General features: G+C 41.8%; 429 protein-coding genes, 6 tRNA genes, 1 rRNA gene, 2 pseudogenes and 2 riboswitches (1 of these 440 running past the window's edge). Of the genes and pseudogenes, 329 read left to right on the top strand and 109 right to left on the bottom strand.

The window, feature by feature from the left end:
- Positions 1-97 precede the first annotated feature (97 nt).
- Together AC1ECB_RS23970 and gyrA are read right to left on the bottom strand one after the other, a co-directional pair.
- Positions 98-1,653, bottom strand: a 16S ribosomal RNA gene (locus AC1ECB_RS23970).
- Between the two features lie 437 nt (positions 1,654-2,090).
- The gene (gyrA, locus tag AC1ECB_RS23965) at positions 2,091-4,532 is read right to left on the bottom strand and encodes a DNA gyrase subunit A (RefSeq protein WP_485669397.1); all 2,442 of its coding nucleotides are present in this window, start codon (positions 4,530-4,532) and stop codon (positions 2,091-2,093) included.
- A 193-nt stretch (positions 4,533-4,725) separates the two neighbouring features.
- Here gyrA and AC1ECB_RS23960 point away from each other — a divergent pair, with 193 nt between their 5' ends.
- Both AC1ECB_RS23960 and AC1ECB_RS23955 read left to right on the top strand, forming a co-directional pair.
- Positions 4,726-5,364 (top strand): manganese efflux pump, encoded by a 639-nt coding sequence (locus AC1ECB_RS23960; RefSeq protein WP_485666145.1) that lies wholly within the window; start codon positions 4,726-4,728, stop codon positions 5,362-5,364.
- Positions 5,365-5,417: 53 nt separating this feature from the next.
- Positions 5,418-5,591 carry a hypothetical protein gene (locus AC1ECB_RS23955; protein ID WP_485666144.1) on the top strand — a complete coding sequence of 58 codons (174 nt, stop codon included), beginning with the start codon at positions 5,418-5,420 and terminating at the stop codon, positions 5,589-5,591.
- 50 nt (positions 5,592-5,641) lie between these two features.
- Here AC1ECB_RS23955 and AC1ECB_RS23950 read toward each other — a convergent pair whose 3' ends face one another.
- The 3 genes from AC1ECB_RS23950 to AC1ECB_RS23940 are packed head-to-tail and all read right to left on the bottom strand — an operon-like array spanning position 5,642 to position 10,106.
- Positions 5,642-6,943, bottom strand: coding sequence for a SpoVR family protein (locus AC1ECB_RS23950; RefSeq protein WP_485666143.1), 1,302 nt, complete (start codon positions 6,941-6,943; stop codon positions 5,642-5,644).
- On the bottom strand, positions 6,940-8,160 hold the full coding sequence (locus AC1ECB_RS23945; protein WP_485666142.1) for a YeaH/YhbH family protein: 1,221 nt from the start codon (positions 8,158-8,160) through the stop codon (positions 6,940-6,942). Before AC1ECB_RS23945 ends, AC1ECB_RS23950 begins: the two co-directional genes overlap by 4 nt.
- A 20-nt stretch (positions 8,161-8,180) precedes the next feature.
- Complete coding sequence (locus tag AC1ECB_RS23940) at positions 8,181-10,106, bottom strand: serine protein kinase (protein WP_485666141.1); 1,926 nt, start codon at positions 10,104-10,106, stop codon at positions 8,181-8,183.
- Between the two features lie 313 nt (positions 10,107-10,419).
- Between AC1ECB_RS23940 and AC1ECB_RS23935 the strand changes: the two genes are divergently transcribed.
- Positions 10,420-10,755, top strand: a complete 336-nt coding sequence (locus AC1ECB_RS23935; RefSeq protein ID WP_485666140.1) for a L,D-transpeptidase — start codon at positions 10,420-10,422, stop codon at positions 10,753-10,755.
- Here the strand turns inward: AC1ECB_RS23935 and AC1ECB_RS23930 are convergent.
- The 8 genes from AC1ECB_RS23930 to dnaA all read right to left on the bottom strand — a co-directional run bounded on the left by AC1ECB_RS23930 (position 10,752) and on the right by dnaA (position 18,981).
- A complete protein-coding gene (locus AC1ECB_RS23930) occupies positions 10,752-11,285 on the bottom strand; it encodes a hypothetical protein (protein ID WP_485666139.1) in 534 nt (177 codons plus the stop codon). The two genes, AC1ECB_RS23935 and AC1ECB_RS23930, sit on opposite strands and share 4 nt — an antisense overlap.
- 204 nt (positions 11,286-11,489) lie before the next feature.
- On the bottom strand, positions 11,490-13,424 hold the full coding sequence (gyrB, locus tag AC1ECB_RS23925) for a DNA topoisomerase (ATP-hydrolyzing) subunit B (RefSeq protein WP_485666138.1): 1,935 nt from the start codon (positions 13,422-13,424) through the stop codon (positions 11,490-11,492).
- A gap of 15 nt (positions 13,425-13,439) precedes the next feature.
- Complete coding sequence (remB, locus tag AC1ECB_RS23920) at positions 13,440-13,694, bottom strand: extracellular matrix regulator RemB (RefSeq protein ID WP_485666137.1); 255 nt, start codon at positions 13,692-13,694, stop codon at positions 13,440-13,442.
- Positions 13,672-14,538, bottom strand: coding sequence for a DciA family protein (locus AC1ECB_RS23915; protein ID WP_485666136.1), 867 nt, complete (start codon positions 14,536-14,538; stop codon positions 13,672-13,674). The genes remB and AC1ECB_RS23915 overlap by 23 nt, the downstream gene beginning before the upstream one ends.
- A 4-nt stretch (positions 14,539-14,542) precedes the next feature.
- Positions 14,543-15,640, bottom strand: a complete 1,098-nt coding sequence (recF, locus tag AC1ECB_RS23910; protein WP_485666135.1) for a DNA replication/repair protein RecF — start codon at positions 15,638-15,640, stop codon at positions 14,543-14,545.
- A complete protein-coding gene (locus tag AC1ECB_RS23905) occupies positions 15,637-15,858 on the bottom strand; it encodes an RNA-binding S4 domain-containing protein (RefSeq protein ID WP_485666134.1) in 222 nt (73 codons plus the stop codon). Before AC1ECB_RS23905 ends, recF begins: the two co-directional genes overlap by 4 nt.
- A gap of 111 nt (positions 15,859-15,969) precedes the next feature.
- On the bottom strand, positions 15,970-17,094 hold the full coding sequence (gene dnaN / locus AC1ECB_RS23900) for a DNA polymerase III subunit beta (protein ID WP_485666133.1): 1,125 nt from the start codon (positions 17,092-17,094) through the stop codon (positions 15,970-15,972).
- A 282-nt stretch (positions 17,095-17,376) separates the two neighbouring features.
- Positions 17,377-18,981 carry a chromosomal replication initiator protein DnaA gene (gene dnaA, locus AC1ECB_RS23895; protein ID WP_485669396.1) on the bottom strand — a complete coding sequence of 535 codons (1,605 nt, stop codon included), beginning with the start codon at positions 18,979-18,981 and terminating at the stop codon, positions 17,377-17,379.
- Positions 18,982-19,483: 502 nt separating this feature from the next.
- On the opposite strand from dnaA, the gene rpmH reads away from it, so the two are divergent.
- The 5 genes from rpmH to jag all read left to right on the top strand — a co-directional run bounded on the left by rpmH (position 19,484) and on the right by jag (position 21,610).
- Positions 19,484-19,618: a 50S ribosomal protein L34 gene (rpmH, locus tag AC1ECB_RS23890; RefSeq protein ID WP_021168312.1), complete on the top strand. Its 135-nt coding sequence runs from the start codon at positions 19,484-19,486 to the stop codon at positions 19,616-19,618.
- A 67-nt stretch (positions 19,619-19,685) separates the two neighbouring features.
- A complete protein-coding gene (gene rnpA, locus AC1ECB_RS23885) occupies positions 19,686-20,045 on the top strand; it encodes a ribonuclease P protein component (protein ID WP_485666132.1) in 360 nt (119 codons plus the stop codon).
- A complete protein-coding gene (yidD, locus tag AC1ECB_RS23880) occupies positions 20,045-20,263 on the top strand; it encodes a membrane protein insertion efficiency factor YidD (RefSeq protein WP_211289517.1) in 219 nt (72 codons plus the stop codon). Before rnpA ends, yidD begins: the two co-directional genes overlap by 1 nt.
- Before the next feature lie 43 nt (positions 20,264-20,306).
- Entirely contained in the window at positions 20,307-20,963 is a 657-nt protein-coding gene (locus AC1ECB_RS23875) for a YidC/Oxa1 family membrane protein insertase (protein WP_485669395.1), read from the top strand.
- A 2-nt stretch (positions 20,964-20,965) separates the two neighbouring features.
- The gene (jag, locus tag AC1ECB_RS23870) at positions 20,966-21,610 is read left to right on the top strand and encodes an RNA-binding cell elongation regulator Jag/EloR (RefSeq protein WP_485666131.1); all 645 of its coding nucleotides are present in this window, start codon (positions 20,966-20,968) and stop codon (positions 21,608-21,610) included.
- A gap of 58 nt (positions 21,611-21,668) precedes the next feature.
- On the opposite strand, the gene AC1ECB_RS23865 is transcribed toward jag, so the two are convergent.
- Both AC1ECB_RS23865 and AC1ECB_RS23860 read right to left on the bottom strand, forming a co-directional pair.
- Positions 21,669-22,421, bottom strand: coding sequence for a hypothetical protein (locus AC1ECB_RS23865; protein WP_485666130.1), 753 nt, complete (start codon positions 22,419-22,421; stop codon positions 21,669-21,671).
- A 192-nt stretch (positions 22,422-22,613) separates the two neighbouring features.
- The gene (locus tag AC1ECB_RS23860; protein ID WP_485666129.1) at positions 22,614-23,519 is read right to left on the bottom strand and encodes a chemotaxis protein; all 906 of its coding nucleotides are present in this window, start codon (positions 23,517-23,519) and stop codon (positions 22,614-22,616) included.
- Positions 23,520-23,861: 342 nt separating this feature from the next.
- On the opposite strand from AC1ECB_RS23860, the gene mnmE reads away from it, so the two are divergent.
- The 4 genes from mnmE to noc all read left to right on the top strand — a co-directional run bounded on the left by mnmE (position 23,862) and on the right by noc (position 28,908).
- The gene (mnmE, locus tag AC1ECB_RS23855; RefSeq protein WP_485669394.1) at positions 23,862-25,247 is read left to right on the top strand and encodes a tRNA uridine-5-carboxymethylaminomethyl(34) synthesis GTPase MnmE; all 1,386 of its coding nucleotides are present in this window, start codon (positions 23,862-23,864) and stop codon (positions 25,245-25,247) included.
- Positions 25,248-25,285: 38 nt separating this feature from the next.
- On the top strand, positions 25,286-27,157 hold the full coding sequence (gene mnmG, locus AC1ECB_RS23850; protein ID WP_485666128.1) for a tRNA uridine-5-carboxymethylaminomethyl(34) synthesis enzyme MnmG: 1,872 nt from the start codon (positions 25,286-25,288) through the stop codon (positions 27,155-27,157).
- A 15-nt stretch (positions 27,158-27,172) separates the two neighbouring features.
- Positions 27,173-27,892 (top strand): 16S rRNA (guanine(527)-N(7))-methyltransferase RsmG, encoded by a 720-nt coding sequence (gene rsmG, locus AC1ECB_RS23845; protein WP_485666127.1) that lies wholly within the window; start codon positions 27,173-27,175, stop codon positions 27,890-27,892.
- Between the two features lie 77 nt (positions 27,893-27,969).
- Positions 27,970-28,908 carry a nucleoid occlusion protein gene (gene noc, locus AC1ECB_RS23840; protein ID WP_485666126.1) on the top strand — a complete coding sequence of 313 codons (939 nt, stop codon included), beginning with the start codon at positions 27,970-27,972 and terminating at the stop codon, positions 28,906-28,908.
- Positions 28,909-29,113: 205 nt separating this feature from the next.
- On the opposite strand, the gene AC1ECB_RS23835 is transcribed toward noc, so the two are convergent.
- Together AC1ECB_RS23835 and AC1ECB_RS23830 are read right to left on the bottom strand one after the other, a co-directional pair.
- Complete coding sequence (locus AC1ECB_RS23835; RefSeq protein ID WP_485666125.1) at positions 29,114-31,486, bottom strand: homocysteine S-methyltransferase family protein; 2,373 nt, start codon at positions 31,484-31,486, stop codon at positions 29,114-29,116.
- A complete protein-coding gene (locus AC1ECB_RS23830) occupies positions 31,487-32,173 on the bottom strand; it encodes a methionine synthase (protein WP_485666124.1) in 687 nt (228 codons plus the stop codon). It lies immediately after the preceding gene.
- Between the two features lie 287 nt (positions 32,174-32,460).
- Here AC1ECB_RS23830 and AC1ECB_RS23825 point away from each other — a divergent pair, with 287 nt between their 5' ends.
- From AC1ECB_RS23825 to AC1ECB_RS23785, 9 genes are all read left to right on the top strand, one after another.
- Positions 32,461-33,222, top strand: a complete 762-nt coding sequence (locus tag AC1ECB_RS23825; protein WP_021168299.1) for a ParA family protein — start codon at positions 32,461-32,463, stop codon at positions 33,220-33,222.
- Positions 33,215-34,132 carry a ParB/RepB/Spo0J family partition protein gene (locus AC1ECB_RS23820; RefSeq protein ID WP_485666123.1) on the top strand — a complete coding sequence of 306 codons (918 nt, stop codon included), beginning with the start codon at positions 33,215-33,217 and terminating at the stop codon, positions 34,130-34,132. The genes AC1ECB_RS23825 and AC1ECB_RS23820 overlap by 8 nt, the downstream gene beginning before the upstream one ends.
- A gap of 63 nt (positions 34,133-34,195) precedes the next feature.
- Positions 34,196-35,593 (top strand): aspartate ammonia-lyase, encoded by a 1,398-nt coding sequence (locus tag AC1ECB_RS23815; RefSeq protein WP_485666122.1) that lies wholly within the window; start codon positions 34,196-34,198, stop codon positions 35,591-35,593.
- 14 nt (positions 35,594-35,607) lie between these two features.
- Positions 35,608-36,831 carry a [FeFe] hydrogenase H-cluster maturation GTPase HydF gene (hydF, locus tag AC1ECB_RS23810; RefSeq protein WP_485666121.1) on the top strand — a complete coding sequence of 408 codons (1,224 nt, stop codon included), beginning with the start codon at positions 35,608-35,610 and terminating at the stop codon, positions 36,829-36,831.
- A 14-nt stretch (positions 36,832-36,845) separates the two neighbouring features.
- Positions 36,846-37,991: an aminotransferase class V-fold PLP-dependent enzyme gene (locus AC1ECB_RS23805; protein WP_485666120.1), complete on the top strand. Its 1,146-nt coding sequence runs from the start codon at positions 36,846-36,848 to the stop codon at positions 37,989-37,991.
- Positions 37,992-37,994: 3 nt separating this feature from the next.
- Positions 37,995-38,687, top strand: coding sequence for a DUF554 domain-containing protein (locus tag AC1ECB_RS23800; protein ID WP_485666119.1), 693 nt, complete (start codon positions 37,995-37,997; stop codon positions 38,685-38,687).
- Between the two features lie 75 nt (positions 38,688-38,762).
- A complete protein-coding gene (locus AC1ECB_RS23795; protein ID WP_485666118.1) occupies positions 38,763-39,275 on the top strand; it encodes a DUF4446 family protein in 513 nt (170 codons plus the stop codon).
- Between the two features lie 81 nt (positions 39,276-39,356).
- Positions 39,357-40,280 (top strand): peptidoglycan DD-metalloendopeptidase family protein, encoded by a 924-nt coding sequence (locus tag AC1ECB_RS23790; RefSeq protein ID WP_485666117.1) that lies wholly within the window; start codon positions 39,357-39,359, stop codon positions 40,278-40,280.
- Positions 40,281-40,293: 13 nt separating this feature from the next.
- The gene (locus AC1ECB_RS23785; RefSeq protein ID WP_485666116.1) at positions 40,294-40,671 is read left to right on the top strand and encodes a bactofilin family protein; all 378 of its coding nucleotides are present in this window, start codon (positions 40,294-40,296) and stop codon (positions 40,669-40,671) included.
- 77 nt (positions 40,672-40,748) lie between these two features.
- On the opposite strand, the gene yyaC is transcribed toward AC1ECB_RS23785, so the two are convergent.
- Positions 40,749-41,375 (bottom strand): spore protease YyaC, encoded by a 627-nt coding sequence (gene yyaC, locus AC1ECB_RS23780; RefSeq protein WP_485666115.1) that lies wholly within the window; start codon positions 41,373-41,375, stop codon positions 40,749-40,751.
- 169 nt (positions 41,376-41,544) lie between these two features.
- On the opposite strand from yyaC, the gene selA reads away from it, so the two are divergent.
- The 36 genes from selA (at position 41,545) to AC1ECB_RS23600 (ending at position 77,267) form a co-directional block, all read left to right on the top strand.
- The gene (gene selA / locus AC1ECB_RS23775; protein ID WP_485666114.1) at positions 41,545-42,924 is read left to right on the top strand and encodes an L-seryl-tRNA(Sec) selenium transferase; all 1,380 of its coding nucleotides are present in this window, start codon (positions 41,545-41,547) and stop codon (positions 42,922-42,924) included.
- Between the two features lie 33 nt (positions 42,925-42,957).
- Entirely contained in the window at positions 42,958-44,838 is a 1,881-nt protein-coding gene (gene selB, locus AC1ECB_RS23770) for a selenocysteine-specific translation elongation factor (RefSeq protein WP_485666113.1), read from the top strand.
- Positions 44,839-45,323: 485 nt separating this feature from the next.
- The gene (locus tag AC1ECB_RS23765; protein WP_485666112.1) at positions 45,324-46,430 is read left to right on the top strand and encodes a class II glutamine amidotransferase domain-containing protein; all 1,107 of its coding nucleotides are present in this window, start codon (positions 45,324-45,326) and stop codon (positions 46,428-46,430) included.
- On the top strand, positions 46,418-48,055 hold the full coding sequence (locus AC1ECB_RS23760) for a glutamate synthase-related protein (protein WP_485666111.1): 1,638 nt from the start codon (positions 46,418-46,420) through the stop codon (positions 48,053-48,055). The genes AC1ECB_RS23765 and AC1ECB_RS23760 overlap by 13 nt, the downstream gene beginning before the upstream one ends.
- Before the next feature lie 12 nt (positions 48,056-48,067).
- A complete protein-coding gene (locus AC1ECB_RS23755) occupies positions 48,068-50,377 on the top strand; it encodes an FAD-dependent oxidoreductase (RefSeq protein ID WP_485666110.1) in 2,310 nt (769 codons plus the stop codon).
- 341 nt (positions 50,378-50,718) lie between these two features.
- A complete protein-coding gene (locus AC1ECB_RS23750; protein ID WP_485666109.1) occupies positions 50,719-51,897 on the top strand; it encodes an ABC transporter substrate-binding protein in 1,179 nt (392 codons plus the stop codon).
- 112 nt (positions 51,898-52,009) lie between these two features.
- On the top strand, positions 52,010-52,906 hold the full coding sequence (locus tag AC1ECB_RS23745) for a branched-chain amino acid ABC transporter permease (protein ID WP_094606634.1): 897 nt from the start codon (positions 52,010-52,012) through the stop codon (positions 52,904-52,906).
- Positions 52,907-52,916: 10 nt separating this feature from the next.
- Positions 52,917-53,885 (top strand): branched-chain amino acid ABC transporter permease, encoded by a 969-nt coding sequence (locus AC1ECB_RS23740; RefSeq protein WP_485666108.1) that lies wholly within the window; start codon positions 52,917-52,919, stop codon positions 53,883-53,885.
- On the top strand, positions 53,863-54,627 hold the full coding sequence (locus tag AC1ECB_RS23735; protein WP_485666107.1) for an ABC transporter ATP-binding protein: 765 nt from the start codon (positions 53,863-53,865) through the stop codon (positions 54,625-54,627). The genes AC1ECB_RS23740 and AC1ECB_RS23735 overlap by 23 nt, the downstream gene beginning before the upstream one ends.
- Positions 54,628-54,636: 9 nt before the next feature.
- Positions 54,637-55,341, top strand: coding sequence for an ABC transporter ATP-binding protein (locus AC1ECB_RS23730; RefSeq protein WP_485669393.1), 705 nt, complete (start codon positions 54,637-54,639; stop codon positions 55,339-55,341).
- 53 nt (positions 55,342-55,394) lie between these two features.
- A complete protein-coding gene (locus tag AC1ECB_RS23725) occupies positions 55,395-56,039 on the top strand; it encodes a CBS and ACT domain-containing protein (RefSeq protein ID WP_485666106.1) in 645 nt (214 codons plus the stop codon).
- Between the two features lie 51 nt (positions 56,040-56,090).
- Positions 56,091-56,171, top strand: a riboswitch (NiCo riboswitch).
- A gap of 46 nt (positions 56,172-56,217) precedes the next feature.
- Positions 56,218-57,144 (top strand): cation diffusion facilitator family transporter, encoded by a 927-nt coding sequence (locus AC1ECB_RS23720; RefSeq protein ID WP_485666105.1) that lies wholly within the window; start codon positions 56,218-56,220, stop codon positions 57,142-57,144.
- Positions 57,145-57,247: 103 nt separating this feature from the next.
- A complete protein-coding gene (selD, locus tag AC1ECB_RS23715; RefSeq protein WP_485666104.1) occupies positions 57,248-58,276 on the top strand; it encodes a selenide, water dikinase SelD in 1,029 nt (342 codons plus the stop codon).
- Positions 58,266-58,868 carry a sulfurtransferase-like selenium metabolism protein YedF gene (gene yedF, locus AC1ECB_RS23710; RefSeq protein ID WP_485666103.1) on the top strand — a complete coding sequence of 201 codons (603 nt, stop codon included), beginning with the start codon at positions 58,266-58,268 and terminating at the stop codon, positions 58,866-58,868. Before selD ends, yedF begins: the two co-directional genes overlap by 11 nt.
- A gap of 36 nt (positions 58,869-58,904) precedes the next feature.
- Positions 58,905-59,186: a putative Se/S carrier protein gene (locus tag AC1ECB_RS23705; protein ID WP_485666102.1), complete on the top strand. Its 282-nt coding sequence runs from the start codon at positions 58,905-58,907 to the stop codon at positions 59,184-59,186.
- Entirely contained in the window at positions 59,164-60,015 is an 852-nt protein-coding gene (locus AC1ECB_RS23700; protein WP_485666101.1) for a mechanosensitive ion channel family protein, read from the top strand. Before AC1ECB_RS23705 ends, AC1ECB_RS23700 begins: the two co-directional genes overlap by 23 nt.
- A gap of 1 nt (position 60,016) precedes the next feature.
- Positions 60,017-60,220 (top strand): DUF951 domain-containing protein, encoded by a 204-nt coding sequence (locus AC1ECB_RS23695; protein WP_021168273.1) that lies wholly within the window; start codon positions 60,017-60,019, stop codon positions 60,218-60,220.
- A gap of 92 nt (positions 60,221-60,312) precedes the next feature.
- Positions 60,313-61,419, top strand: coding sequence for a redox-regulated ATPase YchF (gene ychF / locus AC1ECB_RS23690; RefSeq protein WP_485666100.1), 1,107 nt, complete (start codon positions 60,313-60,315; stop codon positions 61,417-61,419).
- Positions 61,420-61,563: 144 nt separating this feature from the next.
- Positions 61,564-61,848, top strand: a complete 285-nt coding sequence (gene rpsF, locus AC1ECB_RS23685) for a 30S ribosomal protein S6 (RefSeq protein WP_021168270.1) — start codon at positions 61,564-61,566, stop codon at positions 61,846-61,848.
- Between the two features lie 27 nt (positions 61,849-61,875).
- Entirely contained in the window at positions 61,876-62,271 is a 396-nt protein-coding gene (locus AC1ECB_RS23680; protein WP_021168269.1) for a single-stranded DNA-binding protein, read from the top strand.
- Positions 62,272-62,291: 20 nt separating this feature from the next.
- Complete coding sequence (gene rpsR / locus AC1ECB_RS23675; RefSeq protein WP_145101928.1) at positions 62,292-62,522, top strand: 30S ribosomal protein S18; 231 nt, start codon at positions 62,292-62,294, stop codon at positions 62,520-62,522.
- Between the two features lie 452 nt (positions 62,523-62,974).
- On the top strand, positions 62,975-63,283 hold the full coding sequence (locus AC1ECB_RS23670; protein WP_485666099.1) for a MazG-like family protein: 309 nt from the start codon (positions 62,975-62,977) through the stop codon (positions 63,281-63,283).
- Between the two features lie 3 nt (positions 63,284-63,286).
- The gene (locus AC1ECB_RS23665) at positions 63,287-64,246 is read left to right on the top strand and encodes a YybS family protein (RefSeq protein ID WP_485666098.1); all 960 of its coding nucleotides are present in this window, start codon (positions 63,287-63,289) and stop codon (positions 64,244-64,246) included.
- Between the two features lie 15 nt (positions 64,247-64,261).
- Entirely contained in the window at positions 64,262-66,268 is a 2,007-nt protein-coding gene (locus tag AC1ECB_RS23660; RefSeq protein ID WP_485666097.1) for a DHH family phosphoesterase, read from the top strand.
- On the top strand, positions 66,228-66,674 hold the full coding sequence (rplI, locus tag AC1ECB_RS23655) for a 50S ribosomal protein L9 (protein ID WP_485666096.1): 447 nt from the start codon (positions 66,228-66,230) through the stop codon (positions 66,672-66,674). The genes AC1ECB_RS23660 and rplI overlap by 41 nt, the downstream gene beginning before the upstream one ends.
- 23 nt (positions 66,675-66,697) lie before the next feature.
- Positions 66,698-68,638: a Lon family ATP-dependent protease gene (gene lonC / locus AC1ECB_RS23650; protein WP_485666095.1), complete on the top strand. Its 1,941-nt coding sequence runs from the start codon at positions 66,698-66,700 to the stop codon at positions 68,636-68,638.
- Positions 68,639-68,736: 98 nt separating this feature from the next.
- Positions 68,737-70,071, top strand: a complete 1,335-nt coding sequence (gene dnaB, locus AC1ECB_RS23645; RefSeq protein ID WP_485666094.1) for a replicative DNA helicase — start codon at positions 68,737-68,739, stop codon at positions 70,069-70,071.
- Positions 70,072-70,267: 196 nt separating this feature from the next.
- Positions 70,268-70,353, top strand: a riboswitch (cyclic di-GMP riboswitch).
- Positions 70,354-70,478: 125 nt separating this feature from the next.
- Positions 70,479-71,105, top strand: coding sequence for a sigma-70 family RNA polymerase sigma factor (locus AC1ECB_RS23640; protein WP_485666093.1), 627 nt, complete (start codon positions 70,479-70,481; stop codon positions 71,103-71,105).
- A gap of 205 nt (positions 71,106-71,310) precedes the next feature.
- Positions 71,311-72,309, top strand: a complete 999-nt coding sequence (gene dhaK, locus AC1ECB_RS23635; protein ID WP_485666092.1) for a dihydroxyacetone kinase subunit DhaK — start codon at positions 71,311-71,313, stop codon at positions 72,307-72,309.
- A gap of 18 nt (positions 72,310-72,327) precedes the next feature.
- Positions 72,328-72,960 (top strand): dihydroxyacetone kinase subunit DhaL, encoded by a 633-nt coding sequence (dhaL, locus tag AC1ECB_RS23630; RefSeq protein WP_485666091.1) that lies wholly within the window; start codon positions 72,328-72,330, stop codon positions 72,958-72,960.
- 2 nt (positions 72,961-72,962) lie between these two features.
- Entirely contained in the window at positions 72,963-73,355 is a 393-nt protein-coding gene (dhaM, locus tag AC1ECB_RS23625; RefSeq protein ID WP_485666090.1) for a dihydroxyacetone kinase phosphoryl donor subunit DhaM, read from the top strand.
- Between the two features lie 516 nt (positions 73,356-73,871).
- Positions 73,872-75,155 carry an adenylosuccinate synthase gene (locus AC1ECB_RS23620; RefSeq protein WP_485666089.1) on the top strand — a complete coding sequence of 428 codons (1,284 nt, stop codon included), beginning with the start codon at positions 73,872-73,874 and terminating at the stop codon, positions 75,153-75,155.
- 154 nt (positions 75,156-75,309) lie between these two features.
- A tRNA-Lys gene (locus tag AC1ECB_RS23615) sits at positions 75,310-75,385 on the top strand.
- A gap of 75 nt (positions 75,386-75,460) precedes the next feature.
- Positions 75,461-75,535 (top strand) — tRNA-Glu (locus AC1ECB_RS23610).
- A gap of 84 nt (positions 75,536-75,619) precedes the next feature.
- Positions 75,620-75,695 (top strand) — tRNA-Val (locus AC1ECB_RS23605).
- 321 nt (positions 75,696-76,016) lie between these two features.
- A complete protein-coding gene (locus AC1ECB_RS23600) occupies positions 76,017-77,267 on the top strand; it encodes an L-lactate MFS transporter (RefSeq protein ID WP_485666088.1) in 1,251 nt (416 codons plus the stop codon).
- A 31-nt stretch (positions 77,268-77,298) separates the two neighbouring features.
- Here AC1ECB_RS23600 and AC1ECB_RS23595 read toward each other — a convergent pair whose 3' ends face one another.
- From AC1ECB_RS23595 to AC1ECB_RS23585, 3 genes are read right to left on the bottom strand one after another with little or no spacing between them, the layout of a single operon-like run.
- Positions 77,299-77,994 carry a cache domain-containing protein gene (locus AC1ECB_RS23595; protein ID WP_485666087.1) on the bottom strand — a complete coding sequence of 232 codons (696 nt, stop codon included), beginning with the start codon at positions 77,992-77,994 and terminating at the stop codon, positions 77,299-77,301.
- Positions 77,995-78,018: 24 nt separating this feature from the next.
- Complete coding sequence (locus AC1ECB_RS23590; RefSeq protein ID WP_485666086.1) at positions 78,019-78,747, bottom strand: LytR/AlgR family response regulator transcription factor; 729 nt, start codon at positions 78,745-78,747, stop codon at positions 78,019-78,021.
- A complete protein-coding gene (locus AC1ECB_RS23585) occupies positions 78,744-80,444 on the bottom strand; it encodes a histidine kinase (RefSeq protein WP_485666085.1) in 1,701 nt (566 codons plus the stop codon). Before AC1ECB_RS23585 ends, AC1ECB_RS23590 begins: the two co-directional genes overlap by 4 nt.
- Before the next feature lie 210 nt (positions 80,445-80,654).
- Here AC1ECB_RS23585 and AC1ECB_RS23580 point away from each other — a divergent pair, with 210 nt between their 5' ends.
- Complete coding sequence (locus AC1ECB_RS23580) at positions 80,655-81,305, top strand: phosphoribosyltransferase (RefSeq protein WP_485666084.1); 651 nt, start codon at positions 80,655-80,657, stop codon at positions 81,303-81,305.
- 276 nt (positions 81,306-81,581) lie between these two features.
- Positions 81,582-81,731, top strand: coding sequence for a hypothetical protein (locus tag AC1ECB_RS23575; protein WP_485666083.1), 150 nt, complete (start codon positions 81,582-81,584; stop codon positions 81,729-81,731).
- A gap of 528 nt (positions 81,732-82,259) precedes the next feature.
- On the opposite strand, the gene AC1ECB_RS23570 is transcribed toward AC1ECB_RS23575, so the two are convergent.
- Positions 82,260-83,249 carry a WYL domain-containing protein gene (locus tag AC1ECB_RS23570; protein ID WP_485666082.1) on the bottom strand — a complete coding sequence of 330 codons (990 nt, stop codon included), beginning with the start codon at positions 83,247-83,249 and terminating at the stop codon, positions 82,260-82,262.
- A 21-nt stretch (positions 83,250-83,270) separates the two neighbouring features.
- Entirely contained in the window at positions 83,271-84,521 is a 1,251-nt protein-coding gene (locus tag AC1ECB_RS23565; protein ID WP_485666081.1) for a WYL domain-containing protein, read from the bottom strand.
- Between the two features lie 135 nt (positions 84,522-84,656).
- Between AC1ECB_RS23565 and AC1ECB_RS23560 the strand changes: the two genes are divergently transcribed.
- The 3 genes from AC1ECB_RS23560 to AC1ECB_RS23550 all read left to right on the top strand — a co-directional run bounded on the left by AC1ECB_RS23560 (position 84,657) and on the right by AC1ECB_RS23550 (position 88,273).
- Positions 84,657-85,838 carry an RtcB family protein gene (locus AC1ECB_RS23560; protein ID WP_485666080.1) on the top strand — a complete coding sequence of 394 codons (1,182 nt, stop codon included), beginning with the start codon at positions 84,657-84,659 and terminating at the stop codon, positions 85,836-85,838.
- A gap of 531 nt (positions 85,839-86,369) precedes the next feature.
- A complete protein-coding gene (locus tag AC1ECB_RS23555) occupies positions 86,370-87,473 on the top strand; it encodes a slipin family protein (protein WP_485666079.1) in 1,104 nt (367 codons plus the stop codon).
- Positions 87,474-87,496: 23 nt separating this feature from the next.
- A complete protein-coding gene (locus AC1ECB_RS23550) occupies positions 87,497-88,273 on the top strand; it encodes a nucleotidyltransferase domain-containing protein (protein ID WP_485666078.1) in 777 nt (258 codons plus the stop codon).
- Here AC1ECB_RS23550 and AC1ECB_RS23545 read toward each other — a convergent pair.
- The gene (locus tag AC1ECB_RS23545; protein WP_485666077.1) at positions 88,172-88,720 is read right to left on the bottom strand and encodes a DUF4277 domain-containing protein; all 549 of its coding nucleotides are present in this window, start codon (positions 88,718-88,720) and stop codon (positions 88,172-88,174) included. The genes AC1ECB_RS23550 and AC1ECB_RS23545 overlap by 102 nt on opposite strands.
- A gap of 440 nt (positions 88,721-89,160) precedes the next feature.
- On the opposite strand from AC1ECB_RS23545, the gene AC1ECB_RS23540 reads away from it, so the two are divergent.
- The 14 genes from AC1ECB_RS23540 to AC1ECB_RS23475 all read left to right on the top strand — a co-directional run bounded on the left by AC1ECB_RS23540 (position 89,161) and on the right by AC1ECB_RS23475 (position 101,296).
- A complete protein-coding gene (locus tag AC1ECB_RS23540; protein ID WP_485666076.1) occupies positions 89,161-89,292 on the top strand; it encodes a hypothetical protein in 132 nt (43 codons plus the stop codon).
- Between the two features lie 349 nt (positions 89,293-89,641).
- A tRNA-Gly gene (locus AC1ECB_RS23535) sits at positions 89,642-89,716 on the top strand.
- Between the two features lie 179 nt (positions 89,717-89,895).
- Positions 89,896-90,462, top strand: coding sequence for a hypothetical protein (locus AC1ECB_RS23530; RefSeq protein ID WP_485666075.1), 567 nt, complete (start codon positions 89,896-89,898; stop codon positions 90,460-90,462).
- A 292-nt stretch (positions 90,463-90,754) separates the two neighbouring features.
- Positions 90,755-93,454, top strand: coding sequence for a phage NrS-1 polymerase family protein (locus tag AC1ECB_RS23525; protein ID WP_485666074.1), 2,700 nt, complete (start codon positions 90,755-90,757; stop codon positions 93,452-93,454).
- On the top strand, positions 93,455-93,937 hold the full coding sequence (locus AC1ECB_RS23520; protein WP_485666073.1) for a hypothetical protein: 483 nt from the start codon (positions 93,455-93,457) through the stop codon (positions 93,935-93,937).
- 12 nt (positions 93,938-93,949) lie between these two features.
- Complete coding sequence (locus tag AC1ECB_RS23515) at positions 93,950-94,492, top strand: ERCC4 domain-containing protein (protein WP_485666072.1); 543 nt, start codon at positions 93,950-93,952, stop codon at positions 94,490-94,492.
- Positions 94,489-94,665 (top strand): hypothetical protein, encoded by a 177-nt coding sequence (locus AC1ECB_RS23510; protein ID WP_485666071.1) that lies wholly within the window; start codon positions 94,489-94,491, stop codon positions 94,663-94,665. The genes AC1ECB_RS23515 and AC1ECB_RS23510 overlap by 4 nt, the downstream gene beginning before the upstream one ends.
- 636 nt (positions 94,666-95,301) lie before the next feature.
- Complete coding sequence (locus AC1ECB_RS23505; RefSeq protein ID WP_485666070.1) at positions 95,302-95,487, top strand: hypothetical protein; 186 nt, start codon at positions 95,302-95,304, stop codon at positions 95,485-95,487.
- Positions 95,488-95,496: 9 nt separating this feature from the next.
- The gene (locus tag AC1ECB_RS23500) at positions 95,497-95,742 is read left to right on the top strand and encodes a hypothetical protein (protein ID WP_485666069.1); all 246 of its coding nucleotides are present in this window, start codon (positions 95,497-95,499) and stop codon (positions 95,740-95,742) included.
- A gap of 215 nt (positions 95,743-95,957) precedes the next feature.
- A complete protein-coding gene (locus AC1ECB_RS23495; protein ID WP_485666068.1) occupies positions 95,958-96,125 on the top strand; it encodes a hypothetical protein in 168 nt (55 codons plus the stop codon).
- 469 nt (positions 96,126-96,594) lie between these two features.
- Positions 96,595-97,251, top strand: a complete 657-nt coding sequence (locus AC1ECB_RS23490; RefSeq protein WP_485666067.1) for a hypothetical protein — start codon at positions 96,595-96,597, stop codon at positions 97,249-97,251.
- The gene (locus tag AC1ECB_RS23485) at positions 97,232-98,224 is read left to right on the top strand and encodes a helix-turn-helix domain-containing protein (protein ID WP_485666066.1); all 993 of its coding nucleotides are present in this window, start codon (positions 97,232-97,234) and stop codon (positions 98,222-98,224) included. The genes AC1ECB_RS23490 and AC1ECB_RS23485 overlap by 20 nt, the downstream gene beginning before the upstream one ends.
- A 257-nt stretch (positions 98,225-98,481) precedes the next feature.
- On the top strand, positions 98,482-100,620 hold the full coding sequence (locus AC1ECB_RS23480; protein ID WP_485666065.1) for a DEAD/DEAH box helicase: 2,139 nt from the start codon (positions 98,482-98,484) through the stop codon (positions 100,618-100,620).
- Positions 100,621-100,666: 46 nt separating this feature from the next.
- The gene (locus AC1ECB_RS23475; protein WP_485666064.1) at positions 100,667-101,296 is read left to right on the top strand and encodes a DUF2290 domain-containing protein; all 630 of its coding nucleotides are present in this window, start codon (positions 100,667-100,669) and stop codon (positions 101,294-101,296) included.
- Positions 101,297-101,981: 685 nt separating this feature from the next.
- Here AC1ECB_RS23475 and istB read toward each other — a convergent pair.
- The 7 genes from istB to AC1ECB_RS23440 form a co-directional block, all read right to left on the bottom strand.
- Entirely contained in the window at positions 101,982-102,734 is a 753-nt protein-coding gene (istB, locus tag AC1ECB_RS23470; RefSeq protein WP_485666063.1) for an IS21-like element helper ATPase IstB, read from the bottom strand.
- Complete coding sequence (gene istA / locus AC1ECB_RS23465; RefSeq protein WP_485666062.1) at positions 102,731-104,209, bottom strand: IS21 family transposase; 1,479 nt, start codon at positions 104,207-104,209, stop codon at positions 102,731-102,733. The genes istB and istA overlap by 4 nt, the downstream gene beginning before the upstream one ends.
- Before the next feature lie 1,102 nt (positions 104,210-105,311).
- Positions 105,312-106,079 carry an AAC(3) family N-acetyltransferase gene (locus tag AC1ECB_RS23460; protein ID WP_485666061.1) on the bottom strand — a complete coding sequence of 256 codons (768 nt, stop codon included), beginning with the start codon at positions 106,077-106,079 and terminating at the stop codon, positions 105,312-105,314.
- Between the two features lie 134 nt (positions 106,080-106,213).
- Positions 106,214-106,831 (bottom strand): hypothetical protein, encoded by a 618-nt coding sequence (locus AC1ECB_RS23455; RefSeq protein WP_485666060.1) that lies wholly within the window; start codon positions 106,829-106,831, stop codon positions 106,214-106,216.
- A gap of 8 nt (positions 106,832-106,839) precedes the next feature.
- Positions 106,840-107,067, bottom strand: a complete 228-nt coding sequence (locus AC1ECB_RS23450; protein ID WP_485666059.1) for a hypothetical protein — start codon at positions 107,065-107,067, stop codon at positions 106,840-106,842.
- Positions 107,068-107,172: 105 nt separating this feature from the next.
- Positions 107,173-108,117 (bottom strand): DUF4238 domain-containing protein, encoded by a 945-nt coding sequence (locus tag AC1ECB_RS23445; protein WP_485666058.1) that lies wholly within the window; start codon positions 108,115-108,117, stop codon positions 107,173-107,175.
- Between the two features lie 79 nt (positions 108,118-108,196).
- Positions 108,197-108,415 (bottom strand): helix-turn-helix domain-containing protein, encoded by a 219-nt coding sequence (locus tag AC1ECB_RS23440; RefSeq protein WP_485666057.1) that lies wholly within the window; start codon positions 108,413-108,415, stop codon positions 108,197-108,199.
- Between the two features lie 174 nt (positions 108,416-108,589).
- Here AC1ECB_RS23440 and AC1ECB_RS23435 point away from each other — a divergent pair, with 174 nt between their 5' ends.
- The 26 genes from AC1ECB_RS23435 (at position 108,590) to AC1ECB_RS23310 (ending at position 127,713) form a co-directional block, all read left to right on the top strand.
- Entirely contained in the window at positions 108,590-109,417 is an 828-nt protein-coding gene (locus AC1ECB_RS23435; protein ID WP_485666056.1) for an ORF6N domain-containing protein, read from the top strand.
- A 132-nt stretch (positions 109,418-109,549) separates the two neighbouring features.
- Positions 109,550-109,858, top strand: a complete 309-nt coding sequence (locus AC1ECB_RS23430) for a hypothetical protein (RefSeq protein ID WP_485666055.1) — start codon at positions 109,550-109,552, stop codon at positions 109,856-109,858.
- 1 nt (position 109,859) lies between these two features.
- Positions 109,860-110,051: a hypothetical protein gene (locus tag AC1ECB_RS23425; protein ID WP_485666054.1), complete on the top strand. Its 192-nt coding sequence runs from the start codon at positions 109,860-109,862 to the stop codon at positions 110,049-110,051.
- Position 110,052: 1 nt separating this feature from the next.
- The gene (locus tag AC1ECB_RS23420) at positions 110,053-110,328 is read left to right on the top strand and encodes a hypothetical protein (protein ID WP_485666053.1); all 276 of its coding nucleotides are present in this window, start codon (positions 110,053-110,055) and stop codon (positions 110,326-110,328) included.
- 29 nt (positions 110,329-110,357) lie between these two features.
- Positions 110,358-110,690 carry a hypothetical protein gene (locus AC1ECB_RS23415; protein WP_485666052.1) on the top strand — a complete coding sequence of 111 codons (333 nt, stop codon included), beginning with the start codon at positions 110,358-110,360 and terminating at the stop codon, positions 110,688-110,690.
- The gene (locus tag AC1ECB_RS23410; protein ID WP_485666051.1) at positions 110,683-110,883 is read left to right on the top strand and encodes a hypothetical protein; all 201 of its coding nucleotides are present in this window, start codon (positions 110,683-110,685) and stop codon (positions 110,881-110,883) included. Before AC1ECB_RS23415 ends, AC1ECB_RS23410 begins: the two co-directional genes overlap by 8 nt.
- A gap of 21 nt (positions 110,884-110,904) precedes the next feature.
- Positions 110,905-111,093: a hypothetical protein gene (locus tag AC1ECB_RS23405; RefSeq protein ID WP_485666050.1), complete on the top strand. Its 189-nt coding sequence runs from the start codon at positions 110,905-110,907 to the stop codon at positions 111,091-111,093.
- A gap of 160 nt (positions 111,094-111,253) precedes the next feature.
- Positions 111,254-112,831, top strand: a complete 1,578-nt coding sequence (locus tag AC1ECB_RS23400; protein WP_485666049.1) for a hypothetical protein — start codon at positions 111,254-111,256, stop codon at positions 112,829-112,831.
- A 139-nt stretch (positions 112,832-112,970) separates the two neighbouring features.
- Entirely contained in the window at positions 112,971-113,777 is an 807-nt protein-coding gene (locus AC1ECB_RS23395) for a hypothetical protein (protein WP_485666048.1), read from the top strand.
- Positions 113,778-114,041: 264 nt separating this feature from the next.
- Positions 114,042-114,503, top strand: coding sequence for a hypothetical protein (locus AC1ECB_RS23390; RefSeq protein ID WP_485666047.1), 462 nt, complete (start codon positions 114,042-114,044; stop codon positions 114,501-114,503).
- Positions 114,500-114,967, top strand: coding sequence for a hypothetical protein (locus AC1ECB_RS23385; protein ID WP_485666046.1), 468 nt, complete (start codon positions 114,500-114,502; stop codon positions 114,965-114,967). The genes AC1ECB_RS23390 and AC1ECB_RS23385 overlap by 4 nt, the downstream gene beginning before the upstream one ends.
- A 53-nt stretch (positions 114,968-115,020) precedes the next feature.
- Positions 115,021-115,320: a hypothetical protein gene (locus tag AC1ECB_RS23380; protein ID WP_485666045.1), complete on the top strand. Its 300-nt coding sequence runs from the start codon at positions 115,021-115,023 to the stop codon at positions 115,318-115,320.
- A gap of 342 nt (positions 115,321-115,662) precedes the next feature.
- A complete protein-coding gene (locus tag AC1ECB_RS23375; protein ID WP_485666044.1) occupies positions 115,663-116,202 on the top strand; it encodes a hypothetical protein in 540 nt (179 codons plus the stop codon).
- Positions 116,203-116,325: 123 nt separating this feature from the next.
- A complete protein-coding gene (locus AC1ECB_RS23370; RefSeq protein WP_485666043.1) occupies positions 116,326-116,805 on the top strand; it encodes a hypothetical protein in 480 nt (159 codons plus the stop codon).
- A 21-nt stretch (positions 116,806-116,826) separates the two neighbouring features.
- On the top strand, positions 116,827-117,162 hold the full coding sequence (locus tag AC1ECB_RS23365) for a hypothetical protein (protein WP_485666042.1): 336 nt from the start codon (positions 116,827-116,829) through the stop codon (positions 117,160-117,162).
- Positions 117,163-117,200: 38 nt separating this feature from the next.
- Entirely contained in the window at positions 117,201-117,974 is a 774-nt protein-coding gene (locus AC1ECB_RS23360; protein WP_485666041.1) for a Zn-ribbon-containing protein, read from the top strand.
- A 56-nt stretch (positions 117,975-118,030) separates the two neighbouring features.
- Positions 118,031-118,588, top strand: a complete 558-nt coding sequence (locus AC1ECB_RS23355; RefSeq protein WP_485666040.1) for a hypothetical protein — start codon at positions 118,031-118,033, stop codon at positions 118,586-118,588.
- Between the two features lie 44 nt (positions 118,589-118,632).
- The gene (locus AC1ECB_RS23350) at positions 118,633-118,980 is read left to right on the top strand and encodes a DUF2019 domain-containing protein (RefSeq protein ID WP_485666039.1); all 348 of its coding nucleotides are present in this window, start codon (positions 118,633-118,635) and stop codon (positions 118,978-118,980) included.
- 31 nt (positions 118,981-119,011) lie between these two features.
- Positions 119,012-119,464: a hypothetical protein gene (locus AC1ECB_RS23345; protein WP_485666038.1), complete on the top strand. Its 453-nt coding sequence runs from the start codon at positions 119,012-119,014 to the stop codon at positions 119,462-119,464.
- 517 nt (positions 119,465-119,981) lie between these two features.
- Entirely contained in the window at positions 119,982-120,434 is a 453-nt protein-coding gene (locus tag AC1ECB_RS23340; RefSeq protein WP_485666037.1) for a hypothetical protein, read from the top strand.
- Between the two features lie 427 nt (positions 120,435-120,861).
- Complete coding sequence (locus tag AC1ECB_RS23335) at positions 120,862-121,275, top strand: CDI toxin immunity protein (protein WP_485666036.1); 414 nt, start codon at positions 120,862-120,864, stop codon at positions 121,273-121,275.
- A 74-nt stretch (positions 121,276-121,349) separates the two neighbouring features.
- Positions 121,350-121,868: a hypothetical protein gene (locus tag AC1ECB_RS23330; RefSeq protein ID WP_485666035.1), complete on the top strand. Its 519-nt coding sequence runs from the start codon at positions 121,350-121,352 to the stop codon at positions 121,866-121,868.
- A gap of 400 nt (positions 121,869-122,268) precedes the next feature.
- The gene (locus AC1ECB_RS23325) at positions 122,269-123,555 is read left to right on the top strand and encodes a tyrosine-type recombinase/integrase (RefSeq protein WP_485666034.1); all 1,287 of its coding nucleotides are present in this window, start codon (positions 122,269-122,271) and stop codon (positions 123,553-123,555) included.
- A 374-nt stretch (positions 123,556-123,929) separates the two neighbouring features.
- Positions 123,930-125,777, top strand: a complete 1,848-nt coding sequence (locus AC1ECB_RS23320; protein WP_485666033.1) for a DEAD/DEAH box helicase — start codon at positions 123,930-123,932, stop codon at positions 125,775-125,777.
- Positions 125,778-126,197 (top strand): hypothetical protein, encoded by a 420-nt coding sequence (locus AC1ECB_RS23315; RefSeq protein ID WP_485666032.1) that lies wholly within the window; start codon positions 125,778-125,780, stop codon positions 126,195-126,197.
- 355 nt (positions 126,198-126,552) lie between these two features.
- The gene (locus AC1ECB_RS23310; protein WP_485666031.1) at positions 126,553-127,713 is read left to right on the top strand and encodes a hypothetical protein; all 1,161 of its coding nucleotides are present in this window, start codon (positions 126,553-126,555) and stop codon (positions 127,711-127,713) included.
- 149 nt (positions 127,714-127,862) lie between these two features.
- Here the strand turns inward: AC1ECB_RS23310 and AC1ECB_RS23305 are convergent, their stop codons facing one another.
- The 4 genes from AC1ECB_RS23305 to AC1ECB_RS23290 all read right to left on the bottom strand — a co-directional run bounded on the left by AC1ECB_RS23305 (position 127,863) and on the right by AC1ECB_RS23290 (position 130,633).
- The gene (locus AC1ECB_RS23305) at positions 127,863-129,074 is read right to left on the bottom strand and encodes a tyrosine-type recombinase/integrase (RefSeq protein WP_485666030.1); all 1,212 of its coding nucleotides are present in this window, start codon (positions 129,072-129,074) and stop codon (positions 127,863-127,865) included.
- A complete protein-coding gene (locus tag AC1ECB_RS23300) occupies positions 129,064-129,270 on the bottom strand; it encodes a hypothetical protein (RefSeq protein WP_485666029.1) in 207 nt (68 codons plus the stop codon). The genes AC1ECB_RS23305 and AC1ECB_RS23300 overlap by 11 nt, the downstream gene beginning before the upstream one ends.
- A gap of 392 nt (positions 129,271-129,662) precedes the next feature.
- Positions 129,663-130,160 (bottom strand): ImmA/IrrE family metallo-endopeptidase, encoded by a 498-nt coding sequence (locus AC1ECB_RS23295; protein WP_485666028.1) that lies wholly within the window; start codon positions 130,158-130,160, stop codon positions 129,663-129,665.
- A gap of 77 nt (positions 130,161-130,237) precedes the next feature.
- The gene (locus AC1ECB_RS23290) at positions 130,238-130,633 is read right to left on the bottom strand and encodes a helix-turn-helix domain-containing protein (RefSeq protein WP_485666027.1); all 396 of its coding nucleotides are present in this window, start codon (positions 130,631-130,633) and stop codon (positions 130,238-130,240) included.
- A 157-nt stretch (positions 130,634-130,790) separates the two neighbouring features.
- Between AC1ECB_RS23290 and AC1ECB_RS23285 the strand changes: the two genes are divergently transcribed.
- The 20 genes from AC1ECB_RS23285 (at position 130,791) to AC1ECB_RS23190 (ending at position 144,842) form a co-directional block, all read left to right on the top strand.
- Positions 130,791-131,039: a helix-turn-helix transcriptional regulator gene (locus AC1ECB_RS23285; RefSeq protein ID WP_485666026.1), complete on the top strand. Its 249-nt coding sequence runs from the start codon at positions 130,791-130,793 to the stop codon at positions 131,037-131,039.
- A gap of 31 nt (positions 131,040-131,070) precedes the next feature.
- Positions 131,071-131,382: an excisionase family DNA-binding protein gene (locus tag AC1ECB_RS23280; RefSeq protein ID WP_485666025.1), complete on the top strand. Its 312-nt coding sequence runs from the start codon at positions 131,071-131,073 to the stop codon at positions 131,380-131,382.
- 73 nt (positions 131,383-131,455) lie between these two features.
- On the top strand, positions 131,456-131,593 hold the full coding sequence (locus AC1ECB_RS23275; protein WP_485666024.1) for a hypothetical protein: 138 nt from the start codon (positions 131,456-131,458) through the stop codon (positions 131,591-131,593).
- 106 nt (positions 131,594-131,699) lie between these two features.
- Positions 131,700-132,089: a helix-turn-helix domain-containing protein gene (locus tag AC1ECB_RS23270; RefSeq protein ID WP_485666023.1), complete on the top strand. Its 390-nt coding sequence runs from the start codon at positions 131,700-131,702 to the stop codon at positions 132,087-132,089.
- On the top strand, positions 132,089-132,448 hold the full coding sequence (locus AC1ECB_RS23265; protein ID WP_485666022.1) for a hypothetical protein: 360 nt from the start codon (positions 132,089-132,091) through the stop codon (positions 132,446-132,448). Before AC1ECB_RS23270 ends, AC1ECB_RS23265 begins: the two co-directional genes overlap by 1 nt.
- A gap of 145 nt (positions 132,449-132,593) precedes the next feature.
- Positions 132,594-132,812 (top strand): hypothetical protein, encoded by a 219-nt coding sequence (locus tag AC1ECB_RS23260; RefSeq protein ID WP_485666021.1) that lies wholly within the window; start codon positions 132,594-132,596, stop codon positions 132,810-132,812.
- Positions 132,787-133,758, top strand: coding sequence for a RecT family recombinase (locus AC1ECB_RS23255; RefSeq protein WP_485666020.1), 972 nt, complete (start codon positions 132,787-132,789; stop codon positions 133,756-133,758). The genes AC1ECB_RS23260 and AC1ECB_RS23255 overlap by 26 nt, the downstream gene beginning before the upstream one ends.
- Positions 133,758-135,920 carry an ATP-binding protein gene (locus AC1ECB_RS23250; RefSeq protein WP_485666019.1) on the top strand — a complete coding sequence of 721 codons (2,163 nt, stop codon included), beginning with the start codon at positions 133,758-133,760 and terminating at the stop codon, positions 135,918-135,920. The genes AC1ECB_RS23255 and AC1ECB_RS23250 overlap by 1 nt, the downstream gene beginning before the upstream one ends.
- The gene (locus AC1ECB_RS23245) at positions 135,913-136,104 is read left to right on the top strand and encodes a hypothetical protein (RefSeq protein ID WP_485666018.1); all 192 of its coding nucleotides are present in this window, start codon (positions 135,913-135,915) and stop codon (positions 136,102-136,104) included. Before AC1ECB_RS23250 ends, AC1ECB_RS23245 begins: the two co-directional genes overlap by 8 nt.
- The gene (locus AC1ECB_RS23240; RefSeq protein WP_485666017.1) at positions 136,097-137,938 is read left to right on the top strand and encodes an ATP-dependent helicase; all 1,842 of its coding nucleotides are present in this window, start codon (positions 136,097-136,099) and stop codon (positions 137,936-137,938) included. Before AC1ECB_RS23245 ends, AC1ECB_RS23240 begins: the two co-directional genes overlap by 8 nt.
- 326 nt (positions 137,939-138,264) lie before the next feature.
- Positions 138,265-138,507, top strand: a complete 243-nt coding sequence (locus AC1ECB_RS23235; protein ID WP_485666016.1) for a hypothetical protein — start codon at positions 138,265-138,267, stop codon at positions 138,505-138,507.
- A gap of 5 nt (positions 138,508-138,512) precedes the next feature.
- Entirely contained in the window at positions 138,513-139,046 is a 534-nt protein-coding gene (locus tag AC1ECB_RS23230; RefSeq protein ID WP_485666015.1) for a putative metallopeptidase, read from the top strand.
- Between the two features lie 2 nt (positions 139,047-139,048).
- Positions 139,049-140,059 (top strand): DUF5131 family protein, encoded by a 1,011-nt coding sequence (locus AC1ECB_RS23225; protein WP_485666014.1) that lies wholly within the window; start codon positions 139,049-139,051, stop codon positions 140,057-140,059.
- A 47-nt stretch (positions 140,060-140,106) separates the two neighbouring features.
- Positions 140,107-141,048 carry a Lin1244/Lin1753 domain-containing protein gene (locus AC1ECB_RS23220; RefSeq protein WP_485666013.1) on the top strand — a complete coding sequence of 314 codons (942 nt, stop codon included), beginning with the start codon at positions 140,107-140,109 and terminating at the stop codon, positions 141,046-141,048.
- Entirely contained in the window at positions 141,045-141,935 is an 891-nt protein-coding gene (locus tag AC1ECB_RS23215) for a DNA cytosine methyltransferase (protein WP_485666012.1), read from the top strand. Before AC1ECB_RS23220 ends, AC1ECB_RS23215 begins: the two co-directional genes overlap by 4 nt.
- A 15-nt stretch (positions 141,936-141,950) precedes the next feature.
- On the top strand, positions 141,951-142,265 hold the full coding sequence (locus AC1ECB_RS23210) for a PDDEXK family nuclease (RefSeq protein ID WP_485666011.1): 315 nt from the start codon (positions 141,951-141,953) through the stop codon (positions 142,263-142,265).
- 4 nt (positions 142,266-142,269) lie between these two features.
- The gene (locus AC1ECB_RS23205; RefSeq protein WP_485666010.1) at positions 142,270-142,662 is read left to right on the top strand and encodes a single-stranded DNA-binding protein; all 393 of its coding nucleotides are present in this window, start codon (positions 142,270-142,272) and stop codon (positions 142,660-142,662) included.
- 12 nt (positions 142,663-142,674) lie between these two features.
- The gene (locus tag AC1ECB_RS23200; RefSeq protein ID WP_485666009.1) at positions 142,675-143,583 is read left to right on the top strand and encodes a radical SAM protein; all 909 of its coding nucleotides are present in this window, start codon (positions 142,675-142,677) and stop codon (positions 143,581-143,583) included.
- A 197-nt stretch (positions 143,584-143,780) separates the two neighbouring features.
- Positions 143,781-144,098, top strand: a complete 318-nt coding sequence (locus tag AC1ECB_RS23195) for a hypothetical protein (protein WP_485666008.1) — start codon at positions 143,781-143,783, stop codon at positions 144,096-144,098.
- 105 nt (positions 144,099-144,203) lie between these two features.
- On the top strand, positions 144,204-144,842 hold the full coding sequence (locus AC1ECB_RS23190; RefSeq protein ID WP_485666007.1) for a hypothetical protein: 639 nt from the start codon (positions 144,204-144,206) through the stop codon (positions 144,840-144,842).
- A gap of 49 nt (positions 144,843-144,891) precedes the next feature.
- Here AC1ECB_RS23190 and AC1ECB_RS23185 read toward each other — a convergent pair whose 3' ends face one another.
- Positions 144,892-145,512 carry a hypothetical protein gene (locus AC1ECB_RS23185; protein ID WP_485666006.1) on the bottom strand — a complete coding sequence of 207 codons (621 nt, stop codon included), beginning with the start codon at positions 145,510-145,512 and terminating at the stop codon, positions 144,892-144,894.
- 292 nt (positions 145,513-145,804) lie between these two features.
- Between AC1ECB_RS23185 and AC1ECB_RS23180 the strand changes: the two genes are divergently transcribed.
- From AC1ECB_RS23180 to AC1ECB_RS23035, 30 genes are all read left to right on the top strand, one after another.
- The gene (locus AC1ECB_RS23180) at positions 145,805-146,104 is read left to right on the top strand and encodes a hypothetical protein (protein ID WP_485666005.1); all 300 of its coding nucleotides are present in this window, start codon (positions 145,805-145,807) and stop codon (positions 146,102-146,104) included.
- 670 nt (positions 146,105-146,774) lie between these two features.
- A complete protein-coding gene (locus tag AC1ECB_RS23175) occupies positions 146,775-147,620 on the top strand; it encodes a terminase small subunit (protein ID WP_485669392.1) in 846 nt (281 codons plus the stop codon).
- Positions 147,607-148,263, top strand: a complete 657-nt coding sequence (locus AC1ECB_RS23170; protein WP_485666004.1) for a hypothetical protein — start codon at positions 147,607-147,609, stop codon at positions 148,261-148,263. The genes AC1ECB_RS23175 and AC1ECB_RS23170 overlap by 14 nt, the downstream gene beginning before the upstream one ends.
- Positions 148,260-149,078 carry a hypothetical protein gene (locus AC1ECB_RS23165; RefSeq protein WP_485666003.1) on the top strand — a complete coding sequence of 273 codons (819 nt, stop codon included), beginning with the start codon at positions 148,260-148,262 and terminating at the stop codon, positions 149,076-149,078. Before AC1ECB_RS23170 ends, AC1ECB_RS23165 begins: the two co-directional genes overlap by 4 nt.
- A 16-nt stretch (positions 149,079-149,094) precedes the next feature.
- Positions 149,095-149,343 carry a hypothetical protein gene (locus AC1ECB_RS23160; protein ID WP_485666002.1) on the top strand — a complete coding sequence of 83 codons (249 nt, stop codon included), beginning with the start codon at positions 149,095-149,097 and terminating at the stop codon, positions 149,341-149,343.
- Positions 149,344-149,358: 15 nt separating this feature from the next.
- Positions 149,359-151,440, top strand: coding sequence for a portal protein (locus tag AC1ECB_RS23155; RefSeq protein ID WP_485666001.1), 2,082 nt, complete (start codon positions 149,359-149,361; stop codon positions 151,438-151,440).
- Positions 151,421-151,576, top strand: a complete 156-nt coding sequence (locus AC1ECB_RS23150; RefSeq protein WP_485666000.1) for a hypothetical protein — start codon at positions 151,421-151,423, stop codon at positions 151,574-151,576. Before AC1ECB_RS23155 ends, AC1ECB_RS23150 begins: the two co-directional genes overlap by 20 nt.
- 30 nt (positions 151,577-151,606) lie before the next feature.
- Complete coding sequence (locus AC1ECB_RS23145) at positions 151,607-152,092, top strand: DUF2829 domain-containing protein (protein WP_485665999.1); 486 nt, start codon at positions 151,607-151,609, stop codon at positions 152,090-152,092.
- Between the two features lie 16 nt (positions 152,093-152,108).
- Positions 152,109-153,221: a hypothetical protein gene (locus AC1ECB_RS23140; RefSeq protein WP_485665998.1), complete on the top strand. Its 1,113-nt coding sequence runs from the start codon at positions 152,109-152,111 to the stop codon at positions 153,219-153,221.
- A 44-nt stretch (positions 153,222-153,265) separates the two neighbouring features.
- A complete protein-coding gene (locus AC1ECB_RS23135) occupies positions 153,266-154,213 on the top strand; it encodes an SU10 major capsid protein (RefSeq protein WP_485665997.1) in 948 nt (315 codons plus the stop codon).
- 58 nt (positions 154,214-154,271) lie between these two features.
- The gene (locus AC1ECB_RS23130; RefSeq protein WP_485665996.1) at positions 154,272-154,571 is read left to right on the top strand and encodes a hypothetical protein; all 300 of its coding nucleotides are present in this window, start codon (positions 154,272-154,274) and stop codon (positions 154,569-154,571) included.
- Between the two features lies 1 nt (position 154,572).
- Entirely contained in the window at positions 154,573-155,118 is a 546-nt protein-coding gene (locus AC1ECB_RS23125) for a hypothetical protein (protein ID WP_485665995.1), read from the top strand.
- Positions 155,119-155,137: 19 nt separating this feature from the next.
- Positions 155,138-156,019: a hypothetical protein gene (locus tag AC1ECB_RS23120; RefSeq protein ID WP_485665994.1), complete on the top strand. Its 882-nt coding sequence runs from the start codon at positions 155,138-155,140 to the stop codon at positions 156,017-156,019.
- Positions 156,020-156,034: 15 nt separating this feature from the next.
- Positions 156,035-159,148: a hypothetical protein gene (locus AC1ECB_RS23115; RefSeq protein ID WP_485665993.1), complete on the top strand. Its 3,114-nt coding sequence runs from the start codon at positions 156,035-156,037 to the stop codon at positions 159,146-159,148.
- 15 nt (positions 159,149-159,163) lie between these two features.
- Positions 159,164-159,901: a hypothetical protein gene (locus tag AC1ECB_RS23110; RefSeq protein WP_485665992.1), complete on the top strand. Its 738-nt coding sequence runs from the start codon at positions 159,164-159,166 to the stop codon at positions 159,899-159,901.
- Positions 159,894-161,357 (top strand): hypothetical protein, encoded by a 1,464-nt coding sequence (locus tag AC1ECB_RS23105; RefSeq protein WP_485665991.1) that lies wholly within the window; start codon positions 159,894-159,896, stop codon positions 161,355-161,357. Before AC1ECB_RS23110 ends, AC1ECB_RS23105 begins: the two co-directional genes overlap by 8 nt.
- 3 nt (positions 161,358-161,360) lie before the next feature.
- Complete coding sequence (locus tag AC1ECB_RS23100; RefSeq protein WP_485665990.1) at positions 161,361-163,187, top strand: hypothetical protein; 1,827 nt, start codon at positions 161,361-161,363, stop codon at positions 163,185-163,187.
- A 13-nt stretch (positions 163,188-163,200) separates the two neighbouring features.
- Entirely contained in the window at positions 163,201-163,458 is a 258-nt protein-coding gene (locus AC1ECB_RS23095) for a hypothetical protein (protein WP_485665989.1), read from the top strand.
- Between the two features lie 52 nt (positions 163,459-163,510).
- The gene (locus AC1ECB_RS23090; protein WP_485665988.1) at positions 163,511-164,146 is read left to right on the top strand and encodes a gp53-like domain-containing protein; all 636 of its coding nucleotides are present in this window, start codon (positions 163,511-163,513) and stop codon (positions 164,144-164,146) included.
- On the top strand, positions 164,146-164,460 hold the full coding sequence (locus AC1ECB_RS23085; RefSeq protein WP_485665987.1) for a DNA-3-methyladenine glycosylase: 315 nt from the start codon (positions 164,146-164,148) through the stop codon (positions 164,458-164,460). Before AC1ECB_RS23090 ends, AC1ECB_RS23085 begins: the two co-directional genes overlap by 1 nt.
- Positions 164,460-165,029, top strand: coding sequence for a hypothetical protein (locus AC1ECB_RS23080; RefSeq protein ID WP_485665986.1), 570 nt, complete (start codon positions 164,460-164,462; stop codon positions 165,027-165,029). The genes AC1ECB_RS23085 and AC1ECB_RS23080 overlap by 1 nt, the downstream gene beginning before the upstream one ends.
- Before the next feature lie 12 nt (positions 165,030-165,041).
- Positions 165,042-166,538 carry a hypothetical protein gene (locus AC1ECB_RS23075; RefSeq protein WP_485665985.1) on the top strand — a complete coding sequence of 499 codons (1,497 nt, stop codon included), beginning with the start codon at positions 165,042-165,044 and terminating at the stop codon, positions 166,536-166,538.
- An 8-nt stretch (positions 166,539-166,546) separates the two neighbouring features.
- A complete protein-coding gene (locus AC1ECB_RS23070; RefSeq protein WP_485665984.1) occupies positions 166,547-178,042 on the top strand; it encodes a DEAD/DEAH box helicase family protein in 11,496 nt (3,831 codons plus the stop codon).
- A gap of 500 nt (positions 178,043-178,542) precedes the next feature.
- Positions 178,543-178,938, top strand: a complete 396-nt coding sequence (locus tag AC1ECB_RS23065) for a phage holin family protein (protein ID WP_485665983.1) — start codon at positions 178,543-178,545, stop codon at positions 178,936-178,938.
- A complete protein-coding gene (locus AC1ECB_RS23060) occupies positions 178,931-179,488 on the top strand; it encodes an N-acetylmuramoyl-L-alanine amidase family protein (RefSeq protein WP_485665982.1) in 558 nt (185 codons plus the stop codon). Before AC1ECB_RS23065 ends, AC1ECB_RS23060 begins: the two co-directional genes overlap by 8 nt.
- The gene (locus tag AC1ECB_RS23055) at positions 179,485-180,063 is read left to right on the top strand and encodes a hypothetical protein (protein WP_485665981.1); all 579 of its coding nucleotides are present in this window, start codon (positions 179,485-179,487) and stop codon (positions 180,061-180,063) included. The genes AC1ECB_RS23060 and AC1ECB_RS23055 overlap by 4 nt, the downstream gene beginning before the upstream one ends.
- Complete coding sequence (locus AC1ECB_RS23050; RefSeq protein ID WP_485665980.1) at positions 180,026-180,304, top strand: hypothetical protein; 279 nt, start codon at positions 180,026-180,028, stop codon at positions 180,302-180,304. The genes AC1ECB_RS23055 and AC1ECB_RS23050 overlap by 38 nt, the downstream gene beginning before the upstream one ends.
- A gap of 187 nt (positions 180,305-180,491) precedes the next feature.
- Positions 180,492-181,235, top strand: a complete 744-nt coding sequence (locus AC1ECB_RS23045; RefSeq protein ID WP_485665979.1) for a hypothetical protein — start codon at positions 180,492-180,494, stop codon at positions 181,233-181,235.
- An 80-nt stretch (positions 181,236-181,315) separates the two neighbouring features.
- Positions 181,316-182,278: a hypothetical protein gene (locus tag AC1ECB_RS23040; RefSeq protein ID WP_485665978.1), complete on the top strand. Its 963-nt coding sequence runs from the start codon at positions 181,316-181,318 to the stop codon at positions 182,276-182,278.
- Positions 182,279-184,084: 1,806 nt separating this feature from the next.
- Positions 184,085-185,014: an LptM family lipoprotein gene (locus AC1ECB_RS23035; protein WP_485665977.1), complete on the top strand. Its 930-nt coding sequence runs from the start codon at positions 184,085-184,087 to the stop codon at positions 185,012-185,014.
- Here the strand turns inward: AC1ECB_RS23035 and AC1ECB_RS23030 are convergent.
- The 3 genes from AC1ECB_RS23030 to AC1ECB_RS23020 all read right to left on the bottom strand — a co-directional run bounded on the left by AC1ECB_RS23030 (position 184,997) and on the right by AC1ECB_RS23020 (position 186,758).
- Positions 184,997-185,245: a VOC family protein gene (locus AC1ECB_RS23030; RefSeq protein ID WP_485665976.1), complete on the bottom strand. Its 249-nt coding sequence runs from the start codon at positions 185,243-185,245 to the stop codon at positions 184,997-184,999. The two genes, AC1ECB_RS23035 and AC1ECB_RS23030, sit on opposite strands and share 18 nt — an antisense overlap.
- A gap of 91 nt (positions 185,246-185,336) precedes the next feature.
- Positions 185,337-185,774 (bottom strand): VOC family protein, encoded by a 438-nt coding sequence (locus tag AC1ECB_RS23025; RefSeq protein ID WP_485665975.1) that lies wholly within the window; start codon positions 185,772-185,774, stop codon positions 185,337-185,339.
- A 108-nt stretch (positions 185,775-185,882) separates the two neighbouring features.
- Positions 185,883-186,758, bottom strand: coding sequence for an AraC family transcriptional regulator (locus AC1ECB_RS23020; RefSeq protein ID WP_485665974.1), 876 nt, complete (start codon positions 186,756-186,758; stop codon positions 185,883-185,885).
- A gap of 217 nt (positions 186,759-186,975) precedes the next feature.
- Between AC1ECB_RS23020 and AC1ECB_RS23015 the strand changes: the two genes are divergently transcribed.
- The 5 genes and pseudogenes from AC1ECB_RS23015 to AC1ECB_RS22995 form a co-directional block, all read left to right on the top strand.
- Positions 186,976-187,146 (top strand): hypothetical protein, encoded by a 171-nt coding sequence (locus AC1ECB_RS23015; protein ID WP_485665973.1) that lies wholly within the window; start codon positions 186,976-186,978, stop codon positions 187,144-187,146.
- Positions 187,147-187,276: 130 nt separating this feature from the next.
- A complete protein-coding gene (locus AC1ECB_RS23010; RefSeq protein ID WP_485665972.1) occupies positions 187,277-187,660 on the top strand; it encodes an iron chaperone in 384 nt (127 codons plus the stop codon).
- Between the two features lie 372 nt (positions 187,661-188,032).
- Positions 188,033-188,545, top strand: a pseudogene (locus AC1ECB_RS23005) (CatB-related O-acetyltransferase); the annotation flags it as partial.
- Positions 188,546-188,688: 143 nt separating this feature from the next.
- Entirely contained in the window at positions 188,689-188,898 is a 210-nt protein-coding gene (locus tag AC1ECB_RS23000) for a hypothetical protein (RefSeq protein WP_485665971.1), read from the top strand.
- 18 nt (positions 188,899-188,916) lie between these two features.
- Positions 188,917-189,330 (top strand): annotated as a pseudogene (locus AC1ECB_RS22995) (PEP/pyruvate-binding domain-containing protein); the annotation flags it as partial.
- Between the two features lie 1,170 nt (positions 189,331-190,500).
- On the opposite strand, the gene AC1ECB_RS22990 reads toward AC1ECB_RS22995, so the two are convergent.
- Positions 190,501-191,028: a hypothetical protein gene (locus tag AC1ECB_RS22990; protein WP_485665970.1), complete on the bottom strand. Its 528-nt coding sequence runs from the start codon at positions 191,026-191,028 to the stop codon at positions 190,501-190,503.
- A gap of 76 nt (positions 191,029-191,104) precedes the next feature.
- On the opposite strand from AC1ECB_RS22990, the gene AC1ECB_RS22985 reads away from it, so the two are divergent.
- From AC1ECB_RS22985 to AC1ECB_RS22935, 11 genes are all read left to right on the top strand, one after another.
- Positions 191,105-191,251, top strand: coding sequence for a hypothetical protein (locus AC1ECB_RS22985; protein WP_485665969.1), 147 nt, complete (start codon positions 191,105-191,107; stop codon positions 191,249-191,251).
- A gap of 159 nt (positions 191,252-191,410) precedes the next feature.
- Positions 191,411-191,623: a hypothetical protein gene (locus AC1ECB_RS22980; protein ID WP_485665968.1), complete on the top strand. Its 213-nt coding sequence runs from the start codon at positions 191,411-191,413 to the stop codon at positions 191,621-191,623.
- A 66-nt stretch (positions 191,624-191,689) separates the two neighbouring features.
- Positions 191,690-191,860, top strand: a complete 171-nt coding sequence (locus AC1ECB_RS22975) for a YgaP-like transmembrane domain (RefSeq protein WP_485665967.1) — start codon at positions 191,690-191,692, stop codon at positions 191,858-191,860.
- Positions 191,861-192,111: 251 nt separating this feature from the next.
- Positions 192,112-192,414, top strand: coding sequence for a hypothetical protein (locus AC1ECB_RS22970; protein ID WP_485665966.1), 303 nt, complete (start codon positions 192,112-192,114; stop codon positions 192,412-192,414).
- A gap of 203 nt (positions 192,415-192,617) precedes the next feature.
- Entirely contained in the window at positions 192,618-192,788 is a 171-nt protein-coding gene (locus tag AC1ECB_RS22965; RefSeq protein ID WP_485665965.1) for an aspartyl-phosphate phosphatase Spo0E family protein, read from the top strand.
- A gap of 32 nt (positions 192,789-192,820) precedes the next feature.
- Complete coding sequence (locus tag AC1ECB_RS22960) at positions 192,821-192,952, top strand: hypothetical protein (RefSeq protein ID WP_485665964.1); 132 nt, start codon at positions 192,821-192,823, stop codon at positions 192,950-192,952.
- A gap of 849 nt (positions 192,953-193,801) precedes the next feature.
- Positions 193,802-194,059: a hypothetical protein gene (locus AC1ECB_RS22955; RefSeq protein WP_485665963.1), complete on the top strand. Its 258-nt coding sequence runs from the start codon at positions 193,802-193,804 to the stop codon at positions 194,057-194,059.
- Positions 194,060-194,808: 749 nt separating this feature from the next.
- A complete protein-coding gene (locus AC1ECB_RS22950) occupies positions 194,809-195,855 on the top strand; it encodes an ABC transporter substrate-binding protein (RefSeq protein WP_485665962.1) in 1,047 nt (348 codons plus the stop codon).
- Positions 195,856-196,045: 190 nt separating this feature from the next.
- Entirely contained in the window at positions 196,046-196,732 is a 687-nt protein-coding gene (locus tag AC1ECB_RS22945; protein WP_485665961.1) for a GTP-binding protein, read from the top strand.
- Positions 196,733-196,736: 4 nt separating this feature from the next.
- Complete coding sequence (locus tag AC1ECB_RS22940; protein ID WP_485665960.1) at positions 196,737-197,762, top strand: ATP-binding cassette domain-containing protein; 1,026 nt, start codon at positions 196,737-196,739, stop codon at positions 197,760-197,762.
- Positions 197,763-197,827: 65 nt separating this feature from the next.
- Positions 197,828-198,580, top strand: coding sequence for a Rossmann-like domain-containing protein (locus AC1ECB_RS22935; protein WP_485665959.1), 753 nt, complete (start codon positions 197,828-197,830; stop codon positions 198,578-198,580).
- A 141-nt stretch (positions 198,581-198,721) separates the two neighbouring features.
- Here AC1ECB_RS22935 and gdhA read toward each other — a convergent pair whose 3' ends face one another.
- The gene (gene gdhA / locus AC1ECB_RS22930; RefSeq protein WP_485665958.1) at positions 198,722-200,077 is read right to left on the bottom strand and encodes an NADP-specific glutamate dehydrogenase; all 1,356 of its coding nucleotides are present in this window, start codon (positions 200,075-200,077) and stop codon (positions 198,722-198,724) included.
- Between the two features lie 496 nt (positions 200,078-200,573).
- Here gdhA and AC1ECB_RS22925 point away from each other — a divergent pair, with 496 nt between their 5' ends.
- Together AC1ECB_RS22925 and AC1ECB_RS22920 are read left to right on the top strand one after the other, a co-directional pair.
- Entirely contained in the window at positions 200,574-203,519 is a 2,946-nt protein-coding gene (locus AC1ECB_RS22925) for a PEP/pyruvate-binding domain-containing protein (protein ID WP_485665957.1), read from the top strand.
- Positions 203,520-203,858: 339 nt separating this feature from the next.
- Complete coding sequence (locus AC1ECB_RS22920) at positions 203,859-204,038, top strand: hypothetical protein (RefSeq protein ID WP_485665956.1); 180 nt, start codon at positions 203,859-203,861, stop codon at positions 204,036-204,038.
- A 594-nt stretch (positions 204,039-204,632) separates the two neighbouring features.
- On the opposite strand, the gene AC1ECB_RS22915 is transcribed toward AC1ECB_RS22920, so the two are convergent.
- The 6 genes from AC1ECB_RS22915 to AC1ECB_RS22890 all read right to left on the bottom strand — a co-directional run bounded on the left by AC1ECB_RS22915 (position 204,633) and on the right by AC1ECB_RS22890 (position 214,012).
- Positions 204,633-205,469 (bottom strand): TIGR04282 family arsenosugar biosynthesis glycosyltransferase, encoded by an 837-nt coding sequence (locus AC1ECB_RS22915; protein ID WP_485665955.1) that lies wholly within the window; start codon positions 205,467-205,469, stop codon positions 204,633-204,635.
- Positions 205,470-205,503: 34 nt separating this feature from the next.
- Positions 205,504-206,802: a trigger factor gene (gene tig, locus AC1ECB_RS22910; protein ID WP_485665954.1), complete on the bottom strand. Its 1,299-nt coding sequence runs from the start codon at positions 206,800-206,802 to the stop codon at positions 205,504-205,506.
- A gap of 219 nt (positions 206,803-207,021) precedes the next feature.
- Entirely contained in the window at positions 207,022-208,497 is a 1,476-nt protein-coding gene (locus AC1ECB_RS22905) for an S-layer homology domain-containing protein (RefSeq protein ID WP_485665953.1), read from the bottom strand.
- Between the two features lie 53 nt (positions 208,498-208,550).
- Positions 208,551-210,161 carry a class I adenylate-forming enzyme family protein gene (locus AC1ECB_RS22900; protein ID WP_485665952.1) on the bottom strand — a complete coding sequence of 537 codons (1,611 nt, stop codon included), beginning with the start codon at positions 210,159-210,161 and terminating at the stop codon, positions 208,551-208,553.
- A gap of 67 nt (positions 210,162-210,228) precedes the next feature.
- The gene (locus AC1ECB_RS22895; RefSeq protein ID WP_485665951.1) at positions 210,229-211,464 is read right to left on the bottom strand and encodes an L-lactate MFS transporter; all 1,236 of its coding nucleotides are present in this window, start codon (positions 211,462-211,464) and stop codon (positions 210,229-210,231) included.
- A 478-nt stretch (positions 211,465-211,942) separates the two neighbouring features.
- Positions 211,943-214,012, bottom strand: coding sequence for a sigma-54-dependent Fis family transcriptional regulator (locus tag AC1ECB_RS22890; protein ID WP_485665950.1), 2,070 nt, complete (start codon positions 214,010-214,012; stop codon positions 211,943-211,945).
- Positions 214,013-214,566: 554 nt separating this feature from the next.
- Here AC1ECB_RS22890 and AC1ECB_RS22885 point away from each other — a divergent pair.
- The 6 genes from AC1ECB_RS22885 (at position 214,567) to AC1ECB_RS22860 (ending at position 222,971) form a co-directional block, all read left to right on the top strand.
- Positions 214,567-215,853, top strand: coding sequence for a CoA transferase (locus AC1ECB_RS22885; protein ID WP_485665949.1), 1,287 nt, complete (start codon positions 214,567-214,569; stop codon positions 215,851-215,853).
- Between the two features lie 427 nt (positions 215,854-216,280).
- Complete coding sequence (locus tag AC1ECB_RS22880) at positions 216,281-218,656, top strand: molybdopterin-dependent oxidoreductase (protein ID WP_485665948.1); 2,376 nt, start codon at positions 216,281-216,283, stop codon at positions 218,654-218,656.
- Positions 218,631-219,065 (top strand): hypothetical protein, encoded by a 435-nt coding sequence (locus AC1ECB_RS22875; protein WP_485665947.1) that lies wholly within the window; start codon positions 218,631-218,633, stop codon positions 219,063-219,065. Before AC1ECB_RS22880 ends, AC1ECB_RS22875 begins: the two co-directional genes overlap by 26 nt.
- Positions 219,066-219,165: 100 nt before the next feature.
- Entirely contained in the window at positions 219,166-219,396 is a 231-nt protein-coding gene (locus tag AC1ECB_RS22870; RefSeq protein WP_485665946.1) for a hypothetical protein, read from the top strand.
- A gap of 91 nt (positions 219,397-219,487) precedes the next feature.
- Positions 219,488-220,348 (top strand): VOC family protein, encoded by an 861-nt coding sequence (locus AC1ECB_RS22865; RefSeq protein WP_485665945.1) that lies wholly within the window; start codon positions 219,488-219,490, stop codon positions 220,346-220,348.
- A 652-nt stretch (positions 220,349-221,000) separates the two neighbouring features.
- A complete protein-coding gene (locus tag AC1ECB_RS22860; RefSeq protein ID WP_485665944.1) occupies positions 221,001-222,971 on the top strand; it encodes a methyl-accepting chemotaxis protein in 1,971 nt (656 codons plus the stop codon).
- A 110-nt stretch (positions 222,972-223,081) separates the two neighbouring features.
- Here AC1ECB_RS22860 and AC1ECB_RS22855 read toward each other — a convergent pair whose 3' ends face one another.
- Positions 223,082-223,576 (bottom strand): hypothetical protein, encoded by a 495-nt coding sequence (locus tag AC1ECB_RS22855; protein ID WP_485665943.1) that lies wholly within the window; start codon positions 223,574-223,576, stop codon positions 223,082-223,084.
- Positions 223,577-224,269: 693 nt separating this feature from the next.
- Here AC1ECB_RS22855 and AC1ECB_RS22850 point away from each other — a divergent pair.
- From AC1ECB_RS22850 to AC1ECB_RS22825, 6 genes are all read left to right on the top strand, one after another.
- Positions 224,270-225,862, top strand: coding sequence for an HD domain-containing phosphohydrolase (locus AC1ECB_RS22850; RefSeq protein ID WP_485665942.1), 1,593 nt, complete (start codon positions 224,270-224,272; stop codon positions 225,860-225,862).
- 498 nt (positions 225,863-226,360) lie between these two features.
- Complete coding sequence (locus AC1ECB_RS22845) at positions 226,361-226,498, top strand: hypothetical protein (RefSeq protein WP_485665941.1); 138 nt, start codon at positions 226,361-226,363, stop codon at positions 226,496-226,498.
- Positions 226,492-227,529 (top strand): FecCD family ABC transporter permease, encoded by a 1,038-nt coding sequence (locus tag AC1ECB_RS22840; RefSeq protein ID WP_485665940.1) that lies wholly within the window; start codon positions 226,492-226,494, stop codon positions 227,527-227,529. The genes AC1ECB_RS22845 and AC1ECB_RS22840 overlap by 7 nt, the downstream gene beginning before the upstream one ends.
- A 42-nt stretch (positions 227,530-227,571) precedes the next feature.
- Complete coding sequence (locus AC1ECB_RS22835; protein ID WP_485665939.1) at positions 227,572-228,363, top strand: ABC transporter ATP-binding protein; 792 nt, start codon at positions 227,572-227,574, stop codon at positions 228,361-228,363.
- Positions 228,364-228,499: 136 nt separating this feature from the next.
- Complete coding sequence (locus tag AC1ECB_RS22830; protein WP_485665938.1) at positions 228,500-228,661, top strand: hypothetical protein; 162 nt, start codon at positions 228,500-228,502, stop codon at positions 228,659-228,661.
- A gap of 195 nt (positions 228,662-228,856) precedes the next feature.
- Positions 228,857-229,084 (top strand): hypothetical protein, encoded by a 228-nt coding sequence (locus tag AC1ECB_RS22825; RefSeq protein ID WP_485665937.1) that lies wholly within the window; start codon positions 228,857-228,859, stop codon positions 229,082-229,084.
- A 601-nt stretch (positions 229,085-229,685) separates the two neighbouring features.
- On the opposite strand, the gene glmS is transcribed toward AC1ECB_RS22825, so the two are convergent.
- The 6 genes from glmS to AC1ECB_RS22795 all read right to left on the bottom strand — a co-directional run bounded on the left by glmS (position 229,686) and on the right by AC1ECB_RS22795 (position 236,224).
- Positions 229,686-230,120 carry a methylaspartate mutase subunit S gene (gene glmS, locus AC1ECB_RS22820; protein ID WP_485665936.1) on the bottom strand — a complete coding sequence of 145 codons (435 nt, stop codon included), beginning with the start codon at positions 230,118-230,120 and terminating at the stop codon, positions 229,686-229,688.
- Between the two features lie 79 nt (positions 230,121-230,199).
- Positions 230,200-231,651: a hypothetical protein gene (locus AC1ECB_RS22815; RefSeq protein WP_485665935.1), complete on the bottom strand. Its 1,452-nt coding sequence runs from the start codon at positions 231,649-231,651 to the stop codon at positions 230,200-230,202.
- A gap of 56 nt (positions 231,652-231,707) precedes the next feature.
- Positions 231,708-233,123: a methylaspartate mutase accessory protein GlmL gene (gene glmL, locus AC1ECB_RS22810; RefSeq protein WP_485665934.1), complete on the bottom strand. Its 1,416-nt coding sequence runs from the start codon at positions 233,121-233,123 to the stop codon at positions 231,708-231,710.
- Positions 233,124-233,400: 277 nt separating this feature from the next.
- Positions 233,401-233,874: a chemotaxis protein CheW gene (locus AC1ECB_RS22805; protein ID WP_485665933.1), complete on the bottom strand. Its 474-nt coding sequence runs from the start codon at positions 233,872-233,874 to the stop codon at positions 233,401-233,403.
- 19 nt (positions 233,875-233,893) lie between these two features.
- Positions 233,894-235,060 (bottom strand): methyl-accepting chemotaxis protein, encoded by a 1,167-nt coding sequence (locus AC1ECB_RS22800; RefSeq protein WP_485665932.1) that lies wholly within the window; start codon positions 235,058-235,060, stop codon positions 233,894-233,896.
- A 492-nt stretch (positions 235,061-235,552) separates the two neighbouring features.
- A complete protein-coding gene (locus tag AC1ECB_RS22795; protein ID WP_485665931.1) occupies positions 235,553-236,224 on the bottom strand; it encodes a TMEM165/GDT1 family protein in 672 nt (223 codons plus the stop codon).
- Between the two features lie 979 nt (positions 236,225-237,203).
- On the opposite strand from AC1ECB_RS22795, the gene AC1ECB_RS22790 reads away from it, so the two are divergent.
- Positions 237,204-239,189, top strand: coding sequence for a methyl-accepting chemotaxis protein (locus tag AC1ECB_RS22790; protein WP_485665930.1), 1,986 nt, complete (start codon positions 237,204-237,206; stop codon positions 239,187-239,189).
- A 439-nt stretch (positions 239,190-239,628) separates the two neighbouring features.
- Here the strand turns inward: AC1ECB_RS22790 and AC1ECB_RS22785 are convergent, their stop codons facing one another.
- Positions 239,629-240,711: a purine-cytosine permease family protein gene (locus tag AC1ECB_RS22785; protein ID WP_485665929.1), complete on the bottom strand. Its 1,083-nt coding sequence runs from the start codon at positions 240,709-240,711 to the stop codon at positions 239,629-239,631.
- A 370-nt stretch (positions 240,712-241,081) separates the two neighbouring features.
- Between AC1ECB_RS22785 and AC1ECB_RS22780 the strand changes: the two genes are divergently transcribed.
- The 11 genes from AC1ECB_RS22780 (at position 241,082) to AC1ECB_RS22730 (ending at position 254,360) form a co-directional block, all read left to right on the top strand.
- Positions 241,082-244,165, top strand: coding sequence for an AAA family ATPase (locus AC1ECB_RS22780; protein ID WP_485665928.1), 3,084 nt, complete (start codon positions 241,082-241,084; stop codon positions 244,163-244,165).
- Between the two features lie 88 nt (positions 244,166-244,253).
- Positions 244,254-244,412 carry a hypothetical protein gene (locus AC1ECB_RS22775; RefSeq protein WP_485665927.1) on the top strand — a complete coding sequence of 53 codons (159 nt, stop codon included), beginning with the start codon at positions 244,254-244,256 and terminating at the stop codon, positions 244,410-244,412.
- A gap of 128 nt (positions 244,413-244,540) precedes the next feature.
- Positions 244,541-244,783, top strand: a complete 243-nt coding sequence (locus AC1ECB_RS22770) for a hypothetical protein (RefSeq protein WP_485665926.1) — start codon at positions 244,541-244,543, stop codon at positions 244,781-244,783.
- A 245-nt stretch (positions 244,784-245,028) separates the two neighbouring features.
- Positions 245,029-245,487: a DUF441 domain-containing protein gene (locus tag AC1ECB_RS22765; protein WP_485665925.1), complete on the top strand. Its 459-nt coding sequence runs from the start codon at positions 245,029-245,031 to the stop codon at positions 245,485-245,487.
- Positions 245,488-245,843: 356 nt separating this feature from the next.
- Positions 245,844-247,085 (top strand): serine/threonine transporter SstT, encoded by a 1,242-nt coding sequence (gene sstT / locus AC1ECB_RS22760; protein WP_485665924.1) that lies wholly within the window; start codon positions 245,844-245,846, stop codon positions 247,083-247,085.
- Positions 247,086-247,271: 186 nt separating this feature from the next.
- Entirely contained in the window at positions 247,272-247,889 is a 618-nt protein-coding gene (locus AC1ECB_RS22755) for a hypothetical protein (protein ID WP_485665923.1), read from the top strand.
- A 132-nt stretch (positions 247,890-248,021) separates the two neighbouring features.
- Positions 248,022-248,690, top strand: a complete 669-nt coding sequence (locus AC1ECB_RS22750) for a helix-turn-helix transcriptional regulator (RefSeq protein ID WP_485665922.1) — start codon at positions 248,022-248,024, stop codon at positions 248,688-248,690.
- Positions 248,691-248,964: 274 nt separating this feature from the next.
- A complete protein-coding gene (locus tag AC1ECB_RS22745) occupies positions 248,965-249,129 on the top strand; it encodes a Rid family hydrolase (protein ID WP_485665921.1) in 165 nt (54 codons plus the stop codon).
- Between the two features lie 11 nt (positions 249,130-249,140).
- The gene (gene ilvA, locus AC1ECB_RS22740; protein WP_485665920.1) at positions 249,141-250,349 is read left to right on the top strand and encodes a threonine ammonia-lyase; all 1,209 of its coding nucleotides are present in this window, start codon (positions 249,141-249,143) and stop codon (positions 250,347-250,349) included.
- A gap of 79 nt (positions 250,350-250,428) precedes the next feature.
- Positions 250,429-253,935, top strand: a complete 3,507-nt coding sequence (nifJ, locus tag AC1ECB_RS22735) for a pyruvate:ferredoxin (flavodoxin) oxidoreductase (RefSeq protein ID WP_485665919.1) — start codon at positions 250,429-250,431, stop codon at positions 253,933-253,935.
- 104 nt (positions 253,936-254,039) lie between these two features.
- Positions 254,040-254,360 (top strand): hypothetical protein, encoded by a 321-nt coding sequence (locus AC1ECB_RS22730; protein WP_485665918.1) that lies wholly within the window; start codon positions 254,040-254,042, stop codon positions 254,358-254,360.
- Positions 254,361-254,706: 346 nt separating this feature from the next.
- On the opposite strand, the gene AC1ECB_RS22725 is transcribed toward AC1ECB_RS22730, so the two are convergent.
- Together AC1ECB_RS22725 and AC1ECB_RS22720 are read right to left on the bottom strand one after the other, a co-directional pair.
- Entirely contained in the window at positions 254,707-257,439 is a 2,733-nt protein-coding gene (locus AC1ECB_RS22725; RefSeq protein ID WP_485665917.1) for a cation-translocating P-type ATPase, read from the bottom strand.
- A gap of 40 nt (positions 257,440-257,479) precedes the next feature.
- Positions 257,480-257,809: a hypothetical protein gene (locus tag AC1ECB_RS22720; protein ID WP_485665916.1), complete on the bottom strand. Its 330-nt coding sequence runs from the start codon at positions 257,807-257,809 to the stop codon at positions 257,480-257,482.
- A gap of 436 nt (positions 257,810-258,245) precedes the next feature.
- On the opposite strand from AC1ECB_RS22720, the gene AC1ECB_RS22715 reads away from it, so the two are divergent.
- The 8 genes from AC1ECB_RS22715 (at position 258,246) to AC1ECB_RS22680 (ending at position 264,294) form a co-directional block, all read left to right on the top strand.
- Positions 258,246-258,443, top strand: a complete 198-nt coding sequence (locus AC1ECB_RS22715; protein ID WP_485665915.1) for a hypothetical protein — start codon at positions 258,246-258,248, stop codon at positions 258,441-258,443.
- A 60-nt stretch (positions 258,444-258,503) separates the two neighbouring features.
- Positions 258,504-260,285 (top strand): indolepyruvate ferredoxin oxidoreductase subunit alpha, encoded by a 1,782-nt coding sequence (iorA, locus tag AC1ECB_RS22710; RefSeq protein ID WP_485665914.1) that lies wholly within the window; start codon positions 258,504-258,506, stop codon positions 260,283-260,285.
- A complete protein-coding gene (locus tag AC1ECB_RS22705) occupies positions 260,285-260,854 on the top strand; it encodes an indolepyruvate oxidoreductase subunit beta (protein WP_485665913.1) in 570 nt (189 codons plus the stop codon). Before iorA ends, AC1ECB_RS22705 begins: the two co-directional genes overlap by 1 nt.
- Positions 260,855-260,941: 87 nt before the next feature.
- Positions 260,942-261,214, top strand: a complete 273-nt coding sequence (gene nrdD / locus AC1ECB_RS22700) for an anaerobic ribonucleoside-triphosphate reductase (RefSeq protein WP_485665912.1) — start codon at positions 260,942-260,944, stop codon at positions 261,212-261,214.
- A 73-nt stretch (positions 261,215-261,287) separates the two neighbouring features.
- Positions 261,288-262,538, top strand: coding sequence for an HD-GYP domain-containing protein (locus AC1ECB_RS22695; protein WP_485665911.1), 1,251 nt, complete (start codon positions 261,288-261,290; stop codon positions 262,536-262,538).
- A 49-nt stretch (positions 262,539-262,587) separates the two neighbouring features.
- Positions 262,588-262,663: transfer RNA gene (locus AC1ECB_RS22690), tRNA-Thr, on the top strand.
- Positions 262,664-262,918: 255 nt separating this feature from the next.
- A complete protein-coding gene (locus AC1ECB_RS22685; RefSeq protein ID WP_485665910.1) occupies positions 262,919-263,536 on the top strand; it encodes a hypothetical protein in 618 nt (205 codons plus the stop codon).
- 263 nt (positions 263,537-263,799) lie between these two features.
- Entirely contained in the window at positions 263,800-264,294 is a 495-nt protein-coding gene (locus AC1ECB_RS22680) for a hypothetical protein (protein WP_485665909.1), read from the top strand.
- Between the two features lie 173 nt (positions 264,295-264,467).
- On the opposite strand, the gene AC1ECB_RS22675 is transcribed toward AC1ECB_RS22680, so the two are convergent.
- Positions 264,468-264,614: a hypothetical protein gene (locus AC1ECB_RS22675; RefSeq protein WP_485665908.1), complete on the bottom strand. Its 147-nt coding sequence runs from the start codon at positions 264,612-264,614 to the stop codon at positions 264,468-264,470.
- A 146-nt stretch (positions 264,615-264,760) separates the two neighbouring features.
- The gene (locus AC1ECB_RS22670) at positions 264,761-264,934 is read right to left on the bottom strand and encodes a hypothetical protein (RefSeq protein ID WP_485665907.1); all 174 of its coding nucleotides are present in this window, start codon (positions 264,932-264,934) and stop codon (positions 264,761-264,763) included.
- A gap of 100 nt (positions 264,935-265,034) precedes the next feature.
- On the opposite strand from AC1ECB_RS22670, the gene AC1ECB_RS22665 reads away from it, so the two are divergent.
- The gene (locus tag AC1ECB_RS22665) at positions 265,035-265,247 is read left to right on the top strand and encodes a hypothetical protein (RefSeq protein WP_485665906.1); all 213 of its coding nucleotides are present in this window, start codon (positions 265,035-265,037) and stop codon (positions 265,245-265,247) included.
- A gap of 44 nt (positions 265,248-265,291) precedes the next feature.
- Here AC1ECB_RS22665 and AC1ECB_RS22660 read toward each other — a convergent pair whose 3' ends face one another.
- Positions 265,292-266,062: a porin family protein gene (locus AC1ECB_RS22660; RefSeq protein WP_485665905.1), complete on the bottom strand. Its 771-nt coding sequence runs from the start codon at positions 266,060-266,062 to the stop codon at positions 265,292-265,294.
- Between the two features lie 577 nt (positions 266,063-266,639).
- On the opposite strand from AC1ECB_RS22660, the gene AC1ECB_RS22655 reads away from it, so the two are divergent.
- Positions 266,640-266,861, top strand: a complete 222-nt coding sequence (locus AC1ECB_RS22655) for a hypothetical protein (RefSeq protein ID WP_485665904.1) — start codon at positions 266,640-266,642, stop codon at positions 266,859-266,861.
- 56 nt (positions 266,862-266,917) lie between these two features.
- Here the strand turns inward: AC1ECB_RS22655 and AC1ECB_RS22650 are convergent, their stop codons facing one another.
- The 4 genes from AC1ECB_RS22650 to AC1ECB_RS22635 form a co-directional block, all read right to left on the bottom strand.
- Positions 266,918-267,154: a hypothetical protein gene (locus AC1ECB_RS22650; RefSeq protein ID WP_485665903.1), complete on the bottom strand. Its 237-nt coding sequence runs from the start codon at positions 267,152-267,154 to the stop codon at positions 266,918-266,920.
- A 125-nt stretch (positions 267,155-267,279) separates the two neighbouring features.
- A complete protein-coding gene (locus AC1ECB_RS22645) occupies positions 267,280-267,423 on the bottom strand; it encodes a hypothetical protein (RefSeq protein WP_021168154.1) in 144 nt (47 codons plus the stop codon).
- Positions 267,424-267,527: 104 nt separating this feature from the next.
- Positions 267,528-267,653, bottom strand: coding sequence for a hypothetical protein (locus AC1ECB_RS22640; protein WP_485665902.1), 126 nt, complete (start codon positions 267,651-267,653; stop codon positions 267,528-267,530).
- Positions 267,654-267,687: 34 nt separating this feature from the next.
- Complete coding sequence (locus AC1ECB_RS22635; RefSeq protein WP_169718051.1) at positions 267,688-267,828, bottom strand: hypothetical protein; 141 nt, start codon at positions 267,826-267,828, stop codon at positions 267,688-267,690.
- Positions 267,829-268,036: 208 nt separating this feature from the next.
- Here AC1ECB_RS22635 and AC1ECB_RS22630 point away from each other — a divergent pair, with 208 nt between their 5' ends.
- A complete protein-coding gene (locus AC1ECB_RS22630; protein ID WP_028972008.1) occupies positions 268,037-268,267 on the top strand; it encodes a hypothetical protein in 231 nt (76 codons plus the stop codon).
- A 110-nt stretch (positions 268,268-268,377) separates the two neighbouring features.
- On the opposite strand, the gene AC1ECB_RS22625 is transcribed toward AC1ECB_RS22630, so the two are convergent.
- Positions 268,378-269,004: a nitrite reductase gene (locus AC1ECB_RS22625; RefSeq protein ID WP_485665901.1), complete on the bottom strand. Its 627-nt coding sequence runs from the start codon at positions 269,002-269,004 to the stop codon at positions 268,378-268,380.
- A gap of 214 nt (positions 269,005-269,218) precedes the next feature.
- Here AC1ECB_RS22625 and AC1ECB_RS22620 point away from each other — a divergent pair, with 214 nt between their 5' ends.
- The 4 genes from AC1ECB_RS22620 to AC1ECB_RS22605 all read left to right on the top strand — a co-directional run bounded on the left by AC1ECB_RS22620 (position 269,219) and on the right by AC1ECB_RS22605 (position 275,053).
- The gene (locus tag AC1ECB_RS22620) at positions 269,219-271,015 is read left to right on the top strand and encodes a heme NO-binding domain-containing protein (protein ID WP_485665900.1); all 1,797 of its coding nucleotides are present in this window, start codon (positions 269,219-269,221) and stop codon (positions 271,013-271,015) included.
- Positions 271,016-271,140: 125 nt separating this feature from the next.
- Complete coding sequence (locus AC1ECB_RS22615; RefSeq protein WP_485665899.1) at positions 271,141-273,054, top strand: sigma-54-dependent Fis family transcriptional regulator; 1,914 nt, start codon at positions 271,141-271,143, stop codon at positions 273,052-273,054.
- Between the two features lie 13 nt (positions 273,055-273,067).
- Positions 273,068-273,709: a tRNA (guanosine(46)-N7)-methyltransferase TrmB gene (trmB, locus tag AC1ECB_RS22610; RefSeq protein ID WP_485665898.1), complete on the top strand. Its 642-nt coding sequence runs from the start codon at positions 273,068-273,070 to the stop codon at positions 273,707-273,709.
- A 66-nt stretch (positions 273,710-273,775) separates the two neighbouring features.
- Positions 273,776-275,053: a DUF2935 domain-containing protein gene (locus tag AC1ECB_RS22605; RefSeq protein WP_485665897.1), complete on the top strand. Its 1,278-nt coding sequence runs from the start codon at positions 273,776-273,778 to the stop codon at positions 275,051-275,053.
- A 63-nt stretch (positions 275,054-275,116) separates the two neighbouring features.
- On the opposite strand, the gene AC1ECB_RS22600 is transcribed toward AC1ECB_RS22605, so the two are convergent.
- Positions 275,117-275,860: a YncE family protein gene (locus AC1ECB_RS22600; RefSeq protein WP_485665896.1), complete on the bottom strand. Its 744-nt coding sequence runs from the start codon at positions 275,858-275,860 to the stop codon at positions 275,117-275,119.
- Between the two features lie 316 nt (positions 275,861-276,176).
- On the opposite strand from AC1ECB_RS22600, the gene AC1ECB_RS22595 reads away from it, so the two are divergent.
- The 7 genes from AC1ECB_RS22595 to AC1ECB_RS22565 all read left to right on the top strand — a co-directional run bounded on the left by AC1ECB_RS22595 (position 276,177) and on the right by AC1ECB_RS22565 (position 283,602).
- Positions 276,177-277,382: an FtsW/RodA/SpoVE family cell cycle protein gene (locus tag AC1ECB_RS22595; RefSeq protein ID WP_485665895.1), complete on the top strand. Its 1,206-nt coding sequence runs from the start codon at positions 276,177-276,179 to the stop codon at positions 277,380-277,382.
- 112 nt (positions 277,383-277,494) lie between these two features.
- On the top strand, positions 277,495-277,767 hold the full coding sequence (locus AC1ECB_RS22590; RefSeq protein WP_485665894.1) for a PspC domain-containing protein: 273 nt from the start codon (positions 277,495-277,497) through the stop codon (positions 277,765-277,767).
- 120 nt (positions 277,768-277,887) lie between these two features.
- Positions 277,888-278,214, top strand: coding sequence for a spore coat associated protein CotJA (locus tag AC1ECB_RS22585; RefSeq protein WP_485665893.1), 327 nt, complete (start codon positions 277,888-277,890; stop codon positions 278,212-278,214).
- A gap of 22 nt (positions 278,215-278,236) precedes the next feature.
- Entirely contained in the window at positions 278,237-278,494 is a 258-nt protein-coding gene (locus AC1ECB_RS22580) for a spore coat protein CotJB (RefSeq protein WP_485665892.1), read from the top strand.
- Between the two features lie 24 nt (positions 278,495-278,518).
- Positions 278,519-279,028, top strand: a complete 510-nt coding sequence (locus tag AC1ECB_RS22575; RefSeq protein WP_485665891.1) for a manganese catalase family protein — start codon at positions 278,519-278,521, stop codon at positions 279,026-279,028.
- A gap of 444 nt (positions 279,029-279,472) precedes the next feature.
- Positions 279,473-281,734: an ATP-dependent nuclease gene (locus AC1ECB_RS22570; RefSeq protein WP_485665890.1), complete on the top strand. Its 2,262-nt coding sequence runs from the start codon at positions 279,473-279,475 to the stop codon at positions 281,732-281,734.
- Positions 281,716-283,602: a UvrD-helicase domain-containing protein gene (locus AC1ECB_RS22565; RefSeq protein WP_485665889.1), complete on the top strand. Its 1,887-nt coding sequence runs from the start codon at positions 281,716-281,718 to the stop codon at positions 283,600-283,602. The genes AC1ECB_RS22570 and AC1ECB_RS22565 overlap by 19 nt, the downstream gene beginning before the upstream one ends.
- An 85-nt stretch (positions 283,603-283,687) precedes the next feature.
- Here AC1ECB_RS22565 and AC1ECB_RS22560 read toward each other — a convergent pair whose 3' ends face one another.
- From AC1ECB_RS22560 to AC1ECB_RS22545, 4 genes are all read right to left on the bottom strand, one after another.
- Positions 283,688-284,548 carry a hypothetical protein gene (locus tag AC1ECB_RS22560; protein WP_485665888.1) on the bottom strand — a complete coding sequence of 287 codons (861 nt, stop codon included), beginning with the start codon at positions 284,546-284,548 and terminating at the stop codon, positions 283,688-283,690.
- A gap of 188 nt (positions 284,549-284,736) precedes the next feature.
- Positions 284,737-285,681: a tyrosine-type recombinase/integrase gene (locus tag AC1ECB_RS22555; protein WP_485665887.1), complete on the bottom strand. Its 945-nt coding sequence runs from the start codon at positions 285,679-285,681 to the stop codon at positions 284,737-284,739.
- 469 nt (positions 285,682-286,150) lie between these two features.
- Entirely contained in the window at positions 286,151-286,321 is a 171-nt protein-coding gene (locus tag AC1ECB_RS22550; RefSeq protein ID WP_485665886.1) for a hypothetical protein, read from the bottom strand.
- A gap of 297 nt (positions 286,322-286,618) precedes the next feature.
- Positions 286,619-287,065 (bottom strand): JAB domain-containing protein, encoded by a 447-nt coding sequence (locus AC1ECB_RS22545; RefSeq protein WP_485665885.1) that lies wholly within the window; start codon positions 287,063-287,065, stop codon positions 286,619-286,621.
- 485 nt (positions 287,066-287,550) lie between these two features.
- On the opposite strand from AC1ECB_RS22545, the gene AC1ECB_RS22540 reads away from it, so the two are divergent.
- The 4 genes from AC1ECB_RS22540 (at position 287,551) to AC1ECB_RS22525 (ending at position 291,922) form a co-directional block, all read left to right on the top strand.
- On the top strand, positions 287,551-288,414 hold the full coding sequence (locus AC1ECB_RS22540) for a hypothetical protein (protein ID WP_485665884.1): 864 nt from the start codon (positions 287,551-287,553) through the stop codon (positions 288,412-288,414).
- A 107-nt stretch (positions 288,415-288,521) separates the two neighbouring features.
- On the top strand, positions 288,522-288,752 hold the full coding sequence (locus AC1ECB_RS22535) for a hypothetical protein (protein WP_485665883.1): 231 nt from the start codon (positions 288,522-288,524) through the stop codon (positions 288,750-288,752).
- 172 nt (positions 288,753-288,924) lie between these two features.
- Positions 288,925-291,084 (top strand): hypothetical protein, encoded by a 2,160-nt coding sequence (locus AC1ECB_RS22530; RefSeq protein WP_485665882.1) that lies wholly within the window; start codon positions 288,925-288,927, stop codon positions 291,082-291,084.
- The gene (locus tag AC1ECB_RS22525; protein ID WP_485665881.1) at positions 291,062-291,922 is read left to right on the top strand and encodes an inositol monophosphatase family protein; all 861 of its coding nucleotides are present in this window, start codon (positions 291,062-291,064) and stop codon (positions 291,920-291,922) included. Before AC1ECB_RS22530 ends, AC1ECB_RS22525 begins: the two co-directional genes overlap by 23 nt.
- A gap of 22 nt (positions 291,923-291,944) precedes the next feature.
- On the opposite strand, the gene AC1ECB_RS22520 is transcribed toward AC1ECB_RS22525, so the two are convergent.
- The 3 genes from AC1ECB_RS22520 to AC1ECB_RS22510 are packed head-to-tail and all read right to left on the bottom strand — an operon-like array spanning position 291,945 to position 294,893.
- Positions 291,945-292,823, bottom strand: a complete 879-nt coding sequence (locus tag AC1ECB_RS22520) for a zinc metalloprotease HtpX (RefSeq protein WP_485665880.1) — start codon at positions 292,821-292,823, stop codon at positions 291,945-291,947.
- Between the two features lie 46 nt (positions 292,824-292,869).
- Positions 292,870-294,144: a type IV secretory system conjugative DNA transfer family protein gene (locus tag AC1ECB_RS22515; RefSeq protein ID WP_485665879.1), complete on the bottom strand. Its 1,275-nt coding sequence runs from the start codon at positions 294,142-294,144 to the stop codon at positions 292,870-292,872.
- Between the two features lie 23 nt (positions 294,145-294,167).
- Positions 294,168-294,893: a hypothetical protein gene (locus tag AC1ECB_RS22510; RefSeq protein WP_485665878.1), complete on the bottom strand. Its 726-nt coding sequence runs from the start codon at positions 294,891-294,893 to the stop codon at positions 294,168-294,170.
- Between the two features lie 720 nt (positions 294,894-295,613).
- On the opposite strand from AC1ECB_RS22510, the gene AC1ECB_RS22505 reads away from it, so the two are divergent.
- On the top strand, positions 295,614-297,167 hold the full coding sequence (locus tag AC1ECB_RS22505) for a recombinase family protein (protein WP_485665877.1): 1,554 nt from the start codon (positions 295,614-295,616) through the stop codon (positions 297,165-297,167).
- A gap of 24 nt (positions 297,168-297,191) precedes the next feature.
- On the top strand, positions 297,192-297,395 hold the full coding sequence (locus AC1ECB_RS22500) for a manganese catalase family protein (RefSeq protein WP_485669391.1): 204 nt from the start codon (positions 297,192-297,194) through the stop codon (positions 297,393-297,395).
- Positions 297,396-297,467: 72 nt separating this feature from the next.
- Here the strand turns inward: AC1ECB_RS22500 and AC1ECB_RS22495 are convergent, their stop codons facing one another.
- From AC1ECB_RS22495 to AC1ECB_RS22480, 4 genes are all read right to left on the bottom strand, one after another.
- A complete protein-coding gene (locus AC1ECB_RS22495) occupies positions 297,468-297,596 on the bottom strand; it encodes a hypothetical protein (protein WP_485665876.1) in 129 nt (42 codons plus the stop codon).
- Between the two features lie 217 nt (positions 297,597-297,813).
- Positions 297,814-298,035 carry a hypothetical protein gene (locus tag AC1ECB_RS22490; RefSeq protein WP_485665875.1) on the bottom strand — a complete coding sequence of 74 codons (222 nt, stop codon included), beginning with the start codon at positions 298,033-298,035 and terminating at the stop codon, positions 297,814-297,816.
- A 48-nt stretch (positions 298,036-298,083) separates the two neighbouring features.
- Positions 298,084-298,350 (bottom strand): hypothetical protein, encoded by a 267-nt coding sequence (locus tag AC1ECB_RS22485; protein ID WP_485665874.1) that lies wholly within the window; start codon positions 298,348-298,350, stop codon positions 298,084-298,086.
- A gap of 481 nt (positions 298,351-298,831) precedes the next feature.
- Complete coding sequence (locus AC1ECB_RS22480; protein ID WP_485665873.1) at positions 298,832-299,146, bottom strand: helix-turn-helix domain-containing protein; 315 nt, start codon at positions 299,144-299,146, stop codon at positions 298,832-298,834.
- 41 nt (positions 299,147-299,187) lie between these two features.
- Here AC1ECB_RS22480 and AC1ECB_RS22475 point away from each other — a divergent pair, with 41 nt between their 5' ends.
- Genes AC1ECB_RS22475 through AC1ECB_RS22455 form a run of 5 tightly spaced genes read left to right on the top strand, consistent with a single transcriptional unit; the run spans position 299,188 to position 301,703 of the window.
- The gene (locus AC1ECB_RS22475; RefSeq protein WP_485669390.1) at positions 299,188-299,361 is read left to right on the top strand and encodes a helix-turn-helix domain-containing protein; all 174 of its coding nucleotides are present in this window, start codon (positions 299,188-299,190) and stop codon (positions 299,359-299,361) included.
- Complete coding sequence (locus AC1ECB_RS22470) at positions 299,354-299,509, top strand: hypothetical protein (protein ID WP_485665872.1); 156 nt, start codon at positions 299,354-299,356, stop codon at positions 299,507-299,509. The genes AC1ECB_RS22475 and AC1ECB_RS22470 overlap by 8 nt, the downstream gene beginning before the upstream one ends.
- Before the next feature lie 44 nt (positions 299,510-299,553).
- Positions 299,554-300,138, top strand: a complete 585-nt coding sequence (locus tag AC1ECB_RS22465; protein ID WP_485665871.1) for a DJ-1/PfpI family protein — start codon at positions 299,554-299,556, stop codon at positions 300,136-300,138.
- A 49-nt stretch (positions 300,139-300,187) separates the two neighbouring features.
- Entirely contained in the window at positions 300,188-300,670 is a 483-nt protein-coding gene (locus tag AC1ECB_RS22460; protein ID WP_485665870.1) for an HIT family protein, read from the top strand.
- Positions 300,671-300,701: 31 nt separating this feature from the next.
- The gene (locus AC1ECB_RS22455; protein WP_485665869.1) at positions 300,702-301,703 is read left to right on the top strand and encodes a DUF3089 domain-containing protein; all 1,002 of its coding nucleotides are present in this window, start codon (positions 300,702-300,704) and stop codon (positions 301,701-301,703) included.
- 97 nt (positions 301,704-301,800) lie between these two features.
- Here the strand turns inward: AC1ECB_RS22455 and AC1ECB_RS22450 are convergent, their stop codons facing one another.
- Positions 301,801-301,947: a hypothetical protein gene (locus AC1ECB_RS22450; protein WP_485665868.1), complete on the bottom strand. Its 147-nt coding sequence runs from the start codon at positions 301,945-301,947 to the stop codon at positions 301,801-301,803.
- Positions 301,948-302,432: 485 nt separating this feature from the next.
- Positions 302,433-303,314, bottom strand: a complete 882-nt coding sequence (locus AC1ECB_RS22445) for a hypothetical protein (RefSeq protein ID WP_485665867.1) — start codon at positions 303,312-303,314, stop codon at positions 302,433-302,435.
- 190 nt (positions 303,315-303,504) lie between these two features.
- On the opposite strand from AC1ECB_RS22445, the gene AC1ECB_RS22440 reads away from it, so the two are divergent.
- The 10 genes from AC1ECB_RS22440 (at position 303,505) to AC1ECB_RS22395 (ending at position 313,469) form a co-directional block, all read left to right on the top strand.
- Positions 303,505-303,861, top strand: coding sequence for a hypothetical protein (locus AC1ECB_RS22440; RefSeq protein ID WP_485665866.1), 357 nt, complete (start codon positions 303,505-303,507; stop codon positions 303,859-303,861).
- A gap of 369 nt (positions 303,862-304,230) precedes the next feature.
- A complete protein-coding gene (locus AC1ECB_RS22435) occupies positions 304,231-305,427 on the top strand; it encodes a PucR family transcriptional regulator (RefSeq protein ID WP_485665865.1) in 1,197 nt (398 codons plus the stop codon).
- Between the two features lie 338 nt (positions 305,428-305,765).
- A complete protein-coding gene (gabT, locus tag AC1ECB_RS22430) occupies positions 305,766-307,085 on the top strand; it encodes a 4-aminobutyrate--2-oxoglutarate transaminase (RefSeq protein ID WP_485665864.1) in 1,320 nt (439 codons plus the stop codon).
- Between the two features lie 106 nt (positions 307,086-307,191).
- A complete protein-coding gene (locus AC1ECB_RS22425) occupies positions 307,192-308,601 on the top strand; it encodes an amino acid permease (protein WP_485665863.1) in 1,410 nt (469 codons plus the stop codon).
- A 48-nt stretch (positions 308,602-308,649) separates the two neighbouring features.
- Entirely contained in the window at positions 308,650-309,015 is a 366-nt protein-coding gene (locus AC1ECB_RS22420) for an ASCH domain-containing protein (protein WP_485665862.1), read from the top strand.
- Between the two features lie 62 nt (positions 309,016-309,077).
- The gene (locus AC1ECB_RS22415; protein ID WP_485665861.1) at positions 309,078-310,196 is read left to right on the top strand and encodes a 4-hydroxybutyrate dehydrogenase; all 1,119 of its coding nucleotides are present in this window, start codon (positions 309,078-309,080) and stop codon (positions 310,194-310,196) included.
- A gap of 321 nt (positions 310,197-310,517) precedes the next feature.
- Positions 310,518-310,700 (top strand): hypothetical protein, encoded by a 183-nt coding sequence (locus AC1ECB_RS22410; RefSeq protein WP_485665860.1) that lies wholly within the window; start codon positions 310,518-310,520, stop codon positions 310,698-310,700.
- Positions 310,701-310,705: 5 nt separating this feature from the next.
- Positions 310,706-310,888, top strand: a complete 183-nt coding sequence (locus AC1ECB_RS22405; RefSeq protein WP_485665859.1) for a hypothetical protein — start codon at positions 310,706-310,708, stop codon at positions 310,886-310,888.
- Between the two features lie 13 nt (positions 310,889-310,901).
- Positions 310,902-311,552 carry a response regulator gene (locus tag AC1ECB_RS22400; protein ID WP_485665858.1) on the top strand — a complete coding sequence of 217 codons (651 nt, stop codon included), beginning with the start codon at positions 310,902-310,904 and terminating at the stop codon, positions 311,550-311,552.
- 198 nt (positions 311,553-311,750) lie between these two features.
- Complete coding sequence (locus tag AC1ECB_RS22395; protein WP_485665857.1) at positions 311,751-313,469, top strand: sensor histidine kinase; 1,719 nt, start codon at positions 311,751-311,753, stop codon at positions 313,467-313,469.
- Positions 313,470-313,552: 83 nt separating this feature from the next.
- Here AC1ECB_RS22395 and AC1ECB_RS22390 read toward each other — a convergent pair whose 3' ends face one another.
- Positions 313,553-313,828, bottom strand: coding sequence for a hypothetical protein (locus AC1ECB_RS22390; RefSeq protein WP_485665856.1), 276 nt, complete (start codon positions 313,826-313,828; stop codon positions 313,553-313,555).
- Positions 313,829-314,005: 177 nt separating this feature from the next.
- Here AC1ECB_RS22390 and AC1ECB_RS22385 point away from each other — a divergent pair, with 177 nt between their 5' ends.
- The 14 genes from AC1ECB_RS22385 to AC1ECB_RS22320 all read left to right on the top strand — a co-directional run bounded on the left by AC1ECB_RS22385 (position 314,006) and on the right by AC1ECB_RS22320 (position 345,077).
- Positions 314,006-316,009: a clostripain-related cysteine peptidase gene (locus AC1ECB_RS22385; RefSeq protein WP_485665855.1), complete on the top strand. Its 2,004-nt coding sequence runs from the start codon at positions 314,006-314,008 to the stop codon at positions 316,007-316,009.
- Between the two features lie 193 nt (positions 316,010-316,202).
- On the top strand, positions 316,203-316,445 hold the full coding sequence (locus AC1ECB_RS22380) for a phospho-N-acetylmuramoyl-pentapeptide-transferase (protein WP_485665854.1): 243 nt from the start codon (positions 316,203-316,205) through the stop codon (positions 316,443-316,445).
- Positions 316,446-316,481: 36 nt separating this feature from the next.
- Positions 316,482-316,817, top strand: a complete 336-nt coding sequence (locus AC1ECB_RS22375) for a magnetosome magnetite crystal formation protein family (protein ID WP_485665853.1) — start codon at positions 316,482-316,484, stop codon at positions 316,815-316,817.
- Positions 316,818-317,020: 203 nt separating this feature from the next.
- Complete coding sequence (locus AC1ECB_RS22370; RefSeq protein WP_485665852.1) at positions 317,021-329,392, top strand: YDG domain-containing protein; 12,372 nt, start codon at positions 317,021-317,023, stop codon at positions 329,390-329,392.
- 25 nt (positions 329,393-329,417) lie between these two features.
- Positions 329,418-329,684 (top strand): hypothetical protein, encoded by a 267-nt coding sequence (locus tag AC1ECB_RS22365; RefSeq protein WP_485665846.1) that lies wholly within the window; start codon positions 329,418-329,420, stop codon positions 329,682-329,684.
- 51 nt (positions 329,685-329,735) lie between these two features.
- Positions 329,736-331,424, top strand: a complete 1,689-nt coding sequence (locus tag AC1ECB_RS22360; RefSeq protein WP_485665851.1) for a ShlB/FhaC/HecB family hemolysin secretion/activation protein — start codon at positions 329,736-329,738, stop codon at positions 331,422-331,424.
- Positions 331,425-331,850: 426 nt separating this feature from the next.
- Positions 331,851-332,039, top strand: a complete 189-nt coding sequence (locus AC1ECB_RS22355) for a hypothetical protein (protein ID WP_485665850.1) — start codon at positions 331,851-331,853, stop codon at positions 332,037-332,039.
- Entirely contained in the window at positions 332,026-332,418 is a 393-nt protein-coding gene (locus AC1ECB_RS22350) for a type II toxin-antitoxin system RelE/ParE family toxin (protein ID WP_485665849.1), read from the top strand. Before AC1ECB_RS22355 ends, AC1ECB_RS22350 begins: the two co-directional genes overlap by 14 nt.
- A 322-nt stretch (positions 332,419-332,740) precedes the next feature.
- Positions 332,741-335,722 carry a two-partner secretion domain-containing protein gene (locus AC1ECB_RS22345; protein ID WP_485665848.1) on the top strand — a complete coding sequence of 994 codons (2,982 nt, stop codon included), beginning with the start codon at positions 332,741-332,743 and terminating at the stop codon, positions 335,720-335,722.
- Complete coding sequence (locus AC1ECB_RS22340) at positions 335,682-342,542, top strand: YDG domain-containing protein (RefSeq protein ID WP_485665847.1); 6,861 nt, start codon at positions 335,682-335,684, stop codon at positions 342,540-342,542. Before AC1ECB_RS22345 ends, AC1ECB_RS22340 begins: the two co-directional genes overlap by 41 nt.
- Positions 342,543-342,567: 25 nt before the next feature.
- A complete protein-coding gene (locus tag AC1ECB_RS22335; RefSeq protein WP_485665846.1) occupies positions 342,568-342,834 on the top strand; it encodes a hypothetical protein in 267 nt (88 codons plus the stop codon).
- Positions 342,835-342,949: 115 nt separating this feature from the next.
- Entirely contained in the window at positions 342,950-343,393 is a 444-nt protein-coding gene (locus AC1ECB_RS22330) for a POTRA domain-containing protein (RefSeq protein ID WP_485665845.1), read from the top strand.
- A gap of 34 nt (positions 343,394-343,427) precedes the next feature.
- Positions 343,428-344,084 carry a ShlB/FhaC/HecB family hemolysin secretion/activation protein gene (locus AC1ECB_RS22325; RefSeq protein WP_485665844.1) on the top strand — a complete coding sequence of 219 codons (657 nt, stop codon included), beginning with the start codon at positions 343,428-343,430 and terminating at the stop codon, positions 344,082-344,084.
- A 276-nt stretch (positions 344,085-344,360) separates the two neighbouring features.
- A complete protein-coding gene (locus AC1ECB_RS22320) occupies positions 344,361-345,077 on the top strand; it encodes a hypothetical protein (RefSeq protein WP_485665843.1) in 717 nt (238 codons plus the stop codon).
- 130 nt (positions 345,078-345,207) lie between these two features.
- Here AC1ECB_RS22320 and AC1ECB_RS22315 read toward each other — a convergent pair whose 3' ends face one another.
- The 7 genes from AC1ECB_RS22315 to AC1ECB_RS22285 all read right to left on the bottom strand — a co-directional run bounded on the left by AC1ECB_RS22315 (position 345,208) and on the right by AC1ECB_RS22285 (position 351,937).
- Positions 345,208-346,053: a metal ABC transporter permease gene (locus AC1ECB_RS22315; protein WP_485665842.1), complete on the bottom strand. Its 846-nt coding sequence runs from the start codon at positions 346,051-346,053 to the stop codon at positions 345,208-345,210.
- Positions 346,047-346,862 (bottom strand): metal ABC transporter ATP-binding protein, encoded by an 816-nt coding sequence (locus tag AC1ECB_RS22310; RefSeq protein ID WP_485665841.1) that lies wholly within the window; start codon positions 346,860-346,862, stop codon positions 346,047-346,049. The genes AC1ECB_RS22315 and AC1ECB_RS22310 overlap by 7 nt, the downstream gene beginning before the upstream one ends.
- A complete protein-coding gene (locus AC1ECB_RS22305; protein WP_485665840.1) occupies positions 346,859-347,782 on the bottom strand; it encodes a metal ABC transporter substrate-binding protein in 924 nt (307 codons plus the stop codon). Before AC1ECB_RS22305 ends, AC1ECB_RS22310 begins: the two co-directional genes overlap by 4 nt.
- Before the next feature lie 179 nt (positions 347,783-347,961).
- Positions 347,962-348,387 (bottom strand): Fur family transcriptional regulator, encoded by a 426-nt coding sequence (locus AC1ECB_RS22300; RefSeq protein WP_485665839.1) that lies wholly within the window; start codon positions 348,385-348,387, stop codon positions 347,962-347,964.
- A 173-nt stretch (positions 348,388-348,560) separates the two neighbouring features.
- Entirely contained in the window at positions 348,561-349,598 is a 1,038-nt protein-coding gene (locus tag AC1ECB_RS22295; protein WP_485665838.1) for a glycosyltransferase, read from the bottom strand.
- Positions 349,598-350,848, bottom strand: coding sequence for a glycosyltransferase family 4 protein (locus AC1ECB_RS22290; RefSeq protein ID WP_485665837.1), 1,251 nt, complete (start codon positions 350,846-350,848; stop codon positions 349,598-349,600). The genes AC1ECB_RS22295 and AC1ECB_RS22290 overlap by 1 nt, the downstream gene beginning before the upstream one ends.
- Positions 350,849-350,929: 81 nt before the next feature.
- Positions 350,930-351,937 carry a glycoside hydrolase family 130 protein gene (locus tag AC1ECB_RS22285; RefSeq protein WP_485665836.1) on the bottom strand — a complete coding sequence of 336 codons (1,008 nt, stop codon included), beginning with the start codon at positions 351,935-351,937 and terminating at the stop codon, positions 350,930-350,932.
- Positions 351,938-352,919: 982 nt separating this feature from the next.
- On the opposite strand from AC1ECB_RS22285, the gene AC1ECB_RS22280 reads away from it, so the two are divergent.
- From AC1ECB_RS22280 to AC1ECB_RS22225, 12 genes are all read left to right on the top strand, one after another.
- Complete coding sequence (locus AC1ECB_RS22280; protein WP_485665835.1) at positions 352,920-353,432, top strand: tetratricopeptide repeat protein; 513 nt, start codon at positions 352,920-352,922, stop codon at positions 353,430-353,432.
- A 71-nt stretch (positions 353,433-353,503) separates the two neighbouring features.
- Positions 353,504-354,610 carry an ABC transporter substrate-binding protein gene (locus AC1ECB_RS22275; protein WP_485665834.1) on the top strand — a complete coding sequence of 369 codons (1,107 nt, stop codon included), beginning with the start codon at positions 353,504-353,506 and terminating at the stop codon, positions 354,608-354,610.
- Between the two features lie 47 nt (positions 354,611-354,657).
- Positions 354,658-355,665: a radical SAM protein gene (locus AC1ECB_RS22270; protein ID WP_485665833.1), complete on the top strand. Its 1,008-nt coding sequence runs from the start codon at positions 354,658-354,660 to the stop codon at positions 355,663-355,665.
- Complete coding sequence (locus AC1ECB_RS22265) at positions 355,662-356,783, top strand: hypothetical protein (RefSeq protein WP_485665832.1); 1,122 nt, start codon at positions 355,662-355,664, stop codon at positions 356,781-356,783. Before AC1ECB_RS22270 ends, AC1ECB_RS22265 begins: the two co-directional genes overlap by 4 nt.
- 79 nt (positions 356,784-356,862) lie before the next feature.
- Positions 356,863-357,462 carry an FmdE family protein gene (locus AC1ECB_RS22260; protein ID WP_485665831.1) on the top strand — a complete coding sequence of 200 codons (600 nt, stop codon included), beginning with the start codon at positions 356,863-356,865 and terminating at the stop codon, positions 357,460-357,462.
- A 31-nt stretch (positions 357,463-357,493) separates the two neighbouring features.
- The gene (locus tag AC1ECB_RS22255; RefSeq protein ID WP_485665830.1) at positions 357,494-358,588 is read left to right on the top strand and encodes a FecCD family ABC transporter permease; all 1,095 of its coding nucleotides are present in this window, start codon (positions 357,494-357,496) and stop codon (positions 358,586-358,588) included.
- 54 nt (positions 358,589-358,642) lie between these two features.
- The gene (gene tsaA / locus AC1ECB_RS22250) at positions 358,643-359,449 is read left to right on the top strand and encodes a tRNA (N6-threonylcarbamoyladenosine(37)-N6)-methyltransferase TrmO (protein WP_485665829.1); all 807 of its coding nucleotides are present in this window, start codon (positions 358,643-358,645) and stop codon (positions 359,447-359,449) included.
- A gap of 33 nt (positions 359,450-359,482) precedes the next feature.
- Entirely contained in the window at positions 359,483-360,091 is a 609-nt protein-coding gene (locus AC1ECB_RS22245; RefSeq protein WP_485665828.1) for a MotA/TolQ/ExbB proton channel family protein, read from the top strand.
- Positions 360,081-360,476, top strand: coding sequence for an ExbD/TolR family protein (locus AC1ECB_RS22240; RefSeq protein ID WP_485665827.1), 396 nt, complete (start codon positions 360,081-360,083; stop codon positions 360,474-360,476). The genes AC1ECB_RS22245 and AC1ECB_RS22240 overlap by 11 nt, the downstream gene beginning before the upstream one ends.
- A gap of 5 nt (positions 360,477-360,481) precedes the next feature.
- Positions 360,482-361,210, top strand: coding sequence for an energy transducer TonB (locus AC1ECB_RS22235; RefSeq protein ID WP_485669389.1), 729 nt, complete (start codon positions 360,482-360,484; stop codon positions 361,208-361,210).
- Between the two features lie 59 nt (positions 361,211-361,269).
- The gene (locus AC1ECB_RS22230) at positions 361,270-362,052 is read left to right on the top strand and encodes an ABC transporter ATP-binding protein (RefSeq protein ID WP_485665826.1); all 783 of its coding nucleotides are present in this window, start codon (positions 361,270-361,272) and stop codon (positions 362,050-362,052) included.
- 88 nt (positions 362,053-362,140) lie between these two features.
- Positions 362,141-364,138 (top strand): TonB-dependent receptor, encoded by a 1,998-nt coding sequence (locus AC1ECB_RS22225; protein ID WP_485665825.1) that lies wholly within the window; start codon positions 362,141-362,143, stop codon positions 364,136-364,138.
- 53 nt (positions 364,139-364,191) lie between these two features.
- Here the strand turns inward: AC1ECB_RS22225 and AC1ECB_RS22220 are convergent, their stop codons facing one another.
- Entirely contained in the window at positions 364,192-364,536 is a 345-nt protein-coding gene (locus tag AC1ECB_RS22220) for a hypothetical protein (protein WP_485665824.1), read from the bottom strand.
- Between the two features lie 455 nt (positions 364,537-364,991).
- Here AC1ECB_RS22220 and AC1ECB_RS22215 point away from each other — a divergent pair, with 455 nt between their 5' ends.
- The 3 genes from AC1ECB_RS22215 to AC1ECB_RS22205 all read left to right on the top strand — a co-directional run bounded on the left by AC1ECB_RS22215 (position 364,992) and on the right by AC1ECB_RS22205 (position 367,518).
- Positions 364,992-366,482, top strand: a complete 1,491-nt coding sequence (locus AC1ECB_RS22215) for a sigma-54-dependent transcriptional regulator (RefSeq protein ID WP_485665823.1) — start codon at positions 364,992-364,994, stop codon at positions 366,480-366,482.
- 369 nt (positions 366,483-366,851) lie between these two features.
- Complete coding sequence (locus AC1ECB_RS22210) at positions 366,852-367,037, top strand: Spo0E family sporulation regulatory protein-aspartic acid phosphatase (RefSeq protein ID WP_485665822.1); 186 nt, start codon at positions 366,852-366,854, stop codon at positions 367,035-367,037.
- 274 nt (positions 367,038-367,311) lie between these two features.
- Complete coding sequence (locus AC1ECB_RS22205) at positions 367,312-367,518, top strand: Spo0E family sporulation regulatory protein-aspartic acid phosphatase (RefSeq protein WP_485665821.1); 207 nt, start codon at positions 367,312-367,314, stop codon at positions 367,516-367,518.
- A 322-nt stretch (positions 367,519-367,840) separates the two neighbouring features.
- On the opposite strand, the gene AC1ECB_RS22200 is transcribed toward AC1ECB_RS22205, so the two are convergent.
- Positions 367,841-368,008 (bottom strand): hypothetical protein, encoded by a 168-nt coding sequence (locus AC1ECB_RS22200; protein ID WP_485665820.1) that lies wholly within the window; start codon positions 368,006-368,008, stop codon positions 367,841-367,843.
- Positions 368,009-368,098: 90 nt separating this feature from the next.
- Entirely contained in the window at positions 368,099-368,308 is a 210-nt protein-coding gene (locus AC1ECB_RS22195; RefSeq protein WP_485665819.1) for a hypothetical protein, read from the bottom strand.
- Positions 368,309-368,515: 207 nt separating this feature from the next.
- Between AC1ECB_RS22195 and AC1ECB_RS22190 the strand changes: the two genes are divergently transcribed.
- Positions 368,516-369,475 (top strand): 3'-5' exoribonuclease YhaM family protein, encoded by a 960-nt coding sequence (locus AC1ECB_RS22190; protein ID WP_485665818.1) that lies wholly within the window; start codon positions 368,516-368,518, stop codon positions 369,473-369,475.
- Between the two features lie 59 nt (positions 369,476-369,534).
- On the top strand, positions 369,535-370,287 hold the full coding sequence (locus AC1ECB_RS22185) for a hypothetical protein (protein ID WP_485665817.1): 753 nt from the start codon (positions 369,535-369,537) through the stop codon (positions 370,285-370,287).
- Positions 370,288-370,339: 52 nt separating this feature from the next.
- Here AC1ECB_RS22185 and AC1ECB_RS22180 read toward each other — a convergent pair whose 3' ends face one another.
- A complete protein-coding gene (locus tag AC1ECB_RS22180) occupies positions 370,340-370,672 on the bottom strand; it encodes a hypothetical protein (protein ID WP_485665816.1) in 333 nt (110 codons plus the stop codon).
- Between the two features lie 147 nt (positions 370,673-370,819).
- On the opposite strand from AC1ECB_RS22180, the gene dinB reads away from it, so the two are divergent.
- Positions 370,820-371,983, top strand: coding sequence for a DNA polymerase IV (gene dinB / locus AC1ECB_RS22175; protein ID WP_485665815.1), 1,164 nt, complete (start codon positions 370,820-370,822; stop codon positions 371,981-371,983).
- A gap of 28 nt (positions 371,984-372,011) precedes the next feature.
- Here the strand turns inward: dinB and AC1ECB_RS22170 are convergent, their stop codons facing one another.
- Positions 372,012-372,329 (bottom strand): hypothetical protein, encoded by a 318-nt coding sequence (locus AC1ECB_RS22170; RefSeq protein ID WP_485665814.1) that lies wholly within the window; start codon positions 372,327-372,329, stop codon positions 372,012-372,014.
- An 85-nt stretch (positions 372,330-372,414) separates the two neighbouring features.
- Here AC1ECB_RS22170 and AC1ECB_RS22165 point away from each other — a divergent pair, with 85 nt between their 5' ends.
- Positions 372,415-373,542, top strand: coding sequence for a M20/M25/M40 family metallo-hydrolase (locus AC1ECB_RS22165; protein ID WP_485665813.1), 1,128 nt, complete (start codon positions 372,415-372,417; stop codon positions 373,540-373,542).
- 23 nt (positions 373,543-373,565) lie between these two features.
- On the opposite strand, the gene AC1ECB_RS22160 is transcribed toward AC1ECB_RS22165, so the two are convergent.
- Positions 373,566-374,636, bottom strand: a complete 1,071-nt coding sequence (locus tag AC1ECB_RS22160) for a tetraprenyl-beta-curcumene synthase family protein (RefSeq protein ID WP_485665812.1) — start codon at positions 374,634-374,636, stop codon at positions 373,566-373,568.
- Between the two features lie 19 nt (positions 374,637-374,655).
- Positions 374,656-376,170, bottom strand: coding sequence for an exopolyphosphatase (gene ppx, locus AC1ECB_RS22155; RefSeq protein WP_485665811.1), 1,515 nt, complete (start codon positions 376,168-376,170; stop codon positions 374,656-374,658).
- Positions 376,171-376,428: 258 nt separating this feature from the next.
- Here ppx and AC1ECB_RS22150 point away from each other — a divergent pair, with 258 nt between their 5' ends.
- The 3 genes from AC1ECB_RS22150 to AC1ECB_RS22140 all read left to right on the top strand — a co-directional run bounded on the left by AC1ECB_RS22150 (position 376,429) and on the right by AC1ECB_RS22140 (position 380,477).
- Entirely contained in the window at positions 376,429-377,976 is a 1,548-nt protein-coding gene (locus AC1ECB_RS22150; protein WP_485665810.1) for a Ppx/GppA phosphatase family protein, read from the top strand.
- A 5-nt stretch (positions 377,977-377,981) separates the two neighbouring features.
- Complete coding sequence (locus AC1ECB_RS22145) at positions 377,982-380,102, top strand: RNA degradosome polyphosphate kinase (protein ID WP_485665809.1); 2,121 nt, start codon at positions 377,982-377,984, stop codon at positions 380,100-380,102.
- Positions 380,103-380,186: 84 nt separating this feature from the next.
- Positions 380,187-380,477, top strand: coding sequence for a hypothetical protein (locus AC1ECB_RS22140; RefSeq protein WP_485665808.1), 291 nt, complete (start codon positions 380,187-380,189; stop codon positions 380,475-380,477).
- A 198-nt stretch (positions 380,478-380,675) separates the two neighbouring features.
- Here AC1ECB_RS22140 and AC1ECB_RS22135 read toward each other — a convergent pair whose 3' ends face one another.
- Positions 380,676-381,731 carry an ATP-binding protein gene (locus tag AC1ECB_RS22135; RefSeq protein WP_485665807.1) on the bottom strand — a complete coding sequence of 352 codons (1,056 nt, stop codon included), beginning with the start codon at positions 381,729-381,731 and terminating at the stop codon, positions 380,676-380,678.
- Between the two features lie 178 nt (positions 381,732-381,909).
- Between AC1ECB_RS22135 and AC1ECB_RS22130 the strand changes: the two genes are divergently transcribed.
- Positions 381,910-383,145: an ArsB/NhaD family transporter gene (locus AC1ECB_RS22130; protein WP_485665806.1), complete on the top strand. Its 1,236-nt coding sequence runs from the start codon at positions 381,910-381,912 to the stop codon at positions 383,143-383,145.
- Here AC1ECB_RS22130 and AC1ECB_RS22125 read toward each other — a convergent pair.
- Both AC1ECB_RS22125 and pdxR read right to left on the bottom strand, forming a co-directional pair.
- Positions 383,092-383,367: a DUF2164 domain-containing protein gene (locus AC1ECB_RS22125; RefSeq protein ID WP_485665805.1), complete on the bottom strand. Its 276-nt coding sequence runs from the start codon at positions 383,365-383,367 to the stop codon at positions 383,092-383,094. The two genes, AC1ECB_RS22130 and AC1ECB_RS22125, sit on opposite strands and share 54 nt — an antisense overlap.
- A 31-nt stretch (positions 383,368-383,398) precedes the next feature.
- The gene (pdxR, locus tag AC1ECB_RS22120) at positions 383,399-384,799 is read right to left on the bottom strand and encodes a MocR-like pyridoxine biosynthesis transcription factor PdxR (RefSeq protein WP_485665804.1); all 1,401 of its coding nucleotides are present in this window, start codon (positions 384,797-384,799) and stop codon (positions 383,399-383,401) included.
- 123 nt (positions 384,800-384,922) lie between these two features.
- On the opposite strand from pdxR, the gene AC1ECB_RS22115 reads away from it, so the two are divergent.
- Complete coding sequence (locus tag AC1ECB_RS22115) at positions 384,923-385,864, top strand: DMT family transporter (RefSeq protein WP_485665803.1); 942 nt, start codon at positions 384,923-384,925, stop codon at positions 385,862-385,864.
- 283 nt (positions 385,865-386,147) lie between these two features.
- Here AC1ECB_RS22115 and AC1ECB_RS22110 read toward each other — a convergent pair whose 3' ends face one another.
- On the bottom strand, positions 386,148-387,365 hold the full coding sequence (locus AC1ECB_RS22110; protein WP_485665802.1) for an EAL domain-containing protein: 1,218 nt from the start codon (positions 387,363-387,365) through the stop codon (positions 386,148-386,150).
- Between the two features lie 252 nt (positions 387,366-387,617).
- Here AC1ECB_RS22110 and AC1ECB_RS22105 point away from each other — a divergent pair, with 252 nt between their 5' ends.
- The 22 genes from AC1ECB_RS22105 (at position 387,618) to AC1ECB_RS22000 (ending at position 409,352) form a co-directional block, all read left to right on the top strand.
- Positions 387,618-388,058: a MarR family winged helix-turn-helix transcriptional regulator gene (locus tag AC1ECB_RS22105; RefSeq protein ID WP_485665801.1), complete on the top strand. Its 441-nt coding sequence runs from the start codon at positions 387,618-387,620 to the stop codon at positions 388,056-388,058.
- A gap of 55 nt (positions 388,059-388,113) precedes the next feature.
- Positions 388,114-388,638 (top strand): GNAT family N-acetyltransferase, encoded by a 525-nt coding sequence (locus AC1ECB_RS22100; protein ID WP_485665800.1) that lies wholly within the window; start codon positions 388,114-388,116, stop codon positions 388,636-388,638.
- 22 nt (positions 388,639-388,660) lie between these two features.
- Positions 388,661-389,785: a DUF362 domain-containing protein gene (locus tag AC1ECB_RS22095; RefSeq protein WP_485665799.1), complete on the top strand. Its 1,125-nt coding sequence runs from the start codon at positions 388,661-388,663 to the stop codon at positions 389,783-389,785.
- A gap of 137 nt (positions 389,786-389,922) precedes the next feature.
- Positions 389,923-392,301 (top strand): ATP-dependent DNA helicase, encoded by a 2,379-nt coding sequence (locus AC1ECB_RS22090; RefSeq protein WP_485665798.1) that lies wholly within the window; start codon positions 389,923-389,925, stop codon positions 392,299-392,301.
- A 174-nt stretch (positions 392,302-392,475) separates the two neighbouring features.
- Positions 392,476-394,590, top strand: coding sequence for a methyl-accepting chemotaxis protein (locus AC1ECB_RS22085; RefSeq protein ID WP_485665797.1), 2,115 nt, complete (start codon positions 392,476-392,478; stop codon positions 394,588-394,590).
- Positions 394,591-394,825: 235 nt separating this feature from the next.
- Complete coding sequence (locus AC1ECB_RS22080; protein ID WP_485665796.1) at positions 394,826-395,230, top strand: HsmA family protein; 405 nt, start codon at positions 394,826-394,828, stop codon at positions 395,228-395,230.
- A 190-nt stretch (positions 395,231-395,420) separates the two neighbouring features.
- Positions 395,421-396,477 (top strand): IS630 family transposase gene (locus AC1ECB_RS22075; RefSeq protein WP_485665795.1). Its coding sequence is split into 2 segments (ribosomal slippage): positions 395,421-395,929 and positions 395,928-396,477, totalling 1,059 coding nucleotides; the frame shifts between segments, so codons are not numbered across the junction.
- Positions 396,407-397,885, top strand: a complete 1,479-nt coding sequence (locus AC1ECB_RS22070) for a sigma-54 interaction domain-containing protein (protein ID WP_485665794.1) — start codon at positions 396,407-396,409, stop codon at positions 397,883-397,885. The genes AC1ECB_RS22075 and AC1ECB_RS22070 overlap by 71 nt, the downstream gene beginning before the upstream one ends.
- Before the next feature lie 260 nt (positions 397,886-398,145).
- Positions 398,146-400,092 (top strand): oxidoreductase, encoded by a 1,947-nt coding sequence (locus AC1ECB_RS22065; RefSeq protein ID WP_485665793.1) that lies wholly within the window; start codon positions 398,146-398,148, stop codon positions 400,090-400,092.
- A gap of 454 nt (positions 400,093-400,546) precedes the next feature.
- Complete coding sequence (locus AC1ECB_RS22060; RefSeq protein WP_485665792.1) at positions 400,547-400,993, top strand: C-GCAxxG-C-C family protein; 447 nt, start codon at positions 400,547-400,549, stop codon at positions 400,991-400,993.
- Between the two features lie 454 nt (positions 400,994-401,447).
- Entirely contained in the window at positions 401,448-401,681 is a 234-nt protein-coding gene (locus AC1ECB_RS22055; protein ID WP_485665791.1) for a hypothetical protein, read from the top strand.
- 118 nt (positions 401,682-401,799) lie between these two features.
- On the top strand, positions 401,800-401,988 hold the full coding sequence (locus AC1ECB_RS22050; RefSeq protein WP_485665790.1) for a helix-hairpin-helix domain-containing protein: 189 nt from the start codon (positions 401,800-401,802) through the stop codon (positions 401,986-401,988).
- Positions 401,989-402,276: 288 nt separating this feature from the next.
- A complete protein-coding gene (locus AC1ECB_RS22045) occupies positions 402,277-402,762 on the top strand; it encodes a GNAT family N-acetyltransferase (protein WP_485665789.1) in 486 nt (161 codons plus the stop codon).
- On the top strand, positions 402,759-402,935 hold the full coding sequence (locus AC1ECB_RS22040) for a hypothetical protein (protein ID WP_485665788.1): 177 nt from the start codon (positions 402,759-402,761) through the stop codon (positions 402,933-402,935). Before AC1ECB_RS22045 ends, AC1ECB_RS22040 begins: the two co-directional genes overlap by 4 nt.
- 44 nt (positions 402,936-402,979) lie before the next feature.
- Complete coding sequence (gene fabG / locus AC1ECB_RS22035; RefSeq protein ID WP_485665787.1) at positions 402,980-403,732, top strand: 3-oxoacyl-[acyl-carrier-protein] reductase; 753 nt, start codon at positions 402,980-402,982, stop codon at positions 403,730-403,732.
- 213 nt (positions 403,733-403,945) lie between these two features.
- Positions 403,946-405,073 (top strand): GGDEF domain-containing protein, encoded by a 1,128-nt coding sequence (locus AC1ECB_RS22030; protein WP_485665786.1) that lies wholly within the window; start codon positions 403,946-403,948, stop codon positions 405,071-405,073.
- Between the two features lie 297 nt (positions 405,074-405,370).
- On the top strand, positions 405,371-406,249 hold the full coding sequence (locus tag AC1ECB_RS22025; protein WP_485665785.1) for a CPBP family intramembrane glutamic endopeptidase: 879 nt from the start codon (positions 405,371-405,373) through the stop codon (positions 406,247-406,249).
- A 133-nt stretch (positions 406,250-406,382) separates the two neighbouring features.
- On the top strand, positions 406,383-406,493 hold the full coding sequence (locus AC1ECB_RS22020; RefSeq protein WP_485669388.1) for a GNAT family N-acetyltransferase: 111 nt from the start codon (positions 406,383-406,385) through the stop codon (positions 406,491-406,493).
- 445 nt (positions 406,494-406,938) lie between these two features.
- Positions 406,939-407,199 carry a hypothetical protein gene (locus AC1ECB_RS22015; protein WP_485665784.1) on the top strand — a complete coding sequence of 87 codons (261 nt, stop codon included), beginning with the start codon at positions 406,939-406,941 and terminating at the stop codon, positions 407,197-407,199.
- 143 nt (positions 407,200-407,342) lie between these two features.
- Positions 407,343-407,891, top strand: a complete 549-nt coding sequence (locus AC1ECB_RS22010; protein ID WP_485665783.1) for a hypothetical protein — start codon at positions 407,343-407,345, stop codon at positions 407,889-407,891.
- A gap of 85 nt (positions 407,892-407,976) precedes the next feature.
- On the top strand, positions 407,977-408,606 hold the full coding sequence (locus tag AC1ECB_RS22005) for a CatA-like O-acetyltransferase (protein WP_485665782.1): 630 nt from the start codon (positions 407,977-407,979) through the stop codon (positions 408,604-408,606).
- 71 nt (positions 408,607-408,677) lie between these two features.
- On the top strand, positions 408,678-409,352 hold the full coding sequence (locus AC1ECB_RS22000; protein ID WP_485665781.1) for a class I SAM-dependent methyltransferase: 675 nt from the start codon (positions 408,678-408,680) through the stop codon (positions 409,350-409,352).
- A 312-nt stretch (positions 409,353-409,664) separates the two neighbouring features.
- Here AC1ECB_RS22000 and AC1ECB_RS21995 read toward each other — a convergent pair whose 3' ends face one another.
- The gene (locus AC1ECB_RS21995) at positions 409,665-410,072 is read right to left on the bottom strand and encodes a YjdF family protein (RefSeq protein WP_485665780.1); all 408 of its coding nucleotides are present in this window, start codon (positions 410,070-410,072) and stop codon (positions 409,665-409,667) included.
- 253 nt (positions 410,073-410,325) lie between these two features.
- On the opposite strand from AC1ECB_RS21995, the gene AC1ECB_RS21990 reads away from it, so the two are divergent.
- The 6 genes from AC1ECB_RS21990 to AC1ECB_RS21965 all read left to right on the top strand — a co-directional run bounded on the left by AC1ECB_RS21990 (position 410,326) and on the right by AC1ECB_RS21965 (position 413,075).
- Positions 410,326-410,652 carry a carboxymuconolactone decarboxylase family protein gene (locus AC1ECB_RS21990; RefSeq protein WP_485665779.1) on the top strand — a complete coding sequence of 109 codons (327 nt, stop codon included), beginning with the start codon at positions 410,326-410,328 and terminating at the stop codon, positions 410,650-410,652.
- A 32-nt stretch (positions 410,653-410,684) separates the two neighbouring features.
- Entirely contained in the window at positions 410,685-410,936 is a 252-nt protein-coding gene (locus AC1ECB_RS21985; protein ID WP_485665778.1) for a helix-hairpin-helix domain-containing protein, read from the top strand.
- A gap of 7 nt (positions 410,937-410,943) precedes the next feature.
- Positions 410,944-411,417 carry an HXXEE domain-containing protein gene (locus AC1ECB_RS21980; RefSeq protein WP_485665777.1) on the top strand — a complete coding sequence of 158 codons (474 nt, stop codon included), beginning with the start codon at positions 410,944-410,946 and terminating at the stop codon, positions 411,415-411,417.
- Positions 411,418-411,458: 41 nt separating this feature from the next.
- The gene (locus AC1ECB_RS21975) at positions 411,459-411,947 is read left to right on the top strand and encodes a GNAT family N-acetyltransferase (RefSeq protein ID WP_485665776.1); all 489 of its coding nucleotides are present in this window, start codon (positions 411,459-411,461) and stop codon (positions 411,945-411,947) included.
- Between the two features lie 423 nt (positions 411,948-412,370).
- Complete coding sequence (locus tag AC1ECB_RS21970; RefSeq protein ID WP_485665775.1) at positions 412,371-412,535, top strand: hypothetical protein; 165 nt, start codon at positions 412,371-412,373, stop codon at positions 412,533-412,535.
- A 461-nt stretch (positions 412,536-412,996) separates the two neighbouring features.
- Positions 412,997-413,075: transfer RNA gene (locus tag AC1ECB_RS21965), tRNA-Arg, on the top strand.
- Positions 413,076-413,185: 110 nt separating this feature from the next.
- Here the strand turns inward: AC1ECB_RS21965 and AC1ECB_RS21960 are convergent.
- The 6 genes from AC1ECB_RS21960 to AC1ECB_RS21935 form a co-directional block, all read right to left on the bottom strand.
- On the bottom strand, positions 413,186-414,388 hold the full coding sequence (locus AC1ECB_RS21960; RefSeq protein ID WP_485665774.1) for a tyrosine-type recombinase/integrase: 1,203 nt from the start codon (positions 414,386-414,388) through the stop codon (positions 413,186-413,188).
- Between the two features lie 108 nt (positions 414,389-414,496).
- Positions 414,497-414,718, bottom strand: a complete 222-nt coding sequence (locus tag AC1ECB_RS21955; protein ID WP_485665773.1) for a helix-turn-helix domain-containing protein — start codon at positions 414,716-414,718, stop codon at positions 414,497-414,499.
- A 74-nt stretch (positions 414,719-414,792) separates the two neighbouring features.
- Positions 414,793-415,488 carry a hypothetical protein gene (locus AC1ECB_RS21950; RefSeq protein ID WP_485665772.1) on the bottom strand — a complete coding sequence of 232 codons (696 nt, stop codon included), beginning with the start codon at positions 415,486-415,488 and terminating at the stop codon, positions 414,793-414,795.
- Between the two features lie 16 nt (positions 415,489-415,504).
- Entirely contained in the window at positions 415,505-417,493 is a 1,989-nt protein-coding gene (locus AC1ECB_RS21945) for a hypothetical protein (RefSeq protein ID WP_485665771.1), read from the bottom strand.
- Between the two features lie 29 nt (positions 417,494-417,522).
- Complete coding sequence (locus AC1ECB_RS21940) at positions 417,523-417,912, bottom strand: relaxase/mobilization nuclease domain-containing protein (protein ID WP_485669387.1); 390 nt, start codon at positions 417,910-417,912, stop codon at positions 417,523-417,525.
- Between the two features lie 100 nt (positions 417,913-418,012).
- Complete coding sequence (locus tag AC1ECB_RS21935) at positions 418,013-418,327, bottom strand: plasmid mobilization protein (RefSeq protein ID WP_485665770.1); 315 nt, start codon at positions 418,325-418,327, stop codon at positions 418,013-418,015.
- Between the two features lie 412 nt (positions 418,328-418,739).
- Here AC1ECB_RS21935 and AC1ECB_RS21930 point away from each other — a divergent pair, with 412 nt between their 5' ends.
- From AC1ECB_RS21930 to AC1ECB_RS21920, 3 genes are all read left to right on the top strand, one after another.
- Positions 418,740-420,398, top strand: a complete 1,659-nt coding sequence (locus tag AC1ECB_RS21930; RefSeq protein ID WP_485665769.1) for a hypothetical protein — start codon at positions 418,740-418,742, stop codon at positions 420,396-420,398.
- A gap of 720 nt (positions 420,399-421,118) precedes the next feature.
- Entirely contained in the window at positions 421,119-423,182 is a 2,064-nt protein-coding gene (locus AC1ECB_RS21925) for an HsdM family class I SAM-dependent methyltransferase (protein WP_485665768.1), read from the top strand.
- A gap of 7 nt (positions 423,183-423,189) precedes the next feature.
- On the top strand, positions 423,190-424,185 hold the full coding sequence (locus tag AC1ECB_RS21920) for a hypothetical protein (RefSeq protein WP_485665767.1): 996 nt from the start codon (positions 423,190-423,192) through the stop codon (positions 424,183-424,185).
- 28 nt (positions 424,186-424,213) lie between these two features.
- Here the strand turns inward: AC1ECB_RS21920 and AC1ECB_RS21915 are convergent, their stop codons facing one another.
- Both AC1ECB_RS21915 and AC1ECB_RS21910 read right to left on the bottom strand, forming a co-directional pair.
- Entirely contained in the window at positions 424,214-424,414 is a 201-nt protein-coding gene (locus tag AC1ECB_RS21915; RefSeq protein WP_485665766.1) for a helix-turn-helix domain-containing protein, read from the bottom strand.
- 119 nt (positions 424,415-424,533) lie between these two features.
- Positions 424,534-424,716: a helix-turn-helix domain-containing protein gene (locus AC1ECB_RS21910; RefSeq protein WP_485665765.1), complete on the bottom strand. Its 183-nt coding sequence runs from the start codon at positions 424,714-424,716 to the stop codon at positions 424,534-424,536.
- 294 nt (positions 424,717-425,010) lie between these two features.
- On the opposite strand from AC1ECB_RS21910, the gene AC1ECB_RS21905 reads away from it, so the two are divergent.
- The 14 genes from AC1ECB_RS21905 (at position 425,011) to AC1ECB_RS21840 (ending at position 437,952) form a co-directional block, all read left to right on the top strand.
- Positions 425,011-426,123: a DUF932 domain-containing protein gene (locus tag AC1ECB_RS21905; protein ID WP_485665764.1), complete on the top strand. Its 1,113-nt coding sequence runs from the start codon at positions 425,011-425,013 to the stop codon at positions 426,121-426,123.
- Between the two features lie 19 nt (positions 426,124-426,142).
- Positions 426,143-426,490 (top strand): hypothetical protein, encoded by a 348-nt coding sequence (locus tag AC1ECB_RS21900; RefSeq protein WP_485665763.1) that lies wholly within the window; start codon positions 426,143-426,145, stop codon positions 426,488-426,490.
- Positions 426,430-427,332, top strand: coding sequence for a hypothetical protein (locus AC1ECB_RS21895; protein ID WP_485665762.1), 903 nt, complete (start codon positions 426,430-426,432; stop codon positions 427,330-427,332). The genes AC1ECB_RS21900 and AC1ECB_RS21895 overlap by 61 nt, the downstream gene beginning before the upstream one ends.
- 119 nt (positions 427,333-427,451) lie before the next feature.
- Complete coding sequence (locus tag AC1ECB_RS21890) at positions 427,452-428,036, top strand: ERF family protein (protein WP_485665761.1); 585 nt, start codon at positions 427,452-427,454, stop codon at positions 428,034-428,036.
- Between the two features lie 112 nt (positions 428,037-428,148).
- Positions 428,149-428,448, top strand: a complete 300-nt coding sequence (locus AC1ECB_RS21885) for a helix-turn-helix domain-containing protein (RefSeq protein WP_485665760.1) — start codon at positions 428,149-428,151, stop codon at positions 428,446-428,448.
- A 55-nt stretch (positions 428,449-428,503) separates the two neighbouring features.
- Positions 428,504-428,920: a hypothetical protein gene (locus AC1ECB_RS21880; RefSeq protein WP_485665759.1), complete on the top strand. Its 417-nt coding sequence runs from the start codon at positions 428,504-428,506 to the stop codon at positions 428,918-428,920.
- Between the two features lie 61 nt (positions 428,921-428,981).
- On the top strand, positions 428,982-429,416 hold the full coding sequence (locus AC1ECB_RS21875) for a hypothetical protein (RefSeq protein ID WP_485665758.1): 435 nt from the start codon (positions 428,982-428,984) through the stop codon (positions 429,414-429,416).
- Between the two features lie 55 nt (positions 429,417-429,471).
- The gene (locus AC1ECB_RS21870; protein ID WP_485665757.1) at positions 429,472-429,879 is read left to right on the top strand and encodes a hypothetical protein; all 408 of its coding nucleotides are present in this window, start codon (positions 429,472-429,474) and stop codon (positions 429,877-429,879) included.
- Between the two features lie 204 nt (positions 429,880-430,083).
- On the top strand, positions 430,084-431,145 hold the full coding sequence (locus AC1ECB_RS21865; RefSeq protein ID WP_485665756.1) for an ankyrin repeat domain-containing protein: 1,062 nt from the start codon (positions 430,084-430,086) through the stop codon (positions 431,143-431,145).
- Positions 431,146-431,219: 74 nt separating this feature from the next.
- Entirely contained in the window at positions 431,220-431,876 is a 657-nt protein-coding gene (radC, locus tag AC1ECB_RS21860) for a RadC family protein (protein WP_485665755.1), read from the top strand.
- A 736-nt stretch (positions 431,877-432,612) separates the two neighbouring features.
- The gene (locus tag AC1ECB_RS21855; RefSeq protein WP_485665754.1) at positions 432,613-433,674 is read left to right on the top strand and encodes a hypothetical protein; all 1,062 of its coding nucleotides are present in this window, start codon (positions 432,613-432,615) and stop codon (positions 433,672-433,674) included.
- Positions 433,667-434,965: a hypothetical protein gene (locus tag AC1ECB_RS21850; protein ID WP_485665753.1), complete on the top strand. Its 1,299-nt coding sequence runs from the start codon at positions 433,667-433,669 to the stop codon at positions 434,963-434,965. The genes AC1ECB_RS21855 and AC1ECB_RS21850 overlap by 8 nt, the downstream gene beginning before the upstream one ends.
- Positions 434,966-435,969: 1,004 nt before the next feature.
- Positions 435,970-436,749 (top strand): DUF5986 family protein, encoded by a 780-nt coding sequence (locus AC1ECB_RS21845; RefSeq protein WP_485665752.1) that lies wholly within the window; start codon positions 435,970-435,972, stop codon positions 436,747-436,749.
- 27 nt (positions 436,750-436,776) lie between these two features.
- A complete protein-coding gene (locus AC1ECB_RS21840) occupies positions 436,777-437,952 on the top strand; it encodes a helix-turn-helix domain-containing protein (protein WP_485665751.1) in 1,176 nt (391 codons plus the stop codon).
- A 72-nt stretch (positions 437,953-438,024) separates the two neighbouring features.
- Here AC1ECB_RS21840 and AC1ECB_RS21835 read toward each other — a convergent pair whose 3' ends face one another.
- Positions 438,025-438,255: an ATP-binding protein gene (locus AC1ECB_RS21835; protein WP_485669386.1), complete on the bottom strand. Its 231-nt coding sequence runs from the start codon at positions 438,253-438,255 to the stop codon at positions 438,025-438,027.
- A 904-nt stretch (positions 438,256-439,159) separates the two neighbouring features.
- Here AC1ECB_RS21835 and AC1ECB_RS21830 point away from each other — a divergent pair.
- The 6 genes from AC1ECB_RS21830 to AC1ECB_RS21805 all read left to right on the top strand — a co-directional run bounded on the left by AC1ECB_RS21830 (position 439,160) and on the right by AC1ECB_RS21805 (position 443,103).
- Positions 439,160-439,525: a glycosyltransferase family 2 protein gene (locus AC1ECB_RS21830; RefSeq protein WP_485665750.1), complete on the top strand. Its 366-nt coding sequence runs from the start codon at positions 439,160-439,162 to the stop codon at positions 439,523-439,525.
- Complete coding sequence (locus AC1ECB_RS21825; RefSeq protein WP_485665749.1) at positions 439,522-440,046, top strand: glycosyltransferase family 2 protein; 525 nt, start codon at positions 439,522-439,524, stop codon at positions 440,044-440,046. Before AC1ECB_RS21830 ends, AC1ECB_RS21825 begins: the two co-directional genes overlap by 4 nt.
- Before the next feature lie 46 nt (positions 440,047-440,092).
- Positions 440,093-440,467 carry a VOC family protein gene (locus AC1ECB_RS21820; protein ID WP_434132585.1) on the top strand — a complete coding sequence of 125 codons (375 nt, stop codon included), beginning with the start codon at positions 440,093-440,095 and terminating at the stop codon, positions 440,465-440,467.
- Between the two features lie 27 nt (positions 440,468-440,494).
- Positions 440,495-440,725, top strand: coding sequence for a hypothetical protein (locus AC1ECB_RS21815; RefSeq protein WP_485665748.1), 231 nt, complete (start codon positions 440,495-440,497; stop codon positions 440,723-440,725).
- 357 nt (positions 440,726-441,082) lie between these two features.
- Entirely contained in the window at positions 441,083-441,955 is an 873-nt protein-coding gene (locus tag AC1ECB_RS21810) for a tyrosine-type recombinase/integrase (protein ID WP_485665399.1), read from the top strand.
- Positions 441,952-443,103, top strand: coding sequence for an IS91 family transposase (locus tag AC1ECB_RS21805; RefSeq protein WP_485665747.1), 1,152 nt, complete (start codon positions 441,952-441,954; stop codon positions 443,101-443,103). The genes AC1ECB_RS21810 and AC1ECB_RS21805 overlap by 4 nt, the downstream gene beginning before the upstream one ends.
- 691 nt (positions 443,104-443,794) lie before the next feature.
- Here the strand turns inward: AC1ECB_RS21805 and AC1ECB_RS21800 are convergent.
- Complete coding sequence (locus AC1ECB_RS21800; protein WP_485665746.1) at positions 443,795-444,760, bottom strand: N-acetylmuramoyl-L-alanine amidase; 966 nt, start codon at positions 444,758-444,760, stop codon at positions 443,795-443,797.
- A gap of 357 nt (positions 444,761-445,117) precedes the next feature.
- Here AC1ECB_RS21800 and AC1ECB_RS21795 point away from each other — a divergent pair, with 357 nt between their 5' ends.
- The 3 genes from AC1ECB_RS21795 to AC1ECB_RS21785 all read left to right on the top strand — a co-directional run.
- Positions 445,118-445,405: a YciI family protein gene (locus tag AC1ECB_RS21795; protein WP_485665745.1), complete on the top strand. Its 288-nt coding sequence runs from the start codon at positions 445,118-445,120 to the stop codon at positions 445,403-445,405.
- 253 nt (positions 445,406-445,658) lie between these two features.
- A complete protein-coding gene (locus AC1ECB_RS21790; protein WP_485665744.1) occupies positions 445,659-446,531 on the top strand; it encodes a fumarylacetoacetate hydrolase family protein in 873 nt (290 codons plus the stop codon).
- A 34-nt stretch (positions 446,532-446,565) separates the two neighbouring features.
- On the top strand, positions 446,566-446,731 hold the beginning of the coding sequence (locus tag AC1ECB_RS21785) for a TrmB family transcriptional regulator (protein WP_485665743.1). The gene runs 635 nt beyond the window's last position; 166 of the gene's 801 nt are visible here — the first part of the coding sequence; its start codon is at positions 446,566-446,568; its stop codon lies off the right edge, out of view.

Raw genomic sequence — 446,731 nt, 5'->3', positions numbered from 1 at the left:
GCATTCCCTCAAAACTAAACAATGTAAGAGTGTTCATCTGCCAAGATGTACCGACCTAGAAGTTAGTTCAGTTGTTACGCTGAACGGTTCTCCCTAGAAAGGAGGTGATCCAGCCGCACCTTCCGATACGGCTACCTTGTTACGACTTCACCCCAATCATCGGCCCCACCTTAGACGGCTAGTTCCATTGCTGGTTACCCCACCGGCTTCGGGTGTTGTCAACTTTCGTGGTGTGACGGGCGGTGTGTACAAGGCCCGGGAACGTATTCACCGCAGTATGCTGACCTGCGATTACTAGCGATTCCGACTTCACGGAGGCGAGTTGCAGCCTCCGATCCGAACTGAGAGCTTGTTTATGCGTTTGGCTTACCCTCGCGGGCTTGCTTCGCTTTGTTTAAGCCCATTGTAGTACGTGTGTAGCCCAGGACATAAGGGGCATGATGACTTGACGTCATCCCCGCCTTCCTCCGCATTGTCTGCGGCAGTCTCCCTTGAGTTCCCGCCTTTACGCGCTGGCAACAAAGGATAAGGGTTGCGCTCGTTGCGGGACTTAACCCAACATCTCACGACACGAGCTGACGACAGCCATGCACCACCTGTTTTCGTGTATCCCGAAGGATAGGAACTAATCTCTTAGCTTTTCACTCAATGTCAAGTCCTGGTAAGGTTCTTCGCGTTGCGTCGAATTAAACCACATACTCCACCGCTTGTGCGGGCCCCCGTCAATTCCTTTGAGTTTCAACCTTGCGGTAGTACTCCCCAGGCGGGGTACTTATTGCGTTAGCTTGCGGCACAGAAGGGGTCGATACCCTCTACACCTAGTACCCATCGTTTACGGCCAGGACTACCGGGGTATCTAATCCCGTTCGCTCCCCTGGCTTTCGCGCCTCAGTGTCAGACACAGTCCAGAAAGTCGCCTTCGCCACTGGTGTTCCTCCCAATATCTACGCATTTCACCGCTACACTGGGAATTCCACTTTCCTCTCCTGCACTCAAGATTTCCAGTTTCCTGCGCCTATACGGGGTTGAGCCCCGCACTTAGACACACGACTTAAAAATCCACCTACACGCCCTTTACGCCCAATAATTCCGGACAACGCTTGCCACCTACGTATTACCGCGGCTGCTGGCACGTAGTTAGCCGTGGCTTCCTCCTTTGGTACCGTCATTGCTCTACATTATTCACATAGAACACGTTCGTCCCAAACGACAGAGCTTTACAATCCGAAGACCTTCTTCACTCACGCGGCGTTGCTCCGTCAGACTTTCGTCCATTGCGGAAGATTCCCCACTGCTGCCTCCCGTAGGAGTCTGGGCCGTGTCTCAGTCCCAGTGTGGCCGTTCATCCTCTCAGACCGGCTACTGATCGAAGCCTTGGTGAGCCGTTACCTCACCAACTAGCTAATCAGACGCAGACCCATCTCTAAGCGGTAGCATATTCAGAGGCCACCTTTCTTATCTTAGTCATGCGACTAAGATACCACATTCGGTATTAGCACCACTTTCGCGGTGTTGTCCCCAATTTAGAGGCAGGTTGTCTACGCGTTACTCACCCGTTCGCCACTAGGAGTTATTACTAACTCCCCGTTCGACTTGCATGTGTTAGGCACGCCGCCAGCGTTCGTCCTGAGCCAGGATCAAACTCTCCAATAAAATATTATTGAAGCCATTTGTTGGCTCTATAAATCAATTAAATAGAAATTGTTTTTGGTTTTATATGTCGCAAGCGACATACAACCGCACATCTGGCTTTTTGATGCATTTCTTACATTGTTCAGTTTTCAGGGAACGTTTTGCCGTTCGCATCCTTACCGAGCCGACATTTATATATGTTACCACGTTTATTTCACCGCGTCAACATTTTTATTTTTGGTATTTATTGCTGTCATTATTCATGCTTAGCTATACTGCCTCGCCTAAAACCGACTTGCCTATCTTATCATGCCTAGCTTATTTATGTCAATATCATTTTTGGTGACATAACTGTTTTTATTGAAAATTTCTTACTATAAAGTAAACATGGCTTACGCCGAGCCTGTGGCAATAGCGTAAGCCATGTCTATTTATTTTAGCTTTACTCTATTTGTCGTTTAATCATTATTCGCTTTATTTTCAACAACCGCCAAAGCAACAACTTGATCCTCCGCATCTGTACGCATAACTTTCACACCCTGCGTGCTACGGCTTGTCACTGATATGGTATCAATCTCCATCCGGATAACAATACCCTCACTAGTAATCAGCATAAGTTCTTGCCCTGGTTTAACAATTTTTATACCAACAACATACCCGATTTTTTCCGCTGAATTGGGTTTAATATTGATAACACCTTTGCCACCGCGTCCTGTTATCCGGTAATCGTTCGCGTTGGTCCGTTTGCCATAGCCTTCTGAGGTTATTGTCAGCACTTCGCCGTCTCTTTTAACGACATCCATACCTATTACCTGGTCGTCCTTATCTAGAGATATTCCTCTTACTCCATGTGCCGTCCTACCCATAATTCGTACATCAGCTTCATGGAAGACAATGGCCTTGCCATCCCGAGTACCCATGATGATATCACATTCACCATTTGTCAGCTTAACGCCAATCAAATCATCATCCTCATCCAAGGAGATAGCTATTAAACCGCCTTTTCGGGCAGTGTCAAATTCGAGCAACTCGGATTTCTTGACAGTACCTTTTTGCGTAGCCATAAACAAATAGCGTTTGGCGCTAAACTCTTTGATCGGAATAACTGCTGTGATTTTTTCATCTTTTTCCACTTGGAGCAGGTTGACGATAGCCGTGCCTTTGGCTGTACGCCCGGCCTCCGGCAGTTCATATCCTTTTAGTCGATACATCCGCCCCCTGCTGGTGAAGAACAATAGATTGTGGTGTGTTGTCGCCACAAATAAATGCTCGACAAAGTCTTCTTCTTTTGTTCCCATCCCATGTACACCTCTACCGCCCCGGCGCTGACTGCGATAGGTATCAACAGGCAAACGTTTGATATAGCCTTGGTGCGTCAAGGTAATTACAATGTCTTCTTCAGCAATAAGGTCTTCCATATTCATCTTAGACACATCGCTGGTAATAACAGTACGTCGTTCGTCAGCAAAACGTTTTTTTACATCCAAAAGTTCTTCTTTAATTATGTTCATTACTTTGCCTTCGTCTGACAGCACACCCTCCAACCATTCGATAGTCTCCAAGATGTCCTTGTATTCGTTTTCAATTTTGGCGCGTTCAAGTCCAGTCAAGCGCTGGAGACGCATATCCAAGATAGCCTGAGATTGTTTCTCACTTAGGCTAAACTTGTCCATTAATGCATTTTTGGCAATTTCCGGTGTTTGTGATTGTCTAATTGTACTAATAACAGCATCCAGGTGGTCAAGCGCAATTTTTAAACCTTCTAAAATGTGCGCTCTGGCCCGTGCTTTATCCAGTTCAAACTTAGTACGGCGGATAATTACTTCTTTTTGATGTTCCAGGTAATACTTCAAAACTTCCTGCAGGTTGAGTACTTTTGGATGCCCTTTTACCAAGGCCAGCATATTTACTCCAAAAGTATCCTGCATTTGTGTATGTTTATAAAGCTGATTTAAAACAACATCTGCATTAGCATCCCGTCTGAGTTCAATGACCACCCGCATACCTTTGCGATCACTTTCATCTCTAAGATCAGTAATACCATCAATCGTTTTATCCCTGACAAGTCCGGCTATATTTTCAATCATTCTGGCCTTATTTACCTGATAAGGCAATTCAGTAACTACTATTCGTTGCTTGCCACTAGACATATTCTCAATTCTAGCCTGCGCCCGCATTTTGACACTGCCCCGTCCAGTAGTATAAGCCTGCCAGATTCCTTCACGTCCAAGGATCAAAGCCCCTGTCGGGAAATCTGGGCCTTTAATAGCCAGCATTAATTCATTAATCGTCACATCCGGATTATCAATCATCATAATGAGGCCGTCAACTACTTCCCCCAGATTGTGCGGAGGAATATTAGTAGCCATACCAACAGCGATACCGGATGAACCATTGATTAATAAGTTAGGTACCTTAGATGGCAATACTGCCGGCTCTTTTAATGATTCGTCATAGTTAGGAACAAAATCAACCGTGTTTTTTTCAATATCAGCCAACATCTCTTCGGCAATTCGCGACATTCGCACTTCCGTGTAACGCATGGCTGCCGCCGAGTCACCATCCACTGAACCAAAGTTGCCGTGTCCGTCAACCTGCATGTAGCGGGTAGAAAAACTTTGCGCCATTCTAACAATGGCATCATATACCGAACTATCACCATGGGGATGATATTTACCCAAAACTTCACCGACAATACGCGCTGATTTTTTGTAAGGCTTATTAGCCGCCATCCCAGCCTCGTGCATAGCGTAAAGTATCCGGCGATGAACTGGTTTTAGACCATCGCGGACATCAGGTAATGCCCTCATAACAATTACGCTCATAGCATAGTCGATATATGAATTTTTCATTTCTTCCTCAATTTTGATTGGTAAAACCTTACCTAATCCAAAATCCAAACCATCTTGCACAAAACCACCTCAATAATTCGACATTCTACTATATTTTCCTCACATATGCAAAAAAATCCTGCAAATGTTAGACAAAAGCATAAAAGTATCTGAATACACTGCCTGTAACCCATTTTATTCTTTAACCATATACTAAACATGAAAAGAAAGTTTTATCATCATAACAGGAGGCGTACTATTCATGAGCATTTTTTATGTTTTACTACTCGGTTTAGCTGTAAGTATTGACGGTTTTGTAGCCGGCATCGCTTATGGCTTAAAAAATATCCGCATGCCCTTTACTTCTTTAAGTATTGTCGGGGTTGTAGCTGGTATTTGTACCGCTATAGCCATGGTTATGGCCTATCTTGTTGGCCAGTTCATCAATACAGACGTTGCTATTGCCATGGGAGCATTACTCCTGATTATGCTTGGTCTTTGGAGCCTCTTCCAACAATACATAACCAAAGATATTGCCTCCTATGAAATGGATGGCGAAGTTACTGCACGCAAACTAACTTTTTCAATAGGCCGCTTAGTTATCAGTATCATGGCAAAACCAGAAACCGCCGATGTCGATAAACTTGGTATTATAAGCTCACTGGAAGCTGTGTTTCTTGGATTTGCAGTTGGCGCCGATGCTATGGTTGGCACCTTTGCTGCCGCCCTCATGGGCCCGCTCCCCTTCTATACCCCTTTGGCCATTGGCATAATTCACATGCTTTGCATCGCCACTGGTTTTTATTCATCTCAGAAATTTATTTCCGAAAGAATGAAAAAACGGTTTCCCTATCTGCCGGGTGCACTCCTGATATTGCTTGGTATTCTCCGGCTTGGTTAGACTGGGGTATTGGTGCGACCGCCATACCGGTCTGCGGTAAAGTAGATTATATTATGCTCACTGGCGGTATGGCTTATTCAGAGCAGCTTACAGCCAAGCTCACAGAATACGTCAGTTTTATTGCCCCAGTTGTTATCCTGCCTGGAGAAAATGAACTACAAGCACTGGCCGAAGAAGTCTACCGCGTGCTTATTGGCGAAGAAACAGCAAAAGAGTATACCCCTTAATAGAAAAACTAGATTGAGACTAGAAGTCTCAATCTAGTTTTTTCTATTCACTATACATCCCACACAGCTACAAACTTGTCTTTGTTACAACGCACAATTTTATCTTTATTATTAAGCTTTGTCTTTATATCTACCCGGTCTCCCCATAACTCAGCGACATATTTAATCGTCTCTTTGGCATAATTGATTTCTAACTCCCGCCCATCATAGATATGTTCGAGTACTAATACCCCATTCTCCACATCCTGTGGGCGAATTTCCGGCACCATTCCTAAACCAACCATATTAGCTAATTCATCACGAATAATTTTCCAACCCTCTTCATCAGCTACCTCTGTCACCACAATATCTATTCCACGCATTTTATAGTTAAATAAATATAGTTCTTCACACAACTCTTGGTTCAAAAACCGCCGTAGAAACGATTGATCCCGTTCTTGCTGACGAATTTTAAATATTTCATCCCGCCCAAAATTTTTATCCAAATACTCAAACATTTTAAAACCGATAAAATAGGGATTAATTTGCCGCTCATATGGCCGGACAACAAGATTATGACGCTGCAGAAACTCAAAATACAAGCCTTGCGGCAGTGTAAGCTCTTGGAGCAGGCAATAATGCCAGTAACTGGCCCAGCCCTCGTTCATAATCTTGGTTTCAAGTTGGGGTAAAAAGTAAAAAGTTTCCTCTCTGACAATACTGATTAAATCCCGTTCCCAGTAAGACAACTTACCCCGCTCACTCAAAAATCCTAACAAATCCAACTTTAAGCGGTCTGGCACCTCATCTGGTACTTCTTTAGCCAATTCACTCTTAGTAAGAGGCTTACCTTCTCCCTGCCGTCTGACTTGAAATCGGAGTGCATGAGCAGCATCCAATATTCGCTCCACTTGTTTTGGTCCAATACTAGGATCAGCAATATATTCCCGCACCCGGCTGGCATGACTTTTAAACATTTCAACAGTCAATTCCGCCCGGGTGTTTTCTCTAAACAGCCGATTATTTTTAAAAAAATCATTATGCCCATACACATGAGCAATTGTCAATATCTGCAACAGCAAGGTATTATCCCGCATGAGATAGGCGATGCAAGGATCAGAGTTAATCACCATCTCATATGGCAAACCAGTTAAGTTATACGTGTAATAGGTTTTTTGCCGTTCATAAGCTTTACCGTAACTCCAGTGAGGGTAGTGAGATGGCATACCGACATACGATTCATAACATAACATATCTTCGTAGCTACAAATTTCGAACTGCTGTTCATAGCAATTTAGACCAGAACCGGCAATTAGTGCTTCAATTTTATCATTCCATTTTTCTAATTCATGCATGCCATAATCTGCCGTCATTGTCCATCACCTCCACCCTCTGTCTCAGCATGAATTACCGGTTCTGCTTCTTTTTCCAATATTCGCTTAAGGGCTGGCCAAACATCTTCTTTTCGCCCCATAGACGCAATAATGAAGTTTTCGGCCTTAATGTATTGCTCCAATTGACGGCGAATGGTCACACCATAACTATAATTAGACAGAATCTCGATATAGCCTACCAGGTTGCTGACACAAACCAACTCATTGGCCTTCTCAATGGTTCGTGCATTATCTTCTGTCCAGTTGTCGCCATCGGTACAATGAAAGGCATAAATATTCCATACATCAGGATTATAGCGTTGCTCAATGATCTCTAGGGCTTTAGCATAACCACTAGAAATCATTGTGCCACCAGACTCACCATGGTGGAAAAATTCCCGCTCATTTACCTCTTTTGCTTCGGTGGTATGCGCAATAAATACTACCTCTACCTGTTCATACTTCCAGCGTAAAAATTGATATAATAAAAAGTAGAAGGTACGTGCCAAATATTTTTTACTCTGATCCATTGAGCCTGACACGTCCATAATGCAAAAAACCACCGCATTAGAATGACGACGAATATCTTCTTTAACCCGAAAGTATCTCAAATCATCTTCACGAAACGGTATCCGCTCCCGTACCTGCTGGCCGTCTTTAAAATGAACTTGTTTACAAAGATTTTCTCTAATCATTCCTTGCTGGCGTTTGAACTTTTCCACTAATGTCCGTTTTTTAGCCAGCCGCGGAGGAATGCCTTTTCTCTGATATCCAGAGCGTTTGAATATATACTCAGTCTCTTGCACCGCAAATTTTTTACGCTCCAATTCAGGTAGCTTTGCCTCCTCAAACATATAATTGACGATTTCATCCATGGTAATTTCTGTTTCATAAATTTCTTCCCCTTGTTCACTACCGGCCTGCCCCATCCCTTGTTCCTGTTGACTGTTAGTTCGGCCGATAACCTGACCACGTGCTTCTTTGCCATTACCACTAGCTGTACCGCTGTTATTATTGCCATAAATAAACTGATACTCTTTGATACCGCGAATAGGTATCTTTATTTTTTTGTTCTTACTTTGGCCGATAATACTTTCGTCAGCAATAATATCACCCAAATTACGCTTGATGGCATCTTCAACCAGTTCACGGTGGCGCTTACGGTCATATTGCGAGCGATCAGACTCTCCTGTACGACCTTCTTTAAAAATTGCCATAGGTTACCTCCGCTATCACCTTAGTCTTTCCATAAATTATTGGCGGCATATTTTAGCACGACATTACAACAATGCTGGCAGTATCCATTATCCTTCATGGCTTCTACCATGGTGTTATACTTAGTATCCTGTTCTTTGTCGCGTACTCTTGCCTGGGTAATTATCCGCGAAAGCTCTTTAACCGAAGCAGTTAACTTCTTTTCAATGGCTTCCTTTAACGGTTCATAGCTCTTATATTCAATTTTTCCGCCACTACGCATAATTGAAAACATGTAGGAGGTAACATCTTGGCGGAATCCCTGGGCTGCTGTGCTGGTAATACCAATTTGTTCTTCAATAGACTGCATAAATTTGATGTCAGGTTCTAATTCTTCGCCTGTATTTACATCTTTTAGCTTAGTCTCATTGACATAGGCTTCGGCATGATCAAGATAATTGTTAAATAAACTTTCGGCCTGTTCCCGGTAGCCATGAATAAACGCTTTGGTTACTTCTTTTTCTAGAATTTTGTTATATTCTTTTTTAATTGTATCTTGCAAAAAGCCAAGATAGCGTTTCTTTTCATCATCGGCAATGGCTAGCTCCTTGGTTGCCTTAACCATAGTTTCAATAACAGCAATTGGGTTAATGCAATTAAATTCAGATTCAGACAGTGTATTATCAAGGACTTTCATAATAAAACGAGTAGATATACCGGTCATACCTTCACGAGGCGCTTCATCCCGCAGTTCAACAATATCCATTCGTTTTGTCGATCCTTTTTCCACGATTTCTTCGCCATTATATATCTTTAGTTTAGTCAACGGGTCAACCTTTGAGGAAGGTGTCAGGCGGGTTAAAATAGCAAACATAGAGGCGACTTCAATGGTATGGGGAGCAATATGCGCGTCAAAACTGCTATTTTTCAAGACTTTGCGGTATATCTTAACCTCTTCATCAAGTTCCAAACAATAAGGAACCTCTACTTTTACGATCCGGTCCAAAATAGCTTCATTGGTATGATCTGATTTAAACTTATTCCACTCGGCCTCATTAGAGTGAGCCAGAATAATGCCATCAAAATAAATCATAGCCCCTTTACCTGGTGAGGGAATTGATTTTTCCTGGGTAGCCGTAATCATTGTATGGAGATACTCTACATCATTTTTAAATACCTCAATAAATTCTACTACGCCGCGATTTCCAACGTTAAAAGCGCCATTTAAAGACAGCACCCGGGGGTCATCTTCCGGATAAAGATCTAATTTGGATATATCGACAGAACCTGATAATACAGAGGTATCTTGATTATTAGGGTCAACTGGCGGAACGACGCCAATACCTTTGCGTGAGCGGATGGAAAACTCTGATGTTGTAACCGGAAACCGTTCAAATTCACCATTAAAATCATGTTTTAGCCGGTAACGACATATCGGACATAAATCCCCTTCGATAGTTACTCCTAGTAATTCTTCAAACTGAGGACGAAGATGCTTGGGAATGAGATGCAATGGTTCTTCGCGCATCGGACAATCCTTCAACATATAAATTGGTGGGCTCATTTCTAGCGCCTGCTTTAACGCTTCCATGATAGAAGATTTACCAGCTCCTACTGGTCCAACCAGATAGAGTACCTGGCGGGATTCTTCCCCTTTCATTGCCGCTGAATGGAAATAGCGCATAATCTTCATAATGCTTTTATCAATACCAAAAAACTTATTGACAAAGAAGCTATAACGCTTAATGATATCGTTGCCATATATCCGTTTTAGGCGTGGATTTTCCTCTGTCTTAATAATTTCGATGCCAGACTTAATTAGTAGTTCCTGCATTCGTTGATGGGCTAATACCGCTATACCTGGGTTATCTTTTACGATTGCCAAATAGTTTAATAATGTACCATCAAACTTATATTGTTTATGCTCGTTGCGATCTTGCTTAATGAGCTTTTCAAAATCATAAGCCATATTACTAGCCTCCTTTAATTTTTTGGATTAACCTTAAACTATTTTAAATATTCATAAAATATACACAGCCTCACCAAAAGCAATTACACCTTTTTACTAATTTATTACGCCAATTGAATTTTTGGGCCTGTCTCAATTAAAAAAAAGCAATAGATGTTTTGGTAACACCTATTGCTTCTCTAATATTCACTGGACTTATTCGTTTTGAAATTATTGTATCTTCCAAAAAAGTAATGTCACTCATAATAACATTACCATCTCCAGCCTCACATTCATTGTTCCCTATCATAGTATGGTAACAGAGGTGATAATATTGGGCTATTCAATTAAAATTTTTTTATCCAAACGACGCTTACTTCTATTAAAAAACAATACAATAATTAGAACTTATGTTATCGGTGTTGGAAAAGCACATACTGCTACTCCGACCGGAAACTACCACATTGCCAGCAAAACCCCAAAGCCGGGCGGTCCGTTTGGCGTTATGTGGCTTGGGCTTAGCCAACCACATTATGGTATCCATGGCACTAATAATCCTGCCACTATTGGCGGTGCTGTTTCTAAAGGTTGTATCCGTATGTATAACCGGGATGTGCTTGAATTATCAGGAATGGTAGCTATTGGCACCCCGGTTTCCATTGAAGTTTAGTCTTCCGTAGTAGTAGTCACTACAGCAGCAACGCGGGAAAAACAAATTCCAGCTGTTAGCTGTTCAAAAAAATTTATATTAAAATCGCCAGGAATAATACCATTAGTAATACGATTACTATGATAACCAATTACTACGCCCTGAATTACCGCCTTTACCTTGCTTCCCGGCAAAGGTATTCCACGCAGAGGGTTAAAATCAAGTGGCGCAATATAATAGTTCAATACTCCGTCACTGTTTACCACTAACCGGTTAGGGTCAAGACCATCTGCTGTATATATAGCATCAGTAGGTGCAGCTGGTTTTAGACCCCTGTCAGTAAGAAACCAAGCAGTATATACACCTTGAGGGATCAACCCCTCGGCTGATAAAGAAATACTACCGGTACCATTATTATAGCCGCATACCTCGCCGCTCGCCGTCGCCTGTACCCAAAATCCAGCATCAATGACCGGCGGCCTATTTGTTGGCAGTATAGTAAATTCAAGCTGACAGCAGCCTTGGCAATTATCAATTTTTCTATCGTTCATGTACATCATCTCCTTTTTGCAAGGTTACACTTATTTTGTATAGTATATGTTCGATAAAATACATAAGTTACTTGCAAAAAAAGAGACTACTATAGTGAACTCGTTTCAGCATAGCTAAAATATTGGGGATTCAGGTGAAACGCTCCTTTCAAAAAAATGACTAACGGTAAAAACCGCCAGTCATTTTTAAAACAACATAATCGCTTATATATCCAAATTTCTAACTTTACTGGCATTCTCTTCAATAAATTTTCGCCGCGGTTCTACCTTGTCACCCATTAGTATTGAGAATATATCATCAGCTGCTATCGCATCCTTAAGATCAACCCTAAGAACAGTCCTGGTTTCAGGATTCATGGTTGTCTCCCATAGTTGTTCAGGATTCATTTCGCCTAGACCTTTGTAGCGCTGGACATTAATATTGTCACGCCCTATTTTATCAAGTAGGGTATCCATTTCGCCATCACTATAAAGATACCATTGTTCCTTACCTTTTTTAACAAGATACAGCGGTGGCTGAGCAATATAGACATGACCATTTTGAATTAATGGCTGCATATGGCGATAAAAAAAAGTTAGCAACAATGTTCTTATGTGTGAGCCATCAACATCGGCATCTGTCATAATAATAATTTTACCATAACGGCGTTTTTCTAAATCAAATTCTTCACCAATACCACTGCCGAATGCAGTAATCATAGCTCTAATTTCTTCATTATTGAGGATTTTATCCATACGGGCTTTTTCTACATTAAGAATTTTTCCTCTAAGCGGCAATATAGCTTGAAAGCGACGGTCGCGCCCCTGTTTCGCACTGCCACCGGCGCTGTCACCTTCCACCAGATATATTTCGGCCTGATCAGGGTCTTTAATTGAGCAGTCAGCCAATTTACCTGGTAGTGAGCTGGATTCCAAAGCGCTTTTACGCCTAGTTAATTCCCTGGCTTTGCGGGCGGCTTCCCGGGCACGGGAGGCCATAATAGATTTTTCGATAATTTTCTTGGTTACAGCTGGATTTTCTTCAAAAAATTCATTAAGACCCTCTGAAACAATATTATCAATTACGCCTCTAACTTCGCTATTACCAAGTTTTGTCTTGGTTTGTCCCTCAAACTGAGGTTCCTGAAGTTTGACGCTGATAACGGCTGTCAAACCTTCACGTGCATCTTCGCCACTTAAATTTTCATCGTTTTCTTTGATTATATTAAGTTTTCGGCCAAAATCATTAATGGCCCTGGTTAAGGCAATTTTAAAGCCGCTTAAATGAGTGCCGCCTTCCTGGGTATTGATGTTATTAACAAATGCATGTATATTTTCGGCATAACCATCATTGTATTGTAATGCGATTTCAGCAAGCGTAGTACCTTTAGCACCATTTAGATAGATAGGATTAGGATGAACAACATCTTTATTTTTATTTAAATATTCAACAAAGGATACAACGCCGCCTTCATAGTAAAACTCTTGTTTTTCTTCGGTACGCTCATCTTCCATAATGATAGTCAGGTTACGGTTAAGAAACGCTAATTCCCTTAGACGGCTTTTTAGGGTATCAAAACTATATTCTAATTCTTCAAATATCTCGGGATCAGGCTTAAATGAAACCTTTGTACCTGTTTCTTCAGTCTCACCAATAATCTTGAGGCTTTGTACAGTATTGCCGCGTTCAAAGCGAATAAAATGAATCTTGCCATTGCGTTTTACCTCTACTTCCATCCACACTGATAACGCATTGACTACTGAAACACCAACCCCATGGAGACCACCAGAAACTTTATATCCTTCACCACCAAATTTACCGCCAGCATGAAGGATGGTAAGCACAACTTCCACAGCCGGTTTTCCTGTTTCATGCATATCTACCGGAATACCACGACCATTATCAATAACGACAATACTATTATCATGAAGTATTTTTACATAAATTTTGTTGCAAAAACCAGCTAAGGCTTCATCAATACTATTATCAACTACCTCATAAACTAAGTGATGTAATCCTCTGGCTGAGGTGCTGCCTATATACATACCTGGGCGCTTACGAACAGCCTCTAACCCTTCGAGAACCTGAATTTGCTGCGCGCCATAGTCACCATTTACTGTTGTATCTTCCATATCATTTATGTTATTTATATCTTCCATTATGTGTAACCCCCGTTATTCCTCGTCTGCAACTGGTATATAACCAGCTCTTTTTTTTAATGTGTGCGATGATATTGCTGAAAAATAAATATTCTCGTTGGTGATAATAAAACTTTTAGCATTATTATCAGAAATATCAACGATCTTGTTATTTGCTTTTATTTTGTTTATGTACTGATTAGTAATCGCCGAGTTAATAATTTTTAAATCAAAAATAGCAATTACATTCCGCAAAGGAATAACAGTATCAGCGCCTAGATGCAGAAACATAGCTTTTCCTCCTGACTTTTTCCGCAAGTCGCCCCTTTATCTTGCTAATTACAGTATTAACCATTGTTTCGTTTATTCTATCCGGCTTAACGCCTGTCATTAACATAACTAAAGTAGCCTCATTAAGCTTGTCCCATCCAGGCTCAAACAAGGCATGAATTAGTTTATGAACTAATCGCTTTTTGCCTGTGTGGAATTCACGCGGGCTACACGGAACAAACTGACAAGATTCATGATAAGTAAGCCAGGGAGCCTCTGTTAGCAACTTAGTAATTGCATATTTTCTTTCTTGCTTATATGCAAGACTGCATACACTACAATAGCTTTGTCCTGGTGGCACTAATACACTGCAATGTTTGCAGGATTGCCAGCCTGCTTTTTTCTTGGTTATATTAATCCCAGTTTGCTTTATTAATACATAGTAACACTTTTTTCTTAAATCATTGTCTTGTATTGCTTCTGTCGCCTGCCACACAGAAGCTAATTCTTTTGAGTCCAATTTAGTAGGTTGTAATATGGGGGTATTTTCCCTATCTTCTTCACAATTCTGGTATTTTCGTAAATCTCCTGCTTGAAACCTTATATCTATTACCATTTTTTCATTGAGAAATGAATTGATTTTATTAATAATTCCAGACTTTAACATCATTAAGTGATGACTCCAGACCGAATTATTTACAGCTAACAGCAATATACCACGCTGAATCGATATGGGCCATGCATGACCTGCAATTTCCTCCCCAGCAATCTCCTGCCAATGAACAATAACCGACTGAGCATTATATTGCTTTGTGACACCCAGCGATTTTAGAGTGCTTGGCATTACATCCTTTATCCGAAACATACTATCACTCCGTTACCATACCATTTTGTATGTGGTAAAATTTACCAAATTTTATTTGGGAAAAATACTGTTCATCAGCAGCGGTGATAAAAGTCTGGATACGCTCTCTAATAAATAAGAGTAACTCAGAACGGCGGGCGGCGTCAAGTTCACTCATAACATCGTCAAGTAATAAAATAGGATATTCGCCTGTTTCTGATTTAATAAATTCTAATTCCGCCAGCTTCATAGCTAACACACCAGTCCGTTGTTGGCCTTGTGAGCCAAAATTACGCAAATTTTTACCATTAACTAAAATTATAAGATCATCCCTGTGAGGACCAATACCAGTACTACCATTTATGATATCTTGCTTACGTTGTTGATCAAACTGGCCATGATACCATCTATGTAGATTATCTATTTTATCTTTTTTAGCCCCGCTCAAATAATAATTTACCGTAAGATTTTCACTATTACTGGTAAGTTTACGATGATGAAGATTCGCTAGCATAGTGAGCTTTTTTACAGATTCCAGGCGCTTTTCAGTGATAGTAGCAGCAACCTTTGCTAATTGCTCATCCCAAGGGGAAAGCAAATCAGTACCAGCTCTGCCTTCTCTGATCTTTTTCAATAAGTTATTACGTTGTCCCAGTATCCGGTTATAGTTTAATAATTGCCGGTAATAGATAGGATTTGCCTGTGATATTTCATTATCCAAAAAGCGCCGACGTAAAACCGGCGCTCCTTTTATCAACATTAAATCTTCTGGTGAAAACAATATAGCATTAAGTGAGCCGATAATTTCCTTTACAGGTAAGGGGTGACTATTATATAGTATCTCCTTGTTTTGACTAGTTATAAATTTAAATTTTAACGAATTTTCGACGTCCTGACGAAAAAAAACAACCTCAATACTAGCTGCAGACTGATCCCAGCGTATTAATTCTTGGTCAGTATTAGTCCGGTGTGAACGCCCCATAGCAGCTAAATATAAAGCTTCAATAAGATTGGTTTTACCTTGGGCATTAGGACCAATAAAGACATTAATATTTGCTGTAAAATTTATATCTATATTTACATAATTACGAAAATTATGTAAAACAAGTTGATTTACTCTCATGCCTCACCTGTAATTATTCTCCAACAGCCAATTCCCTCAATAGCAATAACATCATTAATCCGTACTTTTTTCCGGCGCTCTGTGACTGTCGTACCATTTAGTTTTATTAGTTTATCTTCTAGCAATGGTTTAATTTGAGCTCCATTGTCAATGATACCTGCCCATTTTAGCAATTGGTCAATATTAATTTCTGAAGTATATATTTCGATTTCTTCCATGGTTTTTCCTCCATAGTAAAATTATACAAAAATTTTAACTTTTTGGTAGGGATATAACGACAGAGTACGATTGTCACGCTAGTATGTGAAACATGCCTGCTTTTCATACTGCTAACTGGTCCGAACCGGGGTTATGATATAGGTATAGGTTTCATCATTTTTAGGTTTAACCCTTGCTGGACTCAAAGGTGTATTTAACGAAAATTGAAGTTCAGTTGTACCAATATTTTTTAGTATATCAGTTACATACTTGGCATTAAAGGCAATAGCTATCTCGGTGCCTTCCGTATTTACGGGAATTGTTTCATAAGCTTTGCCGACATCAGGATTATTAGAGGTTATTATAACTTCATTGTCATTAAATTGGAATTTAATAACATTATATTCGCCATCTTTAGCCATAAGTGAGACACGCTCCACAGCATCCATAAATAACGCTGTATTAATAGTTGATACAGTTCCAAATTCTGGTGGTATAACCCGGTTATATTCAGGATATTGTCCTTCAATTAAGCGTGATTCGAGATAAACATCATCAAAACTAAAAGCGACTTTGCTTTTTTCCCAGCAGATAGAAACATCAACTGGAAGTTCTGATGTTAATAATTTGGCTAATTCGTTTAGAACTTTGGAAGGAATTACAATTTTTAGAGTACTATTCGTTGTATTTTCAATAGTGCTCTTTTTCAAGGCTAAACGATGAGTATTAGTTGCTACCATTCTGACATCATTGTTGGTTAATTCTAATAAGGCTCCTGTAAATATTGGCCGACTTTCTTCTGTAGCACAAGCAAAAGTCGTTCTTTTGATAATATCTCGTAAAACATTATCTTTGACAGTAAATGAATTTATACCATTTGCTTTTTGAAATAGTGATTGTAATACCGGAAATTCTTCAGCAGGCAGGCTTAATAAATTGAATTGAGATGAGCCTGCTGAAATTTTTATTGTATGGTCTTCATCGGAAGATGCAAGTTCTACTGTTTCGCCAGGGAGACGTTTTACTAATTCTTGAAAATAGCGACCAGACAGAACAATTTTTCCGGGAATATCTACCTGGGCATCAATAGTGCAACTGATACCAATTTCGTAGTCAGTTGCTTGTAGTTGTAATTTATTATTCTCAGCAAATAGATAAATACCTGATAATAGAAGAAATGTCGCTTTAGCAGAAACTGCTTTTTGAACGATTTGTACTGCATGGTGAAGTTTATCTTTGGAACAGGTAATTTTCATTGAAAGACCTCCTTGATATTATTAATTTAGGAAAATTTAAGAAAACAGACGGTTCTATTATTAATAATTAATGCATATAGTAATAAATAGCCGTAATAGTAGTAGGTGCTGTTGATATGTTGATAAATATGTCGAACGCTTGTTATTCATAGAAAAAGTATGTTGGTAAAATGTCGATAAGTAATATAGTAGTTATCAACATTTTACCACAAAAAGTGTAGATTAAAGTTATCAACATTTTGTGTACAACTTATATTGGTAGTTATAAACATAGTTATACACTTAGGACTCAATGCGTTTAATTAGGTCTTTTATTGTGTTATTTAGTTTTGCATCCGAATTTCGTTCTCTATGTATCTTGTCATGGGCGTGGATTACTGTAGTATGATCACGGCCACCAAAAATTTCGCCAATCTTTGGTAAAGATGTTTCGGTTAATTCACGGCATAAATACATAGCAATTTGTCTGGGAAATGCAACATTACGGGTTCGTTTTTTTGCAGAAAGGTCTTCTAATTTAAGTTTAAAATAGGCAGCAACAATATCTTTTATAAGATCGGTTGTTATTTGTTTTGGTCGTCCATCAGGGAAGATATCTTTAAGAGCTTCGGTAGCTAAATCAATATCAATTGGCTGATTGTTAAGAGAAGCATAGGCAATTACGCGAATGAGTGCGCCTTCCAGTTCGCGGATGTTGTTTTCAATCCGGCTGGCAATATAAACAATCACTTCGTTAGGAACATTAAGGCTTTCCATCATGGCTTTTTTTCGTAGAACAGCAATACGTGTTTCTAAATCAGGCGGTTGGATGTCAGTTATTAGACCCCATTCAAAGCGGGAACGCAATCTATCTTCTAATGTTTGGATTTCTCGCGGTGCTCTGTCACTGGAAATAATGATTTGTTTATTAGCATCATGCAATGTGTTAAAAGTATGAAAGAATTCTTCCTGGGTATGCTCTTTTTTAGAAAGAAATTGGATATCATCAACTAATAGAACGTCAATATTGCGATATCGTTGGCGGAAACTTTCCGGGTTGCCGCTAATAATAGAGTTAATAAGTTCGTTAGTAAATTTTTCGCTTGATATATAGACAACTTTACTATTAGGGTTATTTTCTTTAATACGGTGACCAATAGCATGCATAAGATGGGTTTTTCCCAGACCTACGCCGCCATAAATGAAAAAGGGATTATACACTTGGGCTGGGGCTTCAGAAACAGCTAATGAAGCTGCATGGGCTAACCGGTTAGAATTTCCAATTACAAAAGTTGAGAAAATATATTTGGGGTTTAAATTAAACTCTTCTGAAATTGGTGGAAGAGTTATGTTGGAACGATTAGGGTATCTTTCTTTTTTTATATTGCTTTTTGTGGTATCTGTAGTATCTGTTACTGCAGTATTTGGTGGAGAAATTTCGGTAGAGAGGGCTGCTGCAGCCTCTGGAATATCACCAATATCGTCAAGGTATTTTAAATAGTCAGTAGTAGTAAGAGCATCATTATCAGAAACTGGTTTTTCTGTAATTCCAGGAATAATTGGTTGGATCTCTGTTTTTTTAGGTAGTATATTAAGTTCTGGTGTAACTTCAATTGTCGGGTCCTCAATGGTAAGGAGTGCCGTTTCTTCTTCGACATTTTCGATATCCATATCCATATTAATAAAAATTACTTCAAAATCTTTATTGGCAGCTGCTTTTAAGGCAGCCTTAATAACAGGTACATAACGGCTTTCCAGCCATTCTTTCACGAATTGTTTTGGTGTGCCAATTTCAATGACATTATCATTTATTGATAGTGGCATTGTCGATTTGATCCATGTTTCAAAAAGAGGTTTGATGAATGCTTTTTTCATATGTATCAAAGCTGTTTGCCAAATACTTGCCATATAAGCGGTATCGACGCTCATGATAGTGTTCAGTCCTTCCTCGTACGATATTTTTCCACAAAATGTGAGGGTAATTAACATAAGTTATCCACAAAGTTATTAACAGATGTTGATAACTTTTATTCAGATAGTGTTTTAGGCGAAAAAAAAATACAACAATGGTTAAAATATTTCAGGAAATGTGTATTGGTAAGTTATCAACCATTGTGGATAAAGTTGTTAGTAAGTATAAAAAAATGGGGATAAGTATAAAATTAGAGATATTACGTAATGTTATCAAGAGGTCTGTTGATAACTAAGTATGTTTATATTAACAAATCACGTGACAGTTATCAACAAGATATTTTGCTTATACCCAAAAAGATATTAAATTATCCACATATAGAATTAGGTGTTATAGGCAGATATTCTTGACATTAGGCCTCGCGCTAGTCTATAATCTATACTAGTGAAATTTTGTAGATTTGAAAGTTTTTTCTCTTATATATAAGGAGGTGTAATAATGAAACGTACCTATCAACCAAATACATTGTGGAAAAAAAGAACTCATGGTTTCCGCGAGCGTATGTCATCAAATGGTGGTCGTCTTGTACTTAAGAGAAGACGCGCTAGAGGCAGAAAAAAATTATCAGCATAGTAGGCCGCTTTCGTGGCCTATTTTTTCCATTGATGAAAAAATTTATGAAACCGGATGATTAAAAATTATGGTCAAAAGGTTTATTTTACCCAAGATGGGTAGGCTTTGTCAAAATAGAAGTTTTCAGACTGTTTATCGATCAGGTAAGTCATATGCCAATAAATATTTGGTGCTATATGTCTTGCCTAATCGGTCTGTCAGCCGTCGGATTGGCTTTGCTGCAGGTAAACGACTGGGCCCGGCTGTCATGCGTAATCGTCTGAAACGTTTATTAAGGGAAGCCTATAGACATCATCAAGAGATGATTATAACTGGTGTTGATCTAGTGCTTGTTGCCCGCCAGCCACTGTTAAAGGCAGGCAAAGACCAAATTGTCAAAGCTTTTATTGAGCTTTGTGCAAAAGCAAAAATTTTGGTGGAAAAATAATGAAGCGAATAATTACTTTGCTTATTATCAGTAGTATTAAGTTTTATCGCCTGTTTATTTCCCCATTGAAGCCGCCTAGCTGCCGGTTTGTGCCTACTTGTTCTGAGTATGCGCTTATGGCTATTGAAAAGTATGGGGTATGTCGTGGCGTGGTAATGGCTGTTAAGCGTATTTTACGCTGTCATCCGTTCCATCCTGGTGGATATGATCCTGTTTAAATAAACATCCGACCATTTGCAGGAGGGAATTTTTTTGGATTTTATGAACTTTGGTTTTTTAAGCAATATAATGCAAACTGCATTGACTTTCTTCTATGATTTGACAGTGAATATGGGGGTTGCCAGTTATGGTATTGCCATAATTCTGCTCACCATCGCGATTAAGGCAGTGCTTTATCCATTAACTGTCAAGCAGGTAAAGTCAATGAAAGCCATGCAGGATATTCAGCCTAAGATGAAGCAATTGCAGGAAAAATATAAAGGTAACCCCGAAAAGCTTAATAAGGAATTGGCATCGCTATATAAAGAGGCAGGCGTTAATCCTTTGGCCGGTTGTTTGCCGTTAATTGTGCAAATGCCGTTTTTGATTGCTATTTTCTTTGCTATACGCGATTACCATTATATGCAACAACCACCAAGCTTTTTGTGGATGACAGATTTGGCGCAGCCTGATCCTACATATATATTGCCTGTATTATCTGCTTTGACCACATATATTCAGCAAAAGCAGACAACTGCCGAGATGACTCAGCAGACTAAGATGATGATGATATTTATGCCGTTGTTTATTGGATATATTAGCTTGTCATTTCCTGGTGGATTAGTGCTTTACTGGGTAGTAAGCAATTTATTTCAGATTTTTCAACAGTGGTTTATGTATCGAAATAAATCGTCAGTTGCTGGTGAGGAGGCACGCTAAGGATGAATGGTAAGCTTAATACTGTAGAAAAAACAGGAAAAACGATTGATGAAGCAATTGAACTGGCCCTTGCTGAACTTGAAGTAACCCGCGATCGAATTGATTATGAGGTATTGGAAGTTCCTAGTAAAGGATTGTTCGGGTTTATCGGTTCTAAGCTTGCCAGAGTACGCGTAACTGTTCGTGCTATCGATCCGGTAGAGGAAGCTAGACAGTTTTTAATAAAAGTATTTGAGGCTATGAATATCGCGGTTACCATGGAGAAGATAACACATGACGATCATGTGGTTATTAATCTTCATGGCGAAGATTTAGGTGTCCTTATTGGTAAACATGGTCAGACATTGGATGCGTTGCAATATCTGACCAATTTGGCAGCCAATCGCGAGGCGACTGAGCGTAGTCGGATTATTCTGGATGTGGAGGATTATCGTAAACGGCGGGCGGAAACATTATCTAGATTGGCGATGCGCTTGGCAGATAAGGTTAAACGGCGTGGTGAAAAGGTGGTACTCGAACCTATGAGTCCGCAGGAGCGTAAGATTATCCATATGGCATTGCAGAATGATTATCGAATTGTTACATATAGTGAAGGTGATGAGCCTTATCGCAAAGTAGTTATTGCTTTAAAAAATAGTAGCAAATAGTAAAGCCGGGGATATCCCCGGCTTTACTATTTCGTATCCAATAAAGATTTATTGTTGATTATACGGTTATAGTACGTTGATAAGGTTTGCCGCAATGCTGGCAATGTGGTTCAGTAGGTGCATGCGCAATTGTATTCTCTGATCTGTAGCCACAGGTTATGCAATGTGTTTTGATTTTAATTAAATACTTCTCGGCCAATTTTGCTTGTTCTATTGATGTTTTAGCAGAAGCTACAAATTCTCGCGGTATTGTAAAGACATCATTTTGCTGACCAGCAGCATCCTGATGATGTATGATTAACTGAGTTTCCTGTTTACCAAGATTAAGAGGGTCATTAAGTTGTTCATAAGGGATTATTAACCAACGGGACTTGGTATCGCCAGCAGGCTTATCAATGAAATAGATTGCATGGCTGGACACTACTAAGGCACCAGCTTCATCTAAAAAGCTTGCGGGAATAATACGGTGGATGGCCTCACCCAGCCAAAGGTTTTCAGGTATATCGACGAGTAGTGCCTGTAGATCGGGGTTTATATGCGAAAAATCCCTGTATTTTTTGGCGATAGGTAATGTAGGAGGAACACCATCTGCAAGAATGGTGATAACTGCATACTCTGTTATCAAAGCTTTAAAGATCGGAATAATAGTGTCTACATTACCTTTATAGATTATAACACAGGGCATAGTATCCAAAGCCATTTTTATAGCTAACCGTCCGCGCAGCAAAATTTTTTCCAGGCGACGTTCTAAGTTTTCACGATTATAGCATCCTTTTAAAATAATGCTATAATATTTATATTCACTGCTCATACAGACACCTCACTTTAATCAATATTGTACAATGCTTGGCGATTATTGACAATAATAAGAAAAACGAAAAATTGTCTGCGTAGTATTTCTTTGCAGGTATATATAACGCCAATTGGCATAAATAGTTATAAGAATTGATAAAGTGAAGTAGCAGGGAAAAAGAAATACTACCCGCGGCGGGTAGCATTTCTTTTAAAGAATGAATTTATCAATTAGATCAATTAACTCAGCAATCTCTGGTTTGGAAACTTGTCCATTAGCGCCAATAGACTGTCCTTTTAAACGCATTTCTTCATTGATTAGTGAGGAGAAGAGTATAACAGGCAAATGTTTAAGTTTTTCATTTTCCTTGATGCGTTTAGTGAGATGATGACCGTCCATTTGTGGCATTTCAATATCGGTGATTACCAGTTGCAGTTTATTTTCAATAGGTTCACCATTAGCAGCCAGTTTCTCGATTTTTTCCCAGGCATCTTGCCCATTTTCAGTTAAAATTATAGTGGCATAACCGGCATTGTGCAGTGTACCTAACAATAGATCTCGCAGTAGTTTGGAATCTTCTGCTATTAAGATGGTTTTATTTTTGCGAATATCCATAACATTAGGGGCTGCGGAAGTAATCTGATTAAATTTCTCGTTCATTTCCGGGTTAATGTCAGCTACTATTTTTTCAAAGTCTAATAAAATGACCATTTTTTCCGCCATTTTTATTATTCCGACAACCATTTCAGAGTTGGCAATATTGGGTGGTTGCTCCATGGCTGTCCAGGAGATACGGTGAATACGTGATACTTCGTCAACAAGAAAGGCAACAAAGTAGTTATTGAGCTCACTTACAATTACCTTGGGTGAAGTAGTGGATGACTCAGCACCCAGGCAGCGGGGCAGGTTGACTAAGGGCATAACCCGTCCGCGTAGAGTAAAAATACCATCAACCCATGGATGAACATTGGGCATTTTGGTGATTGTTAGGGGGTTAATAACTTCTCTTACTTTTGCTACATTAATGCCATAACTAACTGGACCAATAGAAAATTCAACGATTTCAAACTCGTTAGTTCCGGATTCCAGCAAAATCCCCTTCTCAGACATTGCCATCCCTTCTTTCTTTTTTAATAATATACTAGCAGGATACATCAATAATTATTATTTCTAGGCTATGGTTAGTTTACCTGCTAAAAGTTCATGTCTAATAATAAATTTCTGAGTATTTTTACTTAATTCAGCAAATAATAACTATTCTGCATTAAAATATAGGCAGGAGAGGCAGTTGTGAGTTGAAAAAGTGGTAGCGGTTGCTTATGAAGATAAGCAGGAACATGGAAGAGAGCAGGGAATATTTATATATTTACATAGTAATAAAAAATAGACTATGAGTTACAATTCTAAGTGTAGTTTATTTGAGTAAAACCTGTAAGGAGTGGAATAGTGTTGATTGGGTTGACTAGTGATGATACTATTAGCGCAATTGCTACCTCAATCGGTGAAGGCGGTATTGGTATTGTGAGGGTAAGTGGTAGTAAAGCGCTAGTTATTGCGGACAAGCTGTTTGTTAGCAAAGCAGGTAAACAGGTGGCTAACGTTCTGTCTCATAAAGTGTTGTATGGTGATATTATTGATCCGGATAGTGGTGAAAAGGTCGATGAAGTATTGCTACTTATCATGCGCGCTCCCCGCTCTTATACTTGTGAAGATATTGTAGAAGTTCATTGTCATGGTGGACCAGTACCATTACAACGAGTGTTGGCACTTACTATGAAAGCGGGAGCAAGGTTGGCTGAGCCAGGGGAATTTACCAAACGGGCTTTTTTGAATGGACGGTTGGATTTGGCACAGGCTGAGGCGGTAATTGATATTATTAGAGCTAAGACTGATACCTCACTCAAAGCGGCGATTGGCAATTTATCAGGTCAGTTATCTGAACAGGTGAAAGACTTGCGTCACACTATTTTGCGAATGATTGCTCAACTAGAGGCAGCAATTGATTTTCCAGAAGAGGATATTGAAGAGGCGGCGGCGAATGATGTCGCAAAATTAATACAAGAGGCTGATATACAACTTAGTGCTTTGTTGGCGACTGCGCAAACAGGCAGAATTTTACGCGAAGGATTGGCAACTGTAATAATTGGTAAACCTAATGTTGGTAAATCGAGTTTGCTTAACGCTTTACTCCGTGAAAAACGGGCCATTGTTACTGACATTCCTGGTACAACCAGAGATATTATTGAAGAATATGTTAATATTCGCGGTGTACCGCTTAAAATTATTGATACTGCAGGTATTCGCGAAACTGCCGATGTGGTGGAAAAAATGGGCGTGGAACGGGCGCGCGAGTTAGTAGGTCAGGCTGATCTTATATTGGTGTTACTAGATTCGTCTGCGCCATTATCTTCTGAAGATAAAGCGGTGTTGGCCTTGTTATCAGGTAAACAGGCCATTGTATTAATTAATAAGAGTGATCTACCTGCCCAGTTAGAGTTTGAGAAAGTAGAAAAATATACAGATGACCGGTTGGTATTACGGATTTCGGTTGAACAGGGTCAAGGTTTGGCTGAGCTAGAACAAGTGATTGTTGATATGGTGTATAGTGGTCAGGTTTGTCAGGGTGAAGCCGCATTTGTTAGCAATGTTCGCCAAGCTGATGCTCTGGAACAGGCCCGGGGGAGGCTGACTGAGGCTTTGGCAACGATTGAGGCTGGAATGCCAACAGATTGTATTGTTGTCGATCTCCGGGCTGCATGGGAAAAGCTTGGCGAAATAACAGGAGATACAGTAGGCGAGGATATTATCGATCAGATATTTACTCAATTTTGTATTGGTAAGTAGAAATTTGGCAAGAGTGGTAGTACAATGAGGTGAAAATTTTGTATCAAGCAGATAAGTATGATGTTGTGGTAATTGGTGCTGGGCATGCTGGCTGTGAAGCAGCGCTGGCTGCAGCACGACTGGGGTGTCGGACGTTAATTACTACTCTTAATATGGATAATATTGCAATGATGCCGTGTAATCCGGCAGTTGGCGGACCGGCCAAGGGCCATTTGGTGAGAGAGATTGATGCGCTTGGCGGTCAAATGGGTGTCAATACCGACAAGACATGTATTCAAATACGAATGCTTAATACTGGTAAAGGTCCGGCGGTGCATGCTCTCAGGGCTCAGGCTGATAAGCGCCTATATCAGTTGACCATGAAGCATACCATGGAGATTGAGCCTAATTTGGCTGTTAAACAGGCGTTAATTGATAATATCCTCGTGGAAAATGGGCGTGTTACCGGGGTAGTAACTGAATTAGGCGAGATATATAGTGCTAGTTGTGTTATTATTGCGACAGGTACATATTTGCGGGGTAAAATTATTCTGGGAGAAATTAATTACCCTGGCGGTCCGGCAGGGCAGCGGGCAGCGGAAAAGTTGTCGACAGCACTTAGGGAACTTGAAATTTCGCTGATGCGGTTTAAAACAGGCACGCCTGCTCGGGTGGATGCGCGGACTGTGGATACCAGTAAAATGAGTATTCAGCCTGGTGATGACTTGGCTCATAATTTTTCTTTTTTGAGTGATACCACTACTCGCGAACAAATTCCCTGTTGGTTGACCTATACTAATGAGCAGACCCATACCATTATTCGGGAGAATATGCACCGTGCACCTTTATACATGGGGATTATTGAAGGGACAGGACCGCGTTACTGTCCCTCAATTGAGGATAAGGTAGTACGCTTTGCTGATAAATTAGCACATCAGGTATTTGTGGAACCAGAAGGAATCAATACTACGGAAATGTATATTCAAGGGATGTCTACAAGTCTGCCGGTAGATGTCCAGTTAGCTTTTTTGCGAACCATTCCGGGTCTGGAAAAGGTTGAGATTATGCGTCCTGGTTATGCGATTGAATATGATTGTGTTGACCCTACTGAGTTGAAACCAACATTAGAAACAAAAAAGGTACATGGATTATTTTCTGCCGGTCAGTCTAATGGCACTTCCGGTTATGAAGAGGCGGCGGCACAGGGCTTAATAGCGGGGATTAATGCGGCGCTACAGGTACAAGCGCGACCACCCTTTATATTATCTCGTGCTGACGCTTATATTGGTGTATTGATTGATGATCTGGTGACTAAGGGAACCAATGAACCTTATCGTATTATGACTTCGAGAGCAGAATACCGTCTTATTTTGCGGCAAGATAATGCCGACCTGCGCCTGACCGAGAAAGGGCGGGATATAGGCCTTGTTACTGATGAGCGGTATAAGCGCTTTATTCGTAAGCGGGAAGCTACTGAGCAGACGTTAGAATTGTTGAAAAGCATACAAATTACTCCGTTGCCTGAAATACAGGAAAAAATGATGGCTCTTGGTACGGCTGAACTTCGGACAGGCATTACTTTATATGATTTACTTAAACGTACAGAGGTTGGCTATGAGGCGATGCGCCTGCAGTTTTCGCTGCCTGAGATACCAGCTGTGGTACGTGAACAAGTGGAAATATCTGTTAAATACGAAGGGTATATCCAAAAACAGATTGAGCAAGTAGAGCGTTCGGCTAAACTTGAGGCTAAACGTCTGCCTGAAGATATAGATTATAGCCAAATTAGCGGGCTATCACTGGAAGCTCGCCAGAAGTTAACTAAAATTCAGCCTCTGTCAGTAGGCCAAGCTGCTCGTATTTCCGGTGTTTCACCTGCAGATATTTCTATATTGATGGTTCATTTGGAGCAGCGGCGGGGTAGACAATAATATAGGGGGTTAGCTATGAATCATTTTCAGGATATTCTGGCTAAAGCAGCTGCTGAATATGGGCTGAATCTTGCGCCAGAGCAACTGGCCGCCATGGATAATTATTACCAACAGCTAGTAGTGTGGAATGAAAAGATCAATTTAACTGCGATTACAGAGCCGTATGAGGTGGCTGTTAAACATATGATTGATTCGCTATCTTGTTATCAGGAGGAGCTGTTTACTACTGGTGTGAGGATAATTGATGTTGGTACAGGCGCTGGATTTCCGGGTATTCCGCTTAAAATCTTTCAGCAGGATATTAAGTTGACATTAATGGATTCATTAAATAAGCGGTTAAATTTTTTACGGACGGTTATTGATGATTTATCCCTTGACGGGGTTTATACTGTTCATGCCCGGGCCGAAGAAGCAGGAAAAAACAAACAATATCGGGAGCAATATCAACTTGCGGTGTCGAGGGCTGTAGCTAGGCTTAATGTATTATGCGAACTTTGTCTGCCTTTTGTTAAAGTAGGTGGCTGGTTTATAGTTTTGAAGGGAGCTCAATACGAAGAAGAGGTACGGGAAGCCGCCAAAGCTGTTACTCTGCTTGGCGGGAAAATTGAAACTATCAAGCCAGTGAAATTGCCTGGTCTTATCGATAAACGGGCGGTAATTTATATCAAAAAAGTTGCGGTTACGCCGCAAACCTACCCGCGTAAAGCTGGCACTCCGGAAAAAAAGCCATTATGATTTAAAGGAAAATACCATTATCTGCAGAATATAAGAACTAGCATAGATAACCCAATTGTTTTGTAGGTGGTGGAATCATGAGAAATTTGGCTAAGCTGTTTGGAATTGGAGAAGCTTCGCCAACTATTCCCGCGGATATTACGGAGAGTAATTCTGTTGTTGCGAATGAACAAAATAATGAATCTAATACAGCTTCTAATACAACAGAAGCAGTCAATGTTGTTGATTTGCAATCAGTACATAGAGTTTCGCCTGAAATCATTATACCGAACCCGTTTCAGCCGCGTAAAACCTTTAATGATGATTCGTTACAAGAGTTGGCTGGGTCTATTCGTGAGTTTGGGGTAATTCAACCACTGCTAGTACGTCGGCAAGGTGAGGCTTATGAGTTAATTGCTGGTGAACGTCGCCTGAGGGCTTCTCGTTTAGCAGGTCTCACGGAAGTTCCTGTTATTGTGCGAGAGCTAGATGACAAAGAAATGGCTGAGTTGGCCATGATTGAGAATTTACAGCGGGAAGATCTGCACTTTTTAGAGGAGGCCGAAGGATATCAACACTTGCTTGCCAGCTTTAGCTTTACCCAGGAAGAGTTAGCACGACGGGTGGGGAAAAATCAATCGACCATTGCGAATAAATTGCGGCTGTTGAAGTTAGCACCGGAAGTACGCAAGGTTCTTGTTGGCCAGAGCTTGACAGAGCGTCATGCCCGTGCGCTTTTAAAAATAGATGATCCCCGAATTCAGATGGAAGTTCTTGCTGATGTGAAGGAAAAGGGTTTGAATGTCCGGGAAACAGAAGACTTGATTGAGAATTTCTCTAATAATATTTCCCAGGAAAAGCAGCCTGCTCGTAAACAGACAGTAGTTAAGATAATTAAAGATGTTCGGATTTTTATTAATACGATTAATAGCGTAATATCCCAAATGAAGAAAAGTGGTATGGATATTAAAGTAAAGCAGGAGATTGAGGGCGACTATGTCAATATCAGTATCCAGGTAAAGAATAGCCGCAAGTAATAGGTTACTATTGCGGTAAAAGGGCTGTGGGAAACTTATTGATAAGATTCCTACAGCCCTTTTTTGGTAGATATGTAGTTTGTTAGCTACGCTTTTTTTATCTTAGTACGCGAGTCAAGACTCCCGCCTTTACAGGCGGCGTTAATTTAGGTGGAGTAGATTCTCCAACCTGAATCCCCAATGTTTCAGCTATGCTGAAACGAGTTCACTTGTCGGTGGCAAGCAAGTGTTTGGCAATATTAACGGCAGTTATGCCATTGTCTGCGTAGGCGTCTGCGCCTGCCTGCCGGGAATAGCTATCAGTGAGTACAGCCCCGCCTACGATGATTTTACCAGTAAAACCATTTGCGTGGAGAGCGGCAATCGTATTATCAATTTGTGGCAGCGTGGTAGTCATTAGTGCACATAAGCCGATAAGCTGCGGTTGGTGTCTTTGGGCGGCTGCTACAATGGTTTCTGGGGCAACATCTTTACCCAGATCAATAACAGTCAAGCCATTGTTTTCCATCAGAGCTGCCACAATATTTTTCCCTAAATCATGAATATCCCCTTTTACAGTAGCGAGAAGTATTGTGCCGAGGCTTTGGGTTTGATGGGCGGGTAGTATTTCTTTAATTGTGTTAAAGGCCGTACGCATAGTTTCAGCAGATAGCAGCACCTGGGGCAGGAAACAACGTCCCTGACCAAAGGCTTGGCCCACTTCATTCATGGCAGTTGTTAATGCCTGGTCAGTAATAGCCAGTGGAGTGTGGTTTTCAGTTAGTGCCTGGCGTACTAGTGGTGCAACTCCGGTTGTTTCACCATTAATGACGCTCTGGCGAATTTGAGATAATATATCAGCAGCAGTAGCAATATTTGATGTCGTGGCCGGCATATCTACATATTTTTTGCTGTATTCAACAACGGCTTGTGGGTTTCGCCCACTTAATGCAACTGCGGCTGACCAAACATCCTGCATTAATAGATCAAATGGATTTAGGATTGGTGCGTCAAGGCCGGCATCCACTGCCATAGCGCAAAAGGCTGCATTCATTAAATCGCGTCGCGGCAGACCAAAAGAGACATTGCTAAGACCCATGACAGCAGGGCATCCGAGTTGTTCACGATATAATTTGAGGGTTAGCAGAGTTTCCGCAGCAGCCTTAGCGTCAGTTGCTACTGTCATAACCAGCGCATCCAGCAGTAGGTCATGACGGTTTAAACCATATTCCTTAGTAAGGGCTACCAATTTTTTGGCTACTGCAACCCGGTCTATTGCTGCTAGTGGTACCCCGCTGTCGGTTATCGGCAGACATAATACCGCGGCACCGTATTTTTTGGCAAGCGGGAGGAAGGATTCCAAACGGTCGGGTTCGGCAGTGACTGAGTTAATAAGTGCCCGACCGGGATAGGCTTTTAGACCAGCCTCAAGTGTTATTGGGTCGGTGGTATCAATGGCTAGCGGTACATCAACTAGAGTGGATAAGTCCTCAATAGCCTGTTTCATGGCAGTGGCCTGATCAATACCTGGTACTCCCATATTTACATCTAAAATACCGGCTCCGGCTTTTATCTGAGCTAAGGCTTCTTTTTTTACGGTAATAAAATTGCCGGCTTTTATCTCGGCTGCTAATGTTTTACGGCCGGTGGGATTGATGCGTTCACCAATAATGACTGGAGCAAATTGGGCGCCGATACTTATCGCCCGGGTGCGGCTCGTTAGAGCGGTAAAAGTTGAATTTCGTTGTATTTTTATCTGTGGTAGTGCATCAATTGCTTGGCGAATGGCTTTAATATGGTCTGGCGTAGTGCCGCAACAGCCACCAAAATAGGTAGCACCGGCAGCTGCTAGTTTTGGAATCCAGCCAGCCATTTCTGTTGCTGTCATGGGGAAAATGGTTTGCCCGTTGATCAATTGTGGCATTCCGGCATTTGGCTGCACGCTAAGGGGGCTGGAACAATTTTGCGCTAGTGTCTCAATTATTGGCAAGAGTTGTGCTGGCCCTAATGAGCAGTTGGCACCAATCACGTTGGCTCCCAAGGCTTCCAAGGTGATGGCTGCTGTGCGGGGATCAGTACCGGTGACAGTCCGGCCGTCAGCATCAAAGGATAGCTGGCAGATAACTGGTTTACATGTGGCCGCCTTGGCTGCAAGGAGGGCGGCCCGCATTTCTTGGATATCAATAATCGTTTCAATAATTATGTAGTCAATACCGGCTTGGTCAAGTGCTGAGATCTGTTCATAAAAAGCTTCATAAGCGGCATTAAAGGTAAGTTCCCCCAGCGGCGCAATAAATTTACCTGTTGGACCAACTGATCCGGCTACTTTCGTATGAGTACCGGCGGCTTCGCGGGCAGCGGTTACGGCTGCTATATTTATGGCAGCAACTTTGTCTTCTAAGCCATAATGGGATAGCTTTATACGGTTAGCGCCAAAAGTGTTTGTTTCAATGATATTGGCGCCTGCTGCCACATAAAGGCGGTGAATAGCTGTTATTTTGGCAGGTTCATCGATATTCCATAACTCAGGACATTGGCCTGGCTTCAGGCCGGCCTGGTGCAGCATTGTGCCCATAGCACCGTCAAATAGATAAATCATTTATTCATTTGTCTCCTTTCGTGCATGACAGCCAGTTTGATTACATTTGTCACAAGGCAGTTCTTGTTGATGAGATAGGTTCAATGTATGGTGGTAAGGGTATAAACCAACAATAGCGGTAACCGACTTGCGTGGCACGAGCATTTTGGTATCGGTGACACTAAGGCCGATAGTGGCTCCTGTTGCCAATTCCAATATCTCAGGCTGAAGCTCAATCGGCCAGTCACCATAGCCGGGGCTAAAACGTCTGCCGGCTGCTAAGCCGGCTTGGGCAGCTTGCTGCGCAATTACGTTACAGACTGCGGCGCAAGCCATTTCTACTGCTGTTGTTCCAGCGGCATCTAATAGCAGTCCTGATGTATATTGATTTTTCAAAAACAAAGTAGACACTTCTTCTTCCAATGGTAGACCAATAGTTACTGCCATTACGGCTACTTCGATCGCTCCGGTTAGATGCTTAATGATGCTGTTAGCGGTTAACACAACAGGTTCATTGGCTAGAATGGTATGTGCATCCTGGTCATAGGAGTATAGCTGCCAAACTCCTTTGGGGATAGATAGTAATTGAGCCTGTGCACATGATTCGCTAAGCAAAGTTGCTGAGAAGTCTACTTTACGGCCTAGACCAGCATAGCGTCTGGTTTCATCAAGGTCAACTATGGTTAGGCGGGGATAATAAAAAGGCATAATAGGAAACCTCCTTAATTAAGTGAGGTATTATTAGCATTATAGTATATTTTGCTAATTAGTTAAAGGATATATATTTTATATTTAATTAATCTTGTAGGCAGTTAGGTGGTGTATTAAAACCTTGCAACTAATATAAATGGTTGAATGCATGGTATATAGTTACGATATAGTAAATTGTTAATAGTTATGTTAACATAACTATTTTTCTGTACTTTTTGGCAGGAAATCACATAGATATGTGGAATGAAAAGATGGAAGTAAAATATTTTTGAGGTGAAAATAGTTTGGTTAAAGTGATTGCTATTGCCAATCAAAAGGGAGGAGTAGGGAAGACGACTACTGCAGTCAACCTTGCGGCTTGTTTGGCAGAGTTAGGAAAAAAGGTATTGCTGATTGATATTGATCCGCAGGGTAATTCGACTAGCGGCTTGGGCTGTAATAAAGGTACAATTAAACATTGTGTTTATGATGCGTTAATTAATGATGTTCCGGTGGAATCAATTGTTGTACAAACTGAAATTCAAAATCTTAAGCTTTTGCCAGCTACAATTCAATTAGCTGGGGCAGAAATTGAATTGGTATCGATGATGTCGCGTGAGGGCAAACTTAAGCGAGCATTGGATAAGGCTAAATTCAGTTATGAGTTTGTTCTTATTGATTGTCCGCCGTCATTAGGGTTACTTACTATCAATTCATTAACAGCCGCAAATTCAGTGCTTGTGCCTATTCAGTGCGAGTTTTATGCGTTGGAAGGTTTGACACAGTTGATGAGCACGATTAATTTGGTACAAAGAAATCTTAACCCGGTGCTTACTCTGGAAGGGGTAGTGCTAACCATGTTTGATGCTCGTACTAATTTGTCCATTCAGGTAGTGGATGAGGTGAAAAATCATTTTCGTCATAAAGTGTACCAAACTATTATTCCCAGAAATGTTAGGTTAAGTGAAGCACCTAGCCATGGGAAGCCTGTTATTAAATATGATCCTAAATCTAAGGGTACAGAAGTATATTTTGATTTAGCACGTGAGGTGATTGGTGATGAGTAAACGTGGCTTAGGACGAGGATTGGATGCTTTGTTTGGTGAGCCAAATGCGGGGCAAGCTATTGAGAGTAGTGAACCTATTAATGAAATTGCTATTCAGGAGATTATTCCTAACCCACATCAGCCGCGCCGTGATTTTGATGAAGAGGCACTAGCTGAGTTAGCTCAATCGATTAAACAGCATGGAATTATACAGCCGGTGGTTGTCCGAAAGACGCTTACTGGTTACGAATTAGTGGCTGGGGAACGGCGGTGGCGTGCATCTAAATTAGTGGGATTAAAGCAGATCCCGGCTGTGGTGCGTGAATATACTGACGCAGAAATGATGGAGATAGCGTTAGTTGAAAATTTGCAACGGCAAAACCTTAATATTATTGAAGAAGCTATAGCTTTTCGGCGGCTGATTGAGGAGTTTGGCTTAACCCAGGAGGAGGTTTCTCAAAAAATTGGTCGTAGTCGTTCCATGGTTGCCAATATTGTACGGTTGCTTAATCTTCAACCTGAAGTACAGGCTTTTGTTTCACGTGGAACATTGACGATGGGGCAGGTAAGACCATTGCTAGTTTTAGAATCTCCTGAAATGCAAATTAGTGCAGCTAATCAAATAATTGATGAAGACTTATCAGCTCGAGATGCGGAAGAATTGGTTCGGCGATTGTCATCAAAACGTCCAACCAAGCCGGTTGAGGCAAAACCTGAGATAATAGAGGAAGACAACCAATTTTTTATGAATGAATTTGAAGATAGACTAAAGCTAATATTAGGTACACAGGTTAGAATTAAACCTGGCAAATTAAAAAGTAAGATTGAAATAGAATACTATTCAAATGAAGATTTAGAACGGATTATGGAAATGTTGTCAAAGGAACAACAGAACGTTGCTTCTAAGTTTCAGGGACAACTGGTGGTCTAAATTTGCAAATGTTCCACGTGAAACATTTGACCAGGGATTCTTTGGTGACAGAGGTGAGGAAAGATGCGGATAGAAAAAGATTTGCTGGGTGAGCGAGAAGTACCGTTAGAAGTATACTATGGTATCCATACCTTACGGGCAGTGGAAAATTTTCCTCTCTCAGGCTATCGGGTGTCAGCTGTTCTTATTAAGGCAATTGCACTAATTAAAAAAGCTGCTGCTGAGGTCAATGCGGAATTAGGGTATTTGCCAAAAGAACTAGCCCAGGCCATAATGGTTGCTGCAGATGAGATAATGGACGGTAAATGGCGGAATCAGTTTGTTGTTGATGCATTGCAAGGAGGAGCAGGAACCTCTACTAATATGAATGTTAACGAGGTATTGGCAAATCGGGCGATTGAGTTGCTGTCAGGACAACGTGGTGAATATAGTCTGGTGCATCCGCTTAACCATGTGAATATGCACCAGTCTACTAATGATGTTTATCCGACAGCGCTGCGGATTGCCGCTATTTGGCTGCTCAAACCATTAAGTGATGGATGTGCAGTTTTACAAGAGTCTTTGCAAGAAAAGGAGGCCCAATTCGCTGGAATAATAAAAGTTGGACGGACAGAAATGCAGGACGCTGTGCCAATTATGCTTGGTCAGGAATTTAGTGCGTATGCAGGAGCTATAGCTCGTGACCGCTGGCGGTTGTATAAGGTTGAAGAACGCTTGCGGCAGGCTGCATTAGGGGGCACCGCAATTGGCACAGGTTTGAATGCTGACAAGAAATACATATTTATGGTTAATGACCGGGTACGACAATATGCCGGTATCGGCTTAGCCAGAGCGGAAAATATGATTGATGTCATTCAAAATGCTGATGTCTTTGTCGAAGTATCTGGGTTACTGAAGGCATTAGCCGTAAATTTGGGAAAAATGTCTCATGATTTACGGCTTATGTCGTCTGGCCCGCGGGCCGGTATCGGTGAGATACAACTGCCTGAGCGCCAGGCGGGGTCTTCAATTATGCCTGGTAAGGTTAATCCAATAATTCCAGAAGCCGTTAATCAAGTGGCCTTTCATGTTATGGCTTCCGATATGGCAATTGCTATGGCTGCACAATCAGGACAACTGGAATTGAATGCTTTTATGCCGCTAATTGCCCATCATTTATTGGAAAGTTTAGCTGTCTTAACAAATGCAGTCAAAATTCTAAATGATTTTTGTATTCAAGGGATAATGGCAGACAATGAGCGTTGTATAGCTTTATTAAATCATAGTCAAGTAAGTGTTACCGCTTTAGTGCCCCACATTGGTTATGATTTAGCGTCAAAGGTGGCGCGAAGTGCTATGGAGCAAAATATTACCGTACGGGAGGCGGCACTGCAACTGTCTGTTTTGCCGGAAGAGCAAATTGACGCTGCTTTGAATCCGCGGGCTATGACCCGACCGGGAATTGCCGGAATGCCTAAATAGGAGGAGGGAAAGGTATGGAAGAAACGCCAAAGGGATCACGGCTGCATATTGCTATTTTTGGGCGGCGAAATGCCGGCAAATCTAGTTTGATTAATGCGTTAACGAGTCAGGATATTGCATTGGTTTCTAATGTTCCTGGCACTACAACTGATCCGGTATATAAGGCTATGGAGATATTGCCGATAGGGCCTGTTATGATTATTGATACAGCAGGCATTGATGATGTCGGTGATTTGGGTGCATTGAGGGTCGAACGGACAATGCAGGTGCTAAATAAAACTGATTTAGCTGTAATTGTTATTGAACCAGAAGATGGTGTGACAAATTTTGAAGCAGAGCTCATTAAAGAAATAAGAAAGCGCAATGTGCCTATTGCCGGAGTAATCAATAAGAGTGATCTTATGACAGTAGCGTCTGATAAAGTTGCTGCCTGTAGTGATGCCTTGGATTTGCAACTGCTTACTATTAGTGCTAAAACAGGGCAAGGCATTGAAGAATTAAAACGCACAATGATTAAGTTGGCTCCGGATGATTGGGAAGGACCTCAGTTAATTGGTGATTTAGTATCACCAGGAGATACCGTTGTTTTAGTAGTGCCAATTGATTTAGCGGCACCTAAGGGCCGGCTAATTTTACCGCAGGTTCAAACTATTCGCGACCTATTGGATAATGATGTATGCGCAGTTGTTGTCAAGGAACGAGAGTTAAAAGAAGCCTTGGAAAATTTAAAAAATCCACCACGCTTAGTTGTTACCGACTCGCAGGAATTTATGAAAGTAGGAGCAGATACTCCGCCAGGGGTAATGTTAACATCATTTTCTATATTATTGGCACGTCATAAAGGGGATTTAGAAACTTTAGTAGCTGGTGCTAAAGCTATTGAAAGTCTGCAACCAGGTGATAAGGTGCTAATTTCAGAGGGATGCACACATCACCGTCAGGCTGATGATATTGGTAAAGTGAAGATTCCCCGCTGGCTAAGGCAGGCAGTAGGCGGCGAACTTGACTTCGAATGGGTATCAGGCGGTACTTTTCCGGTAGATTTGGCAAAATATAAATTGATTGTGCATTGTGGGGCCTGTATGCTTAACCGGCGGGAGATGTTATATCGGTTGGCTATGGCTAGAGAAGCGGGGATACCTATTGTCAATTATGGACTCTTGATTGCCCAAATTCACGGTATTTTGTACCGGGCCCTGGCACCTTTTCCTCTGGCACAGATGATTCTTGAAGAATAAGGAGCGAACTGATTGTGATATATCTTGATAATGCGGCTACGACTTGGCCCAAGCCAGAGTGCGTTTATCAGGCAGTTGATACCTGCTTGCGTACCATGGGAGCTAACCCGGGAAGGGGTGGCCATAGTATGGCGCGGACAGCTAGTATGCTGGTATATGAGACGCGCGAGGCATTAGCAGAGCTGTTTGGTATTGCCGATGCCAATCAATTGGTTTTTACTCATAATGCGACCGACGCCATCAGTATGGCCGTATTCGGAATAGTGCGTCCTGGAGATACCATTGTAACGACAGCGATGGAACATAATGCGGTAGCCAGGGCTGTGCGGGTTGCTCAGTCCCAAGGCGTAACTGTTAAAGTTATACCTTGTACCTCTACAGGTCAACTAGCGATGGAAGAGATGAATGCAGCCATTAGAGAGAAGCCCAAAGCCGTTATTATGACCCATGCTTCTAATGTAACAGGAACAATTATGCCGGTAGCAGAGGTTGGTAAACTAACAAAAAAACTAGGTGTAATCTTATTGGTTGACGCGGCTCAGACAGCAGGCGTAGAAGAAATTGATGTGGCGGCTATGGGTATCAATATCCTGGCCTTTAGCGGTCATAAAGGCCTCCTGGGACCACAAGGTACAGGCGGCCTTTATGTACAGGAGACAATTAGCATAAGGCCGCTACGGGTAGGCGGTACAGGTAGTATGTCTGAATCAGATATACAACCGGAATTTATGCCTGATAGATTGGAGAGTGGGACGCCTAATACTCCTGGTATCGCCGGTATTAAAGCCGGAGTTGATTTTATTTTGGCTACTGGGCGCAGTAAAATTCAAGCCAAAGAAATGAAATTAACAAACTTATTGTTGGAAGGGTTGAGACAGATTCCGGGGGCAACAGTATACGGGCTGCAGACTGCTCATGGTCGTACCTCTGTCGTGTCTTTTACCATAGCTGGAAGAGATAGTGGTCAGATTGCGCATCTTCTTGACAAGAACTATAATATTGCCTGTCGTTCAGGGCTGCATTGTGCTCCATGGGCTCATCAAACAATTGGAACAATAAAGACAGGGACGGTAAGGCTTAGTCCTGGTTATTTCAATACTGAAGAAGAAATTGGACAGACGCTTGTTGCTGTCAGGGAACTTGTTGCTCGGGGAGGATAAGAAATGAAGGGAACGCTAGTGAACGCAGCCGCAGTTATTATAGGGTCTGGAGTAGGTTTAGCCCTTAAACAGGGGATTCCTGAAAAATACCAAAATACGCTTATCCACGGCATGTCCTTGGCTGTAGGGGTTATTGGCTTGCAAATGGCATTAAAGACACAAAATGTGCTTATTGTTATTTTGGGAATAGCTGTCGGTGCCATTATTGGCGAAGCGCTCAATATTGACGGCGGACTAAACAAAATTGGTGAATGGCTGTCTGAGAAGCTAAGCGGCCCAGATGAGGCTGGGAAAAGTAATATAGGGCGTGGTTTTGTTACTGCTAGCCTAGTGTACTGCATTGGGGCTATGGCTGTTGTTGGCTCAATTCAAGACGGCTTGACAGGAGATACTAGTATCTTGTATGCTAAATCCTTGTTAGATGGCATTATTTCAGTAGTTTTTACTTCAAGCATGGGAATTGGAGTTGCTTTTTCCAGTGTAAGTGTATTGGTCTATCAAGGACTAATTACGCAGCTTGCTGGATTTTTTAGTGCTGTGTTGTCTGAGCAGGTAGTCACAGAGCTAACGGCAACTGGTGGGATTCTTATTGTCGGAGTGAGCATACTAATGCTGGAAATAAAGAATATTAAACTGGCAAATTTATTGCCAGCAATACCAGCAGCTGCTGTAATTGCGTATTATTGGCCAATATAGTCTAGGCATAAGAAAGTGACGGCATTATATTTAGATAGTAATAAGTGAAAAATGAAGGGTGGTATAAGGACAGACATGGACTTGTCACAGTATACATTATATATTACTGTTAATTTGCCATATATATTAGCGGTTTTGACAATACTGATTTTTTTAGCATTAATTATATTTATTAGTGTTAGTATTAAAATGAGCAGGCTTAATAAACGCTACCGTAAAATGATGTTAGGAATGGAAAACACAAATATCGAAAATCTGCTATTAGGACATATCGAAGAGGTTCGTCAAGCTGTAACTAAGGTTAAAAATTTGGACGAAAAATGTCGCCGACTGGATGTTGTTACCACAACGTCAATTCAAAACCTGGGAATAGTTCGATTTAACGCGTTTGAAGATACTGGTAGTGATCTTAGTTTTGCCTTGGCATTGCTTGACCAAAATAAGAATGGCGTTGTATTATCAAGCATTTATGGGCGGAACGAATCCAGGGTATATGCTAAGCCTATTCTGGATGGTCAGTCTACTTATCATCTTACAGCGGAAGAAAAAGCAGCATTAAATAAATCTTTGGAAAAAAATCATAAATAGGAAGGAATTTTGTAGGCTTTGGCGAATATATCCAAAGTTCGGCGTATATAAACGCGTAAGAAGATAAGAGAAGGTGGTCATTTGAAACAAAGCACGCCAAAGCCTGACAGACGCGAATATACTTTGATGATTGTGCCCCACCATGGCAAATCTGTATTCAGTATTCGCATACCGATGAAATTTGTCAAATATACAGCTGTGACACTGGGTATTTGTCTAACAATACTTTCCGGTACAATGCTAAATTATCGTTATCAAGCCAATATATCCGTCCAAGAAAAACAGGAGTTGAATCAACTGCGGGTAGTCAACAGCAAACAGCAGGTCGAGTTGCAAGAACTATCGAAAGCTACAGCAGATCTTCAGCAGGACATGAATCGTCTTAATCAACTGGATAACGACCTTCGTCGCATTGTGAGTAGTGAGGAGATTGTGGATACATCCCGTTCGGCTCCGCCTAGACTGACAAACTATAATGGCCAAGGTGGTCCTGGTATACAACCAAGTGCTGCTGACTTGAAGAATTTAGTCAAAGAGCTTCAAGCAGTGGCTAATGAACGAGAAAACAGTTTGATTAACCTGAAGGGTTCTTTAACCGAAAAAAAGGAACGTCTAGCCGCGACTCCTTCTATTTGGCCGACAAATGGTGAAGTGACCTCACGTTTTGGCTGGCGTAGCTCACCTTGGGGTTCAGGGAGCGGCGATTGGCACCCTGGAATTGATATTGCGAATGACATCGGTACACCGATTACCGCTGCCGCTGATGGAACAGTTGTAAACAGCAGCTGGTATGGAGGTTATGGCAATATGGTGGAAATCGATCATGGTAATGGCATTGTAACTATTTATGGTCATAATTCCCAAAATCTTGTTACTCCCGGGCAGCAGGTTAAAAAAGGACAATTAATTGCCCGTATGGGAAGTACTGGTTATAGTACCGGGCCACACTTGCATTATGAAATCCGTGTTAACGGTACGGCTGTTAATCCATCCAGTTTTTTGTAGGAGGTAAGTGCTAATGTTTTGCAGCAAGAAACAAGCCGCCCCCATTGGTGATCAAGTAGCCACTATTATTGGGAAGGAAACTTCTTTTAAAGGCAGTATTACGTCCCAGGGGACTATTCGGATTGATGGACAGCATGAAGGCGAACTTACAACTGACGCTGATCTTGTAGTTGGTGAAAGCGGGAAATTAACATCCCAGGTTAAGGTTCGTAGTGCGCTGATTGCCGGGATCGTTAAGGGCAATATTGAGGCTTCGGATAAATTAGAACTTTTATCTAGTGCTAAAGTGTATGGTGATATCAAGGTTGGCACACTAACCATTGGTGAAGGCGCAGTATTTCGTGGTGCCTGTCATATGAGCAGGGATACAATAGATGAGAGTAACAACTGAATTGGGTGAGTTAGTGTAAAAACCAGGATACTATGATTGGTATCCTGGTTTCTATTATATAAGAGCATGCAATTTTACTATTGTCGAGAATTGTGATTACGGCCTAAACCAAAGGAGATACTGTGCGCAATGGTGTCTGCCATTTTCATAACCAAGTTTAGACGTGTACTCTGCAATACCATATGTTCCATAAATCCGCCGACATTGACAATGCCAGTGATATAAGCATTACCAACAGCAGGTAGGTCCTTATTAACGGCTGCACCGGGTTTAACCGCCCCATGTCCCAAAGTGACGCAACCAACATTTTCTAATTTCCCAAGACAGGCATCAACGGCAATGACAAAGGGATGGGAAAATGACGTGTTAATTGAGGCTAGTCTGGTTTCAAGATTGGTGGCATGAACAGGTTCGTCAAGGGTACCATAAATATGAGGGAATAGGTTAAGCATTTTCAATTTAGTACCTGTTAGCGGTCCAAGGGCATCGCCGGTAGACCGGTCAGTGCCAATGCATAAGACAACAAGCTCATACCCATCGGTTGTCGCTGTTTGAACTATATTGCGGATAGAGACGGCTAAGTCATAAATGACATTGGGATGACTGACATTAAATTTCAGTTCTCGTGCCGGTTCAGGGAGAGGTTGATATTTTGGCGGCGATAGTTTATTAATTCCGGGAAAGTTAAAAATGTTATTTAACATAGTAGGTAAGCTCCTGTTACATAATTTGTGTTACCATTATGTGTAAAAATGGACCAGTCTATACATGACAGCAGGATTTTTTAGCAACTAACAGGAATAATAAAGTGAAATATTTAATTTACTTAATCGATAGTGTGTCAAATAAAAAGTAGGGAGGGTTGTTAGTAGTATGGGAATTAATGACAAACTAAGGTCACTGCCGGCCATAGACAGTCTTTTGTCTGCTGTCGCAACTGACCTAGAGATAAAGCAATATCCCCGTGAACTGGTAATCAATTGTCTGCGGCAGGCTGTTACTAGTGTACGGGATGCATTGCGAAAAGGGGATGATAGTGGTGCTAGCCAAGCAGCGCTCATAAGTCAGGCCAAAATTTTATTAAAAAAACATAATCAACCCAGTTTGCGGCGAGTAATTAACGCTACAGGCGTAGTGTTACATACAAATTTGGGACGGGCGCCATTAAGTCAGCGGGCCAGGAAATGTGTGACCGGAATTATGGAGGGGTACAGCACTCTCGAATATAATGTGGCATTAGGGGAGAGAGGAAGCAGGTATACCCATGTGGAGGAACAAATTTGCCGATTGACGGGGGCAGAAGAGGCGCTGGTAGTAAATAATAATGCCGCCGCTGTGCTATTAGTATTATCGGCTTTGGCTAACGGTCGGGAGGTTATTGTCAGTCGAGGGGAGCTTGTGGAAATTGGCGGCTCTTTCCGCATTCCTGATGTGCTTAGGCAAAGTGGTGCTACGCTAGTGGAGGTAGGTTCAACTAACAAAACACATCTATTTGATTATGAACAGGCAATTAGACCCAATACAGCAGCCATTTTAAAAGTGCATACCAGTAACTATTGCATTATAGGTTTTGCTTCACAGCCCAGCGGAGTGGAGTTGGCCGCATTGGCGCATAAAAATAGTTTGCCGGTAATTGAAGATCTGGGTAGTGGAACAATATTACCATTAACTGCAGGTGGACAAAGTGAACCGACTGCAGCACAGCGGTTGCAAATGGGGTTTGATATAGTTACCTTTAGTGGCGATAAGCTTTTAGGAGCCAGTCAGGCTGGCATAATCGCCGGGAAAAGAAAGTATATTGGCCCACTGAAAAAACATCCATTGCTGCGGGCTATTCGTATTGATAAACTGTCACTGGCTGCGTTGGAAGGAACCCTTATGGAATATATAGTGGGTAAGCCCACCCAGGATATACCGGTACTGGCCATGTTACATAGCGACAATTCCATACTAAAGGAACGCGCCAACTATCTTAAAGAACTAATACTGGAGCAAAATACAGGGGTTATAGCTGAGGTGATACCAATCAACTCGCCCGCAGGCGGCGGGGCACTGCCTGCTGCGGTATTGACTGGTTATGGAGTGAATGTCTATAGGCAAGATGTGAGTGCCACCCATTTGGAAAATTGTTTAAGGCAACAAGCGATACCCATCGTGGCCCGTATCCAGGAAGGCAAGGTGATCTTTGACGTACGTTGCTTGCTTGAACAAGATTTAGCGGACATTGCATCTGCGCTTAGTAGGATTTTCTAAATTAATGTATTGTACTATACGGAGGATATTCTAATGAAACATGTTATAATTGGTACAGCCGGGCATGTTGATCATGGCAAGTCAGCTATCATTAAAGCTTTGACTGGTATTGACACTGACCGTCTAAAAGAGGAAAAATTACGGGGAATATCCATTGATTTGGGGTTTGCCTCACTGCCTTTGGGAGATAAGATTATTGCCGGGGTTGTTGACGTACCTGGTCATGAACGATTTTTAAAAAACATGCTGGCCGGAACCGGCGGCATTGATTTGGCTATGCTGGTGGTTGCTGCTGATGAAGGAATTATGCCGCAGACCAAAGAGCATTTAGCTATGCTCCAGCTATATGGAATCAAGAATGGTTTGATCGTAATAAATAAAATTGACAAAGTAGATGAAGAATGGCTGGAACTAATAGAGAGTGAAATACGCGAATATGTAGACGATACCTTTTTAAATGATGCGCCTTGTTGTAAAGTATCAGCTGTGACAGGGGCAGGAATTGTTGAGCTAAAAACTACATTACTATCCCTGGCTGACAAGGTGCCAGTCCGGGATAGTAATGCGCCGTTTAGACTTTGGATTGACAGGGTATTTTCCATTAAAGGCTATGGGGTAGTCGTCACCGGTTCAGTACTAAGTGGTCGCGCCAAAGTTGGCGACAGTTTCCAGCTATATCCGTCAGATGCTATTGTCAGGGTGCGTGGCTTAGAGTGGCATGGTGAGAAAGTGGAAAAAATTTCAGCAGGACAGCGGGCCGCCATCAATTTAGCCGGGGTTGAGATTGAACAAGTAGTGCGTGGTATGGCGATTAGTTCAGTTGAACGGGGCGAAGTAAGTACGATATGGGACATCGTAGCTGAGTGGCAGCAACCAGTAGAGAGCGGCCTGCGTATTCGCCTGCATTTAGGAACTGGTGAATTTTTAGGTCGTATCTATTCATTTAAGGATATAGATTATCATTATATGCGGCTAATACTGGAACAGCCGCTGGCAGCTGGAGCCGGAGACCGGGGAATAATCAGACTGTACTCGCCGCAGCATTTACTTGGCGGCGTAACCTTGGTAGCTCCGGGGCGCAATAGCAGACGCTTGACTGCCGTGCGGGCGGCACTTGCCGAGGCTAAGGGCCAGGATGATGAGTTAAATGCACTATATTATCGTCTGGCGGAAAGCCGACAGGTACTAACTAGAGAAGATATTAGGCGGCAGAGTGGTTATTTGCCAGATAAAGCAGTAGATCAGGCTGTTGACAAATTGATAGTAGCTAAGCGAGTGTATTGTCTGGATAAAACCTATATTGCCGCTGAGATGCTTGATTGGCTGACTAATATGGTGACAACAATTATTGGCAGTTTTCATAAAGTACAACCTGACAGGAGCGGTTTGGCAAAAGACATCGTTCGACAAAAATTGGGTATCAATGAAAAAAGTTTTGAAATTTTTCTGGCGCAGTGGTTGGAAAAAGGGGTTCTTGTCAGTAATGACGGTGATCTTGCACTAAAAGTTCATGCAGCTCAGCATGGGGATTGGAGACAAGAACTATTGGCTAAAGCCGAGAGTGCTCTTAGTGATATTGGTTTAACAAGTATAAATATGGTGTTATTGGCGCAAAAAATGGCGTTGACACCTGAAAAGGCGAGGTCAACTCATGATTTACTAGTCCGGGCTGGTACGTTGATTAAGGTCGGTGATAATTTTGTATACAGCAAAACAATGCAATACATTGTTCAAGTTATTCATAAGCACTTCCAAGAAAAACAGACATTAACAGTGGCAGAGTTGCGAGATTTATTGAATACTTCACGCAAAATGGCCCTACCGATAATGGAATATATGGATATGCATAAATATACATATAGGGAAGGCGATTTGCGCCGCCCAAGCAGCAAAATACTGAATTTGTCAGAATAAACTTACTTTAATTATGCATATTGACAATGTGGTAATAAGTTTTTATAATTAGATTCAAAAGCAGCATGTGTACATTAGTGTGTTTTTATAAAGTATAAATGTTCTTTTGAGGGAGCGTGTCTAGGGTTCCGCGCAGCAATGCGGCTGGACCAAGCGACACAAGTGCAGCGTGGCACAGCACTACACCGTGGGTATAAAAGACCCGGCGGAAGGTCCCAATGATAGGGGTTCTTCGCCAGGTCTTTTTTTATCCGGATGGAAAGGTAACTTTCACTGGATAGAACGATTAAGGCTTCTGCCGGCGTCCTAAAGGAAGGACTTGGTACAAGCCAAGGCTTATCTTATCTCAACAAAAAGCGTAACTTTACTAAAAACAGGATAAGGGAAACAGCGGCTTGTGCATTCGCCTAAGGTTCGACGCAAGCCGTGTTTTCTTTACTTAGAAAGTAGTTCTGAGCAATTATTGGAGAGGATGGGAGAGTAGGATGTGTAGAATTGGAGCTATAAAGAGCAAAATAGCATTTCATCCGTCACTGGCGTTGCATTTAATGTTGCCCCAGCAAGAGGGACATGACAACTCAGGATTTGCCATGGTTATGCAAGATTTGGAGGGGGTTTTTTCCAATTGCAAGGATAAGCCGTTATTGTCATTAGCCTGTACACAAAAAGGTGCAACCATGGTAGAGCATTTCATGGAAACTAATAACTTTGTCCCTGTTCACGAGTGGATTCCACGGGGTGTTCGCCAACCAGGTCTTGATATTAAGGCCATGCCCTATTATATTTTCCGGGCCTACGATTATCCGGAGTATTATCGTACAGCTACGCAGGAGGCCAAAGAGGAACTATTATTAGATACCCGTTTAGCGCTCAGGACGCTATTAGAGGCCGAAGACCAAGGTTATGTATATTCATTTTGGCCGGATATATTAACCTTGAAAGAGATTGGCGATCCTCGCGATATTGCCGTCTATTTTAAGCTTTGGGATAATAATGGTGACTTGATGGCAAAAAACGTTGTTGTCCAGTGTCGGCAAAATACTAACTATGATATTGTACGCTATGCCGCCCATCCCTTCTTCTTGCAAGGCTATACGCTATGTGCTAATGGGGAAAACACTTTCTATACTAAAAACAAAGAATATCAAAAATCGCTGCATCGCGGTTATATTGGCTTTGAATCTGATTCCCAAAACTTTCTTTATACATTACACTATGTTCTTAATGTGCTCAAGTGGCCGATAAAATATTACAAGCATGTTATTACTCCATTGCCGTTTGACGAGATTGTTCAACGCGCCGACCAGCGCGAATTGATAGCTATTCGGCAATCAATGGGGCATTTAGAGATAAACGGGCCAAACACTATCATTGCAATGCTGCCAAATGGTCGCATGATGACTTGCTGTGATTCCAAAAAGTTGCGACCTGTCGTTGTAGGTGGAGATGGTACTACTATTGCCATCTCATCTGAGGTTTGCGGTCTTAATCAGATATTACCCAATCGCAATCAGGAGCTTGATATTTATCCAAACGAACGTGAAGTTGTGGTTATTACTCCAGAGTTGGAGGTAGAACGATGGAAGCAATAAACGTACAAGATGTTAGCGTTAATGATTTGCCGTGGAAAATACAATATACGCACGAACGCTGTACCATGTGTGGCAGTTGTGTGGCTGCTTGCAGCTTTAATGCTATTGAAGCTGCCATGGAGCGCCGGTCAGTTACCGTTTCCACAGGGCACCAGCCTGAACCCAGTCAACGTCATATGGCAGTGCCTGTTATTAGACAGAGAGCAGTAGTAGCTAACGCCTGTGTTGGCTGCGGTATGTGTGAGAAGGTCTGTCCCAATAATGCCATTAAGCCTGTGCGCAACCTTGACTCGCGGATTAATTATCTGAATCGCAGTGGTGGTGCACCAGTTAAGCGTGGTGGCCGTAATAATATCTTTGGTAGCGAGCGGACATTGGATAAAATTGTTGTTGGGCGCATTTCGCAGATGACTGACCCTGCATTAGATTCAGAACGGCATACCTTTGATATTTTAGCACCCTTTGGGCGGGTACTTTTGCCGAATGAGTTGCCGCTTACCTCTGATGGGCAGGAACTTAAGTTGTCAGGGAAAACACCGCCGGTAAACTGGATTTATCCGGTAATCTTTAGTGATATGTCCATCGGGGCGCTATCAACCAGAGCTTGGGAAGCGGTTGCTTTGGCGACAGCTTACCTGAATGAAAAACATAATATGCCTGTGAGAATGTGTTCTGGCGAAGGTGGTATGCCGATTAAGTTAATGCAGTCAGAACATCTAAAATATATGATTCTGCAGATTGCCTCAGGGCACTTTGGCTGGAACCGGATTATTCAGGCCATGCCTCACATGAAAGTAGACCCGGCCGGTATTCTGATTAAAATCGGGCAAGGAGCTAAGCCCGGCGATGGTGGTCTCCTGCCGGCGGCAAAAGTATCTAAACCTGTTCAGGCCATCCGGGGTGTACCTAAGGCCGACCTTTTATCACCGCCTAATCATCAGGGTTTGTACTCTATTGAAGAGTCGGTACAAAAGATGTTTATGTCAATGAACGCAGCTTTCAAATTCCGGGTGCCTGTTGCCATTAAATGTGCGGCTTCGGCAACTTCGGTTTCGGTATACAATAACCTTATACGTGATCCATACAAAATCTGTGGCGGATTTTTTATTGATGGTATTCAGGGCGGTACCGGCGCAGCCAATGAAGTTTCATTGGATCATACTGGTCACCCGATTGTAGCCAAAATTCGGGAGTGTTACCTGGCTGCTGTTAAACAGGGACGGCAGGGTCAGATACCTCTATGGGCCGGCGGTGGTGTTGGTTTAACCGGCAATGCAGCTGCCGATGCCTTCAAGCTCATTTGTTTAGGTGCTAACGGCGTATTTTTAGGTAAACTGCTAATTCAATTATGCGGCTGTGTCGGTAATGAACATGGACGTTGTAATGCTTGCAATACCGGCAACTGCCCGGCGGGGATCTGTACACAAAACCCGCGGCTGGTTAAGCGGCTTGATATTGATAAAGCGGCCCAGAATATTGTTGAATATATGTTAGCCTTGAATAGCGAACTCAAAAAAATGATGGCACCGGTTGGTAACAGCTCATTACCGGTTGGCCGTTCTGACGCGTTGGTAACTACGGATAGAGCCATTGCCGATAAATTAGGCATTCAATATGTATGCTAGGGGGAACTGCGCATGTTTAAAATAAATACTATCGACGGTAATAATCGGATGTCAACGCAGGACCTCTTAGAGCGTATCAATATGGCGTTGGCACAAGGAGAAACCGAGTTTCACATTGAAGCAGCAGGTCAACATGATATTGGTGGTCCGCTCTGGCATCCGGAAGGAAAGCCATTAAAATTTTATATAAAAAATGCCGGTCAACGTGTGGGTTCTATGTGCTTGCCCGGAACAGAAATTATTGTTGAAGGTTCGGTTTCCGCTGATGTTGGCTGGCTTAATGCTGGTGGCCGCATCGTAATAAAAGGCGATGGCGGTGATACAACAGCTCATTGTGCGGCTGCAGGCACGATCTATGTTGGTGGCCGGGCAGGAACCCGTTCCGGATCACTGATGAAACATGATCCATACTATGAAGCACCAGAATTCTGGGTACTAAAAAATGTCGGCAGTTTTGCCTTTGAATTTATGGGTGGCGGTACTGCAGTAGTATGTGGCTATGATAGTGAGCAATTTGAATCCGTATTAGGCGATCGCGCTTGTACCGGTATGGTTGGTGGCATTGTCTATTTTCGGGGTGCTGCCGGTGGTATATCGGCTAAGGATACCAAGATACTAACGCTGGATGCGGAGGATATTGCGTATCTTGATGGCAAAATGGATGACTTTCTGGGTGCTATTGATCGCTCAGAGCTACGGAATGAATTGACTGATTGGCGTCAGTGGCAGAAGGTAGTACCGCTTTCTTATGAAGAACGGCCCAAAAAAGCTAATACTAATATCCGTGACTTCCGTACGGATCAGTGGGTGCCTGGTAGTATTTTTGGTGATGTATGTGAGGATGATTTTGCAGTAATAGGTGCAATTACCACTGGCAAATACCGTCGGCGCGTACCTGTATGGGAAAACGGAAAATACAGTGCACCCTGCGAATTCAATTGTACTGCCTCTATCCCATCACAGCAGCGTTTTAACCTGCTGAGAGATGGGAAGATTGATGAAGCCTACAGGCTGGTGCTTGAATACACACCATTCCCGGGATCGGTGTGCGGCGCAGTTTGCCCCAACCTGTGTATGGATGATTGCACTCGTAAAACAGTGGATATTTCAGCTCAAATTGGTAAGTTGGGTCAATATTCCGGTCAAGCTGAGCTGCCTAAAGCCGAAGCCAAAACCGGCAAGCATGTGGCTATTATCGGCGGTGGTGCCGCCGGCTTAACCGCTGCGTGGCAGTTAGCTCGTCTGGGACATGAAGTAACCGTGTTTGAAGCTGATGAAAAAGTGGGCGGTAAAATGGAACAGGTTATCCCCCGTTCCCGTCTACCGCAACAAACGCTAAGCCGGGAAATTGCCCGGATCGCTGAGATGGGTGTTGCTTTCAAAACAGGAGTTAGCGTTGATAAAGCAAAATTTGCTACAATAAAAGACAGTCATGATGCAGTTGTAATTGCTACCGGCGCTCATGTTACCAAAGTCATCCCTTGGCCGGGGCATGAGCGAATGGTTAAAGGTCTTGATTTTCTCAAGGCTATCAATCAGGGCCAAAAGCCGGTAATCGGCAAACGAGTTATTGTTATCGGCTGCGGCAATTCAGGAATGGATGTAGCGGTAGGAGCTTATGGCCTTGGGGCAGAGCAGGTTACCTGCATTGATGTTCAGCGCCCGGCAGCTTTTGAACAAGAGATTGCTCATGTTAAGGCCTTGGGGGCCGAAATCCTTTGGCCGGTATTTACGAAAGAGATCACAGACCAGGGCATTATTACCCAAGAGGGGCAGCTGATTAAAGGCGACACGGTAATAATTGCCATTGGTGAAGCACCTGATCTTAGTTTTGTACCTGAAGAGATTGTGCTTGAACGTGGTTGCCTAAAACCAGACAGTGACAATAGTATTGCTACTGGTATCTTTACTGCTGGTGACACCGTCCGGCCAGGCAGGTTGGTTGATGCTATTGGTGCTGGACGTCAGGCCGCGCTGGCTGCTAACGCTTATTTGGACCAGAGCAGTTTTACTCCGGTAGAGAAAACGAAAATTCCGGCAAGCAGGATAAGCACAGCCTACTTTAAAAAATGCCATAGCTGTGATGTTCCGGAGGCAAATAGCGACTATAGTCGCTGTATCAGTTGTGGTACATGTCGTGATTGCCATATGTGTCTCAAATCCTGTCCGGAGAATGCTATTACTCGTACTTTGGGTGAGAATGGTGTCGAGTATACTTCAGATCCTGATAAATGTATCGGTTGTGGTATTTGTGCCGGTATCTGTCCGTGCGGTGTCTGGAACATGGAAACTAATGCCGAGCCTACCGTTTTTTACAGATAGCGAAACAATGAAATAGTAACTTCTGGGTACTGTAGACTACCTGGCAGGGGGTAAGGTTATAACCTTACCCCTTTTTCATATGGAATAACATAGTAAATGTCCGTTGGCGATAGACATTTAAAGTGATGTACTATGCTGAGAGTATTGACAGCAATGGACAAGCCCCCTATAATTACACTGTATGGCATACACCTATGTGTTGTTAGTGGACATGGAGTACTAACGGCGGGAGGATTGGCGGCGTACTGTCAGGCAAGTCCTCTACATTATGGGGGGCGATAATGTACATACTAAATCGGCGTTATATCATGTAGAGTTATGTATTTGGGAGGGGAACAACCATGCTAAAGACAAGATTCACCAAGCTAGTCAGTGTTGTGGTAAGTAGCCTTATGCTGGCAGGTTTAGTAGCAGGCTGCGGTGGCAGTGGTGGCCAACAGTCAGATGTAATTAAACTGGGAGCCAATTTAGAAATGACCGGTAATAATGCTACCTTTGGCCAATCAGCGACCAATGGTGCCAAACTGGCAATTAAACAAATTAATGCCAAAGGCGGTGTTCTTGGCAAACAACTTACCTTGGTTGTAGCTGATAATAAGAGCGAGGCCGCAGAAGCAGCTAATGCCATGCAAAAGCTTGTAACCCAGGATAAAGTAGTAGCCGTTATTGCACCAATTGCCTCCTCAAGTGTTATTGCAGCGGCTCAGGTGAATGCCGATAACAAAGTACTGGCCATTAGCCCGACAGCCTCTAACCCCAAAGTTACCGTCGATCCTAACACCGGTAAGGTTCGTGACTTTAATTTCCGGGCTGCCTTTATTGATCCATTCCAAGGCTCAGTAATGGCTACTTTCTCGCAAAAGTCACTTAAGGCTAAAACAGCCGCATTATATATTGATAACACCAGTGACTATGCTAAGGGCTTAGGCCAATTTTTTAAAGAAACCTTTGAAAAAAATGGTGGTATAATTGTAGCGAACGAAGCCTATTTGGCCAAAGATACCGATTTTAAAGCTACCTTGACTAAAATTAAGTCGCAAAATCCTGACGTGGTATTTGTACCTGGCTATTATCAGGAAGTGGGTATGATTATAAAACAAGCTCGCGAGCTTGGCCTAACTGTTCCGATTTTGGGTGGCGACGGCTGGGATTCGGCTAAATTACCCGAAATTGGCAGTCCGACAGCCTTAAACAATACGTTTTTCAGTAACCACTATTCCCCTGATGATAACAGTGCAGCAGTAAAGGACTTTGTTGAAGCCTATAAGCAAGAATACAATCAGACACCAGATGCCTTTGCGGCATTATCCTATGACGCAACTATGATGGTTATTGATGCCATGAAACGGGCGAACAGCGCTGACCCGGTTAAAATTAAAGACGAATTGGCTAAGACCAAAGAATATCAAGCCGTATCAGGTTTAATTAGTTTTAATGCTTCGCATGACCCGGTTAAGAGTGCTGTAATTATTGAAATGAAAGACGGCAAGCAAACCTTTAAGGAAAAGGTAAATCCCTAACTAAGGCTAAGGTGCGTCCTCTGTGGCCGGGGCAGTTTCTGCCCTGGCTATCCGGACCAACCGGCCCTTCAACATATAATACTATTTTTAGAAATGGAGAGTGGAGAGCGCAGTGGATTCCTCAAGTTTACTGATACAATTCGGTCAACAGTTAATTAACGGTATTTCTCTGGGCAGCATTTATGCGCTCATTGCGCTGGGTTATACGATGATTTACGGTATAATCAGGCTGATCAATTTTGCCCACGGTGATATCTACATGGTGGGTGCGTATGCAGGCTTCTTTGCCACTACAATGTTTAAGTTTTCTTTTATTCCCGCACTAATTTTTTCGATGGCTGCAGCCGGTGTTATTGGTATGGTCATTGAAAGAGTGGCTTATCGTCCACTACGAAATGCACCTAAAATTGCCATATTAATTACGGCAATTGGTGTATCACTCTTTTTAGAATACGGTGGAATGCTGCTGGTATCACCACAACCGCGTACCTTCCCCGTGCTTTTTGAGTCCGAGGTATATAATATTGCCGGTATGGTGATAAATAGTCAGCAAGTGGTTATTTTAGTGGTATCCCTGCTACTAATGGTCATTCTGACCTATGTCGTAAATAAGACCAAGATGGGCAAAGCCATGCGTGCGGTATCATTTGATACCGAAGCCGCTCAGCTTATGGGTATTGACGTGGATAAGGTAATTTCCTTTACTTTTGGTATTGGTTCAGCATTGGCTGCCGCAGCTGGTGTACTTGTAGGTATTTATTATAACTCGATTGACCCATTGATGGGCATTATGCCAGGTCTCAAGGCTTTTGTTGCCGCAGTACTTGGCGGTATTGGCAGTCTTCCGGGTGCCATGCTTGGTGGCACGATTTTGGGTATTATTGAAGCTTTAGTCAGTGGTTTCTGGTCTTCTACTTTCCGGGATGCGGCGGCTTTTGCCATTTTGATTATTATTTTATTGTGGAAACCGGCTGGCCTGTTAGGTAAAAATATCCGGGAGAAAGTGTAGGTGACAGGCCATGAAATTATTGCAAAAAACTAAATCAGATATAATGGCATTGGTGGCCTGTTTAGTAGTGTATGCCACTATTCAGGGTTTGATATTGACGGATGTCATTGGTCCTTTTTGGCAACTTAATATAGTATTAATTGGGATTAATATTATTCTAGTAGTAAGCTTGAACCTTATTAATGGTTTTACCGGCCAATTTTCTATTGGCCATGCTGGATTTATGGCAATAGGTGCCTATGTTAGCGCGGTGCTCACAGTTAAATTTCAATTGCCGTTTATAGTTGCTATTGCTGGTGGAGCACTTGGAGCCGGGGCTTTAGGCTTTGCGATTGGTCTGCCGACACTGCGGTTAAATGGTGATTACCTTGCTATAGCAACCTTGGGTCTTGGTGAGATTATTCGGATTACTATTCTCAACATTCAGTATGTTGGCGGTGCGTCAGGCTTTATGGGGATACCCCGCTATACTGACTTTACCTGGATGTTTGCCTTTACGGTGTTTACTGTGTTTGTTATTAAGAACTTCATTGACTCGACACATGGCCGGGCCTGCATCTCTGTCCGGGAAAACGAGATTGCCGCCGAAGCTATGGGTATTGATACGACAAAATATAAAGTATTAGCATTCACCATAGGGGCAGCTTTTGCCGGTGTAGCCGGTTCCCTATTTTCTCACTACTTTTATATCGCCCATCCTGCCTCCTTTACATTCATGAAGTCTTTTGATATTTTGACCATGGTGGTATTAGGGGGGCTTGGCAGCATAAGCGGGAGCATTACTGCCGCGGTTTTGCTGACCTTTGTTTCGGCAGCGCTGGCTAGCTACCCGGAGTGGCGGATGATTATCTATTCGTTGATGTTAATTATTTTAATGTTGTATCGGCCACAGGGCTTGTTTGGTAACAAAGAATTAAGCCTGAAGATGTTAAGCCGCTGGACAGGAGGTAAGAAACATGGCTCTACTCAAGACAACTAAGTTATCTATTGTCTTTGGCGGCCTGAGGGCAGTGTCTAATTTCGACGTTGAAATTGCACCTGGCGAGTTGGTTGGACTAATCGGCCCTAACGGTGCGGGTAAGACTACGGCTTTTAATCTGTTAACCGGCGTGTATGAACCAACAGAGGGGCAAATTGAGTTTGATGGCAAAAGTATTGTAGGTCTTAAACCTTATCAAATTACCCAAAAGGGCATAGCGCGTACATTTCAGAACATTCGTCTGTTTGCTGATCTGAGTGTGCTTGATAATGTTAAGATTGCCTATCACTTTCATGTCAAATATGGGCTGTTGGAATCAATGTTGCGCGTTGGCCGTTACCATAAAGAAGAAGCTGAAATAGAAGAAAAAGCCATTAAGTTTTTGGAAATTTTCCAACTGGCCGATAAAAAAAATGAAATTGCTAAAAATCTCCCCTATGGAGAGCAACGACGGTTAGAGATTGCCCGGGCTTTGGCGGCTCAACCCAAGTTGCTATTATTAGATGAGCCTGCTGCTGGGATGAATCCGCAGGAAACGCAGCAGCTAATGGAAATGATTCGCTGGATTAAGAATGAATTTAATCTAACCATTCTTTTAATTGAGCATGATATGAGTCTTGTTATGGGTGTATGTGAGCGGATTTATGTGCTTGACTATGGTAGCATAATTGCACAAGGTACGCCGATGGAAATTAAAAATAATCCGCGGGTTATCGAGGCCTACCTCGGGGAGGAGGTTTAGCTCATGGTAATGTTAAAAGTTGATGATATAAATGTATATTACGGTGCTATTCACGCCCTAAAAGGCATCAGTGTAGAGGTAAACCAGGGAGAGATTGTAACCTTGATTGGTGCCAATGGTGCAGGCAAAAGCACAACATTGCGTACTATCTCAGGGCTTTTGAAGCCCAAAACAGGGCAAATTATGTTTGAGGGTCAAAATATTGCCGGTATACCAGCTCAGAATATTGTTAAGCTGGGAATTTCCCAGGTTCCTGAAGGCCGACGAGTGTTTGCTCATATGTCGGTGCTGGAGAATTTGGATCTTGGTGCTTATCTACGATCTGATACTAAAGAAATCAAGGCTGATATGGATTTGGTGTTTGGGCGTTTTCCACGGTTGGCCGAACGGCGTAGTCAGCTTGCCGGTACGCTTTCCGGCGGTGAGCAGCAAATGCTGGCCATGGGGAGGGCGCTAATGAGCCGCCCACGCATCCTATTGTTAGATGAGCCGTCAATGGGCCTGGCACCGCTGTTAGTGAAAGAGATTTTTTCTATTGTTAAAGATATTAATTCGAACGGTACAACCATCCTTTTGGTTGAGCAAAACGCTCATATGGCGTTATCCATTGCCAATAAGGCTTATGTACTTGAGACCGGGCGGGTTATACTGTCCGGCGACGCCAAAGAGTTGGCCGCAAGTGAGGAAATTAGAAAAGCATATCTTGGCGGCTAATCTGCCGTGGAATATAAAATATCCCAAATTTCATAAGTAGGGAGTGTTATGCTATGATCGTATCAAAACGAATGACAGCTAATCCTACTACCATTACCTCAGCCATGACTGTTGTTGATGCTTTACAACTTATGCGCAACAACAAATTTCGTCGCTTGCCGGTGGTAGATAATGGCAAACTGGTTGGTATTGTTACCGACAGAGATCTGAGGGAAGTATCTGCATCGCCAGCAACTTCTCTGTCAGTATTTGAACTAAACTACCTTTTGTCAAAAATGCAAGTTAAAGATATTATGACAAAAAAGGTAATGACAATTTGTGTTGACGCCGCAGTGGAAGAAGCCGCGCTCGTAATGTATAACAATAAAATTGGCGGGCTAGTTGTTGTTGACGCCAATCAACAGGTTGTTGGTATTTTAACAGAAACTGATATATTTAAAGCTTTTGTTGACGCTATGGGGTTGCCTCAGGGAAAAACTCGCCTTACCATTCTTGTGCCTGACCGGCTAGGCGTTGTCAATGATATTTCCGGTGTGTTTAAAGAGCAGGGTATCAGTATGGGTAGCTTTGTTTGCTACCCGACAGAGGATGGACAGTATGAAGTAATTATCCGTGCCGACATAAATGATGTAAAAACACTTACCGACAAGCTGGCCGCACTGGGATATCCGGTGCATCACACTGCTCATATTGGCTAAGTAAATGGAAAAGCTGTGAAAATTTTACACATTTCTTTGGCTGTGCTAATATAATAAGTATAGGAACAGGCGGTCGGCTATTGCCGGCGTAGCCGGGCAAGTTAAGCAGCAGGTTAAGCCTGCGGGACCTATGCGGTTCCGCGGGTTTAACCTACTTTGTTTTAATGGAGGGAAGAGTTTGGAAGCGAAGAGCAATCAATTAAAGCAGCGTACGGCGCGGCTATCGATAGTATCTAACACGCTGCTTGTTGTACTCAAATTATTAGTCGGTGTATTTACTGGGGCTGTCAGCATTATTTCTGAGGCTGCTCATTCGGCAGTTGATTTGATTGCTGCCTTGGTAGCCTATGTTGCTGTAAAAAAATCCAGCCAGCCACCAGATAGTCAACATGCCTATGGCCATGGTAAAATTGAAAACCTGTCAGCCGCTTTTGAAGCTGTTCTCATTGTAATGGCTGCACTCTGGATTGTATATGAATCAGTACAAAAGATAAACTCGCCGCATATTCCGGAATATTTGGAGTACGGATTGCTGATAATGGCCATATCGATGATTGTTAACTATTGGGTATCCAGAAAACTTTATGATGTAGCTAAGAGTACCGGATCACATGCTCTAGAGGCCGACGCGTTACATTTGAGAGCCGATATCTGGACAAGTGCTGGCGTGTTTATCGGGCTTGGAATTATCAGAATGACTGGGCTATACTGGCTTGATCCGGTTATTGCTATTGTTGTAGCTTTAGTCGTATTTAAAGCCGGCTTCAGTATGACCATGAAAAGTGTTTATGAGTTGACTGATGTTAGTTTGCCAGAAGAAGAGGCAGCAGCAATCAGGGACATTATTAAGAGTCATCCGGCTGTCATAGCCTTTCACCAGTTGAGAACCAGGCGTTCCGGCAGCAATCGACAGATTGATATGCATCTGGTGCTGCAAAAAGATATGAATCTTGCCAAGGCACATACTGTATGTGATGAGATTGAGGCAAAGATAAAGAGCCAATTTTCCCCCTGTGATGTTGTTATCCATCTGGAACCATGTGATTATCTTGATGGTTTTAGCTCTTGTCCGTCAGAATGCAGTGAAAACTGCAAATTCGAGTGAATAGTCTCTATATGAAATCCAATAAAGTTTTTTTCTCAGCAGGGTATAAGCTATTCAGGGTATAATATATAACAAAGATAGTAGCAAAGGAGGTGCATTATTTGTGGTAAAACTTACAAAATATACCCAGCGTGGTGGCTGAGCGGCTAAGGTGGGGCCAGGGGACCTGGCCGGAGTATTGAGTAAGCTGCCAGTGATGCAGAATTCCAATGTGCTTGTGGGTATTACTACATCGGATGATGCCGGGGTATATAAACTGAACGCAACAACGGCTTTGGTACAGACGGTTGATTTTTTTACACCTATAGTCGACGATCCTTATCTGTTTGGACAAATAGCGGCCGCCAACAGCCTGAGTGATATTTATGCTATGGGGGCAACGCCGATGACGGCACTAAATCTAGTAGAATTTCCTAACTGTAAATTGCCAGGTGAAGTTTTATTAGCAATTTTGCAAGGGGGACAGGATAAAGTAGCTGAGGCCGGAGCTGTAATCATTGGTGGTCATACCATTGACGATAATGAGCCTAAATATGGACTGGCAGTTACCGGAATTGTACATCCGGATAAGGTCTGGACAAATGCGGGGGCTCAGCCTGGAGATTGCTTAATTCTTACGAAAGCGTTGGGAACTGGTATTTTAGCGTCGGCCGCGCGGGCTGATCTATTTCCTCACGGAGTAGCTGCAGCTACAACCAGCATGGCAACCCTCAATGCGATGGCTGCAAAGGTGGCAGAAGGTTTTAGTATTCATTCCTGTACAGATATTACAGGTTTTGGTCTTATTGGTCATGCGTATGAGATGGCGGCTGGAAGTAAGGTAATGATGGTTATTGACAGTGGGGCATTACCGCTGTTACCGGAGGCCGTTGAGGCTGCGGCCATGGGATTAGTGCCAGGCGGGGCATATGCTAACAGGAGTTATTTAACAACAGTCACTTTTGCAGAGAGTGTGCCGGAACCGGTTAGAGATATTTGCTGTGATCCGCAAACATCAGGTGGTTTATTGTTTGCAGTACCTGAGGCGGAGGCTGATCAACTGATGCTGGCACTACATTCGGCCGGAGTAGCACCAGCTAGTAGGATTGGATATGTAACTAGCAAGGGGAGTGGAGAAATTCATGTCAGATAGAATTGTTGATTGCCGGGGTATGGCTTGTCCTGGGCCGGTTATTACTACGAAAAAGGCGATTGAGGAGACTAGCTCCGGGCGGATTAGAGTTATTGTTGATAATGAGGTAGCCAAGAACAATGTTACCAAATTAGCTGCAGCCAATGGATTGGGGGCCGCCGTGGAAGTCAAGGACGGGCACTACTACATTAGTATTGTTAAGGGGACGGCAGGACAACAGGCAGAGGTTGACAAATGCTCAACTACTACTATTGAAGCTGGCAGTCAGGTTTACTTAATCACCCAGGATACCTTGGGACATGGTTCACCCGAACTAGGGGCTGTACTTATCAAGGCGTTTATGACAACTTTATTAGAGGTCAAGCCGCTGCCGGCGACAATCTTGCTACTTAATGCCGGGGTCAAGCTCGCAGTGCAGGGCTCATCTGTGCTGGATCAACTGACAACCCTTGCCAGTCGGGGAGTGACCATTCTGTCATGTGGCACCTGCCTTGATTATTACCAGCTTAAGACTAAACTGGCTGTTGGTGAGATAACCAACATGTACACTATTGTAGAGGCAATCACTCAGAACAAAACCGTGACCTTGTAAGCAGGTGATTTTATTATTTATCCGGAGTATGAGCGGTTGATTTCTTTTGATTCGGTGCATCAGTCCATAAAAGCCGAGAAGGTTTTAGGACAAAACGGCATGGATTTTTATGTTTTGCCGACACCACGGGAAATTGATATTAGCTGTGGGCAATGTTTACTATTTAGGGCATCTCAACAAGTAGCCATTATGCAGTTATTTGCGATAGATAAGGTGCGGTGGTCAAAACTATTCCGCCGGATAGCAGTAGGCCAGACGTATCTTTACGAAAAGATTGCTGAGTATGGAGGTTCACGTGGAACAACTGCTGACATCTGATTTTTGGCTGGGGATTGCTGTAAAAATTATTCGATTGGCGGTCATTGTGATTGGTGGCTCGCTGGTGCTGCGCTTTACAAATCTAATGATAGAGCAATTTTTCATTCTCAAGCCGGGAAGTAAAACAATTTACCTGGAGGAGCAACGTGCCAGAACTCTAAGCGGTCTTTTACACAGTGTTATTCGGTATACCATCTATTTTATTGTGATTGTGATGCTGTTGCAGGAATTCAAGATCGATACTACCTCCATTGTTGCCGGGGCTGGTATTATTGGTTTGGCACTGGGTGTTGGTGCTCAGAGTCTGATTAAGGATTTTGTCACTGGTTTTTTTATCATTTTAGAAGATCAGTATGGAGTCGGTGATTATATAGTCATTAGTGATATGGCTGGTACGGTGGAGGAAATTGGCTTTAGGGTTACCAGACTGAGGGATGGCAATGGTATTCTTCATATTGTTCCTAACGGCTCAATTACTAAGGTAAGTAATTATACCAGGGGGCATATGCAGGCTATTGTTAATGTGCCTGTTACTTATGAGGCTGACATAGAGCAAGTGTTTAGTCTTTTAAATGAGGTCTGTGATACTGTCGGACAAACTGTACCCGAGGTAATTGACGGTCCCAGTGTACTAGGTGTAGTTGATCTCAAGCCAGGCGAGATCATTATTCGTATAATTGCTAAAACTGTGCCGTTGCAACAGGTCAAGGTAGAAACCGCGTTGCGCCGTTTAATTAAAGAAAAGTTTACTGAAGCGAAGATTCCACCGCCGCAGTTGTTTAATCAGGCGGGTTTACCTGAAATAAGAGTATCTAAAGCAGGAGGTTAATATGAATCAACAAAAATACAACTATAAGGTTGGCGAGGTTGTAAGAATGAAAAAGCCACATCCTTGTGGCTGTGACCGCTGGGAGATAACTCGTACAGGTATCGATTTTGGGCTTAAATGTTTGCAATGTGGCCGGCAGGTTATGATTCCACGACCTAAGTTTGAAAAAGGGGTTAAGGCCGTTATTTCAGAGGGAAAAGGTTGAATTTTGGCCGGCATTATTTTAAAATAAATAAGTTAATATAGTAAACAATCGGGCTGTAGACAATAACAGTCTTAAAGGTGGAGTAATATTACATGAGTACTAATCTTGAAGTAGGTATCATCGGCCTGCCTAATGTCGGCAAAAGCACATTATTTAATGCTATTACCAAAGCGGGGGCCGAGGCGGCTAATTATCCGTTTTGTACCATCGAACCCAATGTTGGAGTTGTCGATGTTCCTGATGCGCGGTTGGAGAAATTGACCGAAATGTATAAACCTAAGCGGACTATGCCTGCGGCTATGCGGTTTGTTGACATTGCTGGTTTGGTGCAGGGTGCAGCTAAGGGCGAGGGTCTGGGCAATAAATTTTTAGCGCACATCAGGCAAGTGGATGCGGTAGCGCAGGTGGTACGCTGTTTTACCGATGATAATATTACCCATGTTGCCGGCAGCATTGATCCCATCAGAGATATCGAGATTATCAATACGGAGCTTTGCCTAGCTGATTTAGAAACAGTAGAAAAGCGCATTGACCGGGTGCAGAAAATGATAAAAGGCGGCGATAAAAAAGCGCTGACTGAATTAGAAATCTTAAAGCTGGTACAGCAGACTCTTAGTGATGCACAACCCGCTCGACGTGTTGTCAACGATGACGATACGGCCGAAGTGTTAAGAGAACTGTTTCTGCTGACATTAAAACCCACCTTATTTGTGGCTAATGTTAGTGAGCAGGAAGCCGCCGATGCGGGTAGCAACCCATATGTTGCTAAGGTGCGCGAGTATGCCGCCCGCGAGGGGGCTGAGGTCATTGTCGTATCTGCCAAGGTTGAGTCTGAGATTGCCGAGCTGCCTGATGATGAAGCCAGAGAGTTTTTAACTGACCTGGGGCTGGAGGAATCAGGGCTGGATAAACTTATTCGTGCTAGCTTCACACTTCTGGGACTGATGACTTTCTTTACCGCCGGCGAGCCTGAGGTACGAGCCTGGACGATTGTGCGTGGGACCAAAGCGCCGCAAGCAGCTGGCAAAATCCACAGTGATATCGAACGCGGCTTTATTCGGGCCGAGATTGTCTCCTATGATGACCTAATGACTAATGGAGCTTATGCTGCCGCTAAGGAAAAAGGCTTGGTGCGACTGGAAGGCAAAGAGTATATTATGCAGGATGGCGATGTTACCTATTTCAGATTTAATGTGTAATAGAGAGTGTTTTCGCTTGCATTTACCGGATAATTAATGATATAATAATTTAGTCGCATACATAATGTGATATTGGTTTTGTTATTCAAGACCTTCCCTGCTCTCACTGTCGGGGGCCAATAGTCCAGAGGAGGAGGTGATTTCGTGAGAAAATACGAAGTCGTGATTATTGTTAAGCCTGGTGAAGAAGAAGCAATTAATACTACTATCGCCAAGTTTGAAAACATTATTAAAAACACAGGCGGCAACGTGGAAAAAGTTGACCGTTGGGGTAAAAAACGTTTGGCCTATGAAGTAAAAGACTTCATGGACGGGTATTACACCCTAATTAACTTTACATCTGAGCCGGCAACTGTATTTGAACTTGAGCGTGTGCTTAAAATTACCGATGATGTTCTGAAACACATGGTTATTAAATTGGAAGACTAATTCTTGAGCCAGGAGGTGTGAGGATATATGAATAAAGTCATCCTTGTCGGCCGCTTGGCACAAGATCCTGAAGTAAGATATACTCAGAGTGGCAAAGCGGTAGCTTCGTTTAATCTGGCAGTTAACCGCTTCAGTAGCGGTCAGGGACAGAATAACGCAGACTTTATTCCGATTGTGGCCTGGGAAAAATTGGCCGAGACCTGTGGAAACAACTTGACAAAAGGCCAGAAGGTACTTGTCGATGGTCGGTTACAGATTCGTTCTTATGAAACTAATGATGGTCAGAAACGTCGCGTCGCCGAAGTCGTAGCGCAGTCCATCGAATTCCTGGAACGTAAACAGGCGCCCAGTGGGGATGCCGGGAATATAGATGTAAATTCATTTGGCAAAGATGTCTTCCCTGATGAGGAAATCCCATTTTAAAAGGGGGTAAAAAAATGGCTATGAAACGCGAAAGAGGCCGCAAACCGAAGAAAAAAGTTTGTAGTTTCTGTGTTGATAAAGCAACTGATATTGATTATAAAGAAGTTCCTAAATTGCGCCGGTATACCACCGAGCGGGGCAAAATTTTGCCGCGCCGCATTTCAGGCAACTGTGCTAAACATCAACGTCAATTGACACTGGCTGTAAAACGGGCGCGTAATATTGCTTTGCTGCCGTTTACTGCAGAATAACAAATCGAAAGGGCAAAATCCTATGAGGGTTTTGTCCTTTTTTTACAGTAGGGCAAAAAATGTGATTTTGATCTACTGTTTTTTGTAAAAAAAAAGATATTTTGATTTGTATGGAATATATTAGGGGAAAGAGGATTAAGAATTTATTGATAAAGATATCTCCGGTGAATAAACAGATACCAAGGATGGTACGTATAGATACCTGTCAGAATGGGAGGATAAATTTGTGCAATATGAGGATTCGGTTTAGTTAGGAAGTTAATGATAACACATTACTTTGGCCCCGGCTTTATAGCCGGGGCTTCCTACTATTTTCACCATGGTCAAAAGAGATTTAGCTTTAAATTGGTTAAAGTCCCACCTGAAACGCTTATCTTACTTTATCTAAAGTTAAAGCAGGAAATATGCAATTGCTTTTAGAATATAGTAGGATGGAATAAGGAGGCGGTCGCGTGTTCTCCCAGGAATCGGATATCTTGCACAAACTAAGGTTAATTGAGGGACTCAAAGCAGACCTGTTGACTGAAGTGGGAAAACTATATCAGGCTATGGCTCATAATAAGCGAGAGGCTATTGGGGACGCGCTGGCTCAACTAATAATTTCGGCCTTTGTTCTTGGGCGCCGTCTGGGGATTGAGTATCCCGAGATGGAGGAGATTGTAAATTCTCGGCTTGGACACAATATAAAACAGGAAACAGAAGCAGAACGTTGGTTTGGAGATATGAGCGAATATCGCCGCTATCTTCGCCAGAAGAGGTGAACTATGCAAAAAAGTCCGGTTAAACCAGTTGTTGAAGGTGGTGTACTTACTGCGATTGCCATAATTTTTGCGTTTATCAGCACTTATATGCCTGTGCTTGGTGACTTGGTTACATTAATTTGGCCTGTGCCGATTGTGTTGCTAGGTGTAAGGCATGGTTATAAATGGAGTATTATGGCTGTCATTGCATCAAGTCTTCTTATTGCCCTTTTCATGCCTCCAAATGTAATCATAAAGGTGGTCGTCGGATTTGGTTTAATCGGGATTGTACTTGGTTATGCGATGAGACAAAATTTCTCTCCCACAAAGACATTAATACTCGGATCTGTTACTTCAGTGATATCCATGGTGGCAGCGATTGTGCTCACTATCTCAGTATTGGGATTCAATCCACTTACCCTGCAGATAGCAGCAATGTCTACGGGGCTTGAACAGGGGCTTGAGTTTTATCGAAATATTGGGATGAAGCATGAAGATTTGGCTCAAATGGAAGTAATGATGAGGCTCATGATTGACGTAATGAAAATTGTTTTTCCTGCTAGTATCGCATTTGGGGCGATAGCTATTACTTTTATAAACTTTCAGATTGCTAAAGTTGTACTTAGAAGATTAGGGTATAAATTTGAGTCATTCCCACCGTTTCGCTACTGGACAATGCCACGTATCACAGTATATGCATTGGTAGTGTCTCTTGTAGCTATCTACTGGGGTAAATCCCGGGAGATTGAGATTTTGTACAACTCTGGCATGAACCTCCAAATGATTACTATCATGCTATTGTTTATTCAAGGGATGGCGCTGGTTTACTTTCTTACCGATAAATACAATTTGTCAAGAATTGTCCGCGGTATTATACTATTCTTGATACTGTCTAACCCTATATTCATGCAGGCGCTGATTATTGGTGGTGCCTTTGACCTTATTTTTGACTATCGTCAACTGCGTACTCCAAAAATGGAGTGACAGGAGGAAAAAACAATGCCGCAGGGACCCTCATTTTGGTTTGATACTCGTATCTACCTGGCCGTAACTACAGTCTTTGTGCTGATTATCAGCTATTATAATCCCTACGCGGCCGCACTGGGCGCGGTTCTATTATATATACTTTATCTATATGGACGGGAACGCTATTCGGCCAGGCAACGGGAAGTAAAGAATTACTTGGAAACTATGGGACGTTGTGTGGATACCGCCGCCGCCCAGGTTTTTAATAAGTTGCCGCTAGCCATTGTAATCATTGATGATCAGGGAAGTATTCACTGGCGTAATAAATTGCTGACAGAATGGGTGACAGAACCGGTGGAACTCGGTCAATCGTTACTAAAAATCTGGCCAACACTGCCGCTTGATAAAATTGCAGGTAAAGATGGACAGATTAAGTTTTCGGTAGGCACGTGTCATTATGAGATTATTTACCGCGTGGCTGAGCCAACAGCTCTTACGGTGCTCTATCTGTCAGATGTTACTGAATTTGAGGCTGACAGGGAAGCAGGTAACCGCATTCAGACAGTCTTAGCCTATATACAGATTGATAATTATAGTGATGCATTAACTGGGCTGACAGAAAGTCAGCGTACGGCTATCTTAGGCGAGGTTAACCGGATGCTGGCAGAGTGGATGACAGAGATGGATGGTCATCTGAAAAAGTATACCGAAGATACGTATATCGCTGTTGTAACCCGCTATGCACTTGATCGCCTAATGACTGGTGATAAGTTTGAGATTTTAGACAGAATTCGCGGCATACAGGCAGGCAACAAAATTCCTGTGACCTTAAGTATTGGCGCAGCAACTGGGGAAAACTCAATGGCAGAACTTGGCCAGCGGGCGCAGGCCGGGCTGGACTTGGCCTTAAGCCGCGGCGGGGACCAGGCAGCCGTCAATATTAGCGGGAAAGTCCAGTTCTTTGGGGGTAAAGCCAAGGCGGTTGAAAAAAATACTAGAGTTAAAGCCAGGATTGTAGCACAGGCCATTAGGGAACTTATTGACCAAGCTGATAGTATTGTGGTTATGGGCCATACGGGTGAGGACTTTGACAGCCTTGGGGCAGCCCTGGGTGTGGCCAAAATGGTTCGCCACATGGGTAAACAAGTGAAAATTGTTGTTAGTCAGCCAGGGATGGCTATTGATAAATTGTCGGAGTTACTGCTTGATTATGAGGAATATCGGGATCTATTCATATCGCCGATGCAGGCAGGGCTTTTAGTTAATCCTAGAGCACTGGTGTTTGTTGTTGATACCCATCGCCCTGAGCTGGCGGCAGCGCCGGATGTCCTAGCCAGAGCTGAACGAACGGTTATTATTGACCATCACCGTCGGGCTGAGACGATTATTGCCAATACCCTGCTGGTTTACCTGGAACCGTCGGCTTCTTCGACAAGTGAGTTGGTCACAGAGCTGTTAGGTTATTTTGATGACAAAATCGAATTAAACCGACTGGAGGCATCGGCGCTGTATGCCGGTCTGGTCGTAGACACCAAAAACTTTGCTGTTCAGACCGGAGTTCGAACTTTTGAAGCTGCTTCCTACCTGCGGCGATCCGGGGCTGACCCCACGCTGGTTCGGCATTTATTCCGAGTTGATTTTGAGACTATAAAGAGCCAGGCCACTATTATTGAAAATACCGAAATGCCACATGACGGGGTAGTGATTGCTGTCTGTCCGGTTGATATAAGAAATGCTCAGGTAACTGCCGCTCAGACAGCAGACATGCTGCTTAATATTGAGGGAGTACGTGTAAGCTTTGTTTTGTTTAACATCGAAGATGGCATTGGTATCAGTGCCAGGTCAGCCGGCGATCTAAATGTCCAAGTCATTATGGAACAGTTAGGTGGCGGTGGACATCAATCGGTAGCTGGTGCTAAAATAAAAAATATGGATGCTAAAACGGCAAAAGCCAAGCTTATAGAGATTGTTGATAGTTATATAAAGGAGAGTGCAACACATGAAAGTAATACTGCAGCAAGAAGTGAAAAAACTCGGTAAAAAAGGTGATATAATTGAAGTATCTGAGGGCTATGCCCGCAATTATCTTTTACCGCAAAAACTGGCCGTTATGGCTACTGCCAATAATGTGAATAATGCCAATTTGCAAAAGGTTGCTGAAGAGCGCAAAAAAGAGCGTGCTCTTGATGAGGCTAAGCTACTGGCAGCGCAGATGACTAAAATTACTGTCAGTATTCCTGTAAAGATGGGAGAAGGCGGTCGATTATTCGGCTCAGTTACGGCAAAGGATATTGCTGATGCTTTGGTTAAGGAGCATAAGCTTGAGCTTGACAAGCGCAAAATTGAGCTTAAAGATGCACTCAAGTCGTTGGGAACCTTTACTGTACCCATTAAACTGCATCCGGAAGTTAGTACTCAGATTCAAGTGACCCTTAAAGCAGAGTAAGTTACAATTAGAAAGGTACTACCATGAAAGATTTTTTTAACAAACTAGTACGCAGCGGTAAAGCTGACCGCGCTGCCAGTGGCAGCAATCAGGAAGATCAACTTAAACGCCAGGTAGCCGCACTGTACGGTTTGTATACCGGTGTTCTAGGTGCAGAAAAAGTCGTGCTTAAAGCCGGAAAGCTGGGAGCGTTGGACCTTATGCGTTCTGCCCGCCTTGACGAGCGGGTGTTGGCGCTACAAAAGCTGGTATTTGAGGATCCTACCCTTGACCAGCTGCCGGCCTTGCAGAATATTCCCGAAATATTAAGTGAAATTGAAGACGAGTTGGCAGACCTTTGCGCCCGTCGTACGGTCGAAGACCGTATTGAAAAGAAAATTGCAGAAAAAATGGAAGAACGCCATCAAGAATATGTACAGGAAATTCGCACCCAGGTCATTAAGGAAGAAAGTCCTGCAAATGTGGAAAATCCCCAGACACTCAAAAAATACGCGCAATTGGAAAAGCTTGAGACACGCAAATTAACCTGTTCGGCTATGGAGCTGTTGCGTCCGGCTACTTTTGATGAAATTATTGGTCAGGAGCGGGCGGTAGAGGCTCTAAGAGCCAAACTGGCCTCTCCCTATCCTCAACATCTTATCCTTTATGGGCCACCCGGAGTTGGTAAAACTACGGCGGCTCGACTGGTATTAGAAGAGGCCAAAAAGACAAAAGGTACACCTTTTGCCCAAGAGGCACCTTTCGTGGAGGTTGATGGCACGACCTTGCGTTGGGACCCCCGTGATGTTACGAATCCATTGTTAGGCTCAGTTCATGATCCTATTTACCAAGGGGCTCGTCGCGATTTGGCAGACAGCGGGGTGCCTGAACCGAAGCCGGGCCTGGTTACCGATGCCCATGGCGGCATTTTGTTTATTGATGAAATAGGTGAGATGGATCCTATGCTGCAGAACAAGCTGCTAAAAGTGCTTGAAGATAAACGGGTATTTTTTGATTCGGCTTACTATGATCCATCAGATAGCAGTATTCCTAAATATATTAAAAAGTTGTTTGAAGAAGGTGCGCCTGCAGACTTTATCCTTATCGGCGCTACCACCCGAGATGCCAGTGATATTACGCCAGCCGTGCGTTCACGTTGTGCCGAGATCTACTTTGAGCCCTTAACTCCCAAGCATATTCAGGAAATTGTGTACAACGCAGCAGTCAAGCTTGCTGTGGTTATTGAGCCGGAAGTGCCGCAACTTATCAGTGACTATACGATTGAGGGCCGGAAAGCTGTCAATATTCTATCTGATGCCTATAGTATGGCGTTGATGCGGGTAGGGCAAGACCAACAGCTTGTTAGTATTACCAAAGCAGATGTCTACCGGGTAGCACAGGTTAGCCGTCTGTCACCCTATGTAATCCGCAAGGCAGCAGCTACATTGGAAGTAGGTAAGGTATTTGGTCTTGGGGTCAGTGGTTATCTTGGTTCGGTGTTGGAAATTGAGGCTGTAGCATTTCCTGCAGAAAAAGGCAAAGGTAGTATCCGGTTTAACGATACGGCCGGTAGTATGGCCAAAGACTCGGTATTTAACGCAGCTGCGGTTGTTAGGAAACTTACTGGCCAGGACCTGGCTAGCTATGATTTGCATGTCAATATCATTGGCGGCGGTCGCATTGATGGTCCGTCCGCTGGTACAGCGATAGTTTCGGCCATTATTTCCGCCATTACTGGTAAACCTATTCGCCAGGACGTAGCCATTACGGGAGAAATCTCTATTCAAGGCCGGGTCAAGGCGGTTGGTGGTGTATTTGAAAAGGCCTATGGTGCCAAACAAGCCGGTATTGCGACGATGATTATTCCACAAGAAAACAAGGCAGATATTCCAGAAAATCATTTGGGGCTTGTTATTCGGCCTGTTGTCACAGTCGAAGAGGCCATGGCAATTTTGTTTGATGAAATTGAGGTTGCTAGCGCCTAGAACGTTATTATATCGGAAAAGTCGCGCTGAAACAGGTAAGCAATGTAGTACTATGCCTGGATAAGCGTGGTTTTTTTTATTAAGTGAGGAGAAATTACATGATTGACCGCGTTCCCCCCCAAAATGTTGAAGCTGAGCAGTCGGTACTGGGCGCTATGATGATTGAACGCGAAGCGATTTCGAAGGTATCCGAAATCATAAGACCAGAGGATTTTTACCGCGAGGCACATCGTCTGATTTATAATTCCATGATGGAGTTGTTTAATAAAAATGACGCTGTGGATTTGGTAACCGTTGTTGAGATATTGCGCCGGGATGAAAAGCTGGAGGCTGCCGGTGGCATTTCTTATGTATCCGCCCTGGCTAACAGTGTGCCGACCGCGGCAAATGTCATGTATCATGCCCGGATTGTCGAAGAAAAAGCACTGCTAAGGCAGCTTATTACTACTGCCACTTATGTAGCTGGTATGGGTTACGAAGCCAATGAAGAAGTGGCTGTCATCATGGATAAGGCGGAGAAGATGATTCTGGAAGTCTCCAAGCGCAAGGTTGGTCAGGAATTCGCGTCGATAAAAAATATTATATTTGATGTATTTGACAGGGTTTCTGAGCTGTATTCCTCTAAAGGTGGTATTACTGGTTTGGCAACAGGCTTTAAAGACCTGGACAAGCTGACATCAGGCTTGCAGCCTTCAGACCTTATCCTAATTGCTGCCCGTCCCAGTATGGGTAAAACGGCCTTTGTTCTTAATATTGCCCAGAACATTGCTATTAAGGAAAAACAAGCGGTAGCCTTTTTTAGTCTGGAAATGTCCAAAGAGCAGCTGGTACAGCGGATGCTCTGTTCGGAGGCTCCCATTGATGCCCAACGCCTCCGAATTGGAGAGCTTGAAAATAACGACTGGGATAAATTGGTGCGGGCTGCTGACCGTTTGGCGGCCGCCCCGATCTTTATTGATGATACTGCTGGCATTACCATTATGGAGATGCGCTCCAAAGCCCGCAGACTCAAAATTGAACATGATCTAAAGCTTATAATCATTGATTATCTCCAGCTTATGCAAGGTGGCACCGGCAGTTCACGCAGTGAAAACCGCCAACAGGAAATTTCTGAGATATCCCGATCGCTAAAGGCCTTAGCCCGAGAGCTCAAGGTGCCGGTTGTTGCCTTATCTCAGCTTAGCCGGGGCGTAGAATCCAGACAGGTAAAAAAACCAATGCTCAGTGATTTGCGCGAATCAGGTTCACTTGAGCAGGATGCTGACATTGTCGCCTTCCTTTATCGTGAAGATTACTATGAACCGGAAACGGAGAACAAGAACATTACCGATGTTATCATTGCCAAGCACCGGAATGGTCCTGTTGATAGTGTCCAGCTGTTTTTTCACAAGCAATTTACAAAATTTAGTGATTTCTCCAGATTGCCTGGTTAGTACATACCCTGTTATGTGGCTGTCTTAAATTGGAGAGTTATGGCTAAATATGTAGGATTCCGCGGTTTCAGAGCAGTAGTAAACTGATATGAGATAGTAGAATTTAGAGAATTAACAATAAAATAACAAAAAAATATATTTATGAACATAAATTCGACAGTAAATGATAAAGCGGCTGTTTTATAATGAAATAAAGATAAATATTTGGTAAATTTGTCGAAAGGCAAAGACACAAAGCTATGGGTCTAAGGACGAAGAGTCTATGATTGCCAAGCCGCCAACTAGCGTATGGTTGAATTAGAGACAGGCGTTAGTCTGTCTTCTTTGTTGCCCATTTTAAGCATAATTCAGACTGTATTACGAGCAGGTGTCTAATAAAATAAAAATGATAACAAGGAGTTGCTGGAGTGCTTGAGTCATGTTTTGATAGTGATGGCTGTGTTAACAATGAAGAGTTTGAAAAAATCGCAAGACAATATAATAAGGTGATCTTGCGATATCTCAAAACCTATTACTTGCCTGGTGGGGATTATCACGATCTGTATCAATGGGGCTTAATTGGCTTATATAAAGCTGTGCGCCATTTTGATGAGCAACGGGGAAAATCGTTTCGGATGATAGCAGAACTTACTATTAAAAATACAATCAAATCGGCTGTTACCATGTATAATCGCAAAAAGCATTGTTTTCTCAATGAAGCTGTATCGTTGCATGGGGTGCCAGAATCACCCGGTATAAGCCTGGAGGCGGTATTTATTGATACCAAGCAAACAGACCCAGCTGTTCTTATTATCGAAGAAGAAATGGTAGAACGAATTGAGGATGAGCTGGAACACAGTTTGTCCTGCATGGAAAAGCAGGTCATAGATCTATATATTGCAGGTTATAAGCAACGCGAAATCGCTAAAAAGCTGAATGTACAGGAAAAGGTTGTCGATAATGCGATCCAAAGAGTTCGCAGCAAAATGTCATTGAAGTTGAAGGACAGGGGTAACTATAGCAGGAAAACCGGGCAGCTTAGTAAGCTCGGGTAGCGATAAATCTTGTTTAGGTGGTAATGCTGTACCTGGAACAAAGTTTAAATTAGTAGCAAATAGGCAGGCACTTTTTCATCAAAAGTGTCTGCCTGTCTATCCGTAAGATATCTTTTATGGTTTGCTTTACAACGCCGCATTGCAGTACAATAATTTTAGTATACCGTACGCGGGATAGTAAAATTTGCGGGGAGGCTTTTGATTAATGAAAAAGGTTATTAACAATGCCGAGCAAGTAGTAGAGGAAATGTTGCAAGGGCTGGTTTTGGCTCATCCTCAGTATGTTAAACGGGTAGCAGGGTTTGATGTACTGGTGCGCACCAATTCACCAGTACAAGGTAAAGTGGGATTAGTTTCAGGCGGCGGCAGTGGACATGAGCCATCTCACGGCGGTTATGTAGGGCGCGGGATGTTGGATGGTGCGGTAGCTGGTGCTGTATTTACCTCGCCAACACCTGATCAAATATATGAGGCTGTTAAAGCCGTTGATGGCGGGAAAGGAGTATTGCTTGTCATCAAAAATTACACTGGTGACATTATGAATTTTGAAATGGCCGCCGAAATGGCAGCAGTAGATGGCGTCAAAGTGGCCAAAGTGGTTGTTAATGATGATGTGGCAGTAGAAAATAGTACTTGGACTACCGGACGGCGTGGCATTGCCGGTACTGTATTTGTACATAAAATTGCCGGTGCTAAAGCTGAGCAGGGCGCGAATTTAGCCGAGGTACAAAAAACAGCAGAAAAGGTTATTGCCAATGTGCGTTCCATGGGAATGGCGTTATCGCCATGTACGGTACCGGCGGCAGGCAAAACTAGTTTTACGCTGCCTGATAATGAAGTTGAAATCGGTATGGGTATTCATGGCGAACCCGGTACCCACCGGGAGTTCATCCGAACAGCTGATGAGACTGCCGAGCATTTACTTAATAAGATTTTGGGTGATAGTGAGCTAAATGCTGGCGATGAAGTGGCTGTAATGGTTAATGGCTTAGGCGGCACGCCACTCATGGAACTATATATAGTTAATCGCAAGGTAGCAGCCATGCTTGCTGAAAAAAACATCGTAATTGCTAAGACGTATGTTGGCAATTATATGACTTCGTTGGAAATGGCCGGTTTCTCCATTACTGTATTGAAACTTGACAGTGAGCTAAAAGCGCTGTTGCTTGCACCGGCAGACACCCCGGCATTCGTTCAATTCTAGAAGAGAGAAGGGATATAAGTGGCAAATGCTATTGCGGCAATAGAGGCCCTAACGGATGTAATAATAGCCAATAAGGAAAAGCTTACCGAGCTTGATGCTGCCATCGGTGATGCTGATCATGGGATTAACATGACACGTGGTTTTGAAGCCGTGCGCAGCAAGCTGGCTGCGGCTGAGCAGGTGGCGGATATTGGCAGTGTGCTCAGGCTGGTTGGTATGACGCTGATATCGACAGTGGGCGGTGCCTCCGGGCCGCTTTACGGTACCGCCTTTATAAGGGCCGCTGCGGTTGTGCAGGGGAAAACCATCCTAGACACTGACCTGGTCGCCCAGATGTTTAAGGCGGCTATTGGTGGGATTAAGGACCGGGGTAAAGCCGTTCGCGGTGAAAAGACCATGCTTGACGCGCTTGAGCCGGCGTATGAGGCTTTTATCCAAGCTATGGTCAGGGGGGAGTCGCTAACAGACTGTTTGACATTGGCGACTACAGCTGCCGCTAGTGGGGTTGAATACACTAAAACTATTATTGCGACAAAGGGGCGAGCCAGTTACCTGGGGGAACGCAGCATCGGTCATCAGGACCCAGGTGCGACATCCTCGTATCTCATGCTAGCAGCAATTACTGCGTTTGCTATAGAGCAGGAGGTGTAAGCATGGTAGGAATTGTTGTAGTTTCGCATAGTGCCAAGATCGCAGAAGGCATCTGCGAATTGGCCGCACAAATGGCGGCTCCAGGGCAAAAGCTTATTGCCGCTGGCGGCATGACTGATGGCGATACCGGCACAGATGCTTATAAAGTTCAGGCAGCTATTGAAGCGGCTAATACCGGTGATGGCGTTCTTGTTATGGTTGATCTGGGTAGTGCGGTTCTCAGTGCCGAACTGGCAGTAGATATGCTTGATGACGAGTTAAAAGGCCAGGTAGCTATCGCCGATGCCCCCATCCTGGAGGGAACTGTGGCTGCTGCGGTTGAGGCATCGATTGGTCAGTCTCTGATAAGTGTGGTAGCTACCGCGGAAGGGGCTCGTGAACTGCGAAAACGATAAAAACGTTAACCAGACTCAAGTGGAGGAATAGGGCGTGATGTTCGGCCAAATGATGAGGAGCAATTTGTAACATTAAAAGATACAAACGATATCCGGAGTTCGCTTATTGATTTTGTTCAACAAGCAGAGTAACAAGATTGACCTGCAGTCACTATCAGCAGGTCAATCTTGTTTTTCCGAACGATATCTATATTATTGATATAATCATTCGATTTTTATTGACAGCCATTATCTGCTAATGCTATGATAAACAAGGGAAAAAAGGGGAAAAACTAGATAGGAGTTATTTTCTACTATAGTATGCTCATTATCTTTGTATGTAGATGCCATTATGACTTGGTTCGGGGTTGTAATAATAGAATAAGCGAAAAAGCTGCAACTGGATAGAAATGGTTAGCTGCGAGGCGCACCGGAAGACACTACTGCGCCGCGTACTAATGTACGCAAGTAATGTGTTTGAGTGATAGCGCCGCAGATAGCCGTTTATATCCAGTTGCGTATGAAAGGATTGATGATATGTCTTCTGTAGTTGTCATTGGAACCCAGTGGGGTGACGAAGGAAAAGGCAAGATTGTTGATTACTTAGCTGAACAAGCCGACGTTGTGGTTCGGTATCAAGGTGGTAATAATGCCGGTCACACTGTAGTTGTTGACGGTACGGAGTTTAAACTGCATTTATTGCCGTCAGGCATATTATATTCAGGCAAGACTTGCGTAGTCGGCAACGGTGTCGTAATTGATCCACCTGTTATGCTTAAAGAACTGCAAGGCATGAAGGATAAAGGCATTGATACCTCAGGATTAAAAGTGTCTAATCGTGCTCATGTCATTATGCCGTATCACCGGCTGCTTGACGAAGTGGAAGAAGAGTCCCGTGGGGATCGTAAAATTGGCACAACCAAACGCGGCATTGGTCCGTGCTATATGGATAAAAATTCCCGTTCAGGCATCCGGATAGTTGATTTGATGGATGAAGAAGAATTCTGCTCTAAACTGGAGTTCAACCTGGAAGCCAAGAATCATCTTTTAAAAGCGGTATATGGTGTGGAAGGCTTTGACTTTGAACAAGTCAAACAGGAATACTTAGAGTATGCCCGTCAGCTCAAACCGTATGTGACCGATACGGCATCTGTGCTGCATACTGCCATTAAAAATGGTAAAAAGGTGTTATTTGAAGGGGCACAGGCTACCCAATTGGATCTCGATCATGGTACCTATCCTTATGTAACATCCTCTCACCCTATCGCTGGCGGTGCCTGCATTGGCGCTGGTGTAGGGCCAACGCAAATCAATAAAGTAATTGGCGTAGTTAAAGCCTATACCACACGGGTTGGTGAAGGTCCTTTCCCGACTGAGCTTACTGATGAAGTAGGCCAAACGATTAGAGAAATTGGTCACGAGTATGGTACAACAACCGGTCGTCCGCGTCGCTGTGGCTGGCTGGATGCTTGCGTAGTACGTTATGCCGGTTATCTCAGCGGCATTGAGTATATGGCAATCACTCGCCTGGATATCCTTGACAGCTTAAAGACCCTTAAGATTTGTACTGGCTACAAATATAAAGGTGAACTCTTAAATGAGTTTCCTGCCAGCCTCAAGGTCTTAGCGCAGGTTGAGCCGATCTATGAGGAACTACCAGGTTGGCAAGAGCCTACCTGCTCTGTGAGAAATTATGATGCGCTGCCGGCCAATGCACGGCGTTATATTGAACGACTGAGTGAAGTCAGTGGTATTAAGATTGGTATTGTTTCAGTTGGTCCTGGACGTGAGCAAACAATGATTCTCAATGATATGTTTTAATGGACACCACAAACACCCTGCCGCGGCGGGGTGTTTGTGGTGATTTTATTAGCAAGTGGTAGACTTCGCCTTAACGCTCTGCTCAAGTGGATATTTTAAAAAAACAGTATTGACAAGCCTATATCCATATTGTATAATCTAGTCTTGTGAAGATGATCCACTAGCTCAGTCGGTAGAGCACCTGACTTTTAATCAGGGTGTCCCGCGTTCGAGTCGCGGGTGGATCACCATTTTCGATATTCGACATGCGACATTCGATCATCCCTAGCGAAAATCGAAAGTCTAAAATCGAACATCGAGCACATGGCCCGTTGGTCAAGCGGTTAAGACACCGCCCTTTCACGGCGATAACGGGGGTTCGATTCCCCCACGGGTCACCATTCTCGACGTGCGATATTCGACATACGACATTCGAGAACGCTATTCGAAACTCGAAAGTCTAACATCGAAAATCGAATACGTACGGGCGATTAGCTCAGCTGGGAGAGCGCCTGCCTTACAAGCAGGATGTCGGCAGTTCGATCCTGTCATCGCCCACCAAAGAAAAGGAAGAGTCTTTGCATTTGATTTCAAAGACTTTTTCTTTTCTTTTTTTATTAGCAGAATATTAAGTAATATAATCCTCAGCCAGTACCCAAAAGCAACTCTTCAGCAGCGATATTATGCAGTTCAGTAATTATTTGTGGTAGGTGGGTGAAATTGCCATATATAATAGTAATAAGTTCATGTTGCGGGTAGGCGGAAATGTGCTCCTTTAGCACCAGGTAAATTTATCGACTAATTTATCTGAATAGTTAAACAAGTACATTTCTGCCTCTATGCCTTGATGCGTGATCTATATAATAAGGGAGGAGTGTTTTTATGAAGGGAACAAACTACCCTAACCGCTGGCTGATTGCCTTGGCGGGTATCGTTATGCAAATTTGCCTGGGGACGGTATACGGCTGGAGTGTGTTTACCAAGCCGTTAATGGCAGCGCATAACTGGAGCAATTCAGAGGTTACCTTGACTTTTACTATTGCGATTGGCTGTTTGGCCATATCTAGTGCTGCAGGCGGCTATATTTTGGATACTAAAGGGGCACGTATTGTGGCTACTATCGGGGGCATTCTTTTTGGTTTAGGCACTCTTATTACAGGTTATGGTGATCAAATTGGGTCGCTCACAGTAATATATATTGGTTATGGTCTGGTTTGTGGTCTCGGCCTCGGCTTTGGCTATATTACGCCCATTGCTACCCTGGTTAAATGGTTTCCGGATAAACGGGGTCTTATTACAGGGTTAGCTGTTATGGGTTTTGGACTGGGTTCGCTTATGCTTACTATGCTTTCACCCGGGATGATTGCCAGCATGGGTACTGCCATGACGTTTTACATTTTTGGCGGTATTTTCTTAATTGCTGTTACCGGAGCTGCTCAGCTAATGGTGGAACCACCAGTTGACTATGTACCGGCAGGTTGGATGTCGCCGATCGGCAAAAAATCATCTGACGGCATGACCTTAGGTCAGGCTGTCGGATCTAAGTATTTCTATCTTTTATGGGCCATGCTGTTCCTCAATATTACGGCTGGTATTGCACTTATTTCTCAGGCTTCGCCAATGGCGCAAGAACTTATGCCAAGCACCATGACCGTTGGAGAAAAGGCCATGCAGGCTGGTGTTATCCTGGGCTTATTTGCTATAGTTAATGGATTGGGTCGGTTGTTCTGGGCATCTGTTTCTGACAAGATTGGCCGTCGCACGGTATTTATCATTTTGTTTAGCACACAGGCCGTTGCCTTTTACTTCCTGGCCGGCACGAAGGATATGATGATGTTCACCATAATTTGTTCCTACATTTACGCCTGTTATGGCGGCGGCTTTTCTACCATGCCCGCCTATGCGGCTGACATCTTTGGCACAAAATATGTAGGCCGAATTTATGGATGGATGTTAACTGCCTGGGGAGCTGCCGGTATCATGGGACCTATGTTGTTTTCCCGTATCCGTCAGGCTTCCGGCAATTACAGTGAAGCGCTCATTATCACGGCAGTGGGTTTAGCGATTGCGCTAGTGCTGCCACTATTGGCTGTGCCGTCCAAAGCTAAAATTAAAGATGCTAAAGTGGCATAAGAAGACTTGTTGTTATGAAAAAGATACCACATTAACTGTGTGGTATCTTTTTATGTTGCGATGCCAGGGAATTTAGGGGCCAGGAACGGGAGGTTGGTACTGTTGCCCAGGTATCAATCGGAATAAAGCAGGTAGCAGCAAGTGCAAACAACAAAGCAATACGTGCTGACAATATGGCAACGGCGATAAAGCTTTGTTTAAGTTGATCGGCCAGTTTCTTGGAAACGCCGATATAAAACATTCCGATAATACGACCAGAATCGTCTTTTATTGGGGCATAACCAGTTTGGTATTTAACGCCGACAACCTCAGCTTCACCAATATATATTTTACCTCCAGTTAGCACGGTTTCGGTAACATAATCAGCCGCGAAAGTACCGGTTGCCCGGCTGCCATCGCGCATGATATTGGTAGCAACACGAGTATTATTTAAAAATATGGTTACTGTGTCATCTGTTAAGCGACTAATTCTGTCTACTAATTCAGTATTATCATTAATCAAAGAAGTTCCTTTATATAACTTACCGTTGACCACATGCCAGGGACCGGGGTGCATATAGTCGGCAATTTCCTGGGCAGTGGCCAAATCAGATTTGGCTTTTTCAGCGATAGCTACTTCAATTTGAGTATGCATGTCGCGGATAGTCATAATGCCAATAACCAGAGATAGCAGCATTGCCGGCCCAATGAAAAAGACAGTAAACTTGGTTTTGAGACTAAGCTGCATAACAAACCTCCTTACAGAAAAGTTCTACTTTAGACCAAGTATAATTTTAAGCTGCTTTACCCGGTTGCGGCTGACTGGAACTTCTTGTTTGTTAGCATCATTCATGCGCAGCAAATAGGAGCCGTGAAACCAGGGTATGATTTCGAGTATTTCATCTATGTTAATAATATATTGTCGATGGATACGCAGGAAATTGGCTTCTGTCAACAAATTATCAAATTCCTGTAAGGTAAGCATGGCCGAAAATTCTTTATCGCGGGTACGTATGTAAACATCTTTATCCTTGACATAAATAAAAACAATATCGGTTTTGTTCATGGGTAAAATTTTGCCGCCAGATAATACGCAGACTTTGGTAATTTGCGGCATTTGCTCGGTTGCGACCTTGGAGGACAAATGTCGTACTTTGGTTAAAGTCTGAGCCAATTTTTCAGCGGTAACCGGCTTAGTAATATAACCAACAGCTGGTGTGGCAAAGGCGGCGACGGCATGTTCCGGATAGGCTGTGATAAAAACAATATAGGGTGGTCTATTCATACTGTTTAGCTTTTGGGCCATTTCAAGGCCTGACATACCAGGCATGCTGACATCCAAGAAGACTAACGCTGGCTTCTTTTCTAGAATATAAATAAGTGCATCAATACAATTGGTAAACTTGCCGCATATCTCAATATCTTGATGCTGGCCCAGGAGGTATTCAATTTCATCACAAATAGGCTGTTCATCATCAACAATAACTGTTTTTGTTCTCACATTACACCACTTTCTTTCTGAATGTATACATTTTGCCGGAAAGGAATGCGTAGCCGAACTTCTGTGCCAAACGGTGGCTTAGAGGTTATTGTCAGGCCGCATTTGGTTCCATAGAGACTAGTTAAGCGCTGGTGGACATTGGTTAAACCCACTCCGTCGGAATGACCAGCCTGGATTTTGGCTAGTTTTTCAGGGGGAATGCCTACACCATTGTCGGAAATAGTAATAATCAGGGTATTTTCTTCAATATAGGATTCAATGGATAGGAGGCAGCTCCCGAGTTTCGGAAACAGACCATGATTTAAAGCATTTTCTACTAGGGGCTGCAAAGATAGAGCTGGAATTAGGGCAGTGGACGTTTCGTCATCAATATTAACGGCTATGTCGAGCCTGTCGCCAAATCGGGACATGGCAATTTCCAGGTAAGCCATAATAGCCGCTAGTTCATTTTGTAATGTTACCAGCTCGTCCTGATTAGAATAGCCTCGCTGCATCAAGGTTGCCAGATTTCCTAGCAGGCTGCGGGCTTTGTCCGGATCAGTACGGCAAAAAGACATTATTATATTAATTGTATTAAAGAGAAAATGTGGGTTGATCTGGGCGCGGAGCGCTTTTAATTCGGCCTTTTCCCGCATTTTTCGTTGTTTATCAACTTCGGCCAGTTGAATTTGAACAGACAGTAAATTGGCAATTCCATCAGCAATGTGGATGTCCAGTTCTGACACTGTATTTTCGTGAACCCGGGCTATTTCAATAGTTCCAATTACCCTGTCGCTGGAGAACAGCGGCACTACAACGCTAGATTTTAGTGGGCAATGCGGAAAGGGACAACCCCGGTCAGAAGGAGTGTTAACAACTTTCAGGGTTTTGCTGGTGATAGTCTCTTTTACGACAGCCGAAAGAATTGGCTCACTAGGTTTGTGGTGATCGGCACCCTGGCCGATAAAGGCTAGTCGTTTATACCTGCCGGTGATGGAAACAGCATCTACTTGTGCTAATTCATAGATAATACTTGCTGTTATTGTAGCAGAATGTTTGTTGAAGCCCAGTCTGAGAAACGGAAGCGTACGACTGGCAATATCCAAAGACAATTGTGCAGCACGGGCACTATAAATATCCTGTTCTGCTTCAACCCAATTAATGATATATAAAAATAACCATACACCGATAATGCTAACACCCATAGTAAGAACTGCTGATGTAAAGTTTAAAAATAGCGTAGCCGTAGAATCGGGGAACAATGTAATCAGACTTATTTGACAAAGCTCAATAATTAAGGCCACACTGGCGCCGGTTAGAGGCGTAATCTGGTGAAAGGTGAATCGGAGGCGTAACATCCCGGAAAGGGACCCGGCTACAATGATAAAAAGCGGCAGCATAATGGACGAGTATTCTATCATTACCAAGTAGCTAGCACAAATAAAACCAACTCCGAACCCTGATAGAGGCCCGCCGGAAATGCCTGCTAAGATCACACCAATTAACCGGGTAGTTACGCGCGACTCATCCCAGGGTAAGGTGCTGTAGTTGCCTGTTATCGCTAGAAAGGCAAATAACACAATTAAGGAGAATTGGCTTGCCCGGTGGAAAGGATAACGAGCGCAACGCATAATAAAGCGGCTGCGGGCTGTAAGATAGGCTGTCATAGCGATAAAAGATAAAGCACTTATTATCTCTAACAGAGTAAAAACCGTCATATATTGCCTCCGTGTTTAATCTAAAAAAGTATTCGGCACAAGGATGGTTTCCCCTTTTTTTCCAAAGGGGCATTTGAAAAATATTATCTAAAATTTAGTTTTTGTATACTTCCATCTGGACTAAAAAAACATTGCAATATGTAAGGTTTTTTTGTATTAAAATCATAACAGACACAAAACATATAAGTAGAAATTTAAGGAGGGTGAGCTATGTTTGATGATCGTACTCATGCTGGAAAGCTGTTAGCAGAAAAATTAGCTACACTAGCCCTGAAAAGCCCTTATATACTGGCAGTTCCTCGCGGCGGCCTTGCGGTGGCTGCTCCCATTGCCGCTAAATTACAGGCTAATATGGCCGTTCTTATTGCAAAAAAAATTGGGCATCCGCTTAACCCGGAAGTAGCCATTGGTGCAATTATGCCTGATGGCAGTTTAATTCATGATAATCAATATGTTAGCGGTATTGGAGTTAAGCAGGATAGTTTTGATCAATTAACGGCAAAAGCCCGTGAAATATTTGATCAGCGGGTTAAGGCCTATGAAGCCCTGATTGTTAAAAGTCACGAAGTCGGAGGGCAGGACATTATTATTGTTGATGATGGTATTGCTACAGGCTATACTATTCGCGCTGCAATAAAATGGCTGCAAAAGTGGAATCCGGCTAGTATAACAGTCGCTGTGCCGGTAGCGCCTAATGATGTTACCCGTAAACTGCGGGAAGCTCAAGTCGAGGTGGTGTGCATGGATGAACGGGATGTCTTTCAGGCAGTCGGAAGCTACTATAAAGATTTCAAGCAAATGACAGACGCTGAAGCTTTGGAGTTCCACCGTTTCGCACCGAATACGATTGTTCGGCTGTAAGATCAAGCGACTATGCTAAGGCTTTTTATAGAGCGAAAGGGTTCATTCTAAAAAGCAAGGTCAGTATTTCACTTGATACCGACCTTGCTTTATTGCGGTCCTTTACTACGATTGCATTTTCTTTGAAGTCGCAGTGCAAAGGGGTAAAGCAAACTAAAGTTAGATCGAGCTTTTCCGGAGGCATGTATTCAGAATACAATAGCTTTCAAGGAGGAGAATTGCAAAGAAAAATTGAATGAATAATCAGAAAAACACAGTAAAAAAGGAGGGATAGTAATGGCTGATACTTTGTACAAATGTCCAAAATGTGGCTTGATTCAAGAGACAAAGGATGGAAAGAGACCTGAAGTTTGTGAGCAATGCGGCAGTAAAGATATTACTACAATTTCTCAGCAAACAGGACAATTGGGATGTGTTGGTAAATAGGAACAGCCGTATCACAAAAGTAACCCTCTGTAATCACAGAGGGTTACTTTTGTGACGTCCAAAGAGATACAGGAATGGTGGAATATGTCTTTAAAGTCGGATTTTATCGTAGGAGTTTTATTTTAATGATAAAAAAGACAGTATCTAACGAGTTTACTGACAAGCTTGGAAATTAATGTTAAGTGGCCGCTTACCAAATAATGGAGTTCACCTTTAATCGTTGGACAATCAAAGCGAAAATTTGATACTCTCCAGTACTAAGCTCCAGTGGATGATATACTAAGTGGCGTTAGGAAGTGGGTCTAACGGTATGCAGAGGTAAGTTGATATTTAAAAAAACTTACACACCCATTGTGATGCGGGCGTAGCTCACTGGTAGAGTACCGGCTTCCCAAAGCGTAAACTTGTTATGGACAACCAATAGAAAAATGAGATAAATCAAGGCCTTGCGGCAGTAGCCAGCAAGGCCCTTTTTGTACGTTGACGCTTATTTGACGCAGAAAAAAATCTGGAGAGGAAACAAGCTGCTTATATGTCATCATTAGAAATAAATAACTGTTTTTGGGCAGTTATTCGTTCGACTGCCTGCTTTTTAAAACGCTCTGGACCTAATATCCGAATCACTGGACCAAAGGAAAGTAAAGTGATTAAAAGTTCCATTTCATCAACTTCATAATAGTAGATTTTCATGAGACAGCATTTTGTATCCTCAAAGTATTCCGAGACACGTTCAAAATTAGATAACTGAGTAAAGATTCTTTCGAATCCGTTGCGCTCATTGGTGATTTCGATTTCGATTGGTTCTGGAACACGAAGGCTTTGGACGTACCCGGCGAGGTCGGAAAGCGTATTCCAGTCCATAAGCTCTACAGACGTAATTCGTGAGAGGTTTAATTTATAAAGACTTCTGAACTTCTTTTGGCGCACTCTTACGCAAACCAATCTAAACTTATCATCCTTCATGGAATACTCAAGTTTATAAGGGGCGAAATATGATGAAAGCCGATTGCCTTTACCGCTTTCATAGCGAATAAGAAGTACTTTCCCGGTTTGAATGGCCTGCAAGATAGTAGAGAATATGTTTTTATATTCATCACTGTCATAAGGATCGCCATCACTTGCCATGTCAACGGTGATGAGATGATTTGGATTATATAGCGGTTCAATATCAGAAAGTAGGGATCTATAGAAATTACGCTCATTTTTATCGGCAAAAAGCGCAAAGCGTTTATCCTCTATTATGGCTTTAAGCCAACGCTTTTGGAGGGTTGTTAAAGTAAGGGGCGGGACATTTTCTACCAGCGGTATATAACCGGAGGAATCATTTTTAAGCAGGAAATATCCATTATTGGTGGTGTTAAGAAGCTGAGGAGTGAGCTCTAGAGAAGTTTCAGCAAAACCAAGTCTGGAAACTGTTGCCGCAATGTCTTCACCTGTGAGCTTGCGGACGGCTGCCGTTTTTAAGATTTCGCTGATTATATAAAAGTATCGGCTATGAATTTCGCTAAAAAGTTCCATATTGCATCTTTCCTTACGGATTTATTCCTCGTACATAGCCGCCATGTGCATAATATCATCGGTAAATTGTTTGATTACCTGCTGGTTGGAGCCTTTTATGGATATAATCCGTCCGATAAATGTTCGTAGCCACGGCACCATCTCTTGTGTGTCGGTTACTTCAATACGATAGACGAAAGTATTGTCGGCCACTTTTTCTATCGTACCGTGTTTACCTTCGCGTTTTAGCCGCGTGAGAACATAAGCTTCCGTGCTTTCGTTGATAGAAATAACCATCTCAAGTTGTTCAAGATGATTCTTTCTGCCGAAAAAAATACCCCAGGAAGAGGAAAACCTGGTTTCAAGTTCGGTCAAACGTTTATCAAAATCAGGGTTTTCCTCCAATATATGCACGTTTTTGATGTAGTCCAGGCGGAACGAAAAAAAGTTATGTTTGCGCTTATTATAGGCCAGCAGGTATCGGCGTCCATGTTTTACGTTGATAGCAACTCTAAGCGGAAGGATGGTTTGACGAAAGGGGTTTTTTGAACGGCTGCTGTAAGTTTCAAAGTGGACCATTTTCTTTTCTTGTATGGCGGTAAGTATATTAATAAATACTTCGTCATCCAAGGTGTGCGAGGTAAATAGATGTCGGAAGGAAAAGGGGCTATGATTCTGGCCGCTATCACGACGGATAAAGTAGCCTAGTACTCCGGCAGGCGTAATGTTTTCAAAATAGTGTACAGGGGTTATAAGGTTATTGAATATATTTGGGAAATCCTGAGTCAATGGGTCATGGCTGACGTAATAATGCAGGGTTTTGCCTTTTTTTTGTTTGCTGAATAAACCGGCATCCGCATATTCGTTAAGTTTATTGCGGATAGTCATTGGATCCGGATAAGGGGGATTATCAAAAGATGACAAGTATTGGTCATACAGAATATTGGAGACCTCTTGGGCAGTTAAGCCTGGCAGTTTCATAAGGATGGCGAAAAGGTAAAAATGAAGCAGGCAATCATTAGATGTAAAGGTCTTTGTTTCCCATACGGAAAACAGCGGATTTTGGGATAGATCGGCTGTGTTTGTATTGATAAATAGATTTTTTCCGCGGGCACTGGTTTCCCACTTCACGTATCTGGCAAGATAACTTTCGATTCTTCGACGTTCATTATCATAGCTCCGGCTACTCTTGCGGGTATAGTCGCCGCGGCATTTGTAGCCGTATACTAGAAAATCACGGGCATAATCTCTTATCTTATCAAAGTTTTTGATTAGTTCTGTAAATCCAGCCATTGTTATCACCATCATTTTGTAATGACTTTATCATATCAAAATAGGAATTATTGTCAATGATTCGAAAGGTCGCAAACTTTTTTTAATGATGGCAGATAGAAATGGATGGTAAAGTATACCCAAGGAGATGATCTTATGTATACGATTTACATCCAAGAAAAAAATCGACGCCCGATAAAAGTATGGCTAGGTGAAAATGACATATTAGAAGAGCAGTGTCTAGAGCAAGCTGTGAATTTATCCAATCTGCCGTTTATACATAAATGGGTTGCACTAATGCCGGATACTTATACTGGAAAAGGGATGCCGATTGGCGGTGTAATCGCAACAGAGGGCGTGATCATTCCGAATGCTGTAGGCGTGGATATCGGCTGTGGCATGGCCTATATGCAAACTAATATTGAAGCGGATTTGCTTAAAAATACTAGTACAGCAAATGGATCCTTAATTCAAGGAATCATTGGAGATATATTACGCAATATTCCAGTCGGCTTTAAACATCACCGACAGAAGCAAGCATCTGCGGTGATTGCTGAAGCCTTACATAATGTGGACCGGTATGCCTATGCCGAACGTCTGCTGCCTGAAATAGAAGACGGCTATTATCAAATTGGAACCCTAGGTGGCGGAAATCACTTTATTGAAATACAGGAAGACGATATGGGAATGGTAGGAATTATGCTGCATTCCGGCAGCAGGCATTTGGGTCATCAAGTATGTGGATTTTTTAATGATATCGCAAAAGAACACAATAAACGATGGTTTGCTGAAGTGCCGGCGGAATACCAGATGGCATTCTTACCTGTAGACACAAAAGAAGGGCAAGCGTATATAGATTGGATGAAGCTGGCCCTTGCCTTTGCTAAAGAAAATCGAGACCGAATGGTAAAGGATGTAACCGCCATATTTGATAAATGGGTAACCAGGATCATTGGCTACCAGGTAGAGTATTCAAACTATATCAATTGTCATCACAACTATGCTGATATAGAACATCATTATGGAAAAAATGTTTGGGTACATAGAAAAGGGGCTATCCGAGCACGGGAAGGGGATATTGGAATTATTCCTGGTGCAATGGGGTCATATAGCTATCTTGTAGAGGGTAAAGGAAATCCGGAAAGCTTTCATTCATGTTCGCATGGTGCTGGTCGACTGATGTCGAGGACTAAAGCAAAAGGCTCCTTTTCGGCAGAAACGGTTATGAACGATTTGAAAAATTGCGGGGTTGTTCTGGGTAAGAACAACAAAAGTGATGTAGCGGAAGAATCAAGATATGCCTATAAGGACATTGATGCCGTTATCAAACGAGCTTGACCTAATTACGCTTACCAAAAAGTTACGTACCATTGGCGTGGTCAAGGGCTAACATCGGAAGTATGTTTTAAGATATACTTTGCCGTTTGTCTTTTATGCTAAGGCTTCAAACGCCTTGCGGTGCCAAGAGTTATACTCTGTGGTATACCGGGAAAACGGCTCCAAGAACTGAATTTCGGAGGTTCGACTCCTCCACCGTAAGCATTTACGGTTTGCTAAGCGGTTAAAGCATTCAGCTAATGGCAATCCCTTTGGGATGGGGTTCGACTCCCCTCGAAACTAATGCCTTCTTTCAAAGGAATCTCCGGCTGGCTGTGCCAAAGTGCAGCCAACAGCAGACCTGGGCTTCGCGATGTTGAGGATATCGCTGAGACTTGCTATTCCCAAGGCCAAAAGCAAGGGAAAATTTCGTTGTTTTTTTGCCTCCGGTATAGCAAAGTCAACTGCTTAATTAACATCCCGTCATGAAAGTCTGCGGAGATTCCTTGGATAGGGGCACAATTGCGAAATTATAAGACGGAGGAATACGTCATGAGAATAACAATAAAGGATCATGAAAGAGGGTTATTATTTAAAGATGGAAATTACAAAGAGGTCTTAAAACCGGGTAAGCATTTTATATTGCCTTTTTCCGAAACTAAAATCGAAATTCTGGATATAACCAAGCCCTTTTATGTAGAAGGTTATGATATCGATATATTTTTGAAGGATGAAAACTTGTGCAAAGAACTTGATGTAATAAATATTGGAGATCAGGAATTGGTCTTTCATTTTATTGATGAAAAATTTCAGGAAGTTATTGGCACCGGGAAGTATGCCTTTTGGAATATTTTAAAGAAACATACGTTTAATATTGTGGATGTCAGTAATCCGGAGATTGCCGTGCACATTGACCGCAATCTGCTGGCTAGGCCTCAGCTTAGGGCTTATTCGGCCATCTATGATATTGAACCATATATGAAGGGTGTTCTCTATTTCGATAATAAAATGCAGCGCCTGTTAGAGCCGGGTAGACATTATTTCTGGCTTGGCTCAAACAAAGTTGATATCGTCAAGGTGGATATGCGCAAGCGTGAAATCGAAATCAATGGTCAGGAAATGATGACTGAGGATAAAGTGCCGCTCAGGTTTAACTTTGTCTGCCAATATAGGATTACCGATGCCGTTAAGGTGGTTATGGATGTTAAGGACTATGAACAACAGATATACGTCCTGTTGCAACTTGTGTTGCGTGAATATGTTGGAACTCTTAAGCTGGACGATCTTTTGAAGATGAAACAGGAAATTGCGGCATATGTCCTAAAGGTTCTGAAGGAAAAGGAGCAGGATTATGGTGCGGAGTTTTTGTTTGCCGGCGTTAAGGACATCATCCTGCCAGGTGAAATTAAGGATATTTTAAATACTGTGCTTATTGCTGAAAAGAAAGCGTTAGCGAATGTCATCACGCGTCGTGAGGAAACAGCTTCCACACGAAGCCTGTTAAACACCGCAAAACTTATGGATGAAAATCAGACCCTCTTTCGCTTAAAGGAATTGGAGTTTTTAGAAAAGATTTGCGAGAAGATTGGCAGTATCTCACTAAATGGCGGTGGGCTGTTGGAGCAATTAAATTCGCTGCTTGCTGTCAAAAGGTAAGCACGCGCAGGTTGGAGTAGACTATGAGAGAAACAATTCTAATCAAATTAAACAATATTGAGGAAAAAGAGCAGGTTAAAATACTGTTTGCAGCTGAGTCGGGAAGCAGAGCATGGGGATTTCCATCAAAAGATAGCGATTATGATGTACGGTTTGTTTATATAAAACGACCTGAATGGTATCTGTCAATTGATAAGAAAAGGGATGTTATTGAATATCCCATTAACGATTTATTGGATGTCAATGGCTGGGACGTACGGAAAGCTTTAGGGCTGCTTAGAAAATATAATCCGGCGCTTATGGAATGGTTAGATTCACCTATAGTCTACCGGGAAGAGTATCAAATTAGGGAGCGGATGAAGGAAATTCGGACTGCTTATTTTGCAAAGAAAACTTCAATGCACCATTATCTAAGTATGGCGGCATCAAACTATCGAAGTTATCTGAAGGGGGAAACTGTGAAGGCCAAAAAATATTTTTATGTCCTTCGCCCTCTTTTGGCCTGTATGTGGCTGCAGCAGCAAAATTGCCACCCGCCCATTTCCTTCAATACGCTTATGGAGTCGCAACTAAAAGGTCAACCCCAGCTGAAAGAACAGGTAGAGAGACTCCTTGTACGCAAGATAGCTGGCGAGGAGATGTCAGTGGAGCCGCGCATGGATGATTTAAACGGCTATATTGAAGAGCGGCTAATATACTTAGAAGATTACGCCAAAAGGCTTCCGGCAGATAATTTCTGTGATATGGAACAGCTCAATGCATTCTTTATGAGCTTGCTTCGCGAAGTATGGGCGTATTAGCGAGGTGGAAAAGGTGTTTAAAAATTTATTTGAGGTATCGCTATGGCGGCGGGATAGATCCAAGTCATATTTGGCATAGGCTGAAAGAGCGAACCCCGAAAACAGTTTGTCGGGTACTGCCTCGTAAATCTTATCGAGACAAGCAGCAATGGCATCATCATTTAAATGACTCGAGTTGACTCCTGTGTCAAATAAAAATTTGGTATCGGCATTATCAAATCGACTGGCAATGTGGTAAAGTGGTGAGCGTGTTTCATAAAACGTACTTAAGACTACTGCTTTTGCCAAGACACCTGGTGAAATACTACACCAATCGGGATTCCAAGAAACAACCGAATTGATAAAATCAGTACAATTGAGCCTGTTGAGATGTTCATTTGCTACTAATACAGAAACTGGAGTTTGCAAAAACGGGAAGAACTGATTCTTGATACTGGTAGGTGACATATATGTCTATAATTTGCAATCCGTTTGTTGCCTTGATATCTACTCTAGTAGCACTATATTGTTTAGTTGATGGTTATTTTGGGTAAAAACGGTTGGATGAGTGTTTTAGGATTAATTTTGATGATACCTTTATTTCTCTGGATAAATAAACTCAAGAAAAAGCAACAGGAGTTTGAAACTGCTTATATTGCAAAGATTAATCAAACAGTTGATAATATACCTAATTTTACTTTGAATCAGTTTTACGACCCAATGATTTAAATTCTCCAATAGTACCACTTGATGAAGGCATAAAAAAGATAGGTTTTTTATATAGGTTAAACGAGAAAGCTGAATTTCTAGAAAGATTAGCTCCAATTATTATTTCTTATATAGATATTGTGTCAGTCGAATTGCTTCAAAGTGGAGTAAATGAAATAACAACATCTCGAAGCAGTCAAATGGGAGGCTCAATTGTCGGAGGAGTATTATTAGGTGGTGCAGGAGCCATAATAGGTGGACTCTCAGTTAAACAAGAATCAAAAACAGAAATAAAACAAATAGAACTAAAAGTTGTTGTTAATAATTTATAAAAACCACTACATTTGATTCAGTTTTTCCTCGATAGAGATAGAACTTTAGATTTGGCCATTTCTAAAGCAAGGCATGGGCATAATGTAATTAGTGTTTTGATTAAGCAAACTGAGGGTTAAAAAGATACTACTAACGATTTGCAGGTGTAGAAATACGCCTGTTTTTTCTTTGTTCACTTCTACAGATACCCAATGATACTTCAATTGGCATCAACAGCACTTGCACATGATGCTCAGAAATGATATAATATGCAGGCAAAGGAGGAGTACCGACTCCCTGAATGTTGTACTCTAGAATTTGCGTAAGAAAATGCCGAAGAACCCTTATGACATCTAGCTTTTATATTGTGCGGGCGTAGCTCAGTGGTAGAGTACCGGCTTCCCAAGCCGTGGGTCGCGAGTTCGAATCTCGTTGCCCGCTCCAGTAAAATTAGGCCTTCCAGGCATTTGCTTGGAAGGCTTTTTCGTTTTGGGTAGTAATCTGGGTAGTAAAACGCAATTTTATTGGGTGGATTAGGTAGAAATATATTGACTAAAGGAAAAAATAGAGCTAATATTTAACTAGACAGAATATGTCTAGTTTATAACGAAAGGAGATAATACATGACGCCTGATGAAGTACTTGAGGAACTAAAGCGCATGAATGTTGATATAACTAGGCGTACTCTGCTGCGATACGAGACTGCGAAGCTAATTCCGGCCCCTACGAGGGGCGGCCAGGGACGGGGGAAAGGGCGAACAACGGATTACCCGCAAGACACTCCAAGAGAAGCTTATGCTGCATACGCTCTTTTACATGGTGATCCAAGCTACAAGCCAGAAGTAATTGCTAAGGCAAGAGCCTCGGTCATGAGTGATGTTGATAATGGCGAACCCAAATTAATCTATAAAGAGCCTGCATGTATCCATTGGCTTATATATCAGATGCTATACAGTAAGAAAATTAATCCAAATAAACATGATATCTGGATTGACTACCGAAGCGTTGGTCGTAGGTTAGACGAAGAATTTGAGAAAGAACCACCAGATATTCCACCGGATATAAACCTCGATAACTATAAACGAGGGATTATCAATGTTAATTTTCTAATGAATGGCATAGCAGCTAAAATATGGAATATCCAAGAAAAGAAATGGACTACTCATATAATCTTTAAGAATACCGATTAGTCGGTATTTTTTAAAACAATTAACTAGACACGTATTGTCTGGTACATTAATTTAGGGGGGATAATTGATTGTGTCAAACACAAAGAAGCTTTATGAATTACCAGAAATCCTAGAAATTATACCTATGAGTCGAGCGGGGCTTTACAAGGCCTGTGCGGAGGGGAAGATACCAACAGTTAAGGTTGGTAGGCGTGTATTCGTGCCTTCGTGGTATGTAGATAAAATCTTGGAAGAACCACAATCAAAAGCTAACTAGGGTACAAACATGTATTGATTTGGGGTGGGTGAGGACGTGGCCGAACCGGCAAAGAAATTTAAGCTAGATATAAACGCTATTCCAGAAGAGTTACAAGTATTAAAGCAGTGGGTAGCCTGGCGGGCCATATGGAATGAGGAGAGACAAAAGTGGGACAAGCAGCCGGTAAATCCGTATAACGGGAGGCTGGCAGCAACAAATGATCCTGGGAGCTGGGGGAAAATTCATGCAGCAATCAAACACTATGAAAAAAATGGTTTAGCGGGAATAGGGTTTGTATTTACCAAAGATGATCCATATATAGGAATTGATATTGATAAGTGTGTGGATGAATCACGGGAATTATCTTCTGTGGCAAAAGAAATAGTTAATGAGGTTCAATCGTATACCGAGTATAGCCCTAGCGGGCGGGGCGTTCACATTATTGTTAAGGGTACTATGCCGGAGCAAGGAAACCGTAATGATAAAGTTGGTCTTGAGATGTATAGCTTTGGACGCTATTTTACCTTTACAGGTACGCACATTGAAGGAACGCTGGCAACAGTGGAGGAGCGGACTGAGGCTATAAAACGAGTTCATTCCAAATACATAGCCAAAGACAATGGCCCTTTAATCAATCGAACGCCTAGAGAAGAAATAACTTTATCAGATCGAGACCTAATAGAAAGGGCAATAAAAGCTAAAGGTGGAGAGAAATTTGCTTTCTTGTGGCAAGGTGATACTTCAGACTATGGAGGGGACCATTCCCGGGCGGATCAGGCTCTATGTTGTATGCTGGCCTTCTGGACTGGAGGAGATTATGGTCGCATAGATAGCCTATTTAGGCAATCCGGTTTATATCGAGAGAAATGGGATAAGCGGCATTATGGTAATGGTGATACATACGGCCAAAGAACGCTTCAACAGGCTTTAACAAGAACTCGAGAATATTATGAGCCTGGCCAGAAAAATGAGCATAGGGCGGCGCAGGTATATCGTGAGGATAGGGCTGGAGTTGCGGTTGTAGACGGAGTCTTTAAGCCCGTTACAGAGCTGGCGCCAGAATCAGAACCAGAAGCATGGGAAGAACCTATACCGTTCAGTGAGTATGAGCTACCAGGATTTCCCCTTGAGGTGTTTCCACAGTGGTTACAAGACCATGTAAAGGCAGTTGCACGCTCTACCCTGTCACCGATTGACTTGGCTGCTAATACGGCATTAGGTGTCATCTCTGTAGCAATAGCAAGAAAGATTGATATTAGGGTACATGATAGCTGGCGGGAGCCACTAAATATATGGCTTATGCCACTACTTCCACCGTCTGAGATGAAATCTCCGGTAGTAAAGCAATATGCGAAAGTAGTATATGATTTTGAATCAGAACTTCACGAGAAGATCGGGGCAGAGGTAGAGCAGTCCATTCAGACCTATGATTATATGAAGAAAAAGCTTGAAGCTTTAAAAATGGCAGCGGCCAAAGCTGCAGCAGGAGTGGGGCAAAAAAATCAAAAAACCAAGTCGGAATTGGAGTATAGACACGAGATTGAAGAGTTAGCTGAAGATATTCGGACATTCCAAGTAAAAGCTTATCCTAAACTGCTAGTGGGAGATGTTACAGCCGAAAGGTTAGCCGGTATTATAGCCGAGCAAGGGGAGCGTATAGGAATCCTTTCACCAGAAGGCGGATTGATATTTAAACTCTTTTCCCGATACAGTAAAAATGGAGACGTCAATCTGGAAGTTTACCTGAGTAGCTACACGGGCGAACCCTACACTGTGGATAGGGCCGGGGGGAAATGCCTGAGATTAAGAAGGCCGGCGCTCACAATGTTAGCAGTAGCGCAGCCGGCAGTATTGCAAGGATTAGCTGGTAAGAAAGAATATGCCGAGTATCGAGGAAAAGGGCTACTAGGGCGCTTTCTCTACAGCATACCTAAACCAGCCGTAGGAAGCCGAATCTTTTCAGATAGTTTTTATGCTATACCGGAGTCCATACAAAGTGAATATGAGCGAAGAATCAATGCACTGCTTCAAATAGACACGGGGGGAGTTATAGCGCTCATACAGCTAGAATTAGAGGCACAGCATGAATTCATATCCTTCCGTAAACGGTTAGAGCCTAAGCTGGCTGCTAACGGTGAAATGGCGGTAGCTCCTGATTGGGGTGGTAAATTACATGGTCAATGCATTCGGTTAGCCGGGATACTTCACATGATCTATCATGCAGGGCAAGGAGACTCTTGGAAAACTCCAATAACATTACTGACAATGAAAAAGGCTATAAAACTCTGTGAGGATTACTATTTCCACCATGCTTTGGCTGCATTCTCTCTTATGGGTGAATCAATAAAGACAAGCCCAGCAAAGATTGTTTTAGAGTACATACTATCTTGCGGTGAATCAACATTTACCCAGCGAGATATATACCGTAAATTCCGGGGGCGGGTCCAAACAGTTAAAGAGATGGAAGAAATACTTGCTGTCTTAGAAGAACGAGAATACATTCATAAGCTCCCAACAAAAAAAGGTACCGGTAGAAAATCAGTGGTTTATGAAATTACACCTATAAGGACAAAATGGACAATTTGCCAGAATGGCGATGAAGCTAGAAACGGCGCTGGTTCTGGGGTTTTGACAAATCAGGACAAAATAGAAGTTGATTTTGGACAAAACCAAAGCGGTAGTAATATTGTCAAAATGTCCAAAACGTCCAAAGAAAATGAGCATAATTTTTGCATTAGGGAGGGTGAGGTTTAGATGGAAGTCGTTAAGCAACTGAAAGAACTGGGCTATGTTTTTACTGTGATAGGAGGTAGGCTCAAATATCATTATGCAGGATCTGGTGAGCCGGACGACATACGAGCATCAGAGCTACTTATGAAACTTCGGGCCAATAAAGAAGAAGTACTCAATTATCTTGCTGCCATTCCTCCACCGGATCCACCAGAATGCGACAACGATACAGTCGAAATAATCAATAAGGTGTACCAAGGGACTTTTAGCGGCAGCGCTTTGGTGCCTGTATTGCCGGAATACCGGGACATATTCGGATACTCTGTTTGGATATGCGCTAATGAACAGGCTGCAGCCAAGAAGAGGAGTGATTCAACGATCAGTGATTTGGTTTTTACGGTAACAGAATTTAAAGCGATGGTTGAAACCGCCATGAAAGGGTTAGACGAGTTGCGTTCTGTAATTAATGTTAAACGAACCTTTGGCGGCGTTATTGGGGTTGCATAAGGGGGAGAGAAGGTGCAGTATCATTACACAGATTCAGAATTAAAGCAGCTTTTGCAGAGCCTGGTCATTTTGATTGATACTAGGGAGCAGGAGAATGGCCATATAATAAGCTACTTTGATAAGCAGAAGATTATATATACTAGCCGCAAACTTGATTTTGGCGATTACAGTCTTATGCTGCCGGCCAGTCCCGCCCTGGGTATAGTCAGAGACACTTACTTTGTTGGCGATATTGCCATTGAACGTAAAGGCGGCCTTGAAGAGCTCAGCGGTAATTTGACGCAGGACCGGGCGCGGTTTGAATCTGAGCTTATCCGGGCCAATAAAGCAAAGCTGCTGCTCTTGATTGAAGATGCTAGCTATGCAGATATTGTGGGCCATAAGTACCGCACGCAGTATGAGCCAAAGGCCTTCTTAGCTGCGCTAAAAACCTATGAGGCTAGGTATGGGTTAGGGATTAACTTTATACCTGCTGTATGTGCTGGCAATTTCATATACCATACATTTTACTACTACCTAAGAGAGTATTTGAAAACGGGCGGGATGGTTGCATGAATCTAATCATTATTCGGCGGCCGCGGCAGATTATCGCGCTGAGCGAGGATGAGATATTGGACATGCTTAAAGGCCGTACTGATCTGTGGGAAGTAGCCTTGAAACGGGGAAAGGGCATGCTACGGTTCGAGAAGGGCCAGGCGAGAAAAGGGAAGGTGGATAAGCCGCCATAAACTGGCCTTGCGTTAATGGTAACGCTCGTTTTTTCGGTAACGTTTATTGGTAACGCGGTCATCTAATTGGTAATGTTATTGGTAACGCCAAGAGTAACAACGGGATTGTTGTACTGCATTAATTTGGAGTACAACAATGGAGTACAACAAATACGGAGTACTACACTACTACAAATATGCAGTACTATAGGGGCGCGCTCCAGTAAAAACGTTCCATTCCAAAGGGGAGCGTTCCATATAATATAGGAGCGTTCCCGTAATAAATAAAGGAGCGCTGCGGGAATATTAGGAGCAACCAGGCTGCAGATACTAACGGGGTTTTCATATGAATGTGTAAAAAGCGATGCATCTAATTGTATTAGCGAATTTTAGAAACCGACACAAATAATATGATATTTTGAGTTATGAAAAGTTAAGGTTTTTTGAAGTTGAAAAGCCAGCTGCAGTAGGCCGCGGCGATGAATTTTGCGTGTATACTTTGTACCCCAAAATGCACCCTGGCTGGATGCAAATAAGATGCATAAAAAAGGGTGCACATGAGTGCGTTTCCCGCCGTAAAGTTGCGAATTATTAAGTATTAATTGTCCAGTAAAATATAAAAAGCCCGCCATGGGCTTAAAATGGGGAGAGATATTCATGAAAAATGTAAAGATGGAAGTAAACGGCGATATTTTGACGATCACAGTTGACCTGTCCAAACGCTATGGCAAGAGCAGCAGCGGCAAGAATGTGATTGTGGCCAGTAGCGAAGGTAATCAGTCGGTACCGGAGACAGATTACAAGATTGGTCTGAATGTTTACACGAAGGCCGGAGAGGAGTAATTGCTATGAATGATAATGTGTACTTATCCGGCCGGGGAGTTTGGAATTTTACTTTCTTATCAAATGACTTTGAAGCTAAAAAGGCAAAGTATTTTAAGAACCCTGTTCCTGCAAATTGCCTGCCGGAACGGGCTGACACCGGAGTGGTTTAAAGAAAGATTTGGTGTATTGCCGTTAGGTGGCGCCAACTTTGCGGGAGCAGTTATTCAATGGACCGACTCTAATCCGGATAACGCCTCTAGCCTGGCTGATTGACTCTATGAACAAGGATTTCTGAGTGATGCCGATGTTATTGGCGCATTTGGCGGCATGGTGATGCCAACGCCTGCGAAGTCAGAGAACTATGCAGCCAGCCGGCCGGGATCGCACAAGGAGCACCGGTTTGAGCTGAAGTCAGCAGCGCTCCGGACAAGAATGGGTTCCTAGTAACGATAAGGCGGGACAGTACCGAATGGGCATACCCAGAGGTAATGGACATTGAAACGGCTATTCATTGCGTTGACTGGTTGATCGAGCAGTTGAAACTTCCATGGGAGGCTGTGGCTATTCCGATTGCGGCATTAGCCGAGCAGGCGGACAAGTCGTTGACCTGCCGGCGGGCGATTAAGATGGCCCGGGCTGAAGGAATACCGGTTTAATATTAGCCAATTACGGAATGCAGTCCGGGGCGATCCGCTAAGAAAACGCAACGATTGAATGATTGCGCAACTAATCAAAACGCAACGATTGATTGCGCTGTGAATGATTGCGTTTTCAGGGAGCGGCCGACCGGAAATACCGGCAGCCGGCTTGGAGTATGCATATTTTTGTATATAAATGGGGCGAGACTGAGATCCCGCCCTAAATGTTTATAGAAGAGACAATTTTTAAGGCCTTTACTTTGGGAAGATAATAATTGGCCCGTCCCACAACCATTTTCTGGCCGGGGACGGGCTTTTTTTATTTTAGGCAGAAAAATAAGCCGGATTCCTGGTTTACCGACATAATTTTTTTTATTATTCTTCGTATCGCTGTTGACTTTTTTGATAAAATATGAAAAAATGTAACCAGTAGTAATGGGCGCGATTTTCCAAGTTTCTTAAAATTTGTCTACAGAAAGGGAAATATATGTATAGTAATTTTAGTGATGAAGTTATACGCAAGCGTTTTACCCAGCAACATTTAAATTACATAGTTAGCGGAGTTACCCAAGGTTATAATATGGCATATAATCTAGCTGAACAGGTTCCTTGGATATATCAAACTATCCGAGGTAAAGCGAAGCTTCCACATCTTCGCAATGTTGCTATCGAAGTTATGTTATTAGAAATGGCTTCCTTAGGAGAAATTCCCCTAGTAGGTCATGAGGTGTGGAATAAGAAAAAGACGCATAGCTATGCCGAACTAAGATCTACTGACTGCATTATGACCGTTAATTATGTCCACAGGCCAACTCAATTTCCAAGAAAGGCGTTTTTCCGGAAGGTATTGTCTGAAAACAATATTCAACAAGCTTTGTGGGAAGAATACGAAGAACCAGATCAAAGTAATGTTCTTTATACGGTTTTAACTCATGGTGGTAATAATGATAAGTTACTATTCGCGTCTATTGGAGCTCCTGTTTCGGGGTTTATGAAATGGGGAGCTAGATTACCTATTTTTAGATGGCAGGATATCAAGGCAGTTGAAAGAACGGATATAGCTGTACAAAAGATGGCTAAAAAGCCGTCGCTAAAAAAACAGATACTAGAGAGGTTGAACACTAATGAGCGGGAGGAAGGATAATTTATTTCCATTAGGAAATTTAAATCCTGAAAAATTGAGGGAGGCACGTGTAGTTAGAGGGTTAAATGCTCAACAACTAGGAACGCTTTTTGGTGTACAGAAGCAAACCATCAGAAATTACGAACTTGGAGCAAGAACACCGTCAGCTGATATACTTCAGCAATATATTGATAAGCTGAATTTCCCCCTTAATTTCTTTTTCGATAATACTACTGACGAAGAATCGTATTCGGCTATTATTTTTAGGTCTATGGCTACTTCAACTATTATTGACCGCGAAGCCCTAAGTTTAAAGGCTCGATGGATGGCCAAGGTTTATAGATATTTTGAATCAATGATGGATTTTCCAGAATTGAATTTACCAACTTTCCGCAGAAAAGAGTCATTTGATGACGATGAAATAGAAGATATAGCAAAACTAGTAAGACAGAATTGGGGGTTAGGTGATGGACCCATTTTAAACCTAACCGTAACACTCCAAGACAATGGAGTGTTAATCGCAAAAATGAAAGTCAATACCGAGAAGGCTGATGCTTGCTCTTTTTGGAGAAAAGGCAAGCCTTATATATTTCTTTCATCTAATAAGCAGTCAGCCGTCAGATCTCGATTTGAACTAGCGCACGAACTTGGACACTTGTTGCTACATGATTACTCACAGAATGATATTTTAGATAAAAAGCTTGTTAAACGATTAGATCAGGAAGCACATCGATTCGCAGGTGCACTTCTTTTACCAAGGGATTCATTTGCCAAAGAGGTGTTTTCACCTTCTATTAATCATTTTATTCTGCTTAAGAAAAGGTGGAAAGTGGCGATTTCTGCAATGATATATAGATGTAGTGATTTGCAGATTCTTTCCGAGTCTCAGATTCATTATTTATGGAGACAAATGGCAATCGAGAACATTCGGAAACGTGAGCCTCTTGATGATATAATACCAATCGAAAGTCCGAGTCTTTTTCTGACGCTTTAGAAATACTTTTAGATAATAAATTAATTTCAAAGCCGGAATTTGTAGATCAATTGAAATTACCACCGGATGAAATTGAAGACATTTGCAATCTTGAAAAGGGTTTTTTAAATCCAAGCTTTGCGAGAACAAAAGCACCTCACCTGAAATTAATTAAATAAGATTTATTTGTGGTTTGGAGAAGACTAAAATAGAGAATTAACAATTGTAAGACACAGAATATTGATAAATAATATTTTGATATTGGAGGTTGCTTTTTAATGAATTTTGATGTGGTAAGAGGCAAAGTTAATAAAATACCACCAACTAATATTCTTGTTGAAAATATTACCAAATACTTTAATAATAATGATGATGTCGGTACTTTATATTTAGGTTACCCATTGTCAGCTAATTCCGAATCGAAAGTAACAATTGACGCTTTATTAGTAAGTCAGAAGTGTGGATTAATTGCTTTTATTTTTCCTGAAGACATACACGATCCCGATTCAATAAAAGAAGAACAGGATTCATTGTATTACCATCTTGATTATAATTTTAAAAAATATATGTCACTTAAACGAAAGAGAGATCTTGCATTTACGCCGCAAGTTGTATCTGTTTTTCCTGATGATAACTACCCAGATCTTTCCGAAGAGTACACGCTTATTTCAGACGATTTAATAGAAGAAATTTTAGTAGAAGATCCTAGTTTTAGTATAGAGATTTATAAAAGGTTATGCGAAGCTCTTCAAAGAGTTACTAATATAAAACCCCGGAAAAAGCGCCAAAATATTCAAAATGAATTATCGTTTGGTGGCAAGATTAAAAAAATTGAGAAAGAAATAGCTAACTTAGATAGATGGCAAAAAAAAGCTGCTTTAGAACTTCCTGAAGGACCGCAAAGAATAAGAGGATTAGCTGGCTCTGGTAAAACAATAGTTTTAGCATTGAAAGCTGCCTATTTACATTCACAATATCCAGATTGGGATATTGCCATAACATTTTATACTCGGTCACTATCTCAACAAATTAAAGACTTAATACGACAGTTCTCTTTTGAATTTTCAGGTCAAGAACCAGATTGGGAAAAGGTGCATGTCGTTCATGCCTGGGGTACAAATTCTGAAGAAGGTATATATTCAATAGCTGCTCGGTCATTAGATTTAACACCATTAAACTTCGAAAATGCTAAAAATAAATATGGTAGAATAAATGCCTTTAAAGGTATATGTGAAGAACTAATTCCCTATTTTGGGAAAAATTATATACCGAAATTCGATGCAGTTTTAATTGATGAAGCTCAAGATCTACCCAGTTCGTTTTTTAGAGTTGTATATTATCTGACGCAGAAGCCAAAAAGAATTACTTGGGCGTATGATGAACTTCAAAATTTAAGTGAAATTGCTATGCCTTCACTTGAGGAAATGTTTGGGAAAGATACAGAGGATAATCTAAATATAACCTTGGAAAATAAGCTTAACGAAGCACAGCAAGATATAATTTTACCAATATGCTATAGAAATCCACCATGGACATTATCAATTGCGCATGCATTGGGATTTGGCCTTTATAGAGGTAAGGGAAAAATTCAAATGTTTGATGAATTAAGTTTATGGGAAGATATAGGATATCAGCGTTGCAGTGGGCAATTAAAATACGGAAGTCAGGTTGTATTAAAGCGGAAAGCGGAATCAACACCTGAATATTTTACTCAATTACTGACACCACAAGAAAGTATTCAGTACAAACGTTTTGATAAAATAGATGAGCAATATAAATGGGCTGCAGATCAAATTAAAAAAAATATTGATGAAAATGAACTTGATCCTGATGATATATTAGTAATTTTTCCTGATGCATACCGATCTACCAAGCATTATATTGAATTTCGGAAATTTTTAAAGAGTCTTGGTATTAATTCAATATTAGCTGGAGTGGATACTGATAAAGATACTTTTAGGTTAGTAGACTTTGTATCTTGTTCGAGTATATTTCGTGCCAAAGGGAATGAAGCCCCTATGGTATATATCTTAAACGCTAATTACTGTGCTGATGGTTACGAGTTAATTAAGCTAAGAAATACTCTTTTCACTGCAATAACTAGATCAAGAGGTTGGGTAAGAATTTGTGGTGTTGGAGAAGGAATGGACTTAATTGCGGAAGAAATAAGAAAATGTGTTGACCACGAATATACCTTAGATTTTAAGTTTCCAACTAGAAAAGAGTTAGAATCAATTCGAAGAATTAATCGCGAGAGAACCCAAGAGGAAGTAAAAAAGCTAAGCTATGCACAAAATAGTGTAAAACAGTTAATTGAGAGTTTCGAAAAAGGAGAAATTGATACTGAGTTAATTCCAGAAATAGAATCTTTATTAAGAGTAATAAACAAATCGAGAAGTGATTATGAAGACGAATAAAAAGACATGTAACTTCAATAAGAACGTTCAAAATGCAGTGGATACAATGAATAATTTAATGATTTTATTGTATGAACTGAACTTAGTTTATTACTATAACGAGGTAAAGCCTCAAATGATAAATTATGATCAAGTAATAACTTGGAATAATCATTTATCAAGTAGAGCAAATTGTGGAGCGTCGTTTACTTCTTTAGATCAGTATGACCACATTCTTAATACGGGAGCTTTTCACTGTATTTTATTTGATGGTTCAATTATAAGGTCTTCTTTGACCTTCCTAGATAATTTATTAATAAATCATAGCCATTTATGGTGGCCGGCTCCTTATTTCAGTACTGATAGCCTTACAGGAGATTTTACGCCGCAGAATAAATATGAGGACTTTTTAACTGATCCAAATTGGACAAAAAAATTAAGGATGAGAAGTCCAATTAGGATAGATTTTGATCCGGAATCTGAAAGCGATTTTCACCCATTGACTCATATGCATACACAACATCATGAGACAAGAGCTTGTATAGATAAACCAATTTGTTTTAGTAGATTTATAAAATACATTTTTCAGAACTTTTATCCGGACATTAACTTAGATTATTCAAATTGGAACATGTTGAATTTTTCCTATCAAAAACCCCAGTATTCTCATCACCAGCTCTCTAAGCTAATAATTTAATTTAAGGCTCTTACGAAGAAATCAAAACGTAAAAAGAAAACCCAGGCAACTGCCAGGGCCTAAACCTTATAATCAACAGAATCTCCAACGCCGTCCTCGATAGTACGCTCTCTATCGGGATCCGGCTTGGAGTCTTTTTTTATGGATTTTTGGATCTCAGCTGCCGTTTCTGCCTTAGCTGATACTGTAGCTCTAAGTCGAAGTAATCAGGCAGCGCTCCTCGCACCGGTAATACTCGTTTTATAGGCTAGATGAAGGTTACGGAGCTGTCTAAATCCTTCTTGGATATCTTCATATTGTTCCCACGGTACCGACCTTAAAAGAGTTTGGCGTTCGGAAAATGCATCTGCAGGTGACATGATTACGAAAACAGGTACGTGAATGGTAACGCGGACCTGACAAAACCTCACATTGTACTTCAGGTTGCCGCACACTTTTTTTATCGTATAACCTTTGTGTGCATGTGCTATAAAGCCTTATAAATACTGGCTTGTGGGGCTTTGAATAGTAACGCGAGAACCTTATATGTGAATGTCAATGAATTTCTTTACCACTTGATACTGAATTAGTTTACCAGTAGTGATAATGAAAAAGTTTACCATCTATGTAATTTTGACAGTGAAAAAGTTTACCACTTAGCCCCTAAATATAGGGAAATACTGATTAAGCAGCATTTCCCCTGTATTTAATTGTTGCCATCTTGGTTAGAATGCTCTGCTCGGTAAGGATGCTCAGAGTTCATGTTTAATACATGAGATCTAAATATCAAACGGTCAATTAAGGCCGTCACCATCGTTGTATTTTCAAACATCGTAATCCAATCTGAGAACTTTAAATTTGTTGATACGATAACGCTGCGTCGTTCGGCTCTGTCAGCAATGACTTTGAATAATAATTCTGACTGATGGCGATTAAAGGTAAGGTAACTAAGCTCATCAATAATCAGTAGGTCAGTCTTTGACAGCTGCTTCTCTATTTTGATAAGCTTCTTGTATTCTTGAGCTTCAATGAGTTCGTTGGAAAGGTTTGCTGCCGTATAGAACTTCACATTCATTCCCTGCATGCAAGCTTTGACACCAATAGCAATACTAAGATGGGTTTTTCCAGTACCTGGGTTTCCAATCATCACGATGTTCTGCCGTTTGCCGACGAAATCACAACTTGCAAGCTCATGAATAAAAGCTTCGGTAAGGTGCTCAAAACGACTGCAATCAAGTTCATCAATAGTTTTCATATAGGGAAAGTTTGCGGCTCTAATCTTGCGCTTCTGACTACTTTGCATGCGGGAATCAAGCTCCAGCTTCATCAGGGAGAGAAGAAATTCCTCATAGCTTTTATTGCTTCCTAACTGTCGTACGACATCTATGTAATGATTAAAGGTAGGTAACCGTAACTGCTTTGTATACAGTTCAATCATTTGACTGTTTGTATTAATCATTGGTTGACTACCCCGTATTTTTCATCATATTTTCTTAAATCAGTTTTGATAATTTCAATTTCATTTTTAAAATATATGACGGAAGATTTAATGGGTTTATTCAAATAAGTTCTGACCATGTCAACTGTAGGAACAACATAGCCTGGAAAAAGGCGCTTAATGGTAAGAATTTGTTCTTCCCCATAATCGACACATAAGCGAAGTAGTTTGACCATCTCCTTATTTCCACCAGGTAACTGATTTCCCCAGTCCAGCAGTTCCTTGGTAAGCGTCTCTTTGACCGGCCTGGCATTAGACACAGAGCGAGGCTTTCGCTCCAGCAGATCAATGTAATGTTCTAGTCGATATTGAGTATTCCCAGAGCTATATTGGCGGGAGTAAGTGGCAATCACTGATCCTTCATATAGTATACAAATGTTATTTGCGTATCCTTTTACAGTAACATCTTTCCTCAGATATTTTGTGGGGACTGAATAGTTGTTTTTTTCATAACGAACGGTAGAAAAATCATCTACCTTGACCATGGCAGTTTTGCTTGTATCAAAACGATACTTCGGAATATTGTTTAAAAATCCGCTTTCTTCCTGGTACATGAGCTTAACAGAATGTTCACGATGAGCTACTTTATGTTTCTCGCGATAATTAATGCAATCACTCCAAAGTTTACGATTGAGTTCCGCAATATTATTGATTCTGGGAACCGGTACAAGGAAGTTCCTTCTGGAATAACCAACCAGATTTTCTACAAGACTTTTTTCATTACCGCTAGCCGGATTGCAAAAATCTAAGGAAATTGCATAATGGGCGCTAAAAGAAAAATATTTGTCCTGCGGTTTTGCGTGAATACCAAACCCTTCTTTGACGGCAACCTTCGCGTTATCAAAGATTAAACGCCTTGGCGTACCACCAAAGAAATCAAACATTATTTGTTGGGCTTCTAAAAAGGTTTCTTCATTGGCGGCCTTGTAAACTTGGACAAACATATCACAGCTATAGCATAATCGCCCGCAGAAGGTATATAGCTTGGTCTTTTGACCGTCTATGTATACAGTTGCTTCACCCCAATCAATTTGAATGGCCTCGCCGGGGGCATATGAAAGGGGGACACTGCTTTGCGGCGGAACAGTTCTTTCAGCTCTAAGATTTCTAACTGTTGTACGTATTGTGGAATATGAGCCTATAAAATTCTTTTCGGCGACCAAGCGATCATAAATCTTCTTGGCAGTATGCTTTTGCTTTTTCAGGTGTTCATCATCGTCTTCTTTAAAACAGCCAAGAATAAAGGCTTTAATTTCATTGGTAATGACATCTGAATCTCTATGGTAATCTTTTCGCACTTCTGGATGAGTGGCACCTTCACAGTATTTTTTAACGGTTTGTCTTGATATGCTAAGGTCTTTTGCGATTGAACGTATGGATTTACCATCTAAATAACGGGTACGAATTGCTGAATAGATATCCACTTCAATAATCACACCTTTCAGTTCCTCCCTGCAAAACATTTGATAATATTTTACAGGTTTTTTATGATAGGTGGTAAACTAATTCAATATCAAAATCAGCTGAAGTGGTACACTTTTATAATATCATTTACACCTTATAAAACCTCACATTGAATAGTAACGGGAAAAGCAAAGAGACAAAAAATAACCGGCGCAATAGCCGGGGTATCACTACTTAACTGCTTTATGTTGCTGCTGGCCTGCTTCCATGCGATCAAGCTAGGCAATAATTGGCTTAAATCCTCGCCGGCCCTTTCCTGTGGACTATATCCCGCCCGGGGCGGGGCAGGCAAGGGGAAAATGGTACCGTTTGGAGTTTAAATATCGGTCACATCAAAGGGGGCTTGAGATTCTATCTGCGGGATTATATTTTGGTATATAAGTGCCCTAAAAGTAATAGTAATGCCGCCGGCAATCGCGGCGGCAAGGGGCGGGCCGGTTGGTAATAAGTATGCAGCAGCCGGGCGCGGGAAGTTAAAGAATGTGGTAATCGGCTCGGAGTAACCTTAATTACTTGGCAAAGGTACTTAATAAGTAACAGCTATCTAAGGGGAGTGTGTGTACACAAAAATGCATTTAGGGTGCATCCTGGATGTAGACTTTGAATACAAAAACGGCAAGGATGCATCTTTTTCCCTGATTGATAAGGGTAAAAGCCTGATGGTAGGCCATTTTTAGGGGTTAGGTGAAGGGTGCAATAGTATTCAAAAAGGGTGCAAAAGGTATACAAAAATAGGGCGCAAAAGTTGTGCAAAGTAGTGGTTTTTTATTAACCAGAACTAACCACTCTTGAACTTGATATATCCGGTAAAGTAAAGCTAGTCTAACGACTGGTGGTATTTTTTACCTTGTCCACATTGTCTACAAATTGAAAAAGTGGACAAAAGTGGACAATTTGCATGAACGAATGGTAAGGAAACTTATTAAAACCTTATAATTCACAATAATAGTAATGCAAGGGCGGTTTATCGAAAGCTTGTGGAAAAGTAGGTTATGGTGCTGTTTTAGAATTTTATTAGTTAAACAACACAACAGAGAATTTTTATTATATCTTTCTTAACTTAATGACATTGGGCTAATGCCGAGAACTTTTCTTAATTCCATATAAACCTAAAGCATCGCTTGCCAATGCATCTTTATAAAGATTTATTACATTATTAACTTTCAAAAACATACACTTTGCTTTTCCGATAGTGATATTTTTTATATGGCCTCTGGCATATGCCTGATCTTGTATTTTATACCAGGCCATTTCGGGAGGTTTTCCTGTTTCTATATACCATTGCTCTTTAGGATAATAGCGTTGAACTTCAGCTGTCGGCCTAAAAATGTCTTTGATTTCTGATGGAAGATTATCTTCAACATAATGCATGCTAGTGAGCTTATATATATCGACGCCTAATAATAAGCCATATCCATCTTTAATGTGTAGATTTGATAATCCTTCGCTATTCTTATCCTGTTCCGCACCCCAGGCCGACACTCTATACATTCCTTCGCCGGTTAATACATCAGGCATTTGCCGAAACGTATCTGAAATAATCCCCATGCCGGTTCTTTCACTAGAATTGGGATCTAATATTTTTATTTTGCAGGTTAAACCTCTTTGCTTATCATCTTCTGTGAGTTCAAATGGTTTTGACATGGGAAATGAAGGCATAATCATTGCGCCTTCCGGTGTAATGATATTCTTCAATGCGGAAATTACCGTTTCGGCACCACCATCGACTTTACTAAAACTGCTGAGAGAACTATGGACTTCAATATACATGCCTTTTTGCAATCCAAGCTCACGGAACTTGGTTTCGATTTCATTGCAGGTAATCATATTATTTCCTTTCACTAGTAGAACCCCAGGAATGTGTGTAGTCTCAGTATCCCTGGGGGTTATATTTTAAGCGCAATGGCGACCGAGCCGCGGGGCTGGCTAATAATAAGTATGTGGTCGGGGGTAGGAAGGGCGCAATAATAGTGAGTTTAATAGTTCTCTATGATTTTTTTTATTTGATCGCTTAGTCGATTGAGTTCATAGACGTATTTCATATTACCATTGTCCTCTACTTTAAAATATTTATTGCTCTTGTAATTTGACTGTAAATATGTAAGATTAAAAAACCACTCATTTATAGCAGTTAATTCGTCTGGAGTAAGGTCAATATTCTCAACAAGATCCAGCCAACGGGGGTTACAATCTATATGTTCATATCTAAAATATGTTCTAGAGCCAATAATCTCGTTGTGGATATTTAATGTAATAGATAGTTGACTTATTAATAGTATTTGACGATTGTCTTTTTTGTTATTAGTGCTCAGTTTATTGTGCTCAATAGATTCTGTTTCTGCGTCTTGCACGGAAGTATATGCTTTTTCTAATTTAGGGTCGGTTGCTTTATTAAACGTACCAGGTATTTGTTTTAACAAATATGTTTGCCAAATGATGATGCAAAATAGAAGTACGATTACGGGATAGTGCCAATAGTACCATAAAAAATCACGCACAGAGACAAACACAAGGGTTATTGATGCCACTATTCCAACAGAAATAACTTTGGACCATACAGGGTCTTTCCATACTTTATATAATAATTCCCGCATAATTACACCTACCTAATCTTAAGCCTTAAAATCAATATGATCTCCAACGCCGTCCATGATAGCAGGCTGCTGCTTATTGGGCTCCGGCCTGGAGTCTTTTTTTTTATGGAATTTTTGGCAACTAACTGCCGTTTCTGTCGCAATTGATACTGTGTTTCAAAATCAAAGTAATCCGGCATTGCTTTGCGAACAGGTAGAATTTTTCTTATTGCTTGGATAGGTTCAACTCGTTCCACGGTATCACCACCTTTAAGATCTATTTAAGAATTTCCACAGGTTGTTGCAGACATTTATGCAACAACTGGAGGTCACATTCTATCTAAATAGGATACTTAACTGTGTTAGGTTTCAACTATTTCTTGTGTGAACCAAAGAAATGTTCTTTCTCCGGATGGTATCCGATGCGTTGTTAGCTCAAGGCGGAAACGAGAATTTTTCTTCACGAATCTAGGAATCCACTCATAGTTATCACGGAAGAATACGGTGCTTTCAGCACAACGTACGATAAGTCTATTGATATTTATTACTTCTGCGCGACTAATTTTTCGTATGGCGTAATGAAAGTTCGAAAAAGAAAAGTCTGTCTGATATTTCTCAGGTGAGAGAACGGGGTGTATTCTGACTGCAAGACTTGGGGAAAGCGGGATGATTTTATTTAATACACAAAGATTATTAGTAGTTTCAATTGTGACAGGATAGTCACTTGTGAAGAAAGGGGTATCGTCGTAGGGATTAATAAGTATGTCCCATGTAGAATTTCCCAATATAGCTGTGAGAGAGAGTATTGAAGTAATACCAATAGCCTGTGGATATTTTGGGTCGATTTCTACAGTTATTTTTTCGCTGTTTAACAACTCTGTTAGGCTTTGGCCACCAAGTTCAGGCGGTGGCGCTGGATATAACCCTTTGGAGTCTATTATTCGACTAGCGCATTCAACTGCTTCCTTGATTGGTCTTGACTGCAGTCGCATACCCGCTGGTGAACACGTGAGAATGTATGCAATAAATCCAGCAATTACGTATATGCATTCTAGATCAATGTTATTAGCTTTTAGCTTTTTGAGAGCACTATTATACTTAGGTTCAATTTCTTTAAGGAATTCCTCGATTGCTCGTTCTTCGTTTAAATACGAATTTGTACTTCCATCTTCAATTCTGCAAACAGAGTAAGCATCGGGGGTGAACAACTTTAGGTCGCTTTTTCGAATAGCATACATTAGTGTTTTGAGCTTCGGTGAGTAGAAGTTTTTAAGATGAACCTGGGATACATAATGATCAAGCGGCATAATACTCGCTTCCTTCGTTATGACGATCGGTATCGTAAGAGGGGGCAGCTATTTGTTCAATCTTTTAGTTTACTGTAGACTAATTATCCTCTTTGTCGTTTGATATGTATTCCAGCAAATCCCCCGGCTGGCAGTTGAGGGCAGCGCAGAGCTTGTCAATGTGTTCAATTTCAAGTCGTTTTGCTGATCCATACCACAAAGCTGAGATTGTATTAGGTCTTATTCCTGTAATATCAGCTAAAGCTTTTTTGGTTAGACGGTGACGTCCCATTAATTCAGCAATTTTAAAATGTATCACTCGTAGTTACCTCCAGTGAATATCGTCTATAGTTAAAAGTTTAGCACTATACATTAATAAAGACAATTAGAAGTTAAAAAATAACGAATAAAGTTATTGACAAATAACTCCTGGAGATATATAATAACCACAAAATAATGAAAATAACCTTTGTGGATAATCGGGAGGGATCATATGAAAAGGTGTAATCGGGAGGTTGTTAATTTAGTGCCTGTAGGGCAAGGCGTTTCTAATATATCAGTTAAGGAATACAGGGGGCATCGAGTCGTAACTTTCCGAGATATTGACACAGTGCACCAAAGGCCTGAAGGGACGGCTAAGCGTAATTTCACAGAGAATAAGTATCATTTTATTGAGAATGAAGATTACTTTTATATCAAAGCAAATCAAAGGGACGAAATTCGTACTTTTGAGATTCCGAATAGGGGACTCATTCTAATCACTGAATCAGGCTACTTAATGCTGGCCAAATCCTTTCACGACGATCTAGCCTGGAAAGTCCAACGCATGTTAGTCAAAAGCTACTTCCGGGCCAAAGACCAGGCCGGAGAAAAGCAACTACCGCCACCAGGCACCACAGCCGACATACTTAAAGAGAATATACTCACAGGTAAAGCCTTCACTGAGGCTATGGGCCTGGATGAGCATCAAGCCCTAATGGCTGCGATCGCGAAAACTGAACGCCAAACGGGGGATGATCTCAGGGAATTCAAACGCCTACTTACTTCCTCTGTGCCAAAAGCGGACAAGCCTACTGACGAAGAAAAGGCCACCGCCCGGGTTATTGCGATTCTACGCGAAGCCGGTGAGATGAGCCAGCGTGACCTGGGCCGAAAGATCCGGGGCCGTTATTCAGTAGCACAATTGCAAGAGATATTAAACCGACTTCAAGCCGCTAATATAGCTTCTTGCCAGGCACGAAACAGGTCAGAACGGTCAGCAGGTAGGAAATCAATAATCTGGTGGCTAAATGATCCCAATTATGAAAGGGGTGAAGTATAAAGGCAAATGAAAAGGCCGGATACTGCGCTAACAGTAACACCGGCCAAACGGGCAAGGAATCGAGAGAAACCCGCCGTCAAGTCCATTCTATCAAGCGGCGGGATTAGAGTCAAATGATAGGAGAGTGATGCTATGACTAGTAATATTCCTTCAAACCGTGACAACATATCAATATTTGAATTACTAGTAACGATTGGCGCAGATAGGGCAGTAAACACATATCAACCGAGCAAATTACCGGAATGGAAGCAAGCTTACGATAAATTGCAAGAGATGATAAATAAATTACTTGAAACAGGCGTTAAACAAGTAGAGATTGAGAATTTGCGTAGCCAGGCCACGGTATTTGAGTGCACTGTAATTGATACCATGTATAAATATGGATTCTCTGATGGAATACACTTTATCATTGAGACTCTAACCGGAAAGAAGGTAACATGACATGAAAGAGCTTGAGCGTCAACGCCTTAACCGGTATATAGCCGATGCAGAAAAGTGGCTGTTTGTCATTACCGATGGTTTGCGGTACCCAGAGAACTCACAGCAGGCTGCTGCTGGTGCTTTGGCTAGGGCTGTGGTTGAATTATTAGTACTGAGTTCCAAATTGCAAATGAATATGGACGGAGGGTGTTAGCATGTATTTATCCAATCAAAAATGCCCTAATTGTGGCTATACATTACACGTAACCTGGCCTTGGCCGCCGGTCATTACCGGTACGCCTACAGCGCTAGTATTTGTTTGTCAAAATTGTGCACTTACGCAGCGGGCCGAGGGGCTTGTAGAAAGGAAACCCTTTACTCAGGATGTGATTATCAAGCCGGAGGGCCGTAATGTCTTAGCTCGGCATTACAGCGCCTATAATCAGGCTATTCCTTATATGGCTGACGGAAATATACCTATTGGTGCTTAGATAGAATAATGGGATGGGGAGAGGATAATATGGTCATTAGTGATGGAATGTGCGATAGCATGCTGGAGATAGCGGGGCTTACATATAAAGAGCATTTAAATAGAGGCGGTACTATAGAAGTATGGCAATATGGCAAGTATACGCCCACTTATATAATGTTACCGGCCGAAGAAGTAGATTTCGGGCGGCAGGGATCGTCGCGCAAATTAAAGGCGATAACCCGAACGGTACCAGGCGAGGATGGCCACAGGTGCTGGCGTATTGAGGATGTTGTGGACGTAAGGGATATTCTTAATGCTGTTGGTCAAGGTTTTAGCGATTCTTTAAAGGATTGCGTTGGCCGGGAGGCGCGAAATGAGTAAATCAACAAACTTAATCATAGTTATGTCTGCGGATGAGCAGCAAAGCCGGGTATTTATCGCAGGTGCTTCGACAGTTGACGAATGGCAAGATAAAATGATGGCCGTAGTGCTTAAAGATAATACGACATTCCGATTTTCTCGGGATAGCAGTAGGTTTGTTAATGATTTGATAGCTTGGGGTAAGTCGAAATAGGTAAAAGGGGAGGTATGAACGGTGCCTAAGTTAAGAGTGGATGAAAGATATGTTTGGGCGGAGCTGCTTTGCCTTAGGGCAATTTTAATAGAGGTTGCGGCAGGCAAGCGGTTTGGCATGGAGGGACGAAAAGCGACGGTGATTGCCGGGGAGATTGAGAGGCTGGCGGCAGCGGTGGTAGGGCCGGTGGATAAGAGTATAGCTAATTAGAAGTGGGGCGGGATAATTTCCCGCCCTCTATTATTGAACAAGTATAGCTGCATATGTCTTTATTTAAAGGGAATGTAACTTTTTATAAAGAAGATAGATATTGGTAAAATGGGTTAAATTTACTTGCAATGCTAATAGGTTTAAATCAAGGAGTGTTTTAATGTTTGACATATTAGATATTTTTAGTAAACAACCATGGAAAGAATATGAGCCGATACATCAGTTTATTAAACGAAATTTAGACGAAAATGGTAAAGTTAATAATCCCAATTTAGAATTGCCTGATGAGCCGAAAAAGAAAGAAGGCGAAATTAAATGGGCTGTTGGGGCTATGGATGGAGTATTATCACATCATTTTGGTAGTCCAAGTGAAAAGAATGAGCAAATTGAAAATATAATCTCGTTATTTGTGGAGAGAATAAACCAACCTAATAAAAGAAATAGAATAAATTTGTATAACTGTTTGAAAAATATTGACGCAATATCCTTAATAGATGACCTAATGAGAGAGATGCAAAAACTTAATATTGATCTTAATCAATTATATTGCGAAGTTCGTTGGCTGGCACTTAATAGCGCCCATAGAAACGTGGTGAAATTTGCCATTGCTATTCTTGGAAGGTTTAATACAGATGATGATGACGTGTTGCTTGTCTTAGGTAAACATGAGGAATTTACGTTGTATTCTGCGGTTGCATTATTAAATAAAGATCAAGATGCAGAGATAAAACTATTGGAACTGGCCAAGTGTGTGAAGGGATGGGGTAAAATACATATTGTCGAGCATTTGCGTCCTGAAAACGAGGAAACTAAGCGCTGGTTAATTTGTTATGGTTGCGAAAATGCTGTTATGGATGAGTACTTAGCATATACCTGTGCTGTAAATGGAGAGCTTATTAGGTTTCTAAATGCGCCTCAAATTGACTATGAAATTTTTCGGGGTGCGGGGCATATTATAGAAGCTTTGATAAATGGAGGACCAGCGTCAGATATAAACGATTATAGTGATGGTGCTGAAGTTATACAAAAGTATGTAAATCATGCCCTACAAATAGAAGCAAGGTTAGAGGATCTTATTGTTTTGGGTGTAATTGCGGATTACTTAGACGAGAAAAACCAAGAAGAGTATGAAAAGCTTTTAACTCTAGGATGGAATGAGATAACCATTAAGGATAGCATAAAGAAAATCAAAAAGATCTTGTCTGATGATAAGTGGAACGGGCTAATTTTACAAGAGTTAAAAACGGATAATGATTACCAAAAATATATAGCTGTCAGAGCAGCCAATATAGTTAAATTAGATATATGGGATAATTTATATGACTTATTAATGGATAAACCAAATGATGCGAGAAGTTATCTAGAAATGATGAGAACAGAAGATCATAATCGAATAATAAAACTTTGCAATTTTGCAGAAAAAAACTTAAATTTCACAGCTATTATTGGTAATCCAGAAAATAACGTATTTGGATATAATAAAGACAACGATTGTCTCGATTTTATTTTACAATCTTTAGATCGTTTTGAGGGGATAGGTGGCAAACTGATAAGCGTTGGACTTCAAGCGAAGTCAGTAAGAAATAGGAATATGGCAATAAAAGCTTTAGAAAAATGGAACACAAGTTTTTGGCCGGAGGATACTATGCAATGGTTAAATGCGTTAAAGGAAATTGAGGCCAATAATGATACTTTGCAAAGCATTAATCTATTATTAAATAGGGTTAATCAAGAATGATTCTCTGCTCTATGTCAGATGGAGATTAAGCGGCCGTTCAAAGAAAATCATGACTATTACATTTGAGATTAGATCAAATAAACGGGACTGAATCCGACAAACGAAACCGAACTAAGGGGGAATTAGTCTGACGGGAGAATTGCAACAGATAATAACGCTGATAACATATGGGAATGCATATATAAGCAGAGGCAAAGATATTGCTAATATTAGAGATAATTTAGGATTTCAATACTGTAATAATGTGACGTTTTATAATAATTACAAACGGCTTTTTATTACTCGGGAAAAGAAAATAGCTAATGATCCTTTGGAATGGCTGCGTTTTCTGAAGAATAATAAGTGCTTAGAATTAAAATTAAAGTATTACTCAACGCATAATCCAAAATTTCCTGATTATATATCATCCGCTTTTGTAGGTGGTGGGGGAACCTGGCTGATATGTTGTAACTATGAGAAATATGCAGAGTACTGGAAAGCTAGCTGGGTGGTTACTGATAGAGATAATCCTACAAAAAATATCTGGTCAGTAAGATATTTAAAGCACCCTAAAAAGTTCGACAGAGAAAAACCCGGCAAGGCCAATTTCGAGGAATTACACAAAAAACTTATTAGCATTTTAGTTCATACTAGAGACTTTGCTAACGATCAGCAAGTAGAACAGTTTGCAGCTATTTTTAACAATGCTATCGAAATATTAAAAGGAAAAAATGATATAGAGATAGCAAATAACACAATTATTAACAACTATTATTCATTAGAGGCTAAAAGAATTTATTTCGCTGCGGATAGTGCGTGGGTTTTTGGGGGAATGGGTTCTTGGAATGACTTATATTTTGAGAATAATGATCTGCATAAAAAATATATTCAATTATCCACAGAATTATATGCAGTCGTAAATGAAAGTTTGGTAGGAGTTGTAAATTCATTTTACGAAAGTAATTGATAATTACATAGGAGAGTTATGAGGCCGTTAGAGCAAATATTGAAAAAATATATAGAAGCGTGTATAAAAAAAGAAGACTCTCTTAAACGGGGAGCCCCCAAAACAGGGAATAAGCAGTAGCGAATAATGAGTTTAAGCCATTTAAAATGATAAACGATTTATTTGATAAAGAAATAACGATTTTAGATTGGCGGTTAATGTGTGAACAAATCGGAATATATGAAATAGCATTGGTATGAGAGCTTCATTCAAAGGGGGATACTTTTGTTATTTAAAGAACTTAATCAATATGAATATCTGTTTTTGGATAATATCCAAAAAGGTGATGGGAACGAACTAACTATACAATTAACGGTCGGTAAGATCAGTGAGAAAACAGAAGACTTGGTTATAAATGGTGTACCTATTCATGATCTTAAACCAATCATTAAAGATAATATATACATTAAAATAACCTTCCCATCTTATATTGCTTATAACGTTCGTTGGGAGTCATACACGACTATGAGTGATTATGATGTATATGAAGGTAGGAAAGTCCGTGAATATTCTAAATCACGTTATCTGGAATATATCAAGAATGACACCATTGCTTCTGACGAGTGGCCTGGGAAACTAAGGCATTTTGGCTTTTGCTGTGAGTGGGAAGTTATTGATATTGTGTCTACTGCTGAGCCGGCGGTTGTTTTTCACCCGTCAAATGCAGAGGGGAATATTAATTTATGAAATGGATTAACAAAAAATCTGTTTGCTTAGTATCTTGGGGCATAGCTGAATACTTGGCAGCACTTGAACGTAATTATAGTCCGAACTTTAATGCGTATATTAAGGATAAATTTAGTGATGTTGACAACGTTACCATCCTCTTTATAGGAGAGTTACCGGAATGTATTCTGATTATTAGTATTTTCTCCATGATTTTTATAACTATTGGCTACGTAATACTAAAATATGTCCTCTCGTATCCCAAGTTATTTCCGGTTATAAGAATTGCAAGCGGCCTATTATTTCTTGGTTTCTATTTTTGGATATTGGAGGGCCTCTATTATCATACTTTAGAAATGATTAAATGGAATTTCTATTTCTCGGTTGTTCCAGAAGTTATACTTACTGCCTATTTCACTTTGGTATTATTAGAGGTTTGGCATTTGTTACAAATACGATCGGCTATAAATAATAAAATGAAATAAAGAGAAGGTGATGGACGCCTTGAATTTGTACATGCTAGATTTGGGGCATATCTATGAATTTAGTAGAAGAAAAGTTTTTGAAGAAGGCGATTATTCGCGGTGGGGTACATATGTACAATGCTTCTGATGCAATTGATGTAATTGCAATGTGCGAGCAACTCGGGTGGCGAATATTAGGTATTGATTCATTTACAGTTATGAATAATCTAACACGGCCACTTATGGAGCATACATTGGATTGTAGTATAACTAAAAATGAACAGGGTTATTGGGATGAGGCAAAAAGGTTCGTTGAAGAACGTGCCGATTTTGACTATTATTTTGAAATCGTTTATGACAGTGAACGCAAATAAATTTAAAGATGTTGGTAGACCAACGGTGATAAAATGAAAATCTGGGAGAGTAGAAAAAAGAGAGAAGTAATATTGTGTGGGAAATGGAGAATTGGCGGAGTTATTTTAAAGGAAAAATGCGAAACGTGCAATTATCCTTTAGTGTATTTTGAAAAATATGACTGTGAGTTTTGTCCTAATTGTAACGAATGGGTGGGTCATAAATGTGGAGATGTAAATTGTCCGTTTTGTAGTAAACGCCCTGAAACTCCATTCCATGAATTTTATAAATAATATTCCTAAACCCATGTTTTCCCTAAAGAATATCTTGAACCACGTATTGATTAAGTTAGATGGACATAAATGGAAGGGATAGTTGAAAAAATGCAATTTTCCATGGATTATGGCGATACAAATTTTATCGGGTTGGTTAATGCAGAAAGATATAAAGCATATGTTGATGAAGATTGGAACTTAGATATGTTACTGCAACATTTTTCTAATGAAATGAAAAGTGGAAATATATTAGTATTCCAAATGACTGACGAAGGCATTGAACATTCCTGGAGGGTGGAGACGAAAACAGAATCCGAATCAATAGATCAGAAGTGTTATAGAAAGGCAGAAGGCTATATAAATGTAACTGAGAATGAATTATATGTGGTTGATTATGACTGTCTTACTATGGCTGCTCAATTTAAAAGTGAAAAAGTGCCTGATGATAACTGTTCAAAATATAAAATTAAAATTGAAAATGGAGTATATAAAGTCGATATTATTCAATTTTATAATGCAGATAAGGACGAGTATATTGGGGCGGGTAAAAGCGATATTCTATTTAACTTTACAAAAGTACCTAATTTCCAACAAATAGCGGATAAAGTCTTGTGGTGCACTTTTTAAACAACTAACACGTCAACGGACTGGCTTGAGCATTAGTAATGAAGTGGAGAAAAACTATATTTAATGGCATTTAAGGTAAGTATAACTATTTCAAATAAATGTTTCTGAAGAAATGAGATCGAGATGAGAAAGTTAATTAAACTTATTACATATATGATTGGATCTTTGTTTATATTTGTAGTGTCACTTTTTATCTTTATTCCATTACTCAATGATTATAGATTATTCGCTTTTGCGCAGCAGCTAAAAACTTTACCGCAGACCATTACGCTGGTTGAATCAAAAACTATCTGTGGAAAATTAAATGGTAATGGTAACGGTATGGATTTTTTAGCATGTATATTAGTTAAATCTGATTTGTCACTAAGTGAAATACAACAATATTATAATGGAATGAATTTTCGAACTGTGCAAAATGATGCAAATCATGAAGTTGCAAAACAAGTTCTACATGTTAAAGGTAATAGACTAGAAACCGAGTATCTTCAACATGGTAGCATTTCGTTTGATACACTTAATACTTCTCAGGCTTATTCTAAATATTATATAGTGCTAATCTACGACGGTGGATATTCAGCAGATTTTGATATCAGAGGGCACTGATTAAAAAAACGGAGTGTTTAGATGATTAATGAAATTTTAGAGTTTAATCGGTTATTGTGCACGAAACTTGAGCCTACTTGGCTAAGAAGAAATTCAAGTTATTATAATCTAGTATCATATGTTAATAATTTGACTTGTTTATTTATTGGCGAGCAATATGCTGATGTGGCATTATTTATAAGAAGAATCGATTCTGAGTTAGAACGAGTCATAATAGAATATGACCTTTCCTATGAATACTTTGGAATCGCAAGAACATATATTCAAAGAATAACGGATTATCTATTATTGAATAATCTTCTTTCAGCAGAGACAATGAAGCTTTTACCTGAGAAATACCTAAATCATACTTATTAATGAATTTTGACAGTCCCAAAATAGGGGGATGTTTAATCATGGTTGTAGTAGAAGGTGTCTTTAAACCCATCATATCTCAGGATCCTGAGCAAGTACAGGAAGTGATTGATCTTTTATTAGGCGCATTACGGATGCATGGGCAGATTCTGGGGCGAGAATTTCCCGTCGTAAGTGTTGAAGAAAGATATCGGACATTTCTTCTTGTACCTGAAGAGAATTCTTTAGATAAGTGTATAGCAAACACATATGTCCTGAAATGGCTTAATAAATTGGAGCAGTTAGGCATCGAATATTCTTGGAGAGTGTTGGGATCGGAGCCATATAGTAACCATATATGCAAATGTGAAAAACCAAAATTTTATATTTTATATACGACGTATTTGTCACTTGAATCTCCTATTCGATGTGGTCAATGTTTTGGGAGTATACCGCTGTATCGATTGCCGGCAACTAGGGATGGTGAATACGTGGATATCATTACATGGGAAAGCGACTATAAAGCATGTGACACTCTTCAAATGAATTGTAGTACTGGGGAACGTTTTGGCATTTCTCAGCTATCGAAACATGATAGTAGTTTAGCAACAAGAGGAAGAGACGTTTGTAACCGAATAACTGTTGCTACTGGAATACCCACATACTACTACCTACTAAAATCAAACGGTAAGGGCTTGAAGGCAGAACAAGCAAGGAAATGTCCATCGTGTAACGGTGAATGGTTACTTCGAGAACCACTTCATGGACTGTTTGATTTCAAGTGTGATAAGTGTAGGCTATTATCAAATATTGCATGGTCAGTTTCCCAAAAATAATAATAGAGGGTAGAAATCTTACATATATTCGGCCTTACTACTACTTCTTATGTTAGATGGGAGTTGATAATATTATTGTTTTAGCAGAAAGCAAAATAGAAATTTGCGCATTGATAAGTAATTCAATTGATAGCTTTACTCGTGACAATCCTAATATACAAATCGCTACACTAGGTTTATATTCATGCCCTTGGGCCGGATGGCTAACAATAAATTTTGATACGCAAAATCACTCTAATAACTATGTAGATAACTTAAAAGAAAAGAATGTTCCCTGGTTTGGCCAAGATCGTTTCGGAGTTTTTTGCAACAATTGTCCTGATTTTGATTATGTTGATTATGCTCATATTAACTTTTCAGTTTGGCAACAGCAGTATGAGGCAGAAGAAATAATTACCGTTAAAAATTGCTTGGACCAAATCGTTGAGGTTAACCCATCAATTGATGGCGATGAGGAACTCAATAAAGTATTTTGTGACTACTACATTGGAATTTTAAAAGAACTAGAGAAAGAACGACTATTTGACAAGTTAAATCAAGAGCAAGTACTTAGATTAGGAGTACAAATACTAGATAGTTCACTTGAAGAATTCTGGGTATATCAAAGGGGCTAAGGGTTAACACATATAAAGAAATACTTTTTGAATGGGGGCCAGCTATGAGGTCGTTAGAACAAATTTTGAAAGAATATATTGAAGCTTGTATAAAACAGGAAGATTCCCTAAAGAGAGGCGACTCTAAAACGGCTAATAAACAGTATCGAGTAGTTAGAGATATTTGGCGTGATTTGAAAGCAAATTCTCAGTATGGAATTGAAAAACTAATTCCTTTTTTAGAGCATCCAAATGCAAATGTCAGACTAAGTACAGCTTTTTGCTTAATTCCGATATTGCCGGAACAAGCAAGAAATGTCCTGGTAGAGCTGGCGGCTGGCAGGGGACTTGTTGCATTTAATGCGGAAATGACTTTGTCAGAATGGGATAAGGGAAATTTGAAGTTTGATTAAATCTTTTTAGGCGTGAAATAAAGTAATAGATATGTTCAAAGATGAATTGATTAGTGAGTATATTATGTGGAAAAATGCTAATCCGCAGAATTTCAGCTGGTGGAATTATATAAATCTAAAGTCGGACTTACAGACCGCCTTGGGTTTTGCCAAATTCTTTTATCCTGAGGTCTTGGAAATAGATGGTTGTATTTTATTAAAGGATAAATTTTCGAAAGAACTTTATGAGTTATGGCGAAGTGAATGTAATGGTGAGAAAACCTGTATAGAAAAAATGATGAATCTATATCAATTGCGAGATTTCTTTCATCTCAATACTCAAGATGATGGGAATCTAGATGCCCAAATCAAAGCTCTTGGAGATGTTCTAACTTCATTTTGGTCCATGAGCTTCCAGAATAGGTTTCCTGATAGGTTAATTAATGTAAAAGTGTTTGAGGAAGAGGACGGGGAGTTATTTATTACTGTATTTGAAGAGATATAATCTCAGGCGAGTCATGACAATACTGGGTTCGAAAGGAATACTTAAAAGGATGAGGGAGATAGGACAACCAGCTTTAGGTAAAGCGGGCTTAGTCCTTTTGTTCAATGTTTTTATGTCATTATAGAGCAAAATAATTGTGATGTTAAGTGGGAGCAAGAAGGCGTATAACAAATGTGAAGATGTTGCCGTCCCCTTGTATTCTTTAAACCAGTAGAGAACCCGCCTGTTATGGATATACTTGATCATTTCGAATATGAATTATCGTGGGAAGATCTCTATATAATCGCAAGCGAAATTTATAATAAACTCATAGAGATAAAAAATGATTTTTCAGGTTGCGAAATATGTTGCGGTTCGTTTCGAGAAGGAATTCTAAAATAAAATAGACGAGTATAAAATTTTGTTGCAAGAACTCCGGAATAGGTATGAAAACTAATTGCCGTGCTGAAACGAAAATACAAATACGGGGATGAAATAATTGAGTAAGATATTCAACAACTATATTATGAGGGAGCAATTGAGGGAGATAGAAAACATACCACACATAGAAGTTTCTAACGAAAAAGTACAGAAATTACTTTCATCAAAATTTGTCGAATGGGATGGGTGCATTTTGCTGGAAGTTCTTAATGATATAAATGATCTTGGTACCCACTTTAAGCCTAATAAATATTTCCAAGATAGAACGGGGTATGAAGCTTTTTGCAATCACATCCATGTAAATGATTATTTTCCAGAAGCTGAAGAATGTCCACCTCAATCACTAATATTAGCTCTAAGAATATTAGAAGCTTGGGAATCTAATATTAAAAAGCAGTTTCAATGTATGAGTTTTCATTTTATATTAAGTCATGATGAGTTTGGAAGTGTTCTCCGTTTTCACCAATATAGGCCTGAAGAAGGGACATGGCTAAATATTGATAACATAAATAGTTATATAGAAAACGGGGTAATGCTAAAAGAAATTTAGGTAATTCATTTGCGATATTCTCTGAAATCCAGCCAAGAAGCTTACTATAGGAGGAAAGTGGATATGCCTGATATAGAAGCTATTATGAATTTTATCAAATCTGAAGACGGTGCAGGAAGAGTCCAGTTTTTAGTGGCTATAGACCAGCACATTTAGTTAAAGAAGATTATCTTACAACAGGAGTTCATCACTATTATGATAGGAAAAAAGTTAAATTAGGAGAAGACGTACTTGGTACAATAACGTTCATTTCTCCTGAGGTATATCCTAATTGCTTATGGGTTGGCAAAGTGATAAAAATACAGGAAGGTGCCCATATTGTCGGATATGCCAAAGTGACAAAGATATTTAATACTATACTTGAAGCCAAGTAAGTGGATAGGGTATGAAATTCGGCTAATTTATCTAAATATAGGGCGGGATTTTAATGAATTTAACTCTATTTGAAGAATGCATTATCTCTCTGAGAACTGATTGTAAAACATATAATGCTAATGAAACAAATCAAATTTTTACTTCTATGATTAACCAATTCCCTATGACTACATGGGGTAGAATAGATTGGGACTATACAGGCCTTCAATGTGAGATAGTTGAGAAAAAAGACTTAAAAAAGTGGTTAATTAGTATGTTTAAGAATCTAGATATGAAAGTGTTCATATTGTGGGATGAAGTATCTTTGCCTGCGGTAAGTACTAATCTAAAGACGGTTCTTGATGTTCTTGATGATGTAATAGCAGTTAGCTTTGATACATGGATCTTTTGTTCTTCAGCTAAATTTGTGATCGAGTTTTATCATGAAAGTGAAATCAAAATTGGTTGGCAGAAAGCCTCTTCGTGATAATCACAACAATCTTTCTGCGATAAATAAAAGGCAACTGACGGGAGTATTAAATGAAGCAAGTTGGGTAGAAGATGGAGATGTTTAGTTGGCGTGTTTCAAAGTATAATCCAATATATCGTGACGAATTGGGTAGATATGAAAAACTTGAATGGACATCAGTTTCCGAAATTGGGGCTATTTTTGAGGGGCGTAGATTTACTAAGAATAATTATATTAAGGTTGAAGACGCATATATTGATGCAATTGTAGCGTTTATTAATAGCACCCAAATAACAGCCCTGTCAGTAAAATGTCTCGAAAAGCGAAATAGCCTAGATGGAGAACATTTTATCTATTCAGATGAGACCATTAACTTATATCAAGCTTTAAAAGAAGGCGATGTTCTAACTGTGAGAGAAATAAAGTTGTTAGCCAGAATGATTTTGCGTGAAGTTCTATGGTGCAAGCTTGAGAAGAGTGGCGCTATGTTCGTGCATTTTGGTTATGATTATTATATGTATATTGGGAGCTCGCAACCTTGCGAAGATGCTATCGTGAACACTGTTAAGAAAGGACTCTTTGTAGAAAAGCATGTGTCACCATATGTCTAAACGCTAACGCTAGCAGACATAATTTAAAGGATCGCCTTTTAGACATAATTGTTATCGGACGTAAAAAATAGATGGTACAATAAACTCAAAGGTCTTGTGCTAGATCGCCTGGGATGTATAATTACAAGTAGATAATATAGGAAAACACAAATATTAATAAAAATAATTCGAAAAAACGACAGGAGTATTTCTCCCGTCGTTTTACTCATTTATTGGCAATTTGTCCAATTTGTCCAGTGATTTTAATGGTTATTTTAATAAATTTTTATTTTGTCCAAGCTGGAATTTAATTTGTCAAATTTTGTCCAAACCCCAGAAGTCACGTCATTACTGGCTTCATCGTATTTTTGGCAAATTGTCCAATTTGTCCTATATATAATTTTTTAAAGGAGTGATTTTAATGGCAAAGAAGCGAGGTCATGGAGAAGGATCGGTATTTGAAAGAAAGGATAGGCCGGGTACATGGAGGGCATCGTTCACATTTACTAATCAAGCAACTGGTGAAACTGAAATTAAAACCTTTGACCGAGGGAATCGGAGGGAGGCACTATCTGCGGGGCGTAAATGGAGAGAGCAAAGAGAGAAAGGCTTGCTCCCAGAAGCTGATAAAATTACATTAGGTGAATGGATTGATACTTGGCTGAAACAGTACATAAAGCCTAATGTGAGAATAAAGAGCTATGACAAATATGAAGGGTGCTTGCTGCAGTATGTCAAACCCAAACTAGGTAAGATGCTTATGCAGCAGGTAAGGGAAACACAGCTTACAACTTTGTTTAATGAATTGCTGGCCAGTGGGGGAAAGAAAGAGAAGGGCCTATCCTCTAGCACGGTAAAGGCCACTAGGCGTTATCTGAGCATGTGCTTAGAGCAAGCGATTAAATCAGATATGCTACTAAAGAATCCCGTTAAACAAACCAAGCCTATTAAGCTCGTTAAGGCGGAAATTCAAACATTGAATGAAAGCCAGGCTGCGGATCTGATAGCAGCGGCTCAGGCGAAAGTACAGGAGGCAGACCAGGCGTATGCCATACGGGCTGCAAAGGCAGCGGAAAAAGCAGCTAAAACCGGTAAATATGCTCAAGTACCTATGACGAATATCGTTTATCACAGTACATACATGGCTATTCTATTGGCGCTAAATACTGGTATGCGGTTGGGTGAGATCTTTGGTTTATCCTGGGATGCTGTTGACGTGAAGAAAGGCATTATTTACGTCAAAAGGGCTTTAGTCACAAGCATGGCGGGTGTTAAATTTGAGGAGCCGAAAACCAAAAGCTCAAAGCGGCAGATTCCCTTATCCGCCGATGTAGCAGCAGAATTAAGGAAATATAAGACGCGGCAGGACTGGCACAAGAACCTTCTAGGCGATCAATGGGGGCCTCTTAATCTTGTGATAACCGGTGAATGGGGCCAGGTGTTTAATAATAGTAATTTTACTTCACGCTATTTTAAGCCGCTAATAAAGCAGATAGGTGCTGTTGATAGCTTCAAATTCCATGATCTGAGGCACACTCATGCAACATTGTTACTGTTGAAGGGAATACCTGTTAAAGTGGTCTCAGAGCGGTTAGGTCATAGCACTGTAAGTATGACTCAAGATACATATGCACATGTACTGCCGGAGATGCAGGCTGAAGTCGTGAAGGTGTTGGACGGGATGTTTATTAGGAAAATCAATGGTTAGCGGTAGTAAGTTTGGGTAGTAATCTGGGTAGTAAAACGCAAAAAAACTATCTGAAAACGGTAGACTTAGTAAAAGGGCAAAACCAGATAATCCTTGATTTTATTGACTGGTTGTAACTGAGTAGATAAGCAAACATACGTTTTACCCAATTCCCAAGCCGTGGGTCGCGAGTTCGAATCTCGTTGCCCGCTCCAGTTAAATCAAGCCTTCTCAGACATTCTGAGAAGGCTTTTATCATTCTTGGTGTGCAATTGGTGTGCAATAAAAAGAGTTTGATTCATATATAATAAGATTTTGTTCAAGTCTAGGAAGGGTTTTAGAGCAGATTGTAGAAGTTTTCTCATAGTAAAACGATATGGTGGGAGTTGATCTGTTTGGCATATTTTAATGATACGGTAGTTAATATTATTAATAACAATAAATTAAGAGATCCTCAGATCGAAGCTTACATTAAGATTAAAGAATATTTTGACAATAATCCGGTCGGAGAAGCTTTAGTAGTTTTGCCCACGGGTACGGGTAAAAGTGGATTGATCTCTATAGCACCGTTCGGTGTTGCTATGAAAAGGGTTTTAGTTATAACTCCTGGTTTAGTTACTAAAAAAAGCGTTATTAAAACATTGCATCCACTTGAAGATAATTTTTGGACAAACTATGATGTACTCTTTGATCCATCTGATGTGCCAGTCGTTGAAGAATACGAGCCAGGTATGTTATATTCAAGTTTGGAAAAGTGCCACTTCGTGATTGCAAATGTACAAAAACTATATGAAAACAATCAAAGTTCATTATTAAATCGGGTACCGAACGATTTTTTTGACATGGTCATTATTGACGAGGCACACCATGCTCCAGCAAGATCATGGAAGTGCGCTTTAGAGTACTTCTCATGCGCAAAGAAGCTACACGTTACAGGTACTCCATATAGGGGTGACAAGGAAGAGTTACCTGGTGAGTTAATACATAATACTCCTCTGTCCGAAGTAATGGCTTTAAGATATGTAAAGTGGTTAAGAAAATCAACCCTAAATAATAATAACTTGTATTTTTCAATACCCGGAGACGATAAGAAGTATACCAAAGATGAAGTTTTAGGTATTAAAGACAAAGAATGGCTTGAAAGATCGGTTGCTCTCTCAAAAGAGTGTTCTGAAGATGTAATTATCGAAAGCATTAAACAATTAGATTTGTTAAAGAAAGCATCTCCTCAAGTGCCACATAAGGTATTGGCAGTTGCATGTAGTATTGCTCATGCGGAAGATCTTGCGGAATGGTACACGAAACAGGGGAAACGTGTAACTATTATTCATAGTCATATGTCCTCCGATATATTGGAGCAAGCATTCTTAAAGATAGAAGACCACCAATGTGAAGTTGTAGTTTCAGTTAATATGCTTATGGAAGGTTATGATCATAAGTATTTAAGTATTCTTGCCTTATTTCGACCATATAGAAGTTTAAATGCATTTGCTCAGGTTGTGGGTAGAGTTTTAAGGGCTATTCCTGACGGTGAGATTACTGACTTTGCGATTGACAACAACGCGGTAGTTATTTATCATGAAGAAATTGGGCTAGATCTCATGTGGGCTGTTTTCGCAAAAGAAGTTGATAAGAGTAAAAAGATCCCTGTAAAAGAGTATTCAATTTCAGATCGTGAATACAAAAAAAGGGCAATTGTATATGCATCAGTGGAGAAAGATGATTACTTTGTGAGTGGTCAAGATTCGTTTTTACCTGACATTGACTTTAATAAAATGTTTGAGGATGCACGCGAGGCAATAAATAAAGAGGTTGATGAAAGGGTTAAAAAGTTTAGAGATGCTGGATTAACAGAAGAAGAGATTGAGATAGCTAGGGATGCATTAAGAAGAAGGACGGCAGTAACCAAAAGAAATGAAATAGAGCAACTCTTACTATCCAAAAGGCCGGAGGAATTACGAAAAAAGACCCGAGAGTATTTGTATAAGAGCGCAAATGAGGCGGCACAAGCACTGTTAGAGGAAAAAGGGATTGATCCTAAAGCGAGCACATTATACTCTAAATTTAAAAATACAATCTATAATTTATCTTCAGACCAAAACAATGACGCGATTTTAGTTCGATATATTAACACAAGAGTATCAAAAAAATACGGTCCAGTTCAAAAAAGAGAACCGGAGATGCTACTAGAGTCTCAGAAGTATATGTATAGTATACTAGAAGAGTTGAGGAGGATGATATAAATGAGTGATAAGGTTATAAAGAAGATCAATGATTTAATTTCTATTATGTTGACGGGTGGAGTACAGCCGAGCGAGTTGGCTGATAATATTTTTGTTGATTCATACATAAAAGTTAGCTATACAAAAGTGAACGGTAATGTTGTAGGCGAGCTAGTGTTTGAAGAAGAGGTTAATAATAGAACTACACTGAGGTATTATTATGATAACCAGAGAAAAATAGTACTAATTGAAGAAGAAGTCTTTAATGTTAAAAGAGTTATTTGGGATAGAAATCATCACGAAACTGAAATGATTAACGAGATAATAAATATGATGCACGAGCAGTATTCTTTGGAACAAATTAAGAACTTTATATCTACACTACCGGATGAGTTGAAAGATAAATTAGAACAGGCTTCGGCAGAGAAGCGAGCTTCATAATCTTATTTAGAAATTTGTATTCCTCCTGGTGAATCACTAATGATTCAAGCTATGATTGTTGAAAAATACGTGAATAGTAAGACCGCCAGTAGTCATGGTGGTTTTTTGCTATTTTCAAAAACGCATTTACAATTTTATCAGCTATGCAATTGGATTTTCAGAGATGTCATATCCATATAATCAAAAGTTAATAAATGTCTTTAAATACTGTGAAGGCACAATTATGATTATGCAGGAATTAGGCATACTTACAAGAATATGATCAACAAGAAAGAATTACAATAGCTTTAAAATCAAGTTATACTAATTTGAATAACTATAATTGTCAATCATAATATAGAGCGGAGAAATTCACTTGAATAAGAAATATTTTTATATTTTTCTGAGTAGTATCCTTGTTGGCTTGGTTGTTTTGCAATTAGTTGATGGACTTGGTGTGGTGGCCATTACAAATACGAGTGAAGTTCTAACGGTAGTTTTTGGATTAACATCAGGAATCTTAACGCTTGTTGGGCTAATTGCTATTTTTGTATCGATAAATAGTCAGCATGCTGTACACAAGAGTAGGGAAATAATCTGGACTTTAATGAATTTAGATGGAAACTTTGAGAAAGATTTGCGAATCAATGCTGATGAGGAGAATCAAAAAACTGAAAATGCGATTATAAAAAACTTCAGACTATACGAAAAATTAACAACTCCAACCAGCGATATAACACAAAGTATTATAGATATTGCATGTGTATCATTAATCTCAGTTGGGATTATATGGATTGGTTGTTTACTGCCGCTATTTTATACGTGGAATAAGCCCGATTTTATTTTAGTTTTTTTAGTGACTTTAATTGTAATTATTTTGTTATTTATGTTTTTGCGGGTATTAAAAAAATTACGTAAAGTAACAGAAATAGGATCACTCCCTGAGGTTCAAGAACTTCTTAATACAATGTCAGATAGAGAAGATATACCTTCTCTTGTTCTTGCTGGAATGTCAATGCAATTATTGCTTAGTTCAACAAGGGTAGTTGGCCCCAATTCTCCTCTATATGACGAAAAATATGATCAAAGATTACTGGATTTAGCTGTTACCCTTCCGGTTCCCTTTTTTAACTTTAAGATGCGTGCTACAGCGGTAGATGAGAAAGAAAAAGTATATATGTGGCACAGTCCTGAGGTTACTATGGAAAAAGATGCAGAGGAAGAGAATCACAGAAAACTTGTAATATGGGATTGGTTCTCTTCCTTTAAGGCAAATGTTGAAAATACATATGTTCGAAGTGTTACATATAAGTTAGGTTCTATTCCAATGCCTGAAGAGCAAGGTAGTTTTTCTCTTCGAATTTACATGGGAAATCGTAAAAAAGGATTAATTATCTATTTTAATACTATAACCGTACAAGAGATTAATGACACGTGCATTTCGAAGGCTATTTTTCGAACTCCATGTCATGTATCTAGAGGCCTATATTTTGATTTGGATCAGCTACGAGAGATAGTAAAAAAAGAGATTGATTAACATTAAATCTAGAAGAGTGTGATATATATATAATTCTGACCGCCTATCATTCCTACTAAAAGTTGCTTTGTTTTGCGAGAGTAAGACTGCTCTTATGCGAATACTGAAGAGACCGCCACATTGGCGGTCCTTACTATTTCAAAAAAGCACTATTTCAAAAAAGCACTTGCAATTTTATCAGCAATCACTTTAGAGTTTTCCGGTATGGCATGACCGTAAATATCAAGAGTAGTAGATACTTTAGCATGCCCTAAAACACGGGATACATCAACAATGGGTACACCAGATGCTAGCAGGGTGGTTGCGTAGGTGTGCCTTATAGCATGGAAATTTCGGGACAAGAAAGGTTGCCAGTCCTTCTTTTGCCGACACTCTTCAAGCATAACTTCTAGTTTCTTTTTGGTTTTTTGCGGATTGCCATCAAATTTATTTTGAGCAAACTCAGCATCTATCTGGATACGGTTCCATGTGCGAGTAGTAAAGTTTTTGGGGTGCAGAGGCGTGTGAGTAATTGAAACAAAAACAAGATCGTCATTGCCAGGGTGCTTTAGGCGACTTTCATTCCAAGTTTTGCGATATTCTTTTAAAGCTGCGATTGTTTGAGGCGGGAGAGGTATCTTGCGTTTTCCTTTTTCTGTTTTCGGAGGCTCAAAAATGATGCCTTTTTCGTCTGACATTTGGAGATTTTGGCAGACGCGAAGAACGCCATTTTGCAAGTCAATATCCCGCCAACGGACGCCTAGTACTTCGCCTAGGCGCATGCCGGTTGTAATCGCCAGCAGGATGGTGGGGTACAGTCGAAAGCTTTTTGCGGTATTAAGAATAAGATCAATCTCTGATGAGGTAAAAATCTGTATTTCATCACGGGTAACCCTGGGAGGCGTAACAAGATCAGTTGGGTTGATTTGCAGAAATTTATTTAAAACAGCTTGCTTTAATGCGCCATGAATAAGATTGTGTACCTTTTTTCTGGTCTCACTGGCAAAACCTTCTTCTTCCATGTTGTTGTAAAGGGTTTGCAAATGAACAGGTGTTACCTTTTGAATAGGTATATAGCCAATATCCTCAATGTGGTTAATTAAGGACTTATTTCGTTCGTAGGTACGTTGGCGGACGTTGGGGCGGGAGTAGGTCTCCACCCAGGTAATAAGCCAGTCTTGTAGGGTCAAAGATGACGGTTCAATATGTTGGCCGCGACCAACCAATAAACGCTGCTCATTGAGCCAGTCTTTAACAACTTCTTCGTCTTTACTAGCCTTAGTAAGTCGTTTGCCGGCCGGAGTTAGAAGCATAGCTCGATAGAGCTGTTTCACTTCATCAAAATAGAAAGATCCTTCTCCATTTGGGCGCTTATTTGCCATTAGAATCACCAGAGATAGGGAATTCTCGGTTGAAACGTTGTACGTCTTCTCGCTTGCTGAAGTTAAATAGGGGGATTTTCTTTGAAGCACTAAGTGAATACCCAGTCAGTAAGTCATTAAGCGCCTGGTGAGTTTCCTCGAACTTTGTTTCTGGGAGCAGATCAATTAGGGCATGTAGTTGGTCGCGAGCAATCATCGGGAATTCCTCCTTTGTTGTTGCCTTTTCATCATTTTGGCTTTATCCAGGTTTTTTTGCCTCAACCCATGTGGGTGTAATTTGTGATCAGCAAGCGCCTCGGCATAAAGGCTTTTACAAATCCGTAGTACAGACTTTATTGAGTCAACATCTAATTCTCCGGTATGGGAAATAGACAAAAAGCCGGATGGGTCACCTCTAAAATTTCCCCATAGTTGCTTTAGTTCTGGATCATTAGGGAGCGCTTGCTCAATTTGTTGACTTAGTGGAGTAGTTGCTTTTGGATGAAGATAAGAGTGTTCCAAGATAATCAATCCTTTCTTTAGTACGTATGTTCGGATGGCAAGGCCAAAAATTTACCCCAGGTGGGGATAGCGAGATAATCGGGGTATTTAGCTATTTGGTGGTTTCCTACTTCGCCGTCGTAGATCCTTAATTCTATATTTTAATGCCTCCTCAGACACGCCCATGCACCGGGCGGCTTTTTTTATGTCTAAACCTAATTTTGCAAAGTATTTTATTTTATCTAATGGCATCAGCAGTTCAGCAGCAAACACATTCGCCTGGCGTTCTTTAGGATCAGTAGCCTGTCCATAAATACGAGTGCAGAAGAATGATGGCTGGTACCAGCGGTGCATTAAGTAATGTCCTAACTCATGTGCCAGGGTAAATAGACGCCTAGTTTTAGGGAGTAATGGGTTAATAACGATTATGTACTTACCATTATCATTCCAGAGCATACCTGTGAAGCGATTATTCCCCATCGGATATTCATCTATTTGCACACCATAATCCTCGCAAATCATAGTAATCATATCTGCCGCCCATGGGCAAGCGGCCTTATAACGTTCATAATGCGTTTGTGCAAGTTGAATTGCTATATCTAGCATACTTACAACCCCCTTACAAACATACGTTCTAATGAAAAGGTAAAAATTATTAACGGGTCATTACTCCGTTAATAGTTCTATCGCTGGTTTTTCTTTTGTTGTAGTTTAAAACGAAAATACTCTGACAAGTCTTCCATAATTTCTTGTCGGTCTTTAGGTGTAAGGTGAGGGTCTAACCGAAATTCACCGACTACAGTCTTCATAAAATCTGTTACTTCGGGGTCGTCTATGGCTTTGATGCCGACGCCAGGTTTGCGCTCATTGGTGCGTCCAAGAAGGTAGTCTACGGAAACATCAAAGTAATTTGCTAGTTCACTAATTATTGTAGCATGCGGCAATCTACCACTTTCCCATTGGGAAACGGTGGACTTTTTCATTTTAAATAGTGCCCCTACGTCTTCTTGCCGAAGGGGTTTGGATTCTCTCAAAGCTTTCAGTCGACTACCAAATTGCTCATTTATACTGTCAGTCATACCTCAACCCCCATTGTACTAATGGTATCACAATTTGTGAACTATTCAATATTTGTTCACAAAATAGAAACATTTTTGAATTATATAGTTGACGGTTCATGGATTGTGAACTATACTTTGGTTAACGGTGCGTGAACTTAATGAGGAGGTGTTAGACTTGAATATTTTAAATGTAATTTTAAAGGAGTATAAGCTCAAACCCGTACAGTTGGCAAAGAAAATTGGTATTTCAAAGGGGTATTGCAGCATGCTCCTCTCGGGTGATAGGCCAATTTCAACTCCAATTGCAATAAAACTTAAAGACGAATTCAAAGTGCCATTAGAAGTATCTCTCGCCCATTTGGTTCACGAGAATGAAACTATTAGTAATCAGCAAGCCGCTACGCTGGAGCGGGCGGGATATTAAATTATCAAAGAACATAGAAAGGAGTGTAGCTATGTATACAGTCATGGAAACTGTATCGGAATTTGCAATTCGTACTAACCTACCAGAGCGACTTGTGCGCACGATGATAAAACAAGGTCAAATACCTTTTATCAAAACTGCTGGCAATAGCCATGTAAGAATTCATGTGGAAGCTGCCCTGGAAGCACTTAGGCAATATTCTCAGCAAACTGCTGAAGAAATTGCGGCCACATTACCGGTGCCGATACGAATTATAAAACCACCAACAAAATCGGTAACTCCTGAACGGAAATACCGAGGCCGTCCACCTGATTCAGTGAGATTAGCTAAATCCGCAAAATAACTGTTGTACGCCATGTTATGGCTACAGACTAATTTAGCTGATGTTATTACTGAGCTAGAGAAAGGAGCGGGTAGTGAAAGCAACGATAGAACGCCGCCAGCAGGTTCATAACCTTCGTTGGCGCGGGGAGTTAGATACCAAGCAGCAAGAGTGGAGCCCAAAGCAACAATGGATTTTGATTATCCTATTTATCATTGCACTGGCTATATAAAAAAAGTTGCCCTACCGGGAGTAACGGCAGGGCGCGGGGTGGGGTAACAGATACAAGGAGATTCCCGATTTCAATGTCATTGTACCTTGAAAGGGGGTGAGAGAGTATGCCAGCTTTGACAGAAATTAAGCCATTGGTGTCCGAAAGAGGGGTGTATAAGGGATTGAGAATCTTTAAAGGTTGGAGCAGAGACATAGCAGCAATGCACACAGCTATGAGTCCTAAGACAATCGAGAGGATTGAAAAAGGCAAAGACCCAACAAAAGACCAGGTGCTTATGATGGACCGGGCTTATGGCTGTGGTGGTCAGTTAGTTGATTATTGGTTAGGCCGCTTAAAACTTAGCTCTGCTAATGTAAGGAAGGTTACGGACGTAAACCATAAACTTAATTTAGTGCCAGGAACAAATAATGGTAAGTGCTTTAATCCTTGGTTTCCAATTAACTTAATTCTTGGTTCCTATTTTATCTATGAATTTTTGAAAGGAGTTTGGTGATGGAACAGTACACGCCTAATGATTGGCCGACACAAATAAAAAAATCCGACTCCATTGAGAAGACGGATAAGAAATGTTTTCAATTCGATTATACCACAAACTCAAATCTATTTGCAAAGTATAAAGAACGGCTGCAGCAGGTAACCATCGGTGAAGTTGAAGCTCAGAGATTTAGGTGGCACACGTTTTCGATTGAAGCCTGCGAGGAAGCATTAAAGAATTATCTCGACTTAGAGAAACAGCCTCAGCATCGGTACCGAGCTCGTGGATGGATACTTGTAATATTACGCGAGCTAATTGCTAGGAGAATGTATGCTATGCCAAGTGGCGGCAATTTTGACGGAGGTAGTGTGGCATGAGTAACGTCAAAATGGTAACCAACTGCCCTTCCTGTCAGACACCTGGTAAACCAGTGCACGATAGCAAGAGGATTCGTACTTATGATTGCCCTAAGTGTGGTAATAAATGGAGCACTCTAATAATTGAGGAGAAGAGGCGTGTGTAATGAGTCTTGATCGATTTGCTTACGGTTTGCCGGATCCGCAGCGCGCCATGATCATCGGCTGTTGCGATGCTTGTGGTGGCGAGATTTACGAAGGTAATGAGTTTATCACCCTTAAGGATGGCCGCATGATTCATGATAATTTTGACTGCCGGTATGATGCCGGGATAAGAGAATATGAGGAGGATGATGATTATGGCAATGCCAGAAAGACAGCTTAGTGAGGTACGGGCGCAGGTAACAGCTGCGCCCGGGTTAACCCCGGCGCAAATCGAATTGGTGAAAAGAACGGTAGCCAAAGGGGCTACCGATGATGAATTGCAGATGTTTTTGCATTTGGCCAATAAATATAATCTTGACCCCTTTGCCAAGGAGATTTGGTTTATCAAGCGGGTTAAGAAGATTAAGACTGGCAAAGACAGTCATGGTAATGACAAGTGGGACTATCCGCGGCTGGCCAACGGCGAAATTGATTATAGCGATGCCGATGCACCTACTATGATGACCAGTCGTGATGGGTACCTAAAGATAGCTCAAAGCAATGCTGAATACGAAGGCCTGATTAGCTTCCCTGTCCGTGAGGGTGATGCTTTCGAAATTGATGCCATTAACTATGCGGTATCACATAAGTTTGGAGCCAAACGCGGTAAGATTATTGGCGCGTGGGCCAAATGTGATCGGACTGGGTATAAGCCTCAAATCACTTTTGTTGATTTTGAAGAGTACTATGATGAAAAGTCAAATACCTGGAAAAAGTACCCTTCGGCCATGATTCAAAAGGTAGCCGAGACCTTTGTCTTAAAACGGCAGTTCTCCGTGAGTGGTCTAGTTTCGCAAGAGGAAATGAACTCTGCCTTTAGTGTAGAAAATACGGCAGCTATAGAACACCAGGAAGTGCCGAAATTGCAGGAACTGCCCCAGCAAGTGGGGGATTACATTGTCGCTATAAAAGGCCATCCAACTAAACTATCGGAAATGACGACTGAGCAGCTGAATTGGTTGGCCAGTAAGGCGCAAAACGAAACGGCGAAAGCTATGGCACAGGCTTATCTGGATGAACTGGCCTATAATGCGCAAAAGACAGTTGATGTTAGTCCAGACCCAGAACCAGAGTCAGCGCAACTGGCTGCAGCCCCTGCTGAACCTGAGGGGGGGGACTTGTTCTAATGCCACTGACAGCTATTGAACTGAAAAATTTCAAAGGACAAACTACCGTCCAGGATCTAACTGGCATGGATATCTTTGTAGGACGTAATGGAGCTGGGAAAACAACCCGGCTCCAAGCCTTAGGGCTTGCTATTCTGGGCTATGTACCGGGGAATAAAAGGACCAGCACAGATACTTTCAAGCTGGCTACCGGTGATGCCATGAGCGTAGGACTTAAAACAGACCAGTTTCAGTTGACCAGGGCATTCAATAAAAATGAAAAGCGCAATGTCCGGGATGGATCAGTGTCGGTAACTATCAAAGAAAATATCCTGGTGTCGCCTGGTGCTGCGGAACGAACGGACACCGAAAAGAATCTGCGGATTCAATCAGAAATCGGCCACTTCCCGGTAATGATGGACTTTGGCGAATTCCTTAGTTTGTCGGATACCAAGCGCCGGGACTTCATATACAGCCTGGGCGGCATTGATTCTTCGACTTGGACGCGGGAGCGGATATATGACTATCTGGCTGAGAAATTACTGACAGCCGAGCTGCAGGCCAACAATGCTGAGCAGTATGACTATATGCTGGATATTATCAATAAGGCTATTGTCGAGTTTCCTGCGGATTATGGCGTTCAGGAAGGGCTGCAGGCTATGCTTAGCTGGATCGATACCGAAAAGAAACTGTGGGATCGCAAGCAGAAAGACGCTCAGGGAGCGGTTCGGCAGATCAGTGACATGAAGAATGACATGGCCGAAACTGACCGGAATATTGCCACTCTGAAGCAGGAACTGGAAACGCTGCAGAATCGATTGATTGGTGTTGAAAAAAGCATAAGTGCGGACGAAGAAAAGAAAAAAGCAGCGGAAAAGCGGACAGCCCGTATGATTGAATTGCAGAAAGCCGTTTTGGAACTTGAGACTAAGCCAGGTAAGGTCGATACCTCAGTTATCGATCGGCAAATCCGTGAGCATCAGCTGCAGCTGGCAGAGCCGCCGGCCATCGATGCCGAACTACAGCAATTCAAAACACGCCAGACTGATATCCGGAAGGAACGCAAAGGTCTGGCCGATGAGCAGCAGAAAGTGGCCAATCAAATAGCTACTGTTCAGGCTACCGTGACAGCGTTGGAAGAAGCCCTTAAAATCACCGGTGAGATTTCCGGTAGGTGCGTAATTAATCCTAAACTTATCAAGTGCGATAAGGATTTTTCCGGATTCGGTGAATATGTAGACCGGAAAAAGAATGAGGCGGCTACTAGTGTAGCTGAGCTTATGGAACAAGAGGAAACCCTGAAACGCTCTATTGCCAAGCTGGATGCCGAGGAAACGGATATTACAAACCAGCAGTCCGGCCTTCTCAAGCAAGTGCAAGAAGTAAACGCCCGAAACACCAGTATCAATAAAACGATTAACACCCTATCTGAACAGCGAAATAATCTTCTGGCCGAAGTCACCGACCGGGAAAATAAAATCAAGTTGTACCGGGAAGAGTTGGACCGTATTTTGAATGAGCCTGTGGAGGCAATCACCTTTGTTGTCTCGTTGGATACGCAGGCCATTGATATCCGCAACCGAATCGGCGTCAACAAAAAGGTTATTGAGGAAAAAGAGAAGGCCAAGCAGACCATTCTGCTCATGCAGCAGTCCATGATGGATAACCGCAAGGCCGAATACCAAAGCAGCTGCCTAAAGTTAATTGCGGAAGCCCTGGGACCTAAGGGTGTACAGGGTGAAATCGTGAAAGAGTGCTTGGAACCTATCCGGAAAAATATCCAAAGTAACCTGGCGCTGATGGGTTTTGCGCATGAACCGTTTTTCCAAACGGAAAGCGATACTGGTAAGGAGATCTTCCAGTTTGGCTGGATTAATGAGAAAGGTCACTATGTCAATTTTGATGCCCTCAGCACCGGTCAACAGACCGTCTTCCTGGCCGCCATGATGGTGACTATCATCGACCGGGCGCAGCCGAAACTCAGGCTGCTAGCCATGGATAATTTAAACCACCTGGATCGGCGCAATTTCCAACTGCTCATTGACGGGTTGACCAAGGTTAAGGACAAGCTGGATAACATCATTCTGGCCGGCGCTATAGAGTTTGACTTTGCAGCCGATGGCTGGCGAGTATGGAATCTGAGTCAGCAAGTGGAAGTGTTGGAGGTGAAGCAAAGTGCCTAAGAAGATTGGGAGTTTTTATGATTCAAGAAATGCGCTTTGGGTAGATTGCGCCGAGTGCGAACGCGGCGGCAACGGGGCCGATGAGGATAAATGTTCTGCTGGCTGGAGACATAAAAGAATCGGTAAGGGCGGCTGCTTTTGCGGTACTTTGGTCAAATGGGTGGAGGTGAAGAAGAATGCCTAACCTTTTGGAAGGTCTTAATGAAAATCAACTGAGGGCGGTTACATCAACCGCCCCGGTAATCCTCTGTTTAGCTGGCGCAGGTAGTGGCAAAACAACCGTCTTGACCCGGCGTGTGGCCAACCTTCACCTTAATCATGGCATTAGTGCTGATAACATGCTGTGCCTCACATTCACCCGCCTGGCTGGCAAAGAAATGAAAGAGCGGGTCATGCAGCTGATCGGCGAGGAAGAGGGCGCAAAACTATTTTGCAATACCTTCCATGCCTTTGCTGTAAGTGTCTTGAAAAAATGGGGCCACAAACTAGGGATTGACGAAAATTTCACCATCTACGGGGATGAGGACCGGCAGGAAATCATGGAGAAAATTATCCGGGAACTTGGTAATCGGACAACCATCAAGAAAGTATTAGACCGCCATGAGCAATGCGGAGATTATCGTGTGGAAGATGCTTATTATCCTGAAGAATCACGGGTGCTTAAAGAATACGGGTACCGGTGCAAACAAAACAATGCGGTGGATCTTAACCGGCTGATTGATCTAGTCATTCGCCTGTGGGAACTGCATCCTGAAGTACTGGCCGAGTACCGGCAAACCTACACCCATGTATTTGTTGATGAGTACCAGGATACCAACGAGGAGCAGGCCGTAATGATTGACATGCTGCAGGCGCCCAACCTCTTTGTCGTAGGCGACGACTTTCAGGCCATATACGGTTGGCGGGGAGCGGAGGTACGATTCATCCTGGAGTTTGCCGACAATAATCCTCAGTGCGAAGTGGTCAAGCTCGAGGACAATTACCGGTCTACAGAATCTATCATTACTGCAGCCAACAGCCTGATTCGTAACAACGTCCACCAGACTGAAAAGAAGTTAATTGCCCATAAAAAAGGACCCGACGTGTATGTATCATCCAGTTTATGTGATGCTAACCAGGAAGCTAGGTTTATATCCCGAGTGGTAGACAAGCTTAATCACGAAGACAGTATATCGTTTAAGAGTATTGCCATACTGGCCCGGACTAATAGTCAGATTGATAATATCCAGCGAATCCTGGAGCAGGCGCAGATACCTTGCTTACGAGTAGGCGGTCGGGAAGATCCGTTTAACTCGCCGGCTGTGCGGCCACTGCTCCAATGGATGTATTTCCTGTATAACAGACGGGATAACACTGCTCTAAAGAAATGCCTTAAACAGTTTGATATTAAGCCGCTGCAGTTTAGCGAACTAGAGTTTAAAGCATTGTATGAGGAAATTCCCTTATGGGATGCAATGCAAACCGTGAAAGATGATCATGAGCATTCTGCTTTCCCATTTATTACGGCAGTGGAGGCCGTAGAGCGGCAAACAGAGGCGGCGGAGGTAAACCTACCAACGGAGTGTTTTGATATTCTGGTTGAGCTGCTGAACGTAAATCAGTACTATAATTCAGCTACTATACAGGCTGCCAGATATTCCATTGCGCGGTGGGAAGAATCCAAGCAGGAACTGAGTGAGGATTCTTCCATACAGGCTTTCCTGAAATTTCTGCGGTACCGTGACATACAGGAAAAATTGGTACAAGAGCAGGATGCCGTAAAGCTTATGACGGTGCACGCCAGTAAAGGATTGGAGTTTGACACGGTGATTGTGGCTGGGTTGAATCATGGTGTATTTCCATCCAAGCGCGGTGACATCGAGGAGGAGCGGCGGCTGTTCTATGTAGCGGTTACCCGGGCGAAGAATCGGCTGATACTGACATGGCCGGAACGGGCACCTGATTGGCGGGGAGATTTGCGGCCGATGCCGCCGAGTCAGTTTTTGGATGAGTTGGGGATTTGGGAGATGGGTAAATAGACGGAGGGAGAAAATGCGTATCAAGTGTAAAGGGTATTGGACGAAGAGCACCCCGATCAATCCCCCCGAGTTTGACTGCGGATATGAAAATTCAGGGGGATTTGGATGCGAGGATTGCATAATTAACGGCGGCAATATGTCCCCATTGAGCGGAAAAGTATTCCGAGGAAATCGCGCACCCTACGAAGCAGACTGCCAGAAACGGTGCGAAGAACATTTTTTTGATACCGACATACTCGACGAAATATAAGCTGCTGGGCAGACTTCGTCTTAATGCCTAGTCTGCCCGGAATTATACCTACTATGCGTGATGGGGTGAGTAGAATTTGAATAGAACGGATAGAAAGGGCATACGGGCATGGAGGATATGCTATAACCACAGATGTAATGATTGGAATGATGAGCCAGAAAAAATTGTCGTACCATATACAATTTTACGCGAGAGTAAAAACGGCAATGCCTACCTTGTGGAGCGAAACGGATGGCATGGCAAGCGGCACCAGAAGTATCTCCCCAAGAAGGAGTTTTATTTTTCAAAGGAAGATGCAGAAAATGCTTTGAAGAGGTGAGGAGAATGCCCGAAGAAAGCAGATTAGTAGTCATTGACGAATGGTCCGGCAAGTACATGATTAACGAAGTATACCGTGACCCAGCTAAGAAGCTGGTTAAATCGTTTCAGGATCTGCAGTATGTGCCGGTGGAAGCAATTCTGTTTGTCGATAACATCGATGGCAATGGCAAGAACAAGGATAAGGTCAAGTTTGCTGAGATCCGGAAGATACCGGAGAAGTGGCAGGATTTGATTAAGCAAATGACCGGTCGAACCTTCTGTTATATGCTTGAGTTTTACAAGAAGAACATGGAGGATATGACCTGGAGCCAGGTGCTTATGGTGCTGTACCGGGAGCTTAGGAAGATCGGCCCTGATGGTGAGTTTAGGGCTTATGCCATAGAGGAATGGCCGGAGATATTTTATTCTGTTGGCTATGACTGGTACGGGAAAAACCGGCTTATTACGAATATTCTCGAGGCTGGCGGCGAGTGGGAGAATATGCGGCAGCCGCGATTGTTTGAGCCGGTGGAGAGCACGATAAGGCGGGTGAAATAGAGATGGGAAAAAGCAAGATTGAGTGGACAGACCGGGTGTGGAACCCGGTCACCGGCTGCAGCAAGATTAGCCCTGGGTGTGATAATTGCTATGCGGAGCGAATGAGCAAGCGATTCGGCGAGAAGTGGGGCCTGCCAGTGGATGATCCATTTAAAGTGATGTTACACCCGGAACGGTTGGAGCAGCCGCTAAAATGGAAAAAGGCATGTAAGATTTTTGTTTGTTCTATGTCCGATTTGTTCCATGATGATGTTCCGGATGATTTTATAATGCAGGTCTTTAGCACAATGTCACATGCTCAGTGGTTTTATGGTCATAGGTTTATGGTGCTAACTAAGCGACCTGATCGGATGAGGAGAATTATTGAAATCATCAAAGCTGATATCGAAGAACAAGCAATTCCGGTTCGTAACGATAACGGCACAACTACACGCAGACTGCATTTTGCCTTTCCTTTGAATAATATCTGGATTGGCGTAACAGCCGAGAACCAGGAGCAGGCAGACAAGCGAATCCCGATATTGTTACAGATACCGGCTGCGGTGCGGTTTGTGAGTGTGGAGCCGATGATAGGGGCGGTAGATTTAACTGATCTTAGTAATGGAATTAATGCCCTTGCTACTATAAAAGTTGACCCGGGACCATACGGACTGGGCGTCGAGCAAACAATAAAACCAGCTATTGACTGGGTAATCTGCGGTGGAGAGAGCGGTCAGGGAGCGCGGCCAATACATCCTGATTGGGCAAGAAGTCTGAGAGATCAATGTAAATTTGCAGGAGTGCCATTCTTTTTTAAGCAGTGGGGCGAGTGGTGGCCAATACACGGAACGGGCCAATCTTTTGCAAATGAAACAGAAGAGCCTCAAGCAAACTTTAAATGGGTCACATACAATGGTGAGCTTTATGAATCGGGCTGTAAGCCTGATGCGCTAATGATTAAAACCGGCAAAAAGAAAGTCGGTCGCTTGCTTGATGGTCGCGAGTGGAAGCAGTATCCGGGGGTGGGCGTATGACAGCGCCTATTCCTTTAAAGCACTCTGAGTGCCAGGGGTGATACCAGGTGGCTAGGCCAACTAAAGATACTGTAGATTATTTCCCGCATTCTTGTAATCATGGGAAAACCATGTTTATCATTGAACAACATTATGGCAACGATGGATATGCTTTCTGGTTTAAACTCTTGGAATTATTAGGAAAATCAGAAGGCCATTACATTAACTGCAATAATGTTGATGAATGGGAGTTTCTACAGGCAACAACCAGGTTTCTAGAGGTAAAATGCCGGGAGATATTAAATAAGCTTGCACTACTAGGTGCTATAGATAAGAAATTATGGGATGAACGGCAGGTTATCTGGTCAGATAACTTTATCAAGAACATTGCCGATGCCTATAAAAATAGGAAGCGACCAGTGCCGTTAAAACCATTTCAACCCGTAGAAACTCCTACTAATAATAATTCTGATGTAGTTTCTACGGGTAAAACCCCGGTTTCTACTACTGATAATCCACAAAAGAAAAGAGAAGAAAAGAAAATAAATAATAATAAACCAATCGCGTGCGCGCGCGAGGCAGACGGTTTGGATGGTCAAACTGTGGATAACTTATACCCTTCGGGTTGCGAGGGGAATGCTGCCGAGGAAACAGCAGTGACATTGGCCGGTGGTGGTCAATCGTTAGAATTATTCGCAGAGTTTGAACGGTTTTGGCAGGCTTATCCGCGTAAAAACGGTAAACCCCGGGCAGTGGAGGCTTGGAAAATCGTGTTGGCCGAAGGATACAGGGCGATTGATCTGATAGTTGCAGCTGGTAAATACTCTGTTAAGGTCCGGGTCGAAGGTACTGCTGAGCAGTATATAAAAATGCCGCATACGTTTCTGACTGAGCACATTTTTGTCAAGTACCTGCCGCCATGTCCGAAGTGTGGAGGCAGTGGCTTTGTTGGCAATAAGGACGGCGAAGTAGAGATGTGCGAGTGCAAGAAAACGGGTAAAACAGCATGAGGCGATTACGGTTATTATCCCTTTTCAGCGGAATAGGTGGCATTGACCTGGCTGCTCAGTGGGCAGGCATGGAGACTGTTGCTTTCTGTGAGATAGACCCGTTCTGTCAGCGTGTATTGCGTAAGCATTGGCCGGGGGTGCCAATTTTTCCGGATATAAGACTACTCACGAAAGAGGTGTTAGAACGTGCAGGAATTAGCGGAATTGACATTGTGGCCGGCGGATATCCTTGTCAGCCATTTAGTACAGCCGGGAAGCGAAAAGGCAAGGATGATGACCGTCACCTCTGGCCGGAAATGTTCCGCGTTATATCCGAATTACGGCCCGCTTGGGTTGTTGGTGAGAATGTTGCTGGGCACATCACACTGGGGCTCGACGATGTGCTATCTGACTTGGAGCACATTGGTTACGCCGCGCAACCGTTTATTATACCGGCTGCGAGTGTTGGTGCGCCGCATAGAAGAGATAGAGTGTTCACTGTGGGTTGGAACTCCCACGACACGGAGGTCACCAGATTTAGCGGCAGCAGTAAAGATGTGGCCTACTCCAAGAGCAAACGACGCGATAAAGCGAGGGAATATAGCGAACGATCCGCGAAATGGATTGTCTGCAGCGGTGAAGTATTATCCAACACCAACGAGCTCGGATGCAAGAAGTTGGAGTTACAACACTGGTCAACAAAGTGGGAAGTGCCTAGAAGCTTTAGCCAGGACGGGGCAGCTAACGGACAATACTGGTCAGTTGAACCCAGTGTGGGTAGAGTGGCTAATGGGGTTCCCGGAAGGGTGGACAGACTTAGAGCACTCGGAAACGCCGTAGTGCCACAGCAGATATATCCTATTTTAGCCGCAATCATTGAAATCGAAAGAATGTCTGCTTGCAGTTGATGGGAGGAGAACACAATGGATAACTTTTTACGCATACAAAAACAGCCTGAACCGTCAGAGACTGAAATTCTACGCGGTATCAGGCAATACTTGCAGATACATGGCTGGTATGTGATTCGACATCACCAAGGATTAGGCTGCCACAAAGGCCTGTCTGATCTGACCGCCATTCGTAACGGGGTTACCGTGTACATTGAGGTCAAGAAGCCTAAGGGCTATCAATCCAGTGTACAGAAGAAATTTCAGACTGATGTGGAAGCTCATGGTGCCAGGTACATATTGGCCAAAGGCATTGAGGATATTAAATGCCTTTGTGAGAGGGTCGGGTGATGACGTGAATAAAGTAATTCTCGTTGGACGCCTGGCTGCTGATCCGGAAGTGAGGTATACCCAAAGCGGCAAAGCGGTAGCTTCGTTTAATCTGGCAGTCAACCGATTCGGTGGTCAGAACAATGCTGATTTTATCCCTGTTGTAGCCTGGGAGAAGTTAGCGGAGTCAGCCGGGAACAACATTGGCAAAGGCAGTAAGGTTCTTGTTGATGGTCGGCTGCAGATTCGGAGCTATGAGGCGAATGATGGTAGTAAGCGAAGAGTTGCCGAGGTAGTGGCACAGAGTATTGAATTTTTGGATAGGAAGCAGTCTGGTAGTAATAATGCTGGTGATGGCGGCTTGACTGTTGACTCGTTCGGCAAAGATGTGTTTCCGGATGAGGAGATCCCATTCTAGGGGGTGTTGGTATTGCGAATCGGATTAATACAGATTGACGGTAAGCTGCCGAATCTGGCACTTATGAAGCTGTCGGCGTGGCATAAAGCACAAGGACACGAAACGGAAATCCTCACTCCATCTGATGTGCTAAGAGGACAGTCGCTATTTAGTTCTAGGGATAAGTTGTATGGAGCGACGGTTTTCCGAGAATCAAGAGACATTTCCGAGCGATTGGCAGAAATCGGGGTAGAGGTTGGCGGTACCGGATGGAACCTTGAAAAAAGATTACCTGATGAAATAGAAAATATGAAGCCTGATTATGAATTGTATGGAATAAATTATGGATTTGGCTTTAATTCCAGGGGGTGTATCCGACAATGTTCATTTTGCGTAGTGCCGATTAAAGAAGGCAAAATTCGCCATGTGGCCATGCCGAGCGAAATAGCGAATCCAAAAAGCAAAGTGATTACATTATTAGACAATAACTTCCTTGCCGATACACTATGGCGTGAAAAGTGCCTGGAAATTATAGACCACGACTATAAAGTTGATTTTTGTCAAGGGTTAGATATTCGGATATTAACGCCGGAGCAGGCAGATTATCTCCGCAAAATTAGATTGCAAGACAGTATCAGGTTTGCCTTTGATGATATTAAGCTAGCTCCAATTATCAGAGAAAAGTCCAAAATGCTAATAGAGTATGGGTTTAAGGATTTTCGCAAAAAAATGCTGTACATACTTGTGAATTATAATTCTACTCTTGAACAGGACTTAGAAAGAATCGGGATAGCTGAAACCTGCGACTTTAATCCTTTTGTGATGGTTTACGATAAAGCGCATGCGCCGCAGGTCATTAAAGATTTGGCCGTTTGGTGTAACCGGCCATGGTTGCGTAAAAGTTGCACATTTAAAGAATATAAGCCACGGAAGGCAAGTTAAGGGGTGATACAATGCGTAAACAATACGGCGGCTATCCAATGAGCCGGGGCGTTGTATGGGATAAGCCTAAGAGAGATTTATCCAAGGTTGTTGTGGCAGTTAAAAGACCAAAGGTAGCCAATGCTTAGATTATCAACCTCAGAAGCCTGGGTTGTGGAGTGTAGCCGGACTGAGATTTTGATTCGGGAGGGGTAAGGATGGAATACAGCAGATTGCCTATTCAATACATGCAAAAACCGATTACAGAGTTTATACAGGACCAGGAAGAGTATTTTGCTACTCAGCATAGCGGGGTTACTATTCATAAGGCCAGCGCTGATGATATCGCCAAGTTTGAGGCTGATGCGGCGGCAAAGGCAAAGAGAGAAGCGTTGACCTGCTGCATTAGTGCGGAGGTTGGAGGCAGCCCTAAAGCGGAGAAGAAGCCAGAAGTGCCGTTTGAAGATATACCGCGGAAGCCGCAGCGGTTAGAGCCTCAATACAATCCGATGAAGTTTAGTGATAAGGCTGGATGATAATTCTAGTACAGTTTACATAATAAAAAATATGAGCAGTTGTGAAAAGTTAACTTCTTGTACGCATGTAAGGAAACCGACACAAATAATGAGGGGGAGAGAATCATGGAATTAACAATCAAAGTGACTCGTACAAAAACAGGCCTGCCGGCAATATCCGAGACCGGCGGCGCAATCGGCAAAACAAAGGGATTTGCTCAGATTATCTGCCGTGATGATGGCAGTAAGAAGATTGCTACTTACATACCAAAGCCGGAAGAGATTGAGACCAAAGGCCATGCGGTGTTTGTACTCCAAAAGCATGACTATGTTATTCAGGTCGAGCGTAGCCGGACAACGGTGTATAAGGTCACGATTGCTCAGTTTACCGGTGACATCAATGCGGAGGACAATGCGGTGTTTGTAGTTCGGCATGTTAAGCAGGCCAAGCGATGGGATGTTCAGCCTCCGGAATATCTGCAGCCGGCCATTGATGCAGCGGTGGCAAAAAGTAGCCAGGAGGAGAGTACGGAGGCTGTTTGGTACGAGCGGAAGCAGCCGCCAGTATTGGGAGCGCCAGTTTCATTATCGGCCATTAAAAATCAAGCCCCGGCATTTGCTCAACAGTATGTTCCCGGGTTCGTGGCAATCCAGGATGTCAGGCAGACCGCTGATGATGAGATTTCAGTTTGTCTGACCAATGGAGTGCAGCTTTGTGTTTATATTAAGGCCTGCAGTCCACGGGGTTATAAGGCGGCGGATTAACCAGCCCTAACCAAGACAAATAAACGAGGGAGGGTGACTGAATCATAGCTTACCAAAATTTAAACCATGACAGGAATGACCGTTTGCTTTTATGCTGTTCGCTTATTACCTGCATTAAAAGTTTTTCATCTTGCTCAAGTCGTTCTTCTAACCTCTCAACATTCTTATCGGAGAAACGTTTATAGGCCGGGGAGGGTATTATGTGGTTAGATTGGCGGCTTTTTTGTGTACTTTCGGAATGTTGCTCAAACCAAATTAGGACTAACGCCGCAACTATTCCCCAGAGTGCTGATGTAAAAAGATATGTGAGAACGGTAGTCGCCGCACTTTTTGTGAACAGGGGTACTTTATACAGGGATCCTATTCCAAAGATTATAAACCATACAATAACTCCATAAGTTGCTCCCTTGAATTTTAAATAGTTGTTGTTGATTTTTGGTACTAAATATGCGAATGCGATACCTGTAAATGCGGCGTGCCCAGTTTGAATTATTTGAGCAGTGGCCTGTTCTAAAATGTTATCAGAAATATATCCTAAAAAAATAACAGATACTAGGTCAAGAAATTTGGTTTCCGAATAGCCAAGTTTATATAAGATAAAATTGAGCAAACCCATTACTATTCCGCCAATAGTACCCGCTATGTATCCTCTTACAAATCGATCGTGCAATTTTATCACCTCGCATAGTTATTTACTAGTATTACCTACGGTAGACAATAAATTCATTGAGAATAGTAAAGGGTAGGTGAAAAAATTGAAAGCCATAACAATCCTGCAGCCGTGGGCAAGCGGAAGATATTTTATAAAAATAGAAAAGCCAGAGCTCTGCTTCATACAGTCGCCCTGACTTAAGGAGTTGCGCACTCCGGTAGTAGTATTTCCAAATGATACTAAATACATACAGATAAAGGGCAGCTGGTTTGCCCTATTCGGTTTTTATATATTATGGGGGGTGGGGAGTATGCAGAAGGCACCAAAGTTAATTTATAATAAATGCCATTATTGCGGAGCAGAAATGATATGGGATAAGATGGATTTTCTAAGATGCCCCGATTGTGATGCAGAGAGCCACAGGACAGTTGATACACCGAAAGAAATAAAAAAAACCGTGCTAAAGGCAACTAAAGCGCCGAAACAGTGCATGCATGTCAAGAGCCCTAAATCCGGTGGAAGCAAGAGTAAAGGCCGCAGCACAGCTAAAGAGAAATTAAAAAGGCAATCTACAGGCACTTTATTCCAAAGATTATTTGTCGCCACTTGATATTAATTTGACAAAGTGATAAAATTTAGACAATCGAATCGTGCGCCCTGGGGTTAATAGCCTTAAGGGCGCTTTTCTTATACTCTAATGCCTACCAGGGCCGCTGACTGGTTCCTCCTTTCCGGTTGGCGGCTAATTATACATTGCGTAAAATATGCCAAAAATTATGCCAGAGCCGAAAAGGCTCTTTTCTTATGCCTAACACATATTTCTATTAAGCAACATATTATGTAACAAAGGAGGTTTGATAGAAAAATGAATTATAATCAAGATGGTTGCCAAAAGTTTTGTTTCAAGAAATGTTCAAAATGTGGGCACATGCATCCTCACCAGTGCCCTAAATGTCACTGGGAATGCAAATTAAAGTGTGAAAAATGCCCTAAATGTGACCACTGGTTTGAAGATGAATGTGAATGTCCTAAGTGCCACCAAAAGTGCAGGCATGATTGGTGCGATTAATTTCTTAGAGCGTCCTTCGGGGCGCTTTTATTATGCCCAAAACAGGAGGCGATACCGTGAATGATAAACCAAAACCTAAACCAGTACCAACAACCACATCCATTATCCACCCGCCTACGCCTCCAAGGGGTAAGAAGGGCAGCCGGGTGACTGGGGTGCTGAAATAATAACGATACCGAGCTGGGAGGTGGTGACCTTGTAAGTGCCTCAAATGCACGAATTAGCATTAAGAGACTATATCCTTGGCATGAAGTACAGGGAGATAGCTGAGAAATATAATGTTCCAATGAGTACGGTGAAGCAATGGAAATACAGATACAAATGGGAACGTGACAAACCACTTCGAAAGCCTAAAAATGCTGTAGACAATGTAGACAAAAATAAAAATGTATACAAAGAGTCTACAGTAACCGAACCAGACCCTGAGCTGTCCGATCAGGAGCAGCTCTTTTGTTATCACTATGTTAGGACGTGGAATCTGACGCAGGCGGCTTTGCTTGCTGGATACGCAAAAGGCAGTAATAAGCACAGCGCCCAGGTTCTTGGTAGCCGAGTATACCAGCGGCCGCGCGTTCGGCAGGAAGTAGATCGCTTAAAAGAACTATTCCGCCAGGACCTGCACCTTGATATACAGGACTTTCTTGCGTTCTGTATGAAAGTTGCCGGTGCCGACATAGGCGACTACATCCGCTTTGGTATGGTGGAGAGAGTGGTCTATGATTCTGACGGACCGATGAAAGACGAAGACGGAAAGCTCATAAAGGAACCAATTAGCATGCTTACTATTGGCGAGAGTGAGGAACTTGATACATCAGTCATTCAGGAAGTCAAGCAGGGCAAGGATGGAATTAGCATCAAGCTTGCTGATAAGAAGTGGGCATGGGATCAACTGAGTAAATACTTTGATTGGTTGCCTGACAAATGGCAACGCAAGGTTGATGAGCAAAAACTCGAAATTGCTAAACATAAAGAAGGAATTGGTGAAAACCATCAAGACGATGAATTTAGTCACCTTTCTGATGAAGAATTAGAGGCAATAATTCATGGAGAGACGTGATAAAGAGCGTAAAGCCAAAGCTGCTAAGTGGCTTCACTGGAAACGCAATCCAACTTTGTTTATTGACGAATGCATATGGACTCGCGACGAAGCTGATGCTGGACAAGTAAAGAAATTTCCGCAAAAAGAATATCTGCACAGGATTGACCAACTGTTTATCAGTGAACCAATATTAGCTATACCTAAGTCGCGCCGAATGATGATGACATGGCGATTGCTGGCACTGGTGCTATGGGAAGCCTTATTCCACCGAAATATGACTATATTTATTCAATCAAAGAAAGCAGCTGACAGCGCTTATCTCATGGGCGATGACCGCATTATGTTCATGTATGGTAAGCTACCAGCAATGGGCCTAGGATTTTGGCCAAAGGTCGAAAGAAAAATTAAAGATAATGACGGGAAGGGCTATGAGACAGTACAGCTGTCAAATGGCACTTCTTTTTTTGCTGTTGCAGAAGGGCCGGACCAGTTGCGCCAATATACCGCCAGTCGAGTGTATTGCACGGAAATGGCGTTTTGGGGCACAGCTGAACTGACATGGACAGCGCTCAGGCCGACAATCCAAGGTGGTGGAAAGATCGTGATTGATAGTAGCGCAAACCCTGGATTCTTCCAAAGGTTAATAGAGGGAACATTATGAGTGATATTCAAGGTCTTACTGAATTTCGTACATCTAACGGCGTATATGTTGCCCGAGTCCACTACACTGCAGACCCGAATAAGCGCGATCCCGCATGGATTGAAAATGAAAAGAAAGGTACTACAGCTGCTGCGTGGGAGAGAGAAATGGAGATAAATTTTAATGTGTTTATGGGTAAAGCCTGGTATGAAGAGTTTCGGTTTGATTTTCATGTTGCAAAAGAACCGATCAAGTCAATACCAAGCAGGCCTTTATTTCGTGGATGGGATTACGGCCAGACATTCAATCCCGCTGTGGTATTCTGCCAGACTACTGTTTTTGGTCAATTGTTGCTATTATATCCAGAGTTAAACGGCTTAAATAGTGGACTACATCCATTCGCTAAAGCTGTCAAATCAGAATCAGGGACCTATTTTCCAAACTATCAATTTACGGATTATGGCGATCCTGCTGGCAATAACCGGAGCCCGAACGATGAAAAGAGTGCAACCGACATATTGCGTACAGATTACAGTATAAATGTGTTTCCTGGACCCGTAGCCTTTGGTACGAGATCAGAAGCAATTAGAAAGCTGTTGACAACTACCACCCCGCAAGGGCAGGCGATGCTGCTTATTGATCCGCGCTGCACATTTATGATTGGCGCATTTACTGGTGGCTATCACCGTAAACAACTTGCTTCCGGGCAATTACTAGAAGAACCCGACAAAAACGAATACAGTCACCCAATGGACGCTCTAGGCTATGTTGCAGCGAGCGTTTTTTCTATGCCCGAAAAGAAACCAAGAAACTGGCCTAAAGCCGGGCGCTTATAGAAAGGAGGCGGTTATAGTGAAAATTTATCCCGGCGTCATGTACGACGCCTTTACCGGCAATGCCAACGTAAGTAAAACGTATGACTTCACGATTCAGAGTATTGTGCTGGTTAACACCGGAACGGCAGCCGTTACGATCACAGTCGGCAGCATTACAGCAACAGTCCCAGCCGGCCAAAAGTTTGATGAGCTTGTTATTCCGACGAAGCAGTTTTCGATTGCGGCAACCGGTAATTTCACCTGCATTGTTCGCGCTGCTGGCTAGAAAGGGGTTGATATTGTGGCCGAAGCACTGAAAATACAGCCAGAACAAGAAGATAAGTTGTTAAACTACCTGAAAAACCGGCACACGTCTGCCCAACGATACTATGAGGAAGAAATTGAACCGAAGATAGCAGAGAGAATCGACATTTATTATGCGAAGGAAGCCTTTTACGCCAAGATGTTTGAGCGGCTATCCGAAATATCCAGCCTCACTTCGTCCGATGTAGCCGATACAATCGAATGGGTTATGCCGTCATTAATGAAGATCTTTTTCGGCGGCCAGTCAATTATTCAAATCCAGGGCACACAGGAAGACGATGTGGCGAACGCTGAAACCATGCAGGAACTAATTGACTATCAAATCCAGCGCCGGAACAAAGGTTTCCTGAAGTTTCACAACTGGATGAAGTATGCGCTCATTACTAACATGGCGACAACGAAATGTTACTGGGAACGCGAAACCAAGCCGGTTGCCTTTATACAACAAATGACCCAGCAGGAAATGGACATGCTGCTCCTTTCAAAGCGGCAGGCTAAGATCATTGAAGCCGTGGAGATTGCTCCCGGTCTTTTTAATGTCCGCTGGCAGGAGGAAAAGGTTATTAAGAATCAGCCGGTCATTGACTTTCTGCTGGCCAGTGAATTCCGGTTTGCTCCTAATGCCCGGGATGTTGACGAACTGGACTTTTCAGAACATGTCCAGGCCGTGACATTGGACTCTATCCGGCGTAAAGTAAAGTCCGGTCACTACCGGAAATTAAGCGATGATGACGAGAAAAAACTGGATGGGCTGACCTATACCCGCCTAGACGAGGCGACGCGGCGTTTTACCTGGCAAAAGGATTGGGAAGCAAACGATGACACCCCGAACAAAAAGGTTGAAGTCCGCGAAACCTACGTCAAATACGATGTCAACGATGACGGGTTAGTGGAAGATGTTATTGTCTGGTGGTCCGGAGATATCATCCTGCGTACTGAAGAGAATTCTCTTGGTCGGCATCCGTTCTTTTCGCTGTCGCCGACATTGGACCCGCATCAGTTGTTTGCTGAACGCGGCTTTAGTGAAATGATTGCCCAAATTCAGCATCTCAAAACAGCGCTGTTACGACTGCTGGTTTACAATATCACCCTGGCGAACAATCCGCAGGCTGCCGTCGATATGACCAAGTTTCAGGACATTGATGACTTACTGGAAGGACGGCAATATTGGCGCATTAACGGCGATCCGCACAATGCTGTTTTGCCGATTCCGAGCAGTCAAGTTTCTCCGCTTACCATGCCGTTCATGGAGTACTTGGAAGGCCAGAAGGAGAATAAAACCGGGATTACCCGGTATAACCAGGGTGCTGATGCTAACAGCTTGAACAAGACTGCGACTGGCGTGAGCATGATCATGGGGGCCGCGAATCAGCGTCTGGAACTGATTGCCCGGATTTTTGCCGAAACAGGCTTTGTCCAGTTGTTCAAGTACATTGCCATGCTGAACCAATTGTACATTGACGATGACACCACTATCCGGCTGACCAATAAAGTGCTTCGCATTAATCCGGCGAACCTGTCCGGTGACTTCGACTTTGTTATCGCTGCAGGTATTGGCACAGGCACAAAAGAGGTCAATATTCAGCAACTGCAGTTACTTTTAGGCATGTATCCGCAATTATTACAGATGCGAATTGCTACACCGCAGAACGTTTATAAATGCGTGAAAAAACTGATTGAGGAAATGGGCTATAAGAATTCAGATGACTATGTGACTGATCCGCAGCAGCTTATGCAGCAGATGGAGCAAGAAGAGAAGGGGCCGGACGTTAAGACGACACAGTCGCTGCGTATTGATTTCGATAATCTGCCGCCAAATGTAAAGGCTCAACTTTTGCAGGCTCAAGGTATCCAAGCCTCTCCAGATGACTTCGTGGCTAATCTAAAATTACAGACGGCTGCCAAAGCAGCAGAGAAAGGAGGAATGCCGATTGGACAGGGAGCAGAAAGCCAAGCTGGAGGCCCAGGTGCTCCAGGGGGAGACGGCGGAGCAGGTATTGGATTGGACGCGCTCCTGGCTGCAGGAATACCGCCAGGGGTTGCTCAAGGCACTGCCTGATACGCCGGATGAGCAGGTACTATCCCTAAAATACAAGGCTGTAGCTGTTGGGGAGTTTGTCCATGCCCTGGCCGCGGCTATTAATGGGGGAAAGGTTGCACAACAGGTTTTGGATAGTAATAAAGGCGGTGAATAGCCGTTATTTTTATTTAAGGAGATGTTTTTAGTGGACAAGTACATTGGAGTAAAAATAATTCACGCTGAGCCTATGACGCGGGGTGATTATAACAAATTCAAAGGATGGACAATTCCGCAGGATGAAGATCCAAATGACGAAGGCTATCTTGTGAAATACAAAGATGGATATATTTCTTGGTCACCAAAAGGAATCTTTGAAGACTCAAACCGCAAGACCGATGGTATGACATTTGGGCTTGCCGTGGAAGCCCTGAAAAAAGGTTTTAAGGTATGCCGTAAAGGTTGGAATGGAAAAGGCATGTTTATTTATATGACTGTTGGTAGTATTATTCCTGCGGTTAATCTTAAACTGGAAACAGCAAACCATCTTTATGGCGAAAGATTGCTCGAATGTGATGAATGTGTTGAAATAAAGTCACATATCGATATGAAGGCAGCTGACGGAACAATTACTATAGGCTGGAACCCATCACAAGTAGATATGCTTGCCGATGACTGGCAAATAGTTGAATAAGGAGGGAACATAACCCATGGAAGAATACAAACTTAATTCATTTGGCTTACAACTCTTTGCCGATAATGGTGGCGACGCTGGCGATGATACTGGCGATCAGGGCAATGAAAACATTGATCTTGATGTCAATGACGATGAGGGTGGCAGTGAACCATCCGGCGATCCAATAGCAATTCCCAACAAATTGGGACTCAACAAGGACGGCGACCTGGAGTATATCGAAGATGATGATGACGGTACCGAAGATGGAGAAGAGGGCAACGACGATGATGGCGAAGGCGGCGAGAAAGAAAAAACTGGTGAGCCAGCCAAGCAAACAACAGACCAGGGAGATGATGACGGCGAACAGAAGCCGTCTTTTTATTCGCCCGAAGAACTGTTTTCGATTGCATCCACCAATATAGCCGATTTAGACCCGGCGCGTATTCCACCCGAATCACTGCCGCTGTACCGGGCGCTTGTAGCCAATCAGGTCAAAAAACCGGATACCAAACCTCCGGAACAGAAACCGGTTGACAAAGCGCCTACTCCGGAAGAACTGGCAGAGCAAATTGCAGAAGCTGCTATGAAATCGGTTGTTGAAGAACTTCGCGCTAAAGGGGAAGAATTCGATGAGTACAACATGGCACATCAACGCATGTTGTTCCGGGCCGAGGCAAAGCTTGAGCGCTATCTTGAAAAATCGGCCGCGCAGAAACGAAGTCAGGATGAATCCAGGAAAAGCGTTTATTCGAAAATTGAAAGCAAGGCCAAGGAACTGCAAAAGCAAGCAGGCACTGAATTTGCCAACGTTGATAAACTAGCGCAAACGCATATCCATTCGATGCCGTTTTCGAAGGCTGCGCCCATTGCTGCGGCTATTGAACGCTTAAATAAAGGAGAGGCTACAGAAGCCGATATTCCTGTCTTGGAAGGGTATTGGGAAGAATGCCGGCGTGAGTATTTCGCCAAGAAGACTGGGGTAACTAAGGAACCCAAAAAGGTACCGCCACAAACTTTAAAACCCGGTAATGACAAGGAAGTCAAAGAAAAATTAAATCCAAGCGAAATAGGCAAGATGAACCAGGATGAACGCATTGAGTATTACAAGCGTACTGGTTTTGCTGACAGGATTGCTAATCTCGGCTAATTGCCGGGGCGCAATATAAAAAATGATCAGGAGGAATGACAATAATGGCAAAAGGTTCTCAAAGCTATACCACTGTCGGGACAGTCGAAGATATTTCAGATATCATCACTAACATTGCTCCCGACGATACGCCGCTTTTAACAATGTTCGGAAAAGGAAAAGCAGACAATACTACAGTATCCGAACTCAATGACGCGTTGCCGACCCCGCAGAATGACCCGCAGTTAGAAGGTTCCGACTATGTACCGGAAGAAGTGGACGCCCGATCCAGAATCGACAACCACACTCAGATTTTTGACCGCGTATTTTATATCACGACAACTCAGCAAGCGGTTAAAAAGCACGGTGTTAAAGATGAAGTTCTCTATCAACTTGATAAATATATGAAAGGCATTGCCATGGACCTGGAAGCTGTGCTGGTCACGTCGGATACGACTGCTCAGCATACGGCAACCGTTCCTGGGCGTATGGGTGGCATTCCGTACTTCAATACGATTAATATTATTGATACTTCTACACGAACTCCGGCTAACGTATTTGATGAAGAAGGCTTCAACGATGCCATTGAAAAGGCATGGACAGCCGGTGGCAATCCTAAAATTGCCGTGATGACCATGAAAGAAAAACGAAAAGCCAATAACACGTTTGGAAAAGACTCCGGGACCACTAAACAACGCAACCAAACAGAGAAGAAAGCGGTTGCTCCGCTGGACTTCTATGAATCGGACGCTGGCGTGATTAAGCTGATGCCACACCGGATGATTAACCGCGTGGTAGATGCTACAACTGGTAAACTGGGTGCTCTTAAAACTACCGGTCGCAGGGTGGAAATTATTGATCCGCAGTATTTCAAACCGGCTTTTTTGATTCCGTTCCATGTCGAGGAGTTGGGCAAGAAGGGCAAGCGCTATGAAAAGGCGATTACCGGTGAAGTAACGTTGCGGTGCCGTTCTAAGGAAGCCCATGCGGCTATGACCGGCATTGGTGCTTAAAATTTAAGGGGAGGGGATAACCCTCCCTATTACTTTACAGAAATGACGGTGATTATAATTGATTATTGGCCAAGAGCTCCAGCAGGATGGCAATAAAATAATTTTGGTAAATCATATTGACGATACGGCATTGCGACAATTGTGCCATGAAGAGAAAAAGGCTATTGGTAAAGGCTTTACACCAGACAAAACTATGCGCAAATTTGGCTCTGTATCCCCCTCGCTTTTGCAGGCAGACCCTTTACTACGGGAAGGATTTCAGGCTGAGATGGCCGGGGACGATGAATGGGCAGACCGGTGCTATCGGCTTTTTTTTCGTCTGAATCCAGCATATCGTTGTTCTGAAGGGGGGATATGACATGACGGTTGCCCAGTTGCTTTATAAAGCCCGCATTAAACTTAATGATCCTAATAAGACAAAAATTAGTGATTATAGCTTGATGGATGCGTTGAAAAGTGTGTTGACAATCATTTCAACAGCGTTAGGTAATACTACATCCAATTTATTGATTACGAAGGCTGAAATACCTTTGAGTAACGGTGTCGGAGATTTGCCGGCAGATTTTCAGTCACTGGTTTCTGTTGAAAACGGTTGGAGACATGCTCCGCTTAATCGTCAGCCTGACCGTGGGGAGTTTCAGTTACTGGGTGATAAGATTTATGCAAACGAATCGACCATTCAGATACTTTATAAAAGACAATTACAGGTCAGTTCGACAAGTGACCCGGTGCCATTACCAGACAGTTACACGGAATTATTAATTAAGTTTATAAAAATTATTGTTGCTGATGACGTGACAAAAACGGACGATGAGCTTTTGCAAATGATCAGCCCGGAAGTTTACCGTCTGGCGGCTGGACGTGAACGGACAGAATTGCGGCAGCAGCTTATTTTTCGCGTATAAGGGCAGGTGAAATAGTAAAATGAACTGGGAAAAGCTACCTGTTTTTATAGATGATTTACTTACTACGCTGACAACTGTATGGAGTAGTCAGAAGGTTCACGATGAAATAGAGACTGTTAGAGTTGATCTGCAAAATAAGATTACAACAATTGAGGCAGGCGGAACAACATACACAAACACTGCACTAACTCCAACAGCAGTAGGTGGTATTGCGGCGGGTTCAACATTTAATGAAAGAACAATGCAACAAATGTGGGACGCACTTCTTTATCCATATCAGTCACCTACATTTACTGCGTTTGCTATTTCGGGATTATCAACGTCACTTGAAGTAGGAGATACTATTCCTGCTTCAAAAACTATTACTTGGTCAACAAGTAATAGTCCTGATATTCTTGCAAATAGTATAGGGATTCGAGACGTAACCAATAGTACCGATTTAATTACCGGAATAGCAAATGATGGTACAGAATCAGTAACTACTAGTACGATTAGTAAAAGCACAGCTACATCGCACACATTTCGCATTACTGGTACAAATTCACAATCTAGTACTTTTAGTCGAGATCTCACAATTAATTGGATGTGGAAACGCTATTATGGTGAAAGTACTTCTTCCGGGTCGCTAGTTGAGGCAGATGTTAAAGCACTAAGAGTTAACGGACTGTCATCCGGTTTTGCTGGAACATATTCATTTAACTCCGGTGGATATAAATATATTGCCTATCCAGCGGTACTTGGAACAGCTGCGACTTTTAAAGATCCAAGTACTAATTTTGATGTAGCGATGCAAGAACCGTATCTAGTGTTACTTACTAATTCTTTCGGCATAGCTACATCTTATCGTGTTCATCGGACTACTAATGTTTTAGGCAGTGCTATTAACATTGCGATAAGTTAGAAAGGAGGAGAATTTATGAGTACTATTCCTGGAAGTGTACGTGTAACTGGTTTTGTTGCTCCGACGGATAGTTCAGATACATATGCCGCAACGGATGAACAATATAATCGTGGCGGGTATAGAACTGTAGCAGATATCACTGCACGCGATGCTATTACTGCTGATCGTAGAAAAAAGGGCATGCTGGTATATTGTGAAGAGGATATGAAAACATATCAACTTAAAACAGGTATTACAAACTCTAACTGGGTAGAGTATTCTACTTCTGGCGGGGTTGATATGGGTATACAGATATACATATTTAATACTCAGGCAGAAATGTTAGCCACCACTACTTTTCATATTAATGATAAATGTATTACTCGTTGTTATGCAGATGAGGGCGATGATGGTGGAGGAGAATACATTATTGTAAATGCAGCTACTGCCGCCGGTAAAACTTGGGCATTACCTATTGCTAAAAAGACTCCCGCGGATACTTCTGATGACGCAACTACGGATCCCCAACTTTACGCGATGTGCACCAATCAAAAAGTAGTAACCTATAAAATGTGGGGTGCTCCGCTTAATGGCGTTGATGATGATGGTCCGGCGATGCGTAAATGTCATAAATACGCTGATAGTGTTTATAAAATGGATAGTTCTGGAAACTTAAAACAGTACTTGTGTAAAGTAGAAAATCACCAAGGCACTATATATAAGAAAGATACAGACTGCATCAATTTCTGTTCAGATATAGATTTGAGTGGTTCCACAATACTAGTAGACGATACGAACGCAAGTTGGTTCGGCTACTATGTATGGGGTGAAGTTGATAGCTTAGTTTGGGACTTTGAAGCATCAGCAGAAACTAAGGCAACATTTGAACAAGACAATTTTGTTATCCAACAGCCTACTACTAGTGAAGATAAATTACCTGCAAACTGTGTATTAAAACTTGAAGAAGACCCATATTCTGCGCGTGACGATGCTGGGTATTTGTATACTGTAGCCCGGAGAGAACTGATAATACATGATGGTGATGGTCTCTGTTCTTCTCCCTTTACTGACGAATGGGTAAATGCTGGTGGCGTTGAGATCAATTGCCAAGTATCTGATTTGGTGAATGGTGGATATATCAGTATGCAATCATTTACTAAATTTGTCACTTCTTACACGTTTATACCTAATATTCATGGAACTTTCATTGGGTGTGACGTAAAGTTTAATACTTCCGCGAATAAATATTGTTCAGTGGCTTGGGTCAAACGTCACAATGCAACAATTAGGGACTTCATATTTAGACCAAACTTAGCTGCTTTACACAATACTAAGTTCAAAAATACAATGATTTATATATGGGATTCCTATAATGTAAGAGTTCAAAACTTGCAAGGTTTGAATGCCGCCGGTCAAAAAGAGAGTGGTACAAATGGTACTTCTGGGTACATTCTGCGCATGACAAACTGCTCCGACGTATATGTAGAAGATTGCCGTATGCAAGGTTATTGGGGTGTTACTGCAATGGACAGTGTTAAAAATATCTACTTTAAACGCTGTCATATGAATCGTCTTGATATCCATGACTATTTCTATAATTTATATGCAGACGAATGTACTTTTTACAACCATGGTATTCAAATTGGCTATGGCAGAGGAGTAGCAAGTTTTACAAATTGTAACTGGTATTGGAATGATATTCGAAATGACAGTTATCCTTCTTCTCATTTAGTAGAGTTTGACATTACCTATGGGAGAATATTCGAGGGTACAGTTTATGTTGATAATTGTAGAGTATACACGAAAAATCCTGCTGATGGAGAATTCAAACTATTTTATATGGAATTTTCTCCAACAGCAACAGCGATCACCAAACATTTCAAAATACCTGAGATTATCTGTAAAAATGTTCAAGTCTATACGAATGTGCCAGGCACATATTTCTTTGGTTTTAAAGTTGCGGGTACTCGAAAAGCAACTACTGGTACTGTCGCCCCTTCTCATGAAACAAATTATTCAAATGATGGCACAGTTAAATGGCATTATATAGGCCGTGGAGTGAATTTTGGTGGTTCTAATACAAATATATCAGTAGATCAAATCCTAAGAGTTTATGATACCTTCCTGGACGTAGATAAGAAAACTCAATTCTATAATATTAGATATTATAAATGCACTGGAGCAGGGACACTTGATTGGGGTACTAAGCCTACAGACAAAACAGGTAACTCGATTACTTGTGGCTCTGCAACATTAGTATATATGTCAGACGCATTATGGCAATCTAAACATGCTTATTCTGTTGGTGCTATATGTGCTACTAACCCTTCTAACTTCTATCCATTGTATATATTCCAGTGTGTAACTGCAGGAACGTCTGCTGGATATTTCCCTACTCATACGAGTGGTACAGTTATTGACGGTGTAAATGACGCTGTACAGGAAGCCGATTCTTGTTGGTGGACTTATGCCACAATAAAAGGAAATTGGTGTCTTGATTGGGAAACAAAGATGGTTGTTACTACTGGACAAATAATTATGGCAGAGGGAAGAATATATGAAGTTATTAAAGGAGGAACTCTCGACCAATATCCACCTTATGACACGTATTGGTTTGGAGAAAGTGATTGTGGTACTGCTAGACTAAAATTTATTGGATTAAAATGGAAACCTAAACAATGGTATAAACTAAACAGTTTTTGTGAAGCTGACGGACGTATATACCAGTTAGCAAATCATGACGGCACTACCAGCGGTAAAATGCCAGTTCCAGGGAATGCATATTGTGTTGACGGAGATCACATTTGGAAATACGTTTCTACTGGCACAAGTGGTACTGCATGGACAGCTAGTACTTCATATAGTACTGGTGGTCAAGTAGTATCTAATGGAAACATATATGAGTGTGTATATGACGGCAAAGTTATATTACCTAACAATATAATCTTTGAGAACATTCAGACCAACATGACTAGTGGTTTGAATGTTTTTTGGTTCTATCCTGGTTGTGACGTTCCTACTAAACAAGGGGATAAGACTTGGAAGGTTATTTTAAGAAATTGTCCTGAGTTAAAGACTACACCTTATGGAAGTGTAACAACTTACTTTGGCCATACTGGGAATATTGAACCAACATATGCAACGTCCTAATGGAGGTTACGTTTTATGATTATTTCTAGTGGCAGTGGAACCGGAAATTCCACAGTAACCTTACCTCAATATGGGATCAGTTTAAATATGATCAACGATGGCGCCGCAGCCCTAACGGTAACTGTAGGCGCCATTCCTATTGTTGTAAAGGGGCTTGAACAATTTAATGGGGAGTTTGCACCGTTTAACACGCTTAGTATCACCGCTACAGGTGTGTGGCGGTATGTGGTTGGAGATAACGAAACAGCGATTGTCGAAACTAGTCCTAATTCAACAATCGCTAGTCTTCTTCGGCGTATAAGAGAGCGCATTACTGACACAGATGCAATTGAATTTGAAGACATAGAACTGGTTGGGTATCTGAATGACGCTATTGACTGGCTCAGTTTACAGCTGATACAAGCTAAAGATTCTGAAATGGTTAAAGATTTAACTGTCACAGATGATGTTATTATTCCTGTAGCATATCATTCGTTATGTGGTGTGTTTCCTGTTGAGATTACCGGGAACAAGTGTAGGATACTTGATGGATCAACCTCAGTACCTATACGTTATTTTGCCGTTAAGGATCACGTTAGCTATATGGCTGTATCAAGTTACTACGATCTTCTGTATTCACCGTTTAGGCCTTTTTACGATACTCTGCTTATTCAAAGGACAGCAATATTAGCGTTAAATCGTAATGCTGATGATATCTCTCAAGATGAAAAAATTCTAGCACAACAGGCCGCAGGTGGTGTTGTGAATGCCTAGACCATCCACGCGTAATAAGAACGGAGAACCAACTACCTTCGCTGACTTTAGCGGTGGCTTGCGTCTGGATATTCCGGCAAGTAGTTCACTGTTTGCCGAAAACATGCTGCAAACCGCGCTTAATGTTGAGCTTGATTATGTAACAGGTAGACTTAAAACTGTTGATGGATTAGAAAAAGTTTTACAACTGCCGGAAAAAGCAGATACACTTTTTTATAACCGCAATGACAATTATTTCTTGGTTAACTGTGGCCGGACGCTGTATAAGCTGTCCGGTTATTTATCGCCCGTTTCGGCAATCGAGAGTATAGGAACATTAACGGGGATCAGGCGTCCAAATTATGCTGTTTACAGTAATTACACAGCTATCGTAAGTGGTGGCCGGGTGCAGTATTACGGGTATAAGCAGGCATTAACCGCGGTTGCGTCTTCTCCTGCTTCTACTATGTGTTATGTTCGCGGCGGTCGGCTTTGCGTTGCCAATTCCGATGGGATGCGTATCAGCATGTGCGGGGCCAACGATATCACTAACTGGCAGACTGGTTCAACTTCTAGTGATACCTGGACAGAACAAGATTCATGGTATGCTGATATCGCACCTGGTACTGGTGGCATTGCGGCTATGTGGCAACTTGGGAGTAATATTATCGTTATTAAAAGTTCAGGTAAAACGTATCGCTTTGTTGGGGATGATCCTGAAGCATTTCAGAACTATGAAGGACCAGATGGAGTATACACAGTAGGACAGGACGGACTTATTGCTGTTGGCAGCGACTTGTACTACATAGGCAGTGACGGGTTTAACGCTTTGTCTTTTGCGAGTGAAGAGTACAGTTCGCTGAAGACAGCAGCTGTTGGAGCCGGAGTCAATAAAGAACTGCTGCAGGGTGTAAGTCAAAATGCACGTATTTGGGATGTGGCACCGAAAAAACAGCTTTGGGTACGGGCCGATGATTTAGGTACAACTTATCTATTTCATTATTCCCTAGGTATTTGGACTATGCGTAAGTTTAGTGTACCAATAGATGACGTATGCGTAGTAGGTAGCGTGGTTTATGTACTAGTCGGCAATACAATTTATAAGCTGAAAGAAACATCTAATACTGAAGTAAATGGTAACCTCATTACTGTGAAAGTGAAGGGTAAGCTCCATACCGGAATGGACGACTTTCTAATTAAGCGCATAGGTGTATCAGTAGATGCTCTCAGTGATGTCGATGCCAAGGTGTCTATTGGTAAGTTAGAGTTGCCAATAGGTTATGTATCAAATAGTCCTTATGTTTATGATCAAACCGGATATGTCTATGATGCTAATTACCCTATTTGGACATTGGCCCGTACAACTAAAGCACAGAAACGGCAGGTATACCGCTGCAATGAATTTGCATGGGAGCTTACTAGTACTAAGGGTACATTTGCGTTAAATCATATTAAGCTTGAAATAGTGGGTGTATAGCATATGGCGACCAAAAAATTAGATGTAAACATAACCAAGGAAGCTATTGAACGAAATTTCATTTCACTGAATACGATAGTAGCCGCCTACGATAAGCAGATAGCTGCACTACAAAGCGGTATAACGAATACAGGTTTAAATGATAACGCTAAAAAAGAACTTGCCATATTAATTGATAAGTACAAAACAGAAATTAACACTTACGTTAACAATGCTGTTGCGGGTGTTAGTTTTGATTTAAATGACTATCAGTGTTTATACACTAATATCATAGCAAAAGAATACGTCAGCCTCAAAATCATTGACAGTTTAAAGGCTGAAAAATCTCGGCTTTATTATAATATCGGTACCGGCACGTGGCAGATATCCTATGGTGGAGCAAATCCTTCCGATATCATTACGAAAATGGAAAACTTAGTTAGTGGCGCGGTATACAAATATAGGGATGTAGCTACTTATGACAGTAATGCCGCAGGGACACTTACAGGAACATTAAAAATAACTTTACCTGTAAGCTGGTCAAGTACAATGCTACGAATTAAAATTGTAGGGTATGACTACAGTGATGTTGGTGGCGCGTGGGAATTGACAATTAGTGGATATAACTTCGCTGATACGAGCACATGGCGGAATACATCAATTGATATATCTAATTACGCCCCATTCTCGTCTGTAAGGTTTGCTCATGATGGTACTAAGTGCTGTATCTTACTAGGTACCACAGCTACAACTTGGGTTTACCCTAAGATAGTTATATCTGAAGTAGTTACTGGTTTCGGTAATCAAACGGCATTTTTATCCGGTTGGTTAATGGCTTTAATTACAGATGAAACAGGGATAACGACTTCTGCTGCACCTATTACGCGGCAAACAGTTGTAAAGGCCGAAAGCCTGGTTAGTGGTTTGATTTATAAGTACCGTGATGTAGCTGCCTATAACAATAACGGCAACATTACAGGAACATTAAAAATAACCCTACCTGTAAGCTGGTCAAGCACAATGCTGCGAATAAAAATTGTAGGCTACGACTACAGTACTACTGGAGGCGCGTGGGATCTAGTAGTTAGTGGGTACAATTATACTGACCCAGATGTAAGCGTATGGATAAACACGTCTGCCGATGCATCAAGTTATATACCATTTTCGTCTGTTAGGTTTGCTCATGATGGTACTAAGTGCTGTATTTTGTTAGGTACTACTACTACGGTTTGGGGGTTTCCCAAAATAGTTATATCTGAGGTAGTAGCTGGCTACAATAATCGTGCGGCATTCTCGTCTGGTTGGGCAATGGAGATAATTACGGATGAAACAGGAATAACAACTTCTGCAACTCCAACAATACGACAAACAGCAACTACTAAGAACCCCACATTTACAGGAGTAGTAACTACAGCAGGACAGATAAAATTTCCTGCAACTGCTAATCCCAGTACAGACCCAAACATACTTGATGATTATGAAGAAGGGACATTTACACCTTATGCCTATGGAACAACCTCAATCGGAGAGGGTACTTACGTTACAGTATTAGGTAAATATACAAAAGTAGGAAATGTTGTTAATTACAATATAATATTGTCATGGACTGCACATACAGGAACGGGGTATGTAAGAATAGGGGGATTACCATTTACAGTTAGTAGTCATACCTCTGTAGTTAATGTATTGGCTAGTGGAATTACATTTAGTACTCAACTATCCGGGTATTTAGCAGCCAGTGGTAATATTATTTCATTATTACAACAGGCATCCGATACAGTCATTTCATTTGTACCAATTAGTACTGCGGTTCCCTCGTTATATATAACAGGAACTTATTTTGTAAGTTAAAGGAGAGATTAATATGGCATTAGAAAAAGTTAGCGCCATTGACAAAATTGAGGTTCTAGAGTCGGGATGCATTCAGGTACGCAGGGTAGATAAGATTCTTGAGGATGGCCTGGAGATATCCAAAAATTATCATCGTCATGTACTCAGTCCTGGTGATGACCTAACTAATGAAGATTCAAGAGTTGTTGCTGTGGCAAATGCTGTTTGGACAGAGGAAGTTATTGCGAATTATAAAGCTAGTCAAGCAGTAGAATCGAATGTTCCGGTATAATAGAAACCACTAAAGACGCATAGGCGTCTATTTTTATTGGAGGTGCATACCAGTGGCAAACACATATTCACCAGGGTATCCGGTCAATTCTGCTGCAGGTTCCGCAGGCGGTGATACAGTTAAAGCAGCGATAGACAAGCATATAGCTGAATTTTTAAAGGCCTACGCAGACCTAACAGCATTATATCAACAAGTCCTTCTAGAATTGCAGTACGCTAATGTTGATACAGTTGACGGAAAACATGCAGACGGTACTGCAAATAATATTCCGCTTTTAAATAGTTCGGGAAAATTGACTAATGATGTTGACAATACAGCAATTAAAACTACTACTTTAACAATAGGCACTACGAGTATTAGTGATCTGATTGCAAGCAAATCACTAGGCAGTTCCGGCAATTCATTGTCAACTAGTGGCTATCAAATTTTAAGTAACGGACTTTGCTTTCAATGGGGGACAAACTTTGTCCCCTCTGGTGGCAGAGTGACTGTCAGTTTCCCTAAAGGGTTTACACAATGCTATGTCGTTTTAGCAACTGATGCAAATAAAGCTTTCAACAGATGCTGTACTGTAGGAGATATATCAGCTACTACTTTTAGTATTGCTTTATCTGATGACGATGCTGACCCCATGAGCGGTAATGTTAATTGGCTGGCGATTGGCCTAGTAGATGTCAGTAGCTCATAATGAGAAAATGGATTTGCTTATATGAAAAGAAAACAGGAGAACAATTCCGAGGCTGGCCGGAGGCTGACGTTGTATTTGATGCAGAGCACGGATTCTGTGTATGCATTCAAGACGGCGCCGTACTGATTATCGGGGAAGTGTGCGGTGATGGTCAATATTGGCTTTCCCACTTAAGTAATAAAGCAAAAGGATTAGGTTGCACGAAACTCAGGTTCTGGACAAAACGAAACCCGGCAGCATTTACCCGTAAGTTCGGGTTTACGCTGACCGGGTTTTCTGATGGGCATTATGTTTTAGAAAAGGAGGTCACTTGATGAGTGGTATAGGTAAAGCATTATTCGGCTCAAAGGACAAGGTAAAAACCACAGCGGCCAGCCTCTATCCGGCAAGTCAAACACAAACTAATCTGCAAAACCAGTTATATGACAGTACCAGCAGTATTCTGAATGGGGCTGCGGATAATTACAATACAGGTACGGGGCTGCTTTCTCAGGCTGCTAGCGGTCAACTATCAGGAGATACTGCGGCTAATTTACAAAACCAAGCAATGAATTTATACAACCAGCAGGCAGGATCTGTTGCTAACAACATGGCGTTCAAAAACCTTGGCAGTAATACTATGACGCAGAACGCACTATCCAAGGCTTCCTCGGATGCCTCAGACTGGTATATGAATAATTACTTAAACGCTTTACAGACGCAGGGTAGCTTGGCCAACTCTTTAGCAAGTCAAGGTTTAAGCGCGACGCAACCAGCGAGTAGTTTATATACCGGGCTGCTAAATCAACAAACAGCGCTTTCCAGCCCAGCCCAGACAACTGTAAAAAAAGGCAGTAGTGGATTGCTCGGCTCGGCACTCAGCGGATGGGCGACAAAATGGTAAGGAGGGATTGCTATGGCTATCTATTTATCCGACCCGCGCTATCAGGCGCTTGATCAGGTTGGGTTTGCACTTGGGCAGAAGTATGGTGCCGATCAGCAGAAAAAGCAACTGGATAACGAAATTGATAAAGGTGCTGGACTTGTTACTAACATGCTGAATAAGAGCAAGGAGATTGCTAACGCCAATAGTCAAGTTGCTACTGCGCAGGATTGGTTACAATATGCGAATGGAATAAAGGATCTTAATAAAAAATGGGCCGACTATGATGCTACAGGGGTTGCCGACGACGATCAGCGAAGAAAAGATCTTATTGCAAAGTCCAATAAACTTCGTGAGATAGCCCCAAAGGGCTATACATTGCCGGGGCAGGACGTTCCCTACGGCAATATACAAGGCTGGATTGATAATCAGTATAACACACTTATTGACCCTGCCATTAAAAAACTAGGTTCCATAGGAGTTGACGTGAGCCAGTTTGCGCGTCCTTCTGACATGGGGCGCGATGCAGGAGCAACGACTCAGCCTAATTTTGATGTGGATGCCAGTATAACCGGGATTAGCAATGCAATTAAGCAGGCACAGCAGCAAGCCAATGATCCGCTTACATTATTAACAGGGTTGCAAAAGCTTGGTCTTAGCGATGTGGCTATGCAAAAGCTTGCACCAATAGCTAATGCTTATTCAAAGAGTAATAACGATCGGGAAGCTATTGCTCTATTAGGGCAGTACCAAACGGAACCTGACTCTGCGAAAAAGACGCAGATTCTTCAGCGATACTATTCCTTGTATGGTGACAAAGTCAATCCAAAGGATTTGACTCCGAAAACAGGGATGGCTACAGTGGACACTAATGATAAGATTAAAATGGTTCAGACTACTCAACCAAATGCTTATGGTTTCGGCCCTACTTCTGTCAACGATGTTGAAACTTATAATAAGGGTATTGCGCCGGCCACCCAAGCTCAGCTTAACTTACAAAAAAAGACTCAAGCCGATAATAGCGCACTAAATTGGGCTAGATTAGCAAATGATGCAAATAGTATTAAACATTACATGACTACTGATTCCGGTGATGTAATAGGCTTTACTGGTGACGGACAGGCCCATAGATTAGCCAATGTTTCTTCGTTCTCAAAATCCGATCAAATGAAGATTAAAGCATTACAAAACAATATGACATCGGCGCTGCAGTTATATAAAGCGTCGGCAAACCAGTATGACCCTACTGCGGTAACGCCGGGTATGCAGCAGGCTATGGATAATTATAACTCGGCAAAGGAACAATTAGATTCTATGTTGGGCATGGGGCAAGGGAACTCTAATACGTCCGGGGCTATTGACTATAATGCCGCCATTGGACAAATTACCAATGCGCTTAAGAAAAACTCGGCTGCTCCATCCGGCCAGAGATGGAATCGTGGTCAGTTCGAAAACTATATTCGTCAAAACTATGGCGATTTATCTGATAAGCTTATCACTGATACTGACTTTAACTCATTTGGAATGTAGGTGAGGTTATGCCATTTAACCCTTTCGAAGATAGCAATATTACTGGTTTTAATCCGTTTGACGAAAGCGACACAACCAATAATACGCAAGAAGAGCCTGGATTGCTTGGTTATGGATGGAACGCACTTAAAGAAGGCACAAAGGATGTAATAAAAAGCAAATTAGGATTTGGTGAAGGTGTAGCTTCTGTACTTTCCAATGAAAGAACGTCAGACCGTGGAGTTATACCGGAATCGGAGATGCCTCCAGAATATCAACAGTGGAGAGAACAAGGCGGCTCTGAAGCATTAAAAAACATAGCCGGAGATTTACGTTCGCTCAAAGAAACCGATGCATTGCGAGAAGATAAAAGCGTTCCCAAACCAACAACGTTTGCAGGAAAAGCGGCTTATGGTGCTGTGGGCATCATTCCGCAGGTTGCTGATATGATGTTGGAGTCTTCATTTGGTGGTTGGATTCCCAAAGTTGGCAAAGCATTGGCTGGAACTGCAGCTATGGGAACGCAGATTGCAGGCAGTGATTATAATGAATTAACAGATGAAAAAGTTGACCCCAAACGAGCACTAGCTGCCGGAATGATAGATGCGGCAGTGGAAGCTCCACTTGAAATGTTTTCGTTTAATAAAATCCTGAAAACATTGAAGTCGGAAAAACCTATTCGTAATGCGCTAGAAGGTACGGCATCTGAAATGACTGTTGAGTTTATGCAACAATTTCCACAAGATGCTGCTGAATTATGGGCAAAAACACCAGGAAGTACATGGGATGAACGTGTTCAAAATTTCAAGAACAATATTCGAAATACAATTAACGCAGGTGCTGAATCTGCTGCTGCTGCCGGTTTATTTTCGCTGGCTACTGGTGGTATTGGCATTGCGGCTAATAAAATGGGGAGGAATACTCAAGGAACAACTGATAGCAGCTTTAATCCTTTTGCTGATACAGGGACGGTACAAGATCAAGCACAAACTCGGCAACAACCTCAACCGCAAGACTTCAATACTCAGCTCCAAAACTTTAAAGCGGCCATAACTGATATTGAATCAGGTGGCGACTATGACGCGGTAGGACCGGAGATTGACGGCGACAGGGCGCGTGGTAAATATCAGATCATGGAAAGCAATTGGCCTAGTTGGGCAGAGAATGCGGGATTACCAGCTGATGCTCCTATGACCCCGGAAAACCAGGAACGTGTCGTAGATGCAAAAATGCAGGAATACTATAAGCAATTTGGCGATTGGGGCAAAGTCGCTATTGCTTGGCATGCTGGACCTGGTAGAGCTGATCTTTCAGATGAACAGCTTGCAAAGTTATCTGACGGCAATATGAGCACTCTTGATTATCGTAATTCTGTAGTGGGCAAGATGGGAAATATTGCTCCTTCTCCAAGTGGTATAACAAACACTACTCCTTCTACTCAATACACCGAAACTCCACTCCCGACCTTTACACCCGAAGAACAGCAGCAGGCAGTGACTTGGCTTGAAGAACGCAGGGATACCAGCGACAACGAGAAAGAAATCAATGATATTGATAAACACTTGACCGACAAGAAACCATCGGAATTACTATCCGAGTACAAGGTTAAGGATGAAAATGGTCGGGAAGTTACCCTGGGTCAAAAACTGTTTCCTGAAAAATATCAGCAACAACAAATACAGGCACTTGCGCAACCTAATGCGGAAATGTCACCTTTTGAGCAGGACTATATTAAGCAAGTTATTCAACAGGAAATCAAGAACAGCAAGGATCAGGAATGGAAGAAATACTTATCTGGCATAGTAAAAGGAAACGCGGCCGCTCTTACTGATTTCGCCAATAACTATTCAGTCAATGGTACCCAGTTAATTGAATTAGCCAAACAAGCCGCCTTAAATCAATCCCAACAAAACTTCAACAGGATACAACAATCTGTCAATAATGCGAAAATTGGGGTACAGAACTTAAATACTCCTACTATTCAGCCGTTTAGGCAATCAGAACAAATAGGACAAGTTCGTGATTTGGCTGCTATCCTTAATGTGATTGCATCCCAAAAGTATGACGAGGCAGAGCAAGGGTTATCTCCTATTCCTGGCCGGGTAGAACCGACTAAGGCGCAGTCGGTATTTAGCCCGGTTGAAGCAGAAACGCGGCTTAATCAGCTTACTGGACAGCAACCAGCGCAAATCATCATGCCTAATCAAACCAATCAAGCAGGCCAACAGGCGATTAATGAAATCCGGCAGAGCGTAGTACCGGCTGTTAATACCTTACCAACTACCGAACAGCTAATGACGCGCCGTGAGCTTCACCGAGCACTAAGCCGTAAAGACTATCCTGCAGCTATTGACTTAGCCAATCAACTTGGTATGACTAGGCACGCCGAAATCTACAAGAATCTAGCAAACAGGGTAGGAAGTAACGTCCGGCAGCATCTAACTGCTGATGATATTCGCCGTTCTGCTGCTTACGATAAACTGAGTGACATGGAAAGGCTTTTTGTTGATGTACTGGAATATTTCAAGGTATCCGTTAATCAGGTTGAATCTACCATTCAAAAGGAATACAATGGAATTGCAAAAGAGTATGAAGCGGTTTTAAGGAGCCAGGTTAAGCAACCAGGGATTAAGGCTACTAGTGAAAATGCTTCAGGAGATAAGTTTAGCCGGACATACAGCAGTAATTTTAAGTGGTTTATGGACTTAGCAAGGCAACGTGGTTATTCAGCTAACAATATGCCACAGAAGGTTATCAATGAAGCTATTCCGCAGATTGCCTTGGAGCATTTAAAAAATGGCTATATTGATCCCAATTATGGTGAATTTGTAAATGATGATATGCGGCAGCAATTTAGTGATATGGAGGCGGCTCTACATGGCATTACATCCGTCCGCGAAAAAATTTCAGGAGCAGTTCCGGCAGCACTTCGAGAACCTACCTCCGGAAGTGAAAGCGACAATCGAAGTGTTCAAGCAGCCAAGCAAGCAATCCCCATCGCAAAAGAATTCGGAAGAGAGCAACCAACAGAGCAGCCAGCCGAAGAGGTAAAACCGGAGCTCACTCCTGTTCAGCAAAAGCAAGTTGAAGGAGCCTTGAAAAGTCCTAGCCTTAAGCGGATTGCCGAGAAGGTACGGCAAGGTGATGGTAAGGCGGAAGAACAGTTTAATAAACTGCCGGAGCATATTCGAAAGGCTATAGAAGGCCGAGAAAGAGAGCAAGCGGAAGTTGAAAAGCAACCATCAAAATCACAGGATGTAATTCAACGTCAAACTCCCAAAATTGAGGATATAAAAGCCGCCTATGAAGAAATAGCTGCAGAACTCTTCAATGGGCAGACTGATAGTCGTGCTGTGGGATTGCGGTCTATTCAGCAAAAATTACAAATACCACATGATGGTTTTGTATCTTTATTATCAGATATTCAGAAAGCGAATATCCCTGGTGTTGAGTTAGGATTTGCGCGTAATCAGGATAGAACTTTTCGGGTAAATACTCCGATAGGTGAACAACGGTATTCGTCGATTACGTTTTATCCGGTGAACAATGGTGCGATACAACAAAAAAACGACGTTGAACAAGGCAAGAAAGAGGAAGCTGAAAGTGATCGTTCCTTTGATGCCAGCAAAGAACAAACCCTAAAAGAAAAGCTTCTTTCCAAGCGCAAGCCCAAAAAACTTGTTAATGTTTTTGACGATAGTGATGAGGCATTAGACCAAGCGCTAAAGGATTTGCGTGGCGAATTGAATAATTTATCAGCGAATCCAATATTTAACCCTAAATTAATGGAAGCGGCTCTTAGAGTAGGCGGTATTTACGCACAGCGGGGCGTTAATAATTTTGGTGATTGGTCCGCTAAAATAGTTGAGGCGGTTGGCGAAAAGGTTAGACCTTATCTGCCTAGTACATGGGAAATGCTTAATAACTTCCCGGATGGCGAAAAATATGATCAGGAAACGGTCAATACTCTTTTTGAATATGCGGGTATTCAATACGAAAACGGACATCAAAAAGAAAAAGACTTTGCAGACCGTATTGCTTCCGAGTTAGGCAGTGAATTTGAACCATTTATAAAAATGGCATACTCTGGTATATCAAAATGGAAAGGGGAAATCCAAGATGCTAAACGTACCGGCTCCGTGGTGGAATCAGATGGCGAAGGACAGCCAATTACAGACCGAATGGGGCAGGAAATACTTCCCCATGGATCAAATGGAATTAGCGGAAGCGATGGACATGGAAGCGAAGCGGCTAGAAAATCAGGGAGTAAGCAGCGAAGTGGTAAGCGCCTTTCTGATGTTCGCTCCGATGATAGCAGAACCGAAAGCAATCCGGGAGTACGCGAAGAAGAACCCGGCGATAAGGAACGCGCTGCCGGAAGTGAACAGTTACCAAGAAGCGGTAATAATAGCATCGAAAGAGTTTCGTCTGACCCAACAGCAGCAACAGGAGTTGCTAAAGCTGCTACAGACAGACAAGATGTTGCAGCCCAGCTCTTAGCCCAAAAGAAAGTCGGTAATAAGACTGTAGAGGTAGCCAATCTCGATAATATTCGAGATACGCTGCCTTTTTTGATGCCTGAACAACAGGAAGATGTTCAATTTATTGAACAGCGTTTTTCTATCTCTGATGGGTACGGCGCTCTAATTACTAACGGCACCGGTACTGGTAAGACATATAGCGGACTTGGTGTTGTTAAGCGTTTTGCCATGCAGGGTAAAGATAACATTCTTATTGTTGTTCCAAGTGACAAAATTGCAAACGATTGGATTAAGTCGGCCAAAAATCTGGATCTTAATATTTCACAACTTGAAAGCACGAAGGATAGTGGAAAAGGTATTGTCGTTACCACCTATGCCAATTACGGGCAAAATTCGTCACTGGTTAAACGAAACTGGGATCTGATTGTTCATGATGAATCACATTACTTGTCCAGTAATGAAAAAGGTGAAACAACTGGCTCTTTAAAATCCCTGCGCAAACTTACTTATCATAAAACTGGGCTATATGGGCGTTTTAACGATGTAGAACAAAAACTTGTTAATGATGTTAAAGAGGCTTATGCGGCCATTGAAACGGCACGGCAGTCTGGAGATGGGCGCCAGCGGCAGTCTGTAAATGATTTAGAAAAGAAACATACAGAACTTGCCAGAAAGATGGAAGCAAGAAGGGATGAGCTTACTTCTGAATGGAAAGCGCTTAAATCGGAAGATAAGCCGCGGGTATTATTTTTGTCTGCTACCCCTTTTGCCTATGTTAAAAATATTGACTATGCCGAAGGCTATCTCTTTAACTACGCAGATAAAGAGGGCCAGGGATATAATGACACAGACGGCTATGAGCAATTCTTTGTAGAGCACTTCGGTTATCGGATGCGGTATAACAAATTAACTTCGCCCGATGCAGAAGTTAACAACTCTCTCATGGAACGGGAGTTTCATGAATGGCTGCGACAACAAGGTGTATTATCCGGCAGGGTATTAACCGTAGACAAAGATTATGACCGTCATTTCGTATTAGTTGATGATGCAATCGGGGCTAAATTGGACGAAGGTTTGAAGTGGCTAAACGATGAAGCCAACGGACGCTACCGGCCATTGTATGATGTTATCATGGCTAATTTCAAGTATCATAACCGTATGTATTTATTAGAGTCACTTAAGGCTAAACATGTGGTCAACCTTGCTAAAGATTACTTAGATCAAGGCAAGAAGGTAGTAGTGTTCCATGACTTTAATAAGGGCGGCGGATTCCATCCATTCCTATTGGATGCAGGTACCTTAGCTAGTGCTGAACAGTTTATTACAAACGGCTCCCAAGAAGCAACTAGTCTAAAAGATTTATACCGAGAGTTTAAGACTGAGCGCCCTGACCTTATCGGCATGGACTTTTCAGGTTTGAAATCACCAATAGCTACATTTAAAGAAGCTTTCGGCGACGCTGCGCTTTTGTTTAATGGAACAATACCAAAGAAAACCAGACTGGCTAACGTTGACTTATTCAATGATGATAATAGCGGCAAAGATTTAATTTTAGTACAGTCCGATGCAGGGCGTGAAGGGATAAGTCTCCATGATCGCACCGGCGAACACCAGCGGGTACTTATTAATTTAGGGATGCCGGTTAAACCAACGGCTGCCATTCAGATTGAAGGCCGTATCTATCGAGTAGGGCAAGCGTCTGATGCGATATTTCGCTATCTCAATACTGGCACTACGTTTGAGCAGCATACATTTGCCAGTAAGATTGCCGAGCGTGCTTCAACGGCTGAAAACCTTGCCTTGGGCGAAGATGCAAGAGCATTAAAAGAGTCGTTTGTCGATGCGTTTGAGGAAAGCGGTGACTATGGTCCAGGCATGGACAACGAAGGGAAAGGTGGTAAAGAGCAAGACAAGGTTAAACGTGAGCGCCTAACACCGTTTGAAAAGGCTGTATCCTACTATTACGGTCAGCAGAAAAAGACGAGTAAAAATAAAGCCCGTGAGGGCCAAGACTATTTTGCTACACCGGAGCCGATTGGTCTTAAGATGGTAGAATGGGCCAATCTCGCCAACAACGAAAAAGCCTTAGAACCATCTGCTGGGCATGGCGCAATATCGCGATTCTTTAATGAAACAGCAGACAATGTTATTATTGAGCCAAGCTATGAACTTGCTCCAAGAGCAGCTATGGTTAGTAGTGCGAAGTTGATTAGCCAAAGGTTTGAAGATTATTATATTGGCAACAAATTCCATGGTGTTATCATGAATCCGCCTTATGGCCATGGTGGCAAAACGGCTATTGAGCATGTAGCCAAGGCCACTAAACATCTATATAATGGCGGCAGGGTAGTTGCATTAATACCGGACGGCGGCATGACTGACAAATCTTTTAATAAGTGGTATGAGTCGGACGATGCTAAAGGTATTCACATGGTTGGAGAAGTTAAATTGCCGGGAATAACCTTTAAGCGTGCTGGAACATCTGTGAGAACAAGGATTGTTGTTTTGGAAAAACAGACTAACCCTGACGCGGCCGCGAGAATAAATCAGCGTTCAACAATTGATTTATCAGGAATTGATGATACCAATGAATTGTTTAAACGGATAGAAAATATCAGTATGCCTGAGCGGGAGAAAGGTAATGATTCTGATCAGGAGCAGACTTCTCCTAAAGAGGAACAAGGCAATGAGGCTTACTCTCTGGCACAGTTTAACCATACTAAGACTGGCGAACCTATCTATATTGCAAAGCCAAACAAACACCTTGGTGATATGTATACTGACGTGCTGCAACTAGCCAAGAAATGTAAGGGATGGTATAACAAATTCGGCAGCAAGGATCAAAAAGGTTTTGCTTTTAAGTCGGAGACTGATCGGCAATCATTCCTTGACGAAGTTGGCACTATTGATACTGATATCAAATATTCCTCCGGTAAAAACACTCCTCCTGATTCCGTTATAGAACGAGCTCTAAAAATCCGCTTTATTCCTGAACCAAAACTCAAATCCGACGAACAAACGCTATCCGAACTAGGCTCCCAAATGGGCGTGCCTGTTCGTTTTTTTGTTGCTCCAAGAGGTTTAAGAGGCTTCCATGCTGACGGTATTACCTACGTTAACCGCAACGGCAATCGCGGCATTGAATGGGCCTTTTGGCACGAATCCTTGCATTGGATGAAGCAGCAAGACCCGGAACTATATCAAGATTTGTATGATACCGTAAACAATACTTTTACTGCTACTTCTGAACAAATTACCGCCTATCGGGACACCATAGAGCAAGGTCAATTACGAGGCGATAATGGCGAGTTACTGCTATCTAATGATGATATTATTGAAGAAATGTTTGGTGATGAAATGGCCGATGTGGCTAAGCGTCAAAAGTGGCTTAGCCAGTTAGCACAGCAGGACAGAGGGGTGTTTGATCGGTTTGTTGATTTCTTAAAAGAAATATTGGCGAACATTAAAACGAAGATTGTAGGCAACCAGGTTGGCCAGCATAGCGGCTTTAGTCCTGAACAGGTTCGTGAAGTGGAGAAAAGTCTTAGAAATGTATTGCTATCGCTGAAAGATGCTACTGGGCAGAGGGCAATGCAGGATAGGACAAAGTTTCCTTATCGGGAGTTGCCGGCGCAGGCCATGCAGTATAGTGCTAATAAAGAGCAAAACAAAAAACCTTCGGCATTGGTCGAAGGTTTTCGAACTGAATCAGGAGTAAATATTCAGCAAGCTACACCTGATGAATTCATAGTGAAGCCTGACGGAACAAAGGATTTTGGTGAAATAACGCCAAAAGAAGCGAGTAAAATGCGTAGACAGGCAGGTAAGATTCGGCTACAGGTCGGGCAGCAGAGGCGTGGCAATAGCTACGGGCTCATTCACACTAAAACGACTCATGAAGCCCAGATTCTCCAACAAGGATATAAAGATGTTGAACACTTTATAGAGGATGTAGTGGCTAACTTTACAGAAATCAGACAAGGAAATGGTTCGGCATTGATGTTAATAAAAAAGAGTTCTCCTAATATGGTAGCTGTCGTAGAGCTTGTTCCTGAGAGAGAAGGCGGCGCAGATTTTTATACTGTAAAAACTGCGTTACCTGCAAATGAAGACTATGTAAAAAAATTTAAACCACTTCTTGATAGGAGCGCAACCCTATCACCCCGTCCCGATTCGGGGGCTGCTTTAGGGGAGAATCCTCGAAATGTCGGGGAGGATCTCCATAGCGCTAGCATCAGAAGTGGTTTGGAGTCAAATGACTCTATTAATAGTATAGTACAGCAGGAAAAGAAAGATGTCAATAAGGGTAATATCAAGTATTCTGCTGAATCGGAAGCCTCTGAAAACTCCGTACAAAGCGCTACTGATAATCTTGCTCACACTCTAGGCCTTAAACCTGCCAAAAATGTGACTGTAGTTGGCCGTCCTGTCGTAAACGAGCCTGGTTTTGCCGGTCGGTATTTGCAGTCAGTTAAGCCGCTAGCCGAAAAACATCCAAAATTAATGCCATTCTTCCGGCTAGCAAGTACCGCTATGGAGAAACAAGAAAAGCTGCGCAATGATTTTCGGCACAGACTGGATAAGATTGAGAAGTTACTCGGTGATAAGGAAAACAAAAAATCACTATTTAAAATCCTGCTTGATGGTGACGCAAGCCAACACAATTACACTACTCAGGAATTGAAGGATGCCGGTTATAACGGCAATGTTATAAGAGCATATCACGCCATTCGTACTGCTTATCAACATGCTTATAAGCTTGCTAATGAAATACGTCAAGGGAGTGAAACTAAATCAGAGAATATGAGTGTGGCAAAACTTGCCGAACTGAAAAACAATAAATTTGTTGAAATCTTGTCTGTTGCGGAAAAGGGACGCGACCAATATCTTGTTAGCTGGAAACAGCCTAAAATTACTGAGCATGTTGTTACAGTAACCAAGTCGGAATTAGAGGCACTCCGACAAGACCCTAATGTGCAAATAACAAAGGAACGACTAGAAACAGGTACTATTCACGCCATGCCTGAGTCAAGCGGCTTAACCCGTGGTGAAAATTGGTACGAGGTAGAATATCGATCACAGACACCGCCTATTGCTAACCGCGAAGGCTATGTTCCTCACTTCTTTCATGACTGGTTTGTTATGGCTAAAACTAATGAAGGAGCAGATATGCTCTATTCAGCTCGAACCATGCGGGAAGCTGTTCAATATGCCAATACGTATGTTAAAGCGAACCCCCATATTGAAATATTGATTAAACCAAAACAATTCCGGTTCCCGGGTGCTGATGTAAATGCGGCTATCATGGGCGACATGAACTATTTCAAGTTGAGCCAAAAGGTTTCTGACGATCTGGAAATTAGTCTTGATGATGCCAAAGAGTGGCTTGACGGTAAAGTCCACATGAAGAACCGGCATAGGTTCGTTGGTAACTTCCTGCAAAGAAAGGGGGCTAACGGTTGGGAGAAAGACCTCGATTGGGTAAATCAACATTACTTCAATATGGTTAGCCGATATGTCGCTATGGACCCGTTTAAATCAAAGTCTATCAGTACCTTTGAACGGTTATTTGGTCAGTACGATAAGGAATATCAAGGTCTTGCCAACTATACCAAAGAGTATATTAACGATGTTAACGGCGTGCCTACTGAAATTGAGGATGCAATCAATAACAGCTTAAATAGCAATAAGTATTTTAACAAATGGCTTGGTGCTTTTTTCGGAGATAGACCTGCACTGCAATTAGTAACAAACGTTACTAATGCTGTTGCTGTGCTTAAATTAGGAATGCTCAATGTATCATCTGGAATGCTCCAATTAACCCAGTTTATTAACGTAGCTAGTGCAATGGATAGCTATAAACATGCTAGGCAGGGGTTAGCTGCATCGTTTGCGCTGTCACTTGCTGACAGAAGAATCTTAGCAGCTGCCAATGTTGATGCTAATCTATCTATGGAGACTGCAGGTTATTCAAAAGCCGGTCAAATGGGAAAGGCATTCCAATGGTCGACAATTATATTCCGGTATGGTGATTTACTTATGCGCCGAACAGCTGTGTTGGGTGCTTATCGAAAGGCTGTTGAGCAAGGTAAATCACGTGGAGAAGCTATTGAATATGCCAAGGATATTAACCGTAAGGCCAACTTTGAATATGGGGTTAACGATGCCCCGAACATTTTTAGGCGCGGTGGACCAGTGTCTCAGGTGTTGCTGCAATTCAAGAAATACCCCATCAAGCAAATGGAGTTAATGGTTGATCTGGCTAAACATGGTGATATTGGACAGAATGCGAAGTTTTGGGTTCCTTACATGTTGTTATCTGGTATTTGGGGTATTCCATTGCTTAGCGTATTTAAAGAGGTCTTTGGTTGGTTTGGATGGGATTGGGACGATGAAGCGAAAAAGGCAATGTTTGAGTGGGCTGGTAAAGATGAATACAGGCAAGCTTTGGTAAAAACGGCTTGGTATGGTCTATTGTCCAATACCGCCTATGGTATAGATGTGTCTAAACGAACTGGTATTGGTGACGCGGTACCAACAAGTATTAAAGACATGGCTGGCCCTGTTATTGGTACAATATATCAAACAGCTAAAGAGATTAGTCGCGGCAATGGATTTGAGGCTGTGAAAGCCGTATCTCCTGGTATTGGAAATATCTTAGTCGCCGCTGCCGGTGAAACTCGCGGTGAAAGGGGACGCGTAAAAACTAAGTATGAGGAAATGTATGAGCGTGTCCAAAAGGTTCTAGGATTTATGCCCGTTAGTGAAAGTATGGCTACCGACAGGGATTGGGTTGAAAAGAGTATGAAACGTAAAATTCGTGATGAGGTAGCCGATGCAATAGACGATTACCTTGAAGCTGAGGCCAATAAAGACACGAATGCAAAGCAAAAAGCCATGAAAGAATTGCAAAGGCTGAAAGTATCTCCACGGCAAGTTGCTAATGAACGTATGCAGAAGCAGCGTACTAATCTCCAGCGAACTGAAAAATCAATCCCGAAAAAATACCGGAATGAATTTAGGGACATACAACAATTTAAATAAGAAGATAGGAGTCGGTTTACCGGCTCCTATCTTCTTTCCATATGTCGAGGCTCAAAATCATAATCAGTATCCCTGTGCTGCGTAAATGGTGAAAGCAGTATACAGAGAATTGCTAAGACAATAAAAAATGGAAACAATGAAGACATCCATGTTAAGCGCAGGATACACGAGGTTAGCCATAAGCAATAAATACCCATTAATATTGACGGTATTAGGATTCCGCTCCACTGGTACATGTAATATGATACGAGGGCTAAAACAACTATTGCTATGGCCCGGCGAAATGGGCTGGTGCTTAATGGTCTTGGATTGTTCATTCTGTATCACCATCCTATTATTACATTATAGTGGAAATTAGAAAGAATAAGGTGTCAATTTTGACAAATTAAAGGAGTTGGTAAAGTGCATATGCCGCGCGAACCATGCCGCTGAGATGCGGTTATTTTATTTTATCGGGGGTGGGGACAATTATAGAGTATACACAAACAGAACTCCGCGTCATGGCCGTGTTTTCGACTGTAGGCGCGGTTTTTTCATGGGCAGTTGGTGGTGTTGATACACCAATAAAAGCATTGCTTGCATTGATCATTATTGATTATGCAACTGGTATGGCGGCTGCATATAAAAATGAGGTTTTATCTAGTCAGCGCGGTTTTCAAGGACTTGGTAGAAAAATTATCATTCTTGCGGTTGTTGCCTTTGCTAACATTCTCGACAATGCCATGAGCTTAGACCACATGTTCCGCAGTATGGCCATTTTCGGTTATTCCGGTATGGAGGGATTAAGCATTTGCGAGAATGTTGATCGCATGGGGTATGGAAAATACATACCCTTATTTATTCGAGAAAAGTTAGTCCAATTGAGAGATGAGAAGGGGGTAAAAATCAATGACTAAAATCTTTATTAACCCCGGCCATGCGCCGGAAGGCAATCCAGATCCAGGAGCTGTCGGACCGTCTGGACTGCGCGAAAGTGATGTAACCGCCGATGTCGGCGCCATGGTTGCTCAATATTTGCGCGCCGCAGGATGCGAAGTAAAGGTGTATCAATCTGATAGCCTACAGGACATTTGTGACCAGGCCAATGACTGGGGCGCTGATGCCGTGGTGAGCATCCATTGTAACTCTTTCAATGAGACATCAACCGGCATGGAGATATTCACGAGCCGGGGATATACCCAGGCTGACAATCTGGCCACACTCATCATGGCACAAATGGCCGGGGATTATCCGCAATTGCCGGTGCGGTCTGATTGGAGCGATGGCGATGTGGACAAGGAGGCTGGTCTGTATGTTTTGATCCACACGGATGCGCCGGCAGTCCTGGTGGAACTGGCGTTTATTTCGAACCCCGCAGAAGAAGCCATATTAGCTAGCTACGAAGGAAAACGAAAATTTGCGGCCGCAATTGCTCGCGGCGTAACGGATTGGCTGGTGGCGTCATGAACATTGACGGAGTCAAACAGAATGCTATTACTTTCTTAAAATCAAACTGGAAATACCTGATAGGGCTGGCCGCTATGCTGGCCCTATTGTATTTTGGCCACCAGGAATACCAACAGTGGAAGCAACATATAATCGATCAGGCGCAGAAATCTGTAAATCCACAGGTACAAACAATCACGCTGCCGCCGCAGGTAATTAACACCGACACAGAAACAGTTCGGGAAGTGGCCGTTCAGGCTCCTAGTACTCAGGGAGCAGTATTGCAGTTTGTGGAGCGCGAGGGCAAGGTTATTGCTATTGTGAATGGCCAGGAAGTAGAAGTACCGAATCAGACCGGGCAGCCGGCAATCAAGCTGGGGGAGAATGGAGAGCTGCGAATGTCTCAGACGACGACAGCTCGGATTGATGTTACCGATATGGCAAACGCTCAGGCTAGGTTGATTGCGAATCAGGAGTTGGAGAAACAGGCCCAGGTGCATAAAAAGGAAATGGACAAAGAAAAATCCGCCCGTAAAAAGGAGCGGACTTTGTGTATTATTGGTACTGCTGCCGGTGCATATTTACTTACGCGATAATCTATTAGTCGCCTGCCGGGGTTCGCCTGGTGGGTGGCTTTTTTGTTACTATAAAGATTTGGTTCTTAATCTTTATTTACATATTATACCGGAAGTTTATGAACAATATAATTCTGACCGAAACTGGCCAACAGAGCAATTAAACTTTAGAAAATCTATGGCGGCAAAAGCTATAAAAGAAATTTTAAATGAAACAGGATTAACAGTTGGAGAGCTAGATAATGTGTTAGCGGCAATTTAAATCCTATATTTGGAAAATTGCAACTGATAGAGCATAAAGCTTCGATTAAGGAAAACTATTTATTCGTTCTCATAAGTATTATTAACTTTTAGCCGCATCCTTCCGGGGTGCGGTTTTTGTTTTCTAAAGGAATAATAATACTTGAGTAGAATATATTACAAAAATATGTTAAAAGGAGAGGATTTGTGTGAAAGAAATTGACCCTAAAAAAAGAGACGATATATCTCGCTTTTTAATACATTTGACCAGAGATAGTGAAAATGGTAATTTAGCTAATGAAAACTTAATTAATATTCTGAAGCATTCATGTATAGAAGCAAAAAATCCCCATTGTCTTTTTCAATATAAACTGAACAATTTTAACGGAATATTGGCAGATAAGTTTAATACTGTATGTCTTACGGAAACCCCTTTGCATTTAATAAAAAACCTAACCCGTAAAATTCCTAAAAGAAAAATAGAGCTAAAACCTTACGGGCTAGTCTTTTGGAAAGATCAATTACTACAAAAAGGCGCAAATCCCGCTATTTATATTAATACTGAGGGTACTGAGTTTAGAGACTATCTTTTAGCACAATTTAGGAAGCAATTTGAAGATATTTCAAAATATATAGTACTTAAGTCTAAAGAAAAATATTATAGGGAAATTATACAATATTATTCTTTAATTAATATAGTTAATCAAAAAAATGACTTTATGTGGGAAAGAGAATGGCGTTATAATGGCGATCTGAATTTCAAATATCGTAATTTGGTTGCTATAATTGCTGATAAACCTGATAATTTTTTGAAACAATGCAGTGAAGTGTTAGATGAAAGGACATTCGGATTTATATACAGAACTCCCATAATTTCGCCTGATTGGAGTTATGAAGAAATCATTGAGCAATTATCATATGAGATCTGGGAAAATCGAAATCAAGAAATATAGAGCCTTATGAGGATTACCATCAAGACATTATTTAAGTTGTCTTGATGGCAGGAAGTGGGAACTGAAAAGGGAGTGAGCGGGTGATTAATGAGAATAACTTGTTTAAATTAGCTAAAAAGAAATTTTGGAAAAAATGGCAATTTTGGAGCGCTATTTTTGGATTAACAATTACCTTTGTAATTGGATATTATACGGTGCAGTATACTAAACTACAATCCGTTGTAGCAATGATGCAAAATTCTCCTATTATTACTTGTGATGTAATCTATGAACCTAATATGAATAAAAATATGCAATCTACGCGATTGCCAATATTATTTTTTTATAACACAGGTGGCGGAATTCTTGATGTCAACATCTCAGTTATTCAAGTTTTACGCGTTGATACAATTAATGAATTAGAAGGAAAACGCAGAACATATTTTATACCTACTGAGGGTGTGTATTATCTTCAGAAAGTTAATGTTGGAACAAAAGAAAACGTTATAGCTAAAATAAATCTAATTTCTCTAACGAGAGAATTTAAATCAGATGAATTAGTATATGGGGACGGAAATGGAAATAGTGCTGCTGGTGGAATTGGGGGTGGCTCAGATGATGCTGGTGGAGATGGACCGTCCGGTTCTGGCGGCGGAGGAGATGGAGGATTGCTTGAAATTGAAAAGAGACCTATTAACGATATAAGTAACTTTGAAATAGAAATTTGTAACGATTTAATAAGAAATTTTAATGATGAAAACGAGAAAAATATAAGATATAGAGTGGGCACGTTAGTTCAACTATCGTACAAAGACGTATTTGATAGAAATCATTTAAATATGTACAGTATTTCTCGAGGTGATGATAGTTATGAGATAGAAAGATTATCTATGCAGGATATAGAACGCATTTTTGAAATATATGCAGAAATGAAACAATCTAAATTAGTATTCAGTGCGTTTAATAAGAATAGTAATACAGAAATGTTGCATAAAATATTGAATAATGAGAAACTATCAATAGTAACACCAGGATCTGGCATAGTAGAATTTGGAATGAAATAAATTAAATATTGGTTCTCCTGCAGAAACTCATTACAGTGTTTTGTACTGCAATAAGTGTACATTTGGGCATAAGTAAAGCAGTTTGTCCATGTTTTGCAATACAAAACGACGTTATAAATACTTTTTGCAGTAGAAGTAGATAAATATTTTATAGACTTCGGCGCTGGCCGGGGGCTTATTTTTATTTTATAACCATCGTTCCTGGATTGGTGTGCTGTTTTAATTCTTCCAACATAATACGCCGGACCTCGATATATCGCTGAGCGACTTCGGTAGCCAGTAGCTCGGCTATAAAAAACAAGTGCGACACGCATTACATTTTAGGTGTGCAATCGGTGTGCAGAGGTGTGCAATTTATAGCCATTTTTACCCGGAATAAGCCATTTATAGAATTCCACAAGTATTGATTTTACTGGGGCTGCTGGTTGCGCCGTCTTGCGGGAATCGCATTCCCAAGCCGTGGGTCGCGAGTTCGAATCTCGTTGCCCGCTCCAGTAAAATGAAGAATGACGCGGGTTTAAAGCCCACGTCATTCTTCATTTTTTTTTGCGGAAAAAGCCCCTTGGGTCGCGGGTAAAACTGTTGAATTTACCGGCGACCTAAGGACGAATTTTATTGGGTTTGGGAAGCCGGAACTCTCCCACTGAGCTACGCCGGCTTGAATCTTTTCCTCCTAATTAAGAGGAGGCAGATTAAATGGCAGTTGATAATCTAGAGGGTACAGAAACAAGATTATTGATTTTCGAGTTTTTGGCAGAGAGAGAACTTGAAGTTAGTCACTACACGATTGATGTTATCAAGAACGATTGAGCGGTTTTTGCGGCAAGCTGGCGAAAAGATATTATTCAGAAGCCGATCCAAAGACTTGGCAAGGGCGATCAAGCGGTTCTTACAGCCATTAAAAGCAAGTCATTACAACAAGAGCCTTCAGGCGTTAAGACAATTCTTTGAGTATTTATTTTCGGAAGGAATAGTTCAATCTAATCCTTCCGCTGGATTGAAGTTTAAGACGTATACTCCACGGATTATTCAAATTCAAGACAGCGTTATTAGAGAACTTATCAAGCTGCCGGATCGCTAAACATTTACAGGGCTAAGAGATTATGCCCTCGTATTAACAATGGTTGATTGTGGTATACGACCAAATGAAGCGGTTCAGCTTAGAGTAAAGGATATCGATTTCATAATTCCCACTTAGTTGTGCGCGAGGAATGCAGTAAGACTAAGAAACTGCGTGTATTACCAATATCCCCTAAGACTATTCAGGCGCTAAGAAGATTAATTTCTGTGCACCAGAAATAGTGGAAAGAAGATGTACCGATATTTTGCACTTGCTCAGGCACACTAATAATGGTATTGGGTTGTAGTAAACCGAACAATATATCAGCAAGAGGAGCACTTTGAATTTGATAATATGTCGGTTGCCGTTTAGATTTCGTGGTGATATTCCTTTGCATTTGGAGTGAATCCCATAAAGTTTGGGGAGCGTGCTTGTGCCTTCTAGCGATTTAACGGCTATATAAAATCTACTTTTACCAGCAAACTCGGTGTCGCTATTTGCATTAACCCAAATAAAGTGGTAGGTTTTGTTGCTAATGCATGTTTTGGATTCACAAAATGTAGGATATGTAAAAGGCACGGCACCGTCCGAAGGTGCAACGTCTTTTAGGAGAACAAATGTCATCCATGTTTGATACCAATTATGCTGATAGATGCCTAAAAATAAGAAAAGACACTCTATAACATAAAATATAAAAGCAAATCCTATGCAATAGCGAATGCTCAAATTCTGTATGAAGGGTGAGTATGATTAAAAAGATAACAAGTATCTATCTGATCGTCATAATGCTCTTAGCTGTAAGTGGCTGCGCTAACAAAGGGGTTACTCCACCCCCGGAATCTGCTAAACAACAGGTTGGACAGGACGCGGTAGCTACAGAAAAAGCCGTTATGTATAACTACAATGCACTCTTGCAGAAAAAAGATGTCACTGTTCCGGAAATAATTAAGTATATTGACGAAAATATTGGCTCTATATCCCAGGCGAGCGCATCGTCGATGATCATTGGACTTGAAAAGGTTCAGAAAGAGAAGCTGCCTAAGTTGCAAGATAAGTTTGGGGACAGTGAAGCAGTCCAAAAAGCCTTGACAAAAATCTATAAAAATGGCCTGACAAGTCAGGCTATTAGTAGTATCGAAAATCAAGAAACTAAAGATTTATTATTTGATGCCCAGAGCAGCGGCTTTAAGATTGAAACAGCCGAAGGAATGTATTTCCCCGTAATCGACTACTCGGCTTATAAGAAATACCATAATGCTGTTACCCAAGACATTACCGCATACATTGATATTATGGCTGTAGAATCAGACAAAACCCCGATTAAAGATGCGGCACTAATGATAAGCTGGAGTGAAATAATCAAGCGGGCGCAGGAACAAGAACGGTATATCAAGGACTATGGAAATTCAGCCAAAGTAGAAGACATGAAACAACTTCTTAGGCGGTATACGGTTTTTGCCATGTACGGCGCTAATAATACGCCTCTTTTTAGCTACGATACGAAGCAGATGATTCCCGAGGCCAAGAAAACGTATTTGGAAATTGGCTTCGATGCTAATAAAGGTAGTTTTTCAAAGGTTATGAATGAGTATCTTGCTGTGTTAAAAAAGAATTACTACAAATTAACCGCCGAAGTACAAGAATACAGAAACAAAGCCTCAGAGGAAATTCGCTGACGCAGCAAGGGTTTTTCTGCTTCTTTTTCTTTCTCTCCATGCCTGACCATCTGGTATCCCTAATCCTACACAGGCTACTTTAATGTCATTAAGCCCAACTATTCGGTTCAACTTCTCTCCTTCCAATTCCCATTCCTCTTGCACTTGAAGTCCAAAATCAAGAAAAAACGCTTTAGCCTCTGAAAGATCATTTACGTTTATACTCACATGATCTATTCTATTGAGCTTCATATCCCACATCTCCGATGTTCCGTTTTTGCAATCCTTGAAGTTAGGTGTAGGGCTTTTAGTAGCACTTCTCTTACGACTTTTCAAGCGTTAATTACCACGAAACCCCATATTTATCTTCAAGCCAGCCGAACTTTTCACTAAAAGGATAAGCAGCCAATGGCATTAATACTTTGCCATCTTGAGATAACGATTTAAAAACCCGGTCAATCTCGTCTTCTGTATAGCATTTAACATATAGCGAAATAGCAGGAGTAAACGTGAACGCATGCTCGACATAGCTGTCTATACACATAAAGACCTGTCCATGTAGCGAAAACATAGCCTGGAAGACCGTTCCCTCTTTGCCAGCCTCGTTTGCCCCATATCGAGTAATATTTATGATCTCTGACTGGTCAAAGCAAGAGGTGTAAAGTTTCATCGCCGCTTCAGCGTTGCCTGTGAACATTAAGAAGGTATAAATTTTCTGATTTTCCATCGTAGTACACTCTTTTGTCTCAGTTCGCGTCTTACAATAATATGTAGCGAACACAGAAGTTTTACTCCTTTGATGTTATCACCGAGCTGATGGATCACGTATAAGAAAACGGCCTCAATCCCCGTGCAAAATGGCAGTGGGAGAGGCCGTTCCTTTATTAGCTTACAGCTTTTTTACAATTGGTATCCATATTTCACTCTTAAAGTTCGGCGAGGTTACATCTTTATGCTCATTCCATAAAATTTCTGGTCCTTGTACCACCTCGTAATTTGATGAGGAGAGCCATTCCGAATAGATACGTCCCCAGACATCCTGGAGCGTAGCAGGAAATGGGCCGATAGCTTCGAATACGCCCCATGTTAAAGCGGGCACTTCAAGTATTGTCAGGTTATCTAGGCCTTCTTTTGTTGTTGCAACGCCGATATAGTGGTCAAGCTCACCCTTTTCTTCCATTCGTTCTGTTGAGAAGTTAGCAGATGCACTGATTAATCCTAGCGGTTCGACGTTAGAAAGGCTTTTCAGCAGACTTATCATTTCGCTATTTAACGACTGCCACATAGCGGTAATCTCAGGATTAACTCCGTTAAAAACGATAGGAACTCTTTTCTTAATACCTACAATATGGAAGGCATCTTTTTCTACAATCCGATAATTCATTTCAGTTCCTCCTTTAATGGTTAGTTGGAAGGTCATACGGGGATAGGCTTTTAGTGCTTGACCATTAGTTCTTGCTTCTGAAGGTGTTAGTCCATGCATGCTTTGGAAAGCTCTTGTAAACGAATCAGGTGAAGTATAGCCGTACTTAATCGCAATATCAATGACCTTTACATCATTGTTGATAAGCTCAAGTGCTGCAAGAGTAAGTCTCCTGCGCCGAATATATTCCGATAGCGTAATGCCTGCCAGAAAAGAAAACACGCGCTTGAAATGGTATTCTGAGCAATAAGCGAGCCTAGCAACTTCTTTTATATCAATATCACTAACCAGGTTTTCTTCGATATATCGCAAGGCTTCATTCATTCTTTCAAGTAACCCCATGTGTTATGACCTCCCTGTGGATATAGGATACCAGAGTTTTAAAATGTACATCCGATATTTTGTGCCCAGTTATGTAGGACAGAAGTGAGGTGTATGCTTCGACGTTTCTCCGGTTAAAGGTTAATCTATCTACTGTGCGGGAATTCTATATTACTAGACACCGCTAAGGTTCAGAGGTGGATAGGTATATGAGAATGCTAGGAGCGGCTGGCATGAAATGACTGAAAACAGCGCACATTATTTTGGTCACACTATTTTTCGGCGGAATGCTGAGTTCGGTTGCTTTGTAGTTCAAACAGTAATCGACATATTTGTTGTAGATAAGCTCATGATGGCAAACGTAGCTATTCTAGAAAGTGAGGGAGCAATGGCGCATTACGGCAGCTAGTAGTTAATGTTCAAATTGTATTGACGCTATTTTTGATAGAGATATCTGTTTTTAAGCCTTGGCAGAAATCAAGGATAAAATAAAGCGTAAAAATAGCGTAAAACATTTATGTTGCTTTCGGGAGGATATCATGGAAGAAACCAAGACAACAGTAAAATCAATTGATGAATATATTTCCCAATTTTCTCTCGAAGTTCAGGAAATGCTTAAAACCTTGAGAAAAGTGATAAAAGATGCTGCACCGGATTCAGAGGAAAAGATAAGCTGGCAAATGCCTACATTCGTGCTGCACGGAAATCTGGTGCATTTTGCGGCTCATAAAAATCATATTGGGTTTTATCCAAGCCCTAGCGGAATTGAAGCATTTAAGCAAGAACTTTCGGAATATAAGGGGGCAAAAGGGTCGGTACAGTTTCCTTTAAGCAAACCGCTGCCTTATGAACTTATAAGGAAGATCGTCAAGTTCAGAGTTGCTGAGAATACGAATAGAGCTAAAGAGCGGAGCCCCAAATGACCACTTCCATTTGCTTTACTAAGAGGAATCAAGCTAGAGTTACTACTAAAAAACTGTCCGTTTGATGTCTTGCCAGGTCTTAATGTCGCGTTTCTCGCTGCTAAGCCTACGCAAGAGGCTATTGACGGACTCCTCTCATGCGACATTGGGAACGATGAAATCCATACAAAGATAAGGACATTTATGTGTTGTATCAAGAGAATATACGAGAAACCCTTCTAACGACTAATTTTTTGGAGAAAAGACTCAAAGTTCCGCTGACGGTGAGGAACTGGAATACTGTCAATAAGTTGGCAGAGCTAACCAAACGGTAGGGGGACGAAACTGATAATAACTCATAAGTATGGGCCAGCTCCAGACAATCCATTTCCAATGGAAGGACATAAAAGAGTCTGTTTTTTGAAAGCAGTAATAAAAAATCCCAACATAATTGTTGGGGATTACACCTATTACGATGATTCAGAGCACCCTGAACAGTTCGAAGAAAAAAACGTATTGTACCGATTTTTTTGGAGATAAATTTGTCATAGGAAAGTTTTGCGCCATTGCAACGGGAGTGAAGTTTATATGAATGGTGCCAATCACAAGATGAATGCATTTACTACGTACCCTTTTGCCATCTTTGGTAGTGGCTGGGAAGCCCGTATTCCGAGAAAGGGTGATACCGTAATCGGTAATGACGTTTGGATAGGTATGGAGTCTGTTATCATGCCGGGAGTTAAGGTTGGCGATGGAGCTATTATTGCCGCGAAGTCAGTTGTTACCAAAGATGTTCCTCCATACACAATCGTTGGCGGAAACCCAGCTACGATTATCAAGGCACGGTTTAGTGAAGAAGTAATAGACAGTCTACTTGATATCAGATGGTGGAACTGGAGTATAGAATAGGTAACCCGAGATATTCCCATTTTAGTCAGCAATAATGTTGTGGCGTTAAAAGAGTATAGTTCGCATCCCTACATTAGAACAGATAGAGGAAAAAACTATATCTGATAACCTTATTGGTGCGGAAAAGAGGAGTATATCTGATGAAAATGGTTGTTGGCTTTGAAGAACTAACGCCGGAACTCAGGAGTTCGGCTGGGTGGGAAGGGCAGTATGCTTGCCTCGATGTATCAAGCCGGATACCCTGTACCAGAAGGCTTTGTATTCGCCCTTCTGCGTTTAGAGAGGATAAGCTAAATAACGAAGCGGCGGTAAAGATACAAGCAAATATAAACTCACTAAGAGCGAAATAGTCCGATGCAAGATTTGCTGTACGGTCATCCGCCTTAAGCGAAGATTCCGCGCAGGCTTCTTTTGCCGGAGAATTTGAAACAGTTCTTAACAGGAAAACGGATGAGGAAGTCTTTGATGCCATACATATCGTTTACCATTCGAGGCTTTCAGAGCGGGTAAAAGCATACAGTTCTATTCAAGGAATGGCTGAAACGCATCAGATTGCTGTCGTAGTTCAGCTTATGGTACAGTCTGAGATTTCCGGGGTACTATTTACGGCTGATCCCATTACAGGCAGCCGTGTCAACATGATTGGAAATTACGTATTCGGATTAGGGGAACAGCTTGTATCTGGCGAAGCTAATGCTAAGTCTTTTGCATTCATACGGCCTAACGGAAAGTACGATGCCCCACGAGGTTTTCTCCCTATGCGGTTACGTTATATAAATTAGCGGACAGGCTTGAAAGCGAGTTTAACTGTCCTCAGGATATTGATGGGCAGTAGCTAGAGAAAAAGCTATACATACTGCAATCACGGCCCGTTACGACCTTGCAAGCAGGCAATATGGATACATATGAAATAAACGATAGTCTTACCGGAGACTTCCTCTGGGTTAATACGAATATTGGAGAAGCCATACCGGATGTTTTTACACCATTTACATGGACGGTAGTTAGGTCGTTAGACATTGAAATTGGAACTGTTCCCGGCTTTTATTTGTGGTCAGACAATATTTGCGGTAGGGCATATCCAATATTAATATGCGCTTGTCCATCATGATCACGTTCGGTGTGAGCGTCAAGCGTGGACTGAATTTAATCAAGGATGTTTTAGGACAAGCTCCTGAAGGCATCAATGTTTCTATCTACCCCTTTTCACGGCTGGGTTTGCTACTGAAAACAACATCACCAATGCCGACAGACTCGAAGGTGAAATGCTGGAGGAAATCTTTACCCCAAGCAATCTTAATCAAGCATACAAACGGGTTAAGAAGGACGGGAAATACCGTCCACAACTCGTACGGCGGGTAGTGGTCAGGAAGAAATAACATTTGGTGATTTTCAGCCTGGTCGCTACGCTTGGATACTAACCAACGTCCGACAGAGCCGATGTCAGCTAAGGGTATGCAGCGGCTTTGGGAGTAGGATGAGGAGGGATTGGTTTGGGTAGACCAACAGGAAAAATGATTGAGTTTGCCACTAATCTGCTTGAGCAACTAGGCTATGACCCAGATACATACGATTTCGATATCATGAGCTTTGAGCAGTATACGACTTGATTAATGAGCTTAAGGATGAACGGGGATATTAGTAACCAGCCCTAACCAAGACAAATAAGGGGGAGTGGACAGTTTGAGGGGAAAATAAAAGGTGGCAATCGCTACCAACAGTTAACTGTGTTTTTTTATCTGTATCGTCCGAGGTATTAGTTGATACTTTTTTATTTCTATAGTCCTTTAAAATTTGTTGCTGATTATGCCATTCATTAGTTCGATCATCATGTTTTGGCTCAAGAAGCCACACCTCCCTAATTAGTATTTCTGAGATGAGATGAAATACGGCAGGTGAAATTTTTCAAATAAATTGGGGGCGATCACACGTCCTTTGAGCCAGAGAGGGCATTAATCCTTGCTATCATCGTCTTTAGGCAATGGTTTTGCTGCTGATGGCTGTAACTTGTAATTTTTTATATCTCTGGTACTAAGTAAAGCATCGTCTTGCCAGATTTGATAGATATATAGTACTACGGCGTGTCCTAGAGTAATTGGTAGGGAGAATAAAGGGTTAATATTAAATTCAAAGATACCTCTCACTGGTAAAAAATAGCTTAATAAGAAAAAATTGAAACCTATATCCAGTACTAGATTTACAAGCATATACAACCAAAATCGCCCGTAAGTAAATTTGAAAACCCATATTGTTAAGACAGGCATTGTGCCGTAATAATAAGGTAGCATTTGACTGAACGGAAAAATTGGTTGGATTGTAGCCCAAAATCCTAAAGTAGTTCCAACGTCATGTATGATTGTCGTTGCAACAATAGCGGCCAAGCCAACAGGGAACCATTTCTTAATTTCGTCTTTATTCATAAAGAAAAGAGTTAGCCAAGCAGTTAAAAACATTGACCACATAATCAAATTATTACTCAAAAGACTTCGCTCCTCACGGCATTGAGATAAGTTTAGTTTTTAATTAATTACAGAATTTATACAATAGGGGGACAATATGAAAGGTAACTGTCCGGTAATCTATCCTTTGTATGCAGCCTTGTGTTGTTGTATAGAGTGTAAGAGCCGTGAGACTTGTGATAAAGCCTGTATATGGAAGAATGAGAAGGATGGTGGTGCGGGTGATGCTAATAGAGAACATTAGCTTACCAAAATTTAAATCATGACAGGAATGACCGTTTGCTTTTATGCTGTTTACTTATTACTTGCATGTAAACTTTGGAATTTATCTCTTGTAGATCCAATCAGGAATACTCTTGATAATCTAGGATACGGAAACCGTAATAATTTACTCCTTGGTGCTGTGATTGCCATAGCGGAGTTGACTGATTGCGAAGAAATGACCATGGATAAGATTGTGCTATGGCGGGATGTATATGGCAAAGAAGAAATAGAATTTGGTGACTTTCAGCCTGGCCGCTATGCATGGATATTAGAGAATGTGCGTCCGATTGATCCGATATCGGCTCAAGGACGGCAGCGGCTTTGGGAGTGGGATAGCCAGATTCTATCATAAGGGGTAGTCGAATAGACTTTTTAGCTATGCGAATAATAGGTGTAATTCAAATAGGAGGAATGATTGATGCACCTTGATTTTGGAAAAAACTTAGGCAATACTGACAAGATAATAAGGGTAATACTTGGTGTATTGTTGATTGGTCTATATGTGAGTGGCGCCATTCGCGGGGGATGGGGAATAGCAGCGGTAGCGTTTGCCTTAGCGCAATTCGTTGAAGTATATTTTTCGTATTGAATTGTCTATGATCTAATGGGTTGGTCAACCCGTAGAATAAGGTCAGAACAATAATATAAAGGGCAGCTAGTCTGCCCTAATTGGCTTTTTATATATTATGGGGTGGGGTACACATGAATAAGAGTTGTGGCAATTGTATCTATTGGAGTGCTAATCATGCAGAACATAAATGATGCAAGGACTGTAAGGAGTTAAGAAATAATTTTGTACCCAGGGACATGCTTTGCCCAGTGCCTAGCTGTCAGTCTAGTATGATATATTACAAGAAGGATGCTTATCCATGCTGCCCGGACTGCGGTACAGAGATATGGCCGTTTAATTCAGAGGTTAGCGATAAGGCCACGATCAGGCAAGAGTTTGAGAAGAAGCTGCCGTGTGATCAGAATAGCGATAAGACGCGTGGAAAGCTAGTCACAGTGCATAGCAAGCTTAATGGTGGTAGTAAAAGCAAGGGTAGTAAGATGCCAGCAAAAAAGAAATCAACTACTCAAATAGACAATGAATTAGTGGCTTCCAATAACAAAATTAAGTTACAAAAAGCAGTAACCCCTTAGAATCGATTTGACAAAGTGGTACTCTAGGCATAGAGACGATACCCATCGAAGTTAACATAACATAGATAGAAAGACCGGCGAAAATGCTGGTCTTTTTTCATGTCCCAAAACGGGCAATGGCAAGCCGCTGGTGGTAATTTTATGCTATATATCCCTTCACTCTTGGGAACAATGTAGTTATCCAAGAATGAAAGGAAGATAATATGGCTGAACTAGTTGAACTTCAGGAAATGATTGAAAAACTACGCAGTAAGATGAATGAAGTTGCTCTAAAGAAAACATTAACTGATCCAGAAGTTGTCCGGGCAAGCCAAATGCTTGACGTGCTATTAAATGAGTACCAGCGAATGCTATCAGAAAAAATTAATAAATAGAGCCTTATGGCTCTTTTTCAGGAGGCGAAGCTATGAGTGACAAAGCAAAGCCAAAACCAAGGGATTCGCTTTTATTCCGGCAGAAATTACCGAAATGTGCCGGGTGTTTATTCAACATGTCGGCCTGGATTGTGGGTTTACGCCTCATACTCTTGGCTGACTGATTACGTCGATTGGCGGTCCCTGGGTTGTGCCGTGTGGATGCTCAGTGGAGTGACTCAGACGATATTAGAGGTTATATGTGGCAGTATACAGATTGCTTGAAGATCGGTGACCGGTATTTTTAGTTATATGCCGCCTGTCGGGTTTGTCCTGGCGGGCGGCTTTTTTATAAACTAACCTGGAGGCAGATTCATATAATATATAAAGCGCAGAGGGGGAGGTTAGAGTGTCATTTGATAGCCCGGATCTGTTCAAGGTTGTAGTTATTATATTTGTATCAGTTATTTATGGTATTTTTGCTATAATCAATTCGGATAATGTTTAAACCATAAGCAACACCTCTGGCGTCGGTACAATTACCGCACAGTAATTTAAATGTAGCCCGTTGCTCATTGAGTAGAGGTTTTTTCGCTAAAGAGAGTGCATGGGCATTAACATAATGTACTACAATTCGCTGCATCTTCCAGGATGCGGCTTTTTATTTTAATGTTCCCGGAGCAAACCCATCCTGTATAGCATAGTATGTAATGTCCCTAATACGTAATGAAGGAGGCATGCTATATGGGATTTGGTAATTTCGGTGGAGGTCGTGATAGTAGCTGTTTTATAATCATCATTATAATACTTTTACTATTTTTTTGCTTCAATGATGACTGCAGCACGGTTTGCTAACATAGTTCGAGCGTAGTAAAATCCACAACTAAATCTAAAGTGCGGCCCGCTTAGATATCGGTTGTGCCAAGTCGCCTGTCCTTAGGGGTGGGCGACCCTTTTCCAGTACCCTCCTATTTACATCTACAAACATTTGTTCTATAATAAGCGCAAACAAATGTTCTGTAAGGAGGTTCCTTATGCGTACAACTGATGCACCTAGCAAAACAAAAATATTCGTTGCCATCACTGCCGAACATAACACAAACGGAATAGTTAAACTGACCATCCTTCACTGGGCAGATGGCCGAAAGTGGGATATTGATAAAGTTTATGAAGTTCGTCAAGCAGCATCGCTAAAAGCTGGCGGCATGGGTATGCGATATACCTGCCGGATTGCTGGGAAACAGGTGTTTTTATTTTGTGATGATGGTAAGTGGTTTATTGAAGGGGAATGAATAAACCACTGGCGTTTTCCGGGGATTTTGGCATTTTTAGAAACATATCAATTATTACTTGCATAGTACTCACAGTAGTAGTTGGGGTGAGTCGTATCCTTCGGGGTACGGCTTTTTATTTCGCATAAAAAAAGGGCACGATGGCTCCGCTATTATGAAGTTTTCTGGAAAAACGAGGGTGGTATTTGTGTATGCCGTTTACCTTCGGGTGCGCGGCTTATTACTTTTACAAGATTACTACCGATAATCCATGATACAGTGGGAATTGATTGGGGCCCTAATTAAAGTCTGTCGATTGTATGCAGAAAAACAAATACCGATTAATATATGCCCCAGTTAAACAGCGGAAATGTAAGTAGAAGTTAGCCCAAGAAGTTAAGAACTACTTTTTTAGGTGTAAGCGGAGGGCAGCAAAAAGAACGTCCGGTTGTTTCTCCCCAACCTTTGCGTCAAGAGGGTTATTGGCCTCAAGGATCGGTATTGAGGAAACTTCAATATAAATATTTTTTTAAAGGTTGCAGGATTCTTCTTTGGTGTGCAGAATCAATACTTCAACCAAATAAAACGAAATAAAACAAATCATATCATTATTAAGTGGCAAGTTAATTTTGTTATGATTAGTTAATGTTTGCTTGTTGCTGACGCACGGATGAGACAGTGAAACCAAAGTTGGTGTTCCTGTTTCTCGCGACTAGTATCGAGTTGAGTAAGGGTGGAAACGAATAGTCTGTGAATGGGAGTAATAGGTAGTGAAAAAATGTGTTATACTTGTGAGCTTTGGCCTATTGTTACTATTAGTAGCAGTATACTCAAAAACAATGGAAGTATCCCAAAACACGCAGAATCTAGATATTCAGACAATTACCGTGACCGACCAACTGGGTCGACAGGTAAGGGTTCCCCGTGATATTCAACGGATTTCCGCCATGAACACTCATATCGGGGCATATATTGTGTATGCCCTGGGACAGCAGGACAAGCTGGTAGGAAATGTATTTCTGGGCAGCAGGCTTAATCAGGCGATGGCTTTAAAGGAAAAAAATAAAATGTCAGGTTATGGCATGGAACGGAATCATACAGCAAATATTGAAACACTGTTGGCTTTGAAACCGCAGGTTATTTTTTGCGAAGTAGCTCTGGACGGTTCCGCACTGCGACAGTTCGAAGATGCTGGTTTGACGGTGGTGGCCATAAAAGGTGAAACCATAGAGGAAAGCTTTGCGGCAGTTAGATTGATGGCTAAAGTTCTAGATTGTGGCGACAAGGGCGAGGAATACATTAATGCCTGTGTGGAGCTATTGGGTATGGTTGAGAACAGAGTGGGTGATGTGCCGGCAGATAAGCGACCTAACGTTTTGTATTTAGAGGGCGGGGCTAATCTTACAGTAGCTTCAGGCGACATGCTGCAGACACACATGCTGAAGGCAGCAGGGGCTGAAAATGTGGCGACCGATTTGAAAGCTCGCTGGCCGATGGTATCGCCAGAACGGATTATTCAATGGAATCCGGATGTAATTATCCTCGGACCTGCAGCGGGGGCCAGTGGAACGAGCGCAATCTTTGACAATACCAAATTTAGTACCTTAAAAGCCGTTGAGCAAAGACAGGTCTATGCTTTTCCTTCCAATATAGGCTGGTGGGATTTTCCCGCACCGCACTGTGTGCTGGGAATTGTTTGGATTGCCAAAACAATTTATCCTGATAAGTTTGCTGATATCGATATGACGGCACTTGCTGATGATTTCTATAGAAGATTTATGGGTCAATCCTTTACCGAAATGGGCGGGAAACTTTAAAGTTTTGGAACAAAAAACAACATAAACAAATTAAAACAAATTAACATATCATATATTGATTTATATTATATTTAATAGTATCATGTTTTGTAAGGAAGAAAACGCAAGTATATATATTGATAACACATGGTGTTAATCCTGCTGGGAATGGTATGCCAGTCAGGTAATCGAGTTTTTGGGGGGGAGAGATATGAAACTTATTACGGTATCAGGGGCGCCTTCTTCTGGTAAAACTTCAGTAATTCTCAGACTGATTGATTGTCTTAGAGAAAGTAGCCAAGAGGTCGGTGTTATAAAATTTGACTGCCTGACTTCTTTTGATCAACTTCGTTATAAAGAATATGGCGTACAAGTTCAAGTGGGATTTTCCGGAAAATTCTGTCCGGATCATTTTTTTATCAGCAATATTGAAGACGCTGTTGAGTGGGGAAATCGTGCCGGCCTGGATATACTGATTAGCGAAAGCGCCGGTCTGTGCAATCGCTGCTCTCCACATATTCAGGGAGTCCTTGCCATTTGTGTTATTGATAATCTTTCTGGAATTAATACTCCCCGTAAAATTGGGCCTATGCTGAAACTGGCGGATATTGTTTTGATTACTAAGGGGGATATCGTCTCGCAGGCTGAACGGGAAGTGTTTATGTTCAATGTCCGGCAAGTCAACCCCGGCGCCAATATTCTGTTTGTAAACGGAATTACCGGTCAAGGGGCGTTCATGCTGAGCAAACATGTTAAAAATGCTGCAGATATTACTACGGTGAGAAATCGCCGTTTGCGTTTCTCAATGCCTGCTTCAGTATGCGCCTACTGTACCGGAGAAACGCGGATTGGTGAAACCTACCAAATGGGAATGCTGAAAAAGATGGAATTCAGGTGAAAATATGGCGCAAAATGTAAAAATTAGAGAGATCATTAAAGATAAGACGATTGCCGAAATCATCAAGAACTATCCGGTCGTGCAGGATTTTTTTATAAATTATAATTTGCAGGATCTGCAGAAAAATCTCATGGTATCTCAGGCGCTAGAAAAAATATTGCCAGAGCAACTGGAGGAGTTTGGACTTGATGTATTCAGCTTAACTGAAGAATTAGTAAAATTCATGGCAACGCTGGTAAATCACCGGGAAGAGCGGGAAAAAGTACAAAATATTACAATCATAGGCGGGAGAAATAAACAAGGGGAAGCGGAGAATGTGTCGCTGACGATGGCGGTCGGTGAGGTTATTAGTATTGTAGGTCCCACGGGTTCAGGGAAAAGCCGTCTGTTGGGCGACATCGAGTGTTTAGCTCAATGCGATACACCGACCAGACGCCAAATATTGATTAATGATCACCCGTTGAGCGATGAAGAACGATTTGATATGGGCAATAAAATGGTGGCGCAGTTATCGCAAAATATGAATTTCGTTATGGATCTGAATGTCGCAGAATTTCTGGCAATGCATGCGAAAAGTCGTCTGTGCGAGAATGCCGAACAGGTGATAAAACAATGTTTTGTCTGTGCCAATGAACTAGCTGGTGAAAAATTCACCATGGATACTAAAGTGACACAGCTCTCAGGCGGGCAATCCCGTGCATTGATGATTGCCGATGCGGCCTATATGAGTGCTTCGCCCATTGTCCTGATTGACGAAATCGAAAACGCCGGCATTGATAGGAAACAGGCAATTAGCTTGTTAACGGAAAATGAAAAAATTGTATTGATTTCTACTCATGATCCACTGCTTGCTTTGAGTGCTGATAAGCGTATTGTAATAAAAAACGGTGGCATTCATAAAATCATGGAAACTTCGGACGAAGAAATAGAAAGTCTGAAGGACATTGAAAAACTGGATACTATCATGCTGGGAATTCGACAGCAGTTGAGGTATGGAGAAAGAGTTTATCCTCTGAAGTTTGTCTTATAGCGGTTGGGTGCCGGATATAAGGAATCAAATTTTCTTAATCTGGGATAAGGAGAAGGGTTGAAAAAATGTGGGAATTATATGATGCCTTAATTGAAGGAATACCGGAGGAGTGCCTTGTTGATGAGTTTATTTGCGGCACTTATGCTGTGCTCATACGAAGCGGCAATGGATGTGGTTTTAGCCAAATTTTGCCGGGAGATAGCTTGCCAGAAACGATGAAGAAATCACTCAATATGCCGCTGAAAAAACTGGCAGAATGCATTAAGTCCTGGAATTTTGTTGAAGCTTCCGTTGGCATGGCGGCGATAAACGCCTGGTATAATTCGCCGGCAACGGCAGTCAGCAACGGAATTGCCCTTTCTAAAAGTCTGTACAGTGAGGATCGCCTTAGTGACCCCTTTATTGCCTATCAAAATGTGATAAAAAATAAAAAAGTTGCCGTTTTCGGTCATTTTCCTTATATTGAGCAACTGTTCCAACCGGTATGCGAGCTTGCAATTATTGAACGTGACCCGCTGGAAGGCGATTATCCTGAAGCGGCTGCTGAATATATCTTGCCGGAAAGCAATTTTGTTATTCTCAGTTGTACCAGCCTGGTTTATAAAACATTACCACGCATGTTGGAACTAGCCAAAAATGCTTATGTCATAATTGTTGGACCTTTTACTCCTTTAGCACCAGATTTGTTTTCTTTCGGTGTTAGTGATTTATCAAGCTTTGTGGTTAAGGATAATGCCGGTGCGGCGCGTATTATATCAGGATTAGAACGAAAGAAAATATACACAACAGGACAAAAAGTAACTATGAAACCGAAATAAAGTTGTATTATAAGTGCATTACTGTTAGTTGTTGTAAATTTGCTGAAAAATAGGGGGCTTGGCGATTAGCCAAGCCCCCTATTTTTGCAAGTTTGCTGTGAGCTTAAAATATATTCAAGAATAGCCTGCATATTTGTTCTTTTATACTAAACCTTGCGCTTTTATTGCTTCAGCGACTTTAATAAACCCAGCTATGTTGGCGCCAACAACCAGATTGTCACTAAAGCCATAATCTTCCGCCGCCTTGCTGGAATTTTTAAAAATGTTAAGCATAATTGTTTTGAGTTTAGCATCAACTTCTTCAAATGACCAGGCGATCCGCATGCTGTTTTGCGACATTTCAAGACCGGAAACGGCCACGCCGCCGGCATTGGCTGCTTTTGACGGTCCAAGATATACGCCATTCTTCAGGAAGTATTCAATTGCATCGTTAGTACAAGGCATATTTGATCCTTCACAAACAAATTTTACCCCGTTCGCGACAATCTTTTTAGCGTCTTCAATAAGGATCTCGTTTTGAGTAGCACAGGGGATAATAACGTCAACTTTAGTACTCCAAGGCTTTTCACCCGGAAAGAATGTAACACCAAACTTCTCAGCGTAATCTTCAACCTGATCACGACAAGACGCTCTCATTTCGAGCATGTATTCAATTTTTTCGCCACTAACACCGTCAGGATCATATATATATCCGTCAGGACCTGAGAGGGTAACAACCTTGCCGCCTAATTCAGTAACCTTTTTCACTGTGCCCCAGGTAACATTGCCAAAACCGGATACTGCGACAGTCTTGCCCGCAAAAGATGTTCCTTTAGCCTTCAACATTTCATGACAGAAATACACGATCCCAAAGCCAGTAGCTTCCGGGCGAGCCAAGCTGCCGCCAAAAGAAAGGCCTTTTCCAGTTATAACACCATTTTCATAATTTCCTAGTAGTCGCTTATATTGTCCAAAAAGGTAGCCAATCTCCCGGCCACCGACGCCAAGGTCACCGGCCGGTACATCTGTATTAGGGCCGACATAACGATATAGCTCGGTCATGAAACTCTGGCAGAATCGCATAACCTCGGCATCTGATTTGCCCTTCGGATCAAAATCGGAGCCGCCTTTGCCGCCGCCCATCGGTAAACTCGTCAGTGAATTCTTGAAGATCTGTTCAAAACCGAGGAACTTGATGATACCATTGTTAACCGACGGGTGAAAACGCAAGCCGCCTTTGTAAGGTCCTATCGCGCTATTGAACTGAACCCTAAAGCCGCGGTTCACTCTTACCCTGCCAGTGTCATCCATCCAAGGTACACGGAAAATAAACTGGCGCTCTGGCTCCACAATCCTCTCTACAATTCCTAGTTCAATATATTCGGGATTTTTATCGAGAACAGGCACCAAAGAACTCATAACTTCCTGGACTGTTTGATGGAATTCCGGTTCGTTTGCATTTCGTTCGACAACTCGGCGATAGAGTTCATCACAGTACTTTTGAGCATTTGTAGTCATGTCATAATCCCCCTAAATGTTTTGTTGATAAATACATCCAAGTAACTTTACTTAAGCATCTGAACAGCAAGTACTTTACTGAATTCAATTAATTTAGTACTTTTTCAGAACAAAATTCTACACCAATGTCATATCCTTACAACTAGTGTGAATGCATACACCTCACCTTCTGCGGAGTATATAAATTTAGTATTTCTTATAAACATAAATACCCTCCAGTAAACTTATTTGTTCTAAATAGTTGTAATTTTCGGATAATAAATTCCCAAATTTAGTCCTTTTGGTATCTAATTAGCAGTAGAATATTACTGCTCTAGATATCCTTTCAATAACTATAATATCATTAATAGAGGTGTTGGTAAAATTGAAAAAATAAATACGCATATTCTATTTTATTGAAGACAGTGATAGCATTAAAGAATCGATTCCAAATCCAATTTAGTATATACTGATAGTAAGGTTTGCTGAGATTATTTCAAGGAATAGGAGAAGTGCTATGAAGAAGTTCGGTGATATGAAGGCCCGTTTTTTAGGTATTCATGACCTAATGAAATTCAGGGTTACGGAAATACTGTTGATATCTACTGAGTACGACGCGTATGTCCTTGAAGAAGATGGACAGTTAGCCGAGCAGATTTACCATCAGTTCAACGATTTAAGTATTCCTTTTATTCCCAGGATTCATTGGGTAGCTAACGGGGAAGATGCTTGCGAAGAATTAGAAAACAGAACCATTCATCTGATCATTACTATGTCCCGCATAAGCGACATGAGCTCATTTGAGGTTGAAACAAAAATCCATAAAACCTACCCGGACGTTCCGATTGTTATGCTTTCCTACGACCGGTTGACTCCGGAAATGATTGCCCGAATCCGGAAAATTTCTTGTATAAACAGGGTATTTCACTGGTCTGGAGACAATAGGGTTTTATTAGCGATCATTAAGTATATTGAGGACCAGCAAAATTTAGCGGCAGATAGCAAGTTGGGAGTTCAGTCCATCCTTTTGGTGGAGGATTCTCCGGCGTATTATTCGCAGATTTTGCCTATTATTTATACGGAAATTTTGACACAAACTCGCTGCTTGGTGTTGCATGCCATGAATATCAACCATGGTTTGCTTAGAGTCCGCCTTAGGCCGAAGATTCTGCTTGCGGAAACCTATGAAGAAGCAATGGCGATTATCAGCAAGTATAGCTACAATTTATTGGGAATAATTTCAGATGTAAGGTTTCCTATGGAGGGAGAGCTTAATCCCTTGGCTGGTTTTGAACTGAACCAAAGAGTGCGGGAGATGATCCCCGACCTACCGTTTTTATTACAATCAGAGGAATTGGAGAATGCTGAAAGAGCGATTGCATTACATTTGGATTTTCTGAACAAAAACTCCCCCAATCTACTGCACAATCTCCGTACCTACATTCTGGAAAACTACGGTTTTGGTTCTTTTGTGTTTAAGTATCCGGATGGAAGAGTCATTGCTGAAGCAAACGACATCACCAGTTTAGAAAGGATAATCCGTGATCTGCCAGATGAGAGTCTGTACTATCATGCGACCAAAAATCACTTTTCGCGCTGGTTTCGTGCGCGGGTCGAAGTTGAAGTGGCGGACAAATTGAGGTTTGTGGACACGGAGCAAGTGGGCAGTGCTTCTGACATTCGAGCCTATATCCTAAAAGTGTTAAATGATTATTTTCAAAAATACCAATCTGGTTTGGTGCTTGATTTTGCAGGACTTTCCAAAAAGGATATGGAGAACGCGTTCATTAAACTGGGGACAGGCTCCTTGGGCGGGAAGGCCAGAGGGGTTGCCTATATGAACGTAATGATTGCCAAGGCCCAGTTGACAGATAAGTATGAAGACATGAAAGTCAAGGTGCCGCGCTCATTTGTTATTGGCAGTGATGTTTTTGAAAAATTTATTGAAGAGAACGAACTTTATTCTTTTCTTGCCACTAACCCAACAGAAGCGGCGATTGCGCAAAAATTTACCCAAAGCCCTTTGCCAATCGCTACACAAGAAAACCTGCGTGTCTTGACTCAACATATAAAATGTCCGCTCGCAGTGCGCTCATCGAGCATCCTGGAGGACTCGAGAATATTGCCTTTTGCCGGTATCTACAATACATATGTAGTTCCCAACAGTCACACAGACTGTGAAGTTCGGTTTAAACAGCTTGCGGACGCGGTTAAGTTGGTTTATGCTTCGGTGTTTTACGCGGCTCCTGTGCAATATGCCAAGAATGCGGATATTCGAATTGAAGAAGAAAAAATGGCTGTCCTGATTCAGGAATTGGTTGGCGAACGCTATGGCGACCTCTATTACCCAGCCATTTCCGGCGTGGCTCAATCCTATAACTTTTATCCTTATTATCCATTACAGCCGGAAGAGGGGACCGTAAGTCTGGCGCTGGGATTAGGAAAAGCTATTGTTGAGGGTGAGCGGGTATACCGTTTCTCCCCGGCTCATCCCAAACTCAACCCTCTCGTTTCTGGCCCCAAGGAGTATTTAAAAAAATCGCAAAATGCATTCTATGCTATAAATATCGAAGAATCTGCCGGTATTACGTTGCATGCTGACGAAAACTATATTTACAAGAAGCTGACGGTTTCTCAGGCACATAAAGATCAGTCACTGGAGTATATTGGCAGCACCTATTCGGCTGAAAATGATTGCATTTATGACAATGTATATCAAGCGGGGCCCAAATTGGTGACGTTTGCGCCCATTCTTAAGTACAACAGGCTGCCACTGACGCAAATTATTAAAGACTTGTTGAGACTAGGAAAACAATCGTTTGGCACAGATGTTGAAATCGAGTTTGCCGTCAATATTCCTAAGGATGCAAGTAAACCTAAGGAGTTTAATTTCTTGCAGATTAGGCCAATGGTGGTCGGCAGAGAAGCTTTTCAGATCAATATGGACGAGTCGATAGAGTCCTGGTGTTGCAGTAAACGCACCATTGGCAACGGAATCTATCAAAATATTCACGATATCATTTTTGTAGATCCTGAGACCTTTAATTTGCAGGAAAGTGTGCAAATTGCCAGTGAGATCAGTGAGCTAAACAAGAAGCTGTTCAAGGAAGGGCGCCGGTGCATTCTTGTTGGCTTTGGGCGTATGGGAACATCGGATCGATGGCTGGGAATTCCTCTGACATGGGAGCAAATGTCGCAGGCGCTGATTATTGTGGAAGTCGATCTGAAAGATCTTCGCCCCGAACCTTCGCTTGGTAGTCATTTCTTTCATAATTTGACGGCTACCCATATGGGATACTTCCATATTCAATATGATAATGAAGCTGAGGGGATGCTCAATTGGGATTGGCTGCTCAAACAACCTGTCCTGCAGCAAACAAATCATGTCAAGCTGGTTAGACGGCAGGAGGCCTTCCAGGTTAAAATTGACGGGAGGAGCTTTAAGGGTATTATCTACAAATAAAACAAGCTTTTCATATAGCGAAATATTTTTAGGACTAATATCCTAGAAAGAGGGACTTTAGTCCTGTTTTCCATATTGACTATTAGTTAATTTTAATGTAAAATTATAACTAAAATTCCTTTATTATACAAGATAATACAAAAATTAAGGCTAACTTATTGAAAGATGAGAAACGCAAAGCTATGGGTCGAAAAACACACTGCCAGCAGCATACGGCTGCGAATTTTATCATACTGTTTCGGTAACAAGATAGATCAGTCTGTAGATATGTAGAAAATTACCTCTAGCGAGAGCTCTGGCAAATGCTGGATACCCGATGTAAATAATGGAGGAATGTTTATGCTTCAAGTTTTTAAAGAAGTCGAGAAAAGACGTACAGAATTGGAACAATTACGGATTATAATTCAAGCAACCGAGATTACATATCGTCAAAAAGGTGAAATTCCTACCGCAGAACGCCTTAAAAATCTAGAAGCAAAATTAGCAAAAGCTATTCACATTTTGAGCACAGAATCGTGAACGAATTACTGCTATTTGCGTTGTCAGGGGGACAGGTCCATTGACACGCAGATAAATAAATGGTTAACCCTATATCATAGATGCCGGGTTATATAAGTCAGCGCCAAGTGTGCCGTATCCTTCGGGATGCGGCTTTTTTTAGTGCCATTTTTTCTTTGCCTATCATAAATTACATTGATAGGTAATTTACGTGGAGGTATTATAGCCATGTTCTTTAGTTGTGGTTGTGATTCTCTCACTCCGGAGCGCGATTGGACTTGGCTTATATTAGTCATCGTTGTACTTTTGTTAAGAATCTTTTGTCGCTCGGATTGTACTTCTGACTATTAGTCACTCGCGCTGGAATGGAAAGTATGCTTAATCCTCACCCATAAATTCAGCCCCTGGCGTGTGTCAGGGGCTGAATTTATGCGAACTATTTCAGCTGGGTGTCGCGGGGACAGGTCCATTGACACTAAAATACTATTGAGAGTGGTACTTCTCATGGCAGTGCTCCATGGATGGGTATTAATGGCGTTAATAAAAGCCGCCAAATTTATTGAAAAGTTGAGGTGTTAATAGCTTTGGCATAAGATAAATGATGCCAAAGTGAGATTAGTCAACAATTTTAGATACCGGGGCTGTAGTTTGAAGACCTAATATTTCCAAATAGTGGATTGTTCTTTTAGGCAACATAATATTCGAATCGTATTGCTGAACAATTTTAAGAGTGTTTAATACAGGAAGAAAGCTGGCCAGATCTACCGGCAGATCAATGTCCGGGATCATTTCCACGAGCATAATGGGAATAGTATGTTCCGCAGCTTTAAAAGCAATCATGTCCAAGGCTGTTACGCCATCTGGATTATAGAAAACGCCATTAAATGAAAAGGGTGTTGAGTAAGTGTACCCAATTAAATTAAAGCCACCTTCTTGGTCGACAGACTCAATGATTCCTGCGCCAATCGTTGGATTTACTATATCTGTCTGTTTTACACAAGTAAATGCTTGGGGGCTGGATGCAATTAGCTCAAGTTTTTTTACTGCTTCTCGTATCGTAGAGGGCTGAAGTGAAGGAATATCTCCACCCATAATAAAGACACTGTCTGCTAGCCTTTGACCGGAACCCTCTTTAAATATGTAATCAACCGCATATTGCATGCCCTGATCGAAAGAGCGGCCTTCATCTGTGAAGATTTCCTTTATCGCTTCTTTGCCAAACGTTGATTCAATGAGATGATTCAGATAGTCTTTATCTCCATTCAGGTTTTGGCAAATATACACATCACAGCAATTGGCAGCAATACAGCTATCAATTACATCTAACAGGGAAGCCTCATAAAATTCCTTTGCTTCTTCAACTGTTAAAATGCCGCCACGTTCTGTTGTGAGCCGAGTTTTGTTGTCACCAATTTTGGGGACCTTTGTAAATATGACAATAGCACTCCTCAATTCTCCGTACCTCCTTTTAGTGTGGAGTCAGCTTTTATGCGGCAAAATCAACTGTAATAACTGCATGATCCAGCAAATATTGGATTGCCTTATTTGCTTTTAAATCAAACAGCACTTTCTCAACTAGCGGACCAAGGTTTTCTTTTGCATTTTTTGTAGCCATGCCGATACTGGCAGCAAAAGCCTCAATACCGCTATTTAGTTCCTCATCACTTACTTCAATTTTCTTTTCTTTAACGATCTTCTCCAAGATGTAATTGGATTTCGTAATAGTTGTAGCATCTTGCCATATTTCCTTTTTGAGGTTATCCATAGTGCTGTTAGTCATTTGGAGATATAGTTCAATACTTCCTCCCTGGGATTTCAATTGGTTTGCAAATTGTTCTAGCATTGCCTTAGCCTGCGACATAATAATGGATTCAGAAACAGTGAACGGACATACATTCAATAAAGCATTAATAGCAGCTTGCCTTTTAGCATTTAAAGTACGTTGGGAGGTCATTTCAAGTAATTTTTCCTTACTATCTACACGCAATTCTTCCAGGCTATTCAGTTTAAATACTTCTTGAGCGAATTGATCATTCAGTTCTCTAAGTTGAATATTTTCAACTTTCTTTACGGTTACTTTGAATGAGGCACTTTTACCAGCTAATTGAATAAGCGAGTGGTCTTGCGGGAAGCAAATTTCAATATTCAAATTGTCGCCTTTTTTTACACCCACCAATTTGTCTTCGAAACCAGGGAAAAAAGTGCCTGAGCCGAGAAGTAATTTAAAATCTTTTTCTGTTTGTCTCATGGTGGTGTCTTGTAATGAGCCTTCATAATCAATAGTTACGGTATCTCCAATAGCAGCAGGCTCATTCGCTTTATCAATTACTTTTTTATTTTGGGAACGCAAATTCTGTAAATAGTTATCAATAGCTTTTTCAGTTACTTCAATATCCTTTGGAACTTTGACTTCCAGTCCTTCCAGCTTTCCGAGGATAATTTCAGGTTTAACCGGCACACGTACCTTAACACTAACTGGTTTTCCTTTTTCTACATAACCCACTTCAATATCAGGTTCACCAATAATGTTTAGTTCAAATTGCTTAATTGCAGCATAATATTCATTAGGCACAACAAACTCAAGGGCATCTTCTAAGAAAATTTCCGCTCCAAATTTCGATTCTAAAATTGTTCGAGGAGTTGCTCCGTTTCTGAACCCAGGAATGTTATATTTCTTACCATTCTTTTTGTACGACTTTTCCAAACCTTCTTCCATTTTCTCTGCTGCAATTATAATTTCCAAATGGGCTTCGCCGTTTTCGACCTTTTCGAAGGTTGCATTCATGTAGTATTACTCCTTAAAAATAATATTTAGTGGATTCTATTACTTCTTTTTATAGATATGTGGGAGTTTCCACCTGGGTATTATGGTATTATATTCCCGGGATTTAAGCAAGTCATGGTGGGGGAGTATTTAGATATTGGTAAGCCCTTCATAGGACACCTAGCTGTGTTCTATGAAGGGCAGGGGTCTCAAGAAACGCTTATGATAAATTCCTTACTTTTAATAGAAGAACTCAACCTTCGAAAAATACGATTTGCCGAGATCGCTTACTCCGCCAGTAAGCTTGCTATCCTTAATTTTGAGGTCTTGCATTCCAATCGTCCAAGTTACATTCTTAGCAATCGTGCTAGCCAGGGCTATGGACACACCCTTGATATTGTCAGTGCCTTTCATATAGGTTGGATATGCTCCAGACGTAGAGCTTACAGCTTGACCGTCAAAGCCGCCAATGCCATACGGAGTGGCGCCAGCTTCAACGCTGCGGTAGGAAATCGACCAGCCAAAGTCGTGGACTTTCCTATAGTCGGTCAGCGGTTTGGCCTCAAAGTAGGCTGCCGGCATTTTGGTGGCGTTCGTAAGTTCTACAGCCCAGCCCTTAGGACTATCGGAGAGGTTCGATCCGCTAACACCGTTAAGTTTAGTGGATACATAGTCACCCATAAGCAGCAGTTTATCCCCGATTTTGGCATCAAAGCCTACAGCCCAGCCTTTCGAGTCGCTAAAGCTGTCACCGGTAGTGATATTCATAGTGCCACCAACTCCGGATGTGCTGCTGGTACCAGCAACATCAGACCAGTAATAGCCGCCAGTCAGATTAAGCTTGTTACTTGCTGTAAAGGTAAGTTGTGCCGCTGTAACGGTTTCAGCGTCCCCCGAAGTACTGTTTTTGAAAGCGTTTGCGGCAGTACCATTGCCGACAACATTATTAACTGATCCGGTAAACCGGGTAGTGCCGATGGTTTTGTCAAAACGGGCGCCATCGACACCAATCGCTTTGCCGAACAGGCCATGAGTAAAGGAATCATAGAAGTAACGCCCCAAACGAATACTATCTAAGCCGAGTGCATTTTTGGCTGTCACTGCAGCGATATCCATGGTCATTGCATCGCCACTGGAAGCGCCGTAGTTACCCATTTTAGTGGTGGCATTCATCCGGGCTGTCAGGGATATGTTCTCATTGATATTGCCATTAATTTTAATACGTTGACGAAACTCAAATCTGTCGGAACCGCTAAGTTTTTTGGCACCTGGAGCATTGGCATCATTTCCCATGAAACGAAACCGGGTTTCACCGCTGAGCCAAGTATTGGTTTTCGCTTCTACTTTCGTTACCCGACCGCTTAATTTGTTAAGTTCGCTGGCAAATTCAGCAGACAGCTTATCAATTACCTGCTTGTCGGCATCGTTGGCGGTGTCATATTTGTCAATCGCTTTTGCCACCATAACGGCCATTTCGTAGCGGGTTATAGTTTTATCACCTTTGTAGTAGCTGCTGTCGTAGCCAGTAACAATACCGGCCTCAGCCAGTTTCGTTACGGCAGCATAGGCCCAGTGGCTTGCTGGAACATCGTTAAAGGACTGGCCAAGCGCAGCTTGAGCGGTGCTTGGGATCATGGTAGTTCCGCTCATGGTGATGGTCATAAGGGCCACAGGTACAATAGATAACCATTTTTTTAGTTGTTTTTTCTTTGTCATGAATATTTCTCCCCTATTCCTACTATTTTACGTTCTGCTAATTATGATCTAAGTTATCCTGGTGAGGTTGCTCTTTTCCGCAATTCGAATTTTTGAATTTTACCTGTTGCCGTCCGTGGAAGTGAACTTACAAATTCATAATAATCAGGAATTTTGAAATCAGCGATTCGTTCTGCCAACCATGCTTTTGTTGATTCGGCATTCATAGTTCCCTTCACTTTGGGAACAATAAATGCTTTTAATCTCTCTCCAAGCAGCTTGTCAAGAACGCCAATAACAGCAACCTCAGCAACCAATTGATTGGATTCTAATACGTTCTCTATCTCCCGTGGATAGATATTTTCCCCGCCGCGAACAATCATGTCTCCCTTACGGTCTGTAACGAATAGATAGCCTTCCTCATCAAAATAGCCCATATCCCCAGTATGCAAAAAACCACCAGCCATAGCCCTGGCAAATTCATCAGGCTTATTCAGGTACCCTGACATCACATTAGCGCCTTTTATACAGATTTGACCAATTTGGTTATTTGGCAGTATAGTACCATGTTCGTCTATTATCTCGATTTGCTGTTCAGGATAAGGTAATCCGCACGACCCTTCCTTATAATGACCCAGGGGCGGTTCGACGCAGCAACCTCCACCCCCTTCGGTGAGACCATATCCCACCAACAGATCAATTTTGTACTGTTCTTTAAACCGCTTGCGTGTTTCAAGGGAAAGGGGACCTGCGCCGGTGTTGGCATACTTTATCTTTACTTTGGACAGATCAACATCCTTCGCATCAATCCGGCTGAGAATATAGTCAAGCATGGTGGGAACAGCCATAATAATTGTTATCCCATATTGAATAACGGTTGGCCAGAAATCGTTGACAGAAAATTGACGTACACAGAGAGCTTGTCCGGCATAGCTCAAAGGGTATGTAAACACACATAAGGGGCAACAGTGATACATTGGAAGAATAAGCAACATGACGTCATTGCCAGTTACAATCCCGCTCCTGTTCTGATCCCGGCATAATGACAGCCCGGCTTTGTTGGACAGTAATATACCCTTAGGTCTTCCGGTTGTACCGGATGAATATAATAACAAAAATATGTCATCAGGGTTTTGTTTGACCAAACACTCATCATCCGGAAACTTATTCAAAACATTGTCAAGAGTATCCTGGGCTATTGTTAAATCACACTTATCTGCGGTTGCTACTTCGACGACAATTGGTTTAGTAGTAGCTATAGTTAATCCTTTGAGAAATTCAGTCATGCTATCACTAACAACAAACGCTACCTTCGGTTTTGCATCATCCAAGATATAGGCAATTTCCGGGCCTCTCAGCATAGGAGAGATACACATCGCAATTGCTCCCAGCTTATGAGATCCCCACATGGTGTAGTAAATTTCGGGAGAATTCGATATCATAATAGCTATGATATCTCCTTTTTTTACACCCTTTTTTTTGAGATAGTTTGCGACTCTATTTGCCCGATCATTAGTATCCTTATAAGTTAATGTCTGGTCATAGTAATAAACATGCGGAGCATTCGGGGTTTCATTTGAGCGTACAGTAAGCATCTGTGCGATACTCTCAAATTCCAGTTGCCGTCCTTTTAGATAAGGCTGTTGCTCTAATGGAATATATGGTATTTTGGGTCGAATAGTCATGATTTAGCCTCCATGACATCATTTTACTTCATGTAAGCTACCCGTTATTAGGTCTTTTCAAAAATTCTTATTGAGCCACATTGGTGGTTGTGTTTTTACCCCTTTGTTCAAGAATTTTGTAGATAAATGTTAGGGCAACACCAATGATATTTAAGATCATCGCAATATAGAAGGCTTGTGTATAGATTCCGTTGCTAGCCTTGGCAACATTTGCTGCAATCATTGGACCAAAATAGGCGGCAATACCAAAGGCAACAAAGGTTACTCCATAGTTGACGCCGATGTTTTTCGTTCCGTAATTTTCAGCTACAAACGATGGGAAAACGGCCTGAGCCCCGCCAAAGCAAGATCCGACTAATCCAGCAGCAAAGCCAAACATGACACTTGAAGTTGTATTGGTCAGAAGGAAAAGCGCACAGGCTGAGATCCCAAACATAAGCGCCACCGTATTAGATCGCCCCAATTTATCTGATATAAATCCAAAACAAACTCGTCCAGCCATGTTAAACAAAGCAATTATACTGACGTAAAAGGCTGCGACTTGAGGTTCTAACTTGAACATTGTCTGACCGATCGGTGATGCGTGAGCTAAAATCATAAGCCCGGCCAGCGCTGCGATTGCAAACATGCAAGCCATAACATACCATAGGGGATCATGCAACATTTGCTTCCAATTTTTATTATTTCCCCCTGGTTTAGCTGCTGTAACCGGCGGTACCCAGCCCTCAGGCTTGTAGCCAGCCGGAGCACCTTTGATAATTAGGGAGCACAGCATAATAATGATCAAGAATGAGGCACCGAGGATTTTAAAAGTGGTAAGTACTCCATAGCTGATAATTAAAGAGCTGGCAAGCGGAGCGAAGATCATTGCTCCTGAACCATACCCGGTGGCAGCCAAACCGACAGCAAGGCCCCGTTTATCAGGGAAAAATTTGTTTGTGTTGGCAACATTACCAGAATAAACAATCCCGGCGCCAACACCGGCAATAACTGAAAACGTTAAGTAAAGAGCTTCAGGGCTTGAAACGAATCCTGTAAAAAACATCCCAAAGCTCCAGAGGATACCGCCAAGAACAATGTTAAATTTTGCCCCTTTGCGGTCTTGCAGCAGTCCACCGCAAATCATAACAATCGGTCCTGTGGCAAAGGTGATCGTAAAGGCTAAGGCAAGTGCTGTCCCACTCCACCCGAAGTGTTTCGCCAGAGGAAGTGCGAACACGCTCCAGGCGTATTGTGCTCCGATGCAAATATTAACGATTATTGTTGCAGCAAGAATTAGCCAGCGGTTATAGTTTGTTTTCATACCGTTCCTCCCATTATCCGTCTTGGTAATTGGGCACGCCAAAGTTTGGAAATACCATCTTTGAATCACTTTTACGTTAATTTCTATGTCACTACTAACACCTCCCTGTGACCGGGAAGAATATTCAAGGTATTATGTCTTGAACTATTCATGGTCACTTTATCAGACACAGGATTATTGGCAGGCGGCCAATTGTCCAATTTAAATTTATGCAATATTCGTGCCATTCCGAAACACCCATTATTGCTCAAGGCGAATCTTTCGTGGGACACAAAATTCAAATTGTGAACTCGGGTGTCCCAATTTGAATTTTGGTTAAATCGTTAATAGTTTACTTTAATGTAGAAAAGTGTAAGGCATGGCCAATGCAAGAAGGGTGTTTTAAGCCAAATGCTCACTGCAATAAAAAACTGCAGCCACCCGCTAAAGGGTTCGCTGCAGTTTTTTATTTATCATACACTGAGTAGCTGAAAGCTGCTTAAGGTCTGTCTGTCTTTATTAATGTGTCATTGGGGTCTAGTCCGTATTCCTTTATTTTTCTATAAAGAGTGGACTTACTAAGACCTACTATTTTGGCTGCATCGCGTACATGATTATCAGAACTGTGAAGAGCTTTTTTAATAACCTCTTTTTCCATTTCTTTGACGGAAATAGTATTTGTTAACACATCGCCAGTGGTCAACGATTCTATTTCAGCTACATCTTTTTCTGAGATAGGAGTAGAAGAAGTATTTAGAATTTCATCTGGAAGGTGTTCGGGATAAATAATACCGTCAGTATGCATGCACATGGCATAAGAAATAACATTTTTCAATTGGCGAATATTCCCAGGCCAGTTATACTGCAATAATATATATTTAGCAGTGTTACTTAACGTAGGTTTATCAATACCCTCCGCGTTAGCGTATGCAGTAATTAAGTGATCTATCAGTTGAACGACGTCTGATCCTCTTTCTCTTAAGGGTGGGATATTGAGTTTAAATACTGATATACGGTAGTATAAATCTTCACGAAATAAATCTTTCCCCACTAGATCTAACAATTTTTTATTAGTAGCTGTAATTAAACGGAAATTAACAGGAATGTAGTGGCTGCCTCCCAGGCGCATAATCATTTTATCTTCCAGCACTCTAAGTAGGACTGCCTGAAGCTCTACAGGCATATCGCCAATCTCATCCAGAAAAAGAGTGCCGTCACAGGCTTGCTCGATTTTGCCAGGTTTACCTATGCGTTCGGCGCCAGTAAATGCACCTGGTTCATAACCAAATAATTCGCTTTCGATTAGGTTTTTAGGAATTGCTGCACAGTTTACGGCTACAAATGGGCCATCCGGTCTGCTTTCATTATGAATTGCTTGGGCAAATACCTCTTTGCCAGTTCCGCTTTCACCTTGTATAAGTACATTAGAAGTGTAGCGTGCATACCTTTTGGCTAAGCTTATTAATTTTACGGATTGTGGGGAAGTGCCAACTATATTATCAAACGTAAATCTTGATGTAAAACCGTTGCATGATTGACTAATCTTTAGTGGTTGATTAATTGGTTTAAGAGTTAATAAGTAGCCTACAGTGACGCTTTCGTTTTTTATCGGTTGAATAAAAAGAGAAAATGTTTTTTGCTTTATTTTTTTAAGTTTAATATTAGCATTTATATTGGGCTTTTCAGTCTCCAAAATAGAGTTCACAAAGAACTGGTTTTCAAAAATATCGCCAATTTCCGAACCGACTAAATTTGGGATGATATGTTTAAATATCCCACAGGCGGCCTCGTTAGCTTTTTGAACTACCCCGCACTTGTTAATCATAATCATAGCATCTTCTGTGCCTGTAAGCGCAATATGAAACAACTCCCTGTTTACCGAAAGTTGAAACTCCTTCTGGATTGTTTCAGCCATGATAACAGCAAGTCCCAGTGAATATGAATTTTGACGGTCAAAGCGCGGACTGGAAATAGTCAGTGTTCCCTCCAGCTTACCATTCGAATTAAAAACAGGGGCAGATGAGGAAGAAATATTATTAAATATTCGGCAGAAATGTTCAGGACCGCAGAGTTGAATAGGGGTTTTCAATTGTATGCACATTTCATGGGCACAGGTTCCGATTGTTTTCTCTGTCCAAATTGTGCCTGGAGTAAGGCGGAATTTATTTTTACCCAAAGCCTGAACTACTCGCAGAATGAGTCCATGTTCATCTGTTAGGAAAATATAAGATTCGATATGGGACAGCATGTTTTCTAATTGAGCGATATAGGGATTTGCTGTTTGAATAAAAAAGTCTTTTTCTTTAATGCGCTTTTCAAAGGAAAGAGCATCCATAAGGGGCGGATCACTATAAACTAAAGGGTCAAGACCATTTTCGCTTGATCTTATCCATGACTCAACTATTTCTGGTCGAACCAAGTCAGCTTGAGAGGGGGTGATTTTATTCTGAAGCAGATCCATTTTTTGCTTCTTTATTTTGCCTATGAGAATTTTATCGTCTTCATTAATAGTATTGATATTATTTAAATTATTGATAATTGGGCTGAGTAAATGCTCCAGAGGTTTCATGATGACACTCCCTTTCTTGCTTATATTTTAAGTGTAACATATTTAAAATTTTAATTATATTTTTTATTATACCAGAAATTATAGCTTCTTGGTGTTTTTACATCTTAATAATTTATTGGCGGTATTTTTCTCATTATTAATACCTAATCAATTTGGGACATGATTAGGTCACGATTAATAGATTATGTCCCAATACATGAATAAAGCACATATTTCCGGGGTTTTGCCCTATGGCACAATAATTGCATCTCAATTATGTGATAAGCCGCACGGTTATCCATTGCTATTTTAGCTTAGATGTACTCGCAGTTAGTATTTAGCAAAAATTGCTAGATGAAGGGGTGGTTCATGTCAGTGAAACAAGCTTTTTAGTCCAGATGGAAAGGTTAACTTTCCCTGGCTTGAATGACTAAGGCTTCTGCCGGCGTCCTAAAGGACTTGGCACAAGTCATGTTTTTTCTTAGGAAATTGCCTTTTGCAAGTTATACAAACAAGCAATGGACAAGTGTGGTTTGATTTTTGCGTGAAAAAAAAATAGAGAGGAAATGATGAATATGAATCGATGGGAAAAAATTGAATACAAACCAGCTCCACTTTTTGCCCCTACCTTTGGACCCCTTTCCGGGATCAGGGTGCTGCTTAACGGAACCGTCGTGGCAGCTCCCTTCTGCGCTACGATGATGAGTGACTTTGGCGCCGAGGTGATTGCTCTTGAACGGCCTAAAGTAGGCGGTGATCCTGCCCGCCATCAAAAACCACAGATTGTTGAAGGAGACAAGCATATCGGTGGTGGATGGGTGCAAAATTCTAGAAACAAACTAAGTTTTGCATTGGAAACCAACCTGAATATACCGGAATCCAAAGAAATCTTTTTATCTCTGATTAAGAATTCGGATGTTTGGATTGAAAACATGGTTTGGATTGACAAGCTGGGAATCTCCGACGAAATGTTACTGGAGGTCAATCCCAAATTAGTCATCTGTCACATCAGCGGTTACGGAACAACTGGATTTGGCGGTGAAGAGCGGCACATAAACCGACCCGGCTATGACCCCCTGGGACAGTCTGAATCTGGCTGGGCGTTACTACAGGGTTATCCTGATCTTGCGCCTTATTATGCTCAACAGTATGTAGGTGACTACCTGACAGGGTTAATCGCAGTCAACGGAATTTTGATGGCTTATATGAATGCACAAAAAACCGGCAAGGGTCAAAGAATCGATGCCAGCTTGACTGAAAGCTGGATGAGAGTAATGGATGACAACTTTGTACTTTGGACCATGAACCAAACCCTCAAACATAGGCAGGGAATCATGCAGACTGCTTTCCAGCCGGCAGGTGTTTTTGAATGTGGGGACGGAGGATTTATTAATCTTGGTTCCTATGGCAAGACAGCTTACAATAACGTATTAAAAGGCTTTGGCATCGACTCAAAGAAGTACTCCTACGAAGAATGCAGCAGCTCACCGGAAGCTGTTGCCAGTCCGCTGGGCCGTGAACTGGACGGTATTTTCAAAAAATTCTTTAAGGACCATACGGCACAGGAAGCAATAAACATTTGCATTGACAACAAGATCTCAGCAGCACATATTAAAACCGCTGAGGAAGTTTACAATGAACCGCACTGGCGCATGAGAGGTGATTGGGTAAAATACACCGATCAGACGCTAAACAAAGAAGTGGAAGCCTTTGGTGTTATGCCTAAGCTTTCGGATACTCCGGGACAGGTATGGCGTGGGGCTCCGGCTCTAGGACAGGATACGAATAAGATTCTTACCGAACTGCTTGGCTACAGTGAAAGCGAAATTGAGGCGTTAAAGGGTAAGGGTATAATTGATTAAGTATTGTTTGAAAGAGTATCTAATATTGGGATAAAGCTAAGTCAAGCAACTTGGTTATCGGATAAGCTAATGATGAGGTTGGTAGACATTAGTTGTGCCAACCTTTTTTCTTTATTCTGGCCCATGATTTGGCAGATATAACCAGAATAAGAGCAAAATTAATTTGGGACAAAATGGTTTCATAAATAAAATTGTGTGTCCCAAAGCCAAATTTGTGTGACGAAAATAAGGGCGCTTAACGGTTGGCACAATACTTGCAATATTAAGCGATGTCAGCCGAAATTATTATCCATATCTGTTTTGGATTATATCTAGGTTTCTGGCTAAAAACTCCCACGGAGGAGTTTTTTAGGAGGTGGCATCCAAAGTAAAAGATAGCCACAATAATAATTAGTTGAAAAGCTAAATTTACAAAGGAGGAAGCTAAATGTCTGCAAAAGAATGGCAGTGGCAGGAAGGCGAATATACTGTAACCCGTTCTACTCATTGGTCAGGACCGGGTTGTCATGATGGGTGCGGCCTACTGTATTACACGAAAGATGACAAATTGGTAAAAGTCGAGGGAGACCTTGATAATCCCTATAACATGGGAAGATTATGTATGCGTTGCCTGAATCAGGTGGAAGCATACAATAGCCCCCAACGTCTGAAATGGCCTTTAAAGCGTGTCGGTGAGCGCGGCGAAAATAAATGGGAACGTATTTCCTGGGATGAAGCTTACGATATTATCGTTGAAAAAGTCAGAGGTATCCAAAAAGAATTTGGCGGAAAGTCAATCGTCGGCATGGAAGGTACCGGGAGAAATATTATCTGGCAGGTACCTTATCTGACTTATGCTGCCTTTGGCAGCCCCAACTATGTGCTGGGATTCCTGAGTGGTGATTCTTGCTATCTGCCTAGAGCTGCGCAGCAGGCTGTTATGAATAGTGACTTCTTCGTTGCTGACTGTGGACAATTTTTTGAAGATCGCTATAATAACCCTGAGTTTAAGTGCCCGGAAGTGATCATGATTTGGGGTAATAATCCGATCATCAGTAATGGCGATGGGTTCTTTGGACATTGGATTGTTGATGAAATGAGAATGGGAGCAAAACTCATCGTTGTTGACCCTCGGTTGACATGGTTGGCAGCGAGAGCAGATTACTGGCTGCAGTTAAGACCTGGAACTGACTGTGCGCTGGCGATGGGTATGCTAAATGTCATTATCAACGAAGATCTTTACGATCATGATTTTGTTGAAAACTGGTGTTCAGGATTTGAAGAATTAAAAGAACGTGTTCAGGAATATCCGACTGACAAGGTTGCTGAAATTACCTGGGTTCCGAAGGAAATCATCGAAGCCGCAGCACGGAGTTACGCTACTGCCAAACCGGCATCTATCCAGTGGGGTCTGGCTATTGACCAACAAGTTACCGGTATTGCGACTGCCCAGGCCGTTAATAGCCTATGGGCGATAACCGGCAATACAGATGTCCCGGGTGGTAACATTATTGCCAAGAGCGGATTCAATGTTGATGATGGCTATAGCTGCGGTTACGGCTGGGTGCCTAAAGAAATCCAGGAAGAACGCTTTGGAAATGAGAAAAATCCTCTTAAAAAGTATGGGTTAGCTTCAACTGCCCATGGGGATACATGCCTCGAGGCAATTGAAAATGGTGGTCATCCGTACCCGGTTAAAATGTTGTGGTTGCAAACCACAAATACCTTTGCCAACATGGCCTCTGAGGCACCCCGCGTTTATGCGGCCATGAAAAAAGTTGACTTCAATGTAGTAGTTGATCTCTTCATGACTCCGACTGCCGTTGCTTGCGCAGATATCGTCTTACCTGCAGGTATGAGTGCAGAACGTGATAGTTTCAGAGCCTGGTTTGCACCGCTGCGTGCCATTACTAAGATTGTTGACTATGAGGAATGCAAATCCGACGAGCAGATTATTCTTGAACTTGGTAAACGTCTGCACCCCGAAGCCTTCCCGTGGGAAACTGTTCCAGATTGGTTAAACTGGAAAATGGGCAATGACAAAGACAAATATCCGGATGCCTTCAAGTATGAATGGTCCGAAGAGGGTAAAAAGTTCCGTGAAAGAGGTAATACTAAAGGTCTTACTTATTCAGAACTTAAGGAAAAAGTTTATATTTACCCCGAATGGCAGTACAAGAAATATGAAAAAGGTCTTCTGCGCCGTGACAGACAGCCTGGCTTCAATACGGCTGACGGCAAGGTTCAATTATATATTGACTTGTTTGACGCATTTGACGTTGATCCGTTGCCGGCTCATGTTGAACCGCCAGAAAGTCCCTATTCAGATCCTGAACTGTATAAAGAGTATCCATTAATTCTAACTTCAGGTGCACGTTCATGGGAATTCTTCCACTCTGAACATCGGCAACAACCAACTATGAGAATGTTCCATCCTCAGCCCTTGGTAGAAATTCACCCTGATACTGCCGAGAAATTGGGTATCCAAGAAGGCGATTGGGTATGGATCGAAAGTAAGCGTGGCAGATGCAAACAAATCGCCACATTAAAGGTTGCAATTGATCCCAGAGTAGTAAGTGCTGAGCATGGTTGGTGGTTCCCGGAAAAAGAAGGAGCCGAGCCGAGCCTCTTTGGGACCTTTGATTCCAATATTAATAACCTGACCTCCCAGTGCCAGAACGGGCCAACTGGCTATGGAGCACCTAACAAAAACTTGCTTTGCCGGATTTATAAAGCAACTGAAGAAAATAGTAAAATAATGCCAGGTGAACAAGTCACCCGAAGAGGAGGATGGGACTATGTCAGAGCTCAACTGCCAGAATAAAGAAGCCAAAGGAAAAGCAGCCGCGTTTCCCCAAGTCAGAGAGGGTTTGGAACGCCTTTTAAAATCAGAGGAGACCTCTGGGAATGGTCTGTTAATTGACTACGAATATTGCACAGGCTGCCATGCTTGTGAAGTTGCATGCATCAAAGAGTTAAATCTTGGTCCTAATCAGTATGGCATCAAGTTGCTGGAAGATGGACCCCGCAAGATGGCTAATGGCAAATGGGATTTGAATTATGTTCCTTTCCCCACCTCACTGTGTGATCTGTGTAAGGACCGAACCGCTGAGGGCAAGATGCCCAGTTGCGTACAGCATTGCCAATCACTGGTAATGAGTTATGGCCCTGTTAAGGAACTAGCTGAAAAAATGGCGAGAAAGCCCAAAATGGTATTGTTTACACCCAAATAAGGTCCGGATTGGGATATAGCTAGTGGTGTACCTGAAGGCAAAGGGATCTTTTCCCTTTGTCTCCAGATAATCATTAATTTTTAATTAAGGAGGAATTAGAATGTTAATTACTGAAGAAGACATCATGAATGCCAAAAAAGCTTTTGAAAATAAGGAAGAAATTGCTGATGAGGCAACAGCTACCCTTTACGCCAAAGCATTAACGCGGAACAGCAAAAAATTTCCGGAATTACCGCAAAAGGTTAAGTATGTTGCATTAAAACAAGCATCAGGTACATATGTTGTAGATTGGAGATCAACAGAAACTTGTTCTGCTGAAGGCAGGCCTTAAGGAACCCGCTAATCATTCGCCTAATAACAACAAAAGGCAGCCTACAACCTTAGTAAAATCACATGTCATTGAATATTAGGGAGATGTTAAAATGTGTTTTAGACCTCCATCTATAGTAAAACCATCAAAATGCCCTGATTGTGGTACAGTAAATCCACCGACGAAAAAAATCTGCAGTAAATGTCAAGCAGATCTTACGATTACACAAATAAACCCTATCAATTGGTTTGATATCCCGGTTAATGATTTGTTGAGAGCTAAGACGTTCTACGAAACAGTGTTTAGCTATTCCCTTACTATCAATGAAACGAAAACGCCAAATAGGGCTTATTTTCCACTTACACCGGCAATAACCGGAACAAGTGGTTCTTTGGTAAAAGCGGATGGATATACGCCTTCGGAAACTGGGTGTATAGTTTATCTATTGGTTAAAGATATTCCGGGAACCTTAGCTAAAATAGAAGCTAATGGGGGAAAAATACTTCAGTCTCAAACAGCAATGGGCGAGCTTGGCTTTATTGCTCATTTCCAGGATTGTGAAGGCAATCGGGTGGGTTTGTATACAACGACAATGGCTGCAAAAATGAATCCTGTCAATTGGTTTGAGATTCCAGTTAATGATCTGATGAAAGCTAAGAATTTCTACAAAACAGTGTTTAGCTATTCTCTTCCTTCCAGTAGCAAAATGGGAAAGTTGGATATGGTTTGGTTTCCAATGAAACCGAAAACCCCCGGAACATGTGGTTCTTTGGTAAAAGCGGATGGGTATATACCTGCGGAAACCGGAAATGTAGTTTATCTGTCGGTTAACGATATTCCGGGCACCCTAGTTAAAATAGAAGCTAATGGGGGAAAAACACTTCAGCCTCAGACGGAACTGGGCGAGCTTGGCTTCATTGCTCATTTCCAGGATTGCGAAGGCAATCGGGTGGGTCTGTACAAGCATAAATAGGGCCAGTGGTAACTTAAAATTTGAAAACCAAAAAGAAGAATCATAGATGCGGCGCAATCTTAGCCCTTCTACGTTTCTTCTTTTTGGTTTTTTGGGTACTAAACTAGGCCGTATTTTAATTATCCATCGTTCTTATATTATGCCAGTCGGGTCGAATTCGAATCAGGCTTTACTAATAATTTCACCAAAATCCTTATTAGGTTCTAGTACGGCGCCACATCTTTTACAAATCTTTTTATCCTTAAGATTTGCACGTCTACATTTTGGACATTTTATAATTTTTTTATTGATGCTTTTGCATATCCCACACTCGTTACAGCTTAAGCACGTGCCCATACAGCTCATCCTCCCTGAGAATTTGGTATACATTTATTTCATCATACCATATTTTTGCATCTTGTTCTTTAAAGTTTTTTGTATGGGTGCAAATTCCGTGAAGGAAAATGCCCCAATAGCAGCAGTTTTTCCGAATAGGCTGGACACCTATGTCGAATCAATTTGGGACATGATTGATTCACAATTAAAGGAATGTGTCCCAACGCCTTAATAGGGGCGCATATTTTCAGGGTTTTTATCTATGGCACAATAAATGCATTTCAAATATATACTGAGCTGAACGGAAAAATGGCTTGTTTATAAACAGGAGGTTACTATGAAAAGCATTCAAACTAAACTAACGGTCACTATACTGACTATCTTCTTGGTAGCAATGAGTATTTTGGGTGGCCTCAACTACTGGAGAGCGCGAACAATTGTCACCGGAGAAATCACAAGCAGCATGGAAAAAATAGCAGAGAATTTCGCACTGAGTATTGGAGATTGGTTGGATAAAGGAATTGTCCATCTTGAAGGGATAGCAAAAGCGCCAGTAGTTCAAAGTGGTAATCTGGATGAGATGGCTCCCTTTTTTGTTCAAGTCAAAAAGGATATGGTCAAATTTGCCACAATTGGATACGTAGCGCCAAATGGAGAAGCAATTGATGCCAAAGGGTTCAAACTAAATTTTGGATCAAAGACTTGGTTTAAAGAGGGAATGAAAGGTAATACTAGCGTATCCGACCCGATTCTATCGCCCTCTGGTGATTTGGAAATTGTACTGGCAGTGCCGATCAAGGTCGAGGGAAAAATTAAGGGTGTAATGTTTGGTGCGATTAGTTTAGCGGATATTAACCAAAAGGTGCTTGAAATTAAGGCGGGAGAGACCGGCTACGGTTTCGTGGTGCAGGAGAATGGTTTAATAATTGTTCATCAGAACAAGGAAATGGCGATGAAGATTAATGTTTTAGAAAGCAAAGAGGCTAGTTCTGCTATAAAGGCAACTTACGAACGTATGGTCAAGGGAGAAAAGGGACTTGCCGAATACGATGATAAAGGTATTGCTACCACAGTGGCGTACGCGCCTGTGCCTAGAACGGGATGGTCATTGGTGGTGAAGGTTCCTACTGCTGAAGTGTCAAAGGAAGTGGCGTCGTTAACGGTAATTTCATTGGTGACAATTATTGTGGTTTTGGTTTTGTCAGGTTTAATTATTGCCTGGTACGCCCGCAATATGACGAAACCCCTCCGCGAACTGGAAATGGCAGCTAACCGGATTGCCGATGGTGATATTTCAATTACAACACTGGATATTAACTCTAACGATGAGATTGGCCGACTAAGCCATAGTTTCGAACAGATGGCCAGGAACCTACGTGATCTTATCCAAAAAATTAGTGGGGCCACAGAGCAAGTAGCGGCTTCATCGCAGGAACTGACAGCTAATTCGGAGCAATCGGCTCAGGCAGCCAGTCAGATTGCCATATCGATCACCAATGTGGCATCGGGAGCCAGTGAGCAATTGGCTGCAGCCAATGATACTACTGCTATTGTAGAACAGATATCGGCTGGTATTCAGCAGATCGCTGCTAATGCTAACCAGGTAGCTGCTCACTCGGCCCAGGCGGCCGAAAGGGCGAAAGACGGTGATAAATCGGTAGAGAAGGCAGTAAATCAGATGGGGCAAATCGAAGAAACAGTCGATGCTTCTTCCCATGTTGTATCAAAGCTGGGTGAACGTTCTAAAGAAATCGGCCAAATCGTCGATACCATCTCTGGTATAGCCGGCCAGACCAACCTTCTGGCTCTTAATGCGGCTATTGAAGCAGCACGGGCGGGAGAACAAGGCCGTGGATTCGCGGTGGTGGCCGAGGAAGTCCGTAAATTGGCTGAACAGTCCCAGGAGGCAGCAAAAAAGATCGCCAAGCTAATTGGGGAAATTCAGGAGGATACTGATAGGGCGGTTGTGGCCATGGACAACGGCACACGGGAAGTCAAAACCGGGGCCGAAGCTGTCAATACTGCAGGCGCTGCTTTTCGGGAAATTGCAGGCCTAGTGACAGGGGTGTCAGGCCAGGTGAAAGAAATTTCGGCAGCCATGCAGCAAATGGCTGCAGGCAGCCAGCATATCGTGAATTCGGTCAAAAAGATTGATGATTTAGGCAAAAAATCGGCAGGTGAGGCTCAGGGAGTTTCGGCAGCTGCGGAAGAACAATTGGCTTCCATGGAGGAAATTGCAAGCTCTAGCCAAGCGTTGGCAAAGCTTGCAGAAGATTTGCAAGCGGCAGTGTCTGAATTTCAAGTATAGAGAAAAAGTATGGAGAAACAAGCCTTTGAAATATCCAAGGGCTTGTTTTTGGTTATGCTGAAATGAACAGGGAAAAATCGAGGATACTGATCTATTGAAATATTTTGCGCCTAATTATAGTTTATTAATTTATGTGAAAGAGCATATTTGTAAGCAGTGATAACTATATTTCTGTTAAAAACTGCTTCTGGATCATTGCCGTAATATGCTCCACCTGGCATACTGCCAGTGGTTTTGTATAAGCATTTTTGAGGGGAATTTCCCCAGATCTCATCGTTTTTTATCAAAATTAAACCGTCCTGGTTCCACTGATTGCTATTGGGGTTAAATGAGCATTTAAAGGTAAATGTTTGTTTTTCATAAGAAATATTATTATTGAAAGTTTGGGTTCTTAATTTATCTAAAGTACTTTCATCTGGTATGCAGATCAAGCTATAGGTCATTTCAAAAAGTGAAGCTTGATCAGCTTTAGATGTTACTTTTGCTTGTAATGATTCTGTGCGAAGATACTTAACAAAGCCGTTTTCCGTAACGGTATATATATCTTCCGCAAAGCATACATTGGTTAACATGGTAAAAATAATTGTGAGCAAAAATTTTTTCATTATAGCATCCCCCTTAAGTTAAACTATTCTCCATTTAAATGTAAAATCCTTCCAATTAAAGGTGTCTAATATCCTGACTATATATTTTTATGTACAATATTCTTGATTATCCAAGCAAGTGGACTAATCAGCCCACCCAGATATTGTCGGCGCGTAATGTCTCCCATCTGTCTGCTGCTTTTGCTATAACAGTTGAAATAGATAGGGACATGGAAGTTGTTACAGGTCTGTCCTTGAGAGAAGAGACATATCTAGCAGAGAAAACTGGTAAAAAGTTTACTTTTATTAGTTCGGCTGCCCAGGATGTTTTTACAGGCTATCTATAAGTTCTAGAGCAGATCAAGTTGAAAAATGTGAGAAAAGCCCCTATCGCGGTTATTTTACCGGGGTAGAGGCTTTTTTATGTACTGTTCCAATTTATGGCATTCGAGTGAGTAAATAAATCCTTGGGTAGGTGAACAAAGCAGGAATTTTGGTAATATGAACAATTGCAGGTAAGCAGCTTTATTTCTTTAGGGAATCTTTAAAACACCTCCTGGATTAATATAGTATAATTACATTAAAAATGCAGATGGTGTCTAGCGAGACAAGTAATTACTTTAGTTTGGTATATTGTGGAGTAAAAATTTTTATGTACGGGAATGACGTTTATCCCATTTTCCCTATACATATAGAAAGGAATGATCTATCTATATGACAAGCAAAAACTATGCAATAAAAATTTCTTTAGTATATTTTGTCTTTGGGGCAATATGGATTTTTTTATCTGATACTATTGTTGGATTTTTATCTTTAAGCAGAGATAGTACAATTTTGTTTTCTGTTATAAAAGGCTGGATTTTTGTTAGTTTATCAGCTTTTCTTATTTATATTATAGCTAACCGATATATACATAAATTAGCTCACACTAACCAGGTGCAACAAGGAATTTTACAATCTATTCCAGATTTAATTTTACGTATTGATTGTAATGGCAATTTTCTTGACTTTAATAAACCGGCTAACTTTGATTCATATCTTTCTACAAATCAATTCCTGGGGAAAAATATTATGGAAATTTTTACCCAGAAATTGGCACTGCAAGCCCTTGATCATATAAAACAAGCCATTAGTAGTGGAAATATACAATTTATGGAGTACCAGCTGCCGCAAAACAATCAAGTACATTATTTTGAAGCTCGTTTTGTCAAAAATGATAATTTCGAGGTAATGGCAATAGTGAGAGATATTACTTATAAAAAGCAAATCGAGCGGAGGTTAGAACTTCTTAGCATAAGGGATTCCCTTACTGAAGTTTACAACCGTACTTATTTTGAAGAGCAGATACTTAAGAGTGGCAGACAAAATGGTAACGTTGGCATTATTGTCTGTGATGTTGATGGTCTTAAATTAATTAATGATACATTAGGGCACTTTTCAGGCGATGAGTTACTCAAAGCTGCAGCCAAAATACTGAGTTCCTGTATATCTTCTCCAGATATTATCGCCAGAATTGGCGGCGACGAATTTGCAATATTGGTGTCAAATCCCGATATTCAAAAAATGGACAAGTTATCTAAGGCAATTAAAATAGCTATTGAAAAATATAATGATACTAACAGCAATTTTCCGTTAAGTCTTTCCAGCGGCTGGGCAATAGGTCATGAGGATATCAATTCGCTGTTTATAGAAGCGGATAACAACATGTATCGGGAAAAAATGCATAAGGGTTTAAGTGCACGTAGTGCAATAGTCCATGCAATGATGCAGGCCCTGGAAGCCAGAGACTATATTGCGGAAGGGCATGCCGAGCGACTGGAAAGCATTGTCGCAAATTTTGCTCAGAAAATACAACTGTCTGACCCCATGCTTGCCGATTTGAAGCTTCTGGCAAAATTCCATGATACAGGGAAAGTAGGTATTCCTGACAATATTCTATTTAAGCCTGGAAAACTAACGCCTGATGAAATTTCTGTTATGCGTCGTCACTGTGATATTGGTTTTCGGATAGCGAAATCAGTGCCGGACTTAGCTCCTATTGCAGATTGGATTTTAAAGCACCAAGAATGGTGGAATGGAAATGGATATCCCCTTAATCTTGCTGGCGAAGAAATTCCATTGGCCTGTCGTATACTTGCGTTAGCCGATGCCTTTGATGCCATGACGAATGACCGTCCATACCGCAAAGCCCTGAGTTATCAAGACGCTATTGACGAAATACGCAAATGTGCGGGAACTCAATTTGATCCAGTTCTTACTGAAACTTTTATTGCCATGCTAACTAATTCGACAAAGATAACCCAATAAGGTTTAAACTAAATTGCCAAGCCTATCCAGAGCGGAAAGGGCTTGGCAATTTAGTTTAAGCGATTTTCGACTGACTAAGTGTCCGGTAAGTTAGTCTGCTTTCCCATGAATTAGTAAACCCAACCCGGCTATTTTTCATTTTGTTCGATAATATAGGAATCAGCTAAGCAATGCAACAATTTCGGTTGAAGATAGGTAAACATAATGTTTAGCGTATCAATGGAAATACCGGAGAACATCGGTGATTTAAAACAAATTTGACGAAGATGTCTTGCAATATTACCGCAACCTTTAGCGATTAGTAACCTTGGTTACCGACATAATCTCTATAAGTGAGTATATTATTGTAAACACAACAACAACAAACAAAATGACAAATAATTAACAACGTGATATCATTTTTGTTTACTTATGGACGATGATGTAATAATATAGCTTTAATGGGAGAATCGTGTCTGAGAAGGGAATGGGGCCTAAGTGTGGGAAAAGCTATCTTCTATGACTATGCAAGAATTGTTTACTGCCTATCCGTATGCGGCTAATTTTTTTCAAGCCTTATCGTTGCCGGTTAAGTCGTTTGACCGGGTTATCCTGATTGATCTAATACCGGTTGAACAGGGGGTGACAATTTGTTAAAAGGCGTTTCCTTGCCAGAGGGAGTTACGATAACGCTGCTACTATTGCCTGTTTTGTTAGTCGGGATATTTTTTGTGTCTTTTGTTGTTGGCAGTTACCCAATTTCCATTGAAACGGTGTTGGCTATTATAGCGGGTAAATTTATTACTCTGCCGCATTACTGGACAAACGACATGGAGACTGTTGTATTTAAGATTCGCCTGCCACGAATTATTGCCGCACTATTGGTTGGCGCTGCTTTAGCCACGTCAGGTGCTGCTTATCAGGGGATGTTCAAAAACCCGATGGTATCGCCGGGTATTTTAGGAGTTTCAGCTGGTGCCAGCCTGGGTGCAGCGCTGGCAATATTGCTTTCGTATAGTAATGTCGGTATTCAGATTGGTGCGTTTATTGGCGGAATGCTAGCTGTAACGATTACCTATTTCATCAGTGTATGGCTCGGACGGAATGGCGACACCATGCTGGTAATGATTCTTACGGGGATTATTGTCGGGATACTGTTTTCTTCCTTTCTTTCCTTAATTAAATATGCAGCCGATCCTTATACTAAATTGCCGACGATAACATATTGGCTGATGGGCAGTTTGGCTTCGATCAATATAAATGATGTGGAAGTGGCCAGTATCCCTATCGTCTTGGGGTTAGTGGCAGTAATGTTAGTCAGATGGAACCTGAATGTTATGTCGTTTGGCGAAGAAGAAGCAAGCGCATTAGGTGTAAACACCGGCAGGGTGAGATTTGTGGTCATCCTGTGTGCCACTATGATGACTGCTTCAGCGGTCGCGATAAGCGGGATGATTGGGCTAGTCGGCTTGATTGTGCCTCATCTGGCGCGAATGCTTGTTGGTCCGGATTATAAAGTGTTATTACCAGCAGCGATGTTGCTGGGAGCCTGTTTTTTACTGTTAGTGGATAATCTGGCCAGAACGCTGTATGCTGTGGAAATTCCGCTGGGTATTCTTACATCACTGATTGGCGCGCCATTTTTTCTCTATTTATTGATCAACACGAAAAAAAAGGGCTGGGTTTAAGACAGGCATCATGAGAATAAGCTGTTGAAAGGATTGAATAGCATGAAATTAGAGGTAAAAAATGTTTCTTGCGGCTATGCCGACAAGACAGTAATCAGCGACATATCACTTACCGTGGGATGCGGTGAGTCGCTATGTATTTTAGGGCCAAATGGTATTGGCAAGACCACACTTTTTAAAGCAATGTTAGGCTTTATTAAGCTGCAGTCCGGACAAATCCTTGTGGACGAAGAAGACATCAGCCGTTGGGAGCGGCGGAATTTAGCCAGGAAGTTGGGCTATGTTCCGCAAGCGCATAATCCCCCTTTTCCTTTTAAGGTCATTGAAGTGGTAACGATGGGAAGAACGGCTCATTTGTCGTTTTTCTCATCACCAACCAGGCAGGACAGGGAAATTGCCGAAGAGGCGTTGAAAACCCTTGGAATAGTGCAGTTAAAAGACCGTATCTATACGCAAATAAGCGGTGGGGAAAGGCAACTTGTGCTGATTGCAAGGGCGTTAGCGCAGCAGCCGGCTTTTTTGATTATGGACGAACCTACGGCCAATCTTGATTTCGGGAACCAAATCAAGGTTTTGAATCAAATCAAAAAGCTGGTGAAAAATGAAAACTTGGGGGTAATCATGACAACCCATTTTCCTAATGATGCCTTTTACTGCGCATCGAAGGTGGCAGTAATTGAAAAGGGCAATGCTTTTCGAATTGGGACTGCTGAAGAAGTGATTACTGAAGATTACTTAAAAGCTGTTTACGGGGTTGATGTACAAATAATCAGTATCGGGGAAAAACATGACGGTCGAAGAGTTTGTATTCCGGTTTCTTCCAATTGCGGCTGATTACGTTATTTAATGATTTCACAGATCAGGAAGTGGAAGCGTTGCTTTGCATAAAAACCTCCCCTTGGGCTAATGACATAACACAATCTGACTCATGAGCCGCATATGATAAAGTAACATAAGATGGAGGTTAATTATGAATAAAGAAAAAATCAAAAATGCGCTTGATGATGTTGGACGTAAAGCTAACTATGTTATAGATGACTTCGCTGCTTTCCATAATTTTGAAACGTGGCAAGTGTGGTTTGCTATTGCTATTGTAATTGTACTGATTGTGTTAATGATTACATTCATTTGATAAGCGGTATAAAAATAGCGCCGCACGGTGGCGGCGCAAAAGGGAGAAGAACGAATATATGATTAGCTTAACCAAGTGCCCAGGCGGCTATACTGCTTGGCGTTATTTTATTATGCGTACTGGGGTGGCTGTTTTACCAGCTCGCATAATTTTTCTTGGTTTTTTAGGTGTATAGTGCTATAATATATCCATATTATGGAAATCGAGGGATGTGATAGTATAGTTACTGGTATGGAAGAGACATTAATAGAAAAATTAACGGTACGTATACGAGAACAGCTAGTGGTAAAAGGGATTACTGATTTTAAGATTGCCGACGGTAATTTTTATTTTGCAAATGCTGCTGAAAAGACTAGAGCAAATGTCATTATCCGTGATTACTTAACTGATTTGCTTGATAATGATGCAGAAAGTTTAATGTAGTTAGCCGGCCTGCCGGGTTCGTCCTGGTGGGTGACTTTTTTGTTGATATTTGTATTAAGGCCATAGTATTATATGTGGATTACAGCAATCGAATGGCCGGCATAGTCGGTAGGGCCGGCAGTAATAAGGCCGGCAATGATACGGACGACAATTAAACGGGATGCAACACTGACGAAGGTATTGTTGTTCATTCCATTCGGTTATTTCGGGATATTCCACAGCCTTCCATTTTTTGTGGTCCATAATATAACTCCTTTGTTCTGATATTACATGATATGCAGATAAATCTGCTTCGGCGCTAATTACTTGGGTAATGGGTTATGCAACTCCAGTTACGGCGATAGTTACCTCCCATTATGGGATTTATTGCGGCTCTCGCCATAACCTTTCGGCCAGCATGGGCTGGATTTTTATCGCCGCTTTACGCTATAATGTCAGCCAAAGTGTACGTCAAGGATTGCCGGCAGAATAGGAATGGTTTTGTGCCGTTGGACTCCTTGTTACGTTATTTTGGCTATATAATTGAAGTGTTAAATCTTCTCCGTAAATTGAAAGAGGAATAGCCGAAAGCTTTGCATTTACTATTCTTGGAAAAAATCTATTAGGCGATACCCAGATCTTCTTTCAAAGCTTTAACCACTTCTGCTGCAGTTGTAGAAACCCGGAAAACCCGGTTGAAACCCATTTCCCGGAACCGGCGTTCAATCTCAGGCCAATTCTTATCAAGCTCAAGCGGAGCGGCAACAGTACCACCTACATATAGGATGATATCCTTCAAGCCAGCCTCAATGCACTTTCCCCTAAACCCTTCGCAGTCTAGGAGACCCATCCCGTACATTGACGAAATAAGGATAGCATCAGCATTGATTTCTATTGCGGCGTTGATGAATTCTTGTTGTGGAACGACTGCACCCAGGAATGCAACCGTAAAGCCCGCATCCTTAAATATCTTTTGAAGCACCCAACCACCGATCATATGTGCATCGGCTCCGATGGTGCCGATAACTACACTTTTATTAACCATTCTTTGTTCCATTTTTCCCCTCCTATGATTGGTGAATTTTAATTTTTATATCTTTTTTTATATAAAAAACTCATCTGACAAATTTGTGTCACTACTTCGCAATCCTAGAAGCAAATTGCAAATCCTGCACCACCATGTCAAAGTTCAGCTCCCGGCCTTCTTTTTTGGCTCTTTCGGCAAGTTTTGTTTTGTGATACTCTTTAACATCGGGCGGCAGGGGAATATCGCCAGTATTAAAATACCTTACAGCGCCTTGGGCATCGCGCATGACTGTAACATTTCCCTTATTGTACTTCCAGGGAGTAAGCATAGTATCGACCCATCCAGCCTCGACGCCTCTGCACATGCCGACCGCCATATCGCCGTCGCCGGCTTCCAGGCACTTCTCCATTAGTGCTCTTACTTCCGCTTCGATCATTGCTTCTTCCAGCCTCAGCGCCTCGTTGTCCGGAATTTTCTGGGTACCCATCAGAGTAATAAGATGCCGTGCAATTCTTACCGACATGGCCATGCTTTCCTTGGTCGGCGTTGCAAACGCTTCGTCCTGACATTTCAGGATGACTCCGGTAGCACCGCACATTATTGTGATTATTGCATTCCAAGCGATCATGGCGTTTGCTTCTTCCGCCCGTGGAGGCCAGGCACCCAAGAACGGGAAACCTCCGGTAAAGAATTCCACATTATAGCCAAAGCGGTTACAATATTCGTTACTGAGCTTTTCCGTAACCCTGATCATGGCAATATCCTGAATCAGATTCATATTCTGACCAAGCTCCAGGAATTGATACCTCACCCCTTGCTCAGCGGCAAGCAAAGATTCGGAGACATTTACGAAGCACCGATAGCCTGCACTGTCGTATCCGGAGAGATTGCTGGGATTCCATGGGCATATAGGCACGCCGTTTTCTGTGTATATGCCTGCAAGGCGCGCTTCATACTGGTTTATTCTGATTTCTTCTTCTAAAGGTATGTTCTTGCAATGAGCTATTACTTCCTGAAGCGATCGAACAAAACAAGAGTTCCACCCGGCCGCCAAGGCAATCTCCGCGGCCAGTCGCCCGTCTTCGTCGGTTGAATTGAAACTGAGAGGCACTTTGGTCGCCTTCATAATCCTACGCGCCTCCTCGACACCGAAATTTACTATGGGCCAGCCGTTGAGCATGGACATACCCTCTTGTTTACTACGCTCGATGCCGGCCTGAGCACTCTTAAAGTCTAGTTTCCGGGTGTAAGAGTCAGAGTAAATAAGCCACGCACCGCTACTGGCTAAATCCGAATTCGCTTCCACATACTCTAATCCCTCAATTGTATATTCGGTAAGAGCCCGTCCAAACTGAGGTATAAGTAGGTGTGCTCCCTTCTCCTTCGCTTCTTTCAGCTTCATTGCAAAATTTTTACCATGGGATAATTCTTTCGCGATCTCAATACACTCGCTTAGATTCTCGACGCCTTTTCCCGTTGCCCACATGGGAAGAACTTCTTCATTCCGAATTTTGAAAAATTCTTCATCGGTTAGCCTTTTGTTTTTGATTTTGATCGCCATTTTTTCATCTCTCCTTATGTGTCAATATGCGTTACTGTGCGTAGCATACTTTTTGGTTAGAGTACGGTTGGCTTTAAATACTTCTTGGCAATCCTTAGTGCTTGATCCGGATATTTTTCAGCCAATAATCCAATTCCGTATAGAATATAGTTACTATCCAAGTATGCTTTGGGTTCCTGAGGTTTCAGGCTCCATGGCGTTTCCGCACTGAATAACGCTGATTGCAATACTCTTTCTGGATGCAAGCCATATTTAAATATGCCGCCGGTTCCAATAATGTTTTCTGTTTTGAGGAAATTCTTCCCATGTTGGACAACGACTTCCCCGACAACTGTCCACTCTTTTTTTACAGTGCCAGCATGGCGCTGTACGGCCATTGACGTAGCAAATCCGGCTAAGGCGATATCTAAGTTACACTCAATATCATTTGCCGGAACAGAACCAACATTATTTGATATTTCCCTGACATAGTTAGTAATATCAATTTGCTCACCATCAAGGGACGAAACGAGTGTTTTCAATTTTGCTAAAAACCTTTCATTGCCAACATGATCATAAATTGTTGGAGCATTATATCTGATCCCCAGATCTCCCTCGACCGTTCTTTTTACCCTTGTTTCAGGCAACCCTTTAATAATTGCTTGATAAGTTACAGGCAAATTGTCAATCACTGAATGAATATTAGTTGTAGCCCCACCTACCTCGACAACAACCACACTGCCTATTCCAGGCTCATTTTTAGTTCCATCAGCTAGCAGGGTTGCTGCTTGAAGCGTTGCCTTAGGGGTGGGTATGATAACATCGCCAATTAGGCATTGAGCCTTATCTAATCCTTTCGCTTTAGTGATATGGTCGATAAAAATTTCACGAATCTTTTTTTGCGCAGGCTCCACGTCCAATATATCAAGACTTGGTAAAACATTTTTGGCCGAATAGACTTTCTTGCCCGCTTCTTCCAGAATAGTGCTCACTTGACTTGTAACAGCACGATTGCCGGCAACTAATATTGGAGATTTGATATTGGATTGGGCCAGTAGCTTTGCATTGTGAACAATTACATTTTGATCTCCGCCGTCGGTTCCACCACACAAAAGTATCATGTCACATTTTGCGCTCTCAATTTCGTGAACGATTTGTTTATTAATCTCAAAACCATAGGAACAGGTAACTTTTGCCCCTGCTCCTAGCGCAGCCCGGCGGGCAGCCTCTAGTGTCAGCTCTGGAACAAGTCCGATTGCTGCCATTTTCAAACCGCCGGCTGCACTGCTACTGGCGTAGCTGTCCTGGATTTGGGTTTCATCTATTTCACAGGTTTTAAATAAATAAGATAGAGCGTTGTTGAGTCCGATGGTAACGTCGGTAACCACAGTTGTAGGCGCTTGTGCTCTGCCGATAACGATTTCTTTTTCAATATCGACAGCAATTACTTTTGTATAAGTGCTTCCAAAATCGATTAACAGGTGTACACTCATATGCATCTATCCATTCTTATTTGAGTTTTGAGCCATATGTTTTCGGGATCTGGGACAACACTGAAGATCTGCCGGCATTTACCGCTTATACCTGGAGTCGAAGTCAGAAAAAAACTGATGGCAGCCTCCGCATTTTGGATGGAGAAACCGGTAGGCTTACTGGCTTTTGAAGCCTGACCCCGCACATTGGAGCAAACTAAGAGGCGTCAAACGTTTTTGGTCAGCAGATGGGTCCTAACTTCCCTAAGAGGCTACACAAGCTTGTCTCTTAGGGAAGTTACGCACCCAAAGTTGCCATTTTCGTTTGTTCACTTTCAGTCAAAATCTTAAAAATGTCAATGGCAATAATAAGCCGATCATCCACGTTACCAATGCCAAGGATAAAGTTGGATTTCACTCCACTGGCTATTGATGGCGCATTTTCGATATTTTCCGCAGAAATCTGAACAATTTCCAAAACGTCGTCGACAATGACGCCGCATTTTTGGTTATTCATGTTTACGACGACAATCCGCGTAGTGTCTTTGATTCCGGTTGTACCCAGATTGAAGCGCTTTTTGAAGTCGAGTACAGGGATGACCTCACCGCGCAGGTTCATGATCCCGTCGATGAAATCTGGCATGTCCGGCAGTTTTATCATCTTTCCCGGCCGAGTAAGTTCATACACCTGGCTGATAGGAATACCGTATTCATAAGACTTATCGTTTGCTTCCAGTATGTACACGACAAGGGTCAAGCCTTCCTTTGCCATGTTTTTTGCACCTCCTCTGCTACAGGTTTGCTGCCGTTGCCGTTAATTTATTAGCTAAACTTGTCATTTCTTCAATTGTTGCGTTTACTTCCTGGACAGCGGCTGAAGTTTCCTCTGTCACGGCCAGGGTCGACTGTGATGCGTCAGCTGTCGTATTCATCGATTTTTCGATTTGCTGAGTAAGTTCTTTGATTTGGACAACCGTTTTTTTCGATTCTTCCGATAATTTGCGTATTTCCTCAGCTACAACGCCAAAACCTCGGCCAGCGTCACCTACTCTTGCCGCCTCAATGGACGCGTTCAGGCCGAGCATCTTAGTTTCGTCAGCAATTTCCTTGATAAATCGCATAACATTGTTGATATTGTCCAACTGTTCTTTTACTTTCCCAATTTCTTCGTGCAAGTTGCTTTGGTTGCTGCTAGCTTCATTAGTTGCCACTGTGATTTGCTGAATAGAGGCCGACACGCCGGTTAATCCCTGATCCAATGTATTGGCGATTGCTTTAAGGTCTTTGGCCAGTTTGCGGGGCAGTACCACTGTAAACCCTCCTAATACAGCCCCGGTCTTATCGTCAAAAAATGGTGCTGTTGCGGAAAGAACCGGAACTCCATATACGGATTCGTCAACCTCTTTAGTGACGAGCTGTTTTTGTTTGAACACTTGTTCCTGACTGCTGCCTTCCCTGACCGGCGTGTTTACCTGAATATCCGGTATATCAAACTTTTTTGATCCCTGACGCTTTGCGTATTTATCTTTGGTAGAAAGGCATAGCATACCACCCTCTGGCAGCATATCGGCTAATACAGGGGCAAACGTATCAAAAGCCTGAACAATTTTATGCTCACGGGGAGAGCCCATTGCCCACGATCCGATAATTTCACTGTCGGTATCGTTCCATACAGGTCCGCCAAGGGCGCATACCCGTTTGCCATAAACCTCCCGCGGTATTTCAAACTGCATCGGACGGCGGGCCTGGATGATCTTGGCGGCCAAACCATCTTTGCTAAAGTGATTGCCTACATCAAGGCCGGGAAAGTCGAAGTTTTCAGTATGCTTGTAAGTCACCTCCGTCAAATCGGTTGCAAAGAAGACCGCCCCATCCTCGAACATATGGAAGGCAATCTGAATAAATGATTTAATAAATTCCAATTCTTTTGCATGGACATGCAAATTTTCAAAATCCATTTTCGTTCATTCCTCTCTAATTGATTTTTTATGTGCTTATGCCAAAAGGCTGCTTACGTTCGACCTGCTATCATCACCTTTCCATTAATTTATTTACCTTTTGGATAATACAACCCGTAGTTTGGAATAATGCAACATAATACATTTCTATTTCCTAATTTGTTATAACTTAATATTTCATGATTATAATTCAATTTTTTCAATAAATTTCCTCCCCGCGGCATGCAAAAAACAAAAAAATATGATTTAAATTCATAATGGGACTTACTGACAAACATGAAATTTGTTGGAAACAAAAGCTTTAAAAGAATTCTCGTTGAAATTAGATAATAATGGACTGTTAATACTAACTTTTTTAGATATATACTATAAAAAAGAATATCAGCAGGTCTTATGGAGTACACATAAGTTTTCTGTAATGGGGACATAATAAAGGATTACTATTTCGTTGCAATAAAAAAAGAGGCCGCAATTAGCGGCCCCGAGTTATTACTATTCTTGTTTTTGCGGAAGTTTATCGTCTGTTCCACCCATTCTTGCTACAAGATATATCGAAAGTGCAACGGCAATTAAGCCGCCAGTAACTGTGATGGGAGTCAAATAGTGACTGGGTAAGTACTCGTACAGGCCAAAGAGGCCAAACAAAATAAAGATAATAGCGGCAAACCATTTAACTGCTCGTTCGGGAATTCTCTTTCCAAGAACGATACCGATTATTATACCGATGCCGTCAGCAATCAGCATACCAGCGGTCGTTCCCAGCCATACTGGAATAATTGTGTTAAATTGAGCTGCTAACGCAACGGTTGCTAACTGAGTTTTATCACCCATTTCAGCAATAAAAAATGCAATAGCTACTGTCCAAAACGGGCTGCGTTTTGAAGCCTTATCTTCGTCATCAAGTTCATCACCCCTGATTGTCCAAAGACCGAAGATAATAAAAGATACAGCTGCCGCAATTTGAATGGTATTCATGGGGATAAAGTGAGTAAGGTAGCTGCCTACGACTACGGCAAATAAATGGTTGAGAATAGTGGCAACAAATACGCCCCACATTACTGTTTGCCACTTGTAGCGGGTAGCAAGGGCCATAGCCAACAGTTGCGTTTTATCGCCCATCTCTGCAAGAACTACAAACACGAGAGCAGTTAAAAATGCAGTCATGATCATCCTCCTAAATTGTAGTATATATAAAAAACGAGACCTTTAGTATGACAATAATAGCCATACTAAAGGTCTCGCTAATTGACAATTCGTCAACAACAGAGCCAGATGATTACTCATCAGTATGTTGACTCTGTTCTATGAGCTACTCCCCTTTAGGAGTGTAATATTTGCTATTATATTACAATAAACAAGCGGGAATGTCAATATGGACATTCCCGCTTGTTTATTAGGGCCTACTACTTTTTTATGATAGTTAGTCGCATGGTTTTGACCTTTAAAAAACGGGGGATTTTTATTTTACTTAGTCGCAAAGCCAGCCGATCAAGCATAAATTGTAATATACCTTAGTGAAGGAGCAAAGGAGGTTTATTTATGGGGCGCGGTTTTGGTGGATGTGGAGGTCATGGTGGTAGTTGGTTTATAATTATAATTATCATAATCTTGTTATTTTTCTGCTTCAATGATGACTGTAGCTCAATCTGCTAACATAGGTTACTTATAGTAAATTCACAACTGATTTGAAGTGCGGTCCGCTTATATTGGTTGTGCTGTAGCCGTTTACCTTCGGGTGGACGGTTTCCCTATTTTCCATTCTTTTCTAAAGTAATTCTAAAAATAGGTATATATAATTCTAAACATAGAAAAATTCCTAGAAGGCAATGCCTTTCTGTTGAATATAAATTTGTATATTCCTCTCTCATATAAAAGTACTCTGCAATTGGTCATGGTTGCGGGGTACTTTTATATTTTGTAAGTTTCGATTCGTTTCGTTAAGTTCTTAGCGGAAAATATAATTATAAAAAAGGATTACCGGTATTTGGTTTTGAATTTACAATAAAGATATACGGAGTAAGCAGCTACTTTTCCACATGGCGAAAATACAATATGTGACAATTAAGTCATAAATTATATGTTATAATATAAACTTCGATAGTAGACTGACGTATTAATAATTAGTATCTCGGGGGGATGGAAAATGAAGCGTTCGTTAGGTATAAAGCAAAAATTGGTTATCTATACTACCTTATTCATCGCCGTTGCTGTTTTGGCAGTTGCGGTGCCTGCACTTTATTTCTTTACGATGAATATGGAAAAAAAGTTCGAACTGCAAGCAAACCAAGGGTTAGAAGGTCTAACTAGTATTTTAGAAGGTTATAAGAGCGATGCAGCAATTTATGCGACACTTTTGAGCCGCCATCCCGAGGTTGTTAAAGCAGTGGAGGCGCGGGATTCGGCTGCGCTAGTACAGATTATTGGACCATTGGCTAAAGCGGCTAAACTTGATTTGGTTACTGTGTCAGATGAGAATGGCGTGGTAATCGCTCGGACACATGACCCGAAAAAAGGTGATAGTGTGATGAATCAGGTCAATGTGCAGCAGGCTCTCAAAGGTACGACATTTGCAGCTATTGAGTCAGGCACGGTTGTAAAGCTGTCGGTTCGGGCGGGGGCACCAGTGCATAATGCCGAAGGACGGGTTATCGGCGTAATAACACCTGGTTACAATGCTAGTCGGGATGAGATCGTCGATAAGGTCAAGCAGCTGTTTGGTGTTGATATCACCGTATTTCTGGGCGATGAACGGGTTGCCACAACGATTATCCAGGATGGCCAACGGGTAATAGGCACTAAACTGAATCCTGTAATTGCCGAAAAGGTACTGAAGCAGGGGCAAAAATATGTTGGTCGTGCTGAAATTATCGGTAAGGAATACATAACGACATATTTGCCGTTGGTGGGACCTGAGGACAAAGCCATCGGGGTAATGTTCGCAGGTAAAAATATTTCGGAACTTAACGTTGAAAAAAATAAGATGATGCTGAGTATTGGCGCGATTGCGCTTTGTGCCTTAGGTATTGGAATGTTTTTAACCTTTTTATTGGCTAAGGGTATTACAACTCCGATCAGCCACTTGGTGGAAGGTGTAGGCAAAGTGGCTGCAGGCGATCTTACCCAAAAAGTGATAGTTACTTCCAGTAATGAGATCGGTGTTTTGGCTGGTCACTTCAACGTTATGGTGGATCAGCTGAAAGCGTTAGTGACACGCGTGAGTGGTATAGCAGGAAACTTGTCCGCAGCGAGTGAAGAACTTACAGCCAGTGCCGACCAGACAGCCCAGGCTGCCAACCAGGTTGCTATTACTATTAGTGAAGTCGCGAATGGTGCTGAAAAGCAGCTGAAAGCTGTTGATAATACTGCTTTGGTCGTAGATCAAATGTCAGCAGGGATACAGCAAATTGCGGTCAATGTTAATACGGCTGCCGATACTTCAAGAAGATCTACGGATTCAGCTCAAACGGGCAGTGCGGCTGTGGAAAAAGCTATGAATCAGATGAGGCAGATTGAAGACGTTGTTATCAATTCGTCTCAAGTAGTCACTAATCTAGGAGAACGATCTAAGGAAATTGGACAAATTGTGGATACCATCTCTGGCCTCGCGGGGCAGACTAACCTGTTGGCTCTAAATGCCGCCATTGAGGCAGCGCGGGCAGGCGAACAGGGGAAAGGCTTCGCTGTTGTAGCAGATGAAGTCCGAAAATTGGCCGAACAATCAAATGAGGCGGCAAAACAGATCGCTGAACTGATCTCTATAATTCAACAAGATACTGACAGTGCGGTAGTGGCGATGACCGAAGGAACCAAAGAAGTCCATGTGGGTTCGGAAGTTGTGAGTGAGGCAGGCCGGACTTTCAAGGAAATATTCCGATCAATCACTGAAGTAACAACTCAGATTGGTGGAATATCAGAGGTCACAGCGCAGATGGTGAGCGGTAGCCAGCAAATAGTAACTGCAGTACGCGCTATTGATACCGTAAGTAAGGAGGCAGCAGGGCAGACACAAACAGTATCTGCTGCCGCTGAAGAGCAGTCTGCCACTATGGAAGAGATTGCATCTTCTAGCCAAGAGTTGGCGAAGATGGCAGAGGAACTGACAGAGACTGTCAGTAAGTTCAAGATATGATGTAATTTGCGGAGGCCTTATAAAACAAGGGGTGTCAAGTAGAAAACCCGGCACAGGCGGCCGTACTGTTTACGCCCGGTGGCACCCCACGTAACTTCCGTAATCCCCCTGGCCTTTGCCGGAAAAAGCGTTCCGCAGGAGAAAAGCCGGACGGTATTCCGTTAAGAAATCCGTACTGTCTGAGCGTAGCGAGTTTACGAATTTTAGGAATATCGTCCGGCTTTTCAGCTTTTGGAGGCGTGAGACCTTTTGTTACTTTTGGGGCAATGCCAAAAGTAAAACCCCTTTCTTTGTATTCGATTGACTGGATATCTGATGTGCGCAAATCCCAAGGCCCGCGATAGCGGGTCTTGGGATTTGTCAGGAAGGCAGTGATATGTAAAGCAGCCTCAGTCGGCTGAAAGTCCGACTGAGGCTGCTTTAATTACTTTATTATCAATTAGTCTTCCGGGTAAATCATCTTATCAGGAGCTACATTGCAACGTTTTGCCCAGGGATAATAGATGAAGGCAGTTGCAAGTAGGCCAACAATCCAGGAAATGTCGGTACCTCCTAGCATCTTGGTAATGGGGCCTGTGTACATGGCTTGAGCCATGAATGGGATTTGTATCAGTACACCGATAAAATAGGATACAAGAGCAGGTGCATTCCATGCACCGTAACGCCCTTGGGGATCATATAAGGCAGGAATATCAATATTTTCTTTTGAGATCAAATAAAAGTCAATGAGATTAACAGAACTCCACGGAGTGAAGACCATAAGCAGAACCAAGACGAAGTTCTTGAAAAGATTGAGGAAATCCTTGCTGGCAAAGAGGGCAATACAGACCGAAGCTGTGATCATTGCCACTATAAAAAGGGCACGTTGGGTTGTCGAAGTACTTTTTTTACCACTAAGCGCAGTGGTAATTGTCAATAATGACATGAAGGAACCGTAGGCATTAAGCGTATTAACTGTTAGTTTGCCAATGACTATGACCATGTAGATTAGAACGGCAATGATTCCGATTCCCGCTAGTTCACCTAAATAACCTACCTGGTTTTTCAGGAAATTTCCGCCGTACCCCGCTAAGCTGGCTGCACTAATAATGACGCCAAGTGTCATCGCCCATTGGGTGCCGATAACGGTTCCCAGAAATGTATTCCAGAATGTGGCCGACTGGGGTGTGCTGCGCGGCAGATAACGGCTGTAGTCAGCGACATAAGGACCGAAGGTGAGCTGCCAGCCTGCCGAGAGGGAAACGGCCAATAGGAAGGTGGTCAATTCGAAAGGTTTTACACCGAATAGGGATGCAACGGGGAATTTTACAAATGCCATAATTGTAAGGTAGCTAAAACCGAGAAGACCTGTGATGGTAGCAATCCTGCCTAGAACATGGATATATTTGTATCCAAGAAGTGCCAATAGTATTGTGAGGCTGCCAAATATTATAATACCTACAGCTGGCGTTTCGACGCCGAGGATGCCGTTTATAGCCTGTCCAGAAAGCACTGTGCCGGTTGTAGCGAAACCGAGGTACATAAGTACAGCTAAGAATCATTGACTGAGCAGAATTTGTGTCTCTTTCTTGGATTAATTTTTGATCGAAATGAACTCTCTTTGTTGAAGAACTCCTTTCGTAACATATTTTTTTGATTCTTAAACCATAGTATAATCATTAGCTGTCTAAAAAACGTCGATTTTTTGTATCCCTAACAGAAAGTACAAAACTATTCCAGCCAAGGGATTGCTCACCTTTTAACGGTTGCTTATTCTGTAGATAATAATTTCAGAGGATTGATCCCATATTTACAGCTTTTCTGTCGAAAAAAGTGGTATTATGATAAAAAAGAATTTATTATTGCGAGATTTATTGTTATTAGTTCAAGACTTTTTTATTGGAGTTGAATTTATGGCTAATTTACGTGTGATTATGTTTGGAACTCCGGCTATTTATTGGAATGATCATAAAATGAATTTTCCCTTTGTCAAAATGGAGGCTATGCTATATTATCTTTTGGTTGTTGGCGAAGTCACTCGGGAAAAGTTAGCTACAATGTTTTGGGGGGGAATGGATGATGCGGTTGCCAAGAAAAATTTGAGCAATACCATCTATTTGATTAAAAAGACCATGTCTGCCGCGTTGTTAGTTACACCAAATCGGACAACGATTGTTGTAAATCCAAGCCTTATTGATAGTACAGATGTAGAGTTGCTTAATACACTGGAAATACAAGATTTTCTCGATAGAAGCCAAGGGGATTTTTTAGATGGGTTTTACTGCAAAAATACGGCTGCTTTTGATGAATGGGTTATCTTGGAACGTGAGCAGTTTAATGAACAAATAACAGCGCGTCTTACAAAAAGCATTAGTAAGCGTATCAATGATAAAAATTATACTATTGCCAAAAAAAATATTAAGCAATTAATCAAATTTGATGAATATAACGAAAGTGCTTACCGTTTATTAATGAAAATTTACGAACGGGAAGAAGTCTTTTATAAAGTTATTGAAATTTACCACGAACTTGAAAAGAAATTGGAGAAAGAGTTAAATCTGCAGCCCAGTACTAAGACCCAGAAAATATATAAGCGTGTAAGAGAAAAAAAACTTGATAAAGCAATGACTCCGGAAGTTGCAGAGAAGAAATGGTTTTTCGGTAGAGATATGGAGTTGCAGGTTTTGCGTATTGCGGTTGATCATTTTTGTGTAGAACACCATAAGCGGCAAATGATTCTTCTGCAGGGGGAGCAGGGAGTTGGCAAAACAGCTATTGTAGAGCGTCTGTTTGAAAATGTACCAGCAGAAAATTTTAGCGTTTTATGGACAAAATGTTATCAGGCAGAATGGGCTTATGCCTATAAAGCGTGGAGTAGTATTTTTATACAAGTGATGAACCTATTAATACAAGATAAAATTACGATTCCGCCATTATGGCATAGAGTAATGTCATATTTTTTCCCCGCCCTTGAAACAAGCGAGGCTTCTGCCGGACAAGAATCCTTTATGGTGGCTTACGAATTTAATCCGACAATGGTTGAGGAAATTATGTGTGGTGTCTTAGGCCGACTGACTAAACAACGGCGGATTATTATCGTCATTGATGATATTCATTGGATGGACAGTCAGAGTTTGGCAGTATTACATCAAGTTTTGCGCCTTCATGGTGCTCGAATTTTTTGTATTGCGATATGTCATAGTGAATATATAAGTCAGATCGAGAAGTCATTGTGGGATTTTGAACGGGATGATATGATCGAGAATTTTATGGTTGAGCGATTTAGCGTTGAGGATGTGGTCAAATTATTGGCAGCAAAATTACCTGCAGATAAAATAAATGTGGAGCTGCAACATAAATTATATGAACATACCGGTGGCAACGCTTTATTTCTAATGGAATGTTTACATCTGCTGGAGGCAGGACAAGAATTGGGCAGTGGTTCTCTGCGTTTGCAAAGTGTACTGAAAGAACGGCTTGGCAATCTTACGGACAATGCCCGTAAAATACTGGAGGTTGCATCCATCTTTTTCAAATACTCTAGTTATAACGAGTTGCTAGCTGTCTCCAAGATGGATGAATTAGCGCTGGTCGAAGCCATTGAAGAGCTAGAAAGAAAAAATTTGATAGCCAAGACAGATAGTTTGCTGCACCAGGGACTTATATATACTTTCTACAATTTGCAGATTCAGAGTTTTGTGTATCAACAGATGTCTGTACCCAGACGAAAATTGCTTCATAAATGGGTGGGCTTGGAGTTAGAAAGACAATTTCGCAGCAAATTGGAGACTAAGGATATTTACGAATCAATTTTATACCATTACACTCAGGCTGATGAAAAAATCAAAGTTCTTGAATACACAGTAAGGCTGGCCGAAAAATATTTCTGCCCGCAGTATGAGTTGTTTCCAGAGCTAAACGATTGCTATCCTGCCGGTTACAGTAATTTTAAAGAAAGTCGCCGTCAAACAATGGGCTACCTGAAGAAAATTGCCCAATTGCTCAAGTGTATGGCAGCGGAGACGGTTGATGCAGGACAGGTAGCTGTTTATCAAATTGCGTATTGGGAAATGATGGGGCGCCATTATATTTGGCGTGGCGAGCATGTATCAGGCATAAAAATGATTCATAAATTGTTGCGATTAGCTTCTACCAGAGAACTTCAGGATTATATAATTAAAGGATATCAACAAATGATATTTTTAGGTATTCAAGTTAGCAGACCCAGTATTATTAAAAAATTCGCTGAGAAACTGTATGTGGCTGAAAAGTCTAATTTGCAGGAAAAAAAGGCAGCGGCATTGCGCTTTTTGGGAATTGCTTCAGCTTTAAGCGGAAAACCGCTGCAGGCAGAGCAGTATTATCGCCAGTCTATTGGGCTTTTCAAAAAATTGGATATACAAAATAACTGCTATATACTGAACATTGCTGCTAGTTACAATTATATTGGAAACTTGCGGCGCGATGCTCTTGCTATGAAGGAAGCTCTCGACTATTACGAGCAAGCGGTCAGAATTGCAGGCTACAAAAGGATTAGTGAAGGCGTGGCTGTGTTTTACATCAATGCCGGATATACTGCCTTTAAACTGGGCGATAGTGACAAGGCTCGCCAATATTTGGGAGAAGCGCTGGCGGTGGGAGATGGTTTTGGCGACTATACAGGCTATTGGTGCTCACGGAGTTACTGTACGCTATATTGTGTGTTAGCCACTATTGCCGTCCAGGAAAACCGTTGTCATGAAGGGCGAATGTATTTGAGTAAGGCCGATGAATTTTTAAATAGATATCATGATCATTATCAACACGGACTGGTACTACAAACAAAAACAAAAATTAGACAAGTAATGGATAGAAATCATATTGCGGCTGATATTTTTGGCGATTATTTGACGCTGTCAACTTTAGAATATTATGAGCAGGCACGAACTGTTTTTGTTAAGTCGGGCAGAACTTTAGATATGCAATCTTTGGCTGAGGTGGTGTCAGGTTTTTCTTAAAAGCCTGGCTAAAAGGGGAATAATTTATGTACCAAACAACTGTTCCGTGGTATAATAAACATAGCGATTTAGAAAGCTGGTGTAAGCTATGTCTGATCCCAAAGAGTTATGGAAAGAAGTTGAACAGTTACAAGGCGTACTTCATGAGACTGTTGGTAAAAAAGGTGCTAACTCACCTGACGCGATTCGGGCAATTCAGGCATTTAGGAATAAGCTGCAGGAATATAATGATTTAGTCAATCATTGATGAGCCGTAAGGCTCCTTTTTTTTATGAGGCACGGAATTTAGCAGGACTGCACGCATTTGGAGAAAGGCTCAATTCAGTTCCCGTGTTCACATGTGATAACGATGGGAGGATTGACGGCAAAAGGGGAATGAAAGCAATAGGACTTTCTGCAGCAGGCTTGCCGTTTCCCTGGACACTTCCTCTGGGAATACGGTTCATTCCACTAAATGTGGCTATGTTTAGGCTTAAACTACTAGCCAAGAGACCGGGGGTAAGTATAATATCAGGATGGATTAAGAATGATATTTTTGAACGTATGGAAAAGAAAAATCTCTATAGCACGAACATTGAAGAAATTAAGAAAAAAATTAACCAAACTAATACAAGTTGAATTTTTGCAGCAAGGCTTCGGACTAGGCTTACCTTTTAAGCAGGGACTAAGACACCAAGATTGGGCTAGTGGGGTTAGGAACGATTTCTTAGGCGGATGGATTTTCTGGTGCAGAAAATATTGTAGAAGCAGTATAATAACTAGTAGAGAAATTTTAATAATGTATGGATGGTGGGAATTTAATTTTATATTGACAATGACTTAACTTGCCATAGTAGAATATCAACTATTTAGGAGTTGAAAGTATGAACTGGGATAATATGCCACTATTGGTCATTCTGGTATTGTCGGTCATTGGAAACAACAATTCTGTATCTCTGGCTGTTTTGGCGCTGTTACTAATAAAACTAATGGGTTTGACATCCTGGTTTCCTAGTATTGAAAACTATGGACTAAATATCGGTATTACCATTTTGACAATGGCAGTGCTAACGCCGTTGGCACAGGGCAAAATTTCCATAGGGGAAATGCTAGTTGCCTTCAAAACGCAGGCTGGTCTGATTGCCATAATTGTTGGGGTGCTTGTATCTTGGGTGGCAACACAAGGCATGTATTTTTTGAAGGCATCGCCTGAGACTACGACTGCTTTGATTGTCGGTACAATCGGCGGGGTTTGCTTTTTGCACGGCCTGGCGATTGGCCCACTTATTGCCGGCGGCGTAGTAGCCATGATAATAAACTTATTGAATTTATTTAAACAGTAACTTATGGAAAATCCTGATGGAAGTGGTAAGTCGGTTTGGACTTATGGGAGCAATACTCTAATATATTTAACGGCGATGCGCTTGTATCGATAGAGAACGTCCACTAGTTCAAACGTGTGTTCCTTAGCCACGTCCAGCATCACAAGCCTTGAAAAAGAAATCCGGCAGTCGAAATAGAATCTCTCATTTTCATTTTTGTCCGTTCTATACACGCAAAAGAAATTACTGTCCATTGACCATATACAGAAATGGTATTATAATAAATTAGTGCCGCTTTTTTATTTATTACTTATATAATTCTATTGTAATTATTTTTACCCAAGAGGTAAATATGCAAAAAAGGAGTTGTCTTTTGCGTGTTCAAATCTTTATTTTCTGCGATAAGTAAAATTAGCCTAGTCAAACAGATACTAATTGGTTTTGTTCTTGGTCTTATCGTTGCTTTGTATGCACCAGACCTCGCCAACCGGGTAGCCCTTTTTGGTACTTTATTCGTTGGTGCTTTAAAAGCTGTAGCACCACTATTAGTGCTAGTTCTCATTATGAGTGCCATTTCTAGCCAAAGGCAGGGCGTAGAAACAAATATGAAATCCATTGTATTTTTATATATTCTGGGCACTTTTTCGGCTGCTTTTATCGCCGTGGTAGCAAGCTTTCTCTACCCAGTAGATCTCAAGCTTGTTGCTAATGCGTCAGACGTAACACCACCAAATGGTATCGTCGAAGTATTGCGTACTCTTGCCTTGAATGTTGTTGAAAATCCGGTAAAAGCATTAATGACTGGTAATTATATTGGTATTCTCTCCTGGAGTATTGTTCTTGGCATTGCACTTCGTCATGCCAGTGAAACAACCAAAGAAGTTATCAATGGTTTTTCCAATGCCGTATCGCAAGTCGTACGTTGGGTTATCCAACTTGCTCCTGTGGGAATTTTTGGTCTAGTAGCGGATTCTATCTCTCGTAATGGCATCGAAGCCCTTATCGGCTATGGCCAGCTACTTGTGCTGCTAATTGGCTGTATGCTTTTTGTTGCCTTGATTATTAATCCACTTATCGTATTTTGGAAAATTCGTAGCAATCCTTATCCACTGGTATTTACTTGCCTTCGTGAAAGTGGCATTTACGCTTTTTTTACGCGTAGCTCCGCAGCCAACATTCCTGTAAATATGAATCTTTGTAGAAAACTTGAACTTGACCCTGATACATACTCCGTATCTATTCCGCTCGGCGCAACAGTCAACATGGCTGGTGCAGCAGTAACTATTTCCGTACTTGCCTTAGCTGCGGTACATACTATTGGCATTTCTGTTGATATCTGGACTGCTTTGCTACTTAGTATTCTGGCTGCCATTGGCGCTTGTGGCGCATCAGGCGTAGCCGGTGGCTCGCTGCTACTTGTACCGATGGCCTGTGCTCTCTTTGGTATCAGTAATGACCTTGCGATGCAAGTTGTCGGGGTAGGGTTTATCATCGGCGTATTGCAGGACTCATCCGAAACAGCCCTCAACTCGTCTACCGATGTACTCTTTACTGCGGCTGCAGATATCGCCAGCCGTAAAAAGAAAGAACAGTTACAAGAAGAGTTGCAAATACAATAAATTTTATAAGAATAAATAGGACCAGCTGTTAAATGGCTGGTCCTATTTGTTCTTATTCTATCAGTTAAGACTCCGGTTATTCCCCTAGTTGAGTCTATTTCGGCTCGACAAGAGATATAGCAAAAGAGGATAATGCAGCAATATGTATAAATTAGTAATATATTAAAAATAACTGGAGATGATCCCTTGAAACGCTTCCTATACTTATCTTTTATACTTATCTTTTTACTTACCCTGACAGTCAGTGCGGAGCCACTCAATATAGCTGCCGAACTCAGCAATGTACAGTCGCTTCAAAACATGCAAACTGGTATTTACGCCATTTCTGAAGAAGTTCTAAATACCTACTTTGCAGACATAGCTGCTAATAACCCTAAGGTAAAAAATGCGACTATTAACATACTTAAGAACAACAAAATCATACTTACAACAACCATCGAAAAAACAGGAACAATTAGGCTTACCGGCACTATCAAAGAATTTTATTTTGATAAAGATAACGCACTACTAAAAATGCATATCGACAAAAAAGAACTCCTAGGCAGTTCCATCACATCCTGGTTCATGAATCAAATGAGCCTAGGCTTCATCACCGACCTTTATGGCAACCCACTTACCCAAGCCAACATCAATAGTAAAGTAAACGGTAATACCATTGATATCGATCTAAAACCCTTTGCCACCAGTCTATTTGCAACCGGCATCGGACAAACCATTGGCGACCAACTCATAATATCCAATGTCACAACAGAAGATAAAATCCTATACCTTCACACCAACTTGGCTGTTATTTTATTAAAATAGAATGTGGGAATAATTTACTTTTTATATTGATACCCTATTTGATAATTTTTTATTATTAAAAAGGGGTTTTTTATTATTAATAGAATGCATAAAATATAATAGTAATTTTGAAAACTAGTATTGGAGTCTGTTATGGAAGCTAAAAAATTGCTTGAAACATATATTCCGTTAGTAAATTTTATTGCAGATATTGTTGGTCCACATTGTGAAGTGCTTTTGCATGATGTTGTAGATGTGCAAAACTCGGTAATAGCCATTCGAAATGGTTATATGAGCGGGCGACAGTTGGGATGTCCTTTGACTGATTTCGGATTGGCGTTATTGGAGAAAAAATCGTATTTAAATCAAAATGCGGTTGTTAATTACTTAAGTCGTACTGCAAACGGAGATAAGTTGAGATCATCTACCTATTTTATTAAAGATGAAAATAACGAATTAATTGGTATGTTATGCGTAAATATTCTTCTTTCACCAGATAACGTGAGTGTTAAGAATTTGACGGATAAGCTTATTAATGTTTTATTAGCAAATAATCCGGAAGCAAATACAGGCGTAACCGAAGAGGAAAATGTAGTGGAATCTTTATGCTCATCTATTGAAACTGTAGTAGATTCGGCAGTCGAGAAAATTATTGCCGAATATGATATGCCAGTTGAACGAATGTCTATTGATGAAAAAACTGCTATTGTTCAAAAATTAAATGGCAATGGTATCTTTAAAATTAAAGGGGCCATAACTAAGGTGGCTAGTACATTGCAAACCTCAGAAAGTACAATTTATAGATATCTGTCTTGTAAATAGATATCTATAACTTCCAAGATCTAAAGAGGGGGAATTTTTGTTCTAAAATAATAAAAAATAATTATTACGATAATAAATTACTGGAAATGGCATTGCCTGATTATGAGCTTGTTTCAGCCAAGCGGAAACAGCCGAGTTTTGGGTAACAGGTATACTTCGCCTGTAGCGTTAGTCGTTTTGCCACAGAGGAAGAAGAGTCTTTAATCAATTTTTAGTATATAGTTTGTTTTATTTGGAGTATAGATGAGCAAATTATTATTTAGGAGGAATCACAATGAAAGAAGTAATTGAAACAAAACAGGCACCGCAGGCGATCGGTCCCTATTCACAAGCAAGGAGGTCGGGAAATTATCTTTTTAGTTCAGGTCAAATTCCTATTAATCCTCAAACAGGTACGGTTGTTGAGGGAGGGATTGGATTGCGTCTCAAACTTAAATAAGGAGTGCTAACATGAATATCTCATTGGAAGATATAAAAAAGGCCAGGGAAACGCTGACTGGAATTGCTGTCCGAACAGAGCTAGCCTACACCAATACGTTGAGTGATTTAACTAGTAATCGTGTTTATTTAAAAATGGAAAATCAACAGCGTACAGGTTCTTTCAAGTTGAGAGGCGCTTATAATAAAGTGGCCAGTTTGAGCGCAGCAGAAAAGAAAACGGGAATCATTGCTTCGTCTGCAGGCAATCACGCCCAAGGGACAGCTCTTGCAGGCACTCTGTTTGGTATCTCATCTACTATCGTGATGCCGAAGAATGCCCCCTTATCGAAGGTCAAGGCGACGAAAAGTTACGGTGCAAAGGTTGTTCTCCAGGGTGGGGTTTATGATGAAGCCTATGCAGAGGCATGTCGCATCCAAAAGGAACGACAATTAACTTTTATTCACCCTTTTAATGATCCCATGGTTATTGCCGGTCAGGGAACAATTGCTTTAGAAATCTTAGACGATTTACCTGACGTTGAGGCCATTGTTGTACCTATTGGTGGAGGTGGACTGATTTCGGGCGTAGCCTTAGCGGTTAAAAATTTAAAGCCAAGCGTAAAAGTCATTGGAGTTCAGACAAAAAATATGCCTTCAATGGTTGAGTCGATTACGCAAAAGAGAATTATTACTTGTAATGGCAGTCCAACTATTGCTGATGGAATTGCTGTGAAAACTCCTGGCGATATAACCTTTGAGCTTGTCCAGCGCTATGTTGATGATATTGTAACGGTAGATGAAGAAGAAATAGCCAGTGCGATTTTGCTTTTGATGGAGCGTGTAAAGACAGTTTCAGAAGGTTCGGGGGCTGTTTCAGTGGCAGCGGTATTGAATAGAATGCCAGAATACAAGAACAGGAAAATAGCAGCGATTATTAGTGGTGGCAATATTGACGTAAATATGATGTCCCGCATTATCAATAAGGGGTTAGCAAAATCGGGACGAAAAGTAGTATTTAACATGGTGATTCCCGACAAGCCCGGTTCCTTATGGCAGCTGCTGAAGCTGACGGCGGAAACAGGAGCCAATGTACTGACAGTTACCCACGATCGGGAAACACGTGGCGCCTCATTGGGATATGCCTCTGTCCAACTGGAGTTGGAGACTGCCGACCAAGAGCAAATAGATGCAATTAAAGAACTTATGGAGCAACATCAGTATTGTGTAAATGTTGTCTAAAATTAGAGAGAGCACTCATGGTATTCAACATTGGGTACGATGAGAATGCTTACATATTAAGGGAAGAGGATGATTTTTTATGAAGAGAAGAATGAAGATGATGGACGGTAATACGGCAGCCGCTCATATTTCTTATGCTTTCACAGACGTAGCCGCTATTTTTCCGATTACGCCGTCGTCCAATATGGCCGAAAGTGTTGATGAGTGGGTGGCCCAAGGCAGAAAAAACATCTTCGGCCAGACTGTTGAGGTTGTGGAAATGCAGTCAGAAGGTGGCGCGGCTGGAGCGGTACATGGTTCATTACAGGCAGGGGCATTGACTACTACCTACACCGCTTCTCAAGGGCTGTTGCTTATGATTCCGAATATGTATAAGATTGCTGGCGAGCTTTTGCCTGGCGTATTTCATGTTAGCGCTAGGGTTGTTGGTGCAAATGCCATCAGTATTTTCGGGGATCATTCAGACGTTATGGCTACAAGGCAAACCGGGTTTGCCCTGTTAGCAGAAAGCAGTGTTCAGCAAGTTATGGATTTGTCGGCTGTCGCTCATTTGTCAGCTATTAAAGGAAAAGTTCCTTTTCTCAACTTTTTTGATGGCTTCAGGACTTCTCATGAGATACAAAAAGTTGAAATACTTGAATATGAGGAATTGGCGAATTTATTAGACCGAGATGCATTGGATGAATTTCGGAGGAAAGGGTTAAATCCGGATCATCCGGTATTACGGGGAACTGTTCAAAATTCTGATATTTATTTTCAGCAAAGAGAAGTAACCAATCACTATTACCAGGATCTTCCGGAAATTGTAGAAGATTATATGGGCGAAGTCACTAAACTTACTGGACGGGAATATCATACTTTCAATTATTACGGTGCCAAAGACGCAGATAGAATGATTATAGCGATGGGGTCGATGTGTGAGGCAATTGAAGAAGTGGTGGATTATTTAAATGCTAACGGAGAAAAGGTTGGCTTGTTGACTGTTCATTTATACAGACCTTTCTCTATTAAACATTTCTTTAAGTATATTCCTAAAACGGTCCAAAAAATTGCCGTATTAGATAGAACCAAAGAGATGGGATCTTTAGCCGAGCCACTATATCTTGATGTAAAGACGGCATTTTATAACAGCGAATGGCATCCAGTGATTGTTGGCGGACGCTGTGGTGTTGGGGGTAAAGATGTAGTTCCCAGACATATTCAAGCCGTATATGAAAATCTCAAGCAGGAGCAGCCAAAAGATAATTTTACTATTGGTATTGTTGATGATGTGACATATACATCACTGTCTTTGGGGGAAGATATTGACACTACGCCAACAGGAACTAAAGCTTGCAAGTTCTGGGGCCTTGGTTCAGATGGAACGGTTGGTGCCAATAAGAGTGCTATCAAAATTATCGGTGACCATACCGATATGTATGCGCAGGCTTACTTTGCCTATGATTCTAAAAAATCCGGCGGCGTAACCATTTCTCATTTAAGATTTGGCAAACAACCGATAAAAGCGCCTTATCTTATTAATAAGGCGGACTTTATTGCGTGCCACAACCAATCTTATGTAGATAAATACAATGTATTGGATGGCTTGAAGAAGGGCGGCAATTTTCTTCTTAATTGTACCTGGAACGAGCAGGAAGTGGATGAAAACTTGCCTGCCGCTATGAAACGTTTTATTTTCGAGAATAATATCAATTTTTACACTATAGATGCTGTAGGCATTGCTCGGGAAATCGGTCTTGGCGGCAGGATCAATATGATCATGCAAGCTGCCTTTTTTAAAATTGCCGATATTATTCCTGTGGAAGAGGCCGCTAACTATTTGAAAGAGGCGGTAGAAAAATCATACGGCAAAAAAGGTGAAAAAGTTGTTGCTATGAACAACGCAGCTATTGACAGGGGTGTAAACTCTAGTGTGAAATTCAGTGTTCCTGTTTCTTGGGGAAATGCTCAGGCTGTAACAGATAGCGTAAAACAGGTTCCGGCATTTATTGAGAATATCCTAAAGCCAATGAATCGGCAAGAGGGGGATGCACTGCCGGTAAGCGCCTTTATTTCTGTAGAGGATGGCACATTTCCTTTGGGTACTGCTGCTTATGAAAAACGCGGCATTGCCATCAACGTGCCTGAATGGCAAGTGGATGAATGTATTCAGTGTAACCAATGCGCTTATGTTTGCCCGCATGCTGCAATTAGACCGATACTTGCTGATGAAGAAGAAATTAAAAAAGCTCCGGCAGGTTTTACGGCTAAACCGGCTACCGGTGTTAAAGATATGAATTTCAGAATGGCTATATCGCCACTTGACTGCACTGGCTGCGGCAACTGCGCCCAGATATGTCCGGCTAAAGAAAAAGCTTTGGTTATGAAAGAACTTACTACTCAGTTTGGGCAGGCAAAACTTTGGGATTATGCAATGCTTTTAGCTCCTAAACCCAATCCTCTTAAAAAAGAAACGGTTAAAGGTAGCCAGTTTGAACAACCGCTGTTAGAGTTTTCTGGTGCTTGTGCAGGCTGCGGGGAAACTCCCTACGCTAAATTAGTGACTCAATTGTTTGGCGATAGAATGATGGTAGCTAATGCTACTGGTTGTTCTTCTGTATGGGCGGGTAGTGCGCCGTCTGTTCCGTATACCAAAAATCACCGTGGCCATGGTCCTGCTTGGGGAAATTCTTTATTTGAGGACAATGCTGAATTTGGTTTGGGTATGCTCTTGGGTGTAAAACAAGTAAGAAACAAATTGATTATGGATATTGAGAAAGTAGCTCAGTTACCATTGGGAGAAGAATTCAAAAAGGTATGTAATGATTGGCTGGTAAATAAAGATGTAGGGGAAGGTACACGGGAAAGAGCCGATAAACTGATTAAAGTTCTAGAAAGGGTTAGAGGTAATAATCCGCTTTTAAATGAAATCTACAAAAATAGGGATTTTTTGGTAAAGAGATCGCAATGGATATTTGGTGGCGATGGCTGGGCTTACGATATTGGCTTTGGCGGTTTAGATCATGTATTGGCTTCTGGTGAAAACGTTAATGTTCTGGTATTTGATACAGAAGTATATTCCAATACGGGCGGTCAGTCATCCAAGGCTACTCCGACAGCAGCTATTGCCAAATTTGCAGCCAGCGGCAAACGTACCAAGAAAAAAGACCTTGGTATGATAGCCATGAGCTATGGCTATGTATATGTAGCGCAAATTGCCATGGGAGCAGATAAAAATCAAACCCTCAAAGCGATTGCGGAGGCGGAGGCTTATCCGGGCCCGTCCCTGATTATTGCTTACGCTCCTTGTATCAATCATGGCTTGAAAGTGGGTATGGGCTGTAGTCAATTGGAAGCTAAAAGAGCTGTTGACAGCGGTTATTGGGCGTTATATAGATACAATCCTCAAGCAAAAGATACTGGCAACAATCCTTTTACTATGGACTCGAAAGAAGCAACCACCGATTTTAAAGAATTCCTTATGGGTGAAGTGCGTTACTCGTCACTACAGAAGCAATTTCCCGATATTGCCGACGCGTTATTTGAAAAAACCAAGCAAGATGCTAAGGAACGTTGGGAAAAATACAGGCAATTAGCAGATCGGTAATGTTGTTCTTTACCCGTCCTTATTTAATACTTTCTAAATAAATTCTAAAAATTGGCGTTTATTATTAAGTTAGGTTACCACAATAAGGAGGGGGAGGAATTCATATGCAAAGCATGGCGAAAAAGGTTATGATATACTCAATGGTCGGACTAATGCAAGTAGGCTTATTTGCTACTGTAGCCGAAGCATCACCACAACCGGTGGAACTGCAGCGGTATGAGCACCAAAGAGACCACCATCATAACGGTTGGGAAAGAGAAAGAAACCGTCGAATACACGAGGAAAATATTCGTCATGAAAGAGAAATGAAGCGGCGTCCGTTTGAGACGAGGCGGGCATGGCGTGAAAGACAAAGGCATGAGAATGAGCGTCACGAAAGAGAAATTCATAGAATTATGGAACACCGGGATTGGCATAGGTGGTAATACTAGATAAGTAAACAGGATAAGGGCAACATCGGTTTTTGCTTTCGGCGCAAGTCATGTTTTCTAAAAAACACCAGACCTTAATGGTCTGGTGTTAAAATGGATAGTAACCAGAGTAGCAGCACTGTTCCGATAGGAACAACTGCTAAAGAACCGATTGCCAGTAAGACGTCTAAAACCATGATATCCCCCGGTACATCATATGCGGATTGGCTGTGATAAAGAAGTAATAATGTTAATAGTTTGGATGTCCGGATAAAAAAGGCTCAACAAGCAGTGATATCTGCTTGTTGAGCCTTTTTCAACTAATTGGTCTTAATTGTGTAAAGCCGTAGTGGTTAGCTGTTTATGCTTTTGCGGACTGCGAGGGTTTGGAGGATAAATTTAACAGCCATTTAGCACATTCAGTAATAAAGAAGGGGATGACAGCTGCTGCTATCAAGAAAGGCCACTCGTGTAAACCAGGTTCAACAGTTTTAAAGATCACATGTAAGGGACCTTCAACCGACAGCAAGAGCAGCACGAAGGAGAGGCCAACGCCGGCGTTTAGGTACTTGTTGCTGAAGAAACCCAGGGAGAACGCGGAATAGTATTCCGAGCGGGCAACGAAAGCGCAGGCAATCTGGGTGGTAATCAAGGTAGTAAAGGCAAAGGTCCGGGCCATAGCAAGGTCACCATTATATTCGGCTAAGGCATATTGGAAGGCTCCTAAGACCGTGAAAGCAATAGCCATACTTTGAACCAAAATCATGATTTTTAGGTTTCTATCCAATAATGGTGCAGCCGGATCGCGTGGTTTGAGGTTCATTACATTCGGTTCTTTCTTTTCAACACCTAGTGCTAAGGCTGGGAAGGCATCAGTTACCAGGTTAACCCACAACAACTGAATCGGTAATAACGGGATAGCCCAGCCGAAAAGCATGGCAAAAAAGATAACTAGAATCTCAGAAACATTACAAGCAAGCAAGAAGAAGACAAACTTTTTAATGTTGGTGTAAATAACCCGGCCTTCTTCTACCGCTGAGACAATGGTGGCAAAGTTATCATCAGATATTACCATATCGGCGGTTTCTTTGGTAACATCGGTGCCGGTTATGCCCATAGCCACACCGATATCGGCTTTTTTCAAGGCGGGGGCGTCATTTACACCGTCACCAGTCATGGCTACAATATGTTTGTTACTACGCAAGGTTTCGACAATCGCTACTTTGTGTTCTGGGGATACGCGGGCAAAGACGCTGGCAGTTTCTACAGCCTTCTTTAAGTCATCAGGAGACATGGAATCAAGTTCTTTACCAGTACGTACCTGAGAATTATTTGTGGCAATACCAAGCTGTTTGGCAATGGCGAAGGCGGTATCCGGATGGTCACCGGTAATCATTACCGGGCGAATGCCAGCACTCCTGCATAACTCAACAGCGTCCCTAACTTCCATACGAGGTGGGTCAATCATACCTAATAGGCCGACAAATACGAGCTCGTTTTCAATATTGCCAGGAGTGGTCATATCCGGATTGGTGTTAAAGTCGCGATAGGCTATTGCCAGTATTCTGAGGGCGTGAGAAGCCATATCCTTGTTAGCTGCCTGGATGGCGGCCTTATCCTCTGCGTTTAAGGGGCGAATTACTCCATTTTCAGTAATGGCGGTGCAACAGCTTAACAGGACATCAGGGGCACCTTTGGTGAACGTACGAAGTTCCCCATCTATTTGATGCAGGGTAGTCATCATTTTACGGCCAGAATCGAAGGGGATTTCCTGTAACCGGGGGAATTGTTCGGTCAGTTGTGGTTGCGTATAGCCGCCTTTGTAGCCGGCGACAACCAATGCACCTTCGGTTGGGTCACCGATAATTGACCAGCTTTTATCCTCAGAGGATTTTAGTTGAGCATCATTACACAAGATGGAACCACGCAGCAGTACGGCAAGGTCTTTTTCAATGCTTACGTCTACGGCTACTTTATTACGGGTAAATTGTCCTACAGGACTGTAGCCTTCGCCGCTTACCTCAAACAACTTACCAGGGGTGAAGATCTTAACTACGGTCATTTGATTTTGGGTAAGAGTTCCGGTTTTATCAGAGCAAATTACCGAGATACTCCCTAAGGTTTCTACGGCATGCAGTCTTTTCATGATCGAGTTTTTCCTGGCCATTCGTTGCATACCCAAGGCTAACACAATGGTTACAACAGCAGGCAAGCCTTCTGGGATGGCGGCAACAGCCAAACTAATAGAGGTCATAAGCATCATCTGGACCTCGTTAAAGGTTAACGTACCATCTTGATAGCCTTTCCATAGCCCCATAGCGAAGATGATGGCACAAACGGCTAAACAAGCAACGCCAAGACCTTTGCCGAACTCTGCCAGCTTCTTTTGCAGCGGTGTGGTGTCTTCTTCGCTAGTCTGAATCATTTTAGCAATTTTGCCAATTTCGGTATTCATTGCTGTACCGACAGCGATGGCTTTACCGCGTCCATAAGTTACAACTGTACTCATAAAGCCTAAGTTGTGGCGATCTGCCAGCGGCGGTTCCCCTTCAATCGGAAAACAATCTTTCTCAACCGGCACCGATTCACCGGTTAAAGAGGCTTCCTCGACCCGCAGATTAAAGGAATCAAGAATACGCACATCGGCAGGAATATAATCCCCGGCATCAAGGAGAATGATGTCACCAGGAAGCAATTCGCGGGAAGGGATCGTGGTAGTTTCACCATTACGGATAACCTTAGAGCTTGGAGTGTTCATTTTCTTTAAGGCTTCTAGGGCTTTTTCTGCTTTAGCCTCCTGGAATACGCCTAAGGCGGCATTAAGTAGTACTATGGTAATAATAACCAGGGAATCGGTAACTTCACCAACTGCAAGTGAAATAAGGCTGGCTACGATTAGAATTAATACTAAAAAATCTTTGAATTGATTTAAAAACTTTTTCCATAAAGGTTCTCTGGCTTTTTCCTGCAATTCATTATAGCCATATTGCGCCAGGCGCTTGGCTACTTCGGTCGAGGACAGACCGTGCTCCAGGTCAGAATTAAGTTCAGCTACAGCCTGTTCTGAGGTCAACTGGTGCCACTGCTTTTTCATTAAGTACGCCTCCTTGTTATTTTTTAATTTGTGTAGGGAATCAAAAAGGCAATCCTCCTTTGGCTTTACTAATTTTAGCGAACGCCCGAAAAAAATAAATTAGCGCGACTGGTATAGTCAACCAGAACACAAGGCATAAAATGCCGGCAAACAAGCCGAGAAGTAATTCGAAAACATGTCCGGTTATTTGCTCTAGATAAATTCCTGTCACAATAATGGCGTAAACCCATAAATAGATTGCCCATCGGATTATTGCTTCATGGGGTTCAATATCTAGAAAATTAGGGGCTAAAGTTGCAATCAATTGGGCTAAGACGGCAATTATGATGCATAGCAAGCCGAAGTAGCCAGTTGCTTTTTTCCAGTCCAATTACATCCCCCCAGACAGCATGTTGTTTGTACCCAGCATTACAAACATTTAGAATCCGGTTAATAGTAATCACCCCTTCTATTAAATAAAGTTATAAAAAAAGACCCTACCTTTAAAAAGGCAAGGTCTTACCAACAGTATTATACTGCCAACAAAGCCGGGCGCACGCACCGTTCTTGACGACTTTGCTGTATGGTTACTCCCCTTGAGACAATATTTAAATATTTTATATATTATATGATCAAATAGCAATATATGTCAATCGATAAATTATCTAGATGAGTAAGATAAGAAAAAATTTATAAACAGACGATACCGAATTTTGGATTATAGTATATTGAATTGTGGCGGAGTTAACTAGGAAATGGTATGCAATTTAAAAATGTTCAGGTATAATTATATATATGTTTAGATCATGGAAAAGGGAGTGTGCTAAATGGAACGAAAACCGACGTCGATTCCGCCTATTGAAAGATTAGGGAAAATCTCGCCTGTGCGTCCCATTCAGTACTTTAACCAACTAACTAACCAAAGTATGCCGCGAAAAAAGAATAAGCTAAAGAATCCGCAAGCAGATAAAGGAAATGAGAAGAATTTGCCTCAAAAAGAGGGCTCAATCGATCTTAAGGCTTAGCATCTTTAGGACTCGCGGGGATGCTTTTTAGGTATACATTACTCAAAAGGAGAGTTGTACATGAAGAAATTATTAACGGGAAATGAAGCGATCGCCCGTGGAGCCTATGAAGCAGGCGTAAAATATGCGTCAGCCTATCCTGGTACACCCAGCACGGAAATACTTGAGAATATCGCCACCTATAAAGAGGATATTTTGGCAGAATGGGCACCAAATGAAAAAGTCGCATTAGAAGCTGTTATTGGTGCATCCATCGCTGGCGCGAGATCCATAGCCTCAATGAAGCATGTTGGGGTAAACGTGGCAGCCGACCCGCTGTTTACCTATGCCTATACAGGGGTAAATGGTGGAATGGTGCTTGTTACGGCTGACGAACCTGGTCAACATTCTTCGCAAAATGAGCAGGATAATCGTAATTATGCTAAATTTGCCAAGATAGCTATGTTGGAGCCGGCAGACAGTCAGGAAGCCAAAGATATGACGAAAGCTGCTTTTGAAATCAGTGAGAAATATGATACACCGGTGTTGCTCAGGATGACGACAAGAGTATGTCACTCTAAGGGTATTGTCGAGTGTAATGACCGCCAAGAAGCTGGCATTAAAGATTATGTAAAAAATACAAAGAAGTATATCACAGTACCAGCTCATGCCAGAATACTGCGATTAAAAGTAGAAGAACGACTGCAAAAACTATTGGAATTCTCTAATAACACCAGCTTGAATTATATCGAGTGGAATAGTGCCAAAATTGGTGTAATCGCCTCAGGGGGATGCTGCAGCTACGCTAAAGAAGTATTCGGCGATACTGCGTCCTACTTAAAACTAGGCTTTACCTATCCGCTGCCAACCGAGAAGATTAAAGAGTTTTGCCAAAAAGTCGAAAAGGTTTATATTATTGAAGAAAATGATCCGTATATTGAAGAACAGGTTCGCATATTAGGCTTTGATTGTATCGGTAAAAACCTGATTCCCTTCTGTGGAGAATTAACACCTGATGTAATCAGAAAAGCAGTTTACGGTAAAGAAAATCCGTCCATTGACTATGATGCGGATAAAGTTGTTCCAAGACCGCCAACCTTGTGCGCCGGCTGTCCGCACAGAGGCTTATTTTATACCTTGGGTAAGCGGAAAAATCTCCTGCTTTCCGGGGACATCGGCTGCTATACTTTGGGTTTTGCTGAGCCGTACAATGCTATGGATTATAATATTTGTATGGGCGCAAGTATTAGCGCCGGTCATGGGGCGCAGCAAGTCTTTAGCATGCAAGAGAACTCACCGATGCGGGCGGTTGCTGTTCTTGGTGATTCTACCTTTTTTCACACTGGCATCAATTCTCTCCTGGATGTAGCCTATAACCGGAGTAATACCATTACCGTAATATTGGACAACCGCATCACCGGTATGACAGGACATCAGGAGAACCCCGGTTCAGGCTATACCTTGCAAGGCAAAGAGACCAGGCCGGTAGATATAGAAAAACTTGTAAAGGCCTGTGGCATTGATCAGGTAATAGTTATCAATCCTAATAACCTTAAGGCAGTGGAAAACGCGCTGGACTGGGCGCTCAGCCTAAATGAACCAGCGGTAATAATCACAAGATGGCCTTGTGTATTAAAGAAGTTTTCGCCGCAGGACAAAGAAGAGTTTAAGGGAAGCTTTACCAAGCGTTGTACTGTGGATACTGAAGTATGCATCGGTTGCAGAAGTTGCATAAAAACAGGTTGTCCGGCAATATATTTTGATAAAACCAGTAAAAAGGCGAGTATCGGCTTAGATTGCGTAGGCTGCGAGGTCTGCCTCCAGGTTTGCCCGAAACAAGCGATTCAAAAGGAGGAAGCATAATGGTGAAGAGCATTCTTTTGGTAGGAGTAGGCGGCCAGGGCACCATACTTGCCAGCAAGCTTCTGACAACAGGCCTTATGGAAGCAGGGTACGATGTAAAAATGAGTGAAATTCATGGCATGTCGCAAAGAGGCGGATCTGTATCTTCGCAAGTTAGATACGGAGATAAAGTGGAATCCTCAGTTATCGAAGTAGGTGGAGCAGACATCTTGGTATCTTTTGAGAAAATGGAAGCCTTACGTTGGTTGAAATATTTAAAACCAGACGGAAAAGTTGTGGTAAATGACTATGAAATAAACTCGATGCCCATTCTTTCGGGGAAATTTGATTATCCGATCGGAATTTTGGAGGAATTAGCAAGCAAGGTACCAACAAAAGTAGTCCATGCAGCAAAGCGTGCGGCAGAGCTGGGTAATCCCAAGGTTATGAATGTTATATTGTTAGGCACTATTATCAGATCCATGGGACTTGAGGCTATTGATTGGAAAAAAATAATCGGTGACAACGTTAAAGCAAAATTTAAAGAACTAAATTTAAAAGCTTTGACAGCAGGCATGGACTTGGTATAGCACCTGATAGCGGGATAACCGTAATGGCTATTGCCTGTTATTGAATAAGTAGTATTATTGGGTATCCAATAAAGGGAGACGGTAGATATGATAATTGACGGTGTAAAAGTTGTTGCAGAGTCAGAAATTACGGAAGAAGAGATTAGAGAAATAGTTGCTACGGAGCAGCAGCTATGGAACCGCAAAGGGAAAGAACTTGCTGCCGTACAGTTAAGTATACATGGGGATGAAATTGAAGTTAAGGCAGTTGAACGCTCCCCAATTAAGAGAGTGCGCCGGATAACCGGCTATCTTAGTACAGAGGATCGCTTTAATTCGTCGAAGCAAGCCGAATTGGCAGATCGGTGTGCCCATATTTAGTACTGTGTCGTCCGCGGTAATTGGTGCATCAGGACCATTGCCGCGGATAATTTGTTTAAGGCGGGGAAAAACTATGTTGTTTACTATCCATCCTAGTAATTTAGTAAGTGCATTATCAATAGCACTAGAACTGTCAACAGACGGTTTATCGAAACACCATTGGCGGACAGCACTGATTGCAGGACGGATTGCTGAGCATATTGGCTTGAATGAGGGGCAACAGCAGATCTTGGTATATGCTGCGCTGTTGCATGATATTGGTGCTGTATCCAATTGGTCTGAAAGAAAAAAACTACAGGTATTTAAGGTGGCAGATGACGTATATCGTCATGCCGAGGCGGGTTACGAGCTATTAAAGAATACCCCGCAGTTTGGTATTCTGGCTGAGACAATCCGGCATCACCATGATAAATGGGATGGCTCTAGTCCATCTGGCCTGGCTGGTAAGGATATTCCTATAACCAGCCGGATAATAAACCTGGCTGATCGTCTGGAGATATTGCTAAAAGACAAGGTCTACATATTTGAGCAACGTCCGGATATGTTATCAGCGATACGAGAGTTAAGTGGCAGTTATTTTGATCCTGAGTTGGTGCGGGCTTTGCATGAGTTTGCCCGGCAGGAGAGTTTTTGGCTCGACTTGACCAACCCCAATTATTACCAGAACTTTTTTCGTCAGATTGATACCTATGGCCGGATGGTATTTAATATTGATGATGTAGTAAATATTGCCGGGGTTTTTGCTACCATTATTGATAGAACCAGCCGCTTTACCGGTATGCATTCTCGCGGCGTTGCTCAGGTTTCGGCGTTTTTAGCTCAGGCTAGAGGCTATAGTCGGGAAGAAATTAAGCTAATAAAAATTGCCGGTTTGTTTCACGACTTGGGGAAATTGGCAATACCCAATGAAATATTAGAAAGTCCGAATAAACTAACAGATAAAGAGTTTTCCATAATTAAACAGCATCCGTACTACACCTACCGGATTCTTGAGCAAATTGACGGCTTTTCACTTATTGCTGAATGGGCGGCTTTTCATCATGAAACCTTAGACGGTGCAGGCTATCCATTCCGTATGGCTGAATCTTCTTTGAGACTGGGTTCAAGAATTGTTAGCGTAGCCGATGTTTTTGTAGCGTTAAGTGAAAACCGGCCTTATCGTCAGGCACTTCCGGTACGCGAAGTCGAAAGAATTATGCGGGGTATGGCTGATAATCGCAAAATAGACGGCCGGGTCGTCGCTGACTTGTTTAGCGATAGTGGCAGCCTAAGTAATCTGTGCGATCAGGTTGCGCAAATGAGTTGGACAACAAATGAACGTTAGTCATGTTGACTTTTTGCCCGGCAGCGGGTAAAATAAGAGTGTCCAATTCGCCGGTATAGCTCAGTTGGTAGAGCAACGCTTTCGTAAAGCGTAGGTCATCAGTTCGAATCTGATTATCGGCTCCAGGAAAATCAGGCATTCGTGGCAATGGTGCAGTTGTCACAAATTTAAGAGACAGGCGAGATTATTCGTTTGTCTCTTTTGTATTTAGACATCTGCATAAATCCGAGTACCTTCTAGGGCCTTTAAAAGTTGCAATAATATATCGTCTTTATCCAACTAACAATGTGCCAACTTTGACAAATGTTTTGAGTGCTTTTCAAAAATATTAGTGGTAGAATAAGTATGTTGAAATATTCTATAGTAAGGAAGTCTTTTATATGTATTTATGTAAGTATATTTTGATAATCATTGTTACTCTCTCGTATTTTATTGGCAGTCACTTACCACCCTCCTGGGGATGGGAAAATAGTCCGTTAGAGTGGTCACAGGTCGTGATACTATCTGTAGGAGCATTGCTAACCGCAAAATGGCAGCAAGAGGCCAAGTCTGACGGACAGTACCACCATGCTCGTTTCTTAGCTTGGTCAATTCCTCTCTGGCTATTAATGGTAGGCCGGGAAATGAGTTGGGGCAGAGTGTTTTATCCTGTGGGTATTGATCCTATTACTGGCCCTTTTTTCATACCTGTCTCTCAACTTCCCTATGCCTCAATTGTTTACCCGGTGATTGCAGTTGTTATCCTTTCATGGCTATTCGCGGTTATTAAGTATAAACTGTTAGCGGTTCCCTATAAACTCTACCAGCAAGGTCGCTTCCCAACTGGTGAATTTTTGCTAGTCATTTTTTCTTTCATAGTTGCTAATATTGCCGAAAAATTGTTGCACTTCGAAATCATGGAAGAAATAGTAGAAGACGTTGCATATCTTTCCCTTATCATCACGGCATATCGCGTAAAAGTTGCACTGAAGCAATTCACGGACAAGAATAGAAGATGAAAAAAGTATTCCCTTCAATTGATTACTTGCTTCAATGTTTCCTGAGGGAATATTTTCGAAACAAATTCTAAAAATTACAATGTAAACTCAAACATGGTGATAATAGTATGCCGCTATTGCCACCCTTTCAGTTAAACCGCATCTTTCGGGGTGCGTTTTTTTATTTCTTCTTATCCAATGTTTTCTAAACAAATTCAAAAAAAAAGAGTATAATATTAAATTATGGAAGTTCGGAATTCAAACATGAAGAGGAGATGTAAGAAGTGAAAAAATTACTTATGCTTGTTCTAATCGGTGTACTATTATTGGTGCCAGGATTAAATGTCTACGCCGCCCATTACTCAGATGTGTCTCCTTTACACAGATATTATAATAATTCAAATGGAGATCACTTTTACACAACTAGGTTTAATGAACTTGGTTATGGAGGTGGTGATTATGTATATGAAGGCGTCGAAGGATATGTTTATAACCATCATAAGCGAGGAACAGTTCCTCTACACAGATATTGGAACAACAAAACCGGGGATCACTTTTATACTACCAATTTTGAAGAACTTGGCAGGGGTAGAGATGGTTACGTCTATGAAGGTATCCAATGCTACGTCTATAAGCAGAAACATTCCAAGACAGTTCCTTTATTTAGGTATTATAATAGTTCAAGTGGCGATCATTTCTACACCACGAATTTTCATGAACTCGAAAGTGGTCAGGGTGGGTATGTTTTTGAAAATATTCAATGCTATATTATTAAATAATTTCTCGTGTTGCCGCCTGCTGGGATCGTCCTGGTGAGCAACTGATATGTATTTATTTTTCTGTCTTTCGGTATGAGGAGGTTTTTGCCACCAGCCGCAACCGGTAATACCCGAATCACGGCAGAAACAAGCTAAAAGGCAAAAAAAAGCCGCGTTAGCGGCTGTGTGTAAAATTACATTTTTACTGGTTTACTTGCTCTACGGACGGCAAGTAATGCTTGAGACACTACTTGCCCAATCAGACTCTTGTCTAGTCCTAAGGGGCGAACCATATTTATAACTTCAGCTCTAAATTTTCGTTCATCAAAGTCAATAATCAAATTATCACCACCTTATAGTGCTGGTTACTTTATTATACGGGTTAGGTTGTTAGGAAGTGATAAAATGCATCGACTGTACTGCACAAACTACGTGTATAGAAACCCCTTTATAAATAAAGAAATATAAAGATAAATAAAGAGGGCGGCTATTCTGCCGCCCGGTCCTTGATAACCTGCTCCAATTCCTTAAGATATTCGGCATCATTAGCAGTAGAGTTGGAGTTTATTGAACTATTTGTTTGTTCGCGTGCACGGGCATTGTCACCAGTGCTCTTGACATTTTCACTGGTGAATGACTTTATTTTAGATTTTTTAAGCATGCAAGCACCTCCTGATATAGGTTCTGTCAGGAAGTGCTTGCGCATGCATTTTTATATTATTTTGAAACCACCCTTGCCGGGGCTGGGAAAGGATAGATAAATGAGTATACAGGATGTTAGTAAATTATTAAAAGATGTCCCGCCAAAACAATGCGAGATAATTACAACCTTAGCTCAAAAGGTCATTCAAAACATGAACGGACAAGACCTTTTAGTGTCAGAACAATTGCTATTGCCTAAAGTACTAGAAATAGCCATAAGAGATATTAATAATTCGGACAGAATAGGAGCCATAAAAGATAGCGTGATTTAGCCGAAAGAAACGCACAGGCCGGGGTGGAAAAGTAAGGAGCAGGATTAAAAGTGATAAGCGGCTTGGAAGAATGGGCCATTTAATTTGATTTTAGCATAGTCTTCGTCATTTTTAACCTTGAGGTCAAATGAACGATAGCCAGTAGTTAAAGAGATGTCTCTTTCCATTTCATACTTGATGCCGGCTTCGAAGTCATAAATATGGCCATAACTGCCAAGTGGCAATCCGGAAATTTCAGCAAATGCCGTGGTATTTGGAGCAATTTGTCCTTGAGCTGCTACCCCAATGGTAGGTAATGCGCAGCTGAATTTTTTGGAGCTTTTGGTTATAGCGGAATCAATAGCCGTGTCAAAGGTAAATCCTTTAATATCAATCATCCATTCTGAGCTGAAATTGGCTGATTTTGACAACGGATGAATCATGGTAGCACGGTAATATTTAATGTCCATTTTACTCGTAACATTCTCATTAACATTATAGTGTTTACCATCAAAGTCGATAGATCGATCAAGCTGGTTGTGTCCGGAATAATCGAAATTGGTATAAGCAACCCGGAATTTATCTTTTTCGCCGAAGGTTAAGCGAATTTCATTAAAATTTTTGTCGCCCATACCAAGATCACGGCTAAAATCTAAATTGGTACCTACACCGTTGTCAGTTACTTTTATACTGCCATCAAGATTTGGATTCCAATGGCGTACTTCAATAGTTGTACTCTCCTTATTTGATTTATCGGTGGCAGCTGTGGCTACAGTACTCATACTAGCCATGCAAAGAGCAGTTAAAACACAAGCTACGATTTTTTTTCTTTTCATTGTAATTATCCACCTTTTCTATTTTGTCGAAATATGTATATTTATAACTAAATACTACCTTTATTGTCAAATATCCTTTTATTTTATTAATATTATATTTATAATTTAAGCATAATGAGAAATAGTTAAGCCCCTCAGCATGTGCCGGGGGCCTTTGTAGCCATAAATTCAAAACAACTGCATACAAACATTTGTAGAAAAACAATAATCTTGGATCATGGCGCTTACTGGGGAAGTTGTGAGGTAGCAAGTTGGTGAAACTCAGGGGGCTATAATAGCCCCCTAACGGCAATTTAGTTATTGCCAGGGATAGGATAACATTTCAAAGTACGCGATGGCTATAAGACATACTCCGATTACAACTAATGCTGCAATTGCTATTGTTGTCATAAAGCATACGCCTCCCGGTTTGGTTAAACTATCCCACTATAGTATCAGTGAAAACTGATTATTTATGTGGGGGTGGTAGCGTCAGAGTTAAGCAAATATCTAGAAAGTGCGGGGTCACTCTTCCTATGCAGGATTTTCTTTGCTAAGCCCGAATATCTCTGAACAACTAAGTAGGGAGGTTATCGAAATGTGTGGAATGAACTGGTACCGGGAGGAAATGGAAAGGGCTGAGGAGGATTTAAACCGCCTGAATGAATTGCTGGTGATGCTGGAAGAGCGCTATAAGCTGTCGCCGGACGCTGATCCCAGTATTTTAGCGGGGTTAAGTTCCGATATTATTGCCATTTACAAGGAAATCATGTGGCGTAAAGATATGCTGTTAATGCCAAGATCCCCACAAGGTAAATAACTGTGGGGATCTTTTATCTTAGTCGATGACTTAAGACTCATACCTTTATGGCAAAACTATGGCAGAGAATCATCAAGGGCTTTATTCATGGCTGCATGATCGGAGGCTTCGTTGGTTATGTTATTGGAGACAATAGAGGGAGTGACTTCAGTGCGGGTCTGGCTGTTATCCCTGCCATAATCGCTTAACTTATCTATTGCGTTTTCGGGTGCAGTTTCATCATAACCAGTGGTAGCAAGCAGCAACTGGGCATCAGGTACACTTGAAAACATACCGGAAATAAGTTTTTTCATCAAATCCCTCCTCATGTTTACGATTATATATAGTGTTCCCAAACTTTTTATTTCAATAGCATTTTGCAAAAATAATAATAGAGCGGCATAATGCCGCTCTACTATTATAAGGGGGTAAGGCTTACTTATTGAGAAGATTTTGTGTTGGTAAGAGATTCTTGTTTTGAAAGGGCATCATTAGCAGTCGTGTTTTGTGATGCTGTACTTTTGTTAGCAGCGGACTGGCTTTGTTTGGTGGCTGTGCTGCCTGGTAAATCTTTAAATCCCATTTCACTCACCTCCAATTCTAGTATTCCCTGATTTGGATAAATATACCATGATAATATTGATCTTTCTAAAAAAATAAAAGGGTGGAAATATCCACCCTCTGGTATTATTTACGGCATTTTTCTTCTTTTTTGGTTTCCTTACTATCAGGGCAAATCTCTTTACCGAATTCTACATTTTTGGACTCTTTACAGCCACCGCCGCTATTGCACTGTTCTTGTTTTTTAGCCATGGTATCACCTCCTTTAGCTAAGATGGGAGGCGTTTTAGTCGTCGATGATTTCGTTAATCATGAATTTGGCGGCTTGATAAATAAACGCGCCGACTGCCACGACCTTTAGCATGGAGGTCATGTCAAAATCCATATCCATGTTCAGCATAGAATTACGTTTCTTTTTATGAAACATAATTACCACCTCCTCGTTTGATAGTTTAACCAGAGTATAGCAATGGTACACACAGTAAGAATTGGATTGAAATCCAAAAAATATTTACCAGAGAGTTGGCAAGTGTTGCAAGCGTTAGGCCTGCAGAAAAGAAACTAGGTTTTCTGAGTTAGTGCATCACTAATGGGCATAATAGATACAGAATATCTAAACAATGGTGATGCGTATAATGAAGAACGTAAAAACAGGTCTGGAAATTGTCCGGATCCATCAAGAGTATGTGGATAAGATTAATGAACTAAATGTAGCGGTACATAAGCTCGAAGAGTTCGGCTACACAAAAACAGTGCTCAAAGAGGAACTGGCCAAGTTAACTACTGACTTGCAGACACTTGAAAATACACGTTTTCAAGCGCTTGAGCCAGTAGTTATTACAACCTCGCTGCTTGGCGGCCGGTAATGAATGAAATAAAAATCCGCACAATTCATTGTGCGGATTTTTATTTCATTCAGTTCATCGTCACAGACGGTTTTGGTACTATCTAACACTGCCTGCTTTACGTGAAGGCATTAGTTTATTCCTGTAGCTATGGCAAGATCCTCAAAACCGCGACGACTCATAGTTTGCCCTAACCGTTCACCAGGTTGTCCATAAGTTTTATAGTAAGTAATTATTTTGGTAACCAAGGGTAAAACTTCTGCTGGCGGTATTTTTTCAGTGATAATACGTCCGGGCCGTGCCTGGCGGCTAGAGTTACCGCCGACAACAACCGTATAGCCGGCAGGTACTCCATAAAGACCAATATCCTTGACAAACACTTCTGAACAAGCGTTGGGACAACCGCTGATGCCAATGCGCAGTTTTCCGGGAAGCTTAGCTCCGTAAAACTTATTGTCAAGTGCCACTCCAAGGGCGGTACTGTCTTGCTGAGCACGTGAACAATAGGGTTTGCCTGCACATACGACTACACTGCGTACGGCCTTGGCTGACAGCGGTTGATTAGTAAGGCCGAGTTCAGCCAAAGCCAGAGTGCGATCTTGCGGGTTTAGACCCAGGATGACAATACTATTGCCGGTGATCTTGATGGCGCCCGTGTATTTTTCTGCAATATCTGCCAAACGGCGTAGCATGACAGGTGTAACTAGGCCACCAGGCAGACGTGGGGCAAGTGGTAGGGTTGTTGGTTGATGAGTCATAATATCCTCCTAAGTTTTTCCTTAATTATAGCAGGTTTTATCAATTCGTAAAGTGATTTAGTTCACGAAGATAGTGGGCAAGTAAAAAATTGGCCGGAAAAAGTCGCGAAGAATGCAAAAATAATAGAGGAAAATATCAATATTGGCGCGAATATTACGAGGAGAATGATTTCCAACAAAATACAATAATTTTTAGAATATTGGAGTGGATTTGATGAAAGGAACAGTTGTTGGAACATGGGTCAACACGGCCCAGAAGATATGGGGCGAGTCATTGGCCACGGAAGCAATGCAGCATGTTGGTTGGCAGCCTGATAAAATGTTTTTACCCACAGAGGAAGTTGAAGATGAAAAACCCAAGGCATTTGTTAAGTATTTAGCCGAAAAGACAGGTAAAAGCCAAGATGAGATATGGTTACATATTGGGAAAGATAATGTTATAACTTTTGCGCAGGCCTATCCGGCCTTTTTCCGCCAGGAAAGCCTATATTCTTTCCTCCGGTCCATGTATGATGTCCATGTTGTTATGGTAAAAAGGATATCGGGGGCTAAGCCGCCTGAGTTGTTGGTTGATCCGGTGTCGGAATATAGTGCGATAGTAAGCTATCGCTCTAAACGCGGCATGTTTGGCTATATGAAAGGCCTATTAGCAGGGGCGGCCGAGTTTTTCAAAGAAGACATTAAGACCGAGATTGTGGAGTCTTCGGCAGAGCACTTGAAGATGCTCATTACTTTCCCCAAACCAGTCAGCCATACCAAGGTTTACCGCTGGAACAAGCTGCTATCCTTTGGGGTGATGAGGAGTATTCCAGCCAAAATTGGTCTAGGGGTGGTTGTTGCATCACTAGTGGTAGACGGGGTGCTGATGGCAGCCGGGGTTAATGTACCGTTGTGGACGGCATTGGTTAGCGGCGGAGTAGCTGCTGGTGGTGCTGGGCTGCTGCTTCGGCCGTTTGCCGCCATTAAAGAGGAACTGATCGCAATTCAGGAGCGGAAGTACTATACTGAGACCAAGCTGAAATCTAGCGACGAGTTTGAAGTTATCATGAATATGCTGGCAGAGTACAAGCTGAGGGTTAAGAGCGAATTCATTGGTTTTAAAGGGATAACCGATGAAATGAATAAATATGGTGACGATTTTAATATTCTGGCTTCACGGATGAAGGATACTTCAGATGAAATATCAGGAGTGGTGCATGATGTGGCTACTGCTGCTACTAATCAGGCCATGGAGACCGAAACGGCAGTGGGGATCTTAAATGGTAACCTTGAAACCTTGCGGACGGTAGTAACTGAGCAAAGTCAGAATAAAGAGCGCTTGGAAGCAGCGGTAGATGAAATTAATAAGGGTTTTGCCGATATACAGGTATCCAGCAATAAGCTGGGGCATAGTTTAGACAAGTTTTCTGAGGTTAAGTCTTCCGCAGGACATCTCCAGAATCAGGCGACTAAAATCAATGAAATTACCGGTATGGTGGCTGCTATTGCCGGCCAGACTAACTTATTGGCACTTAATGCTGCCATTGAGGCCGCCCGTGCCGGTGAGCAGGGCCGTGGTTTTGCCGTAGTAGCTGAAGAGGTTCGCAAGTTAGCAGAGCAGTCGCAGCATCATTCGGAAAGTATATCAAGCGACTTAAAAATACTTATGGATATTATCGGCAGCGTTGTACAAATGATTGAAGATGAGTTTGATATCCTGGCTACTGAAAGCCGTCAAATGAATGAGGTGGTGGTTGGTAACACCCGCCATTTAGACAACATTCATCTGGTAGCTGAAAATATTGTAGATATGATTATTAAGCTGGAACAGGAAATGACCGGTCTCAATGAGGTATATGGAAAAATTGAATCATTGGCAGCTATTTCGGAGGAAAATTCCGCCGCCAGTGAAGAAGTTAGTGCTTCGGTACATATCTATAATGAGAAATTGCATGATATGATGGGGAAAATTACCCAGTTCAAGACTGTAATTCAACATTTTAGTGAAGATATTAACACCTATCGTACCTAATGTTGTACCAGAGGCGGGGGATAACACCCCGCCTTCGCTTGCTTATCCAGTCGGTGATGACCCAGGCGGGAATAAAATCACCTGATTGTAGTGATAGTATTCTTAGGAAACAGTGGAGGTACAGCATGATTCGCGAGCGCCGTAACAAAGCGAAATTGGAAATGTATTATGATAAATTTATCAAAGAAGGCGTCATCGACCCGAATATTCACCCTTGGGTAGCTGAATCCTGGCTACGCAGCAAGAGACTGGGCGTTGGTACAGAGAGCTTTTCTCTTGATGAAAAATTAACGGCTCAAGAACTTGCTCAGCGTAGGGAAAAGTATTGCGCGGCTATTAGCTTTCTTGATGGGTTATATGAGGAGATCAAGGAGCATTTTACTACTTATAATCTAAGCATGTTACTGTATGATCAGGATGTATATGTGCTAAAAAACTACGCCCTGCCATTTTATCAGAAAACGGCAGGGGAACTGGAAGGGGCCCGGATGCGCGAAGAGGATGTCGGTACTTCCAGCGTATGTATTGCCCATAGGCATAAAGTTTCTTTTTTGATGTTTGGCCCTGAGATGTGGATCAAAGCTTGCCAAAACGGGGATGCCTGTTCGGCTCCGATTATTGTGGATAATCAGGTAAAATATATTGTGACGGTGGTGTCTGTCCAGCAAAATGAGTTGCCATATAGCTCCGTGGTTGCTTTGGTACTTAGTATTAAATATGCCATGGAGCAACATCTCAAACTAATTGCCAGCCTTACTGCAAAACATACCATTCTTGATGCTGTGCCACTGGCGGTATATCATATTTTGCCTGGCGGTGAAGTGGCTTATGCTAACAAGTTGGGGCATAGTCGACTTTCAGGCATCGTACTTCCTGGCAGCGAAGAGAAAGAGGAGGGACCCAATCTCAGCAATGTTTTATTAAATTACCGTCACACTCCGTTGTATAAAGGATTTTTGGGTGTACCATCTTATAATCGTGAGGTAACCTGGATAACCCCTCGGAAAACCTATGAGGATATTACTACGGTAGTACCGCTTGCCGGGGATGACGATGATATAGAAAGTATTGTAGCCGTGTCCCTGCCGATAGAGGATCTTCGTACTTTGGTCGCTCATACGGCAGGCTATACAGCCCGCTACAGCCTCTCCAGCATGGTAGGGACTAGTAATGCCTTCATTACCATGCAGGAGAAGGCCAGTCGCACGGCAAGACATGATTATCACCTGCTGTTACAGGGGGAACCAGGAACTGGCAAGCAACGCTTGGCTCATGGTATTCATCAGGCCAGTTCCCGTGCTGCGGGACCGTTGATTGCGGTTAAAGGCGGTGATATGCCGCCAGAGATTCTGGAATTCGAGTTATTTGGCAGAGGTGGCAGTGAAACTGGCGGTCGTTCAGGTAAACTGGAACTGGCCAGTGGCGGCACCCTGTTTCTTGATGAGGTTGAGAAATTTCCGGCCACACTTCAGGAGAAACTGGCAGAAGCCCTGGAATCTAAGCAATTGTCACGTTCTGGCGAAACTGTCCACCGTCCGATTGATGTCCGGGTCATTGCAGCCTGTGATACAGAGTTGAAGCGTCTTGTGGAAAAAGGTGTATTTTCATCCAGATTGTATGAAATCATTTCGCGCGCTGTTGTGCGGGTGCCATCGCTGCGAACTAGGCGGGATGACTTGCCTAGTATAGCCACCCATATTATTGAAGAACTGGCTGTGTTACATAACTTGTTGCCAAAGAACTTAGAGCCGGCTGCGGCCAAGCTCATCATGGGCTATGACTGGCCAGGAAATATCAAGCAGCTTCAAGGGGTTGTTGAGCAAGCTTTTTTCCGTACGCCTGGCACGACCATTACCTGTGCAGATATTATTATGCCTGGTGAGCAAGGTTTAAGCAAAGCCTGGAAAGAGGATAAAACAGCCTTTATCGAGGCCTGGAAAGCTGCCGGTGGTAACATTAGCCGCCTGGCTAATATGCTGGATGTCAGCAGGGTGACTTTGTACCGGTACTTGAAAAAATACGGGTTAGATAAAGAGTAGAGGAGGAGACTTGTTGCGACTGCGAAAAAAGCCATGGGTAGTTGAGGCGCTGACCGGCTTTAGTGATATAGTAGTACAGAACCCGGGGGAAGAATTGGCAGGAAACTGGCATGATTTGTTTGGGAACTTGTTGCCGCTGCATGTTGAACTTGGTACCGGTAAAGGCTGTTTCATTACAGGAATGGCCAAGCAGCACCAGGACTTGGTTAATTTTACCGGTATCGAGGCCAAAGAGGAGATAGTGTATAGTGCCGCACAAAAAGTTCGCGAGCAGGAAATAACCAATGTCCAACTTTTGGTATTTGATGTTAATGATATTTTAAAAATTTTTGCACCTGGGGAGATTGAACAGCTTTACATTAATTTTTGTGATCCCTGGCCCAAAAACCGTCATGCCAAACGGCGACTTACCCATGTTGATTTTTTAAATAAGTATCGTACTGTGTTAAAGCCGGGCGGGCAATTATGGTTTAAGACTGATAACCGTCCGCTATTTGATTTTTCTTTAGAGCAGTTTAGCGAGCTTGGTCTCGAAATCAATGCTGTTACCTATGACCTACTGAACAGCGGGTTTGCCGGCAACATTATGACAGAATATGAAGCGAAATTTAGTGCTCTGGGGCAACGCATTTGCCGGTGTGAAGTAATTTTTTGATGTCACCTACCGGATTAACGCGCATACAATAAAATAAAATCCTTTTTTGTATGGGAGTGTGTTGTTATGCCGCGTCATTCACTTGGTACAGGCAATGTCCGGCCCGTGCCGCCGCTTGATCTGGAAGAGGTCAAGTTTTGGCTGCACATTATGGAAGAGCATGCGCTGTTCATTAAGACCGGTTTACCGTTTGATAAGCCTGATTTGATTGAAGAGGCTGCTGCTTTTGAACGTGAGTTTAAGGCTTTGCGGGTGCGAGCCGATAAGCTTACAAGTGAGAAAAAGTTTGCTGAACTAATTGCGGAAAGTATGGAATCTCTTAAGGAGTTTATTCGATATAAACAACTCTTACTAGGGTGGTCGCTGACCAATAAGCTGGGCAGCGCATTGCCACCGCTGTTTTTGGATCATGTTATTCGCGAAGCCGAGTACTTTATGGCTATTTTGGAAAAACTTCATGCCTGCAAAAAGCTTGCTGTAGTTAAAGCGCTGGAAGCTGATTTTTGGCTCAGGCTAATGGCTGAACATACCAAATTTATTGGTAGCAGGATTGACCCCTCTGAACGCAGTCTACTGGATGTTGTTACCGGCTATCAAGCTGAGTTCGATAATTTATCTATGCAAGCACGTGACTATGTAAGTTTTCTTGCGCATAAGCCCATGGATTTACCTGCCTTTGATCGATTTCTGCAAGATAGCCGGGTAGCGACTGTACGGTTGCGGGACTTTAAACAGGCTGTTCATGAGATGATTGTTGCGAACAGAATGTTAAGTACTATTCCAGCAGCGATGGCTGACCATGTCCGTCGGGAAGCTGATCATTTTTTGTTAGTGCTGTCGATGATGGAAAAGGGTGTAATCAAGGTAGAAAAAGATGCTGTGGTTTTCAAGAATAAGTATCCAAGTATTTTTGATACGCTGGTGGACGAAACGATTGCTGATGAACTGATAGATCCTGCCGAATTCTTGGGATCTGGGCGTGAACCTAAGGCCGGGGAAGTCATTGATAATGAGAAAATCATTGATAATGAGAAAATCATTGATAATGAGGAAGTCATTGATAATATTGAACTTGATTATACTCCTGGTAGTGAGCGGGAACAGCTGCCTATCAGTAAAGATACCAAGGCCAAATGGGATGTTGCTGATAGTGCAGAGGAGACAGTGAGTCTTGAAGGTGATACCAAAGCTGAGGTGGCAGAGGAGGTAGCCGTCAAGGCCAAGGCCGTAGCAGCGGAACAAGTGGTATTGCCTTCCAAACCGGTAACCGAGCCTAAAAGCAAACAGGGCAAGTATAAATGGGGCGGCAACTGGCCGCGTCAACTGGGAAAAATAAAAAAATAACCATTGTGAAATAATACCCCTCTCGCGTTGGCGGGAGGGGTTTGGCCTAGTTATAGCGAATATCTATGGCAGAATAGCAATGGTAGATAGTAGTTGACGCTTAGTATTGGTAATAGCCAATAATGGTCCGCCAGTTAAATCGATTAAGCTTAAATCGGCAAACAGGTTGCTGGTACCAATGGCTAAGTGGCTGTCAGGAAGTAAGTACAGGCGTGATAGTGATCGTCCAATTGTCAACCGGTCAATTACTTGTGCAGTTTCCAGGTCAATGACAAAGACAGATGCACCATCCTCATTGACAATATAAGCCGTCTTGTTATCGGCGGCAACAGCGGCATGACAGGGGTAGGCCGACAATCCGCTGGGACAACTAGGGCATTGTATGGTAACAACGGCAGGTGACGGGCGGTTTTTGCTTATATCAAATAATGCAATTCCTTCACTGGTAAAGGCTGTGTTGGTAAAAGGCACAATCAGACGGTCTTCTACTAATAGGATATTGGTAGGAATACCAGCGATGTCATACTGCCAGGTGATAGTGCCGGCAGTTCCCATTTCCATGACAGTACCGCCTGCTGTATGTTCCCACGCCGTATAGATGGCCTCAGCGTTAGCTGCTAAACCTACGCAACTGGCTTTAGCTGTAGGTGCTCCCAGCAGTTCTAAAGACATGGTTGTAAGGTCTATGCGGTGTAAGTTGCCGCACGGCTCAGCAAGATAAGCGATGGGTGTGCTAGTACTTGGCAAGATAAATTGGGCAGGATAGGGAATTTCTATCGGCAGACTATAGAGAGACTGGTTAATCAAGTTGACTGCCAGGATGCTATTTTTACCAGATGTAGCAGCACAAGGTAGATAAACTTTTGTGTAATCCGGAGTAACGGCAAGCTCGGTAGGTGTTAACTCGGGCGAGAACTGTAATTCATGGAGAATTTCACCGCTAGGTCCGTCTGCAATAAGTACGGCAGGGGTAGTTGCATCTACAGCTACTATTTTGTATGGTTTTACCCCATGGGATCACCTCTTTTTACCTGAAGTTTTGTAGCTTTTTGTAAGTCATCCAATATATACTATTGGGCTTACTGCCATTTTGTTAACGTGTTTTTGGAGGGAGTGTCAGCTTGTGAATGAGAGGAAAGTCAGAAGCTTCCCCAAGCTGTGGGTCAGTCCGGCAGAGGCAGTGTTCTTTATTGCCGGGATTTTATTTTTGATTGGCACGGTGAATATTTTCAGCGCCAGCTTTGTGCTGGGGGGACAGCTATTTAAGGATGGATATTTTTTTATAACAAGGCACTTGATTTCATTTACTGTAGGTTTTTTGGTGATGATAGTAGCTGCTGTTGTTGATTACCGTAAGCTGAAGGGGGGGTGGCTGCTGCTGGCAATAATTACGACCATTGGGCTACTCCTGGCTGTTCATGTTGCCGGTCAGGATGCCAATGGTGCAAGGCGTTGGCTTAGTCTGGCGGGCTTTAAATTTCAGCCCTCTGAAATTGCTAAGCTAACTGTAATCATGGTTACGGCAGCCTATTTAGGGGCCCGCATTGACCGGGGGCGGAGAATAACATTAAACTCTCTACCGCTTGGTGTAACGCTCATAATGGGTGTTCTTGTCCTTAAACAACCGGATATGGGGACAGCTGCGGTCATTGTAGGCTTAAGCCTGGTGCTATATGTATTAGCAGGTATACCAAGGCAGGAACGGATTTACCTGGGAATGACTGTTGCCGCCATGATCGTATATTTAGTTCTTGCGGCTTCTTATCGGGCAGAACGTATCTGGGCTTGGATTGACCCCTGGGCGTATCAACAGACCTCTGGTTATCAGACAGTGCAATCCCTGTTGGCGATTGGCTCAGGCGGCCTGTTTGGCTCTGGTCTGGGGATGGGAGCCAGCAAATTCAACTATTTGCCGGAAGCGCATACTGATTTTGCCTTTGCTGTATTGTGTCAAGAAATGGGGTTTGTCGGGGCTCTGCTAGTACTGATACTGTTTAGTGCTATGGCTTGGTATGGTATTCAGATTGCTAGTCGGGCAGCCGATGGCTATGGCTTTATGTTGGCATCAGGTATAACCGCCTTAATAGTTGGACAGGCTGTTGGCAACATTGCCATGGTGTCAGGCGTAATTCCGGTTACAGGTGTACCGCTGCCATTCATTAGCTTTGGCGGTACTTCGCTTATTGTCAATTGCGCAGCTGTTGGACTGCTTATTAGTGTTGGCCGGCACATAACAGCCAAAGTCTTTCAGCCAGGCAGTAGAAGTTTCGGTACCGACCGACCCCGGCTTAAACTGGTGAAAAGGCCTCCTCGTTCAACCGGCGCCTAAGGTTAGATGTTTAAAGGTCTTCCGATAAGGTAATAATTACTAATGAACTGTTATTTAGTGATTATAGAGAAATTGGCATACAGGCCAATTTCCTTAAAGGAGGCCTTTTCTTATGCTGTGGCTTATTCGGGCCGGCGCGTACTTATTTAGTGGTTTGACAATTTGGCAGTTTGTTCAGGGCGGGCCACCTGATATGGCAGTAATTCAGCGTCATTTAGCCCTTGATCAGGCGCATGGTATGGTTTTTGGCGTATGTGCCGGCTTTAGCAGCTATACAGGACTAGATGTTACTTTAATCCGACTGGTCTGGACATTGTCGGTGCTATATCGCGGGGCAGGCTTGATCCTGTATATTCTTGCTTTCTTAATTATGCCTGTATCTTAATATATATTTCGGTACTTTCTTCGATAGGTTTTCACCTGTCGAATTTTTTTATAGTTGTTGGGTGACATTTGCCATGGTATTCACATAAAATACACTAAGTCAATGAGAGGAGGCATCATTGTGAAGAAAAAGACCAGACATCAAATGTATAATAAACCTGGCAAAAGTAACGTCATGAAAATGCAAGGGGATCATGACATGGATGATATGTGTGACATGGATGACATGGATGACGATATGGAAGACATGGCTTGCGAAAAGCCGAGCTATATGGGATGCGTAAAGGGTATGGAGAAAGATATGTGTGATAATTTCCCGGAATGTATCCTGTTAGCTCATTCCTATGTGCCTTGGCAAACTTATGAAAAGGCGTTTACTCCATGTGAGGCACTTATGAAAGGGACTTTGTTTCCAGAACTCTGGGGTGTCTACAGAATTCCTAAATAGATAAGCTTGGAGGTGTAAATAAGTGAAATATGAAAAACAAATGATGTTACTTAAAAAACTGCAAGAGATTCAGTTTGTCGCAGTTGAACTTAATTTATATCTTGACACACATCCTTGTGACCAAGATGCGCTTAACGATTTTAATTGTGCGGTCGAAATGCTGAAAAAATTCAAAGATCAGTACGAATGTGAATACGGACCACTGATAAATTTTGGTCATGGCGGTATGTCCGGGGAACCTTGGCAATGGGCGCAAGGACCTTGGCCATGGGAACTATAACTATTTGATAAAGGAGCAGTGAATATGTGGTTATATGAAAAAAAACTCGAGCATCCCGTGCGCGTCACCTGCCCGGACGTAAAATTTGCCAAAATGGTAATAACCCAATACGGCGGTCCTGACGGCGAATTGAGCGCTTCGCTCCGGTATTTGAACCAACGGTATAGTATGCCAACAGATGGAGCTAAAGCGATATTGACAGACATAGGTACTGAAGAACTTGCACATATGGAAATGATTGCGGCTTTAGTATATAAACTTGTTGATGGTGCCACTTGTGAAGAGTTCAAAGAAGCCGGTTGGGAAGGGCAGTTTGCTCAACATGACCATGGGCTCTTCTGGACAGATGCCAACGGCGTGCCCTGGAGTGCAAAATATATCGCTTGTTTGGGTGACCCAATAACCGACCTTACAGAAGATATGGCCGCAGATGGTGCAATCATGCAAAGACAACGGAGTATAAAAAGCCTTATTCCTTGCGGCTTTGCGGGTTTGCGTTTTGTAAGACTGAGCAGCTATGCTGCATATTCGTAAGGACAACCTTACCCTATGATAAAGACAAGCCTCCTACCCTAAACCTACTGAAATTAGAGCATTTGCATGCGAGCTGCTCCAAGAATCTCAAATATGCTAAAAACAAAAGCATGTCGTAATATATAATTAAATAAATATAAAAAGACTAAAAGACTAAGTAATATGCATGAATATCTCAGTCAATTACGTTCAGAAAACCAAATTCCCGCTAAGACCTCGAAAATGAGGTCTTTAATTTTTTGTTTATTTGTCAAAATTTGTGATATAATTTTTGAAGACAAGATAAATTATGAAAATATTGATAACTTATCAAATCAGTTATCTGGTATGTTTTTACAAGATTTACAGTAATTCAAACTAAAGGTCGCGCTTTATCCTGCTGCCAATTAGTACTTCATAGAAGTTTTTTAAGAAGCGGAATAAAAAATATGAGAGAGTGATAATGTGAAAATATCTAAAATTAAAATTGGTAATTATCGTTTATTAAAAAAGTTTGAACTTGACTTGGAAAAAGACTTATCTTTAATCATAGGTAAAAATAATAGTGGTAAAACTTCACTATTATCTATTTTAGAAAAGTTTATAGGTAGCAAATCCAATACTAATAATTTCACTTATGATGATTTTAATGTTGATTTTCAAAAAGAGATAAAAGAAAAAGTTGAAAGTGATTACGAACTAACTAGAGATGATATACTAAGACCTATGGGTATTTCAATGAAATTATTTATCGAGCATGTTGAAGAAGATAATTTATCAAATATAAGTACTCTAATGATGGATTTAGACCCCGATAATAAAATTGTTGTCCTAGGGTTTGAATATGCAATTTCACAAAATGATTTTAATAAATTGAGAGAAGATTACAGTAACTATAAAAATAAACGTGCAGATGTAGACAAAGAATCTAAGAATAGTAATGAATTAGCAAAAAACTATTTTGTTGAATTTATAAAAGATGAATACAAAAAGTATTTCAACATATCAACAAAGTCTATTGCCTATGACTTAATTAATAAGCGGGAGAAAGATAGCGAATATATTGATCTAGATAAAAATAAGATCAACATAAGCAAGATTATTAATTTCAAATCCATAAATGCCCGCAGGGCGGTTTCAAATGTAGATACAGATTGTACCTTATCTGTTCTTTCTTCAAAATATTATGAAAAAATCGAGGAAGATAATAATCAAAACTTAGTAATTGAAAATTTTAAAAGTACAATTATTGAAACAGATAGAGAATTAGATAAAATTTATGATAATTTATTTGAGGGTATAGTTGATAAAGTAAAAAAATTTGGTGGAATTAAGACAGGTGACTCAACAATCAAAATTATATCCTCATTAACAGGAAAAGAGTTATTAAAAGGAAATACGACTGTAATGTATAATCATAATGATTTATGTTTACTTCCGGAAAACTACAATGGATTAGGTTATCTAAACTTAATTAGTATGATTTTTGAAATTGAAGTTAAATTAAGCGATTTTAGAAAAGATGGAAAAGAAAATGAAAAGCCAGCAGATATTAACATCTTTTTTATTGAAGAGCCAGAAGCACATACTCATCCACAAATGCAATATGTTTTTATTAAGAACATTAAAGAAATTTTGAAACAAGGTTGTAATGGTGTCAGTTGTCAGAATCCATTTAATATGCAAACCATTATTACAACTCATTCTTCTCATATAACCAGTGAAAGTGATTTTAATGATATAAAGTATTTCTATAAAACCAAAGATTGCCAAGTTTTTGCTAAAAATTTAAGAGATTTAGAGATTGAATATTCTAAAGATCAGGAAAAAGGAAAACAACAATTCAAATTTTTAAAACAATATTTAACTTTAAATCGTTCCGAGCTATTTTTTGCTGATAAAGCTCTATTTATTGAAGGGGATACAGAAAGAATTCTGTTACCCGCAATAATGAAAAAGATAGACCAAATGGAGACAGAAAAAACAAATAGCATTCCTTTACTTTCTCAAAATATTTCTATCGTTGAAGTGGGTGCATATTCTCATATATTTGAGCGGTTCATCGAATTCATTGGGATAAAATCATTAATTATAACAGATATAGACTCAGCTAAACTAGTTCCAAGAGAGGATAAAGAAGGAAACATAATAAAAAACAAAAGCAATGATCCTATCTTCGTTGAAAAAAAGTGCAGAATATCTGGTGAAGGTGGAACAATAACTACAAATTCTTCTTTAAAATTTTTTTTCTCAAAATATTTAGAAGAGCTATTACTAGAAGGCAAAAAATCTGTATTGCAATATTTTATAGACTTACCATTTAGTAAAAAGAAGCTACTTAAGAATGCTGAAACAGGTTACTGGGAGCAAAATGATGAAGGAAAATTGGCCGTTATTTATCAGATTGCTGATAAGAATAGAGAGCAAGTTCAATATCATGCCCGTAGTTTTGAAGATGCCTTTTTTCATTTAAACCGACAGTTTATTATTGACAATAAAGAAATGTTTAAGAGTCTCAAAAATATCCAGTATTTTGAAGTTGACCCAAAAGTTAGAGATGCTTATAATTTAGCTGAAAGCTGTATAGATAAAAAGCCATCTTTTGCTATGGAAATTCTACTTAATAGTACATCCTATCAACATCAAGATGGTAATATTGATCAATTTACAAACTGGGACATACCAGAATATATAAAGGAAGGTTTATTATGGCTGAAACAGGATTAGAACCAGAAGTTCAAAAAATTATAGAATATATTAATGTTGGAAGCAACTTTTTATTGAGTGGGGGTGCTGGAAGTGGAAAAACATATTGCTTAGTGCAAGTTATAAAAGAGGTTATTAGACAGAACCCCATATGTAAAATAGCTTGTATTACCTATACAAACGCTGCAGTCAAAGAAATTGAGGAAAGAGTTAATCATAAAAATCTAAGGGTCTCAACAATTCATGATTTTCTATGGGATAATATAAAGTCATTTCAAAAGGAGCTAAAAAGCTCTTTAATAGCACTTATAAATGTTGATAATAGTGGAATTAAAAATCCTAACAAAGATAATAATGAAAAATATGATAATTTGTTTGAAAACGGAATCAGCTATAAAGAGCATTTAAGTATAAATAAAGGTGAAATATCACATGATGAAGTTATAATATTAGCTAACTATATGTATAAGCATTACAAAGTGTTATGTGACATATTAAAAGATAAGTTTAGATTTATCTTTATTGATGAATATCAAGATACTGATCCATTAGTTGTACAAATATTTCTAGATCATATTCAACAAAGTAGAAAAAAATGTATTATTGGCTTTTTTGGAGATTCAATGCAAGCTATTTATGATGATGGGATTGGAGACTTAAATGAGTATATTAAAACTGGAATAATAAAACAAGTGCCAAGAATACAAAATCGAAGGAATCCACAACTAGTTATTGAATTAGCAAATAAAGTTAGGACAGATGGATTAATACAAGAGCCGTCAAAAGACGACACTGCACCTAATTTTAAAGATGGTAAAGTCAAATTAGGTAACATCAAATTTTTATATTCTTCAAATAAGGATTTGAATCAAATAAAAGCATCAAAATACTTTTGCGATTGGAATTTTGACGATTCTAGGCTGACTAAAGAGTTAAATCTAACACATAACTTAATAGCTCCAAAAGCAGGGTTCACAGAATTAATGAATATATACGATAAAGACCCAATTATAAATTTAAAAAATGAAATAGTAACTAAAATCAAAAAAGATAACCTAGTTATTGATGAAAATTCAACATTCGCTCAGGTGGTAGCAAGTGTTCCTATAAGAAATAGAGAAAAGCAATTAAAAATTGATTTAATCAAAGATAATCCAGCTGAAAATTCGTTATATGAGCAACTTAAAGATCTGCAATTTTCACAAGTCAGAAAAATTTACTTAGATAAAGAATCACTAATAGACGATAAGAAAGATGATAAAGAAAGTGAAAACAAAAGTGGTTCAAAAAGAGACAATTTAATAAAGCATCTTTTTAAAATTCAAATTCTTATACATTTATATAATGAAAATCAAATTAGTGAGTTTATTAAAAAAACTGAATTTGTAATAGACTCAGTAGTCAAAAAAAGAGAAATAAAAATTATTATTGATAGTATTAAAAATATGTCTGAATGTAGCATTGAGGAGGTTATAAACTTTGCAGATGAAAAAGGAGTATGCAAAAAAGATGATAATTTCAATAGTTTTATAGAAAAAAACTTATATCTGTTTAATAGAGTAAAACAAGTTAAATTCAAAGAATTTCAAAAATTATATTACTACTTAGAGGGCTATACGCCTTTCTCAACTCAACATAAAATAAAAGGTAGCGAATATGATAATGTCCTTGTTATATTAGACAATGGCAACTGGAATAATTATAATTTTGCACGTTTGTTTGGTGACGGTAAAGGTAGTGAAAGTGTATTATTAAGAACTCAAAAAATCTTCTATGTATGTTGTACAAGAGCCAAAGAAAATTTAATTGTTTTTTACCACAATCCTTCACCCTCAATATTAAACAGAGCTAAAGAATGGTTTGGAAAGGATAATGTGTGTGAGTGCTAATTTAGAATTATATGTATGACATTACTGTGTAATACACATGTATTACACGTAAGCTAGCTAAAATTTAATCAAAAGAAAAGTAGCCTTAGCTACTCTTGGAAGATTCAATATTTTGATTCTTGATTTCCCTTTTAGCTCTTGAATTAGAATTAGCTTGAAGTTCCATCAACAAAGTCTTAACCTTATCATTATAATCTTGATGTACCTGAGTAAGCTTATCTTGATATTCCTGGCTTAGTAGCAGCACCTCTTTCTGCCGCTCAATTTCTGCCTTATCCTGTAGCACATTGATTTCTTGTTGATGCCTCTCTTTTAAATCTTTAATATCTTGCTTTGCGTGGTCAATATTGCCGGTGAGTGTTTGTACAAGCAGTTCTAATTCTAATCTGGCAGTATTGGTATCCTCTAACTGATTTTTCAATTTATCAATTTGGTCTTTATATTGCTTGTATTCAGCCAACAAACCGTTAAGCATATCGTTTTTGTCCCGGTATTCAGAAACCAGCTGGCTAATGGTTTCATTTTGGTCTGTCAATCTTTGAATTTGCTGACTCTGTGACTGGATCACCTCAGCATCCTGCACTTGAGCATCCATTAAGACTTTGGCAGAATTATTAGCATCCGTTAACTTTTCCTGAAGCTCTAAAATAATAGCTTCTTTACTTCTTATCTGCTGGCTAAACTCCTGCCTTATATAATCCTCAGTATTTCGGTTAAGCTCCAATGCATTGATATAAATTTCTAATAGCCGCTTAACATGAGCCTCAAATTCTTCAATTTCCTTTTGACGATCAGGCAATAACAGCTTTGCATTATTTAGTTCAAACACCCTAAGCAAATTATCAAGTGCTTGATTTTGAGTAAATCCATTTTGCTCTGCAAATTGCTTGAATTTATCTGCCGTATCTGTATCCAAGCGAATTGAGGCAGGTTTTGTTTCTCCCACTTTCAACCCCTCCATTAATGTAATACATTACAGTGTATTACATCCGTATTACTCGTATGACATATCCAAATGGGCATTCATTTGTAGAAAAAGAACCATGTAGTGTAATACATTACAATGTATTACACCCGTATTACATGGCAGGACAAGCAAATACATTCTTGGAATAACTTCTAACTTGTAATGCACTACAGCGTAATACACCTGTATTGCAAGTAGCTCTTCAAAACATCTAGTCGATTATGCCCCAGCAATTGCGTAAGCTCCTGCTTAACTTCCCTGATATTTCTGCCTTTTGCTACCTCTCTAGCATAAAAATCCTTGGCAAATTCCTTCCTCATGCTGTGAAAGCCACAGTATTTATAGCCATTATCAATAGAGTCCCTAATCCTTTCAAATGCAGTTTGGTAACTGCCGGATTTGTTAATAAACAACCTGTCATAGCTACCTCTGATGTTTTTAAAATACTCGTAAGTATTAATAACGGTTTGGATTTGCCGGTCTGTCAGTTGCACAGCATTAATTTTTCTATGCCGACCACCCTTAGAGCCATAAATATATACAGCAACTAACTTGTCGTGCTTATCAAACCAAAAGTCATTCATCCTCAGATTAGTAATTTCTGATACTCTAAGCCCCAATCTCCTAGCAATATCAAATGCCAAGCCAGTCTCATACTTACTTTCAAAAGCCCTATTAATTATTTCATCATGTATTTCTCTTGGCATTTGTAGCTTAACTTTTGTATCCGAAAGACCAATCTGCCTGATTTCTGCAATCCAAACACAATCTACTTGGAATTTAGCATTATAAGAATTCTGTAATTTTTTCACTGCTGATTTATAAACAGCAGCAGTTTGTTCATTATATCCCGCCCCATTGTTGCCATTTTTGATAAAGTCAGAGAAATATTCCGGCTTTATTTCTGATAAATACTTTACTCCATAGTAAGCTTTGCAGAAATTTACAAAAGTACAACACTTTTCAAGAGTACTGTTATAGGTATTTCTGCTGTAGATTAAATTTGAGTCTGGTCTGTTGCTTTTGTCGCCATGCTTGGATACTCCAAAGCCTTTATCAAAAAGGGGAGACAGTATTTCTTTTGTTTGATATACAAGTGATGGTCTCTTCATAAACCTCCAATCTGCTGATGTTGTGCAATACTTATCGCCTACCCGAGCAGTTAATGCCGACACGACAAGCCGGCATTAACTGCTCAATTCATCGCCTATACCCGTTTAACCGTCCTACGGAATTTTATCGACTTACCTTGTCGTAATACTCCGCAGAGCTTCGCTCTGCATTTGTTGGAGCATTAAGTCTTACTAATTGTAAATGCGGCACACATTTACAGACTGCGATATCAACTCATTGGCTGATATACTACAAATCTGCGAGTTAATATTAATTAACCCGGTAGTTAATAATGAGCAGTCTTTCAACCTCCCTTGTTTTCAAAATCCTATACTTAAACTCGTAAAGGTAATGCAAAACAAAGCTTAAGAGAATGACCCTAGTTTTGCATTGACTTTGCGAGTACTGCGGAAGAGAGTGCAGGGAGACACCGCATAGGTCTCCCTGCACTGGTAGGAATACCCTAGATTAATCTGGAATAAAGCCATAGATGCTAATTCTTGAAAGATAGTAATCTAACTGAGATTGATTTGCGAGAGTAACCTTAATCCATTCTTCATCGTCTGCACTTGTTAGTAACTTCCCATTAATAATCTTTTTGTGCCTAATCCTTGAACGCACCTGTTTGATTGTCAACATAGCTCTCGACCTCCTTGATTTTCATTTTCCGTTAAATCTTTTTTAGATTCTGCATACCATCTACGACCTGCTACTGTGTAAGCCACAACATAATGTTTACATATTTAGTTTCAATAATTAACATGATATGTCTTAGTTTAAAAAGCGTTACAATAATTGCTAATAAAGAAGCGTGGCAGTACCTTTCAATTTGCAAAGGATGCTTCCGCGCTAACGCTTGGATTACGAGCTAAGAGAGTTCAAATGTCATTTGAACTCTCTTAGCTCGTCTTGTAATGAAAAAAAGAGTTATTCTTTTCAGAATAGCCCTTTTGCCTTTAGACTGACATATTCACCACATTCGCCAACAATAATGTGGTCTAAAACCTTTATCCCCAAAAGCTGTCCTGCATCCTCGACTTTCTTTGTAAGTTGAATATCAGCAGTACTTGGCTCAGAATTGCCACTTGGATGGTTATGAAAAAGTATTATAGAGGCTGCATTGTTTAACAAAGCCTGCTGAAATATTTCTCTAGCGCCAACAAATGCCTGATTAAGACTACCAACAGCTATAAGATGCAATCCGGCAATCTTATTTTTCACGTTCAATGTTATGATTCCTAATTTCTCAACAGTAGATGTACTTAAGTCAAATACTCTTTCGATAACATCTTTTGCGATTTCTGGACTAATCACAGTTTCTTCCAGCGAATAGTTAATTCCCCCTTCTTTGATAAGCTTTACAGTATACCTGTTTATCCTCATCTTCCTCACCCTTTCCTTTTTCGGAAGAGCACAATTTGAGTGGCTAATGAGGAATACTTCTTTACGGAGTGAATTTCAAGTAACCGTGGAATAAGTTGATCGACTTAAGATTCATTCTACTTATGCCGCGAAAGTACTTGAAATTCTAGCGGAGTAAAATTGTATAATGGGGAGATTAGGAAAGGGAGAATCAGTACATAAAACTTCGAATTTTAGAAAAATTACAAGGAAATATTTAGATTTTGTAGAATGTAGAATAGTATTAAATATTTTTATATTGGTACTTCACTAAAATGTCCTCTTGATTCAATCACGAAAGTTTGCTTGGGCAAAATTAATATCAATCAAGGTTTGATACAATCATTATATTTCAGATAATGTTGTATATGGTCTTTTAGCAAGTTTACATTGAGCCTTTTATATATTTACAAATCGTATTTTAAAATTAAAAAATATTTTTACTGAAATATATAGGGTGATATTAAATGGTAGATTATCTTTCTATTTTAAGAGATAGTTCAATAATAATTAATGTATTATCCAGTTTACTTATTATCATCTCAATAATAATTGTAAGTGTATTTCTTGTTACTAATAAAGAAACTAACAAAGAAAATCTTTTAAAGTTATTGGGGATTTTATTAGTAACAGGTTTGTGCTTAATAGCGAACAATACATGGGTTTATGGGCTAACTATATTTATTGTAGCAACAAGTATAACTAGTCTTGATTTCTTAGAAAAATTGGCAGCAATCTTTATGAAGGATGAAGGTTATTGGAAATATAGAGAACGAACATCCACACCATTAGAAAAGAAAGAAAAAATTATTAAAGAAACGATAGCTGAAAATTCACCTCAAAAACAAATAGCAAATAGTCCACCTCAAAAAGAGATGAAAAACCTTGTTGAAACAGCAATGAAATTTGAACAAAAAGCGATAGCTTTATTAGGAGACAAACAAAAAGGTATATTTAACCTTAAGAATATTGAACCTTCCAAAACTATTGAAAAAAGAATTGGAAATAAAGTAATAAAAAAAATCTTAGATGGGATTGCATTTGGTCCATGGTTAACTTATGTAATTGAGATTAAAATGATTGCAGACATACAGCAATTGAAACAAGCAATTATTAACATAAATGATAATATTGAACTTCTTAAAGAATCAAAAGGAATTGGAGATGATAGTATAAGAGGATTAATTATTGTTCCTCATAATATAAATTTTCAAGATGATTTTTCTGATATGGTTAAGTATATTGGAATTTTAAAATATAATGATGCGTTGGGAGAGTTTACAAACAGAGAGACTATTTATGAATGGGTAATGAATCCAATGGAAGAGTAAATATCAGTGAATAAATATTTGTTCTGTAATAAGTGTACATTCTGGTATAAGCAAAGCAGTCTTAGCCATTTTAATGAGTCAAGAAATGAAAAGCGAATGGATTGCTGATGGAGATTAATAATATAATTAACGTTAATTTTTTACCATCATTTTTTTCAAAATCATTTACAAAATTCCCAAGAAAACTTGCTTTGGTTTTATCAAAATCATACCTTGTTCCTCGCCCAGAAATGAGTCTATATATTATTGCTGCCAGAAGTGGATTAATGGGATTTGGAAAGGCATTGCAGCAAGAGAGTAAAATTTTAAGAATACAAACAATTTTGTTTTATCCATGAGGAATTAATTCAAACTTTAGATTAGAAAGGAACCGAATGAAACCTATATGCATCCATATAGTGTTGATAAGACAATATTGTCCATTTTGTCATTGCCAAGTGATATAATACCATTTGAATTTGTTTTTAGACCATATGTGGATACTTTGATTTAATTGTCAAGGAGAATATTATGACTACAACAGAAGCTCTTCTTAATGAAGACATAAAAATGTGGCAAGATGATAAAAATCCAATATACCTATTTCAAAGTAGTAGCAACAAACAAAACCTAATTGAAGATATAGAGATGAGGATAAACTCAATTAGTTATTCAACTATTCGTACAATACAAAATGCTCGGCTTCCTTTGGAATTAGCAACTTTGCAAATAGCTGAGTGGATAAAAAATAAAGAAATTGTTAGAGTAATTGGCGCTGGCCGAGCTCGATTAGCAGCAGCAATACCTGCTAATCGTTTGCATCATTCAGGTGCAAGAGTTTATGTAATTCATGACACAATACCTCTACCAAATACTTTGTATGGCGGCGGAATCATTGCAGCAAGTGCATCAGGACGCACACCAGATGTTTTAGATGCTATGAGAATAGCCAAAGAACGTAATTCAAAAATTTGTATAATTGGATTAGCCAGTGAAGATGCCGACGAATTTAGTAGTCTCTGCGATATATTTATTCCGATTGATGAGCGACATAATCCAAATATTAATCCACTTAAGGCTTTGGCAGACACATCTGAATACATTATAAGTGAACTGCTTGATGCAATTATTGTGGCAGCAGCCTTGAAAGTAGGACTTTCAGATGAAGATTTTAGAAAAGGTCACGAAGACCTCGGTTCTACAGGGCCCTATAGCCCTTTAGGGGAAGTTAATAATGAAAAAAAAGTTGAAAAATCCTGTAATGAAAATATTGATATAATCAAATGTGCACTTACAGTATTGAGGCAAGAAATTTTTCCTATAGATTTTTTAGAAAAGCTTCTTGAACCTTTTGCAGAAGATAACTTAGATGAATTAATTGAAGCGCTCAATAAATTAGCAGTAATAACTATAGATAAAGAAAATGGCTTAGTAATTAAAAATTTACATTATGTATCTAGTATAGATGAAAAACAAATAGAAAAATTACACCAATTTATATTTTTAGCTTATAAAGGAACTAGCTATGGTGATATTAAATCTGCGGAAGAAATGGTTTTCCATGCTATAGAATCTGGTGACTATGACTCTGCGTATGGCGTAGTTTTTAACACAGGAAATCTTGAAATTTGGTTTAATCAAGGATTGAATAAAGAAACACTCCCAATTTTGAAGAATTTGCACCGAAAACTAGATTGTTATGAACCTCGTCGTCAGGCTAGGATAGTTTTGGCTATGGCAGAACTATATTCAAATATTAGTCGACATGACGATGCTTTAAATTGTTTAAGAGAAGCATTTTTAGTATTACCCGTAAGTGATAATTATTCAGAAACTAATGAAATTAGGCGTAATATCTGGAGACTAGCTGGTATATCAAGCGGTGACCTAGGAAAAACTCATAATGCCATGGGCTTTTATAGAGAGGCTATTAAAATGGACCCTTCGTGCAATGATTGTCAAACTGCTTTATGTATGGGATACCTCGCATATCTTTACTGTACTATTCAAAAATTTCCGGAAGCTAAAAGATGGATATTACAAGCATTAAAGTATTGTCCTGAATATCGAAGCCCATTTGTACATTCAAAAATATTAGGGAATGCTGGATTAGTTCAATTATATAGTGGGAATCATAATGAAGCTAGACAGTATTTTGATAAAGCTTATAAAATTGTTTGTCGACCTGAACGAGTTGGCGGCGATATTCGTGAAAAGGGAAGAATTATGTGTCATAATGGACTAGCTAAGTTTCCATTTTTACGTGGTAAGAAAGAACTTGTTATTTATTTAAATGACGCACAAAAAATATGCAATAGCTGCGATGATTTAAGACGAGAAACAATCGCACTTGGATTAAAGGGGCTAGCTAAAATGTTCATGGGAAATTCTTTAGGGATTGACGACTTAAGAAATGCAATAAAAATCCATAATCAAATTAAAGATTTGCGAAATACAATTTTTGAAATTATGAATTTATGTTATTATTTTTTTATAAGTGACAACGCATCATTTTCTGAGTTCTACTCAAGTGTATTAGATATATGGCATAAAGAAGGAATTGAAGATATTGAATTAATGCCTTTACTCGGAGATTTAGATGTTAGGCATGCTGTAACACTATGGTGGGAGTCTATCAGACCAACTATTTTTCTTTATGGAGGTAATAATGAATTTAAGCATAGTATTTGATAAACTATTCTTTGCAACAAAACAAGCTGGAGTCGTTGCTCGTAATCTTCAGCCTTATGTAACAAACCTTGGGAAAGACATAGAAAATATGGAGAATGACACTTTGCGTATCCAAAAAATGCGTGCCGCAAAATCATTAGCGGATAATATAGTACAAGAAATGATATTAAACTCAATATTAGAATTAAAGGAACTATGTGAAAATTGCAGCTTAGATGCTGAAGAAAACACTGCTAGTATCTGTTATTTTAATTCTAATGATGCTGACATCTCCTTAGTAATTGATCCTATAGATGGGACTTTAGAGTATATTAATCAACAAGATGGTTACTCAATATGTTCAGGTATATTAAAAAACGGAAGAGTATTAATGGCAATTGTATATTTTCCTGCTATTGATACTGTCTATTTTACTTCACCGAACGATAAAGCAATGATTCTAAAAAACGCTAGTTTTTGCACACTGAGTTCAGCTCAACCAATTGAAATCGTAATAGAAGATATGCCTAAAACAATATATAAAAATAGTCGTGTACCTTCAAATATTGTGGAAAGACTAAATAAATGTGGCTATAACGTAGTAGATGACACATTTAATAATATAAGTTGCCCTGGAGCAATTATTGAGTGTTTAGAAGGTAGGGCACTTGCGTATCTTTCTCATACTCGAAATCTCAGAGATATTTTGCTTGGTGCAATTTTGAGTAAGTCACCAAACGGAAATGCAATGAACTGGAATGGTCAACCATTAATATGGCCCAAAGGAGGTAGGGTTCCTAGGGCTTTGTTCTCAATGTATAAAATACCACAAGATTTGATATATTTACTCAAAGAATAGGAATAAAGTATTAATATTTCTACTACTTCTCCAACCTATCAATCCTCTCAGCCGTTGGCGGGTGCGTCCTATAAAGCACCTGCCATATATTTTGAGGCGCGCTCTCTAGAGCCTCTATCCTCCTTAAAAATTTTGCTAACGGTTGACCAAATCCAATATTCTTAGCAAACAAATCAGCCCGGAATTCCTCATTTCTCCCTACTGCTTTAATGCTTAAATCCATGGAAAGCTGAGATACAAAGCAAAATGCTTGCAATATAAGGCTTGCTACAAGCGCAAACAATGACCAAATTGCCCCTATCATGGCAACAACACCTCCACCGGAACGAGAAAAGGCAGAACCGACACAGACAGAACCTTGCCCGAAACTGTTTACAATTCTGGCAAGTAGATTAAGTACATTATATGCAAGTATGCCAAGCTGATTAGCGGTTATGGCAATAGCCAACCGCTGAGAGTCGCCAAAATGGAGATGTCCGGCTTCATGTGCTAGAACTCCGGCAATGCTTGAAGTAGCCGATAAATTTAATAATCCTTTAGTTACACAAACAGTATTTCTCCCTAATGCAAATGCGTTGGGGAGTTTTTCATCACTGACAAACAGATTGACCTTTTCAAATCGTTCTCTAACATTAATATCCAGCGATTCGCCTATTGACTCTATAACTTGATTCCACGCCCCTAAGATCTTTCTCGTTTCTTCTGTTGTTGCTGGTCGGCATCCTAAAGTTATCCTGCCAACACTTTCATTGATAGGCGATATGGCAAATATGCCAGCAGCTAAAATTATTAAACCGGGATAAATCAAATTCTGGGGATAATCAAAGAACAGAGAAAATATTAATGCAAGAGGAATCCAGTTAAGAATAAGACCAATAATCAACACAATAAAGCCTGCCATTCTAACTCCCTGCCTTTCATATTTTTAACTGGCAACTGACAACTGGTCACTGGCAACTGATTTTCCTAATGATTGTTTCATGTGTCTGGAATTTAGGTATTTTACGAACTATTACGGCTTGACCTATCTCCAGCCGTTTGACTCGATCAGGATGGATTATAAACTCTTTAACAAACCTAATAGAGCCAAGACCAGTACTGCTGGTGTTATTTACTTGATGAGTCATTGCCCAAGCATCCTCAGTGCCAACTATTTTTGAAAGCTCTTCCGCATCTTTGGCATCATTTTGCCGCTGAATAATTAATGTATTGCAGTTTTGTATAATCTGATTCTTCAAGGCATTATCAACAACATCTAAGTCGGCAAGGCTTTGAGTAGCAATCAGTGATGCAAATCCTTTTGAGCGAGATTTATTGACCAAATCAACTACATTTCTGCTGGCAAAAACGTTAAATTCATCGTATATGGTCATCACTAAGGAATCAATGTTCCTCCTGCCAGATGCTACAGCTTTTAAGTCATTTATAACTAATCGCCCAATAAGCTTAGCGTATAGCGGATATGCCAAAGAGTCCAAAGAAAAGAGGACTATATTTTTTGAAGTTATAGCGTCAATAAGAGAAATAGTATTGTCTGGCTCATCAGCAAATAAGTAGCCAATTTGGCTTTCAATAATGAGAGTGAGTCTGTCAATCAGACCAGAAATTGCTTTTTTATCTACGTCAGCCAAATAATCAGTTACGCTGCTGGGAGCATCTAATTTCCGCGCAATCATTTCAAGCTTTCCCGGCGAAAGGCTACTGATAAAAGAATATAAATCGTATTTCTCATACATCTTTTCAAACAAGGTTAAGGCAATTTGTAAATATCTTTCAGCCATGTATTGATAATATGGCTCTTTCCATTCACTAAGCTCCATTAATCGGTCTTTCTGTTCAGTTGGACCGCCGCTGGCTAATGGATTGTAGTGACATGAGTTATCAGGTTGTGCAATTGAAAACAGTTGAAAAGTGCGATTATATTTTTTCGCCATATTTTCTATGCTTTGAGCAAAATCATAGTCGCCTTTACCATCAATCATAATAAGCGGTATATTGGATTTTAGCGCAAAATCAACAAAACAGAGAATTGTTGTGGTTTTACCGCTACCAGTAGTCCCACATAAAAATATATGCTGGTTTAATTCCTTCGCTCCCAAAATGATAGGCTTACCGGAAGTATTATCATTTCCAAGAAAAACACCATCATTTAAAGAAATGCTTAAGTTGTGAATCTCTTTAGGTTTAGGCATTTTAGATAATCCAAACAATGACTTAAACAAATAATCACCTTCTCAAAGAAAAGCTATTCTCTACGGAAAAAATCTTTTGCTTTTTCCTCTTCGCTCTTTTTAGGTATTATTGCTAAATCCGTTTGTACATTTGAATTAAGCTGATGTTTAAATTCAGTCATATCAGCCCATGAAAAGACTCTGATTAAAGAATAATTAAAAGCTTGAATTTTGGCTGCAATAGCATCTGATTTTACAAAGTACCAAACCTCTTTATACTGGCTCTTTGCATAATACTTCAAAATATTTTCTAATCGCTTTGTTCCCTTTGCAGATAATTCAAGCTCAACTGCAATTTTTTCACCTGACGGAAATTCCAAAATACCATCTGGGCTATGCCCTTTAGTTCCAACTCCTGTTATACCTTTTTGATGCCTCACCTGCCTATCAGTAATCCAACAAGCTCCTTGCTTCTGTTCTAATTCAATCGCTAAATCAACTAATGCCAAATCATGCTCATATGATCCAAGCCGAATTTTACATGTAGGCAACTCATCATTTGTAACTGCTACTCCCTTAGAAGTCGCCCTGTAAACTCCCGGTTTACTTTGAAAAACCTTATCGTATACTAGATACTCCACTGTCCGCAACTCATACATCCGCTTCTTAGCCGCTAAAAAACTCATATTAAATTTCTTTCGAACCTGCTCAACTGTCACCATCCTATGACTATTAACCCAAGTAATTATTCTTAAATCTCTCTCTGTAAGTCTAACGCCTTTCTTTTTCTCTTCTGTCATTTCGCCACCTTAAATACTTAATACTCACTGCCAAGCTGCGCGAAGTCTGGACGGCTGCTGACCTCATCATCGAAACGAAGTATGTTGAGAGGGTGAGGTCAGCAGCAAAACTCTGTAGCATAGCGAAAGAGTTTTAGTCCAGAATTCGTGCGGCTTGCGGCTTTTGTAATAGGGTAAAAATGGGGTACAAAAATCGTATTCTCTCCCCTCCCTGTTTTAAGGCATATTAAAACACTCATTTTGGAATGCTGCTAAAAATATATGACAGGCATATCAATGTAATTCACTCTAAATTATTAATTTAATATGAATGCTTATTTATAAGTTTTCAGTAGCATATTGTACATCCGTCTTCTCATAAGTTGGTTATGAGAACCAAAACTGAGGTGATGTGATGGAAAAAACAAATCCTAAAGTCATCTGCAAAAATATTTTTAAGAGCGGCGATATTGAGAACCTAAAGACTACATTTACTCGAATGTGGATTGAGCTAATCAATCAATTTGAAAAAAATAAAAATACTACAACTAAAACATAAATATTTACAAGCCATCCTTTCTGATATAAAAAAAGTTTCTATCGAAACGCTTTGAAGCTTTTCGGTAACTTTTTATGAAACATAGGATCAGTAAAATCTTGAAGAAAATTTTCCTATGTTATAAAATATCATCAGGTAGGGTGGCTTGTTTTTATCAAATCTGAATAAGAGGAGATAAAACCATGAAAGTAGCCATATATTGCCGCTTATCTGAGGAGGATAAAAACAAGCAGTTAGAAACAGATGACAGCGAAAGCATACAAAACCAAAAGTCAATGCTAATACAATACGCTATGGACAGACAGTGGAACATTTATAATATATACAGCGATGATGATTACACTGGCTCTGACCGTAACAGACCTGCATTTAACCAACTTCTCGATGATGCCAAGAACCATAAATTTGATATTGTCCTTTGCAAAACGCAGTCAAGATTTACAAGAGAATTGGAATTGGTGGAGAAATACATTCACACTCTTTTTCCTTTGTGGCGTATCCGCTTTGTAAGTGTCGTTGACAATGCTGACACCGAAGTAAAGGGCAATAAAAAAGCCCGGCAAATTAACGGGCTTATCAATGAATGGTATCTTGAGGATATGTCGGAAAACATCAAAAGCGTACTGACTAACAAACGAAAAAATGGTGCTCATATTGGCTCTTTTGCTTTGTATGGATATCAAAAAGACCCCAATCAAAAAGGGCATCTGATTATTGATGAAGACGCAGCCAAGGTAGTTCGAGAGGTTTTTACCTTATTTTCACAAGGCTATGGAAAAACTGCTATTGCTCGAATACTAAATGACAGAGGTATACCGAACCCAACAGAACATAAACGGCTTAAAAACCTTCGCTACAAGCAGCCCAAAACCCAAAATAGCACTCTATGGAAATACTTTGCTATATCAGATATGCTTACCAATGAAATTTATATTGGCAACATGGTACAAGGTAAATATGGCAGTATTTCCTATAAGTCTAAGAAAAATAAGCCTATTCCTAAAGAGCAATGGATTAAGGTAAAAGGCACTCATTCCCCTATCATTGACCGTGAGCTTTGGGATAATGTGCAAGAACTTGTAAGAGAAAAGGCTAAACCGTTTATTATCGGCACTATCGGGATCTTTGCCAAAAAAGCAAGATGCATGTATTGCGATTATGTAATGCGTTCTACCAAGAGTCATGACCGATATTACTTAAAATGCGAAACAAAGCATGTTGCTAAAGATGCATGTATAGGAGCATTCATTCCAGTAGAAGAACTTGAGAATGCAGTCATATCTGAACTTAGAAACATTATAACCGAATATCTTGATAAGGATGAATTGGAACAACAAGTCAGCTTCAATAATAACCTAAGTGAAAAACGCGAAAAGCTCAAAGCTGAAATTGCCACTTTTGAAAAGAAAGCTTCCGAATATGCAAAAGGCATTAAGGACTTATACTTAGATAAGGTAAAAGGCATTATTTCTGAAAGTGAATTCCTGCAATTTTCTAAGGAATTTTACACAGAAAAGGAACGCCTCGAAAAGGTGGCAATGGAAGCAAAAGAGAAACTGGAAGCTATAGACCGCAAAATGCAGTCAGCTGACAATCGCCACCAGATTATTGAAGAATACATCGACATTACAAAGCTCAATCGGGAAATGACTGTAAAGCTGATTGATTTCATCTATGTTGGTAGACGCAATCCCGAAACCAAGCAGATTCCCATTGAAATTCATTGGAATTTCTAGCTCCAAAAATGTTGTCGTTACACAATCGCCCCAGAGCAAAAAGCCCGTACAACGTATGAGCATCTGATTGCTTGTACTGACGACCCTTGTGTCAAGGATACCCTGCGCTTCTTGTGGGAGCGGGAAGTCGTTCACTTCCAGCGGTTTGGTGAAACCTTGAATGATGTGCAGGAATGGATGTGCAAGGCAAAGCATGTATGGCATGGACATAAGTGCGGGTGTGAGTAAGGAATTGATAAAAAAATAGATAATAAGAAGGGACTGCGTTAAACTTTTGTTTTAGCGCAGCCCCTTCTGTGTTCAAGCACCGTTGCTTGTACCAATAAGGTCAATCATTTTTTGTCTTGGATGATTATAGGACAGAAAATCAGTGCCGCACGGGCAATATCTTTCAATCGTAATATATTGTAAAATTGCAAGTTTAGACATATGATTGCGAGTTACACCTCATAAACCATGTCAAAGGTACGGGGTTATTGACACATATTATGCTTTAAGTAAGTTCGAATAATGAGCGGGAGTATTGTATAGAAAATGAAAGTTGTCAGCAACCCCGTCCCCGTGGCACTTGTTAAATTGCAAGTTTAGACATAAATTAACCTGAGCCTAACCAATAATAAAAAGGCCAGCACAATGGCCGACCTAATTAATAATGCTGGGTGGAAACTTTGGGTGGTTCGATAGTATGGTTTTCTTTCTTTTCAGGTGGCGCGTCAGGGTTTAGCTGAACACCCGTACTTCCAGTAATAAACTTAGCTTCGGTGTGAGCTGATACAGCAGTACTCTGATCCTGATTTTCTCCTGAAGTATTATTGAATCCGCTAAATAGTGCTTCAATGTAAGCTTTAGAGCTATTATTTGGGAGCAAAAATATCACCTCTAAAATAGTGTTTCTAATTCAGGGTGTTTTAATACTTTAGACTTTTTTGTCAATAGAAGTTGATTGGCATGCTAGTGAGGCAATAGTATTTTTGTTAATTAATTGACTGGTTTTTCGTACTTGTACTGCTGCGCTACTTATAATCAAAGTACTTGCTGGGCCAATGCGGTTAATTAAATCATCGTATTTTTTCTTAACTGCCTGAATGCGCGCTTTTTCTAAGGAAATGTCGCTTAAGGACTCTGATGTTCTGGGTTTAGCTAAATCTGTATTAGAGACTGCATTTGTGGAAACAGCTGACATTTTGCACCGCTCCTTAATGTATTTGATATATGTTAATATTACTATTAACATATATCAAATATTTGTCAAGAGTGGTTTAGTAAAAAATTATGGGAGTGAGGCGAGTGAAAACTTGGACTGATGTAACGGAAAACGTTAAGACGTGTCCGAGGACGAAAAGCAGGGCAGGTTTTCGTGCCCAAAACAAGGAGGCAAAGTCAATATCAAACTACAGATACGCCTATTTCGTTAGCGTGGCAAATCCGGCAGGGGACTATCCCTTTTTGGAAGGTTCTGCGCATTGCCGACGTGCTGGGGTATGAAATCCAGTGGAAAATAAATTATATACTGCTAAAGCTTTTTATTTGCCATATTTTATCGTTAAACTCCTTGATGCTGCGAATGTCCTCCGGCGGAAGGTCGCATCACGTCAACCCAAAAGTTTACCGTATAATAATAAATAGCAAGGCCCAGTTTCCTTTGGTGGGGAAACTGGGTCTTGTTATTTTTTACTGTCAGTGCTCATAACTTCCAACAGCTTTTGCAGTTGGTCTCTTTGCTCCGGCGATAATTTTTTGACTGTTTCTATCAGTCGTCGGAGTTCAGGCTCAAGCTCCTGTTTCTCTTCAGCGAAGAAATCGGCAAGGGTAATACCGAGTACGTCACAGATACGCTCTAACGAACCAAGAGACGGTTTCGAATTATTAGCTTCAATTTTGTAAATTGTAGTTGGGTCCAAGTCAACTTTTTTCGCTAAGGCGTTGGCAGAAATCCCTGCTACATTCCGAAAGTACTTTAACCGGGAGGCATAATTCAATTCAATCCCACCCTGAATTATATTCATGTTCATTATAGCGTATTAATAACACAAGAAAAATCCTGAATGAAATTCAGTATATTAATAAAATTGAAAATGGACGCTCCATCGGTTCTATACAGACATTAGCAAATATCGCAGCCGCCCTTGGTGTATGTATAACCGAGCTTATAGGCAAACAAACACTAAGTAACAAGGCGGATAATCATGTCTGAGCAGTATTTGAGCGATTTTGAGATGGGCTATAATTACACCCGCGAAAGGTATGCGAGGAGAATAGCTACATACAGTACCGAAAATATTCTGGAGCTTGCTCAAGCTTTTTGGCTTAAGGAGGGAAGCGCAGTTTCATTTGATTTATAATGGCGTTATAATGTATCTGATAACACGAAAGGAATGAATACTTTATGGATGTGAATGTTTTACTGTTTCCTGATTTTGAAACATTAGATGCATTTGGACCAGTCGAGGTACTTGGACGTATTGACGAGTGTTGTTTGCATTTTGTTTCGGCAAATGGTGGTATTATAAAAAGCAGTCAAGGGGTTGCGATTTTAACGGAACCTTTGGAAAAGGTTGATTGTTCCGGAGTACTTTTAATTCCTGGCGGTGAAGGAACGCGGTATTTGATTAACGATAATATGTTTATTGAGAAGTTGTCAGACATTGCACTTCAATCTCAATATTGTCTTACGGTCTGTACGGGATCGGCGTTGCTTGCTAAAGCAAATTTGTTAAATGGTTTCAAAGCTACATCGAACAAAAGAGCCTTTGATTGGGTTCAGTCAGTGAACTCCGAAGTTGAATGGATCAGTCATGCCAGATGGGTTGTTGATGGAAAATTCTATACTTCGTCTGGTGTATCGGCAGGAATAGATATGGCGTTAGGCTTTATTTCGGATAGGTTTGGTATAACAAAAGCTAAGGAACTTGCACAAAGCATTGAATATATTTGGAATTCAAATAAGGAAGCGGATTTATTCGCAAAATAAAAAAAGAAGTAAATTGTAGAATTAGGTTGAGTTAAGCTAAAAGTGGAAGGTGGACACTATTTGTATTACATGCCGGATTATAAAAAAAGAAGTAATACCACCAGGCGGAATTATCTATAAAAATAATTTTGTTATATTGCATCATTGCTTAGATATACATGTAGCCGGATATTTTATTCTATCACCAGTAAGGCATGTGGAGAATTTGGAACAATTAAAACAAGAAGAGCTATTTGAATTAACAAATATTTTAAAGTCAGTAACTAAAGCTCTTGTTAAAGAAAATGACATTGATAGGGTTTATATACTGAGTCTGGGTGAAGAAACTAGTCATTTTCATTTTCACGTATTTCCTCGGTATAAATGGATGCTGAACTTTCCCAATGAGGATACCTGTATAAATGATAAACTAGATGGAGCCAAACTGTTTAGCTTTATTCGTCAAAAATATAAGGCAGATAAGCAAGAGCTATTTGATAATAGGCTGTTTTCAATAGTAAGTAGTGTTAGAGAATTAATCACAAATTTATAGATACCTAAGAGGAGAGAGACAGGGGGATTGTATGTATAAAGCAAGGAAAGGGTTAACCAGTATGTTAGTCTGTGTTGCCATAGCTATTATCTTTAGCAATGCGAATGCGGCTGGTCTCGCGTACAGTGATCAAACCAACTGGGCATATTATGGTAATGGTAGTAGTGCCGCGCTGGATGTGGATGTATTTTTTGTTTGTCCTACTGTATTTTTGGGCAATTCTACACAGTTTAATATGCCGATTGATGATGCCGATGTTCGTAAAAACTTTATTGGTGCAATTAATATGGAGAAAGGCATCTATGATTTGAAGGGCAACTTTTATGCACCCTACTACCGGCAAGCGGGGATAAATACTTATAAATTAGAACCGGCTGCAGCGGCCCCTTATTTTGAGTTAGCTTATCAGGATGTCAAGGCTGCTTTCGAGTATTATTTAAAGGAACAAAAGCAGGATCGCCCCCTTGTGCTGGCAGGCTTTAGCCAGGGGGCAGATATGATTGTCAGGCTTATGAAGGATATGTACCATGACCAAAGGCTGCAGGAACAACTGGTAGCTGCTTATGTTATTGGCTGGCGGGTGACACCTGAGGAACTTGTACAATATCCGCACCTGAAAATGGCGCAAGGAGAAGATGATACCGGGGTGATTATTTCTTTTAATACCGAAGCTCCCGATGTGAAAACATCCATACTTGTGCCTTGTAAAACATTGGGAATTAATCCGCTAAACTGGAAAACAACAATCCAACCCGCAGGTAAGTCTCTGAATAAGGGCGCAGTTTTCACAGGCTATGACGGCAAGATTAACAAGGAAATTCCACGTTTAACGGGCGCGTATCTTGATAAAACCCGGGGAACTCTCAAGGTAACAGACATCACTGCTGAAGAGTATCCACCGGTATTAGATTTATTTGAGAAAGGAGTTTATCATATTTATGACTATCAGTTTTTTTACAGAAATTTGCAGGAAAACGTCAAGGCCAGAATAGAGGCTTTTAAGGATAGAAGGGTTATTCGCAGAGCTTCATAGCGGATAGGTAATGTTGCTATCACAATATGGTTTGGCAAGGAAATATGAAAAGACGGCTATAAAAAGCCGTCCATGGAGATTGATCTATTTAAGAACTTTACCGTTTGCCACCGCAGCCACCACCGCAATCTTTATCATTGCGGCGATCTTCTACGTTAGATAACTCACGGGCGAAATCAAGGTTCTTTTGGTTCCTCTCATTACGGCACTGTTCGTTATTTTCCTTACGGTTTTCATTTCTCATAAAATCACCTCCAGCAATATTTTGCCCGAATGAAGAAACAAAATAACTGGTAATTAATTACGGGTTTAAAGTCCCTGGCGTGTGCCGGGGGCTTTATTATGTGCAGGGAAACAGGTATTTTTTGTGATGACGGTAGATGGTTTATATAAAGGTGATTTTTTCACAAACGATGCATAGTATATAGTAGGAATGCTTAAGCCATGAAGGTGTTACCATTATGCAAACGAATCAGATAATAATGTACTTAATAGTTTTGCTTGCGATAATGATAATATCTAACCTAATATTGGTGTTAGCAATGATGGTAAAGATATTTTTAATATAAGTATAGTCGCGTCCTACATGGGCGGCTATAAGTTGTCCTTTCTAAATAAGCTGGTCGTTATCTCTTTTCAAAACATAAAGAGACTCTCTGTTCAGCGCAGATGAGTCTCTTTATGTTTGACATCTAGGATACTATAACTTGTAACAGGGAAAAAAGTTTGTCACTTACAATTAACGGCTGGCGAGCTATCTATTTTAGCGATATACTGTGTTCTTAGCTGCGTAAAGTGAGCAAGTATCTCATTACAGGCTTCGACCGCGTCTTTTGTTTCGAGCGAATCAAGACTGATCGACAGGCGCGAATGTGTTTTAAACAAGTTGTCCGAATCTCCGATACTTTCGTATAACTCGCGCGCTTTTTTTAAGTAGGTATAGGATTCATTATGTTTACCCCAGAGTTGGAAACAAACGCCCCTGGAATAGGATAAGTCTGCTAGATTTTGTGGAGTTGCTTCCTTTTCAAAGTTTTGTTCCGCAAATGCATAAGCGCTTAAGGCTAGCGAAAAATTCCCCATATCGCGGCTTGCATCACCCAGCTTGAGGTAAACTTCGCCGGTTATTTGGGGACTCCCCTCTTTTGTCGAAAGCATAATCGCATAATCATAGTACGGAATTGTTTCTTGTACGCGTCCCCCAAGCGTAAGTTCATCCGCCTTTTTAATAATTTCGGCTATGGTTAGATTTCTCAATTTTAGTTGGCTAAGCCTAGCTTCACCTTTATCAGGCATCCATTTAGCTGCTGCTCTGAAATTTTTGACCTCAGTCTTTACATCGCCGGTTTTACTTAAATTTAATATTTCTTTAATACATTCCGGCCAAGGAGCATGCGGAATTTTATAGTCACTTTTAACAATAACATCTGAACTGTTTTTTAGGTAATAGGCAACTCTATCAGCATCATTCAGACATAAAAAATAGAGAATACCCGCTTCTATAACATCTGATATTGGAATTTCGTACTGCTTTAAGACTCCGACAGCTTCAGCACTGACTCTGGCACCAACTGTAATCTTTTCGTCTGATATTTCGATCTGTTTTGACATTCTTGCGCCTCCTATTATTGATATTCTACAGCGGATATTGGGTAGTGTAAAGAGAGTGGTAAATATAGATTTTTTAACATAATAATTAATAATCAAAACTAATGTACTTGACAAAGTAAAGCACATTAGCTATGATTGTTTTACAAGCTAATGATAATTGTAAAACAAAAAGGATCAAAGGAGCTTGGATATGAAAAAGAGATGTCTTTTTATAGTGCTATGTATTGCAAGTATTTTAGTCATAGGGACGGCTTCAGCAGCGGCTTCTTCAGATCTGGAATTTGTTCCTTCTAAAGTGTATTTCACTGAAAATAACAGTTTGATGGTGGAAGGTAATTTTTATAATACGGGAGTATTTATCTCCTGGTTACCTAAAGCCAATGTCGAGATTACTTTTACTACCGATAATGGTCCAAAGACTATTTCTCAGTCATTTACTAATTTGGATTTAATGATAAGTACCCAGGGGATTCGAAACTGGAATTTTGAGCTTCATGATGTCAGTAAAGTCGAGTTTAGTTCTTGGAAGGTCAAATTCAGCTATTAAAGCTTAAATATATATATGGCGTAAATGCTATTCTTCTGATTAGAAGAAGGCCAAGGCAACGTACCCACCTTCGTTTGTCCTTGCACGCATTGTCGAGACTTCTACGAGAGTCTCGTTTTTTTTTTGCTTGTGTTTGCGTTGTTTTTTTAAGTATGATATACTCAAATCAATGTAAATTATTAAAATTTAAGCAATGGGGCTTATAGACGTATTTCGTTTATAAGCCTCTGTCTATTTCTATTTACTAATAAATATTTAATAGTTAAGCAATGGGGCTTATGAACGTGGTAACGTTTGTAGGCCCCGGATTGTTTGGGACACTAGAGGCTAAAAAAGAGCATAGCTCAACCTGAGAGGAGGATGCCAATTATGATTAGTTGTCGGGAAATAATCAATTTGCCCTCGTTGGCGAGACTTAACACTGTGGCTGGAAAGTCCGGTTTGGATCGATTGGTGCGTTGGGTGCATTTTATTGACTTGCCTGACGTTATTCCCTGGGTACAGGGTAACGAACTCCTGATTATCACTGGCATTGGTTTGAATGGTGATGTTCATAAGCTGAAAGATGTTGTCAACGGCTTAATAAAAAAGAAATTGGCGGGGCTTATTGTTAACATAGGTCCCTATATTAAAGAAGTACCTGCTGAGGTTATCAGTTTGGCAGATCAAGCGAGCTTTCCCATTTTTGAGTTGCCGTGGGAGGTAAAACTTATTGAGGTAACTAGGGAAATATGTAGTCATCTTGTCATGAAGCAAAAAGAGGAAGAATCGATAAAGGATTTTTTGGAACAACTTTTATTTTGCCCCCTGGCAGATCCTGAGGCATTAAATCAGCGAGCAGCCTATTATGGATATGATCTAACCAGACCCCATCAGGTTGCCATTATAAGTCCTACCCGTTTAAGTGAATTTTTACAGGCAAAAGGTGAAAAAGCACGGATTGCCTTTAAAGTACGTTCTGAACAAATCGTCCGCACTGTTTTGAGCATACAAGACAGAAAAATTATGACAATGTTGTGGGAGGATAATATTGTTTTACTAATGCCTTATGAGAATGTGAGTACACAGCAAAATATTACTATTTTGACCAATATTTTAAATGAATTTACTTCTAAATTGCCAGGATTGGCAGTTGCCGCCGGTTTAGGCGGCAGATTTGAAAGTTTGCAGGCTGCCAGACAAAGTTATCTTCAGGCTACAAAGGTACTGCGTTTTTCTGAGTTAAAGACAGCCTCCAAACCCATTTATGCCTATGAACAACTAGGGATATATAAGTTGCTATTTGAGATTGAGCCTGATAAGCTGACAATGTACTATCAGGAAGTAATTGAGGCGCTTAACGAATATGATTATAAATATCACATGGATATGGTAGCTAGCTTATGCGTATACTTTGAAGAAAATTGTAATGCCGCCAAAACGGCTAAGCGTTTATTTGTGCATCGCAATACCCTTGATAATCGTTTGAAAAAGATTGAAGAAATTACTGGGAGAAGTTTAAATGATCCAGATGATCGCCTGACTTTGCAGCTAGGACTTATTGTCGGGAAACAATTGACCAGTTAGTTTTCAATTGCTATTTTGGCTAAATAGAGCAAATACATTTATCTGAATTCCAGACTCTCACTTCTATAAGTGGGAGTTTCACTTTTAATTCCCACGAAGCAGGTAGTTTCGGCGGCTGAAAAATTTTGATATTGCTTTTAGTGAACGTAGAAGTGAATACTTCACAAAAAGCTATCGAATATTATGTGAGGTATTCACATAGACGCACTGAGGTGTATCTGATAATATTGAGGCATGAACAACATATGGATTTAGCAATGGCGCTGAATTTATATCCGCAGGGATATAGTCGGCGTTTTTATTATTTGAACATTATCATACCAGGGAGGGGTTTTACGATGAGTAATATGGGAAGCAAGACCGAAAAGCTTATAATAAGAAAAAACAATGCTGTTGCCAGGGGTATTGCCAACTCCACAGGGGTTTTTGTAGAAAAAGCTAGTGGAGCCGTGATTACCGATGTAGAGGGTAGAGAGTTTCTGGATTTCTATGCAGGAGTTGGAGTTTTAAATGTTGGACATTGTCCAGAGCCAGTGGTCAAAGCCATACAAAAACAGGCAGATAAATTACTTCATTCTTTTTTTGCTATCGGCATGTATGAACCCTATGTGGAGTTGGCAGAAAAGATGAATTCATTGATGCCAGGAGCAGCTCCTAAAAAGACCATGTTTGCTAACAGTGGTGCGGAAGCTGTCGAAAATGCAGTAAAAATTGCCAGGCATGCTACCAAAAGAACGGGGATCATTGCTTTTGAATGTGCATTTCATGGTCGTACTTTTATGACCATGAGTCTTACCAGTAAAGTTAAGCCTTACAAATATGGATTTGGACCTTTTGCGCCAGAGGTTTATAAGGTTCCTTCCGCATATTGCTATCGCTGCCATTATCGCTCCACCTATCCAGGCTGCGGTATGCATTGCCTGGAAAATTTTGAACGGTTTTTTACAACGGAAATTGATGCTGAGCACATTGCCGCGATGATTATTGAACCGGTGCAAGGAGAGGGTGGTTTCCTTGTACCGCCACCAGAATTTTTACCAGGTCTTAAAGCAATTTGTGAAAGTAAGGGGATATTATTCATTGTTGATGAGGTGCAAAGCGGCTTTGCCCGTACAGGAAAAATGTTCGCCATTGAAAACTGGGGTGTGGAGCCTGACTTAATGACCTCGGCAAAGTCGATTGCTGCGGGTGTGCCACTAAGTGCTGTTACAGGCAAGGCCGAATATATGGATGCGCCTGACGCGGGAAATATTGGCGGAACTTATGGAGGCAATCCGTTAGCTTGTGTGGCTGGTTTGGAGACTATAAATTTTATTGAAGAAAACAATCTTTGTAGCCGGGCTGAAGAAATTGGTCGTAAGACCATGGTGAGACTGGAAGCCCTGAAGGAAAAATGCAGGATTATTGGTGACGTGAGAGGAGTCGGCGCGATGATCGGTATTGAACTAGTCAAAGACCGGCAAACCAAAGAACCGGCGAAAGAGCTTACTGGTAAGGTAGTGAAATATTGCCTGGAGCAAGGCGTGATAGTAATCAGTGCCGGTGTTTTCAGCAATGTAATTCGCTTACTGATTCCGCTGGTGATTACTGACGAACAATTGGATCGTGGGCTTACCGTTTTAGAACAAAGTATCCTGCGGGTTACTGCAGAAGTATAGAATAGTATAAGTAAAAGGTTGTAAGCAAAGACGCTTGTCGACAACGGGTAACGTTGTTGATGTGCGTCTTTCTGTATAGTTATAAAAAAGAGGGAGGAGCATGTTTATGAAAGAGAAATCGTTACATTTAGAAAAAGAAAATCTAAAAAAAGACCTTAAGGATAGGCATATACAACTTATTGCTATCGGTGGTGTTATTGGTGTTGCCTTGTTTATGGGTTCTGCGCAGGCAAGTAAGCTGGCAGGGCCGGCTCTCACGCTAGCCTACGCTATTGGTGGTGTTATCATGTATTTCGTGCTGCGTGCCCTGGGTGAAGTTGCCGTAGAACATCCTGTTGCGTCCTCGTTTGCGGGTTATGCACGAGTTTTTTGTGGACCGCTAATATCTTTTTTTACTGGGTGGACGTATTGGTACCAATGGGTTGTTCTGGGCATGGCCGAAATTTCTGCGGTGGGTTTATACATGAGATATTGGTCACCAGATATACAGCAATGGATTCCGGCATTGATTTGCCTTGCCTTCATCATTATGATAAATTTAGTTGCTGTAAAATATTATGGTGAATTTGAATTTTGGTTTGCTTTGATCAAGGTTATAACGATTATAGCCATGCTAATCGTTGGCTTTGCAATGATTCTCTTTGGGTTTGGTAATGACGGTGTTGCCATTGGTTTCTCTAACTTATGGATACATGGTGGGTTTATGCCGTTTGGTTGGACTGGTGTTTCCATGGCTTTGGTTATGGTAGTATTTGCTTATTCTGGGGTTGAGCTGATCGGGATTACCGCAGGCGAGGCCGCCGATCCTGAACGTTCACTGAAGTCTGCGATTGATAAAGTGTTTTGGCGAGTGCTTGTGTTCTACGTTGGTTCCATGGTAGCGATATTGTCTATATTTCCCTATGAGACTTTGCCCAAAGGGGTCAGCCCATTTGTAATGATCTTTGAAAAAGCAGGGATTCCTTATGCTGCTTCTATTATAAACTGCGTAATTCTATCTTCGGCAGCTTCTTGCCTAAATAGCTGTATGTATGTTTGTGGACGTATGCTATATGGTCTGGCTCTGAGGAACGAAGCACCTAAGTTCTTAGGTGAACTTTCTGGCAATCAAGTCCCTGCCAATGGTGTCTTGTTTTCCGGTGCTGTATGCTTAGTCGGTGTTTATTTCAACTATATAGCTCCTGACAGCGTATTTTACTACATGTCGGCAATTACAACAACAGGCTGTATGTGGACATGGTCATTAATTATGTATATTCAGTTCAAATGGCGGAAAAGCCTGAGCATTGAGCAAGTTGCCAAGCTAAAATATCCCATGCCTTTTTATCCATATGCCAATTATATAGTAGGAGCATTTATGCTTGCGGTAACTTTGGGTATGGGGTATGACCATGATAATCTGGTTGGTCTTTATGTTGCCCCTGTCTGGTACGGCGGACTTTTTATTCTCTATAAATTCTTTAAAATTGGTGAAGCCCAACAGAAAGCGGATTTGAGTATCCGGACAGAATGGTAAGTTAATAATGTTCTTAAATGACGTTATTGCAGATCTAGGAGGAAAATTATGTTTGCATTAAATTTCCAATCGTCATATCATGAGAAATTACTGCAGAATCGATTGAAGAATTGCACTGTGAGATTAGGAGATTTAAGGGATGTATATGTGGAAAATTCCATAGTATGGATTACCTTTGGGGAAATGTTAAGCCCAAAGAAAAAAATGTATCAGGCGATGATTGATAAAGTATATATAAAGAAATTCTCCCAATTGACGGCAGATGATTTAGCCCATCAGAATCCGGCAATAGATTCAGTGGCGGGACTGATTACCTTTTTTGAAAACCTTTATGGTAAATCCATATCACCAAACGATATCGTCAGTGTCGTCTATTTCTCTGAGGTGATTGAAGAGTGTTTACTCAGTTGTTAACCATTGGTTTTACAAGTATAATGATTTTAAGAATAAAAATAATAGGATAAAAGGAGAAAAATATGAAATTACTGCAAGTGAAACCTCAAATTCATAAGTTTACTCATTTCAAAGACTTTGCTGAATTTTTTGCTATTGCAGCTGGAGATTTCGTATTAACAAACGAATTTTTATATAACACATATATGAAAGAATTAAATCTTAACGCTGACTTCATGTTCCGGGAAAAGTATGGGAAGGGTGAACCTTCAGATGAAATGATTGATGCTATTATGAAAGGCATGGGTGGCAGAAATTATAGGCGAATCATTGCTATTGGCGGTGGTTCAGTGATAGATATAGCTAAGCTTTTAGTTATCAAAGATGCTACAAGTGCGCTAGCGTTATTTGAAAAGAAAATTCCTTTAATAAAAGGAAGAGAACTTATAATAGTTCCAACTACTTGTGGTACAGGTAGTGAAGTTACCAATATATCAATAGCTGAGATAAAATCAAAACATACCAAAATGGGTCTTGGAGTAGATGAATTATATCCTGATTATGCAGTATTAATACCAGAATTAGTAAAAGAACTGCCCTATAAGTTTTTCGTAACAAGTTCAATTGATGCTTTAATTCATGCCGTCGAATCATATGTTTCTCCTAGATCTAATAGTTCTACCGAATTATTTAGTGTAAAAGCTATGGAATTAATACTTAGGGGATATATGGATATACTAGAAAGAGGATCTGAGTATCGACTAGAAATAATAGAAGATTTTCTGGTTGGCAGCAACTTTGCGGGAATAGCTTTTGGAAATACAGGTGTGGGAGCGGTACATGCATTATCCTATCCGCTAGGTGGAAACTACCACGTTCCTCATGGAGAAGCAAACTATCAATTTTTTATTGAAGTATTTAAGACCTACAACCAAAAGAATCCTAATGGAAAAATAAAAGAACTTAATGAAATACTGGCTGGAATTTTAAGAATTTCGAATACTACTACTGTTTATGATGAGCTTTCAAAGGTGCTTGACAAATTACTAGCCAGAAAACCCCTTAAAGAGTATGGAATGAAAGAAGCGGAAGTTGAAATTTTTACAGATACCGTAATAGAAGGCCAACAGAGACTCTTAGTAAACAACTATGTTCCACTTAGCAGAAATGAAATTCGTGATATATTTAAAGCTTTATATTAGACGCGTTTATGAGATTACGCAAACTGACGTCATTTTTCAAGTGGCGTCAGTTTTGTTTTGAGTTGATACGCTTGATACTTACCCCTTCGTCACTCCCCGCGGTTTTGTCAAGCCAGACTAGCGGTGGGAGGAAAAGTGGCCAGTATTGGAGAAATATTGATATAATAAATTTTGTAGAATAAAGTCAGTATTTGATGGGGGTTATCCTGTGTTTGACATGAGCTATTATCCTATTCGGGATAACTGGATGTATTTGCGGGGGGACGGGGGCCTGTCTGTTGGTTCGCGATTGGTTACAATCTACTGCTGGTGCTGCTTAGCTTGTATTTTAGCCTTCGGTGGATATACGATTGCAATGGTCTTCGCCGCTTGCAGGCGATTATTATTACGTTGGCTCCGATTAGCGGGCTGATTGGCAATATTTTACCGTTAGCCCAAGCGGCAGCGGTAGAGATTATGGAAAACTGTTTGGCCGTGGTGAGCTTATTATTCCGCAGCAACTAGTTGACGTGCCGTTTGACTTTGTTGCCGAGGTGCAATTGTTACGGATCATTCAAGAAGCGCTGAACAATGTTCGCAAGCATGCCAAGGCCAAGCGGGTTGAGGTGAGTATTCAATCGTCTGGAGGAGAACTTCAGATTGAATCCAAACATGGTGTCGGGACTAAGGTAATTGTCAAAGTTTCCTTGTGAAAGGTTGAACAGCATGAAAATATTATTGGTGGATGATCATGCCCTGTTTCTTGAGGGAATTAGAAATTTTTTGGAAGTCAATGACATTACTGTCATTGGCACAGCCAAAAGTGGAGAGGAAGCGCTGACCAAAGTCGGGATGCTAAAGCCGGAACTCATCCTGATGGATGTTCAGATGGCAGATTGTGATGGTATTGATACTACCCGCATGATAAAACGAGAATATCCAGAAGTGAAAATCGTCATGCTCACTGCCAGTGAGGATGAGGACAGCCTTTTTGCCGCGATGCAAGCTGGGGCGGTGGGGTATTTAATAAAAAGCATGGACCCAGAGCAATTTCTCCGGCAACTATTTAGTCTGAGGGAAGGGGAAGTGCCGCTTGCTCCGGGGTTGGCCAAGCGGCTGCTAGGAGAGTTTTCCCGTCGTAGGCAAGCGGCAGATGAACTGAGTGATGAGTCAGAACCAGAATTGACCAGGCGGCAGACAGAGGTTTTGCAATTATTGACAGAAGGATGGACATATAAAGAGATTGCCCTGAGGTTAGATTTGAAGGAGGTTACTGTCAAGTACCACGTCAGGGAGATCCTTTCTAAACTTCATTTGTCTAACCGGACGCAACTGATCGCCCATGCGTCCCGGCTAAGGTTGAATGGAGAGAAGTAGCCTTATAATACTGACTTCAACGTATCAGACTATCCAAAAGTATAGTTGGCAGGCAATGAACGGCTTGTCTTACTCATATTCAAGGAGGTCTTTCCCTATGCAAAGAACTTCGTGCGGCAAGGAAGGTACGCAGTCATTTTTGTAGAAATATATATATTTAATATATAAATATTGTTGTACTTTGATAAGGATGAGTTTATGTCTGAGCTAAGTTTTTACCCTATACAAGATATTTGGTTTTACCTGTTGGCAGCATTTATTCTTGAAGCTTTGGCGGTTTATATTTGGCAGTATCGTCAAAGCAAAGGAGCCGTGCCGTTAGCGGTGGCATTACTGACGCGATCAGTTTGGTTATTGAGCCTGATAGCCATCGGTACAGCCGATGAATTGGAAAGCAAGCTTTTTGGCGTAACCATTCAGCAGATGATGGCAACTCTGCCTGCTCTTCTTTGGCTGTTATTTCTTTTACAGGTTACCAACCGCGGACACTTGATAAACAGACGGACACTGGCTGCTCTTTTGCTGGTGCCTGCATTGACCTATTTTCTCCTTTTTACCAATGCATGGCATGGCCTGTATTGGGAAAAAATCAGCGTCGACGGGAACGTGCTAACCGTTGTCCGGGGAATGGGCAATTGGCTGATGGTTTTTTACAATTACTTTTTGCTACTGCCCATTCTATACATGAGCTACCGATGGATCAAACAGTGTATAGGTCTTCGCCGCAGACAGGCTATCATTGTTACCTTGGCTCCGGCTTGTGGAGGAATTGGCTCAACGTTTTGGCTCTTTTTGCAGCATACCGGACTGTTTTCCTCGCTGCCCTTGAGTTCGTTGATTACCGGCTCAATCTGGACCTACGGTTTTTTTTACCTGAAGGTGATTAACCTTTTGCCGTTAGCACAAGCCAAAGCGGTAGATGTTGTGGGAAACGGCCTGGCTGTCATCGATAACGAGGGCTGGGTGGTTGATTTTAATACCGCCGCAGCGGACATATTAGAGATTACGCCGGGGCAAACAGAAGGCAAACAGGCTGCCGAAGTGTTTGCAAATTGCCCTTCTTTAGTGGCCTTATTAAAAACAGAGCAACGGGCGATGCAGGAAATCTGCCTGGAGAAAAATAATCACATACGATATTATGAACTACATATCATAAAGCTTTCTGACCAGAGTGACAGCGACATGGGCAAAGCCTTGATCTGGAAGGAAATTACCGCGCAAAAAAAGGCGCAGGAACAGCTTATCGAACAGGAAAAAGCCTTATCCATCCTGTCAGAACGAAACCGTATCGGCAGAAATTTTCATGATGGGCCGGGGCAGCTCGGCGGCTATCTGCAAATGGAATTACAGACGATTCTTATATTATTGAATAAAGAACGGCTAAAAGACGCAAAAGCACAGGTTAAACGCCTATTAGAGATTGCAAAAGACTTCAATGTCGAGGTTCGGGAAACCATTGCAGACTTGAAAACGGGAGTTTCTTCAACGCAGGACTTTTTACAGCTGCTTGAAGACTACCTTGACCGTTACCAAAAAAATTATGGCATTAAGACTGAGCTTGTCCGTCCGTCACAACCACTTGACGGACTCTTGGATCACATGGCAGCGTTGCAATTGCTGCGGATTATTCAGGAGGCTGCGAACAATGTCCGCAAACATGCCAAGGCGAACAAATTGTTGGTGAAGATTGAAGTATTAGCTGTGAAAGCAGTCGTGAGCGTCGTCGATGACGGACAGGGATTTGATTTATCCCTGCAGAGCGTGGGTCAAAACCATTATGGGCTGGCAATTATGCGTGAAAGGGCTGAAGAGGTCGGGGGTATATTCCGGTTTGAATCAAAAACCGGCATTGGCACCAAAGTAATCATCGAAATTCCGTTAGGAAAGGCGGAACAGCATGAAAGTATTGTTGGTTGATGACCACGGCTTGTTTCTGGAGGGAATCAGGGACTTTTGGGGGTAAACGAAGACAAGTAACCGCTTTATTTTATAAAGTAAAATTATCCAAAAGTATAGTCAGCACTAGCCAAAAGTATAGTGCTGACTATACTTTTATTTTTTTTATGCTTATACCAAAGGTAGGTATCAAAAACAGATTTATTTGCTATTATGAGGTTTAATCGGTTGGGCCAATGACACGACAAGCTTTGCCGACAGCATTTTTTGGCTAAAGGCGGCAAGGCAAGCGGCGACGGCGGCAGCGGCAGTGTCGAGACCTCAGGCAAGAAAATCCTGACAGTTGCCGATACGGCCAGTGTCAACACCACGGCGCACACCCGGCACCTCCTGCAAGGCGTCAAGTATTTCTAGGAGCAGGAGAGATAAAACATGACCCTAGATTGGCATTGAAGTTATGCACAGAAAGGACAAATCGAGGAAATTCAGTCTGTCCTTTCTGATGTTGTATTTAGTAAGGTAAAAGCGAAAAATAGCAAGCCATAAGGAGGCATCCCATGAAAAAATCACCCTTTGTAAAACTACTGCTGCCCCTGTTTCTGAGCATCCTGCTTCTCCTCCCTAACGTTGGCAGCCGAGCCGGTGCTGCGGAAGCGGCACTGGCAGACACTTATCAGCCTACAGATACCTGGACGATCTACTGGTATGTCTGCGGAACCGATCTTGAAAGCAAGCAAGGTGCCGCTTCAGCGGATATTCAGGAACTGCTGCAGGTTCGCCTGCCGCCGAATGTCAGGGTACTCATCCAGACTGGCGGCGCGGTGGAGTGGCATACGACAGGCATTCCGTCCGGCGCGGTCGCCCGCTATCTCTATGATGCCGACGGTATTCACCCCTTGCAGCAGCTGCCTGATGCCGATATGGGGTCGCCGGATACCCTGGCGGACTTCCTGCGCTACGGCGAGAACAACTTCCCGGCAGACCATCGTGTCTGCATTCTCTGGGACCATGGCGGTGGTAGTGCTGCCGGGGTTTGCTATGATGAGCGTACCCGGCACTATATGAATCTCAACGGTTTGCGTTCAGCCTTTGAAGCTGCCTATACACCTGACCATGATCAGCCGCCATTTGAAATTATCGGTTTTGATGCCTGCCTCATGGCGACTGCTGACATGGTACACAATCTCCATGGGCTTACGCGTTATATGGTAGCCTCGGAGGAGATTGAGCCTGGAAATGGCTGGGACTATACCGGCTGGGCCGGTGCACTTGCCCGGAATCCGGCCATGAACGGTGCTGGGCTGGGGCGGGCCATCTGCGATACCTATCTCGCAGGCTGTGAGGCTTATGGCACAGCCGCAGCCGCCACTTTATCTGTCACCGACGTAAGGCAGCTGCCGGCTCTGCGCGACGCCTACGAGGCTTTTGGCGTTGAGGCACTGCGCCAGGCAGACAAAAACCCGCAGGCCTTCTTTACTGGCTTCGCGCGTATGGCCGCAGTGACAGAAAACTATGGCGGCAATACCCGTGAACAGGGCTATGCCAACATGCTGGATCTTGGCAGTCTTGCCCAAAACGCCCGCAGCCTGCTGCCAGGTACCGCAGAAGCTCTTCAGCGTGCCGTACAGGACAGCGTCGTCTACAAAGTAAGCGGCCCTTATCGGCAGGAAAGCAGCGGCCTTTCCGGTTACTACTCCTACAATAACGATCCGGATGGGTTTATGGCTTACGCACAGCAGGCTGCGCCGCTTCTGCCCGTAAAATGCCTTTATTACAACCTCATCTTTGGGATGATGCCGCCACAGGCTGCGCCTTACCTGAGTGATGTGGCAACCGGCAGTGGGGAAATCCTTGAACAGCCCGCTGAGCGGCAAAAGCTCTTTGCTGTGAGTAACCTCGAAGACACTCCGGTGGATATAGACAAAGATGGCACCGCCTTCGTAAAGCTACGTCCGGAGCAGCTGGAAAACCTGGCCTCTGTGCATTGTCAGCTCATATACCAGAGTGAAGAGGATGACATAATGCTGTATCTTGGCAGCGACGCAGACATCGACGCAGACTGGGAAAAAGGCGTCTTCAAAGATAACTTTCAAGGCAACTGGCCAATGCTTGACGGTCATCCGGTCTATATCGAAATCACCTATGAAGGCGATGACTATAACCTCTACTCCGTACCGGTCAAGCTCAACGGACAGGAGTGCAATCTGCAACTCGTCTATAACTTCAAAGACAAAGCCTATCATATTCTCGGCGCGCGCCTGGGACTTGCGACGGACGGCATCGCGAGCCGGGAGCTTATCCGGCTCAAAGCAGGCGACACTGTCACAACGTTGCATTATGCGATGACTATCAGCGGTGATGATGAAGATTTCAGCCAGTTTGACGCCGATACCTTTACCCTAGGCGAGCAGCCGTGCATTGCTGATGAAGAGATGGGAGACGGCACCTATGGCTACTACTTTGAGTTCGTTGACCCACAGAATAAAAGTGCCCTCTCGCGTATCGTAAACTACACCATTCAAAACGGTCAGATTACCACTACTGTCGGCGCGGATGGCTGAAACTCTCCGGAAAACGAGTAGACCACAGGAATTATAAAAAGCCTAGTAATTAGTGCAGGATTTGCAGGAACTTCATGTTTGGTGCTAGCGCCAACACGAACTGGAGTGCAGTAAGGGAGGTGAGGCCTGGTAGAGAAAATAGAGGCCATGATTCTATGGAAGATGACTAAAAAATGAAAGAGAGGAAATCCATATGTCGAAAAAAAGTGTAGGTTTAGCAATTTTCTTAGGAATATTCGGATTTGGCGGTTTTTATGCGGCCGGTTTAAAAAAAGGCTTGATGCTCTTTGCAGCGGTAGCTATAGTAGGGGCGCTGATTGCCAATTTCATTTCACCGGATTTGGCGTTTATTACCACTATCGCCAGTGTCTACGTGAGCTACAAATGGGTCAGCGAGCATAATGCGGCTTTGCCGATGGGAAAAGGACAGGCCTGATAAGAAGTTATGGAGCAAGTATCAGGTGGACAAAAAATGCTGGCGGCTGCGGCACATTGCGGATGCTTTTTCGGCGGCCTGGGGTTTGGCCTGCTCCCGCTGGTGATCTGGCTCTGTAAGAGCAAAGACATCTTTGTGGCACATCATGCGAAGCAGGCGATGATTTTCCAACTGGCGCTGGTACCGGTGATCCTCTTGCTTGTTTTAGCGCTTTCACTGTTGATCGAAACAGAAACCGCTGCGTGGATCGTCGTTATTGGTGCCGGACTTTTATGGATAGGCTGCGCAATCTTGGCGACCGTTCGGGCCTTGAGCGGAGAGTACTATGTCTATCCGGTTTTGGTGCCCTTTGGGGTAAAAAAGCCGAAATAAAAAGTATAGTCATCACTATCCGAAAGTATAGTCGGTATACTATTCCAAGGTATAGTGCTGACTATACTTTTATTTTTTTTTGTGACTATACCAAAGGTAGGTATCCAAAAGAAATTTGTTTGTTATGATGGGTTTTAATAGACAAATGTGTCGATGAAAAAAATTAGCTGCTCACTTCTCACCAACTCAAGGAGGTCATCCCTATGCAAAGAAAATGGCGCCGCGCCTGGCTGCGCGGCAAACCGCACTATATGCGGCATAAACCGGTGCGGAAAGCACGCCCCGGCAGCATAAAATCCAAAGTCTATAGCCTAGCGGCCAAAGCCGCCAAAAAACTAGCGCCCGCGGCAGCGGCGGCAGGGATTTTGCTAAGCAGTATGACCGGTGTGCAGGCAAACCCCGCTGGCGGCAGCATTGCGGCAGGTGCAGGCAGCATCACCGGACAGGGGACAAATAGTGTCACTATTAACCAGGCCAGCGATAAACTCAGCATCAACTGGAACAGCTTTAGTATCGGCAGCGGCGAAAAAGTGCAGTTTATCCAGCCGGGTGCTTCCTCTATCGTCCTTAACCGGGTGCTGGGCAATAACGCCTCGGCTATTTACGGGCAGCTTAGCGCTAACGGCAAGGTCTTCCTTCTTAACCCGAACGGCGTCTTATTTGCTAAAGGTGCCCAGGTCAATGTCGGCGGCCTGGTGGCTTCAACCTTAAACCTAAGCGACAAAGACTTTATGAGCGGTAAATACACCTTTAACGGCGACAGTGGGCAAGGGGTACTCAACCAGGGAAATATTACGGCAGCAAACGGCGGCTATGTGGCGCTCTTAGGTGCCAATGCCGCCAATGAAGGCGTCATCCTGGCGAAAGAAGGCACTGCGGCACTGGGCGCAGGCAGCAAGGTGGCGTTAGACTTTACCGGCGACGGGCTTTTGACCTTGTCGGTTGATGAGAGCAAGGTCAAGGCTGAGGTCAAAAACAGCGGCCTGATCAAAGCCGATGGCGGCCTTGTCGTCATGAACGCCAAGGCCGCAGATGCCCTGACAGGCTCGGTTGTCAACAATACAGGCACAGTAGAAGCTAAAAGCGTTATGAACAAAAACGGTGCTATCATCTTAACAGGCGATACCGTGACAAATGCAGGCACCCTTGACGCCAGCGGCAAAAACGCCGGCGAAACCGGCGGCACGGTCAAAGTGCTGGGCGATACCGTAAAGGTAGCCTCCGGTGCTTCGATTGACGTTTCCGGCGACACCGGCGGCGGTACGGCTTTCATTGGCGGCGCGTACCAGGGCGGCAATAGCGAATATGCGGCCACCAAGACCGTGGGCGAACAAGGGACAAAAATTAACGCCGATGCCCTGACAACCGGTAACGGCGGTCAGGTCGTCGTTTGGGCGAATGACACCACAAGCTTTGCCGGCAGCATTTCGGCCAAAGGCGGCAAGGCAAGTGGCGACGGCGGCAGTGTCGAAACTTCGGGCAAGAAATCCCTGACAGTTGCCGCTACGGCCAGCGTCAACACCACGGCGGCACAGGGTAAGACAGGTAATTGGCTGTTAGACCCGGCGGATTTTACCGTCGGCACGGGCGATACGGGAACGAATTACTGGAACAACGGAGACCTGCAAACTGCGCTTGGTTCCACGAACGTTACCATCACCACGACACAGACTGCGAATACAGCCGGAAGCAATACCTATGATACAACCAGCGGCACTGGCAACGGCGACATCAATATTCTTGCGCCCGTGATCTGGAGTGCCAACAAGCTGACCCTGTCGGCGTACCGTAACATCAACATCAAATCCACCCTGACCGCTAGCGGCACGTCCAGCCTGGACATGACCAGCGGCACCGGTGGCAGCGGCAGTATCGACTACGGCCTGATCGCGTCCGGCTTTATCGGCAAGGTGGATTTTAAAGAACGGATGGTTGATGAAGGGTTGGGGATTACTGCCAATACTGGTTATCTGCGCATTAATAATCAGGACTACACCGTTATCACCAGCCTGGGCGCAGAGGGCAGCACGACCGGTATCGACCTGCAAGGCATGAACGGCAATCTAAGCGGCAAGTATTTCCTTGGCGCTGACATCGACGCCAGCGCCACCAGCACCTGGAACAGCGACGGTAGTGGCGGCTATTACGGCTTTAATCCGATCGGCTTAGAGTATGTAGCAGGGAACCACGCATGGAACAGCTCTTCATTTAGCGGCTCATTCGACGGCGGCGGCCATACCATCTCCGGATTGAACATTAATCGGGTGATATCTGATTCTGATAATGGTGGTCAAAGTATATCTGTCGGCCTGATTAGCAATATCGAATCGTCTGGCGTCATCGCCAATGTCGGTCTGGTGGGGGGGAACATCAAAGGTTACGACACCGTTGGCGGCCTGGCGGGACTATTGTATGGCGGCAGCATTACCGCAAGCTACGCGACGGCCAGTGTTGAAGGAAATAGCAATGTCGGCGGCTTGGCGGGGTGGAACTTCATGGGAAGCATCAATAATTCTTATGCGGGCGGCAGCGTGAAAGGAGCTAACATAGTCGGCGGCCTGGCCGGCGGCCTGGCCAGCGGCAGCATTACCGCTAGTTACGCTACTGGCAGCGTAATAGGAACTGACAACGTCGGCGGGCTGGTGGGAGAAAGTACCGGCAGCATTACCGCTAGTTACGCCACCGGCAGTGTAACAGGAACTGACAACGTCGGTGGGCTGGTGGGAAAAATGGAAACCGGCAGTATCACGACCAGCTACGCCACCGGTAGTGCGACAGCGACAGCAGACTGGGCAACAGTCGGTGGCCTGGTGGGAATGAAGGGTGGAGGCACCATCACGACCAGCTACGCCACCGGCAGCGTCAGTGCGACGGGGACGCCGGCAACACTCGGCGGCCTGGTGGGTTATAGTATGGGAGATCCGGATGGCAACCCCATTGGCACCATCACGAGCAGCTACTGGGATACAGAAACGACGGGACAGACAAGCAGCGCCGGCGGGGAAGGCAAGACCACGGCGCTGCTGATGAGCGCCCTGCCCGATGGGTTTAGCAGCTCGACGTGGGGTATTATTACGAACACCTCCTATCCGTATTTGCTCTGGCGATACCCCACGACGCCGCAGGTGGTGTCCGGGTTTGTCAAGAACGCCGCCGACGCGGCTCAGGTGGGCCAGACGGTGCAGACTTTGGCCAACGGCAACCTGTTGGGCAATACGACCAGCGGCGCCAACGGCTTCTACTACCTGCTGCTGGACAACAATAGCATCGGTTTGCATAGTCCGGTGCTCTCCTATGTGAGCGGGCAGGGCAGCGCGGCGAAACTGGCCATGGCAGCCAACCAGAGCCTGACTGACTTCGATATTACCGCTGGCAAAGTCACCGCCAGCAGCGACGGCGGGCTGGATCTTACGTCACTGTTGTACGAGGCCAAGGGCGGTACCATCACGGATGATACGCTCTACACACGCGATGCCGACGTGCTCACTGTCAATAGCGATCTTTCCGTTACAGCCGGCGGCAATGTCAGCCAGAGCGAGGCGATTACGCTAAAGGTGAACGGGGCGACCACGGTGAACGCCGGGTCCAACAACATCACCCTGGACAAGGCTGATAACGACTTCACCGGCGCGGTGACGCTGACCGGCCAGAACGTCACCCTGACCGACGCCAACGCCCTGACGCTGGGCGCGGTGACCGCTCCGGGCAGCTTCACACTGACCGCCGGCGGCAACATCACCGCCAACGGCGCGGTCAATGTCGGAACCTTTGACCTCAAGGGCGGAACCTGGCAGCAGGTCAGCGATTTTTTGCCGGCTTTTTCCGCCGCCGATTTCCGCATCTCCGGCGGCACCTTTATCCGGGCGCTAAGCGGCGACGGTAGTAGTTCAACTCCTTACCAAATTAGTGACGTATACGGTCTGCAGGGTATCGGCAGCAGCGGTATGCTGGGAAAGAGCTACAAATTGGCCAAGGACATCGACGCCAGCGGTACGGCGAGTTGGAACAGCGACGTCGGCTTTACTCCAATCGGCCCCACAGATAGTAACTGCTTCACCGGTACTCTCGACGGCGGCGGGCACACCATTTCCGGACTGACCATTCATTCCAATGCATCTTATGTCGGTTTGTTCGGTGATGTCGCTAATGTCAGCAAAATTAGCAATGTCGGCCTGGTGGACGGCAGTGTGACAGGCACTGCTCAATGGGCTACTGTTGGCGGCCTGGCGGGAATGAATCGTGGCAGCATTATCAATGTATATAATACCGGTAGTGTGACAGGTACTTGGAAGGATGCTGTAGTCGGTGGCCTGGCGGGAAATAATATTGGCAGCATTACTAATTCATATAATGCCGGTAATGTGACAGGCATTAATAGTGCTTATGCAGTCGGCGGCCTGGTGGGGGAAATGCAGGGTGGCAGTATTAAGAATGCCTACAATACCGGCAGCGTCACTGGTGCTGGTAAGGTCGGCGGCCTGGCAGGAGTTTCCTATGGCAGTATTGAGAATGCCTATAATACCGGCAATGTACAATCATGGTCGTATGCCGGCGGTTTGGTGGGAGAGCAAAACAGTGGCAGTATTACGAACAACTTCAATACTGGTAGTGTGAGTGGGCAAGAGGGGCGTGTCGGTGGGTTAATGGGAAATCAAAAAAATGGCAGTATCACGAATAGCTACTGGGACACCGATACCACAGGGCAGGTCAAGGGAGTCGGCAATAAGGCAAATGATGCTGCTCGCTATACTGGTCTGACCTCTGCTCAGATGAAGGGGGTCGGTAATTTTGCCGGCTGGGCTGACCTTAAAGATAGCAATGGAAACAATGTCTGGTATTTCTATGACGGCTTGACGGCGCCGCTCCTTAGGAGCTTTTTGACGCCGCTGACAATTACAGTCTCGGGCACTAGTCCCACTTCCGTTTATAACGGCACCGCGTACTCATCGCTTGGCATAGTCACCTATTCGGTTGCCGATCCGGTTCTCTCTGGTTCGCTATCCTACGGCAGCGTCGTAAATGACTCGTATACAGCTAACACCGGAAATGCAGGAACCTATACACTCGGCGGTCTGTATTCCAATCAGCAGGGCTACGCCATCACTTACGAAGGCGCCACCGGATTGACTATTACGCCGAAAGCCTTGTCGGCAAGCCAAACAGAGGCAGTGACGAAAACCTACAACAAAGATACGGCAGCAACTTTTGATAGCAACAATATCGCTTTAAATACGGCAGATATCATAGACGGCGATACCGTCAACATCGTCAGCGGCGTTGGCACCTATGACAGTGCCAACGCCGCTGACCGCACGGTGAATGTGACTGGGGTAATGCTGGATAACGCTAATTACAAATTAGACGCATCAAGTGTAACCGGCAGTGGCAATGTAGCAGGACAACTGACAGGTAAAATAGATCAAAAAGCCTTAACCGCAAGCCAGAAGGCAACCGTGACAAAAACATATAACAAAACTGATACAGCGGTCTTTGATAATGCCAATCTTACCTTAAATGGAGTTATTGACGGCGACAGTGTCGGTGTCAGCGGCACAGGCACCTATGACAGTGCAAACGCCGGTGACCGCTCGGTAACGGTAACCGGCGTAAACTTAGATAACAGCAACTACAGCCTGACAGCGTCTGCTGTAACCTGCAGCGAAGCCGGGAAATTGACAGGTCATATCGACCCCAAAACCCTGTCAGCAATCCAAGCGTCTGCAGTAACCAAAACCTATGACAAGAGTGATACCGCTGCCTTTGATAACACCAACCTGACCTTAAGCGGTGTCATCACCGGCGATACCGTCATTGTTACCGGTGGCACAGGCACTTATGACAGTGTCAATGCAGGCGACCGCTCGGTAACGGTAACCGGCGTAAACTTAGATAACAACAACTACAGCCTGACAGCGTCTGCTGTAACCGGCAGCGAAGCCGGGAAGTTGACAGGTCATATCAACCAGAAAACCCTGTCAGCAACCCAAGCGTCTGCAGTAACCAAAACCTATGACAAGAGTGATACCGCTGCCTTTGATAACACCAACCTGACCTTAAGCGGTGTCATCACCGGCGATACCGTCATTGTTACCGGTGGCACAGGCACTTATGACAGTGTCAATGCAGGCGATCGCTCGGTAACGGTAACCGGCGTAAACTTAGATAACAGCAACTACAACCTGGCAGCTTCTGCGGTAACCGGCAGTGAAGCCGGGAAATTGACAGGTCATATCGACCAGAAAGCCCTGTCCGCTACGCAAGCGACTACAGTAACCAAAACCTATGATAAGAGTGATACTGCTGCCTTTGATAATAGCAACCTGACCCTAACCGGCGTTATCACCGGCGATACCGTCAGCGTCACCGGTTACGGCACTTATGACAGTATCAATGCCGGCGATCGCACCATAACAGTAACCGGCGTAACCTTGGACAACGTCAACTACAGCCTGGTAGCTTCTGCGGTAACCGGCAGCGAAGCCGGGAAATTGACAGGTCATATCAACCAGAAAACCCTGTCAGCAACCCAAGCGACTACAGTAACCAAAACCTATGATAAGAGTGATTCTGCTATTTTTGACGCTGCCAATATTACCATAGACACTTCCGGCGTTATCAGCGGTGACACCGTCAGCATCACCGGTGGAACTGGCACCTATGACAATGCTAATGCCGGCGATCGCTCGGTGACGGTAACCAACGTAACCTTGGATAACAGCAACTACAGCCTGGCCGCTTCTGCTGTAACCGGCAGCGAAGCCGGGAAGTTGACCGGTCATATCGACCAGAAAGCCCTGGCGGCAACCCAAGCGACTACAGTAACCAAAACCTATGACAAGAATGATACTGCTGCCTTTGATAACACCAACCTGACCGTAAGCGGTATCATCACCGGCGACACCGTCAACGTCACCGGTGGCTCCGGCACCTATGACAGTGTCAATGCCGGCGACCGCTCGGTGACAGTAACCAACGTAACCTTGGATAACGGCAATTACAGCCTAGCAGCAGCTGCTGTAACCGGCAGCGAAGCCGGGAAATTGACAGGTCATATCGACCAGAAAGCCCTGTCCGCTACGCAAGCGACTACAGTAACTAAAACCTATGATAAGAGTGATACTGCTGCCTTTGATAATAGCAACCTGACCTTAACCGGCGTTATCACCGGCGATACCGTCAGCGTCACCGGTTACGGCACTTATGACAGTATCAATGCCGGCGACCGCACCATAACAGTAACCGGCGTAACCTTGGACAACGTCAACTATAGCCTGGTAGCGTCTGCGGTAACCGGCAGCGAAGCCGGGAAATTGACAGGTCATATCAACCAGAAAACCCTGTCAGCAACCCAAGCGACTACAGTAACCAAAACCTATGATAAGAGTGATTCTGCTATTTTTGACGCTGCCAATATTACCATAGACACTTCCGGCGTTATCAGCGGTGACACCGTCAGCATCACCGGTGGAACTGGCACCTATGACAATGCTAATGCAGGCGACCGCTTGGTGACGGTAACCGGCGTAACCTTGAATAACAGCAACTACAGCCTGGCAGCAACTGCTGTAACCGGCAGCCAAGCCGGGAAATTGGCAGGTCACATCGACCCCAAAGCCCTGGCGGCAACCCAAGCGACTACAGTAACCAAAACCTATGACAAGAGTAATACCTCTGCCTTTGATAATAGCAACCTGACCTTAAGCGGCGTTATCACCGGCGATACTGTCAGCGTCACCGGCTCCGGCACCTATGACAACGTCAATGCCGGAGACCGTACCGTAACGGTAACCGGCGTAACCTTGGATAACGCCAACTACAGCCTGACCGCTTCTGCGGTAACCGGCAGCGAAGCCGGGAAGTTGACAGGCCATATCGACCAGAAAGCCCTGTCCGCTACCCAAGCGACTACAGTAACCAAAACTTATGACAAGAGTGATACCGCTGCCTTTGATAACACCAACCTGACCGTAAGCGGTGTCATCAGCGGCGACACCGTCAACGTCACCGGCTCCGGCACTTATGACAGCATCAATGCCGGCGACCGCACGGTAACAGTAACCGGCGTAACCTTGGATAACAACAACTACAGTCTGGCAGCTTCTGCGGTAACCGGCAGCGAAGCCGGGAAGTTGACAGGCCATATCGACACCAAAACCCTGTCCGCAACCCAAGCAACCACAGTAACCAAAACCTATGACAAGAGTGCTTCCGCTGTCATTGACGCTGCCAACCTTATCATAGATACTTCCGGCGTCATCAGCGGCGACACCGTCAGCATCACCGGCGGCACAGGGACCTATGATAGTGCCAATGCCGGCGACCGCTCGGTGACAGTAAACGGGGTAACGCTGGATAATGCTAACTATAGCCTGGCAGCTTCTGCGGTAACCGGCAGCGAAGCCGGAAAATTGACAGGTCATATTGACCAAAAAGCCCTGTCCGCAACCCAAGCGGCTGCAGTAACGAAAACCTATGACAAGAGTGATACTGCTGCCTTTGATAATAGTAAATTGACCTTAACCGGCGTTATCACCGGCGACATCGTCAGCGTCACCGGATCCGGCACTTATGATAGCGTCAATGCCGGCGACCGCACGATTACAGTAACCGGCATAACCTTGGATAACAGCAATTACAGTCTGGTAGCTTCTGCTGTAACCGGCAGCGAAGCCGGGAAGTTGACAGGCCATATCGACACCAAAGCCCTGTCAGCAACCCAAGCGACTACAGTAACCAAAACCTATGACAAGAGTGATACCGCTGCCTTTGACAACACCAACCTGACCATAAGCGGCGTCATCAGCGGCGACACCGTCAGCATCACCGGTGGCACAGGCACCTACGACAATGTCAATGCCGGTGACCGCACCGTAACAGTAACCAACGTAACCTTGGATAACAGTAATTACAGCCTGGCAGCAGCTGCTGTAACCGGCAGCGAAGCCGGGAAATTGACAGGTCATATCGACCTCAAAGCCCTATCCGCTACCCAAGCGACCACAGTAACGAAAACCTATGACAAGAGTGATACCGCTGCCTTTGATAACACCAACCTGACCTTGAGCGGTGTTATCACCGGCGATTCCGTCAGTGTCACCGGTTCCGGCACCTATGATAGCGTCAATGTCGGCGACCGCACCGTAACAGTAACCGGGGTAACGCTGGATAATGCTAACTACAGACTGGCCGCGTCTGCTGTAACCGGCAGCGAAGCCGGAAAATTGACAGGTCATATTAACCAGAAAGTCTTGTCGGCAACCCAAGCGACTACAGTAACGAAAACCTATGACAAGAGTGATACTGCTGCCTTTGATAATAGTACCCTGATCTTAACCGGCGTTATCACCGGCGACAACGTCAACGTCACCGGCTCTGGCACCTATGATAGCGTCAATGCAGGCGACCGCTTGGTAACGGTAACCGGCGTAAACTTGGATAACAGCAACTACAGTCTGGCAGCGTCTGCAGTAACCGGCAGCGAAGCCGGGAAGTTGACAGGTCATATCGACCAGAAAGTCTTGTCTGCAACCCAAGCGACTGTAGTAACCAAAACCTATGACAAGAGTGATACCGCTGCCTTTGATAACACCAACCTGACCGTAAGCGGTGTCATCACCGGCGATACCGTCATTGTTACCGGTTCCGGCACCTATGATAGCGTCAATGCCGGCGACCGCACCGTAACAGTAACCGGTGTAACGCTGGATAATGCTAACTACAGCCTGGCAGCGTCTGCAGTAACCGGCAGCGAAGCCGGGAATTTGACAGGTCATATCAACCAGAAAATCTTGTCTGCAACCCAAGCGACTGCAGTAACCAAAACCTATGACAAGAGTGCTTCCGCTGCCTTTGACAACACCAACCTGACCGTAAGCGGCGTTATCACCGGCGACACCGTCAACGTCACCGGTTCCGGCACTTACGACTATGTCAATGCAGGTGACCGCACGATTACAGTAACCGGTGTAACCTTGGATAACAGCAATTACAACCTGGTAGCTTCTGCTGTAACCGGTAGCGAAGCCGGGAAGTTGACAGGTCATATCGACCCTAAAACCCTGTCCGCTACCCAAGCAACCAAAGTAACCAAAACCTATGACAAGAGTGATACCGCTGCCATTACCGCTGCCAACATTACCTTAGACACTTCCGGCGTCATCAGCGGCGATACCGTCAGCATTACCGGTGGCACAGGCACCTATGACAATGTCAATGCCGGCGACCGCTCGGTGGCGATAAACGGCATAACCTTGGATAACAGCAACTACAGCCTGGCAGCGTCTGCAGTAACCGGCAGCGAAGCCGGGAAGTTGATAGGTCATATCGACCAGAAAGCCCTGTCGGCAACCCAAGCGGCTGCAGTAACGAAAACCTATGACAAGAGTGATACTGCTGCCTTTGATAATAGTAACCTGACCTTAAGCGGCGTTATCACCGGCGACAACGTCAACGTCACCGGCTCCGGCTCCGGCACCTATGATAGCGTCAATGTCGGCGACCGCACGATTACAGTAACCGGCGTAAACTTGGATAACAGTAACTACAGTCTGGCAGCGTCTGAAGTAACCGGCAGCGAAGCCGGGAAGTTGACAGGTCATATCGACCAGAAAGTGTTGTCTGCAACCCAAGCAGCCACGGTGACAAAAACCTACAATAAAACGGACGAAGCAATCATTGACAACACCAATCTTACCTTAAGCGGCGTTATCACTGGCGACAGCGTCAGCGTTACCGCCTTCGGCACCTATGACAGCGTCAACGCAGGCGCCCGCACCGTGACGGTAACCGGCGTAACCTTGGATAACGGCAATTACAACCTGTCCGCTGTTGATGTAACCGGCAGCGAAGCAGGAAAATTGACAGGTCATATCAACCAGAAAGCGTTGTCGGCAACCCAAGCAGCCACAGTGACCAAAACCTATAACAAAACGGACGAAGCAACCTTTGACAACACCAACCTTACCTTAAATGGTGTCATAACTGGCGATACCGTCAGCATCAGCGGCTCCGGCACTTATGACAGTGTCAATGCCGGATCACGCACTGTGACGGTAGACGGCGTAACGCTGGATAACGGCAACTACAGCCTGTCTGCTGACAGTGTAACCGGACTAGGCGGTGAAGCCGAAAAACTCACTGGACAAATTAACCAGAGAGAGTTAACTATTACGGCTCAAGCCAATACCAAAACCTATGATGGTACAACAACAGCTGATGTTACGCCAGACTATACCGGCCTAATCACCGGCGATACATTAAGTGTTACCGAAGCCTACACCGACAAGAACGCCGGTACAGGCAAAACCCTTACCGTCAGCTATACCTTGGACGATGGCAACAACGGTAATAACTATAGGGTAACTACTGTCAGCAATACCACCGGCACGATCAGCCAGCGCCAATTGACCGCCACCGCCACTGCGGCTGGTAAAGTCTATGACGGCGATACTAATGCCACCGTAACTGCTGTTACCTTCGGCAACCTTGTAGACGGTGAAGAAATCGCCGCCAACTACACAAACGGTACCTTTGAGGATAAAAATGCCGGAACCGGCATAACAGTCACTGTCAACAGTGTTGGCATGACAGCAGGCAATACTATTACTAGTACCGGTAACTACCTACTGCCAACTACAGTAACCACTACTGCCGATATCAGCAAAGCTGACCTAACCGTCACCGCCAACAATGCCACCAAAACCTACGACGGTTCAGCCTATTCAGGCGGCAACGGTGTTACCTATACCGGTCTGGTTACCGGCGAAGACAGCACCGTTTTAGACGGCAGCCTGACCTATGGCGGCACCTCTCAGGGTGCTGGCACCACCGGCAGCTACACCATTACACCTGGCGGCCTGACGGCAGTTAACTACAACCTGACCTTTAAAGACGGCACCCTGACCATCACACAACCGCCTATCGTTAACCAGCCGGAATATATAGCTGCCGTAGAAAGCGCCCGTCGGGCGGCAGGCACATCTCCGTTGACTAATCCAGACGGTACTCTGGCATCTGCCTTTAATAGCGTTTCGCCAACAAGTTCGCATCAGGCGACAACCAGCCAACCGAGCCGTGTGCAGTATGTTCAGAACAACACCAGCCCGGCCCGAACTATCACCACCAATGGCCAGACAGTGACCATTACCCAGGACAGCCTGGTCCAACTGCAGCTTGATGTCGTGCAAAAAAACATTGCTGTCTACCAGATTTCGGGCGGCAGCATTTCTCCTGAGGGAACTTACCATATGGACGGCAGTCAAGGAGCGCTCTCGCTAAGTACGGCTGCCGATATAGCAATACCTGCTTTGACTACAGCGTTAGCGCCGCAACCACTTGTCCCCAGCCAAACGAATAGCACTGCATCCTTCCAGCTCATTGACGAGCAGGGAAAAACAGCAGCCTTTACCATCAGCTATACCAGCGGTCTCTTGCATATCCAGGCAGCCAATGAAGCGGCAGCCGCTATGTTAGACCAAAATAAGCAAAAACTAATTACCGCCACCGGTATCACGGCAGCGCAAGATAAGCTGGGCATAGATGTGGAGAAATTAGAGACGGTATATTTGGAGAAATAATCAAAAAACAAGGAGTGTATTTTCTATGAATAATGAAATTTTTGCCGACGGCATCAGTGCCGTTCATGTTACCGGAAATCTTGTCCGCATTGACCTCATGACGGTGCAGCCTCACCTAAAAAGCGACAACGGCCAGCCTGTGGTTGATGTTAGCAAACGAATTATCATGCCACTGGAGGGTTTTGTCCAGTCACTGACGGTACAGGACAATATCGTCCAACAGCTGATCGAGGCCGGAGTAATGAAAAAGAATCCAGCTCCGGGAGAAAAAACGCCAGACAAAGAAATGTAGCATACATACATTCGCTAACAACCCCAAAAATTCGTAAAAAAGGATGATACCATGCGTAAGAGCATCTCCTATAATACCAAAAAACTGTGTCCCCTCGTCACGGCCGTATGCCTTCTGTTGATGTCTCCCGTCAGCGCTGCCCCGCCGGAGCAAAGTGACAACAGCACAACTCTGGGCGGTATTAAGGAGCATACGCTGCCGCCACAGGAACAAGTCAAACCCCAAATCGAAATTAAGCAGGAACAACCAGCTGCGCCGGCGCAAACCGGGGGGACAAAAATTCATGTGGAAAAAATCAGTATTACCGGACAAAGCCTGTACGGCGAGGAGGTACTGCTGTCGTTGGTCAAAGAAGCCTGCGGCAAGGACTTGACGCTCAGCGAATTGGAAGGCTACGCCCGGCGCATAACCAACTACTTCCATGATCAGGGCTATCTTGTTGCCAGAGTCGTTATTCCGGCACAGACCATTGAAAATGGCACCGTGGAAATGGCGGTGCTTGTTGGCCAATACGGCCAAATCCAGGTGCAAAACCAATCCACTCTGAGGCAAACGGCTGTTGACCGGATTTTAAACCCGCTCAAAAGCGGCGACCCAATAAGAAAAGACACCCTGGAACGGGTGCTGCTGCTGTTAGCTGATACTGACGGTATTAAGAGCAAGGCGACGCTGACGGCCGGGAATGCGCCAGGCACGTCCAATCTTGTTGTGGATATCACCGATACTGCCAAAACCACCGGACAGGCCTATATCGACAACCATGGCAACCGCTATACCGGCAAAAACCGTTTTGGCTTCAACTATAACCTGCATAATGTCAGCGGCCAGGGTGACTCGGCTGCCCTGGGCGGTATCCTGGGTAAAGACATGAGCGACTACAGCTTTGCTTATCAGCTGCCTACCGGCGGACAGGGAGCTAAACTGGGGGTTAGCTACTCTCGCCAGCACTATTCGTTAGGCGAAGAATTTGCCAGTCTTGATGCCAGCGGTATTGCCAAGACCACCAGTATCTACGAAAGCTTTACCTTTGTCCGTTCGCGCAATTATAATCTCACGGGACATATCGGCTTTGATCACAAAGAGTTGAAAGACCGCATTGACTACTTTAGCAGCAACAGCCGCAAGACGGCCAACATCTGGAACTTCGGTGTACGAGGCGACAGTCGTGACAATGTTGGCGGCGGCGGCTACAATACATTTGGCCTTACCTTCTCGCTGGGACGTCTTAGTATGGATTCGGCTGATGCCGTTACCAATGACAGCCGCGCGCATACAGCTGGGCACTATAACAAAACCAACCTTAATCTCTACCGGATACAAAGCATCAACAACCGTTTGAACCTGCATCTGTCCTTTGCGGGACAACTGGCAAGCCAAAATCTGGACTCTTCGGAAAAACTCTCCCTGGGCGGGCCAAGCGGCGTCAGAGCCTATCCGGTCAACGAAGCCTCCGGCGATGAAGGCTATGTGGCAACAGGTGAACTGCGCTGGAATCTGCCTAAACCCAGTGTGCAGCTGGCAGCATTTGTCGATTGCGGGCATGTTAAGCTAAATAAAAACCCCTGGGCGAGTGATGACAACAGTCGAACCCTGTCCGGTGCCGGTCTTGGCTTTATTTTCAATCGTCCCGACGACTATGCCCTGCGTCTTGACTACGCCTGGAAACTCAGTTCCAGTGACGCCGTTTCCGACACCGACCGCTCCGGACGGTTTTGGCTGCAGGGAATCAAATATTTTTAACCTATTTTCCATTTGCCATTTGACAGGTAAGATGTAAAACAAGAGAGAATCAGCTTATTTGACAGTTTGGTATTAAACGATAGAAGTGCCCGACAGAATGCTATTTGCCGGGCACTTCTATTATTTAATATGAAAGAAACAAAAGGATGTAGATTCTGTCACTTATCTAACACTTTTCTGGTCAATTGTATTAAAATATGTTAGAACGTGGTAGAATAATAGTGTGGAAGAGAAGAAAGTTACTCTCCCACGTTCGTTATTGCGAGGGCCATCGTGGCAATCTTACCCCCCTGACACGTCCTTAAAGCCCAGGCTTCAGCGTCTAAAGGGTAATCATTCCAGGAAGATTAAGAGGGATATCATCATTGATAAACAGGGCCGACTAATGGTATACTGTGTTTAGAAAGTCTAAAGGTGGTGTTATCTATGGGTGTTGCTAAAGCAAAGGCACTCGTTAAGCGATATAAATCGGAAGAAGATCGCCGTTACCGCCAGGTCTTAGCTAATTTTGATAAAATATTTGAGCAAGGCAGAAAGGGAGCTGCTCAAAGCAATGGAGTTTCACTAGACGATTATATCAAAGAAGCAAGGGTGCGGTTAGGTGCAAGAGATTAGGGAATACAATGTACGACTTTTAGACAGAGCAAATGCCGATATGGCTGAAATTGAAGAATATTATATAAACGAAGGTAGTAAGGAATTAGCCCTAGAAATTGTTGAACGTATTATTGATGATTTACAAATACTAAAGGATTACCCACGGGTAGGTAGACCATTTAGGCATCAAGATCAGCGACTATTTCCTATTTACGGTGGACGATATGTAGTTGCTTATATTATTGATGAGGAGAAACTCCAGGTAATAATTGTCGGTATCCCCAGAGCCGAATCCGACTGGATGAGGCACATGAACCGATATTTTAGAACACGCAGCAACCGCATTCGCGTGGGAAGAAAATACGGTATAGAGAGCGCTTATCCGGGGACGGAATAGGCGCTTTTTTGGTGCGCCCAGCATGGGCGATTACTTGCCGATGAAAGTTCGATACGTAATGGTGTATGCCTCTCAAATGGGGTTAAACGAAGACAAGTAACCGCTTTATTACCGACTTTACATTGCGGGAGTATCCAAAAGTATAGTCAGCAAACTATCTAAAAGTATAGTGCTGACTATACTTTTATTTTTTTTCGCCTATACCAAAGGTAGGTATCAAAACCAGATTTATTTGTTATGATGGGCTTTAATGGAAAACTATGTCGATAAAAAAATTAACTTCTCATCCCTCGCTTCTCATTAATTCAAGGAGGTCTATTTTATGCAAAGAAAATGGCGCCGCGCCTGGCTGCGCGGCAAACTGCATTATATGCGGCATAAACCGGTGCGGAAAGAACGCACCGGCAGTATAAAATCCAAAGTCTATAGCCTAGCGGCCAAAGCCGCCAAAAAGCTAGCGCCCGCGGCAGCGGCGGCAGGGATTTTGCTAAGCAGTATGACCGGTGTGCAGGCAAACCCCGCTGGCGGCAGCATTGCGGCAGGTACAGGCAGCATCAGCGGACAGGGGACAAATAGTGTCACCATTAACCAGGCCAGCGATAAACTCAGCATCAACTGGAACAGCTTTAGTATCGGCAGCGGCGAAAAAGTCCAGTTTATCCAGCCGGGCACTGCCTCCATCGCCCTTAACCGGGTACTGGGCAATAACGCCTCTGCTATTTACGGGCAGCTTAGCTCTAACGGCAAGGTCTTTCTCATTAATCCGAACGGCGTATTATTTGCCAAAGGCGCCCAGGTTAATGTCGGCGGCCTGGTGGCTTCGACTTTAAATCTTAGCGATAAAGATTTTATGAGCGGCAAATACACCTTTAGCGGCGACTGCCAAAAAGGGGTACTTAATCAGGGAAATATTACAGCAGCGAACGGCGGCTATGTGGCGCTTTTGGGCACAAATGCCGCCAATGAAGGCGTTATCCTGGCCAAAGAAGGCACTGTGGCCATGGGCGCAGGCAGCAAGGTTGCGTTAGACTTTACCGGCGACGGGCTGTTGACTTTATCGGTTGACGAGAGCAAAGTCAAGGCTGAGGTTAAAAACAGCTGCCTTATCAAAGCCGACGGCGGCCTTGTCGTCATGAACGCCAAGGCCGCAGATGCCCTGACAGGCTCTGTTGTCAACAACACAGGCACAGTGGAAGCCAAAAGCGTTATGAGTAAAAACGGAACTATTATCTTAACAGGCGATACCGTGACAAATGCCGGCACTCTTGATGCCAGCGGCAAAAACGCAGGCGAAACCGGCGGCACGGTCAAAGTGCTGGGCGACACCGTAAGGGTAGCGTCCGGTGCCGCGATTGATGTCTCCGGTGACAAGGGCGGCGGCACTGCCCTTATCGGCGGCGCGTACCAGGGCGGCGACAGCGAATATGCAGCCACCAAGACTACTGTCGAACAAGGGACAAGCATCACTGCCGATGCTCTGACAACAGGCAATGGCGGGCAAGTAGTCGTCTGGGCCAACGGCACCACAAGTTTTGCCGGTGGTATTTCGGCCAAAGGCGGCAAGGCAAGCGGCGACGGCGGCAACGTGGAGACCTCAGGCAAGAAAATCCTTACAGTGGCCGATACGGCCAGTGTCAACACTACGGCAGTGAGCGGTAAGACTGGCAATTGGCTATTAGACCCGGCGGATTTTACCATCGCGGCTAGCGGCGGCGACGCTACAGGTGCAACTATTTCCTCTTGGCTTGCTGCCAATAATGTAACCATTCAGACAACCGACTCTGGCAGCAGTGCCAGCGATGGCGGCAGTAATAGCGCAAACGGAGCTTTAGGCACGGACAGTGGCAATATCAATATCAATGACGCAATCACCTGGAGCGGCTCTACCATTCTAACATTGACTGCGGTCAACGACATTAATATCAATGCCAATATCAACGCCAGTGGAACCAATTCCGGCCTTGCCATGTCCTCGGCCGGCGGTACTTATTATTTGAAGGGAGCCAGTATCACTCTTTCTGGTAGCGGCGCAACGTTCAAATTAAAGAAAAGCAGCGATATCAATTTCGCACCTTATACCATCTATACCGTCATAAATAATACCAGCACAGACGGCGCACTGACCGCGCTGCAAAATATAAATAGCAAATTACATACCTTCGGCAAGTACTTCCTCGGAGAAGATATCGACGCCAGCGCTACCGCTGCCTGGAACGACGGCGCTGGCTTTACTCCCATTGGTAATTATAACTATACATTTGCCAGCACGTTCGATGGCGGCGGGCATACCATTTCCGGACTGACCATCAACCGGTCCGGTACGGACTATGTCGGTCTGTTCGGCAGAACGTACAAGGCGACGCTTTCTAATATCGGTCTGGTCAACGCCAGCGTGAGCGGCAAAAACTATGTCGGCGGCTTGGTTGGCGATGCCGGTGACAGCGGTAGTATCAACAACTCTTACGCCTCAGGCAGCATCACAGGCGATAGTGCTGTTGGCGGCCTAGGGGGAAATGTCGAGGGCAGCATGAATATCAACAGCTCTTACGCTGCAGGCAGCGTCACAGGCAATAGTGGTGTCGGCGGTTTGGTTGGCTATTTCACTGGCAGCGGTAGTATCAACAGCTCTTACGCCACAGGCAGCGTCACAGGCAGCGGCGACCTCGGCAGGTATATAGGCGGTTTAGTGGGATATAGCGGCGGCACCAGCAGCATTAACAGTTCTTACGCCACAGGCAGCGTCACAGGCAAGTGGTCTGTCGGCGGCCTAGTGGGAGTTGTCGGCGACACCGGCAGCATTAACAGCTCTTACGCCACAGGTACCGTATCCGGCAATAGCAGTGTTGGCGGTTTAGTAGGCACCAACAATGGGCAAATCAACAATTCTTACGCCACAGGCAGTGCCACAAGCGAGACCGGTTTTGCTGGCGGCGGTCTGGTGGGCCAAAACAACGACACTATCACCAACAGCTACTGGGATGTTAATAGCACAGGGCAGGTCATGGGGGTTGGCAATCAAGAAAATGATGCTACCGGAACTCTCTATACCGGCCTGACCTCTGCCCAGATGAAGGGGGCCAGTAATTTTTCCGACTGGGCTGATCTCAAAGATACAAATGGAAACAATGTCTGGTATTTTTATGACGGCTATATGGCGCCGCTCCTTAAGAGCTTTTTGACAGCAGGGCTACGCCATCACCTACGCCGGTGCCACCGGACTGACAATCACCCCGAAAGCTTTGTCGGCAACGCAAATAGCAATCGTGACCAAAACATACAACAAAGACAATACGGCAACTATTGATAGCAGCAATATTTCCTTAACTGCAGCAGATATCATAGCAGGCGATACTGTCAATATTGTCAGCGGCACCGGCACCTATGACAGTGTCAACGCCGGTGACCGCGCAATGACGGTGAACGGGGTAACACTAGATAATACCAATTACAAATTAGACGCAGCAAATATAACCGGCAGTACGGCAGAGGCAGGAAAACTGGCAGGTAAAATTACCCCGAAAGCCTTGTCGGCGACACAAACAGCGACAGTGACTAAAACATACAATAAAACTGACATAGCGACCTTTGACAATGCCATTCTTACCCTAAGCGGAGTTATTGACGGTGACAATGTCGGTGTCAGCGGTACAGGCACCTATGATAGTGTCAACGCAGGCGACCGCACGGTAACGGTAACAGACATAACCGTGAATAACAGTAACTACAGCTTGGCATCTGCCGATATAACCGGCAGCGAAGCCGGGAAATTGACAGGTCATATCAACCAGAAAACCCTGTCAGCAATCCAAGCGTCTGCAGTAACCAAAACCTATGACAAGAGTGATACCGCTGCCTTTGATAACACCAACCTGACCTTAAGCGGTGTCATCACTGGCGATACCGTCATTGTTACCGGTGGCACAGGCACTTATGACAGTGTCAATGCAGGCGATTGCTCGGTAACGGTAACCGGCGTAAACTTAGATAACAGCAACTACAGCCTGACAGCGTCTGCTGTAACCGGCAGCGAAGCCGGGAAATTGACAGGTCATATCGACCCCAAAGCCCTGTCGGCAACCCAAGCGTCTGCAGTAACTAAAACCTATGACAAGAGTGATACCGCTGTCTTTGACGCTGCCAACATTACCCTAGACGCTGACGGCGTCATCGGCGGCGACACCGTCAGCGTCACCGGTGGCACAGGCACCTATGATAGTGCCAATGCAGGCGATCACTCAGTAACGGTAACCGGCGTAAACTTGGATAACGGCAACTACAGTCTGGCAGCGTTTGCTGTAACCGGCAGCGAAGCCGGGAAGTTGACAGGTCATATCAACCAGAAAGCCCTGTCGGCAACCCAAGCGTCTGCAGTAACCAAAACCTATGACAAGAGTGGTACCGCTGCTTTTGACAACACCAACCTGACCTTAAGCGGTGTCATCACCGGCGATACCTTCAGCGTCACCGGCTCCGGAACTTATGACAGCGTCAATGCCGGCGACCGCACCATAACAGTAACCGGCGTAACCTTGGATAACGGCAATTACAGCCTGGCAGCTGCCGATGTCACCAGCAACGAAGCCGGAAAATTGACAGGTCGTATCAACCAGAAAGCTCTGTCGGCAACCCAAGCGGCTACAGTAACCAAAACCTATGACAAAAATGATTCCGCTGCCTTTGACAACAGCAACCTGGCCTTAAACGGCGTTATCAGCGGCGACACCGTCAGCGTCACCGGCTCCGGCACCTATGACAGTGTCGATGCCGGCAACCGCACGGTAACAGTAACCGGCATAATCTTGGATAACAGCAACTACGCCCTGGCAGCTTCTGCCGTGACCGGCAGTGGCGCCGGAAATTTGGCCGGGCACATTGACCCCAAAGCCCTGTCGGCAACCCAAGCGGCCACAGTGAGCAAAACCTATGACAAAAATGATAGTGCTGTCTTTGATGCTACCAACATTACCTTAGACACTTCCGGCGTCATCAGCGGCGACACCGTCACCATCACTGGCGGCTCCGGCACCTATAACAGCGTCAACGCAGGCGACCGCACGGTGACGGTAACCGGCGTAACCTTGAATAACAGCAATTACAGTCTGTCCGCTTCTGCTGTAACCGGCAGCGAAGCCGGGAAGTTGACAGGTCATATCGACCAGAAAGCCCTGTCGGCAACCCAAGCGGCTACAGTAACCAAAACGTATGACAAAAATAATACCGCTGACTTTGACAACACTAACCTGACCTTAAGCGGTGTCATCACCGGCGACACTGTCAGTGTCACCGGTTCCGGCACCTATAACAATGTCAACGCAGGCGACCGCACGATAACAGTAACCGGCGTAACGCTGGATAATGCCAATTACAGTCTGTCCGCTTCTGCTGTAACCGGCAGCGAAGCCGGGAAGTTGACAGGTCATATCGACCAGAAAGCCCTGTCGGCAACCCAAGCGGCTACAGTAACCAAAACGTATGACAAAAATAATACCGCTGACTTTGACAACACTAACCTGACCTTAAGCGGTGTCATCACCGGCGACACTGTCAGTGTCACCGGTTCCGGCACCTATAACAATGTCAACGCAGGCGACCGCACGATAACAGTAACCGGCGTAACGCTGGATAATGCCAATTACAGTCTGTCCGCTTCTGCTGTAACCGGCAGCGAAGCCGGGAAGTTGACAGGTCATATCGACCAGAAAGCCCTGTCGGCAACCCAAGCGTCTGCAGTAACCAAAACCTATGACAAGAATACCTCCGCTGCCTTTGATAACACCAATCTAACCTTAAGCGGCGTCATCAGCGGCGATACCGTGAGCGTCAGCGGTTCCGGTACCTATGACAGTGTCAATGCCGGCCCACGCACTGTGACGGTAGACAGCGTATCTATCAGTAACAGCAACTACTCTTTGGACACCACTGATGTCACGGGCAACGCGGCAGGCACACTCGCTGGTCAAATCAATCAAAAGGCGTTGTCTGCAACCCAAGCAGCCACGGTGACCAAAACCTACAACAAAACGGACGAAGCAATCATTGACAACACCAATCTTACCTTAAGCGGCGTTATCACTGGCGACAGCGTGAGCGTCAGCGGCACCGGCACCTATGATAGTGTCAACGCAGGAGTCCGTACTGTGACGGTAAACAGCGTAGCTCTCAGTAATGACAACTACTCACTGGCCACCGCCAACATCACCGGCAGTGCGGCAGGCACACTCACTGGTCAAATCAATCAAAAGGTTCTATCGGCAACGCAAACGGCCACGGTAACCAAAACTTACGACAAAAGTGATACCGCAGCCATTGACAACACCAATCTTACCTTAAGCGGAGTCATCAGCGGCGACAGCGTAAGTGTCAGCGGCGTCGGCACCTATGACAATGTCAATGCAGGAGCCCGCACTGTGACGGTAGATAGCGTAGTTCTCAGTAACAGCAACTACTCGCTGGCCACCGCTGATGTCACCGGCAGTGCGGCAGGCACACTCGCTGGTCAAATCAATCAAAAGGCTCTGTCGGCAACGCAAACGGCCACGGTAACGAAAACCTATGACAAGAGTGACTCAGCTGCCTTTGACGCTGTCAACATCACGCTAGACACTGCCGGAGTCATCAGCGGCGACACCGTCACCATCACCAGCGGCTCTGGCACCTATGACAGTGTCAATGCTGGCGCCCGCACAGTGACGGTAACCGGCGTAACCCTGGATAACGGCAACTACAACCTGTCCGCTGCTGCTGTAACCGGCAGCGAAGCCGGAAAATTGACAGGTCATATTAACCGGAAAGCGTTGTCTGCAACCCAAGCAGCCACGGTGACCAAAACCTACAACAAAACGGATGAAGCAATCATTGACAACACCAACCTTACCTTAAGCGGCGTTATCTATGGCGACAGTGTGAGTGTCAGCGGTTCCGGTACCTATGACAGTGTCAATGCCGGCTCATGCACTGTGACGGTAGACAGCGTAGCTCTCAGTAACAGCAACTACTCACTGGCCACCGCCGACGTCACCGGCAGCGCGGCAGGCACACTCGCTGGACAAATCAATCAAAAAGCCCTGTCGGCAACGCAAGCGACGGCTATTACCAAAACTTACGACAAAAGTGATACCGCTGCCATTGATAACACCAACCTTACCTTAAATGGCGTCATCAGCGGCGACAGCGTCAGCGTCAGCGGCGCCGGCACTTATGACAGTGTCAACGCAGGAGCCCGTACTGTGACGGTAAACAGCGTAGCTCTCAGTAACAGCAACTACTCACTGGCCACCGCCGACGTCACCGGCAGCGCGGCAGGCACACTCGCTGGACAAATCAATCAAAAAGCCTTGTCGGCAACGCAAGTGGCCGCAGTAACCAAAACCTATGACAAGAGTGATTCAGCTGCTGTTGACGCTACCAACATCACCTTAGATACTTCCGGCGTCATCACTGGCGACAGCGTCACCATCACCGGCGGCTCCGGCACCTATGACAGCGTCAATGCCGGCGACCGCACCGTGACAGTAACCGGCGTAACCCTGGATAACAGCAACTACAACCTGTCCGCTGCTGCTGTAACTGGCAGCGAAGCAGGAAAATTGACAGGTCATATCAACCAGAAAGCATTGTCGGCAACGCAAGCGGCAACAGTGACCAAAACCTACAACAAAACGGACGAAGCAACTCTTGACAACACCAACCTTACCTTAAGCGGAGTTATCACTGGGGATAGTGTTAGTGTCAGCGGCTCCGGCACCTATGACAGTGTTAATGCTGGCGACCACACCGTAACGGTAACCGGCGTAACCTTGGATAACGGTAACTACACGCTGACTGCTGCCAATATAATCGGCAGCGAAGCAGGAAAATTGACCGGTCATATTAATCAGAAAGCATTGTCGGCAACGCAAGCGGCAACAGTGACTAAAACCTACAACAAAACGGATGAAGCAACCTTTGACAACACCAACCTTACCTTAAACGGAGTTATCAGCGGCGACAGCGTGAGCGTCAGCGGCTCCGGTACCTATGACAGTGTCAATGCCGGACCACGCATGGTGTCGGTAGACAGCGTAGCTCTTAGTAACAGCAACTATTCTCTGGCCACCGCCGACGTCACTGGGAGCGCGGCAGTAACACTCACTGGTCAAATTAATCAAAAAGCACTGTCGGCAACGCAAGCGGCGGCTATTACCAAAACCTATGATAAGAGTGACTCAGCTGCCTTTGACGCTGCCGACATCACGCTAGACACTGCCGGCGTCATCAGCGGCGACACCGTTATCATTACCGGCGGCTTCGGCACCTATGACAGCGTCAACGCAGGCGCCCGCACCGTGACGGTAACCGGCGTAACCCTGGATAACGGCAATTACAGCCTGTCCGCTGTTGATGTAACCGGCAGCGAAGCCGGAAAATTGACAGGTCATATCAACCAGAAAGCGTTGTCGGCAACCCAAGCAGCCACAGTGACCAAAACCTACAACAAAACGGACGAAGCAATCTTTGACAACACCAACCTTACCTTAAATGGTGTCATAACTGGCGATACCGTCAGCATCAGCGGCTCCGGCACTTATGACAGTGTCAATGCCGGATCACGCACTGTGACGGTAGACGGCGTAACGCTGGATAACGGCAACTACAGCCTGTCTGCTGACAGTGTAACCGGACTAGGCGGTGAAGCCGAAAAACTCACTGGACAAATTAACCAGAGAGAGTTAACTATTACGGCTCAAGCCAATACCAAAACCTATGACGGTACAACAACAGCTGATGTTACGCCAGACTATACCGGCCTAATCACCGGCGATACATTAAGTGTTACCGAAGCCTACACCGACAAGAACGCCGGTACAGGCAAAACCCTTACCGTCAGCTATACCTTGGACGATGGCAACAACGGTAATAACTATAGGGTAACTATTGTCAGCAATACCACCGGCACGATCAGCCAGCGCCAGCTGACCGCCACCGCCACTGCGGCTGGTAAAGTCTATGACGGCGATACTAATGCCACCGTAACTGCTGTTACCTTCGGCAACCTTGTAGACGGTGAAGAAATCGCCGCCAACTACACAAACGGTACCTTTGAGGATAAAAATGCCGGAACCGGCATAACAGTCACTGTCAACAGTGTTGGCATGACAGCAGGCAATACTATTACTAGTACCGGTAACTACCTACTGCCAACTACAGTAACCACTACTGCCGATATCAGCAAAGCTGACCTAACCGTCACCGCCAACAATGCCACCAAAACCTACGACGGTTCAGCCTATTCAGGCGGCAACGGTGTTACCTATACCGGTCTGGTTACCGGCGAAGACAGCACCGTTTTAGACGGCAGCCTGACCTATGGCGGCACCTCTCAGGGTGCTGGCACCACCGGCAGCTACACCATTACACCTGGCGGCCTGACGGCAGTTAACTACAACCTGACCTTTAAAGACGGCACCCTGACCATCACACAACCGCCTATCGTTAACCAGCCGGAATATATAGCTGCCGTAGAAAGCGCCCGTCGGGCGGCAGGCACATCTCCGTTGACTAATCCAGACGGTACTCTGGCATCTGCCTTTAATAGCGTTTCGTCAACAAGTTCGCATCAGGCGACAACCAGCCAACCGAGCCGTGTGCAGTATGTTCAGAACAACACCAGCCCGGCCCGAACTATCACCACCAATGGTCAGACAGTGACCATTACCCAGGACAGCCTGGTCCAACTGCAGCTTGATGTCGTGCAAAAAAACATTGCTGTCTACCAGATTTCGGGCGGCAGCATTTCTCCTGAGGGAACTTACCATATGGACGGCAGTCAAGGAGCGCTCTCGCTAAGTACGGCTGCCGATATAGCAATACCTGCTTTGACTACAGCGTTAGCGCCGCAACCACTTGTCCCCAGCCAAACGAATAGCACTGCATCCTTCCAGCTCATTGACGAGCAGGGAAAAACAGCAGCCTTTACCATCAGCTATACCAGCGGTCTCTTGCATATCCAGGCAGTCAATGAAGCGGCAGCCGCTATGCTAGACCAAAATAAGCAAAAACTAATTACTGCCACAGGTATCACGGCAGCGCAAGATAAGCTGGGCATAGATGTGGAGAAATTAGAGACGGTATATTTGGAGAAATAATCAAAAAACAAGGAGTGTATTTTCTATGAATAATGAAATTTTTGCCGACGGCATCAGTGCCGTTCATGTTACCGGAAATCTTGTCCGCATTGACCTCATGACGGTGCAGCCTCACCTAAAAAGCGACAACGGCCAGCCTGTGGTTGATGTTAGCAAACGAATTATCATGCCACTGGAGGGTTTTGTCCAGTCACTGACGGTACAGGACAATATCGTCCAACAGCTGATCGAGGCCGGAGTAATGAAAAAGAATCCAGCTCCGGGAGAAAAAACGCCAGACAAAGAAATGTAGCATACATACATTCGCTAACAACCCCAAAAATTCGTAAAAAAGGATGATACCATGCGTAAGAGCATCTCCTATAATACCAAAAAACTGTGTCCCCTCGTCACTATGCCTTCTGTTGATGTCTCCCGTCAGCGCTGCCCCGCCGGAGCAAAGTGACAACAGCACAACTCTGGGCGGTATTAAGGAGCATACGCTGCCGCCACAGGAACAAGTCAAACCCCAAATCGAAATTAAGCAGGAACAACCAGCTGCGCCGGCGCAAACCGGGGGGACAAAAATTCATGTGGAAAAAATCAGCATTACCGGACAAAGCCTGTACGGCGAGGAGGTACTGCTGTCGTTGGTCAAAGAAGCCTGCGGCAAGGACTTGACGCTCAGCGAATTGGAAGGCTACGCCCGGCGCATAACCAACTACTTCCATGATCAGGGCTATCTTGTTGCCAGAGTCGTTATTCCGGCACAGACCATTGAAAATGGCACCGTGGAAATGGCGGTGCTTGTTGGCCAATACGGCCAAATCCAGGTGCAAAACCAATCCACTCTGAGGCAAACGGCTGTATAATCTCACGGGACATATCGGCTTTGATCACAAAGAGTTGAAAGACCGCATTGACTACTTTAGCAGCAACAGCCGCAAGACGGCCAACATCTGGAACTTCGGTGTACGAGGCGACAGTCGTGACAATGTTGGCGGCGGCGGCTACAATACATTTGGCCTTACCTTCTCGCTGGGACGTCTTAGTATGGATTCGGCTGATGCCGTTACCAATGACAGCCGCGCGCATACAGCTGGGCACTATAACAAAACCAACCTTAATCTCTACCGGATACAAAGCATCAACAACCGTTTGAACCTGCATCTGTCCTTTGCGGGACAACTGGCAAGCCAAAATCTGGACTCTTCGGAAAAACTCTCCCTGGGCGGGCCAAGCGGCGTCAGAGCCTATCCGGTCAACGAAGCCTCCGGCGATGAAGGCTATGTGGCAACAGGTGAACTGCGCTGGAATCTGCCTAAACCCAGTGTGCAGCTGGCAGCATTTGTCGATTGCGGGCATGTTAAGCTAAATAAAACCCCCTGGACGAGTGATGACAACAGTCGAACCTTGTCCGGTGCCGGTCTTGGCTTTATTTTCAATCGTCCCGACGACTATGCCCTGCGTCTTGACTACGCCTGGAAACTCAGTTCCAATGCTGCCACGTCAGATACCGATCACGCCGGCCGATTCTGGCTGCAGGGTGTGAAATATTTTTAAAAACCCTTCTTGCCGAAAGAGGTAAAAGTTGTTTTAATTTTTGGCTTGTTGTTTTTTATAGGCTATTTCTATTTTTGCCTGCGGTTAAAATTTCGTAGTAGTAATGGTAGTAACAGCGGGTCTAGTGGCGGTAGCGGCAGTTTCGGCGGCGGTGGAGTTGGGAGATGATATATATTGACATTATGCTGAAAATTCCAGTAAAATAAAAATATACAGTAGTAATAAATGTTTATCTCCTGGAAGACAAGTATATTAAAAGAAAGGAGGGCTTGGTCGGTGAAAAAGGGTAAAAGCATGAGGTTTATTAGTGTGGGGATGGTACTATTGTGCCTATTAACGATGCCATTGTTAGCAGGAGCTGTACAATCTACTGGTGAAGCAGGAATAATTATTGACAAAACATCATATGTACCTGGTGAACAGATCAGGGTACAATTTAAAGCGCCTGCTAATTGGCCGAGAAATGCTTGGATTGGCATAATCCCGTCTAACATAAGTCATGGCAGCGAGCCTGTTAATGATCAGCATGATATTACGTATCAGTACATTGAGCAGCGAACTAGCGGGGTTATGGTATTTACGGCTCCAGGGGTTGGTCAGTGGGATTTGCGAATGCATGATACTGATAGCAATGGTCGGGAGATAGCCTTTGTGAGCTTTACTGTCAGCGATGGTATGCCTATTGCTAATAACACGGATTATCGGTTACAGCTGGAAAAGACAGTATTTGCCCCCGGTGAGAAAATTGAGGTAAGGTTTCAGGCGTCTGCTAATTGGCCGGGAAATGCCTGGATTGGCATAATCCCGTCAAATGTAAGCCATGGCAGCGAGCCTGTTAATGATCAGTATGATATTACATACCAGTACATTGAACAGCGAACTAGCGGGGTTATGGTATTTACGGCTCCAGAAGTTGGTCAGTGGGATTTGCGAATGCATGATACTGATAGCAATGGTCGGGAGATTGCCTATATTTCTTTTCGTGTTAGATAATAATTTTGGTAGTAACTTATCTGTAACACGGTTGTGAGTCATTTGTCTCTCTGGTAATGAAAACTATGCAGTAATTAGTTAAGGGCAGTGGAAAACTTAGTGATAAGTTCCACTGCCCTTAAACTACTTATTACTCTATAAAACGATTTCGGAGTAGAAATGTAGTAAAAAACAGCATAGCTGCCACCAGAATGATGGTTGCTCCTGTTGCCGTATTCCAGTAGTACGAAAGGATTAATCCTGCTACACCCGCGCAAATAGCGAATAAAACAGAAACAAGATGATATTGCCTAACATTGCTTGTTACATTTCGCGCAGCGGCTGCCGGTAAAACTAGCATGGAATTGATAATCAAAAGGCCTACCCATTGGATGCTAATGGCTACAACGATAGCCAATGCTGAGGAAAATAATATCTCGACAAATAATGTATTAATACCCCGGCTTGCCGCTAAAGATGGATTTATGCTAATGACAAGTATTTTATTAAATATCACAAGCCACAACAACACGATGCCAATAAACACACCAAAAAGCATACCAATCTCAACTGGCGTTATACTTAATAAGTCGCCAATCAGGTAGGAGGAAAATTTAGCAAAACTGCCGCCTTGAGACATAATCATCAAACCTAATGCGATCGCTGTTGATGAAAATACTCCGATAATGGTATCTGTGGAAACGCTGCTCTTGTTCTTAATAACAGTAATAACAATGGAAAAAAATAAAGAAAATAGGACAAGGGCTGTAAGGGGCTTAATGCCTCCAATTAGCACCCCGATTGCGATGCCGGTAAATGCTCCATGGCCAAGTGAATCAGAGAAAAATACCATCCGGTTGCTGACTACCATGGTGCCTAGCAAGCCGAATAGCGGTGTAACCAGCAGTACTGCCAGCAGTGCATTTTTCATAAAGGTATGGTTCATCCATTGAAACGGAAGCATGAAAGTAGTCAACTCATACCACAAATCTAGCATGAAGAGCCCTCCTTGTCAGGCTGGACTTTCCCCTGCATAGTATGCTGCACTAACATGCCAAACACATTTCGGGTTCGAACATCATTAAATACTTCTTCCGGGGAACCATTACAGATCACAGTTCCATTTAAGAGAACGACTCTGTCTGCATATTTTGCAACCAAGTTAAGGTCATGAGATATTAAGATAATTGACAGATCATGGTTGGCCCTAAGATCTGAAACGATATCATAAAACAATTCTAATCCATTTTGGTCAATGCCGGAGACAGGTTCATCGAGCAGCAATAAGTCTGGTATGGGTTCAAGCGAGAGTGCTAACAGTATTCTTTGCAGTTCGCCTCCTGACAATGCGCCAAGCCTTCTATCAATTAGATGGTCGGCTTTTACTTTCACAAGAATTTGACAGACTTGGTCCCGGATACGTTTGGAACTAGCTAACCAACAGGGAATGTTGGTTAGATAAGCTGTAAACAAGTCGAGCACACTTGTCGGTGTACTGAGATCAAAATTTAGGTATTGTGGAACATATCCAATCAAAGGGTGTCCGCTATGGACACCCTTTGCATCAAAATATTTAAGTACTCCGGTATGCTTCACTTCACCAAGAATTGCTTTCAAAAGGGTACTCTTACCTGCCCCGTTAGGCCCAATTATTGCCGTAAGTTCCCCACAGTGAATATGAAGATTTACGTCATGAAATATCTGTGTATTTCCAAAAGTAACGTTGAAATTTTCGATTTTGGTGCAGCATAACCGACAACAGTCATTTTCGCTGTGAGAACAGGGATGCCAATTATTTTCTATCATTGCAAAGCCTCTTGTAATATTTTTAAATTATTTTCCATTATGCGGATATAAGCATCATAGGCATCAGATTTGGCTTCACCAGTTACCGCCGGATCAAGGGTATAAACTTTTGCGCCTGTTTCCTGCGCAATTGTTTGAGCAGCCTTTGATGAATACTGCGGCTCAGCAAATAATGCTTTGATATGAGATTCTTTTATTGTATTGATAGTAGCTTCTAGTTCCGCCGGGGATGGTTCTGAGCCAGGCTCTCTTTCAATAACTGAAACAATGTTTAAATTAAACTCCTTGGCAAAATAGGGAAAAGCTTCATGGAAGGTAATAATATCCTTGTTTTTGGTACCATCCAATGATTTTTGCATGGTATCCCGCAAGGCTTCCAGTTTTTTTACGTATTCAGCCGCATTGTTTTTATATTGTGCTGCATTTTGCGTATCTACCGCCGCCAGTTGTTCGGCGATGTTTTGGACCTGAAGAATGGCATTAGAAACACTAACCCATACATGAGGATTTTCTTCCCCGGATTCACCTTTTAGTAGTTCAATGTTTTTGCTGGCATCAATTATTTTTAGTTGCGGTTGCTGCTTTATTGTCTTATCTAAGAAAGCTTCCATGCCTGCTCCGTTGATAACAAAAGCATTTGCTTTTTCAAGCGTTTTTAAATCTTCCGGAGTTAGTTGGTAGTCATGCAGGCAGCCAGTCTGTGGTTTTGTCATATTAACTACCTCAACGCCGGGAATGCCTTTGGTAACATTAATAGTCGAAATATACATGGGATAAAAGGATGTTACTATCGTAAAATTGCCTTTTTGTCCCGTATTGGTGGAGCTTTGCGTATTAGATACTTTATTTTGTCCACAACCAGCCAACATCGCGGCACTGATGACCGCTATTACTAATAACTTAACAAGTTTTGAAAACATTACAATACCTCCAAGTGTAATTATTGTTCAAATAGGAACGCTGTCAGATAGGAATATTCCTATCTACAGTATATATACCATTTATTTCCTAGTCAAGCATATTTTTTTGTTCCTGTGTTATTGCTGGAAGCTAAAGCGCCTACTAACTTTGCGGCACATAGCTTACAACAGAAGCAGGTTTACTTGGCGGTAGATTTACACTTCTGGCAGTATCCATAGATTTCCAGCGAGTGCCCGGTGATCTTAAATTCTGAGCCAGCCGCCGTTTGCAGAAGTTGCTCATCAATCGGACAATAATCTAAACAATCGGCTTGCCCACAACTAAGACAAACCAGGTGATGGTGGTGTCCATCAATGGACAACTCGAATATTTTCACGTCTTTACCTGGCAGGTTAATTGAGTTTACGATGCCAATTTCTACAAGCAGATTGAGATTCCTATAAATAGTATCCAAACCCACGTCAGGATTTGTTGCTTTAATATCGTTAAAAACCTCTAGGGCAGTAGGGAATTTACTAAAATTGAGTAAGGATTGTATTATGGCTCTACGCTGGGGGGTAATTTTACAGCCTTTTTCTTTAAGTTTCTGTATGATTCTTTCCAATTACAACACCATCCTAATTAATAATATTACTATTTTAACATAGGATTAGTAATATTATTGAGATATTAGCAAAAAAAGTTGGCGACTGGCATGTGTCAGTCGCTAACTTTCAATAAAGGTGACTATTTTAACGCTTATACAATGCTTACAGAAAGGCGCGTGCGGATCAACGACTAATCAATGGTGCTGATTGCCTTATCCAAAGTCAGATGAGCGATACAATAGCCAACAATGCTTTCGGCACCTTGATTCCGGTTTAGCCCATCTGCCATAATGCCATCATAACAGCCACCCGTTTCGGTATTAATCAGATTTTCATGGCAAGAGTTCTCACCTGAATACCAGGCAAAACTTTGCTTGGCAAGTTTTAACATGACTTCATCACCTGTGACCTCATAAGCGACTAAATGAGCCAGTGTGGACATGGACGCCTCGACAGGTTGTTGATCATATAATGCTGGCTCAGCCCCACGCATCCACCATCCTCTACAGCCCACAGGCCTAAAAAAACCGTCACGAAAGGCATTTTGATCAAAAAATGTCATGCTTTTTCGTGCTACCGAGAGAAACCGCTCCTGTCCTGTTTGGCGGGAAGCTACGAACATAGCCCAAGGTAGTACGGCGTTATCGTACGTAAGACTGTCTTCAAACCAGCACCAGTTCTTGTCCACGGCACACTGTTCAAAGTGACCTGCGAGGGAATCAGCGAGTTTGCAGATCAGGCTATCGCTCTCAGGTCGGTCAATAAGCCCAAGACCAATCAGGGCATATGCTTGTCCGCGGAGGAACTTGAGAGAAGAAATAAGAGGCAAGGCGCGACTGACCGCACTGGCACATGCAGCTTTTATTCCGCTGGTCATCTCTGCCGAAGCCAAAGTATACTTTAAAGCCCACAGACAACGGCCAAAACATTCTTCCGATCCTTGGGTTTCTGTGAATTGCCGCCTATAGGTCATGAAATTCCGGAAATGGCCATTTTCGTTCTGAGCATATAAGATGAATGCCAGGTAGCGGTAGACTAATGTGAGGTATTTGGGCTGTTGATTTTTTTCATAGAGCATCACGGCCATAAGTAAGGCCCGGGCATTGTCATCAGTGGTATAGCCCTTATCCAAATCAGGAACATTGTAACGTGTGTGTTGAAACATACCAGTATCATCGGTCATTCGAAAGATATGTGTGTCATCAAGGTTGTTGCCTAATTGAGTCATTATCCCAGCCTCGTTCCAGCCCGACTAACTACAGTCAGATGGGGATGAGATTTTGGAATTGCCGGATGGACAAATCGACGGGTAGTATCTTTTCGCCGATTTCCTATGCCGTCAATGATATTTATGCCTAGTTCCGAATATTGAGCAGCTACATTGGCCCAGGTCATTGTTCGGCCAACTGCCAATGTATTCAGCTCCATTTCTTGTTTTCGAGCGGGGTTGGCGAGCACTGTTCGAATACACGAGGCCATTGAGTCGGAATCTCTAAATTCAGCAAGCAGTCCCCGATTGCCACCCAACATTTCTTTTGCATAGCGGTAGGGAGTTGATACAATAACCCGTCCGCACCCCATGGCGTAGGCCAATGTCCCGCTGACCGCTTGTTCTTTAGACAGATATGGTGTCAGGTACATATCGGACAAATTAAGATAGGTAATTACTTCTTCCTTTGTCAGGTACTTATCGATAAACCGGATATTATCCCGCACCCCAAGGCTTTGTGCTAAATCCATCAGGCTCTGCCTGTATTTTTCGCCCATGCTCTCTTTGACGGAAGGATGCGTTTTGCCGAGGATTAGATATATCAGGTTTTCATAATCTGGCGTGACTTTCGCTACCGCTTCAATCCCATACTCAAGACCTTTTGCTGGGCTAATGAGTCCAAAACTACTAATGACTTGTTTGTTTTCTAAGCCGTGTTCGACTTTCAATTTGTCTCGCGATTCTACCTGTATATTAGGAACGCCGTGAGGTATAAATACGATTTTCGCTAAATCAATGCCGTACGTCCCCGCTAATATGGGGATAGAACTTTCAGCCATTGTCACGACCTTCGTGCTGAGGTTTCCTAAGTCGCGCAGGACAGTTTGTTGTTTGGCTGATGGTTCTAACAACACAGTATGTGTTGTGACGATAAAAGGAATCTTCAGTTTTGATGCTAAATCAAGGATGTATTCGCCACATTCGCCGCCAAATATCCCATATTCATGTTCGATAACCAAGAGATCCACATTATCATTTGCCCAAAGTGCTGTCAGCAGATAACTCGTACGATCATGCTGACCCACTTTCCATTTTACCTGGGAATTTGTATATTGTTCCTTGTTTACAACCGCAATAACACTTGGTCGAATAAATGGTAGTTTATAAATTTCATTTACTAGATCTTCTGTAAATGTTGCTAATCCGCACTCTCTTGGCGGATAGGTACTTAAAAAAGCAATTTTTCGTATGCTATTTTCTCTAACCATTTTCATTTTCTCCTTCTTTTCTTCGGCAGCCTTGTTGCGTGTTGCTGGCTGCTACTTTGTTATCCCAGTCATCAAGGCTAGTTAATAAAGTGTCTCATCCAACGGTTCCGGACAGCTTTCGATATATTGCAGCAAATCATCAATACTGGCAGTAGCCATAGCAATACAAGAATCTGCTCCGCCGTAGTACATTTTTAACAATCCTGTCTTATCGTTTAACACCCAGCCGCTCGGAAAGACTACGTCATCGACGTCTCCTTCCCGTTCATACCATTCGGTCGGACCGAAAACCCATTCATCGCTCCGGTGCAATACCTTTAGCGGATTATCCAAGTCGAGTAGTGACATCCCGAGCCGATAAATTGATCCAGAGGCAGTTTGGCGTACTCCATGGTACAAAAGTAACCAACCTTCAGCGGTTTCGATTGGTGGTGCTGCAAGACCAATTTTTCCACCATCCCACCAACCACCCCGACGGGCGTGCATTAATACCTGACGATCACCCCAATGAGTGAAGTCTTCAGAGGATGACAACCAGATATGCGCGCCAGGGACATAGTTAGCAGTAATTGGCCGATGAATAAGTAACCATTTTCCGTTTATTTTACGTGGAAAAAGGCCAGCATCCTTATCTTCCGGTGGCATCAGCGGTCCAAATCGCTCAAAATGGTTAAAGTCTTTTGTCAGTGCCATAGATACAAGTGGTCCACCACGAGAATAGGCCGTATAGATAATCGCCCACTTATCCAATTCCGCCAGCCAAGTAATCCGGGGGTCTTCAATTCCCCACCGCTCTTCCGGATAATTTTCCGGGTCCGGCTCAAATGTTGGTACGCTATCAATTTGCCAGTTGCTTACACCATCGTCACTAATCGCCTTAGTAAGGTGGGAAAATCCCCGCCTATCCTCCACCCGGGCGAGCAATAAGACTTTGTTATGAAACATAGTGGCCGCCGGATTAAATACTGTGTTCGCGGGATAAGGCCAATCTTTAGCTGTAAAGATAGGATTCTGGGGATACCGCTGAAAAAGTTCTTTATAAGTATTGTTTTCGTTTCTCAACTTGGTTTTAAAGCTATTTTTGCTCATAAAAAAAACCTCCTACGTTTGGACATTCGGCTCATGCCGGCGAGTGCGATATCTCACACCCAGTTCCCATATCCCGAGGCGGTTAAAACACAATATGGAATTGCACTAATCGTTAGTAGGTTCTAACAATTTGTAATATTATTGTACTATAAATTGTTGTGTTTGTCAAACAATGGGTTATCTGTAGTAAACGATTGTTTATTTAAGATAGACAATATTTGTGCGTTAAATTCAATATAGAGTTACAGAAACAAGATTCTCTTGAAAAACGTTATATTAAAATTAAATAGACAAAAGCAAACAAAAACAAACAAAATACAAAATATATTGCTAGAATGTTGATTTATAGAGGTTTTTATAGTATCATGGTCAATAAGGGAAAAGTTTGCCTGATTATCCATAATACTCAGCATCAGGAGCAATAATACAGTTAACAAAACTATAGATAACTATACACAAACATTAAAACGATAGAAGTAAAATTTCCATTGACAGAGCGTAAGGGCTGTCATAAATACGAAGTAGTATTCTGATGGTATCTATCGTTATTGTTAGCGGTGCGAAAAACAAGCAAAAACCGTTAATCGTTGAAAAGTAAAAATACCATTAAAGAAAGGAGAGCTACTTTAAGAAAAATATATACAAGATAGCATAATCAAGCACTTGTATATATGTACCCTGGGCTACAGGGAAATTTACGACTGCGGAGTGTTATATAAACGGTGGTAGCTTCGGCAAAACCGGACACGATGAAACAGTAATTTTCTTGGCATGGACATATTTGTCTATGTTTTAAGTAGCAGTACGGTATTCATATATGACTGGGCGTGAAATTGCATTTAAATAGGATAGGCTGTTACTTGATATTGTATAGGGAGGCGTTTAGTGTGGAAAAAAAGGATTTATTATTGCTTTTGTTTTATTATTGTATTGCCTTGGGATACCAGGTGCTGTAGGTTTTGCAGCTGAAAAACAACCTGCGGTGGATAATGATCAAATAATTGCCGACAGTAATACAATTATTGCTGATAATCTTTATGATACAGTGGCTTATTATAAACGCGGTAAGGCATATTTTGCGAAAAAACAATATGACTTAGCTCTCAAAGATTATAATCGAGTAATCGCAGGCGCTTTTTTGGATCAGGGGTATCTCTATGAGAAAAGAGGCGAGGATGATAAGGCAATTGAGGATTATCGACTAGCAATACTTAATGATCCTACATATGAAATGGCTTATGACCACCGGGGATTTATGTACAATAAAATCGGTAAATATGATTTAGCCCTTATTGACTGTAATAAAGCCATTGCGCTTAATCCTAAGTATCCTGCGGGGTATTTAAACAAAGGTACGGCATATGAAAAACAGCATTTATATAAGGAAGCAATTGCAGCATATCGCAGCTTGTTGGCAAATGTGCCGGTAGAAGATACGCATCATCGAGAGGCAGCTATAAAACGTATCCGTGCATTAGGTGGGACTGTCGAATAGAAATGATAAGAGTCCAAATGACACCGGTCACAATACTGGTGACCGGTGTTAGTTTCTTGTTGGAGGGAAATATGAAAAAGCTATGTTTGTCGTGGATAGCGATTGTCGTCATTATTCTAGTTGTTTTAACAGGGTGCGGGAAACAAAATAACTTAGGACCTGATATGGCAGTCAAGGCAGATAGCGGCAGGGTTATTACCGACATGGCCGGACGTAAGGTTGTATTACCGCCGGTAATACAGAAAGTGTATCCGGTGTCGCCGGTGGAATCGATACTGCTTTATACCATTGATCCTGAGTTTCTGCCAGGTTGGAGTTATTTTATGGGTGCTGATCAGGCGGACTATATTCTGCCGGCCTATCGTGACTTGCCGGTTCTTGGCTGGATTAACCGCGGTTCTACCGGCAATGTTGAGGAAATTATGAAGATGAAGCCAGATATCATCTTGATGGTGAATGATATCACCCAGGCAAATAAGGATTATGCGGACGAATTGGGAAAAATGACAAAAATACCAGTAGTTTTCCTGGATAAAGAAATGACCAAAATGGAACAAACCTATCTGGCTGCCGGCAAAGTGCTTGGTCGCGAGGAACGGGTGACCGAGCTTGCGGCATATTGCCGGGAGACAATTGGAATGGTGGCCGAAAAAAAAGCGCTTTTGGCGAACCGTAAACCAGTCACAGTTTACTATGCGGAAGGCCGCGGCGGTTTGGAAACTGAGCCGCGTGGATCGTGGCATACCGAGATTATTCAATTAGTCGGCGGGCTAAATGTCGCTGACCCTGATTTGCCGGGTGGCAGTAATATTGGCCGTAGTCCGGTGTCGCTGGAACAAGTGATGGTCTGGAATCCGGAAGTTATATTGGTAGGTTACTTTCGCGACGGTGAAAGCAGCAGCTTTCCAGCGATCATGGAAGACAGGGGATGGCAAAACATCCAGGCGGTAGGCAACAGAAGAGTGTATGAGATTCCTACCGGTCCCTTTAACTGGTTTGACCGTCCGCCGGGGATAAATCGCCTTATTGGTATCAGGTGGGTGGCAAATTTGCTGTATCCTGATGTATATCCTTTTGATTTTCGTTCTGAGGTTAAGCGATTTTATGCGCTATTTTATCATTATCAGCTTTCTGAGCAGGAGTTAGACAAGTTGGTAACCGGAACGCAAAGGAAGTAAAGCGTTATGTTTATATCTCAGGGAAGCATGAAGAAGGACGGGATAGCATGAAGTGTAATTATTGTGAATGGCATTGTGAGCTGGGCGACGGTAACTATGGTGTGTGTCGCATGTATCAGGAGGAAGGCGGGATGGTAAAAGAGCGCTTTCCTCATAAGTGGTGCACCTATGTCATTTCGCGGGTTGAATCGGTGCCGTTTTATCATGCTTATCCAGGCAGTAGAAGTATGACCATCGGCACAAGCGGGTGCAATATGGCATGCCGATATTGCGTGAATGCTTTTATTGCCAAAGAAGAACCGGCTACACTTCAGGATACAATGTATACGTTTACTCCGGCAGAACTTGTCCAAATGGCGATTAAAAGCGGGTGTCATAATATCGTATTTAATGTTAATGAACCGACCGTTTCACTGCCTTCACTGCTAGAGGTTTCTAAGGAGGCGCGCTTGGCGGGAATACCGATGGGTTGTCTTACTAATGCGTATACTACCGAGGAGGCAACAGAGCTTCTGGCTTCGGTGTTTTCATTTGTTAATATAAGTTTAAAAGGGCTGGCAGCAGATTTTTGCCGTGAGTATGTAGGAATTCCAGACGTTAAGCCAATATTGCGGAACATTAAAAGACTGGCATCGCTGACCCATGTGGAGGTAACAACTCCGGTGATCGAGTCAGTTAATGATAATGAGCTGGATCAAATTGCGGCTTTCCTGGCCGATGTGGACAAGGAAATTCCATGGCATGTTTTTCGTCTGTTGCCGGAATACAAAATGAAGGAAGCCGAGTATCCCAATATTGAGGCGATAAATGGTGCATTAGAAAAAAGTCGCCAAGTATTGCCTTACGTTTATTTTCATAATTTTGTCGGTTCTAACTGGGTCAATACACTTTGTCCCCAGTGTGGCAGTGCGGTAATAGAACGGTTTAGCCTGGGATGCGGCGGGGATAAGCTGGACCGCTATAACTGCAGGAATAAGGCGTGTCCTGAATGTGGCTATAGGATTAAGCTGCATGGTGATCGCATTGAGTGGAATGGGCAAGGGGGTCAGCTATGAGTTTGGCAATTATTGATGCCAGAGAATGGCAAAATACATTTGATCTTAAAACAGGTCATAAACTTCAGGATAATTCTCCGAAAACCCAGATGGTAAAAGCTGTATTGGGAAAGCATCCGTTTCCCGGTGATATTGCTGACAAGGGTAACCAATGGGTGACAGATACGGCGTTGGATTTAGTTGATAGGTACGACCCGAATTTTGTTTTTTTGATCTATGCGCAGCAGTATTATTCATTCCGGTTTGAGCACCCAGGGGAGGCTAAGCGCCAGCAGCTCATTGACGCTGTCTTTGAAGAAGTGGAACGCTTTAAAGAAGAGTCGGGATTTTTTCCGGTAGTTGTGGGAACCGGTGATATGATTCCAGTAACAGAATATATTGACTTAAGTAGGTTGGATGGCTTGGCTATTACGACCCATTGGTTAACCCGGTATGCCGGTCTTTATGGTATCACTCCGGCCGATATACGCTATTTGCGGCAGCTTGCCGGAATTGAAAGGCTGGTCAGCAAAGAAGAATTTATGTCTTTATTCAGCGGTGAACCGGTGTCTGCTGACCGGTTGCCGGAATATTTGGCAGTAGCCAAAGAGGGGTATTGTTTCAGATCTACACTATTGCGTCAGCCACTAATGATACCAGCCTGTAATCATTCTATTCCGGTATCAGGGGCATTGGGGGATGTAAACTCCATTACTGATATCAGTGATGGTATTGACGCTATTTTGCGGGAGAAAAAAGTGGCGCTTATTTTAGTCGAGGGTGTGGGAACCCAAGATTTCCGTCTGCCATATACTTCGTGCGCTAATGGCAAAGGCTGGTATGCGTACGAAAACAGTGAAGCACAGTATTTGACAATAAGCACAGGTAAACATCAGGTTTTTGCTTATCCGCCCGGCTATAGATCCTATCAGGAAGATGATGAAACCAAGGAGTATCCTTTTTCCGGGTATTTGACCTCAATTCCGTCCGGTACGGTGGGGGAACGGTTTGGCGGCAAAAGCATTGCAGTGGGAAACCGGAGTATGTTTATGCATACAGTGACAGGCACAGATATTGCAATTGAATGTTTTGCCAGGAATTTAGCTAATCAGGGCTGCCTGGGGGTAATTCATCGATAAAGTGAACCTAAGCTTGTAGAAGAGGGAGTCTTAGCGCAGCTTGGTCAGTCAAATAAAATGAATGCGGGAGGATATGAGGGTGGGATTTGAATGTTCGGTAGATTGGAGAAAAGTGGTTGAGTTTCATGGACATGTATGTCCGGGGCTGGCCATTGGCTATCGTCTGGCCAAGGCGGCATTGGCAGCACTGGGGTATCAGGACCCGGAAGAGGGTGATTTGGTGACGATTGCGGAAAGCGATCGCTGTACAATTGACCCCTTCCAAATTGTACTTGGTTGTACTATTGGTAAAGGTAAATTGTACATAAATTCTACTGGCAAACAGGCTTTTACTGTGGGCTGCCGGCAAAGCGGCAAGGCCGTACGGGTGATTCAGTTGCCACACAAGTATTCAGCGGAAAGTGATGCATTAACAAAAAAAGTAATGAGTGGCAGGGTGTCAGATGACGAGTATCGCCGCTATAAGAGTGAGCGTGAGGCACGAATACAGGAGATCCTGACAGCACCGGATGAAATGCTGCTGAAGGTGGAACCGGTTACTGTCGTTTTGCCGGAAAAGGAAATGATTTATAATTCGCCGTGTTGTGAGTATTGTGGTGAACAGGTGATGGAACCATGGACTAGGTTACGCGAGGGTAAGGTTGCTTGTGTTGCCTGCGCAGTAACGGTAACACGGTAGTCGATAGCAGCAGTATAAGGAGGCGATGAATATGGAAAATGGCCTGCTAACAACCCACCAGGAAGATATGCCTGCAAACCGGGTGATGAAGAGAGACGGAGGCACTCGGGCGCGGCATATGCGCATCGGGATGCTGAAGGTATCAGTAATGCTGGTAGTACTTGTAATCGCCTTTTTCGCTTCCTTTTTAATTGGGCGTTACCCGGTTGCACCCGATATGGTGATGGCTATTCTCTGGTCTAAGGTGCTGGCACTGCCACAGGTTTGGACTGACACCATGGAAACAGTTGTACTGGATATACGCTTGCCGCGTATTGCCGCTGCCTTGCTGGTAGGCGGGGCGCTGGCGGTTTCCGGGGCAGCTTATCAGAATTTGTTTCGTAATCCTCTGGTAGCGCCGCACCTATTAGGTGCTACCTGGGGGGCCGCTTTTGGCGCAGTGCTGGGTATGATTCTCCACTTATCCTGGATATGGGTGGAGGTATCGGCTTTTATCTTCGGCATGGTGGCTGTTTTCATTGCGATTGCCGTCAGCTCGTATTTCGGCAGTAAGTCAATGATTTCGTTAGTACTTGCCGGGATTGCGGTCTCGGCCTTTTTTCAGGCACTTGTTTCAGTTCTAAAATATCTCGCTGATCCGATGAATACTTTGCCGGAAATCAGTTTTTGGCTGATGGGCGGGCTATCGAAGGTCAAGGAGCAAGATGTAGTATGGTCGCTTATTCCCATACTTGTTCCGATGGTAGTGCTGTATTTCGTGCGTTGGCAGATTAATGTACTTAGTGTTGGCGAAGAAGAAGCACATACGCTGGGTATTAATGTTCGGCATACCCGCTTAGCGGTATTGGTCTGTGCCACTTTGCTGGCTGCTGCAGCCACCAGTCTTGGCGGCATTATCCAATGGGTGGGTTTACTGGTTCCCCATGTGGCGAGGATGCTGTTTGGGGCAAATTTTGCAATAGTGCTGCCGGCGTCATTGGTCATCGGAGGTACGTATATGCTGATAATGGATAATTTGAGCCGCAGCATAGCTTCGCTGGAAATCCAGGTTGGTATTCTTACGTCTTTAATTGGTGCACCCTTTTTTGTATTTCTACTGGCCAGAGCCAAAAAGGGCTGGGAGTAACTGCCATTTCGATGTAATAGAGTTCATTACTTGCAAGTGAAGGAGTGTGTAGTTGTGACTGAGCTAACAATAACCGATGGCAGTGTGATCCGGCCGGTAGGATATGTTGAAAGTCCCTGGCAAACCACCCTGGCTGTACCGCTTGGTGGAGTAGCCGCAATTATTCATATTAAGCCAGAGTATCAGCCTGCTTTGTATCGGATTGGCGATCATAGCCATTTGTGGATTTTGAGCTGGTTTGGGCAGGCTGACAGATCGGTGCTGCGGGTTGTACCGTCGAAAGTAAATTCAGATTTACCAAAACATGGCGTGTTTGGGCTGCGAAGTGCGGCACGGCCTAATCCAATTGCGTTAACCTTGGTGAAACTGGAAAAAGTCGGGGAAGATCGGCTATATGTGCATGATTTTGACGCAGTGGACGGTACGCTAGTGCTGGATATAAAGCCATATTTTGAAGCAGATATAATTTTTTCCCCTAAAACTCCTTATTTGCCGCCTCGTGAATACCAATCGCGTAAGGCACTTTTTTATAAGCAGGCGTTAGCCCATCATGGTGAACAATGTCTGGGTTTGGAGTTGGCGGTAAAAATGGCTTTACTGGTTGAGATTCATTTTGGACAAATTCAATCGCCATATCTCCAGTTGAGGGTAGAAGGAGACGCATGCTTAGCTGATGTCCTCCAGGGTTTGACCCGGGCGCGCCTGGCTAATCCAGCTAGGTTTATTTACCAGAGTAATCCATTGCGTAATAGGGTACAGTGGTTTAAAAACGGTCAAAGTCTCACGCTAACGGTGCGGCAGGATGTTGATATAAATACAGCAAGTCAGTTATCTGAACAGGAATTATTTATACAGGAATAATTATTACAGCAAGTGCTTAAGGAGATGGTCGGTATGTATGATGTCGTGGCGAAGGGCGGGGTCGTGTTTTGTATCATTATTACTTGCTCGCTGCTGGCGATGACAGTTGCGATTCAACGTTGGTGGTTTTACCGCTTGGTAGAGCGGGAAGACAGCAAGTATATGCCGGGGTTAGGCCAAGCTGTTGCCGCCGGCAATACCCGGCCTTTTGGCGATAGCGACGGGCCGCTGGCAAGGTTGTGGGCTGTTATGCAGGCAGTGTGTACGAAAGCAAGCGGTGAAATGAGTGCTGCAGCCGAAGTGGTGTTGGATAAAGAGAGTTTACGGTTAGAGAAATATTTATATATATTGGCAACAATAGCTACTATTGCGCCACTGCTTGGCTTATTAGGTACAGTGCTGGGGATGATTAAAACTTTTCATGTTGCGGCAATGAGCGGGGCCGGTAATCCCCAGTTATTGGCTGAAGGCATTGCGGAAGCTCTGTATAATACAGCTGCTGGTTTGTTTGTTACGGTATTTTGCATTATCTGCCACAATTATTACCGCAACTGGTCGGCGCGGCGGCTGTGTATGCTGGAGACCAGTGTGAAAGAATTTTCGTCTTTGCTAAGTAAAGGGGGAAATAACAGTGGTCAGTAGAACGCGGCGGCAACAAATCGGAGTGCATGTTGATATGACGCCGATGGTTGATGTAATGATGCTGTTAGTCATTTTTTTCATGATGACAACGGCTTTTGTTACCGTCTATCCGGGCTTTGCTGTAAATTTGCCCCAGGCATCTGCGGAAAAACAGGCAGAAAAACAGATTGTGGTGTTAATTGCCAAGGATGGACGGATTGCGGTGAATGGGCAGCCGGTCGCTAAAGAGCAATTGGCAGCAGCGGTAAATGGCATGGGAAAAACAACGGTATCTATTCAGGCCGATAAGGAAACTAGCCATGGGCGGGTGGTGGAGGTTATGGATGAAATTCATAAAGCCGGGATATCTAAGCTGGCGATAGCTATCGAGGAGAAAGGAAGATAGTGAATATGCGGGCGAACGTGTGGTGGACAGCCTTTGTCTTTGCTGTTATCTTTCATATCGCAGTTCTGGCAGTTGTTGGTCAGGCAATATTGGGGGAAATAGCCTTGGAACCCCAAAAAGAATATATGGAAGTCGAGTTGGCAGCGACACCGGCTGCTAAAGTACCAGCTCAGCCCCAAGCTCAAGCCCAAGCTGCGCCGGCAGCGGCCATACGTCAAAGTAATAGCATAAATAACAATGCCGCAGCCCCGGCCAGTGCACCTGCGGCAAAACCGGTTTTTGCTGCAAGTGAGGAAAAAAGTGTTACCCCCGCTGCGGTTACAGATGTGTCTGGAGGCGGGACGATTGCAGCAACAAGCGGTGATTCTGGTGCAGGGGTAGCGGAAAACGCAGAGGTGGGAACTGGCGGGTCGGGCAGTGCGCCTGTATCCGCGCCGCCGAGTACAGAAGACCAGGAGGTTGACAGCCAGCCCTATGTGGTATATTCGACTTTACCGGAATACCCGTCTGAAGCCAGAAAAAATAGATGGCAGGGAAAGGTGATCGTCAGAGTTTTGGTAGAGGCTTCGGGAAGAGTAGCAGACGCCAATGTAGCCAAAAGTTCCGGGTATAATGAGTTGGATCAGGCGGCAGAGGAGGTTGTATACCAGTGGCGGTTTCATCCTGCTTACCGGGATGGCCGGCCGGTGACGGTTTGGGTAAAAGTACCTGTTGCTTTTACGCTAACAATGTAAAGCTTGGCTGACCTGACGTACATGTATGGAGTTTATTATGTAGATGAGGAGGGATAAACTTGCTTGCGGTAGAGAATATCAGTTTTGGTTACCCATCGGCTGGCGATTTGCTTACAGATCTTTCTTTTTCCGTCGCTAAGGGAGACGTTGTTTGTCTTCTAGGGCCAAACGGCGCCGGCAAAACCACGTTGCTGCGGTGTTTGCTGGGGATTGCCGCGGTGCGGACAGGCAGTATCAAGATTAGAGGGCGCAAAATCGGTTCCATACCAGCAAGAGAGCTGGCTAGCGACCTGGCGTATGTACCGCAGGCGGCAACAACAGTATTTCCGCACCGGGTGCTGGATATGGTTGTTATGGGACGTACGCCGCATGTGGGCTTTACTGCGGTTCCGACTGATGAAGATTACGCCTTGGCGGAAGCGGCGCTCTCAGAACTGGGTATAGCCCATTTGTCAGATTGTTTATTTAGTCGTATCAGTGGCGGTGAGCGGCAACTGACACTCATTGCCCGCGCATTGACGCAGCGTGCGGGGTTATTAATTATGGATGAGCCGACATCCAGCCTTGATTATGGGAACCAGGTTCGGATACTGCGCGTCATCGACAGGCTGGCAAAACAGGGTTACTCAATTATTATGACCTCCCATTTTCCCAATCATGCTTTTTTGTTATGCAACAAAGTATTGATTATGAAAAACGGTAAAATCACTGCTATAGGTACTCCGGAAGAGGTTGTAACTGACAGTATTCTAAGTGATCTGTATACAACCAAGGTCAAGATCGTCGAAATTGACGACGGGGTGTCGAAACTGATGAAGGTTTGTGTGCCGCTGCTAGCGTGAAATGATAGCAATAAGTGGAAGTTACGGGTGTAACCCGATAATATAAAGCCAACCGCGCAAAATTATTAAGGAGAGAGGGAGTTATCGTATGCGAAAGAGTTTAAAAAAAATGGTTATTCCATCGGCGGTTTTTGTTTGTGTCTTAAGTCCATTCAATCTTGCTTGGGCAGATGATTCCAATGAAGCTACTCTTGATGAAGTGCAAGTCCATTCGACAGTATTAAAAGACTATCTGGTAACGACAGAGGTCATTACCGCTGAAAAAATTAAAGAGATGGGCGCAACCAATCTGGCCGAGGCAATTAAGATGGTCCCAGGGTTGAATATCGTTACTGGCGATAAAAAAGCTCGTCTGGCCCGCATCCGTGGTGCCGCAACTGACCAGACAAAAGTCTACATCGACGGCATGCCGGCATTTCCTTTGTCTGGCATTGCTTCAAACTCTGCCTCTAATTTGGAAAACATACCTGCTGACAATATTGAGAAGATTGAGATCATTAAAGGACCTGGTCCTGTACAATACGGGACAGATTATAAGGGCGGCATTATTTTAATTACTACAAAAACGGGAAAAGGCCCTGGACAATTCAATCTTAATCTATCAGGCGGCTCACATAGTAGTTTTGATAACTATATCTCATACAGCGGCAGTGACAGCAAGGCCAGTTACTACGCAACCGCTGGTAAAAAACAAGGCAATAGGGAATTGAGCAATACTGAATTTGATACAGATTATTTCAACGGTAAAATCAAATGGAATCTCAACAAAGATACTGATTTGACATTAAGCGGCTACTATATGAATACAGACCGTGAAATATCTAATGGCATTGACCAAATTACCGGTCAGGAAACTACCGCTAATACTACCTGGTCCGGAGATAAGGGGGTCGGCACCGGGGTGTTCCAAAAGGGCAAAGAAGTAATTGAATACGCCACAAAAGACTGGAAATATAAGAATTTTAAGCAGACGAATATTGCCTTGCAGTTAGATCAAAGGGCCGGTGACAAGTTTAAATATAATGTAAAATTATACCATGTAACAGATGGGAATGATCTGTGGGTATATAATAAAACTAACGCTGACAGCCATATTAATACTCCTACCAATCCGATCTGGTATAGTAGTACCTGGACGTCCAAAGGAAACGGTATAGAATTTACCGGTGATCTACAGACTGACCGGAATAATACCATGACCTTTGGTACAAAATACAACAAAATTGACTGGGACTCAGATGACATCCTTAATGTTACTAATAGTGGTACCGATAAACGCACTGGTTATTATTTTCAGGATAATCTGAGACTTGGTGATAAAACCGAGCTTACACTGGGAGTGCGGCATGACAAGGTAAAACAGTCGTTCCTGAGGAACAAAGATGTGGACGATAGTGTTACTGATCCAGTTTTTAATATTACCCATAAGCTGGATAAACAAAATACCTTACGTTTATCAGCAGGGAAGTCGCACATTTTTGCTACCGCCAAACAAGCGGAAGGTAATATTTCTAAAAATGCGGCAATCCCTGACCCTGAAAAGGCAAAAAACTATGAATTAGGCTGGAAACACGATTTTGATGAGAAATCATCGCTGGACATTGCCGTTTTTAATAATAAAATCACGGATCGCATCGACAGACTAACTAAAAGTGACCCGTGGATTAATATTAACAAAACAGATATACACGGTGTAGAATTGCAATATAATCGGTCCTTTACAAATCGACTGAAGGGCTTTGTTAATTATACCTATCTGGATTCCAAGGATACCGACACAAAAGGGGTTGAAACCAGATCAACCGATCTGCCGCATAACACGGTTAATTACGGCTTAACCTATATGGTAGACAAGTTCCAGGCGAGCGTCCTTGGTCATTACCTCGGCAACATTCTAACCCCCGATGAAACCTATAAAAAACTTGACAGCTATCACACCGTAGATCTTAATTTCAACTACCAGCAAAATAAAAATATTGAGTATTATCTGCATGTAAATAATATTTTTGATACCGATTACTGGGAAACATACGATTGCCCTGGTGATGGAATCAATTTTATGGCTGGTGTTACTATTAAAATGTAAGCAGAGTAATAAAGACATGAAAGCTCCCGGTTTCCCGGGAGCCTTCTTTGCCTTTATTTTTTCCTGTTTTTATAGCTTAATCCTTTATAAATACTCCAATGACCGTTTTTGAGCGATTCAACATCAACCCATAGTTTCTTTGGGATGGCCTGTGATGTTGTATACCAATCCACCGCACCTTGTACGATTTTTTGCGGTGGTGCATTTTTGCCAAAATACGATATATTGAGAAGTGAAACACTTATTCTGATCGTAGGATTAATTCCGCCAGCCCATTCTTGCGCTTCAAGTTCTTTATTCTTAGTTAACCATACGACACCTTCAGCTGACTGGTAAATACAACCGTTCTCCAATATTTGTTCCAGATTATTTGCTGTAGTAAAATGATATAGTCTCATATTTTCTCCTTATCTAGTCTGACTAAAAACCATTTTTTCCATAAAAAAAAACCCTTGGCTGGGTATTCGAAAAATACAGGCGGATATGATAGGTCACACTCAGTCATATATATTTTGTGGCGATTAAAAAACACTATAATATTATCACTAAGCGTCAGTAAATAATAATAAATATAAACTTAGTATACCATGAATAATGAATTTCGTCAAATTATTGCGTTCTTGGAATGAACGATTATCCGTTTGAGACAAACGGTTTTATACAAGATGTGGACTTTATTGTAGAATATAGACTGGTGACAAGAGACATAAAAGGGAAATTGGCAGTCGCAGAGAAGTATGTATTATTATGGAATGATATAATAATATTTGTCGATAAAGCAACTGGAATTAATAGACAGTTACAAGAGGTCTCGCGTATTAGATACTATATGTAAACCAAGGAGGAGCAAGAAATGCGAGTACTGCTGGTGGATGATGACCAGGTCAGCAGAGTAGTGGTGAAACGTCTTTTACAAAACAGCGATTGCGAGGTTACGGAGTGTTCTAATGCGGCTGCGGCGCTTGCTAAACTTGTTGATGCAGACTATCCAATGGTGCTTTCTGATATTAATATGCCGGGCATGTCCGGCATTGAATTGGCGCAGGCCATCAAACAACTGCCAGACAGTTGGCGGACCGATATTGTTCTTTTTACAGGATATGCGGATATAAAATCTGCTGTAGCTGCTTTACGTGCCGGGGTTTATGATTATCTGCAAAAGCCGGTTGATGCGCAGGAACTGGCACTTACAATTGACCGGGTTGCTGAGCATCAGGCCTTGTTGCGGGAAAATAAAAAGCTAACTGATCGTTTCCAGGATGAAGTCTGTGCGGCAACTGAGGCAACTAGGCGCGAACTCTCTACCGTTAAGAAGGTTTTGGCAGAGTCAATCATCGGTCAAGTGGGGGTTTTTGGGGAAAGCACTCACCAATTGCTGGAGCAGGCGCAGCAGTTTCATACAGATAGGTCAATCCCGGTGCTTATTCAAGGGGAAACGGGTGTTGGTAAAGAAGTTATAGCCAAAGCCATCCACTATGGTGTAAAAATAGATGAATTAACAAATAGACCGTTTGTTGCTATCAATTGCAGTGCTTTGACGCCTTCCCTGTTTGAAAGTGAAATGTTTGGATATGAGGCCGGCGCCTTTACCGGCAGTGCGGCTCAGGGGGCGAAAGGCAAATTCGATATGGCGCAAAACGGGACACTATTCCTTGATGAGATTGGGGAAATACCGCTTAATTTGCAGGCAAAATTGCTGCGGGTACTTCAGGAAAAAGAGTTTTACCGGGTTGGCGGACTGAAAAAGATTAAAATTGATATCAGGATTATTTGTGCTACTAATAGTTTACTTGAGGAACAAGTTAAGAATGGTGCTTTCCGCCAGGATCTTTATTATCGCCTGAAGGTCGGATATGTCAAAGTACCACCGCTGCGAGAGCGAAAAGACGAAATTGTGCCGCTGGCGAACGCGTTCCTGCTTGATGCTGCACGGCAAAAAAAGAAACGGTTTCACCATATAGCTCCTGCGGCGGCAAGACGATTGACCGAATACCCTTGGCCGGGAAATATAAGAGAACTAAAAAATGTTATTGAATATGTTGCCTTTGCTTATGATGCGGAAGAATTGCAAGTGAATCATCTCTCACATTTATTGGGGGAGGAAAGCCGCAGCCAGGCATTCAACCAAGTACTGGGTACTGATGCGGCCAAGCAACAACTAGTGCTACCCTTTCCGTCTGGCGGCTATTCATTAAAGAGCTTCTGTGATGATATCGTTGACGAAGTCATAGCTGCCTGTGAAGGTAATCATGCAGCCGCAGCTAAATATCTGGGGATTTCCTTGCGGGCTTTGTTTTATCGATTAGAAAAAAAGCGAATCAAGCAAGAAATTAGTAGGATCTAGTGAAATAAACTTCATACAAAAACTTCATTTTACTGCAACTTTTGGTAGAAATAGTAGCTTTGTAAACTTTTGTGTAGCGGAACCGTTGACGCTACTGCTGAGTATATGGTCTGTGAATTTGGCGAAGATACTGTGTTTTGCCTGTTGTAATACTATTATTTTAATAGTAATTCGTAAGCGTGCCAATTTTGGCGCGCTTTTTGCATTAGTAGTTGGTAGGTGCGGACACATTTTGATCTGGTTATCATTCATACATTTACGGATAGATAATAAAGTGTCACTCTACGCTAAGCAGTAAGCATTTTTGATGACAGGTGTGGCAGGCGGCGTGAGTAACTGGAAAAAAACGTGAAAGTGAGGATGGCATGAATGGAAAATTTACAAGAGCAGGAATTAAAAATCGAAGATGCTCGGACTCGACTGGGTGAACTAGTGTTGGCGAAGGGCTTTAATATGCAAGACGCTGATCTCATCTCGCTAAGTGATGAGATGAATCGTCTAATTGTTGATTTTGAAAAGGCGAAACAGGCATGCATTATGAGACGCCGGTTATAAGATAGTCTTACTACATAGGTGAGTACTATAAATTTCATACAAAAATTGCGTTACTATGCAATTTTTGTATGAAATTTGTAATTTATAGTCTGAGTTGAGGAAAAACCTGTCGCTATTGCCACCGGATCTGCATAAATTTATGAAAGACCAGTGCGCCTTGCCGGGGTGCCGGAAGACTATTTTAAAAATAGTATAGGCAACGCGCACATTTTGGCGCGCTTTTTGCATATAAAGTTAGGTAAGATACTCGAATGACAAAAGGGGGGAGTTACGCATGCGGCAAGCACTAAAGATTGAAGATATGCGTGTCCGGCTGAATGCCCTAGTGGTAGCGAAGAAATTCGATATGCAAGATCCTGATGTCATTTCTCTTAGCAGGGAATTGGATCGCCTGATTGTCGAATTTCACAAGGCGAGACAGCTTGTGTGTATCAAGTGGAATTTAGCTTCAACTGAGGTTGTAACTTCATCGGAAGGGTAGCTGGCTTTGGGTTTCAGATAAAATAGCGTGAGAAAATAAATACTATGTATGTGGCATGATTAATTTTGGAGAATAATTGGTTTAACAAGAGGGTAAGTTGGGAATAGTATAAACTAGCTTAGTAAAGAGTGAGGTGAGGGCTAGTTTGCTTCGATTTCGCCATAATCCTATTGTGATTTTCACAGCCTTGTTAACTATTTACACGTTTTGCAGTTCGATCTCAGCAATTTTTAAGTAGAGCCAGTAATGTTTTCTTTAAATTAATCCAGAAAAACAGCCGCTCCGGGTAGGACGGCTGTTTTTCTGCCTCAGGCAGTGATAGTCAATGTTCGGAGATACGAATACTGTTTCGTAAGAAATTGAGGATTTCTTTCCCTTTTTCATTAAGAACAGTTCCTGTTCCCTGGCAAGTTTGACAAGGCTCGGTTCCAATTTTGCCTGATCCTTTGCAGATAGAGCATGTTTCTTCCAAAGTTGCGTTTGTTTTCATGGGATACTCCTTAGTGTTTTATTAAAATTTCTCATAATTTGGTGATGCTGTCAAGTCAGCTAGCATAAAGAGAAAGAAATTTTGATATAGTTAAAGTGTAATATCCTGGCTTTCTTTAGCCGTTGATTGTTCCGGCTCGGTGGGCGTTTCCCGGTTGCCGTTAAGTTGTGCTAATAAATCAATCATCTGTTTGTTCTGTGCTACCAGAATGCTTTGGTTTCTGGCAATTTGCTCAAGTGGTGCCAGGGCAAGCTGAAGCTTTTCTACCAGGTACTTTACCATTTTGTCATAAGAAGCCAATCTGAAAACCTCCTTTTACTCTTGTTACAATATATTGCTGGTAAGCCTGAAATGTGTGCAAGATCTTGGCAGGATAGGGGAAACATGGGGTTGTCAAGGCCCGGAATAAGCGTGTTTTCTTTAAAATAAAGGATTTTGCCAGTACTCAGGAGAATTTTCTATGAGATTATCATAAGGAGAGGAAGCTTATTGGTGGAGGGGAACAGGATGACACTGGGGGAATTAGTTAAGAACCCAAAGGGATTTAAGGTAGTGGGCATTTACCGGATTTCGCGGTTTGAAGTTAAAACAGCAAGAAATGGTAAGTCTTACGGGGATTGCCTCATTAGTGACCACAGTTTTGAGGTACCTGCTAAGTATTGGGATATATCTGGTGATAGTGCAATGCTGTTTCAGCAAAATGGAATACTGCGGCTGGAAGCGATGTTAGATTTTTTTAAAGACAGCCCGCAGCTGACAATTGTTGGTGGGTATGCACCATCACCAGTGGAAATTGATCAAGCATTGCAAAGTTTGGGCATGATGGCTCCCCGGAAGATTGATGATATGGTTAGTGAGTTAACGGCTATTATTGCTAGTATCAGGCAGGAAGGGCTGCGGGACTTGTTAATCGCTATCTTTGATACCAACAAGCCGTTTGCCGAAAAGTTTAAGCGACATCCAGGCGCTGTCAAGAACCATCATGCGTATATTGGCGGTTTGCTTGCACATACTCTTGAGGTGGCCGCAGCTGCCTTGGACCATTGTAACCGCAATGACAAGATAAACAGGGATATTCTCCTGGCGGCTGCCTTGGTTCATGATATTGGCAAAGTGCGAGAGATTGAGGTGGATGCGTTTGGTATGGGCATAGGCTTTACCAGAGAGGGGAAGTTGTTGCGGCATATTTCACTGGGTATGGAGATGCTGGAACACGCCTGCCAGGAAGTGGGCTTGGCGCCGGAACTTGGGTTAATGCTTAAGCATTGTATTCTTTCTCATCATGGTCAGGCCGAGTGGGGCAGTCCGGTGGAACCAATGTTGTTGGAGGCCGAGCTGTTGCATTATCTGGATAATCTTAGCGCGAAAACCGAGCAGTTTTCCCGTGAGGCCGGGCGGGCTGAGCCTGGCGGCTTTAATCGCAGTGCTACGTTGCGGCGAGAGGTATACCGGCCAAGTATAGAATAATATACTGAGAAAATGATGGTAAAACAGATTGATGAATTTATAAGTATGGTGGTGGTATTTTGACAAACCTAACTATTTATCAACAAGCCGTTCGCGAGATGTACGAAGCCATTGCTGGCGTAGATACTGTTGAAACTTGTAAGATTCAATACAATGCTGTAATTGAAGGCAGGACCTCAACTCATGAAGCTGATGTGTATTGGGAATTTACTGATGGAGATCTTACCTATAAGGCTGTTATTCAGGCCAAAGAGCAGGCAAGTTTGGCAGAATTGTTTGTTTTTTTGCGGATGCTCCGGGATATACCAGGACAGGTTATGGGGGTCATCGTAACCCAACCGGTGTATCAGAAGGATATTAAAGACATGGCAGCTAATGCGGGTATTCTATTATATGAACTTACTCAACCAATTACCGGTGAAATATGGGAGCCAGTTGTCAGTAACGTTCAAGTTAATGTGGATAAAGTCTGGGTTAAACAAGCCAAGGAGCAGGCTGGACTGGATGATGAGCCAATACAGGTGAGTGTAGAGCCTAAATATAGTTTTATTTATGATGAAGCGGGAAATTGCCTGGATACTGTGCAGGGAATTTTTGACCAGTATGGCAAACAGCAGCAAGCCAGTGGCCGGCAAACCATAGTACATACCTTTGCTGCTCCGACATTTCTGCAAACAAACCATGCTTTGGTGCCGTTTATTAAGTTGGACAACATAACTTTTGATGTAGAATTGGTCAATGTCAATCAATGGGCCGGTGCTGACATGGCTGCCGACATCCTTGATAGTACTGTACGATACTTTGAAAAGTAAAAAAAAGAAGTCCTGACGGTGCTCAGCCGCCGCGGACTTCTTTTACTTTTGCTTAATTAAACTTATGTTCGCCAAAAGGAATATCAATATATTTTTTTGTTTTATCAGATAATTCAATAGTAAATAAAAAAGATTTCTTTTCCCAATATGCAGAAGGGTTAGTATCTGGACGCAGGATAATGGTCTTTATCGGTGAATGATCTGTCAGATCCAATGAAAGGGTGCGGTCTGATTTGAAAATTATATAATGATCTACATTGAGCCACTCAGTTGTTGGCTTTGACTTAGTATGTATAGATTCGGACCAAAGAATAGGTGCTATCTGAGCCGATACAGGCTGTAGCAGTGTAATCAGAAAAACAAATAGGACTAAGCTTATTTTCATGCGTCAATCCTCCTTATTTCTACTTATTAGTGTAGCATATAAACAGCTATTAGGAAAGAGTAAATCAATAGCTGTGTTGATTCCACTCAGTAGTTTGGTGTACAATTAAGAAGAACATATGTTCCAAAACGGAAATGAGGTGAGCTTATGCAGCGCTGGATTATTCATGTAGATATGGATGCTTTTTTTGCAGCAGTTGAGCAACGGGACAATCCTGAACTGCGGGGCTGTCCGGTGATAATCGGAGGCACAGGGCCGCGAGGCGTTGTAGCCACTGCCTCGTATGAAGCCCGTAAATTCGGAGTTCATTCGGCTATGTCGTCCCTTGAGGCTAGACGGCGCTGTCCCCAAGGCATTTTTTTGCCGTCTGACCATGAGAAATATAGCAGGGTTTCGCAAGAAATATTACATATATTTGCCGACTTCTCGCCCCTGGTGGAGCCGCTGTCCCTTGATGAAGCCTTTCTTGATGTCACTGGCATGGAGGGATTATTTTCCAGCCCGGTTGATATTGCCGTCAAAATTAAGGCGAGGATTAAAGCTGAGCTTGATCTTACTGCCTCCGCCGGAGTGGCTCCGAATAAGTTTTTAGCCAAACTGGCTTCAGATATGAATAAACCGGATGGGTTAATGGTTATCCGTCCGGAAGAGATCCATAATATATTAGTCAATATGCCTGTTAACCGGTTATGGGGAGTAGGTAAGACAACAGCACAGATTCTGATTAAGTTAGGACTCAAGACCATCGGGCAAGTGGCACAGGCTGAGCCGGAGTTGCTTGCTAAACACTGTGGACAACTTGGACATACTTTGTATCAGTTGGCAAATGGTCAGGATAGCCGCCTAGTAGATTCTGAGTGGCAACCCAAGTCAATTGGTAAAGAGGTTACTTTTACCAAAGACCTTACGTCCTTGGAGGATCTCAAGACCGAGTTATGGTCCCAGGTGGAGAAGATTGGCTGGCGGCTCAGACGGCAAAAGTTAAGTAGTCGAACGATAACAATCAAGATTCGGTTTGCTTCATTTCGCACGATTACCCGCAGTCAGACATTGGCAGTAGCCGCCAGCCTTGACGAGACGCTCTACCATGTTGCTGAAGAGATAGTAAGCAAGATTGCATTAAATGAGGGGGTAAGGCTATTGGGAGTTACAGTAAGCAGCTTAGTGGCTGCAGGGGTACAGATGTCTCTTTTTGACCAGGGCGATGAAAAGGCTGCTGCTGTTGCTCAAGCTATTGACAAGGTAAAGGAGCGCTTTGGTGAAGCTGCTGTTACCCGTGGACGCTCCATGATAGCGCGGCAACGAAAGTAGCAAGAAATTTTACCACGTTGCATATAGATTATAGCCGGGAACAACGGGTCAAACGATGACGAAGTTTATCGGTAATCTGGTCGGTAGTTAGACCGGTAATATTGAGCAGCATAGTGGACGGGTGATCAGTTACGGTATAATGGTAATTACCCACAGTAATGTCTGCGTGCTCAGCCTGAGTTCCAGCCCAGGTATCTGTATCAGGATGGTAGCTGGTATATAAATAAGCGTCAGCTGCTTGACCTGGACGGCCAAGGTGCGAACTGTCTACTACCCGGAAGCCCTGGGCGGAAAGTTCGTTAGCCAGTTTGTCATTATAGTGGGCTAACGCAATTGTTTTTGACATGAGGAGCACCCTTTCTACAAATGCTAATGTCAGACGTAACATTAATATAACTGGGTGCAGCACTAAATATACAGGAGGGATGTAAATGATTAGCCGGAAACGGATACTTGATGAATTTTATGAACTGGTACGGATTGCATGTCCTACCCGCGCAGAGCGGCAGGTGGCTGATGTTATTAAGAAAAAACTGGCTGACTTATCTATGGAGGTGTCAGAAGATGATACCGGTAGCAAAATTGGCGGTAATTGCGGCAATGTGCTGGCCTTTCTTACCGGTACAGTGGCAGGCGCACCTAGCCTGATTTTTACCGCTCACTTGGACTGCGTAGAACCTTGCGGCAATATTCAGCCTGTCTTAAAAAACGGCATCATTACTTCGACAGGTGATACCATCCTTGGTTCTGATGACAAAGCTGGGGTAGTGGCTATCCTGGAAGCCCTTCGCGTGATTAAAGAACAAAATATTCCTCATGGCAATATCCAGATCATTTTCACAGTTGCCGAAGAAGGCGGTCTCAAGGGTTCCAAAAGTATTGATCCGGCATTACTTCAAGCCGATTTTGGTTATGCGCTGGATTCAGGGGGATCACCGGGGGAGATTGTCACCATGGCTCCTGGTCAGAATAGGCTGGAGATTAACATTTATGGGAAGAAAGCCCATGCTGGCGTTGCACCTGAAGAAGGCGTAAATGCTGTCATATTGGCAGGCAAAGCCTTAGCCCAAATTAACGATGGTCGTATAGATTCAGAAACCACGGCCAATATCGGCACGATCCAAGGAGGCTCAGCCACGAACATTGTGCCTGATAAAGTGGTAATTCTGGCTGAAGCCCGTAGCCGTAACATGGAAAAATTAGCCGCTCAAACAAAGCATATGTGCCAGGTATTTGAAGAAACCGTTAAGGCTGCCGGTGGCAAAGCAGAAGTCAATGTAACCAAAGAATATGATGCTTATGTCTTGCCAGAGACAACACCTGTTGTACAACTGGCTTGTCAGGCTGCCGAAAGTATTGGGCTCAAACCAGTAATTAAGGCAACTGGCGGCGGCAGTGATGCTAACTTCTTTAATAGCTATGGTATTCCGACAGCCGTACTCGGTACAGGTATGTCTAAAGTGCATACCACTGAAGAGTTCATTAAGGAGGAAGATCTCTATACTATTGGTGAGCTGGCCCTGGCCATTATTAAGGCTGCCGGACAGGCTGAGCTATAGAAATACTAAAGCGATGCTGCTATTTATAGCATATGTTTTTTCCGTAGCAAGCGGCAGAGACCATACATAAGCCGGGGATACCAACCAGCCGAGTGCAGCAGGCTGTCGCGGATAGCGCGTTCTGTAGGTGGCGCAGTTTTGGGATCAGACAGGTACATAGCTAATAAACCGTCAACCACGGTTCGAACAAAAGCTGTTTCTGGCAGCAAATTGGCTTGTGAACGGGCTTGGTGAACAAAAAGAGTCAGTCGTGACAGGGTTTCCTGACTACTCCCATAGTAAGAGACAAAGTTTAGGTCGCCGCCCTGACGGTCTTCGGCTTCATCAATAAAATAGTCCAGCAAAATATGCAGACCATTTATCCAGGGAAAATAGGCATGACCAATTGTCTCAGCCTCGCTTGCGGTGAGGTTGGGATTATGAGCGGCTGCACATAACATAAACAGCCCTAAGGTTGAACCAGTGGCAGCGGCAAATTCCCAGGCGGTAATATCTGGATAGTGAGGCAGGTGGGGATTAATCCAGGTCAGCATTTTTTGTTCCCGTACCCGGTGGTCAAGATGTTTATAGGTTTGAAGCTCGCTGTATAATCCGGCTTGGCGCAGTGCCTCTGGTTTAACTAGACAGTAAGAGGGGAGTTTAGCAATTTCCCGGCGGCAAGTCGTGACAAGCGCCTGTAAATAACCACCGTCGTCTTTATACGGATAGGCGGCATAATAATCGCTTAATGGCCGAGCCGGGTCAAGGGCATCAGTCATAGCCAGATGCAGTTGGCGAAAGGCCGCTTCGTCGGCAATGCCGGCCCGGTCACAGAGATTGTCAAGGTAATCGCTGATGGTTTGTAATGCGACTACCAGCCGGACAAAATCACCAGTAGGCATGCCTTTATATAAACTATAGACACTGCCGCCCTGGCAATGAAATTTTTTTGTGCGGATACTGGCAAGTGCTTGCTCTGATAGTTCGCGCATGCCATGTGTGGATGCATAATCCTGCCAACAAGCAAGCTCTCTGTCTACAAGCGGAAATACTTCCCGTACAAACCTGATTAAAAGGATAAGGCCTGAGGTGGAAGTGGTCAAAGACGAAACCATAACGCCCTCCTTTGTTTACTTACTCAATAATCAGTTCAAATCCCAGCTCTTTTTTGAACCATTTGCGGTGCGCGGATGCTGCCTGGCGTTCGATACTGACAGGATCACTGGTGATTAGCTTGAGCAAAGCTTGATTGCCAGTGATGGATGGTTCAACATCTTGCACTAAGCCAAGCTGGGTTGTTTCCAAACCTTCTGCCAGTGCCAGTAAAAGCGCCAGCTTGCGGGCGGTTTGCCAGTTGTGTTGATCGAGAAATTCGTTATAGATTTTGTTGCGGACGTATTTAGCGGCTGGTCCATTATGCCAGCCAGCCACAACTGCAACAAGCATTTGTTCGCGGTGAGTCAGGCCGAATAGCCGGGCATTTTCAACAAGATAGGCGCTATGACGGGCATGATCATAGTAGTTGATGGTAATGCCAATATCATGCAGTAAGGCGGCTACCCGAAGGAGATGCCGGTCACGACTGGTAAGGCGTAAAATGGGCTGCCATTTTTCAAACATAGTATCTGCCAGCTTAGCGACATGATCGGCATGGGGTTCATTGCCCTTGTAGAATAACAGCATATTACGGGTGGAGTGCAGCAGAATATCAGGAATAATGACTGAAGACTGTTGTTTGGATAAATAATACTCCAGAAACATTCCTTCCCGGACGCCGCACCCGCTGACCATTATGTTGGTGGCTTGTGATATATCTGCCAGTGATTTAACAATGGTGGTTCCAGCGATAATAATGTCGGCGCGTTCACTGCTGAGACCGGGGTATTTGCGGCGTTGGGTCAAACTGGTCTTAGTCAATTCCCGCCATAACTCCTCAAAGGCCATTAGACCAAATCGGTAATTGTGCACCTTGGGAAAGGGATAGTTTTTACGTTTTTGGTCCATTTTGGCAATATTACGGGCAGTACCGCCTACACCTACAAGGGGTAGCCCTAACCGCTTAAGCCAAGGTAGCTTTTCCAGATGATTCACAATATATTCCCGCATGGCTGTTAATTGCGATTCACTTATTTTATCCTGAGAAGCAAATTTTTCTGTAAGATTGACAGCGCCAAATGGGATACTAAAGACCTTAACCGATTGGCGGTTTTTAACTAATGTTATTTCAGTGCTGCCGCCTCCCAGGTCAAAAAGCAGCGCATCCTCAATATCAATCGTATTAATAATACCAGTATAGCCAAAACGGGCTTCATTCTCACCGCTAATCACTTTAAGGGGAATACCAGTATGCTGGTGTACTAAATCAATAAACTCTGCGCCATTTTTCGCATTGCGTACCGCGGCAGTGGCTACTGCCAGGATCTTATCCACCTTCACCAGTTCACACATATGAGCAAAGACCTTTAGCGTGCCAACGGCGCGCCACATAGCATCACGGGTGAGTATACCCGTTTCAGTCATACCTTCGCTCAACCGGACGGTTTCTTTTTGGTTATATACTAGATTATACGCGCCATTATGATAAATAGTCATCACAATCAGGCGGGCCGAATTCGAGCCTAAATCAATGATTGCTACCCGTTCGGTCAAAATGTTCAGCTCCTAACTACTCTCATGTAAAAGATTACTACTGTTTTTCGTTTTTTTTTTCAAAATCCTGCTCATATTTATTGTGAAGAAATTTTTTTTGCTTTATTACAGCATAACTATCTGTTTTTCATTTAAGATTGTGTTAATTTGCAGTTAATTTAGTATTAACTCATAAGCGAAACACAGGATTTTTGTTCTAATCGTCGAAGATAGGAATACAATATCATATTATAATCAAGGCACGATAGGGGGTTCTATATGGGCAGACATGCACCTGACAGGTTTGCCGCCATTCATGTCGGCTCAGAACAAATTGGTATCCAGATAGTAGAATATACCAACATGGATGACGTCAAAATTATAGAACAGAGTTATCGCCAGGTAATGCTGGGTGAAGAGACATTTAAAACCGGGCGTATTAGTTTTGGTGCCGTAAGCGAGATTTGTGAACTTTTGAAAGGGTACCGCCGTCTGCTTGGCGAATATGGAGTGCGCGATTACCGCCTTGTAGCCACTACGGCTATTCGGGAAGCACAAAATCAGCCTTATATTATTGATCAGATCAAGGTAAAGACTGGTCTAAATGTTGAGGTTGTTGATATGCCTCAGGAAATATTTTATAAATATGTATCATTGGTTAAGACAGTTAATGACCGTGGCCTGCTCAATTCCCAGGATGGCATGCTGTTTGTTGATATTTCTTCAGGTGGTCTTGGGTTTACGCTATACAAAGAGGGCAATCTCAGATATCAGCAAAATATGCATATTGGAGCGCTCCGCATCAAAGAAAGCTTTGATAAAAACCAACGTGACTCTGCCCATTTCCAGCAAGCGTTGTCGGAATATATTGGCAGTACAATCGAACCGGTAGAAACGGAAATGAGCCAGCATAATGTCAAGCGTCTGGTATTATCAGGCCCGGAAACTAAACTGCTGCTAAAAATGCTGGGCAAAGAATCGGGGCGGATTAACTTTGTCAGCTTATCTGAGTTTAACAATTTGTATAAACAAGTAAGCTCGCTCAACCTGCCGCAGCTAATAACAACTTATCGCTTAACAGAAAATAAGGCTGAGATCGTATTGCCGACTATCGTGCTCTATAAGAAGATTATATCGCTGACAGGCCCGGAAGAAATTGTTGTCTTAAGTGATCAGTTTGCTGACGGTGTTATTATTAAACATATTTCTGAAAAAACATCGCATGCCCATCAGAAACTTATCGATAGCCAGATCATAAGTCTATGTTGGGAGATAAGCAAAAAATACTACTATGATCCAACGCATGCGGCTGCTGTGGAAACGTGGTCTATGCTGCTATTTGATAAACTAGCACGGATTCATGGTTTGAGTGAGCGCCATCGGCAATTATTGAGAGTAGCCGCCATTCTCCATGACATTGGAAAACATGTAAATTTACGGCGGCACTATTTCTATTCTTACCGATTAATCATATCCTCAGACATTTTGGGCTTTTCTAAAGCGGAAAGACATGAAATAGCCAATATTGCTTATTATCATTCCAAAGGTGTACCCTCTGACGCAGATGCCAACTTTGCTTACTTGACACCTGATCAAAAGGTTGCTGTGTCCAAGCTTTCAGCTATTATTCGATTGGCTGATGCGATTGACCGCAGCCATCGCCAAAAAGTTAGTCAGGCAGAAGTTACCTTGCGCGGGGATGAGTTAATCATTACAGTAACCAGCAGGGAAGATATGTCCTTAGAGGGGTGGAACTTTGCTGATAAGGCTGGCTTTTTTGAAGATGTTTTTGGGATAAAGGCGATATTAATCAGACGAGCGGGGTGATAACAATGGCAAACGCCAAAAGCTGTGAGATACATGATAATGCTGATTATTTCTTTAACAGAGAATTGAGCTGGCTTAAGTTCAACCGGCGTGTATTGGGAGAAGCCGATGTTAAACATAAGCCACTGTTAGAACGTCTTACCTTTCTTGCTATTACCAGCTCTAATCTGGATGAGTTTTTTATGATTCGGGTAGCAGGCCTCAAACACCAGTTGGAAAGCGGAGTTAATAAAGTTGATGCTGCTGGATTGTCAGTGCGGCAGCAATTAGTCTGCATTACCGAGGATGCTCATGAACTGGTTAAACTGGAATATCGGTATTTAAAAAATATCAAGGCTGAATTGGAAAAAGTCGATATCTGTTTTTGTGATATTGCCAGCCTGGATGAGGGGACGCTAGAGTGGATTGAGAATTTTTTCAAAAATACCATTTTTCCGGTCATTACCCCTATGGCAGTGGATGCCGGACATCCGTTCCCTTTTTTGGCTAATCGCAGTCTAAATCTTGCTGTTCTTTTGTGCCGGGAGAAGGGCGATGATTGTGCTGCTGTTATTCAGGTTCCGGCAGTATTGCCGCGGATTGTAGAGGCACCTGGCAACGGTGCTAAACGCCAGTTTGTTTTTCTTGAAGATATTATCAAACACTATTGCGGACATATGTTCCACGGCTATACGATAAAAGATGTTGTGCCCTTTCGCATAACCAGAAATTCCGACCTTTCCATTGATGAAGAGGATGCCGAGGACCTCTTGGCGGAGATTGAAAAGTCGCTGCGTCAGCGGAAACATGGCCAAGCCGTGCGCCTGGAGATTGGCAAAACCAGTAACAGACCGTTACGTGAGCTGTTGGTATGCAACTTGAATATTGACGAGCAGGACATCTACGAAATACCTGGACCACTGGATACCACCTGCTTTTTTAAGTTCAGTGATTTCCACGGCCTCGGGCACCTAAAACATACGCCGGTGTCGCCCCAAACGCCGCAGGAGCTGATAGGTGTAACTGATTTGTTTGATGCGATCAGGGAGCGCGATATCCTCTTACATCATCCCTATGAATCCTTTCAAACAGTGACAGATTTTGTGCTTCAGGCTGCGGAGGATCCCCAGGTACTGGCTATCAAGCAAACACTATACCGGGTCAGTGGCAACTCGCCGATTGTAAGAGCCTTGGCGCAAGCTGCTGAAAATGGTAAGCAGGTTACAGTACTGGTAGAATTAAAAGCCCGTTTTGATGAGGAAAACAACATCATATGGGCCAAACGCCTGGAGGAAGCGGGTTGTCACGTTATCTATGGCCTGGTTGGGCTAAAAACGCATGCTAAAATGATATTAGTGGTACGGCAGGAGCAAGACGGCATTAAACGCTATGTCCATATGGGTACCGGTAACTACAATGACACTACTGCCAAAATATACACAGATATGGGGCTGTTTACAGCTAACGATCAGTTTGGCGCTGATGCTTCCGCCTTCTTTAATGTGCTGTCAGGCTACTCAGATCCACCGGTATGGAATAAAATTGTTGTGGCACCGCTTGGACTGCGCGAAAAAATCAAAGAACTTATCGACCGTGAGATTGCATTTGTCAACGCCGGTAAAAGCGGACGAATTATTGCCAAGATGAACTCACTTGTGGATAAAGACATTGTTCTCAAACTGTATGAGGCTTCTTGCCACGGTGTTAAAATTGATCTTATTGTTCGCGGCATCTGTGTGCTCCGGCCAGGTGTGCCGGAAGTAAGCGAGAATATTTCTGTACGCAGCGTTGTCGGGAGGTTTCTTGAACACCATCGTATCTTTTATTTTGGCAACGGCGGCGACGAACGGATTTTCTTATCAAGTGCCGATTGGATGCCACGTAACCTCAATGAACGTGTTGAACTCTTTTTCCCAATTGAAGATTCTGGCCATATCGTGCGGATTAAGAGGATATTGGATATGACACTCAGTGACAACCAAAAGGCGTATAGTATGAAAAAAGATGGTACCTATCGACGGGTTGACAAACGGGGTAAAGCGATTACCTGTCAGATGGAATTCTTTGCTCAGGCCCAGAAGAACGGGCAGGAGCCAGATATCAGTATTGAACAGCGTTTTACACCTCTTTACCGGCGAGTTGAGTAAAACTTGTGTAGCGGGATTTGACAAATCGTCGTATAATATTGGCGGCAGTGGAAATAATTTGTTTCAAGAAGAGGGGCGATATTCTTGCAGGAAAGCTTTAAAGTTGCAGTTCAATATAATGATGAGATTGGTTATGTGGAATATGAACAAGCAAGCAAAACAATTAAGGTCGTTTTTGATAATGCGGTTACCCACCAGATCATTGAATCGTATCTGGCATCCGCACATCGTATCAGGGTACCTGGTGAAGGATTGCTTGATTTCAAAGAGGTAACCATCAGGCCGGCAGAGAGTGTGGATAATATGAAAACAGTACTTACCCGGATGTGGGAAAAAACGGGCGTGCATGTAGATTGGAGCCGCCCGGTAGCGTGACGTAATGTCACGCTTTTTTTATCTATCCACAACAACAAAGTTATCAACAAAGTTATCAACAAAACGCCTTAAAATGTGGATAACTTAGAGCGTTATTGTGGAAAAAGAGTTTGATTGAGTTAATGAGGCTACAAATACAAGCTTTTTGTCTGTGGATAACTACTGATGACAGATATGTGGATAAAGTTCACTTAAGTTTTATGAGCCAGTCTGATATATGGGGAAGTGGACTTCGAAGCTTGTACCATGCGAGCTTGTGTTTACGTTGATTTTAGCGTTATGGCGATGGGCTATCCCATAACACACTGCCAATCCCAGACCTGTCCCGTGGTCCTTGGTGGTTAGAAAGGGCGTGCCAAGCTTATCTAAGATCGTTTCATCAATACCTGTCCCGTGGTCTTGAACGACTAAAACAACATGCCGATCCTGGCTAAAGGTTTTAAGGGTAAGAGTACCCCCCATAGGCATTGCATCAAACCCATTTTGGACAAGATTAAAGACCATTTGACGAATTTCCATTTCATTGATAAGTATTACCGGCGTGTCTGCAATGCAATAGTGCAGTCGATTATGTTTTTCTAGTGCGTTGGTCTCTAGTAAAGGTTGTATTCGTTCAAGCAGTTTCTTTAAATCTTGTACAATATATTGGGAATGTAACGGATCACTTTCTGTTATGGACAAAAAATTTGTTATGATTGAATTGGCTTTATCTAATTCACTTATCATTAGCTCGAAATAATCTTGATGATGAGCATATGCTGGTTTTCTCATAAAAAATTGCAAAAAACCCCGCACCGTTGTTATGGGATTTCTAATTTCATGGCTTATTCCTGCTGACATCTGGCTGATTAAATTTAGATTTTCCAAACGAATAAATTCTTGTTCATACTGTTTTTTGACTGTGATATTATTCATTACAGTCAATAGATAAGGTCTACCTTCAATCGTAATAAATTCCCCATTGAAGACTGCGTTTAAGATGTTGCCATTTTTACAACTAACGAAAGTTTTAAAACTCTTAAAATATCCATGCACGTTAAGTAGCTGCAACATTTTTTGGCGATCAATACTATCCAAAAATATGCCTAATTCCAGCGGCGTTTTTCCAATAACCTCTTCTTTACAGTAACTCAGGGTAGCAAGTAGCGCATCATTTACCTCAATATATGTGCCGTCACTTATTTCACTAATCGCCATAGGACAGGGGTTAGACATGAAAAGTTTTAAAAATAACTCATTTTTTATTAATCTCATAATTTAACCTCACATATAATCTATCATTAATTTTCTACATAAGCGCAAGAACCCCTTCTAAAATATACCATAAATGTAAAAATATAAATACGTGAGGAGAAAACAAAATTTTTTTTTTTATTTGTATGAGCTTTCTGTCCGGATGGAAGCTAAGATGTGTAATTAAGGTGGCGTATGTATGGAATATAGGATAGAGATTGTATGGGCAGGAATAATATTGGCCGCAGTACTCGTAATATTTACATTGGGAAAAAGCCCGATATTCCGAGTGGATCGAGCTGGTGCAGCTATCATTGGAGCAGTTGCGACTATCGGAACAGGAGTTATGTCTTTTTCGGAAGCAACTGCCGCTATTGACTTTAAAACGATTATAATTTTATTTTCTATGATGATCGTTGTTGCTAATTTAAAAATAGCGGGCTTCTTCGAATGGGTGGGAGAAGCGGTATGTCGACGAGTCAATAGCAAAAAGCAACTGCTTTTTGCTACTATCTTATCGAGCGGTATTATGTCCGCGTTGGCCATCAATGATATTATTTGCTTGCTTTTTACTCCGGTGGTGGTGTTGGTGTGTAGAAAAGTCCAGTGCAATCCGCTGCCGCATTTACTTGGGGTTGCGATGGCATCAAATATAGGCAGTGCGGCAACATTACTGGGTAATCCACAGAATATCCTGGTAGGAAGCTTATCAGGGATGTCGTTTACCAGCTATTTTGTAACTGCCTGTCCTGTGGCAGTACTGGGGCTGCTTGCCACATATGTTGCCATATCATACTACTACCGAAAGGACCTTGATGGAAGGATTACTGCAGCTGCAACAAGCCTTGTTACTATTCATAGGTACCTTATTAGCAAAAGTTTGATTGTGCTAGTGCTTGTGGTAATGGCATATATGAGCGGTTATGACTTGGCATTGGCTTCCTGTTTGGGCGGAGCATCACTGCTGGTTACTAGACGTGTCAAACCTAATAAAGTATATTCCAGCATTGATTTTAACCTGTTAGTGATTTTTATTGGTCTTTTTATCATTGTTGCCGGTGTTGAGAACAGTGGGCTGCTGACCTTTGTATTTAACTATGCAGCTCTTTCGGAGTTTAACAATATGGGGCTGTTTGCGGCGGTGACACTTGGTCTATCCAATATTGTAAGTAACGTACCAGCTGTTTTATTAATGAAATTTTTTATTCCGCTGGAGAACCAGGAATATTGGTGGAAGGCTTTGGCATTATTTTCAACATTGGCCGGTAACCTTACTATTTCAGGATCTATTGCCAATCTGATTGTGGTGGAGATTGCTAAACGTGATCATATCAATATAACGGCCTGGGATTATTTTAAGGTTGGCTTTCCTCTTACTGTATTAACGATTATGGCCGGAGTTCTGTGGTTGTCTTATTTTGCCTTTGATGGTTGATTTTTCTAGGCCGAATAGGTCATCAAGTTTTTCGCCCATGAAAAAGTGGGCGTCTTTTATTGCCTGATTGTAAATAAGAGGACCGATGTTTTCTAGGATAAAATCCAACAGCAATATTGCTGAGAGATCTGTAATTGCTTCTTCTTTCTCAGTAAAGAAGTAGTTTTTTATATTTTCAACTGCAAGTTGTTGTTCCTCTTTAGTTAATTCTATATTTTTCATTGTTACCTCCCAATATTGGCTGTGGTTGGATTCAATCACGGCTGTCCTTTTGAAATTGTTCTTGTAGCAAGAAAAGTCCTTGCCTGATTTCAGCTGGCTCCAAGTGGCCGTAGCCCAAGATTAGTTTATCTAAATGGATGCCTTTACAGATACTATGATCATCTACCGGAGTGACATAAATCCCACATTTTTTGCAGCGCTGGGCAAATTCATGATCAAAGTGCATGCCGGGAAACTCCAGTACCAAATGTAAGCCGGCAGCATCTCCCCAAGGGAACCAGGTTCTTCCAAATAGTTCTTCAAGTGTTTGGAGGAGTAGCTGACGGCGCTGCCCATAGAGTCGGCGCATCTGCTGTATATGCCGGTCCAGCTTGCGGGTGTGTAAATACTCTGCAAGTGCAGCCTGTTCGAACGGAGGATTCTGGACATCGGCATAGGTACGCAAGCGGCACCAACGTTTGTGCAGCTCTAGGGGGAGTACCACATAACCGATTCGCAGTGCAGGAAACAGGATTTTACTGAAAGTACCTACATAAATAACCCGCTGTGTATCCATTGAATAGAGCGGTGCTACCGGTGTGCCACGATAGCGGAACTCGCTATCATAGTCATCTTCTATTACATAAAGATCTTTATTGCGTGCAAACCGTATCAAGTCGGCGCGGCGACCTGCTGGTAGAATTCCGCCAAGCGGAAATTGGTGTGAAGGGGTTACATATACCGCACAGGCCCCATCACCTGTTAGAAATTCGGTCTGAATACCCTGGTTATCTACAGGTACAGGCCGGATTTTAAACCCTTTTCCGTGTAATACCTGCAGCATTCCAACATGGCAGGGATCCTCAACTAAAATCTCTCGTTCTTCTCCCGCTAATAAGCCTGCAAGCAAATGCAGTGCCTGGGTAGCTCCGGCAGTAATGAAAATATCACGGGAATGAACGGTAAGCCCCCTACTCCTAAGTAGCCAGGCCGCAATTTCCTCCCGTAATACCGGTAATCCCTCTGGACCCGTATAACCCCATTGCATCGCAGATAGATTTTCAGTAGCCTTTCGCAGCAATTGGAGCCACATATTACGGGGAAAGCGTTGTAAATCAGGCCGACCTGTCCGAAAATCAGCCAAATACTTAGCGGCAGGTTGTACCGTTTTTTGCAAATCCTCCAGGGCGGGTGCAGGCTTTTCCAGGTGAAGACCAGCAGCTACCCGGGTTTGAGATCCCTGACGGCTTACAATGTAGCCTTCGGCAGATAACATCTCATAGGCTTCATAGGTAGTATTTCGCGATACAGATAGTAGTTTTGCCAGCTCACGTGTGGATGGCAGTAGTTCACCAGGATGTAGCTGACCTGCTGTCATCTGCTCGCGCAACACTTGGTAAATCTGGCGCGCCAATGAAACTTCACTGTGGCGCTGCAAGTTCATTATCCACATAGATCCTCCAACTGGCCCTATAAAAGCAGCCTTAAGCTGGCTCTAATACTAGACCGGTTTATCTGCTACCATTATACCATAGTAGTTAATTATTGTAATTTGTAAATGAATTGGAGGATGAGGATGGAACGGTTTGCAGGTGTGCTTTTTTTATTGGGGGCCTTTACCTTAGCAGGTACTTCGGTGATAGCCGGTCGTTTTGTTGTGGCAACGCTGGGGACTTTTACGATAACGGTCGTGAGCTTATTTTTTGCCTTGTTGGGTTTACTGCCGCTTTGCGGGAGAAAGCTTGGGCAAAGCATTTGGCAAGTGGCTCGGCGGGATTGGGCTAGTTTGTTCATCCAAGCCTTGTTCGGTATCTTTTTGTTCCGGATGTTTTTACTACAGGGGCTATTGCGTACTAGCGCAGGAGAAGCGGGGATACTCACCGGCGCAACGCCGGCAACTACGGTGCTGCTTGCCTGGCTGCTTTTGAAGGAACCGGTGGATAGGATACGCTTTCTTGGCATAATCAGCACGGTTACTGGTATCGTAGTTCTCCAGGGTTTTTTTTCGCCTGACATTGTATTTTCCACAGAACATCTAATTGGCAACGTATTAGTGCTTTGTGCAGCAATGTGTGAGTCGGTATTTAATGTACTATCACGCAGCAGCAGTGTAAAATCTGCTTTGCGTTCAGCTCAGGTTTTGCACCCAATTGTTCAGACTACGCTGGTAGTAATCATTGCCTTGTTGCTTTGTCTTGGCCCTGCACTGACCGAACATCCGGCCGCTGCCCTGCTATCCCTCAGTATTGTAGGGTGGGCAGCATTAGTCTGGTATGGTCTATTTGTTACTGCTTTGGCCTTCATTCTCTGGTATGCTGGCATCAAACGCTGTGATGCCGCAGTGGCGGCAGCTTTTTCTGGTATGATGCCGTTCACAGCGATGATTTTGTCGGTGTTATTATTAAACGAGCAACCTGGCTGGCAGCAATGGCTGGGAGGGCTGCTGGTTGTGCTTGGTATGGTGCTGACTGGTCTAAAAGTGCACACACCACAGCGGCAGGAAAGCTGCTGTACCTGAAAAACAAAAAGCTTCAAGAGCTTACATACTCCTGAAGCTTTTTGTTTGCATAGTGTGCGTCTGAGATAACTCGAAATATACGCGAATAAGTTGCCGGACATCGCTCCGCAACTTCATCACGCAGCAAAATTAGAGACTGTTACAAAATACCCTCTTTGCCGTTGAGCCTTTCAGCATAGAAACCGAGTATACCCTTGCTGTGCGACTTCATGGTGTTTAACACCGGGGTATTTTATAACAGTTTAAAAATATTAAGGAAAGTGTGTTTTTGAAACACACTCTATTAGCAGGTAAAGTCGATGCATAATATATAAGAGTTGCCACTGTAAGCTTGAAAAAGTATAGACCCGGTAAGACACGGCTGACCGTTTGCAAGGGATATATAGGGTTCACTTATGTATCTTTCGAAGCCTGAATGAATATAGAGGTAGTAATCTTTTAATGACTGGTCAGATCCCTTGCAATCTGGACGAAACATTCCGTGACAGTGCTCAGTATTATGCAAATACGCTTTGACGGTTTCGGTTATCTGGGTACCATTTATATCTAATATATAGTAACACTGAACGCAGGTTTGATCTTTTGCTATTTCATTTAGTTTCATTTCAAAGTGTTCAGGGCGGGTACAAGCAAGTTTTTTAATAAGCCCTTCTAAGATCTTCTCGTAGAACTTTCTCTTTAAGGACATATTCCGGATGTTTTCTACTATGGATCTGCGATATGCTGAGCTCAGAAGACGCATAGTTTTTGCACTCACACTGTTTATGTGCTGGGGAAAGGGTGCCGGATAGGCAGTGTAATAGCCTTGCAGAAAGTCAGCGCCGAGTTCAAGGCTGGTTGTGGCTTCACTGTGAGTTTCGACCCCCTCGGCGATGATAAGAGCGCCTGTTTTTTTAGCGACAAGAACTAAAGCCTTAAATAACTCCTGCTTGTAGTAATCGGTATTGATATTATAAATAAGTACGCGGTCAATTTTGATAATATCCGGGTGAACTTGTAGGATTCTATCCATATTAGATGAATCACTGCCTACGTCATCCAAGGCAATTAAAAATCCGTATTGTCTATAAAGTTTGATAAACCTGGTTAAGTTCTCGATGTCATGAACTTTAGACTCAATAACCTCAATAACGATTGATGACGGCTTTAAGCCTAGCTGATTAACCGCTTTTATTAGATGACCGGAACCGACAACTCCCTCATCAAGGATGGAAGTATTAAGATTGAGAAATAAAAAGCTATCGTTGTCTGGAATCCGTTTATAATTTTCAAGTGCTTTTTCGCGGCACAATCTATCAAGTTCAACGCTTTTTCCCTTAGTGGCCGCCGCAGTGAACAAGGGTTGCGGCAAAATCAGATCATTGTTAGCATTTAAGCCGCGAGACAAAGCTTCCAACCCGATAACTGTCTGCTGCCGTATAGAGATGATCGGTTGAAAGTAGGTTTGGATAGCTCTGTGTTTCAGTATCCATTCTAGATTTATGTTATCACTAGTTAACATTAAGATTCCTCAATCCTTCTATGCCATTTAAACACAAAGTGGACAATCTCTACACACATTGCGCAGAGATTGTCCACTTTGACAAGATATATAAATATTACAATGTGGATATAAATTAGTCAAGCTGTTAGTGGGATAGCATTCACTAAGATGACAACAAGTTGACATTTCAACCAAATTAAAATAAGATAAGACTATCAATCACACAGTAAAGAAATTTCCAGGTATAACGGAGGTGGTAGTATTAACGGTTTGACAAGCAAAATACTTCGAGAAGTGGGGACGGTAGCTCGCTGCATTCAATCAATCAGTGACATCATCTATCGAGAAATTAAACTGCAGCGCGGGCAATTCATCTTTTTAACGCGTATCTGCGAGCAGCCGGGTATTAACCTGATCGATCTTTCCCAGGTTCTTAAAGTTGATAAGACAACAACGACTAAGGCAATACAAAAACTGTTGGAAGAAAATTATGTGCAGCGAAAGCGGGACAATGCGGATAAAAGGATGTGGCATTTATATCCGACAGAGAAAGCAGCCGGGATTTATCCTTATATCATTAAAGAAGAAAACCGAAATATTGATGTCTGTTTTGCTGGTTTTAGCCAGGAAGAAAAGGAAATGGTATATCACTTAGTCAAGCGGATGGGTGAGAATATCGAGCAGAATTGGAAAACATTGAAAAATAATTAAGGCTAACTATAGGCAGTGTGTATAGAAAAAGTGGTAATTCACGGAGGGGACTGCAATGGATGTCATTGTCATAGAAAAGTATCGGGAAGCCTATAAAAATGAAGTAATTGATCTAATTTTAGATGTGCAACGAAATGAGTTCCAGATTCCCATTACGCGGGAGGACCAGCCAGATTTGAATGATATACCGAATTTTTATCAAACAGGGACAGGAAATTTTTGGGTGGCAATTTGCAATGGTAAGGTGGTAGGAACAATATCATTACTAGATATTGAAAATAATCAGGCTGCATTACGAAAACTATTTGTAAACCCGGCTTATCGGGGAAGTCATTATAATACAGCAAAGCTATTGTTGTTGACATTAATTGAATGGGCCGCAGAACACAAAATAGAAGAGATTTTTCTGGGAACAACGGCAAAATTTTTAGCTGCTCACCGTTTCTATGAGAAAAATGGTTTTTGCCAAATACAGAAGGAGAAGCTGCCGGCAGCCTTTTCCATTATGAAGGTAGATACAAAATTCTATTACTATCGTATAATAGTGAACAGAAGTATGGAATTTCCAGAGATTTTATAATTACAGGTAAGGGGTGAAGGTTATGAAGCAGTCAAAAGTTTTCTTTACCAATTTGCGCGCAACCCCCAAGATGAATTTGCTGCAAAAGTTAGAGAAGCTTGTAAAAAAAGCTGGAATTGAAAAAATTGATTTCAAGGGTAAGTTTGCCGCAATAAAAATACATTTTGGTGAGCCAGGCAACCTTGCTTTTCTCAGACCGAATTATTCCAAGGTTATTGTTGATGTAATCAAAGCCCAGGGTGGCAAAGTGTTTCTTACCGATTGCAACACGTTGTATGTAGGCAGACGTAAAGATGCCCTGGAGCATTTGGATGCTGCTTATGAAAATGGGTATAATCCGTTTACAACCGGCTGTCAGATTATTATCGGTGATGGGTTAAAGGGAACGGATGAGGCCTATGTTCCTGTTCCTAGCGGCGAATATGTTAAAGAAGCCAAAATTGGGCGGGCCATAATGGATGCCGATATTGTGATCAGTTTGAACCATTTTAAGGGCCACGAGCTTACCGGATTCGGCGGTGCATTAAAAAACATTGGCATGGGCTGTGGTTCAAGAGCCGGTAAGATGGAGATGCATAGTGACGGTAAACCTAAGGTGAGAAGCAAAACTTGTGTAGGTTGTGGCGCCTGCGGAAAAATCTGTGCTCATAAGGCAATAACGGTTACCGGTAAACAGGCTCAGATTGACCATGCCATATGTGTCGGCTGTGGAAGATGCATCGGTGTTTGTCATGTTAATGCGATTGCTCCGGCATGGGATGAGTCCAATGATATTCTCAACAAAAAAATTGCCGAGTATTCGTGGGCTGTATTACATGACAGACCACACTTTCATATCAGCTTAGTTGTTGATGTAGCACCATTTTGTGATTGCCATGCCGAAAATGACGTACCCATAATTCCCGATATTGGGATGTTCGCCTCGTTTGATCCGGTGGCACTTGATATGGCTTGTGCCGATATGGCTAACCAGGCTCCGGTTATCTCAGGCAGCTACTTGGCAGAACAACTAGCCAACCAAGGGTGTGACGGTGGAAAACAGGATCATTTTTGTGCTACTCATCCGGAAACCAATTGGCAGATGTGCCTTGATCATGCCGAAAAAATTGGTATCGGCACAAAGGGCTATGAGCTTATTGAAATCTAATCAGGCTTAACAAGAATCCGTAGATAAATGTTATCTGCGGACATAACCTTTTAGACTTTTTCTTGAGAACAATCGTGTGGGGTGGTAACCTAGAAGCAGGATGTAAAAGCAATACTCCAGGACGAAGGGTAATACATATGTCTTCAAACAGAGTAGTAAAAACTTCAGTACGGAATTTGGTTGAATTTGTACTGCGGTCAGGGGATTTATCGGCAACATTTACCGGCAGTTCCCGCATGGTTGAAGGAAGTAAAATTCACCGTAAAATCCAGCAAGCACAAGGGTCAGAATATGAGTCGGAGGTAAGTTTGGCAATCGTGGTTGAGCGTCCGGATGTGAACCTACAGATCAGCGGGCGGGCCGATGGTGTTATTACTACAACAGACGGGTCAGGCAAGAAACAGGTAACTATTGATGAGATCAAGTCAGTTACTGATGAGCTTGATGAAATACAGGAAGAATATAATCCGCTGCACTGGGCGCAGGCTAAGTGCTATGCTTATATGTATGCCATCCAGCAGGGTTTGCCAAAAATAAGTGTCCGGATTTCTTATTGTCAGGTCGTTAGCTTAGAAGTGAAGATTTTTGAAAAAGTTTATTCTGTTGGCGAGCTAACAGTTTTTTTTGAATTCCTGATAACACAGTATGCACTATGGGCTAAGCGGCTTGGCGACTGGGTAGAGGTTCGGAATGTTTCGTCTCAATTATTACAATTCCCTTTTCCGGAGTTTCGTCATAGCCAGAGGCAATTGGCTGTGGCCGTATATACAACGTTGACTAAGGGGCGTAAGCTGTTTGCCCAGGCACCAACAGGTACCGGCAAGACGATGGCAACCATATTTCCAGCCGTCAAGGCATTAGGCCTGGGGCAGGTGGAGAAACTATTTTTTCTTACAGCCAAAACGGTAACCCGGGACTTAGCAGAAGAGGCCTTTGCCCGGCTGCGGCAAGGAGGGCTGCAGTGTAAAACCCTGACTTTGACTGCCAAAGACAAAACTTGTTTTATGCCGGGGGCAGCTTGTACCCCGGAAGAATGCCAGTATGCTAAGGGTTATTATGATCGCATTAATCTGGCGCTGAACGATTGCTGGCATCTGGAAGCCTTCACGCGGGAGACAATCGAACAAGTTGCCCGGGAGCACAGGCTTTGTCCTTTTGAATTGTCGCTTGATTTAGCTTTGTGGGCAGACATAGTTATATGTGACTACAACTATGTTTTTGATCCCAGGGTATATTTGAAACGCTTCTTTTGCGAGAATAATGACCAGTATTGTTTTTTGGTGGATGAGGCCCATAATCTTGTTGACCGGGCCAGGGACATGTTTTCAGCAGAAATAACCAAACAGAGTTTTCTGGATTTAAAGAAAAGCATTAATCACGAACTTCCCCGGCTGGCTAAAGCTGCGGGCAAGATAAACTCATATCTGCTCACGGCTGGAAAGCTGTGTGTGGAAAAATTCGCAGTGGGTGAAGCCGATTATTGGGTGGGGGCATCGCTGCCGACTGAGGCTTTGCCACAACTCAGAAAATTTATGGAGTTGGCTGAAAAATGGTTGGCAAAGAATGAACAGACCAATTATCGTGAAGAATTATTAGAATTATACTTCAGGGTCAATGCTTTTCTGCGGACTGCAGAGATGTATGATGAGCGGTATGTGACATACTGTGAGAAGCTGGAAAAGGATGTAAAACTCAAGTTATTTTGCGTTAATCCCTCAGAATTGCTGCGGCAGGCGGTTAAACGGGGGCGGGCCGCTATCTTTTTCTCGGCAACATTAACGCCGCTTGCCTATTTTTCAGAGATTCTAGGTGGTGATGAGGAGGATGGCAAAATAGCTGTTCCTTCCCCATTTTCTCATGATAATCTGGGACTCTTAGTTGCCGATACGATTAGTACAACCTATAAAATGCGGCAACAAACCTATGAAGCTATTGTCGATAGTATAACAGCAGCAATTGGGGTAAAAACGGGAAATTACCTGGTTTTTTTACCATCTTACCGCTATATGGAGGAAGTATGTCAGCGCTTTTCCTCAAAAAACCCGTCAACAAGGGTGATTCGTCAAATGGGTGAGATGACGGAAACAGAGCGAACTGAGTTTTTACAACACTTTTCTGATGACAACACGGCTACCCTTGTGGGCTTCGCTGTTTTGGGCGGAGTATTCGGTGAGGGAATTGATCTGACTGGCGAGCGTCTTGTTGGGGCCATTATTGTTGGCGTCGGTCTGCCTAAGATCTGTCTGGAACGGGAAATCGTCAGGCAGTGGTTTGATAGGACAAACAGCCAGGGGTTTGAGTACGCCTATGTTTATCCGGGAATGAACAAGGTCTTGCAAGCGGCTGGACGGGTAATTCGTACCGAACAAGACCGGGGACTGATACTCTTAATTGATGCTAGGTTTTCGCAGCCGAGGTATCGGCGGCTATTTCCACCAGAATGGCGGGGGGCGGTAAGCGCTAAAAGTGTTACTACTATTGCGGATAAGGCAAAAATATTTTGGCTTAAGAGGTAATATACGCGCCAATGGACAAAGGGATAGGTCTATAGTGCAAAATGTTTACATGGATGATCATTTATGTTAAAATATGTCCAAAGAAGAAGACGTTGGCAAAGTAGCCATTAGGTATTTACACCTGATGGCTACTTTTTTTTATAAAATCGTCAAATTAAGAAAGTGGTGATAAGTATGCTGAATAGAATGGGTTTGGCAACAAAAGTAAGTGTTTTGGTAGGTGTATTTATTTTTCTTGGACTGTCCATAGTACTTTTTATCCAATTGACAAATGTACGCCATAATAGTTATGACCAGGCGGTTAGCTTAGCCAAAGAAGCATCAAAAAGCTATGCTAAGAATTTAACCGGCGAGCTCGAAATAGTTGCAACTACATTAAACCATACCCGGACGATAGTCGATTATAGTGCCAGCAATCACGTGTTAAACCGGGAAAATATAATTGATTTACTTAAAGGTGAACTGGAAAAAACGCCATCCATTCTGGCTATCTATACCCTGTGGGAGCCGAATGCTTTTGATGGTAAGGATTCACAGTATATAAATAAACCTGGCTATGATGCTACCGGAAGGTTTATCCCCTATGTTGTCAGAGCCAATGGACAGGTTATCGTCGAGCCCCTTCTAGATTACGAACAGGAAGGAGCCGGGGACTATTATCTTATACCCAAAAAGACCAAAAAGAGTGCGCTTATTGAACCTTACTATTACAAGGTAGATGGGAAGGAAATACTGATAATATCTGTTGTCATGCCGATTATAAATAGTAAGGGTGAGTTTATGGGTATTGTGGGTGCAGATATCTCACTGGCGGCACTGCAGGAAACAATACAGCAGGAGAAGCCTATGGGCGGGTATGTGTCTGTCCTAACCAATAAGGGAATGATTGTTGCCCATGGAGCTAATCCGAAATTTATTGGCAAGAGCTACTTGGACGTTGACCAAACCAGAGGTGGTACAATTGACAATATAATAAAAGGTGATAGCTTTATTGAGAATAGAAAGGCAGCGGGAACTGATGTTAAATCTCTTGAAGTTTACGAACCGGTGCGAATACCGGGAATTGAAACTTGCTGGTCATATGCGTCTATAATTCCGGAAACAAATATTAATTCAGAGTATAATAAGCTGTTAAAAGAGCTTCTACCCACGACGATAGTCGGGATTGTTGTTTTAATAATATTGACCTTTTGGATTGTCAAAGTTTCGCTAAAGCCAGTAAGTAAGGCGTCAGAACATCTGCGGGTATTGGCAAATTCCGATTTTACATCAGATCTTCCAGCCTCATACTTGCAACTTGGTGGTGAAATCGGGGTATTAGCCAAATCTGTGCAACAAATGCAAGTGAATATACGGGGTTTAATCAGCGAGGTATTTTCCCAGTCGCTTCAAACTGACAAGTCCATGGTCCATACGGAAAAGAGTGTTGAGTTACTTAATGCTCAGCTTAAAGATATCTCGGCCACAACGCAGCAACTAGCTGCAGGGATGCAGGAAACAGCAGCTTCAGCGGAAGAAATGAGCAATACCTCCACTGAGCTGGGGCGCTCGGTGAAAACCTTGTCTTTGAAGACTGAACAGGGGATAGAGGCAACCAAAGAAATGATGAGCAGAGCAAACGAGCTGCAATTTAATGCAGTATCATCAAGAAATAATGTTAACAACATGTACACTTCGGCAAATACAAAACTAAAGTCTGCAATTCAGCAAGCTACAGCTGTAAGGCAAATTAATGCGTTATTGGATACTATCGTAAACATAACCTCACAGACCAATCTACTTGCTTTAAATGCCGCGATTGAGGCTGCCCGGGCGGGTGAGGCCGGAAAAGGGTTTGCTGTTGTCGCAGATGAGATTAGAAAGCTTGCGGAAGAATCTAAAAAAGCCGCTAATGAAATACAAAGTATCACCAATTTGACAGTATCCTCTGTTAATAATTTGGCTGAAAGTGCTGCACAATTGCTTGAGTTTGTGGATAAAGAAGTAATGAAAGATTATGAGGTGCTTGTCCTGACTGGTGATCAATATAGTCAAGATGCAAAATATATTGATAATATCTTAGTCGATTTCCAGGGGGCTTCTGCTAGACTATTTAAGCTGATTGATGACTTGTTGAAAGCCATCGAAGATGTTGGTAAATCGGCTGATGAAGGAGCCGACAATACAGCGAGTATCGCAGAGAAATCGGCCGTTATTTTCCAACAGTTTGAAGAAGTTGTAAGACAAGCTGAAAATGCAAAAAATTGCTCGGCAAAATTAAACAACATTTTGGCAAAATTTAAGGTCTAATGCTTTAATACTGTGAATAGTTAACAGGTTGATATAGAAAGACAAAGTACCTAATTTCGGTATAAGTCGAATTAGGTACTTTGTTTTTTACGTTAGCATGTTTCTTTTTATACGAGTACGTTACTTCATTATATTTTGTTAACAGAAAGCAACTAGCTTGAGTTTATTGTGGTGAAGTGGATTATTTATGATATGATATACAAGACACGGGTTAATTGGAGGATGCAGTATATATATGATGATTATCGCCATTGGTTTTATTAGCTTAGCTGGCCTTTTTTATACTCTGGCTGTATTAGCAGAAAAGGTTCAAAATAATTTGAATTGGTGGCATGTAGTAGTTTTTTGGTTAGGCTTAGTATTCGATAGTATCGGTACTAGTGCAATGAGCCAAATTGCGGGGCGATTTCAGGCTGATTTTCATGGTTTGACAGGGATGTTTGCTATCCTGCTTATGTTTATTCATACAATATGGGCAACATGGGTATTACACTCAGAGAATAACTATTTAAAAGCTAATTTTCATAAGTTAAGTATTTTCGTATGGCTAATATGGTTAATCCCAATGATTTCAGGTGTACTCTTTAGTACTTTTAAACTGCATTTTGTCGAACTTGTTCAGATGATTTATAATTTTTGAATTAAGGGTGACGGATTAATGAAAGATGCCAAAAGAGTGAGCTCAAGCTATGAACTATATATGACGCATTAAAGAGTAAAAAAATATCAAAAAGAAGCAACTATTGATAATTATTATTTGTTAAGAAAATGGTTTTTGGATTTTATGGCGAAATCCTTTGTCAATTAATTCATGACGAAGGGGTAGACACATGCGAGACATCCGCCAATTACCATCAGAAGTAATCCATCGAAGAGTCAAACGCCTCAAAAGAAAAATGAAGTCATGTAAGAATTCGCGGATGCAGGAACGTTATCAAACGATTTACCTGTATTTGCAAGGGTATTCAAAAGAAACAATTTCTCAAATAACTGGGCGGGCTCTTAGCACAGTCTATCGATATATTAATCTTTATGTTAATTGCGGATTAAAAGGCTTACGAATGAACCATTCGCCAGGCCGGCCAACCTTTTTAAGCGAAGAGCAATGCCAACAAGTGTATGATATGGTTGCACATCACGTTCCAAAAGACGCTGGATTTTCGGTAGAAATGAACTGGACAGCTCCCTTACTGCAGCAATGGATTGAGAAAACTTTTGGTGTAACTTACAGTATACGCGGTACGTTAAATTTGTTGCATAGCCTTGGATTTAGCTGTACCCGGCCCACATACACTCTGGCTAATGCAAATCCTCAAAAACAAGAAGAGTTTAAAAAAACTTTATGAACTGAAAGATTCGCTTTTGCATGGTACAATCGACCGTCTGCTGTTTCAAGATGAGTGCATGATTAGGGACTATCAAGCCATTTTTCGGACTTGGTTTCCTAAAGGAAAGCAAAGAATAGTTCCAACCTACGGAAAACACAGTGGTGTAAAGCTAATCGGCGTATTAGATTATGAAACCGGAGAAGTAGTATGTAGTCACTCTACCAGTTATGATGCACAGCAATTTCTCGCATTTTTGCAATTGGTGCTTGAGAAATATCCTGGTCAAAAAATCGTGATGATTTTGGACAATGCCCGCATTCATCATGCCAAACTGCTTCAACCTTTTTTGCAACAAAACAAAGAAGTACTTGAGTTAGTTTTTTTACCCCCATATAGCCCACAACTAAATCCAATTGAAAAAGTATGGGGTTGGCTCAAACGCACCTGCATCTACAATGTTTTTTTCAAATCAGTTGAGGAAATTGCTAATGCTGTATTTGCTTTTATTAATGATATTAATCGTAATCCGCTTAAGACCGTCGACCGCATTTGTGTTTAATTTTTCATTGTTTAATGCGTTGTATATAGCTCAAAATAATTTGAAACAGATATTTAATAATCTGCCCCATACAATTTTTGTAACTGATAAGTACGGCAATATATTGCTTTCGAATACAACGACAGCCCTGACGCTTGATATGTCTATCGATCGATTGCTTACATCCAATGTTAAGGATTTAGTAAATAACGAATTTTATAATAAATCTTACGCGCTTGAGGCTGTAGAAAAAAAGTGTGAACAGAGTGGCATGTTAAGAACTAAACTTGGCATTGTCCATTATTCGAGAAGTACGCCGGTGCTTGACGATAAAGGAGAAGTTATTTTAGTCGTAACCTACGGTATACCTCCTGATGCGCAGGAGTTACCCGTTAGCCGCGAGGAACAAGAACAGAATAGCCGGCGCACACGAGAAATTGAATATTTAAGAAGGTATGTTTTAGAAACCGAAACAATTGTGGCGGAAAGTAAGGAAATGAAGCAAGTATTACTGAAGACTCATAATGTGGCGCAGGTTGATAGTACGGTCTTGCTATTAGGTGAATCGGGAACAGGCAAAGAGATTTTAGCTAAATATATACATCGGCATAGTAAAAGATCCGAGAAAGCCTTTATTGCGGTGAATTGTGCCAACCTGCCAGAAAATCTGGTTGAATCTGAGCTGTTCGGCTATGAAAAGGGAGCTTTTACAGGAGCACGTGCAGAAGGAAAAGTGGGATTGTTTGAGGCTGCTCATCAGGGCACATTGTTTTTAGATGAGATTGCTGAGCTTCCTTTTTTGTTGCAGGCAAAATTGTTGAGAGTGTTAGAAACTTACGAAGTTCGGCGTATCGGCAGCAATATGGACCGGAAAATGGATTTTAGGCTTATTGCCGCTACAAATAAGGATCTGGAAAAGATGGTTGAGGAGGGGAAGTTCCGCAGTGACTTATATTATCGTCTCAATGTTATACCCATAGTGATACCGCCACTAAGAGAGCGGCCGGAAGATGTCGCGACTTTGGCCTTACGCTTCTTGGATTACTTTAATAAGAAATATGGATTGGAAGTTGAATTTGATGCCGCGACCTGTACGGCTTTGCAAAGTTATCAGTGGCCGGGCAATGTACGTGAATTGCGCAGTGCCGTCGAGCGCAAAGTCATTAGTGGTATGCAGGCCGGTCAACCTGATTTACTGGCCTTTGATGCCATTTCTCAAGAAAATAAATACAACCACAATATCTTTAGCTTATTAGGGCTAAATGGCACCTTACGTGAGGTTGTCAAGAAGGTGGAACGAAAATATATCCAGCATATAGTAAAAGAGTGTGGTGGAAAAATTGGTAAGGCAGCCGAACGTCTCGGAATTTACCGTACGGTTCTTTACCGCAAATTAAAAGAAATAGAACGTCAACATGATGGGGAATAGTAAGGTGATAACAAAGATGTAAATTAGCGGCAATGTACCTAAAATGGTACATTGCCGCTTTTGTGTTGGGAAAAAAGGTGAATAAAAAGGTACATGAAAATGATGTTATTGCTTGCTGATAGTGTATTTGCTGGCATTAAAACATTGGCACGGAGTTTGCTATATAGTAATGTGTATATAAATTTACGAGAAGGGAGTGTTATAAAAATTTAATCATATTTGGTATTTGTTAATCCGAACACATAAAGGAGAATGAAATTATGCAAAGAAAATATCCAAACTTATGTAAATCCATTAAAATCGGAAATGTCTATTTCCGTAATCGCATGTTTTCCGCCCCGATGGGAGGAACAGACATTACTGCTGACTGTACTATTGGTCGTGCATCTACTGCTTTTTACGAGTTAAGGGCCAAAGGCGGTGCTGCCGCAGTTACCGTCAGTGAAGTGGTGGTTCATCCGGAAACAGAAGGTTCGCATATGTTTCATCTGGATCTGAAGACCGTAGGGTCCCTAGCCAGCTTTACTTACACGGCAGATGCTATTCGCCGTCATGGTGCAATCCCCAGTGTAGAATTGTCTCATTCCGGGCAGTATGCCGGAACATATCTTACAGATAAAGATAAGAAAGGCGGACTTTCCCAGTGGGGGCCAAGTGACGGAGTCCGTCCGGATGGTCTTAAGGTAAGGGAACTTACCGAAGAATTAATCGCTGATATCGTAGCAGCATATGGTAACTGTGCTGGAATTGCCAAGAGAGCCGGTTTTGAGATGATTATGATTCATGGCGGCCATGGTTGGCTGATTAATCAGTTCTTGTCTCCTTATTTCAATCATAGAACCGATAAATACGGCGGTAGTTTGGAAAACAGAGTGCGGCTTGCTCAGGAAGTTATTGACAGTGTCCGTGAGGCAGTGGGCCCTGGTTTTCCAATTAAGTTTAGAATGAGCGGTTCCGAATTGTTTGAGGGTGGCTATGATCTTGCCGAGGGTGTCGAAATTGCTAAACTTCTGGAATCAAGGATCGATTTATTACATGTATCGGCAGGCACTTATCAGCGAGGATTTAGTATTACACATCCCTCTATGTTTGTACCTCATGGCTGCAATGTCTACCTTGCAGCTGAAATAAAAAAGCATGTAAACGTTCCTGTGGCAACACTCGGCGGTTTAAATGATCCGGCTATGATGGAAGAAATTATCGCCAGCGGGAAGGCAGATGTAGTTGAAATGGCTCGTGCGTTGCTTGCTGATCATGAACTTCCGAGAAAGGTTATGAGCAACCGTGATGAGGATATTGTAAAATGCTTAAGATGCTTTACCTGTATGGCGGAACGGGCTGCTACCTCCACAAGACGCTGTACGGTTAATCCTCTTATTGGTCGTGAACTGGATGGAACAGAAGTGATTCCTGCTGCGCATTCCTGCAAAGTTCTGGTAGCAGGCGGCGGCCCTGGAGGTTTGGAAGCTGCCATTACCGCGGCCAAACGCGGGCATAAGGTCATTCTCTGCGAGAAGACTGACGAGTTAGGTGGCATCTTAAAGGGAGAGCAGGCATTACCCTTTAAGTATGAAATGTTTCAACTAGGTGTTACACTTGGCAAGCTGGCCGAGGCCGCCGGTGTGGAGATTCGCTTAAATACGACCGTCACTAAAGATTATGTAGAAAAAGAACACGTGGATGCTTTAATTATTGCCGTTGGTTCTGAACCATTGGTACCACCAATTCCCGGACTTGATGGGGATAATGTAGTTGTCGTTAATGACTATTATCGCAAGCAAGATAAAGTTAGCGACAAAGTTGTAGTTTTGGGAGGCGGATTGGCAGGCTGTGAAGTAGCCATCCATCTTGCTAAGGAAGGCAAAGTGGTACAACTGGTAGAGATGAGATCAGAACTGGCTCCGGATGCGAATATCAGACACCGACCGATTTTGTTAAAGGAAATCGAAATGAATAAGATTCATGTTCACACAGGATATAAGGGCTTGCGGGTAACAGAAGAAGGTGTTGTCTGTGCTGACGCTTATGGGGAACATCTTGTTCCAGGTACTACAGTAATCTGTGCACTTGGACAGCAAGCAAGAAGAAATGTAGTAGAAGAGTTAATTGATTGTGCACCGTATGTTATAACGATCGGTGATTGTGTATCTCCCTCTACTATAACGACAGCAATTTATCAGGGATATCATGCCGCACTTGATATCTAATTGGGATTCTAAGGTTTGAGTTTTTAAAAATTAGACGATGTGGAAAGTTTTTTATAAATAATGAAAAATCTTCCTAAATGGCCAGAATAGGAATAAAACTATTCAAGCCAGAGGGAAGATTTTTTATGTCGTTGTGCCGAAATAGAAAGTATATAGTTTTTTGGTATAATAACTTTTTAAAATTCCCCGTTGCAGGAGAATAATGAGAATAATTGGAATATGTATTATTAGTAGGAGAATTAGTGGTTCTAAGGTTATTGCTCTCAATCTGGGGAAGGTAGAATCAGAATAATTTGGAGGAACCATATGTGTCTCACCTGTAGTATAGTTAAGGCTGATATATTGCCAGTTGGCGGAATAATTTTTAAAGATGAGCATGTTGTTTTACATCATTATTGTATGTAGCAGAAAACAAAATATTATTCAGGGGCAATTTTTAGGAGAGTGCGTTAGATTGATAGAATTAATAAATAATAGAGTGCATGATTATTATTGGAAGCAGAATCTTAACTGTGCGATAACAACCATAAAAATACTAGCCGAATTGTATCATATTAAAATTAATCCGCAAGTAATGGAAGCAGCTATCGGGATGAACGGTGCGGGAAGATTTGGATCACAATGCGGGTTAGTTGAGGGTGCGTTAATGTTCATTGGGATTTATGGTAGTTACAAAGGCAATGAAAAGGAAGAAATAGTAAGATTTTGCAATGAATTTTCGAAAGGGTTTCAACAAAGATTTGGAAGTTTATTATGTAGAGACTTAAGGCCACAAGGATTTAGTTCCGACAACCCCCCGCATATTTGTGAAGTGATTACTCAGCGTGCTGTTGACTATTCATCAGATTTTATATCAAAAAAATATCTTCATACACTTGCAATTCATGTAAAAGAGTACTAATATTAGTAATAGGTGGAAATTAAAAAGTAAAGTCGCCGTGTCCTATAGGTGTTAGCGCACCTATAGGCACGAGCAGGTGCGTACACACCTACACGTAACAGCGAACTGTCCACGACGACAATCTTATTATACCCGGTTGCTAGCTGAATTACAAGTTTTGACAATCGGGGTGTAATGATTGGCGCGCAAGGCAGATGGCTGTGCGACTGCATGCAATATTCGATGGTATCATATCTTGATACAGGTTTGGCAGAACACGCTGACGGGTTCTGTTATTTGGGTTGCTTCCTGTATCTTGATACTGTTGCAATAATCGATTTGGATCGCATGTGTAGGGTAGAAATAATCCTGCATATGTGATCCTTTTTAATTTCCTCCTGTAAAATTCCCATTCATGGGTGATTACAGGAGGGCATAGAAGCCTCCAGATAAAATAAGGAGGGGTGGCTGACTTATGAATAGCAGATACCTGGATTTTAAGAAACAAGAGACGGAGTTATATGATGAAATTTGGGAACTATCTGAAGAACTTGATCGGCTGTACAAAGAGGGAAAAGATACAACAGACACTATCCGGAGATTTGAGGAGGTATTGGAAGAATTTTTGTTATTCAGGCAGCAGGGAGGAAAATTTTTTGATGATGAAGAACATTTCCGCTTTTTGGAAACAATAAATCGGGCTAAATAAAGTAATTGGAAGCAGAAGCTTAACTATGCGATAACAACTATAAAATAATTTATCCTTGACCTTAACATCAATGTCATACTTTATAATATAGTCAAATGAAAGCTGAGAGGCGATTATAATGCTAATTATTAAATCTATTGAAGATTTAAATGATAGGAACCCAGAGGAATTATACGAGAGATTATGTGAGTATCAAGGATATAAAGTAGATAGATGTATGCTTTACGTAATTAGGTGTGCGGTGTACTATGCGTCTAATGATGAATATGATGCCGACCTATTAAAATGGTGGAACTGGAAGGAATGAAGTTAGAGGGAAAGATCGAAACAATGTTATTTGATCAAATTGTTCTGGGGATTTTCCTCGGAGCTTTTTTTATTTTGAAATTTCGTTTGAGTTCCATTGGCGCCGAAAACCATTTTCAGAGTGCCAGGTTCTTTATTTTGCAATATTGGTGTGATAGTATCCTATTAAAGTTTTATATCACCGAAGTAAAATGTGTGCCAATTACATAGGAATTTTATGGTAATAAGGCGAACCAATAATAACATTACATTTTAAATGTCGCTCAATCCTTTAAGGAGGAATAATCTAATGAATTTATTTCTAATTAAAGCGGAATTGAAAGATGCAGAAACTATTCATACGATGCAAATCAAGTCATTTATGCCACTATTAAATAAATATCAGGATTATGAAACCAATCCCGCAAATGAACCAATAGAAAAAGTCATTAATCGAATTAAGCAATCTGTTACCGATTACTATATTATTAAATGTGATGGCCTTACTATCGGAGGAGTCAGAATAATAAAAAAAGATAATAATTTTTATCGTATTAGTCCTATTTTTATATTGCCGGAACACCAGGGAATGGGTATTGCTCAAAGGGTGTTGCAATTGCTAGAGCAGAAATATGATGCAATGGGCTGGGAATTAGATACTATATTACAAGAACCTAAAAATTGTTACTTATACGAAAAAATGGGTTATAAAAAAACAGGAGAGACGAAATATATAAATAGCAAATTAACATTAGTATCCTATGAAAAATTAACTTGTAGGGAGGTATTAAATTGAAACAGAACATCTACGACAACGAGAGTATTATTAATACATTAATTGAAACAGGGTTTAATATTGCCAGGGTTTTAGAGCCAGTAGCAACAGAAGAAGCAGAATTATTAAATGAAGATTTGCAAGAGGAACGAAGAAGACCACCTTTTCTTATCGTAAAAGCACAAAAGGTTTAAAAAAGTAAATTGTAGATATGTCATTTTGGGGGGAGGCAAGATAAATGGAATTAGAAATTAATGGTAAAGTTGCTCTTATTACTGGGAGTACTAGAGGCTTAGGTAAATCAATAGCTGAAAAGCTTGCTGAGGAAAAAGTAAAGGTAATAATTGCTGGGACTAATGAAGAGAAGGCAAAGTTAGTTGCTCAAGAAATTGCTTCCCGATTTGGTGTCGAAACAGAAGGCTTCTCACTTGACGTTACGTCGGAAGAATCGGTTAAGAATGTTATAAAGGAAATTATTAAACGGTTTGGCCGAATTGATATCCTTGTGAATAATGCTGGAATTACAAGAGATTCTCGGTTGATGATGATGAAATCGATAGATTGGGAAGAAGTTATTCGAACTAATTTGACAGGTGCTTTTAATTGTACCAAATTGGTGTCTAAAAGGATGCTCTCACAAAATTCAGGAAGAATAATTAATATAACAAGCGTGGTTGGATTAATGGGTAATATTGGTCAAGCTAATTATTCTGCTTTGAAAGCAGGATTAATTGGTTTAACTAAGACGACGGCAAAGGAATTAGCAGAGCGAGGAATCACAGTTAATGCTATAGCTCCTGGCTATATACAATCGGATATGACTGATGTGCTTTCTAAGGACGTTTCTACAAAAATGTTAAATTTAATTCCAATGGGTATTTTCGGCAAACCTGAGGATGTTGCTGATGCTGTGCTATTTTTAGCATCTGTAAAAGCAAAGTATATTACAGGACAAGTACTTAACGTTGACGGTGGTATGGTTATGTTTTAACTTGACACGCCGTAGCCAAGTAGTATAACCAAAACTATAAAATGGTTTTGAAGGAGAGGAAAGTATTTATGGATAAGGTTGACTATAAAAAAGAATGGAAAGAGTTATATTGTTGACGGTGATGATGAACCATTTTGCTCCATACAAACCAGATGACGCTATTTTAGTAGTACTTTGTTGATATGCGTATAGTTGCATTTGCTGAAAGTAGTGATGAAAATTAATACAATGCTTGCAATTCAGATGAATATTTTTATGGTGATATTATTGCTCAGTGTCGCTGTGCATGCTAGATTTAGGCTAAATATAAAAGAAGAAGTTCACAGGTTGTTTTTAACATTAATATGTTTAACGATAATAATATTGATATTGGAAATCTTCAGCGTGGTATTAAATTCCAGTAATTACATTGATTTCATTGTTACACAGAAAGTGGTTAACACATTAGGATTCGCCTTAACGCCAGCAGTGCCAATTGTTGCAACGTTATATGCTTATAAAAGAACAAACAAATATAAAAAAATATCTATAAGTAAGTTTAGTTGGCTGGCAATACCATTTATTGTTAATGGCATTTTATCGTTTGGTAGCTATCATTTTAATTGGATTTTTAGTATAACCGATGAGAATCTATATGTAAGGGGTCCGCTGTTTTTGGTTTCGCCGATGACAAGTATTTTTTATTACATAATGCACTTACTGGTTTTATATGATAATCGTAAGAATGTCAGTAACGAAGAATTAATCATGATTAGTTCTCTTTCGCTAATGCCCGCTGTGCTGTCAATTTTTCAATTGTATTACTTCATTTATTTAACGATTTGGAATAGTGTAGGGATTGCCGTCGTTATTAACTATATTTCTATTATGCACGAACAAGCGAAGCGCGATCCACTAACGGGATTAGGTAATCGCATGGCTTATGATGAATACCTTACAAGTTGGAACAGAAAAGGCACTAACGTTTTATCGGTGGTCAATATCGACATGGATAGCTTTAAAAGTATTAATGATGCTTTTGGTCATCAGGAAGGCGACAAAGTATTGAAATTCTTTGCCAGACAATTGGAAGAGGTGTTTGAAGGGACAGGGGTTGCCATTCGTTTAGGTGGTGATGAGTTTATTATTATGCTGAATGAGAGAAGCGAAAGAAGACTAGAGCAGTATATCAAAAGACTAAATGATAAGATTGATGCATATAATGAAAGTAGTGACATGCCTTACCGCATCCAATTTAGTTGCGGTAGAGCAATATTTGATGATTCATTTAATAATGTATATGAGTTTATTCGTCATAGCGATAAGCTCATGTACGAAGATAAGCAAAAGAAAGAAAGGTAGAAGCAAGCTGATCACTTTAAGAATTGCTAACTGTTGTAGTATTGGTTAATATAGAGGAATCAATGGTTCTGGGGATTTTCCTCGGGACTTTTTTGTTTTTGAATTCCATTAGTGCCGAAAATGCCACCTTCGTCATTTATGCCAGTTATGCAATAAATGTCTCAAATACGGTGCAACGATAAAATGGGGCCGTTTTTAAAACATTAATAGAGGGAAAATATTACAGAAAACTGAATATATGGTAGTGTACTTTAATTAAAAATAATAGCTAATAAAAATAAAGGGGGCGAGGTATAAATGCAGATAAAAGAATCATTTCGCTATCTGGTTCAGCAACCGATTTTTTTGGGTTTGACCGCTACTATATTTTTATTATTATCTTTTGTAATTACAGGACAATTTGAAGCATCTGATTTTTTTAACAGAAATATTTCAGTACTGCTGTTGTTTTGGCCTGGGCTAACATCGCATGTATCTATACAAATGTCAGGGGGGCTTATTTATGGGATAATAGCTGGCTTATACTTAATCGGTATTGGATGGTTACTTTACAAGCAAACGTTGGGATATGTTGCCTTTTACGGGATTGCGATTACAGTAATATCACTATTGTTTGGAAAATTATTATTTTTAATAACAGGATGGACAGAACAACAGCACGCAGGAAACTTGGCAGGGAAAGTGAATCTATTTCTTTTTTCAGGTATCCATAATGCATTATGGGAGGAGATTGTATTTCGAGGCATCCCACTACTAATTCTTATATGCATACTAAAAAAATGGCCTAAAATTTCTGTTCAGACTAAGTGGACATATCTTTTTATTCCAGCAATTCTCTTTTCTGCTTATCACGTTCCTAACCATGGATATATTCGTATTGCTGACACTTTTGTACTTGGCGTTGGTTTCGCCTGGCTTACCTTGCGGTATAGTCCTTTTGCCACATATTTATTACATTTTTTCATGAATGGTAATAGAGTGTGGAGCATAAGCAGTATATCCAGCATTCCGCAAAATGAAATTTCTTGGTTAATTAATAATAATGATTGGCTACAAGCGATTAATCAGTTGATAATATGCGTATGGTTAATTTCAATACCAATTTTAATTTTGTGGCATAAATGTAATGCTACAAAAATTAGCACCAAACGTGATGCTAATATATCTGGCTTTTAGACATAGCAATATGAAAGGCTATTATCAATAGCCAGATGGTAGTAATGTTTATCTTTCAAACACTAAATAATCGTTTCGGGAGGATGGAAACAATGTTATTTGAGTACATGAGACAGGGAGAGGAAATAGAGGTATCAAAGCATATGCTGTTGGCATTTATGAGAAAATGTGCTTTGAGCGAATTGCTATCGAACAAGAGGTAAATGGGATAAGGTTTATACCTATGTTATTTAAAATCTTATGAGAAATTCAAAATGGATAAATCGGTGACTGCTCTAGTAGACACAGAAGAATCCATTATTATTAAAATTGATAACCTGTGGGGTTAAAGAGCACTCAATTAAATCAATAAATTAAATATACGAGGTTATTAAGGTTGAAAATAATTGAGACAGAAAGATTATATCTGATGAAACTGCTAATTGATGATTATTATACTGTTATCTACTTGTCATATCACCGGTATCCGAGAAGCGAAAACGGAGCAAAAGAAAAGCCAAGGGAAGTCCCAAGGCCAACGACAAACTGTAGTCAAGTATATCGTTTAAAGTGTAACAAAGAGGAAGCAATCCCTATGAAAACATTATTTCTCAATAATATTATACTATTAATGTAATAAAAATACAATTATTGTAATTTTTATTACATTTGTTATAATTACTTTAGTATTAAAGAATGGGAGGCTTTTTATGAATATCTATACGGAATTCAATAAATTAAGTAAAAATGATTCTACTAGTCAAATTAAATTTTTAGAAGAAGTTAAAAATTCTGAATCCATGTGTATTGATGACAAAGGATGGGTATATTGGAATTTATCTGATATTTATGCCGTAATGCGTCAACATGAACCAGAATATTATAATCACGTTGAATTTGTAGATGGGGTAAAAAAAATCTTGATAATGAGAGACTTCATTGGTTTGTATCTGATGCAACTCAAGCACTAACACTTTCATTAGGACATCATTTTGATGAATGGTTTGAATGGTACCTGTATGCATGTAATCATTCTTCAAAAAACGATAATAACAGAGGAGTTAGATTTGAAAGTCATAGAGCTGCTATAGGATCGCTATTAAAATTAAATAAATTGGAAAAAGTAGAGTTACCTTTAAATTATATGCATCAATTAATTTGTGAAAATAAAAATTGGGAAAATATATTGTTTGCACAATTAGCATATTATGGATTTATACTAGAAAAGTCATACAAAATTCAGAACTATGATGATATAAATGCTATTTTAGGCAATGTTACTAGCCTTATTTCAGGTAACGTAATTCCACTTTTCAAAAGTGATAAGCCTAATTTGCAAGAAATGACAGTGCTAGGAAGTTGGGATTATCTAAATACTTCGCGGGACTCAAAACAATCAATGATTGTTTCAATTCATAATTTGGCATGTACGTTAAATCGGATTGAAAGATTTAACGATAGTTTAAGGCTATTTAATCTGGCAATTGAAAACGGACTTAATTTTAGCACAGCCTATGGATTGGCACTATACTTTCAATCTTTATGGAAGGTTAATAACAACAAAGAAGAAGTGAATCAAATTTATAGAAATTTATCACATGATAGATTCAAATTAGACGAACTATATAAATTTATACCTGAATTGCGAGAAGTTTTGGGCTAGATTATAAGAAGGGTAAAATTAAGTAGCTTATAGTCGTAAGTTTCATCGGAATTAGAGAATGATATTATAATCTGGGGGGAGAAATTTGGAATACATAGACTTAGATAACTGGAAACGAAAAGAACATTTTAACTTTTTTTGTAGGATGGATTATCCTCAATATAATATTTGTGCCAATATTGATGTAACCAATTTTCTAACCTTTGTAAAAGCGAAGAAGATTTCGTTTAACTATGCAATGATTTATGCTTCTACTCATATTGCAAATGAGGTAATTAATTTTCGATATAGAATTAGAGAGAATCAAGTCATTTTACATGATAAACTTCATCCTTCATTCACTTATTTAAATGCGGATGAAGATGATTTATTCAAATTCATCACAGCGGAAATGAACGATAATATTTTTACATTTGCTGAATATGCTGAGGAAAAGGCTAAAAATCAAAGCGATTATTTCAACTTAAAGGACGTTGCTGGGAGAGATGACTTAATATACATAACTTGTATCCCCTGGGTATCTTTTACGCATTTATCACATACTATTTCATTAAACCAAAATGATTCTGTACCAAGAATTTCTTGGGGTAAATATTTTTTAGACAATAACAAAGTCTTATTGCCGTTTTCTGTACAAGTGCATCATGCATTCGTGGATGGTATACATATCGGTATTTATTTTTCGAAATTACAAAATTATCTGGATACCCTATAATATACATGTAGAATGTGAAGTTAACTGAAAGTGGATGCTTGTCCCTTAGTGTCCCCAACGTGATTGGAGGGTTGGATGCCAAAATTTTTATGAAAGGAATTAAATTTATGATAAATGAGGTAGATGTATATACACATTACGAACTTTTAATAGACGAAGGCGATGACCCAGTACATGATAATAAAAGATTAAAGCAATATATGAGTAATTGGGATGGCTCTTTATTCTTCCAAAATTTAGGGGCAGATAAAACAAAGAGCATATTAGAAATAGGGGTTGGTACTGGTAGAATTGCGAAGCAAGTGTTAGATATAGGTTGCAAAAAATTTACAGGCATTGATATATCTCCTAAGACTATAAAAAGGGCAAAAGAAAACCTACATAATTATGAAAACGTTGAGTTGATTGAGGAAAATGCATTAACATATGTTCGACAAAATAAATTTGATATTGTTTATAGCGTATTAACTTTTTTACATATTGATGATAAGAAACTTGCACTAAAAAATATTTTTGCCTCATTGAAAATCGGAGGTCATTTTATATTATCTATTAGTAAAGATGATGAGTGGTTCAATTATGGAAGTAGGAAAATAAGATTATTCCCCAAAAACAAAGAATATTATTTGAAATTACTCAATGATATTGGTTTTAAGATAGAATTTAGCCAAGATACCGAAAGTGGTTTTGCAACCATAGTTAAAGCAAAGAAATTATACCCAGACAGTAGATACAGCACTACATAAATTGCGATTACTTTAAATTCCAGACGATTTGGTACGGGTGAGTCCGAAGTTGCTCATTGTATTATAAAATAAGCGAAATTAGACTAGGCAATTTTGTGATTAAACACTAGTGGGGATTAAGCTAGAAAGACGGTTCTGAGGGATTTCCTCAGAGCTTTTTTTGTTTTTGAATTCCGTTGGAATTCCATTAGTGCCGAAAATGCCATTTTCAGAGTGCCGAGTGCCAGTTATGCCAGTGTGCCTGAAGTGCCAGATGGTAATTGTAAAACCCCACCAAAAATCGGTGGGGTTAATAGTTGTAGCGAGAAAATGTTAATGTCCGCGTTTCTTTTCTTTCTTTTTTTGTATTTTAAATGCTCTTTTGTAATTAGCTAATTCTTGATGAAATTGTTTTGAATTTATCTGACGTTCTAATTTGTGAGATTCAATATCTTTTTTTATAGCGTCTTGAGCAAAGGTAGAGATACCTATCTTTTTTGCTTCTTTCGCTACTTTTCTTGCTAATATTTTGGGATTTGACGGACGAATTGGGGCATTCAGTTCAACGTTAGCATTAGCTTTTTCCATGCAGGAAAGCATCTGCTGATTTATGAAATGCATTACATCCCAATCATATGGCTCAGAACCAAAAACATGCCGAACGGCTTTTAATTTTCCATCTTCTAATTCCTCTAAAACACCTACCCAGAACTGACCGTCATGATATACGGTTAATTTCATTATTTATTCCCCCTCTGAATTATTATCCAGAGTGATGGACATCCCGAAGGGGGGAAGGATACGACACCTAAGGAAAGGTGCATTCGGACTACCAACCGAACCGTGTTTTTTCACTCAATAAGAGATTAACATAGCACATAAGTGGCTGTCAAATAATCCTTGGTGAGTCTGCTATCTTTTTATTGTGCAGGTAATTAATGGTATTTCAACGAATGTAATGAATAAGCATTTTAATTAGATGGAGGTTGGCAAAATGAACGAAAATATTTCAGTTAGTAATGCTTTTCAAACATTTATAAAGGAAGCTCCAGAACAGCAGAAAATATGGATGGAAACTGTACAAAAACTGGATTCAGCAAGCAAACTTGACTCAAAGACAGAAGAACTTGCATATATTGCTGTATTAGCGTCAGTTAGGATGAAAAACGGATTGCCCTTTCACGTAAAACACGCTAAGTCGCTGGGGGCAACAAGAGAAGAAATAATAAGTGTCGTTTTAGTAGGATTACCTGCGGTAGGAAATACTGTGATTCAAGCGTTACCAATAGCATTAAATGCGTTTGACGGCGAATGCGTGTGATGTTAATGATGAAAAGTGATGAGAAGGCATCTTTGAAAGAACTACAGACAATTCCTGGGGTGGGCAAAGCAGTTGCTAAAGACTTGTGGAATTTGGGTATAAAGTCTATTCGGGATTTACAAGATAGAGACCCAGAGCATTTATATGAACAGTTATGCGAGTATCAAGGAGGAAAAGTTGATAGATGTATGTTGTATGTATTTAGATGTGCCGTTTATTATGCTTCTAATGATGAATATGATGCCGAACTGCTAAAATGGTGGAATTGGAAAGAGCGGGGATAGGGTTAATATGGAATTGCTTTTTTTGTTGGCTTTTACTTTGCATAATATTGAAGAAGGATTATGGTTGCCAAGATGGTCTAAGTATGCAGGGAAGTATCATCCTCAAGTATCCAAGCAAGAGTTCCACTTTGCGTTAATGGTAGTAAGTTCGGTTGGTTATTTGATAACATTTATATTTTTATTATGGGGACAATCTATTGTAGCAATTAGGAATCTATATTTAGGATTTGTGTTAATGATGAGCCTTAATTCTATTTTTCCACATCTCTTAGCAACAATTTTTCTTAGAAGATATGCACCAGGAACATTAACAGGGATGCTATTGAATTTGCCGATAGGTGTAACAATCATAATAAATAATGTAAAATTAGGTATACCGTTATCTTCTATTTTAATTAGCGGTGTGATTGTAACTGTACTGACAGTTGCTTCATTACAACCGTTGTTTAAGCTTGCGAGTAAGTTAATTGATGATTACTAAAATAAGAAGATAGGCAAATCATATGTTTGAGAGGAAATCAGATGAACGTAGTAATTAGACCTGCGACTATTAATGATAGTAAAGATTTATCCCAAATTTCTTTTACTTCTAAACGGTATTGGAATTATCCTGAAGAATATTTCAAAGTATGGAAAGATGAATTGACCATTACGCCAGCATACATAGCAAATAATTTGGTATATGTTGCGGAAAAGGATGGACAGACGATAGGTTATTTTTCTTTGGTTGAAGTAAAAGCAAACTTTTGGGCAGGTAAGGTATTTGTAAATAAGGGGTTTTGGCTGGAACATATTTTTATTATGCCAGAGCATATTGGTACAGGTATTGGTTCAATTTTAATCAGTGTATTAAAAGAAAAGTGCAAGGATATGCAGATTAACAAGGTTAATATTTTTGCAGACCCCAATGCCAAGGGTTTTTATGAAAAAATCGGAGCTTGCTATATGGGGGATACCTTTTCAAGTATTGAGGGGAGAACCGTGGCATTATACGAGTTAGAAATACAATAAAGTCGAATAATTAATTTTTACTGTAATTATTTGGGTAGCAATAAATATAACCCTGTCATATTTGACAGGGTTAGTCAATTATAAAAACTTGCTAAACAGGTTTCCTGCATCTCTTTCTTTTTTAAGGTTAGTATGGCAGTATCCTAACAACGTTGAAACCTGAGAATGACCGCTACGTGCCATCGCTGTACTTAAGTCTACGCCATTTAATAACATCTGAGATATATTGGTGTGACGTAGGCGTGAGCGGTATAATAAAGTGTACCAATAACGGCCATCAACTGTACCAGTTTTGTCCGAAAAGTGTACCACTCTGAGCAATACGAATGTGCATAAAAATAAATTGCTTGCCTTGAAACAATATGTGATAAATTTTTATTATCACGCATTGTAGAGAGGATGGCAAAAATGAAGGAGTTAAAAATGTACATTCACATTCAGACGTTAAAAGCACTTAATTTTTCAAAGCGTAAAACAGCAAAAATGCTGGCAATCCATCGTAATACCGTAAACAACTATTGGGACAAGACTGACGAAGAATATTCGTCCATGACAAAGCGTATCAATAAGCAAAGCCAACTCCTCTAAGTTAAGTTGTTTTGACAGGGGGCACGATAATCAACCACCACGAAGGCAATGGTCAGAGTACTATTATGCCCAATGAGGGGCGGTACAAAATTCCAGAGAAGAATGACAAGAAAAAATATTTGCCTTGGGTCACATTCTTAATACTCGCTTTTTTCGTTTACATAGTGGCGAGGTGTATAATATAACGGTTGTAATAAAAACTATAAATTAATGAATGTTAGGAAATATGTCACAATTGACACGCCGCACCCGAAATGCTATACTAATTATCGTTATCTCAACTAGTGTCATTTTTGTCGAATCTGCTAATTATGCCGATCTGCCGTCACTTTTGAAAATGCCATTTGAATTCCATTATGATGCCATTGGTATTAAAAAAGGTGATTTTTCGGTATCAAATATGGTATAATAAGGCAGTAGAAAAGTGGCTAAAATACAGATAAATTAATAGTTTGTAACATGCGCCCGTAGCTCAGGTGGATAGAGCGGTGGTTTCCTAAACCGCGTCTTGCGGGGGTTCGAGTCCCTCCGGGCGCACCAAACAAAAGGCTTCCAGTAATATGGAGGCCTTTTGTTATGTAGATATGGTGACAATATCAGTGACAACGCTAGAAAAACCAACACCAATAAAGAAAAAAAACAGGCCAATTTTAGGTCTGCTTTTTTTCCTTGCCGAGGTTTAGTATTTCGTCCATTTTTTCTGCAGCTACTTTGTCAGTTGACTTTAAGAAGTGTGCGTAAATATCACCAGTAGTTGATGTCCTGGCGTGGCCTAATCTTCCTGATACATTCTTCAATGATATACCGCTATTTAATAGCACGGTGGCCGATAAATGACGCAGGCTTTGTGGTGTTATTTTAGGTAGTTCACTTCGGAAGCAGAAGCCGGTTAACCACATATTGAAACTGCTGGGACTCATAGGCTTACCATTCCATTGAGTGAAAAGTCGGTTACTATCCTGCCATTTATCACCAAGTCGTAAACGTTCAGTGTTTTGATGGGAGCGGTACTGCTTTAATAACTCAATAATACTTTTTGGCAGCGATATGAGTCTTTCGGATGATTGGTTTTTTGTTGACTTTGTGATTATACCAACATGGTTTATATAGTGGCTACTTTGTTCAATAGATAAGGTTTGTTTATCAAGATCGATATGTTGCCATTCAATTCCCATTGCCTCGCTGAGTCGCAGACCTGCGGCCAATGTTAGCAGGGACAAAGTTTTCCATTTTAAATCTTCGTTATCAAGGTGCAGTATAAATGTTACTGTCTGTTCTTCGTCTAGTATGCGGATTTTAGCCCGTTCAGCTTTTGGAGCCTTTACTTTGCTCGCAGGATTAGTGTTTAGGTATTCCCATTGAACAGCAGTCTGCAATATGGTATGCAATAGCCTGTGAATATGTAAGCGGGTTCGAGATGATAAAGAGCCTTCTTTGCCGTCTTTGCGAATGCCATCTTCTTCAAGGGTGCCATAGAAAGATAGTATTTGAATGGGCTTTAGTTTGACAAGCTGGATTTGTCCCATAGCAGGCAATATCCAAGAATGTATGAATTGTTTGTATCGTTGAACTGTTTTGGGAGCAAGATGGCGTTCGGCATGGTTTTTAAGCCACAAGTTACAGAACTGTGATAGGTTGATCTTGCCACTGCTAGCAGTATTACCTTTTTCTACTTCAGATATAAACAAAGCAAGTTGTTGACGTGCTTCTTTTTCCTGTTTTTCATCATTGTCACTAGTGGTATGAATAGTTTTAGTAAGACGTATTCGCTTGCCAGCACCGTCAAAGCCACCGCTGATTACAAGTTTCCATGAGTTTTTGCCTGTTTTCTGTACGCTACCAAAGCTTGGCATGGCTATTCTTGCCTCCTATTCGTATGTCTCTCGTTTGATATAATGTTTGTCCAACTGACTATTCTTTCATATTTTAAGGGGAGCTGTTTATAGCTCCCCTTAAAATTTTTAAATTGATAATGAAATATGGTTTGCTTTTTCGTTAAAGCCATTTTTGATGGTGTTGAGTTCTTCTTCTTTTGCCATCCATTGAAGTATGGACTCCATCCTATAAAAGACACGGCCAGATGTCCTGAAATATGGTAAATTAGCTTTTGTTCGCCATAGACGTATTGTCCATGGCGATACACCTAGCTCATGAGCTAATTCACGTTCTGTGTAAATTTTCATATGATTACCTCCAGCTATTTATCTATAATTATGATATATAATTATCCCAAAGCGCTTTTGCACAACGAAAAATATCAAAGTCCCAACTTATATAAAGCATCAAAATTTGCAAAGCTATCGTGATCTTTCCAGCGTTTTTCACGTTCGTGAAAGGCCGGATCGATATATACTGAGTTGTTTAAAGGATCGCCCGTGCTTGGTAATCCTAGTACTTCCCACATGGAATCATAATGGCGGTAGAAGCGAGAAACATAATTGTTTCGAGCCCCGTTGTAAGCGGCGTTTATATTGAAATAGTATTCCGCACATGGGGCTACAAGAAAAGAAGGATCAGCTATTGAGCCAATTAATTGTTCCAGGTTGGTACATACGCAAAAACCATTTAAGGCATTAATGCCCCAATAAGCAGGAGTATTAATAGTGGGAGTGATACTAGTTTGGTTGGAGCTAGGTACAGTGTAGCTAACACTCTGGATTGGTATTAACGATTCTGGACATTGTAATGCATAAAAAGAAGGAGTAGCAGGTAGATCTAACGGGGAATGGGGATAGCTATTATTTGCGAAAAAGAAAGCAGGATAGTATTGGTGTACTAAGCAGGCCAATACATTTAAATCTTCGTGGGCATAAATATTACAAAATGGGCTTTTCCGGTATGCTAATGCGATGTACAACTCATCTTGAGTTTCAAAAATTCCTACATCATAACTGCTGATGAGTGCGAATTTTCTTGAGGACTGAGCTTCGATAGTCAATTCTGGTTGGTTCACAATAAAACACTTCCTTTTAATTTTTTTCTTCGGATAATACAGCTTTAATCGCAGCGCACTTTAGACATAGAACTTGAATTTTTTGTTCGCCGCGCGCTAGTTTCTTGAGGTAGCGATTTCGCCCCTTCTCTTGATAACCTTCACTTAGGCCGTGTTCGTAGAGGGATTTATGAATTTCGATGGGGGTAGTCTCAAATGAGCAGTGCAGATCTGCATAGTATTTTTCAACATACTTAAAAGCTTTCTGGTAATTTAAATAAATTCTCTCGTGCTGCTTGACGTAGAAACCTAAGTACTCTCGACCACACTGAAAAAAAGTTTCTTTATCGCTCGCCAACAGAACATCACCGGTAGCGATGCCCTGTACTAAGGCATCTAAATAAGCGATGTGAGGCTCACAAATGGAACTTTCATTCTGGTTTTCAAGGATCACAACGCCAATCAGTTTTATCCAGAGGGCGAGCGTAGCTTCAGCATTTTCTTCGGTCATTGCTCCATAGGTGAGCCCGAAGCGAATTACGATTCGCGCAGTGGCAAACATGATTCGATAAATCATGTTCAGTCGTGGGAATTTTACTGCTAAAGGTACTAGATGGTAGTCAATTTGCATGATTTCGCGAACTACGTCGCTGTAATTATTTTCCAAATAATAGATATATGCACTGAAGTAGTTTTGAATAATGGAAGGCTGATTTTGTTGTTTGGCTGTGACTCTATTGACTTGGAAATTCCGTAGCCTTTCTGGATTAAAGCTGGAGTTGTCTACTGGAATGGTCAAGTATCTCAATCTCGAAGACTGTTGTGTATTCAAATCGTTTTCACCAGTGACGACCGCAGCACCGCGAACACCGAATCGCTCAATTTTGGTTGATGCAGCATTAGCTTTGGCTTTTGCAGCATTATCACCAAAGACCCGTAATACATCAGCGAACTTTTGGAGCGCATCTTTGTCTTTGCTGGAAAAGATATCATCCAGGAGCAATGTCATGTCTCGACACTCATTGCGTTGCAGTTCAATAGCACGTGGCGTTGACTGGAAATTTAAAAACTTATCTGTATTGAATGCCTGGAACAGTTCTTGACATAATGAAGTTTTAAAACTCCCTGTTTTTCCCACAACCATTAAAAGAAATTGCACCTCATAACCTGCTTCCTCAAACAACTGAGCGGTGTAGCCGATATGCGCATAGAGGAAGAGTGGTAACATAGTTTTTAAATTATTACCTATTGTCAGGAAGTCATGTCCGTGGTGATAGATTGCAGGAATTTCGTGGGGAGGTATTTCCCAAACATACCTTTCAGAATGACAATAGGGCAGCCTTTTTGACAAATAAATCATATGTTCCCCGACCTTTTCCCATCCGGCATATTCATAAATCTCTGAGTGGGCAATTGTCCCCAAAGCTTCTTCATATACTAACGAGCAGTATTCTGAAAAAAAGGAATTAGCATTCCTGAATTCAGCATTTAGACGGAATTCAGGGTGATCGCTTTTGATTTCACCTAACAGCATCTTATACTTAGATAAGGGAACCGTCAGTTCGGTTTCAGATGTAGCGCTAATTATTTGGACGGTGAGGAGGTTTGTTGACTTTCCAATGCTTTTACGACAAACACGTCCCGTGACCTTAACGATGAAGTTTGCCAGAGAAATCTGTTTGCCGTTTTCCAAGCAAAACACGCTATTATTGGTTTCGACAAATTTTTCCCCGAGTAGTCGGCCTTCTACAGCAGTCTTATCTGAAAGAGCGGGGAGGATATTTTTCTTCAAGCTATCATTGGAAAACAAAATCATTTGTGAGCCTGTACGATCCATATAGCTCGCAGGAGACTCATATGGATTTTTTGCTGCGTCAATATCAGTATTAATCTGAAATGCAGCGATAGGCAGATTCATAGTTTGCAACTGATAGTCATATGGATCAGGTATTGCTTGTCCACATTTGTATGGATTTTTTGATGATAATGGTTGATTTGGTTGAAATGGTCTTGGCATTTGAGACACATTGCTTCCTCCTATCGTGTGTGGTTTAATTAGCATGTGGGTTGGCCAGTATAGCAGTAAATGGGGCGAAGGCCATACTGCAATAAGATTTGGTTTGCAGATTGCTTATAGGAATACAAGCTTTTTTTCTGTCGGAACTGCTTCCCGTTTAAAATATTTACTGCGTTAATCCAATAATGAGCATGAAGGTTCGGCGTGTCTGTATGGATTACGGCCAAGACATGATGCTCCGAACAGAACAATTTACCAATTCGGTTTACGATTTCTTTTATGGACTCGATAGGGAGTACCTCTCGAACATCCGCATTAAATGATAAAATAACATGCCAATAGGAACGATGGTTCTCGTCGCACCCCCACAAAGACGATGCAAAGGTCATTTGTTCCAGTGCGCAATGAGGGTCTAAACCGAAGCCCATAATTAAGTCTGGAGAAGTTTTGGCGGGGTCTGTTAGATAAGCCTCCATTTCCGCTAGAGTCCGACTGTTCTGGTTGACGAATTTTAGAATAGACATTTCTTCACCTCTCAGCTGATATTTTTAGAGCATTCATGTGATCACGTAAAAAACGGGCATATTCACTGAGCGCGTTCTGAATCTCGCTAATGTCTACTTGACTACTTTGGAATTGCTGAAGCTGCAAGTAAAGCGAGTGTAGGACTTTTAACATTTCTCGCCCGCATGAAGGCGATACAAGAATATGTTCTTCGGACTTTTTCAATAAGTAGTCCGTCATGCTGAGACCAGCCTGTTCGGCCCTCTTTTTTAATTCTGCTTTTTCAGCGTATGTAGTACGAAGCTGTATAAATTCGTTTTTTGTGGAACTCTTTTTCATGAGAATGTCCTCCTCTCTTTGATGGATTTAAAAGTTGTTTTAAATGTAGCTAGATGCTTGTTAACTACATTATTTATGTTAGACTAAATCCAAAACAACTACAGCCAAGTAACCTTTATCAATTTTGTCATTTGCTTAATAATCTTTACATGCAGTAAACAAGGGGGGTGAATGCTATGTCGAATTAGATGGATGAAAAAACGACCGAGTTTCACGGATAAAAAAACCGCAATTGTCTTTAAACAAGAGCGGATTTTATCATTACGCTATGGAGTGAGGAACAACAATGAAGCGTTCCCCAGATTACCCGTTAGTCTCTATACTCCTTATATATCAAGCACCAGGGAGGGTATATGTTTCAGGGGAATTTGGGGAATACACTGGATAGTAGGTTTGAGAGGTGAGCAGTTAGATGGTGTATAAGCAGCCTTCATTAGAAAAGACTGACATAAGTTGGGACGAAATGGTTGATGAATTTACTGAAATTTGCCGCGAATTTGAACACTTGGCGGAACGGGAACAAAAGGTAAATAGAACGGAGGCTTTAGAGCGGGGGGCAGTATGTGCAAAAGGGTTTGATCGAATTAGAGAGGAGCGTTCCATATCTTTATTTGATAAAAGTAATAATTTCTACGATGCACAAAACCGTTATGAATCCTTTACGTCTGCTAAGGCTACTATTGGAGAATTAGTTCAACAAATAAGTATTAATCAAGAGGATATGTGCGCTAGAATTTTGAATCCAGATGATGCATTAGAAGACAAAAAAAAATACTTGCAAACTTATTTTGGAATAGAATATGAAGGAAATTGGTCGCAGAAACAAATATATCAAATTCATCAGTTGCTGCTGATATTATTAAGATGTGCAACCAGTGGGCGGCGAGGGATTTTAGCAAATATGGAGGCGGCATCATTCTGGCGATTTAGGAATGAAGCAGATAATCCCTATCGGGAATCCATGCTATTCATAAGAAAAGAACTGTTAAAGGCTTTAAGCTTTAAAGAGGCTTTAGTCATAGAATATTTTGCAGGGAGCTTTCGTTACTGTATTAATAGTTTAGGTGAAGCAATTGTGGAACGAGTAGTTGATGAGCTTATTTTTCCTTCTATCCCAGACATAATTGAAATACGGGGCGATTTATTAACACTGATTTTGGTATATTTAAAAGAACTCAATACCGAAGAACAAATACCCTTTCAGGAGCCGAATGACTTGTTTTGGCGTGCTTATTTACACTTTTTGCTATTAGGGATTGATGATACAATTAAAGAACCCCGTCTAGATACAAACGTTGACTCTCTTTACAAAGAAAGAGTAAGGTATTTGGCACAATCTTTTAAAATAGAACTTTTAAAGGATAGCTCAAAAGATGAATCCACAAAGAGTTTTATTGTGCGAGAGGCACATAACATAGTTCAAGTCAAATGGGGTGAGAGGTTAGAACCTGTTGAAAATTTTGTTATGCGTAAGGCTAAAAGTATAGCTCGTATGCTAGGGGGCAATGATGATGATAAATATCACGCAGTCCGGCGACATAGTAAGGATTATTCAAAATTAGCACTGTTATTTCTTTTCTATAATATGGAGACTGAGCCATATGTAGTGAGTATTGACGAATTGTTGAATATAATCCATCTGTATGAGACCTGTCAAAGTAGACAAATGACATTTCGCGAGGGATATAATGGTGGCAAATCCGGTAGAAAGAACAAAACCTTCATGGAAATAGTGCGTAACATAAATGATGATGTTTCTCCTGACCTGATGGTTAAGGATGCAGAAGCAGGGTTGTATGAAATTGTCTGCTTCCTAAATAGTTTAAACTCTCTGGTAATGAATGAAGCTGAAAGCACGGTAAAAAAACGATTCGAAATAAAAAAAGAATTGTTTTTATATTTGCGAAAAGTCATTCCGTTATTGGATGCCGAACCGTGTAAGCATAAAAATATAACTGAAATAGCCGAAGGTATTATGAGTACTGAGAAATTGCGGCAATACTGCAGATGGAAAGAAATGAAAACCAAGGCGGAGCTATTTGAATGGTTACATCCCACGGAAGAAAATTAGAAGTCATATAAGAGGGTTGAAATGTCGGTAAAGCCCTAAATTAATTCGGAATGAATTCGTGCAACTAAATTTCAAAGCCAGTTCGGCAATAATAAAGCAAACATTTGTTGATACAAATGTAGCCATAGGCGTTAAAGTACCGTTCCACTAATTTCCCACCTATTTCTTTTACTGCTTATATATTAAGGAGCGAGTGTGAAAAGAATTCGGGGAATATGGGAAAAAAGACAATTGGCGGTAGCTTACAGAAAAATCGACTCAGATCTCTCTTGCGTAGGCAAGAGAGATCTATTGGCAATTATTTACAGAAGAATTTATTCAACGAAACTTTTTTAAGAATGTATTCAGTTACAGCCTCACGTGGAATTTTCCAAATCCGGTTGTGTCGGAAACAATTAAATTCCCCGGAGGATAAAAGTTTATAGGCCGAATTTTTACCAATAGCAAGCACCGTGGGTTCGAATCCCACCATCTCCGCCATATAAAAAAAGGCTTTATGCATGCTTGCATAAAGCCTTTTTTATATGTGAAAAGCATAAAAACACCCTGTATGACCACATTTTGACCGCATCTAAATTAAATTAGACCAAAATGCCTTATTAGTGTTGTAAAGACGGCGTCTAATAGTAAGTTATTGGGCAATAACTATCATAGTTTAGAAAAATGCAGGAATTATTCAAAAAAGTCTTGAAGTATGTTAATTTAATAGGAGGTAGTATAATGGCGAAAAGAATAGAACAGCCTGTAGTTGATAAGACACGGGAAATTTTAACGAGTATTTGTGGCTATCCGTTACCTTCGACAAAAGAGGATAAAAATAAGTTAATTGTATACGAGCAAGATAGTTATAAAACCCATATTGAACTTTGTAACTTACTAAAGCATAGTAGCAAATGTAGCAAGAAATTAGAAGACAAATTATGGGCCGATACAGCCGATTTCGGAAAACCAGAATTTATTATAATAAATACACATCAAAATCTGGCAATTGTTATAGAGTGTAAAGTTCACAGTTCTTCTAATCATATTGGGAAGAAAATGAGGGAAGAAAATATTTTAGAGAAAAAGCAATCGACTATATCAAGATACGCAGTAGAAGGAGTCTTGCATTACGCTAAGTTTTTATCTGAAAAGTATGACGTAATTGCTGTTGGGATAACTGGAGACATCTTAGAGGATGATAGTGTATCGAATTTATCTATATCCACATTTGCCTGGGAGAAAAATCGGAAATGGGAAGAAGGAACCCCCGGTCCATTTATGAATCTCAAGATAGATTCCTTAATGTCTTATAATGATTATTTAAATGTCTTTTCGAAATTAGATATTGTAAAAAAGAATTTGATTCTTACAAATGCATTATCAATTGCAAAGGAACTTAACGAAACACTACATAAAGCAAGTGTACCGCCCATTGAAAGATCATTGTTAGTAAGTGGTTTACTACTAGTTCTAAAAGATGTCATTTTTTTAAATTCTTATGCGGATAAAAAAGTTTCAAATGAGAGGCTTCTGGAATTATTAGACATATCCATCGAGAACACGTTAAAGTGTATGGGTGTAAAAGATACGTTTAAGAAGGAAATGTTAAAAACAAAGTTCAAAGATGTATTTAACCAACAGGGATTACTCAAAGATAATGCAAGAGTTTTGAGAGAAGTCTTAAAAACTCTTGAAGAATCGGTAGCACCTTGCATGACTGGAGAATATCCTTTAGACATTGTTGGCAAATTTTATAGTGAGTTTTTACGTTATGCAAAAGGTGATAAATCTAGTGGAATTGTCTTAACTCCATCTCATATCACTGAGCTGTTTTGTGATTTAATAAATCTTAATATAGATGATGTAGTATTAGATCCTTGTGCTGGAACGGCTGGTTTTTTAATTTCCGCAATGAATAGATTATACTTATTAGCGGACAAGCAACCTAAGCCTGAACTTATAAAAGAAAAGATTAGAGATGAGCAACTTTATGGTTGTGATGATGATAAGCAGATGTTTACTTTAGGTTGCTCGAATATGATTCTTAGGGGAGATGGAAAGGCAAACATGTTTTATGGTTCCTGTATGGACCATAAAGCCGAGCTTGAAAACAAAGCAACAGTTGGCATGATAAACCCCCCTTATAGTGGAACAGACATCTCGTGTTTGGAGTTTATAGAGTTCCTTTGCTCCTGTATCAAGTATAAGGATGAAAAAGGTAACGTTATTGGCAAAAGTCGAAGTAAAGGGGATAATTTAGTTTGCGCAATTATCCCAGTATCGTACATGAACTCCGACGGTTATAAGGAGCAAAGAAAGAAGTTATTAGCAAACAACACATTAGTTGCGGTAATGAGTATGCCAATCGACTTGTTTCGACCAATAAATATAGTAACGTGCATTGTTCTAATAAAAGCTGGGATACCCCATGACCCAGAAATACCAACATATCTAGGGAATTGGAAAGATGATGGATACGTTTGGAAAAAAGGGATTGGGCGAATTCCTATCGCAAGTAAGCCAGACGAAATAAAAAAGGTTTGGTTACAATCATTTAAACGGACCATAGAAAACAAAGAAATTGGAATATGGAAATGCCTTGATGGGGAAGATGAATGTGTTTGGGAAAAATATGCTGAGACGGATTATTCAAAAATAACAAAAGAAATATTCGAAAGCGAAGTTAAAAACTATATTATCTATAAGTTGAGAGAAAAGTCACTTGATAACTTGTTTGAAATCGATGGAACAGGTGATGAAGAGATGGACCAAGATATAGAAGATGAAAATGATGAAGAATAGGTGAATAATGGTTAAATTAGATACTATTTTTGACGCAGACTATGGGCAAAGAGAATACCACTCAAAAGAACATCTTAGCCCATGTAAATATGGAATCCCTTTAATCTCAGCTAAAGCTTCTAATTACGGTATATATGGATACTTCGATATAATTCCTAAATACAAACATGTTATATCTGTACCGAATACGGGTCAGGGAACTGTTGGTTTTGCCATATATCAACCTAACGACTGTTGTATAGACGATAATTGTTTGGTTTTGACTCCAAAGCATCCGCTAACACAGCAAGAGATGATTTATTATTCATTACTTATTAGGCTTGATAGGTATAGATATGCGTATGGAAGACAGGTAACTCCTGAGAGAATAGGCCTAATTGAGATCATTTCCTTAGATGAAATTCCAGATTGGGTTTATTCCACGGAAATAAAAGAAATTTCTTATTATCAAAAGGCATTATTTGCCAGACCAACTCCCATAATTAAACTGGATAATTGGCGGTCTTTTAAAGTAAAGGATTTATTTGATAAAGTTGAGCAATGTAAATGTGGAAATGCAGGTCAACTAGTCACAGGAACGGATATTTGGTATGTAGGAGCGAAAAAAAGAGAAAATGGCCTAATGAAAAAAGTAAAGGCGCAACCAGATTTAGTTTCTTTGGGTAATTGCATTGTTATGATTGGTGATGGTCAAGGTAGTGTAGGCTACGCAAATTATATGGATAAGTGTTTTATAGGATCAACCACATTGTTTGCTGGATATAGCGCAAATTTAGACAAATATGTTGGACTGTTTATGGCTTCTGTGTTTTCGGCAAACAGGTATAGATATAATTACGGAAGGAAATGGAATGGAGACCGGTTGTTGAATTCGGAAATATTATTGCCTGTTGTGACTAATTCAGGGGGAGTGCCAATTCTTAATGAAGATATGAAGTATACTCCCGATTACGAGTATATGCGAACTTATATTCAGACACTAAGTTATTCCCGAACAGTTTAATAAACTGTGTTATTAAACAGAGGCTTGGTCAAACCAAGCCTCTGTATGTTAGCTTACTTTGCCGCATAATATAATCAATTACGCCTTGTTTAGGGATCTTCCAAACACGGTTATAGCGAAAGGCGTTTAGCTGGCCTGATGCCAAGAGAGTATACGCTGCATTTTTTCCAATCATTAGAGCTTCGCAAAGCTCGTCTACAGTTAAGATATCGTTGTATTGCTCGAACATAATGAACCCGCTCCTTTTTTCTTTAATTATTAAGATGTTTGCATAAAAATATATTGCAATAAAATATAGGCTATGAGTGGTATAAGACCGTAACTAAAGGAAGAACATGAAAAAAGGGGCTATTTAGCAATTCTGGATTGAATATAATTTTCAATAGACGCCATTTGAATTTTCCAAGCTTTGCCGTCCTTATAGGCAAGTAACTGTTCGCTAGAAATTAGTTGATAGATTTTTTGATCACTGACACTGAGAAGGCATGCAGCATCAGAAACAGATACAACGAGTTTATTCATGGCTAACATAATGATCAACCACCTTTAATGATTATTTTTATTTATATGTTCATATAAAAATGCTTGTGGTTGATGAAATATGTTGATTTATCATTATCGTTGTCATTACTTGGTGAGTTATGATTAGTGTTAAAATAAAAAAATACAGTCATATATTATATTCATGACCTGCAGACTTGTGGATATACCACAAAGCCCTTGCAGAGGAGCATAGGAACATAAGCGTGTTACCCTTTGAGCCAGATAAATTGCTATCTGGCTCTTTTTGACGTTCTAAAAACAAAAGAGAAATGGGGAATCAACATGAAACAAGGCAGAACCATTATTCAATTAGCTCAGGAACTGGAGCGCCAACGGCTAGCAAGAAGAGACTATCTTGCCGACACCCGTAATCTTGAAGTAGATACTGCGAACGGTGTTAGCAAATTAATGCTGGGTATGGACAACACGACAGAATCTTTTATCGTAAATGAATTAGCGCATAGGCAAATTGCCGATCGCTTGCAAATTCCGTTCAAGTACTACAACAAAATGCGTACTGAATATCCTGAATTGCTGGATGACAATATTAATAGTTGGTTTAGTAAATCGCATGAACGCAGAATGATCCGGACACTAGATGGCAGTGTCCGAGCTTTTTTAAGTGACCGTTATCGTCGGTTAGATAACCTGGAATTAGCTGATGCGGTACTGCCAATTATTAATGAAATGAAAACAGCAGAAATCATGTCCAGCCAAATAACCGAGACACATATGTATATCAAAGTTATTAATAAGAAGCTAAAAGCAGAAGTAACTGTTGGCGATGTTGTGCAAGCAGGCATTGTTATATCAAATTCCGAGGTTGGGCTGGGCAGCTTAAAAGTCGAACCGCTGATATACCGCCTAGTCTGTAAGAATGGATTAATCGTCAAAGACTATGCGCAAAAACGTTACCATGTTGGCAAACAAATTGAAAGTGAGGACAGTGCTTACGAAATCTTCTCAGATGAAACACTAGCTCAAGATGATAAGGCATTCTTCATGAAGGTGCAGGATACCGTTAGAACTGCGATTGATGAAGTTAAATTTAATTTATCGGTAGAAAAGTTAAGAGGCACCATGTATGAATCAACCGACCCTGATCCAGTCAAAACAGTAGAAGTATTGGCTGACCGATATATGCTCAATCAAGGTGAGCGAGGCAGTGTATTACGGCACTTTATTATGGGCAGAGATAATAGCAAGTATGGCTTAATCAATGCTGTTACCAGAGCCTCGCAAGATATGGAAGACTATACAAGGGCAACCGACTTAGAGCGTCTGGGTGGTGAACTGCTTACTCTACCAGCAGGAAATAACAAACTGATTATGCCACCCATTCACTCTGTCGAAAAAAATATTACTAATGTAATACCGTTGGAAATGGCTAGATAATAACAGGAGTGTGAACAAAATGTTTATCAGTGATTGTTTGGCATATGAAGATGTAATTGCAGAATTACGCCAACATAAAAACAACTTTGTTGTTACCTTAAGAGTCGGAAATGATACCGATATTAGTCTAACCTTAAACTATCTGCAAACTAAAGTATTGGGTGATGGAATCCGAGCAATGGTTAATCAAGCACAACTAAAAGAATTACTGGAGAGCAACACCAGTAATATTCTAGGAGATATAAAGGTGAAGTTAGATATAGTACAGGCTAATGAAGTCCAGCACAAGGAAGGAGAGGAAGAACTATGCCAGCAAAATATTTTATCTGCTCAGATGGAAGAAGTATCCTTATCAAAGACTGCTTAACATCTTGCCAAATGAAACAAAGATGTATGTTCCTGCCAACATTAAGAGCCGTAGCAAAATCGTTAGACAGAGGGCTTAGTGAGCCAACCGTAACGGAACTCATTGCCGGAACAAGAGAAACTTACCTAAAAAAGACCATTGATTATGCGGTAAATCCTCAGGATGTACTATATGCTCTGCATGGCTCAGCCTTGCATACGATTAATGAGCATCATACTGAAGGGAATATGCTAACCGAAATACGGCTAAAAGATGATATTACTTCCGGTAAGTTTGATTTATATGGTGAGATATTAGATCAAGACACCGGGGTACTGGGCGATATTAAAGTCACGAGCAGTTATAAAATAATGAAGGCTTTAGGTAAATATAAGGTGAATGTTCCAACTGGCGAAGTCTATAAAACTGGATTGAAAAAGGGGGAACCCAAATTCAAAAAAGAATGGCGAGATGATGGTGTAAAAGGCATTACAGACTGGGCCATTCAGCTAAACTACTATCGCATTTTATTGGAACAGCAAGGCTTAGCAGTAAATAAAATAGTGATTCAAGCCATGTGCCGGGATAATAGCTTGCGAATAGCCAACGAAAGAGGTATTGACCAGGCCATTTATTTGATATCGGTCAATCGCATTAGCAATCGATGGATTATCCGTTATATGCAACACAAAGCTACAGATTTGCAACAAGCTTTGAATAGTGGAAATATGCCGTCGATTTGCACGGCTAAGGAACGCTGGCATAACCGGAAATGCTTAGATTATTGTCAGGTAGCGGAACATTGTTCGTATGGGAAAAAGCTAAAGAACAATGCAATTAAACCCTTAAAAGTAGTGAGCTAGGGATACTCTTTAGATAAACGTAGGAATGTCATGAATAAAATTTCACTATATATAAAGGCTTGCTGATCCTCTGTATGACGGATAAGCAAGCTTTTGTTTACTTTCAGGAGGGAAGCAAGATGAAACAGATTGCTGGTAAATTAGTTAAAGTTATGGAAGCGTGCAGCACCATTAAAAAGAATGGAGTCAATGATTTTCACCACTATAAATATGCTACTTCGGCTGACGTATTGGAAAAAGTCAATGCATCTTTGGTAAAGCATAACATAGCAGCCATCGTATTGCCGGAAGTAATAGCCAACAGCGACGTTATGAATAACAAGGGAAATACCGAGCATTTAGTGACGGTGAAAGTAAAGATTACACTAATTGATACAGACAGTGGGGAACAGGTTGAATTGTCCGGTATCGGCAGTGGTCAGGACAGCGGTGATAAAGCTGTAATGAAAGCGCAGACGGCTGCAATTAAATATGCCTATATGCTGAGTTTGGCCATTAGTACGAATGATGATCCGGAAGCAGATCGCAAGACAGATGAAGGCATGTATGTGACAGATATGGAGAAAAGCCCAAGTGGTAGTTGCAACCTAGTATGCAGTGACTGTGGAACCAAAATCACTGCTGGTATCATGAAAGTATCGATGAATAGATTCGGCAGACCGCTATGTATGAATTGCCAGAAAAAATCACAAGGTGCAGCATAAATTATGCGGATAGAAAAATAACTGTTCAGGAAATCGGCATGATTTATGCTGATACCGGCATTATCTATGCGACTTAGAGACGGTAATTTTATGTAATAATGACAATAGATAAATGCTCTGGTTGGAGATGAGCGATATTTATACATTTAAGTATAAGCAAATCGGTAGAAAAGTGGCGTATTATCGTCGACTAAAAAATCTAACCCAGGAAGAACTGGCAAGACGAATTAATATTAGCGTAAGTTCTTTAGGCAAAATTGAGCGGGGAAAATACAACAACAATATTTCCCTTTCTATCTTGCTAGCCATTGCCGAAGGACTTAATATCGATCTTGCTATGTTAGTTACGTTTGACGCCAGAGAAAAAACACTGGAATGGCAAATAACAGACCCTAACCAAAAGATAAACTAAAACAGTGATTGTTGTAGGCCGTGAAAGAAAAAATAAAAGACAGGAGCGTAATGAAATGAAAAAATTAACAGGATTACTTATGGCGTTTTGTATTTTAATGTCGGCAAATATGGCATGCGCAATGTCCCAAAGCCAATTGGAAAACATCAGGCAAAACATGTCCGATGAGTTAGCCAATACCGAAGAAGTATCTTATTATGACTTAGCAAACAATCCAGAGGCTTATGTCGATAAAACAGTTAAGTTCACGGGAACTCTTATTGGAACAGATGATCCAAGGTTCATGTTGCAAGATGGTGATGGTAATAGGTTTGTAGTAAATGTAGCAGCATTTTATAAATTAAATCTCAATACAGAATATCAAGTAAGCGCAATCTTCAGAAAGATGGTTATAACTTCAGATGGTAAGAATGTTGCTGTATTTACCTATGAGAAGGCGCATTTACCATTTATGAGCGAATACGGACTATAGGGCGTTTTTGTTCTTTCTGTTAAATAAGCATAGATACAATTTATCAAGGAGGTTAATTATTATGGCTAAGATATGCAAACAATGCAATGTGGAATTAGAGGCTAACGCCAAATTATGTCCTCAGTGCGGAACAAATCAGGAACAGATAGGACAAGTGGTTCTGTCAAATCATACAGATATGGTTCCGACAGTTGAGGTGTTGCGGGAAAGCAGCTTTGTTGGCTGTTTATTAAGTTATAGGGTATTTGTTGATGAAAAGGAAATCGGTAGACTCAGAAATGGTGAAAAGAAGCGATTCCAACTTGAGCCGGGACTACATGAGATGTATATAAGGGTAAACTGGAGCTGGTTCTCAAGTCCGAAGGAATCTTTTTTATTGAAAGACTTCGTAAAATTTAGCTGTAAGCCCAAGGTCGGGATTTTGGGATCGATTATTAAAATACCATATTACTCGCTTTTTAAAAGGCACAAATTCGTTTCTTTGAAGGAGTCATAAATGTTAATGGCTAAGTTATTTAATAACGAATATAGTGGATGGTGGGGGAATTTTGTTGAAACTAATAAAAAGATTATTTTGTAGCTTGGTGATTCTAACGGTGTTGTTGGCCGTTTTTAATGTAACTTATGCAGAAGAAAAATCTGATATGGAAATTGCTCAAGAATTACTTTATGGTAAATGGGCTAAACCTAATTCTAGCTGGATTAAGTATGAGTTCGGTAAAACTAATATCAAAATATTAGAAATACTTGAAGTCAACCCGTTGGGAGAAAGTGATATTAGAGTATCGATAAAAGGGAAAAATGGTAATTGGTCTACAAATGATGTAAGGTGTCAGATTAGACTGGATGGTCAACGATATCTGCTGTATATTCTTCGCAGAAATAACAACGCTAGTGAGATTAAGGGTGATGATTGGGGAGTAAATTATATTAAAGTATATTGGGAAGACAGAGACTAACCTAAATATAAAATGTATATTAGGAAACCTTAATAGCCGCCATGAATCAGTAATGAAAATGACTTTGGTTGGGTTAAGTGTAAATTTTGTTATAAGCAACAGTGGTTGTCTGTATTTCGCAATATACAATGATGCAAAAAATACTATCCGCAGTAGAATCAGTACAGTTGTTTGTAATTGTTGATAAGACAGGATGTGTGTAAAATGGTAAATAATATAAAAGGAATTACGTTTTTGAGCATGTTATTGTTAACGTGTTTTTTATCTGCAGTTTTTGTTGGCTGTGGGACAGATAAAAAAGCGGAAGCGAGAAAAGAGCTTGGCAAAATGAACATCCAATATACAGCGGAAGCTTTTATTAAGTCCATAGAAAATAATGATGTTACAGTCACTAAATTATTTATTGATGCTGGTATGGGTTTAGCTACTAAAAATGATAAAAATGAGACCACTTTAATGGCAGCTGCAAAAGCTGGAAACATAGATTTACTACAAAAGATTTTAAAAGAGCAGGCAGCTTTAGTGAATTCACAAGATAATGAAGGAAGAAACGCGCTTTTTTATGCGGTACTAGCTAACCAGAAGAGTGCAGTAGATGCTCTAAGCGATGTAGGGGCTGATTGGAAGACAGCCGATAAACAAGGTATCACTCTTTTACACTGTGCGATTATGGGAAACGATGTAGAGCTGGTAAAAATGGCTATTGAAAAAGGAGTAGATGTCAATGCCAAAACCGGGGATGGTAGCACCTCATTGCAGTTAGCGGAAAATGTTAAAAATACAGATTTAATGAATTTATTACAGAATGCAGGTGCGCAAAAACAGACCACAACAGAGAATGCAAGTATGACGTATAATACATATCAAAATAGCAGATATGGGTTTAGTATTGCGTATCCGGCAGGTTTTTCAAAAGGAAAAGATCCGGCTAATGGTGACGGTCTTACTTTTACCTCTGGAGATGGCCAGACAAAACTTAGTTCTTATGGCAGTAATAACACTGCACATGATAATATTCAGCAAGCCTATAGTAAGGCATTAGGCTATATAAAAGGCGATATAGGATATAAAACGGTAGGCAACTACTGGTTTGTCATTACATGGAATGACAATGGGACGATTCACTACAGAAAAACATTTTTAGGTAATGGATCTACGAATACATTTGAATTCAGCTATCCAGAGTTACAAAAAGATCAGTACGATGCTATGGTTAGTCAAATCGAAGCCTCATTTCAACCAGGTAATACGGATAAAGGACATTAAATGTATAAATATGGAATAATATAGCATGCGGGTATTCATAAGACTATATAGAAGAGCCAACTAAGAATGAGAATTTGCTTAGTTGGCTCTTATTATTTGAATTTAAAAGGGGGTATCCAGTTATGAGTGGTATAGATTCGCTAAAAACCCTATTGGCAGATTGTTTGAGGGAAACAAGCAAGGGCTATACAGTAGATGCATTATTGAAGGAATTTCCAACAATGCAGGAGCTAATGAATGCAACCGAAGAAGACATGATGTTCGTTAAAGGTATTGGAAGGGTTAAAGCCAAGCAATTATCAGCAATCTTGCGTTTTGTTCACTATGTACAGGGCAATCCGGAGGATAGCCGGGTAATAATTCGCACGCCTAAAGATATTTACGACTTGGTGCGAGGGGAATTGGAATATCTTACTGTAGAACAGTTTGTTGTAGTAGGTCTAAGTACTAAAAATCATGTGATTGTTCGGCATACGGTATCTATTGGCAGCTTAAATGCAAGTATTGTGCATCCGCGTGAAACTTTTAAGATGTTGATTCGTCGAGCTTGCGCTTCAACAATATTGGTGCACAACCATCCGAGTGGAGACCCAGTGCCTAGCTCAGAAGATATTACTCTGACAAAGAAACTGGTTGAAGCTGGCCGGATTATTGATATTCCTGTATTGGACCATGTGATTATCGGACAGGGGCAATATGTTAGTTTGAAAGAGAAAGGAATTATATCATAAAAGGTTAATACTGATCACTATTTTTGGATTCTCGCATCATTGCGTGATAGTTAAATAATAGTTTCAATAACCTGCATCTTGATGAGGAACGTAGTAAATTTCAAAGGATGGGAGTATGTTGATATTTGTATGAATGAAAAAATGCTGGAACAACCGGAACAAAAGTTATTCAGTAATGAAAAACATTATTTTGGATTTAAAAGGGTTGTATGGATGAATAAAACATTGTTTAAAATGATATTTAATTATTTGTAAACTAACATAATAGTAAGAATATATAGGTGTATAGTAAAGGCGAAGCCTTTACTAAAATTCTGCCGCGGCATGCTAACGTATGCCGCGGCAGAATTTTTTTTATAATTTTATAATGTTTAGTACTTAATATTGGCCAATTCACTATATTGCTAAGGTCAGTATAGCTTTTATCATTTACATTGCTGTCTATTTCATTGTAAAGAACCACCAGCTATTTATTATAACATTTTGTGAAGAAATATTGGAGCAAAATGTTAGATTTTTGTCCATTTCTTTCGTAAAGCATAAGTCAACAGTTTTAATCTGATTATCGGCTCCAGAAAAATCAAGGGTTCTAGGGTTTTCTTAGGGCTCTTTTCTTTTGCTTTGACACATAATTGACACATACCTGCCGAATTTAAGCTAAATAGGCATGATTTAAAGGAAAATAATATGGTATGTAGAATGCTATACTTATAACTTTTGGTAAGGTTGGTGCCTGATGACAGTTAACAGAGTAGTGTTTTCCAGTGTACGCTCGGAACTTGAACAAATGTTAGAAGTCGAGCAAATTAAACTCCCAGAAGGCTTTATCGAATATTTCCTTAAGTTTGCTTCTAAGGCATGCACATACGAAGAAGAAGAAACAAAGATAAGACCTAACGTTGTTGTAGGATTTAATATTGAGCAAGCTATTATTCAAGTGCCATATCATTATAGTATATCGATTAAAAAAGGCTTACCTACTGGTGAAGACCTTGAAAAGGTTTTAAAAGCGTTAATCCCGTTCTGTAATAATGGATGGTTTGTCTACATAAACATAAAAGAGGAATACATTGATTATGGTTTGCTAAGAGCGTTTAGTGGGCCTCAAGGACTTTCTGTTACCGAAGTATTATTTGGTGACGATAGTGACTTATCGGCTGCAGAGTTTGGGTTAATTGAGGTTAAGATTCTGAGCAAATATGAGATGTGTATTACTGGGCTTAGAAAAAGTTGCTTAGTAATTGATTTTAGACTTATTAGCCAAGAGGGGGAACAAAATTGTGACTGCGCTGCTGTAGCTGGAGACGTTGTTTCCGACATAGTAAATATCGATGAAAAAGTTGGATTGACTAAAGTTTTTACAAAGCTTTTTAAACTTGCATCTCAGCGTGTTCACGGAACGATAGTACTTATAATTAAAGCGGAATATAATGTTCCAGACGAATTTTTAAAGGATGGGACGTGGCTTGAAGACCCAATAGATTTATCATGGAAGGCCGCTGAAGCCACTGGACAGGGGGCAGACTGTTTTACCAGTGAAGCATTTTATGCGTTATCAGGACTATTATTGGAAATGATGAATGTAGATGGTATTACCGTAGTTGATACTAAAGGAAGAATACGTGGTTTTAATGTCTTCATCAATCCAACAAATATGGAGGGGGTAAAGGTGACTGGTGGTGCTAGAAAAAGGGCATGGTCGGCACTTTTGCAGGCAAACAACCCGAACTATATCGGAACATATTTTCAATCCCAAGACGGCAACTCTGTCTATGAAAGGGTGCATATAGATGACTAATTTACCAACGCTATGGAATTCGCCTGATGGACTAGCTATTCCAGGAAGGGTTTCTGAGATTCAAGAGTTAGCTGATTATTGCAATATGCTTACCCGAAGAGAAGTTCAGAAAGTAACTGGGGCGTTCAGTGCTGAACTTTACGATATGGCAACTGAATATACTTGGAATAGAACAATTAATGTCCTAAGAGATATGGTATTAAGTTTTGGCGATGATTTTGTACTGGAGATGCTTGGAAGAGCAGATAATTCAAGTGATGCATCGCAGATTTCTGAAGTGGATGTTATCAATCTGGCTGCAGACCTGGGTTTTATAAATAAAACGGCTAAGCAGCTATTCATGCACTATTGCCAAATGATTAAGCACTTCGCTTCAAGAGACATAGATGAAGAAATGGATAAAACAATAGCCCAAGCATGTATCAAGAGCTGTATTGTATATGTACTTGGGAAAACAAAGGAAGATTTTCATTTTTCATTTAATGATTTTAGAAATATACTTAAACTTAGCATTCTTAAAGAAGATGATGAAACTTACAGAACGCTAATAAATAGCCCTTACTTCTACAAAAGGACTACAGTTAGAACGTTGCTAAACTTGGCAAAGAAAACCCAGCCAGGAGGAGAACTTCAAAACGTATTTGCGAATATGAGTTGTATTATCCCTAGCATTTGGGAGAATTTGCTATCCGACGACCGTTGGCCTATTGGTTTCGCTTACGCAAAAGCAGTTAATGAGGGAAACCGTGATATGGTCATTGCACTGAAGTCGGTATTGCTAAAAGTAAAAGGTTTTGATTACGTACCTGAGAACCTAAGGTCTAATGCATTTATTGACGCTGCTGCTGAGTTGCTAAAAGTACATTTTGGTTATAATAATTTCTATAACGAACCATCCGCAGTTAAGCACTTAAATTCGTTAGGTACATCTATACCTTCTCCTGCACTAGGAGCATGTGTAGAAGCCTTACTTGCAGTATACGTCGGAAATTGTTGGGGGCATTCCACAGGGGCAGAGCAGCATGTCTTAGCAATATTGGACAATCTTTCTAATGATAGATGGGTTTATTTCTTAGATGGTGTTTTTCCTGGTAGTGAGGTTCTTTTATTTAAGCTAGTTGATGATAATCCCGCAGAACGTTGGGGCGAAATAGTAGAACGTTATAAGTTGAATGAATTAAGCATTAAGAATCCGATGATTAGAAAATTAGTGAGTGCTGGTGATAATGGAACTATCCCCCAAATTAAGAGAAGTGCAAATGAACTTTCTGATAACATTAGAGGTAGATAAAAAAAGCTTCTAGTCTTTTTATGGACTAGAAGCCTTTTACTTTATAGTGCTATTGTAACAAAAGTTGCATGATATCAGCTATCTCTTTATCCTGCTCAGCAAGGGCATGAGCGTAGATTTGAATTGTTCTTATATCATTTGAAAAAACATTATTGGTGTAATAAAATAACGGAACAAGCGAAAATTCGGTATATTGAATAAGTTATTGACTACATTTTAGATTCAAAGTACGCCATACTGTACATATTATTTTTCTACTAATTAACATGTTTTACATGGCGAACAGAATGTTCCAGATATAAAGAAGCGGGACTATGCAGACCAGTTTGTCGATTGGTATTATGGCAGGGTAGCAGATTTTATCAATTTTATTCGTGGTCCCGAATTTGCAGTTCCAGGAACATATCAAGAAACGTGGGAATTTATCAAAAATGATGTAAAATCTCTAAACCGGTGTAATTTCCAGCTGTTTTTTTGTGAATAACTATGGGGAAAACGTGCTGGTACTAGAAATTACCCTGTTGGTGTGGTACAATTAGAAGAAGTATGCAAGCGGGATTTTATGTCTACTGTAGTTTCAGATCCAATAGAAAAGATTGAGATTTCATTGTGATTATGCTACTAGTGAGCATGCTGGTGATACTTTCAAAGTTATTGATATAACCATAATTAGAACTTTAGGTGAAGTAAACCCTCAGCTTGATCTAGTCAACACTATTATAAATTGGAAGAGGTTTGGGATTGAGGTTTAGTTTTGAGCGTGTACCCTAAGCAAAAATAAACAGTTAGGTTCTAGAATATAAGTTATTTTAAAATATTTATCATATTGATAATGCAATGTGTATATATATTAAGAAACCATAAAGCTTTTAGTGGTTTCTTTTTGCTTATTATGCATTAAAAGAAACAACACTATTTATTTTGAGAATAAAAACAGATCAAACTTGACATTTTTTTAAAAAAGTCTTAATCTATATTTAGAAATTGTTGGAGGTGTCAGGTGCATGAGTGTAGTTGGAAAAATGATTAGAACGGATAAAATACTTATAGAAAGTGTATGCGATATCATAAGCAATGCTATCGGTGATGATATACAAGAAGATGTTAGATCACAGGGATTAATTGTACACAATAGCACCCCGATAAGAATCTGGGATCATTTATATACTAAATTATGCAAAAAATTTGTTGGATTCGATATTGTTGCTCGGCCCACAAAACGTGGGTCTTGGGATTTAGTTCCCATTTTCGAACGGGAAACAGGCTTTTTATATGTTGTAATGAGAGAAAGTAGGTTAAAAACCCTAAAAAAGGAAGCTGTGAAGAGGAAAAATCCTCATTATTCAGAAGCGCTTGCAAAAACATTGAATAGAGACTTAGTTGCAACACAGTATCAAGTTCCATTGTTAGAAGTTAATGATGAGAAATTTGATAATGAAGAATACATAAGAAGGATTGTTCAAAAGATTTTTAAAGATTTAGCTATACCAGACAACGTTATAAAACGACACGGTTTAATATTGTTTAATGACGTTAAGGGCGTCTTATTATCTTTACGATGTTGTATAGTCGATAGTAACTTAAATACAGTGGAAGAAGCTAATTGGAATGAATATATTAAAATAAATGAAAGTATAATTGCCGAAGAAGTTCTTGATGAAGCCTCTGAATTTAATAATCCTACGAATGGATTGAAATATAAACAGAAAGCGAAAGACAAGATGAAACAAAAAAAAATTCCAAAAGGAAAAAACAAAAAAGAAAAATTGCCTGATTTAAGTTAGCCCTTTGCTAGCAATGGAGGACGAATAATGAATAATAATTTACAACACTTTAATGGGGAAAGGCTTAAAGCAGCTAGGATATATAGAGGATTAACTGTAGCTGAACTAGCCGAAAACCTTGAACTCCAACGCCAAACTGTTTCAATGTATGAGAATGATAAAATTAAAAATCCAGAATACTCGACGATAAGAAACATGAGTAGTGTACTGGGATTTCCAATTAAATTTTTCTTACAGGAAAGTGACATAAATACGAAAGTTGGTTCTACATACTTTCGTGCATTATTAACGACTAACAAAAAGTATCGTAGTCAACAGGTTCAAAAAATGAATTTCATATGTACAATATATTTGTTCTTAAGTGAATATATTGAATTTCCATCTTTTAATCTTCCAACTATACATGGTGAAATTGATCCTGAGGATGCAGCAGAACAGCTTAGAAGTTATTGGAATTTAGGGAATAAACCAATAGAAAATATTATTTATTTGGTAGAACAAAATGGAATATTAGTATCACGCTTTAATAGTGAAACAAAAGATATTGATGCCTTTAGCCAAATGTTAGACATTAATGGAGAGTCTATATTTTTAATTGGTTATTCTAAGAATAAGGGAACCGCAGCCAGAATTCATTTTGATATTGCACATGAGTTGGGGCATATGTTGCTACACGAGTGGAGTGAAGACATAGAAACTTTATCAAAAGAAGAATTTAAAGAAAGAGAGAATCAGGCGCACTTATTTGCATCTGCCTTTTTACTTCCCAGAGAAGCCTTTAGTAAAGATGTTGGTGTATATGCAAATAATCTTTCGTATTATGTTGAGTTGAAGAAAAAATGGAAAGTTTCTATATCAGCAATGGTAAGAAGAGCTTGTACATTAAAATTAATTGATTATAATACCTATCAGAATTTGATGCGAAAGATGCAAAAAGAGGGAATAAAAAAGCAAGAACCCCTAGATGATATTTTAATCACAGCAATACCATCACTATTAAAAACATCAGTTCAAATGCTTATAAATGATAGAATATTGACACCTAAAGAATTTTTAAATGAATTAACAGAGGACTATAACCTTAGTCTTGAGTCTAAAGAAATAGAAGACCTATTAGATTTACCCAAAGGTTTTTTAAAGGTTAGTAATGTAATTCCAATGCATAGTTTAAAAATAAAAAATGAAAAAGATGATGCATTGTGAGGTGGAGGGGGGCAAGATAGTCATTTGTATATACAACAGTACTATTAAATTTTTGCAGCTAGTAATACTGATTTATTCGTTTGGGCAATAGTGCCAACGTTGGAATGAATTTAACGAAACAGTGGACGGTCTAACATGGCTATTGCAATAACAGCGCCACCCCCAACTGTTGAAGAACTTGTTTGCTGGGATTATGCTTTCTTTTTTGTAGAGTGAGCAGAACAATTGGAACATCAATACTGCTAAGTCCAGGTCTAGTTGTACATATCCAACCTTGTCAATAATGAGGATGTCTGGTCTGATGTAAATCCGTCCCGGATTACTATGCAGTGAAAGTCACGGGTTACTTAGCGGCTTGATAATACTATCGCTGATAAATCTAATATTTTAAATACTGGTGGTAAAATTGGTGACAGTATTGGTGACAATCTTTTGAAAACTGTCACCAATTTGAATCAAGCGCCACCAAATGAAACGTGGGAAAACTCAATAGAATCAACTATTAACAAGTATTAAAAAATGTAAACAAAGGTGTTATAACGGTTTCCTAAACCGCGTCTCGCGGGGGTTCGAGTCCCTCCGGGCGCACCATCTAAATACAATAAAAGCAAGGTATCAGGAGTTTTGAGCCTTGCTTTTTTGCCTTTTTCATTGATTTGTATGTATGCTATGACGATTTCTTGCAAGCGTAGGAAGAAAAATTTTAGATATTTCGGGGCAGCCCGTATTTTTGTTCAAGAGTAGGTATTGGAAGTATTTCTGGTAGGCTATAGGAAGCGGGTTTAAATGTTAAGGTTAAGGGACGGGGTAGACACACTTGCTGTCGATAACCCCGTCCCCTTAACATCAGTTTAATTTTGCTTTAAGAAAAAAATTAAGGTAATGTATATAAACGGTTATCGCATTGAGCTTAAAAATCATGATATGTACATAAATACTGATTGTGAAAAACGATTTTATGATTTTCTAATGTACGAGGATGAAGCCGGACGCCTAGATTTATTGAATCGCATAAATAGTCTTAATTTAGATGAAGAGTTAATATCACAATATTATCATTATCCCTATGCTTACGAAAAATATAAATTGGATGATGAGAATGATATGAAAGTTTTTAAACGAATAATTTCGGTATATAACAATAAAGTAAAAGACCAAATTGATGTTAAGCGATTAAGCTAAAACAGTTGGCAGAGAAAGGTAGAAAATGAGATTTAACCTTGTTATTCCGACATTTAATAAACTGCCGAGATTAAAATTGATGATTAAATCCATTGAAAATCAAACATATATTGATTTTAATGTAATATTCATTGATGATGGATCAACAGATGGGACTGGAGATTATATCCAAAACAGAAAATTTAAATTTCATTACAATTATTATTATCAAAAAAATTCTGGACGTTCTGCTGCAAGGAATTTGGGTGTTGCTAAATCAAACTGTGAATACATTATCTTTTCTGATGATGACCTTATACACTTCATCCTTGTTTTATTGAAGAACATTCTAAGATTGAATTCAAAAATAAGTGCATTTCACACGGCAATATATTTGAATTACCTTTCATGAAATATTTTGATGATCCGACACATCCTGAAATTAAAGATCATATACATTCGTACAATAAATTAAAAATGATGGGATTAAGTGAAAATGATGTAATACATAATTTTGAAGCGAAAATCAATAAAAGAAAAAAAACATCTTCTTTGGAGATGCTTATCAAAGAAATTCTTGTTGTAAATTTTGGATTATGTGATTGGATAGCTTTTACTGGCGGAAACATTTGTCTTCCAAGATCATGGTTAATTGCTACTGGAGGGTATGATGAAAATTTTGCTTTAAACTGGGGGTGTGAAGATATGGAATTAGGATATCGTCTTTTTTTAGAAAACAAATTATTTGTATATAATGAAAATGCTGTTAACTATCACATGTCACATACAAGGAGCAATTATAAAGATGAACATGATTTATCCAGCCAGTATTTTTTCAACAAACATAAAGATCCTATTATTCTTAGATTCCATGAATTCGCTATTGGTAAATTGTCTAGAGAAGATTTTATAAAAGAAGTCTTGCTATTTTAATATAGATTTCTAGAGATATAAATTTTATTTAAAGGAGTTTGCAAAAATGTTATTTACAGATATTACACTGATTACAGAAGATGTATTAAATCTTGTTGACTTTTATGAGGAGCTTTTTGGTATTTCCATCGAAAAAAACGATGTTCATACTCAATTTGAGATCGGATCTTTAAGAATTACATTATATTCTAAAAGAGCTGCTGAATCGGATATGGGTTTTGATTTTAAACAATATAATGGAACAGGGAAAATGACAATAGGATTCAATCTTGACGAAATTGATAATGAAGTGTTAAAACTTAAAGGATTAGGTGTTGAATTTGTGGCTGGACCGAAAACTTATCCATGGGGTGCAAAATCAGTGCATTTCAGAGATCCTGATGGAAATATAATATGTTTTCGTTGCTGGCCTAAAGTATAAAATCAATCTTATGTGGAGATATGTTTCATGAAAACCTTTAATTGCTATGATGCCATGATATTTTCGGCTGGGGAAATTTATAAGCCTTGTTGTGATTTGAATTACTATTTCCTTGATACTTTTAGTTTTAAATATTTTAAAAGTGATATACCAAAATTAACTTACAACGAAACTGCAATAAGATGCGGCCCATTTATTGAAAACAGCCTTTTAAAAGATTATTATGGCATCTGCATTACGAGAGAAGCCGCTAAATGAAAGCGCGGGGACGGTTCCTCTGCTCCCATAATAATTACTAGCTTGGTGGATAGGTTTAAAGGAAAACCACCAGCAATTGTTTTAGTAAAATAAGGGAAGCAATGGAAGAACGAAATCGCTCACGCGATGGTCCTGATAGTCCCCCGTAAATAAAAATTTCATGAAAAATGTAAAAAGTACGCCCTTTTGTGGTATTGTTTAATCGCCAAACCAAACAAACCAGAAAGGAGGAACGTACTTTTTACTTTATGATTATACCATGTCTTAAGATTGAAATACATACGTTTTTTAACACAGCTAGAGCTCCTCCTGATGCCATGAATTGGCTTCACAAAACCCAAAAAATCAGGAGGTAGTATGTCTATGCAACAATATAAACAAGAGATTGAGCTATACTTTGAACTTAAAGGAACTCCGGAATCTTCACGAGAATCCTATTTGCGAAGAATCTTTGCCTTCATCAATTATATGCAAAATCAACACAAATGCATGGAAAACGTTACAGATAGTGATATCCAACAATATATCCTCTATCTCAAAAAGGAAAAGGGTCTGTCAGCGGGAACCATCAATTGTTACATTTCTGCTGTCAAATTCTTTCATACCTGCATCATAGGTAAAGAGTGGAACCCCTTAAAAATTCCCCGGATGAAAAGAATACGTAAATTTCCAGTCATCCCACCTAAACAAGATGTACTGGCAATATTAAATAAAGCTGCGAATCTAAAGCATAAAGCTATTTTAGCATTACTATACGGTAGTGGCCTCAGGGTCAGCGAAGTAGCTAAATTGAAGATTTGTGATATTTGTAGTAAAAGTATGCGCGTACGGGTAGAAAACGCCAAACATAATACAAATCGATACACCATCTTATCAGAACTGGCCCTTGATGTATTGCGAAAATACTTCCGGGCATATTTTTCAAGCTACCAAATGGACGATTGGTTGTTTCCAGGACAACACAAAGGTGAGCACATTAACGTTAAGTCCATCAAAAATACCATCATTAAGCTGCGCAACCAGTTGCAAATGGACCAGAATATTTCTGCCCATACGCTTCGGCACTGTTTTGCTACACATACATTAGAAGATGGGGTCGATCCCGTGTTTATCCAGCAAATGCTGGGGCATAAAAATCTTCAGACTACAATGACGTACCTGCATATGACATCGAAAAGCCTTATGGGCATTAAGAGTCCTCTTGATACTGGAAACAGCAACCCCAAATGACTACTGTACAGGATGTTTTCCTTAAGTTTTATCCCCAGTATGAACAAAGCTATGCTCCATATATACAACAAGCCAAAGCCGTTAGTGACATCATGCGCTGCAGGACAGCAGCTTTAGGTGGTCATACGTTTGAATGCGAAGAATGTGGCCATATAGTTGTTCGTTACAATTCATGCCGGAATCGGCACTGCCCTTTGTGTCAGGGTATTAATAAGGCAGTTTGGGTAGACGCAAGAAGCAAAGATATCCTCACTGCCCCTTACTTCCATGTTGTGTTTACCTTACCATCACAGCTTCAGCCATTGGTTTATCAAAACCAGGAATTGCTTTATGGCTTGTTGTATAAAGCGGTAGCCCAAACCTTGGCGGAACTTTCCCAAGATACCAAATATCTTGGTGCACAGATCGGCTTTTTTTCCTTGCTGCATACCTGGGGACAAGATTTGCACTATCATCCGCACATCCATACTGTGGTATTGGCAGGTGGACTAACCAAAAACAATCAATGGCGAAACAGCAGCAAGAAGTTCTTCATTCCAGTAAAGGTGTTAGCTAAAAAGTTTCGAGGTAAATTTCTTCACCACATCAAGCAATACTACCGCCAAAACTTGCTGATGTTTTATGGAGATGCCCAGAAATATCAACAGCCAAAATGTTTCCGGGATTTACTCAAACAGTGTTATGCCAAAAACTGGTACATTTACTCTAAAAAGACTTTTTCCGGACCACTCGCTGTTGTCCGATATTTGGGGAGGTACACGCACCGGATAGCCTTATCCAATACGCGCATTGTCGCCATGGATGAACATACGGTGACAATTACCGTAAGAGACTCTAACGACAACAACCAGACAAAAACGCTAACGCTCAGTGGCGTTGAATTCATCCGGCGATTTTTACTGCATGTACTTCCCAAAGGTTTTGTCAAAATCAGGCATTATGGACTCCTTGCCAACCGAAACAAAAAGACCAAGCTGGAACTAAGCAGAAAACTAACGTTAAGTCCAACCTACAAACCAAAATTTGAAGGTCTTACAACTGTTGAGATTCTATGCATTCTTGTAGGCCGGGATGTAACGAGGTGTCCTGTATGTGGAAAAGGTAAATTACAGGCAAGCTATTCGTTACCCAAAGAGGCATCGCCTTAATAGTTGCAAAAATTGAATAGATACTGCCAAGACCCGTTTGTGGGGAGGGGGAAGGTATGTCCAATCAAGACAAATGAAGCCCAATTTATTACAAATCAGCAAAGTAAAGCACAAAAAAATGTACGAAAACAGAAAAAATTAACGATCAAAAACCAAGAGAAAAAGATTGAAATTCCATAGCTGGGCAGCCCGCGACTTCATTCTTCTGAGGCAATCAAAAATTTTGCGCGTAGATAGTTTTGTGGCTCAACTGGCAGCCGGGAGCTGTTAATTGAGCCTTTTTGCGCGCAAAACTTCCGATTGATACCTTCAAGAACCGTCCCACATGCTTCCTGGTAGGCTATAGGAAGCGGGTTTAAATGTAAGGGACGGGGTAGACACACTTGCTGTCGATAACCCCGTCCCCTTAACCCTTTGGTGTCATCGGTATCTTATCATATTTCGGGCGGAAAGGGCATGCTTTAGAATGAATTATGTGTTATGCCATTGGCGGTGAAATTTTCACCGCCAATGGCTGAGAAGCAACACTATGAAGAGCCGGATGCCTCAATAGGGCAAGTCCGGTTTCGTGAGCGGGGCTGGAACATGAGTTCCGCATTACTCGACTAGTGTTCCCCCTAGTGTCCCCCTATGACAGTTGTGTGTCGACAGTCCCGTCCGATTGGCAGAGCTAGTTTAAAGAAAAGTCGGTTCAGCCAACACCATTTTGCTGGTACCAGGTACCTTTGCCGCGTAATATATTGCCGCCCGTTCCAGGATCATCGCCCTCTTTAAGTACCCACAGATCCCAACGTTCTACGCTGTTTTGCGGGCCGTATTTTCCCTGCGGATAGCCGTTCGCTTCATAGCCTGGGTCGCAGCCATCCATATTGTCGGCAGCTTCAGCGTGGGTCATAAAGTGCTTGATATCAATGGGAATATTCAATGCATTGCTTAAAACAGCGGTAATTTGCGCCATGGCCTCAATTTGCAGTGTTGTTGGCGGCTCGGGGCCTAAGTCATTGGCTGATTTGGCGTCATAGGCGCAGGCGGCCGCGATACCGATTGCACCGCTGTTGCGAAAATAGGTATGACTTTTTTTTGTGCTTAAGTCGTTGGTACTTACAAAGACCGAACCGTCTTTGCCGATGTTCAAATGATAGTCATTAAAGTATTGGTTATAGTGGCCGGCGCTCCAATGGTAATACACCTTAATCGGCCAGTCATAGCACTGAGCGGCTTGGTGAAGAGCCGGTTTGGCCTGTACGGCGAGTGTTGTAATCTCTGCTAATGTAACTTGGCGCATAATACGGGCAGTCCGCTCATCTGATTCGGGGTCATCATGTAAATTGGGCGTATTAGTATTAGTCGCTTTCTGCATTTCTCGAATAGTCGCTACTTCAGAATCAATTATCCATCCAATTAATTCTTTGGGAACAATTACATTCCACCAGCCTAAGAGGGCGTTTATTTGTTGTATTGCAACGGCTCTTTTTTCCTCGTTCGCTAATTTATCGGCCAATTCATCCAGTCTGTAGATAATGTTGTGGATTATTCTCCGCAATTTACCGTTGGGCAATTTTGCATACAGCACAAATAACGATATAGCCGCAATATTGGCAGCAATCAACAATCCCGCCAGCCAGATAATAATCTGGACTTCATTTGTACTTAACATTAGCATTTCCTCCACATCTTTTAGTATTAATATATTTAGTGGAAGACCTTTTTGCCACAAGGGTGTTAGGAGGACAGGATTGTTGACACTATTAAGCAGCTTCTTTTTTTCAGCATAGATTTGCCGTATCTTTATTAGTTTTATTATTGGAAAACGGCATAACTGCCAAAATATTTAGCGTTTGCTTTGCACTTGCCGTAATAAACAGATTGGCCGGTTTAGTAAATATTTGATAATCCTCCCGATACTTTCACATAGCTGCAATTTTATTCATTGTGGTAAATATTGTTTTGCTCTATAATAACTATTGTACTACGTAGTGACAAATAATTCTTATACTAAAAGGAGAGACTATATATGTTTATTTTGATTTTGAAATATACGAGCAAGCTTAGCGAAATTGACAATGCCTTGCCCGACCATATAGAATATTTGAATAAATATTATGCCCTCGGCAAATTCATTTGCTCAGGCCCGCAAAATCCGCGCGTTGGCGGAGCTATTGTGTGCACAGCTAAAGACAGAGCGGAAGTTGCTAATATTATTGCCGAAGATCCATTTTACGCTAAGAAGCTGGCTGACTATGAAATTATTGAATTTTTACCGACAATGTATGCTGATGAATTAAAACCGCTGCTTGGGTAACTGGCAAAAGTTAAACCGAATCCTTTCGGGCGCACCAACGAAATACAAAAAAAAGCAAGGGCGTGTCGCTTTACGTTTTATAAAAAACGTAAAGCGACACGCCTGTTTTGCGGGGAAGGACATGGGGGGTTATTGTGTAATTTAATTGACACTATATATTTTGAATGTTATAGTAAGAACTATAGTAGTAACTAAGGTAAGAACTGTAGTTGCGACTAAAGAATAATACTTTAGTGTATTTACGGATGAGGAGATGGCTGAAGTGAAGTTTGTAAATTTCAGAAGAGAAAATCAAATTCATTTTGGAGTAAAAGTTGAGGCCGGAATTATTGATGTGACAGAAGAAGCTAAAAAATACTCTATGCAAATGCCTGCAAGTATCGAACAGTATATTAATTCCGGTGAGATAGGAAGTCTTGCACTTAATGAATTACTGGAAAGGGAAGTGCAAATTATTCCAGAGGGACAAGTGGTGTATGCCCCTTGTGTTATTAATCCAGAAAAAATAATTTGTGTAGGATTAAATTATGTTAGCCATCAAGATGAGTGTGATATAACGATTCCCAAAGAACCAATACTCTTTAGTAAATTTAACAACGCATTGGCTGCGCATAACGAGAAAATTGTCTTGCCTAAATCAGCAGTTAAGTTTGACTATGAGGCGGAGTTAGTTATTGTAATTGGCAAAAAGGCAATTAATGTTTCTGCAAATGATGCTATTAATTATGTATTTGGGTACACAGTTGGTAACGATTTTAGTGCAAGAGATCTTCAATTTAGAACAGGACAATGGCTATTAGGCAAGACTTGTGATAAGTTTGCTCCTATTGGTCCTTATTTAGTATCTGCTGATGAGATAAATCCCTGTAATTTGGAAATTAGCTGTACTGTGAATGGAGAAACTAGACAAAAAGCTAACACTGGGGATATGATTTTTGATTGTGCCACGATTATAAGCTATTTATCAAAATATATGACCTTACAGCCTGGCGACATTATATTTTCTGGCACGCCGGGTGGAGTAATTTTAGGCTATCCGGAAGAAAAACAGAAATGGCTTAGATCTGGGGACATAGTTACTGTTTCAATTGAAAAGATAGGTACTTTGGTCAACATTCTTAAATAGGGATATAGTATTTTAGGCGAAAGGAACGTAATAGATGGAAAATGAATTATTAGTTACGAATTTGCAAAACTTTGGTTTAAGTCAGTATGAGGCTAAAACTTATATTGCTTTATTACATATAGGAACTTCAAATGCTTATAGTATAAGTAAATCTTCCGAAATACCCCGTTCAAGAATTTATGATATTTTAAATAATCTAG

The sequence above is a fragment of the Sporomusa sp. 246TCP1 genome (assembly GCF_057319775.1).
The sequence above is the reverse complement of the archived record's forward strand: the minus strand, read 5'-3'. Positions and strand labels throughout refer to the sequence as shown.

Bases quoted from the DNA above. Each gene is read 5' to 3' on its own strand.
- AC1ECB_RS23960 (WP_485666145.1), top strand. From the start codon at position 4,726: ATGAGCATTTTTTATGTTTTACTACTCGGTTTAGCTGTAAGTATTGAC.
- AC1ECB_RS23955 (WP_485666144.1), top strand. From the start codon at position 5,418: ATGCTCACTGGCGGTATGGCTTATTCAGAGCAGCTTACAGCCAAGCTC.
- AC1ECB_RS23950 (WP_485666143.1), bottom strand. From the start codon at position 6,943: ATGACGGCAGATTATGGCATGCATGAATTAGAAAAATGGAATGATAAA.
- AC1ECB_RS23945 (WP_485666142.1), bottom strand. From the start codon at position 8,160: ATGGCAATTTTTAAAGAAGGTCGTACAGGAGAGTCTGATCGCTCGCAA.
- AC1ECB_RS23940 (WP_485666141.1), bottom strand. From the start codon at position 10,106: ATGGCTTATGATTTTGAAAAGCTCATTAAGCAAGATCGCAACGAGCAT.
- AC1ECB_RS23930 (WP_485666139.1), bottom strand. From the start codon at position 11,285: ATGAACGATAGAAAAATTGATAATTGCCAAGGCTGCTGTCAGCTTGAA.
- gyrB (WP_485666138.1), bottom strand. From the start codon at position 13,424: ATGGAAGATATAAATAACATAAATGATATGGAAGATACAACAGTAAAT.
- remB (WP_485666137.1), bottom strand. From the start codon at position 13,694: ATGTTTCTGCATCTAGGCGCTGATACTGTTATTCCTTTGCGGAATGTA.
- AC1ECB_RS23915 (WP_485666136.1), bottom strand. From the start codon at position 14,538: ATGTTTCGGATAAAGGATGTAATGCCAAGCACTCTAAAATCGCTGGGT.
- recF (WP_485666135.1), bottom strand. From the start codon at position 15,640: ATGAGAGTAAATCAACTTGTTTTACATAATTTTCGTAATTATGTAAAT.
- AC1ECB_RS23905 (WP_485666134.1), bottom strand. From the start codon at position 15,858: ATGGAAGAAATCGAAATATATACTTCAGAAATTAATATTGACCAATTG.
- dnaN (WP_485666133.1), bottom strand. From the start codon at position 17,094: ATGAAAATTACCTGTTCCAAAGATAAACTTCACCATGCAGTACAAATC.
- dnaA (WP_485669396.1), bottom strand. From the start codon at position 18,981: ATGGCAAGTATTTGGCAAACAGCTTTGATACATATGAAAAAAGCATTC.
- rpmH (WP_021168312.1), top strand. From the start codon at position 19,484: ATGAAACGTACCTATCAACCAAATACATTGTGGAAAAAAAGAACTCAT.
- rnpA (WP_485666132.1), top strand. From the start codon at position 19,686: ATGGTCAAAAGGTTTATTTTACCCAAGATGGGTAGGCTTTGTCAAAAT.
- yidD (WP_211289517.1), top strand. From the start codon at position 20,045: ATGAAGCGAATAATTACTTTGCTTATTATCAGTAGTATTAAGTTTTAT.
- AC1ECB_RS23875 (WP_485669395.1), top strand. From the start codon at position 20,307: ATGAACTTTGGTTTTTTAAGCAATATAATGCAAACTGCATTGACTTTC.
- jag (WP_485666131.1), top strand. From the start codon at position 20,966: ATGAATGGTAAGCTTAATACTGTAGAAAAAACAGGAAAAACGATTGAT.
- AC1ECB_RS23865 (WP_485666130.1), bottom strand. From the start codon at position 22,421: ATGAGCAGTGAATATAAATATTATAGCATTATTTTAAAAGGATGCTAT.
- AC1ECB_RS23860 (WP_485666129.1), bottom strand. From the start codon at position 23,519: ATGGCAATGTCTGAGAAGGGGATTTTGCTGGAATCCGGAACTAACGAG.
- rsmG (WP_485666127.1), top strand. From the start codon at position 27,173: ATGAATCATTTTCAGGATATTCTGGCTAAAGCAGCTGCTGAATATGGG.
- noc (WP_485666126.1), top strand. From the start codon at position 27,970: ATGAGAAATTTGGCTAAGCTGTTTGGAATTGGAGAAGCTTCGCCAACT.
- AC1ECB_RS23835 (WP_485666125.1), bottom strand. From the start codon at position 31,486: ATGATTTATCTATTTGACGGTGCTATGGGCACAATGCTGCACCAGGCC.
- AC1ECB_RS23830 (WP_485666124.1), bottom strand. From the start codon at position 32,173: ATGCCTTTTTATTATCCCCGCCTAACCATAGTTGACCTTGATGAAACC.
- AC1ECB_RS23820 (WP_485666123.1), top strand. From the start codon at position 33,215: ATGAGTAAACGTGGCTTAGGACGAGGATTGGATGCTTTGTTTGGTGAG.
- AC1ECB_RS23815 (WP_485666122.1), top strand. From the start codon at position 34,196: ATGCGGATAGAAAAAGATTTGCTGGGTGAGCGAGAAGTACCGTTAGAA.
- hydF (WP_485666121.1), top strand. From the start codon at position 35,608: ATGGAAGAAACGCCAAAGGGATCACGGCTGCATATTGCTATTTTTGGG.
- AC1ECB_RS23800 (WP_485666119.1), top strand. From the start codon at position 37,995: ATGAAGGGAACGCTAGTGAACGCAGCCGCAGTTATTATAGGGTCTGGA.
- AC1ECB_RS23795 (WP_485666118.1), top strand. From the start codon at position 38,763: ATGGACTTGTCACAGTATACATTATATATTACTGTTAATTTGCCATAT.
- AC1ECB_RS23785 (WP_485666116.1), top strand. From the start codon at position 40,294: ATGTTTTGCAGCAAGAAACAAGCCGCCCCCATTGGTGATCAAGTAGCC.
- yyaC (WP_485666115.1), bottom strand. From the start codon at position 41,375: ATGTTAAATAACATTTTTAACTTTCCCGGAATTAATAAACTATCGCCG.
- selA (WP_485666114.1), top strand. From the start codon at position 41,545: ATGGGAATTAATGACAAACTAAGGTCACTGCCGGCCATAGACAGTCTT.
- selB (WP_485666113.1), top strand. From the start codon at position 42,958: ATGAAACATGTTATAATTGGTACAGCCGGGCATGTTGATCATGGCAAG.
- AC1ECB_RS23765 (WP_485666112.1), top strand. From the start codon at position 45,324: ATGTGTAGAATTGGAGCTATAAAGAGCAAAATAGCATTTCATCCGTCA.
- AC1ECB_RS23760 (WP_485666111.1), top strand. From the start codon at position 46,418: ATGGAAGCAATAAACGTACAAGATGTTAGCGTTAATGATTTGCCGTGG.
- AC1ECB_RS23755 (WP_485666110.1), top strand. From the start codon at position 48,068: ATGTTTAAAATAAATACTATCGACGGTAATAATCGGATGTCAACGCAG.
- AC1ECB_RS23750 (WP_485666109.1), top strand. From the start codon at position 50,719: ATGCTAAAGACAAGATTCACCAAGCTAGTCAGTGTTGTGGTAAGTAGC.
- AC1ECB_RS23740 (WP_485666108.1), top strand. From the start codon at position 52,917: ATGAAATTATTGCAAAAAACTAAATCAGATATAATGGCATTGGTGGCC.
- AC1ECB_RS23735 (WP_485666107.1), top strand. From the start codon at position 53,863: ATGGCTCTACTCAAGACAACTAAGTTATCTATTGTCTTTGGCGGCCTG.
- AC1ECB_RS23730 (WP_485669393.1), top strand. From the start codon at position 54,637: ATGTTAAAAGTTGATGATATAAATGTATATTACGGTGCTATTCACGCC.
- AC1ECB_RS23725 (WP_485666106.1), top strand. From the start codon at position 55,395: ATGATCGTATCAAAACGAATGACAGCTAATCCTACTACCATTACCTCA.
- yedF (WP_485666103.1), top strand. From the start codon at position 58,266: ATGTCAGATAGAATTGTTGATTGCCGGGGTATGGCTTGTCCTGGGCCG.
- AC1ECB_RS23695 (WP_021168273.1), top strand. From the start codon at position 60,017: ATGAATCAACAAAAATACAACTATAAGGTTGGCGAGGTTGTAAGAATG.
- ychF (WP_485666100.1), top strand. From the start codon at position 60,313: ATGAGTACTAATCTTGAAGTAGGTATCATCGGCCTGCCTAATGTCGGC.
- AC1ECB_RS23680 (WP_021168269.1), top strand. From the start codon at position 61,876: ATGAATAAAGTCATCCTTGTCGGCCGCTTGGCACAAGATCCTGAAGTA.
- rpsR (WP_145101928.1), top strand. From the start codon at position 62,292: ATGAAACGCGAAAGAGGCCGCAAACCGAAGAAAAAAGTTTGTAGTTTC.
- AC1ECB_RS23665 (WP_485666098.1), top strand. From the start codon at position 63,287: ATGCAAAAAAGTCCGGTTAAACCAGTTGTTGAAGGTGGTGTACTTACT.
- AC1ECB_RS23660 (WP_485666097.1), top strand. From the start codon at position 64,262: ATGCCGCAGGGACCCTCATTTTGGTTTGATACTCGTATCTACCTGGCC.
- rplI (WP_485666096.1), top strand. From the start codon at position 66,228: ATGAAAGTAATACTGCAGCAAGAAGTGAAAAAACTCGGTAAAAAAGGT.
- lonC (WP_485666095.1), top strand. From the start codon at position 66,698: ATGAAAGATTTTTTTAACAAACTAGTACGCAGCGGTAAAGCTGACCGC.
- dnaB (WP_485666094.1), top strand. From the start codon at position 68,737: ATGATTGACCGCGTTCCCCCCCAAAATGTTGAAGCTGAGCAGTCGGTA.
- dhaK (WP_485666092.1), top strand. From the start codon at position 71,311: ATGAAAAAGGTTATTAACAATGCCGAGCAAGTAGTAGAGGAAATGTTG.
- dhaM (WP_485666090.1), top strand. From the start codon at position 72,963: ATGGTAGGAATTGTTGTAGTTTCGCATAGTGCCAAGATCGCAGAAGGC.
- AC1ECB_RS23620 (WP_485666089.1), top strand. From the start codon at position 73,872: ATGTCTTCTGTAGTTGTCATTGGAACCCAGTGGGGTGACGAAGGAAAA.
- AC1ECB_RS23600 (WP_485666088.1), top strand. From the start codon at position 76,017: ATGAAGGGAACAAACTACCCTAACCGCTGGCTGATTGCCTTGGCGGGT.
- AC1ECB_RS23595 (WP_485666087.1), bottom strand. From the start codon at position 77,994: ATGCAGCTTAGTCTCAAAACCAAGTTTACTGTCTTTTTCATTGGGCCG.
- AC1ECB_RS23585 (WP_485666085.1), bottom strand. From the start codon at position 80,444: ATGACGGTTTTTACTCTGTTAGAGATAATAAGTGCTTTATCTTTTATC.
- AC1ECB_RS23580 (WP_485666084.1), top strand. From the start codon at position 80,655: ATGTTTGATGATCGTACTCATGCTGGAAAGCTGTTAGCAGAAAAATTA.
- AC1ECB_RS23575 (WP_485666083.1), top strand. From the start codon at position 81,582: ATGGCTGATACTTTGTACAAATGTCCAAAATGTGGCTTGATTCAAGAG.
- AC1ECB_RS23570 (WP_485666082.1), bottom strand. From the start codon at position 83,249: ATGGAACTTTTTAGCGAAATTCATAGCCGATACTTTTATATAATCAGC.
- AC1ECB_RS23565 (WP_485666081.1), bottom strand. From the start codon at position 84,521: ATGGCTGGATTTACAGAACTAATCAAAAACTTTGATAAGATAAGAGAT.
- AC1ECB_RS23560 (WP_485666080.1), top strand. From the start codon at position 84,657: ATGTATACGATTTACATCCAAGAAAAAAATCGACGCCCGATAAAAGTA.
- AC1ECB_RS23555 (WP_485666079.1), top strand. From the start codon at position 86,370: ATGAGAATAACAATAAAGGATCATGAAAGAGGGTTATTATTTAAAGAT.
- AC1ECB_RS23550 (WP_485666078.1), top strand. From the start codon at position 87,497: ATGAGAGAAACAATTCTAATCAAATTAAACAATATTGAGGAAAAAGAG.
- AC1ECB_RS23545 (WP_485666077.1), bottom strand. From the start codon at position 88,720: ATGTCACCTACCAGTATCAAGAATCAGTTCTTCCCGTTTTTGCAAACT.
- AC1ECB_RS23540 (WP_485666076.1), top strand. From the start codon at position 89,161: ATGGGAGGCTCAATTGTCGGAGGAGTATTATTAGGTGGTGCAGGAGCC.
- AC1ECB_RS23530 (WP_485666075.1), top strand. From the start codon at position 89,896: ATGACGCCTGATGAAGTACTTGAGGAACTAAAGCGCATGAATGTTGAT.
- AC1ECB_RS23520 (WP_485666073.1), top strand. From the start codon at position 93,455: ATGGAAGTCGTTAAGCAACTGAAAGAACTGGGCTATGTTTTTACTGTG.
- AC1ECB_RS23510 (WP_485666071.1), top strand. From the start codon at position 94,489: ATGAATCTAATCATTATTCGGCGGCCGCGGCAGATTATCGCGCTGAGC.
- AC1ECB_RS23505 (WP_485666070.1), top strand. From the start codon at position 95,302: ATGAAAAATGTAAAGATGGAAGTAAACGGCGATATTTTGACGATCACA.
- AC1ECB_RS23500 (WP_485666069.1), top strand. From the start codon at position 95,497: ATGATAATGTGTACTTATCCGGCCGGGGAGTTTGGAATTTTACTTTCT.
- AC1ECB_RS23495 (WP_485666068.1), top strand. From the start codon at position 95,958: ATGGACATTGAAACGGCTATTCATTGCGTTGACTGGTTGATCGAGCAG.
- AC1ECB_RS23490 (WP_485666067.1), top strand. From the start codon at position 96,595: ATGTATAGTAATTTTAGTGATGAAGTTATACGCAAGCGTTTTACCCAG.
- AC1ECB_RS23485 (WP_485666066.1), top strand. From the start codon at position 97,232: ATGAGCGGGAGGAAGGATAATTTATTTCCATTAGGAAATTTAAATCCT.
- AC1ECB_RS23480 (WP_485666065.1), top strand. From the start codon at position 98,482: ATGAATTTTGATGTGGTAAGAGGCAAAGTTAATAAAATACCACCAACT.
- AC1ECB_RS23475 (WP_485666064.1), top strand. From the start codon at position 100,667: ATGAATAATTTAATGATTTTATTGTATGAACTGAACTTAGTTTATTAC.
- istB (WP_485666063.1), bottom strand. From the start codon at position 102,734: ATGATTAATACAAACAGTCAAATGATTGAACTGTATACAAAGCAGTTA.
- AC1ECB_RS23455 (WP_485666060.1), bottom strand. From the start codon at position 106,831: ATGCGGGAATTATTATATAAAGTATGGAAAGACCCTGTATGGTCCAAA.
- AC1ECB_RS23445 (WP_485666058.1), bottom strand. From the start codon at position 108,117: ATGCCGCTTGATCATTATGTATCCCAGGTTCATCTTAAAAACTTCTAC.
- AC1ECB_RS23435 (WP_485666056.1), top strand. From the start codon at position 108,590: ATGAAAAGGTGTAATCGGGAGGTTGTTAATTTAGTGCCTGTAGGGCAA.
- AC1ECB_RS23430 (WP_485666055.1), top strand. From the start codon at position 109,550: ATGACTAGTAATATTCCTTCAAACCGTGACAACATATCAATATTTGAA.
- AC1ECB_RS23425 (WP_485666054.1), top strand. From the start codon at position 109,860: ATGAAAGAGCTTGAGCGTCAACGCCTTAACCGGTATATAGCCGATGCA.
- AC1ECB_RS23420 (WP_485666053.1), top strand. From the start codon at position 110,053: ATGTATTTATCCAATCAAAAATGCCCTAATTGTGGCTATACATTACAC.
- AC1ECB_RS23415 (WP_485666052.1), top strand. From the start codon at position 110,358: ATGGTCATTAGTGATGGAATGTGCGATAGCATGCTGGAGATAGCGGGG.
- AC1ECB_RS23410 (WP_485666051.1), top strand. From the start codon at position 110,683: ATGAGTAAATCAACAAACTTAATCATAGTTATGTCTGCGGATGAGCAG.
- AC1ECB_RS23400 (WP_485666049.1), top strand. From the start codon at position 111,254: ATGTTTGACATATTAGATATTTTTAGTAAACAACCATGGAAAGAATAT.
- AC1ECB_RS23385 (WP_485666046.1), top strand. From the start codon at position 114,500: ATGAAATGGATTAACAAAAAATCTGTTTGCTTAGTATCTTGGGGCATA.
- AC1ECB_RS23380 (WP_485666045.1), top strand. From the start codon at position 115,021: ATGAATTTAGTAGAAGAAAAGTTTTTGAAGAAGGCGATTATTCGCGGT.
- AC1ECB_RS23375 (WP_485666044.1), top strand. From the start codon at position 115,663: ATGGAAGGGATAGTTGAAAAAATGCAATTTTCCATGGATTATGGCGAT.
- AC1ECB_RS23370 (WP_485666043.1), top strand. From the start codon at position 116,326: ATGAGAAAGTTAATTAAACTTATTACATATATGATTGGATCTTTGTTT.
- AC1ECB_RS23365 (WP_485666042.1), top strand. From the start codon at position 116,827: ATGATTAATGAAATTTTAGAGTTTAATCGGTTATTGTGCACGAAACTT.
- AC1ECB_RS23360 (WP_485666041.1), top strand. From the start codon at position 117,201: ATGGTTGTAGTAGAAGGTGTCTTTAAACCCATCATATCTCAGGATCCT.
- AC1ECB_RS23355 (WP_485666040.1), top strand. From the start codon at position 118,031: ATGGGAGTTGATAATATTATTGTTTTAGCAGAAAGCAAAATAGAAATT.
- AC1ECB_RS23350 (WP_485666039.1), top strand. From the start codon at position 118,633: ATGAGGTCGTTAGAACAAATTTTGAAAGAATATATTGAAGCTTGTATA.
- AC1ECB_RS23345 (WP_485666038.1), top strand. From the start codon at position 119,012: ATGTTCAAAGATGAATTGATTAGTGAGTATATTATGTGGAAAAATGCT.
- AC1ECB_RS23335 (WP_485666036.1), top strand. From the start codon at position 120,862: ATGAATTTAACTCTATTTGAAGAATGCATTATCTCTCTGAGAACTGAT.
- AC1ECB_RS23330 (WP_485666035.1), top strand. From the start codon at position 121,350: ATGGAGATGTTTAGTTGGCGTGTTTCAAAGTATAATCCAATATATCGT.
- AC1ECB_RS23325 (WP_485666034.1), top strand. From the start codon at position 122,269: ATGGCAAAGAAGCGAGGTCATGGAGAAGGATCGGTATTTGAAAGAAAG.
- AC1ECB_RS23315 (WP_485666032.1), top strand. From the start codon at position 125,778: ATGAGTGATAAGGTTATAAAGAAGATCAATGATTTAATTTCTATTATG.
- AC1ECB_RS23305 (WP_485666030.1), bottom strand. From the start codon at position 129,074: ATGGCAAATAAGCGCCCAAATGGAGAAGGATCTTTCTATTTTGATGAA.
- AC1ECB_RS23300 (WP_485666029.1), bottom strand. From the start codon at position 129,270: ATGATTGCTCGCGACCAACTACATGCCCTAATTGATCTGCTCCCAGAA.
- AC1ECB_RS23295 (WP_485666028.1), bottom strand. From the start codon at position 130,160: ATGCTAGATATAGCAATTCAACTTGCACAAACGCATTATGAACGTTAT.
- AC1ECB_RS23290 (WP_485666027.1), bottom strand. From the start codon at position 130,633: ATGACTGACAGTATAAATGAGCAATTTGGTAGTCGACTGAAAGCTTTG.
- AC1ECB_RS23280 (WP_485666025.1), top strand. From the start codon at position 131,071: ATGTATACAGTCATGGAAACTGTATCGGAATTTGCAATTCGTACTAAC.
- AC1ECB_RS23270 (WP_485666023.1), top strand. From the start codon at position 131,700: ATGCCAGCTTTGACAGAAATTAAGCCATTGGTGTCCGAAAGAGGGGTG.
- AC1ECB_RS23265 (WP_485666022.1), top strand. From the start codon at position 132,089: ATGGAACAGTACACGCCTAATGATTGGCCGACACAAATAAAAAAATCC.
- AC1ECB_RS23260 (WP_485666021.1), top strand. From the start codon at position 132,594: ATGAGTCTTGATCGATTTGCTTACGGTTTGCCGGATCCGCAGCGCGCC.
- AC1ECB_RS23255 (WP_485666020.1), top strand. From the start codon at position 132,787: ATGGCAATGCCAGAAAGACAGCTTAGTGAGGTACGGGCGCAGGTAACA.
- AC1ECB_RS23250 (WP_485666019.1), top strand. From the start codon at position 133,758: ATGCCACTGACAGCTATTGAACTGAAAAATTTCAAAGGACAAACTACC.
- AC1ECB_RS23240 (WP_485666017.1), top strand. From the start codon at position 136,097: ATGCCTAACCTTTTGGAAGGTCTTAATGAAAATCAACTGAGGGCGGTT.
- AC1ECB_RS23230 (WP_485666015.1), top strand. From the start codon at position 138,513: ATGCCCGAAGAAAGCAGATTAGTAGTCATTGACGAATGGTCCGGCAAG.
- AC1ECB_RS23225 (WP_485666014.1), top strand. From the start codon at position 139,049: ATGGGAAAAAGCAAGATTGAGTGGACAGACCGGGTGTGGAACCCGGTC.
- AC1ECB_RS23215 (WP_485666012.1), top strand. From the start codon at position 141,045: ATGAGGCGATTACGGTTATTATCCCTTTTCAGCGGAATAGGTGGCATT.
- AC1ECB_RS23210 (WP_485666011.1), top strand. From the start codon at position 141,951: ATGGATAACTTTTTACGCATACAAAAACAGCCTGAACCGTCAGAGACT.
- AC1ECB_RS23195 (WP_485666008.1), top strand. From the start codon at position 143,781: ATGGAATACAGCAGATTGCCTATTCAATACATGCAAAAACCGATTACA.
- AC1ECB_RS23190 (WP_485666007.1), top strand. From the start codon at position 144,204: ATGGAATTAACAATCAAAGTGACTCGTACAAAAACAGGCCTGCCGGCA.
- AC1ECB_RS23180 (WP_485666005.1), top strand. From the start codon at position 145,805: ATGCAGAAGGCACCAAAGTTAATTTATAATAAATGCCATTATTGCGGA.
- AC1ECB_RS23175 (WP_485669392.1), top strand. From the start codon at position 146,775: ATGCACGAATTAGCATTAAGAGACTATATCCTTGGCATGAAGTACAGG.
- AC1ECB_RS23170 (WP_485666004.1), top strand. From the start codon at position 147,607: ATGGAGAGACGTGATAAAGAGCGTAAAGCCAAAGCTGCTAAGTGGCTT.
- AC1ECB_RS23165 (WP_485666003.1), top strand. From the start codon at position 148,260: ATGAGTGATATTCAAGGTCTTACTGAATTTCGTACATCTAACGGCGTA.
- AC1ECB_RS23140 (WP_485665998.1), top strand. From the start codon at position 152,109: ATGGAAGAATACAAACTTAATTCATTTGGCTTACAACTCTTTGCCGAT.
- AC1ECB_RS23135 (WP_485665997.1), top strand. From the start codon at position 153,266: ATGGCAAAAGGTTCTCAAAGCTATACCACTGTCGGGACAGTCGAAGAT.
- AC1ECB_RS23125 (WP_485665995.1), top strand. From the start codon at position 154,573: ATGACGGTTGCCCAGTTGCTTTATAAAGCCCGCATTAAACTTAATGAT.
- AC1ECB_RS23120 (WP_485665994.1), top strand. From the start codon at position 155,138: ATGAACTGGGAAAAGCTACCTGTTTTTATAGATGATTTACTTACTACG.
- AC1ECB_RS23115 (WP_485665993.1), top strand. From the start codon at position 156,035: ATGAGTACTATTCCTGGAAGTGTACGTGTAACTGGTTTTGTTGCTCCG.
- AC1ECB_RS23110 (WP_485665992.1), top strand. From the start codon at position 159,164: ATGATTATTTCTAGTGGCAGTGGAACCGGAAATTCCACAGTAACCTTA.
- AC1ECB_RS23105 (WP_485665991.1), top strand. From the start codon at position 159,894: ATGCCTAGACCATCCACGCGTAATAAGAACGGAGAACCAACTACCTTC.
- AC1ECB_RS23100 (WP_485665990.1), top strand. From the start codon at position 161,361: ATGGCGACCAAAAAATTAGATGTAAACATAACCAAGGAAGCTATTGAA.
- AC1ECB_RS23095 (WP_485665989.1), top strand. From the start codon at position 163,201: ATGGCATTAGAAAAAGTTAGCGCCATTGACAAAATTGAGGTTCTAGAG.
- AC1ECB_RS23085 (WP_485665987.1), top strand. From the start codon at position 164,146: ATGAGAAAATGGATTTGCTTATATGAAAAGAAAACAGGAGAACAATTC.
- AC1ECB_RS23080 (WP_485665986.1), top strand. From the start codon at position 164,460: ATGAGTGGTATAGGTAAAGCATTATTCGGCTCAAAGGACAAGGTAAAA.
- AC1ECB_RS23075 (WP_485665985.1), top strand. From the start codon at position 165,042: ATGGCTATCTATTTATCCGACCCGCGCTATCAGGCGCTTGATCAGGTT.
- AC1ECB_RS23070 (WP_485665984.1), top strand. From the start codon at position 166,547: ATGCCATTTAACCCTTTCGAAGATAGCAATATTACTGGTTTTAATCCG.
- AC1ECB_RS23065 (WP_485665983.1), top strand. From the start codon at position 178,543: ATGGCCGTGTTTTCGACTGTAGGCGCGGTTTTTTCATGGGCAGTTGGT.
- AC1ECB_RS23060 (WP_485665982.1), top strand. From the start codon at position 178,931: ATGACTAAAATCTTTATTAACCCCGGCCATGCGCCGGAAGGCAATCCA.
- AC1ECB_RS23055 (WP_485665981.1), top strand. From the start codon at position 179,485: ATGAACATTGACGGAGTCAAACAGAATGCTATTACTTTCTTAAAATCA.
- AC1ECB_RS23035 (WP_485665977.1), top strand. From the start codon at position 184,085: ATGATTAAAAAGATAACAAGTATCTATCTGATCGTCATAATGCTCTTA.
- AC1ECB_RS23030 (WP_485665976.1), bottom strand. From the start codon at position 185,245: ATGAAGCTCAATAGAATAGATCATGTGAGTATAAACGTAAATGATCTT.
- AC1ECB_RS23020 (WP_485665974.1), bottom strand. From the start codon at position 186,758: ATGGGGTTACTTGAAAGAATGAATGAAGCCTTGCGATATATCGAAGAA.
- AC1ECB_RS23015 (WP_485665973.1), top strand. From the start codon at position 186,976: ATGACTGAAAACAGCGCACATTATTTTGGTCACACTATTTTTCGGCGG.
- AC1ECB_RS23010 (WP_485665972.1), top strand. From the start codon at position 187,277: ATGGAAGAAACCAAGACAACAGTAAAATCAATTGATGAATATATTTCC.
- AC1ECB_RS23000 (WP_485665971.1), top strand. From the start codon at position 188,689: ATGAAAATGGTTGTTGGCTTTGAAGAACTAACGCCGGAACTCAGGAGT.
- AC1ECB_RS22985 (WP_485665969.1), top strand. From the start codon at position 191,105: ATGAAAGGTAACTGTCCGGTAATCTATCCTTTGTATGCAGCCTTGTGT.
- AC1ECB_RS22975 (WP_485665967.1), top strand. From the start codon at position 191,690: ATGCACCTTGATTTTGGAAAAAACTTAGGCAATACTGACAAGATAATA.
- AC1ECB_RS22970 (WP_485665966.1), top strand. From the start codon at position 192,112: ATGATATATTACAAGAAGGATGCTTATCCATGCTGCCCGGACTGCGGT.
- AC1ECB_RS22965 (WP_485665965.1), top strand. From the start codon at position 192,618: ATGGCTGAACTAGTTGAACTTCAGGAAATGATTGAAAAACTACGCAGT.
- AC1ECB_RS22960 (WP_485665964.1), top strand. From the start codon at position 192,821: ATGAGTGACAAAGCAAAGCCAAAACCAAGGGATTCGCTTTTATTCCGG.
- AC1ECB_RS22955 (WP_485665963.1), top strand. From the start codon at position 193,802: ATGCGTACAACTGATGCACCTAGCAAAACAAAAATATTCGTTGCCATC.
- AC1ECB_RS22945 (WP_485665961.1), top strand. From the start codon at position 196,046: ATGAAACTTATTACGGTATCAGGGGCGCCTTCTTCTGGTAAAACTTCA.
- AC1ECB_RS22940 (WP_485665960.1), top strand. From the start codon at position 196,737: ATGGCGCAAAATGTAAAAATTAGAGAGATCATTAAAGATAAGACGATT.
- AC1ECB_RS22935 (WP_485665959.1), top strand. From the start codon at position 197,828: ATGTGGGAATTATATGATGCCTTAATTGAAGGAATACCGGAGGAGTGC.
- gdhA (WP_485665958.1), bottom strand. From the start codon at position 200,077: ATGACTACAAATGCTCAAAAGTACTGTGATGAACTCTATCGCCGAGTT.
- AC1ECB_RS22925 (WP_485665957.1), top strand. From the start codon at position 200,574: ATGAAGAAGTTCGGTGATATGAAGGCCCGTTTTTTAGGTATTCATGAC.
- AC1ECB_RS22920 (WP_485665956.1), top strand. From the start codon at position 203,859: ATGCTTCAAGTTTTTAAAGAAGTCGAGAAAAGACGTACAGAATTGGAA.
- tig (WP_485665954.1), bottom strand. From the start codon at position 206,802: ATGAATGCAACCTTCGAAAAGGTCGAAAACGGCGAAGCCCATTTGGAA.
- AC1ECB_RS22905 (WP_485665953.1), bottom strand. From the start codon at position 208,497: ATGACAAAGAAAAAACAACTAAAAAAATGGTTATCTATTGTACCTGTG.
- AC1ECB_RS22900 (WP_485665952.1), bottom strand. From the start codon at position 210,161: ATGACTATTCGACCCAAAATACCATATATTCCATTAGAGCAACAGCCT.
- AC1ECB_RS22895 (WP_485665951.1), bottom strand. From the start codon at position 211,464: ATGAAAACAAACTATAACCGCTGGCTAATTCTTGCTGCAACAATAATC.
- AC1ECB_RS22890 (WP_485665950.1), bottom strand. From the start codon at position 214,012: ATGAAACCTCTGGAGCATTTACTCAGCCCAATTATCAATAATTTAAAT.
- AC1ECB_RS22885 (WP_485665949.1), top strand. From the start codon at position 214,567: ATGAATCGATGGGAAAAAATTGAATACAAACCAGCTCCACTTTTTGCC.
- AC1ECB_RS22880 (WP_485665948.1), top strand. From the start codon at position 216,281: ATGTCTGCAAAAGAATGGCAGTGGCAGGAAGGCGAATATACTGTAACC.
- AC1ECB_RS22875 (WP_485665947.1), top strand. From the start codon at position 218,631: ATGTCAGAGCTCAACTGCCAGAATAAAGAAGCCAAAGGAAAAGCAGCC.
- AC1ECB_RS22870 (WP_485665946.1), top strand. From the start codon at position 219,166: ATGTTAATTACTGAAGAAGACATCATGAATGCCAAAAAAGCTTTTGAA.
- AC1ECB_RS22865 (WP_485665945.1), top strand. From the start codon at position 219,488: ATGTGTTTTAGACCTCCATCTATAGTAAAACCATCAAAATGCCCTGAT.
- AC1ECB_RS22860 (WP_485665944.1), top strand. From the start codon at position 221,001: ATGAAAAGCATTCAAACTAAACTAACGGTCACTATACTGACTATCTTC.
- AC1ECB_RS22855 (WP_485665943.1), bottom strand. From the start codon at position 223,576: ATGAAAAAATTTTTGCTCACAATTATTTTTACCATGTTAACCAATGTA.
- AC1ECB_RS22850 (WP_485665942.1), top strand. From the start codon at position 224,270: ATGACAAGCAAAAACTATGCAATAAAAATTTCTTTAGTATATTTTGTC.
- AC1ECB_RS22845 (WP_485665941.1), top strand. From the start codon at position 226,361: ATGACTATGCAAGAATTGTTTACTGCCTATCCGTATGCGGCTAATTTT.
- AC1ECB_RS22835 (WP_485665939.1), top strand. From the start codon at position 227,572: ATGAAATTAGAGGTAAAAAATGTTTCTTGCGGCTATGCCGACAAGACA.
- AC1ECB_RS22830 (WP_485665938.1), top strand. From the start codon at position 228,500: ATGAATAAAGAAAAAATCAAAAATGCGCTTGATGATGTTGGACGTAAA.
- AC1ECB_RS22825 (WP_485665937.1), top strand. From the start codon at position 228,857: ATGGAAATCGAGGGATGTGATAGTATAGTTACTGGTATGGAAGAGACA.
- glmS (WP_485665936.1), bottom strand. From the start codon at position 230,120: ATGGAACAAAGAATGGTTAATAAAAGTGTAGTTATCGGCACCATCGGA.
- AC1ECB_RS22815 (WP_485665935.1), bottom strand. From the start codon at position 231,651: ATGGCGATCAAAATCAAAAACAAAAGGCTAACCGATGAAGAATTTTTC.
- glmL (WP_485665934.1), bottom strand. From the start codon at position 233,123: ATGAGTGTACACCTGTTAATCGATTTTGGAAGCACTTATACAAAAGTA.
- AC1ECB_RS22805 (WP_485665933.1), bottom strand. From the start codon at position 233,874: ATGGCAAAGGAAGGCTTGACCCTTGTCGTGTACATACTGGAAGCAAAC.
- AC1ECB_RS22800 (WP_485665932.1), bottom strand. From the start codon at position 235,060: ATGGATTTTGAAAATTTGCATGTCCATGCAAAAGAATTGGAATTTATT.
- AC1ECB_RS22795 (WP_485665931.1), bottom strand. From the start codon at position 236,224: ATGACTGCATTTTTAACTGCTCTCGTGTTTGTAGTTCTTGCAGAGATG.
- AC1ECB_RS22790 (WP_485665930.1), top strand. From the start codon at position 237,204: ATGAAGCGTTCGTTAGGTATAAAGCAAAAATTGGTTATCTATACTACC.
- AC1ECB_RS22785 (WP_485665929.1), bottom strand. From the start codon at position 240,711: ATGTACCTCGGTTTCGCTACAACCGGCACAGTGCTTTCTGGACAGGCT.
- AC1ECB_RS22780 (WP_485665928.1), top strand. From the start codon at position 241,082: ATGGCTAATTTACGTGTGATTATGTTTGGAACTCCGGCTATTTATTGG.
- AC1ECB_RS22775 (WP_485665927.1), top strand. From the start codon at position 244,254: ATGTCTGATCCCAAAGAGTTATGGAAAGAAGTTGAACAGTTACAAGGC.
- AC1ECB_RS22770 (WP_485665926.1), top strand. From the start codon at position 244,541: ATGAAAGCAATAGGACTTTCTGCAGCAGGCTTGCCGTTTCCCTGGACA.
- AC1ECB_RS22765 (WP_485665925.1), top strand. From the start codon at position 245,029: ATGAACTGGGATAATATGCCACTATTGGTCATTCTGGTATTGTCGGTC.
- AC1ECB_RS22750 (WP_485665922.1), top strand. From the start codon at position 248,022: ATGGAAGCTAAAAAATTGCTTGAAACATATATTCCGTTAGTAAATTTT.
- AC1ECB_RS22745 (WP_485665921.1), top strand. From the start codon at position 248,965: ATGAAAGAAGTAATTGAAACAAAACAGGCACCGCAGGCGATCGGTCCC.
- ilvA (WP_485665920.1), top strand. From the start codon at position 249,141: ATGAATATCTCATTGGAAGATATAAAAAAGGCCAGGGAAACGCTGACT.
- nifJ (WP_485665919.1), top strand. From the start codon at position 250,429: ATGAAGAGAAGAATGAAGATGATGGACGGTAATACGGCAGCCGCTCAT.
- AC1ECB_RS22730 (WP_485665918.1), top strand. From the start codon at position 254,040: ATGCAAAGCATGGCGAAAAAGGTTATGATATACTCAATGGTCGGACTA.
- AC1ECB_RS22725 (WP_485665917.1), bottom strand. From the start codon at position 257,439: ATGAAAAAGCAGTGGCACCAGTTGACCTCAGAACAGGCTGTAGCTGAA.
- AC1ECB_RS22715 (WP_485665915.1), top strand. From the start codon at position 258,246: ATGGAACGAAAACCGACGTCGATTCCGCCTATTGAAAGATTAGGGAAA.
- iorA (WP_485665914.1), top strand. From the start codon at position 258,504: ATGAAGAAATTATTAACGGGAAATGAAGCGATCGCCCGTGGAGCCTAT.
- AC1ECB_RS22705 (WP_485665913.1), top strand. From the start codon at position 260,285: ATGGTGAAGAGCATTCTTTTGGTAGGAGTAGGCGGCCAGGGCACCATA.
- nrdD (WP_485665912.1), top strand. From the start codon at position 260,942: ATGATAATTGACGGTGTAAAAGTTGTTGCAGAGTCAGAAATTACGGAA.
- AC1ECB_RS22695 (WP_485665911.1), top strand. From the start codon at position 261,288: ATGTTGTTTACTATCCATCCTAGTAATTTAGTAAGTGCATTATCAATA.
- AC1ECB_RS22685 (WP_485665910.1), top strand. From the start codon at position 262,919: ATGTATTTATGTAAGTATATTTTGATAATCATTGTTACTCTCTCGTAT.
- AC1ECB_RS22670 (WP_485665907.1), bottom strand. From the start codon at position 264,934: ATGCTTAAAAAATCTAAAATAAAGTCATTCACCAGTGAAAATGTCAAG.
- AC1ECB_RS22665 (WP_485665906.1), top strand. From the start codon at position 265,035: ATGAGTATACAGGATGTTAGTAAATTATTAAAAGATGTCCCGCCAAAA.
- AC1ECB_RS22660 (WP_485665905.1), bottom strand. From the start codon at position 266,062: ATGAAAAGAAAAAAAATCGTAGCTTGTGTTTTAACTGCTCTTTGCATG.
- AC1ECB_RS22655 (WP_485665904.1), top strand. From the start codon at position 266,640: ATGTGTGGAATGAACTGGTACCGGGAGGAAATGGAAAGGGCTGAGGAG.
- AC1ECB_RS22650 (WP_485665903.1), bottom strand. From the start codon at position 267,154: ATGAAAAAACTTATTTCCGGTATGTTTTCAAGTGTACCTGATGCCCAG.
- AC1ECB_RS22645 (WP_021168154.1), bottom strand. From the start codon at position 267,423: ATGGGATTTAAAGATTTACCAGGCAGCACAGCCACCAAACAAAGCCAG.
- AC1ECB_RS22640 (WP_485665902.1), bottom strand. From the start codon at position 267,653: ATGGCTAAAAAACAAGAACAGTGCAATAGCGGCGGTGGCTGTAAAGAG.
- AC1ECB_RS22635 (WP_169718051.1), bottom strand. From the start codon at position 267,828: ATGTTTCATAAAAAGAAACGTAATTCTATGCTGAACATGGATATGGAT.
- AC1ECB_RS22630 (WP_028972008.1), top strand. From the start codon at position 268,037: ATGAAGAACGTAAAAACAGGTCTGGAAATTGTCCGGATCCATCAAGAG.
- AC1ECB_RS22625 (WP_485665901.1), bottom strand. From the start codon at position 269,004: ATGACTCATCAACCAACAACCCTACCACTTGCCCCACGTCTGCCTGGT.
- AC1ECB_RS22620 (WP_485665900.1), top strand. From the start codon at position 269,219: ATGAAAGGAACAGTTGTTGGAACATGGGTCAACACGGCCCAGAAGATA.
- AC1ECB_RS22615 (WP_485665899.1), top strand. From the start codon at position 271,141: ATGATTCGCGAGCGCCGTAACAAAGCGAAATTGGAAATGTATTATGAT.
- AC1ECB_RS22605 (WP_485665897.1), top strand. From the start codon at position 273,776: ATGCCGCGTCATTCACTTGGTACAGGCAATGTCCGGCCCGTGCCGCCG.
- AC1ECB_RS22590 (WP_485665894.1), top strand. From the start codon at position 277,495: ATGCTGTGGCTTATTCGGGCCGGCGCGTACTTATTTAGTGGTTTGACA.
- AC1ECB_RS22575 (WP_485665891.1), top strand. From the start codon at position 278,519: ATGTGGTTATATGAAAAAAAACTCGAGCATCCCGTGCGCGTCACCTGC.
- AC1ECB_RS22565 (WP_485665889.1), top strand. From the start codon at position 281,716: ATGGCTGAAACAGGATTAGAACCAGAAGTTCAAAAAATTATAGAATAT.
- AC1ECB_RS22555 (WP_485665887.1), bottom strand. From the start codon at position 285,681: ATGAAGAGACCATCACTTGTATATCAAACAAAAGAAATACTGTCTCCC.
- AC1ECB_RS22550 (WP_485665886.1), bottom strand. From the start codon at position 286,321: ATGTTGACAATCAAACAGGTGCGTTCAAGGATTAGGCACAAAAAGATT.
- AC1ECB_RS22545 (WP_485665885.1), bottom strand. From the start codon at position 287,065: ATGAGGATAAACAGGTATACTGTAAAGCTTATCAAAGAAGGGGGAATT.
- AC1ECB_RS22540 (WP_485665884.1), top strand. From the start codon at position 287,551: ATGGTAGATTATCTTTCTATTTTAAGAGATAGTTCAATAATAATTAAT.
- AC1ECB_RS22535 (WP_485665883.1), top strand. From the start codon at position 288,522: ATGGAGATTAATAATATAATTAACGTTAATTTTTTACCATCATTTTTT.
- AC1ECB_RS22530 (WP_485665882.1), top strand. From the start codon at position 288,925: ATGACTACAACAGAAGCTCTTCTTAATGAAGACATAAAAATGTGGCAA.
- AC1ECB_RS22525 (WP_485665881.1), top strand. From the start codon at position 291,062: ATGAATTTAAGCATAGTATTTGATAAACTATTCTTTGCAACAAAACAA.
- AC1ECB_RS22520 (WP_485665880.1), bottom strand. From the start codon at position 292,823: ATGGCAGGCTTTATTGTGTTGATTATTGGTCTTATTCTTAACTGGATT.
- AC1ECB_RS22510 (WP_485665878.1), bottom strand. From the start codon at position 294,893: ATGACAGAAGAGAAAAAGAAAGGCGTTAGACTTACAGAGAGAGATTTA.
- AC1ECB_RS22505 (WP_485665877.1), top strand. From the start codon at position 295,614: ATGAAAGTAGCCATATATTGCCGCTTATCTGAGGAGGATAAAAACAAG.
- AC1ECB_RS22495 (WP_485665876.1), bottom strand. From the start codon at position 297,596: ATGTCTAAACTTGCAATTTTACAATATATTACGATTGAAAGATATTGC.
- AC1ECB_RS22485 (WP_485665874.1), bottom strand. From the start codon at position 298,350: ATGTCAGCTGTTTCCACAAATGCAGTCTCTAATACAGATTTAGCTAAA.
- AC1ECB_RS22470 (WP_485665872.1), top strand. From the start codon at position 299,354: ATGTCTGAGCAGTATTTGAGCGATTTTGAGATGGGCTATAATTACACC.
- AC1ECB_RS22465 (WP_485665871.1), top strand. From the start codon at position 299,554: ATGGATGTGAATGTTTTACTGTTTCCTGATTTTGAAACATTAGATGCA.
- AC1ECB_RS22455 (WP_485665869.1), top strand. From the start codon at position 300,702: ATGTATAAAGCAAGGAAAGGGTTAACCAGTATGTTAGTCTGTGTTGCC.
- AC1ECB_RS22450 (WP_485665868.1), bottom strand. From the start codon at position 301,947: ATGAGAAATGAAAACCGTAAGGAAAATAACGAACAGTGCCGTAATGAG.
- AC1ECB_RS22445 (WP_485665867.1), bottom strand. From the start codon at position 303,314: ATGTCAAAACAGATCGAAATATCAGACGAAAAGATTACAGTTGGTGCC.
- AC1ECB_RS22440 (WP_485665866.1), top strand. From the start codon at position 303,505: ATGAAAAAGAGATGTCTTTTTATAGTGCTATGTATTGCAAGTATTTTA.
- AC1ECB_RS22435 (WP_485665865.1), top strand. From the start codon at position 304,231: ATGATTAGTTGTCGGGAAATAATCAATTTGCCCTCGTTGGCGAGACTT.
- gabT (WP_485665864.1), top strand. From the start codon at position 305,766: ATGAGTAATATGGGAAGCAAGACCGAAAAGCTTATAATAAGAAAAAAC.
- AC1ECB_RS22425 (WP_485665863.1), top strand. From the start codon at position 307,192: ATGAAAGAGAAATCGTTACATTTAGAAAAAGAAAATCTAAAAAAAGAC.
- AC1ECB_RS22420 (WP_485665862.1), top strand. From the start codon at position 308,650: ATGTTTGCATTAAATTTCCAATCGTCATATCATGAGAAATTACTGCAG.
- AC1ECB_RS22415 (WP_485665861.1), top strand. From the start codon at position 309,078: ATGAAATTACTGCAAGTGAAACCTCAAATTCATAAGTTTACTCATTTC.
- AC1ECB_RS22400 (WP_485665858.1), top strand. From the start codon at position 310,902: ATGAAAATATTATTGGTGGATGATCATGCCCTGTTTCTTGAGGGAATT.
- AC1ECB_RS22395 (WP_485665857.1), top strand. From the start codon at position 311,751: ATGTCTGAGCTAAGTTTTTACCCTATACAAGATATTTGGTTTTACCTG.
- AC1ECB_RS22385 (WP_485665855.1), top strand. From the start codon at position 314,006: ATGAAAAAATCACCCTTTGTAAAACTACTGCTGCCCCTGTTTCTGAGC.
- AC1ECB_RS22380 (WP_485665854.1), top strand. From the start codon at position 316,203: ATGTCGAAAAAAAGTGTAGGTTTAGCAATTTTCTTAGGAATATTCGGA.
- AC1ECB_RS22375 (WP_485665853.1), top strand. From the start codon at position 316,482: ATGCTGGCGGCTGCGGCACATTGCGGATGCTTTTTCGGCGGCCTGGGG.
- AC1ECB_RS22370 (WP_485665852.1), top strand. From the start codon at position 317,021: ATGCAAAGAAAATGGCGCCGCGCCTGGCTGCGCGGCAAACCGCACTAT.
- AC1ECB_RS22365 (WP_485665846.1), top strand. From the start codon at position 329,418: ATGAATAATGAAATTTTTGCCGACGGCATCAGTGCCGTTCATGTTACC.
- AC1ECB_RS22360 (WP_485665851.1), top strand. From the start codon at position 329,736: ATGCGTAAGAGCATCTCCTATAATACCAAAAAACTGTGTCCCCTCGTC.
- AC1ECB_RS22355 (WP_485665850.1), top strand. From the start codon at position 331,851: ATGGGTGTTGCTAAAGCAAAGGCACTCGTTAAGCGATATAAATCGGAA.
- AC1ECB_RS22345 (WP_485665848.1), top strand. From the start codon at position 332,741: ATGCAAAGAAAATGGCGCCGCGCCTGGCTGCGCGGCAAACTGCATTAT.
- AC1ECB_RS22335 (WP_485665846.1), top strand. From the start codon at position 342,568: ATGAATAATGAAATTTTTGCCGACGGCATCAGTGCCGTTCATGTTACC.
- AC1ECB_RS22330 (WP_485665845.1), top strand. From the start codon at position 342,950: ATGTCTCCCGTCAGCGCTGCCCCGCCGGAGCAAAGTGACAACAGCACA.
- AC1ECB_RS22315 (WP_485665842.1), bottom strand. From the start codon at position 346,053: ATGCTAGATTTGTGGTATGAGTTGACTACTTTCATGCTTCCGTTTCAA.
- AC1ECB_RS22310 (WP_485665841.1), bottom strand. From the start codon at position 346,862: ATGATAGAAAATAATTGGCATCCCTGTTCTCACAGCGAAAATGACTGT.
- AC1ECB_RS22305 (WP_485665840.1), bottom strand. From the start codon at position 347,782: ATGTTTTCAAAACTTGTTAAGTTATTAGTAATAGCGGTCATCAGTGCC.
- AC1ECB_RS22295 (WP_485665838.1), bottom strand. From the start codon at position 349,598: ATGACTCAATTAGGCAACAACCTTGATGACACACATATCTTTCGAATG.
- AC1ECB_RS22290 (WP_485665837.1), bottom strand. From the start codon at position 350,848: ATGGTTAGAGAAAATAGCATACGAAAAATTGCTTTTTTAAGTACCTAT.
- AC1ECB_RS22285 (WP_485665836.1), bottom strand. From the start codon at position 351,937: ATGAGCAAAAATAGCTTTAAAACCAAGTTGAGAAACGAAAACAATACT.
- AC1ECB_RS22275 (WP_485665834.1), top strand. From the start codon at position 353,504: ATGAAAAAGCTATGTTTGTCGTGGATAGCGATTGTCGTCATTATTCTA.
- AC1ECB_RS22270 (WP_485665833.1), top strand. From the start codon at position 354,658: ATGAAGTGTAATTATTGTGAATGGCATTGTGAGCTGGGCGACGGTAAC.
- AC1ECB_RS22265 (WP_485665832.1), top strand. From the start codon at position 355,662: ATGAGTTTGGCAATTATTGATGCCAGAGAATGGCAAAATACATTTGAT.
- AC1ECB_RS22255 (WP_485665830.1), top strand. From the start codon at position 357,494: ATGGAAAATGGCCTGCTAACAACCCACCAGGAAGATATGCCTGCAAAC.
- AC1ECB_RS22245 (WP_485665828.1), top strand. From the start codon at position 359,483: ATGTATGATGTCGTGGCGAAGGGCGGGGTCGTGTTTTGTATCATTATT.
- AC1ECB_RS22235 (WP_485669389.1), top strand. From the start codon at position 360,482: ATGCGGGCGAACGTGTGGTGGACAGCCTTTGTCTTTGCTGTTATCTTT.
- AC1ECB_RS22225 (WP_485665825.1), top strand. From the start codon at position 362,141: ATGCGAAAGAGTTTAAAAAAAATGGTTATTCCATCGGCGGTTTTTGTT.
- AC1ECB_RS22220 (WP_485665824.1), bottom strand. From the start codon at position 364,536: ATGAGACTATATCATTTTACTACAGCAAATAATCTGGAACAAATATTG.
- AC1ECB_RS22215 (WP_485665823.1), top strand. From the start codon at position 364,992: ATGCGAGTACTGCTGGTGGATGATGACCAGGTCAGCAGAGTAGTGGTG.
- AC1ECB_RS22210 (WP_485665822.1), top strand. From the start codon at position 366,852: ATGGAAAATTTACAAGAGCAGGAATTAAAAATCGAAGATGCTCGGACT.
- AC1ECB_RS22205 (WP_485665821.1), top strand. From the start codon at position 367,312: ATGCGGCAAGCACTAAAGATTGAAGATATGCGTGTCCGGCTGAATGCC.
- AC1ECB_RS22200 (WP_485665820.1), bottom strand. From the start codon at position 368,008: ATGAAAACAAACGCAACTTTGGAAGAAACATGCTCTATCTGCAAAGGA.
- AC1ECB_RS22190 (WP_485665818.1), top strand. From the start codon at position 368,516: ATGACACTGGGGGAATTAGTTAAGAACCCAAAGGGATTTAAGGTAGTG.
- AC1ECB_RS22180 (WP_485665816.1), bottom strand. From the start codon at position 370,672: ATGAAAATAAGCTTAGTCCTATTTGTTTTTCTGATTACACTGCTACAG.
- dinB (WP_485665815.1), top strand. From the start codon at position 370,820: ATGCAGCGCTGGATTATTCATGTAGATATGGATGCTTTTTTTGCAGCA.
- AC1ECB_RS22170 (WP_485665814.1), bottom strand. From the start codon at position 372,329: ATGTCAAAAACAATTGCGTTAGCCCACTATAATGACAAACTGGCTAAC.
- AC1ECB_RS22165 (WP_485665813.1), top strand. From the start codon at position 372,415: ATGATTAGCCGGAAACGGATACTTGATGAATTTTATGAACTGGTACGG.
- AC1ECB_RS22160 (WP_485665812.1), bottom strand. From the start codon at position 374,636: ATGGTTTCGTCTTTGACCACTTCCACCTCAGGCCTTATCCTTTTAATC.
- AC1ECB_RS22150 (WP_485665810.1), top strand. From the start codon at position 376,429: ATGGGCAGACATGCACCTGACAGGTTTGCCGCCATTCATGTCGGCTCA.
- AC1ECB_RS22145 (WP_485665809.1), top strand. From the start codon at position 377,982: ATGGCAAACGCCAAAAGCTGTGAGATACATGATAATGCTGATTATTTC.
- AC1ECB_RS22135 (WP_485665807.1), bottom strand. From the start codon at position 381,731: ATGAGATTAATAAAAAATGAGTTATTTTTAAAACTTTTCATGTCTAAC.
- AC1ECB_RS22130 (WP_485665806.1), top strand. From the start codon at position 381,910: ATGGAATATAGGATAGAGATTGTATGGGCAGGAATAATATTGGCCGCA.
- AC1ECB_RS22125 (WP_485665805.1), bottom strand. From the start codon at position 383,367: ATGAAAAATATAGAATTAACTAAAGAGGAACAACAACTTGCAGTTGAA.
- pdxR (WP_485665804.1), bottom strand. From the start codon at position 384,799: ATGTGGATAATGAACTTGCAGCGCCACAGTGAAGTTTCATTGGCGCGC.
- AC1ECB_RS22115 (WP_485665803.1), top strand. From the start codon at position 384,923: ATGGAACGGTTTGCAGGTGTGCTTTTTTTATTGGGGGCCTTTACCTTA.
- AC1ECB_RS22110 (WP_485665802.1), bottom strand. From the start codon at position 387,365: ATGTTAACTAGTGATAACATAAATCTAGAATGGATACTGAAACACAGA.
- AC1ECB_RS22100 (WP_485665800.1), top strand. From the start codon at position 388,114: ATGGATGTCATTGTCATAGAAAAGTATCGGGAAGCCTATAAAAATGAA.
- AC1ECB_RS22095 (WP_485665799.1), top strand. From the start codon at position 388,661: ATGAAGCAGTCAAAAGTTTTCTTTACCAATTTGCGCGCAACCCCCAAG.
- AC1ECB_RS22090 (WP_485665798.1), top strand. From the start codon at position 389,923: ATGTCTTCAAACAGAGTAGTAAAAACTTCAGTACGGAATTTGGTTGAA.
- AC1ECB_RS22085 (WP_485665797.1), top strand. From the start codon at position 392,476: ATGCTGAATAGAATGGGTTTGGCAACAAAAGTAAGTGTTTTGGTAGGT.
- AC1ECB_RS22080 (WP_485665796.1), top strand. From the start codon at position 394,826: ATGATGATTATCGCCATTGGTTTTATTAGCTTAGCTGGCCTTTTTTAT.
- AC1ECB_RS22070 (WP_485665794.1), top strand. From the start codon at position 396,407: ATGCTGTATTTGCTTTTATTAATGATATTAATCGTAATCCGCTTAAGA.
- AC1ECB_RS22065 (WP_485665793.1), top strand. From the start codon at position 398,146: ATGCAAAGAAAATATCCAAACTTATGTAAATCCATTAAAATCGGAAAT.
- AC1ECB_RS22055 (WP_485665791.1), top strand. From the start codon at position 401,448: ATGAATAGCAGATACCTGGATTTTAAGAAACAAGAGACGGAGTTATAT.
- AC1ECB_RS22050 (WP_485665790.1), top strand. From the start codon at position 401,800: ATGCTAATTATTAAATCTATTGAAGATTTAAATGATAGGAACCCAGAG.
- AC1ECB_RS22045 (WP_485665789.1), top strand. From the start codon at position 402,277: ATGAATTTATTTCTAATTAAAGCGGAATTGAAAGATGCAGAAACTATT.
- fabG (WP_485665787.1), top strand. From the start codon at position 402,980: ATGGAATTAGAAATTAATGGTAAAGTTGCTCTTATTACTGGGAGTACT.
- AC1ECB_RS22030 (WP_485665786.1), top strand. From the start codon at position 403,946: ATGAAAATTAATACAATGCTTGCAATTCAGATGAATATTTTTATGGTG.
- AC1ECB_RS22025 (WP_485665785.1), top strand. From the start codon at position 405,371: ATGCAGATAAAAGAATCATTTCGCTATCTGGTTCAGCAACCGATTTTT.
- AC1ECB_RS22015 (WP_485665784.1), top strand. From the start codon at position 406,939: ATGAATATCTATACGGAATTCAATAAATTAAGTAAAAATGATTCTACT.
- AC1ECB_RS21995 (WP_485665780.1), bottom strand. From the start codon at position 410,072: ATGAAATTAACCGTATATCATGACGGTCAGTTCTGGGTAGGTGTTTTA.
- AC1ECB_RS21990 (WP_485665779.1), top strand. From the start codon at position 410,326: ATGAACGAAAATATTTCAGTTAGTAATGCTTTTCAAACATTTATAAAG.
- AC1ECB_RS21980 (WP_485665777.1), top strand. From the start codon at position 410,944: ATGGAATTGCTTTTTTTGTTGGCTTTTACTTTGCATAATATTGAAGAA.
- AC1ECB_RS21975 (WP_485665776.1), top strand. From the start codon at position 411,459: ATGAACGTAGTAATTAGACCTGCGACTATTAATGATAGTAAAGATTTA.
- AC1ECB_RS21970 (WP_485665775.1), top strand. From the start codon at position 412,371: ATGTACATTCACATTCAGACGTTAAAAGCACTTAATTTTTCAAAGCGT.
- AC1ECB_RS21960 (WP_485665774.1), bottom strand. From the start codon at position 414,388: ATGCCAAGCTTTGGTAGCGTACAGAAAACAGGCAAAAACTCATGGAAA.
- AC1ECB_RS21955 (WP_485665773.1), bottom strand. From the start codon at position 414,718: ATGAAAATTTACACAGAACGTGAATTAGCTCATGAGCTAGGTGTATCG.
- AC1ECB_RS21940 (WP_485669387.1), bottom strand. From the start codon at position 417,912: ATGGGCTTCGGTTTAGACCCTCATTGCGCACTGGAACAAATGACCTTT.
- AC1ECB_RS21935 (WP_485665770.1), bottom strand. From the start codon at position 418,327: ATGAAAAAGAGTTCCACAAAAAACGAATTTATACAGCTTCGTACTACA.
- AC1ECB_RS21930 (WP_485665769.1), top strand. From the start codon at position 418,740: ATGGTGTATAAGCAGCCTTCATTAGAAAAGACTGACATAAGTTGGGAC.
- AC1ECB_RS21925 (WP_485665768.1), top strand. From the start codon at position 421,119: ATGGCGAAAAGAATAGAACAGCCTGTAGTTGATAAGACACGGGAAATT.
- AC1ECB_RS21920 (WP_485665767.1), top strand. From the start codon at position 423,190: ATGGTTAAATTAGATACTATTTTTGACGCAGACTATGGGCAAAGAGAA.
- AC1ECB_RS21915 (WP_485665766.1), bottom strand. From the start codon at position 424,414: ATGTTCGAGCAATACAACGATATCTTAACTGTAGACGAGCTTTGCGAA.
- AC1ECB_RS21910 (WP_485665765.1), bottom strand. From the start codon at position 424,716: ATGTTAGCCATGAATAAACTCGTTGTATCTGTTTCTGATGCTGCATGC.
- AC1ECB_RS21905 (WP_485665764.1), top strand. From the start codon at position 425,011: ATGAAACAAGGCAGAACCATTATTCAATTAGCTCAGGAACTGGAGCGC.
- AC1ECB_RS21900 (WP_485665763.1), top strand. From the start codon at position 426,143: ATGTTTATCAGTGATTGTTTGGCATATGAAGATGTAATTGCAGAATTA.
- AC1ECB_RS21895 (WP_485665762.1), top strand. From the start codon at position 426,430: ATGCCAGCAAAATATTTTATCTGCTCAGATGGAAGAAGTATCCTTATC.
- AC1ECB_RS21890 (WP_485665761.1), top strand. From the start codon at position 427,452: ATGAAACAGATTGCTGGTAAATTAGTTAAAGTTATGGAAGCGTGCAGC.
- AC1ECB_RS21885 (WP_485665760.1), top strand. From the start codon at position 428,149: ATGCTCTGGTTGGAGATGAGCGATATTTATACATTTAAGTATAAGCAA.
- AC1ECB_RS21880 (WP_485665759.1), top strand. From the start codon at position 428,504: ATGAAAAAATTAACAGGATTACTTATGGCGTTTTGTATTTTAATGTCG.
- AC1ECB_RS21875 (WP_485665758.1), top strand. From the start codon at position 428,982: ATGGCTAAGATATGCAAACAATGCAATGTGGAATTAGAGGCTAACGCC.
- AC1ECB_RS21865 (WP_485665756.1), top strand. From the start codon at position 430,084: ATGGTAAATAATATAAAAGGAATTACGTTTTTGAGCATGTTATTGTTA.
- AC1ECB_RS21855 (WP_485665754.1), top strand. From the start codon at position 432,613: ATGACAGTTAACAGAGTAGTGTTTTCCAGTGTACGCTCGGAACTTGAA.
- AC1ECB_RS21850 (WP_485665753.1), top strand. From the start codon at position 433,667: ATGACTAATTTACCAACGCTATGGAATTCGCCTGATGGACTAGCTATT.
- AC1ECB_RS21845 (WP_485665752.1), top strand. From the start codon at position 435,970: ATGAGTGTAGTTGGAAAAATGATTAGAACGGATAAAATACTTATAGAA.
- AC1ECB_RS21840 (WP_485665751.1), top strand. From the start codon at position 436,777: ATGAATAATAATTTACAACACTTTAATGGGGAAAGGCTTAAAGCAGCT.
- AC1ECB_RS21830 (WP_485665750.1), top strand. From the start codon at position 439,160: ATGAGATTTAACCTTGTTATTCCGACATTTAATAAACTGCCGAGATTA.
- AC1ECB_RS21825 (WP_485665749.1), top strand. From the start codon at position 439,522: ATGAAATATTTTGATGATCCGACACATCCTGAAATTAAAGATCATATA.
- AC1ECB_RS21820 (WP_434132585.1), top strand. From the start codon at position 440,093: ATGTTATTTACAGATATTACACTGATTACAGAAGATGTATTAAATCTT.
- AC1ECB_RS21815 (WP_485665748.1), top strand. From the start codon at position 440,495: ATGAAAACCTTTAATTGCTATGATGCCATGATATTTTCGGCTGGGGAA.
- AC1ECB_RS21810 (WP_485665399.1), top strand. From the start codon at position 441,083: ATGTCTATGCAACAATATAAACAAGAGATTGAGCTATACTTTGAACTT.
- AC1ECB_RS21805 (WP_485665747.1), top strand. From the start codon at position 441,952: ATGACTACTGTACAGGATGTTTTCCTTAAGTTTTATCCCCAGTATGAA.
- AC1ECB_RS21800 (WP_485665746.1), bottom strand. From the start codon at position 444,760: ATGTTAAGTACAAATGAAGTCCAGATTATTATCTGGCTGGCGGGATTG.
- AC1ECB_RS21795 (WP_485665745.1), top strand. From the start codon at position 445,118: ATGTTTATTTTGATTTTGAAATATACGAGCAAGCTTAGCGAAATTGAC.
- AC1ECB_RS21790 (WP_485665744.1), top strand. From the start codon at position 445,659: ATGGCTGAAGTGAAGTTTGTAAATTTCAGAAGAGAAAATCAAATTCAT.